Below are 450,655 nucleotides of genomic sequence, written 5' to 3' on the forward strand. Positions count from 1 at the left end.
GCGACGGCGACCGGGTCAGCGGCCATGCCGCTCACGGAACCCGCACCGGACGGGACCTGCTTCGCGTAGTCGGCACAGCCAGGACCGACGAGGTTCGCGGCCGGGTCAGCCATCGCGGCCGACGACGGCGCGGACGAGGTGGCGGAGGTCGGGGCGGTGCTGGAGCTGCTGGCGGCCATGTCGCCCGAGCCGCACGCTGCGCCGAACAGGGCGAGCGAGGCGGCGCCGATGGCCAGGACAGTGTTGCGGACGGTCTTGTTCATGACGAGACATCTCCATGTGGTGAGCGGATCAGGTGTTGCTCGTGATTCGCCACCCCTCGGGGAACGGATGGGTCTGGTTATCGACCTGTTACCAACCAGACCGCGACTCGCACGTGACCAGGGCAAACGATCGACCGGCAGCCCACAGTCCACAGTCGACGATCAACTTGGGGCACTCCCCCACACATCAGGCACTTCCGCCCTACGGTCACAGCAGCCCGGCTGAGTGGGCGAGGACCGCGAGCCGCACCCGGTTGTCCGCGCCCGTCTTCGTCATGAGCGCGGCGACGTGTGTCTTCACCGTCGTCACGCCCACGTGCAGCCGTTCGGCGATGTCGTGGTTGCCGAGGCCCTCGGCCAGGAGCACGAGCACGTCCAGTTCGCGCGGCGTCAGGCCGTGCAGCGCGTTCGGCGGCTCCGGTCCGATCTCCTCCCGGACCACCCTGCTCACCAGCCGCCGCAGGACACCGGGGCTGAAGGGCTGCTCACCGGTGTCGGCCCGCCGGATCGCCGCCAGCAGTTCTTCCGGGGTGGAGTCCTTCACGAGGAACCCGTGCGCGCCGGCCGCCAGCGCGGGGTACAGGTGATCGTCGTCGTCGAAGGTGGTGAGCGCGACGACGCGTGCCTCGGGGTTGTCGGTGAGGATCTTCCGGGTCGCCGCGATGCCGTCGACGACGGGCATGCGCAGGTCCATCAGGACCACGTCGGGCCGGCACCGCGCCGCTTCGCGCACGGCCTGCGCGCCGTCGGCCGCCTCGCCGACGATCTGCACGTCCGGTGCGCTCTCGCAGAGCATCCGCAGACCGGCGCGCACGAGTTGCTGGTCGTCTGCGATGAGGAGGCGGATCATGCGGGCTGCTCCTGCAGGGGCACGCGGGCTCGCACGGACCACCTGGCGCGGGAGTGCACGGCATGAGCGGATACCACGCCGCCGAGCGCGCTTTACGCCACCTGAAGCGATGACCGGCGAAATGCCGCGCCTTCTCCTGGATCTGGCCAGTGCCAAGGCACCTCGTCACCCGGCAGGGCACAGGGGAACGGACGACGGGGCACCGCCGTCCTGCGCAGTGACCTTGAAGTCGCAGAGGTCGTAACCGTTGCGCAGCAACGCGGTGGCCATACCGGCGATGTCCTTCTTGGACGGAGAAGCGGTACGCGCCAGCACGAACCCCGACATGCGGTCCGGGGCACCCACGTCCGACCGCGCCGCTCGCGCACCCTGCGCGGCGACAGTCCCGAGCCCTTCTGCGACGGATGCGGATGCGTGGCCGAGGTCGTGCGAGCACGCGGATCTGTCGTTCCGCACCTGTCCCGAGCGGAGCCCGCTAGGGTGGCCCGCGTGGGCGTCTCCCTCTACTACACAGCTCGCCGCGCGGCCCCGCTGACCGGCGCCGAGCTCACGGTGATCGGCCAGGTCGTCGACACCTGCAACGAGAACGCGCCGTTCTCCCGGGACGAAGAGGGGCTGTACCTGTACGACCGGCTGGAACCGGGAACGGTGCTCGACGGGTCGACCAAGCTGCCCGCCGCGGATGACCGGGCGGTCCCGTCGCTGGTGCACTGGCTGGCCGCGGTCACCGCACTGCGCAACGCGGTGCCGGACGCGGACTGGACCTTCACCCTCGACGACTACGAGATCGAGTGGGACGACCACACCGGTTACCACCTGCCCGGCCTCGCCGACTGATACGCGACGGCCGGCGATTCCAGGTCGCGTCATCTACCAGCCGCACGTAGAGGTCCGATCAAGACCTCGACGAACGCCTTCGGGTGGGCGGCGAAGCTACCGCAGCTTCGCCGCCCACCCGGTCAGATCACGAGGCCTCGCAGACGAACCAGGCCAGTCAGCGTGCCGTGCCGGTCAGTCGCCGTGGGGGTTCTGGATCGACACGTGGACGTGGTCGTAGTGACCGCCGGTCACACCGGACCCGCCGGTGTACGTGCGCCACCCCTCGGACGCGCGGGCGACGCTCCAGATCTTGCCCTGCCAGATCACGTACCGGACATCGAGCGCGGCGGCGTACTTCTGCAGCCAGTACGACAGCTTCCAGCCCTGAGCCTTCTGCGCCTCGGACGGGTAGGAGCCGATCGCGTTCGAGATCGTGCAGTCGAGCGCGTTGCCGGTGTTGTGGTTGCTCGTCGAGGGCTGGCCGGGGCGGTAGGCGCCCACCCAGCAGTGCTTCTCACCGGTCAGGCGCGCGATCTGGTCGTCGACGAACTGGGTGCGGGCCGTCGCGCTGGGCGCCCGGCTGGTCGCCGACGGGTGCGGGTTGTTCGGCGGTGCCGCGTAGGTGGCGCCGCCCCCGCCGCCGCCCCCGTTGTCGTTGAGCCGGTGGGAGGCGTTCTCGTTCTTGAGGCTTGCGTTCAGGTTGACCTTGCCGCCTGCCGCGACGGTCTGCTTGGAACCGCCGTACTCGCTGTTGTAGTACACCGTGACCGGACTGCTGGTGCGGTTCCAGGCAGCGGCGGCCTGGTTCTTCACGCACAAGCCCTTGCCGGCGCCCGCGCTCTTGAAGTCGTAGCAGCTCGGCTGGTCGTCGCCGTAGTCGGGAATCGACGTGGCGAAATCGGACAGCGAGCCCTGGTGGTTGCTGTTGTAGTACAGGCAGAACTCGCCTGCCTCGCAGACCCCGTTGCGGGCCGTCGCCGCGGACGCCGTGGCCGCGCCGAAGGACACGCTGATCAGCGCACCCATCAACGCCGCGACGGTGATTCTCTGGAACATCCTCACGAGATCTCCTGTTCCTCGGTCGGACCTGCGCTTTCGGGGCAGGCATGACCAACGTTGACCTCGGTGCGGCCCAGATCTCGCCCAGATTCCATGTCGTACAGAATTTGTCTGCGACGTCGGGCAGGCAGGTGCGGATCTGGCGCAGTTTCCCCGCGCGGAATCAGCGACGGGAATCTTCGTTCCTGCCTTCTCGCTCCTGAACGTCGGCGGCGATCTCTTGGCTGCGCGCGTGAAGCGACTCGTCGTGGTGTCCCTGTGCCTGCTCGCCGCCGTACCGCTGAGCAGGCGGGCGTTCGTGTACGCCCTGCGCCGCGGCGTGGACGCTCCGACCCTGCGCAGTGCGTCGTCACGGGACCTGGCACGGATCGGTGTGGAGAACGGCCTGGTCAACGAGCAGAGCGCCGCCAACGTCAAGCTCGGGACCTTCACCGTGAGCGGTGACACCGCGTCGGCCGAGGTGCTCGAGGGAGGCGCGAAGGTCGCCGGGCTGCACCAGCCGGTCGGGAGCTGATCCACCACGCCGGCCGGACCACCGCCGTGACCGTGATGTGGACGTACCAGCCCATGCCGGCCCGACGCCCTCTGCTCAGGTAGGGGTGCAGGTCAACGTCGGCGTCGCCGCTCTGCCGGTGGCCTGGAACCCGAAGGTCCTGCTGCCGCCCGCGTCGATCGAGCCGTTCCACCCCGCATCCGCCGCGACCACGCGGGTGGCGTCCTGGTTCAGGGCGGTGTTCCACGAGTTGGTGACCTGCTGGCCGGCCGGCCACGTCCAGCTGACCCGCCACCCGGTCGTCGCCGTGCGGCGTTCGTTGGTGACCGTCACCGTCGCGACGTGGGCCGTGCCCCAGTCTCCGTTGACGTGCAGGCTCGCCGAGCACCCGGCCGGCGGCAGGACCAGCAGCGTGATGGAGTTCGCCGGGTACGTCGCGTCGACGCTGCCGTCGTTCACCGGGAGGTCGCCGCGCGCGATGGCGCCCAGGTCGGCCGGGCTGTAGGTGAACCGCTGCGCCGTACCGGTGCCGTCGAACCCGGCCACCGACAGGGGTGAGGTCAGGTCGCCGCCGGTCTTGTTGACGACCATGACGGTCACCGCGCTGTCGGACGAGCGCTGCGCCGCGTACACCGCCAGCCGGTCCTGGTCGGCGGAGGTCGCCGACACGCTCACGTCGCCGAACCGGCTGCCCGCGCCGTCGTAGTTCCGGTACATCCGGAACGCGAACGCGCCCGGATCGGTCGGCTTGGGCTCACCCCACATCGTGGCGAGGTCGAGGCCTTCACGTCCGAAGATGCCCAGGACGTCGGCCTGTGCCAGCGCGCCGTTGATGTCGTCCAGCGCGCCCCAGTTGTACTCGGTGATGGCGGTCTTGGTGCCGGGGTTGTACTGGGCGATCCACGACTTCATCGTGCGGATGAACTGCAGCGGCGGCGCGTTGACCCCGCCGGGGCCGATCCAGGACTCCTCGACGTAGGTCGGGTCCCACAACGATCGGGTCGACCGCAGCCGCAACGCGTTGGCCGCGGGATCCTTGCCACCGCTGATCTGCGGGTAGAAGTGCTGGTCGAAGTAGTCGAGGAAGCGCGTGCCCCCGTGGGCGTCGCTGAAGTCCTTCATGTTCTTCAGGTACCACTGGGAGAGGTTGAGCCCGCCGTGCGCGGCCGAGTCGGCGCCCGGCCCGCAGCCGTCCAGCCCGGACGCGACCCACTCGCAGTACCCCCAGCCGGACGGGCCGAGGACCTGGGCGCTCGGGTCCGCGGCCTTGATCGCCGCGGCGGTCGCCGTGCCCTTGCCGCCCAGCTCGTCGTACGTGACCAGCTCGGGGTGCACGTCGCGATGCGTGTGGGCCCACAGCACGGGCTCGTTGTCGAGCTCGTAGATCGGGACACCACCCTGCGCCGCCGTTCCGAACCTGTCCACCAGGTGCGACACCATCTCGCCGGCGAACGCCGCGCCGGCCCTCACCGAGGTGTCCTCCGGCACGCCGGCGAGGTTCTTCCCGTCGAGCTGACCGTTGCCGCAGTTCGGGTCCCACTCGTCGAACCCGTCCTGCTCCGGGAACCGCGACGCCGGGAACCCGCAGTGGAACGGATGCGACGACGGTGAGTCCTTGGCCACCCAGCCGGACATGGGCACGGTGACGACCGGCTTGATGCCGCGGTCGAGGTTCGACCCGACCATCCACTCGACGGTGTGCTGCTCGTCGGCGACGATGTTCTCGAAGAACCAGTCACTGCCGGTGTTGTACGTGCGGTTCTTGAAGTTGTAGCGGCTCGACGCGTTGCCGCCCCAGCGCGCCACCGACTGGCCGATCTCGGCGTTGAACGCCGGATCGCCGCCGTTCAGGCCGTAGATGCCGGGACTGATCGCATGCCGGGAGGCGGACACGTCCACCGACAGCGCGGGCCCGGCGGCCGCCGCCGCGGCGCTCGTGGCCGTCTGGACGGTGAACGTCGCCGCGACCAGGGACGCCGCCGCACCCGCGGCAACGATCGATCGCGGTTTCCGCAGTCGCCGATCACCTGCCACGAAGTCCTCCCCCAGACCCAGCGAATCACATTCGTTCACCGCTGACACTGGCGAGAGGGCCGACACCAGTCAAGCCATGCCGGCATATTCGATCAATTCGACTCGAACAACCGAAACGCTCGCCAGAAATCGGCGTTCACCTGGTTCAAGAAGCTCAGATGAATCGGCATGGATTCCAAGTCACCCCGTACGACTGGGACATGTTCACCCGACTTCAGAGGTCCAGCACCAGGCGGGGTGAACGGGACCGGGACACGCAGATCATCATCACGTCGCCCACCGCCCGTTCCTGGTCGGTGAGCACGGAGTCGCGATGATCGGGTGTCCCGGCGAGCACGGTCGTCTCGCAGGTGCCGCAGGTGCCTTCCTGACAGGACGACAGCACGGCCACGCCCGCTCGTTCGACGACCTCGAGGACGGACTGCCCGGCCGGCACCCGCAGCACCGCACCGGTCTGCGCCAGCTCGACCTCGAAGTCGTGCCGAGGTCCCTGTGCCCCATCGGTCCTCGGGGTGAACCGTTCGACGTGGAGTGCGCCTTCCGGCCAGTCCGCACAGTGCTGCTCGACGGCGGTCAGCAGGCCTTCCGGACCGCAGCAGTAGACGGCGGTGTACTCGTCCGGCTCGCCGAGCACCCCCCGGAGGTCCAGCAGGCCGTGCTCGTCCTCGGGACGGATCTCGACCTGGCCGAGGTGCTCGAGCTCGTCGTGGAACGCCATGGAGGACCGCGTTCTGCCGCCGTAGAGCAACCTCCAGTCGTGACCTGCCGTCTCGGCCTCGGCGATCATCGGCAGGATCGGGGTGATGCCGATGCCGCCGGCGATGAACAGGTAGCGCTTCGCCTCGACGAGCTCGAAGTGGTTGCGCGGCCCGCGCACCTCGATTTGCTGCCCCACGGCGAGAATGTCGTGCACATGCTGTGAGCCGCCGCGCCCGTCCGGTTCACGGAGGACGGCGACCCGCATGATCGAGGTGTCGCCGGGGTCGCCGCACAGCGAGTACTGGCGCACCAGGCCCTCGGCGAGCACGAGGTCGACGTGGGCACCCGGTGTCCAGCCCGGCAGCGGGTCGCCGTCCGGATGCCGCAGCGTCAGGAGCACCACACCGTCGGCGATCGGTTCCCTGTCGTCCAGCAGGAGCTTCATGACGTGTGCCCGTCGGGATGATCGAGCAGCCACGCCCACAGCTCGACGGGGTCTTCGAACTCGCGCTCGGCGGCGCAGTGGCACACCGCGCGGAGCCGGTCCGTGCCCAGGACCCAGTGGACGCGGACCACGCGGTCGCCGGTGAGCGCGTTCATGCCTTCTCGCACAAGCGCTTGAGCATCCGCCGTGCGGCGAGCCCACCGGTGTCGATGTTGATCGACAGCTCCTGGTAGCCGTCCGGCTCCTTCGCGATGACCTGCTCCAGCACGTTCAACGCCACGACGTCCTGCAGGACGACGGTGCGGTTGTTCTCGGCGAGGAACGCGGAAACCTCCTCGTCTCCGAGTGCGAAGTCCCGTGCCACGCACCAGAAGTCGTGCGTCGAGTTCTCGGTCTCCGGCGTGATCGCGTACACGACCTCGACGTGGAACGCGTCCGGGTCGGTGCCATCCGGGTGGGGCACGGACCCGACCGGCGCGATGCGACTGTGCAGTTTGTACAGGCACGGTGGCGTGTACTCGATGTCCTGCCACCGCGCGATCCTGCCCTGCAGGCCGGTGGACTTGGCGTAGAACGGCGGGCATTCCGCGTCGTCCATGTGCCGCGACACGTAGACGACGCCGGCGTCCTCGTCGACCTCGGTCGTGATCGGGGTGGAGGCGACCTCCGGTGTGCCGATGTAGCCGCCGTGCAGGTAGGTCTCGTGCGAGAGGTCCAGCAGGTTGTCGACGAGCAGCTCGTACCGGGCGTTCAACGGTTCCATGCCGGCGACGGTCGTGTAGTCCGGCGAGACGAGCCACGGCGCCCGCGGGATCCGCGACGCGTCGGCGTTCGCCGGGTCGCCGATGAAGACCCACACGAACGAGTCCTGCTCGACGACGGGGTAGGGCAGAAGCCGTGCGGTGCGCGGGATGCGGGTCTGGCCTGGCACGGCGACGCACTTGCCGCCCGCGTCGTAGGTGAAGCCGTGGTACCCGCAGACCACCTGGTCGTCGACGAGCCGGGAGGGCTTTTGCGACAGTGGGAAACGTCGGTGCACACAGCGGTCCGGCATGGCCGTCACCGCGCCGTCGCGGGTGCGCCAGAACAGGATCGGCTCGCCGCAGATGGTGCGGGTGAACAGGTCGTGCTCGATCTCGGAACCGTAAGCCGCGACGTACCACTGGTCGCGCGGGAAGCCGGTCATCGACGCTCCTCATCCGTGGTGGGAGACCACAGAGTGGCGGAGGCCACAGCCCGTGCCGTAGAGCACTTTCCGGAAAATGGAAGTCGATCTCAGTTCGACAGTGCGCGGGAGATCGCCTGGGCGCTGGTGCGCACGAGCCGTGCCAGCGCCTGCGGAGTGGTACTCCCGTGCCGCACGACCAGCGACACCGCGGCGACGACCTCGCCCTGCCGGTCACGGATCGGTGCGCCGACCGACAGCGCGTCCATCGTGACCTGGCGGTCGCTGATCGAGAAGCCGTTCGACCGGACGTCGGCGAGCATCCGGCGCAACCGCGCCGGATCGGTGACGGTCTTGGCGGTGTACCGGGCGACCGGTGCGTTCAGCACTTCCTCCTGCACCTCGACGGGGGCGTGCGCGAGCAGGACCAGGCCGACACCGGTGACGGTGAGCGCGAACCGGTCGCCGACGCGGGTCAGCACCGGCACCGCGTCGGAACTCGCGATCCGTTCGACGAAGACGACCTCCGTGCCCTCCCTGACGGCGAGCTGCACGTTCTCCCTGGTGATGCGGGAGAGGTCCTCGAGGAACGGCAACGCGGCCTCGCGCAGCCCGGGACCACGCGGCGCGAGCGAGCCGAGTTCCCACAGCCGCAGCCCGATCCGGTACAACCCGTCCGTGCCTCGTTCGACGGCGCCCCACGCGCAGAGCTCCTGCATCAGCCGGTGCGTGGTCGACAACGGCATGCCCGCACGCCGGGCGAGATCGCTCAACGTCAGCTCGCGGCGCTCGGCGTCGAACGCGTCGAGGAGCCGCAACGCACGGCCGATCACCGGCCCGGTGGGTCCCGCGGGCCTGCCCCTTCTCGACACGCTCATCCCGCCATCTTCCCCGGCGCCACCCAGTGGCCACTACTTCCGTTGCGGATGCACGTCACGACCACGAGCCCGTGCCGTCCGGGCAGGACCTGGTCAGGTCCACTTCGGACAACCTGCCGCGGGTTCGCGCTCGTCGGGTCCGGCACGGGGCGACGGACGGGCGCGGAAGCCGGCCTCGCTGAGCATCACCGCCGGCGGATCAGGCCGATGTCGGTCGCGGTCGCGACGGCGGCGGTGCGCGAGTCGACGCCGAGTTTGGTGTAGGAGCGGGCGAGGTGCGACTTCACGGTGCCTTCGGTGAGGTGCAGTCGCGCCGCGATGGCCCGGTTGGACAACCCGTCGGCGACCAGGACGAGCACTTCGACCTCCCGCCGCGTCAACGCGGCACCGGGCACGCGCATCCGGTTCAGGAGCCGGTCGGCGACGGTGGGAGCCAGGGTGGTCCGCCCCGCCGCGGCGGTGCGGACCGCGGCGGCCAGGTCGTCGGGAGGGGCGTCCTTGAGGAGGTACCCGGTGGCGCCGGACTCGATGGCGGGCAGCGTGTCGGCATCGGTGTCGTAGGTGGTGACGATGAGGACGCGGGGTGCGCCGGGACGAGCGGTGATCGCGGCGGTCGCCTCGGCTCCGGTCATTCCCGGGCCGAACCGCAGGTCCATCAGGACGACGTCGATGTCGCCCTCGGCGGCGCGTGCCACCGCGGCTTCGGCGGTCGCGGCCTCGGCGACCACGACGAGACCGGGTTCGGTCTCCAGCACGGCCCGCAGACCCGCGCGCACCACGGGATGGTCGTCGGCCAGGAGCAGCCGGATCGGGGTGCCGGTCATGGCAGGGCCTCCGACCGCGTGCCTGTGGATCGCGGCAGCGGAAGCCGGGCGGCCAGAGCGGTGCCGTGGCCTGGGGCAGACTCCACGGTGAGGGAGCCGCCCAGCGCACGGGCGCGAGTGCGCATGGCCGCCAGGCCGAAGCCTCCCTCGCCGGGATCGGAAGCGGGAGGACTTGCGGGGTCGAAGCCGGTTCCGTCGTCCACGACGCCCAGCGCGACCTCGTCGCCGAGGTGGCTCAGGGTGATCTCGACGGTGGTGGCGTCCGCGTGGCGGACGGTGTTCGCGATGGCCGCCTGGGCGATGCGCAGCAGGGCGACCTCGTGTGCCGTCGGCAGCGGGACCGGATCGCAGGTGAGGTGGAACCGCGCGGTGATCTGGTGGTGAGCACAGGTCGTGGCGCACAAGCGTTCCAGGGCGTCCGCCAGCGTGGTGTCGTCGAGGGCGGGCGGGGTGAGGGCGGCGACGAAACGACGTGCTTCGGCGAGGTTGTCCGCTGCGGCCTGGCGGGCTTGACCCACGTAGCGGGCGGCGTTGCCCGAGGTGTCGGGCAGCACCCGTTCGGTGGCGCGCAGCAGCAGCTGGATGCTGGACAGCCCCTGGGCGAGCGTGTCGTGTATCTCGTGGGCCAGGCGTTCGCGTTCAGCCAGCACCCCGGCGGTGTGCTGGGCTCGGGCCAGGTCGGCGCGGGTCGCGGTGAGCTCCTCGATCAGGCGCCTGCGTTGCTCGCTCTCGCGGTAGAGCGCCTGATAGCCCCGGACCACGGCGACCGCGACGGCGGCGCCGAGCACCGGGCCGATCGCCGCGACCGGGCTGAAGACGCCCTGGTGCGCGGCGAAGGCGGTGGCCGCGGCCAGCGCCGTGGCGATCACCGCGATCAGTCCCGCACGGCGTGGCAGCAGGTGGAGCTGGAGGAAGTACAGGGGAAAGGCCACCCACACGCCGTCGGCGGTCAGCAGCACCAGGACCAGCCACGCGGCGCTGACGGCGCCCAGCCAGCCCGCGGCAACGAGCCGGGACGAGCGGACGCGGGGTAGCACCGGTCCCGCCGCGTACACCGCCCCGCAGACCACCGCGACCGCGACGACCGCGGAGGCCTGCGGCAGTCCCCCTGCCACGGCCCGTGCCACCGCCAGGACGAGCAGGGCGGCGAACAGGAGGTGCAGGCACCAGGACGGTCTCCACGGACGACTCGCTGTCCGCGATCGGCTCCTACGCCTCCGAGAACGGCTCCCTGCAGCTGGTGCGCGGCTTCCTGTTCGCCATTTCCGCCCTGGTCATCGGCGCGTTCTTCACCGTGTGGACCATCCAGCGCAGCGGTGACGTCGCCGTCCTCAAGGCACTCGGCGCCACCACGGCCGGGTTGCTCAAGGACGCGCTGGGCCAGGCCGTCGTCCTGCTCGCCGGCGGATCCCTCGTCGGAACCGGGCTCGCCGCGGGCGTCGGTGCCGCCCTCGCCGGCTCCGCCGTTCCGTTCGTGCTCACCCCCGCCACCGTGCTGGTTCCGGCCGCGGTGATGGTCCTGCTCGGCGCGCTGGGAGCCGCGCTCGCGATCCGCCGCATCACCTCCGTCGACCCGCTGACCGCGCTGGGGAGCACCCGATGAGCCTCACCCTGACCGGCGTCACGCTCACCTACCCCGACGGCGGCTCCCGCCTCACCGCGCTCGACCAGGTCACCCTGGACGTCCCCCGAGGAAGCCTGACCGCCGTGGTCGGCCCCTCCGGCTCCGGCAAGTCCAGCCTGCTCGCGGTCGCCGCCACCCTCGTCAGCCCCGACGCGGGCACGGTCACCGTCGACGGCACCACGACCACCGGCATGACCCGCGGCGAGCTCACCGACCTGCGCCGGCGCAAGATCGGCATCGTGTTCCAGCACCCCAGCCTGCTGCCCGCCCTCTCCGCCCGCGAACAGCTCCAGGTCATGGCCTGGATCGACGGCCGCTCTCCTGCCAGGGCCCGCGCCCGCGCGATGGAGTTGCTCGACGCTGTCGGCCTCGCACCGGAGGCGGAACGCCGACCGCACCAGCTCTCCGGCGGCCAGCGCCAGCGCGTGAACATCGCCCGCGCCCTGATGAACGACCCCACCGTCCTGCTGGTCGACGAACCCACCAGCGCCCTCGACCACGAACGGGGAGCCGCCGTCGTCGGCCTCCTCACCCGTCTCACCCGCCTGCAGGGCACCGCCACCGTCCTGGTCACCCACGACCGCGGCCACCTCACCGGCGCCGACCAGATCGCCGAGGTCCACGACGGCCGCCTGCGCTCCGGCACCCGCCGGGAACTCAGGCAGGCGTGCACGTGATCGACACGATGCCGGGCGAAACACCACTGCCGACCACGTCGAAGCTGGTGGACCCGCCCGGTTCGAGCACGCCTTCCCGCGCGGGGCCCACCACGCGGACCGACGAGCCCGACTGGGTCACCTGACCCGCGGACGTCCTCTCCACGTGCTGGCCGCCGGGGAACGTCCAGTCGAGGGTCCAGCCCTGGACCGGCGAGTCCCCCACGTTGGTCACCTCCACGACCGCGCGGAACCCTCCGGTCCAGGCCTCCTCCACCGACAGGGCGGCGAAACACGGCGCGGGAGCGGCCGTCCCCAGTGCCCTCCTGGGCTTCTGGTCGTCCACGGAGATGGAGAGGTTCTCGATGGCATTGCCCGCGCCTCCACGCCACAGGTTGAACCCCGCCTCGACGGCGATCAGGTACCAGTCCGGCGAGACCAGGCCTCGTCCGACGGAGTCCCCGGTGAACGCGCTGATGTCGAGGTCCTCGACGGCGGTGGTCTCGCCGACGCGCTCGTAGGTGATCCGCACACGGCCCTGGTCACGTGCCGGCCACACGTTCCACTTGCCGGATCACCACCTCGGCACCGTCCGGCGTGCCGTCGGCGACGGGTCCGCTGTGGAACCCCACCACGTAGGCGGCGTTGAAGACTCCGGCGTCGACCGTGACCAGGACCGGTCACGCACAGCGCGTTGAGGTCGCGGGCGTTGATCACCCGGTTCGTGTGCGCGTACAACAGGTTCAGCCCAGGGGTGGTCCTCCCGTGCCCGAGCAGCCGCGGGTTGACGTGTTCAGCGCGCAGCGGTTCGCGCGGCAACGGGTTGTCCAGCGGGTGGATCTGGCCGACCGACAGGTAGTTCGTGTCATGAGCGTGACTCCTCGTCGGGCGGTAGCTTGCGTCCACTGTGGATGGTCGTTGCCGAACCACCGAGGACAGCGCCGGTCCAGCTTCCAGCGCGAAATGTTTTACGGGCGCCGGGACCCGCCTCTCGATGAGGCAGGGGAACCTCGCATGCCACAAACATGATTACCAGAAGCGACAAGTGGGAATCCATGAAGGCCCGATCACAGCATTTCCCCAGTTGTTGACACGACCCATGAGACAACACAGATTCTAAGCCATATAGCTTTGAAAGGGCCATTTGGGGGACTGCGGTACCGGCCAGCTCGAACAAAGAGTAGATTTCGTGTCGTTACCCCGGACCTCGGTGACGTGACGTGTTCCGCGATGATCACGGACACACAAAACGAACCGAGGTTTTTTCACGCAAAAATCGCCGAAGCCCGTTTAGGCAGGGCCTCTCGCGCACCTCTCGCGCATTCTTTTCCGCTGGCGCGTCCGTGCCGTGCGGCTATGACACCTTGTGCTCAGGAAATGAAGGCATGAAAATTCAGCAGAGTCAGTTCCGCCGGGCGATCGTCGCCGCGGTGGCCGGAGTTCTCGCGGTCCCGGCCCTGTGGGTGGTCGCCCCGCTGACCGCCCAGGCCGCCATCAACTGCGTCGTGAGCGCCGGCGTGACCCAGACCGACACCGTCGTGACCGGAAGCCCCGGCAACGACACGATCGACTGCGGCGGCACGGATCCCGCCAAGACGATCAACGGCAACGGCGGCAACGACACCATCACCGGCTCCGATCTAGACGACACGATCAACGGCGGCGACGGCAACGACACCATCACCGGCGGCACCGGCAACGACAACCTCACCGGCGGCCTGGGCATCGACACGATCTCCGGCAGCGCCGGCACCGACACCCTCGTCGGCCCGTCCATCGACGGCAGCCAGGACAGCCTCGACGGTGGCCTCGGCGTCGACACCTGCCAGGGCCCCGCACCGGACCCCGACATCCACGCCAGCTGTGAGAACACGAGCACCCCGCCGGTGACGGGCCCCGGCTCGGGCACGGGAAACGCGACCGCACTGTGCACCGCGACCGGCGGCGTGCTCACCCTCACCGTCAGCCCGGTGGGATATGTCTGCGTGTTCAACCCCCTCAGCCCAGCGAACCGCCGCGTCCAGGAGGCCCGCGGCATCTGCACCGGAGCCGGCGGAACGTTCGTGAGCCTGCTCCCGCTGAGCTACGCCTGCCTCCTGCCGAGCACCACGTCCAGCACCGGGATGAGCGAATCGGATCGTGACAACAGCTCCTCGTAGCCGTCCGGCAACCGCCCGATCGGGAACGTTCCGCCCACTCGACGGGATAGCGTGAGCCGTGCCCGACGACCTCGACTACTCCCCGCTCACCGCCCCGGTCGACCCGGCCGCGGCATTGGCGCACGCGAAGGCGAACGGCGACCGCCCGGCTCGCGACGTGGCTTGCTGCGCGTTCTTGTTCGCCCTGATCGCCGCCGCCTTCTTCGGTTTCCTGAGCGTCCCGCTCAGCATGTACCTCGCCGACACCTGTCCGGACGGCGGCGTGGGCGTGCGGCTCCTCGGGCTGCTGCCGCTGGCAATCGGTCTCGGGCTGGTCGTCCCGGTCGTCGTCCTGAGCCGCAAGAGCGGCCGGAAGGAACGGGCCGGCCACTACCGCATCATGCAGTTCGCCGCCCGGAACGGCATGGGCTACCGGATGAAGGTCGAGGCCCCGGAGCACCCCTCCGGGGTCTTCGACGTCGGCGCCGACCGCTGCGCCCTCGACGTCGTCAGCTTCGAAAGGCCACGTCCGATGGAAATCGGCGAGTACGGCTACGTGGTCGGCTACAAGAACACGAAGGCCTACCGCTGGGGCTACGCAACCGCACTTCTCGACGCCGACCTCCCTCACCTGCTGCTGAACTCGCGGGCGAAAGGCATGGACAGCCTGAGCCAGTCCGGCAAGGACACCTTCGGACATCCCGACCTGCACGGCCCCGGGACCGAAGCCTTCAGGGTCTCCGGGCCGTTCGGCAGGGCCCAGGAAATCCAGACCCTGCTGGACCGCACCCTCTTCTCTCCCGACCTCCTGGCCCGGTACGCCGAACGCCCGGTCCACGTCGAACTCGTCGGGAATCGCCTGTACTTCTTCTCCCCCAAGCCGCTGTCCACCACCGACCCGGACACCTGGCGCTGGCTCCTCGCCCTGCTCACCGACACCGCGGAGCGCCTGGAATCCTGAGCCCGGCCCGCCAAGGCTGGACCGAGGCCGCCAGGCCCGTGCGAAGCAGTCATGCGGTTGCTCCGCATCGATCGGCGGCGACCCGCGCCACGGTGCGGTGGCAGATCTTGCCGGTGCGGCCGACCGGCAGGCCGGGCACGGTGAGCAGGAACTCGGGCAGTTTGGCCTTCGCCAGTCCCCGCGCGGACAGGAACGCGGTGAGGCCGGGGAGGTCGAGGTTCTGTCCATCGTGGATGGTCACGACCGCGCAGAGCCGTTCGCCCATCTCGGTGTCCGGCACCGGCACGCAGGCGACCTCGCCGACCGACGGGTGCCCGCCGATCGCCAGCTCCACCTCGGCGGGACTGATCGTGTAGCCGCCGCGGATCACCACGCGCTTCGCCCTGCCGGTGACGTGCAGCCGGCCCGCGCCGTCGAAGTGGCCGCGGTCGCCCGTGCGCACCCAGCCGCCGTCGAGCCGGTGACGGGCCTCCAGCTCGGGCGCGCCGACGTAGCACAGCGGCGTCATCGGGCCCCGCGCGCAGATCTCGCCGTCGACGGTCCGGATGTCGCACACCGCGGGGTCCGGGACGCCCGCGCCGTTCTCCGGTGTCGTCGTGTGGCAGTTCACCCCGTCCGACGAGCCGTAGACGGTGATCACGTCGACGCCGAACCGTGCGCGGCACGCGGCCAGCGTCGCGGCCGGCAGCACATCGCCGCTCGACACCAGCGCGACGAGGCCGGAGAGGTCGAGTTCGGCGGGGTGATCGGCCAGCCGGCGCCACATCGTCGGGACCGCGAACACGTGCGTCGGGCGGTGCTCGGCCATCAGCCGCATAGCGGTGTCCGGCGCGAACCGCCGGGTGAGGATCAGCGTGCCGCCCAGGCAGCACAGCGTGATCGGCACGCCGAAAGAGCCGAACGACGAGGTGAGCGAGACGAGCACCAGGTCGCGGGGCGCAGGATGGCCGCCGTGCAGGGCTCGCACGTAGTTGGCCCGCCCACCGGCGAACGCGTTGTGCGAGTACGCGACCATCTTCGGTTCGGCCTCCGAGCCGGACGACAGCAGGATCTTCGCCGGCGCCTCCGGATGGGGGCGTGCGTGCTTCGCGGCGCCCGGCCTCCCCTTTCCGCTCACGACCCCGCCGGTGATCAGCGCACTCGCGCCGGCGCGGGAGAGCGACGTGCCGGCGCCCGCGGGCAGCGGTAGCACCACCGCGCCGACGGCGAGCACTGCCAGTTCGGCGACGACGGCGGCACGTCCGTCGGGTTCCTGCACGCCGATGATGTCGGTGGTGCCGTACGGCAGCCGTGCGGCGAGCGCCTGAACGAGCAGGTCCAGTTCGGCGTAGGAGAGCTCGCCCTCGTCGTCGACCAGCGCTGTGCGGTCCGGGTGTTCCCGGACCCGGTCGCGGAACAGCGAGTGCAGGTCGCGGTCCGGGCAGTGCCCCTGGGCGACCCAGTCGCGGCGCAGCCGGGCGGGGACCAGGTCGCGCAGGACCGTCCCGGTGGCGGACACCCACGTCATGACGTGAACTCCCAAGGCGAGGAGACCAGGACGCAGTCGTCCCGGACGAGGACACGGGCGAAGCGGGGATCTGCGGCGAGTGCCGTCAGGTCGTCGCACACCGGCACGGTCAGCGGTTCGGCGCATCGGCGCCGCGGCCAGGCGTTCATCCTGCTGGCCGCGGACAACAGCGACGAGTTCACCCGCGTGGCGCCGCGGGTCAGCGCGGCCACAATGCCGTGCGCACTCACCACTCCCCCGAACACGTCGACGATCGTCATCAGCGAGGACGGAACCCCGCTGTGGGCCTGCACGACGAAGTCCGTGCCCAGTGGCGGGTTCGGGCCCAGCTCGGCACCCCAGCCCGACGCGTGCGCGTACACGATCCCCGGCCGCGCCCTGGCGAGATCGTCGGGCCGCAACGACCACTGCTCCGCCTTGCCCGGCGCCCAGTTGTGCAGGAAGACGTCCGCGGTCGTCGCGAGGTCGAGTGCCTCCTCGCGCCCACCGGGAGTGCCCAGGTCGATCTCGACCACGTCCTTTCCCCGGTTGAGCGCGTGGAACCGGGCTGACGTGTCACCGGCCATCGGCGGCACCCAGCGTGACGGGTCACCGCCTGGCGGCTCGATCCGCAGCACGGTCGCGCCGAGAAGCCGCAGCAGGTGTCCGGCCAGTGGTCCCTGCACGCGGCGGCACGACTCGAGCACCACCAGCCCGGACAACGGCAGCAGCTCGACCGGCCGTCCACGCCGGTGACCGTCGCTCGCGCCGCTCAGCACGAAGGCGGGCAGGTGCTCCACCGGCTGGTCCGACACCCGCACCAGTGTCATGCCGGCACTTCCAGCGACATCGGTGATCCACGCCATCGGGTGCGCGGCGAGCACCTCGGCCAGCAGGGGCAGCGGACAAGTCGCCGTCGCGAACCGGTGCAGGAACGGCCGCCACCCCCGCGACACCGCGTGGTCGTCCGCGCCGAACGCGGCCCAGAACCGTTGCCACACCGATGGATCGAGCGCCTCGATCTCGAACGCGATCCCCTCGGCCGAGTGGAACGGCGGCCCGCCGGGGGAATGAGGTTCGACCGGGTCGTCCGCCGTCGCCGCCGCGAGGTACTGCCCGACGGCGAGCAGGGCGGCCTGCGCCAGCGAGGTGGACACCGAGTGCAGCGGGATTCCCCGTGCCTGGGCTAACGTCAGCGCCTGAACGCCCAGTTCCGCCAGTTCCGCCGCGACGATCGAGGCGTAGTCGAGGCCGAGCGGCGTCGGCCTGCCGAACCGGCGGCCGTGCACGTGCATGATCCCGCACGCGGCCTGCACGTCCTGTTCCCCTGCCAGCGGCAGGTCGACCGGTCCGGCCACGGACACCACGTCGAGCGAGAGCGTCACGCGGGCCGCCTTCCGTGCACCGAGTAGACGACGCAGGAGGAGGCGCGGAACCGCGGGTCCGCCATCACCGCGCGCACCCCGGTGAGTTGCTCGTCGGTCATGCCGGCCGCGATCAGCTTGTCCCGCAGGTGGTGCGTGTGGTGCACCAGCAGCCGCACCCCCGGCGATCCCGCGTGCCACGGGAACAGCGCGGGCACCGGGTCGACGTCGACGAGCCCTGCCGCCGCCATCGACGCTGCCACCCGCCTGCCCCACGTGCCATCACCGCCCGCGGCGCGGAACGTCCGCTCCTTGGCGGCGAGGAACACCTCGTAGAGCCCGGCCGCGCGTTCGTCCGGCGCGAGCAGCACCGGACCGTAGGAGATGTCGAACTCGTCGATCTGCATCCACCCGCCGGGCTTCAGCGCACGCACCAGCTTGCGCAGCACGGCCTCGCGTTGCGGGATGTGCTGCAACACCAGCCGTGCGTGGATGAGGTCGAACTCGTTGTCCGGCAACGGGTCGTGCACGACGTCGTGCTGAAGAACCGTCAGCCCGCGCACCGGTGTGACGTGCTCGGGCTTGATGTCGGTGGCGAGCACCGAACCGGCGTGGGCGGCGAGCCAGTGTGCGACGCTGCTGCCGCCGGCGCCGACCTCGAGGCAGCGCCAGCCCGGACCGACGCCGGTCTCCGCCAGCCGTGCCAGCGTGATGGGGTCGTACGCCTCGCTGAGGCACCGGTGCTGTTCGGTCGCGTGCACGCTGTGGTTGTCGAAGACGTAGGTCGTGGTCACGTCCACCTCCCTGAGCCGTTCGTCTCGGCGGCGCCCACGAGCCGCGCCAGCAGTTCGAGCCGCCGCACCTTGCCGGTCCCCGTCCGCGGCACGTCGTCCCAGCGCAGCACCACGGGTTCGGCCAACGGCGGCAGGTCGGCGACCGCGAGCCGCCATTCAACGAGGTCCAGCTCGGTGTCGGTCACCACCACGGGAATCGGTTTCTTCCCGGACGCGGCGAGCAGGACGCACTCCTGCACGTCGGGCAGCCTGTCCTCGACCGTGTCCTCCACGGCGAGACAGCTGAGTCCTGCCACCGTGTCCACTTCACGGTCCAGCAGCGTCACCACTCCGGTGCGGCTGACGACGCCGAGGTCACCGGTGTTCCACCACGGCCCGTCCGCCTTGGCGTCCCAGCGGTCCTGCTCGCCGACGTAGCCCGCGCACCGGGCGCGGGTGCGGGCGAACACGAGTCCCGCCGTGCCGCGCGGCACCGGGTCCAACGTCTGCGGGTCGACCACGCGCAGCCTCGCCATTCCCGGCATCGGTCTGCCGAGGTCGCGGGTCGTGTGCGCGGTGCTCCGGGTGAGGAACCGGAACGACAGCGGCCCGGTCTCGGTCTGCCCCCAGCCCTGCATCCACAGTGGACGGCGGCGGCGCGACGCGTGCAGCATCGTTCTGATCACCGGTGGGTGCATCGCGTCGTAGGTGCTGACGAACCGGCGTACCGCGTGGAACGGGTTGTCCGGTCCGGCGGCGAGCGGCCGCCAGCGCACGTAGGCCGACGGCAGCGCCTCCAGCACTGTCGGCGGGTGCGCGCCGAACACGCGCGCCGCCGAGGACGCGTCGCTGAGCAGCACGATCTCGCGCGGTGCGAGGCACAACGCCGACGCGGTCCAGCAGAACGTGCGGCCGTGCGCGTACGAGCTGGCGTTGCCCATCACGTCGTCGCGCCGGGTTCCGATGACGGGCCACCGCACCGACTCCGGTCGCGCGAGCCGGTCGATGATCGTCCGGGTGGTGTGCACGACGAGCTTGGGCACACCGGTGGTGCCGGAGGTGTGGTTGATGATCAACGGATCGTCGTCGCGCCTGCGGTGGGGCGAAGGCGGCCGGGAGGCGGTGAACTCGTCGATCCGCAGCACCCTCGGGGCGCTCACCTCCCCGTCGGTGACGACCAGCGCAGGATCGAGGCGCTTCACCAGGGTCTCCAGCGTGTCGCCCGGCAGGTGGCCGGACAGCAACGCGGGCACCGCGCCGAGCCGCACCACCGCGCACGCCAGCAGGTCGTAGTCCCAGTGGTTGCGCTTGACGACGGCGACCCGGTCGCCGGGCCGCACGCCCGCCTCGGACAACCAGCCCGCGGCGTCGAGCACCAGCTCGGCGAGCTGCGCGACGGTGTACGTGTCGCCCCCGCTGGGCGCGATGTCGAACGGCCGGTCCAGGCGCACGATCGTCGCCGCGCCGGAGCACTGTTCGAACAGCGTGCCCATGTCGTGTGGCTTCACACCCGCTCCTCCTTCCTGGCAAGGCGTTGCGCCGCGCGCAGTCCGGACCGCACCGCCGCTTCGCCGCACGGGCTCAGGTACACCCAGTCACCGGCGTAGTCGACGACCCCGCCCAGCCCCGCCTCGAACTCCGGACGCAACGCGAGGGCCCTCGGCGTCGCCTCGGGCAGCGCGTGCCGGAACCGCCGCACGATCGCCCTGCCGGTCGCCGTGCGCAGACCGGGCACCAGGCGTTCGGCGGCATCGGTGAGCCGCGCCGCCACCTCCGCGTCAGGTGCGCCCATCAGCTCCCCCGCGACCGACGGGTGGGCCATGACCGTGACCAGGCCCCGGTTCTCCGGCGCGCGGCCGGGGTGCTTGAGGTGGTCGAACATGATCGTGGACACCGTGCCGTGCTCGGCCGTCGGGACGAGCACCGCGTAGTCGCGACGGCCCAGCGGCCGGTCGAGCAGCAGGTGCGCCTTCACCACCGAGGAGAACGAGCACGCGTCGATGAACTCCGATCCGTGCTCCGGGTGCACGAGACGAACTATCGGCGCGCGCACGGCCAGCACGACCGAGCGTGCGCTGATCTCGTTGCCACCCAGGAAGATCCGGGCCGAGGAACCGTCGTCGACCACCCGGTCGACCGGTGCCGAGGTGGTGACGTCCACCTGCGAGGCGAGCGCACGGGCGAGCGTGTCCATGCCGTCGCGGTAGGTCCGCCAGGTCGACGCCGGACCGATCGAGGTGAGCAGCGCCAGGAACGGCGCGATGGCGGAACGTGCGGGGTCCCAGCCGAAGAATCCCGACACGACCGGCTGGCACAGGTAGTCGAGCAGGTCACCCCGGCACGCCTGCGCCACCGTGGCGTGCGACGAGTCCTCCGGGCGTTCCAGGTCGACCCGCCCGCGCAGCAACCGCAGCAGTTCCAGCCGGGCTCGCACGGGCAGACCCGCACCGCTGAACAGACCGCGTGCGCTCGCGACTCCCGGCCGTGCCCGGCCGCGCCACATCGCGATGCCCCGCCCGATCCTGGGCACCGCGCCGCGGTCGATGCCGAGCTCTCCCAGCAGTGTCCACGTCTCCGGGTAGCCCGCCTCCGGGATCTGTTCGGCGCCGGTGTCGATGAGGAAACCGTCCTCGCGCACCGTCGTCATCCGGCCGCCCACGACGTCGGCCGCCTCGAGGACCCGCACCTGTCTGCCCGAGGCCCGCAGCCGGAACGCGGTGGTCAGCCCTGCGACACCGGCGCCGATGACGGCCACGTCGAGGTCGGTCACGTGAAGACCACCAGGTTCACGACGACCAGCGCCAGCACGGTGATCCGGTGGATGCGGATGCCGAGCATCCTGGCCCGCAGGATGTCGTGCTGGGCGAAGCCGATCCACACCTGCCTCAGCCGCAGCACGATCGTCGGCAGCAACGCGAGCGGGAACCACCACGGACCGTCCAGCACGGGTACCGCCAGGATCAGCGCGAGCTCGGCCGCCGACACCGCGACGACGAAGAACATGTTGCCACGCGGTGAGGTCAGCGCCGCGACGGTCGGCCTGCCGACCGACCGGTCCCCCGCCACGTCGTTGGTGTTGGAGTACACGCCGAACAGCAGCGGCCCCAGCCCGAACAGCAGCGCCTGAGCCAGCACGAAACCGTCGATCCGTCCCGTGGCGAGGCCGTACGGCGCGAGGACCAGCGCCCAGCCGAGCCCGGCGATGAAGAACTCCTGGAAGCCGTGGTAGCTCAGCTTCACGCCCCAGGAGTACTGCAGCGAGAAGAAGTACGTGACGGCGATCAGCGCAAGAGTCCACAGTGGAGTGTGTGGTGCGATAGCGATGGCGGCGAGCCAGAGCAGCGCGCCGATCACGCCGGTCACCCAGGCGAACCGCAGCACCTGGTCCTCGGTCAGCGTGCCCGCCACCAGCGGCTTGCGGTACCGCCGGCGGGCCCGGTCGTCGGGTGAGTAGTTGGTGACGTCGCTGCCGTCCCGGTAGCCGGTGAGGTCGTCGAGCGCCACCATGGCGGCGATCACGAACACCTCGCCCAGCAGGAACACCCCGGTGGTGGTGAGCACGCCCGCGTCGAACCGCAGCGCGGGGACGAGCAACGTCCACACCACGACCACGCCGAGGTAGTAGTCGAGGATGTCGAGCTTCGCGAGCCTGAAGTAGGCGGTGCCACGCGTGCGCGTGGTCGCTGCGAACGCCGTCATCGCCGGTCCTCCAACGCGATCAGCGCGGCGAACGAGCGGTCGCCGCCGTAGGTCAGCTCATGCCGTTCGACCAGCCGGGAACCCGGCAGCAGGGCGAGGTAGTCGTCGAGGTCGCGCAGCCGCGAGTACCGGCCGACGGGGATGTCCGCGTGTTCGTACTCCACCAGCACCAGGTGCCGTGCCGCGCCCGAGATCGCGCGGCACGCCCAGGCGATCTCGTCGTCGTCCAGCACGTGCATCAGCACCCAGACGCAGACCGCGACGTCGAACCTCTTGTCCCGCCACGGAAGCCGCTGGACCGCGGCCTGCCGGAACTCGACGCCCGGCAGGTGGGCGCACGCCGCGCGGGCCAGCTCGAGCATGCGCGGAGTCATGTCGATCGCGGTGACGGCGCCGGCCTGTGCGGCGATGGCCGGGGTGATCCTGCCCATGCCGCAACCGATCTCCAACGCGGAGCGGATCGGGCCGAGCGAACGCAGGTGGTGCGTGACGAGCTGACGGGTCCGGATGGTCGTGGCCTCGGCGAGCTCGGCCGGTTGCGACGCCCGCATGACACGGGCCAGACCGGGGCGTCCGGCCCGCCTGCGCCACTCGGCCTCGATCTCGTCCGGCGCGGGGATCTGCGTTGCCTGGACCTTCATCACGACTCCTTGGCGAATCGGCACACCGCGTCCGCGATGTGCTCCACCTGCGCATCGGTCAGATGTGGGTGGACGGGGATGGCCAGCGTGCGCCGCGCGGCCAGCTCGGCGGCGGGCCAGGCACCGCCGCGGGCGTACGGGGCGAACGCGGATTGACGCGGAAGTGCCGCCGGGTAGTAGACGTGCGATCCGATGCCTTGTGCGGCAAGGTGATCGCGCAACGCGTTGCGGTATTCGGCGAGCAACGAGTAGACGTAGTAGCACCGGCCGTCGCTGGCGGGTGGCGGCGCGAGCACACCGCAGCCGGCCAGTTCGCCGAAGCGTTCGGTGTAGTACTCGCCGATGCGCGCCCGGCGTTCAAGCCGTTGGGGGAACGTGGCGAACCGGTGCAGCTGGAACGCCGCCATGATCTCGTCGAACCGGCTGTTGTAGCCGATGCGGTGGTGCACGAACCGCGTCCTGCCGTCCTGTCCGTGGTTGCGCAGCATCCGCACCGCCGTGCCGAGCCCGGGGTCCGCGGTGACGACCATGCCGCCCTCCCCCGGCATGCCGAACGTCTTGACCTGGACGAACGAGTAGACGCCCGCGTCGCCCCACATGCCGGCGGGCGTGCCGCCGAGCACACCGCCTTGCGCGACGGCGGAGTCCTCGAGCAGCCGGACGCCCGCGTCGTCGGCGATCGCGCGGATCGCGGGCATGTCGGCCATCACCGAGAACATGTGCGCGGGCATGATCACCTTGGTGCGCGGGGAGATCAGCCGTTCGATCTCGACGGGATCGGCGACCAGCGTCCACGGGTCGACGTCGGCGAAGACCGGGACCGCGCCGAGCATCGCGGGGGCGGCGGCGAGCGGCGCGCAGCCGAACGCGGGCACGATCACCTCGTCGCCGGGTCCCACGTCCATGGCACGCAGCACCAGTGACAGGGCCGCGGTGCCGCTGCTGCAGGCGATCGCGTCGGCGGCGCCCACCGAGTCTCGGATCACCTCCTCGAACCGGGCGGTGTGCGCGCCGAGGATGAACTTCTGCTCCGGCGCCAGGCCGATGCTCTCGACGATGTCCAGCAACGTGTCCTGCTCGCCGTCGAAGAGGTCGGGCGGGAAGAACGGCAGGGTCATGATCGTCCTCGGTAGAAGTCTCGAATAGAGCCGCACACCTTTTCGACATCCGTTGTCGACATGTCGGGATGGAGAGGAAGTGCGATGGTGTGCCGGCACGCCGCCTCGGCATTCGGGAAATCACCGGAACGATGTCCCAGGTCGCGGAAACAAGGCTGCAGGTGTAGAGGCACCGGGTAATAGACTTCTGTCTGCACGCCCTGCGCCGACAGGTGCGCAGCCAGGTCGTCGCGCGCTTCGACTTCGATGACGTAGACGTAGAACACGCCGCCTGGACGGGCCGCGGGCAGCTTGCGCACGCCGGGCAGCCCTGTGAGCGACTGCGTGTACTGCGCGGCGAGCTGCGCACGGCGGGCGATGTCCGCGTCCAGCCGGGTGAGCTTCGCGAGCAGCACGGCGGCCTGGATGTCGTCCATCTTGCTGTTCATGCCGGGCAGCCCGGTCTCGGTCGAGATGCCGGGGAAGTTGTCGATCGTGCGCCCGAACCGGCCGTGGTGGCGCAGCGCGTCGACCATGTCGGCGATGCGCGGATCGTTCGTGAGCACCGCGCCGGCGTCACCGATCGCACCCAGCGTCTTGGTCGGGAAGAACGACAGCACGCCGCCCGCCCCGAGCAGGCCCGCATGCGTGCCGCGGTGTCGCATCCCGATCGCCTCGGCGCTGTCCTCGACCACCGTGAGTCCGAGCCGCCAGGCGACGTCGAGCACCCTGTCGATGTCCACGAGCTGCGAGAACAGGTGCACCGGCATGACGAACCGGGTGCGATCGCCGGCGACCTCGGCCACCGAGGCGGGATCGATGCCGTACCCGTCGGGCTCGATGTCGGCGAAGACCGGCCGCCCGCCCGCGAGCACGACCGACGACGCCGACGCGACGAACGAGAAGGCGGGAACGACCACCTCGTCGCCCTGCCGCAGACCGGCCGCCCTCAGCAGCAGCACCAGGGCGTCCGTGCCGCTGTTCACCCCGACGACGAAACGGGCGCCGGTGTAGGCGGCGAGCGCGGACTCCAGTTTCGCGACCTTGTGACCGTGCGAGTACTTGCCATTCTGGATGACGTCGACAATGTGTCGCCGAGTCGTGGGCCACAGTTCTGCGAATGTGGTCGATTGTGTGTGGAAAGGGATCGACAGCGTACCCACCTCCGGGGGTGAATGACCGTTTCCGAGAGTAGGGCAGCTGATCGAGCCGGTGATCCGGTTCACTCTTCCTGGTCAAGGAGGAGTGACGGGCATTGACACCTCCGGCACTCCCGCTAGCGTCGAAATCGGCCTGAATTCCCGTTCGGAGATGGGGCTCAACCGTGCAGTCACTCGTGGTGGGACTCGGCCGTGCCGGAGCAGGTCTGCACCTTCCGGTGCTCGCGAAGGCGCGGGCGCGCGACCCGCAGCTCTTCGACGGCCAGGACGTCGCGGCGTGCGACCCGCGCCGCACGCTCCCCCGCCGGCCCGGTCTCGTCACCACCGCGAGCATCGGCGAGGCGGCCGGCGGACTCGATCCCGCCGGCACCGTGGTGCACATCTGCACCCCGCCGACCGAACGGCACGCGGTGATCACCGAACTGGCCGAGCTCGGCTTCCGCAACATGATCGTGGAGAAGCCGCTCGCGTCCGACGCCGACGACCTCGCGCGAATCATCCGGGTGCGGCGCAAGCACCGGCTGCACGTCGAGGTCGTCGAGCCGTGGCTCACCAGCACCCTCACCAGGCGGCTGATCGAGCTGACCCGCTCCGGCCTGTTCGGCGCGCCGAAGTCGATCACGATCGTGCAGAACAAGCCGCGGTTCCGCCGTTCGTTCGCGGCTCCGGGCCATCCGACGGCGTTCGACGTCGAGCTGCCGCACGGCGTCGCGCTCGCGTTGCGGCTGGCCGGTGCCGCACGGGTCACCCACGCGGCGGGAGCGGACCTCGAGCTGGACGGGCAGTCCATCCCCCGGATGGGCTGCGCGGACGTCGGTCTCCGGCACAACTCGGGTGTGCGCACCGAGATCAGCTCCGACCTCACCAGCCCTGTGCGCGAGCGGCGGATCACCATCGACTTCGCGCACGGCAGCGCGGTCGGGCACTTCGCGGTGAGCGACGACGACGACCACTCGCAGCTGACCCTGCGGGCGAACGGCCACAGGGAGCACCTGGTGCTCCGCGACGACTCGCTGACCGAGTGGATGATCCAGGCCTACCGCAGGTTCCGGGCGGGCGGCGAGCAGACGCGCGGGTTCACCTTCGCCGCCGAGGTCGTGCAGCTGTTGTCGGTGGCCAAGAACATCTGCGCGGAGCCGGTGGTGCCCGCGGCTCGCACGGAGACCGGTTACGTGGCGATGGCGCACCATGTCGGCTGACCTCGTGCTGGCGGGCATCACCGACGAGGCGGCGCACGATCTCACCACCCAGATGGAGGTGCTCGCCGAGCTGGGCTGGCCCGCGATCGAGCTGCGCACGATCGGCAGGCGGGCCGTCGCCGACCTCACCGACGGGCAGTTCGCCGCGGTGGCGACGGCGTTGGCGGGCAGCGGGTTGCGGGTGGTCTGCCTCGACTCGCGGATCGGCAACTGGGCCCGCCCGATCACCGCGGACTTCGAGCAGGATCTGGCCGAACTCGACGTGCTCGCCCGCCGCGCCAGGTCGATCGGCACCCGGTACCTCCGGATCATGTCGTACCCCAACGACGGCCTGAGCGATCACGACTGGCGCACCGCGGCGGTCACCCGGATCAGGGTGCTCACCCGCAGGGCCGAAGCCGCCGGCGTGACGCTGCTGCACGAGAACTGCTCGGGCTGGGCGGGCACCGGCGCCGCGCGGATGCTCGAGCTGCTCGACGAGGTCGCGAGCCCTGCTCTGAAGCTGTTGTTCGACACCGGTAACGGCGTCGCGCACGGCTACGACGGCTTCGACCTGCTCGGTGACATCGCCGGCCACGTCGAGCACGTGCACGTCAAGGATGCGGACGCGCACGGGTTCACGATCCCCGGCGAGGGCGTTGCGCGCGTGGCGGACTGCGTGAAGCTGTTGCGGGCCAACGGCTACCGCGGCGCCTGGTCACTGGAACCGCATCTCGCCCTGCGTCCGCACGAGCCGGGTGAGCTCGCCGCCGGTGCGGTGCCGTCGTTCCTCGCGGCGGGCCGGGCGATGGCGGAACTCCTCCGGTGATCGGACAGGACCGGGACCTGCTGCTCCGCCTGCTCAGCCTGCCGACCGCCGGTCCGCTGGAGACGACGGCCGAGGTCCACCTGTGGGAGGCGATGGACGTGTTCGCCGCCGCGGCCACCGAAGCCGGCTTCCGCGTCGCCCACCTCGCCGCGCCCGCGCCGTCGGTTCTCCGCCGTCCGGACGTGCCGTCGGTCCTTCACGACGTGGGGCCGGAGTTCCTCGCCTGCCAGCCGAGCCTGGTGCTCCGGCTCGGGCCCGCCGAACCCGCCGTGATGTTCAACGTGCACCTCGACACCGTGGCGCCGTTCGAACCGGAGGGCTTCGACGGCACCCGGTTCCACGGGCGTGGCGCGATCGACGCCAAGGGTCCCGCTGTGGCGATGCTGGCCGGGATCCGGGCAGCGGTCGCCGCGGACCCGGCGGTCGGCCGCGAGGCCGGGGTGCTGATCCAGGCCGTGTCCGGCGAGGAGGGCGGTGCCATGGGCACGTTCGGCACCCGGCCGCTCGTCGAGGCCGGATTCCACGGCGGGCTCAACATCTTCTGCGAGCCCACCGGGTTGCGGCACCTGCCGCGCTGCACCGCGGCCATGACGGCGAGCGTGCGGGTCGACGGCGACGACGCGATCGACGACGAGCCGCACCGAGGCCACAACGCCACGGTGCTGCTCGGGTTCCTCGCCCAGCACCTCGCCGCCGGACTCGCGCCGCGCGGCCAGGTCTGCGTGGCGGGGCTGCACACCGGTCAGTTGCACAACCGGGTCTACGGCAGCGGCGAGCTGCTGTTCAACATGGCCTACGGCTGCGCGGACTCGGCGCGGACCATGAGCACGGCGATGGAGACCGGGCTGCGGACCGGCCTCGCCGAGTTCTCCGAACGCTTCCGCGACGTGCCCTTCTTCCAGCGCACCGCCGCCGACGCCGCGGCGATCACCAGTCTGCGGTGGTCCAAGCGCGGGTTGCCCGCGCTGCCCCCGCAGGACATCCCGCTGCTGGACGCGATCGTGCCGCGGTGGCCCGCCGGTGAACCGGCCTTCACCTGCGACGCGATCTGGCTCGCCGGCGTGCCGGGCACCCGTACGGCGGTGCTCGGTCCGGGTTCGCTCGGCGCCAACAACGCTCACGCCCGTGGGGAGTTCGCCGATGTCGCCGAGCTCGACCGGTTCAGCGACATCGTGCGCGACATCGTGTTGCGGTTCACCAGGGATGGAGGAGCATGACGGTACTGGTGCCCTATCGGACACTGCTGTCCACAGTGGCCGACGTGTTCGCCGGCAGGGGAATGCCCGCCGACCGGGCGGCGATCGCCGCCGAGGCGCTGTGCCACGGCGAACTGACCGGCATGACGTCGCACGGCCTGGTCAACCTGACCCGGTTGTACCTCCCGCTGTTCGACGACGACCGCGCGGATCCCCTGGCGGACATGGTGATCCAGACCGATCTCGGCGCGTGCGTGCTCGCTGACGCCCGGCGCGCGCTCGGGCTGTGGTCGGCCGGCCAAGCCATGGAGCTGGCCTGTGGCAGGGCCGCTCGGCACGGCATCGCGATGGTGTCGGTGCGCGGAGCGACCCACATCGGTTGCGCGGGCCATCACGCCGCCCGGGCGGTGCCGCACGGCATGATCGGCCTGATCGCGTCGAACTGCGGCGGCCAGCGCATCGCCAGGCCACCCGGTGGTGCCGTCCCGATGCTCGGCACGAACCCGCTCGCCCTGGCCTGTCCCGCGGGCGACGCGCACCCGTTCGTGCTGGACATGAGCACCACCGTCGTGCCGACCGGCCGGGTGCGTGCCGCGGCTCGTGCGGGAGAGCCGATCCCGCCGGGCTGGCTCGCCGCCGCCGACGGCACGCCGGTGACCGACCCGGCGGCGTTCGACCGGGGCAACGCCCACCTGCTGTGGCTGGGAGGCGAGCCCGAAACGGGGGCCTACAAGGGTTTCGGGCTGGGACTGCTGGTCGAGGTGCTCGCCTCGCTGGTGTCCGGCGCGGCGCTCGGCGCGTTGTCCGCCGACGGCGACCGGGACGACGACATCGGCGTCCTGGCGGTCGCGATCGCGCCGGACCTGCTGCGCACCGGTTTCGCCACTGACGCGGCGTCTCTCTTCACCGCGGTGCGCGGCTGGCCCGCACTCGACCCCGCCACCCCGGTGTCGTACCCCGGCTGGCACGAGGGTGAACGGGCGGCGCGGCTGCGGGAGCACGGTGTGCCCCTGCCGCGTGCGTTGTTCGAGGAACTCCGGTCGGTGACGACGGGGGTGCTCGCATGATGCGGCTCGGCATCGTCGGACTCGGCGTGATCTCCCGTTTCTACCTGACCGCGCTGGAGAGATCTCCGGACTTCACGCTCGCCGCGGTCTGCGATCGCGACCCCGCCGCGTTGACGGGTCACGGGGTACCCGGTTACCTCGACCACCGCGAGCTGCTCGCCGCGGGCGGGCTGGACGCGGTCGTCGTCACCGCGCCGAACGACGTGCACGCCATCGTGTGCCGCGACGTGCTCGAAGCCGGACTGCCGGTGTGCGTGGAGAAACCGCTCGCCACCACCCTGGCCGACGGCCGTGACCTGGTCGGCCTGGCCGCCAGGAAGCGGGTCGCGTTGTTCACCGCGTTCCACCGCCGCTACAACAGCAACGTGCTCGCGTTGCGCGACGAGATCGGTGACGCGACGATCGAGTCGATGACGGTGCGGTACCTCGAGCAGATCGAGGAACACGTCGGCCACGACCGCTGGTACCTCGACGCGGCGCGCTGCGGCGGTGGCTGCGTCGCGGACAACGGCCCGAACGCGCTCGACCTCGTCCGGCTCTTCCTCGGGCCGGTGGCACTGCGCGGCGTGCGGATCGACCGCGACGACACCGGCGTCGACCGGCAGGCGGTGCTGGCACTCGACCGTGCGACCGTGGAGCTCGACTGGTCGTTCGCCGGCGAGGTCAAGGACGTCGAGGTCCGGCTGGGCGACGGGTCGGTCCTCCACGCGGACATGCTGGCCGGCTACCGGGAGTTCAAGGAGTCGCTCCGGCACGAGTACGAGGGCGTGCTGCGTGAGTTCGCGGAGGCGGTGCGATCGGGAGCTGCGTGGTCCGACGGCGGCCTGGCCGCACTGTCCATCGTGGACGAGGCGTATCGGAGGGAGACGCATGCGTGAGAACGGGCCGAAACGGGAGATCACCGCCACGGTCGTGAAAGTGCTGGTGCACCAGCGCGACGACCGCGGGATGAGCCTGGAACCGTTCGCCAGCCGGTGCGTGCGGGGAGGTGAGGTGCACGAGCTGGTCACCACCGACCACGACGACACCACGCCCGGCGCGCGGATCGACCGCGTCGGGTTCCTCGGGTTCGCCGAAATCGGGTGCGCGGGCGTGATCGACCGCGGTGACGAGGTGTGGATCGGCGGGCTGCGGGTGGGCACGGTGCTCGGGTTCGACGGGTGCCACTTCCCCAACCACTACAACATCCTCATCCACGTGCCACAGCCGTGCACCGGACCCGATCTGGGCCTGAAACCCGAACTGGGCGTGCGGTTCACCCAGCCGGACTGAGCACGAACCGGCCCCAGACGGATCGCCTGGGGCCGGTTCCGTCACACGGTCACTTGCCGAGCAACGGCACGTCCAGCCTGCCCATGTGGTAGTCGCGCACGGCGAGCACGAGCTCGTCGACGGTCAGCTTGCCGTTGCCGTTGGCATCGATCTTCCGGAACGCTTCGTCCGCGGCGGAGGACTCGACACCGACGGCCTTCAGCCACTTGCCGAACTCCGCCGGGCTCACCTCGCCGTCCCCGTCGGTGTCGCACATCCCGACGATCGCCGCGATCGTGGGACGCACGACCCGGTTGAACCCCGAGTCGCCGTCCTGGAAGATCTGTGCCTCGGCCACCTCGATGAACTGCCCCTCGGACATGGCGCCGTTCGGTCCGACGCCCGCCTTTGTCGCCAAGTACTCGAACATGCTCGTGAACGCGTCGATCAGCGCACGCGCCTGCGGCGACGCGGAGTCCTCGCCGAACGCGTTGATGATCCGGCGGGCCTCGGCCTCGTAGTCGGACTTCTCGATCCGGCCGTTGTGGTTGACGTCCCACTTCTCGAAACGCTTCTTGAGCCGGTCGTTCTTGGCTGCGGAGGTCGTTGCGGCGGTCATTCGGGCACACTCCTTGTCACGGAAGTTCGGAAGGACTGATGTCCGCCTGCCGGGCCTCACCCCGGCAGGCGCCCCCTGTGGCGGGCGCACTTACAGGCGCACGACCTCCTCTCCGGGAACGCGGCCCGTCACGTCGAAGAACAGCCGGGCGGTCCTCGCCAGCCGGCCGAGGTCGTAGTCGCGGTGAGCGACGAGCAGCACGGCGGCGTCCGCGGTGCGCAGAGCCGCGCCGAGATCGTGCACGGCCGGCCCGAGTTCGGGCACCACAACGGCCACCGGGTCGTGATAGCTCACGATCGCGCCGAGCGCACGCAGCCGCAGCGCGATCCGCACCGCGGCGGACTCGCGGGTGTCCGGCACGTCCGCCTTGTAGGTGAGACCGAGCAGCAGGACTTTCGCGCCCTGAAGGGGCTTGCCGTGCTCGGCGAGCATCCTCGTCACGCGTTCGGCCACGTAGGACGGCATCTGGTCGTCGACCCGCCGCGCCGCGTGCACGACACCCAGCCGGGTGCCTTGCCGCTCGGCCTTGTCCAGCAGGTACTTGGGGTCGACCGGGATGCAGTGCCCGCCGGCACCGGGGCCGGGCACGAACGGCGCGAACCCGAACGGCTTGGACGACGCACAGTGCAGCACGTCCCACACGTCGACGCCGATGCTGTCGCAGAACATCGCGATCTCGTTGACCAGCGCGATGTTCACGTACCGGTAGGTGTTCTCGAGCAGCTTGGCCATCTCCGCCTCACGGGTGCCGCGCGCCACCACCACCGTGTCGACGAACCGCCCGTAGAACGTGGCGCAGTGCTTGGCGCACAACGGGGTGTGGCCGCTGACGACCTTCGGCGTGTTGCGCAGGCCGAACCGCGGATTGCCGGGGTCGATCCGCTCGGGCGAGTAGGCGAGCGGGAAGTCCTCGCCCGCGATCAGCCCGTGCTGTTCCAGAATCGGCCGGACGACCTCGTCGGTGGTCCCCGGATAGCTGGTCGACTCCAGCACGACCAGAGTGCCGGGCCGCAGGTGTTCGGCGATGGTCGCGGCGGCGGAGCGCACGGCGGTCAGATCCGGCCCGCCCCCGGCGTCGAGACCGGTGGGCACACAGATCGTGATCGTCTCGGCACCGCTCAGCACCGCCGGATCGGAGGTGACGGTGAAACCTCCGGCCTTCATGTCCCGCAGTTGAGCCGTCGACACGTCGAGCACGTGCGAGCGGCCCTCAGCCACCGCGGTGACCACCTCCGGTGAGGTGTCGTACCCGATCACCGACAACCCGGCGGCGACGGCTTCGGCGGCGAGCGGCAGTCCGACGTAGCCGACGCCGACCACGACAAGATCGACAGACACGCGTGTCCTTTCCGACTCGTCACACCAGGGGCTCAGTCCTTGACGGAGAAGGCACCGCTGCCGGGGGTGACGTGGGAGCCGTGCTCCTCCGCGACGACCAGCCCAGGAGTCAGGCAGAACGGGTCTGCGTGCACGACGACATCGGCGTTGGTCAGGTTCACCAGCACGTGCGCTTCAGGCGGGAGTTTGTTGCAGCCGCTGGGACTGTTGTAGATCTTGACCGGCGTGAACTCCGTCGAGAACACCGCCACCCGGCCTGCCGCGGCCTGCGCGGCAGGGCTGACCGAGGCCAGGAGAACGGTGGCGGCGAGCGTGCTCAACGCTGCGGAGACAAGGCGTTTCATCGAGTCCTCCAGATCCGGAGATGTCGCTCTCCGTACGCTAACAGCGACTGACCGCTACCTCAGATTTGTGACCAAACATCACGCGTCCAGGTTGCGGTCGGCCGCGAGGAGCATCCGAACGGGGTGACCGGTGCGCCCCTGAGTGTTCTTCCACCGCAGGCGTTCCCATGAACGAGCGCAGGCGGCTGAACCATCGGGCGAGGCCGGCGTGACAGCCCACGACTCAGCGCATTCCCAGGGGGCCGACGGCAGGTCGGCGAACGAGGGCCGCCGTGTCGTGCGGACCGGCGTTCTGAGGCTCGCGGTTGCGTGCACCACGACCGGGCTGCCGCACGCAGACCGGTCTGCCTGATCACCGGTGCGGCGATCGCCTCGGCGGCCACGAGGGACCCTGCCGGGATCGCAAGGCCGCTGTCGCGCACGTGGCCGGACCGATTTCCAGCCTGTCGGCGGAAGCCGTTCTGGACGGGGTCGACGTCGATGAGTGCGCAAGCCTGGTGGAAGAGCGTCTCGCGAAGAGCATCGATCCGAGAGGCCACACGATCAGTCTCGGAGCCGAGTGCTCACCGGAGGAGTGCGGCGAGGCGGTGGTTGTGGCCAGCAAACCCGTTCCTCGAAAGTCGAGACCATGTCGCTTTCAGGCCGAGCCGCTGATGAGCGCTGATGACATCTTGATTTCAGTCTGACACGACCCCACAACATCCGGTGACGTGAGGACTCCGCGTCCGCCTCAGACCGAGCACGAGGCCCTGGACGATGCCGCGGTCCCGCAGACCCATCCGGTGACCACGTCCGCATCCGAGCAGTGAGGTCGTGCGGCGGTCCCTGCCACATCGGGACGTTGTGCCCTGGGGCGACTGCTCCGAGCGACGCAAGATGCGTGGGTTCCCACGGCCCACAGGAGGCTCGCGGTGCACCAGACCCGCGAAAGACGCACGCCCGTCACGCTCGACCGGTACTTCGACAGCGTCGTGGACGCCCTTGCCCGCGAAGGCATCGACGTCGCCCAGGTAGTGCTGGAACTCACCCCGACACGTCCGATGCGCGGCCAGGTGGTCACCGGACGCGGTCCGGTGCTTCGCTGGCGTGAGGACCTCGGGTGGAGCAACGGGATCAGGACCACGAGCCCGGCCGCACACCCCGGTGAGGTCGCCGCGCTGCTCGAACAGCAGCCGCCCGGACGAGGGTGAGCCGCACCTCGCCGATCCTGCCGTCTCACCGTCAGGCAGGCCTTCGTCGCCGGCCATGGCGTCTAGTGCGCAGTGATGGAAGGCGACAGGTGCTCCGACGCGCCTCACCGTGCAGCACCGAAATCCCACCACACAACGGTTCTTGCAGGGGTGAACCAGGTGGTGCTGTCGGACTTCACTCGGCGTCCGGGGACGACCCGCAGGCGGCTGACCCTCGTTCCAGACGCCGTCCCGGCCGCGATGGGTCCTTCGCCCCTGCCGTTCCCACGCTTCACGGGTCTACGACTTGACTCGTCCAAGGGAGGGAACCGATGTCACGATTACTCAGGTCTGCCGGAGCTGTCACGCTCGCAACCGCGCTGTGCCTCTGCACGTCCACTGGCCCCGTGCTGGCCGACGACGTTCCGGCATCCGCACCAACGACGACAACCGGCCCACCGGAAACCACGACCAGTTCCTCCGAGCCGCCCAGTACCACGACGTCGACGCCGACGACCGTCCCAACGACGCAGACGCCCGAGTCCCCCTCGACCGTTCCTTCCTCGGAAACGGCCGTGGACCCGGCCGCGCCGAGGCAGGAGTTGCCAGACCTGCAGCTGACGGTCTGGTTCGGCAAACCCTCGTACCTCGGCCACGAGACCGTCACCGTCCACGCCCGTGTCACGAATGTCGGTGCTGTGGCAGAGGAAAGAGCCGTCATCACATCGACCGGTGATCTCTCGAGTCACCACTGGGGACGGTTCAGCTCGCCCGGCGAGGGAGTAGAACCGGGGCAGACGACCGAGACCAGCGCGACGGGCACTGTCACCACGGTCGATGACGTACTGCGTCTCGTCGTCACGGTGCACCCTGCTGGTGCCGGGCAGGATGCGAACCCGGCGGACAACACCGTCAGCGTGTCCGTGCCGATCACCTTCATATTGGGCAACTTCCGGGGAACCTTCTACGGCGACCGCAACGGCAACCACGTGATGGACTCCGGCGAGCAACTCGCCGGCGTGCGGGTGCACACGTCGGGCGGCACACCCTTCACCCGGCGCGAAACCGTGACGGGCTCGGCAGGCGGCTTCGAGTTCACCGGCCTGCCGGTCGGCACGTACGGGCTCGGGTTTCCAGACTCCGGCTGGTACGTCGCGCCACCGAACGTCGAGGTCGACGGGATCGCCGTCCCCGACGTCCTGGTCCGAGGCACCCCACGGGTTGACGCGTCGCTGCGGGCCTCCCTGGCGTTCGAGCGGCAGGCCTACCAGGTCGGCGACGTCGCGCACTCGGTGATGAGCCTGACCAACACGGGCGAGCTGCCGCTCTTCGAGTTGACCGCCGAGTGCAGCGTGAACTGGGACAGCGGTCCTTCGGCCGTGGACACGGGGCCGCTGACGCCGGGAGGACCTGGGGTCACCCTTCCCGCCGGCCACACCCAAACCTTTGACATCGCAGTCCGGGTGACCGAGAACGCGTACGCCGTGGGCTACCTGCAGGTCGACTGCGAGACAGGATCGCCGCCTCGTGTCAACGGCTCGGTGCGCACGACCGCGGCGACCAGAGTTCCAGGTGGCGTGGCCATCAGGGTCGAAGGTGCTCTGCTGCTCTTCAAGTCCAAGCCCCTCCTCGGTCTGCCATCAGGCACATCGTTGCCCGGGGTGAAGGTGTACCTGCGCGATGAACTCAGCGGCGCGGTCGTCGCTCGCGCTGTCACCGACATGAGCAGCAGGTTCAACTTCTACGACGTGCCCGCCGGCCGCTACCGGCTCGGCGTCGTCGGACCGTGGGTGATCGTCTGGGGCGGATCGGTCCTCGCTCGAGCCGGGCAGAACGGGCCGCCGCCGAACTACCAGGACCTCCACTTCGTCCTACCAGGCCCTTACCAGCCCGACCCGGACGCCGAACCACCGTCCGGTGGCGAACCTGCCCCACCTCCTGGGGAAGAGGTGCTCGCCCAGACCGGTGCCGATGTCGCGTGGCTCGCGTTGGGCGGCCTGCTGAGCCTCGTCACAGGCGCGGCGCTGGTGAGGCGTACCCGCCCTGCTCGGCGGAGGTGAGGCGACCAGCCCTCGTGCGGAACCGAAGGAACCCGGCGGGAGCCCACTGCAGGCAGTTGGCTCCCGCGCCGAACTCGATGGGCCTTGTCAGGACACGGGCTTCTGACTGATCGACGTGCCGGCGTCTCCTAGGAGAAGTGCTTCCACGTCCGTGAGCGCACCGATGGCCGCCACCGATCCCGTGGCCTGCACGAACCGCCGACACGCCTCGATCTTCGGTCCCATAGAGCCGGCGGGAAAGCTCAGGTGCTCGAGTTCCGTCACGTCCAGGTGGTGCAGCGGTTCGGCGGTCGGCAGGCCGTAGTCGGACATCACCGCGGGAACGTCGGTGAGCAGGAGCAGGCGGTCCGCTTTCAACGCGATGGCCAGCGCGGCAGACGTGAGGTCCTTGTCCACCACCGCCTCGACGCCGTGCAGCTGACCGTCGTCGACGACCGGCGCTCCCCCGCCGCCCGCGCAGACCACGATCGTCCCGCCGCTCACCAGCCGCTCGATGGACTCCTGTTCGACCACCCGCAGCGGTTCCGGCGACGGGACGACGCGGCGCCAGTGCGGGCCGTCCTCAGCCATGGTCCATCCGTTCAGCTCGGCCAGGCGGCTGGCGGGTTTGTGGCCGTAGATCGGCCCGATGAACTTCGTCGGCGCCGAGAACGCCGGGTCGGACGCATCGACCACCGTCTGGGTGACGACGGCGAGGACCGGTTTGTGGACGCCCGCGTTGCGCAGTGACTGGGCGAGCCAGTAGCCGATCATGCCCTGGGTTTCCGCGCCGAGGGTGTCGAGCGGGTACGGGCGGGTGAGTGACGGGTCTGCCTCGCTTTCGAGTGCGAGCAGGCCGATCTGGGGGCCGTTGCCGTGGCACACCACGAGTTCGTGTTCGGCGGTGAGCGGCGCGAGTGCTCGCGCCGCAGCTTCGACGTGGTGGAGCTGGACGGAGGCGTCGGCGCGTTCGCCGCGCATGAGCAGGGCGTTGCCTCCTAGTGCGACGACGATGCGCATCAGGGGGCCAGTCCGGCGACGATGACCGCCTTGATGGTGTGCAGGCGGTTCTCGGCCTGGTCGAAGACGACCGAGGCCGGAGATGAGAAGACCTCGTCGGTGACTTCGGCGCCTTCGAGGCCGTACTGCTCGTACACGCGGCGGCCGACCTGGGTGGTGCGGTCGTGGATGGACGGCAGGCAGTGCAGGAACTTCGTGGTGGGCTTGCCGGTGGCCTTCATCAGTTCGGCGGTGACGCGGTAGGGCGTCAGCAGGGGCACGCGGTCGTCCCAGGCTTCAGGTGAATCACCCATGCTGACCCAGACGTCGGTGTAGATGAAGTCGACTCCGGCCACCGCCTGTTCGGGGTCCTCGGTGACGAGCACGCGAGCGCCGCTCGTCGCAGCCAGCTCCTGGGCTTTGGCGATCACGCCGACCGGTGGCTGCAACGCGGAGGGGGCGGCGATGCGCACGTCCATGCCCAGCAGGGCGCCGGTGACGAGCAGCGAGCGGGCGACGTTGTTGTGGCCGTCGCCGACGAAGGCGAAGCTGACGTCCTCGACCTGGCCGTCGAAGTTCTCGGTCATGGTGAGGACGTCGGCGAGCATCTGGGTGGGGTGCCAGGAGTCGGTCAGGCCGTTCCACACGGGCACGCCGGCGTGCTCGGCCAGCACCTCCACCGTCTCCTGGGCGAAGCCGCGGAACTCGATGGCGTCGAACATGCGGCCGAGGACCTTGGCGGTGTCCGGGACGGACTCCTCGCGGCCCATGTGGGAGCCGGTCGGGTCGAGGTAGGTGACGTGGGCGCCCTGGTCGTGGGCGGCGACTTCGAAGGCGCAGCGAGTGCGGGTGGAGCTCTTCTCGAAGACCAGGGCGATGTTCTTGCCCGCCAGCAGCGGGTGTTCGGTGTGGGACGCCTTGGCGCGCTTCAGTCCGCGGGCCTGGGAGACGAGGTCGAGGAACTTCTCCTTGGAGAGGTCGAGTTCCTTGAGCAACGAGCCGGGGTGTCGCATCGAGATGGTCCCTTCAGATGCCGTCGCGCTGGATCGGGCAGGTCATGCAGCGGGCGCCGCCCCGGCCGCGGCCGAGTTCGTTGCCGGGGATGGAGATGACCTCGATGCCGTGGTCGGCGAGCATCGTGTTGGTGACGGTGTTGCGCTCGTAGCCGACGACGACGCCGGGTGCGAGCGCGAGGAAGTTGTTGGCGTCGTCCCACTGTTCGCGTTCGGCGGCACGGGCGTCCTCGTCCGCGCAGAGCACGCGTAGCTGATCGGCGCCGAGCAGGTCGGCGATGGTGGTGAACACCGAAGTCCGCTCCTGCACCCGCAGGCCGGCCGAGCTGCGCTCGACGACCTCCTCCGCGTCGGCGGGGGTGATCACCCACGTCTTGAGCGTCTCGGGATCGAGGCCGGGGTAGCGGATGAACGTGTCCAGGTCGAGCATCGTCATGACCGTGTCGAGGTGCATGAGCGCGTGCGAGCGAGGCAGCTGCACCGCGATCACGGAGCTCGCCTGGCCGGTGCGGAACAGTTCGCGGGCCAGGATTTCCACGCCCATCGGGGTCGTCCGCTCCCCCATGCCGATCAGCACGGTGCCGCGGCCGAGGACGAGGATGTCGCCGCCTTCCAGCGTCGCTGGCTGGTGGTCGGCGTCGTCGGCGCCGTAGTAGATCGGGAACATCGCGTCGGCGAACATCGGGTGAAAGCGGTAGATCGCCTGGCAGTGCAGCGATTCACGGCGGCGGGCGGCTTTCGCCATCGGGTTGATCGTGACGCCGCCGTAGATCCACGCCGAGCTGTCGCGCGGGAACAGCGTGTTCGGCAGCGGTGGCAGGACGAAGTCGTCCAGTCCGAGGCTGTTCCAGCGCAGGCTGGGCACGCCCAATGGCGACAGGTCGGCTCGGGTCACGCCGCCGACCAGGAGCTCGGCGAGCATCGGGGCGTCGACCTTCTCCGCGAACTCGCGCACCGGGCCGGCGAGCGTCGGACCGAGCAGCTCTGGCGTGCACACCCGGTCCAGCACGAACGCTCGCGCCTCCGGCAATGCCAGCGCCTCGGCGAGCAGCGTGCCCGTGTGGTGCACCGTGATCCCTCGGCCGCGCAGTACCGCGGCGAATTCGTCGTGTTCGTCCTGGGCCTTCGCTGCCCAGAGCACGTCGTCGAACAGCAGCTCGTCGCAGTTGCGCGGGGTGAGCCTGCTCAGCTCGAGTCCCGGACGGTGCACGATGACCTGGCGGAGTGTGCCGACTTCCGATCCGACACTGAGGTTCACGACTTCGCCCCGTTGTACTCGCGCTGGCCCGCCTTGAGCCAGATGTAGAGCGGCACGCCCAGCAGCAGGCAGATGACGCCGTAGTAGACGGCCTGGTAGCCGCTGCCGGCCAGTGCCCAGAAGGCGAAGGCGAGAGCGAGGATCGAGACGGTGCAGTCGCGCACGAGGTGCGGCCATTCGGCCTTGCGACCGCGCACCAGCAGCCAGTACAGCTGCGCGGCGGCGCTGAACAGGTACGGGACGACGGCGGTGAACACCGACAGCAGCACGAGCGTGGTGAAGACCTGCTCGAAGTTGGTGTAACTGACCACCACCAGCGCCGAGGCGAGCACGGTCGAGCTGATGATGCCGAAGCTCGGGACGTCCCGGCGGGTGCGCAGGAACGCCTTCGGGAACAGCCTGTCCTTCGCGGCGGCCATCGGCATCTCGCCGATGATCAGGGTCCAGCCGACGAGGCAGCCGATGCCGGACACCACGGCGGCGATCGCGACGGCCTGGCCTGCCCACTGGCCGCCGAAGATGGCGTTCGCGGCGGCGGTGAACGGAGCCGAGGTCTCGCGCAGCGCGTCGTTCGGCACGGTGCCGAAGACGGTGAGCGTGCCGAGGACGTAGATGACCGCACAGCCGATCGTGCCGAACACGGTGGCCCGTCCGACGTTGCGCTCGGGGTCGCGCACCCGGCCGGCCGCGACCGAGGCGGTCTCGATGCCGATGTAGCTGAACAGCGCGATCGCGGCCGCGGCGGAGATGGCGCCACCGATCGAGGTCCCACTGGCGTTGAACGGGCCGAGGTTCGCCGACTTCACGAAGACCAGTCCGACGGTGGCCATGAACACCAGGGGCACGACCTTCAGCACGGTGAAGACGATCTGCGTGACGGCCATGTTCCGCAGCCCGGACAGGTTGACCAGAGCCGGGATCCACAGGCCCGCCAGCGCGATGACGATGGACCAGCCGACCTGGTGCTCGGTGTTGACGAACACCTCGACGTAGCCGACCAGCGCCACGACGATCGCCGCGTTGCCCGCCCAGGCGGTGATCCAGTAGCACCAGGCGTTGAGGAATCCGGCGAACTCGCCGAACGCTTCCCTGGCGTACACGTACGGGCCTCCGGAACCGCTGATCCGCTTCGCCAGCGCGCCGAACGTGAGCGCGAGCGCGAGCGCGCCGATCGACACGAGGACGAACGCCACGAGGCTGACCGGTCCGAACGCCGCGAGTGCGGTCGGCAGGCCGAACACGCCGGTTCCGATCACCGATCCGACCACCAGAGCGGTAGCGGTGGGCAGACCGAATCTCGACGGAAGTGGCTGAATGCCCGGACCAGGACCAGTGGCGGCCTCCGGTCCCGCGATTTCTGTGCTCACGACGAACTCCTCACTCCGGTGTGGACTCTCCAGCTCTGAGCAGACTGCGCCCCGGCAAAACTGTTCCCCAGCTCCTCAGGTCTCGTCGGTGGCGGGCACGAGGTCCCCGGCCGCGCGGGACTTCTGCCACTGCACGCCGCCCCAGAGGCCCAGCCGGACTGTCGCACGGTCGAGCAGGAGCCACGAGCGAAAGGCGCCGGGCGAACCAGCGCCTCCCTATACCTATGTCCTTCTCCCCCAGCGGAAGTAGGCAAGCGGCCCAGCGAAGTTCACCAGGATCGCCAGAGCCCACCAGGCCTTGCGGCCTCGCACGAACTCGCGGGGCCGCAGAGCCAGGTCCGTCCAGGCCGCACCGGCGAACACCACCTGCACGACCCCCATCGCGACGAAGGTCCTCCGTTGCGCCTCGGTGAGGTCGCTCCACCGTCTGACCATGGTCAGATCCGTTCGGGTGTGGTGAAGTGCACGTCGGTCACACCGGCGACCGCGCGGGCCAGCACCTCGGCCACGTGCCGGTCGGCCGGATCGTTCAACTCATCCACAATGGACACTTCGCCGTGGCTCACCTCGACCTGCCAACGGTGGGCGGCACCGAGCACGCCGAGGCGGTGGCGGACCTCCGCCTCGATGATCCAGTCCGCGCGGCTGATGGAACGCAGCATGTCCCGCCGTGTCACGATGCCGGCGAGATGACCTTCGCGCACGACCGGAACGCTGCGCACACCGTGCTTCAGCATCAAGTCGGCGACCTCGGCGAGGTCGGTGTTCGGGGTGACGGTCACCGTCGGCTTCGTCATCACCTGGGCCACGAGGTCCCCTGGCGCGTTCCGAGGCACGACCGGTTCGCCGTGCACCAACCACCGGGGGTCCTGTGGCAGTCGATCGCGCAGCAGTTCGGTCTCGCCCACGACACCGACGAACGTGCCGGTCGCGTCGACCACGGGCAGTGCGGTGAAACCGCGTTCAGCCAGCAGCCGGGCGGCGTCACGGGCGCCCGTGTCCGGGCTGACCACCACGACGTCGGTCGTCATCACGTCTCGGGTCCTCATCGGTGGCTCTCCTTCACCCGAAGATCTCGGTCTGGCGGGGCAGCGTGGTGTCGTTCCACTCCGGTCGCAACCGGTTCTGCACGTCCACGACACCCGGCAACGCGCGCACGAGGTGGTCGGCGATGTCGATCTCGCTCTGCCGTTCGAGCCGGCCCTGCAGCGCCACGACGCCGTCGGTCACCTCCACGTCGACGGTGTCCGGGTCGACCCACAGGGTGCGGCCGAAGATCTCGTCGCGAATGGTCGTCCTCAGCTCGTCGTCTTCACGCAGGTAGAGTTTCAGCAGGTCACGCCGCGACAGCACGCCGACGAGGGCACCATCACCGTCCATCACGAAGAGCCTGCGGACGCCGGCCTCGGCGAGTTCCCTGGCCGCCGCACTGGCCGTGGCGTCCGGCGAGATGCTCCGGACCGGACTGGTCATCACGTCCTTGGCCGTCAGTCCGGCGGCTTGCTCCCACCGGTGCCTGGCCGCGCGGCCGCCGAACAGGCCGGGTGCGTCCTCGGTGCCGCCGCGGAACTCCTCCTTGGGCACCAGGTCGGCTTCCGACACGACGCCCACGGGATATCCGCCGTCGAGCACGGGCAAGGCGCTGATCTTGTTGCCCTCCAGCAGTTGCACCAGCTCCTTGAACGAGCTGTCGATGTCCGCGCTGATCACCTCACGCGTCATCAGCGAGGAAACAGTCGGTTCACGCATGACACCCTCCGGCGATCCGTTCGTTCATGTGTGGTCCAGCGTTGTCGTGCGCGAGGCGACCGGACACCTCCCAAAGGCGCCACCGGCCGGGACAGCGGTCCCGGCTCGCTGAGGACCTAGGCCCCTCACCCGCCTCCGTTGCCGCTGCGAGGTTTGAGCGTGGGACTTCGACATGGAGGTGAACCGGATGAAGCGCGGTCAGCCGGATGAGAACACGCTGCGGGCGGCGGTGGCGCTCGCCTGCCGCGCGCCGTCGGTGCACAACTCACAGCCGTGGCGCTGGGAGCTCGGTGAGCACAGCCTGCACCTGTACGCCGATCGCTCGCGCGGCCTGCCGGCGGTGGACCCGCTGGGGGCGGACCTGATCATCAGCTGCGGGGCCGCTTTGCACCACGTGCGCGTGGCGCTGGCGGCACTCGGGTGGCGGGCGATCGTCCACAGGCTGCCGAACCCCGGACAGCCCGACCACCTCGCGGCGATCGAGTTCCAGGTTTCTGGCCCCTCGGAGTCGCACGTCGCTCTCGCGGCAGCGATTCCCCGCAGGCGCACAGACCGCCGCGCGTTCTCCTCCTGGGCGGTACCCCAGGGCATCACCGCGCAGCTCATGTCCTGTGCCCTGGCAGAAGGCGTTGAAGCGCAGGAGGTGCTGGGTCGTGGCCGCGACGAACTGCTCATGGCCATCGCCAAGGCCGCCGGCGTGCAGGAGGCCGATCCGGAGTACCGGGCCGAGCTCCGCGAGTGGACCGGCGTCTATCCCGGCGCCTCGGCGGGTGTGCCCGCGGCGAACATCCCGATGGGCTCACGGCAGTACGGGAACCTCCGGATGCGTGAGTTCGCACCGGGCGAGCTGCCCCAGACCGACCGCCTCCTGCTCAGCGAGGACGCGGGGTCGCTGATCGTGCTCAGCACCTCGTCCGACGACGACCTGTCCCGGCTGCGGGCAGGCGAAGCGACGAGTGCCGTTCTACTCGAAGCCACATCAGCCGGACTCGCGTGCTGTCCGCTGAGCCAGCCGCTGGAAGTCGTGGAGACCAGGGAACTGGTGCGCGACCGCGTTCTCGGCGGCTCGACCTGTCCGCAGCTGGTGATCCGGGTGGGCTGGGCCGGGTTCAACGCCGATCCTCTGCCCGCCACGCCCCGCCGTCCCGTCGTCGACGTCCTCGCCCGTCAGGAGCAGCCGTGAGCACCTACATCCGCGACTTCACCACGCTCGGCAAGGACGACACGGCGATCGCCGGCGGGAAGGGCGCGAACCTCGGTGAGTGCACCCGCGCGGGATTGCCGGTGCCACCCGGCTTCGTGGTGACCGCCGACGCGTTCCTCAAGTCGATGAGCCAGGTCCGCGACGACCTCGCCACGGAGCTCGCGATCGCGCTCGACCGCTCGACCACGCCGGATCGGCTCGCGGAGTCCGCCGAGCGGATGCGGGAGCTGGCGCGCAAGGCCGGTGTGTCCGACGAGGTCCGGCACGCGGTGCTGCAGGCGTACCGCGACCTGGGCCAGGACGAGTCCGTGGCCGTCCGGTCCTCGGCCACCTCGGAGGACACCGCCGGTGCCTCGTTCGCCGGGATGAACAGCACCTTCACCAACACCCGAGGCGCGCACGCCCTGCTGGACCGCCTGTTGGACTGCTGGGTGTCGTTGTTCGGCACACGCTCGATCGCCTACCGCGCCGAACAGGGCATCACCGACGAGCCGGCGATCGCCGTCGTGGTGCAGAAGATGGTGAACTCGGAACGGTCCGGCGTCATGTTCACCGCCGACCCCTCGACCGGTGACCGCGACAAGCTCCTCGTCGAGGCGTCGTTCGGACTCGGTGAGGTCGTCGTCAGCGGTGCGGTGGAACCGGACACGTACGTCCTGCGACGCAACGGTGACGAAGTGTCTCTTGTGGACACGCGGATCGGGCGGAAGACACACGAGATCGTCCGTGGCCCGGACGGCGCGGACCAGCGCGTCGAGCTCGACTCCGAGGCCTCCCACGCCCAGGTGCTCACCGAGGCCGAGGCAGTCGAGATCGGCCGGCTGGGGTTGCGCGTGCAGCGGCACTACGGTGAGCCTCAGGACACGGAGTGGGCGATCGCCGACGGCGAGACGTGGCTGGTGCAGTCACGGCCGATCACCACCCTCCCGGACACCGCGCCCCTGTCCGACGGCCCGCTGGTCGCAGGTCTGGCCGCCTCCCCTGGCATCGCGTCCGGACGTGTCCGGATCCTGAGCTCGCCCGACGAAGGTTCACGGCTGCGCGACGGCGAGGTGCTCGTCGCCGAGATGACCAACCCGGACTGGGTGCCGACGATGCGCCGGGCGTCCGCCGTGGTCACCGATGGTGGTGGCATCACCTGTCACGCCGCCATCGTCGCCCGTGAGCTGCGGGTGCCGTGCGTGGTCGGGACCGGTTCGGCCACCACCGTGCTGAAGGAGGGGCAGCAGGTCACAGTCGACGGCAGCGCGGGCGAGGTCCGCGCCGGATCGGCACCGGTCATCACCGCGCCGCGGATCGTCGCCCCCGTCATGCCCTCCACCGAGGCTTTGGGCACACGGGTGTACGTCAACCTGGCACTGCCCGAGCACGCCGCCGAGGTGGCAGCGATGCCGGTGGACGGTGTCGGGCTGCTGCGGGCGGAGTTCATGCTCACCGAGGCGCTCGGCGCCGAGCACCCGCGCCGGTTCCTGGCACAGCACGGCACCGAGGACTTCCTCGACGCCATGGCTTCGTCGCTGTTGCAGATCACTCACGCGTTCGCGCCGCGCCCGGTCGTCTATCGCACGATGGACTTCCGCACCAACGAGTTCCGCGAGCTCAAGGGCGGCGAGGAGTTCGAGAAGCACGAGCACAACCCGATGATCGGCTACCGCGGCTGCTACCGGTACGTCGACGACCCGATGCTGTTCGGTCTGGAGCTCGAAGCACTCGCCCGCGTGCGGGAGCAGACGCCGAACCTGCACCTGATGATCCCGTTCGTCCGCACCAAGTGGGAGCTGGAAGCCTGCCTGGAGCAGATCGACCGCAGCCCGCTCGGCCACCACCGCGGCCTGCACCGCTGGGTCATGGCCGAGGTTCCCTCGGTGGCGTACTGGATTCCCGAGTACGCGCGGTCCGGCATCGACGGCGTCTCCATCGGCAGCAACGACCTCACGCAACTGATGCTCGGCGTCGACCGCGACTCCGAACTGTGCGCGGACCTGTTCGACGAGTCCGACCCCTCAGTGCTCGACATGATCGGCCGCATCGTCCGCGCCGCGACCGACGCCGGCATCACCTCATCGCTGTGCGGCCAGGCACCGTCCAACAAACCCGAGTTCGCCGAGAAGCTCGTGGAGTTCGGCATCACCTCCATCTCGGTGAACGTCGACGCCGTTCCCGCGGCCCGGGCGGCGATCGGTTCCGCAGAACGCCGGCTCCTGCTGCGCCAAGCCCACTGAAAGCGCACAGCAGCGCGGATGAAAACAGGCTCGTCGACCTGCGGGCGCCATCTGCCGGTGGCGCCCTCCCCCGCCCACTTCCAGCAGGAGACCACCATGCCGGTTCGCGTAGCCATCAACGGATTCGGTCGCATCGGGCGGGACGTGCTTCGCGCCGCCATCGACCGCAACGACACGGCGATCGAGATCGTCGCCGTCAACGACATCACCACGCCGGAGACGCTGGCGCACCTGCTCGCCTACGACTCGACCTACGGGCCGTGGCGCAGGCACGTCTCCGCCGAGGGGAACACCATCACGGTGGACGACCACAGCATCGTGGTGATGAGCGAGGCAGACCCGAAGGACCTCAACTGGGGGTTGCTGGGTGTCGACATCGTCATCGAGGCCACGGGCCGGTTCCGCACCAGGGAGACGGCCGGTGTCCACATCGAACGCGGCGCGCGGAAGGTCCTGATCACCGCGCCGGGCAAGGACGTCGACGTGACCATCGTGCTGGGAGTCAACGACGACATCTACGAGCCGGGCTCACACCACATCATCTCGAACGCGTCCTGCACCACCAACTGCGCCGCACCGATGGCGGCCGTGCTCGACGAGGCGTTCGGCATCGTCGAAGGCGTGATGACCACGATCCACAGCTACACGGGTGACCAGGCGTTGCTGGACCGGCCGCACAAGGACCTGCGGCGGGCGCGCTCCGCGGCGGTGAACATCATCCCGACGTCCACCGGAGCGGCACGCGCCATCGGGCAGGTGATCCCCTCGCTCGAAGGAAAGCTCGACGGGCTGGCGGTGCGGGTACCGGTCGAGGACGGCTCGCTCACCGACCTGACGGTCCGGCTCTCCGAACCGGCCACCGCGGACCAGGTGAACCGCGCGTTCGCTGAGGCGGCGTCCCAGCACCTCAAGGGAATCCTGCGCTACACGACCGACCCCGTCGTGTCGCGCGACATCATCGGCGATCCCGCGTCATGCGTGTTCGACTCCTCGCTCACCAAGGTTCAGGGCCACGTCGTGAAGGTGATGGGCTGGTACGACAACGAATGGGGTTACGCCAGCCGTACGGTGGACCTCGCGGACCGCATCGCCCGCACTTTGCCGTGAGTCCGATCGTGGGTGGTTTCCGTCGCGCGGGCAACGGAGACCACTCACGACTTCTGCTCGGCGAGCGCGGCGGCTATGGACGCACTCCAGTTCTCGATCGCGTTCCAATCGCGGAAGTCACCGAACCGGCCACCCATGGCACGGAACAGCAGCGCACCGAACTTCCCGAACGTCGTCGCGGTGACCACTCCGGTGAACAGCCGGTGTTCCACCGGGGTGACGTCCTTGAGCAGTTCCGCGAGGACGTCCACCTCTTCCAGAGCCGCCCACCCCCGCAACGGGCCGCGCAGGGCGCCGGGCGAGCCGACGCTGAACAGCCACACCGGCTTGCCACGCAGGCCGCGGCGGTTCTCGGTGAGGAAGTCCGCGGCCACCGGTAACCAGGCCTGGTCGTGCACCGCGCTGCCGATCACGAACGCGTCGTGACCCGTCACGCCGGTGATCTCCCCGACCGGGCGCAGCACGACGTCGTGTCCGCGCGCCAGCAGTGCGCCCGCGATCCACTCGGCGATGCCCGCCGTTGAGCCCCCAGCGCTCGCGAAGGCCACCAGAACCCTCATCTCCGCCTCCTCTCCCACCTCCAGGATCGCCTGTGCTGAAGAGCGAGTTCAGTGGCCCGCGTCCCGGCTCAGGTGAGCACAAGGTCTCTGTGCAAACTGGAGTGAGACGAAGAAAGTGTTGGTATGGCTGAAATTCTTGTCGTGTACGCGACCAAGACGGGTTCTACCAGAGAGATCGCCGAGGCGATCGCGGCGCGGATCCGCTCGGCCGCGCACGAGGTGACCGTGCTCGACGCCGCGGACGTCGGCTCCGTCGAGCCGTACAAGGCGGTCGTGCTGGGCAGTGCGCTCTACGCCGCCCGGTGGCGTCCGGAGGCGGTGAAGTTCCTGAAGCGCAACGCTCCCGCACTCGCGAGGAAGCCGGTCTGGCTCTTCCACAGCGGCCCGCTCGGCTCCGACCTGTCCGCACAGAAGGCACCGAGCAAGGTGCGGGAGCTGGCCAGCCGCATCGGCGCCGACCAGCCGACCACGTTCGGGGGAAGGCTCACCCCGGAGACCGCTGTCGGCTTCTTCGCCAAGAAGATGGCTCAGGGCAGCATGGCGGGCGACTACCGCGACTGGGACGCGATCGAGCTCTGGGCGAACAACATCGCCGAGCAGCTCGTCGCCGCGCGCTGAGGTCAAGACCATGAGCGGCTCGCGCGCTGACCTGTACGAGATCCGCATGGCGCTGAGCTGTCTGCGTCGGGAGATGTGCGCGCCCGCGACGTTCAGCCTGTTCGTCCGGACCTGCCGGCTCCCGGGGATTCCTGGTGGCCGCTGGACTGGCGGACAGCCTGGCGTTCCTCGAGGACTTCCACTCCACCGACGCGGAGCTCGAGTACCTCGACCAGGTCACCGGTGTGGACGTCGAACCGCTGCGCGGCTTGCGGTTCACCGGATCGGTCCTGGCGGTCCCCGAAGGCAGGGTGGTGTTCGAGACCGAGCCGCTGCCGGAGGTGACCGCTCCACTGCCGCAGGCCCAGCTGGTCGAGACCGCGTTGCTGAACCTGGTGACGTACCAGACCTCGGTGGCGTCGAAAGCCGCGCTGCCGGATCGCCGCAGCGGGACGCGAGGTGGTCGACTTCGCCGCCCGCCGCACGCATGGTCACGAAGCCGCGTTGGCAGTGGCACGTGCGTCCGCCATCGCCGGCTTCACCGGCACCAGTTGTGTCGCCGCCGCCTCCCGGTACGGGCTCACACCCACCGGAACGATGGCGCACTCCTACGTCGAGGCGTTCCAGGACGAACAGGCGGCGTTCGAGGCGTTCGCCGAGGACTTCCCCAGTTCGACCGTGTTCCTGGTCGACACCTACGACAGCCTGCGAGGAGTGGACCGAGCGGTCGAAGTGGCCCGCCTGCTGCCTGCCGCCCAGCCGGTCGGTGTGCGCCTGGACTCGGGTGACCTGTGGGCGTTGTCCCGGGAGACCCGGAAACGACTCGACGCGGCAGGCCTGACGTCGGCACGGATCGTGTTGAGCGGCGGACTGGACGAGCACGTCATCGCATGGGGTCTCGGCAGACGCGCCGGTCGAAGTCGGCTGCAGCGGCGTCAAACCGGGCTGGGTGCGCCTGAACTTCCACTACTTCATCACCGACGCCGTTCGCGACTACCTGGTCGAGGCCGTACGACTGATCGCCCGTTACGGCCACCGCCTGCTGCCCGACTACGTCTTCGACCCGCACACCGGGCTGTGGACACACCGCGCCACGGCAGCGCTTCCGCCCGAGCTGCCGGACCTGCGTTCTGCTGTGACGACCAACGCTTCCGGCCTCCCGTCCCACGCCGGCGAAGCAGTTCTGGCCACGCAGCTGGACGATGCCCGGTACCTGCTCGCCGCCCGTGCCGACCTGATCGACGACGGACCCACCGGGCTACCGGAGGACTTCGAGGTGCTGCGCTGGTTCGTCCTTCCTCCGGTGTGCCTGCTCCGTCAGGCCAGCGCCAGGAAGAGCTTCTCCAGCTGAGCCCGGTCGGCCACCGACTGCTCGGAGCCGTCGGAGATGCACTGCTCCAGGCCGCTGGCGATCAGCTTGAAACCCGCCCGGTCCAGCGCCCGGGACGCGGCCGCCAGCTGCGTGATCACGTCCTTGCAGTCCCGTCCGGACTCGATCATCTGCACGAGCCCGCCGACCTGGCCCTGGACGCGTCGCAGCCGCTTGACCACGTCCGCGAGGACGTCTTCGTTCAGCTCCACCCGTTACCTCCTTCAGTACCCCCCAGGGTACCTGAGCGCAGGAACGACCAATGCGCGAACCACGTTGCACCAGATACCCACGGGGGTATGTTCGACGGAGGCGCGTCATGGATGCAGGCCGGAACAGCCTGAGCCCCGCCGAGGCTGCCGAGCTGGGCGCCGCCTGATCGAACGTGCCGCCACCGACCGAGAGGAGACCGGCGTGGCCGCCATCGAACTGACCAAGTCCAACTTCAACGAGATCGCAGGCCGGCCGGGCACCGTCCTGGTCGACTTCTGGGCGTTGCGGAGGAGCCATCACCGTGAGGTACGACCTGACCATCACGCTCGACCTGCCCCACGAGGACGCCGTGCCCGTCGTGCGCGCGGCGCTGAAGGAACAGGGTTTCGGCGTGCTCACTGAGATCGACGTCCAAGCGATCATGCGGGAGGAGCTCGATGCCGAGGCCGAGCCGTACGTGATCCTCGGCGAGTGCAACCCCCCGCTGGCCCACCGCGCGCTGGAGGTCGACCGGACGATCGGCCTGTTGCCGCCGTGCAACGTCGTCGTCCGCGCCGACAACGGACGCACCCTCGTGCTAGCCCTCGATCCCGACGCGATGACCGCGATGACGGGGCGGGAGGACCTGCGTCCGGTCGCCGAGGAGGCGGGCAAGCGCCTGCGACCCGCACTGGACTCGGTGGTCACAGCGGCAGGCTGAGGGTGAACAGGGTTCCCCCGGCACCGGACGTGGCGGCGACGGTTCCGCCGTGTGCGGTCACGAGTTCTTTGACCACGGCGAGCCCGATGCCCGTGCCCGCGACGGTTCGTCCGGCACAGCCGCGCCAACGACGTTCGAAGACGCGCTCCAGTTCCTCGGCGGGGATGCCTGGCCCGGTGTCGCGGACCTCCACGAACGCCGTGCCGGCCGAGCGGCGGACCCGCACGGTGACCACATCGCCAGGCCGGGCATAGCGCGCGCAGTTGGCCAGCAGGTTGCCCAGCGCCTGGTGGAGCCGATCCGGGTCCGCCCGCACCACGACGCCGGTCGCGAGTTCGGTGCGCACCTCCAGGCCCGCGGCACGCAGATGCGCGAAGTTCGCCTCCACCGACGTGCCGACCACTTCGGCGAGATCGGCGTCCCGCAACCGCAAGGACAGCGCGGCTGCCTCCGCCTCGGAGAGCTCGGCGAGGTCCTGCACGATCCGGCCGAGCCGCTGCGCCTGGTCGTGCAGGCTCGTCAGGCGTTCGGCATCCGGCGGCGCCAGGCCGTCCCGCAGTTCCTCCAGCCCTGCCTGCAACGTCGCCAGCGGCGTGCGCAGCTCGTGCGCGACGTCACCGGTCAGATCTCGCCTGGCCCGTTCGACACGAGCCACCTCGGCGGCCATGTGGTCGAACGCTGTCGCCAGCTCTCCCAGCTCGCCTGGGGCTTCTACCCCCGCGCGAGCCGTGCGGTCACCTGCGGAAATGCGTCGTGCGGCGCGGGTGAGGCGGGTGAGCGGCACGACGATTCGCCTGCCCACGAACCAGGTGACGACCCCGGCGACCATCAGCGCGACTCCTGCGGCGAGTCCGATCCATCCCCACGCGATGTCCCGCACCGCGGACGTGACCGGCGAGCCGAAGGCCAGCTGGACCGAGCCGACTGCTGCACCACCGACCACCACCGGAGCCTGGATCCGCCCTGATCCCGGCATGGTGTTCATCGGCATGCCACGTCCACGACCGGACACGTTCGCACCGTCGGCAGTCCGCACGACGAGGTGGGCGTCGGCACCCGTGGCGAGATCGGTCGCGGCTCGGAGGTCCGCCGCGTCCCAGCCGCCGGCGGCGCTGTAGGCGGCCGCGACCGCCGCGGCCACCCGCTCGGCCGCCTGCCGGCGGGCCGTCGCCTCCGCCGCCTCGAGTCCTCGACCGGTCCCCCACAACGCGGCGCCGGTCAGCACGACGACGGACGACAGCGCTACGAGCACGAACGCGGCGAGCAACCGTCTGCTCAACGGCCCCCACGCGGCGTTGTCGTCACGGGTCACGGCGCAGCCCCAGCCGGTAGCCGACACCGAGCACGGTCTGCACCACGTCCGGTCCACTCCCGCCGAGCTTGTGGCGCAGGTTCTTCACGTGCGAGTCGACGGTGCGCTCATAGCCCTCGAACTCGTAGCCGCGCACGCGGTTGATCAGCTCGTAGCGCGAGTAGACCCGTCCTGGGACCGACGCCACGGCGGACAGGATCCCCCACTCGGTCGGCGTCAGCTCCAGGAGCCCACCGTCCCAGCGTGCCTCGTGCCGTGCGTCGTCGATCAGGAGACGACCTTCTCCGAAGGACGTCGCAGCGGGTTCCGCGGCGAAGTTCACACGGTGCAGGACGGCCTGCACCCGCAGCACCAGTTCTGTGGGGCTGAAGGGTTTGGTCACGTAGTCGTCGGCGCCGAGCTCCAGCCCGCGGATCCGTTCCTCCACAGAACCGCGTGCGGTCAGCACGACGACCGGCGTCTGCCCCGATTGCCGCGCCGCGCGCAGCACCTCCACACCGTCGACGTCGGGAAGCCCGAGGTCGAGCACCACGAGCGCGGCCACGCCGCCGGCCACCATCGTCAACGCCTGTGCACCGGAACCCGTTGTCACCACGGTGAAACCCGCTCGTTCGAGATAGCGGCGCAACAGCTCGCGAATCTCCTTCTCGTCCTCGACGACGAGCACGGTGTCTCCCACAAAGCCCTGTGTACGCGGGTGAATCACGCCGATCGAGGGTCGAAGTACCCGCCCGTGCCGGGCTCCACGTCATCTCCACACGATCTGCACGCGGCCTTCTCCGGCGAGGCAGACGATGAAACCGTTACGAGGAAAGGAGGAGCCATGAAGACCAGGACCCGCATCGCCGCGATCACGGCGGCGGGAATCGTCACGGTGGGTGCGTTCGCTGGAACGTTCGCGCTGGCGAACAGCTCCCCTCCGATGTTCGGCCCCGGCCCCGGCCCCGGCAACGGCCCGGTGACCATGCCGCGCGGCGGGCCGCGTGACGGAGGATGCCTCGGCGTCCCCGGGGTCGTCGACCCGAGCGGCACGCTCACCGAGACGCAGCGGACCGCGCTCGCGGCCAACGCCGAGGAGGAGAAGCTGGCGCACGACCTGTACACCGAGTTCGCCAACCGCTACGAACTGCAGGTCTTCGACCGCATCGCCGCGTCGGAGACCACGCACCTCGAGGCGGTCCGGACGTTGCTGACCCGCTACGGGATCACCGATCCCACCGCGAACCAGGCGCCCGGTCACTTCGCGACCCCGGCCGTGCAGGCGACCTATGACCAACTCCTGGCCCAGGGATCCGCGAGCCAGGACGCCGCGCTCCAGGTCGGCAAGACCGTGGAGACAACGGACATCTCGCTGCTGCGTGAGTCGCTGAACGGCCTCACCGCGCCCGATGTCCAACGCGTCTACGGCAACCTGCTGACCGCGTCGCAGCACCACCTGGCCGCGTTCGGCCGCTGGTCGAACCGGTGAGGTGAGGGTGGCGGCCCTACTGGGGGCCGCCACCCGCCGTCACCTTGCGACGCCTGCGCTGGACCAGCCATGCGCCGCCCGCGCCGACGACGAGCAGGACCGGGACGACCCAGGCCGCCACCGGCAGCTGCTGAGCGAGGACGAAGCCGCCCATCACGAGCACGAACCAGCCGAAACCTCTGCGCAGCACCGTCTCCGGGATCAGTCCGGTCAACCTGCCGCCGATCATGCTCCCGATCACCGCGGCGACGGTGACCATCACGGCGAGCTTCCAGTCGATGTGGACGGTCGCGAGGTACCCCGCCAGTCCGGCGAAGGACTTCATCGCGATCACCACCAGCGACGTGCCCACGGCGATCGCCATGGGCAGTCCGCCCAGCAACGCCAGCGCGGGCACCACCAGGAAGCCACCACCGGCGCCGACCAGGCCGGTGACCGCACCGACCGCGAGCCCTTCGACGACCACGCGGCCGACCGGCAGCTCCCCGTGCGGCTTCACCGGGGCGCCGTCGCGGCGACCCCGGATCATCGCCGCCGCGGTCGCGATCATCATCACCGCGAAGCCCACCAGCAGCCAGGTGCCGGGGATGAGTTCCGCCAGTCGGCCACCGCCGTACGCGCCTGCCATACCGGCGGCACCGAACACCAGCCCAGTGCGCCAGCGCACTCGTCCAGCCCGTGCATGCGAGATGGCGCCCACAGCGCTGGTGACACCGACGACGAACAACGACATCGCGATCGCCTGCTTGGGCTCCTGTCCGGCGAGGTAGACCAGGATCGGGACGGTCAGGATCGACCCCCCACCACCGAGCACACCCAGCGCGAGCCCCACGACCACCGCGGCGAGCAGCGTGAGCACCAGCATCCCGCTCACCCGCTCCCATCGCTCAGCGCGGCGACCACGGCCGTGAAGGTCGTGCGCGGACCGCGGTTGCAGGGAAGCTTGGCGAGCAGCATGCCCATGAGGCAGGTGTTGGTCAGCGACGCCACGACAAGCCCGGCGCCCACCAGGCCCGCGAGCCAGGTGACCGGCGGCACCAGCACACCCACGAGGACGGCGGTCAAAACGATCGCACCGGCCACCAGCCGGACCTGACGTTCGAGGTCCCAGCGCGGCGCGCCGTGCCGCACCTCTCCACCGGCCGCCTGCCACGCGACCATGCCACCGTCGAGCAGCCGGAGGTTGGGCAGTCCGGCGGCCGCCAGCGCCTGCTCGGCCTCCACCGCCCGCCTGCCGGTCCGGCAGATCAGCACCACCTGCTCGTCCAGGTGCGCGCGCAGTTCGTCGCGGTGCTCCCGCAGCAGGTCCAGCGGCACGTTGTAGGAACCGGGGATGTGCACGGTCTCGAACTCGCCGGGCGTGCGCACGTCGATCAACCGCGGACAGGCACCGGACGCCACCTGCCGACGGAGCTGCGCGACGTCGAGCTTCGTCGGGGTGCTCATGCCGGGTCCTCCACCACGTCGAGGCCGGCATCGCGCGCGGTGTCGAAACCGTCGTCCACGTGCACGACCTGACGACCCGCCGCGGCCAGCACGCTCGCGGCGATGGAGGCCCGGTAGCCGGACTGGCAATGCACCCACACGACACCGCCCGGCACGTCCGCCACTCGTCGCGGCAACTCGGGCAGCGGAATGTGCACAGCACCGTCGAGGTGACCCTGCCGCCACTCGCCGATCAGCCGCACGTCCAGCACCACATCCGCGGGCGGCAGCCCGTGTGGACGCCGCCCTGCCTGGGCGGCGGCCAGATCCGCGAACGTGGCGACGGCCAGCTCGCCCAAGCGGCTCTCCTCGTCAGCCCACTGTTCCGGTGTGCCCGTCGCGGCGGCCGCGGGACGATCGATCCCGATCCGAGCCAGCTCCCGCTGCGCCTGCGCCACCTGCTCCGCCGACTCGCCGAGCAACGTGATCGGCGCGCCCCACGGCGCCATCCAGCCCAGCCAGGTCGACATCGGCCCGTCCAGCCCGAAGCTCAGCGTGCCGACCATGTGCTGGTGAGCGAACGCCTTGCGCAAGCGCAGGTCCACCACCCACTCCTGAGCCTCGATCCGGCTCCGCAGCTCGGCGGGATCGGCGAGGCGCACGGGCGTCAGGTCGATCAGCTCGGCACCCTCTGCGTTGCGCACGCCCATGTGCGCGTAGTAGGCGGGATAGGCGTCCAGTCCGGCGAGCATCTGAGCGACGAAGTCGTCCGCCTCCAGCCGCAACGCGGAGTTCGCCGCCTTCTCCCTGCCGATCGTGGACGACGGCGCGTCGGACTGCGTGGCCGAGCAGAAACTGCCGAACCCGTGCGTCGGCCACACCTCGGCGCCATCCGGCAGCAGGTCGGCCAACCGGCGCACAGAGGAGTGCTGGTGGTGCGCGAGGACATCCGCGTGCTGCTTGCCCAGCAGGTCCGTGCGACCGGTCGTGCCGAACAACAGCGACCCGCCGGTGAAGACACCCGCCGGCCCGCCTGAGCCGTGCAGGACGTAGGACACGTGGTGGAAGGTGTGGCCCGGCGTGGCCAGCACGGTCAGCCGCATGCGGTCGGACAGCACGATCTCGTCGCCGTCGCGCACCGGCAACCGCTCGAACGCCACGTCGTCCGCCGCGGCGACGGCGTACACCGCACCGGTCAGCTTGGCGAGCGCGAGCCCGCCGGACACGTAGTCGTTGTGCAGATGCGTTTCCACGACATGCGTGATCTTCACTCCGAGCCGGCCTGCCAGCTCCACGACGCGATCGACGTCCCGCTGCGGATCCACCACGACCGCCACCCACCCGTCGTGCGCCAGGTAGCTGCGGTCACCCAAGGACGAGGTCGCCACGACCTCGACTATCAACGACATGATCATTCCCCTCACTCGCACGGCCTGACGTTTGCCGGGAGCCCCGGCGAAGATACCCCCGGGGGTATCTCGTCCTTCACCGTACGCCGCCCGACCGCAGGACGACAACTACCCCCGGGGGTATGCGGCGTTCGAGCTGGATCAGGCGAAACATCACCCGACGATGCTTTTGCAGCCAGGCGTCACGTGCTGTTGCGCCCCTTCACCACCTCCTCCCATTCGTCTCAGGAACGGGCAGGCCGGCCCGGGGTGACACGGATCCTCGCGTCCACCACCAGGCAGCCGGTCTCGCTCACGCGGCACGAACCTGTCATCGGTGGCGACACCGACCAGAGCTCTGGTTCCTCGACACCCAGCAGCACGCCGCCGCCCTTGCTCTTGTGCCGCAGGTCCTCGGCCACGGCCTTCATCGCGACCGGGCCGTCATGAGCGCGTGTTGGCGGTCCATGCCGATCCTTCCTCAACGGGGCTCCGCGAGCACGAAGTAGCCTTCTTCTTCCTGCGCGAAGTGCAGGCGCAGCACGGCATCCAGGCCGTAGAGGGTGGCGCGCAGGTCGTCGACCTGGTCCGTGGTCATCCCGCCCGGTTCGTCGAGGTGCCGCCCGAGCCGGCGCACCAGCCGTTCGATCTCCGCGTGGCCGCGGCTCATCGGCACGGTGGCGTGCTGGTCGCCGAACTCCTCCGTCAAAGCCGGGTACAGCTCGTGCTCCTCAGCGTGTTCGTGGGGCAGCAGCCGCTCGACCACCAGCCGGTGGGCGTGACGCACTGCTTCCGCCGCGTCGGTTGTCACGCCCGCACGGAGTCCATCCGCAGCCACGCGCACCGCGTCGCGCACGTCCTGCAACGCGGCGTGCTCGGCATCGAACCTGGTCAGCAGTCCGGTGGTGCCGGGCCGCATCTTCCGGTGCCGCAGTGGAAGAAGAGCGCGCAGCGAGTAAAGGATCACCGCGACGTCAATCGCCTCCTGGACCAACGCACCGCCGATGGCGGGCAGCAGCCCGAAGGCGGCGAAGCCCATCGCCACGAGCGCCAGCCCCATACCGGCCGCCGCGCTCTGCACGGCGATTCGCTTGGCGTTCGCAGCGATCTCGACGCCATCGGCGAGCCGGTCGATGCGGTCGTCCAGAATGACCGCGTCCGCTGCTTGGGCGGCAGCCGCACTACCGCGGTTCCCCAGTGCGACCCCGACGTCTGCGGCGGCGAGCGCCGGAGCGTCGTTGATGCCGTCACCGACCATGATGGTGACGCCACCGGACCGTTCCTCCCGGACCCGCGCCACCTTGTCCTCCGGGGTGCAACGAGCGACCACGTCGTCGAGCCCGAGCATCCCGGCGACGTCCTGGGCGACCGCCGGACGGTCTCCCGTCAACATGACGATGCGACGCAGTCCGGCCGCACGCAGCCGCCGCACCGTCCTGCCCGCCTCCCGGCGCAGCGGATCACGAAGCAGCAGTGCGCCGACGAACTCGTCGTCGGCCTGCACCCACACCGGCGTCGCCGCGTCCAGCCGCGCCTTTCCCGCTATCGCGCGTTCCCAGTCCGAGGAAGGTTCCTCGTCCCGAGCGCCGACGAAGACGAGCGACGACCCGACGCGCCCGGTGACACCGTGGCCGGGGCGCTCCCGCACGTCCTGCGCCGGCTCCACCCGCAGTCCGGCGGTCCTCGCGGCCTCCACCACGGCAGATGCCAGCGCGTGTGTCGAGAGCTGCTCGACCGAGGCCGCGAGACCGAGCACGCCCGCCGCGGTCCACCTGGGAGCGGCCACGACGTCTACCACCACGGGTCGCCCGACCGTCACGGTGCCGGTCTTGTCGAGCACTGCGATCCGTGCGCTGCCCAGCGCTTCCAGTGCCTGGCCGTCACGGAGCACGACTCCGACTCGAGAAGCCCGGGACATACCCGCGGTGATCGCCACCGGCACGGCGAGGAGAAGTGGGCACGGGGTCGCGGTCACCAGCACCGCCACCGCGCGTGTCAGGTCACCGCTCAGCACCGCCGCCAGACCGGCCACCAGCACTGCGACCGGCAGGAAGACCACGGCGATCCGGTCGGCCACGCGCACGACGGGAGCGCTCATGGCCGCCGCCTCCTCGGCAAGCCGCACCACGCCCGCGTAAGTGCTCTCGTGCGCCGTGGCGGCTGCCCGTACGTCGACCGCCGACCCGACCGCAACGACGCCGCTGCGCACACGTTCCCCGTGCAGCCGGGCGACCGGGTCCGGTTCGCCGGTCAGTGCGGACTCGTCGAACGTGGCATCGCCGAGCAGGATGCCGTCCACGGGAACGACCTCGCCGGGGCGCACCACCACCTGGTCTCCGGGCGCCACCGCGTCCACGTCGACCGGCCGGAGTCCGTCTGCCTCTCGTAGCTGCGTCCGGCGCGGTGCCCTTTCCAGCAACGCGCTCAGGTCCCGCCGGGCCCGCCGCCGCGCGTAGTCGTCCAGTGCGTGCCCTGTCCCGACCATGACCGCTACCACGGCACCCGCGAGGTACTCACCGACGACGAGCGTTCCGACGAGGGCGAGCACCGCGAGCACGTCCGCACCGAACCGCCTGGCGCGCAGGTCTTCGACGACCCACCACACCGCGGGCACGACGGCCGCCGCGGTGGCGACGGCCCACCAGATCCGCGCACTCGGCGGATCCTGGAGCCGAACCAACCCGCCCGCGATGGTGGTGAGGACCACCGCGGTGAGGAACAGGCGACCGGTGCGCGCCTTCACAGCAACGGCCCGGGCGTCAGCGGCAAGGCCGCCTCGATGGTGGGGCGCTCCTCCTGGCGCGCGGCCTTGGGCTCGCGGATCACGACGACCGGGCACTTGGCGTGGTGCACGCAGTAGGAGCTGACCGAGCCCAGGACCGCCTCGACGATCGTGCTGTGGCCGCGGTTGCCGACCACGAGCAGTTCGGCGTCCTCGGACGCTTCGACCAGAGCGGTCCTCGGGTCACCCTCGACGAGCACCCGGCGCATCTCGACGCCGTCGAAGCCCTCCACCGCGTGGTCCAGCCCTTCCTGGGCCGCAGCGCGCATCGCCTCCGGTGCCATCCCCATGACCACCTCGGCGGGCACGGGACCGATCAGGATCCCGTAGTTCGGGTGCCAGGCGGAGATCACGTCGACCCGGCACCCACGCCGCCTCGCGTCCTCCACCGCCCATTTCAACGCCGCCTGCCCGGCGGCTGATCCGTCCACACCGACCACAACGGGTCGGACTTCGTTCTCGCTCATGCACTTCAGGCTCCCGGCCAGCCTGGCCAACGGTGAGTATCCGGGGTCCCAGAGGCGTCAGGACCTTCGTCCTACCAAGCCATGCCCAGTGCCACTGCGGCCACGACAGGTGCCATCCACGCGGCGAGCTTCAACGCGAAGCGCGGTCCTCCCGCCAGCGCGGCGAGAACGAGCTTCGCGACGGTGTTCGTCGCCAGCGCCGCACCACAGGCCAGCACCGCCGTGTGGACGGAGATGGACTGCGGCGCCAGGGAGGCGGCGGCGATGGCGGCGGCGTGCGCGTCGGCCAGACCGCCCAGTGCGCCGGCGGCCACGACTCCCCCTCCACCCAGCCACTCGGCCGCCGCGCGGGTGACGACCAGGAACAGCACCAGGACGCCGGCGAGCGTCAACGCCGCCTTGATCGACATCGGCCTGCTGACCACGGGCTCGTCCTCGGCGGGCTCGTCGGCTGCGGGCTTCGTGCGCCACACGAGCCACGCCACCTCCACCAGCAGCACCACGATCCCGGCACCCACCGCCGGGAGCAGCCGAAGCGCGACCGGCGGGCTCGCCACCGCGGTCACCGCGACGACCTGCGTGAGGGTGGCCAGGTTCACCGCCACCGCGCCGGGAAATGCCGCGGCACCGACGGCCTCGTACTTGCGGGCCATCACCGCGGTGGTCGCCGCCCCGGACACGAACCCACCGGCGAAACCCGTGACGAGCAGACCCCACCGCTGCCCGAACGCCCGCGCCGCGACATATCCGGCCCAGCCGATCACGGTCACGGCGATGACCAGCCACCACACCCTCGTCGGGTTGAGCACCCCGTACGGTCCGAGCGGCCGGTCCGGGAGCAGCGGCAGAACCACGAACGCGACGACGAACAGGATCATCGCGTCCCGGACGTCCTGGTCACTCACCACCTTTCGGGCGAATCGGTGCAACGGTCGCTTCGCCGCCAGCAACACAGTCACCACCACTCCGACCGGCACCGCGAGCTCCGGCCGTTCCCAGGCGAGTGCGCCCAGCAGGAAGGCCGTGATGGCCGCGATCTCCGTCGTCGCACCGGGCTCCGAGGTGCGCACGTACCAGGCGATCACCAACGCCGCGACCGCCACGAGCGCAACACCCGATGCGATCGGCGACACCGCGGCGCTGACCGCACCGGCCAGCGCGATCAGCGGGAACGTCCGCGATCCCGCGGGCCGGACCGGGTCACGCGCGTTGTCGTGCTCGCGTTCCACGCCCAGCAACAGACCGATTGCGAGCGCTGTGGCGAGATGGCCCAGCGCGACCGCGGTGTCCACGGCTCAGCCGGACTCGGTGGCGACCACATGAGCGTCCGGTCCGGGGAACACCAGGGCCTCGTGCTCGGAGTCCAGCCACTTCACCAGGTACGGCGGTGTGCCGTCCTCGTGCCGCACGGAGAGGATGAGCCCTCGACGGCCGCCGTGGTCGATCACCGGTCCTTGCACGACCAGCCAGTCGCCCGCTTTCGCCTTCATGGTCCACCTCCCGCTCGAGTCTCTTCGAGGGTTCGCCTCCTGCGCGGGCACCAGCAGTGCGGATGGGCTCACCGTTGTCATGACGTTGGTCCCTGCCGACCGGCTCAGGTCGAGAGCCACGCTCGTGATGAGCGATGGGAGTAGACGATGAGGACACCTGTGATCGTGGTCGGCGTGGACGGTTCCGCACAGTCGCGCGCCGCGCTGCAGTGGGCGCTGGAGGAGTCCACGCGCCGCGGCGCCAGGGTGGAGGCGGTGCTGGCCTACTACCACGAGCCCGTGTTCGTGCCGGCGACCTCGATGGGCCTGCACCCGTACGGCGAGAGGCCGCAACGGCATCCTGCCCAGGAACTGCACGTCAACGTGCAGCTGGCACGCGCGGCGGTGCCTGCTGCACCCGACGTCGCCGAGGTCGTTGAGGTGGGCGACGCGGCGGACCACCTCGTCGAAGCCTCCCGGCACGCCGACCTGCTCGTGATCGGCACACGTGGGTACGGACCGGTCGTGGGCGCCGTGCTGGGCAGCGTCGCGGCGAAGTGTCTGCGCCATGCGGAATGCCCGGTGGTGGTGATTCCGCCGCACGCCGTGGCCCAGCGTCGAATCAGACCAGTCTGATCTCCCGCGCGTATCGGCTGCCGACACGTGGTCACGGCCGCACGCAGGACCGTGCGGCCGTGACTCGCAGAACACCCGATAAGCAGAACTCACCCAAAGGGCCGGATGATCGCCAGCGGACACGGCGCGTTGTAGACGAGCCCCTGGCTCGTCGACCCGAGCAACATGCCGGTGAACCCGCCGTGCCCGTGGCTGCCCACGACCAGAAGCTGCGCCTCCGCGCCGTACCGCATGAGGGCGCGCACCGGACGGTCCCGCAGCACAACGCGATGCACCTGGACGTCCGGATACTTCTCCTGCCACCCGGCCAGGCGTTGCGCCATCAGCCGCTGTTCCTCCGTCTCGACCTGGCCCCAGTCCACGGTGAACCTCGTAGCGCTGTACGCGCTCTCCACCATGAAGTCCTGCCAGCACATGACCGCGGTCAACGAACAACCGCGCATCGACGCGGCCTCGAAGGCGAACGCCAGTGCGGCTTCGCTCGTCGGAGAACCGTCCACGCCCACCACGACCGGACCACCGGGCACGGCGGTCCCGCGGACGACGACCAGCGGGCACTCGCCGTGGGCGGCCAGAGCGATCGCGGTCGAGCCGACCAGCAGGCCGGTGACGTTGCCGAGGCCCTGCGAGCCCAGAACCATCAGCCGGGCGTCGTGCGACTGCTCGATCAGCAGATGCGTCCCGTTGTCGTTGGAGACCTCGGTGGTCACCTCGACGCCGGGTGCTGCGGCGCGGGCTGCGGCAACCGCTTCGATCAGCCACCCGTGTGCCTGGTCCTCGATGGCCTGGCGGATCTCGTTTCCCGTCAAGACGGACTCCGGACAGCCCCTGACCGGCAGCGAGTACCCGTGCACCAGCCGCAGCGCAACGTGGTGGCGGACGGACTCGTCGGCGGCCCACTTCACCGCGGCCAGGGCCGACGACGAGCCGTCGACACCGACCACGATCGGGGCGTCGGGTCCCTTCATCGTTCTCCTCCGGTCAGAACGCGGACGCGCAGCACACCGGAAACGGACCCGGCGAGCGCGGCCAGGACGCGTTCGGTCTCTTCGTCGGCGTTGTCCGCACCGACAACGGCTTCACCGTCCTGGACGACGACCGTCCACTTGCGACCACCGCCGTAGAGGTCGAGCACGCGTTGCGCCTCGGCCGCGACGGTCGTGTCGGTGCGGGCGAGGACGCGCACGAGGTCTCGCCGGGTGACGACTCCGACGACCTGTGAGCCGTCCACGATCGGCAGGCACCGGATGCGGTCGTCCACCAGCACGCGGGCGATCTTGCTTCCCTGTGCGCCCACGTCCACGGCAACGGCGGGAGAAGTCATCACCTCGCCCACGGTCTTGCCGCTCGCCTCGTCGACGTAGCCGTTGCGCAGCAAGTCCGCCTCGGTGATGATCCCGACGAGCCGCTTGTCGTGGTCCACCACCGGCAACGCGGTGAACCCGTGAGACACGAGCAACGCCGCTGCTCCGCGGACGGGCACCTCAGGTGTCACCGTGACCGCCGGACTGGTCATGATCTCGCGAGCACGCATGGCTTCTCCCTTCCGCTCTCGACGCTAGGAACGAACCGCGCCCGCGGACGCGGCCGTTGGTCCCGCTCCATCCGGGTCCTTGGCACCCACGACCAGCAGCGCCTGCGGATAGCCCGCGAGTTCGTGGCGCTCGATCAGCCCGGCACGCCACTCCTGCCGATGCATCAGGTGGATCACCGGGCGGACGCGCAGCCCGCCGAACCGCGCCGCGAGCACGGCCGCTTGCAACGCGGCCCCTCCGCGCACGTGATCCGGGCGCCCGTCACCGACGGTGACCACGACCAGCGTGTCGTCGTCGACGGGGTGCAGTTCGGTGCCCGCCCAGTGGTTGGCGGACACGAGGTCCCTCGCCTCGCCGTCGCCCGTGCCCTCCGCCAGCGACGCGGCCAGGTGCTGGTTCAGCTCCTTCTCGTCCGGCGGTTGCCGCCGGTCGGCACGAACGACCGCGATCAGGTCGGGGTTGGTGTGGTCGGCGGGGAACACGACCTCGGCGTGCCAGCCGATGGCCCGCACCGCGAGCACGATGTGCTCCAGGGCGGCACCACAGGTCAGCAGCCGATCCATTCCCAGCGGGTCGTGCAGCGACCTGTGCGCGACCTCGTAGAGGTGGACCGACCGGTTGTGCAGTTCCAGCACCCAGGGCTTGCCCGCGCTGTACACGGGCGCCTTCCTGGCTGCTTCCACGATCTCCGCCGCTTCGGCGGCACTCCAGCGCATGCTTCGACGATCCGGCCGGCGGTGGTGCCACTGACAGTGCGGAGGGTCTCGCCCTGCGCGGGTCGTTCGACTCTGCAATCCGGCATGCGTGGCGTTCGACGCTGGGATCCCCCGGACGAGGAGGTTCCATGAGCACCGCCAAGCAATGGTCCGTCGAGATCCACATCGACGAGCACGAGTCGCGAACCAGGGCGGAGGCCCGCCTGCACACCGCGGACAAGACGCACCTGGTCGGGGTTGGCCTGGCCCGGCTCAACCCCGCGGACCGCGACGTTCCGGAGATCGGTGACGAGCTCGCGACGTCACGTGCGCTCTCCGACCTCGCGCATCAGCTCCTGAACGCGGCGGCGAACGACATCGAGGGCGTCGCGCACGCTTCGGCACGACCGGCCAAGTGAGGAGGACGGGATGTACTACGGCACACCGATGGGCTGGGGCGGCATCGTCCTGATGACGCTGGGCATGATCGCGTTCTGGAGCGTGCTGCTCACCGTCGCGGTGGTCCTGCTCCGCCGTCGCGACGAGCACGGAGGTTCGGCACTGCGCATCCTCGAGGAGCGTCTGGCCAGGGGCGACATCGACACCGACGAGTTCGACCGGGTCCGCAAGACCTTGCGCTCCCGTTGACGAGCATCCGGTTGCCGGGGTCGGCGTGACGGTACGGGAAGGTCAGTCCAGCGGAACCTGCCAGGTGACCCGCGTGCCGCCACCGGGTTCGTCCGCGACGGCGCAGGAACCGCCGTAGCCGGCCGCGCGCTGCTCCAGGTTGCGCAGGCCGCTGCGAGCCACCTGCGGGGGCATGCCGACGCCGTTGTCCACCATGCTGATGATCAGCGCGTCACCGGCCTCGACGGTCAGCGTCAGCTCGGTCGCACGGGCATGCCGGATCGAGTTGCACACCAGCTCTCGGACCGCGGCTTCGGCGTGTTCACCGATGTAGCCGGGCACGCGGTTGTCGATCGTGCCGCTCATCCGCACCGCGGGCGTCACCGCCTCGCCTTCGGTGACCTCGGCGACGATGTTCAGCAGCCTGCGTCGCAAACCGGTGTCACCGGAGTCCGCCTGCAGGTCGAAGATCGACGTGCGGATCTCCAGGACGGTCTGGTCGAGCTGGTTCACGGCCTTCTGCACCCTGCGCTTCGCCTCCGGGTGGTTCACCCAGGTCAACGCGCCCTGCAGGCTCATGCCGGTCGCGAACAGGCGTTGGATCACGTGGTCGTGCAGGTCGCGGGCGATGCGGTCGCGGTCCTCCAGCACGTCGACCAGGCGTCTGGCGCTCTGGTTCTCGGCGAACTCCAGCGCCACCACCGCCTGGTCCGCCAGCGACGCGAGCAGCGGCATGAGGTCGTGCCCGAACGACGCCGCGCCCTTCTCCCGCACGGTGACCAGCATCCCGATCACTTTCGTGCCCGCGCGCATCGGCACGACGACGCAGGCGGCCAGCCCGGTGCCTTGTGAACCGAACAACCCCTCCAGGTCCTCGACCAGCATCGGCGCACCTGACTCCAGCACCTCGGCGAGAACGGTCCCCTCGGGGTCGACAGCGCCTTCGACCAGTGACCCTCCTGCCTGAGCAGCGGCGTGCAGCCGTTGGTCCTGATCTCCAGCAAGCAGAACTGCCACGCTGCTGGCCGACGCGAGCTCCACGGCTCGGTGAACGATGAGGTGGAGCGCGTCATCGGCCGAAGCACCACCCAGGAGTTGCGCGTTGATCTCGGCGTTCGCCTCCAGCCACCGCTCGCGCAGCCGGGATCGTTCGAACAACCGCGCGTTCTCCACCGCCACACCGGCAGCGGCCGCCAGTGCCTCCAGCACCACCTCGTCGTCCGGGGTGAAGTCGGTGCCGCCCTTCTTCTCGGTCATGTAGAGGTTGCCGAAGATCTCGTCGCGCACGCGCACGGGCACACCGATGAAGCTGTGCATCGGCGGATGGTTGGGTGGGAAGCCGACCGAGGCGGCGTGTTCGCTGAGGTCGTGCAGCCGGATCGCCCGCGGATCTTTGATCAACAGTCCGAGCAGGCCCTTGCCCTCTGGCAGGTGCCCCATCGTCGACCGCGTCTCCGGATCGATCCCGACGTAGACGAACTGGGAAAGGTTGTCGTGCTGGCCGAGCACTCCCAGCGCCCCGTAACGAGCCCCCACCAGTTCCAAGGCGGCCTGAACGATGCGTTGCAGGGTCGAGTCGAGCTCCAGGCCGGCACCGACGGCCATCACGGCGTCGAGCAGGCCCTGCATCTTGTCGCGCGTCGAACCGATCTCGGACAGCCGCTCACGCATCTCGTCGAGCAAGTCGTCGAGCCTCAACCCGCCGAGGAGACTGCGCGACTGGTTCTCTCCTCGCACCGTCATGACCCGAGCCTGGCACGCGGTCGTTGCGACGCCTAGCGATCCCGGCCAGATAGGGCCGTTCGGCAGTGGGGTCCGCATCGAGAACAGGTGACAGTGGCGAATCCAGACACAGCAAGCCGTGCAACGGGGTGACGGATGGTGGAGATGATCGCAGCGTTGGGGTTGGCACCGGACGACGTGGAAACGGTGTTGAGGTCCGCGTCGCTGGCGCCTTCCGTGCACAACAGCCAGCCGTGGCGGTTTCGGGTGCTGCCCGATCGCATCGAGTTGCACCCCGACCTCGATCGCAGGCTTCCGGCCACTGATCCCGGCGACCGTGAACTGCGTCTGTCCTGTGGCGCCGCGTTGTTCAACCTGCGCATGGCCTTGCAGGGGTTCGGTGTCCGGCCGCTGGTGAGCTTGCTGCCCGGTCACGTGGCGCCCGGCGCGCTGGCCGCGGTCCGCCGCGGCGGCGTGATCACCCAGGACGACGAGATGCGGGCGCTGCTCAGGGCCGTGCCCACGCGCCGCACCAACCGCCGCCCGTTCTTCGAGTCCGGTGTGGACGCACGGCAGCGCCACGCTCTCGTGCGGGCCGCTGAGCTGGAACGTTCTTGGCTGCACATCGTCGGCACGCGCGAGGAGGTCGCCAGGATGAAGGACTTCGTGCGACGTGCCCACCGGATCCAGCTGGAGGATCCCGCTGTCGCTTCCGAGCTCGAGAGCCTCACCGGGTACCGGCCGGACGCCGTGGACGGCGTGCCGCCCGCGGCCGCCGGTTTCCGGCCTGAAGCGCAGGACGAGTGGATGTTCCGCGACTTCGACCCCGGGCACGACCACGACCGTCGGTCCGGAAAGGACTACGAGTCCAACCCCCTGGTCGCAGTCGTCTGTTCCTTCTACGACGGGCAGCTCGGCGAGATCCAGGCGGGCCAGGCGATGCAGCGAGTGCTGCTGACAGCGACCACCCACGGCCTGTCCGCCTCTTTCATGTCCCAGCCGGTGGAGGTGCCCACAGTGCGCGAGGAGCTGCGACGCGCTCTCGGTGGCATGCTCGTGCCCCAGACCGTGCTGCGCATCGGGTTCAGCACGCCGGTCCCCGCGACGCCGCGGCGACCGGTCGCCGAACTTCTGGTGGAACCCATGAGTTCCAGCGGCTGACCAGGGTCACACCAGGACCCGCTCGCCGTCCCTCGGCACCACGGCAGTCCACCCGTACTCGGCGTGGAGCCGGTCTGCCAGCGTCGCGGCACTCTCCGGTTCACCGTGCACGACGTAGGCGGTGGCAGGAGCGGGTCCAGTCGTCGCCCACGCCAGCAGTTCGCCGGCATCGGCATGGGCGCTGAACGCGTCGAGCACCTGCACCTCGGCCTTCACCGGCACGTACCGGCCGTGGATCTTGATCTCCCGGGCTCCGTCGACGAGCGAACGTGCCCGTGTGCCCACCGCCGCGTAGCCGACGATGAGGATCGTGTGCCTGTTGTTGGCCAGCATGTGCTTCAGGTGGTGCAGAACCCGGCCACCGGTGGCCATTCCGGACGCGGAGATGATGATCGAGGGTTTCTTCGGGTCGTTGGCCTGCATGGACTGGGTGGCCGTGTGCAGCTCCGCCAGCTGGCCGGGGTCGAACGCGTCCCCGCCGTCCATCAGTTCGGGACGGATCTCCGGCCAGCTCCTCGCGACCGCCTGCCGGTAGACCCGCAGTGACGCCAGCGCCATCGGGCTGTCGACGAACACCGGCAGGTCCGGGATCTCCCCTGCCCGCACCAGCTTGGCCAGTTCGATCAGGATCACCTCGGTGCGGTCCACCGCGAACGCGGGGATCAGCACGCTTCCACCACGCGCGGCAGTGCGCCGGATGGTGTCCGCGAACAACGCGGTGGCTGCGGCGTCGTCGTGCGGGCGGTCGCCATAGGTCGACTCGATGAGCAGGGCGTCGCAGGCGGGCCTCGGCTGGGGAGGCAGCAGCACCCGGTGCGCCGGCCTGCCCAGATCACCGCTCACCACGACGCTGCGGTCGCCCAGGGTCAGATGCGCCCAGGCCGAGCCGAGGATGTGTCCGGCCCGTCCGAACTCGAGGTCGACGCCGTGCGCGATGGAGCGTGCCGCCTCGAAGCCGATCGGCCGGAACAGCCGGGTGGCGCGCTCCGCGTCGTCCGCGTCGTACAGCGGCAGGGCGGGCCGGTGCTTGGACCAGCCCGACTCGTTGGCCTGACGAGCCTCCTCCATCATCAGGTGCGCGCTGTCGGCCAGCACGATCCCGGCCAGGTTCGCGGTGCCCTCGGTGGTGAACACCGGCCCACGCCATCCGTGCCGCGCCAGCACCGGGAGATAGCCGCAGTGGTCCAGGTGCGCATGGGTGAGCACGACCGCGTCCAGCCGGTCCAGGTCGAGCGGGGGCTGCTGCCAGTTGCGCCGCCGCAACGGCGCCAGCCCCTGGAACAGACCGCAGTCCACCAGCACCTGCGAGTCGCCGGTGTCGAACAGGAACTTGCTTCCGGTGACCGTGCCCGTGCCACCGAGGAACGTCAGCGTGCTCATCGTTCAGCCTCCTCGCGCTGGAGACCACACGGTCCATCGCCGGCCACCCGCGGACACAGCGGCACCAGGCCTGGCAGGACCGGGACTTTCGTCCCGCCCAGGTGGTCACCCTTCGCTCTGGGTACCGCTGCCGCACAGGACGACCGTGGACGTATGGAATCTGTCGTGGTGATCGCAGACGGCTCCCCGTGGACCGAGGAGGCCGTGCAGTGGGCCGCGGCCCACGCGAAGCTCGTCGATGCCGAGGTCGAGACGCACCGGCTGGAAGACGACTTCCACGCCCAGCTCGTGGTGGTCGGTTACCAGGCCAGGACCGGCTCTCCGCTCGGTCTCGGCAGCCACGTTCTGTCTGTCGTGTGCGCCTCAGGTTGTGACGCGGTGGTGGTGCGCGGCACGCCGGACGCGCGGCACGGGATGCACGGACGCGTCACCGCCCTGGTCAGCGGAGGCCCGGACGACGCGGGTGTCCTCGCTCGCGCGGTGGTCTTCGCACAGAACCGAGGTGCCGCCTTGCGGGTGCTGCACGCCGCGCCGCTGTCCGTGGTGCGTGAAGACCTGGACGAGGACCACGGCTGGGTCCTGCAGCGCTCCGCCGAGCTCCTCGCCGGGTTCCCCCACACCGCCGTCCTCGTGCGCAAGCAGCCGCACGAGGCGATCAGCCGTTGCACCGACACCGACCTGATCGTCGTCGGGCCCGGCGAGACCCGCTCGTGCGGCGCCGTGACCAGGGCCGCGCTTCACCACGCCCCCTGCCCCGTGCTCGTGGCGCATCGATCCGTTCAGGAGGAACACCGTGGAGTCCCTTCCCTTCCCGCTCCTCGCCGACCAGTTCGCGCCACGGTGTGAGTTCAGCCGCACCGACCACCTCGTGGTGGAGGCCGATCCTGCCTCGACGTACAGAGCGGTGCACGACCTCGACCTCACCGACCTGCACGGCTTCCTCGTCACCGCCGCGGTTCGCCTGCGCGAGCTGCCGGAGCACTGGCGTGAGGACCGGGCTCCCCGGCAACGCACGCGGTTGAGGATCCACGACCTCGACGCGGGCACGGACTGGGTCGTCCTCGGCGAGAACCCGGGGCACGAGATCGTGTTCGGTGCGATCGGCAAGGTGTGGCAGCCCGTCGTCAAGTGGGTGCACGTCGAGGCACGCGACTTCATGGACTTCACCGAACCCGGCTACGCCTCACCGGTCCGGACGCGGCGAGCGGCGCCGACGACTACCTCACCGAGGTGGTCGTGCCGTTGCGCCGCGACTGACGAGCCGTCAGTGCGGCCACGAGCATCACGACCAGACCCAGCAACAACATGACGCCACCACCGATGATCAGACCGAACGACAGCGGTCGCAGCACGGGCACCTCGGCCTGTGCTGCGAGACTGGTGTCGACCACCCGTGACCGGTCGGCGTTGAGCACCACCGCGGTCCAGCTCCCCTGCTCGGCTCGCCAGGTCACCTCGCCGGTACCCGACGCGGCCCAGAACGTCTGCGCACCGGGATCGGCCGGTGAGCCGCCGTCGCGATGCCAGTACGTCACCCGCGATTCGGCCGTGCTCACCTCGTCGTGCTCCACACCGGACAGATAGCGCGTGACGTCGTTCGTTCTCCCGATGCCGATGAACACGTCGTCGTCCGCCTTCAGCCGGACCTCGCCGAGCCAGTTGTCGGCGAGCACCCAGTCCTCGTCGGTCCAGCGCAGTTCCAGCGTGCCGAGCTCGAGCGCGTATCCCGCACTGCGAAACGACTCCGAGCCGGTGCTCAGGAATCCGGCCGCATCACGTTGCGTCGAGTCGGCCCAGAGCCCGAACCCACCCGTGCCACCGACAGCGCCGCCGGTCATCATCAACAGAGCGCCGATCACGACCGCGGCGACACGCCCAGGCGTCCATCCCTGATGTCCGGGAGCCGGTGGCGGCGGTGCCTGGTCGATCGTCGTGGTGCCCGGCTCGTCGCCGCCCGAGTCGAACCGGAACGGCGGATAGGTGTCCGTCATCAGTCCGGCGTAGGCGGCCACGCGCAACGCCCAGCGGTCCATGCCGAGCACGAAGTCGAACAGCCCATTCGGATACCGCCCGGTGAACAACAACGCCACGCCTGCGAACAACGCCATCAACCCGACCAACCCGCCGCCGGAGTTGTAGACGGTCTGCCCCGTCTGGTAGGCGACATAGCTGCCGCCGCCGACGAAGAACCCCACGATCAGGTAGTGCGGGATCGCGAGCAGCCACCACTTCACCAGCACCAGTCCGCGAGAGAGGTGTTCGGGGTAGGCGATGTCGAGCGTCGCCGGGTAGTCCGGCTCGGTTCCCAGGCTGAACGGCGGGTAGCGGTCGGTCGCCAGCGCGCCGTAGGTGTAGTAGGCGACGCGCCACGACCAGCGCAGCACGCCCAGGTTGAAGTCGAACAGCACGCGCGGATAGCGGCCGGTGAACAGGATCGCGAAGAAAGCCACCACGCTGAACACCACGAACCCGAGCCACAGGAACGCCAGCACCAGGTAGTGCGGTATCGCGAGGAACCACTTCACCAGCCACAACCACCGGCTCAGTCCGGGGTCGAGTCTCGCGCGCACGTGCACCGGATAACCGGTGGCGGCAGTAGTCATCGTTGCCTCCCTAGGTCTCGTTGCTTGCCGAGTGCTCGTTCACCGGGATCACGACCACCGGCACCGACGAGTGCCGCACGCAGTGCATGCTGGTCGAACCCATCGTGATCTGGCGCAGCCGACTCACCGTGTGGGAGGCGACCACCAGCAGTGCCGCGCCCTTCGACGCCTCCTCCAGCACCTCGGCCGCGTCACCGCGCAGGCTGCGCCGCTCGATTTCCGGCGGCTGCAGCCTGCCGACCAACGCGGCCCGCACGGAGGTGTCCACGAGCGTTTCCGACAGAGTCAGCTGGTTCTGCGCGTTCGTCTCGTACCAGTCGACGAGCGGTTCGAAGGTCCACGCGTGCACGACGTGCAGCGGGCAGTTCCGGAGGGACGCTTCGCCCATCGCCCAGCGCAAGGCCTGCTCGGAGGCGGGCGACCCGTCGACACCGACGACGATCGGTGCGTTCTCGGTGGTCATGGCGGCTCCTCGCCGACACGGATCTCGATCTCCGGCGGCTGCCGGAGCGTGTTGTGCACCGTGCAGTGGTTCGCGACCGCCTGCAGCGCTGTTCCTGCTGCGGTGTCAGCGAAGTGCCCACGTGTACGGTGACGCGGATTGTCGCCACGCGGGCCGGCCGGTCCGTCGCCATCGTGTACTCCGAGTGCACGGTCAGCCCGTCGCTCGGCAGGTGATGACGACGCAGGAACGTCCCCGAGTAGTGGGCGACACAGGTCGCGAGCGACACCACGAAAAGCTCGACGGGAGAGGGCCCCCTGTCGCTGTCCGGTTGGTCGGTGTGCAGCTCGTGGGCGCGCAGGCGGATCATGAACTCGTCGTCGCGGACGTGCTGGACGGTGAGCCGATGCAGGACCACGTTCATCAGAGCGCCTTCACCACGACGACGGGACAGCTCGCGTGGCGCACGCAGTAGGCGCTCACCGAGCCCAGGAGCAGCTCGGCCACCGCGCTGTGGCCGCGGTTGCCCACCACGAGCATCCGGGCATCGCGCGACATCTCGACGAGCAGCTTCTTCGCGTCGCCCTCGATGAGTATCCGGCGCAGGTCCACGTCACCGACGTCCGCCGTGGCGACGTCGAGCGCGGACCGGCTCGCTGCCTCGATGCTCGCCGTGTCCAGTCCGGCAGCGGTCGCCTCAGGCGCCATCATCAGGCCGTAGTCCATGTGCCACACGGAGATGGCGTCGATCGTGCAGTCGTGCCGGCGCGCCTCCCCGACCGCCCACCGAAGTGCTGCCGCACCGGCCGCGGACCCGTCGACACCCACCACGATCGGTCGAAGTTCGTTGTCCCTCATGTACTTCAGCGTCGCGGGCCGGGCGCGTGGTGGTCAGTGGCCGGGGGCCTGGCCGCCTCGGGACCTTCGTCCTCCAGCCGACGTTCGAGTCTGTGGCGCCGGTACGGCCCGACAGGTCATGACGTCACTACCGGATCGGGACCAAGGGCTGCGTTCGCGGACGACGTTGCCGACAAGACTCGAGACAGAAGAACTCCCTGGGAGGTAAAGATGTCCGCTGTTCACGCTCCTGCTCAGACCCGAGTCGAAACGGGTGCTGTGCCCCTCGCGGTGCTGCGCATCGTGACCGGGTTGCTGTTCCTCTGGGCGTTCGTCGACAAGGCCTTCGGCCTCGGCTACGCCACTCAGTCAAAGAACGCGTGGTTCTCCGGAGGCTCGCCCACGAAGGGATTCCTCAGCCGGGTGGCCGTCGGGCCGTTCGAGTCGGTGTTCCACGACATCGCCGGCGCCTGGTGGGCCGACGTGCTCTTCATGGCCGGTCTGCTCGCGGTCGGCGTGGCGCTGGTGCTGGGCATCGGTCTGCGGATCGCGGCCGTCAGCGGCGCGGTGATGATGGCGCTCATGTGGGCCGCGGAATGGCCGCCGGCGCAGCACACCTCGTCCGGTGAGGCGACGATGTCCACCAACCCGCTCATCGACTACCACGTCATCTACGCCCTGGTGCTGTTCGTCCTCGCGGCCACCGCGTCCGGGGTCACCTGGGGCCTGGCGCGCTGGTGGACCGGCCTGCCGATCGTCAAGGCGAACCCCTGGCTGCGTTGAGGATCCGGAAAGGAGGCAGGACGCCACGGCGTCCTGCCTCCTTTCCGTGCACGGAGTCAGGCAAGGCGACGAGCCAGCCCGGCCAGCGGAACAAGGGCCGACAACAGGCGACGCGGTGTGTTCAGCGAACTCGGCGAGCTGCGGTGCGGAAGGTGGACGCTCAGTGCGCGGCAGGCTCCTCGGCTTCAAGCAAGGTCCAGGCGTGGACGGACGCCGGTCCAGGAGCAGACGGCCGTGTCCCCCCAACTCGCACCTGTGTTCAAAGGCCGGGCGGCCTCAGCCGCCCGGCCGGAACCGTGAGTCGGTGGCTCAGCGTCCGGTCCAGTCCGGTGCGGTCAGCTCCCATTCGAGCTGCCACCAGCGCAGACGAACCCTCATGCACGCGAACCTCACCAGTCCGTACAACAGGGCCATCGCACCCGCGATCAGACCCCACAGCAGCAGTGCGCCGAGGATCGCGTTGGACGCGGCTCCCTGGTTCGTCATGGGAGGCTCGGTCGGCTCACCGCTCAGATCGACCCAGATTCGCAGAGCCGTGCCGGCCTCGGCGCCGTAGGGCGCCCGAACGAGGCCCTTCCGCTCAAGACCGTCAGGTGTGCGCCAGGTCGCGATGGCGTCGGTCGTCTCGACCAGCGCTTCGCTGCCGGCGGCACCGTCCATCGACGGCGCGTCCTCCGCGAGCACCGCGCTCACCTGAGTCCGGCTCTTCTGCTCGGCCTCGACGCGGGACTCGTGCGTCGCGTAGATCTCCGAGCCGATCGCCGCGGCCACGGGGACGGCGAGCACCGCCACCACGACCCCCAGCGCGAGCACCGCACCCTCGATCCGGTCGCCGACCGTGGCGAGCGGGTTACGTCCGGGGAAAGCCCTGCGGACTAGTCGGGACAGCGTGTCCGTGGTCATGGTCCACCTCCACCGTCAGACTTCCGGGTGGAGGCGGTGGTCCCCAGGGACCTTGGTCTCGTCACCGGTGAGCCCCTGGTCTCGCCGATGCGGAGTCTCGGTGCGGTGTTCGCGGAAGGTGTCACGGAGCAGCCTGGAGCCAACGCCGGACCCCAGGAGCCCGCCATGACCACGCCACTTCTCGTCGTCGACCACCAGCCCTACGCGGACGTCAGGGACCGCGGGCTCGCTGTGGTGCTCGCCGAAGAGGACGCGGCGGAGGAGTTCGGGCTCGACCCGCTGGAGCGGATCTCGTGCCGGCTGCACCGCCGGTGGCTGCACCATTGCGTGCACTCCGCCGACCACGTCATCAAGGTCACCGGACACCGCTGGTGCCGCGACTGTTCCTCAACGGCTTCCGTCGGCGTCGACGAGCTGACCGGTGACGTCCTGGTGCGGTGCGAGGCATGCCACCGGACGCCCCGCACCCCTGCCACGCTGCAGATCATCCGCGCCTGCCGGGCGAGCCTCGCCGCGGCGCGGGGTTACTTCTCCGATGTTCGGACGACCCTGGCGGCGTGATCCGGCACTTCTCGTTGCAGGGCGCGGGCCGTGCGCTGGTAGCCGCTGGACGGTGGCCGCGCGGGCAGCTTGATCTTCGGCGCGGTGACCTCGTGGTAGTCGACGGTGCTGAGCAGGTGGGCGATCATGTTGATCCGTGCCCGTCGTTTGTCGTCGCCTTCGACCGCGTACCAGGGTGATTCGGCGGTGTCGGTGTGCACCATCATCTCGTCCTTGGCGCGGGAGTAGTCCTCCCAGCGCGTCAGCGACTCGAGGTCCATCGGCGACAGCTTCCAGCGCTTCAAAGGGTCGTCGAGGCGCTTGCGGAAGCGTCGTTCCTGTTCGGCGTCGCTGACCGAGAACCAGTACTTGCGCAGCAGGACACCGTCTTCGACGAGCATCCGTTCGAACTGCGGGCACTGCCGGAGGAACAGCCTGTGCTCCTCCGGTGTGCAGTAGCCCATCACGCGTTCGACCCCGGCGCGGTTGTACCAACTCCGGTCCAGCAGCACGATCTCGCCCGCCGCCGGCAGATGCGGCACGTATCGCTGGAAGTACCACTGGGTGCGTTCGCGTTCGCTGGGGGCGGGCAACGCCACGATCCGGGCGACGCGCGGGTTGAGGTGCTCGGTGATCCGTTTGATCGCCGAGCCCTTGCCCGCCGCGTCCCTGCCCTCGAACGCCACCACGAGCCGGGCGCCGGAGGCCTTCACCCACTCCTGCAGCTTCACCAGCTCGGTCTGCAACCGCAGCAGCTCCTGCTCGTACACCTCGCGACCCAGCTTGGTCATCAACTGCCTTTCCCGTGACGCTGCCGCCACTTCTCCAGCTCCACGACGACGTACGCCGCCGCGCTCAGCATGAAGACCACCAGCCAGGGCTGCCACCCGAGCGGCGCGGTGTGGAACAGGTCGTTCATGAACGGTACGTAGGTCAGCAGCAACTGCAGCGCCACGGTCAGCCCGATTCCCACCCACAGCCACCGGTTCGGTCCGGTGCTCGGCCGCCACTTCTCCAGCGAGCGGCAGTTGACCAGGTAGGCGATCTGGGCGCCGACGAAGACGTTCACCGCCACCGTCCGCGCGACCTCCAGGGTCGCACCCGACGCGAGCTGCCAGCGGAACGCACCGAAAGAGCAGGCCAGCAGGATCGCGGAGACGAACACGATGCGGCCGACGAGTTGCCGGGTCAGCAGCGGGAGCGACGGCGGCAACGGCGGCCGGCTCATCACGTCCGCCTCGCGCGGTTCGAACGCCAGCGTCAGTCCCAACGCGACCGCGGTGGTCATGTTGATCCACAGGATCTGCACCGGGAGGATCGGCAGTGCCGCGCCGAGCAGGATCGCCGTGAGGATCACCAGGCCCTCGGCCATGTTGGTGGGCAGCGTCCAGATGATGAACTTGCGCAGGTTGTCGAAGACCGCGCGGCCTTCCTCGACGGCAGCGCGGATCGAGGCGAAGTTGTCGTCGGTCAGCACCATGTCGGCGGCCTGCTTCGCGACCTCGGTGCCGCCCTTGCCCATCGCCACACCGATGTCCGCGCGTCGCAGCGCGGGTGCGTCGTTCACGCCGTCCCCGGTCATCGCGACGACCTCACCACAGGCCTGGATCTGCTTGACCAGCCTCAGTTTCTCCTCGGGTGCGACGCGGGCGTGCACGTCGGTGATGCCGAACTCCTCCGCGATGGCACGAGCGGTTGCCGGGTGGTCGCCGGTGATCATCTTGACCTCGATGCCCGCCGCCTGGCAGGCGCGCACCGCTTCGATCGCCTCCGGCCGCGCCGGGTCGTGCATCGCGACCAGCCCCAGCAGGACCACGTTGCCCCGCAAGCCTTCCTCGGACAGCTCCACACCCGCCGCGCGTCCGATCGCCAGCACCCTCAGACCGGCAGCGGACAGCTCCTCTGCCTCGGGATGGCGACCGAGTCCGGCGAGAGCGAGGACCCGCTCGACCGCGCCCTTGACGTAGACGACGTCGTTGGCGTGCCGGGTCGCCATGAACATCCGTTCCGAGTTGAACGGCAGCACGTCCACCCGTTCCGGGACATCGCCCTGGTCCAAGCCGGCCTTGCGTGCCGCCACGACGAGCGCGGCCTCGGTCGGATCTCCGACGGGAAGCCAGCGTCCGTCGTCCTCGACGATCCGCGCGTCGTTGCACGCCAGGCCGGCCAGGAGGCACTCGCGCAGCGCAGGAGTGACTTCAGGCGTGATGGCCCCGGTGGGCTCGTACCCGATGCCGGACAGCTCGTGGCGCGCACTTCCCACGACGACCACGTTGACCGTCATGGCGTTCGCGGTCAGCGTTCCCGTCTTGTCCGTGCAGATGACCGTGGTGCTGCCCAACGTCTCGACGGCGGGCAGCCTGCGGATGATCGCGTTGCGCTTCGCCATGCGCGCCACCCCGATGGCCAGCGTCACGGTGACCGCGGCGGGCAGCCCTTCCGGGATCGCGCCGACAGCGAGTGCGACGGCGGCGGTGACCATCTCGGCGAGTGGTTCGCCGCGCAGCACGCCGACCACGACGCTGAACGCCGCGAGCCCGAGGATCACCACGGTCAGGATCTGGCTGAACCGCGCGAGCTTGCGGGTCAGCGGGGTCTGCACGGTGGTGGTCGTGCTGACCAGCCGGTGCACGCGGCCGATCTCGGTGTCCGCGGCCGTCCCGACCACGACACCACGCCCTCCCCCGGCGGTGACCAGCGTGCTGGAGTAGGCCATGTTGGTCCGGTCGGCCAGCGCGGTGTCCGAGGGCAACTGCACCGGGTTCTTCGCCACCGGCAGGGACTCACCGGTCAACGCCGACTCGTCGACTCGCAGCTCCTTCGTGGTGACGAGCCGGAGGTCCGCGCCGACCTGGTCGCCCGCCTCCAGCACGACCAGGTCACCCGGCACGAGCTCCCCGGACGGAACCCGTGCGGTGAGGCCGTCGCGCACGACGGTCACTTCCGTGCGCACCATCGCCGTCAAGGCGTCCAGGGCCCGCTCGGCACGCGCCTCCTGGATGAACCCGATGACGGCGTTGACCACGACGACGCCGAACACCACGGAGGCGTCCACGACCTCGCCCAGCGCGGCGGTGATGCCCGCGGCCACCAGCAGCACGTAGATGAGCGGGTGGTGCAGCTGTCCGAGCAGCCGCACCACCCAACTCGGCCCGCGCGTAGCGGGCAGCTCGTTCGGCCCGAGCGCGGCCAGCCGGTCCCGCCACTGGGCGGTGGTGAGCCCGGCGTTCTCGTCGGACTCCGCGATCAGGACGACCTCGGCCACCGGCAGTCCGTGGTGGGCGACGTCCTCGCGGTCAGCCGTGCTCAGCGGCATGGCCCACTCGCAGGTGCGGATCGTCGTGGCTGATGGCACGCAGCACGTCGAGGCGGGTGAGCATGCCGATGACGTCGCGGTTGTCGAGTACCGGCACGCAGATCACCTCGTAGCGGACCATCGCCTCGAAGAGCGTCGCCACGTCGAACTCCGGCCCGACCGTCAGCTCCGGCTGCGTCATGACCCGCTCGACTTTGGGCGAGTCGTCCTCCCCGCGGCGGCAACCGGCCTTGGTCACCACACCGAGGAACACGTTCCGGTCGACGACGGGCAGCATCGTGAGGCCGAAGTCGTCCATCAGCCCCTCGGCGTGGCGGGCGAAGTCACGCGGCCCGACCGTGACGAGCGGCCGGACCATCGCGTCGGCGGCCCTCATCGCGCAGTCTCCGCGAGCTCGCGGTCGTTCACGGGGATGACGACGATCGGCGCGTGCGCGTGCCGTACGACGTGCATGCTCGTCGAGCCCAGGACCATCTGGCGGATCCGGTGCCCGGTGTGCGAGGCGACGACCAGCATCGCGGCGCCCTCCGAGGCCTTCTCGAGCGTCTCGGCGGCATCGCCGCGCAGGCTCTTGCGGACGATCTCGGGCAGGTCCTGGCGCTGCTCCGACGCCGTCCGCACCACCTTCTCGAGCAGCGCCTCCGACGCCGCCCGCACGCGCTGTTCGGTGGTCTCGGTCCAGTCGGTGAGCGCTTCGAAGGTCCAGGCGTGGACGACGTGCAACGGGCATCCGCGTACGACCGCCTCGTCCAGTGCCCACTCCAGTGCTCGGTCGGACGCGGGCGTTCCGTCGATGCCCACCACGATCGGTTTCGTGCTCATGGCTCGTTCTCCCTCGGATTGTGGTTCTGGTCAGGTGGTCCGCAGGCGGCGCAGGAACGGGTCGGCGTGCTCAGCCGGCGCGACGCGTACTCGTGCGTCGACGACCACGCATCCCGTGTCCGTCAGCACCAGGGGGTTGATGTCGAGCTCCACGACCTCGGGCAGTGCGCCGGCCAGCTCGGCGACTCGGAGCAACACTTCCCGGACTGCTTCCTCGTTGACACCGGCGAGCACGTGACCCGCGGAGCGGAAGCCGTGCAGCAGTTCATCGGCGTCCGCAGTGGACAGTGGTGCGAGAGCCGCGGCGCGGTCGTCGAGCAGATCGGTGTCGACACCGCCGAGTCCGGTGACCACGAGCGGCCCGAACTTCTCGTCCGTCACGACACCGACCAGCAGCTCCCGGCCGCCGGACGCCATCGGCTGCACGAACACGCCCCGCAACCGGTCGCCGAAGCGTTCCTGGAACGTGCGGAAGGCTTCCGCCACACCACCCCCGTCGGCGACTCCGAGTTCCACGCCGCCTCCCTTGCTCTTGTGCAGCAGGTCATCAGCTACCGCTTTGAGTGCCACCGGTGCGTCGTAGGCCTGCTGGGCCGCCACCGCGTGCTCCGGGGTCGTCGCGAGCGTTCCGCCCAGCACCGGCAACCCGAACGCGGTGAGCAGCGCCATCACTTCGTCCGGGGGCAGCCAGCCCTCGTGGCCGGAAACGATCGCCTTCGCGGCGTCGAGGTCGATCCGGTTGAGGCGGGCGAACTCCCTCGGGCGGGCCAGCCAGTCCGCACGCTCGACCAGTCGCGCCAGCGCCGCGGCGGCGCGCGCAGGCTCCGGGTAGCAGGGCACTTCTCCTGCAAGCCGTTCGGTTTGGCCGGTGCGCACTGCCAGCACCGGTTTGCCGTTGACGTCGTGCACACCGCCGGTGGGGTCGCCGAGCGCGGTCGGCACCGTCACGGTGATCACGGCGTCGACCGCCGGATCCGCGCCGATGACGTCGAGGCAGCGGGCGAAGGCCTTCTCGTCGACGACCGCGGTGGTGTCGACCGGGTTCTGCAGGCTGGCCGTCTCCGGAACGAGGCGCGCCAGCGCCTTGCGGGTCTCGTCGCCGAGTGCGGCCATGTGCAGGCCTTGGCGGACGCAGGCGTCCGCGGCCAGCACGCCGAGACCACCGGCGTTGCTGAGCACCGCGACCGCTCGTCCGGTGGGAAGTGGTTGGCAGCTCAGCGCCATCACGGCATCGGTCAGTTCCGGCACGCTGTCGACCGCGATCACGCCCGCCTGCCGGAACAATGCGTCCCGGGTGACCGACGGCGTCGCGGTCGAGGCGGTGTGCGAGGCGGCGGCGCGCTGGCCTGCCTCGCTGGTGGCGGCGCGGATGGCGAGCACAGGTTTGGCCGCGGCGACGCGGCGGGCGATGCGGGCGAACTTGCGCGGGTTGCCGAAGGATTCGAGGTACAGCGCGATGATCCGCGTGTCCTGGTCGTGCTCCCACCACATCAGCAGGTCGTTGCTGCTGATGTCGAGCTTGTCGCCGGTGGAGACCAGGTTCGACAGGCCGAGACCGAGGCGTCGCAGTTCTTCCTGCACGCCGATCGCGATGCCACCGGACTGGGTGATCAGCCCGATGTGGCCCGCGAGCGTGCTGTGCGCCGCGAAGGTCGCGTTCATCCGGACACCGGGCGCACTGGTCGACACCCCCAGGCAGTTCGGCCCGACGAGGCGCATGCCGTGCGCACGAACCGCCTTCAGCAGTTCTCCCGCGTCGACACCGGACGAGATGACGACCAACGCCCGCACACCCTTGCGACCGCATTCCTCGGCGACGGCGGGAACGGCCTTCGCCGGCACGCACAGCACTGCCAGATCGGGTGCTTCCGGCAGCTCGTTGATCGACGCGTAGCACTCGACGCCCACAACGGACTTCGCGTGCGGGTTGACCGCGTACAGATCGCCGGTGAAGTTGCCCTCGACGAGGTTGTGCAGCACCGCGTGGCCCACCGAGTCCGGCGATCGGCCCGCGCCGACCACGGCGATCGAGGTGGGGCGCAGCACGTGCGTGAGGCTCGCGACGTCGGCGCGCGACTCCCGTTCGCTCATCGCGTCGAGGTAGTGGTCGCCGGGCTCGAGGACGAGCTCGACGTAGATGACCTCGCCGTCGGGCACGATCGAGGTGACGAGACCCATGCTGGTGAACACGCGCAGCATCCGGCCGTTGATCGTGAGCACGTCGGCGGTGAACCGCCGCACCCCGCGGCTGCGTGCCAGCGACGCCAGGTGTTCCAGCAGCAGGGTGCCGACGCCGTGGGCCTGCTCGGCGTGCGACACGACCAGCGCGACCTCCGCGAAATCCGTCTGCCGCACCACCACGTAGCTAGCCGCACCCAGCAGCCGGTCGCCGCGGAACGCTCCGAGCACCACGTGGCGCGGCGCGTCCGGCGAGACCATCCGCTCGACGAAGTCCTCCAGTTGCCTCGGCGACGTGCTGAAGAACCTGAGGTACTGGTCCTCGATCGGCAACGCGCGGTGCAGTGCGAGCAGAGCCGAGACATCGTCCGGGCCCAGTTCGCGCACCGTGACGACCGAGCCGTCCGTCAGCAACGCCGCCGCGTTCACAGCAGCGGTCCCGGCGTCAGCGGTGCGGCCGCAGCGAGGAGCGCGTGCTCCTTCTTGACCTTCGGCTCACGGATCACGACGACCGGGCACGAGGCGTGGTGCACGCAGTACGAGCTGACCGACCCGAGGACGACCTCGACCACCGTGCTGTGCCCGCGACTGCCGACCACGAGCAGTTCCGCGTCCTCCGACGCCTTGGTGAGCGCGGCCCTGGGGTCCCCCTCGACCAGGATCGGACGGATCTCCACGCCCTCGATCCCCTGCACCGCGGCATCGAGTGCCTTCTGCGCCGTTTCCTTCATCGCCTGTGGTGACAGGGCCAGCAGGATCTCGGCGGGCACCGGGCCGATCATCACCCCGTAGTCGACGTGCCAGGCCGAGATCACGTCGACCGAGCACCCACGCCGCCGAGCATCCTCGACGGCCCACTTCAACGCCGCCAGGGAGGCGGGTGATCCATCAAATCCGACCACCACGGGCCGGGACTCGTTCTCGCTCATGTACCCCAGCCTCGCGGTCCGCGCCGCTGCCGGTGAGTGCCCGCGGTCCCGCGCCGTCCGGGACCTTCGTCCCCGGCCTACCAGGCCATGCCCTGCCCGGCCGCGACGGCGGGCGCAAGCCACACGACAAGCCTGAGCGCGGACCTCGATGCGCAGGTCACCGTGGCCAGCACGAGCTTCGCCACGGTGTTGTTCGCCGGCGCCGCGCCACACGCGGGCCGGGTACAGCGCGCCGCGGTCGCAACACCTACCGGTACCGCGAGCTCGGGTCGGTGCCAGGCGGATGCGCCCAGGCAGGAACGTGGCGATGACAGCGATCTCGATCGTGGCGACCGCACCGAGCGCGACACGATGGGCGACAGCGCTGCACTGAGTGCGCAGGCCAGTGCGATCAGCGGGACGTCCGCGAGCCCGCAGGCCTGTCCGAGTCGTGGGCGTTGTCGTGCTCAAGCTCCACACCCCGGGAACACCCGCGCTCATCCTCGGTGTCCAGTCCGCGCTCGACCTACGGCGGACCGCCGTCTTCGTGCCCGCCACGCGCGTGCGCCTCAGCAGTATCGAGCTGCAGTTCTTCGGCTTCCCCTACGTCGCGAAGACGGAGGGGAAGCCGGCCGGTAACGCGACCTAGTCGGGTCGCACGATCGCCAACGGGCACGGCGCGTTGTAGACGAGTGCCTGACTCGTGGAGCCGAGCAGCATCCCGGCGAACCCGCCGTGCCCGTGGCTACCCACCACCACAAGCTGAGCCTCAGCCCCGTAGCGCATCAACGCGCGCACGGGCCGATCGCGCACGACCACCGGGTGCACCTGCACGTCCGGGTACTTCTCCTGCCATCCGGCGAGGCGCTGCGCCAGCAGCCTGCGTTCGTCGGCCTCCACCTGTCCCCAGTCCACGGTGAACCGCGACGCGCTGTACGCGCTCTCCACCATGTAGTCCGTCCAGCACATCACGACCGTGAGCCGGGCGTCGCGCATCGACGCCGTCTCGAAAGCGAACGCCAGCGCGGCCTCGCTCGTCGGAGAGCCGTCGACACCGACGACGACAGGCCCATCAGGCACAGAAGCGCCGCGCACCACGACGACCGGGCTCTTGCCGTGTGCCGCCAGCGCCAGGGCGGTGGAACCGACGATCATGCCGGTCACGGTGCCCAGGCCCTGCGAGCCGACCACGACGAGCCGCGCGGTCCTCGACTCCTCGATCAGCAGCGTGGTGGAGCCGCAGCAGGCGATCTCGGTGGTCACCTCGACCTCGGGCGCCGCTGCCCGCGCGGCCGCGGTGGCCTCGTCCAGCTTGTCGCGGCCCAGTTGCTCGATCGCCTGGCGGATCTCGTTGCCGGTGAGGATCACCTGGGGATAGCCGCGAGTCGGCAGCACGTAGGCGTGCACGAGCCGCAACGGCACCCTGTGCCGGGCAGACTCCTGCGCGGCCCAGGCAACGGCGAGCAAAGCCGAGGCGGAACCGTCGACGCCGACCACGATCGGAGCGGATGGGGCCTTCATCGTCGTCCTCCAGTCAGAACACGGGCGCGGCGCACTCCCGGCACCGCGTCAGCGAGTGCGATGAGGACTCGTTCGGTGTCCTCGTCGGTGGTCGCGGCGCCGATCACGGCCTCGCCGTCGACGACACTGACCGTCCACTTGCGACCGCCGCCGTACATGTCGAGCACCCGCTGAACTTCCGCGGCCACCGTCGTGTCGGCCCTGGCGATCACCCGTACCAGGTCGCGGCGGGTGACGATGCCGATCACGGTCGAGCCGTCGACGATCGGGACGCACCGCCGCTGGTCGTCGACCATCACGCGCGCGAGCACCTCGGCGGGTGCGGCGGCGTCCATCGCGACGGCGGGCGTGGTCATCACGTCGGCGACGACGGTGCCGGTTTCTTCGAGGTACTTGCCGCGGACCAGGTCGGCCTCGGTGATGATGCCGACGAGGCGTTTGTCGTCGTCGACGACGGGCAGTGCGGTGAACCCGTGCGAGACCATCAGTGCGGCCGCGCCCTTGAGCGGTACGGCCGGGGTCACGGTGATCACCGGGCTGGTCATGATGTCGCGAGCACGCATGGCGGACTCCCTTCCGGCGTCAACGCTAGGAATCGGATCGGCCGGCGGACGCTGTCGTTGGTCCCGTGCTGACCGGGCCCTTGGCACCGACGATCGCCATCGCCTGCGGGAAGCCGGCGAGCTCGTGCCGTTCGATCAGGCCCGCCCGCCACTGCTGCCGGTGCACCAGGTGCACCACGGGGCGCACCGCCACTCCGGCGCTACGACCGGCCAGCACCGCGGCCTGCAACGCCGCACCGCCCCGGACGTGGTCAGGCCGGCGGTCGCCGGTGGTGATCACGACGAGTTCGTGCTCGTTCAGGGCGCGCAGCTCGGTCCCCGCCCAGTGGTTCGCCCGCCCGAACGCGTGAGCGTCGCCCCCACCGGACGCGTCGGCGAGGCGGATGGCCCGGTGCAGGTCGAGGTCTTCCGGATCCGGTTGCTCGCGGCGGTCAGCACGAACGACGGCGAGCACGTCAGGGCTGGCCTGGTCGGTCGGGAACACGACGTGCGGATGCCACCCGGTGTGCCTGATGGCCAGCACGACGTGTTCCAGCGCGGCACCGCACGAGAGCAGCCGATCGAAGCCGAGTGGGTCGTGCGCGGACCGTTGTCCTGCCCCGAAGAGGTAGACCGACCGGCCGTGCAGCTCCAGCACCCACGGACGGTCGGCGCTGTACACGGGTGCTTTGCCGGCTGCCTCGACGATTTCCGCGGACTCCGCTGGGTTCCATCGCATGCCTCGACGATTCCGTCGCGGCACGACACGCGGACAGAGCGGACGTGCCCTCCCGGATCGGGCACTTGGACTCTCCGCGTGGCCGGGTGGACGGGAAGAACCTGGGCACGACGACGGAGGCGATGACGATGAACTGGTACTACGGCACCCCGATGGGCTGGGGCGGATTCTCGATGATGGCGCTGACCATGCTGCTGTTCTGGTGCGGTTTGATCGCGTTGGTGGTCGTACTGGTGCGCCGGTCCCCGCACACCGGCCCGGAGACCCGCATACTGAGGGAGCGGCTCGCCAGAGGTGACATCGACACCGAGGAGTTCGAGCGCGTGCGGAGGACTCTGGATTCCCGGTGACAGGGTCTTTGGTCCCTGTGTACCGCCGGTCGGCTGAGAGATCGTGATCGCAGAACGATCGAGAGAAGGTGGTTGCGGTGGTGTCGCGAGTCTTCCTGGTGGATGACCACGAGATCGTCCGGGTCGGCATCAGGGAGCTGCTCAGCGCCTCGCCCGACCTGGAGGTCGTGGGTGAGGCGTCCTCGGTGACCGAGGCGCTCACGATGGTCCCGGCGACCAATCCCGACGTGGCCGTGCTCGACGTGCGGCTGCCCGACGGCAACGGCATCGAGCTGTGCCGGGAGCTGATGTCCCGGCTGCCGGACCTCAAGTGCCTGATGCTGACGTCGTTCACCGACGACGAGGCGCTGTTCGACGCCATCATGGCCGGTGCGTCCGGGTTCGTCCTCAAGCGCATCCTCGGCACCGACCTCACCACGGCGGTGAAGACCGTCGCCGCAGGACAGTCGCTGCTGGACGCCAGGTCGACCGCCGCTCTGCTGAACCGCATCCGCCGCGAACGCGAGCAGGGCGACCCCGTCCGCGCGCTCACCGAGCAGGAGCGGACCGTGTTCGACTACATCGGCGACGGCCTGACGAACCGGCAGATCGCGGAGAAGATGTTCCTCGCGGAGAAGACCGTGAAGAACTACGTCTCGCACCTGCTCGCGAAGCTCGGCCTCGAACGCCGCACCCAGGCCGCCGTGCTGGCCTCACAGCTGCGCAAGCCCACCCACGACAACGAGACGGGCTGAGACCGGCTAGTCCAGCGGGACCCGCCACGTCACCCGCGTGCCACCACCGGGTTCCTCGCCGACGGTGAGTCCTCCGTTCAACTCGGCCGCGCGCTGTTCGAGGTTGCGCAGACCGCTGCGCGCGACATCGGGCGGCATGCCCAGGCCGTTGTCGACCATGGTGATGATCAACGCGTCGCCGGCCTCGACGGTGAGCGTCAGCTCCGTGGCGTGCGCGTGGCGCAGCGCGTTGCTCACGGTCTCGCGAACGACCGCCTCGGCGTGCTCCCCGATGTAGTCGGGCACGAGGCTGTCGATGGTGCCCGACATCCGGATCGCAGGGCTCACCTCGGCGTCCTCGGTGATCTCGGCGACGATGTTCAGCAGCCTGCGCCGCAGACCGGTGTCACCGGAGTCCCCCTGCAGGTCGAAGATCGACGTGCGGATCTCCAGGACGGTCTGGTCGAGCTGGTTCACCGCCTTCGTCACCCGCCTGCGGACCTCCGGGTGGGTCACCCACGTCAACGCGCCCTGCAAGCTCATACCGGTCGCGAACAACCGCTGGATCACGTGATCGTGCAGGTCGCGGGCGATGCGGTCGCGGTCCTCCAGCACGTCGACCAGGCGTCTGGCGCTCTGGTTCTCGGCGAACTCGATCGCGACCACGGCCTGGTCGGCGAACGACGCCAGCAGCGGCATCAGATCCGCACCGAACGGCGCGGCGTCCTTGTCGCGGACGGCGAGCAGGACACCGGTCACGGTGGTGCCGGCCCGCAGCGGCAGCACCACCGCGGCACCGGCCTGAGCAGGCAGGTCGCCGAGTTGGCCGTCCGCGTCCTCGATCAGCGCCGGAGCGGCGGTCTCCAGCACCTGCGCGAGCACCGGCGCGTCGGCGGCGAAGGTGTCAGGCGCGGTCTCGCTTCCAGCCTGCGCCGCCTTGCGGAGCTCGCTTCCGTCGAGCAGGAGCACCGTCGCCCACGAGGCCGATGCCAGCTCGACGGCCCGCTGCGCGATCAGCCGCAGCGCGTCCTCGGCGGTCGCCCCCGCCAGCAGCTGGGCGTTGATCTCCGCGGTCGCCTCCAGCCACCGCTCCCGCATGCGCGAGCGTTCGAACAGGCGGGCGTTCTCCACCGCGACGCCCGCTGCGGCGGCCAGGGCCTCCAGCACGACCTCGTCGTCGGCGGTGAAGTCACCACCACCCAGCTTCTCGGTCATGTAGAGGTTCCCGAACACCTCGTCACGCACCCGCACCGGAACGCCGAGGAAGCTGTGCATCGGCGGGTGGTTGGCGGGAAAGCCGACTGACGCCGCGTGCTCGGACAGGTCGTGCAACCGGATCGCCCTCGGATCCTTGATCAGCAGACCTAGCAGGCCTTTGCCCTCAGGCAGGTGCCCCATGTACGCGCGGGTCTCGGGGTCGATGCCGACGTGGACGAACTGCGAGAGGTTGTGCCGCACGCCGAGCACGCCCAGCGCGCCGTAGCGGGCGCCGACGAGCTCGACGGCCGCCTGCACGATGCGCTGCAGGGTGGAGTCCAGCTCCAGACCGGCACCGACCGCGAGGACGGCGTCGAGCAGGCTCTGCATCTTGTCCCTGGTCGACCCGATCTCGGCGAGCCGGTCGCGCATCTCGTCGAGCAGATCGTCCAGGCGCAGCCCGCCGAGCAAGCTGCGTGACGGTTTCTCCTCGGGTCCGGCCATGGATCAAGCCTTTCACGACCTCGCGGCGACGCCAAGCGGTCCCGGTCAGGTCGGGACCTTCGATGGTGGGTCCGGCCGGTGGCGGCACAGAGAGTAGGAGGCACAGGACGTTTCACAAGGCAACACGATGGGGTGAAGGACATGGCTCAAGTGGTGGCGGCTCTGGGGCTGGGACCCGAACAGATCGAGAGCGCGCTCACGACTGCCTCGCTCGCTCCGTCCGTGCACAACACCCAGCCCTGGCGGTTCCGCGTCCGACGCGACCGCATCGAGCTGCACCCCGACCCGAGCCGCAAGCTGGCGGCGACCGACCCGGAAGACCGTGAACTGCGGCTGTCCTGCGGTGCGGCGCTGTTCAACCTGCGGCTGGCACTGCAGAGCATGGGTGTGCGTCCACTGGTGTCGATGCTGCCCGGTCACGACTCCCCTGGCGCGTTCGCCGTGGTCCGCCGCAACGGCGCATTCAAGATCGACGACGAGAGCCGTGCCCTGCTCGCAGCAGTGCCACGCCGTCGCACCAATCGCAAGCCGTTCCTCGAAGGGACCATCGACCCTCGCCAGCGCCATGCGCTGGTTCGCGCGGCCGAACTGGAACGGTCCTGGCTGCACCTCGTGACGACGCCGGAGAACCGCGCCCAGCTCAAGCGGTTCGTCCAGCAGGCACACCAGATCCAGCTCGGCGACGAAGGCGTGCAGGCGGAGCTCGCGGCGTTCACCGGCCATCGTCCGGGCGCGACAGACGGCGTGCCACCTGCATCGGCGGGCGTGCGTCCCGAGATGCAGGACGAGTGGGTGTTCCGCGACTTCCAAGGCCCCGAACGCCACCCCGGCAAGGACTACGAGTCCGACCCGCTCGTCATGGTCCTGTGCTCGTACTACGACGGACCGCTCGGTGACCTGCAGGCGGGCCAGGCGATGCAACGCGTTCTGCTCACCGCGACCACGCACGGGCTGTCCGCGTCGTTCCTGTCCCAGCCGGTCGAGGTCAAGCGGGTTCGCGACGACCTGCGGCGCGCGCTCGGCGGCCTGCTCGTGCCTCAGACAGTGCTGCGGATGGGATTCAGCACACCGGTGCCGGCCACACCACGCCGACCCGTCGCCGAGCTGCTGCTCGACTCCGACGAGCACGCGTCCCGCCAGGGCGCCGGGTCATGACGGGACTTTGGTCCTGGAGCGGCCGGCACTTCTCGCCCTGCTCCAGGTGGACGCGACGAACCATTGTCGACACATGGAACCAGTCGTGATCATCCAAGACGGCGCCAGACGTGACGAGCCCGTGCTGCGGTGGGCCGCCGCCTACGCCCAGCTCGTCGGCACAGGCCTCGAGATCCACCGCCCGCAGGACGACTTCCGCGCGCAGCTCGTGGTCGTCGGCTACCGGGGTCCGGGGAACTCGGCGCTGGGTCTGGGTGGCCACGTCCTGCCACTGCTGGCCGCGACGCGCTGCGACACGGTCGTCGTACGCGGGACGCCCGCTGCCGTCGACGCCCGGCACCGCCACGTCACGGCGCTGGTCAGCGGTGGTCCCGGTGATGGACGAGTGCTGCGTCACGCCGCCGGCTTCGCCCGGCGACGGAACGCGGCGCTGCGGGTCCTCCACGCCGCACCAGAGCCCCCGGCCGGGTGCGGCGTGGACACGGACCACACGTACGTGCTCGCGCGCGCTGCCGCCGCCCTCGGCGGAATCCGGCACCACGCCGTGCTCGTCCGCGCACAACCGCACGAGGCGATCGCGCGGTGCACCGACACCGACCTGATCGTCGTCGGTTCCGGTGACACGCACGAGAGCGGCACCGTCACCAGAGCCGCGCTCCTTCACGCGCCGTGCCCTGTTCTCGTGGTGCACCAACCGGTTCTGGAGGCGAACCACGGCCACATCACCATCCCCGCTCCTCGCCGACCGGTTCGCCTCGAAACCTGAGTGCCGTACTCCTCCGAGATCCGGGTGACCCTCGCCGATCCGCAGGCTCGGCTCCACTTCCGCCGAAACCAGCGGTGTCAGGAACTGAGACGGCGCCCCGCTGCGGCGAGGTAGACCGGCGCGGGCATGCCGGCGAACAACTTCCACTCCTGTGGCGGTGTCGTCGCCTCGTCCAGGAAACGCAGGGCCGGTTCCGCGGTCCGATACCGGAACAACGCGCCGAAGGCTCGCTCGAGCTGTGCGGACTCGCGGGTGACCACGTCCAGCAGCACCGCGTCGAACATCCGGAAACGCCCGGACGGCTCCGGCAGGTCGAAGGGATGGCCGTTGCGGCGCAACGACTTCGCGATCGCCTCGCTGTCGCGTTGGATCCGCTGGTATCCGAACCCGGTGGAGGCCTTGAGCAACCCTCCCCTGGTACCGATGGTCAGTACGTTCCCTCTCCGGCGCTGTGCCTGTGCGGCGTGCAGGGGCAGCACGGCGTGCTCCTCGCGTTCGACCTCGTGGCCGCCGGTGCACACGACTTCGGTCAAGTACTCGGTGAGCGCTTCCTGTTGCACGCGAGGAATCTCCAGAGCGCCCGACGCGGTGAAGGAGGTGTGTTCGACGAGCGCGTGGTGCGCGTCGAAAGGCAGCACGTAGACGAAGGAGGCACCGTGATCCTGTGACGTGCGGAAGTCGAAGAACGTCGGTGTCTCCGCGTCGAACGCCGCCCGTTCACTGCGCACGTACCAGCCGCGGAAGCCGAGCTGTGCCTCCGAAGGTGGCGGCACTTCGGGACCGATCACGCTGTCGAACACCCACCGGGCCCGCACGTGATCGCCATCGACCACGACCCCGTCCTGGTCGGCCCGATCCACGTGACCGCGATGAAAGGTGAAGTGCGGCAAGGGATCGGTGTACCGCCGCACAACCGATCGCAGATCACTTCCGCGAACCACGCGGTACCGGTAACGTCCCAGCGGTATCACGGTCGTGCGGCCGTTCACGTGCACGCGGATCCGCTCGAACCATCGCGACGCGGCCGCGTCCAGCAAGCCGGGCCGGTCGCTCCAGGACGCCCAGGTCCTGTCGTCCAACGGATGCGAGCCGTCATCGACGACCACCACCGGGTGCCGGTGATCGGCCACCGCGAGGTGGGCGGCGAGGCTCAACCCGCTCACGCCACCGCCCGCGATCACCGTGGTCGTGTGCCGGCTCAGCTCAGCTCCGCCGCGCACTGGGCACCCCAGTTCCTGGCCCGGTCGAGTTCGCCTTCGAGCAGCGGGCCCGCGGTGCCGTCGACGTAGAAGTTCTCCGCCGAGGTGAGCACCGGGAAGTGGGCGCGCCGCAGTCGGGTGAGCGCGGCACGGGCAGCGGAACCGGGCAGCCTCGGCCGCTTGACCTTCGTGTCGAACGCGGCGACCGGCGGGTGTGCCGCCCCCTTGCCGATCTGCTCGACCCATTCCCGCAGTCCTGCCGCCGCGGCCGCCTGCTTGTCGGCGCCCTTGGTGGCGGCGTCGGCGCGGGTGTTCGGCCTGCTCATGCTGAACGCGTGCGTCGGACCTCCGACCACGAGCAGACCGACCTCGTCGCTCAGCTCCACCGGGGCCGAACTGACCTCGACGACCTCGACCGTCATGGAGCCCCGTAGTCCTTCGGCGACGGCTTCGGCGATTTCCTCGGTGTTGCCGAACATCGACTCGTACACGACAAGTGCGTGCTTCATACCTCGACGGTAGGTCTGCCGCACGAGGCGGCAGGAGGTCCTTAGGTCCTCCAGCACCGGGGACCACGGGCTCTGCGCGGCACCTGCCGAGGCGAGAAGTCTGGGGACTGACGAAGCCATGAGGAGGAATTCGATGAAGGCGCTGGTCTACCACGGTCCTGGCAAGCGCGCGTGGGAAGACGTTCCCAAGCCGGAGATCAAGGATCCCACCGACGCGGTCGTCCGGGTCACCGCGGTCACCATCTGCGGCACGGATCTGCACATCCTCAAGGGCGACGTGCCCGAAGTCGAGCCGGGTCGCATCCTCGGCCACGAGGCGGTCGGCGTCGTGGAGCAGGTCGGCGCTTCGGTCACCGGTGTGAAGCCGGGCGACCGGGTGCTCATCTCGTGCATCACCTCCTGCGGCCGCTGCGAGTACTGCCGCGTCGGCAGCTACGGCCAGTGCCTCGGTGGCGGTGGCTGGATCCTCGGCCACACGACCGATGGCGTGCAGGCCGAGTACGTGCGCGTGCCGTTCGCCGACACCTCCACGCACCTGTTGCCCGATGACGTCACGGACACCGCCGCGGTCGTGCTGGCGGACATCCTGCCCACCTCCTACGAGGTCGGCGTCCTGAATGGACGGATCAAGCCCGCTGACACCGTGGTGGTCGTGGGTGCGGGGCCGATCGGGCTGGCCGCGATCCAGACCGCGCAGCTCTACAGCCCCGGTCACATCGTCGCGGTCGACCTGGCGGCCTCCCGGCTCGACGCCGCGAACCAGTTCGGCGCGGACATCACCGCGACCACCGCCGAAGAGGCACAACGCGTCGTCGGTGAGCTGACCGGAGGGCTTGGCGCGCACGTCGCGATCGAGGCGGTCGGCGTGCCGGAGACCTTCGAGCTGTGCACGAAGCTCGTGCGTCCCGGCGGACACGTCGCCAACGTCGGCGTGCACGGCAAGCCCGCCACCCTGCACCTGGAAAGCCTCTGGATCCGCAACGTCACCATCACCACCGGCCTGGTCGACACCAGCTCGACGCCCACACTGCTGCGGATGGTCGCGGCGGGCCGGATCGACGGCGAGCGGTTCATCACGCACCGGTTCGCGCTCGACGAGATGGAGCAGGCGTACGAGGTGTTCGAGAACGCCGGCGACACGGGCGCGCTCAAGGTGGTGCTGACCCGATGACCGCCACCGCCGAGCGCACGACCACCGGCGAGATCGACGTGCGCGGCTTCATCCAGGCCAACTACACGCCGTACGACGGAGACGCGACGTTCCTCTCCGGTCCGACGCCGCGCACGACCGCGTTGTGGCACCGGCTGACGGAGATGTTCGTCGAAGAGCGCGCTCGCGGGATCTACGATGCCGACCCGAACACTCCATCGTCGATCACCGCGCACGCTCCCGGCTACATCGACCGCGAGCACGAGATCATCGTGGGGTTGCAGACCGACGGGCCGCTCAAGCGGGCGATCATGCCCACCGGCGGCCTGCGGCTGGTCGAGACGAGCCTCGCGACCTATGGCTACAAGCTCGATCCGAACGTCCGGGAGATCTTCACCAAGTACCGCAAGACGCACAACGACGGCGTGTTCGACGCCTACACCGCCGAGATCCTGCGTGCCCGCAAGGCGGGCATCATCACCGGCCTGCCGGACGCCTACGGGCGAGGCCGGATCATCGGAGACTACCGGCGGGTTCCGCTCTACGGCGTGGACCGCCTCGTCGCGGCGAAGAAGGCCGAACGGGCGGCGCTGGACGAGGTGGTGTCCACGGAGGACGTCATCGGGGACCGCGAGGAACTCGCCGAGCAGATCCGGGCACTCGGGGAACTGCGCGTCATGGCCGCGTCCTACGGTCACGACATCTCCGGACCGGCCCGCAACGGCCGTGAGGCCGTGCAGTGGCTGTACTTCGCCTACCTCGCCGCGGTCAAGGAGCAGAACGGTGCCGCGATGTCGCTGGGCCGCACGTCCACCTTCCTGGACGTGTACCTGCAACGCGACCTCGACGAGGGCCTTATCACCGAACGCGAGGCGCAGGAGCTCGTCGACGACCTGGTCATCAAGCTGCGGATCGTGCGGTTCCTGCGCACCCCGGAGTACGACCAGCTGTTCTCCGGCGACCCGACCTGGGTCACGGAGTCCATCGGTGGCATGGGCGACGACGGACGCCCGTTGGTCACGCGGACGAGCTTCCGGTTCCTGCAGACGCTCTACAACCTCGGTCCCGCACCGGAGCCGAACCTGACCGTGCTGTGGTCACCGCGCCTGCCAGAAGGCTTCAAGCGGTTCTGCGCGAAGGTCTCGATCGACACCAGCTCGATCCAGTACGAGAACGACGACCTCATCCGGCCGAGGTTCAGCGACGACACGGCGATCGCTTGCTGCGTGTCGGCCATGAAGGTCGGTGAGCAGATGCAGCTGTTCGGCGCACGGGTCAACCTCGCCAAGGCACTGCTCTACGCGATCAACGGCGGCCGGGACGAGGTCAGCGGCGTGCAGGTGGCGCCGGAGTTCCCGGCGATCACCTCCGAGCACCTCGACCACGAGGAGGTTCGGGTAGCGCTGGACCGGATGACCGACTGGCTCGCGAAGACCTACGTCGAGGCGCTCAACATCATCCACTACATGCACGACAAGTACGCCTACGAACGCATCGAGATGGCCCTGCACGACCACCCGGTCCAGCGCCTGCTCGGCTGCGGCATCGCCGGCCTGTCGGTGGTGGCGGACAGCCTGTCCGCGATCAAGCACGCCCGTGTGCGCGTGATCCGCGATGAGACCGGCCTCGCGGTCGACTACGTCATCGAGGGCGACTTCCCGAAGTACGGCAACAACGACGACCGCGCCGACGCGATCGCCGTCGAGCTGGTGGAAGACTTCATGCGCAAGGTGCGGCAGTACCCCGCGCACCGCGGAGCCGTGCACTCCCAGTCGGTGCTCACCATCACCTCGAACGTCGTCTACGGCAAGCACACCGGCAACACCCCGGACGGCCGCCGCGCGGGCGAACCGTTCGCACCCGGCGCCAACCCGATGAACGGCCGCGACCGGCACGGGCTCGTCGCCGCGGCGCTGTCGGTGGCGAAACTGCCCTACGACCAGGCACAGGACGGCATCTCGCTGACCGCGAGCATCACCCCGGCAGGCCTCGGCCGTACCGAGGACGAGCAGGTGACCAATCTCGCCGGCGTGCTCGACGCCTACACCGACGCCGGCGGGTTCCACCTCAACGCCAACGTGCTCAACCGAGAGACGCTGCTCGACGCCATGGCACACCCGGAGAACCACCCGCAGCTGACGATCCGCGTCTCCGGTTACGCGGTGAACTTCGTCCGGCTCACGCCCGAGCAGCAACGCGACGTCATCAACCGCACCTTCCACGAGTCGCTGTGACCACCGGATCAGTCCACTCGTGGGACATCGCCACCGCGGTCGACGGACCGGGCACCCGCTTCGTGCTCTTCGTGAGCGGGTGCCCGCTGCGGTGCCTGTACTGCCACAACCCGGACACCTGGCACATGCGCGACGGCCGGCGGATGACCGTCGACGAGGTCATGACCGAAGTCGTCAAGTACCAGCGGTTCATCGACGTCGCCGGCGGTGGGCTGACGATCAGTGGCGGAGAACCGTTGCTGCAGCCCGGCTTCACCGCCGAAGTCTTCCACCGCGCCAAGCAGCTGGGTCTGCACACGGCGCTCGACACGTCCGGCTTCCTGGGCGCGCGGGCGTCGGACGAGCTGCTGGCCGACACCGACCTGGTCCTGCTGGACATCAAGTCCTGGGACCCGGTCACCTACCGGCACGTCACCGGCGGCGAGGTCACGCCGACGCTGGAGTTCGCCCGCCGGTTGTCCGCGCTGCGCAAGCCGACGTGGATCCGGTTCGTGCTCGTACCCGGTCACACCGACGCCGTGGACAACGTCGAGGGCATCGCGTCGTTCGTCAGCACGCTGGACGCGGTCGAACGCGTGGAGGTGCTGCCGTTCCACAAGCTCGGCGCACCCAAGTACGCCGCACTCGGCATCCCGTTCCCCCTGGAGAACGTCCCCACGCCCGACGCCGCGCTCGTACAGCGGGTTCGCGGCCAGTTCGCTGACCTCGGCGTGCCGGTGCGCTGATACGGCTCCGGTGCTTCGCACAGGCGAGGGGAATCCGGGGTGTCAGCCGATGGCGTGTGCCGCACGCCGGGGTGTGGGTCGCGCGGCGCGTGCGGCAATCGAGGAAGTGGGTCTCAACTACCGGAGGTCACCGTGACCAGCACGGCACGAACCAGTTCTCGCACGACCGCGCGTCGCGGCAGCTACCTCGCCGGCGCCCTGGCCGACATCGCACTGTTGCTGTTGATCAACCTGTCACCGGGCTGGCGAGCCGTACCGGTGCTGACCGAAGCGGCAGCCGCAGTGGTCGTCGTGGTGGACGTCGCGCTGGCCGTCGCACTCGTCGTCAACCTGCTTTGCCTGGTCCGGCCCCGGCGCCCGCTCACCGCGGTGGGCGACGTGGTCAGCACCGCCGCAGGGCTGGTGGCACTGGTCCGGACGGCCCAGGTGTTCCCGTTCACCTTCGCGGACCCGGCCACCGACTGGGCCACCATCGTGCGCCTGACACTCGTCTCGATCATCGTCATCGTGTCCATCGCACTACTGGCGCAGATCGTCATGCTGTTGCGGTTCATCGCTTTTGGAGAAGACACCCGTGCCTGAACCCGTTCACAGGCTTACGAGACTGAGGTTCGGGTACACGGTGTGCGGAGTCCCTCTGTGCCACCACACCGACCTGCGCCGCGTGGCGCGGCCAGGGCCTGAAGTGCCGGGTTCGGCGGGACCTCGGTCCCGCTCGCACCGGACCGCGCGCCCTGTTCCGTGATCGATCCTGACGGCAGCGTGGAACGCAACGAACCGAGTGAGGAGCGCGAGATGCCGAACGCCGACCTGGAGCTCGTCGACGCGTACTGGCGAGCCGCCAACTACCTGTCGGCAGGCCAGATCTACCTGATGGACAACCCGCTGCTGACCGAACCGCTGACAGCGGAACACATCAAACCCCGCCTGCTGGGCCACTGGGGCACCACGCCTGGCCTCAACTTCGTCTACGCGCACCTCAACCGGATCATCCGGGAGCGCGACCTCGACATGATGTTCGTGACGGGCCCCGGCCACGGCGGCCCCGCACTGCTGGCCAACACCTGGCTGGAAGGCACCTACAGCGAGACCTATCCGGACGTGCCGCGCGACGCCGAGGGCATGCGCAGGCTGTTCCGGCAGTTCTCCTTCCCCGGCGGCGTGCCGAGCCACGTGGCGCCCGAAGTCCCCGGCTCCATCCACGAGGGCGGCGAGCTGGGGTACTCGCTCGCGCACGCGTTCGGCGCGGCGTTCGACAACCCCGACCTGATCGTGGCCTGCGTGGTCGGTGACGGTGAGGCGGAGACGGGACCGCTCGCGACCAGCTGGCACGCGGGCAAGTTCCTCAACCCGCGGACCGACGGCGCGGTGCTGCCGATCCTGCACCTCAACGGCTACAAGATCGCCAACCCGAGCCTGCTGGCGCGGATCCCGCACGACGAGCTGGACGCGTTGCTGCGCGGCTACGGCTATGCGCCGTACTACGTGGAAGGCCATGAGCCGCAGGCGATGCACGCCCGGATGGCCGAGGTGCTCGACCAGGTCGTCGACGAGATCGCGCGGATCAAGGGCTCGCAGGACCGGCCGACGTGGCCGATGATCGTGTTGCGCAGCCCCAAGGGCTGGACCGGTCCGTCCGAAGTGGACGGCAAGCAGGTCGAGAACACCTGGCGCGCGCACCAGGTCCCGTTGGCGGGCGTGCGGGACAATCCCGGGCACCTGCGGCAACTGGAGGAGTGGTTGCGCGGCTACCGGCCGGCCGAGCTCTTCGACGACCGCGGAGCACCGCGGCCTGAGCTCGCGGCCCTGGTCCCGGACGGCACTCGCCGAATGGGTGCCACGCCGCACGCCAACGGCGGGTTGCTGTTGCGCGAGCTGAAGATGCCCGGGATCCGCGCGCATGCCGCCGAGGTCGTCAAGCACGGCACCACGCACTCCGAACCGACCAGGGTGCTCGGCCGGATGCTGCGCGATGTCGTCACGCTCAACGCCGGCGCGCGCTCGTTCCGGATCTTCGGTCCGGACGAGACGGCGTCCAACAGGCTCGACGCCGTGTACGACGTGACCGGAAAGCAGTGGCAGGCCGAGACGTTGCCGGTCGACGAGCACCTGGTGCACGACGGCCGCGTCGTGGAGGTGCTGTCCGAGCACCTGTGCCAGGGCATGCTCGAGGGTTACCTGCTGACCGGCAGGCACGGCCTGTTCAACTGCTACGAGGCGTTCATCCACATCATCGACTCGATGTTCAACCAGCACGCCAAGTGGCTCAAGACGCACAAGAAGCTGGAGTGGCGCAGGCCCGTCGCGTCGCTGAACTACCTGCTCAGCTCGCACGTCTGGCGCCAGGACCACAACGGCTTCTCCCACCAGGACCCCGGCTTCATCGACCACGTGATGAACAAGAAGGCCGAGGTCGTCCGCGTCTACCTGCCGCCGGACACCAACACGCTGCTCTCCGTCGCGGACCACTGCCTGCGCAGCAAGGACTACGTCAACGTCATCGTGGCCGGCAAGAACGAGACACCGGACTGGCTTTCGATCGACGAGGCGATCCTGCACTGCACCCGTGGCGCCGGAATCTGGGAGTGGGCGAGCAACGACGACAGCATCGAGGAGCCGGACGTCGTGATGGCCTGCGCGGGTGACGCCCCGACCGTCGAGGTGCTGGCCGCGACACAACTTCTGCGCGAACACCTTCCGTCGCTGCGAGTGCGCGTCGTGAACGTCGTGGACCTGATGCGGCTGCAGCCCGACACCGAGCACCCGCACGGCATGCCGGACCGCGAGTTCGACGCCCTGTTCACCGCCGACAAGCCGGTGATCTTCGCCTACCACGGCTACCCCTGGTTGATCCACCGGCTGACCTACCGGCGCACCAACCACCACAACCTGCACGTCCGCGGCTACAAGGAAGAAGGCACGACCACCACGCCGTTCGACATGCTGGTGCTCAACGACATGGACCGGTACCGGCTCGTCATCGACGTGGTCGACCGGGTCGCGGGGCTCGGTCCGAAGGCAGCGCGGCTGCGCCAGCTCATGCAGGACCAGCGCACCCGCCACCACCACTGGATCCGCGAACACGGCGAGGACCTGCCCGAGATCCGCGAGTGGACCTGGCAGTGAACGTTCTCGTGGTGAACGCGGGCTCCTCCAGCCTGAAGCTCGGCGTCCTCGACGAGGACGACATCGTTCTCGCCGAGACCCAGGTCGAACGCTGGTCAGGAGGCGATCAAACCGGCCCGCTGAAGGACTTCCTGAGCGACGCGCCGACCGTGGACGCCGTCGGGCACCGCGTCGTGCACGGCGGTTCCGAGTTCGCCTGCGCCACCGCCATCGACGACGACGTGCGCGCCGGAATCGAGGCGCTCACCGGCCTGGCGCCGCTGCACCAGCCCCGCGCTCTCGCCGGCGTCGACGCGGCCCGGCGACTGCTGCCCGACGTGGCGCAGGTCGCCTGCTTCGACACCGCCTTCCACACCACGATGTCCGCGGCCGCCACGACCTACGCCGTGCCCGCGGCGTGGCGGCGCAGGTGGGACCTGCGCAGGTTCGGGTTCCACGGCCTGTCCCATGCCTACGCCTCTCGCCGGGCGACCGAACTCGCGGCCAGGCCCGGTGCTCGCGTGGTGAGCTGCCACCTCGGCTCCGGGGCATCCCTCGCCGCTGTCGCCGACGGACGTTCGGTCGACACGACGATGGGCTTCACCCCGCTGGCCGGCCTGGTGATGGCCACCCGCAGCGGCGACGTCGACCCCGGCCTGCTGGTGTGGCTGCAACGGGCCGGCCTGACACTGGACGACCTGGAGGACGGCCTCGAACACCACTCCGGGCTGGCCGGCCTGTCCGAGGTCGGCGGTGACCTCCGTGACGTGCGCAAAGCCGCGAACAACGGCGACCAACGCGCTGTGCTCGCGCTGCAGGTCCACCTCCACCGGTTGCGGCAGGGCATCGCCGCGATGACGGCCTCCCTCGGCGGAATCGACGTGCTCGTCTTCACCGGCGGAGTGGGCGAACACGACGCCGCGCTCCGGGCGGACACCGCGGCCGGGCTCGCGTTCCTCGGCATCGACCTCGACACCGGCCGCAACGCGGACGTGGTGGCGGACAACCGCGTCAGTCGCGACGCCTCGGCAGTGGAGGTGTGGGTCGTCGAGGCACGAGAAGACGTCGAGATCGCCACGCAGACCCGCGCACTGTTGAACTCGAACGAACGGAGGAAACGATGACTGGGACGAGCAGGCCGGTGGTCGTGGGAGTGGACGGATCGACATCGGCGTCGCACGCGGTGCGCTGGGCCGCGGAGGAGGCCGCCAGGCGTGGCACGAGCCTCGTGATCATGCATTCCTGCATGGTGGTCCCGGTCCACGCGCCGCATGTGGCCCCTTCGTCGGAGGCCTTTGCCGATGCGATGTTCGACCACGGCAGGGTGCTGCTCGCCGAGGCCACCGCCGTGGCGAAGGAGGCGGCTCCGGAGGTCGAGGTGACCACCGAGCTGACCAGCGGCGGCGCGGCTGAGCAGCTCATCGGCCGATCGGCGTCGACCCAACTGGTGGTGCTGGGTTCCCGTGGTCTGGGCGGGTTCACCGGTCTGCTCGTCGGTTCCGTCGCGGTGGCGGTCACAACCCACGCGTTGTGCCCGACCATCGTCGTGCGCGAACCGTCCCCTGATGCAGTTCCGGACCGCGACGCGCCGGTGGTGGTGGGTCTGGACGGATCGCCCTCCAGCGATGCTGCCCTGGCCTTCGCGTTCGAAGCAGCCGCACTGCGCGGTGTCGCCGTGCACGCGGTGCGCACCTGGTGGGACCTCACCGCCGATACCGCCTGGCAGCGAGGGCTGACCGCGACGAACCTCGCGTCGATCGAGGCCGCGGAGCAACGGCTGCTGGCCGAACAGCTGACCACCTGCACGACCAAGTACCCCGACGTGCCCGTGCACCGGTCGCTCACCCGCGACCGGCCGGCGCACACCCTGGTCGAGCAGTCCGCGAAGGCCCAGTTGGTCGTCGTCGGCACCCGAGGACGCGGCGGCTTCCGCGGCCTGCTGCTGGGATCGACCAGTCAGGCACTGATCCACCACGCGCACTGCCCGGTCGCGGTGGTCCCGTTGGCACAGCACTGATTTCGAGGACCTTGGGCCCTGCACTCCAAGCCGCTGGCAGCGCCGAGAGCTCGGGGTTTCGCTGGACGACAGCGGGAGAGTTCGCGGGCTTCCCAGCGCCCGCACTCGCCGGCGCGCCACCTCGTCGCCGCAGTTGCTCGTTGTCGCCGGAGTGGTCGAGGGTGCCGTGCTCGGCGCGGCGCAGGCCGTGGTGCTGCGCCGTGTCGATCGCCCCTGAACAGCTGCAGCTGGATCGGCGCCACCGCGCTGACAGCGGGATCATCGGTGTGCTGATGTCACTGGGAACCGCGCAGTGGCTTGTACTGCGCAACCACCTGCCCCACGCCCAGCGGTGGATCTGGGCCAACGCCTTCGCGTGGGGAGCCGGACTTCTGGTGTTCACCGCCGTCACCACTCCCCTGTGGCAGCCAGGTCAACCACCAGAGGTCATCGCACTCATCGGTGCCCTCGGCGGCCTGCTGACGGCGGCCACGATGGCAGCCGTCACCGGCGCCGCGTTGACCCGCCTCGTGAGGGATCGTGGTGCACAGGAACGGCCTTGGGGCGTTCCCGCCAAGGCCGTCCGGTCGTGAACCCGCAGGACGATGGTCCCGACTCGGAAGCGACGTTCTCACCTGCGTTCGCCTGCCCCTGATCACGCAAGCTCAAGAGGTGATCGCGCGCCACCGCGCCGTCAGTTCCACCTCGGATTTCGTCCTCAGGAGCTACTTGTGCTTTCCGCTGCGTCAGCTGCCGTAGTGCGTGCGACCTTGCCCGTCGTCCGCGACCACGCCGCCGAGATCACCGCCGAGTTCTACCCGTCGATGTTCGCCGCGCACCCGGAACTGCTGAACCTGTTCAACCGCGGCAACCAGGCCAGCGGCAAGCAGCAGATCGCGCTGGCCGCCGCGGTGGTCGCCTACGCCCAGCACCTGCTCGACGGCACGCCGTTCGGCCCGATCGCGGAGCGCATCGCCCACAAGCACGTCTCGCTCGGAGTGCGGCCCGACCAGTACCCGATCGTCGGCAAGCACCTCATCGGCGCTGTCGCCACCGTGCTCGGTGACGCCGTCACACCGGAGGTCGCGGCCGCCTGGGACGAGGTCTACTGGCTGTTCGCGGTCTCGCTGATCGCCGCCGAAGCAGGTCTGTACCAGAAGGCGGGCGTCTCCCCCGACGTGCTGTGGCGCCCCTGGCGCATCGCCAAGCGCGACGAGGAAGCAGTCGACACGGTGTCCTTCACCCTGGTGCCCGACGACGGCGGACCGGTTCCGGCGTTCGAGCCGGGGCAGTACGTGTCGATCGCCGTCGACCTGCCGGACGGGCAACGGCAGCCGCGCCAGTACTCCCTGTCGCAGGCGCCCGGCCGCGGCGAGCTCCGCATCACCGTGCGACGAGTCCGCGGTGCGGACGGCGCCCCGGACGGCGCGGTGTCGACCTTCCTGCACGACCACGTGCACGCCGACGACACCGTGCTCGTCGGCCCGCCGTCCGGTGAGGTCACGCTCGACCACGGTGACCGGCCCGTGGTGCTGATCAGCGCGGGCATCGGGATCACCCCGATGTTGTCGATGCTCGACCAGCTCTCCGCCGCTCAGCCTGCCCGTTCGGTCGTGGCCGTGCACGCAGAGGCCTCGCCCGATCGGCACGCCCATCGCGCCGAGTACGCCCGTCTCGCCGGCTTCCAGCACCTCACCTGGTACGAGAACGGCGGTGACGGCGGGCAACCGGGTCTCATCGACGTGAACACGATCCCGTTGCCGCCCGACGCCATCGCCTACCTGTGCGGGCCGATCACGTTCATGCGCGACATGCGCGCGGGACTTCTCCGGCGAGGCGTGCACACCGACGACATCCGATACGAGGTGTTCGGCCCCGGCATGCTCGAGAACTGATCCGAAGATCACGCGGGCACGCTTGGTGAGGTTTTCCGAGAGGGGAGGTGCAGGACATGACGGTTCTCTCGTGCACCGGCCTGAGCCGCCGGTTCGGCGATGTGCTGGCCGTTGACGACGTGTCGTTCACGATCGCCGAAGGCGAGACCTACGGGCTGCTCGGCCCGAACGGCGCAGGCAAGACGACCACCATCTCGATGATCACGGGCGTTCTCGCGCCCGACTCGGGTGAGGTACTCGTGGCCGGGCAGCCGATGTCGACACGTGCCATCGCCGCCAAACGGCTCGTCGGCTACGTCCCGCAGGAACTGGCGCTGTACCCGGACCTCAGTGGACGGGAGAACCTGCGGTTCTTCGCAAGCCTGTACGGCGCCAAGCGGTCACGTGTCGACCACGTCCTCGACGTGGTGGGCCTGAGCGACCGCGCCGACGATCTGGCACGCGAGTACTCGGGTGGCATGAAGCGCCGGCTCAACGTCGCGATCGGGCTGTTGCACGAGCCGAAGTTGCTGGTGCTCGACGAGCCGACGGCGGGGGTCGACCCGCAGAGCCGCAACCAGATCATGGACAACGTGCGGGCTCTCGCCGCGGACGGCATGGCGGTCCTCTACACGACGCACTACATGGAGGAGGCGGAACGGCTCTGCGACCGCGTCGGCATCATCGACTCCGGCCGGCTGGTCGCCGAAGGAACGCAACGCCAGCTCGTCGAGCGCCTGGGTGAGCACGACCGGATCTCGTTGCAGCTGGACGGAGATCTCTCCCGTGCCGCCACCGTGCTCGGGGCCGTTCAGCACGTCCGCCAGGTGGCCGCGCACGGGCAGGGCATCGAGCTCGTGGTCGACGACGCACGCGAGTGCCTGCCCGTGGTGCTGTCCGCGATCTCGTCCAACGGTGTCGTGGTGCGGTCCGTCGAAGTGACCGAACCAGACCTGGAGACGGTCTTCCTGCACCTCACCGGCAAAGCGCTACGGGAGTGATCATGCGCCACGCACTGCTGATCGCCGCCCGAGACCTGCGCGAGCGGGCGCGGGACCGGACGGCGTACGTGCTCGCTTTCGTCCTTCCGCTCGGGCTCGCCGGCATCTTCACCCTCATCCTGGGCAACGTCGGCGGCGACAGCGAACTGTTCCGCTACGCCGTCGTGGACTCCGACCGCGGCGTGATCGCCACGACGTTCACCGACGAGGTGCTGAGGGGCGCCTCAACCTCGGGCGTGATCGAGGTCCGGCCGGTGTCGTCCGAGCAGGACGCCCGCGCGTTGGTGGACAACGGTGAGGCCACGGCCGTGTTCCTGCTGCCGGCGGGACTGACCGAGGACGTGATCGCGGGCCGGGCGGCCCGGATCGGGGTCGTCGGTGACGTGGACTCCCCGACCGGCACCCAGGTCGCCCGGTCCCTGGCGCAGGCCTACGCGGACCGGCTCACCGCGGCACGCCAAGCGGTCTCCGCGACCATCCACTCAGGACTCGCCGTGTCGCCGGCAGAACTCGCCGCCGAAGCCGCGGCCTCCCTGCCGCGTGTCGTCCTGGCACAGGACTCCACGGCTACGAGGCAGCTGGACCCGAAAACCGGTTATGCCGCGGGTATGGCGGTGTTCTTCCTGTTCTTCGCGGTGCAGCTCGGGGTGACCGGTCTGCTGGAAGAGCGTCGCCTCGGCACGATGGCGCGTCTGCTCGCCGCACCGGTGCGGAGATCGTCGATCCTCGCGGGCAAGCTGTTGACGAGCGTGGTGATCGGCGTGCTCAGCATGACCGTGCTGGTCGTGGCGAGTTCGTTGTTCATGGGCGCGCGCTGGGGAAACCCCGCAGGTGTCGCCCTGCTCGTGATCTCCGGTGTGCTCGCCGCCACCGGGGCGATGGCAGTGGTCGCGGCGATCGCGAAGACCGCGGACCAGGCAGGTGGCTGGCAGGCCGTCGTCGCCATCGTGCTCGGCTCGCTCGGCGGCGCGTTCTTCCCGGTCAGCCAAGCCGGAGGCTTCCTGGAGGTCCTCAGCCTGATCGCACCTCACCGGTGGTTCCTGCGCGGCCTCGCCGACCTGGCAGGTGGCGAAGTCGCCGCCGTGCTGCCCTCGGTCGCCGCCATGACCGTGTTCGCCGCACTCACCTGCACGGCAGCGGCGCTGCTGTTCCGAAAGGCGGTGCGCCAGTGAAGATCTGGGCGATCGGCTGGATCAACCTCCGTCGCGCTCTACGTGACCGCACCGGGCTCTTCTTCCTCGTGGCGTTGCCTCTGATGCTGGTGTTCATCATCGGCATCGCGTTCGGGGGAACGAGCACGCCGGTGCTCGGCGTCCTAGGCCAGGCCGGAGCGCTGAGCACAGAACCCGGACTGCGGGTGAGGGATTTCACGAACGAAGCCGACCTGCGCGCAGCGGTGGAACACGGCGAGGTCAGTGCCGGCCTCATCCGTTCCGCGCAGGAGACGCCACGGCTGCTCGTGCGTCACGACCGGACCGGTCAGCAAGTGCAGACGCTCGTCACGACAGTGCTGACAAGAGAAGCGAACCGCCTCGCAGTCGGCGACTTCGTCTCGTCGCACACCGGACTCGACCGCGGCTCCGCACTGTCCCTCGTGGACTCGACACGGGTGGAGCCGATCGAGGTGAGCACGACGACGACCGGCGCGGCACTGTTCCCCGAGGGCTACTCGGGGTTCGACCTCGGCGCGGCCAGCCAGCTGATCGTGTTCACCTTCCTCAACGCACTCACCGCGGCGGCCGCACTGGTGGAGACCCGCACACTCGGTGTCACACGGCGGATGCTCGCCACCCCGACTCCCCCGCGGACGATCATCGCGGGCGAGGCACTCGGCCGGGTGGCGATCGCACTGCTGCAGGGCCTGATCGTCGTCGCCGGATCGGCGTTGCTGTTCGGTGTGCGGTGGGGCGACCCGCTCGCTGCGGCCGAACTGGTGTGCGCGTTCGCGCTGGTGTCCGGCGGAGCAGGACTGCTCCTCGGGGCGATGTGCCGGACACAGCAGCAGTCCGCGGGTGCGGGCATCCTGCTCGGGCTGGGCCTCGCCGCCTTCGGGGGGTGCATGGTGCCGATCGAGTTCTTCAGCCCCGCCCTGCGGACAGTCGCCTTCGCCACCCCGCACGGCTGGGCCAACGACGCGTTCGCAGTGCTGACCCGGCGCGGCGGCGACCTCCTCTCGGTGCTGCCGCACCTGGGTGTGCTGCTGGGGTTCGCGGTCGTGCTGTTCACGTTGGGCGCGTGGCGGTTGCGCCGCGCCGTGACGACGTGAATGCCGAGGGCCTTGCCAGGTCGGGTCCTACGACCCTGAGCAAGCTGCACAGGCTGAAGCACCGTAGGAGCCATGAAGACAACCAAAATCGCAGGAGTGGCGGTGGGCGTCGCCGCCGCGGCGGTGGCGTCGTATCCGCTGCTGTGGCGCGAGTGGTGCCAGACCTGGGGCGCGACCGAACAGGAGGCCCAGGCCACGTTGCCAGGCGATGATCTGCTGCTCCACCCCGACCTGCTGACCACCCGCGCGATCACCGTCGAGACACCTCCCGGCCGGATCTGGCCGTGGCTGGTGCAGATGGGCAGCGGGCGTGGCGGTGCCTACACCTACGACTGGATCGAGAACCTGTTCGGCCTGAACATGCACAGCGCCGAAGAGATCCTCCCGCAGTTCCAGGACCTGCACCTCGGTGACGTCCTGCCGGTCGGGGAAGGTGGCCCCAAGCTGCTGGTGGAGGTACTCGAAGTCGATCACGCGCTGGTGCTGCGCTCCGACGACGGCCGGTGGGTTTGGGCGTTCGTGCTGCACGAGATCCCCGGCGGCACCAGGTTGATCAGCCGCAACCGCATCGCCGTTCCCGACGCTTCACCGCTCCTCAGGTGGTTCAACCAGCTCGTGATGGAGCCGGGAAGCCTGGTGATGGAGCAGAAGATGTTGCGCGGCATCAAAGAGCGGGCCGAGTGGTACCTCTGATGATCGACCGGACGAGCTCCGACGACCTGGTGTCGCTGGCCTCCGGCATGCAGGTCGGCGCCGTGGTGGTGCTGGAACGGGATCCTGGCGGCGTCGAGGCCCTGCTCGCAGACCGCGTCCGCGCTGTTCCGCGGCTGCGCCGGCGTCTGATCCGAGCTCCCTTCGGCTGTGGCCGCCCTGTCTGGGTCGACGATGCAGGGTTCGACATCTCCAGGCACGTGCATCGGGTGGTCTGCCCTGCTCCTGGTGACGACGCGGCACTGCTGGGCATCGCCTCCTCGCTGGTGACTCGTCCGTTGCCCCGCTCGTCTCCACTCTGGTCGGCAACGTTGGTCACCGGACTGGCCGAGGGCAGGGCGGCTCTGATCCTGGTTTTCCACCACGTGCTGTCCGACGGCATCGGCGGCCTGGCCGTGCTGGCGAACCTGGTCGACGGGGCACCTGACGTCGGGACAACGCCCTTCCCCGCTCCCGCGCCTTCCCGCCGTCAACTCGCAGAAGACGCCTGGGCCGCCCGATTCGGACTACCTGGGCGTGCCTCGTTCTCCGGGCTGCGGTGGCCGTCATCCGGTTCACGCTGCTCGCTGAACCACCCCACCGGACCACAGCGGCGGCAGACCATGGCACGGACCAGCGTCTCCAGGTTGCATGCTGCCGCGCACCGCTGCGGGGGCACGGTCAACGACGCTCTGCTCACCGCCGTCACGGGTGCATTGGGCACGGTGCTGAACGGTCGCGGTGACCACGTCGACGAACTGGTCGTCTCGATCCCCGTGTCGGCGCGCCGCTCGACCACAGCCACTCACCTCGGCAACAGCACCAGTGTGATGCCCGTCGCGCTGCCGACCGGCGGCGACACCCGGTCACGTCTGACGCGGATCGCCGCCATCACCAGGTCGCACAAGAAATCAGCCACGTCGGTCGCGCCCATCTTCCGGACGTTGAAGTTCCTCGGGATCGCGGACTGGTTCATGAACCACCAACACGTGGTGCACACCGTCGTGACCAACGTGCACGGCCCTGATCATCCGATCTGCCTGGGCGGCGCGCAGGTCGTCGGCCTCATCCCGCTGTCGGCCACCACCGGCAACGTGACGGTGGCGTTCGCGGCCCTGTCCTACGGCGACGCGTTCACCGTCACGGTGGTCGCCGATCCCGAACACGTACCCGACCTGCTCGTGCTCACCGAGGCGCTGCAGACCGAGCTCGACCTGCTCGACTGAACGCCTCGCGTTCCTGCTCGAGAAGTGGCCGGGACGCGCCTGCCTGGAGTCGTGAGGATCATGTCTCCCGGTTGTGGGCCTTGCGGTGGCGCACCAGAAGTGCACCACCGGTGAGCAATGCCACCAGCACGACCAGCGGCGGCAGTGGCCCGATGGCGGTGAGCCAGGTGACCAGGGTGTTCTGCACGGCCCCGGCCGCGTCGACGACGGGATCGGCGGGGTCCGCGCCGCCGAGGAACAGCCGAAGTTCGTAGACGCCGTAGTAGGTGACGTACAGGCCGACGAGAACCAGCAGCGCGCCGCCGACCCGGGAGATGTGCGGGAGCAGGTTGCGGGCGCGAGTGGTCACGGCGGTGCTGGCCAGCGCGGTGGCCAGCGCGAGGGCGGTCACGACGAGGCCCATGCCTGCGGCGTAGGCGACGAACGCGGCGACGCCTTCGCCGACGTCTCCGCCACGCAGCGAAGTTCCCGCCACGGCGAGAAAGGGGCCGATGGTGCAGGACAGGGAAGCGATCGCGTAGGCGATGCCGTAGCCGAACATCGATCCGAGTGTCTGGTTCGGCGCGCCCTTGCGCGGCTTGAGGACCAGCAGCGCGATCTCCCGCCCGGCCAGCAGCAGAGCGCCCAGCACGACCAGGGCCACCCCGATCACGACGGTGACGAACGGCAGATAGCGCTGCACTGAGGCGAACACGGGTGCGATCACGACGCCGAACAGTCCGAACACCGTCACGAAGCCCAGTGTCATCAGCGCACTGGAGCCGATCGCGCGGGCCAGCAGTTGCACTCGCGTGCGGTCGGCCGAGCCGGTGACGACGAGGGTGAGGTAGGCGGGCAACATGGCGAAGCCGCAGGGGTTGACCGTGGCCACCATGCCGGCGACCACGGCCACGAGCAGCGTCTCCGTCATGCGAGCTTGTTCAGCCGGTCGCGGAGGTCCTGCTCGGACAGCTGACTGGTGACGACCTCGACCTTGCCCGCCTTGTCGACGAAGGCGTAGGCGGGCTGAGCGGTCACGCCGAACCGCTTCCACACCGCGGCTTCCGTGTCCGCGATGTGCTGGAACGACTTGAGGTCGTACCTGTCCACGAAACCCTGCATGGCGGGTACCTGGTCCAACGCGGCCACGCCGACGAACGTCACGGAGGAACCGAGTTCCTTGGCCGCCTTGGACATGCCAGGGGCCTCGCGCTGGCACTTGGGGCACCACGGCGCCCAGAACCACAGCACCACCGGCTTGCCGGCCAGGGTCGCGCCGGAGATCTCGGCGCCGTCCAGGGTCTTGGCGGTGAACCGCAACTGTTCCGGCGCCTCGGCGACCGGTCCGCTCGACGCGGTGGCAGGAGACGACGCTGAAGTGGTCGTGGGCGCCGTGGCGGGGGCGAAGCCGGGTTGTGCGCCACATCCCACCAGGAACGTCATGGCGAACGCGGCGACGACCGCGCGCATGGAGAACATCCCACTTCCTTCCGTCGGCTGATGCTGGTTGAGATGATGCCCCGCCCCGCCGGGCGACAGATGTTACGAGGTGCTGACGGTCAGGAGTCCGGCGGAGGCACGACCGAGCTGGGCAGGCCGGGGAGCAGAGCGTCCGAGGTGGTCGCCGCGCATTCAGCGGCTGTTGCGCGCCGTCGGCGTGAACTACCCTGTGCGCAGGTGTGCCGGGAAGTCTGGTCGGCGTGACGTATCCCCGTTCGGAAGGGAGCGGTCATGCCCACCAGAAGGGCTCTTGTCGTCGGCGCGGGCATCGCCGGATCGGCCACCGCGCTGCGCTTGCACCGCAGCGATTGGGACATCGTTCTCCTCGAAAGAAACGCAGAGTTTCAGGATCTGGGGTTTCCCTGCGCGCTCCGTGGCACAGGCTACGACGCGGCCACGAGGCTGGGGCTGATGCCGGCATTGATCGAACACAGCCAACCGCGGTGCGACACGGTCGTGGTCGATGTGGCGGGAACTCCGTTTGCGCTGTACTCGAAGCCGTCCACGGCGACGCCCGTGCTCCGCCGCGCCGACGTCGTGACCGTGCTTCGCGGCGCGATCGGCGGTGCCGAAGCGCGCAAGAGCGCCGACGTGCTGGGATTGACCGAGGACGACTGCGGCGTCACTGTCACCTTCTCGGACGGAGACGAGGACTGGTTCGACCTCGTGGTCGGCGCGGACGGCGTCGATTCCGCGGTCCGCGGTGCCGTTTTCGGGGAACGCCACGAGCACGGACAAGCCACGGTGTCGCTGTCGAGCCGTCTGGAAACGGCCTCGGCGAGTGCGGTCCGGATGGATCTCTCGGGGCGATCGGTCCGTGTTCATCCGTTGAGCGGCGGTGGCTCCGCAGCTCTGTTCACCTGGCGCGGCGACGCTTCCCTTGCTCTGCAGAAGGCTTTCGCTGATCTCGCCTGGCTCGGACCTGATCTGCTGTCCCAAGTGGACGCCGGCCCCGTGACGCGGCGCGCGAGCTTTCAGGTGCATGCGGACCGGTGGGTGTCGGGACAGATCGCGTTGGTCGGCGATGCCGCGTGGTGCGCGGGCCGGCCCTGTGGTCAGAGTGCGTCGCTCGCGATCGGCGGCGCCGAACTCCTGGGTGACGCGCTGGACATCTTCACCAGTACCGCCGAGGCGTTGGCTTGGTGGGAGGCGCAGATGCGGCCGATCGTGCGGCACCAGAAACAGCTCCGTCCCTTCCAGACACGCCCAGCGCACACAGGACTGCGTTTTGTGACCGACGTGGTAGCCCGACCAGGTGAACAACAAGACGAAGACTGCCCGTAGAGCTACCCGCGGTGGCCGAGAACGAGTAAGCGTGTACGCCATGGAGAGACGCAAGGCGGCACTCGGCCCCGCCGCGTTCTTCGTGCTGGCGCCGGGTGGCGTGGCCGGGCTGATCCCGTGGCTGCTGACCCGCTGGCGGACAGAGGAGGGGTCGGCACGCCCGCGCCCGTCGCGCCTCCTGATCGTCTTGTGGTGGGCGGGCTCTACCGACATGTCCGCAACCCCATGTACCTCGCTGTGCTGTCCCTGATCATCGAGCAGGCGCTGGTGTTCGGGCAGCTTGTACTGCTGGCCTATGCGGCTGTGGTGAGCGCGGCGTTCGTGACGATGGTGCGCTGGCACGAGGAACCCGCACTCCTGCGCCAATTCAGCGACCAGTACGCGGCCTACCGCGTCGCGGTGCCGGGATGGCTGCCGCGGCTGCGCCCCTGGCAGTCCCACCGGCCTGAGAAGCTCACGTGAGGTCTGCCACGCGTTCGACCTCGGAGGTCCGGCCGGCCAGGACCAGCACGTCGCCGCGGTTGATCACGGTGTCGGCGGCGGCGTAGGTGAAGCCCTCCGCCGGATCGGCGTGGCGGTGCGCCGACCTGCTGGAACCGCGACCAGGGCTTGACGGTCTGCCGAGCAGGGGTTTGCGCTGGGCCCGCATTTACGGCATCTTTATGGGCGGAGCGCCGGGAAGGCTGGTCGGCCCGTTCGTCACAACACGGTGGCGGCGGATACACGACTCGAGGTGTCATGCCCCGGATTCGATCCTCCGCTGTTCTCCCCCTTCCGCGGTCCGGCAGGACGGGACATCCGCCCGAACGCTGATCCACGCGTTCGTCCGGCTTGGTGGGCACTCGGTCTCGAGCTGTCCGTCTTCTCTTGTCTTGCAAGGCGTTCACGCCGCTGGACCGCTAGGGGTGAGGTGTGTCGTGGTTGTGGTTCCCCGCATGATTCCGATGGTCGACAGTCCGCAGGTGGCTGTCGCGCTGGCCGGGCGATGGCGCCCGGCCAGAGTGCTGGTCCTGGTCTCGATGATGGGTCTGCCCGCGTTGCTCGGGTTGATCTGCCTGGCGTTCGCGCTGCTTCCCCTGCCGGACGCCTCCACGATGACGTGGGCGGTGATTCCTGTCGTCGTGGCCACTCTGTCGGCCTTCGCACTCGTGACGTGGTTGCGTCGCGACGGTCTCACCGATCCCGCCTCGTGGCTCCCGGCGACGAAGCTGATGACCAGCAGTCAGGTGGTGCTCGGTGTGGTACCGGGATTCGGCATCGCCATGCGGTCGGCGACCGGAACCGCGTTGGTGTTGAAGGCGTTGCTCGCGCTCGGCGTTCTGAGCGCGGGTTCGGCGTGGTCGCTCGCACGGCGGGCGTGCCGTTCCTTGCTCGCCTCGCCGGTGGCAGAGCTCGGCTCCACTCCGTTCCGGCTGGAGTTCCGCAGTTCCCTGTCCCGCATCGTCATCGGCACCGATCGAGTCGACTGGACCTGCCGTGCGGAGAGCGGACGACTCGATCTTGGGGTGTCCTTCCGCAACCTCCACGCCGTCACCGTCACAATGGCGAGCGGCGACACCGCACTCGTCTTGGTGTTGCACACGTCCTCCGGCCGATGGAGGGTTCCCGCACGTGACGCGGCTGCGGTGTGCGCGGTGCTTCACCAGCGGAAGGCCTGGTGGGAGCAGCGCGCCGAGGCTGCGATCGAGCAGGAACGTGCTCGTTACCACGAGATGCTTCGGCTGCTCGGCGCCGCGAAGGCGACTTCGTCCACTGAGGACGGATCAGTCTCGGTCACGGTGAACGCGGACGGGATCGCGACCGGCATCGAGTTGACCGACGGAATTCGCGCGAAGAGCCCTCAGCTCATCTCGGCAGACCTCATGGCGTGCATCGACCATGCGCAGGAGGCCGTCCGCGAGCAGGTCCAGGACCTCATGGTCACGCGGTACGTCACGGAACAGAGGAAGGAGGAGCTGCCCGCTCTCGCACAGCAGGTCTCCGAGCGGATCGCCGCGTGAAGTTCAGCGTCCACAAAGGAGTGTGATCGCGTTGCCACGCAGGCGATCGGCCCGAAAGGCACCGGACGACGCGTCCGCGGCACTGCCGCTGTTCGTCCAGGCGCTTCGCGAGATCAGTCTCGCGGGACGGACGCTGTCGGCCAAGGAACGGCTCGACCTGCACAACATCGGTGCCGGCGCGGCGGAACGCGGCGTACCGCTCCGCGAGCTGATCGAAGGACACCTCGCCGAGGTGTGGCGATCATGGGCGACCTTGCCCGGGGTGGACGCCGCCACGAACACCGATGCTCTGAAACGAACCGGTGAAGCCGTGTTCCGGGCGGCTGAGGACGCCGTCGGTGAACTGGCCAAAGGATATGAGGAGACCCAGCGCTGGACCGTGCGCAGGGACGAATCGCTGCGTCGTGAGTTCATCGACGACCTGCTCACCGGACGCGATCTCGGCCAGCTCGCGGAACGCGCCGAGCGGTACGGGCTGCAGCTCGCCGGCACGAACGTCGTCGCGGCGGCGTGCTCGTCGCAGCCTTTCCTCGACTCCGGCACGGCGACGTCGAGCGTTCAGGCGGCGATGAGCCTGCGGTTCAGCTCGCGTCACGTGCTCGTGACCGCGCGCGAAGGCCTTCTGGTGTGTGTAGTCCCGCACGACCTCGCCGGCGCTCCCGAGGAGTTCGCGCGTCAGGTCGGCGAGATCGTAGGACGGAACTCCTCGTGGCGGGTCGGCCTGGGACAGCCGCAGTCCGGTCCCGGTGGCGCGGTCCGTTCCTTCGAGCAGGCGCGCAACGCTCTCGACCTCGCAGAACGGCTCGATCTGGACGAACGGTTCGTCAAAGCAGCGGATCTCCTGGTCTACCAGGTGCTCCTGCGTGACAGCGCAGCGCTCGGCGAACTCGTCACCGCCGTGCTCGAGCCGTTGCGCGGGGCACGTGGTGGGGCTGAACGCCTGCTGGACACGCTGGAGGCCTACTTCGCCTGCGGGCGGGTCACCACCGCCACCGCGAAGACCCTCGGCCTCGGCGTGCGCACGGTCACCTACCGCCTGGACCGCGTCCGCGAGCTGACCGGCTACCGCGCCGACGATCCCGCCCAGGCGTTCACGCTCCAGGTGGCGGTGCTCGGTGCGCGCCTGCTCGGCTGGCAGCGACCGGCTCCGTAACTGCCGGGCACCGGCAGACAACGGTGGTCCAACTGGCCGGGCGGATGCCTGTCGACCGGACGAATTCGGATCCACGATGGTGGGGAGACGTCGTGCGTTCGAGGCGTACCTCCACCCCGGGGAGGGTCGCACCATGGAGCTCTGGCTCATCTGGCTGATCATCGCGCTGGTGCTGGCCATCGCCGAGATCTTCACGCTCACCGCGGCCCTCGGCATGCTCGCGGTGGCTGGCTTCGTCACGGCGGGCACGGCGGCGATCGGTCTGCCGGTTCCCGGTCAGCTCGTGGTCTTCAGCGTCGTGTCCGCCGCCGGCGTGGTGCTAGCCAGACCGGCGGCACGGCGAATGATGCTCCAGCCCCGGATCGAAAGGTTCGGCATCGAGGCGTTGGTGGGCTCGTCCGGCTACGTGCTGCGTGAGGTCAACGGTCACGAGGGTCTCGTGCGGATCCGGGGCGAGGACTGGACAGCCCGCCCGTACGACGAGTCCGTCGTCATCCCCGCCGGATCCACAGTCGACGTCCTGCACATCGACGGCAGCACCGCCGTCGTCTACCCACGGGAGTGAGCCATGTCCACCCTGCTCGTCGCCGGACTCGTGCTCGCGATCTTCGCGGCGTTCACCGTGCTGCGCGCCGTGCGCATCGTGCCGCAAGCCCGCGCCCGCAACGTCGAACGTCTAGGTCGCTACCAGCGCACCCTCACGCCCGGCCTCAACTTCGTCATCCCCTACATCGACCGCGTCTACCCGCCGATCGACCTGCGCGAGCAGGTGGTCTCGTTCCAGCCGCAGCCGGTGATCACCGAGGACAACCTGGTCGTGCAGATCGACACGGTGCTGTACTTCCAGGTCACCGATCCCCGTTCCGCCGCCTACGAGATCGCCAGCTTCCTGCAGGCGGTCGAACAGCTCACCGTCACCACCCTGCGCAACGTCGTGGGATCGATGGACCTCGAGAAGACCCTCACCTCGCGCGACACGATCAACAACCAGCTGCGCGGCGTCCTCGACGACGCGACGGGCAAGTGGGGGCTGCGGGTCAACCGCGTGGAGATCAAGGCCATCGATCCGCCGCAGAGCATCAAGGAGGCGATGGAGAAGCAGATGCGCGCCGAGCGCGACAAGCGGGCCGCGATCCTGACCGCCGAAGGACAGCGGCAGTCCCAGATCCTCACGGCCGAGGGCGACAAACAGGCCGCAGTGTTGCGCGCCGAAGGCCACCGGGCCGCCACCATCCTCGAGGCGGAGGGCCAGTCCCGCGCGATCGACCAGGTCTTCCAGGCGATCCACCGCAACGATCCGGACCCCAAGCTGCTCGCCTACCAGTACCTCCAGGTCCTGCCGCAGCTCGCGCAGGGCGAGGGCAACACCTTCTGGGTGATTCCGAGCGAGGTCACCACCGCGCTGCGCGACGTCTCGAAGGCGTTCTCCGAGACGCTGCCGCGGTCGGCCGCCGCCAGGACCGACGACGCCGTCGAGGCCGCCACCGCACAGGCCGAGAAGGACGTCGCCCAGGCGAGCGAGGCAGCCGCCGAAGCGGTGTCGGACGCCGCGGACGCCGCCACACCGGTGAACGCGCTGCGCCCGGAACTGGCGGGTCGCTGAGAGGGCGCGGACAGTCGGTGGCGAGTTCGGGAGGTGCGTGACGGTGGGGTTGCCAGAGGACGAGCAGCGCGAACTGGACGCCATCGAGCGACGTCTTGCCGAGGACGATCCCAAGTTCGCCTCCAAACTCGTCAGGCCACCGCCACCGCATCACCGGTTGCCGCCGCGCGTGCTGAAGTTGATCGGCCTGCTGCTGATCTACGTGGTCGGGCTGGTGGTGGTCATCACGGGCGTGTCGCTGTCGTCGATCGTGCTGATCGCGCTCGGTGCGGCCGTGACCGCGTTCAGCCCGGTGGTCGTAGTCGTCCAGACCTGGCGCACCCGCCGGAACCACGAGCCGTCGGGCTGACCCGCGTTCCTGCCACGATCACGTCACCACGGCTCAAGACGTGATCGTGGGGTACGGTCGGGCTGTTGCCGCGATGAGCGGCATGGTGTGCCGGGAAGTCTGGTCGGCGATGCGGCCGACGACACCCGGAGTGAGCTTTGGAACCCGTGAAGAACCGGCTGTTCAGCCGCGCGTCCTGGCCCGAGGCCAAGCGCATCGCCGACCTGCTCCGCCTCGAGACCGTCGGCGGCGTCATCATGCTGGTCGCGGCGGTTGTCGGCCTGGTCTGGGCGAACTCGCCGTGGGCGTCGATCTACGAGACCTTGCGCTCGATCGAGATCGGTCCCGAGTCGCTGCACCTGCGGCTCAGCCTCGCCGAATGGGCCTCCGACGGCCTGCTGGTGATCTTCTTCTTCGTCGCGGGCCTGGAGCTCAAACGCGAGTTCGTCGCGGGCGACCTGCGCGATCCGCGTCGTGCCGCGGTCCCGATCGCGGCGGCGTTCGGTGGTGTCCTCGTACCGGCGTTGATCTACATCGCGGTCAACCTCGGCGGCGGTCCCTCGCTGTCCGGCTGGGCCATCCCGACCGCGACCGACATCGCGTTCGCACTGGCGGTGCTCGCGGTGATCGGCAGGTGCCTCCCGTCGGCGCTGCGGACGTTCCTGCTGACCCTCGCCGTCGTCGACGACCTGATCGCGATCGTGATCATCGCCCTGTTCTACACCGACGACCTGTCGCTGCTGCCGTTGCTGCTGATGTTCGTCCCGCTGGCGTTGTTCACGGTGCTCGTGCAGCGACGTGTCCGGTCGTGGTGGCTGCTGATCCCGCTGGCGGTGGCGACCTGGGCGCTGATGCACGCTTCTGGTGTGCACGCGACTGTCGCGGGTGTGCTGCTCGGGTTCGCCGTGCCGGTGATCCGCAAATCAGGCGAGGGCCCCGGTCTGGCCGAGATGTTCCAGCACCGGTGGCAACCTCTGTCCACGGGTGTCGCTGTGCCGATCTTCGCGTTCTTCGCCGCCGGCGTCTCGATCGGAGGCCTGAGCGGTTTCGTCGCCTCGCTCACGGACAGCGTGACGCTCGGCATCGTGCTCGGTCTGCTGGTGGGCAAGCCGATCGGCATCACCGCGGCCACCTGGCTGGTCGCGCGGTTCACCAAGGCCGATCTGGACGACGACCTGGCGTGGATCGACGTGGTCGGCCTGTCGATCCTCGCCGGCATCGGCTTCACCGTCTCGCTTCTGGTCAGCGAGTTGTCGTTCGGCGAGGGCAGCGCGGGCTACAGCAACGCGAAGGTGGCCGTGCTGCTCGGTTCCGTTCTGTCCGCGTTGATAGCGACAGTGGTCCTGCGCGTGCGCAACAGGGTGTACCGGCGCATCTTCGAGGAAGAGAACCGCGACGCGGACCACGACGGCATTCCGGACGTGCACCAGGCAGATCAGCCGCGCGCGGACCGGTCAGGCCGGCACTAGGGACTTCCCTGCAACCACAGGGTCTGGCGGCGGAGGATGAGCTCGGCGACGAGGTCCGCGTCGTGAACGGGTAGCAGCCACTGGTCCTGGGTGGACGTCACCAGGATCGCCGGTCCGGCCTGCGCGTGCAGCGTGATCCCTCCGGGCAGGACGGTCCACGGCCTCAGTTCGGGGACACCGGGCAGCGTTACCGGCATGACCTGCAGGAGTTCCCGGAACGGAACCGACACGTCGATCCGTGGATCGCCGCGCCGGCGAACGTGCAGCCGCACCGTCCACTCGACACGGTCGCGCTCGACGACGATCCGTGCCGAGACGAGTTCGGGTCCGGTGGCCGCGGCGCGCACTGGGAGTGTCAGGCGCAGGTCCGCAGATCCCAGCTCAGCGACGAGAGGAGTGAGGAGAGCCCGGCCGGCTCGGTGAGCGGACACGCAGGTCGCGGCCGCGACCACGCAGCTGAGGAAGATCAGGATGGCCGGTCCGGTGAGAGCGTCGGGAGTGTGGCCCGTGGCGATGTCATACGCGGGAACGGCGACGGACAGCAGCTGCACCCCCACCGCGAGGAGCGCCGCGGACCTCCACTTCAGGGGATCAAGAGGGGCCTGGCGCCGCACCCACTGGCGCAGCGCCACCGCCGCGACGGCAACGGGCACCAGCGGAACCGCAGTCGGCCAGGTGCTTCCACCGCCGGCCATTACAACGATCACCGTGCACAGCGGCAACTGCAGCGCCGGCAGGACCACGGAGAACATGGTGATGTGCCGCTGGCTGCGCGACCAGCGTTCGCGCAGCGCCGCTTCCGCGGCTTCGTCAAGGCTCACGACGATCCCGCTGATCTTTGTTCGCGGGTGGTTTGACGAACCACAGCCACAGCATGCTGACGCCGGTCACGGCCAGTCCGAGCGAATCCGTCCAGTGGCCGGTGAACTCGCCGTCGAACCACACCAGCACCCATCCGAGGACCGCGGGCAGCTGCACGTACCAGTACCGGCGGGGGATCGCCGCGAAGGACAGCAGCACGAGCGCCGCCCAGAGCAGCGTCGGGTTCAGCGACCCCATCACGGTTGCTCCCGAGCAGACCGCTCAGGCTGCCCTGTGGGCAGTCCGTCCGGCGGTTCGACGCTCAACGCCTTCGCCACCGGCACGTCCGTCGACGAGTGCAGCACGATCGACAACGCGATGGTGATCGCGACCAGGTCGAACACGTGCTCACCGGCGGGTATCCCCGCTTGCAGCACGAGAAGCCCGTAGACCACGGACGCGAAGCCCTTGGGACCGAACCAGGCGGCGACGGACCGTTCGCGTGCGGGCAGCGGCGTGCGCAGCAGCGACAGCATCATCGCGGCCGGCCGCACGAGCAGGATCGCGATGATCGCGACCGCCCAGTCCCCCACGCTCAGGTGCGAGATGCGCTCAGGTGTGATCAGCGCGCCGAAGACGAGCAGGGCGGCGAACTTGGTGATCTCGGACAGCAGGTCGCCGAAGTGCTCGAAGTGTTCTGCCGCGACACGGTCCAGCGTCGCGATGGTCGATCCGGCGGCGAACGCGGCGAGGTAGGGGTTGGCGTGGGTGAGGTGGCAGGTCGCGTACAGCATCACCGCGATCGCCAGCGGGCCGAGCGCCTGCAACCGAGGTTCGGCGGTGAAGATCCGCAGCCGCCACGCCAGCACCACGACCGCAGGAATGACAACGCCCAGCGCCAGTCCCGCGGCCAGCTCGATGCCGATGGTGAGGAAGTCGGTGTCCCTGTTCGCCGCGGTGGCCAGGAAGATCAGCACGAACGGCAGCGCGAGACCGTCGTTGAGCCCGGACTCGACGTTGAGCAGGCGCCGCAACCGCATCGGCACGTCGGTGCGGCCGACGATGGCGGAGGCGAACACCGGGTCGGTCGGCGAGAGGATCGCGCCGATCAGGAACGAGGTCGTCCAGTCCAGGCCGGTGAGGAAGTGCGTCGGCACGGCGATGCCGACCATGGTCAGCGGCATGGCCAGGCCCAATGCCCTGCCCGAGAGCTGCCACCCTTGTTTCAGGTCGGGCAGACCCGCGCGCTGGCCATCGGTGAACAAGACCGTGAACAGCGCGAGATCAGCCAGAACGGTGACGAACGCACTGTTGGACGGGATGTCGACGAGCCCGAGACCACCCTGCCCGATCAACGCTCCGGCGACCAGGAACATCAACGCGGTCGACAGGATCGTGCGAGCGGCGAGACCGGACAGCGAGACGCTGATCAGCAGGACCAGGCCGAATGCGAGCACCAGCGCCATCAACGAACTCCGTCCACGTCAGCCACACCCACCACGGTCTCGTGATGGGCATTGCCGACCAGACTTCCCGGCGCACCGCGCGCAAAGATGCCGCAAAGGTCCACTCAAAGCAAACCGGCAGGTCTCGACAAGCACTGAACATCTGTTCAATACTCTGAACATGCGTTCAGCCTCTGATCTGACGGCACGAGCACGCATCCGCGACGCGGCACTGGCCCGGTTCGGCACCGACGGCATCGCCGGAACCTCAGTCCGCGCGGTGGCCGCACAAGCCGGGGTCTCGCCGGCTCTGGTCGTGCACCACTTCGGTTCCAAGGAAGGACTGCGGCAGGCTTGCGACGACTACGTCCTCGACTCGATCCGCAGCGGCGGCGAGGCGTCCATCGAGGCCTTGGGCGAGATCTTGCAAGCGGCGACACCGGTCCGGCGGTACTTGGCGAGGGCGTTGCTCGATGACACGCCCGCGGCCGGTGCTTTGTTCGCCGAGATGGTCGAACGCACCGAGGCGTGGCTCGCGACCGGCGAACAGGAAGGCTGGGTGCGCGCTTCGGCGGACGCCAAGGCACGCGCGGTCACCTACGTGTCGTGGCTGCTGGCTCCGCTGGTGCTCGGCGACCAGGTGGGCCGCTTGCTGGGCGGTGACCCCGCCGAGACCGCGACGGCGGTGCGCGGAGCCCGTGCGGGCCTGGAGATGTTGACCCACGGCCTGTTCGCCGACGACCGCTGGCTCACGGCATTCACCGACATCGACGAGAGGACGAGGCCGTGAAGGTCTTGCTGGTCGCCCACGGCACACGCGGAGACGTGCAACCGTTGCTGGCGTTGGCGGTGGCGCTCAAGAAGGCGGGCCACGAGGCGCTGCTGGCCGCACCGGAATCGTTCGCTTCCAGCGTGTTGACGCAGGAAGTCGAGTTCGCACCGCTGGACAACGGCCCCAACAGGTTGCTGGAAGATCCGCTGATGGCGGAGGCGATCGAGGGCGGATATCGCGGCGTCCGCGGCAAGATCACCGCTCTCTCGACCATCAGGCGCATCAAGCCGTTGATGGCTGACGTGTTGCGCGACGTCGGGGTGGTCGCGAGATCCAGCGGCGCGGATCTCGTGGTGCACACGCCGAGCGTGCCCGCACAACACGCGGCGGAGATGCTCGGTGTTCCCGCGGTCCTCGCCGCGCTGCAACCCGGCTGGGTTCCGACGCCGGCGTTCCCATGCCCGATGGTGCCACTCCCCCGGCTGCCCCGGTTCCTCAACCGGGCGACCTACCTGATCGTGTCCGCGACCCTGCGCGCCTACTCCGGCATCGTCAACACGTGGCGCACCCATGACCTCGGCCTGCCACGCGGTCAGGGCCCCCGTCGGACCCACGTTCTGCAGGCGTTCAGCTCCCTCGTCACGGCCGTCGATCCCGCGTGGCCGGACTCGGTTCGCACCACCGGCTTCTGGTACCTGCCGCGTGAAGCGAGCTGGTCGCCGGACGCGACCCTGCAGGCGTTTCTGGATGCCGGACCGGCACCGGTCTACATCGGGTTCGGCAGCATGGCGGGACGCGACGCGCAGCGCACCGGTGACATCGTCGCCGAGGCGGCGCGGGCGACCGGAGTGCGCGCGATCGTCGCGACCGGGTGGGGCGGGCTCGCCGCGCACTCGTCGGACGATCTCCTGGTGATCGACCAGGTACCGCACGACTGGCTGTTCGGTCAGGTGCGCGCGGTGGTGCACCACGGCGGCGGAGGCACGACCGCGGCAGCACTCGCCGCGGGTGTGCCGCAGGTCGTGTGCCCGTTCGTCGCGGACCAACCACACTGGGCGCAGCGGATGCACGCGGTTGACGTCGCACCAGAACCCTTGCCGTACAAGAAGCTCGCCGCCGACACGTTGGCCGACGCGGTCACCCAAGCCCTGACACTGCGAAAGCCTGCAGAAGAGATGGGTGAGCAGATACGAGCCGAGAACGGCGTTGACGCGGCCGTGAACGAGCTGGAGAGGATCCACAACAGACGCGGCTGATCGCGTCGCCAAGACAGCGGCACGCCAAACCGTGGAGTGTGTGGATCGGGTGGTGGAGCCTCGTGCCGGTCGCGGCCGCCATCGTCTGGCTGTTCGTCAACCCGAGAGCATTTCCTCCGGTTCACGAACCACTTAGCTGGGCCGCTCGCGGCATCTACGGCGAACGCGCCTGGCTGGAGGACCGCGACCTCGTCCCACCGGATCATCGACGGATTCCGCTCCTGCTGGTCGCGCTGGTCGGCGCACTCGGCAACGCCAGCAGATCCTTCACGGTGTTCTGGCTGAACTCGCGGCCGAACAACCACACCGACACCATGCCGAACACCAGCATCCCGCCGACGGCCGTCGTCTGCGCGAGGAAACCCAGGTACGTCGGCCAGTCGGCATCGCGGCCGACCAGTGCGGCCTTGGTGCCGATCAGCCCGAGCGAACGAGCCCGGTCCGGGTCCTGCAGGATGAACCTGAACAGCCCGCCCACCGCCGCGGCGACGGTGAACGCGAGTGCGGTGATCCACGGGACGCGGGATCGGCGGCCTTGAGGATCTCGGTCGCCAGTACGTTGACCACGACTCCACCACCCGCAGGAAGTACGTCTCGAGATCGTCCTGTTCCACGACGAGCCGGGTCGGCGGACAACCCGCCTCCACCAGCACGGTGGCGACCGCGTCAGGTTGCTCGAGCGCTCCGTCGTCAGTCAGGGTCAGGTTGTCCGGCTCCGTCTACTCGGCCTGAAGCCTGCACCTTCCAGGGCTCGTTCAGCCGCGGCCCGGTCACGCGCCGACACGCTCAGCCGGCGACGTACGTGCGCGTCGAGTTCGCGAACGAGCCGGCCGCAGTGGATGACGCCGATGCGGGTTGCCAGCCGCGCGACCTCGGTCAGGATGTGGCTCGACAACACCACGCTCACACCGTGCTCCTGGCTCAACTCGTGCAGCAGGTCACGGATCTCCGCGACGCCGGCCGGGTCGAGGCCGTTCGCGGGCTCGTCGAGGACCAGCAGCTCCGGCCGGTGCAGCAGAGCCTTGGCCAGACCGAGCCGTTGTGCGTTGCCCAGCGACAACGTTCCCGCCCGCTGGTCGGTCGCACCATGCCGAGCAGCACGCGGATCGTAGTCGGGTTACCCGCCCCGTTGAGCCCGAGCAACGCATAGATCTCGCCCGCGTTGATGTGCAGGGAGACGTCGTCCACTGCCGCGACATCGCCGTAGCGCTTCGTCAGGCCACGGGCGTCGATCACCGGCGTCACTGGTCTGCGACCTTGACGCACCGCACCGTGCGCTCGATCTCCGACACGGGCAACGAACGCCCTGACGATGCGATGTAGCGCTCGGTGAACTCAGATGGGCCCAGCTGTTCGACCTCGGCCCACCCGTAGGGCGCGACGAACCCGGCGACCTCCTCGGGGAGGAGCCCGAACTTCCACACCCTGCGCTTCACGACGAACTCGCGGTACGCGGCCTCGCCGCCGAACAGCGCGGTGCCATCGAGGAAGTCCCTGCGCACGAACGTGAAAACGAGCTCGCTGCCCGTAGGTGCTTGAGCGAGGAAGCCGAACGCCGCACGCACAGCCTCTTCGGTCAGGTACTGGGTGACCGCCTCCCAGACGAAGAACGTCCGCAGTCCGGCGTCGTAGCCGTGTTCGGCGAGCACCTCATCGAGGCGCTGACTTTCGAAGTCGATCGGAACGAGGCTGAGGTTCGGCGGCACCTCACCGAAGATCGCACGCAACCGGCCGCGCTTGCTCTCGATGTTGGCAGGTAGGTCGACCTCGAACACCCGCTTCTGGCGGAGCCGGCAGCCGCGTGTGTCGAACCCGGCGCCCAGGACGACCACCGCCTCGGCATCGGTGGCAGCGAGCCGGTCGTCTATGTACCTCTTGCGGCACAACATGCCGGCCCACAGGCCGGGGATCTTCTTCTCCGTCGCCGCGACGAGTGCGCTCCGCACCGGGCGCCAGCGAGCCGCGGCCGCGGCCAAACGCCCGGAGGTGGGAAGAATGCGTGCTGCCAAGTCGTCTCGGACGACCGGATGAGGGTCGTGCTGGTCCGCTGCTGCGATGACCATCGGACCGATTGCCGTACCTGCGACCGCTTTGTCCATGGAAGCTCCTGCGCCCAGACGTCGTTGAACGACGCCGACCAGGCTTCCCGGCACACCTGCCGGCACTGTACCCGTACCGGGACTCGGGACGACTTCCCCGTCGACGGAATGGGTCCGGCGCCCGAGCATCTGAGTTCACTCACGCAGCGAACAGGTGATCGAGCACGCCGCCCGAACTCTCGGATGGACTCGGATCAGCTCCAGGGGATGGTGGCCTGGAGCACCGCCTCGGTCAACGCACCCGTGCGCAACCCCGTCACCTCCTGGTAGCCGGGGTCGGCCACCATGCGACTGAAGGCGGTCCGGTCCGGGTAGCGCACGATGATCACCGCGTCCCAGCTCTGCCCTTCCTCGGCCACCAGCACGGTGGAGCCGGCTCCGGCGTAGAGGATCTCGCCGCCGTAGCGGGGCAGGAACGTCTCGCGCAGATGACGCGCGTACTCCTGGTAGGATTCGGCACCGCCTTCGGCGAACCGCAGCAGGTTCAGCATCACCACAGGCCCGCCTGGGTCTTCGGCGAGCAGTCGCTTCAAGTCCGCACCACGTGGATCAACAGCCATGTGCACAGCATGCCGCGCAGCACCGCCGCCCGCATCGGTCGATCCACCCGTCACTGCGACCTCACGTGGTGACGGACCTGCTGCTCACCACGAGCAGCCTGTCGTCATCACGCAGCGCCGCCACCGCCGGATCCTCCGCCCAGATCCGCTGGCCGTGCCTCATGACGGCGAGCACCTGATGCCCACAGCCGAGTGGCGATCGACCGATCTCGTCCAGCGCCACCGCGCGTTCGGTCACGGTCCACTCGAGATCAGCAGACTCGACGCCGCGGTCCTGTGGCCGCGCCGCGCCGGGTACCCACTCGTAGACCTGACGGACGTCCACAACGTGATCGGCGCCCGCGTGTTCGATCAGCTCGTGAACTTCAGTGCTGCGAACAACGGTGATGATGGTGGCTGTTTCGTTGAGCGAACGCACGGCGGACGTGACCTGCACGGCCATGTCGTCGTCCGGAACCGCGACAACGACATGATCGGCGGTGTGCGCGCCGGCCAGCCACAAGGTGCGCAAGCGCCAGCAGGGACCGACCACCGCCGGCACACCTTCCAGCACAGCTTGCTCGGCCCGCACGGGATCCGAGTCGACCACCATGAAGCCGTTCGCGTAGCCATTTTCACGCAGCGCCGCGACGACGGCTCGACCGCGGACGCTGTAACCGATGAGCACGGTTCGCGAACTCACCGGATCCCCCATCGCGGACAGCCGTGCTCCCGGAGCAGTTTGGCGCGGACGCTCACCACGACCGGTTCGCGTCCGCCTCCCCATTGTGGCGGAAACCTGCACTGTGCAACCTTGCGAGGTCCTTTCGATGATGGCGTGTGCCGAGCAGTTCCTGGATCAACGGTCGCTGCGGACGATGAGGACCAGGCCCACGGCGAAGATCACAGCGATCACGGTCAACCCCGCCCAACCACCCCAGGAGGCCAAAGCCAGTACCGCCACTGGCACCACCACGAACAATCCGGCCAGAACCACTGGACGGAGGACACCGCTGGAGTCGAAGAGGAATCGGCGCATCACCACAGCCTGGCAAACGTCCTGGAAGGACATTCACGCGGGCCGACACGCAGCGCCGCAACTGCTGCTCCCCGGCAACGAAGTACCCTCTCGCACGAGGAGGCTCAACGGCCACTGAGCCCCGACGTGTTCGGCGGTTCCGCAAACGCTGGAGGGATGTCAGTCACCGACGGGTCCGCTGCTCAGCACGACCAGCTTGTCGTCGCCGCGCAACTCCCCGACCTCAGGATCCTCCGCCCAGATCCGTCGGCCTGCCCGCACGACGGCCAGCACGTCGTTGCCGCACTCGAGCGGCGAGCTGCCGACCTCGTCCTGCATCACCGGACGCTCCAGCACCGACCACTCCAGCTCCGGCAAGTGATCGCACACGAGGCTGTCCATCTCCAGCGCCCACTCGCCGACCCGGTCCGCGACCAGGACGTGATCGGCGCCGAGGTACCCGATGAGCTCCTGCAGTTGTGTGCTGTGGACCAGAGTGGTGATCGTGGCGGCCTCGTTCAGGCTGCGCACGACCGAGGTGATGCGCAAAGCCAAAGCGTCGTCGGTCACGGCGACGACGATGTGGTCCGACGCCTGCACGCCTGCCGACCACAGCACGTCCAGGCGCCAGCCTTCACCCGCCACGGCGCGCACACCGTCCACTCCGGCCTGCACGACGCGTTCGGGATCGGAGTCGACGATGGTGAAGTCCGTCGCATGCCCTCCGGCGAACAGCGTGCTCAGGACGACACGGCCGCGAGCGCTGTAGCCGATGAGCACGGCATGTGAGCGCATCCGACGTTCCCCATCTTGCGCGGGCGGGTGCCGGCCGATCCTGCCGGCCGGCACCCGGATCTCCCCGTGGTGGCCTGGCGCGGACGCCCGCCCCGATCGGAGACGTCCGCCCCGTCATTCTGATGGAGACCCGCACTGTGCAACCTTGCGAAGCACTTGCGATGTGACCTCATTCTCGCGACGAGCGCGAGCGGCGCGGACGTCCACCTGTCCACAGGTAGATCCCGCCCACGACAGCCACCATCACAAGGACACCGAGGATCGCGTCGGAGCCGCCACTTCCGTTCTCCTGAGCGATGTTCTGCGTCCTGGGCACGGTGGGCACCGCCGGGGGAACGGCGGGAACGGGCGCGGGACCGACCGGCGCGGCGGCGAGCGCGGCGAGCGGGATGGCCTCCGTGTCGGTGAAATCGACCATGCCGGTCGCTTCGAGGACCTGGATGTGGTCGAGCACCACCTCCATGCAGCGCTTGGCGAAGTCCCGGATCAGGGTGTTGCGGGTGCCGGTGCGGACGACCGCGAGGAACTTGTAGACGCCACCGTGTGCCGCGCGGAGGCGGTTGGCGAAGACCCGGTCGAACTCGGCGCTGCCGGCCGGGGCGTTGGTCATCTCCGCGATCCAACCCTTCTGGTCGGCGTTGGAATCGCTGGGCAGCGGGACGTTCAGCGTGCGTCCGAGCTCGAGGACCTTGGCGTCCAGTTCGGCGTGACCGCTGATCAGATGCCGGCCCGCCTCCTTGACGAGAGGGTTGGCGGACTTCTCCAGTCCCAGCCGGCCCGCGGGCCCTTCCCACAGTCCCGCCAGCCGAACCTTGACGAGCATGTCCCTGCCCGCGGGGCCCATGGGGCCGAACTGGGTCTGCGTGTACTCCGGCCCGAATTCGGGTTGGGCGGCCGCCTGCGGAGCCGCGAGCGAGCAGAGGATCGCGAGCGCCGTCACCACCTGGGCGAGACGTGTGAGCACGTGGATCTCCCTCCGCGTAGAGCGGCGATCGTGTGTACCGACACGGAGGGATACGGACGAAACGGACCGGCAAGATTATTGCATTGTGCAAACGTTATCTACTCGTTATCGGCGCAGATCGTGCAGTAGTGGGGCCCCAGCGGCCTGTCGGAGCCGGTCCACCCTGCCTGATCGGCCTGCAGCCACAGCAAGTCCCACGCGAACAGTCCCGTGGCGCTGGTGCGGCGCGAACGCCCGCACCCGTCGCACACCAGGATCGTCCCCGTCATTCCTTCGTCGGTGGTGGGCATGCCTGTCACGACTGGTAGAGCCTCTCATCATCCCGAGACAGACGCCGGCCGTCTCTCGTCGGCTGACGTCTGACCTTCCCCGGAAGCGCGCGGGCACGCGCCCACTACGGGCGATCCCCCGCGGCGCCAAGCATGCCTGACGCGTGCATTGTGCAACCTTACGAACTCCTTTCGAAGGCATACATATCCTGCGCGGTGCGGTCACCATGGCAACGTGGTAGAAGCAGCACTAGAAACCTACGAAGAAAAGCGGGACATGGATTTCTCCGTGCTGCTCGTGGACGACGACGAGCGCATCCGCCAGGCACTCGGCCTGGCCCTCGCGGACGAGGGCTTCGCCGTGGACGAGGCCGTCTCGGGCGAAGACGCGCTGAGCCGGCTCGACAACGGCTCCTTCGACGTCGTCCTGCTCGACCTCATGCTTCCCGGGGTGGACGGTCTGCAGGTCTGCAGGAGACTGCGCGCTCAGGGCGATCTGCCGATCATCATCGTGACGGCGCGCACCGACACGCCCGACGTCATCGCCGGGCTGGAAGCGGGTGCGGACGACTACGTGACCAAACCTCTGGTGGCGAGCGAGCTGGCCGCACGCATCCGAGCACTGTTGCGGCGCCGTGGCGGCACGCGGGAGAACCTCTCCTACCGCATCGAAGACTTGGAGATCTGGCCGGACGAAGGCGTCGTCAAACGCGGCGGCGAGGAGATCCGGTTGACGCGCACCGAGTTCCGCCTGCTCGCCGAACTGGCCGGTGCCGGCGGGCGCATCGTCACCAGGGAGCAGCTGTTGCAGCGGGTGTGGGGGTACGACTACTACGGCGACACCCGGCTGCTCGACGTGCACATCCGCAGACTGCGCACGAAGGTCGAGCACAACGCCGAAGACCCGGTGTTCGTGCTGACGGTCCGCGGTTCCGGTTACAAGATCGGCCCGCCGAGGTGATGGTGCCCCGCCTCTCCCTGCGCTGGCGGGTGGCGGCCGCGTTCGGCCTCGGTTCTGTGCTCGTGACCAGTCTGCTGGCCATCGCGACGTGGAACCTCGCGTCGGACTACATGCTCCGGCAACGCGTGCAGGCCACGACTCGTCAGGCAGAGGTCAACCTGCGCTTGGTCGAGGAGGCCGTGCGCTCCAATTCGGACGGTCTGACCGAACTGCTGACCGGTCTCACCACCAACCCGGATTCGACGATCATGCTCTTCCGCGGGGACGAGGTGCTGACGAGCGGACGGCAGGTCGATCCCGCTGTCGTTCCTCCCCAGCTGATCGTGATGGCACGCGACGGCACACCCGCGAGGCAACGCCTCCGTGCCGACGGCATCCCGGTGATCGCGGTGGCCCAGTCGCTGGCCGACGGGCAGGGCGTCTACGTCGAACTCTTCCAGCTCGTCCAGCTCGACCGCACCTTCCGCTTCCTCAGCGGCCTGCTGATCGCCGGAACGGTGCTCAGCGGCATGCTCGGTGTCGGACTCGGTTCGTGGGCCAGCAGACGCGCGTTGAGACCGTTGACCGAACTGACCGACGCCGCGTCACGCATCGCCGGCGGCGATCTGAAAGCACGCCTGCCCAGCCAGCGCGATCCCGATCTCGGGCCACTGGCCAGCACGTTCAACACGACTGCCGACGCGTTGGAGCAACGTGTGCTGCGCGATGCCCGGTTCGCGGGCGACGTCAGCCACGAACTCCGCTCGCCCCTCACGACGATGGTCAACGCCGCCGCGGTGCTCCGGCGCCGGCAGGCGGAGTTGCCCGGCACGGCAGGCAAGGCACTCGGGCTGCTCACGTCCGAGGTAGACAGGTTCGCCCGCATGGTGGTCGACCTGATGGAGATCAGCCGAGCCGACCAGGACGGCGACAAGGCCGACTTCGAACCGCTCGACGTCGGTGGCCTCGTGCACGGCGCTGCGGGTCTGCGGCTGGGCCAGGACGTCGAGATCGTCGTCGAGCCGCCGCCGCCACTGGTGCTCGGCGACCGGCGCAGGCTCGACCGTGTCATCGGCAACCTCATCGAGAACGCCGAGCAGCACGCCGGAGGCGCTGTCCGGCTGGCCGTGCTCCACCAGGACGGCAACATCCGGCTCGAGGTCGATGACGCGGGACCCGGCGTGCCTCGTGACATGAGGAGCCAGGTGTTCGAACGATTCACCCGTGGCGCCAGAGCCGGCAGCCGGGGTGCCGACACCGGCAGCGGCCTCGGCCTGGCGCTCGTCGCCGAACACGTCCGCCGCCATCACGGCGAGGTGTGGGTCGAGGACCGCCCTGGCGGTGGAGCGCGATTCGTCGTGGAGCTTCCGGAGGCCTTCGCATGAGGATCTTGTTGGTCGCCGCCGCATGCCTTCTGACCGCCGCGTGTGGAGTGTCCACACAGGATGAACCGGAACCGCTGGGCACCACGACCACGCACAACGAGGCGCCTACGCCAGTGGTGACGCAACGGCGCCATTCGACGCCGGCGACCACGTCAACCACCTTGAGCACGCCTGCCGCCTCGACGGCGCTCACTCCGTCACCCGGCGCGACAGGCGATCGTTAGACACTCGTCAGGCGCAGCGGCCGGAAAGCCGTACAGGATGGACGGAATCCGCCGGAAGGACTCCGTTTTGAGCCGAAGCCGATCCATGCCCGCCGACGCGGACGCAGTCTTCGACGTTCTCTCCGATCTCGACAACATGACCGCCTGGCTGCCCGACTCCATCGAGGTCGAGTTGTCCGGACCCAACCTCATCCGACTGTGGTTGCCGGGCCTGCACGCTGATGTCGACGTCGAGCGGCAGGTCGTCATCGACTGGGAACGGTTGCGCATCAGCTGGGGCAGCGAAACCACGACGAGTTGCAACGGCACCCTCCAGGTCCTCCGGCTGACCGCAGGCCGCAGCGCGGTGTCCGTGCGCCTGACCGGTCCGCCCGGAGCGTCGCGGAACACGGTCGACACCTGGGTCGAGTCAGCTCTCGACGCCCTCGAATCCGTCGTAGCTGCCGAATGCCGTACAAAACAGGCAGTGCACCAACCTGCTCTGTGATCACAGCACCGAAGTTGCGGTACAACAGTCGCATGACCCGGTCCAAGGTCGGCGCGAACGACGTCGACGCGCTCACCGACGCCGTGCTCACAGCTTCGCGCCTGCTGGTCGCCGTGTCCGCCCGCTCGCTCGCGGCGTTCGAGGAGACCCTGACCCTGCCGCAGTTCCGGATGCTCGTGGTCCTGGACAGCCGGGGAGCGATGAAGCTCAGTTCGTTGGCCGAACTGCTGGACGTCAACCCGTCCACCGTGACCCGCATGGTCGACCGCCTCGTGACGACCGGGATGGTCGCTCGTCAGTCGAACCCGGCAACACGCCGTGAGGTCGTGACCGAACTGACCGATGAGGGCCGCCGGGTCGTGCGCGGCGTGACACGGCGGCGGCGTGCGGCGATCGGGAAGATCGTCGCGAGGATGCCCGCGGATGAACGCCGAGGACTCGTCGATGCGCTGACCGCCTTCACCGAGGCAGGCGGCGAGCCCACCGTGACCACCGCTGATCTCGGCTGGATCTGACCGGAGTCAGCCCAGCCACCTCCCGCGTCGACTGCGACGACCAGCGCGACAGCGTCCAGTACGGCCGGGATTCCGCCGAGGAGCAGGAACTGCCTGCCGTCGTCAGCCTTCAGAACCAGACAGCTCGGCTCGACACCGCTCTGACGCATCCGTCGCGGCTCCGGTCAGCGCGGTTCGCACTTCAACTCGGCCCACACGGTCTTGAAGTCGTTTCCGGGTACGACACCCCAGGCCGTTGCCAACTCGTCGACCAGCACCATTCCTCTGCCGCGAAACCCACCTGACCGAGAGCGGCCCAGAACCGGCAACCGTTCCGCAGCATCATCGACCTCGCACCGCACCACGTACGGCCGCGGAGTCACGGTCAAACGCATCAACCGGGGAGCCTCGCCGTGGTCGAAGGCGTTGCTCACCAGCTCGGTGACCACGAGCAACACGTCCTCGAGATCATCGTTCGAGATGTGCCGCAGAACATCGCGGGTCAGATGGCGAACCCCGGCCACGTTGCCGACGTGGTCGTCGAGGTCGACGCTGCAGGTTCTCGGGGTGCCGCCTGGCCGGCCGGCAGACGACACGAAGCCCCCACACATCCTCGAAATGACAACACGGCCGATGCTTTGCCGCCATTTTCGCAAGGCCGCTGTCAAAACATGAGCCTTCTGACTCGCCCGAACCTTGCGGGTTGCTTACTTCGTCGCGCAGAGTTCGTCACGGCAGCGTCCCGTTGCGGCGCAGATGGTCTCGTGCGTACTCGATGGCTTCTGGCGTGCTGGCGAACGCCGGTACCGCGTGCACCTCCAGCTGGCGGCGGTGCTCGTCGCGCACGCCGGAGAGCAGCACGGTGACTCCCCTGCGCTCCAGCCTCTCGACGGCGTCACGCAGGACCAGCACTCCAGTGCCATCCATTGTGGACACATGTGACATGCGCAGGATCACCACGGAGACCGCCGTGATCTCGGTGAGCTCCAGCAGGAAGCGGTGTGCCGCGGCGAAGAACAGCGGTCCGTCCAGGCGGTAGGCGACGATGTGCTGGGCGAGCAGTTCGTGCTCCTCCAGCGTGTGGTCGCCGGGCTCCAGTGGCTCCTCGTCGATGCGTGCCGATCTGGCGACGGCGCGCAGTGCCAGCGCTCCCGCCACGACCAGGCCGACGATCACGGCGGTGATGAGGTCGAGCGCCAGGGTGGCGATCGCGGTGAGGGCGAGCACCACCGCGTCGGAGCGGTTCGCGCGCATCAGCACCCGCACCGAACCGACCTCGACCATCCGCACCGCGGTGGCGAGCAGAACACCGGCCAGCACGGCCAGCGGGATGCGCCCGACCACGGGGGCCGCGACCAGCATGATGGCGGCGAGCGTCACCGCGTGCACCAGTGCCGCGAGCCGCGAGCTCGCACCGGACCGGACGTTGACCGCGGTCCTGGCGATGGCCGCGGTCGCGGGCACGCCGCCGAACATCGGCGTGATGACGTTGGCGATGCCCTGGCCGAAGAGCTCGCGGTCCGGGTCGTGCCGCTGGTTCACGCTCATGCCGTCGGCGACCGTCGCGGACAGCAGGCTCTCCAGCGCGGCGAGCGCGGCCACCGCGACCGCCGACGGCAGCAGCGACCACAGCGCACCCCAGTCCAGGAAGGACAGCGACGGCGCCGGCAGCAACGCGGGCAACGCGCCGATTCGCGGCACGGGCAGGGACCAGATCTCCGCGACCACCGTGCCCGCCGCGACGGCCAGCAGCGAGAACGGGATCGCCGGTTTCCAGCGCGCGCCGAAGAGCATGATCACGACGACCCCGGCCGCGAGGGCGACTGCGGGCAGAGCAGGGCCGGAGCCGAACGCGTGGACGGCGTTCACCACGACGTTGTGCCCGTCGGGGGTGGGCACGCCGAGTGCAGCGGGGATCTGTTGCAGTGCGATGACCGCGGCGATGCCGATGGTGAAGCCCTCGACCACGGGAGCGGGCACGTAGCGCATGTAGCGCCCGGCTCTGGCCGCGGCCAGTGCGAGGAGCAGCACGCCCGCGAGCAGACCGACGGTCAGCACGCCGCCCGGCCCGAACGCCGCGACGATCGGTACCAGCACCACCGTCATCGCGCCGGTGGGACCGGACACCTGCAGGCTGGAGCCGCCGAAGACCGCGGCCAAAGTGCCGGCCACGATCGCGGTGGCCAGCCCGGCGGCGGCGCCGAGTCCTGACGCCACACCGAATCCCAGCGCCAGCGGCAACGCCACCACCGCGACCGTCAGACCCGCGACGACATCTCTCGGCTTCGCGGCCGACCAGTCCGCCTTCGCGGGCAGGAATGCTCTCACGCGCTGTCCTCGCGCAGCTGCGCGAGCAGCTCGTTCTGCCCGACCAGCAACTCGGTGAGGATCCTCCTGGCCGCCTTCATCAGATCGGCCACGTCCGCACCCGCGAGCGCGTACACCACCGTCGAGCCCTCGCGGGTCGCGGTCACGATGCCGGACCTGCGCAACACGGCCAGCTGCGCGGAGAGGTTGGACGCCTCGACCTCGATCTCGGCGAGCAGGTCCCGCACCGCCTTCGGGCCGTCCTGCAACAGCTCCAGCACCCGGATGCGCACGGGATGGCCGAGCATCCGGAAGAACTCCGCCTTCGCCTGGTACAGCGGAACCGGCACCGCTCAGCCCTCCTCGTGGGCGCCGACCGCCACGCCGTGCTCAGCGGCCAGGCGCCGCAGGTTGGCCAGATCGGCGCCGTGCACCTCCGCCGCGTACTCGTCCTGCTGCTCCACCGCTCGCCGCACTGCTCGTTCCGCCTGCTCGACGCGGAGGAGCAGGCTGTCCTCGAACTCGTTCACGGGACCACAACCTGTCGAATTGAAGAATTCTTCAATTCGACACTCTACAACTCCGTCCGACCAAGCAGAACTATCCGGCCAGCGAGACGAGGAGCACGATCGTCGAGGGGAAGCTGAGCGCCGGGTGGGCGCGGTCGAGGCGCTCCCGGCGCCCTTCGGCCGGGAACCGGGAGCGGACGTGGTGCCGGCCGTCGACGTGCAGATCGGGCGGACTTGACCCGCCGGGCGGCTCGGCGGGCGGCTCGGCGATTCCTCATTTCCTCGAACACGGCCGTCCTCCCGCTCATCGGCCCGGTTCTGCGGCGCAGGCGAGGTCCTGCGCCGGGCGTTGACCGGCGGTACTGCCCGTCCGCACACCGCCCGCTGACGAAGGCCACAGGCCGCCTGTGACGACGTGTCCTTGATTGAAAGATGTGCGCAGCTGCATACTCGACCCCTTAAATGAACATCTTCGATCAGATCGGGGACTCCGTGCCTGTGCTCGGCGTGGACGTCGGCGGCACTGCCATCAAAGCGGTGCTGGTCGATGAGGCGGGCACCGTGCTCGAGACGAGGTCACGTCCGACACCTGGGCGTGGCCCCTCGGTCGTACCGGAAGTCCTCGACGTGGTGGGCCAGCTCGCCGAGGAACTGCCGTCCGACCAGGTGGGCGTCGCGGTGCCCGGCATCGTGGACGAACGGCGTGGCATCGGCGTGTTCTCGGAGAACCTGGGCTGGCGTGACGTGCCCTTCGCCGACCTGCTCAGCGATCGCCTCGGCCGGCCTGTCGCGTTCACCCACGACGTGCGTGCCGGCGCGCTGGCCGAGAACCAGCTCGGCGGCGGTCGTGGTGCGCGCACGATGCTGTTCATCCCGATCGGTACTGGCATCGCCTCCGCTCTGGTGACCGACGGCCACGTGCACGATGCCGACGGGTACGCCGGCGAACTGGGTCACGTCGACGTCGGTCACGGCGAGCCCTGCCTGTGCGGGGGCACCGGGTGTCTGGAGGCCGTCGCCTCCGCAGCGGCCATCGCCCGCCGCTACACAACCCTGACCGGCAGGGAGATCCGAGGCGCTGTCGAGGTCGCGCGCCGGGTCGAGGCGGGCGAACCCGAGGCGGTCACCGTGTGGGAGGACGCCGTCGAGGGCCTGGTCACGGCACTGGCCTGGACGGCGAGCGTGCTCGCTCCCGAGGTCGTGGTGGTGGGAGGTGGCCTGTCCGGCGCGAACCGGCTGCTGCTCGAGCCACTCGCCAGAGGCCTGTCGGCTCGCTTGAAGTTCCAACGCGAACCGCGGCTGGTTCGCGCGACGCTCGGCGGCCTGGCGGGCTGCCGAGGTGCGGCGCTGGCCGCGATCACCCGTCACCGAGTAGCGCAATGATGTCCGCTCGGAGGTCGCGATGAACAGGTATGAGCGGCTGAACGCGCTGTTGGAGATCCTCGGCGAGCGGGGGCGCGTCGAGGTGGATGAGATCTCGGAGCGGTTGGAGGTCTCGGCTGCGACGATCCGCCGGGACCTGGACCACCTCGCCGAACAGCAACTGCTGACCCGGACCCGTGGCGGCGCGGTGACCCACGCAGTCGCTTACCACCTCCCGATGCGCTACAAGACGGTGCGGCACGCGGAGGAGAAGCAGCGGATCGCGCGGGCGGCCGCGGACATGGTGTGGCCCGGCGCGGTGGTCGGGCTGAACGGCGGGACGACGACGACCGAGGTCGCACGAACGCTCGTCATGCGGTCAGAGGGCGATGCCGTGATCACGGTGGTGACCAACGCGTTGAACATCGCCAACGAGCTTTCGGTGCGTCCTCAGGTGAAGCTCGTCGTCACCGGCGGCGTGGCGCGGGCGCAGTCCTACGAGCTGATGTCCTCGTTGGCGGAGAAGATCCTCAACGAACTGAGCCTCGACATCACCTTTCTGGGCGTGGACGCGATCGACGCGGTCGCGGGCGTCTCAGCGCACCACGAAGGCGAGGCCGCGATCAACAGGCTGCTGGCCCAGCGGGCGGGCAAGGTCGTGGTCGTGGCGGACTCCTCCAAGATCGGGGCGCGGGCGTTCGCCTCGATCTGCGCGACGCCGGAGGTCGACGTGCTGATCACCGACACCGGTGCCGGGGATGACGACGTCAAGCGGTTCCGTGAGCGCGGGGTCCAGGTGGTACAGGTCTGAGCGGACACCCCGATGTTCACTGTGGACGGTCCGGTGCGTCAGGAGAACTGGGGTGCGACCGGCGCGGCGAGCTGACTGCTGAGCAGTGTGTTGTCGACCTGGTCCAGGGCCAGTCGCAGCGCCCCCAGTGCGACGCCTTCGTCGCTGAGCGTGGAAGCGCGCAGTTCCGGCACGCGCAGGCAGTGCTTGGCGAGTTCGCGGCGCAACGGGTCGAGGACCAGGTCGGCGGAACGGGAGAACCCGCCGCCGTACACGACTATCTGCGGGTCGAGGGTGAGCACGAGCGCGGCGACGCCGACGGCGAGGTCGCGGATGTAGCGCTGGACGGCGGTCTTCGCCGCGCTGTCGCCCTCCCGCGCGGCCTGGAACACCCAGGCTGCCGCCTCGCCGGGTTTGGCGCCCGAGGGCGCCCCGGGGTAGGCCGTGAGGTGATCCGGTGCGTTGAGCCACCGCACGGCCTTGAGTGCTCCTATTTCTCCGGCCACGCCGCCGTGACCGCGGCGAAGGGTGCCGTCGATGATGAGGCCTGCGCCGGTGCGCAGACCGGCGAGCAGGTAGACGATGTCGTCGGCGTCCTGGGCGACGCCCTTCCAGCGTTCGGCGACCGCGGCGAGCTTGCAGTCGTTCTCCACCCGGATCGGGCAGGTGAACCGTGTGCGCAGATGAGCGACGGGATCGGCCTCGCACCAGCCCGGCAAGGGGGTGGAGACGATGGTGCGCCCGTTCTCGTCGACCGGGCCGGTCACTCCCACGGTGATCGCCCAGATGTCGGGAGCCGCCATGCCGGCCTCGTGCAGCACGTCGTCGATGGTCTGGTCGACCGCCGCGAGCCGCTCGCCCGGACCGGCCTGCGGGTCGGCCGGGCGGCGCAGCGACTGGACCAGGTTCCCCTCCAGGTCGCAGAGCATGACGAGGATCTTGTGCACGCCGATGTCGATGCCGAGCACGTGTCCGGCCTTGGCGCGGAAGCGGTAGCGCCGGGCGGGACGTCCCACCGTGCTGCTGGCCCCCGGTTCCTCGACCTCCGCCCAGCCGTCGGCCACCAGCTGTTGCACGAGCACGTCCGCGGCGGGCCGGGACAGGCCGGTCCGGCCCGCGAGCTCGGTGACGGTCGAGGGCGCGGTGCCGCGCAGGGCCCACAGGACGGACAGCTGGTTCAGCTCCCGCATCCGGGACAGGTCTGTTCCGCTCATCGCCATGCTGTGCCCCTCTGGAAAGCGCGTACCACCTCTGAATAATGCTACGCAGTTTACTAAGTCCGGTCGCGCGCCGGGCTCAGGAGATCGGATACGCCTGTCCCACGCCCGGGTCGACCGCCGGGGTGAAGTCCACCTCACGACCGTCGAGCGAGAACCGGTAGCGACCCAGCCTGCGGATGTCGGGCCGGTGGCCGAGGTAGTGGGTCATCGCCTCCAGTTCGTCGGGGCGCAACCAGCCGGGTGGATCCGAGATCGCCCGGAAGCCGCAGATGTCGGCCAGGTCGCGAAGCCAGCTCTGCTGCCGGCCGGTGAGCAGGTTGAGGCGGCTGCGGAAGTACACGACGTCCGGGTCGACTTCGAGCAGGGGCGCGTGCCACAGGCGGTGCAGGGTGTTGACGACGGCGTTGCGGGCCAGGGCGTCGGAAGGGTCCTGCGTGGCGTAGTGGTCCCACATCGGGGCGACGTCGGGGCCGCTGCGCAGCCCGTCGATCAGACCGAGGGACGGCAGCAGCGGCGCGCCACTGCCCAGCAGGTAGGCATCCTGCCCCGCTGCTTCCCGGATCGCGCGCAGGCCGGTCTGGTACGCCTCTTCGCGGTCCACGTCGGCGGAGCGGGATCCTGGCGTGGTGCCGGCCTGGAGGAAGTCGAGCTTGAGGTAGGTGAACCCCCACTCGTGGGTGACGCGGTGGATGGTCTCCCGCAGGTGTTCCTGCGCCGAGCGCAGTGTGAGGTCGAGCGTCCAGTACCCGGTCCCCCAGTTGTGGCCCGCCACGACCGGTGCTCCGCCGTCGTCGCGCAGCAGGAGTTCCGGCCGCTTGCGCGCGGTCTGGGAGTCGGGGTGGACGATGAACGGGGCGAGCCACAGACCGGGACGCAGCCCCGCGTCCGTGATCCGGTCGGCCAGTGCCCGCATCCCGGCGGGGAACTTGCTGTTGGCGTGCCAGTCGCCCACCTGTTCCTCCCACCCGTCATCGATCTGGGCGACGTCGAAGGGCAGGCCCCGCAGCGCGGTGACGTCCTCGGCGAGCTGGTCCTCGGTGATGTTCTCGTAGTAGGCGTACCAACTGCACCACACGTTGCCGGCCCGCTTGGTGCTGCGACCCAGGCGTGCGCCGAGCTGCTCCGAGTAGGCGGCGAAGACCTCGTCCTCGTCGCCGTACGCAAGAAACCACGGGGCCCCGCCCGACTCGTACCAGCCGACGAGGGTGTCCCGATCGGCGGCGAGCCGGGGTACGCCCAGACCCAGTGCTCCGAGGAGCAGAACCCGACCGTCCGGTCCTTCCAGGGCCGCGACCGCCGAGGAGTGGTGCCGGCTCGGGTCGTCCCAGGTGGTGTCGTCGGCCGTGAGGCGGCGCTGCGCACTGGCGATGCGCAGGGGCACGTCGGAGAGGCGGCGCCATCCGCAGGGACTCCAGGAGTTGTGTCCGTGGCGGTAGAAGAGCGCGTCGCCGAGTCCGTGCAGGAGCGCGACTCGTCCGGGTGGCAGCAGCAGTCCTCCGTTGACGAGCCGCGGAATGGCGCTGCCCTCGAGCTCGGCGCCGAACGTGCGGCCGCCGACGGTCAGGAATTGGGCCATGGGTGTCCTCGCATGAGATGGAGCAGACGGGCTACTTGAAGAGGGCGTTGACCTTGTCGTTCAGATCCTTCAGCCCCTCGTCGGCCTTGGCGTCGCCGAGGACGACGGACTGGATGGCGTCCTGGACCATCAGGTTGAGCTCGGTGCCGTGCTCCGTGATGGGCAGCAGGAAGGTGTTCTCGGCGGCGCCGGTGAACGCTCGCACGTCACGGCCCTGGGCCTGGTGTGCCGCATCCGCCTTCGCGCTCGCACTGGTGATGGCGGGGAACACCACGGCACGTCGGGCGACGCGGTCCTGGCAGTCGGACGAGCCCAGGAACTTGACCCACTTCCAGGCCTGCTCCGGATGCTCGCTCCCGGCCCAGATGGCGTCGGACAGGCCGTTGATGGGGCTCTTGCGTCCCGACGGTCCAACCGGCAGCGGCTTGAAGGCGAACTTCTGCTTCACCTTGGCGTCGGTGAAGGTGAGGATGGTCCACGAGCCGGTGAAGGAGATCGCGCCCTTGCCCGCGAGGAGAAGCTCCGAGTTGGCGACGCTGGACTGCTTGTCGAGACGGGGCGCGTACCCCTTGTCGATGAGGCGCTTGAACCAGGTGATGGTCTCGGCCAGCTTGGGGTCGCCGTACCTGTACTGGGTGCCCCAGGGGTTCTTGTCGAGGTAGCTGAACCCGTTGGCCGCGGCGAGGATGCCCCAGCCGTTCTGTCCGTTGCCGCCGTCGGCCCACTCGGGGAGGAACCCGTAGACCTGGACGTCGTCCTTGTCGAACGCGGGGTCGAGACCGTTGCGGCCGGCGGCGTCGACGGTGGCCTTGGCGATCACCTGCTCGAACGTGCCGCCGTCGGCCGGGTTCCAGGTGAGGTCCTCCAGCTGCGCCGGGTCGACGCCCTGCTTGCCGAGCGCTTCGGTGTTGACCACCAGCGCCATCGTGTCCCAGTCCTTCGGCAGTCCGTAGCGCTTGCCGTCCTTGACCCACACGTCGCTCAGGCCCTGCTGGTAGGCGGTCAGGTCGACCTTGTCGCGCTGGACGAACGGTTCCACGTCCAGGAGCTGGTTCTGGGTGGCGAACTGCGGGTAGTAGGTGCTCTGGTTGGTCCACACGTCGGGGGCTTCGCCCGAGGCGAGCTGGGTGGTGAGGTTCTGCCAGTACTGGTTCCAGGCCGTCTGCGAGATCTTGACGGTGATGTCCGGGTTGGCGGCGTGGAACGCGTCGGCGCACTCCTGGTAGGCGGCCAGCTGCCGGTCGTCCCACAGCCAGTAGTCCAGGGTCGTCGCGCCCCCGGCGCTGTCACCGGAACTCCCGCACGCGGCGAGCGGGACGGTGAGGGCAAGGCTGAGCAGGAAAGCGCCTGTGCGCCGTCGTGTGGATCGCATGACTTGTCTGCCTCTCGGGCCGGTCCGGCTCACTTGATGCCGGTGAAGTTGAGGGACTCGACCAGGCGGCGGCCGAGGAAGATCAGCAGTACGAGCACGGGCAGCACGGTCAGGGTCGAACCGGCCATCAGCCCGGTCCAGTCGGGCTGGGTGTTGGGAGACTGCTGCAGGAAGATGCCGAGCGCGACGGTCAGCACCCTGGTCTCCTCGTCACGTCCGGTCAGCAACGGCCACAGGTAGTCCTTCCAGGCCCACACCGCGGTGGTCAGCCCGATGGTGAGCAACGGGCCACGGCTCATCGGCAGCACGACGCGCCAGAACATGCCCCAGCCGCCCACACCGTCCAATGTGGCCGCTTCCTCGATCTCGCGGGGGATCGACAGGAAGAACTGGCGCAGGAAGAACACCGCGAACGGGGTCATGAGCACGGTCGGGGCGACCATGCCCGCGAAGGTGTTCAGCCAGCCGAGGTTCTTCACGAGCACGAAGTTCGGCAGCAGGGTGAAGATCGGCGGCACCATGAGCGCCGCGACCAGCGCACCGAAAACCAGGTCCCTGCCGGGAAAGCGGAGCCGGGCGAAGGCGTAGCCGGCCATCGCGCAGCACAGCGTCTGCACGACCGTGACCAGTCCGCAGTAGACGAACGAGTTGAGCAGGTAGCGCAGGAAGTCGACCTTGGCCCCGGACCCGCCGGCCTCCCGCGACTCCTGCAGGCTCGTCAGCCCGAGCACCCGGAGAAAGTTGATCATCGTGGGGTTCTCCGGCAGCAGGCCGACGCCGTCCGAGTACAGGTCCGCCGCAGGGGTGAGCGCGGTGCGCACCATCCAGTAGAACGGGAAGACCGTGGCCACCGCGGCCACGGCCAGCAGTGCCCAGGCAGCGATCCGGCCCCACGGGAGCTGAGCCGGCGGGATCCGGGTGCGAGCGGGTGTCATGACACTCTCCTCCTGGGGCGCTCTCCTCATGCCAGATCCGAGCGGGAAGCGCGCAGGAGTCGCATCTGCACGACGGTCAGCACCCCGAGCAGCAAGGCGAGCACCACGGCGATGGCAGAGGCGTAGCCCATGCGGAAGTTCGTGAACGCCTGTTCGTAGATGTAGTAGTAGATGACCCTGGTGACGCCGGCCGGGGTGTTCTTGATGGTCACCGCGACGGTGTCGAAGATCTGGAACGAGCCGATCAGGGAGACCACCAGCACCAGTGCCAGCACCGGACGCAGCAGCGGCAGGGTGATGCGGGTGAACATCCGCCACTCGCCGGCACCGTCCAAAGAGGCGCTCTCGTACAGGTACCGGGGTATCTGCAGCATGCCCGCGTACAGCAGCAGAGCCGTGTAGCCGGTGTAGGCCCAGGTGTTGATGCCCGCGATGGTGGGCATCGCCCACGTCGGCGAGGTGAGGAAGCCGGTGGTGCTCAACCCCACCGCGCGCAGGACGTGGTTGACGAAGCCGATGTTGGCGTCGAGCATCCACATCCACAGCAGCCCCACGGTGACGTTGGGTACCAGCCAGGGCACCAGCAGCATCGCGCGTACCGCCACCGACTGGGTCAGGCGGTGCATCAACGTGGCCAGGGCGAGTGCCAGCACGGTCTGCGAGACGATGTTCAGCACGACGTAGTAGCCGGTGACCTTGAGCGCGTTCCAGAACTTGTCGTCGTTCACGAGGTCGCGGTAGTTCTCCGCGCCGACGAGGTTCGGTGGGGCCAGCAGGCCGTAGTCGGTGAGCGAGTAGTAGACGCCCAGCACGGTCGGGTACGCGTAGAACAGCGCGAAACCCACCAACACCGGCGCCAGGAACAGCCACGCCACTTTGCGATCATCACGGTGTCGCCGTGGTTTCGCAGCAGTCTTGCCGACCTCCACGAGCACGTTGCGATCGTCACGCCGCCGTGGTGTCACAGCAGTCTTGCTGGCGCTCATGAACACGCCTCCGCATCAGGACCTCTGTGCCTCACCTCTTGCCAGTGGGGCGCTGTTGCTACATATTGATGAGGAATAGTGAAACTTTGTCAATCCTCAAGCGGAACTATTTGGGACCCTGCAGCTCTCCTCATCCCCTGGAGGTCGCACCATGTCCACAGCCACGCCCAGACGCCGGAGGGTGGTGGCCGCACTGTGCGCCGCGGCTGTCGCCCTGCTCCCCTCCGCGATGCCCGGACTCACTCACGCCGCGGACGTCTCCGCACAGGGCGTTCCGGACCGCCCGGCGCCGGGCCCCGCCCCGGATCCGAGCCTGCCCGCCCACGCCCTCGCCGCCGCCGACGCGCCGCTGGACAACCCGCTCAAGGGGTTCGCCCGGTTCCTCCAGCCCGGCACCGACCCGAACGCCGGCTACCCGCTCTCGCTGACCTGGGCCTACTTCGGCCTGTCCGAGGTCATGACGGACCCGAACAACTGCTCCAGCTACAACTGGAGCATCGTGGACAACGCGCTCAACACCATCGCGGCGGCCGGCAACCACGCGGCGATCCGCCTGTACATGGAGTATCCCGGCGGCGGCACGGGCACCCACCCCGGCAACGCCGTCCCGGCGTGCTTCAACGGGCAGGTCGCCATGCGGCACAACGCCTACTGGGACGTCACGAGTCCGGACTACGACAACCCGTTCCTGATGACCGGGCTCAAGAACTTCATCACCGCGTTCGGCGCGCGCTACGACGGTGACCCCCGGCTCGGGTACATCCACCTGGGACTGATCGGGCTGTGGGGTGAGTGGCACACCTGGCCCTACGACACCGACACCTCGGGCGACACCTATCCCAACTACATGCCCACCAACGCGAACGCCGCCGACATCCTCAACACCTACAACCGCGCGTTCACCCGCACCAGGCTCGAACTGCGCTACGCGGACAACGCGGGCGGCGCCTCCAGCGCCCTGCCGCGCATCGGTTACCACGACGACTCCTTCTGCTACCGCGAAGGCGGCCAGGGCGTGACGCTGCCGGTCTCCATGGGCGGCGCACCGTGGGCCCAGCTGCAGAAGGCGTTGGAGAACGGCGTGGAGAACCGGTGGACCACGGCCTCGATGGGCGGTGAGGTCCGCCCCGAGATCCAGTCCGTCGCGTTCGCCAACTGGCCAGGGGGTTCCGGCCCGGTCGACAACATGAAGGCGTGCATCGAGCTCGAGCACACCACGTGGAAGATCAACGAACGCAGCCTGGAGTACTCCCCCGCCGATCCCGGCGTGGCCGCGGCCGTCCGGTTGATGGGCTACAACCTCACCGTCCGCAACGCCTACTTCCACGACACCGCGCAAGGCACCACGAAGGTGGGCGTGCAGATCGACAACACCGGCGTGGCCCCGTTCTACTACCCCTGGACCGTCAGCCTCGGCCTGAAGGACCCGGCCGGCAACGTGGTGCGGACGTGGGACACCTCCTGGGACCTGCGGCAGGTTCAGCCCACCCGCATCCGCGCCTTCCCCGACTGGGGGGTCGGTGCCGACCCGACATACCGGGACTTCGGCTACGCCCGGTACTTCGACGCCCCTGTTGACCTGTCCGGCCTGAACACCGGCAACTACCGGCTCGTCATGAAGGCCAGGAACCCGCTCGAGGCGATCAACGCCAACGCCAAGAAGCTGCGCTTCGCCAACGCGGGCCAGAACGCCGACGGATGGCTCGACCTCGGCGGGATGGCCGTCGGGGCCGGCCAGTCCGCGGGGAGCTACGAGGCCGAGGCCCCGGGCAACACCCTGTCCGGAGGCGCCGTCACCAGCTCCTGCGGAGGATGTTCGGGCGACAGCAAAGTCGGCTATCTCGGCAACGGCGGCACCCTCAGGTTCAACAACGTCGACGGTGGCGCCGGCGGTACGCGCACCGTGACGCTGCACTACGCCACCCAGGAGTCCCGCAGCGCCAGGATCCAGGCCAACACCCTGACGCCCCAGACGGTCAGCTTCCCGTCCACTCCGGATTGGGTCACGACGAGAACCACCACTGTGACCCTGAACCTGCGTGCCGGGCGGGGCAACACCGTCACCATCTCGAATCCCTCCGGCTGGGCACCGGACATCGACAAGATCACCGTGAGCTGAACGCGGGCGGCCCGAGGCGTCCGGGCCTCGGGCCGCCCTCTCACACTCCACCACCAGCGCCGTGCGGAAGGCTTCCCCATGACCACCAGCACCCACCGCGACCTCCGGCTCGGCGTCCTCGGCTTCGGGCTCCGCGGTTCGATCGCCCGCACCGCCCACCGCCCCGGCGCGGGCAGCCGAGTCATCGCACTCGCCGAGCACGACGCGGTCGCGCGGGCGGAGGCGGACGAGGCCTTTCCCGGCGCACTGATCACCGCCGACCACCGGGAGGTCGTCGAGTCCCCGGACGTGGACGCGGTCGTGGTCCTCACCCCCGACCACACCCACGCCGATCTCGCGTGCCAGGCCCTCAAAGCGGGCAAGCCGGTGTTCGTCGAGAAACCCCTGGACATCTCGATCGAGCGGTGCGACGAGCTGCTGCGCACTGCTCACGAGACGGGCAGCCGCCTCTACGTCGGACACAACATGCGGCACATGCCGGTGGTCCGCCTGATGCGCGACATCATCACGCGAGGCGAGATCGGTCAGGTCAAAACGGTGTGGGTACGGCACTTCGTCGGCTCCGGCGGCGACTACTACTTCAAGGACTGGCACGCCGAACGCCGTTACACCACTGGTCTTCTGCTGCAGAAGGCCAGCCACGACCTCGACGTCCTGCACTGGCTCGCGAACGGCTACACCCGGCAGGTACAGGCTTTCGGCGACCTGACGGTCTACGGCGACAACCCGCACCGGCGTCTTCCCGGCGAACCCAAGCACCCCGACTGGCACGACGTGGACGGCAACTGGCCACCACACACCCAGCGCGGCCTGAACCCCGTCATCGACGTCGAGGACGTGTCGCTGGTGAACCTGCGTCTGGACAACGGGGTGCTCGCCGCCTACCAGCAGTGCCACTTCACCCCGGACTACTGGCGCAACTACACCGTCATCGGCGACGCCGGCCGCCTGGAGAACTTCGGCGACGGACCCGGCGCGGTGGTGAAGGTCTGGAAATCCCGCCACCCTTCCTACAGCGACCAAGGCGACGCCCACTACCACGTGCCGAGCACCGAGGAAGACGACGGACACGGAGGCGCCGATTCGCTCCTCGTAGACGAGTTCCTGCGTTTCGCTCGCGAAGGCGGCATCACGGACACCTCGCCCGTTGCCGCGCGCATGGCCGTCGCCGCCGGCGTGCGGGCCACCGAGTCCCTCCGGGCCGGCGGCATCCCGCACGAGGTGCCGGACCTCGCCCCGGAACTGGTGTCGTACTTCGAGAACGGGCAGGACGCGTCGGCAGCACGCTGATCCGGAACGTCGACTCCTCGCCGAGGGTGCCCGGCCTTGACGGCGCGCCCTCGTTGCGTGGATAGTGGTTTAACTAGTTAACTAGATAAAGAGGCCCGGGTGATCGAGTTTCGGATCGACCGCCGCTCCGGCGTCGCCGCCTACCAGCAGCTGGTGAACCAGACCAAGCACGCGTTGCGCACGGGTCTGCTGCAGCCGGGAGACCAGCTGCCCACGGTGAAGGAGGCCGTGGCCACGACCTCGATCAACCCGAACACCGTGCTGAAGGCGTACCGGGAGCTGGAGCTCGGGGGGCTCGTGGAGGGACGCCGAGGCGTGGGGACCTTCGTGTGCGCGGTGCCGGCTCGGCCGGACGCGGACCAGCTCCGGGAGGAACTGGCCGGGTGGGTGAGGCGGGCACGGGAGGACGGACTGGACCGCGGGCACGTCGAGGCGCTCGTCAAAGCACAACTCGACCTGCACTACGAAGGAGAAGGACGTTGACCACGATCGCGCTCGACGCGGCGGCGCTCACCATGCGCTACCGACGCGGCTGGGGGCTGCGCGACTGCACGTTCCAGCTGCCCACCGGCCGGATCTCCGCACTGATCGGACCCAACGGAGCGGGCAAGAGCACGCTCATGCGCCTCGCCACGGGGCTGATGCGGCCGACGAGCGGAGAGATCCGCGTGCTGGGGCAGACGCCCGGCAAGCGTGGCACGAACCGGCAGCTCGCCTTCCTCGGGCAGGACAAGCCGCTGTACAAGGGGTTCACCGTCGAGGAGATGCTGCGGGCGGGTGCGAAGCTGAACCCCGGCTGGGACGACCAGTACGCCCACCGGCTCGTGCGCGAGGCGGACGTGCCGTTCGACGCGAAGGTCGGCACGCTGTCCGGCGGCCAGCGCACGAGAGTCGCACTCGCCATCGCGATGGGCAGGCGCCCCGAACTGCTGATGCTCGACGAGCCGTTGGCCGATCTCGATCCCGTCGCACGACAGGAGGTCATGCAGGCCGTGCTGGCCGAGGTCGCCGAGACGGGCATGACGGTGCTGCTGTCCTCACACGTGATCGCCGACCTCGACGGGGTGTGCGATCACCTGCTGCTGTTGTCCGACGGACGAGTGCAGCTGCAGGGTGACGTCGAGGACCTGCTGACGCAGCACCGGGTTCTGGTCGGCTCACGGGAGCTGGTACTGCCGGACGGCGTGGTCGAGGCGCGCACGACCGGGCGTCAGGCGACCGTGCTCGCCCGCACGTCCAACGTCCCAGGCTGGGACAACAACGAGCCGTCGCTGGAAGAACTGGCACTGGCATACCTGCGTTCCGCGAAGAAGGTGACGGCATGACCTGGGTGGCGTGGCGGCAGCAACGGCTGCAGATCCTCCTCAGCCTCGGCATCATCGCAGGACTGGCCGCGCTGATGACGTTCGTCCGGTTCGACGCGCAGTCGATCACCGACGCGCAGCTCGTCGACGACCGGTACAGCACGTACATCAACTACCTGCGCCTCGTACTGCTCGCGTTGCCCGTGTTGCTCGGCATGTTCGCCGGCGCACCGCTCTTCGGCCGCGAGATCGAGCACGGGACGCACGTGTTCGGACTGACCCAGTCGATCGGCCGCACGCGGTGGTGGGCCACCAAGATCGTGGTGGCGGGGCTGCCGGTCATCGTCGGAATGACCCTGCTCGGACTGCTCAACGCGTGGTCCTCCGTACCGCTGCAGGCCGTGATGTTCGGCGGCAGGCTGGTGACGCCGACGTTCGAGATCCAGGGCCTCACCCTCGGCGCCTACACGGCACTGGCCTTCACGCTCAGCGCGACCTTCGGCCTGCTGGCACGCAACACGCTGGCCGCCATGGTGATCACGGTGATCGCGTACGTGCCGGTGATCGGCGTGATCGGCAACGCCCTGCGGCCGGCCTACGCAACGCCGATCACCTCGACGGACGGCACCATGCCCGCCGGCGCGTGGATCGTCGAGTCGTCCTATGTGGATGCTGCGGGCAACCACGTTGCCTTCTCCCCCGCAGGGTGCGACACGGCCCTGTCCGAGTGCATGAAGGCGCAGGGAGTCGTGCGTGAGGTCGCTTTCCAGCCGGACGACCGGTTCTGGTCGTTCCAGGTCATCGAGGGCGGCCTGTTCGTGACACTGGCCGCCCTGGTCGTCGGGGTGAGCGCGTGGGCGCTGCACAACCGACTGCGCCTGGCCTGACACGTCCTCAACGCCTTCGCGGCGGTCTCGTCTCGTCTGGGGTCGAGGCCGACCTCGGCAGCCCGCCACAGCCCACGCCACGTCGTCCTTCGGTGCCGGCTTCTGGCTCAGACGGTCGGAACAGTCCCGCCGTCGATCACGTACTCGGCGCCCACGATCGCGGGTTCGGTCAGGCCGAGTGGTTGGCGATGACGAGTTCGGCGACGAGCCCGTCCCGCAACGCGAACCGGTAGTCGAGTTCGGCGACGCCACCCGGGAAGGTGCCCTCGAGCCACACGGTCACCACCCAGTGGGCGTCATCGACGCGGCGAGCGCCGATCTGTTCGGTCGTGTACTCGAACTCGGACCCGGCGTCCCGCAGGAACGCGTGGACCTCCTCTCGGCCGCGGAAGGTCTCGCCCTGGTCGACGACCACCGCGTCCTCGGTGAGGAACGACGAGGCGGTGTCGGCGTCATGGGCGATGTGGGCGTCGAAGAACTCGCGCACGGTGGCCGGGAGCAGATCGGACGGGAGATCGGTGTGCTGTGTCATGAGCCCACCGTGCGACCTCACGGCGCGGGAGGGTCAAGCCGTGGACCCTCCCCCTGGGGGAGAGTCCACAATGAACGGGTGCTGACCATCGGGGAGTTCTCGCGGCTGACCCACCTGAGCGTGCGGACCCTGCGCCGGTACCACGAGGCGGCCCTGCTGGAACCCGCCGTGGTGGACGAGACCACCGGTTACCGCTACTACGGCCTCGATCAGATCCCGACCGCGCAGGTCATCCACCGGCTCCGCGAACTCGACGTCCCCCTGAGCGACGTGCAGCGAATCCTGCGGACTCCCGACCCCGGTGTCCGGGCGGCCCTGGTCGCGGACCACCTGCGACGCCTCGAGGACGTGCTCGACCGCACCCGGGCCGCGGTCGTGTCGCTGCGGCGGCTGCTCCGGCCCGACCCCGCGCCGATCGACGTCGAGCTGCGCGCGGAGCCCGCCCGGACGGTCGCGGCGGTGGAGGCCACAGTCAGCGGTCGCGACGTCACGACCTGGTACGCGGGCGCGATGGCCGAACTGGAGGCGGCAGTCGGCGCCGCCGCGACCGGACCGCCGGGCGGCTGCTACGACAACGCCCTCTTCGAACAGGAGCGCGGTCACGCGCTCGTCTACCTGCCCACCGCTGCGCCACCTCGCACCGGACGCGTGCATCCCGTGGTTCTCCCGGCCGTGGAACTGGCCGTCACCACCCACGTCGGCGAGCACGACGGCATCGAGGTCACGTACGGCGAACTGGGGACCTGGGTGGTGGAGAACGCGATGTCGGTGGCCGGGCCGGTGCGGGAGGTCTACGTCGTCGGCCACCGTGACGCGGGCGATCCCGCTGCGTGGCGCACCGAGATCGGCTGGCCGGTCTTTCGCGTCACCTGAGGCGGCGGGCGTGGTCCTCGGTCAGCGGCAGGTGGGTCATGACGTCGGCCCCGGGACGTGGCGGGCTGAGGTGGTGGACACCGCAGCACGGTGGACATGTGCGTGAGCCGGTGTTCGGAATCGCGGTGTGCGGCGGGAACGCGACGGGCGCCGACGTCGTCCGATGGACGAACACCCGAGCAGGTCCTGGGGAGCGGAGGAGCCATCAGCAGGTCGAGCGTGCGGGTGCTGGGCCCTCTGGAGGTCTGGCGGAACGGCCGCAGGGAGAATCTCGGCGGCGTCAAACAGCGGGCCTTGCTCGCGCACCTCGCGCTGCACGCGAACACCGACGTCTCGCTCGACCAGCTGATCGAGGCCCTGTGGCCCTCGACTCGGCCGCGGTCGGTGGTGCAGAACGTCCGGACCTACGTCTGGCGGCTCCGGCAGCTGCTCAACGAGCAGCTGCGCACCCACGGCACCGGCTACGTGCTCGAACTCGAGGCTGACGAACTCGACGCGCTGATGTTCGACGAGCTTGTCGCGCAAGCCCGGCGGCGACCCGACGCGGCGCTGGGGTTGTTGCGGCGGGCGGAGTCCCTCTGGCGCGGCCGTCCGCTGGAGGACCTGCCGGGCCACGACGCGTGGGCGCCTGCCCTCGCCCGGCTCGACGAGGCCCGGCTCGCGGCTACCGAGCAGCGGCTCGGGTTGCAGGTGGCCTCGGGTGAGTGCGCCGAGGCGATCCCTGAGCTCCGGGCGTTGCTGGCGGAGCACCCTTACCGCGAGAGCGTGTGCGGGCAGCTCGTGCTCGCCCTGCATCAGGACAACCGGCGTGCTGAGGCGTTGCAGGTCTACGCGGACATGCGCGTGCGGCTCACCGGCGAGCTCGGGCTGGAGCCCGGATCCGCGCTGCGAGAGGCCCAGCTAGCGGTGCTGCGCGACGAACCGGCGCCCGCTCCCCTGCGTCAGCTACCGCCGACGGTGTTCGACTTCTGCGGCCGCGCGGGAGAGATCGCGGTGCTGACGACGGCACTGCGGCAGGGCTCCGCACCGGCCGTGGTGACCGGGCCTCCCGGCGTCGGCAAATCGACACTCGCGATCCGGGTGGCGCACCAGGTCGGTGACCACTTCCCGGACGGACAGCTCTACGTCGACCTCGGCGGCACCTCCGACCACCCGCGCGAACCGGGTGACGTGCTCACGGAACTGTTGCACGCCTTGGGGATCACCGGGGCCGGCCTGCCCGCGCAGGTCACCGCGCGTGCCGCGCTGTTCCGCTCCAAGCTCGCCGGTCGGCGGGTGCTGGTGGTGCTCGACGACGCCGCCTCGGTGAGCCAGCTCATGCCCCTGCTCCCGGCCGACGCGGGCTGCGCGGTCCTCGTGACCAGCCGGCGCAGGCTGTCGGAGCTGCCCGGCGCGCTGCAGGTGGAGCTGTCCCCGTTCTCCCCGGAGGAGGCGGCGGAACTGCTCACCGCCATCGCGGGCGAGGACCGGGTGTGCGCCCAGCCCGATGAAGCGGCGGCGATCGCGGCGGCGTGCGGGCACCTGCCGCTGGCGATCCGGGTGGCGGGCGCGCGGCTGGCCGGGCGCGGGCGGTGGTCGATGCAGGTGCTGCGCGAGCGGCTCGTCGACGAGTCGACGCGGTTGCGCGAGCTCACCTCCGGTGAGCTGGCCGTGCGGGCGAGCTTCGACCTGAGCATCCGGCAGCTGTCCCCGCGCGAGTTCCAGGCGTTCGTGCGGCTGGCGTTGCTCGGTCCGCACGACTTCCCGAGCTGGGTGGTCGAGACGTTGCTCGGCGAACCGGGCACCGAGCACCTCGTGGACGGGCTGGTCGACGCTCATCTGCTCGAGACCTTCGGCGCGGACGGCATCGGCCAGCCGCGCTACCGGCTGCACGACCTGTTGCGGTGCCACGCCCTGAACCACGCACTGCCGGATGGCAGGGCCGCGCTCGAACGGACGTTGCGCGCGTGGCTCTGGCTCGCGGTCACGGCCGCACGGCGGTTGCCCGTCACGTTCGGCACCACCATCGCCGACGTCACCCCGGTCGCGGCACCGGAGCACCTGCTCGCCGAGCCCGTCGCGTGGTTCGAGGCGGAACGGCGCACGTTGTGCGGCGCGGTCGACATCGCGGCGGACGCGGGCCTCGACGAGGTGGCGTGGCAGCTCGCGGCGGCCTGCGTGCCGTTCTTCGACCTGCACAGCCACTACGAGGACTGGGCGCGCACCCACGCGCGGGCGTTGCGGAGTGTCCGCGCGGCCGGCAACAGGGTTGGCGAAGCGGCGTTGCTGCGCGGCATCTCCCAGGTGCACATCTACCGCAGCGAGTTCACGGAGGCCGAGCAAGGGCTGCTTGCGGCACAGGAGCTTTACCGCTCGCTCCGCGACTACCGCGGCCAGGGCACCTCTCTCGCGGGCATCGGCGTGGTGTACCGGCTGCGGGCGGAGTACGAGCGCTCGTTGGAGTTCTACGGCGAAGGCCTGCGGCTGCTGGAGCTCGCGGGCGATCTGCATTCCGTGGCACACGTGCGGGCGTCGATCGGCGGGGTCCACAGCTCGCTCGGCAGGCCCGAGGAGGCGCGGAAGTGGCTCACGAACGCCCGGCGGCTCGCCGCGGACCTCGGTGACGCACACCGCGAAGCCCTGGTGCTGGTGCGACTTTCCGCGCTTTGCCGCAGCACGGGCGAGCACGAGCAGGAGCTGGTCAGCGCACGCCGGGCCGTGACGATCCTGACGGACCTCACCGACGAGCGGTGCACGGCGTTCGCCCAGGTCGAGCTGGCCGAGGCGTTGATCTCGAACGGCCACCCGCAGGAGGCGCACTCCCTCCTGCGGCAGGCCTTGGAAACCTACCGCCGCACCGGAAACCGGGAAGGCGAACCCGCCGCGCGGCGAGCGCTCGCACGCGCGGCGGCCTCCGCGGATCAGTTGCTGTTGCCGTACTTCCAGCCGAGGTAGTTGCTGAAGTAGCCGGTCGAACCAGGGTGACCGATCTTGCCGCCGACGCTGGTCGACCAGAAGCCGCCGTTGCCGTCCGCGATGCCCACGTGGCCGTACTGGCTGATGTTCCAGAAGACGAACGCTCCCCTGGGTGGCGTGCCGGTGGTGTGGCGGGCGCCGTCCGAGGACCGCCAGTGGTCGATCGCCGACGCGTGGTGCGTCGAGCGGTTCCACGCCAGGCGGACGGCGCGCTCGCAGTAGCCCTCGTACGCCGTGCTGCCGCGACGGTCGGCCATCCACTTGATGGCACCGTCCGCCGTCTGCTGGATGCTGACGTCGCCTTCGACGGCGGACGCGGTGGCCGTGTCGTCGAACCACGGCTGCGCGATCGCGACGTTCGGGCTGAACGCTTGCCCGCCGGCCGCGCCGGCCGGAGCGGCGGTGCCGATCAGGGCCGCGCCGAGCAGGCCGATGGCAGCGACCGTGACTTTGGTGAACCGCATGAGATCCCCTTTTCGCATGTCTGTACGGCCCCCACAGCATCCGGCGGACGCATACACGGCTGATACATCGCCGATACACGGCGCCAGAGCGGGGCGGGTCTCCGTGACCGCGTTCGAACCAGGCTGCCGTCGTGGCACGGGGACGAGCAGGGCGGTCGAAGGCGCAGCGGCGGCGCAACAGCGTGGGCCGTGCGTCCGGGGGCCAGTCCAGAAGGGCGCGGGAGGTCGCGATGCCGGACCTCGCCTCCCGAGCCGCCCGCGGCCACGCGGAGCGCTCGTGGTGGGAGCGCCAGACGCAGGGCACTCAGGCCTGGCTCGTCATCGGGGCCGTCGGCGCGGTCATCGGCGGGCATTTCCTGATGTGGGAGCTGCTGCTGCCAGGGCTGGGTGACCTGGTGGGACTCGTTCCCGTCGTCTCGACGGTCGTGGGCTGGCTCTTCTGCGGCGGCGCCATCGCGGCGACCGGGGTGACGCTGGTGAACTGGGGCACGTTCTCGGCCGGCGCGAGGTCGCGCTGGACGATCGCGTCGGCCGTCTGGGGCGTCGTGGCGCTGATGGTCGGCGTGCCGAGCAGGATCGCTTTCGACGTGTCGCTGCCCCTCGACTACTGGGCGGGCCTGTTCGCGGGTGCCCGGGGCCTGCTGTCGCTGCCCCTGCTGGCGGGGTTGCCGGCTCTGGCGTGGGTGGGGATCGCACGGTTGCTGCGGCGCAAGGCCCGGTGCTCCCGCACCACGGCGGGGTGGTTGTTCGTGGCCTACTCCGTCGTTCTGCTGTTCTGGGGTGCGACCTCTCCGCGCATGGTGTGAGGTCGTAGGCAGGGACACGTTCCCCAGCACCTATGGAAAGGCATGTCATGCGCGCACTGGTCCAGCAGAAGTTCGGTGACCCCGCCGAGGTCCTCGAGGTGCGGGAGGTGCCCGCTCCGCAGCCCGGTCCCGGAGAGGTCCTGGTGCGGGTGCTGCTCTCCCCCGTCCACAACCACGACCTGTGGACCGCGCGCGGAACCTACGGTTTCAAGCCCGAGATGCCCGCACGCTCCGGCACCGAGTTCGTCGGGGTCGTCGAGGCGCTCGGTGAGGGCGTGGACGGCCTCGCGGTGGGCCAGCGCGTGGCGTCGGGTGGCACCTTCGGCGCCTGGGCCGAGTTCGTGGTCGCGACCGCCCAGACGCTCATCCCCGTTCCCGACGCCATCGGTGACGAGTCGGCGAGCCAGCTGGTCTCGATGCCTTTCAGCGCCATCGCGCTGCTCGACTCGCTGGAGCTCGCCGAGGGTGACTGGTTCGTCCAGAACGCAGCCAACGGAGCCGTCGGCAGGCTCGTCGCCCAGCTGGCTGCGGCCCGCGGCATCCACGTCCTCGGCCTCGTCCGCCGTGCCGACGGCGTGGCCGAACTGCGTGCGCAGGGCATCGGCGATGTCGTCGCCACCGACGACGACGGCTGGCGCGACCGGGTTCGGGAGATCGTCGGCGACGCGCCGATCAGGGCTGGGGTCGACTCGGTCGGCGGTGCGGCCGCGGGCGACGTCGTCTCGCTGCTCGCCGAGGGCGGGCGGCTCGTGGTGTTCGGTGCGATGGCCTCCCCCACCCTCGAGATCAGCTCGGGTGACGTGATCTTCAAGCAGGTCACCGTCACCGGTTTCTGGGGCAGCAAGGTCTTCCCCGCGATGGCGGCCGGCAAGCGGGCGTCGCTGCTGGGCGAACTGGTCACGGGCATCGCCTCGGGCGCGCTCACCCTGCCAGTCGAGCACGTCTACTCGCTGGAGCAGATCGCCGAGGCCGCGCGCGGCAACGCGGCCCCGGGCCGGCGGGGCAAGATCCTTCTGCGTCCCTGACAGGTGCGGACCGCTGTTCGTGCGACGCGGGGCCGGATTCCGGATCTTGGTCGAGCGCGTCGCGACCTCGTTCTCGAACGTCCCGCGGGTCAGTTCGGCAGGACGAGGCGGTCGGCGATGTCGTACAGGTCGGCCGGCGGTACCCGGCCCGCGATGACGACCGGGGTTCCCTCCAGCGCGCCGAGGACCCACAGCCGGTGGTAGCCGTTCTCGTCGGTGTAGCGCGTCGCGCGGCCCTGCACCGGCTGTCCCGGCGTGCCCTCCGGTTCGCCGACGACCGCGCTGTTGACGTGGACCGTCGGCTGGACGGTGCACGTGCCGAGCGAGTAGCTCGTGGTGGCCTGTGGCCCGGGCCGGTCCGCGGGCTGCTGGACGTTGAAGGCGCAGATCCGCATGCCGGCGGGCAGGTCGCGCAGGCCGAACGCCGGGGTGACGGTCGTGGTTCCCGGGAACTGGATGTTCTCCGCGATCCGGCGGCCGTTGTCGACGAGTTGCTGCGCGGGCGCGGTGCTGCCGTACGCGGCGGACACGTGCACGTACATCGAACCGCCGTCGGGGTGCTCCACGTACAGCTCGTACCCACCTGGCCCGGTGGACACCGAGCTCTCGACGGCGCGCTGTCCCTTGATCGTCACGGGCGAGCCCGGGCCCGACTTGAACATCGCCTGGTCCACCGGCACCATCCGGAACTGCTGGACGTCGACCTCCAGGACCTGGCCGCCGGCCGTGACGGTCAGCATGTACTCGCCGCCGTACAGAGGCGCTTCCGGGTTGGCCGCGCTGGACCCGACGTTGATCCGTTGTGCGCGGTAGGCGACCGCGCCCGGCGGGAGCCAGCCCAGGGAGTAGGGCATCTGCAGACCCGCCGGGGCCGGGGTGGTGGGGGCCGGGGTCTGGCTGTCCTGGGAACCGTTGGCGGTGGCGACCGTCTGGGACTGGTCCACCGGGTCCGGCCGGTTCAGCGCCACGGCGGTGACCGCGCCGAGGGTCAGCACGGTCGCCCCGGCGGCGACTGCCAGCGGCCGGCTCAACCCGGAGCGCCTGCTGTCGATGCGTTGGCGGGCCGCGGCCAGCACCGCGTCGCTGTCGGGCGCGTCGTGCTCGCGCGCCGTGAAGGTGTCCTTGATCAAGTTCTCGATGTTCATCTTGTCTCCCTGGCCTCCGCCATCTGCTCGACGGCCAAGCCGTTTCGCAGCGAGGCCAATGCTTTGTGGGCGTGTGCGCGGACGGTGGCCTGGGCGCAGCCGAGCAGCCCGGCGATCTCGTTGTCGGGCATCTGCTCGTAGTACCGCAGCACCACCACGGCACGTTGGCGCTTGGGCAGCCGCGACAGGCGCTGCCACATGTCCTCGCGCGCGGCGTGGTCCGACGCGAAGTCGTCCGCACGTACCTCCTCGGGGAGGTCACCCGAGGCGATCACACGCGCGGACCGGCTATGTCGCCAAGACAGGTAGCCGTTGGTCACCATCCGCAGCACGTACCTGTCGGGATGTTCCGCGCCGCTGATCCGGGACCAGTGCCGGTACACCTTCACCAGCACGTCCTGCACCAGATCAGCCGCCTGCTCCCGCTCACCGGTGAGCATCGTCGCGTACCGCAGCAACCGCGGCAGTTGCGCTCGGGCGAAGTCGTCGTAGTCAGCCATCACCTTGGAAGACTCGCCTCGACGGCGATCCGTTTACCCGTCTTCCCGAATGAACGAGTTGATCCACTTGACGGATCCGCCGCGCAAGACCCCGATGCTGTCGCAACGAGCTACTCCTGCCAATCGGTCACCGTCGGCGCCGTCTAGCGCGACCCCGAACGGCGTAAGCCCATCCACACTCCCGAACCTCGCGGCGCGCCTCGTGGCGGTTCACACTGGATGCTTCTGGGCTGGCTCATCGAGGCTGGTGGATCACATGCGGATTCCGGGGCGTCGCCCGCGGCGAAGCGCGGACGTGGCAGCGGCGAAGAACTCCGCCGCCGCGCGTCTGGTCGCGCTGCGGTCGCTGCTGGAAGTAGCCACCCGTGCGGTCGCACTCCAGCCCGCAGCCGAGCAGATCATCGGCGCCTGCACGCAGCCCGGCGACACCCCGGCGCAGGTGGCCCGCCAGGGCGGCCGGGTCGCGTCCGACTACTGCCGGCTGCACGGGTGGGCTCTGGACCTCATCGGCGACGCCGACCGCGCGTCGCTGGAGTTCCGGGTGGCTCAACTGCTGCACTACCACGCCGAGATGATCGACACGTGCATCAAGCTCGCCTTCCCGAAGTTCCGCAGCCCCAGGCTCGAACAGCGGCGGCTGGCGTTGCGCGGACTCGGCGAGCCGGCACGCACCCTGCGCGACGCACGGGCAGCGCTTGCCCTGTGGATCTCCGACCTCGAACGGACCGACCGCGTCGAGCCGCCACCCTGAACCGCCAGCCGCCAGCAGCGGCTGCTTCGATTCCACACCTGCCGACCTGCGTAACGCGGATCATCCAGAATCTTCGCCACCGTCCGCACGATCCACCGCTCCCCCGACCTATGCGCGTTCCGCTCAGGGTCCGTGCCCGTCGACACGAGCGGCTTCAGTCAACGGGTGCTCGACGCCGAACAGTTTCTCGCAGTCGCCGAGCATCGGCTCGAACAGCAGGAGCGCCTTGGGATCGTCTTCATCTCGGCAGTCGAGGGCGAGGTCGATGCGAGTTTCAACAGTGTGTTCATGATCGGCCCCAGGGCACGAGCACTACTGGCCACGTTCGCCTCCCGTAGTGGGATCGCCCTGTCCAGGTCTGCCTCCCTGTTCGTGCCCGCGCCCGGCTTGCTCGCCGTGCTGTGCGGCGGCGCCTACCTGGTGGCTGCGTTCCTGGAGCCCCACGGCCTCGCTGCCGCTGACCGGTAAGCCACCGTTTCAGTTGGCGATGGAGCAGGTCACAGCCGGGCGCGCGGGTTCAGGACCGGCGGCGACGAACCCGAACGAGGTGGTTCCCCCGGCAGCGAGCACGGCGTTGTGGCCGGCGTTGGTGACGGTCACCGCGGTCGCGTTCTGGGTCAGGGTGCCGTTCCACAGGTTGCCGATGGTGTGGCCCGCGGCCGGCTGCCACGTGGTGGTCCAGCCGGTCAGGCCGCCCGCGCTGGTGTTGCGCACGGTCACCTCGACCTGGTAGCCGCCCGGCCACGAGTTGGTCACCTCGTAACGGGCATCGCAGGCGGTCGCGGTCGTGACCGTGGTCGTCGCCGTGGTGGAGTTGGTCTGGGCGCTGCTGCTGGGCCGGTCGCCCTGCACGACGGTGCCGATCACAACACCGGCGGCGACCAGGACGGCCGCACCGGCGACCATCGCGATCACCCGGCGTGGCAGGTGGCGGCGGACGAGCAGCATCCGCGTCCCGCTCTTCGGGGGTGCAGCGGGCAGCGGCAGTCCCTCCGCGACCGCCGCGAGCAGTTTGTGGGCCTCGGCCATCGTCGGGCGTTGTGCCGCGTCACGGTGCAGGAGGCGCAGGAGCACCTCGCCGAGCGGGCCACCCGATCGCGGCGGCTCGAACTCCCCCCGGACCGCGCGTTGCAGGAGCGCGTAGGGGTTGTCGTCCACACCGAACGGCGGCGTGCCCTCCAGTGCCGCGTAGAGGGTCGCGCCGAGGGAGAACACGTCCGAGGCGAACGTCGCCGCCTCGCCCGCCGCCACCTCCGGCGCCAGGAAGGCCGGCGTGCCGACGATCAAGCGGGCGTCGGTCACCGTGCCCTCGCCGACCGCGCGGGCGATGCCGAAGTCGGTGATCTTCGCGATGCCGTCCTCGGCCAGCAGGACGTTGAACGTCGAGACGTCCCGGTGCACGATGCCCTCTGTGTGCGCCGCCTCCAGCGCGGCGGCCACCTGCCTGCCCACGGCCGCGACCACGCCGGGCGGCAGCGCTCCCCGTTCGGCGATCAGCGCCGCGAGGCTGCGGGAGGGCAGGTACTCCAGCACCAGACAGGGCTTGCCGTCGTGCTCGACGACCTCGTACACGCTGATCGCGTGCGGGTGACGCAGCCGACCGGCGACCCGGCCCTCGCGCAGCATCTGCGCCACCGCGTCCGGGGACCGCCGGTCCGTGTTGAGCAGCTTGATCGCGATCAGGCGGTCGAGCTGCTCGTCGCGCGCCTGCCAGACCACCCCCATCGATCCTTGCCCGATCGACGACACCAGCCGGTACCGCCCGGCGATGACCTCACCCTCTTCTGGCACATGCCGACGCTACTTGGCTGAGCCGACCATCGGCCACCTTCGGCTTCACGCGGGCTGCAGCACGGACACGATCACCTGAGCACGCTCCCAGCCTGGGAAGGACGGGCTGGCACGGTGCGGTGATGACTTTTCGAGCGGCACAACCTCGCGCGTCCTGGACGGGGCGACGGCCGCCAAGGCGGTCGCCTACGTGCGGGCGCGCCACGACCGCCGGGCGGTCGAGACGCCGTGGCAGCGCCGCTACGTCGCCCGCTCCGAGGCGTCGTAGGACCGTCCCGGACGGTCAGGCGCGCTCGACGGCATCGGCCTGCGGGCCCCGGTCGCTCTGCCGGATGCGGAAGCGCACCCGCTCGCCGGCCACCAGGGGCTCGCCGGAGACCACCGAGACGTGCACGAAGAGGTCGGGCCCGCCCGCGTCGGGGGTGATGAAGCCGAAGCCGCGGTCGGCGTCGTAGCGGGCCACCGAGCCGTCGCCGGCGCGGGCTGCGGGCCGGGCGACCGGACGGGCCTGGCTGGGGGCCGCGGCGGCCTCCACCGGCTCGCCGGTGGCCACGAACCGCACCTCGCGCGCCTGACGACCCTGGTCCACGGTGACCGTGGTGAACGAGACCCGGTCGCCCTCGGCCGGCAGGTACACCTCGTCGACCAGGGCGCGCACGTGCAGGAAGACGTCACCCTCCCCGTCGTCGGCGGCCACGAAGCCGAACGCCTTCTCCTCGTCGAACCACAGGACGGAGCCGTCGGCACCGTCGCCGGCCGCGACCAGAGGGGCTCGGCGGACCCCGGCGTCGAAGCTCAGCGGCACCACGTGCTGGGCCTGCGGCCCCTTCTCCCCGGCGACGACGACGAAGGCCACCCGCTGCCCGGCCGCGAGGACGCCCCCGGTGACGATGGCGGAGGAGTGCACGAACACCTCAGCACCCCCGCCGTCCGGCGCGGCGAACCCGTAGCCCTTGGCCGGCTCGTACCAGGAGACGGTGGCGAGCACGCCCAGGGCCGCGTCGGGCGCGACGTCGCCGGTGACGGCGACGTGCAGCGCCTGCGGACCGCGGGGTCCTTCACCGGTCTCGAACTCCACCGTCTGGCCCTCGCGCAGCGCCCGGGCCGCGCCTTCGCCCTGCACCTGCGAGACGTGCACGAAGATGTCGTCGCTGCCGTCGTCGGGGGCGAGGAAGCCGAAGCCTCGCTCGAGGTCGTACCAGCGGACGGTTCCCTGCTGCACGGTGCACTCCTGGTCTAGCGGGTGGTCGGGGGTCCAGTGTCCCAGGCGCCGTATGTACATCCTGATCCCGGCGCGCGGCAGCTCCGCCGTGAGTACATCGCCGAAGTCAGGAACGTCACCGGTTGATCGAACGTCATCCCTCCGCTGCGGGCTGAGCCACGCACGGCACATCAAATGGCCACGTCCTTCGCGAGCCAGGAACAAGCAGCACGCGCGACGCGGATGGCCGCGCCCGCGTCGTCAGGATCCCCGGACCGCGACAGGACGAGGTCAACGCCGACGTGACGCGCATGCTCGAGCGAACCGGCGCCGACCTCGCGCTGACAAGCGACCTCGATGACCTGTTGACGCAGATCCGCGCGGGTGTCGCGCTCGTCCCGCAGCTCGCGGGACGTCGGCGTCGATCTGGTGCTACGTGGTCAAGTCGGCGAGCGGCACCTGGTCACGGCTTGCGGCCTTGACGCGGTAGAGCGCGCGGTCGACCTGCAGCAGGTGCGGCAGCGACCCGCCATGGACCGGGTAGGCACCGGCGCCGATCGACACGGTCAACCCTGCCGCTCTCCGACACGGCGATCTTTTACGCCGACGTGTCGGACAGCACCGCGCACGCGTTCCAGAAGGCCGTGCTGCGGGCGGGCTTGGACCCGAAGGAGGTTGTCGTGCACGCCGAACCCGCGTGTGCTGTCACACCGATCGCGATACCGCCCGTGGAACTGTCCGCGACGGCCAGGTGGCTCACGGTTCAGGCATGGTTGGGCGGCGGACGAAGCCTGGGCCCGACGTCCACTGTGGACAGTGGTGCGTTCGAGCGGAAATGGCATGTGCCGCTGTACCTACCTGATTGTTGTCGCCGCTCGTATCTGCTCGGCGTGTGAGCGCGTAGCCGTACCGGGGTAGCAACGGCTCGACGCGGCCGTGCGCCGAATCCAACCGGCAGGCAGGTCACGATGCCCGTGCTGTGCGGCGGACAGCCCACGAGCCCACGGTCACGATCATCGCGCGCACGCGCGGAAGTGTGAGGTACTCGCATGAAGGGGGCTCAAAGACGCCGCCACCGGAGTGCGTGAGCCTGGCGGCCGCATCCCAGTCGGCCGTCGGCGGGTGTCGTGGCGCAGGCACACCCGGCCGTGGTCTTTTACTGCGGCTCACGCGCTGCAGCACGCCGGGCGAATAGGGAGTCAGACACTCCGCTGCTATCGATGTTCCCGTCAGCTCGCCAGATGCTCCCGGTGCCGATTCACTGTCCGGAAGCCGGCCCGTGCCCTGTCGAGTGGAGCTGCGGGTGGCCATGTTGCGTTCGCTGGGGCACCGAGCAGGACCGGGTTTCGCGGAGGTGGATCATAAGTCATTGTTCAGTTGGGTTCTGTCGAACAGGAGCGCCCTCATGCAGTTCAAGCCGCCCTTCTTCTCGGAGTTGCCGGACATCAAGGCGGGGCTGGTTCTGGCAGCCGACAAGTACGCGACGCGGCTGCGGGCCTTCTACAACGCGCGCGCGATCTGGCACCGACGCTTCTACCGCTTGGGCGGGATCACAGTGATCCTCATCGGCGGGAGCCTGCCGTTGATAGCCAACGCCGAGTACCCAGGGAAGACGCTGGTCGTGTCGTTAGCTGGCACGGCGGTCGCCGTGCTCACCTCACTGCACGCGTTCTACCGATGGGACCAGTCGTGGGTGCTGCTGCGCCGAACCGAGCACTCCATCACCGCGGCGTACTGGCAGTGGCGCGCGGCACTGCCCCACGAGAGCGCCTTCGACACCGACGAGGCGATGCGGTCGACCCGCGAGTTCCTGAAAACACTCGCCACAATCCGAGAAGACGAGGCGAGCGCGTTCCTCAAGGACCTGACCTTCCCAGCAGCGACCGCCCTGGGACAGGCGAGAACCACGAACACCAGCCCTGCTGGCCGTGACCAACCGATGTAGCGGGCACAGGGTCGCCGCTTCGCCACCCTGCTGTGGACCGGCGGCACGTACACGCCGGCGACCGTGACCGCCCTGTCCCAACTGCACCAGGCCGGACTGCTCGCATGACCACACCCCGCGATCGCCCCGCACGCACCGCCCTAGGCGACGAACACGCCACAACGCCGCGGACGCCTCCATGACCGTCGAGGCCGAGGACGCGCACGTCCGCGTCCTCGACGAGCACCGAGGCGTGGCGGCGCCGCGTTCGCCCGTGACCAGTCACTGCTGGTCCCCTTACGTGCAGGTCGCCGTTCGATCATGCCGGGTGTGGGCGTGATGTGACGGCGGTACCGAGCACAGGCGTGCGCCTCGAGCAGACAGGGTGCCGGTGCCTGAGGAGTATCTGACATGGGCGTTGCTGAGGATCCCGAGCCACTGGTGCTGGGCCTGACCGGCGAGCGGGTGCCGCCCCTGGTGGAGGTGCGGCGGTGGACCGCGACGGCGCTGGCGGAGCTGGGCGACGACCATCTGCAGGCGGTGCTGCTGGTCAGCACGGAGCTGCTGACCAACGCCTACGAGCACGCCGCCGGCCCGTTCGAGGTCCGGCTCAGCCACCACCGATCCAGGCCCTGCAAGGTACAGGTGGAAGTCGACGACAGCTCCGCTGAGCAGCCAGTCCTCGACCGATCCCGGCCGGGTGACACCTGCGGCCGCGGCCTGATCATGGTGGACGAACTGTCCGAGCAGTGGGGTGTGCGCCCGTTGCCCGGCGCAGGCAAGACCGTGTGGGCGACGATCTCCTGCAACGGCGAGGGCTGGATCCCGTGCACCGGCACGGCCGCGGCTGCCGGAGCGGACCGGCCCTGAGGTCGTGTGGCGGCGATCGGCTGCGGCGATCGGCGGCGGCGTTCGGTGCCGCCTCGCTGGAACACCGTCTTCCTGCGGTGAGTTGCCCCGCGATGTGTCACCAGCGGTTGTGCTGGGTTGGAAGTGGAAGGTAATCCTCCCCGTGCCGGTTGCGCGGTGAGGTCGTGCGGCGTACGTGGCGCGGGAATCGGCAGCCGGGCAGCGCGGGTCGTCCCGCTGCCACGCCCAGCGCGCCGGTTCTCGCGGTGTTCCAGGGGCAGTCCGCCTGCCGTGGCCAAGACACCGAACAAGGCAGGCGTCAGCTCATCTGCCCCGCTTCGTCAGCCGACGATTCGTCACCATCGGGAACGGGCATTCAGAAGGCACCTGTGACCGCCGAGGGAAGGCCGCCATGTCCGTCTCCGCACAGGACCGACTGCTCTCCGGACGCTACGAGGTGGGCGAGTTGCTGGGCGCCGGAGGCATGGCGGACGTGTACCGCGCGTGGGACACGCGTCTGCGGCGGCACGTCGCGGTCAAGCTGTTCCGTCCTGGATCCGACACCGCGGACGACAAGCGTTTCGAGAACGAGATCCGCACCCTGGCGTCCTTGTCCCATCCCGGACTGGTGCACGTGCACGATGCGGCAACGGACGATGACTCACCGTTCGTCGTGCTGCAACTCGTCGAGGGACGCACCCTGCGCGACCGCATCGTGGACGGTCCGTTACCGGTCGAGGAGGGCCGCCGACTCGGCGCAGAGCTGGCCGACGCACTGGCGTACGTCCACGCCCATGGGGTCGTGCATCGTGACATCAAGCCGTCGAACGTCCTGCTCGACCACCACGACAGACCCCACCTGGCCGACTTCGGCCTGGCCAGACTCATCGGCGCCACCCGGCTCACGAGAGCCGACCAGCTGGTGGGCACCGCCGCCTACCTCGCCCCCGAACAGGTACGCGGCGAGGAGATCCACCACGCGGTCGACATCTACGCGCTCGGCCTCGTGCTGCTCGAATGCCTCACCGGCCAACGGGAGTACCAGGGCAGCGAGATCGAGGCCGCCGTCGCCCGCCTGCACCGCCAGCCAGCCATCCCCGACGAACTACCTGAAGACCTCAGACGCCTGCTCACCCTGATGACGTCACTTTCACCACGTCGCCGCCCCACAGCCGCCCAGTGCGCACACGCCTTGCAACATCCCGACGAGGTACCGACCGTGGTCGGATCACCTGTTCGTCCAGGTCGGCCGGTTCGGCTGCTGGCCGCCTCGGCAGTGCTCGTGGCACTCACCACCGCCGGCATCACCACCGTTCTGCTGAACCAGGCCCCACCCGCCGAATCCGCACCGCCTGCCAGCACGAGCGCGGAGCCGCCCGCCAGCACCACGACCTCCGTGCCAGCCGTCTCGACCCCCCAGCCCACCATGGCCCCCGTGGTCGTTCCCGCCCAAGCCGAGCCGCTACCCCGTGACGCGGAAGACGACAAGGGCAAGCACAAGAGCGGCAAGGACAAGGAAGAGAAGCCGGACAAGGGCAAGGGCAAGGGCAAGGCTGGCAAGGGCTGAGCCAATGGCCTGCGTGAAGGGCACACCGCACGTGTGCTTGCACGGCCGCCCGTCGTGGTGCTACACCGGTGTGCCTGAGGGATCGACGCCGGTCGCGGTGTTGTCCACCAACCCTGGCTTCCACGTCGGCCTGTGACTCAGCGCCGCACGAGTTCGTGGCGCAGTACCTGTTTCAGCTCCGGCTGCGTGAACCGGAACCCGCCCTCGGTCAGACGAGCCGGAAGCACGCGCAGGCTGCCGAGCACCTCGGGGGCGACCTTGCCCAGTGCCAGCCGCATGGCCCAGGTGGGTACGCGCAGCACGGCGGGCCGGCCGACCACCCCGGCCAGGGTGCGGGTGAACTCGATGCTGCGAACCGGGTTCGGCGTGGTGATGTTGTACGGGCCCCGCGCACCGGGCGATTCGGCGAGGAACCGGATGGCGCGCACGGCATCGGTGAGGCCGACATAGCTCCAGTACTCGCGGCCGGAACCCAACCGGCCACCGAGTCCTTTGCGGAACAACGGCAGCAGCTGGGGAAGTACCCCACCTTCGCGGGCGAGCACGAGACCCATGCGCAGATGGCACACCGGGATCGTGGCCGGTTCGGTGGCCCGTTCCCATTCCCGGGTGAGGTCTGGCAGGAAACCGGACCGGGCCGAGTCGGCGGTCTCGGTCAGCTCGAGTTCACCGCGATCCACGCCGTAGTAACGCATTCCCGACGCCGAGAGCAGGATCCGGGGTTGCGGGTCGGCCTGCGCGGTCAGCACGGCGAGCGCGTGCGCGGTGTCGATCCGGCTGCGCCGCAGTACTTCTTGGTACGCGCGCGTCCACCGCCGCTCGCCGAGCCCGGCTCCGGCGAGGTTGACCACGATGTCGGCGCCGGCCAGCAATCCGGAATCCGGTGAAGCAGTGGGATCCCAGCGTCGCTCGTCGGCGGCGGTGGGTTCCCTGCGAACCAACCGGATCACGGTATGCCCGTCCGCGGCACACGACCGGCGCAGCGCGGTCCCGATCAGACCGCTCGAACCCGCGATCACGATCCTCATCGCAGACTCACTGTCAAGGCGACCACATAGGACACTCCGATGAGAACAGTCATGGTGGCCGCACGCACGGTCAGCCGACGGCGGAAGCCGGGAATTTCCTCGGGCAGCGCGAAGATCCTGGCCGGCCAGTGCCGCCACGAGACGTCGGCGAAGATCCCCGCCGCGACCAGGTCGAGCCCCACGGCCAGGGTGAAGCCGACGGACACCGCCCCGGAGCCGGCGATCGCGACGCCACCCCCGCTGAGCAGCAGCCCGACGACGAGCGCGACGACCGGCCACCGGTTGCCGTTGGCCAGGACGACGAGGAACTCCTCGCGCCGCTCGTCATCCCGGAAGAACCTGGCGACCCTGGGCTGCACCACGACCAGGCTGTAGACCATCGACCCCAGCCACAGCGTCGTCAACACCAGGTACACCAGCTGGACGATCACGACCATCCCGCCCACCCCTCGCCTCCGCGACCATAACAACGACACGCACGTGAGACATCACGGGCCCGTGTGCCTGCTCCGGGAAGTTCCCTCGATGGTCGGGTGGCTCCCAGAGTTCCGAACCCGGGATCGGCGTCGGGTCACGATGCGCGAAGAGGGTCGCCAGGGACAACGTGCGCGCCACCTCCCCTACGCACTCGACCTCGTCGCCTGGCTGTCACAACGGATTGGTCACGGCGTGAACCGCGAGGGTGTTGGTGCACTCTGAGCAACCATGCGACTTTTCGTGCTGGCACGCTGGCTGCTCACCGTGCTCGCCCTGCTCGGTGGACTCGGGGCGGTGCTGGTCGGGCCGGGCGTGGCGAACGCCTGTGCGTGCGGAGCCGCGATCGCCGACGATTTGACGCCGGTGCGGGAGACCGCGCTGGTCGAGCTGGACGGCCCGACCGAGCACGTCACGGTGAACATCACCGCCGACACCACGTCGGACTCGGTGGCGTTCCTCATGCCGGTGCCGAGCCGGGCCGAGTTCGCCATCGCCGACGCTGCGTTGTTCACCGAGCTGGACGAGGTGAGCCGGCCCAGGGTCGAGTACCGCGAGAAGGAGATCGACGGCAACGGAGCCGGTGGCGTCGAGGCACCAGGCGGCGAGGTCACGGTCGTCGACCACGTCGAGGTCGGGCCCTACGAGCTGGCCCAGCTGACCGGCACCGACAACCGCGCGGTCAGCGACTGGCTCACCGCCAAGGACTTCACCCTGCCCCCTGACCTCGCCAGGCACCTCGGCCCGTACCTGGCCGAGGGCTGGCTGGTCATCGCGGTGCACCTGCGGCCGGAGGCGGCGGAGAAGACCTTCGACGACGGGTTGCCGCCGATGCGGATCAGCTTCGCCACCACCGAGCCGGTCTACCCGATGCGGTTGTCGGCCGCCGCCAAGCGCAGCCAACCGCTGCGGCTGTACGTGCTCGCCGACCACAGGATGGACGTCACCGACCCCACCCCCGGCGACAGCGAGCCCGACCTGACCTTCGCAGGCTGGCTGACGCCCGACGAACTCGACGAGCATCCGGAGCTGGCGAAGCTGGTGACCGAGCGCCGGTTCCTGACCCGCTACGACGCGCGGGTCGACCCCGAGGAAGTCACCGACGACATCCACCTCACCCAGGCGGCCGAGGACGAGACGTACCGGGCGGTGGTGGTCCAGACGCGGTACGTCCGAGGCCCGTCCACCGCTGAGATGACACTGGTGGTGCTGAGCGGCGTTGCGCTGGTCGGGCTCGCGGTCGGGGCGGTCGTCCTGGTTCGGCGGCGTCGACAACGCCGGTGAGGGCCCCGGTAGCTCACGGGCGACCGAGGGGCGCGGGCACACTACGCCTGAACTTGGCGTCGTGGCGGCCCTTGGTCTTCTTGCCCGCGTCGTAACCGGCGCTCGCGGTGGGAACGGTGTCGGCGCCGCGGGATCGGACCTCACGAACAGCGTCATGCCCCAGAACCACGACGCCACGCCCTTCGATCCTGGCATCTGCCCGGTGCGGCGCAGGGACGCCGGCAACCAACTCGTTGACGGCGAGTCCGACCTGTTCGTCGAGGTCACCTGCGAACTGGTCTAGCCGCGGGTCTTTTCGGAGCTCCTCAGGTCCTCGACGATCTGCTGCACGGCGCCTTTCACCTCGTCGGTCACCGGAATCTCGAACACCGACACCCCCACGCTCCACCGCCCGGCCACGGCGTGCAGTGAATACGTCTCGTCGTCGACCGTGCCGGCCGTGCACGCCTTGGTCTCGGCGTCCAGCTCGCCGCCGGTGCAGAGCATCGGTGTCAGCCGTTCCGACTCCTCCGGGCTCGAGTAGGCGACAAGCCCCATGCTGAGCGCCTTGCGTCCGGTCGAGACGAAGACATGGCAGCCGTTGGTCTCCGGGGAGTTCACCTCCGAGACCACGAAGCCCTTGGTGATGACCGCGAGCGGTTCTGGCCGCAGCAGGTCGGGACAGCCCGACTTGACCTTGTCGGCGAGCCCGGCGGGCACGTCGGTGCCGCACGCAGCCATGGTCACGAGCACAAGCGCCGTCAAGGCGGCCGCAGACCTGGTTCTCACTTGCTCCCCCATGTGTCACCCCGCGCCTGGTTGTTCGGCGCGGAGTGAAATGGTCGCACGACGTGCGCGGGCTCTGGCACGATCGCGGTCATTCAACTCGTCGTCGCCTTGGTCGGTGCGGCCCGGAGAAGTCCGCTTCGCGACAGCCCGGAGCGCCGGGACCGGCCGTCGCGTAGAGCGGCTCGCAGGCGCCGACCGATGGATCATGGCGGCGAACTCGGCCTGATCTCCATTCCGTTCCACAGGCGCCGACAGGGCATCGCCCGGGCGCTCGTTCACGCCGCCGCAACAAATCCAGCGTCGCACCGATCGTAGAAGAACTGGTCGCCCTCGTCCGCGCCGGCACCCGCTTCGAGAACGGCGAACTCGTCGAACGACCCGACGAACACGCACCCCACACCTCAGCCTGAAAGATCTTCATCCACAGGTCTTGACTGTTGCTCGCCCGACAACGACACGTGGTTGTCGTCGGTGGTGCTCCCGTACATGCGGGCGGCGCCGTTGTAGTCCACTCCAAACCCAATGCGCCGTAGCCGGCGAAGGAAGCAGGCCCGATCACGTCCTCCCACGCCGCCGCACGCTCAGGGCTCGGAAGGACAGCCGTGAGGACGAGGACGAGCGCGGTCGCCCCGACCCTCATGGATCGTGTGGAGTAGGAAGTCTCGGTGACGCAACGATCCCGTCGATTCGACGTTCACTTCGACTCGAACCCGGCGAAGTCGGGACACCTCGATCCCCAAGGGTGTCCCGCTCTTCTAAGTTGCAGGCATGTCACTGCGGAAAGCGTTCTCTTCACTCATGGCTTTGTCCCTCGTCGTGATCCTCACACCGGTCGCCGCAGCGCACGCACCATCCGGATGCGCGCGGCAGAAGATGCTGTTCTGCGAGGATTTCCAGTCCGTGCCCCTCGGCGGCGCGACGAGCCTCAGGTGGGGCGTCGACACCAGTCACGGCACCCTCACCGTGGAGAAGGCCGCACGCGGTCAACGGGTTCTGCACGTGCACACCGAACGCAATGGCCGCGCGTTCCTCCGGGTCGAGGACTTCTCGCCTTCTGAAAACAGCTTCTACGGCAGGCTCCGGCTCCGAACCGACGCCTTTCCGCGCAGGCCCGACTGGGCCCACTACACCCTCGTCGAGGCCACCGGCCAAGGTCCGGAGGTCGTGCGGCCGCTGGGTGGCCAGTACGTGCCCACCGCAGGCCGTGCGCTGTGGGGTGTGGGTGCCGACGGTGGACCGACCGGCGACTGGACGAACTGGCGCGAGTCTGCCCCGTCCCGCGAGGACGTCTGGCAGTGCGTCGAGTGGCGGATGGACGCCACCGACAACCGGATCGAGCTCTGGTTCGACGGCGTCCACCAGCCGGACCTGACCGTGTCGACGCACGAGCACGGCGGAAACCCCGTGGACTTCGTGTTCCCACGCTTCGACTCGGTCAAGTTCGGCTGGCAGCTCTACCAGCCCAACGATGGCGCCTACGACGTCTGGATGGACGACATCGCGCTGGCGACCACGCGGATCGGGTGTTGAGCTCTCACCACACCGGCCCCAGCTTCGCGATGTGATCGTTCGCACACCGGGGCTGGTTGCCCGCGCCGGAGGATCGGCGCGGCAAGGGCCGTGCCGCCGAGCCGGCTGTGCGCGAACGCGTCCTGCCAGTCCTGACGGGCGAGCAGGTCCGTGCTCGTCAGCTCATCGAATTCCCGCAGGGCGAACGACGGCAGCAGGCAGTCGTTGCGATGAGCGGCTACCAGCGTTCGTCCCGTGGTGGTGAGGTGATCGGGCAGGCGCAGCTGGGGAGAGCGGCCTCCAGCCCGATACGGCCGCCACACCGAAGCCGAAGAACGCGCCACCGTCGACGTGTCGTGCCACCACAGCGACATCCGCGGGCACTCCACCGGCGACGACCGACCAGCCGCAGCTCGGGCGCGCAGCCGTCTCCTGCCTTGACAGCACCGACACCTAGACCGGTCAATGGTTGAAACGATTCATCCAACAAGGCGCGCCGGTCGCCAGGTAGGCGCTTTCCACTTTGCAGCGCATTGAAAATCATCGATTTCAGGCGACAGGAGGCACGCGGCGGCGGTGACCAGCTTCAACGAGACCGTTTCCGCCGTGGCCGCCTGCTCGACTCGCGCACCACGAGCTCCGGCTCGAACAGCACGTGCCTGTGCTCGTGGTCGGCGTCGAGCGTCTCGGCGATCACCATCTCGGCGGCGGTGCGACCGATCTGCTGACGTGGCTGCCGGACCGAGGTCAGCGGGACCGCAGCGGCGGACGCGAAGTCGATGTCGTCGTACCCCACGATCGCGATGTCCTCCGGCACCCGCACCCCGGCCCGCACGAACACCTGCAACACCCCCAGTGCCGCCATGTCGTTCGCGCAGAACACCGCGTCCGGCCGGACCGCGCGAGCGAGGATCTGCTCGCCCGCACGCTGTCCACATGCGACGCTCAGGCTCGGCACCTTGAGCTCTTCCAGCACCTTCGCCGGCCTGCCCGCCTTGCGCACGGCGGCGAGCGCGCCCCGGTGGCGCTGTCGCAGCTGGTGGATGTGCGACGGCCCGTTCACCATCACGATTCGCTCGTAGCCCTCGGCGAGCAGGTGCGTCAGGGCCAGTTCGCCGCCGGCCAGGTCGTCGACCGCCACTGAGCACGCGTCCGGGTCGTCGGTCGGGTGGTCCACGAGCACCACCGACACACCGCGCTCGCGCAGTCTGCCGACGACGTCAAGGTCCACTGGCGTGATGAGCACACCATGCACGCGTTGCTCGCCCAGCAACTCGACGTGCCGGGCCTCGCGCTGGGACGACCCGTCGCTGTTGCACAAGATCACGACGTGACCGGCCTCGCTCGCCGCCTCTTCCACGCCGCGCGCGACATCGGTGAAGAAGGGGTTCGCCACGTCCAGCACTATCAGCCCGATCGCGCGAGGTGTGCCGGAGCGCAGTTGCCGGGCGGCGTCGTTGCGTATGAATCCCAGCTCGCGGATCGCGCTCAGCACGCGATCCCTGGTAGCGGGCGTCACGACCTCGGGACGGTTCAGAACGTTGGACACCGTGCCCACAGACACCTTCGCCCGCATCGCCACGTCCCGGATCCTGACAGGCGAGCCCACCCGCGCCTCCTGATGAATCGCGCCAAAGCACCAGCTTACTGCCGGATAACGCTCCAGGACGTAAGTGGCCCGCCAGGGCTGGGCTCATGAAACGTTTCAGGGCAGGCTGGCGCCGCCGGTGGTCTCGTCGATCGGACGGCCATCGGTACGAATCCACGCACGCACCCGTTCATGGTGTTCGCCCACGTCACCTCCCAGGCTGGTACACGCCGTCGTACAGCTCCACACCGACTTCGACGGACAGCTCCTCTCCGGTCGTGAGCAGGCGGGGTCGGTCCCACGCGAGTGCGGAGCCGATCGCCTGGTACTCGCGGAGGCGGACGAACCACGGGTCCAGTGGCCCTCGGAGCACGGCGGTCCACGGCGTGTCGCTGTTCACCACTACAGCCAGCCACTCGGCGCACGTGCCGTTGACCGCATCTTCGCCCCTGTGGTGCGGTGTGAACACCTCGACCCGGTCGGGGTCGAGCGGAGGAAGCCGCCAGAACCACCCGCCGTACCCCGCACCTGCACAGCCTCGGCTGCCGGGACTGGTCAGCTTCACATCGACCGCGGCGGTGAGGTCACTGCGCCAGCGGATCTCCACGCCGCCCGCCACCGCCCGCACGCCGACGGACCGCCGTTCGCGCATCATCATCCGACCGGCCGCGTCACACCAGTCGACCGTGGCCGGTTCAGCCTCGCTCACCATGCCGACGCCGCGGTCCACATAGCCCTGGCCGGGAAGGTAGGTGGGGCCTCCCCAGAGGTTGACACCGTTGACGTAGGACAACGCGAGACCCATGCCGCGGTGCCAGGGGTGGTCCGGAGGGTGTTCGTCCGTCACGACCACGCCGTCCAACGTGCGCACCGGATGCAGCGCGGGCTTCGGCACGACCCCGGGCAGTCGCTTTCCAGTGGTCACAGGTCCCGCTACCTGCCGTAGCCGCGACCAGGGCACGTCGAGCTCGGCAAAGGTGTGGAGGCGGTCGGCGGCCTGCCTCACGGCGGCGTCGACACCGCGTACGTGCACGACGTCGTCGTCGCGGTGCAACCACGCCGGATGGATCGGCAGCGGCGGCGGACCGACTCGCACCTCCTCCAGCACGCGCATGAACCCGGCGCTCGCCGACAGGGGCGAGAAGAGCGGTGCACCATGTCGCACGTGGTCGAGCAGGTTCCGCAGCGGCGTCACGGATCCGTGCTGTTCCACCACGCCGTCCACGACGAGCCGGTCCTGGGTGTAGTGCAGCTCCAACCTCGCCTGGCTGCCGTGCACGACGAGCACCGGTTCCTCCGCTGTCTCCGCACACAAGGTGACCGCCACCACCACGGTGGTACCGCGACCGGTCTGGAAGCGCACGCACGAGGTGTCATCAGCCTCGACATCCCTGGCACGCAAGAGCTCCAGTTCGACATTGCGCACGTCCTGCCCGCCGTCCACCGCCAGTGCGGTGACCACCGCGTGCGCGAACGGGTTCGTCAGCGCGCCGTCGACCACCGCGACGCCGTCGAGCACGCGCCGGCCCGCCCACGCGGCCCGTGCGTAGTAGGCGTCGTCGCGCAGCCAGGTCCCGCGCACGCCGATTCCACGCACCTCGCCCAGCGCACCCGAGCGGACGAGTTCGGCGGCGCGGTGCACGGCACCGGAACCCAGGCTCTGGAAACCGACCTGACACACGCGGTCCTCTGCGCGGGCGACGAGCTCGCGCCAGCCGTCGAACGTCGTCGTGGGCGGCTTCTCCAGCAGCAGGTGCGCGCCCGCCTCCAACGCTTGCAACGCCATCGGCAGGTGGAAGTGCGCGGGAGTGGCGACGATGACGACATCGGCGTCGTTCACCAGGTCACCGAGGTCCGCGCTGACCGGCCGGTCTCCGATCAGTGCCCGCCCCTCGGCGTCGATGGGCCCGGCCTCGCACACGCCGGCCAGTCGCGCGAGGCCGAACACCTCCAGGTCGGCGACCTCCCGCAGGTAGCTCCGCCCGTACCCGGAAGCGCCCGCCAGCACGACCCTCACCGGTGTTCCACGGCCACAGCGGCGAACAGGAGCAGACCTGGGACCACCACGACGAACGCGGGCGCCTGGGCGACGACCAGCACCGCCACCACGACCGCGCCGAGCAGCGCCAGATCACCCGGCAGGTCGACCTTCGGCACCGCCAGCATCGCTGCCCACCGGTCACCGGTCCGCCACCGCGCGGCGGTGCGCAGCAGGACGACCAGGACCCCCGCGAGCAGGAACCCGATGATCGGGCCGATCACCCGGCTGCCGGGCAGGCCTCCCAGCAACGCGATCACGTCGAGCACCGCGACGGCAAGAAAGACCAGCGGTGCCAAGACGGCGACCGGATCGCGCATCCCCTCCCCGAGCAAGTCGAAGTACCGTCGCACGGCCGGCGTCCGGCCCTCCCGCACCAGCTCGCGCACCAGCACCGCCCCCGCGGTGGCCGCCGCCAGTGAAGTCAGCACCGGCAGCGCTGAGAGGCACACCAGCACCCCGACCAGCAGGACCTCCGCCGCGAGCGACAGCGACCGCACGGCCGCGCTCATCCCTTGAGCCCTGATGTGGTCACACCGTTGACCAGGAACCGCTGGAAGGCCAGGAAGAACAGCCCGATCGGCAGCAACGCCAGCACGGACATGGCGAACATCGGGCCGTAGGCGGACTGCGTGGCCTGGTCGATGAACAGCTGCAACGCCAGCGGCAACGTGAACTTCTCCGGATCGTTGAGGTAGATGAGCTGGCTCAGGAAGTCGTTCCACGTCCAGATGAACGTGAAGATCGCCGTGGTGATCAGTGCCGGACGCAGCAGCGGCAGCACGACGTGCCGGTACGTGCCGACCGGCCCGCATCCGTCCAAAGTGGCCGCCTCGTCCAGTTCCCGTGGCAGCGAGCGGATGAACTGCACCATCAGGAACACGAAGAACGCGTCGGTGGCGAGGAACTTGGGCAACACCAACGGCCAGAACGTGTTCACCATCCCGAGCTGCTGGAAGATCACGTATTGCGGGATCAGAACGACGTGCTGCGGCAGCATGATGGTGATCATCATGAATCCGAACAGCGGTCCCCGGCCGCGGAAGTGCAGCCGGGCGAACGCGTACGCGGCCAGCGAGCACGAGAGGACGTTGCCCACCACCGCTCCGGCCGCGATCACGAGCGAGTTGCCGAAGTAGTGCAGCACCCCGTGCCCTCCGACACCGTCGAAGACCTCACCGTAGTTGCGCACCGTCGGCTCCGACGGCAACAACGCCAGAGACGACACCACCTCGGTCGCGGGCTTGAACGACGTGGAGATGAGCCACAACAACGGATACAGCAGCACGAGCAGCACCACGAGCACGACGCCGTGCCACACCACCCGCTTCATCGCCCCTCCCCCGCGTAGAAGACCCAGCGACGAGCGCTGCGGAACACCAGCGCCGTGATGATCGCGACCACGACCAGCAGCACCCACGCCATCGCCGATGCATAGCCCATCCGGAAGTCGCTGAACCCGCGCTGGTACAGGTACAGGGTGTAGAGCAGGGTCGAGTCGCTCGGCCCACCACGTCCGCTGCTGACCACGAACGCGCCGGTGAACGCCTGGAACGCGTGGATGGTCTCCAGCACCAGGTTGAACAGGATCACCGGCGTGAGCAGCGGCATGGTGACGCTGATGAACCGGCGCACCGGGCCGGCGCCGTCGATCTCGGCCGCCTCGTACAGTTCTGGCGGCACCTGCTTGAGCCCCGCCAGGAAGATCACCATCGGGGCGCCGAACTGCCACACCGCCAGCGCGACGAGCGTCAGCAGCGCGAGGTCCGGGTTGTCCACCCAGCCACCGAGGTCGAGACCGACCGCACCGAGCACCCGGTCGACGGTGCCGTCGGTGGAGAACATCGCACGCCACGCGAGCGCGACACTGACGCTGGCTCCGAGCAATGACGGCGCGTAGAACGCGGAGCGGTACAGCCCGACACCGCGGCGCGGGCGGTTGAGCAGCATCGCCACCGCCAGCGCGAGTCCGAGCTTGACCGGCACGGAGATCAGCACGTACTTCGCCGTGACACCGGCGGCGTGCCAGAACCGGTCGTCGCCGGTGAACATCGCGACGTAGTTGTCGACGCCGACCCACTGCGGCGGGCTGAAAAGGTCGTAGTCGGTGAACGACAGGTACAGCGACGCCATCATCGGACCGATGGTGAGCAGTGCGGCGCCGATGATCCACGGCGACAGGAACAGGTACGCCGCGCCCTGTCCGTGGCGTCGTTTCCCCTTCGGGGCAGGGGTTCGAGGAGGCGGCGTCGGGCGCGACGGCCGGGTGAGCACGGACTGGACCATGCTCAGTACCCCAGGGAAAGCTTGGCGTCCTGCACCACGCGCCGGGCGGCCTCACCGACGTTCGCGCGCTTGAAGATCACGTCGTCGTAGGTGCGCTGGAAGTCGCGCTTGATCGCTGAGGAGCCGGAGGGCCAAGGTCCGAACGCCGGTCCCATCTTGTCCTTCTGCGCGGCCTGGTGGTCGCAGACCAGCTTGTTGCCTCCGGTGGAGGACGCGCACACCTGGGCACGGATGTCCTCGTTCGGCGGCACACCTCGGGATGCGCCGAGCACCTTGCCCGCGTCCGGATCGTTGAGCAGGAAGTCGAGCAGCTTGACCGCCGCCTCCTTGTGCTTGGAGCGCTGCGACACCGCGAACGACACGGGCGGCAGCGCGGCCATGCCGGGCTCGGATGCGTTGTCGCTGGGCAGCGACGCGGTTTTGAGACTCTGGCCGTAGGTGGAGAAGTACCCGGTGAGAGACGAGTCGTAGCCGACCTCCGAGGCAGCCTTCCTGGTGACCATGCCGGAGTTCTGCAGGCCACCGTCCTGCTTGGTCGTGACCTCCGGTGGTGTCACACCCTTGGTGGCCCGCAACTTCCCGAACATCGTCCAATAACGCTCCAGGTCAGCCGCCTCGAACCCGAGCTCGCCGTCCTCGGTGTAAAGCTGTTTCCCGTTCTGCCGCAACCAGACTTCGAACCAGTCCACCGCCCAGCCCGGGTCAGTGGTACCCGCGACGGCACCCTGCGCCCCGATGCGGTTCATCGCCTCGGCGAACTGCGCCCACGTCCAGGTCTGCCCGGCCTCGGTCGGCGCGGTGGCACCGGCGGCCGCGAACAGAGCAGGGTCGAGGATCAGCGCCTGCGTCGTCTGGCCCGCGGCGATCGCGTACTGCTTGCCGTCGACCTTGCCGCCCGCCAGCAGGTTGGAGCTGATCCGGTCGACACGCAGCGACTTTCCCGCGTACTCACCGAGATCGGCGAGCACGTTGCGCTTGGCGTACTCACCGAGCGTGGGCCGGTCCAGCTGAAGCAGATCAGGGCTCGTGCCGCCGGCGACCTGGGTGGAGAGCTTCTGGAAGTAGGGGTCGTAACCGCTGTACTCCGTCTCGACCTTGATTTCGGGGTTGCGCCGCTGGAACTCGTCGACGGCGTTCCTGGTCACCTCAGCGCGGTCCTCGTTGCCCCACCACACGAACCGCAGGGTCACCTGGCCGCCCGCCCGGTCGTCACCGCACCCGCTCAGCGCGGCGCCCAACACCGCCGCCACTAACAGAACGCTCGTGCTGCGGCCCGCCACTCCCCGCATCGAACCCACCTCCGGTTGAATCGTTTCAAGAACCGTATGTGCGCCACATCACGTCGTCAAGGTGCCGTTTTCCTGGAGGAAACCGTCCTGACACGAACTCTTGCCAAAGGCTTTGAAACGGTTCATCGTTGTTGGCCATGTCTCGCACCGGCGTGGTCAGGGGTATCAACAACGCGCGGATCTTCTGGCAGACACCGCCTCCCGCACCCACCACTGCGTGACCGATCCCTACCCGCTGCCGCCCGCGGCGCACAGAACGGCATCGAGTCCCTTCGCGCACCGTCCGGACAGGACCTCCGGCCTCGTCCGCGTGTCGGCCTGATCCATCCAACGTGGTCGAACGCACCGTCGAATTCGACACCACCGTGCACGTTCAAAAATTCCTTGCCACGAGCTTGACCCGTTCGGATGTCTGCGGTGTCGGGCCGTTCTTCGACACCGGGCTGACCCAGGCAGGCCTTGACTGGAGCACCACTTCGCCGCGACCCTGAGGTTGGGAAAGCGCTTTCCCGCTTCCGCGAGCCATGGAGACGATGATGTCCCTCGAGAAGAACCGGCTGCTGGAGCTCTCCGCACCGATCACTGTCCCGATGCTGGCCGTTGCCAGTGAACCGGCTTTCGCGACCGAAGGTGAGCTCGAGGACGTACCGACGGCCGGACTTCCCCGCAGCGGGCAGCGCGCACATCAAGGCGCACGTGGACGGTGCCACGACCTCTGGACGGTTGCGTGGTGATGGCGGCCGTGGCGGTCGAACGCCGACGCGATCAGACCGCCGCCGGCATCCGGCAGGCACCGCGGTGAGCAGCGGCCTCGACTCCACCCGCGAGGCGCACCACGTCCTGCGGAACAACACTCACGACCACCTACCACCAAGGAGAACCCATGCTCGACCGGACCACCGTCCTGCGTTCGGTGCTCGGCGTGGCACTCACCGCGGGCGTCCTCGTCGCCCTTCCCGCCGGGTCCGCGTCCTCGGCACCGCCTGGCTGCACCGGCACCGGTCCGATCACCTGCCACTTCACCGTGTCCCCCGGTCACTACGACGTCAGCGTGCGGCTGGGCAGCCCTGTCCGCGCCGCGAACACCGGACTACTGGCGGAGGCGCGGCGCCGGATGCTCTCCGCCGTCGACACCGCGGCCGGCCGGCTCACCGAGCAGGTCGTCACCGTCAACGTGCGGCAGCCGGAGGGGCAACCGACCGGCCAGGGTGGCACCGGCACCCCGGGGCTCACGCTCGTCTTCGACGGTCGCTCTCCGGCGGTCGAGGCGGTCACCATCTCGCCGGTGCGGCCTCCTGCGCTGTTCCTCGTGGGCGACTCGACCGTGTGCGACCAGCCCAGCGCTCCCTACACAGGGTGGGGCCAGATGCTTCCCCGGTCGCTGCGCCAGGGCCTGTCGGTGGCCAACTACGCCGACTCCGGGGAGAGCTCAGGCTCGGTGTTGTCGAACGCGGCGCTGTTCCCCGCGGTGAGGTCGCAGACCCGCGCCGGTGACACGGTCATGATCCAGGTCGGCCACAACGACAAACGCACCTCGGCGAGCTCCTTCCGCGCCAACCTCACCCGCATGGTGCGCGACGTGCGCGCGACGGGAGGGACGCCGGTGCTGGTGACGCCGCCGGTGCGCAGGTTGTTCGGTTCCGGAGGGAAGCTCACCGGGACCGCCCGCCACGTCAACGAGCTCGGCGTGAACCTGCCCGCGGAGATGAAAGCCGTCGCCACCGCGCAGAGCACCGCGCTGATCGACCTGACGTCGGCGTCCGCCGCGCTGGTCGAGCAGCTCGGCACAGCGGCATCCGAACGGCTGTACCTGACCAGGGAAGCGGGTGACAACACGCACTTCTCCTCCTACGGCGCGGAGATGATGTCGAACCTCGTCCTGACCGAGGCGGTGCGCCTCAACGTGATCCGGTCGGCCCAGGTCCGCTGACCCGCCGCACACGCCCGCGGTGCCCGCTCCGGGCACCGCGGGTCTTCTTGCGAGCCCTGACGTTGTCGAAAGTGGCCGCACACCCGCACCACTTCGAATCGAATTCGTCGATCCAGGTCGAACGCACGGATCCGAAGCGCCACAAGGGATTGACTGAACTGATCGGCCCTGCCATGTTGGAAAGCGCTTTCCCACGTGCTGGGTACCGTGGGCGGATCAGCTGGTTTTGGCCACTCAAGACCGGAAGCGAGAAGAACTCATGGGCTCGAAGGCAAGTAGGACCAGGATCGGTTTTCTTTCCACCGTGCTGGTGGCCGCCGTGTCCGCGTCCTGTTTGGTCAGTCCGGCAGCTGCCGGCACCGCGGGTCAGCTGAACGCCTCGCAGATCGTTGCCGACATGGGTGCCGGCTGGAACCTGGGCAACCAGCTGGAGAGCACCATCGACGGAACTCCCGGCGAGACGGCGTGGGGGCAGCCCGTCGTCACGCAGGCCCTCATCGACAAGGTGAAGGCCTCCGGGTTCAAAACGATCCGAATCCCGGTCTCCTACCTGCGGCACATCGGTTCAGGGCCGAACTACCTGATCAACTCCTCCTGGTTGAACCGGATTCAGCAGGTCGTCGACTACGCCTACGACCGCGGTATGCACGTGCTGATCAACATGCACGGCGACGGTTACAAGAACGTCGCCGGCTCCTGGCTGATCTGCGACTCGTCGTCCCAGACGACGATCAGGACCAAGTACCAGAAAGCGTGGGAGCAGATCGCGCGGAGGTTCCAGAACTACGACCAACGCCTGGTTCTGGAATCGATGAACGAGAACTTCGACGGGCAGTTCGGCCGCCCGACCCAGCCGTGTTACTCGAACATCAACAGCTACAACCAGATCTTCGTGGACACCGTGCGCAGGGCCGGTGGCAACAACGGTTCGCGATGGTTGCTCGTGCCCGGCTGGAACACGAACATCGACTACACCGCGGGGAACTACGGTTTCAGCCTGCCGACCGACCAGTTCCGGTCCCCCTCGATCCCCGGCAACGAGAAGCGGATCATGATCTCCGTCCACTACTACGCCCCGTGGGACTTCGCCGGGGAGGAGAACGGCAAGATCACGCAGTGGGGACGAGGGTCGAACAACCCGTCGAAGAAGTCCACCTGGGGACAGGAGGACTACCTGGACTCGCAGCTGAAGCTGATGCGCGACACCTTCGTGGCGAAGGGCTACCCCGTCGTCGTCGGTGAGTACGGCTCGATCGACAAGTCGTCGTTCGACTCGTCGAACAACAGGTACCGCGCCGACTTCGCCCGCGCCGTCGTGGCCACGTCGAAGAAGTACGGCGCTGCCACCGTCTACTGGGACAACGGCCACAACGGCCAGTACGGGTTCGGGCTGTTCGACCGGAAGAGCTACGCGGTCACGCAGCAAGGCATCATCAACGCCATCATGAGCGGCCTCCGTTAGCCGGTACCGGACGAGCCGAGTTGGAGATCCTCGTGATCACCCGGAGGACGGTGTTGTCCGGTGCAGCGGCCGCCGTCGCGGCGACGACAGTGGGCACGGGAAGTGCCCGTGCAGAAGTTGTCCACAGCGGACAGTCGCTCCCCGACCCGGGGATGAACATCGCGCGGTACGACCTCGGCGCGTGCAGCTAGGTGCAGACCTTCCAGCTCGACGGCGTGTCGGCCTGGACGGCCGTGCACCGCACGAACTGAGCCTCCACAGACCCCGCCAGAAGGCACTTTTCACACCAACGACGCGTTACGCGGTCGATCTCCTCCAGACCGACCGCTGCGCCGTCGCGGCATTCGACTCACACCTTTCGGAGGTCGACCATGTTGTCGCACAGACGACGTACCACACGGCTAGCCACCGGTGTCGTCGCCTTGGCCTTGGCCAGCAACGGCCTTGTCATCTCAGCGGCTTCGGCCGCGGCGACCCGTCATGAAGCGGAAAGCGCACCGGCCATCTGCGACGGTGTCGTCGAGTCCAACCACACCGGCTACTCCGGCAGCGGATTCTGCAACGGCGGCAACGCGGTCGGCGCGGCGGCGCAGTTCACCGCGACCGCGTCCGCGGCCGGTACAGCGACCGTCGCCGTCCGGTACGCCAACGGCGGAGCCGCCGACCGTCCCGCCGACCTGCTGGTCAACGGCGCGGTCGCCCACGCGGGCGTCACGTTCGCCCCGACCGGGGCCTGGACCGCGTGGGGCACCAGGACGCTCACCGTGCCGGTGAACGCGGGCGCGAACACTCTTCGGCTGAGCCCCACCACGGCCGACGGCCTGGCGAACATCGACTACCTCGACTTCGAGGCCGGCGGCACCCCTCCTGCCGAGGGCAGGCAGGTGGAAGACCTCGACCGGGGCCTGGTCAGCGTGCGCTCCGGGACCGGCAACCTGGTCTCGTGGCGGCTGTTCGGGTACGAGCCGGCCTCGACCGGGTTCAACGTGTACCGCGGCACCACGAAACTGAACGCTTCGCCGATCACCAACTCCACGAACTTCCTGGACTCGGGGGCGGCCGCGGACGCCGCGTACACGGTCCGCGCGCTCAGGGACGGGGTGGAACAGGAGCCGTCCAAGCCGTCTCTGCGCTTCACCGGAGGCAACCACCTGGACGTGCCGATCTCCCGGCCGGGCAGCAACTACACGGCCGGCGACTCGAGCGTCGGTGACGTGGACGGCGACGGCCAGTACGAGATCCTCCTCAAGTGGGATCCCAGCGATCAGAAGGACAACTCGCAGTCCGGTCGCACCAGCAGCGTCTACATCGACGCGTACAGGCTCAACGGACAGCGACTGTGGCGGATCGATCTCGGTCGCAACATCCGCGCCGGTGCGCACTACACCCAGTTCCAGGTGTACGACTACGACGGAGACGGCCGGGCGGAACTGGCGGTCAAGACCGGTGACGGCACGGTCTCGGGCACCGGACAGGTGATCGGCAACGCCGGGGCCGACCACCGCAACTCCTCCGGCTACATCATCACCGGGCCCGAGTACCTGACGGTGTTCAACGGCCTCACCGGCGCCGTCATGTCCACGGTGCCCTTCGACCCCGCCCGCGGCAACATCTGCGACTGGGGTGACTGCAACGGCAACCGCGGCGACCGGTTCCTCGCGGGCACGGCCTACCTGGACGGGAAGCGGCCCAGCATCGTCATGGGCCGCGGCTACTACGAGAAGAGCGCGATCGCGGCGTGGGACTTCCGCGACGGCCGGCTCACCCGGCGCTGGAAGTTCGACTCCGGCACCGCGGGCAGGCAGTGGACGGGGCGGGGCACCCATTCCCTGTCCGTCGCGGACGTCGACGGCAACGGCACCGACGAGATCATCTACGGCGGCATGACCATCAACTCCGACGGCACCGGCCGCTACACCACGAACTTCTACGCCCACGGTGACGCGTTGCACGTGAGCGACTTCGTGCCGAACCGCCCAGGTCAGGAGATCTGGCAGATCCACGAGCAGAGCTCCGGCGCCGCCGCGACCCTGCGCGACGCCCGCACCGGTGCCGTCATCATGCAGAAGAACAACACCTGCAACTGCGAGGGCCCGGCTCGTGGTGTGGCCGGTGACGTGTACGCAGGCAACCCCGGCGCGGAGTTCTGGGGCAAGGGCACCGGTCTGACGAACGCGTTCAACTCATCCGGCGGCAGCGTCGGACGAGCACCCGCCAGCGCGAACTTCCTCGCCTGGTGGGACGCCGACCCGGTGCGTGAGCTGCTCGACGGCAACCACGTGGACAAATACGGCACCAACGGCGACACCCGGCTGCTCACCGGTTCCGGCGCACACTCCATCAACGGCACCAAATCCACCCCGTCGCTGTCCGGTGACCTGTTCGGCGACTGGCGCGAGGAGGTCATCCTGCCCCGCGACGACAACGCCGCCCTGCGCATCTACGCCACCACGACACAGACCGATCGGCGGATCCACACCCTGCTGCACGACCCCCAGTACCGCGTCGCAATCGCGTGGCAGAACACCGCCTACAACCAGCCGCCACATCCGAGCTTCTTCCTCGGCAACGGCATGAGCACGCCGCCACAACCGAACATCCACGTCCGCTGAACCCGGCGGTCAGGCGGGCCGGCGGCACCGACCCGGCTCGTCTGACCGCCGCCAGGTTCCTCGTCGCCAGCTCCGCACACCTCACACCACCGCAAGGAGTCATCGCGTCGATGCAGCGACGCGATGGACGAGGCCGCGATCCTGTGACTACCCAAGAACACAGCCGCAGGATCTCGCTCACGGGCTCGGCCCCTCATCGAACAGGCTGAGCGGACGGTTGTCGGCGCATGCCTCTGCCGGATGCTCGTTCAGCCTGATCGCGGACCTGAGGGATCCCCGGAGGTGGTTTCTGCCTTCGCACCGAACATCAGGGCGAGGTTCGCGGCCGTGGCGGCACCGAGGACTGCGGTGAGCGGGGCCATCAGGTCGGGCAGCGCGGCGGCGCCGAGCGCGGCCCCCAGGACAGCCGCGCCGATCGCGGCGATCATCCCCGTGCGCCGGACCTGCGGTGTCCGCTCGGGACGAGCCCACGCCAGGTAGGCGCCGAGACCGATCAGCACGCCGGTGCCGGGCACGATCACGGTGGCGCTGGCCACGAAGTCGTCCGGGTTGATCGTCCAGACCACCAGGACGCCCAGCAGCCAGCCTCCCAGGCCGAGCGGGAGCGCGGTCAGCACCCGGATCCAGGCGCTCGCCCGTGAGCTGAACCCGCCGCGCCGACGGGCGCTGCGGGCGAGCAGTGCGAGCACGGCCAGGCCGAGCAGTGCGCCGGCGACGGTGACGCCGATCAGGAGCTTGGCGATGGTGGACATGCTCAACGGCACGTCGTCGAAGGCCACTGGACGGTTGCCGAACCCGGCGCTGTCGACCTGACCGGTGCCGTAGAAGGTGGTAAGCAGGTGCTTGCCCGCTTCGGGGCGGTGTTCCCAGAAGTCGGCGGTGTGGCCAAGGCCGGAGAGGACCACCTGCTTGCCGCGGGGCAGTGATGGGAGCAGTTCGTCGGTGGCGAGCTGGGCCGGAGTCGAGAAGTCGACCTCACCGCTGACGAGCAGTGTCTCTACGTCGCTGGACCGCACCGAGCGGTGTTCGGCGTTGTCCGGGCTGTCGGGCCAGACGGTGGCGAGGCCTGAGGGCCCTGCCCAGAGGAAGTCGGTGGAGGCGTTGCCCAGGATCGAGCCGGGATCGCCGCCGGAGTCGTAGTACCGTTGCGCCGCCGGGGCGTCGATCATGGCGAACGAGGCGAACTCGCCCCACACGATCGAGTCGGGCAGCGCGATGTCCCCCAGAACGGACATCGCCCACAGGGCACCGGCGTCCCCGCTGAGATAGGCGTCGATGACGGTCGGTGCGTTGTTGGGCGCGGAGCCGCTTCCGTTGTGGTGCATGGCGTACTGACTCAGGACGCGGACGTTGCTGTCCTTGATGGACAGCGGCCCCCAGCTCTGAGGGATGTCGGTGGCGGTGTTGCGGATCGAGGCGGCGAGGTCGGGGGTGCGGGCGGCGCACGTGGCATCGGCGCGGCACAGTTCCGCGTACTGGGCGAACTGGGAGTCGGTGATGCGGGGGTCCCAGAACAGGTGGCCGGGCGGGTTGACCGATACCATCACCGACCGGTGCAGCGCTTCGGGATGACGCCAGGAGTAGACCATCGCGGCGCGGGTTCCGGCGCTGGAGCTGAACAGGTTGATCCGGCCGTAGCCCAGCGCGGTACGAGCGGCCTCCATGTCCTCGATCCGCTGCGCGATGGAGTACCCCGTGAGGTCGACGCCGTCCTCGGTCAGCCGCTTGGCACACAGCTCGAACGCCTTGGTGGTGGCGGGCAGGCCCTCGGCACTGGCGAGCTCGTCCGAAGCGCGCATGGCGGCGGCGACCTCGGGGCAGTCCAGGCGCCGCGATCCGTCGACGCCCCGGTACCCCACGAGCACCACGTCGCCGCTACCGATGAGCCTGCTCGCCTCGCGGAAGGCCATGTTCGTGGCACCGGGCCCGCCGCCCAGCCGGAAGACCGGCTCGCCGGGATTCGGCGTGGTGGCCCGGATCCTGGTCACCGGCAACGCGATCAGGTCGGACGCGGGGTCACGCCGGTTCTCCGGGACCACGAGCGTGCCGCAGTCCGCGGCGACGGCGCCCGCCTCGGTGTCGAAGTCGCAGGGCTGCGTGGTCAGCGAGCCGGGAGCCGCCCCGTCGGGCACGGTGAGGGTCTGCTCCGGCCGCACGCTGAGGTACGCCAGGCCGAGGAGAACGGACCCGGCGGCCACGACGGCGACCGCCCGGCGGGAAGGCTTGAACGAAGGCATGCGGCAAACGTAGGGAGCCGCGCCCTCCCGATCTTCCCCTTGCCGAGGAGTCACATCTCCCCCGTGCGAGGGATGCCGCGGACCGAGTTGCTTGCCATTGTCGCAAGGTGATCAACAGCCCTTCGCTGTCCCGCGCCCGGACCAGCCTCGCACGACAGTCCATCCTGGTCGCGGGCGTGAGCGCGACCGCGGACGTGTTGTCGTTCGTCGTGCAGGACATCCCCGTCAGCGCCGCCTGGATCACCGCGCTGCTCGCGATCGTGGCGGCCGACGCCGCGCTCGCGACCCGGACGAAGTGGTCGGGGGCCGTCGCCGTCGCCGCCGTCGCGGTGAACGTGCTCGCGGCACTGCTGCTGGGAGGACCGCGGGGTCTCCGGCTCAACGAGGCGGGCGTTCTCGTCGCGTCGTACCGGGCGGGCGCCTGGCTCCGCGGAGTACCGGCCGGCGCCGCGCTGCTCGCGGTGATCGGGGGCCTGGTGCTCGCCCATCTCGCCCGCGGGTACACCCTCGACTGGCACGTCGTGGTGGCCGCGGTGAAGATCGGGCTGATCTCGTGGCTCGTCGGCCGCTACACCACCTCCCGCCGTTCCTATCTGGACGCACTGAGGCGGCAGGCCGAGCAGGAGGAGCGCGAGGCCCAGCAGGAGATCGACGCGGCCATCGCCGAGGACCGCGCCGCGATCGCCCGCGACCTGCACGACGTCATCACCCACCACGTCAGCGCCATCAGCGTGCACGCGGGCGCGGCACGGTTGCGGCTCACCCGGACCGACGGCGACGAGTCCGCTCTGAGGTCGGTGCGTTCGGTGGAGGACTCCAGCCGCACCGCTCTGCATGACCTGAGGCAGATGCTCGACCTGCTGCTGGGGCAGCGACCGAAAGCGGACCGCGAGCCCGGCCTGGCCGATGTTCCGACGATGCTGGAACGCCTGCGGGAGACCGGACTCGAGGTGCGGCTGGACACCTCGGGAACACCGCACGACCTGCCGGCGCGACTCGACGCCGCGGTCTTCCGCATCGTCCAGGAGATGCTGACCAACGCGCTGCGCCACGGCGACGGCGGCCCCATCGAGGTCGCGGTCCGCCACACCGGCCACGGACTCGACATCGAGACCGTCAACCCCTTCTCCCCCCGTGGCGAGACACGCGGCGAGGGACGTGGGCTGACCGGTATCCGCGCTCGTGCGGAGGAGTTCGGCGGGGTGCTCACCAGAGGGCCGCGACCGGACGGCCAGAATTGGCGCACTGCCGTCTCATTCCACCTCGGAGGGCCGCGATGACCATCACCGTCCTGATCGCGGACGACCACGCGGTGTTCCGCTCCGGTCTGCGCGCCATTCTCGACACCGAGGACGACATCGAGGTCGTGGCCGAGGTAGCTGACGGCGATCAGGCCGTGGGCGCCGTGCTGCGGCTGCGCCCGGACGTGGCCGTGCTCGACATCCGCATGCCGCGGCGTGACGGCCTCGGTGCCGCGTCAGCGATCCTGTCCTCCCCCGGCAACCACACCAGGATCATCGTCCTGACCACGCACGACACCGACGAGTACGTGCACAGGGCTATGAGCGCCGGAGCCCGCGGCTTCCTGCTCAAATCCATGCCGCCGGAGGAGATGATCGCCGCGGTGCGGATCGCGGCCCGCGACGACGTGCTCATCGATCCGTCGATCGTCCGGCGGCACCTCGCCCGCTTCGCCGACACTCTCAGCGCACCGGCCGCCCCGGGGCACATCGATCGACTGACCGTGCGCGAGCGCGAGGTGCTGCAACTGCTGTCCCGCGCCCACACCAACTCCGAGATCGCCGGACTCCTGCACGTCGGCGAAGAGACGGTGAAGTCCCACGTGTCCAGCATCCTGCGCAAGCTCGGCCTGCGCGATCGCACGCACGCCGTCGCCTACGCCCACCTCACCGGGTTCGCCGACAAAGGCCCGAAATAGCTCCGCACCGGACCGGCAACTCGCGGAGCGGCGACGAAGACCGCCGTCACAGGGCTGATTCGACCCGGCTCGACGTGAGACCGGTCTCGGCGTCGTCCGCCGCGGAGCGCACCCGCTTCTTCGGGCCCAGGGGTTGCTTGATCACCTTGGCTCAGCCGTTCCGGCAGTCAGAGGGAGCGGCAGGTCCTGAGGTAGCTGAGGAACGAGGCCTGCAGGCCGGTCACGTGCGTTTCGCGCAGCACCTCGCTGGTGACGGCCGTGCCGCGGGAGGTCAGGCGGTGCAGGACGGTGGCCGCGTTCTTCGTGAGGTTCTGGTAGACGGGCACGTTTCCGAGGATCTCCCGGTCGTTGAAGGTCAGGTGGAGCTTGGCCGGTTGGTCGCCCAGTTCCTCGATCTGCGCGAAGACCTGGCTGTTCTCGCTGGCGACGCCTGGGCTGCCGGCTCCGATGCTCTCGAAGAGCGTGGTGCCGGTCAGCCAGGCGTAGAGGCTGAAGAGGCCGCCGTAGGAGTAGCCGAAGAGGCCGTGGCCGCTGGGGGCCGTGCGGTAGTCGCGTTCGATTCGGGGGTGCAGTTCTGAGGTGACGAAGTTCAGGAACGCGTCGCCCTGGGTGTCTCGCAGTTCGGCGACGTAGGCGTCGGCCTGCTCGCGGGTCGTCGTACCCGCCTGGACTCCCATTTCCACGGCGTCGAGGAACTCCTGGGCTACGGGCTCGCCTGGGGGCACGAGGTCCCTGTTGCGCAGCCGCGCCCAGTGTTGCGCTTCCTCGCCCGCGTAGCCGACGCTGACCTGGATGTACGGCTTGATCTTCTGCATGGGGTCCTGCTGGGTGATGATCAGCGGGGCCGTCAGGCCCACCGCCCAGTTGCCGTCGAGCACGTAGACGACGGGCGCCTGTGCCGTGGCGGGGTCGTAATGCGGCGGCGTGGTGACCCAGACGCCGTAATCGTGTCCGGCGCTGGAGCGCATCTCGAAGTAGTCGGTGTCGGCCAGGCAGCCGTGCCACATGGTGCTCATCGGAGGTCCTTCACAACACGTCCTGACTGGACGACGAGTACGGCGTTGGCGGGGTCGGTGAAGATGTTCGGGTCTTCGAGCGGGTTTCCTTTCCAGAGCACGAGATCTGCCTGTTTGCCGGGAGCGATGACACCCACCTCGGGCAGGCCGAGGATCTCGGCGTTGGTCTTCGTGGCCGCCACGAGGACGTCCATCGGTGTCTCGAGCTGTGCGCGCAGTCCGAGTTCCTCGCCGCGGCGGTCCTGGGCCGGGCCGATGAGGTCGGAGCCCAGCCCGATCCGCACGCCGGCCTCCTTGGCGACGGCGAGGGCCCTGGCCATCCGCTCCCGCACCCCTGCCACACGATCGCGTGCCGATTCGTCCAGACCGGCTGCGGCAGGATCGCGCAGGAGGCGCTCGACGACGGCGAACGTGGGCACGAGTGCGACCCCGTGAGCGGCCATCAGGGCGGCCGTCGGCTCGTCCAGATCCGTGCCGTGTTCGACGCAGCGCGCCCCGGCTTCGACGGCGTTTCGGATGCCTTCGTTGTTGTGGGCGTGCACCGTCACGTAGGTGCCGCGCGCCGCGGCTTCCTGCACGGCGACGGCGATCTCCTCGACGGTGAACTGGGTGTCGGTCAGCCGGTCCTTGCCGCCCACGACTCCGCCGGTCACGCAGAGCTTCAGGAACGACGCCCCGCGCCGGAACGCCTCGCGCACGTTGCGCCGCAGCTCGTCCGCGTTGCCCGCCATCATGGACAGGGCGCACAGTCCAGGAACGTGATGGCTGCTCCACAGCTCGGTGGGCTCCCACTCGGCTCCGTAGTAGCCGTGGCCGCCGGTCTGGCACTGAACAGGGCCGCACGACAGCACGCGTGGACCCCTGACCTTGCCCTTCGCGATCGCGGTGACGACACCGCCGTCGATCCCGCCGGTGTCCCGCACGGTCGTGAAGCCGGCGTCGAGCGCCGCGCCGGCCGTGGCGAAGATGTCCGCCGCGATCTCGGCGGCACTGATCTGGAACGAGAACTGCGGCTGCACCAGGCTCGACAGCCCGAGGTGGACGTGGGCGTCGATCAGGCCGGGCGTCATCGTCAGCCCGCCGGCGTCGAGCCGCTCACCGTTCGCGCTGAAGTCACCGAGCTCGGTGATGCGGCCTTCCTCGACCGTGACCGAGACGGTCGTGGACGGATCGCGACCTGACCCGTCCACGACCGTCGCGCCCACCACCTGGAAACGTCCCACGTGCCCTCCGGTCGGTTTTCCATTGGATAAATTGCTTATCCAATGGATAAACTACGGTGGTGGTCATGTCAAGCACGGCACGCGGCGGCGATGCACGCGAGCGGCTCCTGGCGCGTCTTCTCGACGTCTTCGACGACGGCCTCCCGCCTCCGGAGACGTCACTCCGCGAGATCGCGGCCCGGACCGACACCAGCCACGCGCTCCTGCGGTACCACTTCGGGTCGCTCACGGGCGTCCTGGCGGCCGTGCTCGCGGCACAGCGGGCCCGCGACAACGAGGCGCTGTTCCGCGACGCCGGGGAGGGCACGTTCGACGACCTCGTCCTGGCGATCTGGCGGGCCTACACCCGCCCGGAGCAGCTGTCGCGCGTCCGCGGGTTCTTCCACGTCGTGGGGCTGGCCGCGTACAGCCCGGACGACTTCCGCGAGTTCATCTCGTCGCTGGACGACCTCACCAGGATGCTGGCCTCGCTCGCGGAGCGCGAAGGGCTCGACTCCGGGAGGGCGCTGACCAGGGCAACCGTCGCCGTCGCCGCGATCCGCGGCCTGCTGCTGCAGGAGGTCCTGACGCCGGGGGCGTGCTCGGAGGACGCGGTCGCGCTGATCCTGGGCATGGGCGGGAGCGGTCCGAAGCCCTGAGATCAGCGACGGGACCGCGTACGCGGTCAGGAGGTCGAGCGCGAGGGTGACGCGAAGTCCGTGTCGGCGCCGTTGTCCGCCTGGCGTTCGGTGCGGCCGATTCCGTGCCAGTCCAGGCAGAGCACGGTGGCGTCGTCCTGGAGGTGATCGCGGTACTCGCGCCTCACAGCCCTGGTCGCCGCCCGCACCACCTCCCTGGGGTGCAGTGCTTCGGTGTTGCGGAGCAGCGCGGGGAGGTCGACGGCTTCGGCGTCGCGTTCGAACATGCCGTCGGTGAGCAGCATCAGCCGGTCTCCGGGGCGCAGGTTCAGCCGTTGCACGCGGTAGTGGTGCGGTTGGACGCCGAAGAGCAGGTCGACTTTCAGTTCGAGCTCGGTCACCACGCCGTCGCGCAGCAGCAGTGGTGCCGGGTGGCCGGCGTTGACCAGTTCGACTGCTCCGTCGCGCAGGTCCACGCGCACCAGCAGCCCGGTCGCCAGTGCTCCCGGGCGGTGGTTCAGCAGGGCGTGGTTGGCCTGCTGCGCCTGCTTCACCAGGTCGTCGCCCGCCCGGCGGGCCCTGCGCAGCGCGCCGACCAGGAGGGTCGCCGTCATCGCCGAGCCCACGTCGTGACCGACGGCATCGGTCATCGACAGGTGCAGGACGTCGCGGTCCAGGGCGTAGTCGTAGGTGTCGCCACCGATGTCGTGTGCGGGCACCAGAGCGCCCGCCACGGTGAACTGGGCTGCCTCGCAGCAGGACGCCGTGGGCAGCAGCTGGTGCTGGATCTCCGCCGCCAGGCTCATCGGCGTCGTGCGCCTGCCGGAGTGGTAGAGATCGGTGAAGCGGCGGTCGGTCACGATGACGTAGGCCAACGCGTGCGCGGCCTCCCCCAGCTGCGACAGCACCTCCTCGTCGAGCATGGGCACCGTCACCTCCAGCACCCCGACGCAGTCGCCGCGATTGGTCACCGGCAGCACCACCCGCACCCCGGCGCCGTCCGGCCCCTGCCACGGCTGCTGGGTGCGCAGCACCTCTTCGTGGACGCTGTCCCGCAGATCGACGCTCTCCGCGCGGCCACCGGGAAGACCCCGGGTGGTCGAAGCCAGCCGCACCAGCCGCTCATCACCGACGTCGATCAACAGGAACGACACGTCGACGGCCTCGAACCGCTTCGCCAGGTCCCGCGCGACGACCTCGACCGACTCCACCGGCGGTGCGCTCTCGGCCGCCGCCAGCACATCACCCGGTCGCAACACATCGCCATCCACGGGCAACCTCCGAGCAGTTGGGACCACCCTAACCGCATCACCCGCCCAGCGACCGCCGACACCGGTCAGCCGGAGGCCTTCACCTCCAGCACGCCGACCGAGTTCGCGCCGCTCTGCAGCACGGCCCGCAGCCGGGTGGTGCTCACCGCGGAGAAGGTGACCTGGTTGCGCTGGTCGATCGTGGCCGGGTAGCCGCTCGCTCCCGGCACGTCCGCGTAGGCGGAGCCGGTCCGGTACTGGAGCTTCCACGACGCCGGCAGGCGCACTCCCCCGTTGTCGTCGAAGAAGGAGACCTGTGCGGATCTCACGGTCCGCGCCGTCGCCCAGGTCAGCTCACCCCACTGCTCCCCCGTGTCGGGCCACGTTCCCCACCGCGGGTCGACCGTGCCGTTGAACGAGGGCGGATCGATCCCGTCGTTCCACGCGGTCACGCTCTCCCACGCCGAGGTGCAGGACGCCGACGGGATCGCGGCCAACGCGAGGTTCGGCCCCAGGCCTGGATCTGTTCCACCGCCACGGTTGTAGTCCTTCACCTCGGTCAGCGCCGTCTTGAAACCCGAGGCGTAGGTCGTCTGCACCCGTATCCGCTGCGCGCCCACCAGGGTGAAGCGGACGACGTTGTAGTTGGCCTTCGGGGTGCCGGGCGATCTCGACTGGGCGGCGGCGTCGCCCCACGCGCCGCCGTTCCAGTACTGGACGTTGCACGAGGTGGGGGCCCGGTAGCGGTTGCCCGCGCGGTCGTCGCGGAAGTACAGCCGCACCTCGTCGACCGTGCGGGACTGCCGGAGGTCGGGCTCGTAGGAATCCGTGCCGCCGGACGAGCCGGAACTTCCCCAGACCGGGTCGTTGATCGGGAGGCAGTCCACCGTCGCGCCGGTCGAGGTGCCCGAGGCCGTGTACGACGCGGTCACGCCCGCGCCCTGCGCCAGGTCGGGGGTCGCCGACGTCAGGCCGGGCGGGGTTCCACAGTGCGGTGATCACGCCGTTGCGGATGCGGTCGGCCAGTGCCTGCATCTCGGTCGCATTGGCGGTGTTGCCCCTCGCTCACCCGTGACATCCCGGTGCCGCACGGCTGGCCGCCGCACACCTGGTGTCGTTGCGGCGCAAGCACATCGCCCACATCACCGGACCCGAGTCCTACCGGGCCGCACGCGACAGGGTCACCGGGCTCACCGACGTGCTGACCGAACACGGCCTCACCCTCGCGGGCGGCGCACCGCTGTACGGCTACGACAACTGGGAGATCTTCGCCGCGGACTGCCGCCTCCCACTGACCACTGTGGACCTCGACCTGGAGCAGCTGGCCACGACGGCGGCCACCCACCTGTTCGCCGTACTGGACGGGCAAACGCGTTCCGGCGTGATCCGCCAGCCGTGCAGGCTCGTCGTCCGTGAGTCCACAGCGCCACTCCCCTCCCGATGAGTGGCGCTGCCTGCTTCGAGCACCATTTGTCGAATCGACGCGGTCTTCGACAGCCCGGCTGAGGTCGCGGCAACCGGCAAAGCCTCTTGTGAACAGCTACTTCTGTTTCGCAGGAACACATCCGCGTCCATTCGACGATCTGCGCGCTGGTTGACATCCCGGTATCTTGGGAGCGCTCCCAGACCCCTGTCATTGGAGTCATCATGCGAAGGACCATCCGTGCAGTGGCTGCTGCCGGCTTGTTGGTCGCGAGCACTTTCGTCGCGACCGCCGGCCCCGCTCACGCCGATGTGACCATCTGCGACCAGTACGGCTCAACCACCATCCAGGGCCGTTACGTGGTGCAGAACAACCGGTGGGGCACCTCGGCCCAGCAGTGCATCAACGTCACGTCATCCGGCTTCCAGATCACCCGTCAGCAGGGCTCGTCCCCGACGAACGGGGCACCGGTGTCGTACCCGTCGGCGTTCCTCGGCTGCCACTACACCAACTGCTCCCCCGGCTCCACACTGCCGATGCAGGTCAGCCGGATCCGCAGCGCCACGTCGTCCATCAACTACCGCTACACCGGCGGCACCTACAACGCCTCCTACGACATCTGGCTCGACCCCACCCCGAAGACCAACGGCGTGAACCAGATGGAGATCATGATCTGGTTCAACCGCCAGGGTTCGATCCAGCCCATCGGCAGCGCCGTGGGCACGACGAACATCGGCGGGCGTAGCTGGCAGGTGTGGCGCGGCAACAACGGCGGCAACAACGTGATCTCCTACGTCGCGCCGTCCCCGATCAACTCGTGGTCGTTCAGCGTGCTCGACTTCATCAACGACGTGCGCGCCCGTGGTGCGATCACCAACTCCTGGTACCTGACCAGCATCCAGGCCGGGTTCGAGCCGTGGAACGGTGGTGTCGGTTTGGCGGTCGACAACTTCTCGGCGTCGGTCAGCGGCTGAGACGGACATCGACACAGCGCGCGACGGCCTTGTCCAGGCCGTCGCGCGCTGTGTCTCAAACAGACAGACGACCCATCACGGCTGTCTGCCGGGAAGCGGGGAAGCGGGGAAGCGGGGAAGCGGGGAAGCGGGGAAGCGGGGAAGCGGGGAAGCGGGGAAGCGGGGAAGCGTGTCACCGGCCGCAGAAGAGAAGCTGCACGCATGGCGGATCGAAGCCCGTGAATACGCCCGGCACGAAGCCCGTCGCGGCAGGCGTTTCGCGTTCACCCGCCTCGTACCGGCCCGGACCGCACTGGTGGTCATCGACATGGTGCCGTTCTTCGTGGCCGACAACCCGTACTGCCGGGGCATCGTGCCCAACATCAGCCGCCTCGCGCAGACCCTTCGGGCGGCCGGCGGCACGGTGGCGTGGGTCCTGCCGGCGGTGACGGAACAGAACGCTGCAGCCGAGGAGTTCTTCGGTCCGGAAGTGGCTGAGGTGTTCCGCACCTCTGGCGGCACGGGTCCGTTGACGGACCGTCTTTGGCGGGACTTCACGGTCCACGACGACGATGTCCTGGTCGAGAAGTCCGCGTCCAGCGCCTTCTTCCCTGGCCGTTGCGCGCTGCCGGAGTTGTTGGAGCGTCGGGGAATCGACACCGTCCTGATCACAGGAACGGTCACCAACGTGTGCTGCGAGTCGTCGGCTCGTGATGCGAGCACCCTGGGCCTGCGTGTGATCATGATCGCCGACGCCAACGCCGCACGACGCGACGAAGACCACAACGCCACGCTGTACACCATTTATCGGACGTTCGGCGATGTTCGCCCCACGTCTGAGGTGACGGCGATGCTCGAAGAGCACGAGACCGCATGACCTGCCGCGAGATTGGTCGGGAGATACGAACGGCATGCGCGCTTTGCTCTGGTCGTGTGCCGGCCGACGTGCAGTGACCACGCCGGCCAGGCCGCCTACCCTCGACGCCAGAAGCGCTTCTTGGCTGGCTGAACATCGCCGCTCTGCTGACTGCGGGCCAGGCTGGCCAGGGCAGCGGTCAGGTTCTGCTGGTACGCGGGATTGTCGGCGGCCAGCCGCCGGTAGATCGTCGCGGCTTCCTCGAGGAGACCGGCCGCGTCGGCATGTCGCCCCGTCTCGCCGAGGTGGAGGCCGAGGTTGTTCAAGGCCATCCCGAGGTCGGGCAGGTGGGCGGAGTTGCCCGCGGCCAGGGGGCGGAAGATCTTGGCCGCTTCCTCGTTCATGGCGACCGCCTCCACACGTCGGCCGACCGCTCCGCAGGCATTGCCGAGGTTCGACAGCGCGATGCCGAAATTGCCGAGGTGAACGGGATTCCGCTTGGCGAGTCGCCGGTAGATCGTGACGGATTCCTCCGCGGCGGCAAGGGCATCCGCGCGCCGACCGACGCCTTGGCAGCGGTTGGCCAGGTTGGTCAACGCGTCCGCGAGGTCGGGCAGGTAGTCGGCGTTCTGGGCAGCCTGCGTCCGGCGCAGTTGGACGGCCTCCTCCGCAGGGCCGATGGCGTCCGTGTGTCGAGCGACATCGCCGTAGTCGATGCCCAGGTTGTTCAACGCCGTCGCGAGGTTGGGCAGCTGGACGGGATCCTGCGCGCTCAAGGCCCGGTAGAGCGCGACGACCTCCTCCGCGACGACCACCGCTTTGTCCCGCTGACCGACACTGCGGTACAGGCCGCCCAGGTTCGCCAGGGCACCCGCGAGGTCCGCCGTGAACACCGGGTTCTCCGCCGCCAGGTTCCGGCACAGGGCGACGGCTTCCTCGGTTGGGTCGATCGCGTCCGCGTATCGCCCGGCCAAGCCGTGGATGGCGCCGAGATCGCTCAGCGTGCTTGCCAGGTTCAACCGGTGTCCGGCGTTGTCCGCAGGCAGCCGACGCCACGTCGCAAGCGCCTGCTCGGTCTGCTCCACCGCGTCCACGTGTCTACCGCCCTGGTGGTAGGCGATACCCAGACTGTGCAACGCCATGGCGAGATCGGGCAGGTGGACCGGGTCATCGGCCGCTCGTGCCCGGCACATCGCGACCGTTTCCGCCAACACCGCGACCGCATCCATGTCCTTGCCGCCCCCTCGAACCTGCGCCGGTCACGAATCATAGGCAGACCGACTCCCACTCTCCCGAAGATCGGGTACACCCGAAGGCCAGTTGAAGGCACTGGTCAGGCAGGTACGCCGCGGCGGGACGGCGCAGGGTCGATGAACATCCGCTCATGCCGATGTGCGTGCGCACCAGGAGGTTGCCCGGCCCGTCGTGTGTGCGTTACGGAACACGGCCGGTGATCGCCACGATCTGGTCGAGCAACGTGGCGTCTGGCGCAACGGTCACCGGGGCACCCCACAGGGCCGGTATCGGGGCAGCCGGGACGAACTCGGCCACGTGGTCGAAGCAGGCGCGCACCGTGTGCTCGGGCAGGTCGAAGGGCTGGCCAGTGGCTTTGGCGATGTCCCAGCCGTGCACGACCAGCTCGGTGAGCGCGATTTTGCCCCACACCTCGTTGGGCAGCTCCAGCCCTGCCACGTCGGTGCTGCCCTGCCAGGCCGCTGGCTCGTCCCACGCCTCACCCAGCGCGAGCACGTGTTGAGCGACGCTGTCGCGCCAGCCAGGGCTGGAGTGTGCGTCCTCGGTGTCCGGCAGTTCGCCGGAATCCCGGCGTGCCAGCGCGGCCGAGCCCCGAGACACCAGGTCGACGTGGTCGATGAGATCGGCAACGGTGTATTCGGCGCACGGGCTGGAACTTGTGAGCTGATCATCGGTCACGCGGTGCAACACCTCGACCATCCGATGGCAGGCCGGCTTCAGATCGATCACTGGTTTCCTCCGTACATCCGGCAGACGCGGTCGGAAGTGCAGACCGTCAACAGGCCCGAAACTCATCGATCACATGACCGGCGCCGCCTCATCACCAGGAGAGTTCCAGCGCGTCCACTACAAAGCTGTGCTGGTCGGCCGCGCTACCGGGATTGACCCGAGACAGGCGGCGGATCACCGTTCCGGGTTGCCCGATCACGCAGGAGTGCGGCCGCCCGCACGGACCAGTCGTGGTGTTCCTGCTCGAACAGCCGACCGCGCAAGCACGTCAAGTAGGGCCCGATCGGAGACCCGTGGCGCAGGTAGGTCTCCTCGTCGAGATCCCCGCGGAAACGCCGCAGGATCTTGTCGAGGATCTCTACCTTGGCCGCGGCTGCCGCGGCTCGTTGATCCAGTTGCGCGATCACCGGTGCCACGTCGACGTGGTCGACGGCTTGGACCTTGACCAGCAGGTCGTCACGGATGAACGACGGCTTGCTCACGGAGGCGGCGAAGCGCGCCAGTTCGGCGAGGCCGGCGTCGGTGACCATGAACAGCCGCTTGTTGGGACGGGTTTGCTGGACCACCTCTCGGCCGCTGATCAACCCGTCGCTCTCGAGCTTGGACAGCTCCAGGTAGAGCTGTTGCGGTCGGGCGTACCAGAAATTGGCGACACCCACGTCGAACGCCTTGGTCAACTGGTAGCCGCTGTACTCGCCGGACAACAACGCCGCGAGCACGGCATGCCGCAGGCTCATCGGCGCATCTCCTCATCGTCGACAGGGGCAAGCTCATGATACCCATGGTTATGATTAGTCATCATTCTGACTAGGAGGACGACGTGCCAGTCACTGAACAGGTCCGCACCGCGGTGCGGGACAGCGATCTCGCCATCCGGTTCCACGGCACCGCGGAAACCATCACTGCGGCACGCCCCGGCCTGGTCGTCGTCATCGACGGCTTGGCCCTGGCCAACCGATGAGGCCGCAGGAGAACGATGTCCCGGAACCCGTTCGGAGCGGCAAGTACCTGCGCTACGTCGCCTTGGGCGACAGCCAAACGGAAGGCGTCGGTGACGGTGACGACGTCGTGGGCCTTCGGGGATGGGCCGACCGGCTCGCCGAACACCTCGCCGTCGACAATCCCGATCTCCAGTACGCCAACCTCGCCGTCCGTGGCCGCCGCGCGGGCGAAGTCCGATCCGAGCAACTGGGACCGGCTCTCGCACTGCGCCCCGACGTGGCCACCGTCGTCGCAGGAGTCAACGATCTGCTCCGGCTTCGAGTCGAAACCGCCACGGTGGTCGATCACCTGGAAGCCATGTTCGCCGCACTCACCGACTCCGGAGCCCGCGTGGCGACCGTGACCTTTCCCGACCTCACCAGGATCATCCCCCTCGCCCGGCCGGTTCGCTCCCGCATCCTCGACATCAACGATCGGATCCGCGCCGCGGCCGCCCGGCACGGAGTCGCTGTCGCGGAGATCGCTCGGCACCCCTCCGTCGCCGACCGCCGGTTCTGGAGCGAGGATCGGTTGCACTGCAGCCCCTTGGGCCACCAACTGATCGCCGCCGCGGTCGCGCACGCCCTGCAGGTGCCGGGCAGCAACGATTCCTGGAACGAGCCCCCGCCACCGTTGCCCATCCCGCTGTCGACGCAATGGCGCGCCACCGCCGAACTGCGTTGGGCAGCTACCTTTCTCGGCCCTTGGCTCGGTAGGCGCCTGCGCGGCCAGTCTTCCGGGGACCAGCGCACGGCCAAACACCCTCAACTCCACCGCATCGAGGGGCTGCGGAGCTGACTGCTCGGTCGAGCCGTTGACTCCACCGGGGCATGAGCTCGGAGACCGGCCGGGCGGAGTGGAGGACACCGTGGGGCAGCCCCTCAGCCGAGCTCCAGCACCTCAGGTCGGCCGCATCCCGCACCAAGCCCTCGGCCACCACCTCCGCCACCAGGAACCCTTCCGTGGTTCCACTTGCTGCCAGACGAGTCGATCCCAGAGTCCTGACCGTTCACCTTGCTCACCACGAAGAAGCCTCCGACCAGAGCAAGACCGGACGCCTTCGGCGAAGCGTGTGCGGAGCTGCGACGCGCTCATGCCGATGAGCGGCAGAGGACCCCTCCTTCGCAGGCGCTGCTCGATCCTGGTCCTGGCACGGCGCCGAATTCCCTGCGAACGGCGGGTCAGGCCGGCGGGATGGTGAAGATCAGGCCTTGGCTCATGGTCGAGCGGATGCCCTGCACGTCCGTGGTGACGACCTTCGCCCGGTGCTGCCTGTCGGGGGCCAGCCCGGTCAGCGTGACCTGCTTCTCGGTGACCAAGCCGGTGTGCCCGCCGTCCAGGTACACCTCGTAGCCCTGGGTCGGGTTCCACCAGGAGGAGGCTTCCCAGGCCAGCGTCACGGACGTCGGGGTCGTCGAGACCACCCGCAACCCGCTGGGGCGCGGCGGCCGCTCGAAGATGGCGGACTGCGACCACACCGTGCCCAGCAGGTCGTTCTGCGCCGGGTCGTGCGAGCAGGACGCGGTGACCGTGCCGAGAGGAGTGCCGTCGGCGCGCTCGGGGCGCAGTGTCAGCGTCAGGTCGTCCACGTGCAGGTCGTAATAGCCCGGTGTGGTCAGGTACTGCGTCGGGAAGGAACCCGCGGCCCGCACCGCGGTTCCCTGGGTGGTCGTCAGCCACGTGGGCGCGACGGTGAACGAGGCCTGGGTGGTCCGCGTCCCGTCCGGGCCGGTGATGTGCGCGTCGAGTGTCGCGGTGCTGTCGGTGTCCAGGCGCACCCCGCCGGCCATCGTCAGGACCGGGCGCAGCTCGCGCAGGTCCAGGTCCACGTCGATGTAGGCGGGTTCGTGCCTGGCGACGGTGTTCAGGCCCGCGCCTTCGTCCGGCAGACCGCCGACTACCCACACGGTCATCTGGGCGCTCGGCCCGAGGGAAGTCGTGCAGGTGTAGTCCATCCGCACCGCGGTCGTCTGCGCCGACGCCGAGGTCGCGGCTCCTGTCAGCGCTCCGGCGGCCACCAAAGCAGATACCAGCGACAAGGCGGAGATGCGGAGTGGGCTCCTTTTTCTGCGCAACTTCATGTCCTCTCCGTGTTCACCCGACCACGGAAAGTGTCCCGCACATCATTGTCGGTACGTGTCGACCATTCAGCCGCAGCAAGGTGGAGGCGATGTACGAGCAACGCCGGCATCCCACGACACGACGAATGCACTCTCATGCCGCAGCGGGTGTGATCGAGTAGCTGACACATGAGGCTTCGCCTGTCCTCGAGCTATGACTCAACCGGATGCGTCGTCTCTTGATGTTGTGTTGCGGTTAGCGGCTTCCGCCTTCCTCGGCCGCTACACCGGTGCCTCGCGAGTGCACTCGGAGTCGGATCTGCGTTTGTTCTTCACCTGGTGCGCCGAGCGTGATCTCCCTCCGCTCACGGCCCAACGGGCGCAGATCGAGTTGTACGTGCGCTGGATGCAGGAAGTACGTCGGTTCAAGCCCTCCACGGTCTCGCGCCGCATGGCCGTCGTGACCGGGTTCTACCGGACCTGCGTGATCGACACAGTGCTCGAGCACTCACCCGCCGACTACGTCCGCCGACCACGAGTGCCCAACGAATCACCCGTGCTCGGGCTATCGCACCTGCAGTTCGAAGCCCTGCTCGCCGCCGCACGCGAGTCAACCAACCAGTTCGACTTCGCGCTGATCGCGATGCTCGGACTGCTCGGCCTGCGCATCTCCGAAGCCACCCACGCCGATGCCGACGATCTCGGCGAAGAACACGGCCACCGCGTGCTACTCGTACACGGCAAAGGCGGCAAGCAGACCCTCGTGCCCCTGCCGCCCGCGGTCGGACGAGCCATCGACCACGCCGTTGACACCCGTTCCGCGGGACCGATCCTGCTCAACCGGCGCGCCAGGCGGATGGATCGACACTGCGCAACCCGCCGACTACGACGGCTGGCCGAAGCCGCCATCGTGCGGCTACCTCCACTGCATCCACACCTCCTACGACACACCTATGCCACCACCATGCTCGACGCCGGAGTCGACCTCCGCGACGTCCAAATCGCCGCCCGGCACGCCGACCCACGCACCACCATGCGATACGACCGCGCCCGCAAGAACCTCGACCGCCACCCCAACTACATCCTCGCCGCCTACATGGCCTCAGCCACCTGACAACACACCTGCAACGAACCGGGTCGTCGTATCGCAGGCGCCCACGATGGCGGCCACACTGGCAAAGTAGGAAGGAGTGACCGAGGATGATCGTCCGAGGATGGAGCAACGGATCGCCACGGCTCTCCGGCGCGGGCTACGGACTGCGGCTCTCCGCCGCAGATCGAGACCAGCACTTCCGCCGCGAATGGACATTCGTCGAGATCGACCTTGGCCCCTACGGCATGACCAACGTGGCCCTGTCCGCCTCGTTCTGGCGAACCTGCATCGAATTGCGATGTGCGGACGTAGGACATTGGCTTGTCGCACAACAGCTTGCGCCATGGCCGAAGGGGGCACCCCCGCACCTCAACCTTGAGCACCTCGGCGACGCCCGCTTCCGACTCACCAACCAGAAGTAGGCACCCGCTGGACGACCGTCCGACCATGCCGATGTGCGGACGTTCGGAGCTACCGTCGGCCAGTTCCGTAGCGCCTGAACGGTGGCGGCTTCAAGTCGATCGCGCACCGTCGAGGTTCGAGCGGATGGTCCTAGTTGTGGGATGGTCAGGTCCCAGCAGCCGCTCGCAGTCCGCGAGGGTGGCCTCGTACAGCGGGATCGCCCGGCCCAGATCACCCGCCGCCAGGTAGGCGCCCGCGACGCGCCACCGATTTCTGTCTAGTGATTCACCACACGCATCTGTCCGAAGTAGAGGCGCAGACTCGACTTCAGCGTCGAATCGACGCCAAGGGTGGCCCCGACGGCGTTCCGCACATGGATGCCACGCGGCCGCAACGCCACGGTGGGCGGAGCGCCGCTCGGCGGGACCGGCAGGTCGTCGACGCTGCCAAGCGCGTTGCGCGCGGCCCGTTGCAGCTCGGTAGCGCCCTCACCGGTTCGGAATGCGAAGAAGGCGTCACGGAAGTCCTTGTCCCGCAGCAACCTCGCGGCAGGCGCCCGGAACTCGTCCAGGTGGCGCTCGATGTGCGACTTCGCGCTGATGTCATCGCCGACGGCCACACCAGCCGAATTCCTGATGGTGCACGAGGAACCCGCTGGCAGCACGGCCGTACCGGACTCCCTGGCTACCACGTGCGCGCAGTCAGGCAGGAAGACAGCAAACAACAGGTACGCGAGCCAGCTTTCCTGATCAGCAATCTGCAGCTCGGCCGCCCAACTCAACGCCCAGCTGCCCGCGATGACCTTCTCCAACTCGGCCACGGAGACCACAGTCTGTTCGGGCCGGAAGTGCTCGATCACGGTGAGCCGGTTATGGTCGCCCACAATCACGGCCTGCGAGTCGGTGAACGTGACACCACGTTCACCAGTCGCCATCCCCATGCGAACAAGGATGGCGGCCGACGTGCCCGCACCCGCGACGCAGAGAACCGATGCATCCGTTTCGACGTGGGACAGCAGCGGCACGCCGTCCTGCTCGGCTTCCGGCTTGGCCGGTAGCCATCCCTGCTGTGCGGCGTTGCCGAAGTCGCGCCTGGCGTTAGCCTGCTGCTCTGGACTGACTACCGACTTGTTCTCGACGCTGGGCGTACCGATCACTGGTGGCACCTGTCGAGGTGTCAGGAACATGGTCACTCCCGAACAGTCACTTCTTGATGTGGAAAGTCACCTTGTTCTGATCGCCATTGATCACGCCGATGCTGTCGGTCACCGTCACCTGGTATTTGGGCCCTCGCTCGGCCAACTCGCGTAGTTCGCGAGCCTTCCGCAGCACTTCGGGCCGCTCCGCCACTCCCGCGGCGACCAACGCCGCCACCAGTTCGTCCCGATACGCGCCCGGATCGGCCAACTGCTCGTCATCATCGCCCCTGCGCAAGAGCTTGCCTACCAACGACTTCAGCCCCTGGTACGACTCCTTGACCGCACTGGACGCGGTGTCCGTCATTCCAGCCGCCGCACCAGCCGTTAACGCGGCCACGATCAACTCTGCAGATTCGATCACAAGTGCCCCTCCCAAGCACAGAACGTTCCTTTGTACCCCCGCTAAACCGCAACGGCCCACCGCACTGGGCCGGATGAGTGACGGACAAAAGGATCGGATTCGTGCTCGTGCAGCTGCACGGCGCTCGACGTCAATAGGTGGATCGCCGACCTGCGCCAGCTCGGCTCCGCCACCACGGTCGCGATCATCGCCAAAGTGCTGTCGACGAAGAACACCTCCCCCACGTTCTCACCGCAAGATCATGGCCAAGAGCCCATATATGCAGCATGGCAGCCTAAATTCCAATCTGACACCGTCGAGCTGGCTCATCCAGCAAAGTGATCAGCGAGCCGCGACCGACCCGAACCTCCCCGCATGGCCGCCCAGCAAGCCAAGGGATTGGGCTTTGAGCACGGCGGAGACCTTGTCCGTGGCGCGCAGCTTTGCATAGACGTGCTCAAGATGCTTCTGCACCGTCCGCGGCGAGATCAGCAACCTGCGGGCAATCGCCCGTGCCGTCAGGCCGTCGGCCACCAACCCAAGCACCGCCACCTCGCGGTTCGTAAGACTGGCCTCATGCGAGGGTGCACGCGGCATCCACCGCTCCAACGCTTGAGCTTGTCGATCAAGGCCAATGAGTAGGGCCTGGAGTCGCCTCGCCAGCGTCAGATCGTCGTCTGAGAAGTCCGTGCCGCACGTGACCAGGACAAATGCCCGGTGGCAGTGCCCGTGCAGCGTGAGCGGGATCGCCATCTGATGCTCAACTTCGAGCGGCCGCATGATGTCCCCCCAGGCCGCGTAACACGGGTCCCACAGGGACTTCGGCACCCGACAAACGGTCTGAGCAACTGGATCGGCAGTGGCTGCGAACCAGCATATGAGTGGGTGCTGATGAAGGCGTGTCTGCATCCAGGCAATCGCATCGTCCCCTGGCTTCGCTCCAAGTTCCCACAGGTGGTGGTCAATTTGATCATCGGCCGTCCGGTGAATCCACGACCCTGCGTTGGCCCCAAAGGTGGTTACCAATCCGTCCAACAACTCCCTATGCGGAAGCACAGTCACTGGCTCCGCTAGCAAGTCACGAACGATGTCAAGCCAGCGCCCAAGGCGATCTTCCATGCGCCATCATCCTCCCCCCGATGAAGCCGGTTCACAGCCTCCACACAAGGTACGGCAGCCGCCGTACGTACTAGTGCGTATTTGCTCACGAACCTCGTCAAGGAAATGATGAACCACCTGGTTGCATCAACGATGAAGTATTCCAACATCGAAGAATATCAACTCAGGGAAATCAGTGTAGCGCCGACAGTAATACCGAGGCGTTCACTACGGTTGATCAAAGACTGACACAGGGAGACTGAGATGACAGATCGCGATCAAGTAGTCGCTTACCTGACGCAATACGGCTACGTGGCGCCATCCGACACCGAGCCAGGGAAGGGCGTTGCTGCGAGCAACGAGCTCCTGCAGGTGGCAGTCGCACAGTTCCAGGAACTGGCCGCAGTGCCTGTTACGGGCGAACTCGACGACGTCACGCTCGAGGCGATGGACCGGCCACGCTGCGGCTTCCCCGACCGCGTGCCAGTCGCCTTACCCGGCTCAGCCGACTCCGACGAGTTCAACACATCCGGTACACGGTGGACCCAAGCGATCATCACCTACAGGATCTACAACACTTCGCCGGACCTGGACGACGGCCGGCAACGTCAGATCGTCCGGGAAGCCTTCGACCGGTGGTCGGCCGTTGTGCCACTCCTGTTCGTCGAGGTCGGCGCTGACCAAGAGGGCGACATTCGCATTCGCTTCGCCGCCGGCGCTCACAACGAATCGCACCCGTTGACCGTCGACCCTGCCTTCGACGGTCCCGGGCGGGTGTTGGCGCACGCGTTCTTCCCACCGCCCAACGCAGCCGACCTCGCAGGTGACATCCACCTCGATGAGGACGAGACATGGCAAGACGGCGTTGGTGGCACAGGGTTCGATCTGCTCACCGTGCTGGTCCACGAGATCGGCCACTCACTCGGCCTGAGGCACACGGATGTGCCCAACTCGACCATGAACCCGTTCTACCCCACGCCCAATGTGCCCGCGGCCGACGACCGAGCCGGGATCCGTCAGGTCTACCGCGAGCACATCTGGATCGCCTCGCTCTACCGAGACCTCCTGAGCCGCCGGTTCGACGACACCGGTCTCGACGGTTGGGTGCAGTACCGACTCAACGGCGCCACCATCGACGCAGTCGTCCGCGGGTTCTGCTACTCACAGGAGCATTCCGAGCGGATCGCTAGCCAGTTGTACTTCAAACTGCTCGACCGAGCGGGAAGCCCCCAGGAGGTGGCTGGTTGGGCCGACCTGTTGCGCCGCGGCACGAGCCGACAAGCCGTCATGATCGGGTTCCTCGCCAGCCCGGAGTACCAGCGCAAGCATTCCAGCGCGGAACGCTTCGTCGAGTCGTTGTATCGACGACTGCTCAACCGGCAGCCCGATCCCGCTGGCTACGTCGGATGGCTTGATCAGATGAAGCGCGGTGCCACCCATCGCGACGTCGCGTGGGGTTTCCTCTACTCGGAGGAGTACACCCGCAGCCTGGTGAACGAGCAGTACGTGCAGTTCCTCCGGCGCACCCCGGATCCGACCAGCTGGCAGGCTTGGGCCGACCGCGTGCGAAGAGGACTGGCCCATCAAGATCTGGTCACCGGTCTGCTGGCTTCGGACGAGTACCGCAACGCCGTGGTGAGTTGGTGGTAGGCGTCAAGTTGTCAGCTTGCTCCGTCGCCATGGCGCATGGCTGGCACCCGGCCTACATGAATCAAAAGGCGTTGAGGTCCGTAGTCTTCAGCACCCAGCCGACTGCCTCATCCGCCTAGCCGTGAACTCGCCGCTCCGCAGAGCGACGGACGCTGATCCAAACGTCCTCTCGTGCCGCGAGGCGCGTCCTCACATGCCGAAGCGAGTGCGGGGACCGACTCGGCGAGGATGCGGCGGTGCCTCAGGATCAGGCTCAGTGGGTGCCGTTCTGTACCGGATAGTGGATGACGACCGCACCACCGATGGCGTAGTTGGCGACATCGGCAGCCACCTGCCGGCCCTGCGGAGACTCCCTCGCCGCGGTCATTGCCTCAGCGTCAGCGAACTCAGCCTCGAAAACCGCGAAGTACGGCGTCTGTCCCTGCGTCGCCGCCACCTCGAAGCTGTAGCGCCACGCATGCAGGCCTGGCATGCGCGTAACCAGCGAAAGGTGGTTGTTCACGTAGTAGTCGCGGAAGTGGTCGGGATCGGGATACAGCACCACCAGCTTGTGCACAACAACCTTCGTACAGCGGCGAGCGACCACAACGCCCCAGTGCGCGATCAACGCGACGTGGACGGTAGATCAGACTCCACGCCAAGATCAAGTGTGTTGCGGATGAGCCGATGATCTGACCGGTGACCCAGCCCTGCGGGCGATACGACAATTCGCCGCCACCCACGCATTCACATGCCGCCGACCGGGCGGACCCATGGCGCGGTGCGTCGTGAGGTGGGCCGCCAATGTCGCGGCACCGCTACGGTTGTCGGGTGGGCAAGCGGCGGACCGACAACGAGGCCACTAACGTGGTCGGTGCGGTGGTGCAGGCCGGGGACGTTCACGGAGACATCAGGATCAGGGTGTCGCAGCCGCAGCGACCGGCGGTCCAGCCCCCTCGCCAGTTGCCATCGGACGTCCTAGGGTTCTCCGGGCGTGAAACCGAGATCGAAGCGCTGGACAACCTGCTAGGGAATGCTCCGGACACCGGCCCTGTGGTGATCTCGGCGGTGTCCGGGATGCCAGGAGTCGGGAAGACCGCGCTGGCCGTGCATTGGGCGCATCGCGTACGCCACCGATTCCCGGACGGCGACCTTTACCTTGATCTGCAGGGTTACGACGTGGGACAACCGGTCTCCGCCGAGGACGCGTTGGCCTCGCTGTTGCGAACGGTGGTGGGAGGTGACGAGCCGCTGCCTCCTGGTCTGTCCGAGCGGGCAGCACGGTTTCGCACCGCGCTGGCGAACCGTCGGATGCTGGTAGTCCTCGACAACGCCCGCAGCCCCGAGCAGGTGCGGTTTCTACTACCGGGGACCGGTTCGAGCTTCGTGCTGGTGACCAGCCGTGACAGCCTCGCTGGGTTGGTGTCCCGACACGGGGCGCATCGGTTGGACCTGGACCTGTTGACGCCCGCTGAGGCTGTCGCGTTGTTCGGCGTGTTGGTCGGCGAGCGGGCGATGGCCGAGCCAGCTGCAGCCAGGCTCCTGTGCGAATGGAGCGGGCTGCTGCCGTTGGCGGTGCGGGTGACCGCCGAGATGGTCAACCGCTACGAGACGGAGACCTTAGCCGATCTCGCGACTGAGCTGGCCGGGGTGCAGCAAGACCGTTTGGAGCTGCTCGACGCCGGCGGGGACGATCGGACTGCGGTGAGCGCCGTCTTCTCCTGGTCGTATCGGCAGCTGCCTGATGACGCGGCGCGGGTGTTCCGCCTAGTCGGGGTCGCACCGGGACATGCTCTGGATATCTTCGCAGTGGCCGCGTTAGCCGGGATGGAGCTGGCCGTAGCGCGCAAAGCGGTGCGGGTGTTGCTCCAGGCGCATCTTGTCGAGCGCCTCGACAAGACACGCATCCACATACACGACCTCGTCCGCTCCTACGCCGCAGGCTTGCACGACGCGCAGACCACCGCGTCTGAGCAGAGTGGGGCGCTCGGCCGCCTTTTCCGGTACTACCTGGTCGCCGGTTGTCGGGCGATCGAAGCCAGCGACCCTCGGCGCCGCGGCCGGTGGTCGCTCAACCTCACAGACGTGATCGAGACACCGTCGTTCGCGGACGCTGATAAGGCGTGGACATGGCTGAACGACCAGCATCGCAACCTTGCGGCCATCGTGGACGCGATCGACGGCAGTGATGTCGTGGCCGCCGAGGAGATATCGGTGGCCGAGCAGATCTTGGGACTACTCGCACACCAGGACGGCAGCTTCTCCACTGCCTTAGCGCGCTTCGACCGCGCGACGGAGACGGCTTTCCGCGACAAGTCCAGCTCATTGGACACCATCTGGCTCGACCAGGTCGAGACGATGCTCGCGGCCGGCATGGCGGACGCGGCAGCGGAGTACCTCGACGAGCTGCTGATACAGCTCCGCAAGGCCGGACGGCGCCCCGACGTGTTGCACGCGATCGCTTCAGCGGAGCACGCGCGCTCCAAGTGTGCACTGCTCCAAAGGGACTACTGGCGGGCGAGGCGCCTGGTGCGGTCTGCCGCGCGGCGCTTCGCCGACCTGGGCGACCACCTGTGGCACGCGGTCGCGAAACTGACGGAACTTCGCGTCACCACAGCCGCGTCCACCTCCGCCGGTACGAGGAGCGGAGCGCACCTGGCCGAAGCGCTGTCCCTCTCACGTCAGCTACGGGACTTCGGGCTGCTCGACGATGCGGACATGGCGGACCTGCTGGCCGTGCGCCTGGAACTACGCCGCAGACGACTCGCATCGGCCGCCGCCCGGATGTCTCAGCTGTCGCCGCCGCGCCACAACACTCCCATCGACCACCACTTGCTGCGACGGCTGGCCGCCGCAGAGGTCGCCGAGGCCAAGGGCGATCCCGCGGCCGCCCTGCGGGAGGCTGACGTCGGACTTGCCGATCTCGACAAGGCACGTGACCAGTTCGGTGGGCTTGACCAAGTGCGCAACGCCGCAGTACACGCGCAGGAACTCGGCGAACTGGCGGTGCGCATCGCAATCGAGCACGACCACGACGCCACCGCCGTGCTGCTGTGGGCGGAACGCACGAGGGCACAGTCCAATCGGCACACCTTCCTGCCCGTCGACAACCCGGAACTCGACCTCATCATCGACGACCTGCGCCGCGTCAGCCGGACCCTGTTGCGTGAGCGCCTAGACGACATGCCAACAGGAGACACCGAGGCGCGTCAGCGCGCACTCGAACGGAAAGCGCTACGCCTTGGATGGCGCACCCGAACGCTGGGCACCGCCGCACCGCTGGCGCGCTTCGACGACATCGTCGAGGCACTCGGCGACCACCATGCGCTCGTCGAATTCCTCGTCCACGCGAACAACCTGCACGCGGTGCTCGTCGCACGAGGTGAGGCTCGACTCGTCGCGCTCGGCTCCACGTCGGAAGTCCAAGAGATTACGTGGAAACTGCACCTGGACATGAACGCGCTGGCACCGGATCACCTCCCCGAACCGCTCGTGAAGGTGATCTCCGGCTCAGCCAGAAAGCAAGCCGAGCGACTCGACCGCATCCTGATGACCGCCCTGCTCGACATCGTCGAGGACTTGAACCTGGTCCTGGTGCCGACCGGTGCCCTGTTCGCCTTGCCGTGGGGCTGTCTCCCCTCGTTGAGGAGGCGGCCGACGACTGTAGCGCCCTCAGCCAACGCCTGGCTGAATGCCACCCGCCGCGGCCGCCAGCCGGCGGGAGAGAGCGTGGTGCTGGTGAGCGGTCCCGGCTTGCCGTGGACAAAGTCGGAGACCAAACGACTCACGTCGCTGTATCCCGGCGCCCTAGTGCTGAGCGGGGACGAAGCACGGATCGACGCCGTCCTGCACGCGTTGGAACACTCCGAGACGGCCCATGTGGCAGCACACGGTCACCACGAATCCGCCACCCCGATGCTCTCCCGCCTAGAACTGGCGGACGGACCGCTGTTCGCCCACCACATCACCCGCTTGCGCAACCCACCCCGACACGTTGTCCTCGCCGCAGGCCAACTGGCCCTTCACAGAGTGGGACCGGGCGACGAGATCCTCGGCTTTGCCGCCGCCCTGCTCACCGCGGGGACGACTACGATCACGGCGGCCGTGACAAAGGTGGGCGATGCCGCCACCCACAGGACGATGCTGGACTACCACCGGGCTCTTGCAGCAGGAGCCACAGCCGCCCAAGCCCTCGCCGTGGCAACTGCACCGGACCCGTTCCGTCGGCCCTTTGTGATATTCGGCGCCGACTCCCTGTAAGAGAAGGATCTGTCCAGCACATTTCGTACACCAGCGACGCAGCGAACGAACGTCCGCTCATGCCGCTTATCGCGTTGGCCGAGCACGCTCATGCCGATGATCGAATGCCGGGTCGAGTCGATCGTGCACCCACGCACACCCGATACGTTCTGAGCCGCCACACCACGTGAGCCGGTCCTGGACGCCGTCGTGGCGCCTGGAACCGGCCCTTGGGCTGGTGTCAGGGCTTCTCGAAGTGCTGGTAGTCGATCGGCGTGTCCCAGAAGCCGCCCCAGGTCCAGCCGCGCGTGGTGAACGCCTGCTCGGTGGCGTCGCCCGCGTGGATCATGCCGGGCACGTTCTGGGTGCGGTCGACGTAGGTCGCGCCGTTGGGCGGGTAGACCGCGCCGCTGCGGGAGATGTACGGGTTCTGGACGGTGTTGATGTCGATGGCCCGCCCGTAGGAGTGGTTGGACCAGGCGGTGCCGCCCGTGATCGGCCGGCAGTTGAACGCGGAGGTGTTGTTCGCCGCCATCGACGCGTCGTCGTCGGAGTCGTACTTCTCGATGGTCTCCATCCGCTGGATGGGGAACCGGCCGAAGTACAGGTCGGCGAAGACGCGGGCGACCTCGGTGGCGAGATCGGCGTTGACGACCAGTTCGCCGCGGTGCACCGCACCGTCGAAGCCGACGAAGTTCAGGCTGACCAGCCGCAGTTGATCGGGCCCGACGGGACAGCCTTCGCGCCAGCTGGAGGCGAGCCGCTTCGCGGTGACCGGCTTGATGACGGCGACGTAGGGCGGGAGGTAGCTGCCGGCCGGCGCGGCGTACTCCACGGTCCGGGCGGTGGAGGCGGGCGCCGGCGTGGCGCCGACCAGGACCACGGACAGTGTGAGCGTGATGAGCGCGAAGACTCTGGTTCTCAACCTCAAAACACTTCCTCTCGATCTCGGCTACGACAGAGGGGGATTCGCCGTGGTTCGGGCACTTCGGGGCGCCCGTGTGGAATCCACCTGCCGGGCCACGCAGGAGAAGTAGCTCATCGACAGCGATCGTCAGCGGACTGTTTCCGGCCGTTCACCCCCAGCCGTGCGAAGACGCCCTCGGGGATCGACACTGCCAGCGGTGCGCGAACAACGTCAACTTCGCTGAAACGTTTCGGCCCTCCCCGAAACGTCCAGTGGCGCGGGAACCGGGATACACCGGGGCCGGCAGCCTGTGGTTGTCGTCGGCCGCAACCGGCCTGCCGGTCGCCAGTCACAGCTGGATCGACGTGCTGCTCGCGCGCAGATGGACCCAGCGTTCACGCGCATGTGCAACGTCCGCTCATGCCGCTGATCGCTCCACCGCGGCGTGCGTCTGCCCGCGATTACGGGTTCCCGAGCCACGTTTCGGCATCTTGCCGGGATCCGATTGAGGGCTTTCACCTTGTCAGGCAGGTGAGCGCGTTCGCAGCGAGTCGCCGGACATCGCAGAACAGCGATCGCGTTGTACGACAGCAACGACACCCGCGCCGGTGACGGCTACATCGTCACCGGCGCGTCGTGGGCTGGCGGGGACGGCCTGCGGCACGACGCGCCGGTGACGATGGGCCCACTTGTGTCGGTACCGACACCGCCACGAAGACCCGCGTGATCTCCGGAACCGTGGTGCACACGGACGAAGTCACCGGGATCGGTCAGCGGATCGAGCTCGACAACGGCAGTGTCGTACTGCATCCGCCACTCGCCGAGCTCACGGAACCCGACATCGCGACGCTGCAATGCTTCACCGACAGGCAGTGGATGTGCTGGCGTCCGGGCGAAGACTCGTTCGAGGACCCCGTCTGACGTGCTTGCGAACAACACCCGCTCATGCCGCGTGGAGCGCGGGGTCATCGTTCGTCGCTGCCGTGCGCCAGGAACGGATTCGCTCCCCGGGCCCAGCCGAGGAACCGCCTGCCTTTACCGCGTCGCATCGTCCCGGCCGGTGTGAAACGGTCTCCGTCGAGCACTTGCAGGAGCCCCTCTGCAGCGGGCGCGAGCCGGATGTCGCGAACCTCGGTGCTGAACCGCACCGCCAGCGACATCTGCTCAGCGGGTTCGCAGAAGCTGAGCAGGAACAGGGCCTGGCGCCACGCGTACGCGGTGTTCTTCACCTGGATCAGCGCCGCGTGCAGGTGGTCCGTGCGCTGGGACTGCCTGCGCACGATCCAGCTGAGCGTGCGCCCCGCCAGTTCCGGCGCGCGTTGACGCAGCTCGTCGGTCAGGTCCAGGGCATCGACCAGCACGGCGAGGTTGTGCGTGGTCAGGATCTGGCTCTGTTCCAGCAGCATGCCGTTGGCCGCGACGGAGCCACCGGACGTGCCCGCGCGCTGCCGGCACAGCTCGGTGAAGTCCGCGGCGGTCTTCTTGCCCCAGCGCAGGAGCGTGCGCTCCGGCTTGGACCAGTTCGCGGGCAGGTCGTAGTAGTTCGCGTAGAGCGTGCCCTCCAGCAGGCGGCTGGCCACCGCGGCGGCGGCGCGCCACTTGGTGGTGAACGTGCCCATGAAGATGTCCGCGGCCACCTCCTCCACGAGCGGCAGGTCCAGTTCCGCCTGCTTCGCGAGTGTCCTGATCTCGGTCACCAGCGGGTTCGGCAGCACTGCTTGTGGGAACGCGGTGAGCGCCAGCATCGTGATCTGCCGCAGGGCGCGGTGAGCGGCTGTGGCGTTGTCCGGCTGGGGTGACCTGCAGGGCTCGAGGACCTGGACCCAGGGCAGTTCGGTGAACTGCACCTGATGCTCGAGGTTGAGCAGCAGCAGGCCGCGGCGGCGCCGGAACGCCGTGTAGGTCTGCTCGTGCAGCCCCGCCACGACCGGGTCGTCGAACGCCGCGCTGAGCAACCGCGAGGTGAGCTGCGGCAGCACGGTCGCCAGCGTTTCCCCTGAGGTGATCACGCCGAGGCGCACCAACTCGTCCGCAGGTGCCTCCAGTGCCCGCGCCGCCTTGTGCACCAGGACGTCCGGCATCGTTGTGCCGCAAGGGATCTCGGTGGTCGTCTCCGCTTCGGACACCGCGGCCGTCGCGACGTCGAGCGACGGCAGGCCGCCGTCGGACGGGAACCGGTCGAGCCTCGACGCGAGCACATCGGCCAGCGCGGCGTTCGTCGGCGCCGTGACGGCCGCGGTCTGGGCGGCGTGCCACGCGCCGCGTTGTGCCGTCTCCGGGGCGCCCCGGCGGCTCACCGTGTTCGCGATGGCGCGGCGGATCCGGCCGACCTCCCGCGCGGTGAGCGCGTCGCTGCCGTGCGAGCAGGACTCCAGCGCGCGGTGGAGTACCGCGAAGTTGCTCTTCGGATTGGTCTGCCTTCCGGAAGGCGCGACGGTGCGGCACATGTCGGCGAAGTCCGCGAGCCACTGGGCCCTGGCCGCCGCCCAGTCCGCGGGCCACGTCCGGCACGGCAAGCCGCCGTGCACGGATCCGTCCTCCCCCAGCCGCGGCAGCTCACCGTCGAGGGTGCGGCACCACAACGCCACCAGCCGGTCGTACAGCGGGTCCCACGCCGTCAGCGTGGCGCGCATCTTCGCGATCTGCTCGGGCACACGCAGGGACGCGGCGGCATCCCGCACCGAGGCCACCCGGACGGCGGAGTCCGACGGCCGGGCGATCGGTTCGAAGCGCGGCGTCAGCCGCAGCCGGTGCATCAGCGGCCGCAGCTCGGCGACCAGGTCGAGGGCCTGCTCCGGGAAGCCCTTGTCCAGGAGCAACGCCACCACGGGCAGCGCCCCGTCCTCGGGCAGCTCGACCCGGAACCGCCCGGAGCGCACAGCGTCCAGGAGCTCGGCCTGACCGGCGTCGCCGAGGTACCACAGGTTGAGCCGTTCCCGGTCGTTGCCGCCCGGCACCTCGTCCGGGAGGGACGCGACGCGGGCGGTCTCGTCCTCGGACAGCGGTACCTCGGCCAGGTACCTGCCGGTCGCGAAGCCACCGTGCGCGACCTCGAGCGTCACCCACGCCGGGGTGTCCGCGACCGGGGTGCGGGAACCGACCGCGAGCGTGCCGCCGGCCATCCCGCTGACGACGTCCTCCCAGCGACGCGACTTCCGCAGCGCCCGCTCGCGGTCCGCCTCGGTACCCGCGGAGACCGCCGCGGCCAACGCCCGCGCCAGCTGACCGGTCGCGTATCCCGGCGAAGCAGTGCGGATCTGGTCGGACACGGCGGACTCCACGGTTGATAGGACATGGAGGCGGGAATCGAACCCGCGCCCTCCCCGTCCCGAGCGGGGTGATCTGCCACTGATCTACTCCATGAGGCGTACGAATCGTATCGACCACGTGCACCAGCCGCTGCCGATTTACCGCACGCCCCATGCGCCGCACTTCTCACGCTGCGGCGCGCCAGGCGTGGTAGCCGAGACCGATCGCACCGGCCGCCATCGGGATGCTGGTCAGCAGCCCGGCCAGGCCGCTGCCGGGGACCACGAACGTGACCACGACGAACAGCAGGCAGATCGGCACCCACTTCGGAACCGCGTGCGAGCGGAACAGGCCCACGCACTGCAGCACGGTGCCCAGCAGCACCAGGGCGGCACCGGGGATCATCATCGCGAACAGGTGGGCGGTGTCGTTGTTGGCCGCCTGGATCACCGCTTCGCCTGCCGCGGCTCCCACCGAGGGGTCGGTCGGGAAGAAGTAGGCCGCCGCCCAGCCCGCGCCGCCGGCGCCCTGCAGTCCGGTGCCGATCCACATGAGCGCGGCACCCCAGGTGGCCCAGGCGCTGCCGCGGCGGAGGACGAGGAACATCGTGGCCAGCGCCTGCAACGGGATGTTGACGACCTGCATCGCCGCCAGGCCGGTGAGCAGGCCCCACCACAGATCGCGGTCGGCCACGATGTCGGCGTACGAGTAGGTCTCGCCGCCGCCCGAGGGTTCCGGCCAGAGCAGGCCGCCCGCGACGGCGGCGACGGACGTGACGCCCAGGACGACCGCGAGGACGGCCACGCGGCCCCGAGTGGAACTTGCGGCGGTGTCGTGCGCCGCGGTGATGTCGACGGACATGGTTCCTGGCTCCTTCGGTGGATGAGGTCCGGGGGCTCCAGGGAACCGGCCCCAGGACTCCGGCCACATCGGTGCCGGCCCGGTACCGCGTCTCCGTGCTGACACGGAGGCCAGGCCGTCACACCGGCCTTACCCTGGGGCGATGAAGCTGGGACCGGGTCTTCTGGGCGTCTCCGCCGTGCTGACGGCGGGCGGCGCCTGGGTCCTGGTGCGCGTGCCGGGCCAGCCGGTCCTCGCGTTCGCCGGGCTTGCGGCGATCGGTCTGGCGATGGCGGCGCTGGGCGTGACGATCGGCTTCCGGGTGCGTGCCGATCCTGTCGGGCCACTCCTGGCCTGGGTCGGCGCGATCGTGGTCTTCCTGGCCGCGCGCGACGTCTACTACCGCGGCTGGCTCGCCGATCCGGAAGCGATCCCGCTGGACACACGCGTGGTCGCGTTGCTCAACGAGAGCGGCTGGTGGTTACTGGCCGCGGTCGCGTTGTTGCTGCTGCACTTCCCCGACGGCGCGCTGCCAGGCAGCCGGTGGTCCGCACTGCCGCCGCTGATCGTCGTGCTCTGCCTGGTGCAGCAGGGATTCGGTGCGGCGCCGAGGGAGCCGTTCACCGAGCCGATGGAGGGGCTCGCGAAGCCGTGGGGGCCGCCGTCCGACGTGGTCCACGTGCTCAGCTACGTCGTGAACATCGGGCTGGTCCTGGCGGTGCTGGCGGCCGGGGTCTCGCTGGCGGTGCGGTTCCGCCGGTCCGCCGGGGTGGTGCGGGCGCAGCTGAAGTGGCTCGCGTTCGCCGGGCTGGCCGTGACCGCCTACCCCGTCGTGTGCCTGGCCGAGATCGTCGTGACCGGGCGAAGTGGTGTCGTGGCAACGGTGTTCGGCGTCGTCACGATCGTCGCGCTGTTCTGCTCGGTCGGCATCGCCATGCTGCGTCACGACCTCTACGACGTGGACCGCGTGCTGGCCGACACGATCAGCTACACGATCGTCCTGCTGGTCCTGATCGGCGCGTACGCCCTGTCCGCGCTCACGATCGGCCTCGTCGCGGGCCAGGACTCCCCCGTCGCCGCAGCCGGGGCCACCGCGGTCTGCGCCGTGCTGCTCACGCCCGTCCGCCGGCGCCTGCAGCGGGTGGTGGACCGGCGGCTCTTCCCGCGGACCAGGGCTGCCCTGCTCGCCATCGAGGACCTGCAGCACCGAGTGCACACCCAGTCCGCCCAGCCGGAAGAGCTCGAGGCGACGCTGCGCGAGGCGTTGCGCGATCCGACTCTCCAGGTGGGACTGCTGCTCCCCTCCTCGGCGGGGTTCATCGACGCGAAGGGCGCGCCGGTGGCCGGCAGCGGGCTGGTCCCGATCACCCTCGGCGGCACGCAGATCGGCGTTCTCGGCGCGTCCGGCACCACCCCGGCCGTGCTGAAGGTCGTCGCCACCGCCGCCGCGAGTCTGGTGGAGGTCGCGCGGTTGCGCGGGGAGCTCGCCACCGCCCTGCGCGAGGTGGAGGCGAGCCGCACCCGGATCGTCCAGGCCGGGGACGCCGAACGGCACAGGCTCGAACGCGACCTGCACGACGGCGCCCAGCAACGGCTGGTGTCGCTCGGCATGGCGATGCGGCTGGCGCAACGCCAGCTGCCCAGCGGCTCCGTCGACGTGCACGCGTTGCTCGACCAGGGTGTCGCCGAGCTCGCCACCGCCATCGCCGAACTCCGGCAGATCGCGCACGGCCTGCGTCCCACCAGCCTCGACGACGGCCTGCACCACGCACTCGCCGCGCTCACGACCACGCTGCCGGTCCCGGTAGCACTGGAGATCATGTCCGAGTCGCTGACCGACGACATCGCGATCACCGCCTACTACGTCGCCGCCGAGGCGATCACCAACGCCGCCAAGCACGCGCACGCCGGTGCGATCACCGTCCGCGTCACCCAGCGGGCGGACGAGGTGAACGTGTTGGTGCAGGACGACGGCTGCGGCGGCGCCGATCCGCGCGGAGGGTCGGGACTGGCGGGCCTGGCCGACCGCGTCGCCGCGATCGGTGGAACGTTCCGGCTGCACAGCAGGCCGGGTGCCGGCACGACGGTCCAGGCGGTGCTGCCGTGCGCATCGTGATCGGCGAGGACTCGGCGTTGTTCCGGGAGGGTCTGGCGAGCCTGCTGTCCCACGCGGGGCACGACGTCGTGGGCCGTGCCGCCGACGCCGAGACCCTCGTGGACGTGGTCGCGCGGGCCGAACCCGACCTGGCCATCGTGGACGTGCGGATGCCGCCCGACCTGACCGACGACGGCGCGAGGGCCGCCCGCCGGATCCGGGCCGCGCAGCCCGGCGTCGCCATCCTGCTGCTGTCCCAGCACGTGGAGACGAAGCACTCGGTCGACCTGGTCAGCCAGGGCGCGTTCGGTTACCTGCTCAAGGACCGCGTGCTCGACGTCGACGACTTCCTGGAGTCGATCGCACGGGTCGCCGCCGGTGGGTCGGCCCTCGATCCCGAGGTGGTGGGCCGGCTGCTGGAACGGCCCACCACCGGGGCGCTCACCCCGCGCGAACGCGAGGTGCTCGGACTGATGGCCGAGGGCTGCACGAACGTCGCGATCGCGCGGAGGCTCTGGCTGACGGAACGCACCGTCGAGACCCACATCGGCAGCATCATGGCCAAACTCGGGCTGGCCGCGAACGTGGAGGAGCACCGCCGGGTGCTGGCCGTCCTGACCTATCTGGCCGAGTACGGCTGATGCTCCTCCACCTCACGCTCAGCCCAGCACGCAGAGCAGTGAACAGGCCTTCGCGGACGACCACTGGCTGTACGTCCGGGTGCCGTTGACCGGCGTGTACTTCGCCTTCGCGTTGTTGGTCAAGGGGAACAGCGACAGCAACGCATACGTCGAGCAGTACACCACTTTGGACTCACCGGGCTGCAACGTGAACGGCCCGGTCTGGCAGGCGGGTTCCACGTCGTCGACCACGTAGGCGTCGACGATCGGGATCGGGCCGTTGTTCGTCACGGTGACCCGCCAGTACGCGGTCGCGTTCAGCAGGCCTAGGACGCCCACGGGTGCTTGCTTCACCCACGGACCGGCGCCGCCCGCCTTGCAGTTGGCCGGCGTGTACGAACCGCAGATCTCCTTGTTCACCACCACGTTCGGCAGGCACGCGGTTCCCGGTGCGACCTGACGGGTCACCGTGTTGGACGAGAAACCGCCGGTCGCGTCGGTCCCGTTCGCCGTGTTCGCGACGGACGTGACCGTGCACTCCGCGGAGATCGTGGTGCGGAAGCACATCTGCGGTGCGTCACCGTTGAACTCCACCGCCAGGGACGGCTGGTTGCCGCCGCCGAAGTCCGACGCGTTGTTCAGCACGAGCGATGTCGTGAGCGTCAGCGAGGACGCCGTGACACCGGTCAGGTCGACCGTGCCGTCCGGGGCGAAACCCGGGACGGTGACCGGGTTCCCGCCACCGTCCACGGCCTTCACGGTGGACGCGCCGAGGTTCACGTTCGCCGGTGTCACGCCGACGAGCCGTGCCTTGCTGTAGGTGGTGGCGTGCGGTTTGCCGTCGCAGTAGAACTGCGAGGGGGTGAGCGACACGGAGGCGCCGCTGCGAACGCAGGGCGACGCCCCCGTGTCAGGATCCATCGAGAACAGCACGCCCGCGTCTCCCAGCCCGATCATGCAACCGGTGGGAGCGTCGTAGGCGTAGCCGTAGTCTCTTGTGTCACCACCGTTGACGGTGGGATGGGTGATGCGCAGCGGCACTCCTGCACACGACGTTCCGGTGCTCCAGTCGTGACACACCGCGGCACCCGCGTACGGGCCGAGCCAAATGCCGATGAAGCTGCGGACGCGGTCGCCCGTGCGGATCACCTCGGGGTTGAACGAGATGACGCCGCTCTCCAGCCCGGCGGGAGTCGTCGGTGCGGGCAGGGACGAGCCGTCGATCGCGTAGCAGGTGGTGACGTTCTGGCCGGTCGTGCTGGAGCACGCGCCGATCTCCGCACCCGTTGTGCTGTAGGCGGTGTAGGCGTTGTAGGTGTAGTTGCCGGACGGGCCGATCTGCTTCGCGGCGGCCCAGCCCGCGCAGGCGGCGTTGGTACCGGGGTCGAAGCAACCGAGCCTGGGGACGCCACCACCGAAGGGTGACGTCGACGCGAAGACCTTGCCCCCCGCGACGGTCAGCGCGCCCTGGTAGTAGCTGTTGCTGCCGTTGAACGGCACGATCGGCGCGTAGGGCTGGCCGCCGCACGCGCTCTGCGTGGCGATCGTCCAGCACACCACGTTGCCGGAAGTCGAGACGCCGTAGAGGTTTCCGCCGACCTGGACGAGTCCTGCCATCTCGACCGTCTGCCCCGCCCGTGGCATCAGGGGCCAGAACCCGCAGTTGCCGGGCGCGGCGAGGTCGAGGCAGGCGACGCCGATCGAGGACGCCGTGACGGCCGAGTAGTACACGCGAGCGGGATTCGCCTCGTCGCGGACGTACTGCGGTTCGAGTGGACTGGCGATGTCACCGGTGTTGCCCGTGCCGAACGGGCCGGGCGCCGTGTTGAGCGGCTTCGGCCACGGACCGCCCGCGCACAGCGAACTGGTCGTGAGATCGGTGCACACGAGCTTCGGGGCGGCGGCACCCAGGTGGTGGTAGACGTTCCACGCCTGCAGGCGGCCGTCCGGGGTGCGCTGCAGGATCGGGGTGAAGCCGTCACCGCCGGTGCTGCTCGCGCTGGCCTGCACGGGAGGGGTGAGCAGGCTGGAGAGGGCCTTGCCCCCGTTGCGCACGCCGGGGTGCGTGGCGGTGACCGGGTTGCCCTCGGTGCCGGTCCAGCCCGGCGGTACCTGCAGCGAACCGGCCAGCAGGGTCTGGCCGGGGCCGATGGGGTCGGTGATCGAAGCGGCACCGTTGGCACCGTTCGCGTAGGACACGACCCAGGAGGCGACGTCTCCGTGGGAGGCGGGATCGGACACGCCCTGCACGGACTTGGTGAGAGTGGACACGGGTGGCTGGGCGGCCACGGGTACTGCGGCGGTGAGCGTGCTGCCAGCGAGCACGCCCGCTAGCACCATCGCCGGCAAACGTCTTCGCACGAGCATGATCCCTTCGGTGGCGGATTGGTTCGGGAACTGACCGCCGACGCTAGGGACGTCTTCTGTTCGGGAAAAACCCCCTCACCCGCGTGCACGTGATGTCTGCACCATCAGACCAACGTGCGAATGCGGAACATGTGACCTGACAGGAGATTCCATTACATAGGCGAATGAAGTTTCACCTGAACGCCGCTGAAGTGCCTATGCGAGAAGCGAATGCTCGCGGTGCGGCGTCCAGCGCAGGTGCACGGTGCGGTCGGGCGGGTCGGCCCGCAGCAGGGACAGCCGCGGCCGGACGGCATCCGTGCGCGCGGACGGCGGCTTGCGGCTGCCGGCGCGGTACTGGACGGGCCATTCGGCCCGGTAGTCCTGTTCTGCCGCCGCGTGCAGCGTCCAGTGCGGGTCGTAGAGGTGCGTGCGCCCGATCGCACAGAGGTCCGCGCGGCCGGCCAGCAGGATGGAGTTGACGTCGTCGTACGAGGCGATGGCGCCGACCGCGATGACGGCGGCGCCCGTGACCTCGTGGCGGATGCGGTCCGCGAACGGCGTCTGGTAGCTGCGGCCGTACGCGGGGCGCTCGTCCGCGGTGACCTGGCCGGTGGACACGTCGATCGCGTCCGCGCCGTGGGCGACGAATGCGCGCGCGATCTGCACGGCGTCGTGCTCGGTGTTGCCGCCGTCGACCCAGTCCGTCGCGGAGATGCGCACGATCATCGGGCGCTCGGCCGGCCACACGGCACGGACGGCGTCGAACACCTCCAGGGGGAACCTCAGCCGGTTCGCCAGTGAGCCGCCGTAATCGTCGGTGCGCTGGTTCGCGACCGGCGAGAGGAACGAGGACAGCAGGTAGCCGTGCGCGCAGTGCAGTTCGAGCAGGTCGAAGCCTGCTTGAGCACCACGTTCCGCAGCCGCGGCGAACTCCGCGGTGATCCGGTCCAGGTCCTCGCGGCCCGCCTCGGCCGGCACCGGCGATCCGGGGCCGTACGGCAGCGGCGACGGGCCGATGACGTCCCAGTTGCCCTCGGGCAGCGGCTCGTCCATGCCCTCCCACATCAGGCGCGTGGAGCCCTTGCGGCCGGAGTGGCCGAGCTGCAGGCCGATGCGGGCGGTGCTCCGCTCGTGCGCGAACGCCACGATCCGGGCCCAGGAGTCACGCTGCTCGTCTGTCCACAGGCCGGTGCAGCCGGGCGTGATGCGGCCCTCGGGCGAGACGCAGACCATCTCGGTCATCACCAGCCCCGCGCCCCCCATGGCCTTGGACCCCAGGTGGACGAGGTGGAAGTCGCCCGGCACGCCGTCGACCGCGGAGTACATGTCCATCGCCGAGACGATCACGCGGTTCTTGAGTTCCAGCTGTCCCAGGCGGAACGGCTGGAACATCGCCGGAGCGGTGGCCTGGAGTCCCTGGGAGGCGGCGAAGGCGGTGTCGACGCGGTCGGCGAACTCGGGGTCGCGGGTGCGCAGGTTGTCGTAGGTGATCCGGCGCGAGCGCGTGAGCAGGTTGAAGCAGAACCGGGTCGGCTCCTGGTCCGCGTACATGCCGATGTTCTCGAACCACTCCAGAGAGGCCTGGGCGGCTCGCTGGGTGGATTCGACCACGGGACGCCGTTCGGTCTCGTAGGCCGTCAGCGCGGTCTCGACGTCACGGTGTTCGTGCAGGCACGCGGCGAGGGCGAGCGAGTCCTCCATCGCGAGCTTGGTGCCCGAACCGATCGAGAAGTGCGCGGTGTGCGCGGCGTCGCCCACGAGAACCACGTTGCCGTGGTGCCAGCGCTCGTTGCGAACGGTGGTGAAGCTGAGCCACTTCGAGTTGTTGGCGAACACCTGGTGACCGGCCAGTTCCTCGGCGAACAGCTCGCGGATCCGGTCCACGGCGCGTTCGTCCGAGACGCCCGGTGCGAACTCCTGGGCGGTGTCGAAACCCGCGCGGCGCCAGACGTCCTCGTGCATCTCGACGATGAACGTGGAACCGCTGTCGGAGTAGGGATAGCCGTGGACCTGCATGGTTCCCCACGGCGTGTCCTTGATGAAGAACTGGAACGCCTCGAAGACCAGATCCGTGCCGAGCCACATGTACTTGTTGCGGCGCGGGTCCACAGTGGAGCGGAAGACGTCCGCGAAGGACTGCCGCACCAGCGAGTTGACACCGTCCGCGCCGACCACGAGGTCGTGTGACGCACTCAGGACCTCCGCGGCGGGCGCGGGCGTCGAGAAGTGCACGACCACGCCGAGGTCGCGGCACCGCCGCTGGAGCAGCCCGAGCAGGTCCTTGCGGCTCATCGCGGCGAACCCCTGCCCGCCCACGGTGTGGCTCTCGCCGCGGTGGTGGATGTCGATGTCCGTCCACCGGGCGAACCGGCGTGACATGGCGTCGGCGAACTCCGGGTCGGCGTTCTCGATCCCGCCGAGCGTCTCGTCGGAGAACACCACGCCGAAGCCGAACGTCACGTCGGCCGCGTCGCGTTCCCAGACGGTGACGTCGTGCGACGGGTCGAGCTGCTTCATCAGCGCGGCGAAGTACAGGCCCCCCGGGCCACCACCGACGACGGCGATCTTCATGCGGGCACCTCGTCCTCGACGATCTTGCGGAGTGCGAAGCGCTGCAGCTTGCCGCTGGCGTTGCGCGGCAACGACGTGCGGAACCGCACCTCGCGCGGGTACTTGTAGGGCGCGATCGTCCGCTTCACGTGGTCCTGGATCTCTCGGGCCTTCGCCTCGTCGCCCAGCGCGCCGTCGCGCAACACCACGAAGGCGCAGACGACCGAGCCGCGTTCGTCGTCGGGCTTGGCGACGACGGCGGACTCCAGCACGTCCGGGTGGGTGTCGATGGCCTCCTCGACCTCGGGGCCGCCGATGTTGTAGCCGGAGGAGACGATCATGTGGTCGCTGCGGGCGTGGTAGTGGAAGTAGCCGTCCTCGTCGCGGTGGAAGACGTCGCCGGTGACGTTCCAGCCGCCCACCACGTAGTCCTCCTGCCGCTCGTCGTCGAGGTAGCGGCAGCCGACGGGGCCGATCACGCCGAGGCGACCCGGTTCGCCGGGGCCGAGCTCCTCGCCGTCGGGTCCGAGGACGGTGGCGCGGTAGCCCGGCACCGGCTTGCCGGTGGAGCCCGGCCGGATGTCGTCACCGGCGGCGGAGATGAAGATGTGCAACAACTCCGTGGCGCCGATGCCGTCGATCACCCGGAGCCCGAGCCGGTCGTGCAGCCGCTGCCAGGTCTCCTGGGGGATGTGCTCGCCGGCCGACACCGCGGTCCGCAGACCGCCGAGCTTCGCCTCGATGCCGTCGCGCAGGATCGCCTTGTACGCGGTCGGCGCCGTGGCGAGCACCGTGACTCCGTGCTGCTGCACGAGATCCGCGAGTTGGACGGGCGTGGCGGCCTCGGTCAGCAGGGCGCAGGCTCCGGCCCGCAGCGGGAAGACGACGAGCATGCCCAGGCCGAACGTGAAGGCGAACGGGGCGGTGCAGGCGACGAGGTCGTCCTCGGTCAGCCGCAGCACGTGCCGGCCGAAGGTGTTGTCGATGGACAGGACGTCGCGGTGGAAGTGCGCGGTGATCTTCGGAGTGCCGGTGCTGCCGGACGTGGGCGCCAGCAACGCCACGTCGTCGGCGGCGGTGTCCATGGCGGTGAACTGCCCCGGCCTGGTCGCGGCGAGCACCCGGAGGTCGTCGTAGTTCACCACGGTCAGCGATGGCAGTTCGCGGAGGTCCTCGGTGAAGCGCTGGTCCACCAACGCGATCGACGGACGGGTGCGGTCGACGATCGGCGCGAGTTCGCGGGTCCTCAACGCGGCCATGGTCGTCACCACCACGCCGCCCGCCTTGAGGACGGCGAGCCACGCGGCCACGGTCCACGGGTTGTTGGGCGAGCGGAGCAGAACCCGTTGCCCGGGAACGAGACCGAGCTCCTCGGTCAGCACCTGGGCGACCTGGTTGGTGCGGGTCAGCAGCTCGCCGTAGGACCACGTCTCCCCCGCCGGCGTGCGCAGCGCGGGGCGGTCGGGGCCGAACCTCGCCACCGGGACGTCGATGAGCTCGGTGGCGGCGTTGAGCCTGGCCGGGTAGTCCAGCTCCGGCGTCGTGAACTCGATGGCGGGCCACAGCGCCGCGGGAGGTAAGTGGTCGCGAGCGAAGCTGTCCATGGTGAGGTCCTTCCCGGACGGCGGGTCAGGAAGCGCGGATCATGCCCTCCTGGGCAACGGTGGCGAGGTGGAGACCATCGCGGGTGAAGAAGCGGCCGTGCCCGAGGCCCCGGCCCGCATCGGCGGCGACGGCCTCCTGCAGGTAGAGGAGCCAGTCGCCGACCGGGCCCTCGCGGTGGAACCACATCGAGTGGTCGAGGCTCGCGGTGACGAGGCCCGGCAGCGCCCACGGCAGGTCGAGCACCCGCAGGACGGGCTCGAGGATCGTGTAGTCGCAGACGTAGGCCAGCGCGGCGAGGTCGCGCTGGGCGTCGGTCAGGCCGTCCACCGGGCGCAGCGGGTCGAACGGCTTGACCCACACGGCCTGGTGCGGGACCTTCTCGCCCTCGACCGCGAGGTAGACCGGGCCGGGTGCGTGCCGCATGTCGAAGCTGCGGCCACCCGACCAGTAGGCCTTCGACTCCTCGGTCATCGAGCCGCCGGAGCGTCCGGTGAGGAAGTCCGCGGAGCTCTCGAGCTCCTCCGGGCCGGGCAGGTCGCCGGTGAGCTCGGCGCGGAAGCCGCCGCCCGGCTCGCCGGCGGCGAAGTTCGCGAGGCAGGCGTAGAGGGGCTTGCCGTTCTGGTAGCCGCGGACCTGCCGGGTGCTGTAGCCGCGGCCGTCGCGCAGCAGCTCGACCTCGTAGCGCACCTCGGCGCCGATGTCGGCCGGGCGCAGGAAGTAGCTGTGCATCGAGTGCAGCGTCTTGCCGTCGGTCACCGAACGCATGGCGGCGGCCGCGGCGGCGGCGACCAGGTCCCCGCCGTAGGCCTTGGGCCACGGGCAGGGCTGGGTGACGGCGGTGAAGGCGAGGTCGAAGTGCTCCGGCTCGGCCTTCTCCAGCGCGATGGCGTCGGTGAAGATCGCGGAAGTCGGTGCGGGCGTCATCGGCTCAGCCAGTCGCGCAGGTCCTCGTCCGGGACGTCGTCGAGGTTCACGACGATGTTCTCCGGCGTCCGCGTGGTCATCCACGTGAGCGGGTTGTTGCGGTCGAGGTTGCACTCGATGTGCGGCATGAACGGCGGCACGAACACCCAGTCACCCTCCTCCATGTCGAGGTAGTCCTCGAACTTCTCGCCGAAGTAGATCCGGGCCCGGCCCGACAGCACGTACCCGCCGGTCTCGGCCTCGCCGTGGTGGTGGGAGACCGAGCGGTAGCCCGGTTCGTTGGTGACCTTCCCGAACCACAGCCTGGTCGCCGGGGTGTGCTGGATGCTCACGCCCGAGATCCGGATCGCGCCGCCGGAGTTCGCGGTGTCCGGGTTCTCGGCACCGCCGCGCGTCACGACCGGCGCGACCAGGCCGCTGGGCAGCCGGTACATCGAGTTGTCGCCGTCGAGCTGGTACTTGCTCAGGTCGGGCTCCATATCTCGTATTCTTCACGACCGTCAGATAGTGTCAATACTCATGAGGCCTGTAGCAGTGAATCCGGCCAGCCTTCCGGCGCCGCGCGGTTACTCCCACGGCACCCTCGCCGGCAACACCCTCCACCTGGGCGGGCAGACGGCTCTCGACGCCGACATGAAGATCGTTCCCGGTGGGATCGTCGAGCAGTTCCGCCAGGCGTTCGGCAACGTGCTGACGACGTTGCGCGCGGTCGGCGGCGAGCCGGAAGACCTGGTCAGCATCACGATCTACCTGACCGACATCCCGGACTACCAGGCGCACGGCAAGGAGATCGGCGAGGTGTGGCGCGAGCTCGCCGGCCCCGTCTACCCGGCCATGGCGGGCATCGGCTGCACCGCGCTGTGGCAACCGGAGGCGCTCATCGAGATCCTCGGCGTCGCCGTGATCCCGGAAGACCGGCTGGTCAGGCCCAGCTGAATCGATAGCGCTTTCATGATCCACGCAACGTGAACGCGATAGTCGAGGAGGTTCGCGGGTGAAGCTCGCTTCTGTGACCGTCGGCGGCGTGCGCCGGGGCGCGGTCGTCGACGAGACGAGACGGTCCGTCTCGTTGCTGTCGTGCACGGTCGACGACGTCGTGCGCGGCGCTCCGGTCGAGACCGCCGAGGTCCTGCCGCTGTCCGAGGTGCGGCTGGAGGCGCCGCTGCACCGCTTCAACCGCGACGTCCTGTGCACCGGCTGGAACTACTGGGACCACTTCGAGGAGTCCGCCGGCAAGCGCGAGGGGCAGGACCCGGTCTCCCGTCCGCTGCGCCCGACCTTCTTCACCAAGGGCCCGGACACGGTCGTCGGCCCGCACGACGCAATCGCCTACGACCCCTCGGTGTCCCAGAAGTGGGACTACGAGGCCGAGATCGCGATGGTCGTCGGGCGCGACGGCCGTTCGATCCCGGAGGAGAAGGCGCTGGACCACGTGTTCGGCTTCCTCGTCGCCAACGACGTCTCGCAGCGCGATCTTCAACGCGCGCACGGCGGCCAGTGGCTCAAGGGCAAGAGCCTCGACGCGACGATGCCGCTCGGTCCGTGGCTGACCACCGCCGACGAGATCGGCGACCTGACCGGGCTGCGCGTGCAGTGCGAGGTCAACGGCGTCCTGCTGCAGGACGCGACCAGCGCGCAGATGGCGTTCTCCTTCGCGCAGATCATCGCCGAGCTCAGCCAAGGCATGACGCTGCGCGCCGGTGACGTCATCCTGACCGGCACCCCCAGCGGTGTCGGCAACGCCCGCGAGCCGCAGCTCTTCCTGCGCGACGGTGACGTCGTCGTCACGCGCGTCAGCGGCCTGGGCGAGCTGCGCAACACCGTCACGCTGACCGATCTCGGCGCGCGTTAAGCTCGGCTGACCGAGGTGAGGAGAGGGCACTGGACGTCGCGGACATGACCGTGGAAGCCGCGGCTCCCGCCGGGCGCGACCGGCTCGGCCCGCTCATCATCACGATCTTCGGCCTCTACGCGCGCGGCGAGCACAACTGGCTCTCCGTGGCCTCCGTCGTCCAGCTCATGGCCGACCTCGGCGTGGAGGGCCAGGCCGCGCGGTCCTCGATCTCCCGCCTGAAGCGCCGGGGCGTCGTCCGGGCGGAACGCCGCGACGGCGCCGGCTACGCCCTCTCCGAGTCCACGCTGGAGACCCTGGCCGAAGGCGACACCCGCATCTTCGAACGCCGCCGGGCCACCGCCGAGGACGGCTGGCTCGTGGTGGTGTTCTCCGTGCCCGAGTCCGAACGCGAGAAGCGCCACGCCCTGCGCACCAGCCTGACCCAGCTCGGCTTCGGCACCACGGCCCCCGGGGTGTGGGTGGCACCGGGCAACCTGGCCACCGAGACCCGCCGCACCCTGGAGCGCCGCGGGTTGTCGGAGTACGTGGACATCTTCACGGGCCGCCACTTCGCGTTCGGCGACCTGCGCTCCAAGGTCCGCGCCTGGTGGGACCTCGACGAGCTGGCCGACCTGTACGCCGACTTCCTGCGCCGCCACCGCCCCTTCCTCGACGCCGGGATCACCTCACCCGAGCAGGCGTTCCAGACGTACGTGCCGATGCTCACCGCGTGGCGCCGCCTGCCGTACAGCGACCCCGGCCTTCCGCTGTCCCTGCTGCCCCCCGGCTGGAACGGCGTCACGGCCGAGGCCCTGTTCGAACAGCTCAACACGACGTTGAGCGCACCGGCCCGCGAGCACGCGCTGGCCGTCATCCACGGTCGTTAGCCCGCGTTGCTCTGCGGCTGCGGGCACTGGCCGCCTGGCGTCGTCAGCAGCTCGAAGTGCCACATCTCGTTGGCGTAGGCCTGGCACAACCCGTAATCCGCGCCGTGCTGGATGAGCCAGTCGTCGGCGTTCGTCGGCCCGATGTCGATCGCCTTGCCCGTGACGTGCGCCGACTTCTCCGGCGGGTGCACCCACCGGCGCGCCTCCTCCTCGCTGCGGTACAGCTCGACGGCCTCGTCCAGCAGCCGCTGCTGGTGCTCCCGGCTGCGCCAGCCCGATGTCACCCGCAGTTCGACCCCGGCCAGCTTCGCGTCCTTGGCCGCGTTGCGCATCGCCGTGAGCAGCGCGGGGTCGAGGTTGGCGATGGCGGCGTGCTTGTCGTCGTCGAGCGAGATGCTCTCGTTCTTCGGGATGCTGCCGTCGTCGGTCACCTTCACCTGGACGCTGGCCGACTGCGGTCCAGCGGGTGTGCAAGCCGTCACGGTCGCGAGCAGGAGCATCGTCCACATTCCTTTACCAGCCACGACTTCGAGCTTTCCCGGGCGATGTCGCCGGACGGCCAGCGGAATGTGCTCGTTGTGCAACGAACCGTCGACTGCGTAGAACGGTGATCATGAGTTCACGGATCACCGTGTGCCGCGGCTGTTGCTGCGGCACCGAGCGCAAGCACCCCGAGGTCGACCACGACCACCAGCTCGAAGTGCTGCGCGCACGGCTCGCACCGGTGCTGGTGGCCGACTGCCTGGACGCGTGCGAGGCCTCCAACGTGGTCGTCGTGCGGCCCGGCAAGGCCGCCCGCGCCGCCGGGGCGAGGCCGGTGTGGGTCGGGTCCGTGCTGGACGACGACGTGGTGCAGGACGTGATCGACTGGGTCGACGCCGGCGGGCCTGGCGTGGCCGCTCCACCGCCGTCCGTGAGCGCCCGGATCGTGCCCGCTCCCGGTGGGCGCAAGGCATGAACTACGTTGGCGGCATGGAGATCTACGACATCCCGGTCCACACGCTCGCGGGCGAGCCCGGCGACCTGAGCGCGGTGCGCGGCAAGGTGGCGCTGGTCGTCAACGTCGCCTCGCGGTGTGGTCTCACCCCGCAGTACGCGGGTCTGGAGCGGTTGCAGGAGAAGTACGGGGCCGAGGGTTTCTCCGTGGTCGGCTTCCCGTGCAACCAGTTCATGGGCCAAGAGCCGGGTACGTCCGAGGAGATCGCCACGTTCTGCTCGGCCACCTACGGGGTGTCGTTCCCGCTGTTCGAGAAGATCGAGGTCAACGGGCCCGACCGGCATCCCCTCTACCAGCAGCTGGTCGAGCACGAGGACGCCGACGGCACCGCCGGTGACGTGCAGTGGAACTTCGAGAAGTTCCTCGTCTCGCGGGAGGGTCAGGTCATCGCCCGGTTCCGGCCGCGCACCGAGCCCGAGGACGCCGCGATCACCGAGGCGATCGAGGCCGCATTGCGCTAGCACGGCTTTACCAGGTCAAGTAGGCACGCGGCGGATTTCACCCGGCGACGACACACGTCCGGGTGGCTTGCCGGACCGCGACTCCCGCGAGTCGTCCTTGTCGCACCAATAGATATCTTGTCGCGCCACGGCGGCCGGCGGAACGTTGAACGGGTCCAAACCCCCTTCCGTTCCGAGGCCGCCATGACGATTCTGCGCATCACCCCGACCGAGACCATCGACCTCCTCGTCCCGCCCCAGCGCGAGCCGCACGCCGACCCGGGCGACCTGCTCGCCGGGCACCTCCACGCCCCGAGAAGAGGCGAGGACTCGACAGGCCGTGCCAGAGGGGACGGCCCGGTCATCACGTTGAGCGATCCGATCCCGGCGGAGCAGATCGACGCGAACACGCCCTACGTGATCAAGGATGCCCACGGACGGGTGCTGAGCGTCCAAGACGCGGGCAGCGGCACCTGGGAATGGGCGTACTTCGGCGCGTACGACAGCTACTGGACCGACGTGTTCCCGCTGCAGTTCTCCGGGAACCCGGTCGACAAGCCCTCCTCGATCACCATGCCGGCGCGCACCTGGCCGTTGCACTCGAACGGCACCGCGACCTCGTGGGAGTACGCCTTCTGGGCGCCGTCCGACTACGGCAGCAGCTATCCGGTGATGTCCCTGACCGCGAAGGCCGCTCAGGTCACCCCGGAGGGCTTCCAGACCTACACCCTGTCGTGGAACAACGGCGGAACGACCATGAGCCTGTGCGCGGACTCCGGCTCGTGGAACTGGGCGTACGTCTCGAGCACGCACGCAGCCGCCGCGCTCACCTTCCACAAGTTCTACGTCCAGAGGAAGAAGCTCGACAGCCTGTTCAGCGCCGCGTGGCCCGATGCGAGCTACGACCTGAAGCTCAACACCGGCGACTCGCACTACGAGGCCCTCACCACCTCGCAGGTGATGGCGACCTACCACAACTCCGGCCTCGCGCAGTACAGCTGGAAGGCCAACTACTTCGACTGCGACGACTTCAGCTACGTCTACAAGGCGCAGTCCTCCAAGGACGCCTACGCGGTCAGCCCGGAGTACGGCTACGCGGTCGGCATCATCTTCGGGAGGACTGCGGGCAGCGCGCACGCCGTGAACGTCTTCATCGACACGAGTGGCACCGTTCAGGTCATCGAGCCGCAGAACGGTCAGATCGTCGAGGGCAAGGACTGGAAGGACCGCACCGGTGCCGCGTACTCGCCTTACTTCATCCTGATGTAGACCGGTCGTGGTGCCGCCCCCGCGAGGCGAGGGCGGCACCGGCTCGGATCAGCGCTGGCGAGCCGTCGCGCCGTTGGCGATCAGGTTGTTGCCGGTGGTGTACTTCTCGGACAGCGCACGGAACGTGTACCTGACGGCGGCGCCGTTCAGGTTCGGGGTCCAGCAGCGACGCTGCCCTGGACGGATGTTCCCGTTTCCGCCGGGCTCGGTGTCGCAGTTCACCTCGCCGACCCACGACCCGTTGTCGAAGCGCTGGAGCCAGACCTGCGCCCACTGGTTCGCCGCCATGGGCTGCTCGTACAGCGCGAACGCGAAGTACAGGGTGCCGGTCCGGCAGAGGTACACGGTGCCGACGGGGTCACCGGTCGAGAGGGTCTTGATGCTCCCCACGGTGCCGACGATGGTGTGGTAGCCCGTGTCGTTCTGACAGTGCGGCGACGCCTGAACTCCCACCGACGCCGTGGCCGGTGCCACCAGCGCCATCAGGGCCGCGCCCGCCACGGCGAGCACTCCGGTCATCTTCTTGAACATGTCCCCTCCTGGTGTTCACGACGTGCGGTCGTGGGACAACGGTGGGACACCGGTGTTGCGGAACCCTTGCAGGTCTTCTGGAATCGCCAGGTCAGGCGAAGGTCTTGGCCAGCACGGTGTTCACGTGCGCGGCGATCTCGTCGGCGGCCTCCTCCAGGGCGAAATGACCGGTGTCGAGGAGCACGACCTCGGCGGAGGGCACGTCCCGGCGGTAGGCCTCGGCGCCGGCCGGGACGAAGAACGTGTCGTTGCGGCCCCAGACGGCGAGGACGTGGGGCTGCCGTTCGCGCAGCCAGGCCTGCCACGACGGGTAGCGGACGGGGTTGGTCTGGTAGTCCCACAGCAGGGACTTCATGTAGCCGGCGCGGCCGGGCAGGTCGATGACGGCCTGGTCGGCCAGCGCCTGCTCCGGGTCGATGTTCTCGGGGTCCTTCGCGCCCGCGAGCCACTGGTGCCGTGTGCCCGCCAGGCTGACGACCCGGTCGACGGCTTCCTGGTGCTTGGCCCTGTCGCTCCACCACCCGTTGAGCGCTTCGACGTCGGGGCCGAACCCCTCGGTGTAGGCGTTGCCGTTCTGCGTGATCACGGCCTTGACGCGCTGGTCGTGCTCGAGCGCGATCCGGAAGCCGACGGGCGCGCCGAAGTCGAACATGTAGACGGCGTAGTCGCCGATGCCGAGCAGGTCGATGACCTCGCCCGTGACCTCGGCCAGCCGGTCGAACGTCGGGTCGCCGGGCAGCGGGTCGGACGAGCCGAAGCCGGGGTAGTCGATCGCGACGACGTGCCAGTCGGAGGCCAGGCGGTCGATCAGCCGCACGTAGGCGCGGGTGCTCGACGGGTAGCCGGGCAGCAGCACGATGACCGGCCTGCTCGCGTCGCCGGCCTCGCGGACGAACACCTTCAGGCCGTCGACCTCGACGTGGCGGTGGCGGATCGCGGGCATGTCGTTCTCCTCGGTTCGCACTAATGGATAGAACGACCGTATACACGTTAGTTTCCGTACCGCAAGAGTTCCTGGCGAAAATCTGCTAACGTCTCGATTGTTGGTTCAAGCGTTAGGAGATGGCGTGGCCGCGACCCTGTCCGAGTTCCAGGCGGCGGGCTTCCCCATGGGTGCCGAACCGCTCGTGGCGCTCGACCTGGTGGACACGCAGGCGCTGTGCCTGGACCCGGTCCAGGACCTGCTCGCGGACGAGGCCGCGCACGCCAAGTGGTGGGCGCTGCAGGCGGATCGGCTGCCCGGCGCGACACCGCCGGCGATGAGCGCGACCCGTCGGCTACGAGCGGTGCTGCGGGAGTTGTTCGACGCGCACCTGACCGAGCGCACGCCCGATCCGGCGTTGATCGCGGACCTCAACGCCGTCGCCGCCGCGGTGCCCACGAGCCCGCGCCTCGACGGCTGGGGAGCCGAAGCGCGGGCAGGGGTTCGCTGGCACGACGACTACAACGGGCACCCGGCGCTGGCCGCGATCGCGGGCGAGGCGATCCGGTTGCTGGCGGACCAGAAGCGGCTGGACGTGCTGCGCGCGTGCGCCAACCAGGCGTGTTCGATGTTGTTCCTGGCGGAGAACAAGCGCCGGGTCTGGTGCGCCGCCAACGTGTGCGGCAACCGGGCCCGGGTCGCCCGGCACTACGAGCGCACGCGCGCCTGATCGAGCGTGACCTGGTCGAGCAACGCCGCCAGGTCGGCGGGCACGGACAGGAACGGCGAGTGCGCCGACGGCAGGTGGTGCACCGAGGACGCGCGGGCGGCCATCTCCTCCTGCGACGGGGGCGGCATCGTCTTGTCGTTGTCGCACACCAGGTACGTGGACGGGATCGTGAGCCACCCGGCTCCCCTGAGCCGGTCGGTGGCGGAGCGGGCGCTCTGCGGCCGCAGCATCCCGGCGGCGCGCTCGGCCAGCACCGGGTCGACGTCGTCGTAGAACTGGGCGACCGCGTCGGGCGGAGGAGGGACGAACTCCGCCTCGAACTCCGGCATTCCGGCGGCCTCGCTGATCGACGTGCCCGCTTCCGGCATCCACGCCGCCAGGTAGACCACGCGGGTCACGAACGCGGACCCCGCCGTCGCCTCGGTCACCGGGAAGCCGCCGTAGGAATGCCCCACCACCGCGACCGGCCGGTCGATCGACGCGATCGCGTGCCGGATGACCTCCGCGTCCTCGTGCAGCCCGGCGGGTGATCCCGAACTGGGCAGGTCGACGGCGTGCGCGGTGCGGCCGAGCCGCCGCAGCTCCGCTGTCACCAGTTCCCAGCACCACGAACCGTGCCAAGCGCCGTGCACCAGAAGGATGTCAGGTAAGTGCATCAGTTCTCCCGCCAGGAAGCCGGAATCCTCTCACGGGCCGCCGTGAACGCCGCGACGCGCACCCCTCGACCACGTCCACATCGGACGACACCTCACGAACGCACGGCTGCGGTCACCTGTTCGTGCACACGGGGTAGCGTGCCGCCGCATGAGCGCGCGCTTCCAGGAACTCGACTACCGCCAGACCCCGCTGGGTGAGCTCAGCCTGCGCCGCCGCCTCGAGCCCGGGACCGGCAGGGAGGTCCACGAGATCAAGCTGAACGAAGAGTTCCTGATGTCGAGCCTGTTCACCGTCGCCGAGGTCGAACTGGCGCACCTCGCACTCGCGGAACTGTCCGGGGACTCGCTGAACGTGGTCGTCGGCGGCCTCGGACTCGGCTACACGGCGCAGACGGTGCTGGAGCACGCGAACGTCGGCTCGCTGCTGGTCGTCGACGCCCTGGGCGAGGTGATCGAGTGGCACCAGCAGGGCCTCATCCCCGCCGGGAGGACGCTGGCGGCGGACGAGCGGTGCCGGTTGGTCCACGGCGACTTCTTCGCCCTGACCCGTTCCGGTGAGGGTTTCGACGCCGCGGAGCCCGGCAGGCTGTTCGACGCCATCGTCGTCGACATCGACCACTCACCGCGCCACCTGCTGCACCCGTCCAACGCCGACTTCTACACCGCCGAGGGCGCTCAGCGCCTCGCCGCGCTGCTCACGCCCGGCGGGGTGTTCGCGTTGTGGTCCAACGACCCGCCCGAGGCCGAGTACACCGCCACTCTCGCCGAGGTCTTCACGGACGTGCGTGCCGAGGTCGTCCGCTTCCCGAATCCCCTGCAGGAAAGGGAATCGACGAACACCGTGTATCTCGCCAGGCGCGGTTGAGCCATTCGCCGCAACCTCGGTGATCGTGGTTTGGCGCTGCGCGTGAGTGGGCATTGGACGACTCATGATGGCGTCGTACTGGGAGACCGCCCGAACCGGTTTCCTGGCGTTCGTGGGTGTCGGGTTGTTGGTTCTCCTCCCCCTGGTCCTGTTGCACTACTTCCGGTTCCGGCGGGTCGAGCCGCGGCGGGCCTTCGTGCTGTACGGCCTGCTGGCCTACGGGCTCGTGGCGCTGGCGTTGATCTTCCTGCCGTTCCCGTCCGACGTGGCGAAGCTGTGCACGGGCGACCAGATGCTGTCCACGGTCCCCTTCCAGTGGGTCACCGACATGGGCAACAACATGGCGGCGAACGGGCGCTCCGGGGTCCTCGCGATGGTGAAGTCGCAGGCGTTCCTGCAGCAGCTGTTCAACGTCGCGCTGTTCGTGCCGCTGGGTGTGGTGCTGCGCAAGGCGTACCGCAAGGGGCCGCTCGCCGTCATCGCCATCAGCCTGGGACTGTCGCTGGCCATCGAGGTCGTGCAGTTCACCGGCAACCTCGGTTTCTACCCGTGCCCCTACCGCATCGCCGACGTGGACGACCTGATCTCGAACACCTTCGGCGGACTGCTGGGGTGGATGATGGCGCCGGCCGCTTTCGTGGTGCCCAGGCTGCCCTCGTCCGACGAGGCGGCCGCTCCGAGCGACACCGTGACCGTGCCGCGCCGGATCCTCGGCCTGATCTCCGAGCTCGTGCTGGTGGTCGTGATCGCGAAGCTGCTGCTGAACTCGGATCCGCGCTGGGCCGTGTGCCTGCTCGTGGCGTTCCGGGTGGTGCTGCCGGCGGCGGCGAACGGCATGACGATCGGCGGAGTGCTGCTGCACTACCGGGTCCGCGCCGGGGACGGGTCGCGCGCCAACCCGTTCCAGCTGGCCCTGCGCGAACTGCTCGGCCTCACGGGCTTCATGGCCTACGCGACCGTCGTGTCGCCGCTGATCGGCATCGGCTGGTGGGACCTGGCCGTCGTGGCGCTCTACCTCGGCGGCGCGTTCGTCGCCCCCGTGTTCCGCCGTGACCAGCGCGGATGGCACGAACAGGTGGCTCGGACGAGGGACGTGTTCGCGGTGCGGGAGTCCGGGTACCCGGACGTCCATGACGACGTACACGCACACAGCTGAAGCGGACATCCCGGCCGACACGCTGTTCGGTTTCCTCGCCGAGCCGCGCAACCTCCCCCGGTACTTCCCGCAGATGACCGCGGCCGAGCCCGAGGGCGGCGAGCAGGTGCACGTGGAGGCCGAAGTGCATGGTCACCACGTCGAGGGCGAGGCGTGGGTGCGCCCGGACGTCGAACGGCGCACCCTCGAATGGGGCGCCGAAGGACCGGACGACTACCACGGCGAACTCCAGGTCGAGGAGGTCGCGCCGGGCCGGTCGCGCATCACGGTGAGCCTGCACAGCGTGCGTGAGGCGCAGGGCGACGAGGTGCAGCGGGGGCTCGAGCAGACGGTCGCCGTGCTCACCCAGACCGCGGCGGCGGACGACCGCCAGGCCGACTGACCGTTCAGAGCAACTCCGCGAGCAGGGCGGCGGCGCGGGCGGCGCCGTCCGCCTCGACCTCCCGGTAGCCGACCTCCCTGCCGATCTCCCCGGCGATGGCGGCGGCCAGGACGTCACGATCGGCGACCTGGTCGTAGGTCGTGCACCGGCCCGCTCCGTAGCGTTCGAGCCGGTGCCGGACGTGGAAGTTCTGCTCGAAGTGGTGTCGCAGCGGCACGAAGAGGAACGGGCGCCCGGCGGCGGTCAGCTCCATGCACGTGGTCAGGCCGCCCTGCACCACCGCCAGGTCGCAGGCGGCGAGGAGCCGGGGCAGGTCCGGCACGTAGCCGCGGATCTCGACCCCAGGACGGCCAGGCAGCGAGTCCGGGTCGATGCGGGGCCCGGTGACGACGAGGAACCTCAAGGCCGGCACCCGTTCGACCGCCGCGGGCACGGCGTCGAGCACTCGCCGCAGCAACGACTCCCCCACGCCGGAACCCCCGACCGTGACCACGCAGAGCTTCTCGTCCCGGCGCAGGCCGATCCTCGTGCGCAAGGCCGCGCGCTCGCGGTCGTCCGGCGGGTCGAATCCCGTGACGTAGCCGGAGAAGTCGAAGTTCTGCTCCGTCCACTCGCGAATCGCGGGCAGGCCCTCGCCGAACGGCAGTGAGATCACGTCGTCCGGGTTGCCGACGAACACCGACCTGTCCCGCACGCGCCTGTGCCGGGCTCGCTGCTCGATCATGTCGAGGTTGTAGTCGGCGGTGAGGCGTTGCTCGCGAGCACCGCCGTCCGGCATCGGCAGCCAGCCGACGAAGTCCGTCAGCCAGGCGAACGAGAACCGCTTCAGCTCGGGGTTCTCGTGCAGGAAGTAGTCGACTTCCCAGGCCTCGTCGCCGATCACCAGGTCGTACCGCTCGGCGTCGAGGACGTCGTTGAACACCATGAAGTTGTTCACCAGCACGGAGTCCAGGCGCCGGAACGCCTCGAACACGTGCAGGTCGTGCTCGCCCGCGTCCTCCTCCACGTGGGACGACTCGCCGGCCAGCCACGCGGACGCCGGGTGGACCCGTTCCCCCGCCGGTCCGAGCACCTCGGTGACGGGGTGCTGCGCGAGCCAGTCGACCTGCAGGCGCGGATGGAGCCTGCGCAGTTCGGAGGCGATGGCGAGATCGCGCCGGGCGTGGCCGAGGCCGATCGGTGAGCTGAGGTAGAGCGCCCGTGGCGGCCTGGTCCTGGACGTCCTCGTGCGCCGGGTCACGGGGTGCACCCGGTCGACGAACTCCTTGACCAGCAGGGAGATCCGCACCGGATCGCGGGCGTGCACGCCGTGCCCGGCGCCGTCGACCAGCACCAGCGAACCACCGGTGAGCTCGGCGAGGCGTTCTCCGATGGCGTGCGGACGGATGCGGTCGCCGGTCCCGTGGATGACCAGCACCGGACAGCGCACCTTGCGGCAGTCGTCCTCGATCGACGGGGAACTGAGCCGGCCGGCGGTCGTGTCCACGAGCGTGGCGGGGTCGATCTCGTGCGCCCACCGGACGGCGTCCTCGATCTGCTTGGTGGAGTGGGGTTCGGCGAACATCCTCGCGAAGAACCAGTCGACGAAGTCGTCGTAGCCGCCGTTCAGCCAGTACTGCCGGGTGTACTTGCCCTCCGCCGACTCCCAGGCCTGCCTCTCCTGCTCCTGGACGCCGATGAGGGACCCGCTGGCGGGGCCGATCGCGACGATGCCGGTGACCCGTTCCGGGTGGTGCGCGGCCGCGAGCACCGACCAGGCATCACCACGGGACAACGCCACCAGCACGGCCCGGTCGGTGTTCGTGGCGTCCATGACCGCGATCGCGTCGGCCGCGTACTCCGCGTCCACATAGGACTCACCACCGGTGGGGCGATCCGATTCGCCGCTGCCGCGGCCGTCGAAGGTGACCACCTGGAAGTGCCGTGCCAGGTAGGGAACCTGCGCCTTCCAGAACTTCGAGGGCACGATCGACCACGTCGGCATCAGCAGAACCGTTGGCCTGCCGGGGTTGTCGTAGACCTGGAACGCGAGCCGCACGCCGGCGCGCCGGGCGTGCCCCCTCTGGTCCGCCTCGCGCACCGGGCGCGGCTCGCCGTTCACGGCCGGACTTCGAGGACCTGGTTGAACGGGGTCTGGGCCACGCCGGCGAACCGGGTGAACCCACCGGCGACCGCCACGTCGCGGATCCGCGCGGGCCCGGCCTGGGTGCCGAGCGCGAGTCCGACGTCCTGCGACAGCGAGGCCGGCGTGCACAGCAACGTGGAGAAGCCGTAGTAGGTGCGGCCGACGGGGTTGAGGTTGTCCTCGACGCGGTCACCGGCCATCGGTTCGACGATCATCCACGTGCCGTCGGGCGCCACCGCGTCCCTGACGTGCTGGGCGGCGCCGACCGGGTCGCCCATGTCGTGCAGGCAGTCGAACATGGTCACGAGGTCGTAGCCCGTGCCGCCGAAGTCCTTGGCGGACGCGACCTCGAACGTCACGCGGTCGCCGACACCCGCGGCCGCGGCCCGTTCGCGCGCGACCCGGATCGACTCGGGGTGGTAGTCCGAACCGGTGAAGGACGAGTTCGGGAACGCCTGTGCCATCAGGATCGTCGATGCGCCGTGGCCGCAACCGACGTCGGCGACCCGCGCACCGACCCGTAGCTTCGCGGTCACGCCGTCGAGCGCGGGCAGCCAGCCCTCGATCAGGTTCGCCTCGTAGTTGGGCCGGAAGAACCGCTCGCAGCCGAGGTGCACGTCGCCGTTGTGCTCGTGCCAGCCGACCCCGGACCCGCTGCGGGCGGCGTCCAGCACCCGCCCGGCGTTGTGCACGGTGCCCAGCGCGATCTGGAACATGCCGGGCAGGAACGCCGGGCTGTTCTCGACCGTCAGCGCCACCGCGTGCTCGATCGGCAGCGCGTACCGGCTGCTCGCAGGGTCGTAGGTCACGTAACCGCCGGCGGCCTGGGCGTTGAGCCACTCCCGCACGTAGGGCTCGGCGGTGCCGCTGCGGTCGGCGAGTTCGGCGGGGCTGATGGGGTCGCCGGACGCCATCAGGCGGTAGTAGCCGAGCTTGTCGCCCATGACGACGAGTGCGGCGTTGAGCGTGGCGCCGACCTCGCCGACGGCCCGGAACACGAACTCCATGAGCCTGTCGGTGTCCACCTCGGGTCTGGTCGTGGTCATCTGCTCTTCCCTCCTGTGTGAGGGGTCGGAACCTATGAGCGCCAACGGGACAGCCGCATCAGGTGCCCCACCTAGTGCCGCGACCGTGCCTACACTGCCCCGTGTGCTGATGGGACGCGAGTCCGAGCGTCGACAGGTCGAGCGGCTCGTCGCGAGCGCCCGGCTCGGGCACGGCGGCGCCCTCGCCGTCACCGGTGAGCCCGGGGTCGGCAAGACCGCGCTGCTGCGGTTCGCGGCCGGGTGCGCCACCGGGATGCACGTCCTGCGGGCCGCGGGGAGCGAACCCGAGCGCGAGATCCCGTTCGGTGCCCTGCACCAGGTGTTGCGGCCCGCGCTGGACCGCCTGGACGAGATCCCCGGGCCTCAGGCACAGGCGTTGTCGGTCGCGCTGGCGCTGCGGTCCGGGCCCGCCGTCGACAGGTTCGCCGTCGGGGCCGCGACGCTGAGCCTGCTGTGCCGCTTCGCCGAGGACCGGCCGGTCGCGGTGCTGCTCGACGACCTGCACCTGGTCGACCGGCCGTCGGCGGACGCACTGGTGTTCGCGGCGCGCCGGCTCTCGGCCGACCCGGTCGTGCTGCTGGCCACCACGCGGTCGCCGGATCCGCCGCTGCCCACGCTGCCGTTGTCCGGCATCGACCTCGCCGCCGCGGGTGAGCTGGTGTCGAGCAGGTCCGGCGTGGCCGCGTCACCCGAGCTGATCGCGCGGCTGCACCGGGCGACGGCCGGGAACCCGCTCGCGCTGATCGAACTCGCCGCCGGGGCGCACCGGTGGGCGCACGTGTCTCCCGAGGCGCCGCTCCCGGTGTCCGCCGCGCTGGCCACCGAGTTCGCCTCGCAGGCGCGGTCGCTGGGCGAGGCCGGGCGGGCGGCGATCGAGGTGGCCTCGGTGGCCGGGAACGACCTGCGGGTGGTGGCCGGCGCGTGCCGGGTGCTCGGGTTCGCCGTGGACTCGCTGGCGGAGGCCGAGAGCGCCGGGCTCGTGCGGATGGCCGACGGCCGCGTCGAGTTCCGGCATCCGCTGATCCGCGCGGCCGTGTACGGGGACGCGGACCCGCAGCGCCGCAGATCGATCCACCGCGCCGTGGCCGAGGCGATCGGTCCCGGCGACGCCGACCGGCACGCCTGGCACCTCGCCGAGGCTGCCGTCGGCCCGGACGCCCGCGTCGCCGATCTTCTCGTCATGGCGGCGAGGCGAGCGCACGAGCGGAGCGCCTACGACGTCGCCGCGGCCGCTTACGGACGAGCTGCGCGGCTGAGCCCGGACGTCCGGCGGCACGCCTCGTTGTGCGTCGCCGCGGCGGAGTCGGCGTGGCTGGCCGGCGAGACGAGACGGTCCGTCTCGTTGCTGGATGAGGCAGGCGACCTGCAAGAACAGGAGGCGCGGCTGCGGGCCGTCGAACTGCGGGCGGCGATCGCGGCGCGCACCGGTTCGCTGACCGAGGCGCGCGACCTCTGCCGAATCGCCGCCAGGGGGTCCGAGACCGCCGACGCGGGCGTCGTGCTGCTGGCCGACGCCGTGAACGCGTGCTTCTACCTCGGCGACACCACGACCGGGGTCGAGCTGGCGCACGAGATCGAGCAGTTGCTGCCCCGGGTGACGTCCGCCCGTGCGCGGGGGCTGGGTCAGATGGCGGCCGGAGTCGCGCGGATCCTCGCCAATCGCGGTGGCGCCGGCCAGATCCGGGCCGCGGTCGGCCTGCTCGCCTCGTCCGGACAGCTCCGCGAGGACCGGCGCAGGCTGTCGTGGCTGATGATCGGGCCGTTGTTCCTGCGCGACGCGGACTCCGGCGCGGACCTCCGCCGCATCGTCGCGGACGCCCGCGAGGAGGCCGCCGTGGGGACGTTGCCCGCCTTGCTGTTCCACGTCGCGCGGGACGAGGCGACGACGAACCAGTGGGTCCGCGCCGAGGCGACCTACGACGAGGCCACCCGGCTGGCGCGGGAGACGGGCCAGGAGACCGACCTCGCGATGTGCCTGGCCGGTATCGCCTGGTTGCGCGCACGGCTGGGTGACGAGGAACGGTGCCGGGCACTCGTCGCGGAGGCGCTGCCGATCTGCCGGGACCGCGACATCCACATCGGACGGGTCTGGTCGTTGTTCGCGTTGGGAGAGCTGGAACTGGGGCTGGGCAACGCGACCGGCGCGCTGACGCACCTGGAGGAACTGGCGGCGTTGCTCGACGGGCTCCAGCTCACCGATCCCGACCTGTCCCCCGCGCCCGAGCTCGCGGACGCGCTGGTGAGGCTGGGCCGGCGCGACGACGCCGTGGTCGTGGCCCGGCGCTACCGGTCCGAGGCGGCGGCGAAGGGCCAGCCGTGGGCCATGGGACGCGCCGAGCGGACGTTGGGCGTGCTCAGCCAGGACGGCTTCGACAGCCACTTCGAGGCGTCCTTGGGTTTCCACCACAGGACTTTGGACGACTTCGAGACCGCGCGCACCCGGCTCGCCTACGGTGCCCGCCTGCGCCGCGCCCGGCGGCGGGTGGACGCCCGGCCGCACCTGCACGCCGCGCTGGAGACGTTCGAGAACCTGCGCGCGGCACGGTGGGCGGACCTCGCCGCGGTCGAACTCGGCGCGACGGGCGAGAAGATCAAGCGTCGCGACCGGGGTGAAACCCTCACCCCGCAGGAGTTGCAGGTCTCACTCCTGCTCGCGGAGGGCAGGACCACCCGCGAGGTCGCCGCCGCGTTGTTCCTGAGCCCGAAGACCGTCGAGTACCACCTGCGCAAGGTCTACACGAAGCTCGGCATCCGCTCACGCGCCGAGCTGGCCGGCCGGCTGCCCTGACGCCCACGCGAACCCGTCCGGGTCGGTGAAGTCGCCGGCGCCGATCATCACGACGCGGTGCGAACCGGAACCCTCGGGCGCCACCCCGGCGTCCTTGGCGAGCGCGCGCCGCCGGTACAGCCCCAGCTTCACGGTGCCGGCCGCGGCGAACTGGACGTACATGCGGCCGAAGCTCTTCTCCACGGTGAAGCCCTGGTCGACGTAGCACTGCCTGCTCGCGACGATGTCCGTCGCGCCGAGCAGCAGCACGACGTCGCCGATCTGCCCGGTGGCCGGTCCGGTGTTCTTCTTGGCCGAGGTGGCGACCTTCCAGATGGTGCCGTCCGGTGCCTGCACGACGCCGCCGTAGCCCCACATCGACTTCCCGGCGGGCTTGAGCACGGTCGCACCGGCGTCGAGCGCGCCGCCGATCAGGAGGTCGACGTCCGCGGGCTGCGCCACCGTGAGGGACAGGGTGAAGCCGCGGAAGCCGGTGGCCGCTTCCTGCGAGGCCCGCAGGCGCAGGCGGGAACCGAGCCCGAAAGCGTTGGCGTAGAAGCGTTCGGCGGCCGCGAGGTCGGACACTTCGAGGGTGATCGCGTCGAATGAGGTCATGCCGGGAACGCTATTCGCCGCCCTGGGACCCGTGCTTCTCGATTCCTGACCGGCTCACGGCCTTGCGCCTGCGCAGCACCACGACCGCCAGCACGACGACCACGGCGACGGCCGCGATCGTGCTGCCCGTGCCGACGAGCTTCTCGACCCGCCGGGCGGTCTCCCCCGCCGCCGCGCCGAGGCCGATGTGCAACGCGCACCACCCGGTGGCGCCGACGAGAACGGCGGGCAGGAACGTCCGGAACGGCAGCCCGGCGGCTCCGGCGGCGGCGGGCAGCAGTGTGCGCAGGACCGGCAGGAAGATCGCGGCCAGCACCGCGACCGCTCCCCTGCGGCGCAGAAAGGCGGTCGCTCGGTCCCAGTGCTGCGCGCCGTGCCGCCGCACGATCCGCGACTCGCGCAGCCGTGCGCCGTAGCGGCGGCCGATCAGGAAGCCGACCGAGTCGCCACCGACCGCGCACACCGTGGTGACCAGCCACATCACCACGAACGCGGGCGGGCTGGTGGCGGTGGTGCCGAGCACGAAGAGGCCGGTCTCGCCGGGAGCGATGAAGCCCAGCCCCAGCGTGCACTCGCCGAACACGAGCACACCGGCGGCGACGATCACCCAGACCGGCGGCAGGTTCGCGAGCCAGTCGAGCAACGCGGTCACGGGACGAGCCTCGCGTCCGGGTGGGCGGGTGAGTCGCCGTCGAACAGCGCGGTGTGCCGGCCGCGCAGGTGCAGGTCGAAGAACGCGGCGAGGTACTCCCGTTGCGCGGTCAGGCTCCTGCGCGGGTCGACGGTGCCGATCGCCGCCGCGAGCTTGTCGGCGGGCAGCGGGTGCGGCCTGTCGATCTGGGGCAGCAGCACCTGGGCGTCGGTGAAGCTCATGTGTTCCGCCGCGGGCAGGTGGACGTCGCGTTTCCAGCCGGTGGAGTTCGCCCAGAACGCCGCCCAGTCCGGTGCGTGCACGTGGTCGTGCGGGTGCTTGTCCGCGCCGCTGGTCCCGCCGCCCATGAGCAGGAACGGCCGGTCGGCGCCGCGCGCGCTCGCCTGGCCGGAGTTCGGGTCCATGCTGCCGTCGAGGTTGGCTCCCGCGTCGATGCGCGGATCGGTGAGCATGGCCTCGGCCGCGGTGAACCCGCCCATGGAGTGGCCGGCCATGCCGACCCTCGACAGGTCCATCACGGCGGCGAGCGTGGTCGAGCCGAGCCGGTCCAGCACGAAACCGGTGTCGCGCACCCTCTCCCGCATCATCAGCGCCGTGTCCGCGCGGCCGACCGGGAGTTCGACGCGGTCCGGGAACTCCACGGGGCCCGCGAAGGTGTGGTCGATGGTGACGACGACGTAGCCGCGACTGGCGAGGTCCTCCACCAGGGTCGTGCCGAACGAACGCGACTGGCCGCGTCCCGGCGAGTAGAGGACCACGGGGCGGCGGCCGGGAAGTGGCGTGGCCGGCCTCGCGTGGGTCCGGGTGCCCGCGAAGTCGGCGACTCCGGGGGCGAGTCCGACCGAGCCGGCGGCGGTCTGGTCGTAGAAGGCCGCGATCCCCGGGCTGAGGTGGCGCACCGGGGCCCGGAACGAGGGCGTGGCCGGGTACCACAGCGAGATCATCAGTTCGCGCGACCTGCCCGGCGCCCACGGATCGGTGCGAGTCTCGTCCACGAGGTGCAGTTCGGTGGTGCCCACCGGGAACGGCCCCGACGGCTTCGGCAGGGTGAGCGGGAGTGGAGCGGCGGCCGCGGGAGCGGCGAGCGCGACCGTCATCGCGGCCGCCGCGACAACGGCCCAGTAGCTGGATCTCATGCGGCCCAGCCTGTCGATCACGCCCGCCCGCCGGCATCTGTCGAACGCTGCCGGAGCACTGCACGAAAGACATAGGTCAGCCCTGGTCCACCAGCCCCGCCTCGAACGCGATGATCGCGGCGCGCACCCGGTTCGGCACCTCCAGCCGGCGCAGGATCGAGCTCACGAACACCTTCACCGTGCCCTCCACGACGTGCAGCCGGCGGCCGATCTCCGCGTTCGGGAGCCCGGCGCCGACCAGGGCGAGCACCTCCCGTTCCCGGTCGGTCAGCCCGGCGACCAGGTCCCGCGCACGCGCGGCACCGGACACACGCTCCTCACCCAGCCGCCGGATCGCCCACTGAGCGATCTTCGGCGACAGGTACGCGGCGCCCTCCGCCACGGCCCTGATGCCCGCGAAGAGCTCCCTCGGGTCTCCTGTCTTGAGCAGGAAACCGCTGGCGCCGCCGTCGAACGCGCGGGCGATGTGCTCGTCCTCGGAGAACGTCGTCAGCATGATCACGCCGGTGCCCGGCACGGTGCGGCGGATCTCGGCCGCCGCGGCCAGGCCGTCCATGCGCGGCATCATGATGTCGAGCAGCACGACGTCCGGCCGGTGGGCCAGCGCGAGCTCGACCGCCGCGTGCCCGTCGGCGGCCTCGGCCACCACCTCGAACTCCGGCTCGGCGCCGAGCACGGCCCGGACTCCGGCTCTGGTCAGCGGTTCGTCGTCGGCCAGCAGCACCCGGATCACCGCGCCTCGCCCGAGATAGCGCCGCGTGGCACGGCTTCCTTGTGCACCAACCGGTCCGCGGCGAAACACAGCCGGAAGAACAGTTGCTCGTCGGTCTGCTCCCGCGACCAGTGGTAGCGGCAGTCGGCGCCCTTCGGCGGGTCGGACAGCATGCGTTCGGGGTCTCCCAGGATCTGGAACGGTGGCAGTCGCGGCTCGACGTCCGCGCGCGGTGTGCCGAGTTGGATCTTCTCGAACACCTCCGGGTCGAGGCTGTTGCCGGCGCCGACCACCGCGTAGAGCGCCATCGCGAGCACCGCGATGGCGGTGCCGGCCAGCAGCGGTGTCCTGGCCGCCCTGACCAGGCTTCGGCGGGCCGGTCTGCCGACGTTCGCCGGTCGAGCGTCGTGCGGCAGCTCCGCCACGAGCGCGAACCCGCCGTCGCCCGGCCCGGCGGTGAGCGTGCCGCCCAGCAGCCGGGCGTGTTCGGCCAGGGCCGCCAGCCCGTTGCCGCCGCCCGCCGGACCTGGTGTACCGGCCGCCGGTCCATTCACGACGGTGACGGTCGTGCTGGCGTACAGGCGTTCCACCCGTACGCTGACCGGCGCTCCCGGTGCGTGCTTGGCGGCGTTCGTCAGTCCTTCCCGGACGATCCGGTGCACGGCGCGTTCGACGGCCTCGGGTGACGGCTCCGCCGGGGTCCACTCGACGTCCATGCCCGCGGCCGCCGCGCGTTCGACCAACGCGGCGACGTCGGTCCGCTCGTCCCGCGGCCCGAGCACGCCGATGATCTCCTGGAGCCGCTCGGTCGCCGCCGCGACGCCGGCCCGCAGCTCACCTGCCGCCGCCCGGTGCCGCTCGGGCAGGTCCGGCGACACCTCGAGAGCGGCCGCGCGCAACGCGATGAGCCCCCACTCGTGGCCGAGCGAGTCGTGCATGTCCCGCGCGATCCGCGCCCGCTCCAGCAGAGCCGCCCGCTCCAGACCCGCCGCCGCGACCTCGGCGCGCAGCCGCAGGTACCGGCCCAGCAACCACGGGCACAGCACCGCGGCCAGCACGATCAGCACCAGCAGGAACCAGTCGTAGAGCCCGAACAGCACACCGAACCCGCCGCGCGCCGTTCCGTCCGCCAGCACGCTGACCGGCAGCCCGCCGAGCAGGACGGCGGCCAGCGGCACGAGCACCGGGTCGCCGGCCCACCGCCCGGCGCGGAACCCGAACACCCCGGCGGCGAGGAACGGCCAGACCCACGGCGGGTTCGTCACGGTCGGCACCAGCGCCAGTGCGGGTACCGCCGCGGCCGCCACGAGCGCGCACAGCGTCCGCACCGGAAACCTCCGGAAGAGCAGCACGGCGGCGGTCAGCAGGACCAAACCGGCGGTCAGCTCCACCGGCTCGCCGATCGCTCCCGGCACCAGCGGCACAGCCAGGACCACCCACAACACGGCGTCCGGCCACCGCAGCCCCCTCATCGGTTCATCGTAGAAGACGGCTAGGCGGTGTCTGACAATTTCGTTCGGTGAGAGGCGCGGGCGAGCGATCCGCGGACGGTGTCGCCGCGACGGCCTCATACCGGGCGCGGCGCCGTCCGCGGATCCCTCGGCCGCCACTGTCGCCCGGCGGAATTGTCGGACACCGCCTGGACGTGGTCGGCGAAGATCGCCGGCTTCAGGCCTGACGGTCGGGCAGCAGGCGCGGCACCACCCGCACGTAGACGACCATGCCGACCACCTCGACCAGCGTCTGCGTCACCACGACGACAGCCGCGAGGTCGTCCGGCAACGCCAGCGCGAGCGGCAGCACGACCAGCGAGTTGCGCGTCGCCCCCGTGAACACGACCGCGCGTCCCGAAGCCGCGTCCAGCCGGAACAACCGGGCCACGGCGAGCCCGGCGAAGGCCATCACGACCAGGAACGCCACGTAGAACGGCACCACGCGGGCGACCTGCGGCAGGTCGTCGCCGAGCTTGGGCACCTGCGACGCGACCACCGCGAACAGGGTCGCGGCCATCAACGGCACCATCGTCGTGCTGATCGCACCGATGATCCGCCCCGCCCTGGCCTGGGTGAGCCACGCCAGGGCCAGCGGGACCAGGATCAGCACGACGAACGCCTCGACGAACGGGCCGGGTTCGACGACGGCCAGGCCGGAGCCGAGGAACAGCCACAGATAGCCGGGCAGCAGCACCATCTGCGCGAGGAGCAGCAACGGCGTGGCGGCGAGCAGTCGCCGGCTGTCGCCACCGGCCAGTCCGCTGAACACGATCACGTAGTCGACGCACGGGGTGAGCAGCACCAACAGCACGCCCAGCCGCACGGCCTGATCGTCGGGCAGGAACGTGAAGAGCGCGGCCACCACCAGCGGCACCACCACGAAGTTCGCGACGAGAGCGGCCCCGAGGAACCGGCCAGCCCGCAGCGAACGCCCGAGCTCGGCCACCGGCACCTGCAGGAACGTCACGTACAGCAGGACCGCCAGCACCGGGTTGATGGCGTGTTCGAGCACCGGGCCCGCACCCGGAGCGGCCCAGCCCGCCAGCGCCCCCGCGGCCAGCGCGCCGAGGTAGACGGCGACCTGGTGACGTTCCATCCCCGCGACGAACCCCGGCACAGCACCCTCCTGATCGGATGATCAGGACGATATCCCCTGGCAGGCGCCTTCCCGGCTCAGCCCAGCCCGGCGAAGGGCAGCGGGCACGACGGCGCGTGCGCGCAGGCGACCAGGTCGTCGCAACCGGCCGAGATCGCCGCGCGCAGGGTGTCGCGGACGACCTCCAGGTCCGCGATCCGCGCCTCGACCTCGCCGAGCTTCCCCTCGGCGCGCGCCCGCAGACCAGGGCGGCGGAACCGACCGCGAGCAGATCGGCAACCTCGTCGAGGGTGAACCCGAGCCGTTGCGCGGCCTTGATCACGCGGAGCACCGTCACGGTCTCGCGTGGGTGGAGCCGATGCCCGCCGAGCGATCGATCCGACGGGGGCGAGCAGGCCGACGCGTTCGTGGTACCGCAGCGTTTCCCGGTTCACACCGGCGCCTCCGCGACCTCGCCCGTCCGCATCCCGCTCACCTCGCCGCCAGCGCGTCGAGCACCTCGGCCCGCGAGTCCGGCACGGAGATCGCCAGGGTCACGCCACCGCCGGTGACCGTCAGCTCGAACGTGAAGAACGAGCAGCAGCCCGTCTCCCGCACCGCCGCACGGGCCGCGACTTCGGGCCGTGGTACCGGATGCAAGTCTCAGAGGCCGAGGCGCTGCTGCTCCGCCTGCACCACTCGCTGCTCCACCGACACCGCCGAGTCCAGCGCGCTCGCGTGCGAGTGCTTCGTGTCGCTTTCGCGCGCGAAGTGGTCGAACAGCAGGGTCTTGTGGTCGCGGATCTCCTGCACCCGCGCGTCCACGCTGTCCTTGACCAGCAACCGGTGCACGTGGACCTTGCGGACCTGGCCCATCCGGTGACACCGGGCGATCGCCTGGTCCTCCGTGCTCGGCTTCCACTGCGGCTCGGCGATGATCACGACGGACGCGGCCTGGATGTTGAGGCCCACGCCGCCCGCCTCGATCTGGGCCACCAGCACCGCGTGGTCCTCGCACGCGGTGAACGCGTCCACCAGTTCCTGACGGCCCTGCGCCGACGTCGCGCCGGTCAGGGGACCGAAGACCTCGACGTGCTCCGCGACCGCGTCCAGCACGTCGTGGAAGTACGAGAACACCACGACCTTCCAGCCGTTGTCCCTCGACTCCTCGATGATCTCCAGCAGCCGTTCCAGCTTCGCCGAGCCGTCGGGCGTGCCCGGCGTGTAGGCGGCGCGGCGCATCGCCATCAGGTTCCCCTCGCGCACCGCGTCGAGGTACGCGGCGCGGTCCTGCTTGCCGAACTCGACCCAGTCCTCCACCTCGAGCAGCTCCGGCAGCTCCCCCAGCACGTCCTCCTGGTTGCGCCGCAGGTACACCGGCGCGACGACGCGGCGGAAGGCCTTCGCTCCCACCACGGCGTCGATGGAACCCGTGCCGGCGGCGACGCTCGGCTGGAGGTAGGCGACGAGGTTGCGGAACTCCTCGACGCGGTTCTCCATCGGCGTGCCGGTGAGGAGCATCGCCCGTTCCGCGCGTTGCACGATCTTGTTGACCGCCTGGGAGCGCTGCGTGTCCGGGTTCTTCACGTAGTGCGCCTCGTCGACCACGACCAGAGCCGGGCGGAACTTCTTCGGCAGCACCAGTTTCGGCAACGTGCCGAACGTCGTCACGCCGACGCCGCCCTGTGCCAGCCACTCGCCGACCGCGCCGTCGCGGCCCGCGCCGTGCATCCGGTGCGGTACGAGGTCGCTGTGCCGGGCGATCTCGTTGACCCAGTTGACGACGACACTCGCCGGGCAGACCACCAGGAACCCGCGCCGCCCGCCGGCGGCGAGGCCGGCCATCACCGCGATGGCCTCGATCGTCTTGCCCAGTCCCATCTCGTCGCCGATGATGACGCGTTTGCGGGCGAGCGCGAACTTGGCTCCGAACACCTGGTAGCCGCGCAACGACACCTTCAGCAGACTGGTGTCCAGTGTGGTCGCGTCGACCTCTTGCTCGATGTCGGCCGGGACGAAACCGCGGGCGGCACTGCGATCCGGCACCCCGTCCGCACCGGCCAGGTCGGCGAGGAGCGTGTTGTAGGCGGCCGCGTCGAGCTCGTAGTCGCGCCACAGCGCGCGGTGGTCGAGGTCCGGCACGCGCAGCTGCGTGCCCACCGCGCGCAACGCCGCCGCGTCACGACTGGCCAGCAGGCCCTCGAGCCGGCCGAGCGAGTCGAGGGCGGCCTGCCGGTTCTTCCGCAACGAGAAGAACATCCGCACCCGGCTCAGGGCACGGGCCGCGGCGCGCACGTCGGCGTCGACCTTGCCCAGCACGTCCCCGAGCGGCTCGCGCAGCGGACCGACGAGCTGGTTCGCCCTGCGCAGCTTGGACATCAGCTGCAGCAGCTCGGTCTGCGCGCGGTCGGCGCGGTCGGGGTTCAGCCGGACGGAGGTGTCGCGCGTGACGCCGTCGACGACGGCGCGGGCGACCCGCACGATCTGCTCGGCGGACTGCCTGCCGACCCCGGGCACGCCGTCGAGCTGTTCCGGGCGCGCTGTGACGACATCGGCGACGGTCCGGTACCCGGCGGCCTTCAGCTTGCTCAGCCGCAGGTTCGCCTTCGTGTCCCGCAGTGCGTCCACCGGCATGGCGCGGAGCCGGTCGGCCACCAGCGAGTCCCGGACCGCCTGGTGGTGCGCGGCGGCGAGCGCGCGCAGCCGGTCCGGTTCCGCGCGCACCCCTGCTGCCTCGGCGCGGAACGCCTTCGCGGCGGCCAAGACCTCGCGAGCGTGCCTACCGACCTTCGACGAGTCGTCCACCCGTGTCCTTCCGTCAGGCGGGCCAACAGTACCCATCGGCCGGACGCCGTCTCTCAGCCGTACCGCTCGACGAGCGCGTTGCCGATGGAGACCAGGTGATCTCGCACCCGCGCAGGACCGGTCACCTCGACCCATTCGACCAGTCCGGCGAGCTCACCGGCGAGCACGTGCTCGTCCCGGCCGCGGATCACGACCTCGACGCGGCCGTCCGCCGTGGCACCTCCCACCTCGAGCCGGTCGCCGAACGCGATCCGGAGCAGACCCGTCCCGTGGGGCACGCACACCGCCTGGACCTCGAGAGGCGTTCGCCTGCGGTCGACCTCGTCGGCGATCGCGCGCCAGCTCTCGGCGAGGTCGAAGTCGCCAGGCCGGTGCACGGGATCTCCGGTCGGAGCGACGGACGACACGCGGTCGACGCGGAAGGTCCGCCGGCCGGCCTCGGTGCCGGCCACGAGGTACCACGACGGGCCTTTGGCGACGATGCCCAGCGGGTGGACGGTTCTCGCGGTCCCGACGCCTTCGCGGTCGACGTAGCCGAGCCGCACCTGGACGCCGTGGATCACCGCGTCCTGGAGTTCTTCGAGGAAGCGGGGCGGCCGGTGCTCGCTCCGGCTCGACCCCCACCGCCGCGGGTCCACGACCAACGACGACGCCGCTGCCTCGGCCTGGCCCCGGAAGGGCTCCGGCAGGGCGTGGACGAGCTTGCGCAGCGCCGCTTTCACGGCCGGCGTCATGACCGTGGCCGGGCCGGCGACCAGGAACAGGGCGCGGGCCTCGTTCGCGGTCAGCCCGGACAGGTCGGTGCGGGCGCCGCCCACGAGGCGCCAGCCGCCGCCCCGGCCCTGCATCGAGTACACGGGCACCCCGGCCATGGCCAGCGCGTCGAGATCGCGGCGAGCGGTGCGCTCGGAGACCTCCAGCTCCCGGGCGACCTCCGCCGCCGTCACCTGCTCCCGTCGTTGCAGCAGGAGGAGAACGGCCACCAGCCGGTCGGTTCGCACTCCGCAAAGATTTCACGGAAAGCGGTCATGGGGTGACCTGTTTCGGTCGGCAGGATCACGGCATGACCTCAGCGTTCGATCCGACCGATTTTCCCGAGCCCACCCTGGTTCCCGTCAACGGCGTGGAACTCGAAGTCTTCGAGGCAGGCCGGCACAACGCGGGACGACCCGTCGTGCTCTGCCACGGCTGGCCCGAGCACGCCTTCTCCTGGCGCTACCAGGTGCCTGCCCTCGTCGCGGCGGGCTTCCACGTCATCGTCCCGAACCAGCGGGGCTACGGCGGCTCGTCACGTCCGGCCGAGGTGACGGCCTACGACCTAGAACACCTGTCGGGTGATCTCGTCGCACTCCTCGACCACTACGGCTACGAGGACGCCACCTTCATCGGTCACGACTGGGGTGCGATCGTCGTCTGGGGGCTCACCCTGCTGCACCCGGACCGCGTGAACAAGCTGGTGAACCTGAGCGTGCCGTACCAAGAGCGCGGGGCGAAGCCCTGGGTCGAGTTCATCGAAGACGTGCTCGGCAGCGACTTCTACTACGTCCACTTCAACCGGCATCCCGGTGTGGCCGACGCCGTGTTCGACGAGAACACGTCCCGGTTCCTCCGCAACATGTACCGGAAGAACGAACCCCCCAGGGCGCCTCAGCCGGGAATGGCGCTGATCGATCTCGCCAGAGCGGAGGCACCGCTGGGCGAGCCCCTGATGAGCGACGACGAGCTGGCCGTCTTCGTCGCCGCCTTCGAGTCGACCGGCTTCACGGGCGGCATCAACTGGTACCGGAACTCCGACCGCAACTGGCACCGGCTGGCGGACGTGGAACCGATCATCCGCCAGCCGGCCCTCATGATCTACGGCGACCGGGACGTCGTTCCGAGGTTGGAGAACCTGAGTCACTTCGTGCCGAACGTGGAAGTGGTCACCCTGGACTGCGGTCACTGGATCCAGCAGGAGAAGCCGGAGGAGACGAACCGCGCGATCCTGAAATGGCTGGAGAGTCAGGATTCCGCGACTCAGGACCGCTGATCAGTCCACGGAGGACTCGCTCGGAGGCTGTGTCGTGCGCAGCCAGAGGTCGAGGTTGAGTGCGAAGTCGATGCCCGAACGGGTCGCGTGATCGGTGCCGGGCCGGTCGAGCCGGTCGCGCAGCCGTTCGGGTTCCAGCAGTGTCCACACGGGAGCGGACGGCGTGGCGAGCAGGTCGCGGGCCTGGCCGGTGATCGCGCGGTGGTAGGCCGGGTCGTGGGTGACCGGGTACGGCGCCTTCGTGCGGCCGATCACGCTGGCGGGCAGCAGTGGCGCCACGGCCGCCCGGAGCAGGGACTTCTCGCGGCCGTCGAAGCTGTGGTGAGCCCACGGGGTGTTGAACGCGTACTCGACGAGCCGGTGGTCGCAGAACGGCACCCGCACCTCGAGGCCCACGGCCATGCTGAGCCGGTCCTTGCGGTCGAGCAGGTGCGGCAGCCAGCTGGTGAGGTGCAGGTACGTCATCCTCCGCATGCGGTCATCGGTCTCACCGCCCAGCCGGGGAACCTCACCGAGTGCCTGCCGGTAGTGCGCCTCGCGATGTGCGGCGATGCCGAGGCCGGCGGTGACGTCGTCGCGCAGCAACGCCTGGTAGGTGCCGCTGTGGCCGGTGAAGTACCGCCACGGGTGGTCACCGGCGTGGACTCGGTCCGCGTCGTGGAACCACGGGTAGCCGCCGAAGACCTCGTCGGCGCTCTCCCCGGAGAGCACCACGGTGGTGCGTTCGCGGACCGCGCGGAACAACAGGTACAGCGAGGTGTCCATGTCACCGAGCGCGGGCGCGTCCTTGGCGGTCACCACGGCCCGGCGGTGAGCGGGATCGGTCAGCTCGGCGGAGTCGAGCACGATGTCGTGGTGCTCGACACCGCAACGGGTCGCGACGTCGCGTACGAACGGAGCGTCCGGAGTGGACCGCAGGCTGGTGCCCGCGAAGTGGCCGGCGTTGCCCGTGAAGTCGACGGAGAACGTCCGCAGCGGCCTCCCGCCGCGGCGCGCGGCACGTTGACCGAGTGCGACCAGGGCGCTGGAGTCCAAGCCGCCCGACAGCAGGGCGCCGAGCGGGACGTCGGCCTGGATGTGGCGCTCGGTGATGTCCTGGAGGAGATCGGCGACGCGCGTGACGGTGGTGCCGACGTCCTCGTGGTGGGGACGTGCTTCCGGGGTCAGCAGCTACGGCCTGTCCGGCACGTTCGTGCACGTCCTCGTCGGCGAGCCGCCGAACTGACCGGAGGCCGCGCTTGACCTTCCAGCGGCTGCAACGTCGAGGATTGGCCCATGGACGACAGCACGGACCTGCTCACCATCGGCCTGCTCGCCAGCCGTACGGGCGTTTCCGCACGTACTTTGCGGTTCTGGTCGAACGAGGGCGTCATCGAGCCGGTAGGCCGGACGGCAGGCGACTACCGGCTCTACGACGCCGCGTGCGTGGCGCGCGTCGAGCTCATCCGCGCTCTGCGCGAACTGGGTCTCGGACTCGACGACGTGCGCCGGGTACTTGAGCAAAGGGCAACGGTCGGCGACGTCGCCGCGGTGCACGTCGCCGCGATCGACGCGCAGATCCGTGCCCTGAAAGTGAGCCGGGCCGTGCTGTCCACAGTGTCGAAACGTCGGTCCACCCTCGAGGAGACAGCATTGATGAACAGATTGGCACGGCTTTCCACCGCCGAACGCGCGCAGATCGTCGACGATTTCAAGGCGGACGTGTTCGGCCGCCTCGACATCGCCCCGGAACTGCGCGAACGGGTGCGCGAACTCAGCATCGACCTGCCCGAAGACCCCACACCCGACCAGGTGGACGCCTGGATCGAACTGGCGGAACTCCTCCAGGACCCGGGCTTCCGCGCCCGGCTGGGCACCTTCCTGGAACTCAACACCCCCGCCCCCGGCCAGAAGGCACCACCCGGCGCGACCATCTGGTGGGCCCGGCAGGTGGTGAACAACGTCGCGCAGGCCAGGGAGAAGGGCGCCGAACCCGACGATCCCGCCGCAGCGGAGTTGATCTCCACCATGTTCCGCGACACCGACCTGAGCGCGGTGCTGGTATCGCTGCAGGCGGGGATCGACGCGGGCGCGGAACAGTACCGGGGGCTCGTCGGTCGCGTGCGGGGACGGCGCCGCTCGCCGGACGCCACCGAAGAACTGCACTGGCTGGCTTCAGCGCTGCGGTTCGCCATCGAAGGAGAAGCTGCCCGACGTTGACCACCGGACGGTTCATTTCTGTCAACACTGAAACTATGGAGACAACCATTCTCAGGCCGCGTCACGACCGGGGATGCAGCCGGATCCGGTAGCGGTGGTGGTAGTGCCTGCCGGTGAGCCACAGCTCCCCCGCCGCGTCCGGCACCGCCGCGATGCCCCCGATCACCTGGTTGCGGCCCGTCGGCACCTCGGCGACGGTGACGGCGGTGAGGTCGGCGTCCGCGGTGACGGTGCCCGAGACGAGGTCCACCCGGATCATCCAGTCCGTGCCGGTCACGGCCGCCCACACCTGCGGGCGTCCGTCGACGGTCGCGCAGTGGAGCTCACCGAGCCGTGCCGCCGCCCACTCGCGGGCGTCGACGCGGAGTTCGCGGATCAGCTCCGCGGTGTCGCGGTCGCGCAGCAGCAATGTGGTGGAGCCGTCGGACTGCACGAGGTGCGTTCCGTCGTAACACAGTCCCCAGGCCTCGGCGGTGACCGTGGCCCGGCGCCGTTCGGCCAGTGAGCGCGGGTCCAGCAACGCCACGCCGGCGTGCCACAACCCGGCCGGGGTCAGCGCGGTCCCGCTGCCCGGCGGCACGGTCTGCTGGGCCCGGACCTCACCGGTGGCGGGTGCCACCGCGCGGATCACCGCCCCCGTGTTCTCGACCAGGAGATCGCCGACCAGTTCCAGGCCACGGGCGTCGGCCCGGTCGGTGGGGACACGTGCGAGGACCTGTGCGCGGAAGTGCCGTGCGGTGGAGTTCGTGGCTATCGGCACGGGACTGGCCGAGGTGACCTGGGCGACGGGGTGGGGAGCCGAACAGGCGGTGAGAGCCAGCAGCACCGCGGTCAGTGGGCAGAGAACTCTGTTGACGCACAACGGTTTCACCGCACCGATCGTCGTGCCGGTCCCGCGGGGGCGCTTCCGCCGGTGTGGGTGAGCCCGCCGGGCCCGTTCATCCGGCCGGGGTGAGGCCGCCCGCGCCGGGCGCGGTCAGGGTGGAGGGACATTCCACTTTGGAGGCTGCCGTGACCGATGTGACTGTGTCGCCAGAACAACGCCGGATGGCCCGGCTCGCGTTCGTGGCGGCGGGAACGGCCGTCGTGGTCGTGCTGGTGGCGGCCGGTGTGCGCGCCGGCGCCGGGCTGGTGCTGACCGGTGCGGCGGGGACGGTGATCGCGCTGGTGGGCGCCTGGTGGTTCCTCGCCCACCGCGGTCTCGTGCGGTGGCTGGGCGGGCTGCTCGTGGTGCTCGCACCGCTGACCGTGGTCGTCCTGTACGTGCAGGCCCGCCTGGCGTGGGTGGTCGTCGTGTGCGCCCTGCTGTGGTTCGTCGCGCTGGCCTGCGGACGGCGCGCGCTCGCCGCGAACGGCGTGACCGCCCGTCCGGTCGAGCTCGAGGTGCCACGGCCCCGGCGGCCGTTCCTGATCATGAACCCGAGGTCCGGTGACGGGAAGGTCGGGCGGTTCGGGCTCCCCGGACTGGCGACGGCCCTGGGTGCGGAGGTCCGCGTGCTCGACGGCTCGCAGGACGTCGCCGCGCTCGCCCGGCGGGCGCTGGACGACGGCGCCGACCTGCTCGGGGTGGCCGGGGGTGACGGCACCCAGGCCGTCGTCGCCGGTATCGCGGCGCAACGCGGGGTGCCGTTCATGGTCATCTCGGCGGGCACCCGCAACCACTTCGCGCTCGACCTCGGTCTGGACCGCGATGATCCACGCCGCTGCCTCGACGCTCTCACCGACGGCGTCGAGGTGCGGGTCGACCTCTGCGTGGCCGGGGACCGCACCTTCGTCAACAACGCGTCGTTCGGCGCGTACGCCGAGGTCGTGCGGAGTCCCGCCTACCGCGAGGGCAAGACCCGGACGACGCTGGAGATGTTGCCGGACCTGCTGAACGGGCCGCGTTCGACGGCGCTGCGCCTGCAGGCGGGCGGGGCCTGGCTGGCCGGGGCGCAGGCGGTGCTGGTCAGCAACAACCCGTACGGGTCGAGCGACCTGGCCGGGCTGGGTCGCAGGCCACGACTGGACGGCGGCGTGCTGGGCGTGCTCGCGGTGACGGTGCGCGACGCCGCGGAAGCCGCCGGCCTGCTGCGCGGCCGGCGGCGGTCGGACGCCGTGCTCATGCGGACCTCGACGGAGGTCGTCATCACGGCGGACACCCCGTTGCTGCCGGTCGGCGTGGACGGAGAGGCGGTCATGATGACGACTCCCGTGCGGTGCGTGGTCAGGCCGGGGGCGCTGCGCGTGAGGGTGCCGCGCCACCGGCCCGGGGCGCCGCAGCCGCGGCCAGAACTGGACTGGGCGCGGCTGCGCGAGCTCGCCCTGTCCTGAGCTACCGCGCTAGCCGGCGTGACCTGAACATCCCGGAAGCTCTCCCGGCTCGCCGTACCGTGCGTCGTGCGGTGCGGCGGGCCACGCGCCGTGATCCGAACATGTCTGCCTCCTCATTTCGCCGATCCTGCTGTTTCCAGGTCGTGCAGTTCCCTGGCCTCTTCCGCGCTCACCAGCCCGATCGCGATCAGGTCGAGGGGACTGATGAAGCCGTCGGAGATGCGGAAGCCGTTGGCGCGGGCGACGGCGTTGCGCAGTGGTACGGCCCAGTGGTGCTCGACGAGCAGCAATGCGGCCGCGCTGTCGTCGGGGATCTCGGCGAGCACGTCCCACGCGTCCGCGTCGCTGAACGGGTGGACGCCGCCTTTCTCCCGCGCCGACTCGGCTCCCTCGGCCGCACCGAGGCCGAGCAGCACGCTGATCTTGCTGCCCAGTTCGACCGCCTCGGCGGGCGAGAGGTTGCTCAGGTGCTCGACCGCGATGGCGCCCTCGGGGTCCTTGTGGACGGCCAGGGCGTCGATCACGCGGACGGTGTCGGTCTTGCGGAGTTCCTCCAGTTCGGCGATCACCTCACCGCGGAAGTCCGGGTGGGTGAAGCCCAGCACGATCAGTTGGATCGGCCCGATGGCCATACGACTTCTCCTCTGTTCGATCAGTTGAGTCATCCGGTGCGGGTGGAACGCAGGGCGAACACGGTCACCAGCAGCTCGTAGGCCGCCAGCACCACCACGATCGACAACAGGGCTGTCCACGACGAGAGCAGCAACGCGAGCAGGACAGCCACGGCGACGCCGCCGACGCGCACGGCGTCGAGGTGGCGCGCGGTCCACCCTGGACCGTGGGCGGCGAGCGCCTGCCCGCCCAGGCGGATCGCTCCCCAGGCCTGGACGGTCCTGCGGCGCAACCACACCGGTCCCCTGCCCGGTCCGATCACGTACATCAGCGCGGCGAGCAGTGCGCCTGTCCAGAGCATCTGCCAGCCCCGCGTGCGCAGCTGGCTGAAGACCGCCGTCAGCACGTCCGCGGCGCCGTCGCGGTAGAGCCCTTCCGGCACGTTCAGGAGGACCTGCTCCCGGACCGCGCGCAGCGCCGCCGTGACCGCCACCGCGGCGACCACCAGCCACAGGCCCAGTTGCAGCGCCGTGCGCCGGCGATCGGGCGAGACGAGCAGGGCGAGCACGAGCAGCACGAACGTGCCGAGCAGGAACAGGACCAGGCTTCGCTCGGCCGTCACCACGGCCTGCTGGGCCGCCCACAGCTGCCCGGAGTCGTAGACGGTGAACTGTGCGAAGTTCTCCGGCACCGTCACGCCGAGCGAGTCCTGCACCCGTTCCCGCAGGTCCGCCGGGATCTCACCGCTGCCGAGGTCCGGCAGCGAGAGTTGCCTGCCGAACAGGGTGGGCAGCTGCGCGCTGAGCGCCCGGAGCATCTCGTTGATCAACGGCAGCAGGTCGATCTCGACCCGGTCCTGGTGGACGGCGACCAGGTCGCTGTCGCCCTCGACGACGGCGAGCGCACGCTGGTGGGCGCGGCGGTTGAGCTCGGTCCAGGCGCGCTGGAACTGGTCGCTGCCCAGGACCTCGGTGGCCGTCGCACGCACCGGGGCGTGGAGCTGGTTCGCCAGTGGTCCGGCGACGAACGCGGCCTGCTCGGGCAGCACCGCCCGCAGCCGCTGTTCGACGTCGACGGCCTCGAAGAGCTTGACGGTCGCGAAGTCCGCCACCGCGGCGGCGACCTCGGGGTCCTTCGGCAGGGGCGCGACCGTGGCGACCCACCGGTCGGTGTCGAGCGCCGTTCGTGCGCTCCAGATGCCGACGACGCTCATCACGAGCGCGAACGCCGTCACCGCGACCAGGACGGCGGCACCGATCCGGCGCACCATCCTCACCGTGGCCGCGCGCCGCTCCCGCCGGTCGAGGCGCGCCTGCAGCGCATACACCTCGGCGCGCAACCGCGGCAGTTCGTCCGTCATCCCGGTCACCGCGCCTGGACCGGCGTGGTCCGCGGCAGGAACGCCGCCGCCACCATGCCGCCGAGTGCGATCAGCGCCAGCACGACCAGTGCCAGCGCGTACGAGTGCTCGGGCGCTCGGGTGATGCCGGCGACGAGGATGGTGCCCGCGATCGCGGCGCCGAGCGACGACCCGAGGTTGGACACGCTGCGCGACAGACCGGAGATCTCGCCCTGCAGCGCGTCCGGGAAGCTCGACTGCACGACGTTCACCGACGGCGTCAGCATGGCGCCGATGCCGAGCCCGATCAGGAACAGGCCCGGCAGGAACGTCCACACCTGCGGCGAGACGGCGAGCAGGCCGAGGAAGAGCGCGATGCCGGTGATCGTGACGGCGAATCCGCTCAGCACGAGGCTGCGCTGGGCGTGCCGGCGCGCGAGGCGCTCGGCGGACAGGGACGCCAGCAGCACGCCCGCGGTCGCGGCGGTGAGGATCAGGCCGGTCTCGATCGCGTTGTAGCCACGCACGACCTGGAGGTAGGCCGAGACCACGAACGAGATGCCCATGAGCACGAGCCACTGCACGTTCTGCGTGACCAGGCCGAGGTTGGAGGTGCGGCTGCGGAACAACTCGGTCGAGAGCAACGGTTCCACGCCGGCGCGTTCCTTGGCGCGCACGGAGTGGAAGAACCACACGAGCGTCAGGGCTCCGGCGGCGATCAACCCCAGCATCAGCCAGAGGTCGTCGTCCGCCGCCAGCACGCCCGACACGATCAGGACGAGCCCGGCCGACGACAGCACCGCGCCGCGGACGTCGAACGGGCGGCTCGGGTCCGGTGGCCGCGGATCCCGGACGTGCTTGCGGCTCAACACGAAGATCACCACGACGACGAGCGCCTGGAACAGGAAGGCCACCCGCCAGCTGAGCACCGTCGTGATGAGCCCGCCGATCAACGGCCCGGTGGCGGCGCCGATGCCCGCCATGCCGTTGATCACCCCGAACGCGCGGGCCCGCGAGGTGACGCCGGTGAACAGCATCGTCGCGAGGATGTAGACGGGCGGGATCAGCAACGCGGTGCCGATGCCCTCCAGGATCGAGTTGCCGACGATGAGGACCGGCAGGCCGGGCGCGAACGCGCTCAGCACGGCGCCGAGGCCGTACACGGCGAGGCCCGCGGTGAGACATCGCTTGCGGCCGTAGCGGTCGGTCAGCTTGCCGCCGGGGATCATCAGCGCCGCCATGACCAGCAGGAAGATCGTGATCGCGAGTTGGACGCCCTGGACGGTGGTGTCCAGGTCCCGGCTGATGTCGTTGATCATCACGTTCATGTTGGAGCCGGCGAAGCTGCAGATGAACTGGGCGAGGGCGAGGGGCACGAGCACTCTGCGCAAGGCGTTGGAGTCCACTCGATCAGACTCCGGCGGCCGCATCCGGAGCGCTTCACGCGCCGCGGATGAGGTGCCGCGCCGGTGCTCCCCCGCGGCGGGTGGTGTGCCGGCGACCGCGGCGGTGTTGCGTCGCAGGTGGACCGGAGCCGCCGGTTCCGTCAGCGGGGAGGTGCGCGATGACCGGTTCGGTGGCCGCGAGGATCGCCACGGGTCTGGCCGCCCGCAAGCAGGTTCCGCTCGCCGCACACGCGGAGCTGCCCGAGGGCACCGGCCGGCCCGACCCGGTGGAGGTGCTCGCCGGCCAGGACGCCACCCGCCTGCCGGAGCTGGTGCCGATCCGGTACGGGCGGATGCTGGCCTCGCCGTTCGCGTTCTTCCGCGGCGCGGCCGCGGTGATGGCCGGTGACCTCGCGGCGACGCCGTCGTCCGGTCTGACCTGCCAGCTCAGCGGGGACGCGCACGTGAGCAACTTCGGGGTCTTCGCCTCCCCGGAGCGGCGCCTGGTGTTCGACCTCAACGACTTCGACGAGACGCTGCCCGGTCCGTGGGAGTGGGACGTCAAACGCCTCGCGGCCAGCATCGCCGTCGCCGGCCGGGAGAACGGGCTGGGGCGCAAGGCACGGGCGGCCGCCGTGCGCGCCGCCACCGGCCGGTACCGGTCGGCGATGAACCGCTTCGCGGGGCAGGGCGATCTGCAGGTCTGGTACGCCCAGGCCGGTGCCGACGAGGTGGAGGCCATGCTCAAAGCACGCGCGGACAAGACCAAGCAACGCCGTTTCGCGCGGCAGCAGGCGAAAGCCCGTACGCGGGACAGCCTGCAGGCCTACCGCAAGCTGACCTCCGTCGTCGACGGGTGCCGCCGCATCACGGCAGATCCGCCGCTTCTCGTGCCGGTCGGCCACCTGGTGCCCGACGCGGACCGCGAGGACCTGGAGTTCATGGTCCAGGACCTGCTCGCCGGCTACGCCACCACGCTGCCCGCAGACCGGCGTCATCTGATGAACGGGTTCCGGTTCGTCGACATGGCGCGCAAGGTCGTCGGCGTCGGCAGTGTCGGGACCCGGTGCTGGATCGTGCTGCTGTACGGGCGCGACGAGAACGATCCGTTGCTGCTGCAGGTGAAGGAGGCGCCGCGGTCGGTTCTCGCGGACCACCTGCCCGGTGTCTTGCGCCCGAACCACCGCAGCGAGGGCGAACGGGTCGTGACCGGGCAGCGGCTGATGCAGGCCACCGGCGACATCTTCCTCGGCTGGGAGACCGCCGAGGGGATCGACGGGCTCACCAGGGACTTCCACGTCCGGCAGTTGCGCGACTGGAAGGGCTCGGCGGCGGTCGAGTCCATGGACGCGGCCGGCCTGCGGCTGTACGGAACGCTGTGCGGCTGGACGCTGGCCAGGGCGCACGCGCGGACCGGCGACCGGGTCGCGATGGCCGCGTACCTGGACGACGGCAAGGTGTTCGACGCCGCGCTGACCGAGTTCGCCGAGAGCTACGCGGATCGCAACGAGCAGGACTACCGGCTGGTCGCGCGCGCGGCCAGGGCCGGGCGCATCGAGGTCCGAAGTGGACTGTGACGATCCCTTGCCAGCGAAGAACCCCTTCTGTGGAGGACACACATGTGCCGATGGCTCGCGTATTCCGGTTCCCCGGTGCTGCTGGAGGAGCTCCTCTACGTGCCGGCGAACTCGCTCGTCACCCAGAGCAAGCACTCGCGGCTGGGAGTGGAGACCACCAACGGTGACGGGTTCGGGGTCGGCTGGTACGCGACCGCGTCGCAACCAGGTCTGTTCCTGAGCACCGAACCCGCCTGGAACGACCGCAACCTGCGGGAGCTGTCCGCGCAGACCACAGCCGGCGTCGTCTTCGCGCACGTCCGCGCGTCCACCGGCACGGCGGTCCAGCAGACCAACTGCCACCCGTTCCGGCACGGCCGCCGGCTGTGGATGCACAACGGGCTCATCGCCGGTTTCCCCCTGGTGCGCAGGGAACTCTCGCTGGTGGTCGATCCCTCGCTCTACTCCGAGATCGAGGGATCGACCGACTCGGAGATCCTCTTCTTCCTCGCGCTGACCTTCGGCCTGGAGCACGACCCGCCCATGGCCGTCGCCCGCACCGCCGCGTTCGTCGAGGCGATCGGCAGGAACCACGGCGTGGCGCACCCGCTGCAGATGACGGTCGCCACGACCGACGGCGAGACCACCTGGGCGTTCCGCTACTCCAGCGAACACCGCTCGCGCACCCTGTTCCACAGCACCGACATCACGACGCTGCGGCAGCAGTACCCGGACAACCCGACCCTGCACGGGCTCTCCCCCGACACCCGGCTCGTGGTGTCGGAACCGCTGGGCGACCTGCACGGTGCGTGGCGCGAGGTGCCCGAGTCGACCTGCGTCGTCGCGCGGGGCGGCGTCGAGGAGCTCCTCCCGTTCGGGCCGCTGCGATGAGCGGGCCGGTGGTGGCCGGGGTCGACGGCTCGTCGTCCGCGCTGGCCGCGGTCATGTGGGCCGCCGACGAATGCGCCCGGCGCGACGCACCGCTGCGGCTGGTGCACGCGTTCTCGTTGCCCGCCGGAGGGAGACTCACCGCGACGGACGAGGAGCGGGGCGCGGCGTGCCTGCACGAGGCCGCCACGGCCGCCCGTGCCGCGGGACCGGACGTGGAGGTCACGACCGAACCGGTCGGCGGTGGCGCGACGAGCCTGCTGATCGAGGAGTCCCAGCACGCGCGGCTGCTGGTGCTCGGGGCTCACGGCCTGGGCAACGTCAGGGGCATGCTGGTCGGGTCGACGGCGGCCGCGCTGGCCTCGCACGGGAAGTGCCCGCTGGTGATCGTGCGCGGCCTGGCCGCGACCGGCGGTGCGATCGTGGTGGGCCACGACGGTTCCGCGGCGAGCGAGGCCGCGCTGGCGTTCGCCTTCGAAGCCGCCTCTCTGCGCGCCGCCCGGCTGACGGTGCTCCTGTGCAGGCCCGGCTTCACCGTGGAGAGCGCCTATCGCACCGCGCGGTTCGCCGCGGCCCGCGACGAGGCCGACGACGACGCCTGCGAGGTGCTCACCAAGTGGCAGAGCCGGTATCCCGGCGTGCGGGTGGAACGCGCGCTGCCGCGGGACCGCCCGGTGCGCGCGCTCATGCGGTACGGCACCGAGGCACAGCTCCTGGTGGTGGGCAGTCACGGCCGCGGCGGGTTCGACGGCATGCTGCTCGGCTCGACGAGTCAAGCCCTCGTCTCGCACGCGCCGTGCCCGTTGGTGATCGTGACCTCGGCCGACCGGCAGGCCGGGCTCATCCGGTGACGGGGTGCAGGAGGCCGCGTTCCGGACGGCCCGCCGCGAGCCACTGCTGAGTGCTCCGGCGGGCGGCGTCGATCAGCTCCCGGGACCGGCTGAAGTCCGCCGGTGACACGCTGAGCGGGCACAACGGCGGCACCACGCGGAGGTCGACCTCGTCCCGGTAGCGCTCGACGTCCACCGCGAGCCGGTGGTTCACCAGCAACGTCAACGCGTGCAGCGCCATCCCGAGAGCGCTGCGCGGCGGCTCTTCGAGGTCGCAGGCGTACCCCGTCGGCAGGACCCAGACCCTGTCCGCGCCCAGTGCCACGGCGTGCGACACGGGGTTGTTGTTGACCGCGCCGCCGTCCATCAGGTACCGGCCGCCGAGCGGTACCGGTGGGAACACCGCCGGGATCGCGGTGCTCGCCATCACCGCGTCCACGGCGTCGCCCTCGGAGAGCACCACCTCATCCCCGGACAACACGTCCGTGGCGCCGACGTGCGCGGGCGTCGGCGTGTTCCCGAGTGTGATGCCGGAGAGGTGGGTCCGCAGCAGGCGCCGCAGCGCCGTGCTGGGCACGAGGTGGTCGCTCAGCCCGGCGACACCGAGGAGGCCGCGCACCGGCCGGATCGGGAAGACGTCCTTGCGGGACAACGACGTCCACAGATCCGTGAGGGTGCGGACCCCCTCGGGTCCTGGGTGGGCCGCGTGCCACACGCCGTTGACAGCGCCAACCGATGTGCCGACGACCAAGTCGGGCTGGATGCTCTCGCCGGCGAGCGCCGCGAGCATGCCCACCTCGACCGCGCCCAGACTTCCGCCGCCTGCGAACACGAACGCGGTCTTCACCGGACCATTCTGCCGCCGGGCGTCCCCGCTCACGAGGGGCCAGTCCCCGGCCGAACCACCCGCGCCGGGTGACCCGCCGCGCGCCGCCCGCCGCCAGCCTGGCGATCACCTGATGTGCCGAGCGAAAGGCGGACGACGTGGCCGGTGCGGAGAAGGAAAGGCTGCGGGAACCGGACGAGTGGCGGCGCTGGGGACCGTACCTCGGGGAACGGCAGTGGGGCACGGTCCGGGAGGCGTCGAACGGTGATGACGCGTGGACGTCGTTCACCCACGACCAGGCGCGGTACCGCGCCTACCGCTGGGGCGAGGACGGGCTCGCGGGCTTCAGCGACGACCGGCAGCGGGTGTGCCTCGCGCTGGCGTTGTGGAACGGTGCCGACCCGATCCTCAAGGAACGGCTGTTCGGCCTCACCAACGCCGAGGGCAACCACGGCGAGGACGTCAAGGAGTGCTACTTCTACCTCGACGCCACGCCCACCTCGTCGTACCAGCGGATGCTCTACAAGTACCCGCAGCGGGCCTTCCCCTACGAAGATCTGGTCGCCACCAACGGACAGCGCGGCCGGGACGACCCGGAGTACGAGCTGCTGGACACCGGCGTGTTCGACGACGACCGCTACTTCGACGTCGTCGTGGAGTACGCCAAGGCGGGACCCGAGGACGTCCTGATGCGGGTCACCGCGCACAACCGCGGGCCGGACGAGGCGACGCTGCACGTGGTGCCGACTTTGTGGTTCCGGCACACGTGGTCGTGGGCGGGCACCACCGAGCCCTCACTGCACACGCTGGGCACGGGCACGGTGCGGGCCGCGCACCCCGAGCTCGGCGTGTGGTGGTGGTACGCCGAGGGCCAGTTGATGGTCACCGGCAACGAGACCGACGACGAGCGGGTCTTCGGCATTCCCAACACCACCCCGTACGTCAAGGACGGCGTCGAACGCGCTGTGCTGCGTGGAGATCTCACCGCGCTCGCCCCGGACGGCGTCGGCACGAAGGCCGCCGCCCACCAGGTGCTGACGATTCCTCCGGGTGGCGGCGAGACCGTCCGCGTCCGCTTCACCGCCACCGCCACGGACGAGCCGTTCAGCGGGTTCGACGCGGTGATCTCCGCCCGCCGCGAGGAGGCCGACGACTTCTACGACGAGGTGCTCGGGGGCGATCCGAAGAGCGACGAGCGGCTGGTGTGCCGGCAGGCGCTGGCCGGGCTGCTGTGGTCGCGGCAGTACTACGGGCTCGACGTCGAGCGCTGGCTCGTCGAACGCGGTGCGGACCCGATCGGCGCACCCAGCGGTCTGTCCAACGAGGACTGGCGGCACCTCGCGGCCGGGGACGTCGTCGTCATGCCGGACAAGTGGGAGTACCCGTGGTTCGCCGCGTGGGACCTCGCGTTCCACGCGGTGCCGCTCGCGGTGGTGGACCCGGCGGCGGCGAAGCAGCAGGTGGAACTGTTGCTGGGCCGCCGTTACCTGCACCCGGACGGGCAGTTGCCCGCTTACGAGTGGAACTTCGGGGACGTCAACCCGCCGGTGCACGCGTGGGCGGCCTGGTTCGTCTACCAGCACGACCGCGACACCACCGGGACCGGTGACCGGGCCTTCCTGGAACGCGTCTTCCCGCCGCTGCTGCGCAACTTCGGCTGGTGGCTCAACCGCAAGGACGCCGACGGCCGCAACCTGTTCCAGGGCGGCTTCCTGGGGCTGGACAACATCGGCGTCTTCGACCGCAACGCGCCGCTGCCGGCCGGAGGGCGGACCGACCAGGCCGACGGCACGGCGTGGATGGCGCTGTTCTGCCAGAACCTCCTGCAGATCGCACTCGAGCTCGCGCACGAGGACCCCGCGTACCTGGAGCACGCCGCGACGTTGCTGGAGAACCTCGCGTGGATCGCGGCGGCGACCAACCACGTCGGCAACGGGCTGTGGGACGAGGAGGACGGCTTCTTCCACGACGTGCTGCGGAACCCGGACGGCACGTCGACGCCGCTGCGCGTGCAGTCGGCCGTCGGGCTGATCCCGCTCGCCGCCGCGACCGTCGTCGGGGCCGAGCTGCGCCGCGAGCACCCGGGACTCGTCGACGGCATGCGGGACTTCCTCGACCGGCACCCCGCGGTCCGCGCCGCGCTGTGGGGCCACGGCGCGCAGACCGACGGCGACGGGCCGGTGCTGTTCGCGCTGTTCGACGAGAGCCGGCTGCGCCGGATCCTCGCCAGGGTGCTCGACGAGAACGAGTTCCTGGGGCCCTACGGCGTCCGGTCGCTCTCACGGTGGCACGCCGAGCACCCGTACGTGCTGACGGTGGACGGCGTGGAGCACCGCGTCGGGTACCAGCCCGCGGAGTCGGACAGCTCCATGTTCGGCGGCAACTCCAACTGGCGCGGTCCGGTGTGGTTCCCGATCAACGCCATGGTCGTGCGCGCGTTGCTGCACCTTCACTCCTACTACGGGGACGGCTTCACCGTCGAGTGTCCGACCGGGTCGGGGCGGCGCCTCACCCTGCAGCAGGTGGCGGGCGAGATCAGCGACCGGCTGCTCGCGACGTTCCTGCCCGGCGAGGACGGCCGCCGTCCGGTCCACGGTGGACAGACGCGCTACCGCGACGACCCGCACTGGCGGGACCTGCCGCTGTTCTACGAGTACTTCCACGGTGACAACGGAGCGGGCGTCGGCGCGAGCCACCAGACCGGCTGGACGGCGCTCGTGGCGCTGCTGTCCCGCGTGCCCGCGAGGGAGGGTGTGCGATGAGCGGATGGCCGGACCGGCCCGTGGTCTACGAGGTCAACACCGCGGTGTGGCTGGGCGAGCTGTCCCGGGACGCCGGGCGGTCCGTCACGCTCGGCGACGTGCCCGCCTCCGCCTGGAACGCCGTGACACCGCCCGGAGTGGACGCGGTGTGGCTGATGGGGGTGTGGGAACGCAGCACGACCGGACTGGCGCTCGCCAACGCGCGGACCGGGTTGCGGGCGTCGTTCAAGGCAGCGCTGCCGGACCTGCGTCCGCAGGACGTGAGCGGGTCGCCGTACTGCGTGCGGCGCTACGTCGTGGCCGAGGAGTTCGGCGGCGACGACGGCCTCGCGCAGGCGAGGGCGGAGCTCGCGATCCGCGGGGTGCGGCTGGTGCTCGACTTCGTGCCGAACCACGTGGCGCCGGACCACCCGTGGGTGACCAATCGCCCGGAACTGTTCGTCCGCGGCGACGTCGACGACTACGCGGAGAACCCCGAGCGCTGGCTCGCGATCGGTGAGCACGTCTTCGCGCGCGGCCGGGACCCGTTCTTCCCGCCGTGGCCGGACGTCGTGCAGCTCGACGCCTTCTCCCCCGCCCTGCGGGCCGCGGCCACGACGACGCTCGCCGGCATCGCCGCCCGCTGCGACGGCATCCGCTGCGACATGGCGATGCTCATGACCAACGACGTGTTCGCGCGCACCTGGGGCCGCGAGGCGCCGGAACGCGAGTTCTGGCCCGAGATCATCGACGGTCTGCGCGATCAGCACGCCGAGACCGTGCTGATCGCGGAGGCGTACTGGGACATGGAATGGACGTTGCAGCAGCAGGGTTTCGCCTTCTGCTACGACAAGCGCCTCTACGACCGGCTCGTCTCGCGGGACGTCGAGGGGGTGCGCGCGCACCTGCGTGCCGACATCGGCTACCAGGCGAAGCTGGTGCGGTTCCTGGAGAACCAGGACGAGCCGCGGCTGGCGGCCGTTCTCCCGCCGGACGCCGCCAAGGCGGCCGCGGTCGTCGTCGCCACGCTGCCGGGAGCGACGCTGTGGCACGAGGGCCAGTTCGAGGGCCGGACGGTCCGGCCGCCGGTGTTCCTCAACCGCCGCCCGGACGAGCCGCCCGGCCACGACCTCGCCGCCTGGTACCGGCACCTGCTCGCGACCGTGCGCGAACACCGGCTCCGGGACGGCGAGTGGTTCCTGCTCGGCACCGAGGGCTGGCCGGACAACCAGTCGCACCGCTCGCTGCTCGCGTGGGAGTGGATCGAGGTCGGCGGGTCCCGGCACGTCGTGGTGGTCAACTTCTCCGACTCACCCGCACAGGCCCGGATCCCGCTCGACTGGCAACCGCGGCCCTGGCGGTTCGCGGACCTGCTCGGCGGTGAGGTCTTCGACCGCGACCTCACCGCCGAGGGGCTGTTCGTGTCACTGCACCCGTGGGGTTTCCACGTGTTGTCCGTGGCGTGACCGGGCCCGCGTGCGGAGCAGGGCGGCGGCCCAGCCCGCACGCGGGTCCGCGTCCACCAGCAACACCTTCACCAGCACGGTGAGCGGCACCGCCAGCAACGCGCCGAGCGGGCCGAGCACCCACGCCCAGAACGCCAGCGACAGGAACGTCGTGGTCGTCGAGAGCCCTGCGGCGTCCCCGGTGTAGCGCGGCTGCACCAGCGACTGCACCACGAAGTTCAGCACCCCGTACACGGCCAGCACCGCGAGTGCGCGGCGCGGTCCGTGCTGCAGCAGGGCGAGCGCGGCGGGCGGCAGCACCCCGAGCACGAACCCGACGGTGGGAACGTAGTTGGTGACGAAGGACAACACGCCCCACAACAGGGCGAGCGGGACGCCCAGCAACGCCAGCGCCACCGTGTCCAGCACCGCGACCACCGCGCCGAACACCGTCGTCACCAGCAGGTAACGCCGGGTGCGGCGGGCGAACTCCCGCAACGCCACCGTCAGCCGCGGCCGCTGCTCCGCGATCTCGGCCAGCCGGCTGTCGGTCCAGTGCACCTCGACGCCGAGGAACAGCAGCAGCGCCAGCAGGAACACCAGGCTCGTGGTGAGCCCGGTCAGGTCCGAGAGCAGTCCGGTGAGCGAGGCGAGGACCTTGCCCCGGTCCAGGCCGGCGAGCACGTGCTCCGCCTGCTGCACCAGGTGGTGCGCCGCGTACTCGGGCAACATCCCGGCGAGCCGCACACCGGACACCACCACCGTCACCGCGATCGCGCCCAGCACGGCGTACACCAGCACCACGACCGCCGTGGTCGCGAGCCAGGACGGTGCACCCCGCCCTCGCAACCACCGGTGCGCGGGGCTGATCGCGATCACGATCAGCCCCGCCAGCACGGTGGGCGCCACCAGCCACGCGACCGCCTTGAGCCCGGCGACCACGACCACCGCCGACGCGGCACCGAGCAGAATCGTCAATGCGCGTGGCATCAACGAGATGACGACTCGAGCGTTGCCGCCGCCTCGCTGCCGTGCACCACCACGGCCCAGATCACCAGCACGCACAGCGTGATGACGATCGTGGACCACACCGGGTGCACCGAGACGAACGCGAGTTGTGCCACCGCGTTCACCGCGGCGAGAATCACCGTGAGCACCCTGGCCCACGCGGCACCGGAGAGCAGTGCGGCGCCCGCGAGCGCCACCAGCACGCCCAGCAGCAGGGTGATCCAGCCCCAGGTGGTGAGGTCGAAGACGATCACCTGCTCGCCGTTGGCGACGTAGTACTCGCCGCGGAACAACCCGACGAGCCCCTCGATGGCGTTGAACGCCCCCATGACGATCATCATGATGCCCGCGAACCAGATCCAGCCGAGCCAGCCTGTGTCCTGCATCGTGCCTCCGTTGTCTCCCGAAGCGTTGGTCGGGCCCACCGTGCCCCGGTGCCGGCGGGTGGATCTTCACCCGCCGCGTGTGAGTGCGGGGGCACGTGTCCGCTCCGGCGGGTGAAGACCGGGGCCGTTCGCCGGGCGAGCCTCGTCACCATGACCACACCCCCGTACGCGCCGATCGCCGACCACGGCCTGATCGGCGACCTCCAGACCACCGCGCTGGTGTCCACCGACGGCACCGTGGACTGGTTCTGCTGCCCCCGGTTCGACTCGCCCTCGGTGTTCGCCTCGCTGCTGGACCGCAAGCGCGGCGGGTTCTGCCGGATCCGGCCCGCCGGGTTCACCGGCACGGGGAAGCAGCTGTACTTCCCGGACACGGCGGTGCTGATCACCCGCTTCATGACCGAGGACGGCACCGGGGAGGTCATCGACTTCATGCCGCCGCTGCCGGACGAAGGCCCCACCGAACGGCACCGGCTCGTGCGCCTCGTGCGGTGCGTCCGCGGGCGGATCACGTTCGAGCTCGACGTCGCCCCCCGCTTCGACTACGGCCGCCGGGCGCACCGCACGCACCTCACCGACGACAGCGTGGTCTTCGCGTGCGGCCAGTTCGGACTGGTGCTGCACGCCGTGCGCGAACCGGGCGACGCCCGGCTGGTGTCCGCGCAGATCACCGACACCGGTGACCTGCGCGCGACGATCAGCCTGGAGGAGGGGCAGACCCGCGGCATCGTGCTGGAGTCCGGTGTGGACGGTCCGCCGCTGGCCGTCGACGCGGCCGAGGCGAAGGCGTTGTCCGAACGGACCGTGCGGTTCTGGCACGAATGGCTCGCCCGCGGCACCTACCGGGGCCGCTGGCGGGAGGCGGTCGACCGTTCGGCCATCACCCTGAAGCTGCTCACCTACGCCCCGACCGGGGCGGTCGTCGCCGCCCCGACGGCCGGACTGCCCGAACAGCTCGGCGGCGAGCGGAACTGGGACTACCGCTACACCTGGATCAGGGACGCCTCGTTCGCCGTCGGATCGTTGCTGCGGCTGGGGTTCACCGAGGAGGCCGCGGCGTTCGGCGGCTGGCTCACCGAGCGGTTCGCCGAGGGTGAGACGCTGCGGGTGATGTACGCGGTCGACGGGTCGGCGGACCTCACCGAGCACGTTCTCGACCACTGGGAGGGACATCGGGGGTCCTCGCCCGTGCGCATCGGCAACGACGCGGCCGGCCAGTTGCAGCTCGACATCTACGGCGAACTGCTGGACAGCGTGCACACCGCGCACCAGCACGGCCTGCGCATCGGGCACCGCGGCTGGCACGCGGTGGTCGAGCTGCTGGACTGGCTCGCCGAGAACTGGAACCAGCCGGAGGAGGGCATCTGGGAGACGCGCGCCGGCCGTGCGGACTTCACCTACGGCAGGGTGATGAGCTGGGTCGCGTTCGACCGGGCGATCCGCATCGCCGAGAGCGAGGGGAAACCCGCGCCGGTGGCGAGGTGGCGCTCGCAGCGCGACCGGATCTACGGCCAGGTGTGGGACCAGGGCTGGGACCACCGCACCGGGGCGTTCGTGCAGCGCTACGGCTCGCAGGTCCTCGACGCGTCGTTGTTGCGGATGGCGCAGGTGGGGTTCGTCGCGCCGCGGGACCCGCTGTGGCTGGACGCTCTGGCCGCGATGGAGTCACTGGTCAGCGACAGCCTGGTGCGGCGCTACGACACGGACGCGGCACCCGACGGGCTGCGCGGCGCGGAGGGCTCGTTCTCGTTGTGCACCTTCAACTACGTGACCGCGCTGGCGTTGTCCGGACGGGCCCGCGAGGCGCGGCTGGTGTTCGAGAAGATGCTGACCTACGGCAACCACGTCGGCCTCTACGCCGAGGAGATCGCGGTGACCGGGGAGCAGCTGGGCAACTTCCCGCAGGCGTTCACCCACCTGGCCCTCATCGACGCCGCCGTCACCCTCGACGAGCAGCTCACTCGTGACGGGTGAGGACGCGGCGGCCTGCGCCTCGCACAGTCATCGGCATGGCGACTTTGACCGTGTGGAAGTTCGACACGACCGACGGGGCGCACAGCGCGCTGCAGGAGCTGACGAAGCTGCAGGACCAGCAGCTGATCATCGTTCGCGACGCGGCCTACGTGTACTGGGACCCGGACGCGAAACGGCCGAAGACCAGGGAGCTCGGCAAGCTCACGGGTGCCGGAGCGCTCGGTGGCGGCTTCTGGGGGCTGTTGTTCGGCCTGATCTTCTTCGTGCCCGTGCTGGGTGCGGCGATCGGGGCCGGCATCGGCGCACTGGCGGGGTCGATGTCCCGTGCGGGCATCGACGACGACTTCGTGAAGGAGATCCGGGACACCGTCACGCCCGGCACCTCCGCGTTGTTCGTGATGTCGGAGGGCGCCGTCGTCGACCGGGTGGCCGAGAGGTTCAAGCAGACCGGCGCCACCCTGCTGACCACCAACCTCACCAAGGAACAGGAGGAACTGCTGCGGGACACGTTCGCGTCGTGACCGCTCGATGACCCGGCGGTGACCGGACCGGCGACGACTGCCGGGGTGCCGATGCCGGCTCGCCACCGCCCGCCGATGGACCGGCCGGAGCAGATGCCCTTGCTCCGGCCGGTTCGCGCGTTCACCGTGCCGGGCTCACCGCCGGCACTCGCGCGGCCGCCTCGCCCAGCAGCGAGTGCACGACGCGCAGCACGTCCGCGACGTGGTCGCGGTGCTCGTTGATCACGTCGGCCCGGCGGGCCGCCTCCCGCACGACGGCCTCGGCCCGGCGGCGCGCGGTCTCCTCCATCAGCCGCACGTCGTGGCAGGTCTGCTTGCGCCGCAACGCCAGCGCCAGCTCGAAGTCCTCGGTGACCTCCGCCCGGTGGCGGGCCGCCGCCTCGTCCAGCGCACGGCGGCCCGCCTCCCCCTCCCGCAGGATCCGCGCCATCCGCTCCCTGGTCTGCGCGAGCAGCTCCCGGTGCTCGGCGTGGGTGCGGCGGGCGGACTCCCACGCGTGGTCCTCCAGCGCCATGGCGCGTTCGGTGATCTCGGCCGCCTGCGCGAGTGTGCGCTCCACGACGTACCGAAGGCGTTCGCCGACCGCGTACGGGGACTGCGGGGCCGCCCGCAGCTGGTCGAGCCGTTCCCGCAGGACGCGGTTGTCCTCCCGTTCGGACTCCAGGTGCCGGGCGAGCGACTCCGCCCTGGCCTCCGCCGCGTCGAGGTCCGCGGTGAGCGTCTCGACGTCGCGCTCGGCCTCGTGCACGTAGTGCCAGACCTGGTCGCGCCGGAAGCCCAGCCACGCGACGTCGAACCCGGTGCGCAGCGGCACCAGCTCCGCGGTCATGGCCGCACCAGGGTCAGCGGCACGCGGCACAGCGCGCCGATGCCGTCCTCGGGGGCCTGCCGGGTAGCGGCGTTGATCACGTGCACCCGCGTCCCGCTCAGCAGCGCCGCCCGCACGGCGACGTCCGCGAGCAACCCGCAGCGGCGGCGCGACCCCACGGGCTGCACCGGGGCCACGTCGGTCGGCTCGAGGCCGTACCAGGCGGTGGCGGTGACGTCCTCCGGCTGGCCCACGAACAGGTCGTCCACCCGGCCGTCGGCCAGCGCACCGAGGGTCTCGTCCGCGCCCTCGACCCCCAGCCGCCGGGCCCGGCCGCGTTCGTGGAAGTCCGCCAGCACTCCCGCGGTCCACGTGCGGGCGGCCGCGCGCACCTCGTCCTCGATCCGGCTCGGGCTCAGGTCGGTGCCGACCCAGCGCGCCGTCGTGTCCCGCCGGACGGCCGCAGGCAGCGCGCCCCACAGCGCGGCCACCACCTCGTCCTCCCCCGCCACGACCAGCAGCCTGGCGTCCTGCCGGACCAGCATCCCGGCGACCGCCGCCGCGGCGGACCGCACGCCCTCGAACCAGTCCCGGCCCTCGTAGTGCAGCGACATCCAGTCGGCGGTGGGCGTGCCGAGGCCGGCGGTCTCGCGGCTCACGGCGGCGACCACGCACGGCGGCCGCTCCTGCACCCACGCGAGCAACGGCAGCACGTGCGCCGGCGAGCTGAACCACGCGAGGTCCAGATGGCGCAGCCCGGGCGCCTCGAAGACGCGCGGAGGAACCTCGCCTCCCGCGAACGCCACGAGCGTTCCCGCGGACGGATCAGCGTCGTGTGCTCTGTGCAGCGCGGCACCGATCGCACCGACCAGGTCGTCACCCGCTCCGTCACTGCGCAACTGGTCGGCGAGGCGAACCCAGCGCGACCGCCACGAGCGCGACGGACTCGATCCCATGTAGACGGACGCGACCGGCCGTGCGGGCCGGACTACGTCGATCAGATCCCGCAGAGCGGGCCGGCAGGTCTTGGGCACAGCGACTCCTCTTCCCGTCGTGGACTGGTCACAGAGTCCGGGGAGGGGGTGATCCGCTTCTTCACCCGGCGCGGATGAACAGGCCGTCCCGCACCGGCGCGCTGCTCGCCCCGTGCGGGGGAAGTCCGTCCCGGGTGAGGCGAGCAGCGTCGGGACCACGAAGGAGGTGCGGACTTCCATGAGCCGTCAACCTGATCGTTCCCGTTCCCGTCGCATCGTGCTGGCCGTCGTGCTGTTCGCGTTCGTCGTCTCCGCCACCGGGGACGACGAGTGCGGGCAGGAGTCCCCGCTCGCGGTCACCGGTGTGCTCGCCGCCGCCGGCCTGTTGCCCAGGGTGATCGGGGTGGCCGGGCGGGTGCTCGCGGTGATCTCCCAGCCGGGCAAGGCCATTCGGCCGCCCTGCCCAGCGAAGTGATGCGGTTCGATCGCGTGATCATCCACGACAACTCCATCGGGGAGAGTCATCGTAATGTCCGACAGTTCGGAGTGCGAGCGATCAGCGCACGACACCAGTCCGCCCAGGTTCCGGGTTCCCGTCTCGGCCGTTCCGCTCATAGCACGCGACCGGCTTCTGTCCACTGTGGACGACCACGTCGCGGCGGCACCGGTCACCCTCGTCACCGGGCCCGCGGGGTGTGGCAAGACGACGTTGCTCGCGGAGTGGGCACGACGCCGCACCGACCGGGTCGCGTGGCTGACCCTCGACGAACACGACAGCGCGCCCGCCCGGCTGCGCGTCGCGATGCGAGACGCGCTCATCCGCGTCTGGCCGGACCAGGGCCACCTCGAGTCGATCCCGTGGTCCGAACCGGGTTTCTCCTCGGCGATAGTGGCCGCGTCCGACCGCTTACCCGCGTCCGCGTGCCTGGTTCTCGACAACGTGCACGAACTGCGTGATCCGGAAGCCCTCGCCACCATCGACCTGCTCACCCGGCAGCCACCGGACCGGTTGAGACTGGTGCTGCTCGGCCGGTTCCCGCCACCGCTGCACCTCGCCCGGCTGCACCTGGAGGGACGGTTGCGCGAGGTGCTCCCCCACGAGCTCGCGTTCGACCGGGCCGAGACTCAGGCCCTGCTCGCCACGTACGGCGTCTCGCTCTCGGCGGAGGAGATCGAGGCGCTGCTCACCGGCACGGAGGGCTGGGCCGGTGGACTGACGTTCGCGGCGATGCGGATGAACACGACCGGCACACCGCCGGCCGTCCTGCCCATGCTCACCGGGCAGGACGAGATCGTGAGCGGCTACCTGACCGAGGAGGTGCTCGCGCCCCACTCACCGAGCACGCACGACCTGCTGATCGCGACCAGTGTCTGCGACGCGGTGAGCACCGGACTCGCGAGCGCCCTGGCACCGGAGCACCCGAGTCCCGGCGTCGTGCTCGACCACCTCGAGCGCACCAACGCGTTCGTGAGCAGGCTGAGCAGCACACCCGAGTGGTACCGCTGTCATCCGGTGCTGCGGGCGCACCTCCTCGCCGAACTCCGCCGGACCCGTCCGGCCGGCGAGACCGCGCTGCACCGGTCCGCGGCACGCTGGCACCACCAAAACGACCTGCCCCTGACCGCGTTGCGGCACGCCGTCGCGGCCGGCGAGGACCAGCTCACCTCGGAGATCATCGAACATTCGGTGCTGCGCGAGATGCTCCACGTGGGCGGCTCGAAGGTGCACCCGGTGCTGAGCGCGGTGCCCGGCCACGTGCTGGCCAGGCCCGCGGTCGGCGTCGTCGCGGCGCTCGTCGCGCTCGACGCCGGTGACCTCACCGCCGCCGACCGGGTGCTCGCCGGGATCGGCGGCGCGTCCCCCGCGCTGCGCCCGGAACGGGTCCGGGTGCTGCACGGCACCGCACTGCTGCGCCGAGGCAGGCTGGACGCGCACGTCGGCGAGGCGCTCGACATCATGGCCAGGACGCCCGCCGGTCTGAGCGGCGCACCGGACGCGGACGTCGCCGCCCTGCTCGACCGCGGCGTCGCGGCGTTGTCGCGCGGCGAGCACCGCGCCGCGGAGATCGACCTGGTCCGTGCGGCGGCGCTCGCCAGGAAGGAGGGGTTCGCCCACGCGGAACTGGACTGCCGGGTGCACCTGGCGGCGTTGGCGAGCGCGATGGGCGACATCGCGGAGGGGGCGCGGCAGGCGCGCGAGGCGGTCGAGTTCGCCGAACGACAGGGCTGGCAGGCGCACTTCACCTGTGCGCTCGCCTACTCCCTGATGGGCGTGCACGCCTACCTGCGCATGGAGGACGTGCAGGCCACCGATCTGGCCATGCGCGCGACCGCGGCGCTGGGCGACCGGCCCGACCTGGGGGTCGGGATCGCGGTCCGCACGCTGGACGCGGCGGTGTCGTTCACCACGGCAGGCGACCCGCGCGCCGTCGCCGGACGCCTGCGCCGGCAGTGGCAGGACGTCGCCGGGCGCGAGGTGACGCCACCGGTGGTCGCGCACGTGGCACCGGCGCTGCAGCGGATGGCCCTGCGGACCGGGGACGAGCAGTGGGCCGCGGCGATGCCCGCCCAGGTCGAGGCGATGTTCGGACCGTGCGGGGAGCAGGCGGTGCTCCAGGCCGTCCTGCACTCCCACCACTCCCGCGTCAACCAGGCCCGCAAACTGGTGAAACCGTTGCTGTCAGGGGACCTTCCCGCGGTCGCGGCGCCGACGGTGGTGGACGCCTGGCTGCTGGAGGCCGTATTGGTGGAGCGTTCCGGCGACCAGCGGCGTGCACACGAGGCCGTGACCCGCGCGCTGGCGGCCGCGGAACCCGTCGGCACGATCCGGCCGTTCGTCCACGCGGGCAAGCCGGTCCGCGAGCTCCTCGCCCGCGGCGCGGGCCGGTTCGGCAGGCTGGACCGGTTCGCCACGACGACGATGACGGCGTTGCCGACGGCGGCGACGACCTCGGCGGGCGTGCTCACGAGCCGCGAACGCGATCTCCTGGTCGAGCTGCCGTCCATGCGCACCACCGAGGAGATCGCGAACTCGCTGTTCGTCTCGGTCAACACCGTGAAGACGCACCTGCGCGGCATCTACCGGAAACTGGGCGTGAACCAGCGGCGCGACGCGGTCCTCGTCGCCAGGCGACTCGGCCTGATCTGATCACGTTTGGCCCCTTGGACCGTGGCCCGGACCCCCGCCACACTTGATCCGCACGGGCGCGTCACACCGCGGCCCACACCCCGAGCCACCGACACGATCGCGTGCGGCTCGCTCATCGAACGCCTTGGCAGGCACCCCCGGCGGTGCTCAGTTCGGCCTGCGCACAGCCGGGTGCGGGGGCACGGCCGTGAGTGGTTCCCGTTCCCGATGTCGCGCTTCACGACAGAGGAGCCACTCACGGCCGGTCCACCGTCAAGCGCGCGACATCCCGGCCGTTCGGCCGAGCTGATCGAGGTGCTGGAAGTCCTCGTCGGACAGCTCGACGCCCGCCGCGCCGGCGTTCTCCTCGAGGTGGCGCAGGGAGGACGTGCCCGGAATCGGGAGCACGACCTCCGACCGGCGCAGCAGCCACGCCAGTGCGACCTGTGCCGGCGTGACTCCCAGCCGACGGGCGACCTCCGTCACCGGCGAACCCGGCCGGACGCTCGGCGCGATCGGCAGCCACGGCAGGAACGCGATGCTGTGCCGTTCGCAGTGCGCCAGCACGTCCTCCGAACGCCGGTCGTCGAGGTTGTACCGGTTCTGGACGCTGACGATCGGCGTGATCCGCCCGGCTTCGGCGATCTGCTCGACGGACACCTCGGACAGCCCGACGTGCCGCACCTTCCCCTCGTCCTGAAGCCGCCGCAGCGCGCCGATCTGGTCGGCCAGCGCCACTGCGGGGTCGACCCGGTGCAGCTGGAACAGGTCGATGCGCTCGACCCGCAGCCGGCGCAGGCTCAGTTCCGCCTGCTGGCGCAGGTACTCCGGGCGGCCGAGCGGGATCCAGTCGTCGCCGGGGTGGCACTGGCCCGCCTTGGTGGCCACCACTACACCGTCGGGGTACGGGTGCAGGGCCTCGGCCAGCAGCTCCTCGTTGCGGCCGAGGTCGTAGGAGTCGGCGGTGTCGATGAACGTGACGCCGAGCTCGACCGCCCGGCGAGCCAGGGCGTGCGCGGCGGCCGGGTCGTCCGCGGGCAGCCGCATGGCGCCGAAACCCAGGCGGTGTACGGGAAGGTCGCCGCCGAGGACGAGGTGGTGACGGTCGGAGTGCACAGGATCTCCTTGCGGATGTCGGTTCTTGCGGCACCGACCCTGCCGTCCCGCTTCCGCTGAGACAATCGAAACATTCTTGGGTCAACCGCGTAGCATCGCTGAAGTGTTGAACCTGGAACGCCTGCGGACCCTCCACGCGGTGTCCACGACGGGATCGGTCCGCGGCGCCGCCGAAGCGTTGCACGTGACCACTTCAGCGGTGTCGCAGCAACTGTCCAGACTGGAGCGCGAGGTCGGTCAGCCACTGCTGGAGAAGCGGGGGCGCGGCATCAGGCTCACCGACGCGGGCGACCTGCTCGCCGACCACGCGGGCAGACTCCTGCAGCAGGTGGAACTCGCCGAGACCGACCTGGCCGGCCACCGCGGCGCGGTGGCCGGGTCGCTCACGGTGGCCGCGTTCGCCACGGCCGCCCGCGGCCTGCTGCCGACGGTGCTGCACACGTTGCGGCAGCGGCACCCGAACCTGTCGGCGCGGCTCACGGAACTGGAACCCACCGAGTCGATCGCGCAGCTGCGTCACGCCGACATCGACATCGCGGTGGTGCAGGACTGGCCGGAGCAGCCGCTCGCGGTGCCCGAAGGAATTTCGTGCGCCCCGCTGCTGGAAGACGTACTCGACGTGGCTCTACCCGCCCGGCATCCGTTGTCCGGCAGAGCCTCCACCACACTGGAGGAGCTGCACGGCGAGGACTGGGTGGGCTGGCCCAGCGACGAGATCTGCCACGGCTGGCTCGAGAACATGCTGCGCCGCAACGGGATCGAGCGCCGCATCACGCACACGGCCTCGGAGCACTCCACCCAGCTCGCCCTGGTGGCGGCGGGACTCGGCGCCGCGATCATCCCCCGCCTCGGCCGCGGCCCCGCACCGGAGGGGGTCCGGTTCGTGCCGCTGCTCCCGGCACCCCGGCGACGGGTGTTCGCGCTGTGGCGCAACAGCACCACGAACCGTCCCGCGTGCCGGGCGGCGCTGCGCGCCCTGCAGGACGCCGCCCGTCAGGGCGACACCGACCGCGTGGCCGAACTCGCTTAGCAGCGCCGGGGTCAGGGCTTCGCGGTCAGCGGGAAGGTCACCCCGGTGACCCGCTCCGACACCTCCCACAGCCGCCGCGCGAGCATCGGGTCGCTGGCCGCCGCGGACCGGCCGACCAGCGCGGGGTGGCCGTGCAGCTCGAACCGCCCGTCCGGGCCGACGTAGCTCGCGCCCGGCAGGTCCTGGGTGGCCGCGTACAACGACGGCAGCGCGCCCTGGGCCTCGGTCTGCGCGAGGTAGCGCCCGGCCAGGTGCACGATCTTGACCAGGTGCCGGTTGCGGCCCTTGGTGCCCAGGTTGGTCGCCGAGTACCCGGGGTGCGCGGACAGCGCGCGCACGGACGACCCGGCCTCGCGGCAGCGCCGGTCCAGTTCGAGGGTGAACAGCAGGTTCGCCAGCTTCGACCGGCCGTAGGCCTTCACCGGGGTGTAGCCGGAGCGGTCGAAGTCGAGGTCGTCGAGGTCGAGCACGCCCGCCTTGTGCGCGCCGGAGGCCACGGTCACCACGCGGCCGGTGATCGAGGGCAGCAGCAGGTTGGTCAGCGCGAAGTGACCGAGGTGGTTGGTGCCGAACTGCAGCTCGAACCCGTCCGCCGTGTGACCGTGCGGCGTCATCGCCACCCCGGCGTTGTTGACCAGGACGTCGAGATCGCCCTGCCAGCCCTCGGCGAACGCGCGCACCGACGCCAGGTTCGCCAGGTCCAGTTCGCGGACCTCGGTCTTGCCGGACATGGCGGCCGCGGCCAGCTCACCGGCTTCGACGTTGCGCACGGCGAGCACCGTGTGCGCCCCTGCCGCGGCGAAAGCGGCCGCCGTGCCGCGCCCCACGCCGCTGGCCGCACCGGTCACCACGACGGTACGACCGGTCAGGTCGGGGAGGTCGCCGGCGGTCCACCTGTGCTTCGTCATGATCGCCAGCTTATTCACCTTTCCGGCACCGATCGCGCCCCGCGTCAACGAACTCCGTCCGCGGTTCCGGCCTCGCTCGTCCTGGTGAGGGTGTCCACCAGGTACGCCAGGGCTTCCGGGTCGTCGACGACCTCCGGCAACGCACCGGGTGTCGCGCGCCGCAGCTGCATCCAGCCGACGTAGGCGGAGTACGCGACGACGGCCTGCTGCCGGGCGCGTGCCGCAGACAGGCCGAGTTCCGCATAGGCCTCGGTCAGGAACGCGACCCTGCGTTCGGTGACGCGCTGCAGGATCGGAGCGACCACCGGGTCGTCGGCGTGCGCCACCAGTGCGGGTTCCAGTCCGCTCGCCGGGTCCTCGGTGATCGCGATCAGGAAGAGCCGGCGCAGCTTGTCCCGCGGGTCGGCGATGGGCGCCACCTGGTCGATCACCGCGATGGTGCCCTGCTGCTCCCACCACAGCAGTGCGTCGCGCAGCAGTTCCGTGCGATCGGTGAAGTGCCAGTAGAAGCTGCCTCGCGTCACGCCGAGCCGCTGGGCGAGCGGCACCACGGCCACCGCGCTCACGCCTCCCTCGGCCAGGGCGGTGAGTGCCGCGGTGAGCCAGTCCTGCTTCGACAACCGAGCCACGTCCGTACAGTACTGTACGGACGAACATGCAGGGGTGTACGGAACACTGGAGGAACACGATGACGTTGGTGGGCTTGGGCACGGCCGCGGTGTTGATGCTGGTCGGCCTCCTGCACGGGGTGTGGATGTTCTCGCCGTGGCCTCTGCGCACACGCGAGGAGTTCGCCAGCAGAGTGGTGGGCGTTCCGGTGGAGAAGCTTCCGGCGGGACCGGCGACGGGCGCGGTCGCGGTCCTGCTCGGGGTGGCCGCGTACGTCGTCGCGGGCCGTGCGGGCGTGTTGCCGGTGCCGGGCCCCGGCTGGCTGGCGACCGCCGGGGCGGCCGGCGTGGCCGCGGTGCTCCTGCTGCGCGGCGCGGCGGGCCTGGTGGTGTCGTCCCGGCAGGACACCGAGTTCGCCCGGCTCGACCTGCGGATCTACTCGCCGCTGTGCCTCGTCCTGGCGGCGTGCTGCGCGGCGGTCGCCACGCTGGGATGAACCTCCCATCGCGCGGGGGGTCGCTCACACGCCGAGAGCGGCCCTCGCCAGCGCCGTGCCCTGGACCCGCGCTGCGATCTTCGCGAACGCGGTGTCGCGCGAGGTCGACGTGTCGTCGGCGAACGGGGAGAAGCCGCAGTCGTCGCACGTGCCGAGCCGGTCGGCGGGGATGTACTCGGCCGCCTCCAGCACGCGGTCGCGCACCTCCTCCGGGGTCTCCACCCGCGGGTCGATCGGGTCGATCACCCCGACGAACACCTGCGCGCCGGCGGGGGCGTGCTCGCGGATGACCTCCAGGACGCGCCGCCGGTCGGGTTCGCTGGCCAGCTGGAGGTAGAAGCGGCCCGCGTGCAGGCCGAACAGGTCGGGCAGCAGCTCGGCGTAGTCGACGTCGAGGCTGTGGGTCGAGTCCTGGTCGCCGCCGGGGCAGGTGTGGACGCCGATGCGCTGACGCTCCTGTGCGGAAAAGCGGTCCAGCACCTGGTTGTTGAGGTCGACGAACGTCCGCAGCAGGCTGCGGCTCGGGTCCAGCTTGAGCGAGAGCCTGCCCTCGGTGAAGTCGAGCTGCACCGAGGCCGCGCCCGCGTCGAGGCACCGGCGGATGTCCGCCTCGCTCTGGTCCACGAGGTCGGCGATGAACTGCTCGCGCGGGTAGTCCGCCAGGCCGGCGGGCGGGTACAGCAGGCTCAGCGCGGAGGGCGCGATCACGGCCTGCTTGACCGGCAGAGCGGTGTGCCGCCCGGCCTCCCGGAAATACTTCTCGGCGAACGACGCGTATCGGAACGGACCGCCCGTCAGCACCGGCAACTGGCGGGAATGACCGTCGGCGAACGGAATGACGGCGCCACCGGAGCCGAGTGACGTGGCCCCGTCGAGCGGATAGGTGGCGAAACTCGACTTCGTCTGCTCTCCGTCGGTGACAACGGGCGAGCCGGTGTCCTCGAATCGGGTGAGGGTGTCGGCGAGCGCCCGTTCGGTCACCGCGTCCAGTTCCGCCTGTCCGAGCCGGCCGGAACCGAACTCGGACAGCGCCCTCACGAGATCCGCGGGGCGGGGAATGCTTCCGATCGGCTCGGTTGGAATGAGCAAGACTCCCCCTGGAGAACGACGTGCCGGACAATTCGGTGATTTCGACCGAAGCTAGCAGCGCGGTCGCGGAAAAACATCGGCGCGCGATGGTGTCCACTCGGGTGGAGGATCGAACTGCCGGTCGGCGACTACTGCCAGCCACCGGCGGAGGCGACCTTCGCGGTGATGGCGACCACCGCCAACGCGAGGACGCCGGCCGTCACCCGCACCGCGACCCTGCCGGGCCGTGACCGCGGCACGCAGAAGGTCAGCCAGGACACGGCGGTCAGCGCGGCGGTGAAACTGCCGGGCAGGTCGGCGGGTGCGCGGAGCAGGCCGGTCACGGCGGCAGCGGCCACGAGCCAGGGCGCGACCACCACCACGCGGACGAGGAGGTGCGGTGCTCGCCACCAGATGACGAACGGCACGATGCCCGCGACGAGCAGGAGCACGGTCGCCTGCGGCGGCAGCCCGAAGGAGGGAACGACCAGCATGGCCACCAGGAACGCCGTGGTGGCGGCTCCGGTCACCAGCAGCGCGTCCACCCGGCGCGGCGGTGGCGTGGTGATCCGCATCAGCGCGAAGCCCGCCACCACCGGGACCGAGAAGTAGAGCATCAGGTAGAGCAGCACCGGCCCGGCGAGCACGGGCACCGCCGAGCCGTGGTCGTGCATCTCAGGCCGCGCAGGTGCAGCGCATCTCGGCCCGGTCCGCCCGCGAGGGACGCAGGTGGAAGTAGACGGCGACCACCATCGGGACGAACACGACCAGGTTGTAGAACAGGTGCAGCTCGACGCGGGGCAGCACCAGCTGCAGGATGCTCATCGGCTGCGGGTACCCGAGCAGGTTGCGGCCGGTGACGGCCTGCAGGAGCAGGAGAAGGTGCTCGAAGTGGTGCCAGAACTGGATCCACAACGCGATCTTCCACCATTTCTTCGCGCGCCCGGCGAAACCGGGTGCCAGTGCGAAGAAGCCCACGAGCATGATGAGCGCGTAGCCGTAATGCATCCATTCCGACGTCACCAGCCACGGGATCCAGAGACCGAGCACACCACCGGCCTGTGGTCGTGGCCACCCGAGCAGGAATACCTGCACGGCCTGCACGATGTGTTCCGCCCAATGCGCGAGCACCACGAACATGAAGAGGTTGAGCGCGAGCTTGTGCCAGCGCTCGTTGAGTGAGCCAGGCGCGGACCACGCCCCGGCATGAGTTGTCATGTCAGCTCCGTCCGGGAAACCGGGAGTGGTCCGGACGTTACCGAGAAGGCGGAACGGGCCCCTTCTCCCAGATTGCGCGGATCAGTTCAGCCCGAGCATGAGAATGCACCGGCGCACCGATTCCGCTTTGCCTTTGATGCGCACGTCTCCGGTCGCGATCGCCTCGAACGGCGACAACATCCGCGCACCGACCCTGACGAACGTGTCGGCGTCGCACTCGACCGTCAGGTCGGGCCGCTCGGCGTGGCCGCGGCCGAACGCGACGGCGCCGTCCCTCACCTCGATCACGAACGGCTCGTCGCCGACCTGGAACTCGTAGACCTCGTCGACAGCCGGGATCGCGGACTCGACGACCATCGACTGGACCGCGAGGAAACCCCACTCCGCCCTGACCGCTCCGGAACGGTCCTCCTCGCGCAGGAACCCCAGGCCCCAGTTCGCGAGCGCCAGCACCGGCCCGCGAAGCTCCTCGCCGAGATCGGTCAGGTGGTACTGCCGCGCCCGCCCGTCACCCTCCACGGACGACTGCTCGACCACGCCGTGCTCCACCAGCGTGCGCAGGCGCTCCGACAGGAGGTTCGGCCCGGCACCGGGGAGGTTCTCGGCCAGCTCGGTGAAGCGGGCGGGACCGATCAGCAGCTCGCGCAGCACCAGCAGCGTCCAGCGCTCGCCGAGGACGTTCAGCGCCGCGGCGAGCCCGCAGAACTGGCCGTAGTCACGTTTCGCCGAAGCCATCACACCCGCCTGAACTCGCTATCAATTCTAACACCGAGTTGAACGGTCCACACCGGACGCGCCGGGTCACCGCCGCGGGCTCGTGGCGACCCCGAAGCGCCCCGCGCCGGAGGTCGTCGAGATGTGGTCGTCCACGTCGACGCCCTGCTCGCGCAGCTGGGCCGGCACCGCGTCCAGATCGCGCACCCGGAAGTTGAGCATCGAGGTCTGGTGCTCGGGCATTCCGAAGAACTCCTCCGCCGAGCGGAAGGGTTGGATGAACTACCACAACTCCCGTTCAGGTCATCAAGCCGCGCAGCACGAACGGCAGCGCCTCCGTCTGGAAGTCGACGTCCGCGCACACCTCCCGCAAAGTGCCCTCCAGCACGACGAGCGACAGGATCGGGAACACGAACGCCGGATCCGCGGCGAGCCCGTGCTCGCGTTGCAGCGCGAAGAGCCGGACGGTGAAGGGCACCAGGTCGAAGTCCGCGACCGAGTCGCGCGTCGCGGACTCGACGAGCCGGATCATCTCGGCGCGGAACCCCTCGGGGTCCGACCGCGCGGTGGCGGTGGCCGTGGCCAGCACGACGTCCGCGCACGCGGCGCCGTCACCCCGGGTCATCCGGTAGAAGAAGCCGACGAACGCCTGCCGGCCCGAGTCGCTCATCCGGCGGCAGAAGCCCGCGTCCACGATCACCGCCGAGCCGTCCGGCATCGCGTACAGGTTGCCGGGGTGCAGGTCGCAGTGGACGAGACCGTCCAGGAAGATCATCTGGTAGACGGCGCGCAGTGCGGTGAGCGTCGCGGTGCGCTTCGCCCCCGCGGACACGGCCCCGCCCCGCAAGCCCGGCAGGTGTTCCATGACGAGCACTCCCGGCCCGCAGTACTCGCCGATCACCCCCGGCACCCGGACACCGGGCACGGCGACCAGGTTCGCGCCCAGTTCCCGCAGTGCCGCCGCCTCGGCGTCGAAGTCGAGCTGCTGGCGCACCGCGTCCGCGATCTCGCCGGCGACGTTCACCACGGGCATCCCGCCCAGCAGGCGCAACGACTCCGCGAGCCGCGCCATCCAGCCGAGCAGCGCGAGATCACGTTCGACGACCCGCCCGATGCCCGGCCGGCGGACCTTGATCGCGACGTGGCGGCCGTCCCGCAGCTCGCCCCGGTAGACGCACGCGATGCTGCCGGCCGCGGCGGGCGTCACTCCGGTGAGATCCGCGCGCAACCGGGGCGGAAACCGTTGCTCCGCCTCGGAAACCGGTACCGCGGGCAGGTCGTCGTACACGCGGGCGAGCGCACGGCACACCTCCAGCGGCACCACGTCGACGCGTGTGCCGAGCAACTGCGCCACTTTGAGGAACGTCGGCCCCAGGCGCACGACGGCGTCCGTCAGCAGGTCCGCCCGCCTGCGCGAGAACACCGCCCGGACGCCCGTGGCCGCCAGCACCACCAGGACCTCGAAGGCTCTCAGGACGACCGCCACGCGCACGGTCAGTCCGTCGGGATGTCGATCTCGTGCGTGACGTGGCTGCCGCACACGCTGGTCGACGCCAGCGCGAGTCGCGGCTTCGCGGAGCCGGGCTCGGTGGCGTTCAGGCCACCCTCCAGTTCCGTCACGTCGTAGAAAGTCGTCGGCGTGCGGGACAGGAAGGTGTTGCCGACGGGCGGGAACGTCGTGATCGCCTTGGCCTCCATGACCAGCGGGTCGAGGTTCAGGTAGAGGTGCCCGCGCAGGCTGATGATCAGGTACTGCTCGAAGACGACGTCCGCCGGCAGCAGCGCCTCCGCTCCCCCCGGCCGCACCCCGGTGAGGGTCCCGAGGTTGGGGCGGGCGGGGTTCTGCTGGATCAGCAGCCCCGTCTCGTTGGAGTGGAAGTGCGTCATCAGCCGGGTGACGGCGATCTGCGGCCGCCCGTCGGGCAGGACGGTGAACTCCTGCGCGCTGCGCACCGCGCTCAGGCCCTTCACGTCCGCGCAGTCCAGCGTCTCGCCGTCGGAGAAGAGCACGGTGAGCTGGCCCTTGATGCTGAGTCCCACGTGGTGCTGGCTGTTCGGCACGACCAGCGGATCGGAGCGGTCGGGCGCGGCGTCGACGGTCATGGTGTGCTCCTGGGTTTCTGCGCCGTGAAGGCGATCGGGAGCGTCAGCACGCCGCGGAACATCGTGCTGCGCTGGTACTGGAGTTCCTCGGGGTTCCTCGTCAGGGTCCAGTCGGGCAACCGCACCAGGGCGCGGAACACCGCGGCGAGCTCGAGCCGTGCGAGCACCGCGCCCACGCAGTGCCGCATGCCGCTGCCGAACGACAGCGGGTGCACGCCGGTCCTGGTGACGTCGAACCGGTCGGGGTCGGCGAACCGCTCCGGGTCCCGGTTCGCGGCGCCCATGAGCGCGACGACGAGCTCACCGCGCCGCAACGTCCTGCCCCGCAGTTCGAGGTCGTCCACGAGCTGCCGGCTGTTGGACTGGACGGACGAGTCGAAGCGCAGCATCTCCTCCACCGCGTCCGGGATCAGGTCCGGCAGTGCGCGCAGGAGGCTCAGCTGGGCGGGATGCCGCGCCAGCGCCAGCACTCCGTTGCCGATCTGGTTGGTCACGGTCTCGTGGCCCGCGAAGATCAGCGTGACCACCATGGCGATGACCTCCTCGCGGCTGGCGGAGCCGTCCGCGACGAGGGTTCCGAGCAGGTCGCCGGAACCGCGGCGCACCCGGATCAGGTCGGCCAGGTAGCCGGTCAGCTCGGCCATCGCCGCCTGCCCGTCGGCGATCTCGCCCGCCCCGGCCGCGAGGTCGAGGGTGGGGCCGATGCGCAACGACCACGCGCGGATCAGGTCCCTGTCCTTCGCGGGGAGGCCGAGCACGGCCGAGATCACGCCCAGCGCCAACGGGTACGCGACGTCGTTGATGACGTCGAGCTCCCCCGCCGACGGGTCGACCAGCTCGTCGACGAGCCGGTCGATCTCGGGCACCAGCGACCGGAGCGCACGGGGCGCGAACGCGGGCATGACGAGCGCCCGCAACCGGCTGTGGTCCGGTTCGTCCTGGAACAGCACGGTCCTGCTGAGGATGCCGCTCAGCGGACCGGGCCCGACGAGCTGCGACCAGAAGTCCCGGATGCCTTGGCGCACAAGGCGGTCCTCGGCGAGAACAGCGCGCACGTCGTCGTAGCGGGACACGAACCAGATGCCGTTCACGCCCCGGTGGACGGGGTCGTTGCGCAGCAGCCAGTGGTAGTAGGGGTACGGATCGCGCTGGACCTCGGTGGCCGAGGGGTCGAAGCACGCGACCGGGATCGGATGTCCGGCGAGCTGGGTCATCGCGAACTCCTCTGTCCGGAGGAGGCAAGGTTACTTATTTTTCATATACTGAGTCAACGAGCGGGCGTTCTCATCGCTAGCTCTTTCCTTGTCTCACTTCACATCAAAGTAGTGATCTTGCGGAACGGAGACCCCGATGTCCCTTCACCGCGGCGCGCTGGCGTGGTTCGAGATCCACGTTCGTGACGTCACCAGAGCAGCGGAGTTCTACGGCACGGTGTTCGGGTGGACGTTCGACCCGCTCGGCGACGCCGACGAGAGCCTCGACGGCTACCTCGTCATCAAGACCGCCGACGGCGAGAGCGGCAACGGCGGCATCGCCCGCACCACGACGCCGGACGAGGCCGTCGGCCGCGAGTCGAGCGTGTTGTACCTGCACGTGGACGACATCCCGGAGACCGTCGAGGTGGCACTGGCGGCCGGCGCCACGCTGCACCGCCCGCTCATGAACATCGGTGGCGCCCACGGGTTGTGCGCCGTCATCCGCGATCCGGACGGCAACCACGTGGGCCTCTGGTCGTCGTGATCCCACGAGAACGAGGGGTTCCCCGCCGGGTGACCACACCGGCGGGGAACCCATCTGGCACGGCGGTCGCGGCCAGGCCCTGGGCGAGGGGGGAACGAGCAGCCCGGGCCGGCGTCAGCCGCCGGTGGTGTTGAGCAGCACCGAAACCGTGTCCGCGAGCGAGTCCGCGGTCGCGAAGTCGGCCTTGCCGTCGCCGTTGAAGTCGGTGACCACGATCGCGGGCGCACCGGCGCCGACCTTGATGCTGACCGGGGCGGCGAACCCGCCCTTGCCGTCGCCGTGCAGCAGGCTCACGTCGTCGGAGTCGAAGTTGGGCGCGACGACGTCCGCGAACCCGTCGCCGTTGAAGTCGCCGACACCCGTGTCGGAGGGGTGCTCACCCGAGCCGAGCACGACCGGGCCGCCGAAGCCGCCCTTGCCGTCACCGAACAGCACGGCGATCTGGTCCACCTCGTAGAGGGCGCTGACGACGTCGAGCGCGCCGTCGCTGTTGAAGTCGGCGAGCGCGGCACCGGCCGAGGTGTCGCCCGCCGGGAAGGCCGCGGGCGGGCCGAACCGGCCGCCACCGTCGCCCTTGAGCACGGTGACGTCACCGGAGTTGTAGTTCGACACCGCGAGGTCGAGCTTCCCGTCGCCGTCGAGGTCCGCGACCGACAGCCGCAGCGCGCCGTCACCCGCCGGGTGGTGGGCCGGTGCGGCGAACGCACCCTTGCCGTCCCCCAGCATCACGGTCACGTCGTCGCCGTTGAGGTTGGGCGTCACGACGTCGAGGAAGCTGTCGCCGTTGAGGTCGCGTGCCACGGCGCGGGCCGGTCCGTCGCCGGCCGGGAAGGTGGCCGGCTCGCCGAACTCGCCGGTGCCGTCGCCCAAGTACAGCGACAGGTCGTCGGAACCGAGGTTCGCGGCGACGAGGTCCTCGTGACCGTCGGAGTCGAAGTCACCGGCCGCGAGGCCGTTCGGGGTGCGGCCGGCGGGCAGGATCACCGGCGGCGCGTAGCCGCCGTTGCCGTCGGCGATCAGCACGGCCACGTCGTTCGAGTTGTAGTTGGGCGTCGCCAGGTCCAGTGCGCCGTCGCCGTTGAGGTCGGCCGCCAGGATGTCGGCCGAGGCGTCGCCCGCCTTGAACGCCGCGGCCGCCGCGAACGACGCCTGCGGGGCGGGCAGTGGCACCGGGGACGGCGTGCCGGCGGGCGGCACCGTGGCCGTCGGCCGCTCGCCGGACGGGGTGCCCGGCGGCGGATCCGGTTCGGACTTCGTGGTGCAGCCGGCGACCAGCAGCACCGCCACCAGAGATCCGGCCACTTTTCGGGAAACGCGCATTGCGGCGCCCATGTGCTTCTCCTCGCACTCGATCGGCTGCGTTTTCCAGTGTCAGCCGCAGGGCGCCCACCAGGCTTTTCATCGCTTGCCCAATCACGAAGTGCGCGAATTCCACATTCAGCACACTGGAAGAAGAAAGAGTCGGCGGTGCGCCGTAGAACGGGACCTACACCTGCCTGGAAACGGGGAGCGATGAGCGACATCGAATCATTCGGACGAAAGCTCGGCGATTTTGCGCACGGCCTGCTCGCGGGCCAGGACGGAGAAGGCGGCGTGACGAACGAACTGCGCAACGAAGAGACGCTGCGCGCGCTCTACCAGAAGTTCAACGACAACGACCTCGACGGGGCGAGCGCGCTGCTCACCGACGACTACGAGGGCGTCGACGTGCCGTCGGGCGAGGTGGTGCGCGGTCCCGCGGGCTGGAAGCAGCGGCAGGCGGCGAACCGGATCCCGCTGCCCGACGCGCGGACGACGATCCAGTCCCTGGTGGTCAAGGGGGACTTCGCGGTCGCGGAGGTGGTCAACGAGGGCACGCACACGGCGCCGTTCCCGTTGCCCGGCGGCGGGGAGCACCCGCCCACGGGCAAGCGGATCCGCGGACTGAGCTGCGAGCTCTACGAGTTCCGCGACGGCAGGATCGCCAAGGGCACGCTGTACTACGACTTCCTGACCGTGGCGACCCAGCTCGGCCTGAAGTTCTGACCACAGCAGACCGCGCGCACGGAACGAATCCGTGCGCGCGGTCTGCTGCGAACGTCAGCGGGCGACGGCCTTGCGGTAGCGGCTGGTCGCGAACGGCACGAACACCACGAGCATCACCACGATCCACAGGAACGACGCCAGGACCGAGTTCTGCAACGGCCACGCCGCACCGGGCGGGAAGTCCGGGTTGGTGTTGCCGAACAGCTCCCGCACCGCCTGCGTCACCGCGGACACGGGATTCCACTCGGCGATCACCCGCAGCACCGAGGGGAAGCCCTCCGGGCTGACGTAGGTGTTGGCGATGAAGCACAACGGCATGATGATCATGAAGCTGGCGTTCGTCACCACCTCCGGCGCCCGCACCGACAGTCCCACGACGGCCAGGACCCACGACAGCGCGTACGCGAACGCCAGCAACAGCAGGAAACCCGCCGCCGCCTCGCCGAGCGAGCTGTCGATGCGCCAGCCGACGAGCAGTCCCGTCACGACCATCACGACGATCGACAGCACGTTGTTCGCGAGATCGCTGATCGTCCGTCCGATGAGGACGGAGTACGGCGAGATCGGCAGCGACCGGAACCGGTCGACGATGCCCTTCTGGATGTCCTCGGCCAACCCCGAGCCGGTGATCACCGAGTTGAACACCACGGTCTGCACGAACACGCCGACGAGCAGGAACTCGGTGTACGAGACGCCCGGCACCTGGATGGCACTGCCGAAGATGTAGGCGAACAGCAACGTCGACATGATCGGCATGATCAGCGACGACATCATCAGGTCCGGCACGCGCAACGTCCTGGTGAGGTTGCGCTTCGCCAGCACCACGCCGTCACCGACGGCGAGTCCCACCGCACTCATCGAACAGGCTCCTCGTTCTTCGTCTCCTCGGCCTTCACGCCTTCACCGTTCTGCTCGGCCTTGTCCGCCCGATGCCCCGTGAGGGCGAGGAAGACGTCGTCCAGCGTGGGCCGGCGCACCGAGGCGTCGACCACCTCGATGCCGGCCATGTCGAGCCTGCGCACACCTTCGACCAGCACTCCCCCGGCAGCCGCGATCGGCACGACCACCCGGCGGTCCTCCTGCGAGGCAACGGGTTCGCCGTGCCCGATCGGCGCCAGCACGGCGCGGGCGTGGTCGAGGTCGGCCGCGTCGCGCAGCGCCACCTCGAGCCGGTGGCCGCCGACCTGGTCCTTGAGCTCGTCGGCCGTGCCGTTGGCGATCAGCTTGCCGTGGTCGATCACCGCGATGCGGTGGGCCAGCCGGTCGGCCTCCTCGAGGTACTGCGTCGTGAGCAGCAGCGTGCTGCCCGACGCGACCAGTTCGCCGATGGCCTCCCACGTGGCCTCACGGCTGCGGATGTCGAGGCCCGTCGTCGGTTCGTCGAGGATGAGCACCTTCGGTTTGCGCACCAGCGCGCCCGCGAGGTCGAGACGCCGGCGCATGCCGCCGGAGTACTCCTTGAGGCGCCTGCCCGCGGCCTCGGTCAGGTCGAACTGCTCGAGCAGCTCCTCGGCGCGCGCCTTCGCACCCTTCTTGCCCAGGTGGTAGAGCCGGCCGATCAGCTCCAGGTTCTCGTACCCCGTCAACAGCTCGTCGACCGCGGCGTACTGCCCCGACAGGCCGATCACCTCGCGCACCCCGCGCGGATTGGCCACCACGTCGATCCCGGCGACCTCGGCGTGGCCGCTGTCGGGCTGGATGAGGGTGGCGAAGACCCTGACCGCCGTGGTCTTGCCCGCTCCGTTCGGGCCGAGCAGACCCATCACCGTTCCCTCGGCGACCTCCAGGTCGAAGCCGTCCAGCGCCGTCACCGACGCGTACTTCTTCACGACTCCCCGAGCCACGATCGCTGCGGTCATCATCGCCTCTCCGCCGGGCTCGAATGCCGGCACACCCCTCCGGAAACCGCGCGCCGCACTGGGCGGCATATGACTAAACATCATACAATCGATATGACTGTTTGTCACACAAACAGCACTCTTCGGACACGACGGGCAACGGGTGGAGACGACATGGACCTCGTCCAAGGCATCGGCGGAGTCTTCTTCCGCGCGAAGGACCCACGGGCCCAGGCCCGGTGGTACCGCGACAACCTCGGCATCCCGATCAGCCCCGGTGACGGCGAGCAGACCGGCGAGGAGCGGATGTGGGACCAGCAGGCCGGGCCTACGGTGTGGGGCCCGTTCCCGGAGGACACCGGGTACTTCCACAACCCGGCCCAGCAGGTGATGGTCAACTTCCGCGTCGCCGACCTGGACGCCGTGCTCGCCCGGCTGCGGTCCACCGGCACCCCGGTCAGGGACGAGATCGAGCAGTACGACTACGGGCGGTTCGCGTGGGCGTGCGACCCGGAGGGGAACTGGTTCGAGCTGTGGGAACCGCGCGGCTAGCCGCCGGTGGTGTTGCGGAGCACCACGACGTTGTCGGCGTGGGAGTTCGCCACCGCCAGGTCCGCCTTGCCGTCGGCGTCCAGGTCACCCGCGACGATCTTGATCGGGCCGTCCGCAGCGGGCACCGTCAGCGCGGCGGCGAACCCGCCGCGGCCGTCGCCCGCGAAGACCGAGACGTTGTCGGACTCGAAGTTCGCGGACGCCAGGTCGGCGTCGCCGTCGCCGTCGAGGTCGGCGGCCGCGATCCCGGTCGGGCCGTCGCCCGCCGGCATCACCAGCGGCTCCGCGAACCCGCCCTTGCCGTCGCCGAGGAGCACGGAGACCGTGTCGCCCTCGTAGTCGGGGGTGGCGAGGTCGGCGTGGCCGTCGGCGTTGAAGTCGGCGGTGACGATCCCGTGCGGGCCGTTGCCCGCCTTGGCGGAGACCACGGGGGCGAAGGTGCCGTCGCCGTTGCCGAGGAGGATTCCGGCGTCGTCCGAGTGGTGGTTGCCCGACGCCAGGTCCGTGCGCCCGTCGCCGTTGAAGTCGGCGGCGGTGATGTCGGCCGGGCCGTTCCCGGCGGGCAGGTGCACCGGGGCTGCGAACCCGCCGCTGCCGTCGGCGAGCATGACGCTCACGTTGTCGCCGTCGTAGTTGGCGGTCGCGAGGTCCAGGCTCCCGTTGCCGTCGAGGTCGGTGGCGACCACACCGGACGGACCGTCTCCGGCGGCGTGGACGGTCGGCGTGCCGAACCCGCCCTTGCCGTCCCCGCGCTGCACCGTGACGGTCTCGTCGCTGACGTTGATCGTGACCACGTCGGCGTTGCCGTCCGCGTCGACGTCCGCGGTGACGTTGCGCAGGGCCGCCGGTCCGGCCGGGATCGTCACGATCTCGCGGAAACCCGCGCTGCCGTCGCCGAAGAGCACGGACGCGTCGCCCGGTCCGAGGTTGGCCGTGACGAGGTCCAGGACGCCGTCGCGGTCGAAGTCCGCGGCCGAGATCGCCCGCGGGTTGTCGCCGACCGGACTGCCGGCCGAGGTCGCGAACGACAGCGCGGGTCCCGCCGGGACGGTGGACGAGGGCGGGGTGCCCGGAGGCGGCTGGCCCGATTTGTCGCTTCCGCCCGTGCAGGCGGCGGTGAGAGCCGCCGTGAACACGATCACAGCCGCGGAGCTGCTCCTGGCGTGCCGGGCCGTGGTGGGTTGTGCCATCGGGATTCTCCTTGCGGTGGCGTACCTTTTCGCTCACCTCGATTGATAGCCCGCGACCACCCGGACCCGCTTATCCCGTCTTGCCAAACCCCGCGGCACCGAGGGTCCGCTTAGGACACACGGCGGGGTGGCAGACTGTCGTCGAGCCGTTCACCGCACGTCAGAACGCAGGAGACACCGTGGCGCAGGAAGAAGTGCCCAGCCAGGACCCGGCGCTGCCCGCGACGGCGTACGCAGTGCTCGGCCTGCTGTCGTTCGGTCAGGAGCTGACCGGGTACGACCTGCGCAAGTGGGCGATGAACCTGCGCTACTTCTACTGGAGCCCCGCGCAGAGCCAGATCTACCTCGAGCTGCGCAGGCTGCTGGAGCACGGGCTCGTCGAGGTGCACCTGGAGGAGCAGAAGAGCCGCCCGGACAAGCGGTTGTACCGGATCACCGAAGCCGGCCTGAAGGTCTTCCGCGAGTGGCTGGACCACGCCCCGGTCGCTCCTCCGCTGCTCAAGCACTCCGTCGCGCTGCGCCTGTTCTTCGGCCACCAGACCAACCACGGCAGGCTGCGCGAGGTCCTCACGGAGTACCGCGACTGGGCCGTGGAGCAGACCAACGGGCTCACCCTGCTCAGGACCGAGCTGGACCAGTCGCTGCCCTACCCGGGACTGGTCGCCACCTGGGGCTCCGCCTACTTCGCCGCCGAGATCACCGCGATCGACACCGTGCTGGCCGACCTCGACCGCATGGAGGCGGCGCGGGAGCAGGACTGACGGACGGGTTCTGGCACGCCGGTGGTGCCGCCCGGCGAAGTGCCGGGCGGCCCCCTAGCCTCTGTGCTCGATGCGGCGGGGCTCGTCGCGGTCGTCGAGCCGTTCGGCGAACTGGGCGCGCAACTGGGTGACGATGACAGCCGACTCGCGACGCACCCGGTCCACCTCCCAGCGCGCCTGCTGACGCACCCGTTCGATCTCCATCCGGTGGTCCTCGACGAGGCGCCGGCGTTCCTCGTTGGCCTCGTCGAGGGTCTGCTGCCAGCGGCCCAGCAACTGGTCGCGCTCGGCGGCCACCGCCGCCCTCGCCTGGTCCACCAGGTTGTCGGCGGCCTTCTGCCTGGCCAGGTCCTCCGCGCGTTGCTGCTCGGCGTGCCGCAGCTCTTCCTTGGCTCTCTCGTGCCTGATCATCCGCCGTGCGCCGACGAAGCTCAGGAACGCGGTGACGACCGCCGCTATGGGCCCACCCAGTTGCAGAAAGTCCATTGCACGCCATTCTCCGGCCAGTGAAGGAACATTGCTGTTCCTCAGTATCGTGATTCGGCGGAGGAGCGTCTCTTCCCGGTTGCGAGATCCGCGGGGGTGCCCCAGCGGCCGGAGAACACGATGTCGGACAACGACATCCGCACGGCCGGACGGGTGCGGCCGGGTCGGGCCCACATCAACCCGACCACCGTGACGAGGTCGTGCGTGTCCGGTACGGCGAGTGCGTCGCGCACCGCGGCGCGGTCGAACCCGCCGTACTGCCGCACCTGCAGGCCCTCGGCGCGCGCCCTGGCGGTCAGTCCCCCGACCGCCAGGCCGAGCTCGTACTCGGTGCCGCGCGTCCTCTTGCCCGCGTCGTCGGCGGTCCGGACGGCCGCCAGGACCAGCGCGGCAGCGGTGCACGCCTTGACGCGGTTGTCCTCGGCGAGCGCCGAGAACAACGTCCGGTAGGTCGGATCCGCGCACCTGCCCAGGACGAACCGCCACGGCTGCCGGTTCCAGGCCGACTCCGCGCAACGGGCCGCGTCGAACAGCCGCTCGCACGTCTCGACCGGGATGCCGGTGCCGAACGCGCCTGACATCAGGTCACCTCGGCGCGCGCCGCCCCGCGGTGCGCCACGAGACACCCGGCCAGCACGACGAACGCGACGCCGTGGTGTGCCCATCCGGATTCCGCGAGCCACGGCAGCGCCACGCCGAGCAGTCCTCGCGCGTGCGGCTCGGGTGTGTGGAGCAGGTAGGTCTGCGCGAGGCGCAGCAGGAGTTCGGCCCAGTAGACGAGCACCGCCACCGTGACGACCACCAGCACCGGCCGCGTCGACATCAGGCCCTCACCAGCCGACGGCCGGGTACCAGATGAGCCCGGCCCGTCCGAGGGACCGCAGGTCCCAGTACAGCAGGGTGAACGTGCCGAACACGAGGAACGCGACCGCGGTGATCCGCTCGGTGCGGCCGGGCCTGGCCGCCAGCCAGCGCTGCACGCGGCCGCCGGTGGCGTGGGCCAGCACCAGGAACACGACGGCGGCGATCACCAGGTTTCCCAGTGACTGCAGGACGAACGCGGACATCCCGTAGAGGACGTTCCCGCTCTCCGCGGCGTGCCGGAACATGATCCGGAACAACGGGAACGGCCGGCCGATGAGCAGCGCGCCGATCAGCACGCCCATCACGACGAGCGGCACCGCGGGGTGGCGCTGCCGGACGCGGGCGAACGGGTCGGGCACCAGGCGCAGGGCGGCGAGGCCGAGGTAGATGAACGCGACGCCGATGACGCCGAACACGATCATCGACTGGACCTGGCGCGGGCTGAGCACACCGGCCACGCTCGCCGTGGTCGCGAACTGGGGCATGGAGGTGCCCACGATCGCGACCAGCGCGCCGTAGACGGCGGAGATGCCCACCGCTCCCACGCAGATCCACCCCAGTGCGCGCAGCGAGTCCCGCCAGCGCGGCCTGGCCGCGCCCCGGTCGCCGACGAGTGGCGTCACGACCCCGAACACCGCGATGTTGCACGCGGTGAACGAGCCGGCCAGCCCGGTGACGAACGCGAAGGCGATGCCCGCCAGCACACCGTCCAGAGGCGTGGCCTTCGCGTCGTGGCCGAGCATCGAGTTCGCGACGTTGTCGCCGATGACGCGGTCCACGAACGGCGCCGACCAGATCACCGTGAGCACGAACCCGGCGAGGGCGCTGAGCGCCACCAGCCGTCCGCGTTTCGGGATCGCCGGACGTGCGGCGTGCAGGAACGTCGGTTGCATGCTTTCTCCTGTCGGAGGGGAAGGGCCGTCAGGCCTGCTTCCGGGTACCGGTCTTGAGCAGGCCTGACATGACCGCCCTGGTGAGCACGGGGATCGACTCGGCCTGGAAGTCGACCTCTTCGTCGAGCTCGTTGATCCGGCCCTCCAGCACGAGCAGGGCCAGCAACGGGAAGATGAACTCGGGCGCCGCGAACAGCCCGTTGACGCGCTGCAGGTCGAACAGCCGCGTGGCGAACCGGACGAGGCTGAAGTCACGGGCCGCGCGGCCGCTCGACTCCTCGATCAACGCGACGGTCCCCCGGCGGAACGCGGCGACGTCGGCGCCCTCGGCGACGCCCTCCGCGCTCTCCTGGAGGATCTCCGCGCAGTGCGGGCCGTCACCGCGGGCCATGTGCATGAAGAACTCGGCGAAGAGCCTGCGCACCCTGGGTTCCAGCCGGACCACGAACCCCGCGTCGAGCAGGACGATCCGGCCGTCGCGCCCCAGGTAGAGGTTGCCGGGGTGCATGTCGCAGTGGACCAGGCCGTCGAGGAAGAGCATGCGGTAGACGCAGAACAGCACCCGCCGGGCGAGCTCGGCGCGTCGCGCGGCGGATGTGCTCTCGGTGGCGAGCGGGGCGAGTCCGTCGACGAACTCCATCACCAGCACGCCTTCCGCGCCGTGCTCGGGCAGCGGGCGCGGGATGTGCAGGTAGTCCACGTCGGCCAGCAACGTGCGCAGTTCGGCGAGGGCACCTGCCTCCGCCTCGAAGTCCGCCTGCGCCGCCACCGCGGCACCGATCTGGCGCAGCACGGCGACCGCGGGCAGGCCGCGGAACCACGGCAGCCGCTGCATCACCGCGGCGCCCGCGCGCATGATCGCGAAGTCCTGCTCGATCAGCTTGCGCACACGGGGTCTGCGCACCTTGACCGCGACGGGAAGCCCGTCCAGCTCGGCCCGGTAGACGCACGCGATGCTGCCGCTGCGCACGGAATTCCAGTCGACCGTGAAGGGAGGATCACCGCCGTACGCCGAACGCAGCGCTTTTCCGGCCGTGCGCACGGACATGGGCGGCACCCGGTCGTGCAGGTCCGCCAGCGCCTCGCACCAGCCGGCCGGGAGCACGTCGCGCCGGGTGCTCAGCAGTTGCGCGCCCTTCACGAAGGCCGGGCCCAGCGCGACCACCAACCGGCGCGTGCGGCGACGCAGCACCGCTCCCGCCTCCGCGCGGTTCACGCACGCGCGCACCGCGATCACCGGGCCGGCCAAAGCCATGTGCCACAGGGAGATCGAGACCACGGTGATCGCTCGCAGGACGAGCTGAACGCTCTGGAACATGCCTACGGTTATAGGACCCCAGGACAGGACAACACTTGTCCCAGCTTGCGCGGATCGCGTTTGCGTTAGCCTGCAAGGAGATCCATCGACCGGAGGTGCGCCCCGTGGACGTGACCACCCTCGCCGTGACCGTCGAGCTCGAAGTCGGCGCCCCCGCCGCCGAGGTGTTCGACGCGGTGGCCGATCCGACCCGAGTGCCCGAGTGGAGCCCGGAGTGCGTCCACGTCAAGTGGATCGACGGCGCCAGGGGTGCCGAACCTGGTGCGCGGTTCCACGCGCGCAACCGGGCCGGCGAGTGGGAGTGGGACGTGACCTGCGAGGTGGTCGAGGTCAGCAGGCCGGCGAGCTTCTCGTGGATCGTCGTCGGGTTCGCGGGAGATCCGGCGCTGCCCTCCTCGACGTGGTGCTACCGGCTCACCGAACGTCCGGGTGGCGGAACGCTGATCACCCAGACGTTCCGCCACGGCCCCGGCGGCAGCCACCTCGTGAACGCGATGGAGGCGCAGCCGGAGCACGCGGACGCGCTCTACGAGTTCCGGCGCGGTGTGTTGCTGCACAACGTGACCGCCACGATGCGCACGATGGCCACCTCGCTCGGCTGGCTGCCCGCGGACTGAGTCACCGGTGCCGCCACTGCGGCGCCTTCCAGCGTTCGCCGATCTCCACCATGCGCTGCAGGTTGATCAGCAGGTTCTGCCAGCCGAGCTGGTAGCCGTCGGACGGGCGGCCGTCGACGAAACCGCTGTGGCGCAGGTTGATCCTGGTTCCCTCCTCCTGCTCCTCGTCCAGCTCCCAGCTCACGAGGGTGTCCGGCCAGCCGTCGTTGTGCCAGGTGTAGGCGAGCCGGTGCGGTGCCTCGATGTCGACCACCGTCATCGGGCCGTGGTCCCAGCCGAACTCGTAACGCCCGCCCTCCCACGGTTCCACCACCGACTGCGACGGCAGCCACTTGTCGATCATGGCCGGGTCGAGGAGCACGGAGAACACGTCCTCGGCGCTCGTGTCGACCACGATCGTCGCGAAAGCCGTCTCCTCGCAGGGAACCGTGTAGTCGGGACGCGGCGCGAGGGTCCGTCCCTCGGTGAAGTTGGCGAGGTTGCCGACCGCGATCCCCCAGAAGTCGTTCATGCTCGCCCGGTCGAACCCCCAGAACGGGACCGGCTCGTGCCGCACCGACACCGTCGTGTCACCGCCGGCGGTCCCGCGCACCGCCATCTCGACCGCGGTGCTCACCCCCTCCATCTCCCAGTCGAAGCGCAGCCTCCCGCCCGGCTCGGCCGACACGTTCGTCTGCCGCGGCACGTCGCCGAACGGTGTGTGCCTCCCCCAGAACTCGAATCTGCCGTCGTCCAGCCGGACGTCGACGTGCTCGGCGAACCACGTGCTCAGGGACAGCTCGGTCGTCATCGCCCGGTACACCGCGGGCGCGGGGGCGAACACCATCGCCTTCACGAACACCTTGTCTGCCATCGCAGGCACCTCCCGTCGTCAGCTCCATGCTGCGTCGGCCGGCCGCGTGTTCTCGACCGCCGCGGAAGATGCGGCAACCTGCGAGAAGGACCGCGCGCGTTCCCGGCGGTAGACCAGAAGGCGCACACCGCGCGGCAGACGGGATCCCGCCATGACAACACCTCAGGCCAACGCGCACATCGCGCGCACCATGTACCGGCGCTTCACCGAGAACGACGTGGAGGGCGTGGTCCTGCTCCTCACCGAGGACTACGAGCTCGCCGACATGGCGACCGGTGAGTCGATCCACGGGCACGACGGGTTCCGCGACTGGATGCGCCGCAGCCGCGCCGGTCTGCCGGACGCCGTGGCCGAGGTCATGGCGCTGCACCAGGACGGGGACGTCGTCGTCGCGGAGGTCCGCAACCACGGCACGCACACGGGCACGCTCACCATGCCGGACGGCACGGTGTACCCCGCCACCGGACGCCGCCTCGACGTCCGCGGCTGTGAGGTGCTGCGGTTCCGCGGCGGCCGGATCGCCGGCTGCACGGTCTACTACGACGCCCTGAGCATGGCCCACCAACTGGGGATCTGAGACAACCGTTGCGCGGCAACGGCTCCCATGGGACAAAAACTTTTGTATTGACAGTCAGATTTGTTCATGCGACCTTGGGTGCACCGCAGAACACCGCCCCAGGGGGAGCGCCATGAGCATCGCGATCACCACACATTCCCTGCGCGTCACCACTCGCTTCACCGACGTCGCCTCCCGCTGGCTCTCGCGGCACAGCGTCGGGCTGCTGCGCCTGAGCCTGGGCCTCGTGTTCCTCGGCTTCGGCGCGCTGAAGTTCTTCCCCGGGATCAGCCCGGCGGAGCACATCGCGGGCACGACGGTGGAGATGCTGACGCTGGGCCTGGTGCCCGGTCGTGGCGCGGTGGTGCTCGTGGCGCTGATGGAGACCTTCATCGGGCTGTCGCTCATCACCGGCAGGCTGCGCAGGACCGGGCTCGCCGTGCTCGGTGTGGCGCTGACGGGCATCCTCTCGCCCCTGGTCCTGATGCCAGGCCAGCTCTTCGAGCACGACACTCTGACGCCCAACCTGACCGGCCAGTACGTGTTGAAGGACATCGTGCTGGTGGCCGCCGCGCTCGTCGTGGCCGGCAAGGCGCTCACCCCTCGCAGCGCCGGCTGAGCCCGACCGCTGGGAGCCGCCGTCATCCCCCCGACGGCGGCTTCCGCGTTTCCACAGCCGGGTTCGTATATAAAGGCGAAGTTGTCCGATCAGCCGGTGGGGAGCCGCACGTGAACGAGATCGAAGTCATCCGCGACGCGGGCACGGCACGCATCGCCCTCGAACCGATCCGCCTGCGGCTGCTGGCGGAGCTGGCCACACCGGAGTCGGCCACCACCCTCGAACCCCTGCTCGGCATCCCGCGCCAGAAGATCAACTACCACCTGCGGACGCTCGAGGAGCACGGCCTGATCCAGCTGGTGTCCGAGCGCCGGGTCCGCAACACCACCGAGCGCTTCCTGCAGGCGTCCAGCTCGTACGTGATCTCCCCCGACGTCTTCGAGCAGGTCCAGCCCGATCCCCGGCACAGCCGGGACCACCGCTCGCTCGGCTGGCTGCTGGCCGTGACCGCCCAGCTGATGCGCGACCTGGGCGAGCTGCTGATCGGCTCGCGCCGGGCCGGCCGGAAGGTGGCGACCTTCGCCCTGGACGGCGAGATCCGCTTCGCCTCCGCCGCGGCGCGCACGCAGTTCGCCACCGAGCTCTCGGCGGCGGTGACGGCGCTGGCGGCCAAGTACCACGACGAGAACGCGCCCGGCGGCCGTCCGCACCGCATGGTCGTGGCCGTGCACCCGAGCGTCCGCCCGGCGCGGCGCCGCACCCTGCCCTCCGACTGATCGTTCCCGGGTCAGGCGAACCGCTCGTCCAGCCACCGCTGCCAGCACGCGGACACGTCCGCGTGCAGCGGCGGACTCCCGTACCGGTACTGGTAGACGCTGACGCCGCACAGCTCGACGCCCTCGGCGCTGAACCGGTGCAACCCGCGAGCCGACCGGACGCCGAGGTGCCTGCCGGGGTTGAGGAAGTCGACCACGCCCTCGACCGGCGCGGCCCCCGGCGCCGCGACCAGGACCCGGTCGCCCACGACGACGCCCGCGGGCACGCGCAGCGCGGCGAGCAGCCGGTCCCACTCGCCGCCCGACGCCGAGCGCGTCATGGCCATCGCGAGCGACGCGGGCAGGCGCGCGAAACACCGCTGGGACACGATCAGGTTGTGCAGGAAGAGGTCCCAGCCCGCGTCCAGCGCGTCGTACTCCGCGTCCCACACCTCGTCGTCGAGGAAACCGTTCTGCACCAGCCGGAACGCGGTGTGACCGCCTCCGGCGGCCGCGAGCACGAACTCGTAGCAGTACACCGGGTCCTCCGGCGCGCCGAACCCGCCGTACACGAGCCGCTGGGGCGGTTCGGCGTCGAGCACGACGCCCTCCCGCACGCCGGCGGGCCCGAAGTCCGTGCGCACCAGCCCACCCGGTGTCGGGTCGATCGCGTGCGGCACGTACCAGGTGGCGAAGCCCGGACCGCTCGAGATCGCCTGCCACACCTGCTCCAGCGGCGCCTCGACCTCGACCTCCTTGACGATCCGCCGAGCCATGCAGCCTCCCCGCTAGTATGACTAATAGTCATACTAGCCCGAGTAGGCGGCCAAGGCGGACGCCAGCTCGGCGGGCACCTCGACGGGTGCCACGCCGTCCGCCGTCCGCCGCATGCACGCGACGGTCTGCCCACCTCGCGCGACCACGGCCCCGCCGCGCCGGAACTCGAAGTCCATCACGATCCTGTTGCCCCCGGCGCCGGACAACGACATCAGGACGTCGATCTCCTCCAGCGCGAAGCACTCCGCGAAGTAGTCCATCCGGCAGGACACGGTGACCATCGCCAGTTCTCCCGCGGTGAGCCGCCGCAGCACTCCGGGCGCGTGGTCGGCCAGGAAGTGCTCGCGGCAATGTCCCTGCCAGCGCAGGTAGTGCGCGAAGTAGACGTTGCCGACGAGGTTCGTCTCGTCCAGCGTCACCACGTGCCGGTGGACGTAGTGCTCAGGCATCGTCGTGCTCCTCACCGAACGCCAGCGCCACCGTCACGGGCCCGATGTCCGTCACCCTCCTGGCGACGACGACCCGGATCCCGCGCACGACCCCGGACATCAGGCCGTCCTCGGTGACCTCGTCGAACACCACGGGACCGGACGCCCCCAGACGGGCGAGCGCCTGCCGCGCGGCGGTGCCGGGATCCTCGTCTCCCGGTGTCCAGTGCAAGCCGGCCGAACGGTCGGCGACGAGCAGGTCGCCGTCGCTCCACACCTCGATGCGGTGCGCCCAGCCGCACTCGACCAGCCGGCGGCTCAGCCACGGTCCGGTCTGGTCCCACGGCAGCGGCCCGGCGAGGTCGCCGTCCCCGACCACCTTCAGCCGCAACCCGGTCCACCGCGCCACCGGCAGGCCGTCCGGCTGCACGAGGTCGACGTCGAACAGGAACTCGTCCGCCGAGTGCCACGTCTCGACCGCGTGCACCAAGAGCATGCCCGCCGGCCTGCGCCAGACGTTGAGCTCCTCCACCTCCACCGGCAACGCGCGCTTGTGCGGCACGCAGGGGAGCAACGCGTGGATGGTGGCGTCGTGCGCGGCGGGATCACCGAGCAGCAGGCGTGAGCCGTGGTACTCGGCGAACCACGTGTCCTCCCGCGCGTGCAGCCAGGCCGTGACGGTGAACGCGGAGAGCACTTCGTACCGCACCACGCGCTGGAACCGTCCACTGTGGAACAGGACCGACCCGTAGGCGTGGTGGGGAGGACCGGCGGGCACGGCGTCGACCGCTGCCCGCCGGGCAGGCGGTGGCGCCGACGGCACGAGGCTCGCGCTGAGGTGGTCGGCGCCGAAGCCGTCACCGTCCTGGCGCACGGACAGGTCGACCTGCCGGTCGTGCCGCGCCAGCGCCGCCACGCGGATGACCCGGTCGGACCGCTCGCCCACGGTCACGGGCCGGTGCAGCCGGAGGTCGTGGAACGTCCACGAGCCGCGTGGCCCGGTCGTCAGAGCGGCGGTCTGGGCCATCGCCTCGGCACCGATCACCGCGGGCAGCACGAGCACCCCGGACACCCGGTGCTCGGAGAGGTACGGATCGGTGCCGGTGTTGAGCGTCGCCTCGGCGATCGTCTCCACCCCGGGCACCCAGCTCCGCAACTCCTCGGCGAACCGCAGCCCCGCGGGCGACGGGTGGTGTTCCGGCTCGACCCGCAACGTCGCCGACGGCGGGAAGCGGCCGGTGACGAGCAGGGTGACCGGCGCGCTCGGGTCGGTGAGCGCGCCGAGCATCGCCGTGACGCCCTGTCCCGGTTCGATGAGCGCGAGTCCGAGCCTGCTCAGCTGCGTGGTGACGCGCATCCGGTCGGCCATGCCGACGCCGGACCACGCCGACCACTCGAGCAGGTGCGTGCGGCACCGGGGGTTGCGCCGCGCCCAGTGCTCCAGCTCGGCGCGCATCCAGTCGTTCGCCACGCAGTACTCGGACTGCCCGGCGAGCCCCTGCCGTCCGATGATCGACCCGAAGGCGACCACCAGTCGCAGCTGTTCCCCCGGCACGACCTCCTCGACGGCCGAGAGCAGTTCCCGCAGGCCGTGCACCTTCGGCGCGACCGTGGCGGCAAGGCCCTCCTCGCCCACCTCGGCGAGCCGGCGCGGCTGGTTGACGCCCGCGCCGTGCAGCAGGCCGCGCACCGGGCCGAACCGGGCGGCCTCGCGCACCGCCGCCCGCACGGCCGCCGGGTCGGTCAGGTCGCAGCTGACGTAGTCGGCGCCGAGCGCCGCCACCTCCGCGGCCACGTCCGGGTCGTCGGCGGGCCGCCTGCCCAGCACGACGAGCTGCGCGCCGGTCTCCCCGGCGAGAGCGGCGGCACAGCGCGCGGTGATCCCGGTGGCGCCGCCGCTCACCAGGCACACGTCTCCCGGCCCGAGCGGCAACGCCGCCGATCCGGGCGAGCCGGCGTGCGGCCGGGTCACCAGTCGTTCGACCACTCCGTCGCGCACGCGGAGCTCCGCGTACCCGGAGGCCGGCGTGACGGAGGCCGCGGCGGCCACGGCCGGCGCGTTCTCGCCGGGCGGCGCGTCCAGCACCGTCACCGCGCAGCCGGGCAGCTCGGCCGAGACCGCCCTGCCCACCGCCGCCGCGGCCGGGTGCCCGGTGTGCGTCAGGAGCAACCGCCGCGGCGCGCTCCCGGCGATCTCGCGCAGCAGCCGCGCGATCTCCGCGGTGCCGGCGGTACCGGGCAGCTCCACCACCAGTTCCGCCGGGTCGTGGGCGGCGGAACGCTCCGGCGAGGGCCCCAGCGGCACCCAGTGGTGGCTGAACAACCCGACCCACGGACGCACACCGCTGAGCTCGGTCTGGCCGTCCTGGGCGTCCTCCGGCAGTTCCTCCAGCCGACGCGCCAGCCCGCCCACGGTGACGCCGTCGAGCGACTCGTCGAGCACGAGCTGCCTGCCGTGCCGCGCGGCGATCTCGCTGACCAGGCGCACGACCTGCAGCGAGTTGACGTGCAGGTCGGACAGCAACATCGTGTCGTCCGTGATCGCCGAGACCGGCAGTTCCAGCTCCTCGGCCAGGTACTCGCGCACGGCCGTGAGCAGGTCCGTGCCCGACGCGGCCGGTGCGGTCTCCACCACCTCGGAAACCTCGACCGGCGCGGTCGCGGACTGCCGCACACCGTTCTTGGGCAACGACTCGCACGGGTTGGCCAGGAACTCGAGCGGGGTGTCCAGGTCGACCAGCCGGTGCGCGCGGTCACCGAACCACGCCTGCGGCTTGGCGGTCGCGGAGGCGAAGAGGGTTGCCGAGGCGAAGGCGGTGCGCCGCGCGGAACCGCCGCAGTCGAGGCTCACCGCGGGAAGGCCCGCCGGTGCCGCGAGCGTGGCGAGCATCGTGCCGGGACCGGCCTCCACCAGCAGGTCGCAGCGCGCGGCGAGCTCGCGGACGGCCTCCAGGAACCGCACCGGCTCGGTCAGCTGCTCGACGAGCAGCGCCGCGACGTCGTCGAACGGGCCGAGCCGCGTTCCGGTCACCGTGGAGAAGACGGGTTTGTCCGGCGCGACCATCGGCACCTCGCGCAGGTACTCGCGCCACGGCCGGGTCACACCCGACATGGCCGAGCTGTGGAAACCGTGCGACACCGGCAGTTTCGCCACGTGGACGCCTGCCGCCGCCGCTCGCACGGCCACGACGTCGAGTGCCGCGACGGGCCCGGCGAGCACCACGGCCTGCGGTCCGTTCTCGGCCGCCAGCACGGCCTCCGTGCTCTCCGCGAGGTCGAGCGCCGCCTCCGCCGGTGCCGCCACCGAGATCATCCCGGTGCCGCGGGTGCCGTGCTCCGCCATCAACCGGCCGCGGTGCGCGGCCAGGTCGAGGACCTGCTCCTCGGTCAGCACGCCGGCCCAGGCCAGCGCGGTCAGCTCACCGAGGCTGTGCCCGAGCGCCGCGACCGGGTGACACCCGAGGTGCCGCAGCCAGGCCAGGCCGGTGAGGGACTGCCACACCACGGCGGGCTGGGCGATCGCGGTGTCCGCGGCCCCGTCCACCAGACCGTCCGGAGTGGACGGCGGGTGCGGCAGCAGGCGGCCCGGCAGACCGAGCGCGGCCCGCACGGGTGCGGCCTGCCCCGGCAGCAGGAGGCCGACCCGGACACCCGAGCCGCGCCCGACCACCACCCCGGCGGGTTCGTCGACCAGCAGGTTCGAGTCCCATCCCGGCAACTGCTTGCGTGCGGCCGTGGCGGCCGCCGCGAGCCCGGCGGGATCGGCGGCCACGAGGACGCAGCGCACGGCGGCACGCGGGTCGTGCCGCGCGGTCAGCGTGGCCGCGAGGTCGTGCAGCTCGGCCTCGCTCATGGCCGCGCAGCGTTCGCCCAGCGTGCCGAGCCGGTCGTCGAGCTCGGCGAGGTCGCTCGCCGTGATGAGGAACGGTTCCCACTCGGGCAGCGGCGCCGACCAGTGGCGCGCCGAGTCCGGCAGCGTCGCGGCGGGTTCCGTTGCCGCGGGCACGAGCCTGCGCGGCACCCTCCTCGTCATCGCGGTGCGCACGCCCGCGTCGAGCACCACGTGCGTGTTGATGCCGCCGAACCCCGCCGAGGACACGCCCGCGACCGGGTTGCGGTGCGTCCACGGTTCGGGCTCGCCGGGCAGCCGCAGACCGGCCGCCGGTCCGGCGAGCAGCGGGTGGAGCTCGCGCACGCCGGTCATCGGCGGGATCACCCGGTGCGACACGGCGAGTGCCGCCTTGATGAGTCCCGCGACGCCGGCCGCCGCCTTGGTGTGGCCGATGTTGGCCTTGACGCTGCCCAGCGCGGCGACGGGCGAGCTGAAGCCCCGCACCGCGAGCAACGCCTCGAGCTCGACCTGGTCGCCCACCGCGGTGCCCGTGCCGTGGCCCTCGATCAGCCCGGCCGCCGCGGGCAGGAGGCCTGCTCGCGCGTAGGCCCGGCGCAACGCCCTCGTCTGCCCGCCGACGGCAGGACGGGTGACGCCACCGGCGCCGTCGGAGGACATGCCCCAGCCGACGAGGTGCGCGTAGATCCGCAGTCCTCGCGCCTCGGCGTCCTCGGCGCGCATCAGTGCCACGATCCCGCAGCCCTCCCCCGGCAGGAATCCGGTGGGCTTCGCGTCGTAGACCCGCATCTCACCGGCGGACAGGGCGCCCACCCGTGCGAACCCGATCAGCTCGAACGGGTCCAGCGAGAGGTCCACGCCGCCCGCGAGCGCGAACGAGAGTTCGCCGCGGGCCAGCGCCTCGCTCGCGGTGATCACCGCGAGCAGGCTCGACGAGCACGCGCCGTCGACGGTGTAGCCGGCCCCGTGGAAGTCGAAGTGGTTGCACACCCGGCCGGCGATCGTGTTGCTGAGCCCGCCCGCGAGCATCTCGTCGTCGGGCACGGGGAACGGTGCCTTCAGCACGCGTTCGGCGGTGGCGAGGACCTTGGCGGCGGTGTCGCCCTCGACACCGGACTCCTCCAGCGCCGCTCCGACGACGTGCCGCAGCGAGGGCCAGCGCAGCCGCAGCAACGACGCGCGGCTGAACTCGCCCGCCAGCGAGTTGCCGATGAACACCCCGGTGCGGTCGCGGTCGACCCCCTCGCCGCCGGGCACACCGGCGTCCTCGAGGGCCGCGCGGGCGGTGTCGAGGGCGAGCCAGTGCGTCGGGTCCACCGCGCGGTACAGCGCTCCGGGAACGCGGAACCCCGCCCGGTCGAACGTCCAGTTGCGCAGCACTGCCGCCCGGCGCGCGACGGTCTTGTCCACTTCGGACGGTTCGCCGCCGTAGTCGGCCAGGTCGAGCCTCTCCGGCGGGATGGCGCGGAACGCGCGCCTGCGGCCGAGGACCGTCTGCCACAGCTCTTCGGGGGTCGAGGCGTCCGGGTACCGGCAGGCCATGCCGACGATGGCGATCCTGGGGGTGCTCACCGCCCATCAACGCCCGCGAGCGAGGCCCTTCCCGTCGCGCGTCCCGCCGGCGCCGAGCGCAGCTCCGCCGCCAGCAGCACGGCGCCACGCAGGATGCAGACGATCACCAGTGCGAAGAAGAAGCCGAACACCACCCCGTTGAGCACGAGCACGCCGTAGGTGAACGCGGTGGCCAGGCCGAACAGCACCTGGTTGCGCCTGCCCTGCGGAGTGCTGCCGGGATCGGTGATCATGTAGTTGGTGAAGATCACGAAGGCCAGCCCGGTCATCGGCAGCAGCGCCGCCAGCAGTGCGTGGTCGAAGATCAACCACCGCAGCACGGCCTGGGCGGCGAACCCGCCGGCCCAGCCCAGGATCAGGGGCAGCTTGCCGGTCAGCTTGGCGTTGATCATCGTGCCCGCGCCGAGGATGGCCAGCGGCAGGATCCAGTCGATGGCACCGGTGGGCTCGTTGGTGAAGTGGTAGGGCGGCGCGATGCCGACCCACGGGAACAGCACCAGCGTGAGCGCGATGCCCGCGTTGGAGGGGTTGAGGAAATGCCGTTTCCGCCCGCGCACGCGCAGCCTGAGCACGTACTTGGTGCTGATGCCCGCGGTCACCGCGAAGATGTAGGGCCACAGCGACGTGTTGCCGTACAACAGCATCGCCACGGCGAGTCCGCCGATGTGGCTCGGCAGCAGGAAGTTGAGCATCTTGAGCCAGCCGCCCGCGTAGCCGGGCGTGCGGCCGTGGGCGCGCGCGTCCAGCGTCTCGAGCAGCAGGTCGACGGCGTAGGCCACGAGCACCGTCGTGATCGGCGTGATCGGCGACTGCTCGAAACCGAGGACCAGGTGGCCGATGACGTTGAACGCCGTGATCGACATGGCGAAGCGGCGCAACGCCATGAGCCGCTTGTCCGGCGGCCGGGCCGCGAGCCGGTGGCTCGGCGACGGTCGGGTGGTGTCAGCGGGCGTCGTGGTCATCGGGAGGTCACCGTCCGGGGAGTGGGGCTGCAGGGTGGGAAGTGAAGGGCGGCGGCAGGCGCGGCGCGGACGGAAAGTCGCGCCGCGCCTGCCGCCGGGTGGGGCGTCGCGGGATCAGATGGTCACCGTGGTGCCGTCGAAACGGGTGACCGAGAAGCGGTGCCTCTCGTTGAACCACGACTTCTGCTCACGAAGCAGCTCGATCGCCAGACTCTCGCCCAGCTTCGCCGACTGGGCGAAGTCGGACCGCCAGTGAACCCCCGCCATGTTGCGGCCGACTCCGATGTTGGCGGCGAGCTTGTTCAGCTCCCCGCCGACGGTCAGCCGGTCCGCGTCCGCGCCGGTGTACGGCACCAGTTCGGTGCCGCTGTCGTTGGCCTGCACCGGATCCGGCAGGATCGCCGTCTCGTCGTGCCAGGCCTTCAGGATCGTCGCGCAGGCTCCCGCCGCGGTGGCGTGCCCCGCAGCGTAGGACGGGTGCGTCGGCGAACCCTCGGGGAACGCCTGCGGCAGCAGGTAGGAACCGAACTTGCTGAACACCCGGTCCACCGCGTCGGAGTCGAGCACCTCGTTGTTCAGGAACTCGTACTCCCGCCTGCCCGTGATCCGGTTGTGCACCCTGGCGCAGAACGCCTCGGGACGCAGCCGCCGGTGCACGTACCACTTCTGGAACCAGGCCGCGCGCAACGCGCGGTTCGCGACCTCGGTCACCAGCGACAGCAGGTGCGGGATCCCGAAGGTGGCGAACCCGAGCTGTGTCTTCGAGTCCACGTAAGGGTTTCCCGCGTCCGTCGGCGTGCCCGCGTAGTGCATGATCAGCGCGGCGTTGATGAACGCCTGCGCCGGCGTGGGACCCGCGTCGTAGTGCACCCAGTGCGTCAGGTCCCTCGGCGTGGCGAGGTACCGGCGGTTCGCCTGGTCGCGTTCGGACGCCGCCAGCGACCGGTTCCAGCCGTTCTGCAGCCGCAGGTACGTCTCGAACGTGGTGGCGTAGTCACGGTTGGCCGCCACCGTGTCCTGGCGCTGCTCGGTCCGGTAGGTGCCGAACTGGACGGGCCGGTAGAAGAACTGGGAGATGAACGGACCCGCGTGGTCCCCCGGCGTGTCGCCGCGGAACACGAAGTCCGGCTCCACCCGGCCGCCCCGCTTGGCCGCGCGGTAGTCCGACAACCTGCTCAGGTCGTCGGCCGCCGCGGCGACCAGCCGGTCGTCCGCGAACCTGGTGAACGGAACGTCCCTGCACAGCGCCATCCAGTACAGCTCGGTCGCCTCCGCGGACAGCTCGGCCGAGTCCATCCTCGGCGCGGGCGGAATCGTCATCGCGTGACTCGGCGGACCGACGGCGTCGACCGCGAGCCCAGCCTGCGGGTTCGTCAGCGGCCGCCCCTCGGCGAGGGGGATGCGGTCTATCTCGTCCGGGTTCTCGCTGAGCAGAGCCCGGAGGTACTGCCGGTAGACGGCGGGGTCGACCTCACCGAACTCGTTGTGCGACAACCCCTTGCTGTAGCTGCCGAGGTAGTCCGGGTAGAGGTTCTCCTCGCCGTTGCTCACGTGCATGACCGGCAGCGCGTCCGCATCGGACTTGGTCGACCGATCGACAGGTGGGCTCATGTTCTCGTCCTATCTGGCCGTTCGCGCGAACGGTCCTAGTCGCGCGGAGCAGTGCCGCCACCGTCGGTCTGACCGTCGACGACGACGCGGCCCAGGCCGTTCTCGACCACGACGCGGGCGCCGGGGATGACGCGTCCGTTGTCGTCGATCGGCTGGCCGCCCAGGTTCACGCGGAAGCGCGGGCCGGCTTCGGACATGTGCCAGTGGCGCCACTTCCAGCCGTCGGCCGTCTTCACCGCGAGCGCGCTGGAGTACAGCGGCTGGTGCTCCTTGTGGTCGGCGCGCGTGATGACGACGTCGCCCTCCTCGTTGACGAGGCCGAGCGTCGGCGTCGCGATCGCCTGCGTCGCGAAGATCGTCTTGATCTGGCTGTCGGTGCTCGTGGGGAACAGCGTGGACAGGTACGTCCGCATGTTCTCCCGGCCCGTGATCTTCAGCGGGCGACCGTTCACCGCCACCAGTTCGTACGTCGTGAACTCGTCGGCGATGGTGTTGAGAATGTAGTCGATGTCGCCTCGCGAATAGGCCACCTGCAAGTCGGCCAGGAATCCGCGAATCTCGAGCTCGGCGTTGGCGTCCGACTCGAAAACTTCACCCTCGCCCGAACCACCGGAGGAACCGAGGAGGCCTCGCGCGAATTCGCTCAGCTGCCTGCCGAAATCCTGGATCTCAGTCACAATCAACTCTCCGATCAATAGCGTCGCCAGCCGACCGACCGTAGCGACGGACTGCTCTTCCTCGGTGTCCGTTGTAGTCACCCGCAGCCCGCGATGACTTCTCCTCTGTTGCTCTGAAGTCATTCCAGCAGCACTGCCGCACAAGTCCATCTTCTGCCTTGCTGGATTTCGACGGGTTTCCCCGCAAGGGATGAGAAGGAGTCGGAGCTGATCAAACTTACTGTCCCTGTAGTCGGTCTGCGCGCATTCGACAATCGGGGAGAGACGATGGAAGAACACGTGAGCGGATACCTGCCACCCATGCGTTCCCACGGACCCGAGTTCCGGTTGCGCCGCCTGACCCACGACCCCGCGGGCGCGGGCGACGGCGCGATCTCCCCCGACGGTGCCCGCTTCGTGGCCTCGTCGCGGCGCGCGGGATCGCTGAACCTGTGGTTCTACGAGCTCGCGACCGACCAGTGGCACCAGGGCACGCGCGGCGCCGGCGACGACATCGAGGCGCAGTGGTCGCCGGACTCCAGCTGTCTCGCCTTCACCTCGTCGCGGGGCGGCCACAAGGCGGTCTGGCTGTACCGGGCCCGCGACGGCCGGATCAGCCAGCTCACCTACGCCGACCACGAGGAGGAGTACCCGCAGTGGTCCCCCGACGGCACGCAGATCGCCTACGCCGGCGGTCCGTGGGGACAGCGGCACTTCTACGTCGTCCCCGCGAAGGGAGGCAGGCCCCGCGCGGTCACCAGGACTCCCGGCCGCGCGGGCGCCTGCTCCTACCTGCCGGACGGGCGCGCGCTCGTCTGCCACTCCTACGACACCGGCGCCGGCGCCATCTCCGTGTTGCCGCTCGACGGTTCCGCGCCGATCGAGATCACGGACGGCAGCGCGTGGGACTACAAGCCGTCGGTGTCGAGCGCCCACCCCGTCGTGGCGTTCTCCCGCAGCTTCGAGGGTCGTTCGGTGATCTGGGTGCAACGGCTCGACGGCTCCGGCACCGGCCGGGCGCTCGTCACGGAGGCCGCCGACGACCGGTGGCCCAACTGGACCGCCGACGGGCAGAACCTGTTCTTCCACCGCCTCGTCGACCGCGGTGTCGGCATCTGGGTGCTGGACCGCCGCACCGGTGGCGTGCACCAACTGGTCGACGCCGACGAGCAGCCCCGGTACGGATCGCTGAGCCCGGACGGCACCAGGCTCGTCTACGCGGCCGAGGACTCCGGGCGTTCGGTGGTGAAGATCCGCGACCTCGCGGGCGGACCGCCCCGGCTGCTCCCGCTCGGTGAGGCGGCCTTCCCCGCCTGGTCCCCGGACGGCCGCTCGATCGCCTACCTGTCCCGGCACGCCGCGCGGCCGCGGTGGGAGATCGCGACCTACGACTTCGCCGAGGGCGTCAGTCGCGTGTGGACACGTGGAATGGACTGGCTCAAGGGGATGCACGGTCCGCTCGACTGGTCCCCGGACAGCACGAGGCTCGTCTTCAAGTCCGACACCGAGCCGTTCGAGGCCGACCTGTGCGTGCTGGACGTGCGCACGGGCGAGGTGCACAAGCTGACCGAGGACCCGTGGTGGGACGAGGCTCCCTCCTGGACACCGGACGGGAGCGGCGTGGTGTTCATGTCGACCCGCGGTGGCGACTGGACGTGGGGCTTCTACCGCAGGGACCTGGCCACCGGAGAGATCACGACGCTCGCGGGTCCCGACTACGTGGAGCGCAACAACCCGCACCTGCTGCCCGACGGCAACCTGCTGTGCTCGCTCGTCGCCTCGGGAGCCGAGGAGCTGCACGAGCAACAACCCGACGGCCTGGGCCGCGTGCTCTCCGCCGCCGGTCCCTCGGTCCGCTACCCGGTGCCGTCCCGGGACGGCTCGCTGGTGGTGTTCACCCGCACGTACCGCACGGTCGAGTACTGGCTCGCCGAGAACGTGTGGGCTCCCGGCTCGCCGATCGCCGACCTGACCGGCGACTTCGACCGTCCACTCGAGACCGATGACCCCGGCCCCGCCCCCTGGAGCATGGGGCCGGTGCGCAGCCCGGTCGACACCCGGCGCAGATGACGCATGTGAAGCCCACCCGGTCGGGTGGCCCGCACCCTGTCCCGCTCACACGCACGAGGAGATCTCGCATGCAAGGCAACTCCACCGACCACGGAAGGCTCTCCGCCTCCCTGCCGGCCCAGAACAAGATCTACGACACCGCCGCGGGCGCCCTGTGGCACCTCGCGGTGTACGAACCGGTGCACGAGGGCCGGGAGTTCACCAACATGGCGGGCGCCGCGCTGCTCGACAGCATCGGCACCGAGTTCGGTCTCGGTGCCGGGCACAGCGTGCTGGAGCTCTGTTCCGGCACCGGTGAGGTGTGCCGCTACCTGGCAGGCCGCTTCGACTGCCAGATCACCGGGATCGAGCTGAACCCGTCCCAGCTGGACCACGCCAGGCTCAAGCACCGGCAGCTGCCGGCCAGCGTGCAGAAGCGGGTCCGCTTCCTGCGCGGCGACGTCAACACGTGGATGCCCGACCGGCCCTACGACCTCGTCGTCGCCGTCGACTCGCTGGCGTTGATGAACGACCCGGGCGACGCGCTCGCGGTCGCGCACGCGGCGTTGCGTCCCGGCGGCCACCTGGTGTTCGCCGACATCCTCACCGGTCGTGAACTGAGCGACCGGGTGCGCGGCACGGCCTGGGAGTACGACGGCATCCGCCCGCTGCCCCAGCCCGCCGACACCGCGGAGTTGCTGAGCCACCTGGGTTTCGTCGACATCGTCCACACCGACATCTCGGCGGCGGCCGTCGACTGCTTCCGGATCATCTCCGGCGCGCTCACGGTGCGGCAGCGGGCGATCCAGGACGTCTGCACGGCCGAGGAGTACCAGCACTGGTGCGAGTCGACGGAGTTCTACCTCGACAGCTTCGTGCGCCGGGAACTGTCCTACGGGCGGTTCACGGCACGCCGCCCGGCACAGGACGACTCGTGATCGCGTTCCTGCGCCGCGAACCCGTGCTGCTGCAGGCCGCGTTCCTGGCGCTCGTCAACCTCGTGGTCGCGTTCGGGCTCGTCGAGCTCACCGCCGAGCAGACCGGCGCGCTGGTCGGGGTGCTCGCCGCCGTGCTCGGACTCTGGGCGCGCCGGCTGGTCACACCGGTCTCGAAACTCGAGGAGATGCCGTGAGCCCGCGGGTGCTGCCACCGTTGCCCGCCGGGCTGGTCGACTTCGAGAGCCGCGGCTTCCGCACCGCCAACGCGGCGGCGCGAGCGTTGCTGGAACGGCGTGCCGGCGCTTTCCTCACGGGCTACAACACCCTGCGGCGGCACGGCGTCGGCGAGCTCCCGTTCCACCTCGGCCCGATGCCGCTCGACGACCAGGGGTTCGCCTACGAGGGCGCCGCGTTCGCCGCCTGCGCACACGACGTCCTGTTGGGCCGCAAGCGGAACTCGACGCTGGACGACCTGTTCGCCCTGGCCGGCGACCGCTACCCGCACCTGATGCACGTCGGTGCAGGCTGGGTCGGTCTCCTCGCCCCGCCGTCGACGGTGCTCCGGCGCGCGAAGCTGGACCCGTTGCTGCGCTGGCTCACCCTCGACGGCGCCGGGTTCTCCAGGGCCTTCCTGCGGGGCAGGAGGTGGAACGAACGGTTCCGCCGCGCCTCCTGGTCCTCCTCGCCCTCGCACACCGTGCTGCACCAGGGCGTCGGCCGCGCGATGTGGTTCATGGAGTGCGCCGACCCCGCCGCGATCCGGCGGCGGATCGCGGCGTTCCCGCCGCAGGCGCACGCCGAGCTCTGGTCGGGTGTCGGCCTGGCCGTCTGCTACGCCGGCGGGGCCGACCACGCCGCGCTGGACGACCTCACGTCGCTGACCGGGCCGGACCGGGTGGCCCTCGCCCAGGGAGCGGCCTTCGCGGCAGGGGCCAGGGGTGCCGCGGGGCACGTGCCCGAGCACACCGCCACCGGGGTGCGCGAGCTGGCCGGGGTGCCGGTCGACGAGGCCGTCGAGTGGACGGTGGCCGCGGCGCACGTGGTGTCCGCGGGCGAGCTCGACATCGCGGCGTACCGCCAGTGGCAGCACCTCATCCGCGATCGAGCGGCCCGGCACGTCTGACCAACTCACCTCGGAGACAACGCCATGACTTCACCCACGGTCCCCAAATCACGAGCCGCCGGTCTGCTGCCGGCGGTGGTCGCGGTCGTGCTGGTCGCCGCCACCGGTCTCGCCACGGCCCGGCCGGTGCTCCCGGACGCCGAGGCGGCGACCCTCGCCTCCCGGTACGGGTTCACCGTCAAGGCCCTGAACCAGGCCCCGACGGGGGCGCGCGACCTGCGCGAGGTCGGCCCGGACGTCGAGCACATCCGGTCGTGGATCTCCGCCGTCGGCGCCGCGGTCGCGGTGACGGACCACGACGGCAACGGCCGGTCCGACGACGTCTGCCTGGTCGACCCGCGCGACGACTCGGTGCGGCTCTTCCCCGCGCCGGGCACCGGTGCCCGGTTCGCCCCGCGGGTCCTCGTCCCCGACCGGGACTACGACGCCACGATGGCGCCGATGGGCTGCGTGCCGCTCGACCTGGACGTGGACGGGGACACCGACTACGTCGTGCACTACTGGGGCCGCTCCCCCGTGCAGTTCCTCAACACCGGCAACGGGTTCCGCGTCGTGGAGCTGGTCGAGCCCCGGCAGGTGTGGAACTCCACGACGCTCAACGCCGGCGACGTCGACGGTGACGGGAACCTGGACCTGCTGGTGGCGAACTACTTCCCGGACAACGCCAAGGTGCTCGACCCGCAGGCGGGCCCGGACGAGCGCATGCGGATGCAGGACGGCATGGCGCGCGCCTTCAACGGCGGCACGAACCGGCTGCTGCTGTCCCGGCCGCGAGGAGCGGACCAGGCACCCGAGTGGACCGACGCGAGCGCGGCCCTGCCGCCGGAGGCCGCGCAGGCGTGGACGCTGGCGATCGGCCTGCAGGACCTCACCGGCGACCACCTGCCGGAGATCTACCAGGCCGAGGACTTCGGCCCCGACCACCTGATGGTCAACCTGTCGACGCCGGGGAACGTGCGGTTACGCACGGTGAAGGGCACGCGTGACCTCACCTCTCCCAAGTCCACGGTTCTCGGGCACGACTCGTTCAAGGGCATGGGAGTCACCTTCACCTACCCGGACGGCGCCGAGATGCCGACGATGGTGGTCAGCAACATCACCGCGAAATGGGGCCTGCAGGAGAGCAACTTCGCGTTCACGCCGACCGGTCCCGGCTCGGACCTGCTTTCCGGCGACGTCCCGTTCATCGACCGCAGCGAGGAGCTGGGGCTCGCCCGCAGCGGCTGGGGATGGGACATCAAGGCCGCCGACTTCGACGGCGACGGAACCGACGAGATAATGCAGGCGACGGGATTCCTGAAAGGCGAGAAGTGGCATTGGGCACTGCTGCAGGAATTGGCGCTCGGAAACGACCAGCTGCTCCAGTACCCGGCCGCGTGGCCACGTTTCGGACCCGAATCGAATCTGTCCGGAGACGACCACAACCCGTTTTGGGCCCGAACGGAATCCGGGCGCTACGCCGACATGGCGAAACATCTTCACCTTGACGAGTCCGGCAACTCCCGCGGCATCGCGATCGGCGACGTGAACGCGGACGGCAGGCCGGACGCCCTAGTCGCCAATCAGTGGCAGGACTCCCGGCTGCTGCTCAACACGTCCACCTCAGAACCCCGCCAGACCGTGTTGAGCCTGCGCCGGCCCGGCACCGGGACTTCGACCACCGCGGCGATTGGCGCGCAGGTCGTCGCGCAGACCGACAACCGGCCCGCACAACGCGCTCAGCTTTATCCCGCGAATGGGCACACGGGTGTCTCGTCCGCCGAGCTCTTCTTCGCAACGGGCTCGAACGAACACGCCGAATACACGATCCGCTGGCGGACTCCGTCAGGGCCGCGAACCGAGCGGATCGTGCTTCCTCCCGGCAGCCATTCTCTATTGCTCGGCGACGACGGAAAGATCACCGCAGTGTAGTCAATTCAAGTGGTGACACCCAAATGATCCAACGAAACTGCCCACTGCGTCACTCCGACGGCGCAGCTGGGCTTTTTCGTTGCTACGTTGGGTCAGGTCGATCATTCCGAACTCGCCCGAAAAGACCAGAACAGCCCTGCGTGACATATCATTCCAAGCGAGGAGGAAAGATTATCGCGCAATTGATCAAGCATGAAGCCGTACCGACCGAACGGGCGAGCAGCCCTTAGTTCTCGATCACCACAATCCCGACAAATAGCAAGATCGCGACTACCGTCCGTGCCGTCACAGACGGTTAGCTCAGGATGACAAACAAAGAAGAGGGCCAACCGTCGTCCGGTATCTGTTCCGTCCCGTTCACATAGCCGAGACTCTCGCTCCGCTGCCGGTGCTCCTGACCCAGCAGCCTCACGCGCAGGACAGGTACCGCACATTCGCCGCGGGTGGGGCCATCCGCGTCGGGGGTTTTTGTTCGGGGCTCTGACCAAGGGGTAGGAGACTCACCTTGAAAGGCCATTCATCAATCCAATGGCGAACAGAGGCGAACTGCCTCAAGTGCGACAAGATCGGGCTGTGCTCGACTGTCGGCCGATGTCTGGCCGAGAGCACGGGTGCGGCCAGGATAACGTCGGTCGCCAAGGCAGTCGACTACATGATCGAGCACCTGCCGGAACCAATCCAGCTCAGCGACGTCGCACGGGCGGGAACGTTGAGTCCATTTCACTTCCACCGCGTTTTCCGGGACGTCACCACGACCACGCCGGCCCGGTTCCTCACCTCGCTCAGAATGGCGGAGGCCCGGCGCCTGCTGCTGGTCACGCCGAAGACCGTGACCGACGTGTGCACCTCGATCGGCTATTCCAGTCTCGGTACCTTCATCAGCCAGTTCGGCAAGCTGACCGGGTTGTCGCCGCGCCGGTTCCGGTGCGTCGTGGAGCAGATCGGGCACATTCCCGTCGAGGAGCTCGTCGAGGCGGGCCCGGAGCTGGCGGCGGCCTCCGGACCGATCGGCGCCGTGACCGGCCTGCACGGCGAGCCCTGCAACGCGCTGCTCGGGCTCTTCCGGCTGAACCGGCCGCAGGAGCTGCCGACGATGTTCCACGCCATCGCGACGAACCGCCTGGTGGCCCTTCCCCCGGTCGCGGACGGTGACTACGAGCCGATCGCCGTCGCGGTCGGCCCGAGCGCCACGGTCCGCGACGTGCTGGCCACCCCCATCGGCGTGCTCGGCCGGATCGGGTTCGGCTTCTCGCCCGTGACCGTCACCGGCGGCCGGTGCCGCCACCCGTTCCAGGTCGCGCTGCGCAGGCAGCGCCGCTTCGACCCGCCCGTCGAGTTCACCCGGCCGCTGCTGTCCCTCGCACGCCGACGGGTTCTGCGCATCTCCCACTCCACTCCCGCCATCGGGTGACGTGACCCCGTAGCGGTACCCGCGGACCAAAAAGCGGGGTGAGCGACCGAAACCGCTCACCCCGCTTCGCCGTGCTCGGATCAGGAGTGCATCCAGCCGGTGCGGGTGCAGAACTGCACACCCGGCTCGTCCGCGATGTTGTCCTGGTTCATGTCGACCTCTGCCTCGTGCGTCGAGTAGATGTCGAGCGAGTTGACGTCGATCTTGCCGTCGCCGTCCCAGTCGACCAGCTTGCCCTTGAACGTACCCGTGATGTACGCGTTGGCCAGCGGGCCGGTCGGGGTGTCGAGCGTGCCCAGGATGCTGTTGCCCGGGAACAGGATCTCCTCGAGCGAGCTGCCGCGCATCGTCTCGAAGTTGATGTAGCCCCACGTCTGGACGGCACCGCGGACGTAGCGGATCGCGGGCTTGCCCCCGACCTCCATCAGCGGGTCGGTGGTCCACTCGCCGGAACGCTTGGCGGAGACCATCTCGTTGCGGTGGCCGAGCGAGTCGTTGTCCGCCTGGCCGGACATGAAGATCGGCCGCAGGCCGCGCGACTCGAAGAAGAAGCTGCCCCGGCCCGCGCTGGCGTGGTTGGTCACGCCGCGGAACAGGAAGTTCTCCACGTGCGGCGTGCCGTCGTCGTGCAGGCCCGCCAGGTTCTTGCTGATCACGAGCTGCTGGTCGCGCGTCGCCGAGTTCGGGCAGGCGTGCGCCTGACCGTAGCTGCGCGCGAGGCCCTGGGGCGCCAGGGAGATCTTGCCCCAGTGACGGCCGGTGTCGTCGAGCCGCACGTAGACGTCGACGTCGATGTTGAGCAGGATCGTCTCGTCGAACGTGCGGTCCGGGTCCTGCTTCCACGAACGGCTGTCGAACGCGGGCAGGCCCGTGGTGAGCTCCGACGCGAACAGGCGAGCCCACTCGCCGACGTCGGCGTCGTCGTCGTTGACGAAGCCCTGCAGCGCCTTGAGCGCCCTGGGGCCACCGATCTTCTCCAGCGCCCACAGCGCGTTCCAGCGCACCTCGCGCACGCTGTCGGTCTTCACCGCTTCGGTGAGCAGGTCGACGGCGCCCGGCAGCCCGCGATCCACGTACTGGAACAGCGACTGCTCCCGGATCATCGGGTCCCGGTGGTTCAGCGCCTCCTGCGCGACCTGGTCGTCCGTGCGGACGTCGAGCCGGATCGCGGTCCGCTTGAGGAACTCCCCGAAATCACTGTTGAGACGTGCGGGGTCACCCTGGAGGTAGTGATCCCAGACAGGAGCCTGTGCTTCTACACCGCTTACCTGTCCCAGATCGACAGACTCAAGTGCCATGCCGGTCATCCTTTCCGAACCGATCAGCAACATTGGCTCTAACTGTGGACGCCAGTAAGCCCTGACCAGCTAGAAGAGCGCACCGGCCAGCTACTCGACGATCCATTTTCCGCTTCGGACAACCACGTTGAGGCCATTAATCCCGGGAGAGCGGATGAATTCCGGGCTGCTCTTCAACGCTGTCTCCACTAAAGCTGGGTTCACGGCCGCAGTCAACGCGGTTCACCAATCGAGCAATCGAGCGTAAAAACGTCGAAAAATACCTACGAGAGCTCTCTTGCGCCGTCCGGCCGCCGTCGCGTGACACCTTCCCGGTCCAGCAGTTCGAGCAGCGGCACGGCGGTGCGGCGGGTCGTGTCCCAGGCCTGGCGCGCCTGGCTGACGGTGAAGGGGTCCCCGATCCCGCGCAGCACCTCGGCGGCCGGCCGGTCCGCGCCCGGCAGCACCACCACTCCCGGCGCGAGCTGGAGGAGCCGGCCCGCTCGGACCGCACTGGCCAGTTCCGCCGCTCCCAGGCCCGCTCGCGCGAGATCGTGCGCCTCAGGAGCACGAAAAGGGTTCTGCCGCAACGACTCCGTGATCGCCGCGAGTCCCTTCTCGACAGCATCCGGCAGGGCGGCACGTCCCACCACCACACCGTCCTCCGCGGACAGACCCGCGGCGCGCACGAGCTCGCGGGTGATCTCGGCCGACGGCACCGAGAGCCGGTCGGCGAGCACCGGCAACGGCATCCCCCGCGCCAAGGGCCGTTCCGCGCACCAGCCGGCCACCTCGTCCGGCACCCGGCCGGCGAGCGACTCCCAGGTGGACGGGTCCGCGTGCCGGCCTCCGGCGACCGGCTGTCCGGTGACGGGCAGACCGGCGACCCGGAAGTCCTCCTCGCGAAGAAAACCGCTTCGCCGCAACAGATCCACCGCCATCCCGGGCAGGTCGACCTGTTCTCCGGCCAGTGCCAGCAGTTCCGCGCCCCTGCGCGGCCCCGCACCCCGCCGCGTCAGCTCCGCGGGCCGCACGTCGACGACCACCGCCCCGACCGGCGGACCGGCACCTCCCGGATCGCGGAGCAACAACCGGTCGCCGGGCCGCACCGGCACCGCGCACGCGGTACGGAGCCTCGCCACTCCCGGCCCCAACGCGCGCACCCGCACGGACACGGCCGCGGTGCCGAAGTGCACCGTCAAGGCCTGAGGGCGCGGCGGATCGCCACACCACAGGACGTCGAACTCGTCCACCGGGCGCCATGCTTCCGGCGGCGCGAGCAGTGCGTCGCCGCGGCGGACGTCCACCCGGCCGCCCGCCAGGTTCACCGCCACCCGGCGGACCGGGCGCGCGACGGCCACCGGCCGCTCGCACACCTGCAGGCCCCGCACCCGGAGCAGCAGGCCCGTGCGCGCGCACCGGAGCCGGTCGTCGAGGCGCAGCGAACCGCTCGCCAGGGTCGCGGTGACGACGGTCCCGGCGCCGGTCACGGTGAACGAGCGGTCCACCCAGAGCCGCACGTCCGCGCTGTCGTCCGCCGCCTCGTCCTGGCCCGCCACCACGGCGTCCAGGCCCGCACGCAGCTCCGGCAGACCCGCGCCGGTCACCGCGCTCACCGCGAACACGGGGATGCCGGACAAAGAAGTGCCCGCGAGCGCGCGCTGGGCCTCGGCGGCGGCCGGGCGCGGGTCCGCGCGATCGGACTTGGTGACCACCAGCACGCCCCGGCCGGTGCCCAGCGCGTCGAGCGCCGCGAGGTGCTCGGCCGACTGGGCGGACCAGCCCTCGTCCGCGGCCACGGCGAACAGCACCGCCGGTGCGGGTGCGGCCCCGGCGAGCATCGTGGCCACCAGCCTGCGGTGCCCCGGAACGTCCACGAAGGACACTTCGGCACCGCTGGGCAGCCGGGTCCACACGAAGCCGAGGCCGATGCTCATGCCGCGGGCCCGCTCCTGCTCCCAGCGGTCCGGTTCCCTTCCCGTCAACGCCCTGACCAAAGCGGACTTGCCGTGGTCGACATGTCCGGCGGTCACGATCACCGGCACGGCGGGTCGCCTGCCGCGAGAACCGCACGCGCCAGCGCGTCGTCGTCGGCCGGATCGACGGTGCGCAGGTCGAGCAGGCAGCGCCCGCCCTCGACCCGACCCACGACCCTTTCCGCGCGCAACGCCGCGGCGAACCGTTCCGGCAGGGCGACGGCGAAACCGGGCAGCCGCACGCCCGGCGCCGCCCCGCCGCCCACCACCGAGGTGGTCGCGACCACCTCGGCACCGCCCACGGCCGAAGCGAGCGCGCGGGCCCTGCGTTCCACCGAGGCGGCGTCCGCCGACAGCATCACCGCCACCGGGGACTCGGGCCCGCGCAGTGTCGCCTCCAGCGCGGCCAGCACCAGCTTCCCCGCCCGCAGCGCCCGCGCGGCCGGATGCCGGCGCAACGAGGTCACGAGGTCACGGTCGCCCAGCAGCAGCCCGGCCTGGGGTCCGCCCAGCAGCTTGTCCCCGCTCGCGGTCACCAGCGCCGCGCCGGACCGCAGCGCCGTCGCCGCGTCCGGCTCGTCGGGCAGCCGCGGATCGGGCGCGAGCAGCCCGGACCCGATGTCCACGACCACCGGGACCCCGCAGCCGGCCAGTTCCGCCACGCTCGCGGCCGACGTGAAGCCCTCGACGCGGAAGTTCGACGGGTGCACCTTCAGCACGAACCCGGTGTCCGGCCCGATCGCGGCGGCGTAGTCCCGCGCGGTCGTCCGGTTGGTGGTGCCGACCTCGCGCAGCCGGGCTCCCCCGGCGGTCAGCAGGTCGGGGATGCGGAACCCGTCGCCGATCTCGACCATCTCGCCCCTGCTGATCACGATCTCGCGTCCCGGCGCGAGTGCCAAGGCGCACAACAGCAGCGCGGCGGCGTTGTTGTTCACGACGTGTGCCGCCCCGGCGTCCGGCACGGCCTCGCACAGGGCCTCGATGGCTCCCCTGCCCCGTGCGGCGCGGCGTCCGGTGGCGAGGTCGAACTCGACATCCGTCCACCCCGCTGCGGCGGACAGCGCCGCGCGGGCGGCGGCCGACAGCGGCGCGCGTCCGAGGTTGGTGTGGATCAGCACTCCCGTGGCGTTCAGCACCGGGCGCGCGGCGTGACGGCCGAGCGCGGCCATCGCGACCCGCGGCACGTCGGCGGGGCTCACCCGGCCTGACCGTGCCTCCTCCTGTGCCGCGTGGATCGCCGACTTCACCGCCGCACGGCCGTGCACCGCCACCGCCTCGCGCAACGGCGAGGAGGCGAGCAGCGCACCCGTGCTCGGGATGGTCCGCCGCGACATGCAGCCTCCACCGTCGTCTGTGGCGGAGGCGGACGGGAATCGAACCCGCCGGCGGCAGGTCCTGCCGCCCGTCGGTGTTGAAGACCGCGCCGGTCACCAGACCGGACACGCCTCCCCGGCGCGTTCCAGGATCGGCAAGGCAGCGGAACATCGTCTTCTCCTGGCTTGCCAAGGTCGGGTCATGACCTCTCCCAGACTGACCGAGACCGCCGCCGGTGGCGGGTGCGCCTGCAAGATCCCGCCCGGCGAGCTGGAGGACCTCCTCGCCACGAGCATCCCCGCGTTCCCCGGCCTGCTGGTGGGCACGGGGGACGACGCGGCGGCGATCCGGATCGACGGCGACCGCGCTGTCCTGTCCACTGTGGACTTCTTCCCGCCGGTGGTCGACGACGCCCGTGACTGGGGACGCATCGCCGCCGCCAACGCGCTGTCGGACGTCTACGCCATGGGCGGTGAGCCGGTGCTCGCGGTGAACCTCCTGTGCTGGCCGCGCGCGACGCTGCCGATGGAGCTCGCCGCCGAGGTCCTGGGCGGCGGGGCGGAGATCGCGGCGCAGGCGCGGTGCCCGGTCGCGGGAGGCCACAGCATCGACGACGCCGAACCCAAGTACGGCATGGCCGTCACGGGCATCGCACACCCGGACCGGTTGCTGCGCAACAGTTCCGGGCTGCCGGGCGCACCGCTGTCGCTGACCAAGCCGCTGGGGATCGGTGTCCTCAACACGCGCCACAAGGCGACGGGCGAGGTGTTCGCCAACGCCGTGGCCACGATGGTCACCCTGAACGCCGTCGCGTCACGGGCCGCGGTGGCCGCCGGAATCCTGTGCGGCACGGACGTCACCGGCTTCGGCCTGCTCGGCCACACCCTGGAACTGGCCAGGGCCAGCGGCCTGACCGCGGTGATCGACAGCGCGGCGGTGCCGGTGCTCGACGGCGCGTTCGAGGCGGTGCGCGACGGCTTCGTCAGCGGCGGCACGCGGCGCAACCTGGCGTGGGTTCGCCCGCACACCGACCTCGGTGGCGCGGACGAGACCACCGCGGTGCTGCTCGCCGACGCGCAGACGTCCGGAGGCCTGCTGCTGGCCGGCGAGATCCCCGGTGCACCCGTGGTCGGGGAGCTGGTCCCCCGCCGCGAACACCTCGTCGTCGTGCGCTGATCTGTCCGTTTCGACCGTTCCTCCGATCGTGTGACGCCATTTGACAAATGAAATTGTCAATTGGACGATGGGGTCCATGGGCAGTGGCATGAACTACTTGGGCGATCCGGACGCGGTGGCGGCCGTGCTGGCCCCACTGCGCCGGAAACTGCTGGCCAGGCTGCGTGAGCCCGCGTCGGCGACCCAGCTCGCGGCGGCGCTCGACCTGCCGCGGCAGAAGGTGAACTACCACCTGCGGGCGCTCGAGAACGCGGGCCTGGTCGAGCTGGTCGAGGAGCGTCAGCGCCGCGGGTGCGTGGAGCGCATCATGCGGGCCCGGCCGGGCGCGGTCGTCGTGGACCCGACGGTGGTGAGCCACGACGAGGACTCGCCGGCCCAGCTCAGCCTGATCCAGGACCAGTACGCGGCCGAGCACCTCGTCGACGTCGCCGCCGCGACCGTCCGGGACGTCGCGCGGATGCAGGTCAAGGCGGACGAGACGGGCAAGCGCCTGCTCACCTTCACCGCCGAGACCGACGTGCGGTTCGCGAGCCCCGCGGACGTGCACGGCTTCACCGACGAGCTGACGGCGGCGCTGCGCGAGATCGCGGCCCGGTACGACACGCGGGACGGTCGCCGGTACCGCGTCGTGGTCGGCGGTCACCCGACCCCCAAGCCGATTGACAAGTCGAACGAACAGGGAGAGAACCGATGAGTGACGTCCAGGCCACCGACACCCCGCGGCTGGAGATCCGGGTGACGACCACGGTCGACGCCGCCTGGCGGGCACTGCGGGACAAGGACGTGATCAGGCAGTGGCACGCGTGGCAGTCCGGCGAACTCGAGGCCGAGCTCGACTCGATCTACTTCACCGACGTCGTCGAGGACGCCGAGAACCACACGCTCGTCCCCAACGGGGGTGACCGGTTCGAGATCCACGAGGACGGCGACAGCGTGCGCATCACGCTGGTCCGCGCCCCGCTGAGCGGCGACGCGGAGTGGGACGCGTACTACGACGACGTCACCGAGGGCTGGACCTCGTTCCTGCAGCAGCTGCGGTTCGCCCTGGAGCGCAAGCCGGGCGAGCAGCGGCGCACGCTGTTCTTCGGCAACCGCCAGACGTACTCGGGCACCGTCGTCGAGCGCCTGGAGCTGGACTCCGCGGGCGAGCCGGGCAGCCGCTACACCGCCACCCTCGCGGGCGAGGCGATCGAGGGCGAGGTGTGGTTCCGCTCGGAGCACCAGCTCGGTGTCACGGTCGACTCCTGGGGCGAGGGCCTGCTGATCATCGCGGGCACCGGCCCCTCCTCGACCGACCCCGCCGGGACGTCGATGGCGCTGCTGAGCACCTACGGCCTGGACGACAACACGTACTCCCTGCTCGACAAGCGGTGGTCCCAGTGGTGGGCCGAGAACACGAGCAAGTGAGCGAGGAGAACTCCCATGGCGGACAAGCGCAACAGGGCCGGCACGATCGTCGGCCTCGACCTGACCATCACCGACGCCCCCGGCCTCCGGGACTTCTACGCCGAGGTCGTCGGCTGGAAACCTGAGCCGCTGAGCATGGGCACGCACGACGACTACATGATGCTGGCGCCGGACGGCACTCCCGTCGCGGGCATCTGCCGCAAGGCGGGCGGCAACGCCGACCTGCCTCCCCAGTGGATCACCTACGTCGCGGTCGACGACCTGCCGGCCAGCCTCGAGAAGGTGACCGCCCAGGGCGGCGAGGTGGTGCGCGCGCCGGGCGGCGCGGGACCGGGTGCCTTCGCTCTGATCAAGGACCCGGGGGGCGCGACGCTCGCGCTGATGCAGAACCCGTACCCCGACGGGGACGACGGCCAGTAGGGGCCGGCGGGTGGTGGCGGGCGCCGTCACCACCCGCCCCTTTCGGCGATCCCGCGCACCAGCGTCGCGCTGAGCGAGTCGTCGGCGTCGAGGTTGGCGGCGATCACCTCGCACAGCATCTCGTCGGTGCCGCCGCCGATCCGGGTGAGCCGCACGTCGCGGTACATCCGCGCGAGTGGGAAGTCCTCCGTGTACCCGCGGCCGCCGAACGCCTGCAGTGCCGCGTCGACCGCGTCGGCGCAGTCCCTGGCGGCGACCAGTTTCGCGGCCGCCGCGGCGGGATGCGACACCTCACCCCCGGGCCCCGGCGTCATCGCGGCGTCGAGCAGCGCGGCGGCCGCGGACACGCGTGCCCAGTGCCACGCCATGCGGTGCCGCAGGACCTGGTGGTCGAACAGGCGGGCCGAGAACGCGGTGCGGTCGCGCATGTGCGCCAAGGCCAGCGCCATGGCCGCCCGTGCGGTGGCGACCAGGCCGGACGCGGCCGCCAGCCGTTCGAAGTCGAGCACGCGCAGCAGCTGCACCAGCCCGGCACGGGGGTTGCCGACCAGGGCGGTGCCGGGCACTGTCACGTCGAGGTCGAGCACAGCGGTGTCCGCGGACCGGACTCCCAGCGTCGGCACGAACCGGGTGGGCGTCACGCCGGAGAGCGGCACCACGAACAGTCCGAACGACCGCGCGTCGCCGGTTCTCGCCAGCACGAGCGCATGGGTGGCCCGGCCGGCGTTGGTGATGAGGCACTTGGTGCCGGTCAACCGCCACCGGTCGCCCTCGCGCCGGGCGGACGTCGTCACCGCGGGCACGTCGGAGCCGGCACCGGGCTCCGTGACCGCGGCACACCCGATGACCGACCCGTCGAGCGCGCCCTCGACGATCTCCTCCTGCCCGCCGGCGCGGTGCAGGGCGTGCAGGAAGACCTCGCTGTGCAACGACACCGCGAGCGCGGCGCCTCCGTTGTGCACGGCCAGTTCCTCCACCAGCACCCGTGCCAGGGGCAGCCCTCCCACCGGGCCCTGCGCCCACCGTTCGCGGAAGGCGCCGGCCGCCGCGAGGCCGTGGAACAGCTCGCGCGGCAGGTGCCCGTCCTCCTCCCAGGACGCCATGCCGGGCACGAACCCGGCGATCACCCGGCGGACCTCCGCGCGGTAGTCGTCGACGTTCATCCCGCCTCCCGCAACAGTTCCAGGTCGGCGCACACCTCGGCCGCGATGCCGTCCACGTCCCGCAGCGCGGTGCGCACGACGTGCCAGCGGCCGGGCACCGCCATCGACAGCAGATGCCCGCGCACCGCGCTCTGGTACGTGACGAAGGCCGTTTCGGGGGTGGAGGTCTCCGCGTTCTGCGGTCCCAGCTCACCGGGGTTCACGTCGGCCGCCCGGCGCGCGGCGGCGGTCGCCACCGGGGTGTCGAGCAGGAACACGCGGTCCGGCCGCCGCACGGGGGCGAACAGCGGCAGGATCTGCTCAGGCCGGTCGAAGTCCCCGCGGGCCCGCACACCGCCCGCGGCGATGCGGGCGACGAACTTGTGGAACCAGCCGTCCGCGACGACGACGTGCCCCCGTTCCAGCGCCGGGGTGATCACGCACCGGTCGACGAGCGCGTAGTAGCTGGCCCTGATCAGCACCCAGTGCGGGTCGCCGAGCCGGAAGTACGGGCCGCGCAACGACATCTGCTGCAACGCGCGCAGCCCGTCCAGGTACTCGGCGACGAACGGGTCGTCCGGTTCGGTGGCGTTGTGCCGCACGAGCCGGACCGCCACTCCGCGGTGGCGGAGCCGGGCGGCCACGGCGGCGGCGGTGCTGGACTTCCCGGCCCCGTCGATCCCCTCCAGCGCGACGAACACCCGCTCACCCGCCGCCGCGCCGGTGCGGCTGGGCACCGCCGGACGTGAGGAGGTCGCGGGCCTCCTCGATCGGGAAGTCGGCGTCGAGGTACGCGCCGAGCCGGATCCAGTCGTGCCCGATCCGCAGCGTGGCCTCCCAGGCGGCGGCCGAGTCGAACGAGGCCGGGAACACCTCGGCCCGCACGAGGTCCCGGACGCCGTTGACGAGCTTGTCCAGACGTTCCAGCCAGAACTCCCACTCATCGCCCCCGAGATCGCGCTCGACGGCGGTGGCCTGCGCGGCGAGGTCCGCCGGCACCGCCGCCGTCGCGGCCAGCCGGGTCACGATCGCGGCGTCGGGCGGCAAGGGACTCGTCCCGCACGCGCTCAGCACCACCCGGCAGGCGTGGTGCAGCAGCCGGAGCCCGCTCGTCCGCGCCACTTCCCGCTGGCCGCCGTCGAGCGCACCGGACAGGTCCTCGCGGGCGTTCTCGACCATGATGTTGGACCACACCAGCGCCATCCCGGCCGCCGCGAACCGCTTGGCCGGTAGGGGGACCAGCGACAGGTGCCCGTCCGCGGCGCCGCCGGAGAGGCCGAGGACCGGCATGCGGGTGGACGGCGGCGGGGTCACCGGCTCGACGGGTGCCCAGGGCTGTGCGGAGGCGATCGGTCCGCCGTCGCGCCAGTGCAGTTCGACCAGTCCTACGCGGTGGAACTCGGCCAGGGCGCTCGAGGCCGCCGCGGTGGTGCACACCTCGGCCACCGGACGCCCTGGCGCGATCGAACGCCATGCTCTTCCGGCAGCCGGGGCCAGCACGAAGACGTCGCCTCTGTCGCGCACCACGTGCAGGCGGTCGCCGATCGGCCAGGTGGTGACGCCTGTCCTCAGACCGAGCAGCACGTGGTCCGCGTCCGCCGGGCAGCCGTCGACGCCGAAGTCCGCGACCAGTGCGGCATGCGCCGCGATCGCGCCGACGACGTCGTGCCCCTTCCGCAGCCCGGCGAGGCGGTCCCGCAACCGCGCCGCCTCCACGTCGCCCCCGGCGACCAGCCGGTCGAACTGCCGGTCGAGCCACTTCGGCTCCAGGTACGTCTCCCCCCGCGCGGCCACCCAGGACTTCGCGGCGTGCCGCGCCGCGATCCCGGCCCACGCCAGGGCTTCGCCGTCCTCCCCCAGCACGGAGGAGGCGACCGCGTGCCGCATGGCCTGCCTGCTGTGGTGCGCGTACCAGCCCGCCACGACCTCGGACAGCGACAAGGGCCACTCGCGCGCCCGCCGCACGACGTCCTCCCCGCGCAGCACCACGGCACCGCGCAGCCGCTGGCACCGGTCGAGCAGCGCCGCGGGCAGCGCGCCGAAACCCTCGGCCACGTGCGCGCGGACCGCGTCGGCCTGCGCGCGGACCTGGCGCAGCGAGCGGGTGCGCACCTCGACGCGGCGGCCTCGCACGAACACGATCGTCGGCATGGTCGGGTGGTCGTGGTCGTCGTCGGCCAGCAGCAGGAAGTCGATGTCCGAGGCGGAGTTGCCGAACCCCTCGGCGATCGAGCCCTCCAGCACCGCGCCGCAGCCCGGTGGCGCGTCCACCAGACCCAGCGTCTCGTCGAGCAGCGCGGTCAGCTCCGCGCGGTCGATGATCACGACTCCTCCGGCCCTGCCAGCACCCGGATGGTCCCGGTCGCGCCGTCGACGTCGAGGCGCATGCCGTCGCGGACGCGGGTCGTCAAGCCGGGGACCTGCACCACGGTGGGTACGCCCAGCTCACGGGCGACGATGGCGACGTGGGTCAGCGGGCTGCCGCGCTCGACGAGCAGGCCCGACGCGGACGGCAGCCACGCCACCCAGCCGGGATCGGTGCGGTAGGTGACGAGGATGTCGCCCTGGGCCTCCGACGGCAGGTCGACCACCCGTGCGCGGCCCTGCACCCGGCCGGGTCCGGCCGGCACGCCGGTGAGCTCCGCCCCCGCCGCCGCCGCGGTGCCTCCGGGAACGGCGCGCGCCCACGCCGCACGGTTCGCCTTGGTGCCGAGGGCGCCGCGGGTGGTGAAGCGGGACGGCGCGGTCAGGAGGCGGTCCGACTCGGCGGCCGCCTTGCGCGAACGGACGAGCGCGCGCAGGTCGACGTCCACTGTGGACGCGTCGAAGCACCCGCCGATCTCCTCCAGGTAGAGCCAGAAGACGTCCTCCGGCGAGTCGAGCAGGCCCAGCGAGGCGAACCGGCGGCCGATCGCGCGCACCATCACCTTCGCCGTGCCGAACGCGCGGGTGCGGCAGAAGCGGATGCGCTCGCGCAGTTCCAACGCCCTGCGCACCTTGCCGCGGACACGTTCGTACACCTGGCGCCTCGCAGGGGACAGGGACCCGAGGACGGCGTCGACATCGGCCCGTCCCGTCATGCTCTCCACCGACGCCACGGCCGCGCGCAGCATCGGGAAGAACGTCGACGGGTCGTCGCGCAGGCTCGGCGCCTCGAGCTTCAGCTCGTCCAGGCTGCGGTCGCCGTAGCGTGCCACGTAGTCGTCCACTTCGGACACGAACACGGTGTGGCCGCCGGCCAGCAACGCCGCTCTGGCCTGCCGGGGCTCGGACTCGGTGACGATGCGGCGCAGTTCGTCGTCGGCCCGCACGACGCTCGCGAGCTCGGCGATGCGGTGGGCGGGTCCCGCCGACTCCACCGAGTTCGCCGGGCCCGCCACCGCCCACGTGAACCAGAGCGGGGCGTCGGGCAGCCACCGCCGGTTGAGCACCTGCAGCGTCCCGAACGACAGGCCGATGACGGCGTCGAGCACCGCGACCCTGCCCCAGCGCGCGACCAGGGTGCGTTCGAGCGCCTGGTAGCGGCGGTACACCTGGTCGGCGGTCAGCGCGTCGTAGTCCGTGGCACCGAACTCCTCGTAGGTGCGGTAGAAGTCCGCGATGAACCGCTCACCGGTGCGTTCGACCAGGGCGAACCTGGTCGCGAACCGCAGTCGTGACCGCGCGGTCACGAGGACCTCCTCCGCCCGCGAGCCGAACGTGAACGGGTGCAGCCCGTCGGCCAGCTCGGGGTCGAGCGACTCCTCCACGCCGAGGGTGAGCTCGAGGCTGCGGCGGCCCAGCCGGTACAGCGGCGCGAGGCGCACCAGCCGGTACCAGTTCAGCAGGTTGTAGTAGACGCGCCCGTGGAAGTAGCCGAGCAGCGCGGGCAACCACTCCTGCGCCTGGCTCAGTTGCGCTTCGGGCACCTTCAGCTCGCGGCAGTACTCCTCGTAGACGCGTTGGTACACCCGGCGCGCGAAGCTGTAGGTGAGCGGCGAGGTCATGCCGCGAAAGCTCTCGATGATGTTGGAGTTGTCCCAGACGTGCAGCTCGCCGGGCTCGTCCAGACCGGCGGTGATCGGCCGGCTCTGCAACACCCACAGGGTGCCGTCGGCCATCGCCCACTCCACGTCCTGCGGGGCGCCGCGGGCACGCTCGATCCGCCCGGCCAGCTCACCGAGCGCGCGCAGCTCGGCTTCGGTCACCGCGAGCTCTTCCCTTGCCGCGACAGCGGTCTCGGTCACGCGGCACCCGCCGGCGGCGTCCGGGTCGTACCGCTCCCGCTTCTCCCCCACCGTGACGTTCAGGACGCGGCCGGTCGAGTCGAGCACGACGGTGTCGGCGTCCACCGCGCCGCCGACCAGTCCTTCTCCGAGGCCGAACACCGCGCTGACGACGCGTTCGGTCCGCTCGCCCGACATCGGGTTGGCGGTGAACAGCACGCCGCTCTTCTCCGCGGCCACCAGCCGCTGCACGATCACCGCCATCCCGGCGCCGCCCGGCGGGAGGCCGTGCGCGAGCCGGTACGCGAGCGCGCGTGCCGAATAGGCGCCCGCCCAGCAGCGCCGCACGTGGTCGGCGATCGAGTCGATCCCCTCGACGTTCAGGAAAGTGTCGAACTGACCGGCGAAGGAGAACCGCGGGCCGTCCTCGTCCAGTCCGGACGACCGCACCGCCACCGGGCCTTCGCCGACAGCGTGGGCGGCGGACGCGATCTCGGCCAGCACGTCGGGTCCCAGCGGGGTCGTCAGGATCGCGGCGGTCACGGCGCCGGACGCGGCCTCGGCACGATCCGCCGTGAGGTCGCGGAGCTCTTCGTCGATCCGGTCCGCCAGACCGGTCGTGGCCAGGTGACGGCGCAGGACGTCCGCGCCGATCACGCTCCACGGCGGCACCACGAACCCGGCGTCGGCCAGTTCGCGCAGCCCGCGCGCCTTGGCCCCGTCCACCTCGCTCGTCACGGCCGTCATCCCCACACTCCCCAGGTCGCACACAGGATCAGGACCGCCAGGTCGACGGCGAGCACGTAGGTCAGCCCGGACCACCACGCCCGCCCGCGGCGACCGGCCCTCCACCACGAGGCCATCCCGGCCGCGAAGGCGACGGCGATCAGCCCCACGACCACCGGAACCACCCACGGCGCCGCGACGACCGCCGCCGCGACGACTCCGGCGGCCGACAGCGCCACCGCCGCGACGAGCCGGGCCCCCAGTCCCAGACCGAACGGCCGGTAGTCCGGCTCGTCGAGCTTCCTCGTGAACTTCCAGTACTCGTAAGCACTCCAGAGCACCACCGCCGCCCCCACGGCCACCATCGGGGGTGCTCCCGCCGTCACGCCGCCGTATCCGAGCACCAGGAGCGGTGCCACCTCGTAGGCGACGAAGAGCACCACGGGGTGCTTGATCCCGTGACGCGGCAGGAACGGGGCCGCGAGGGCGGCGGCGCATGCCCCGCCCGCGAGGGCGAGGGCCGGGAGGTCGTGGAGGTTGAGCAGCACCACGGCGGCGGCCACGGCGACCATGCCGGCCCGCAGTCCCGCCGCGTCCGCCGCCCCGTCGTCGAGGTCGTCCACCAGGCGCAGGAACACAAACAGCGACACGAACGTCAGGCCGCCGAGCAGCAGCGGGACCACGCCGGGCCAGGCTCGGGCGCTCAGCGCCACGACGGTGGCGTAGGTCAGCACCGCGGCGATCCCGTGCGTCTGCGGCGGGAACCGCAGCCGCACGTACCGTGTCGCGGCGATCACCGCGCTCTCCCGGCGAGGCGCAGCACGTCGCCGATGCCCGCCTCCGCACGACCGAGGTAACCCACCCGCACGCAGTGGTCCAGCAACGTGCGCAGGTAGTCCACCCCGGTCGCTTCCGGCCGCCACGGTGCCAGCCGCGCCGCGTTCGTGTCGTCGAACCTCGCGCGGCGCCGGAAGAAGCTCTCGTACATCGCGATGATCCGCCGGTAGTAGACGCGTTCGTCCGGCGGGAGCCCGCCTGCGTCGAACGCGGACGGCGAGACGTAGTGCGGTACCTCGAACATCGGGTACTCCGCCAGCGCGTTGCTCACGTCGAGCAACGTGTGCGGGGCGGCCCCGACGGCGTGGAACGTGCGCCCGCGGGCCTCGTCGAAGTGGTTCACCACCTGGCAGATCAACGCGGCGACGTAGTCCACGGGCACCAGGTCGAGCAGGGCGTCGTAGAAGCCCGGCACCGACCTGACACGCCCCTGCGTGAACAGCTTGAGCACCACGTACATGTTCTTGAAGTCCCGGATGACCCCGGACTCCTGCGTACCCACGATCATGCTCGGCCGCACGACCGCGGCGGGTACGGCGGCGGCCCGGACCTCCTGTTCGGCGAGGAACTTGCTGCGTTCGTACCCGGTGCCGAACCGTTGTCCCACATCGAGTTCGTCTTCGAGGACCCGGCCTGTGCGCTCCCCGCAGACGTACGCCGTGCTCACGTGCACGAGGGGCACCGCTCGTTCCGCGGCGAGCCTGACGACGTTGCGCGTGCCGTCCACGTTGAGCGATTCGTAGGTCTCCCAACGCCGGCCGAAGTCCGTGGTGGCGGCGGCGTGCACGACGCGGTCGAGGCCGGTGGCGAGTTCCTCGTAACGCTCGGCGGTGAGGCCGAGCACCGGCTTGGTCACGTCACCGGCCACACAGGACACGAGCCCGGGTCCGCACTGTCCGATCGGGACCGTGCGCACGACTGTCCCGTCGTTGCGCACGATCTCCGACCGCGTGTGCACCAGCGCGAGGACCGTGTGCCCCTCGTCCGCCAGCCTTGCCGTGACCTCGGCACCGACGAGCCCGGCCGCACCGGTCACGAGGACGCGCAGCCCGCTCACGCCGCCGTCCCCCTGACGCGTTCGGTCACGAGGTCGACGAGCTCCCGCACCGTGGACACGTTGAGGGCCTCGTCGACGTCGACGGCGGCGAGCTCGAACCGTTCCTCGATGACGATCGCCAGTTCGAGCAGCCGCAACGAGTCGAACCCGAGGTCCGTGGCGATTCGCGCCTCGTCGGACAGCTCCTCCGCGTCCCCGTAGGACATGTGCCGCAGGATCGCGTGCACGGCCTCGCGCACTGACTCGTTGTTCATCGATGCCTCCGGGTGCACGTCGGGTCAGCGCTTGAGCTCGGCCCGCATGGTCCACTTCCCGGTCATCAGCGTGTTCTTCGACGTGAGCGTGATCGGGAACCCGTACTTGTGGACGAGGTCGGTGTCACGGCCCGAGACGAGGATCGAGTTCGCCGCCTGCTCCTTCGCGCGGAACTGCATGTCGTAGACGAACTGGATCTCGCCCTTCGTGCCGGTGTAGTACCCGACCGGCGTGTTGAAGTTCTGCACCGGCTCCGACGAGATGTCCTCGACGACGGCGAAGCGCTCGTGGTCCACTCCGGACCCGGAGTACTTGTTGTGCACCAACTTCATCCCGTTGGCCATGGGTGTGATGCTTCTGGTGGCCTGGACGTGCCGCGCGGGCGCGCCGAGCCGCTGGACGGCGTTCGTCAGCGCGGGCTGGTTGGTCCCCCACCACAGCGGCTGCGTCGTGCCCCACGGCTGCTCGACGCCGTCGCGGTGGGAGATCTCCACGGTCGCCATGGTGATCATGGTCGGCTTCGCGCGGCCGCCGTTGACCGAGATCCCCGCGCACGAGTAGTCGCCCATGTAGACGTTCACCTTGCCCGGTGTGCCGTCGGCTTCGCGGACCTTGTACCGCGATGGAACGAGCTCACGTGCCTGGGCGGCGGTGATCTGGGTGATCTCGCCGAACTCCAGGCAGTCGCCTTCGGAGGTCACGACGACGGACGGGTTCCCGGCGTGCGCGGAGGCCGGTACCAGCGTCGCCGCCAGGGCCAGCAGGACGGACGAGGCGGCGAGCGATGACTTCTTCATGACTTTCTCCTTGTCGGGGAGGAAAAACGCGTGCGTCATCGACGCACGACCGGACGGTCGCGCGGAAGTTGTTGCCGTGCTGCGGGGGTCAGCTGCCGGCGGAGCGCCTGGCGACGAAGAGCATGTAGCGGGGAACGAGAGACTCGGCGCAGCCCTTGAACGCCTTCACGAACCCGTCGAAGACGGCGTCGCCGTGGTCGGCGCGCAGCTCTTTCTCGGTGTCGTACAGGGACTGCAGCAGCAACGCGTACGTGCGGTGGGTGTTCTCGGTGATGTCGAGGAACTCGACCAGCTCGAACCCGGTCGACCGCAGCAGCGCGGGGTAGTCGTCGAGACGCGGGATCGGCCCGAGGCTGGCGACGCTCAGGAACGCGTCCACGGCCTCCTTGCGGTCACCGCCCAGGGGCACGTTCTCGAAGAAGTCGGTGGCCACGAGCGTGGCGCCGGGCTTCAGAACGGCGGCGATGTTGCGGAACGCCTTCTCCCGGTCAGGCATGTGCACGAGCGACTCGATCGCCCACGCGGCGTCGAACTCGTCGGCGCCGAACGGCAGCGGCTCCATGGCGTCCGCGTGCAGGAACCTCACCTGGTTGGCGGCACCCGCACCCTCCGCGGCCTCGGTGGCGCGCTTGACCTGCGCGGGGTCGTCGGAGATGCCGACGACCCCGCATCCGGTCCGTTCGGCGGCGCGCCGCGCCGGCTTGCCGAGCCCGCAGCCCACGTCGAGAAGCCGCTGGCCCGCCGCGATGCGCGTGCGCGCGATCACGAAGTCGGTGAGCTGGTCCGTCGCCACCTCGACCGCGCTGGTGTCCTCCGGCCCCGACCAGTACCCGACGTGGAGATTTTCGTCCCACACGTCCGTGCGCATGTCCTCGTCGGCCTTGTAGTCGTACTTGGCCTCGGCGGCCTGGCCGTCGGTAGTCGACATCGGCGCTGCTCGCTTTCCTCGTGAGGTCCGTCAGCGGTGGAAGGTGACCGGAAGGCTCCGCAGGCAGAAGATTCCGGGGGCGTCGTAGAACTTCAGCTCGTCGAGCACCGGGGTGATCTCCCGGGTCCGCCGCGCGAGCACCCGCAGCGCGGCGGTCGTCTCGACCCGGGCGAGCCCGGCACCGAGGCAGTAGTGGATCCCCATCCCGAAACCGAGGTGCCTGCCGGTCGTGCGGCCGAGCCGGAACTCGCCGGGGTCGGCGAACTGGCGTTCGTCGCGGTTGCCGGAGACGAGCCACACCCGCACGAGCTGGTCGGCGGGGATGACCGCGTCGCCGATCTCCACGTCCGTCGTGGTGAAGCGGTAGACCTCGGTGAACGGGCTGCGGTGGCGCAGCACCTCCTCGATCACCGGGGCGGGGTCCACGGTGCCCGCCCGCCAGGCCGTCATCACGTCGGGGTTCTCCCCCAGTGACAGCACGGTGTTGCCCAGCAACGCGGTCGTCGTGATGTGGCCCGCGGTCAGCAGCAGCACGGCGAAGTTGCGGATCTCCCTGTCGCTGAGCCGTTCGCCCTCGATCTCGGCCAGCGCGAGCGCGGTCATCAGGTCGTCGGCGGGCTCGCGCCTGCGCAGCTGCGCGTGGTCGAGCATGTACTCGTTCAGCTCGTCCAAAGTGGACTGCATGGACTCCATGTACTCGCCGTTGAACGGGTCGTCGTGCTCGACGGCGTAGAACTCGTCCGCGCACCGCACCAGGAAGTCGCGATCGGACGCGGGCAGTCCCAGCAACTCGCCGATGACGATCACCGGCAGCTCGTAGGCGAGGTCGCCCACGAGGTCGAACCGCCCGCTCCGATCAGCCAGCGCCCGGTCGAGCAGGCCGTCGACGATCCCCTCGATCCGCGGGGCGAGCTGCTCCACCAGCCGCGGTGTGAACACGTGGGACACGAGTCCGCGCAACCTGCCGTGCCGCGGCGGGTCGATCGAGACCATGCTCCCCTCCGCGTTCTCCGCCACCTCCGGCGGCAACGAGCGGGACGGGTCGGAGCAGAACGTGTCCGTGTCACGCAGTGCCCGGACGATGTCGTTGTAGCGGAACAGACTCCACGTGCCGTTCGACTCGTCGAACCAGGCCGGCTGGTCGTCGCGCATCCCTTTGAGCCAGGCGAGAACCGCGGTCCCGCCGTCGGCGAAGGTCAGCCGCGGGATGCCGCTCTGCCCTGGTGCCCGCTGCGCCGAAACGTCCGACAACTCCGTCATGCTCGCCCCTCACCTCGAGCAACACACCCGAAGGTGTATGACTAATCGTCATACTAAGCACGCGGGTCAAAACAAGGCAAGGACGCCGGAGCGGCGATCAGCCTCCGAATCGGACAGGGCCTGCGAGGGTTCCGCTGGGTAGCCGAGCGGCTACTGAACGGCCACCGGACGACCACCGTCCCCCGCCACGGTATGGGCGTCACGGCACATGCCGACAGAAAGAGAAATGATGAAGATCCGCACTGTGGTGCTCTCCGCAGCACTGGCCGTCCTCGGCTCGCTCACGGCGGTCGTTCCCGCCTCGGCCGACGGCATCAGCACCTACTACCTCACCTTCCGCACCGGCAACCTGACGAACGCGGACACCGAGGACGCCGTCCGGGTGACGATGTTCGGCACCGAGGGCAACTCCGGCCCGATGCAGATCGACAGGGACTTCCGGCGCGGCGAGACGTGGACGTCCGGCCCGCACCGCCACCCGTCGTTCGGCACCATCGGCTACATCAGCCTGGGCAAGAGCGGCCGGGAGTCGGACGCGTGGTACTCCGAGTACGTGTCCATCCACGAGGAGGCCACCGGCAGGATCTACCACTGCGCCGTCAACGAGTGGTTCCCGCAGGGAAGCCTGACGCGGTTCTACGCCTGCTCCTGAGCTGAGCACCGGGCGCGGGTGGAAGATCTTCCCGCTCGCGCCCGCGCTCATCCGCTCAGCGCCGCCCAGCCGGCGCTGAGCCTCCAGGCCTTGTCCCGTGTGGCGGGGTCGTAGGAGACGCTGGGCGACCGTTCTTCCTTGTCCCGCACGAAGTAGCGGCCCGTCACGGCCGAGAGGCCGGGGTCCGTGGCCAGGCGCAGCGCGGCCGCCGCACCTGCCTCCGGAGTCAGCAGACGACTGTGGATCAGCGACCGGAACGGCCGGAGCGCGGCGGGCGTGATGTCGTCGACGATGCTCGTGCTCACGATCCCGGGGTGCACGGCGTTCACCGTCACGCCCTCGTCGTGCCACCGGTCGGCGAAGACGTAGCCGCAGATCGTGCTCAGCAGCTTGGCCCTCGCGTAGGCGGTGAACGGGGCGAAGCCCTCGGCGGGGTTGAGCTCGCGCAGGTCGGTGACGCCGGCCAGGTCGAGCGAGACCGGCCGGGGCCTGCCGGGCAACGGCAGGCTGCGGGTGTCGGACATGGTCGCCGAGACGACGTTGACGACACGGCTGGGCGCGGCGGCCCGCAGACGCTCGTGCAGCAGGTAGGTGAGCGTGAACCCGGCCAGGTGGTTCACCGCGAGGTGCGCTTCCACGCCGTCGGCGGTCAGCCGACGGTCGCGGTAATGCGCGCCGGCGTTGTTGACCAGCAGGTGCAGCCGGTCGTGGCGGCGCGAGAACTCGGCGGCGAGGCGGTGCAGGTCTCGGCGGACGCCCAGGTCGCCGGTGAGCACCTCCAGCCGGTCGGTGCCGAGCTCGCGCCGCAGGGCTTCTCCCCGTTCCGCGTCGCGGCTCGTGATGACGACGTGCGCGCCGGCGCGGACCAGTTCCGCGGTGATGACCCTGCCCATTCCGCCGGCACCACCGGTCACCAGCGCGACCTGGCCGCTCAGATCCGCCTGACCACTGTGGACGTTCATGCGGCGATCCCCGGCGCCTGGCGGAGGAACGCCGGTCGCACGGCCTCGCCCACGAGGAACTCGGCCAGGTCGGCGCGCGACACCGACGAGGTCACGGTGATGCGCAGATCGGTGCCCGTGCGGTAGCCGCCGGTCGCCGGGGTGTCCTTCAGCGCGGGCGGCCGGACGATAGTCCAGTCCACATCGGACTGCCGGATGAGCGCCTCCATCACCTCCTTGTCCCGCATCTTGTGCTTGACCGACGCCCAGAGCAGCAACGAGTACAGCGACCGGTCACGGCTCTCCGCCGCGCCGTGCGCGCTGACGGCCACGAGACGGCGCACGGACGTTTCCTCCATCGCGAGCAACGCGGCGCGGATGCCGCCCGAACAGACCGTGGACGGGCCGGGGGCGCTGGCACCGAGCGCGCTGATGATCGCGTGATGTCCGGCAACGACGCTGGCCAGGCCGGTCAGCACCGGAAGCACCGCCACGGTCAGACCGGGCGCGGGCGGGATCGCGTCAGCGCGGCGCACGACGGCCGTGACGGCGTGCCCGGCTCGCAGCGCGACGTCGACGACCGCGCGTCCGGTTCCGCCGCTCGCACCCAGGACCACCAGCCGCGAACTCTTTGAGTCATCTTGTCTCATAAGTTCCACTGTGCCGTCCCGCGTGCTTCTGAGTCAAGTTGTCTCATAAGATGGCGTCATGGCCGACTCCACCGACCCACGCGTCACCCGCAGCCGCGAGGCGATCCTCTCCGCCGCACGGGAGCTCCTCCGCGAGGACGGCCCGGCCGCGGTCACCCACCAGAACGTCGCCAAACGCGCGAAGGTCGGGCGCGCGACGGTGTACCGCCATTGGCCGCAGCCGAGAATGCTGCTCGACGACACGATGGCCGGTGTCCGGATGCCGTTCTTCCGCGACCCCGTTCCGCCCGTCCGCCCGTGGCTGGCGCGGCAGATGCGCACACTCGCCGACGAACTGACCCTGCCCGAGGTGCAGGCGGTGACCGCGGCGCTGCTGCACGGAGCACCGGACGAACCCGACGCGACCGCCCGCCGGGAGCAGCTCATCGCCACGATCAGCGGCCAGCTCGGCACAGCCCTGGAGTCGGCGGCGCGGACCGGCGAGCTCCAGGCCTCGGCCGACCTCCTGGACGCCCCGGCGCTCATCATCGGGCCCCTGGTCTTCCGGAGCATGCTCGAGCGCCGCCCGGTCACCGACGCGATGATCGACCACCTGCTGACCACGCTCGGGACCTGGAGGTAGGTGCGGCCGCCCGGCGGGGCGGACGGCCGCGCGACGGACTCAGCGCGCCGAGTACTCGGCGACCACCGCCTGCAGGCGCAGCGGGCTGGTGCCCGGCAGGTCCGCATAGCCCACGGCGATCAACCGGTTCGTGCCGGGAACGGCGGTGATGGCGTTGTAGTTCGTGCCGAACGAGCCCGGCGGAGCGGGTGCCGGCGTGATGGTCCACCCCGCCGGGCCGTGGGAGCCGAAGAACGCCTGCGGGATGCGGCCGATGACCCACGGGGTGCCGTTCGCACCCACCGCGACGGCCGGGGTGGCCGGGGTGTTCAGCCCGCTGACGGTCTGCCAGGTGGTGCCGTCCCCGCGCACGACCACGTTGGCCGATCCCATGCCGCCGCCGTCGCCCACCGCCCAGATGTCACGGGAGGACGTGCCGTCCAGCGACTGCAGGGTGACCTGCTGCTGGTTCAGTCCTACCTGGACAGCTCGCCAGGCCGTGCCGTTCCAGTGGAACAGCAGCGGACCCGTGAAGCCGTTCCACATGCCGTGCCCGGCCGCCCACACGTCGTCGGACGCGAAGGCCTTCACGGCGTTGATGGTGCAGAAGTTCAGGAATCCGCCGCCCGTCACGCATTCGGCGGGTGGCTGGTGTTCCCGCCAGGAGCTTCCGGTCCACTCGTGGAACACCGGGGCGTTGCCGTGGTGACCGACCAGCCAGGCATGTCCGTCCACAACGGACATGTCCCGGATCGACAGCGTGCCGGGGGTGGCGCCCGGCGGGTACGGCACCTCGGTCCACGTCCTGCCGTTGTAGCGCCATATCAGCGTGACGTTGCCGTCCGGTGACCACGGCGCGCCCTTGACCCAGACGTCCCTGGCGGACGACGCCGCGACCCGCTGGAACGACACCCGGCCCTGCACGACCGGGAGCGACGTCCGGGACCACCTGGTCCCATTCCACCGCAGCATCATCGGATCACCGGTCGTGTACTGCTGGTCCGGGTCGTAGCCCTCGAAGCCGACCGCCCAGGCGTTCCTGGCGTCGACGGCGGCGACGTCCCAGAGGTTGCTCGTCGCCTTGCTCTGCGGGATCGAGGCCAGGCGCCAGGCCGGTTCCGCGGCCGCGGCGGGCACGGCGGTGCCGGCGACCACCGCGACCGAGAAGGCTAAAGCCAGGTATCTGTGAACTCTCATGCATCCCCCAAGCTGTTGGACCTGAACGAGTCTGTGCGCGGTCGATCATTCACGAAGACCGTTCCCGCGCCAGGGGTTCGTGTCGGCTTGACCTAGTTGAGCAGTCATCGTGACCCAGCCGCCGCAGCCAGGTAACCCGAATGGGATTCAGGTATGCCCTTGTGATCTAGCTCACGGACCAGGTAGAACTGAACGCACGGTTACCGGAAATCGCGCCTCACGCAACGCCCTCCCTGCCAACCGAATACTTGTGAGGACCTGTGCGAACCGCAGTCGTCGCCGCCCTGCTCGGACTCGGTGCCTTCGCTGTAGCGGCCGGATTGGTGCTGCAACTGCACTCCTATCCCCTGCTCGCCAAGCTGCAGCACGACATCGACACGGTCTCCGTCTCCGAGGGAGAAGGAGTCACCGCCGTCGTGTACCCGCCCGGCGGAATGCCGGAAGTACGCCACAACCTCCGCCTCACGGCGACAACACACGTCGAGGGCGATCTGGCCGCACCCGAGATCAAGGAGAACGGCGACGTCACCGTGTGGAAGCGGGCGACGATCGTCAAGGAGGACTCGGACAAGCTCGTGCTCAGCGCCGAGGTGCGCAAGATCTGCCTCGACCGCCGCACCGGCGAGGCGGTCGCGCCCTGCCGCGGCGAGTTCTACGAGACCGAACGGGGCAAGCGGGTCACCGCCGAAGGACGGCAGCTGCTGCAACCAGGCCTCAACTTCGTGTTCCCGTTCGACACCGAGCAGCGCGACCACCGTTGGTACGACACGGTTCTCAAGCGCCCGGTCGACATCCACTTCGCCGGAGAGCAGCTGTTGCAGGGACTCGACGTGTACCGGTTCACGCACACGATCCCGCAGACGGAGCTCGGCCGGTTCGCGGTACCCGGTTCGCTGGTCGGCAGCCCGGAGCCGTCCGTGGACGTCACCCAGTACTACGGCGTCACCCGCACGTTGCTGGTCGAGCCCACGACCGGCGCGGTGCTCTCGGTCCGGGAGGACATCCGGCAGGAACTGCGCACCGGCACGCAGGCCGAGGGCGAGGGAACCCCTGTGTTCGCGGGAGAACTGCGGCTGACGAACGCCTCGGTCTCCGCGAACGTGGACCAGGTCAAGCAGAACCTGCCGAAGCTGTTCGTCATCACCGCCCTCCCCACCGTCCTGTGGGTCGCCGGTGCCGTGCTGGTCGCGATCGGGCTGGTGCTGCTGCTCGTGTGGCGACGCGGTGTCGTCGCCGGGTCGCTGGCCCTGGTGATCGGTGCGTGCCTGGCCGGCGCGATCACCTACGGCGTCACCGGCGCCAGCGACCCGGACGACTCGCTCGACCTCAAGAACGTGGTGTCGTCCTCGAACGTCGACTACGGACTCCGATGAGCGTCGCATCCCTCCTCGACGATCTCGGCGACCCGGAGCAGTTCGCCCTCTGCCTCGGGCACCGCGATCAGGGTCACCGGCAACGGGTTCCCGCCGGCGTCCGAGCCCGCGCGCACGGACACGGCCGGGTAGCCGCTGACCTTCCACAGCGGCGAGAACGGAGAGGTGGCGCCGTTGCGCACCAGCACCCCGCCGGGCAGCGACATGGCCTCGGCCGGCCCGGTGTGCCCCGGTGTCACCAGCACGTCGACACCGGTGAACATGTGGTTCACCATCACCCGTTCCGCCGCGCGCATCGACCGGCAGATCCCCCGCAGCGGCGAGGGCACGAAACGGTCGAGCAGGTCCAGCTCACGAGGACCGGCGGCCAGGTGCGGCGCCAGCAGGAGCCTGGACTCGCTGGCGAGGTGCGGGTCGTGGTCGACCACTTCGCCGACGTGCAACGACAACAGCGAGGCGACGTCCTCGACGGCCCGGCGCATGGACGGGCGGGTGCGGCTGGTCATCGCGATGCCGCGCAGGGACACACCGATCCTCAGTGGACGGTTCGCGGGCTCGGCGGCCCAGCCGATCGCGCGCACGACGTGCGCCACGTCGGCCACGGTCCTCGCCACCACGCCGCGTCCGCCGGAGGTCTCGAAGCCGACGACGCCGGCGCCTCCCGCGGGCACCCCGCCGGCACCGGGCGCGCGACGTGCCAGCACCGCGGACACCACACCGGTGGCGACGGCGACAGCCGTGCCCGACACCTTGGGGTCGAGCGACGTGGCGGGCATGCCCGGGGTCGGGTTGCGATGGCGCTCGGCTGCCGACGTTCTCCCGATCACGACGGCTCCCGCCGCCACCAGTGCGTCGAAAGCCGAACGTGGCAAGGAGTCCTCGACGGCCAGCGGCAGTCCGAGCAGGCCGCCGCCCTCGCCGCCCGCCAACCGCCGATCGGCCTCCTCCGCACTGCGCCGGGCGGTGGCCAAATCGACATCTGTGAAAACGTGCCGCGACGAACTGAGCCGATGTTCGGCCGTCGCAAGGAGTTCTGCTGCGGTCGCCGCACCGCGGGCGAGCAGCCGGGCCTGCTCAGCTGCTCCCGGATAGCACACAGGGGTTTCTTCCACGTGTCTCTTCCTCCGGCATCGTCGCCGTTGAGTAAGGAGCTGGTTCCTTCAGCCGCTACCCGCTTGCCAGCAGGGGTTCCGCCGAACGGCTCTGGAGTTCGGCGGCCGAGTAGCTTCTTTCTCCACGCGGACCGATCAAGATGACCTGAGTCACCCCGGTCGAGGGGTTGCGCAGAGGTTACTGTCCGGTAGGTTCCACGCCACTGTGACGTCCCTCTCATACCCGGAACACACCCAGAAGGAGGACGAGTGCGACGTGTTGCGAGCCTCGTGCTGGTAGGACTGGGCATCTTCTCGCTGGCGCTCGGAGCAGTCCTGCGCTTCTACGTGTACCCCGAGCTCGCAGTCGTGCCGCTCGACCAGAAGACGGAATCCGTCGCGGAAGGCGCGGCGAAGGTCTTCTACCCCAAGGAACTCGTCGTCAAGGACGCGCGACTGACGGCCACCCGGAAGGTCGAGAGCAACCTGACCAGGCCGGAGGCCAAGGTCGACGGTGACGTGATGGTGTGGGACCAGGGTCTGGTCGTCACCGACTCCGAGAACCAGCTCGTCTCCGCGGTGAAGCACCGGGTGTGCCTCGACCGCCGGACGAACATGGCACTCCAGTGCACCCAGCAGTACGTGACCGACGCCGAGGGCGACCCCACCGCGGCCGACAAGGCGGTGCGCCAGGAGGGCCTCAACTACAAGTTCCCGTTCGACACCCAGCCCCAGGACTACGAGTACTTCGACACCACCCTGCGCAAGGCGACGACCGCACGGTACGAAGGCACGGACGAGGTCGGCGGGCTCGAGGTCTACAAGTTCGTCCAGAAGATCCCGTCGACCAAGTTCCGCGACCAGGACGTGCCAGGCAACCTGGTGAACAGCACCGAGGCGTCGGTCAAGGCGGAGCGCCGCTACGAGAACACCCGCACCATGTGGGTCGAGCCGGTCAGCGGCATCATCGTCAAGGGTTCGGAACAGCAGCGGCAAGCGTTGTTCGGGCCCGACGGAAAAGAAGGAACGGTGCTGCTCGACGCCACCCTGACCTTCAACGAGGAAACCGTCAAAGAATCGATTGAACGTGCCTCCGAGGCACGTGACAAATTGACTCTGATCAGCAGCACCGGACCTGTCGTCCTGCTTTCCGTCGGCCTGGTGATGCTGCTCGCCGGAATTCTTCTCGGCGTGCTCGGACGACGGGCCAGGCACGTCGCCTAGGCACGCCGCCTGAGCACGATCACGAAGTTCCACGAGGCGATCTCCCGGACCCCCGGGACGCGGGTGATCCACTTCGCCCACCACGGGTGGTACCGGGGGAACGTCTCGACCACGTCGGCGACGGTCTGGCGGTGAGCCCACCGCTGGACCGCCCCGACGCTCACCGGGAACAGCGACGTGCCGAACGAGTTCTTCGGCGGCTTGCCGTTGCGGCGCTCGTAACGGCGGCGCGCGTAGTGCCCGCCGAGGAAGTGCCACGGCGCGGTCTCATGGCCGCCCCACGGCGAGTACCACGGCGTGTAGGACATGAAGACAGTGCCTCCGGGCCTGGTCACGCGCACCATCTCGGCCAGCATCAGCCATGGGTCGTCGACGTGCTCCAGCACGTTGGACGAGTAGCAGACGTCCACCGAGGCGTCGCGGAACGGCAGCGCCGTGCCGCTCGCGCGGATCATGCCGGGGTCGGGCTCACCGCGGGCGGACAGCTCGCCGACGTCCGGGTCCAGCCCCACGTACCGGGCGCCGGCGCCGCGGAACGCCTCGGCGAAATAGCCGGGACCACCGCCCACGTCGAGCACGACGGCACCGCTCAGGGACACGTACGACGACACCTGGGCGACCGAGTCGTCCGCCAGGATCCGGTAGAAGTGGTCCGGGTCGGTCTGCTCTTTCAAGAATGCGCGAAAAAGCCGAACAGAACGGCGGAAAGTTGGCTTTCGCAACTTTTCCGGGGCCGAAACTGAACCGATCTCGACCATTGCCATCTCCCGTATTCCGTCTACCATGGCTACCTGGCAGTAACCTAGCATCGGGAGAGGCAGATGTCGCGTGGTCCTGATTACCGGCCGAGCATTCTGCTGGTGAATTGGCGCGACACCAGACACCCCGAGGGCGGCGGTTCCGAACGGTACGTCGAGCGCATCGCCGAGGGCCTCGTCCGGCTCGGCCACCGGGTCTCGATCCAGTGCGCGGGCCACGACCGCGCGCCGTCCGGCGACTGGGTGGCGGGCGTCCGCTTCCGCAGGCGCGGCAACAAGTTCACGGTCTACCTGTACGCACTCCTGGCGATCCTGCGCTCCGACGCGGACGTCATCGTGGACGTGCAGAACGGCATGCCCTTCTTCAGCCGCCTGGTCGCGCGCTGCCCGGTCCTGGTGCTGGTGCACCACGTGCACCGCGAGCAGTGGCACAGCGCGCTGGGCCCGGTCTTCGGCCGGATCGGCTGGTGGATCGAGTCGTGGCTCGCCCCGAGGCTGTACCGCAAGTGCCGCTACATCACGGTGTCCAACGTGACGCGGGACGAACTGGGCCAGCTCGGCGTCGAGCTGCGCCGCACGGTGGTCGTGCCGAACGGGCTGGACGCGCCTCCCGCCGTCACCGCGCGGCGCACCGAGGCCCCCGTCCTGGTCGCGGTGTCCCGCCTGGTCCCGCACAAGCGACTGGAGCACGCGATCGACCTGGTCGCGCAGCTCCGTCCACAGTGGCCGGACCTGCGACTGGAACTGGTCGGCGAGGGCCCGTGGAAGGACGTGCTGCGGCAGCACGCGATCGACCGCGGCGTCCAGGACAGCGTCGTCATCCACGGCTGGGTCGACGAGCAGGCCAAGCACGAGATCCTCGCCGGGGCGTGGGTGCACGTGTGCCCGTCGGTCAAGGAGGGCTGGGGCATCGTGATCATGGAGGCCGCGAGCCACGGCGTGCCCACGGTGGCCTACCGCTCGGCGGGCGGCGTGGCCGAGGCGATCGTGGAGCACCGCACGGGTCTGCTCGCCGAGGACTTCGACGACTTCGTCCGGCACACGGAGACGCTGCTGCGGGACCAGCCGCTGCGCAAGGCGATGGGGGCGGCGGGCAGGGAACGTGCCCAGCAGTTCAGCTGGGAGGAGAGCCTCGGCGCGTTCGAGAGCGCCGTGCACAGCGCCCTGCGGCTACCGCCGCGCCTCGTGGCCGGTGAGCACCGCGTCGCACAGCAGGTCGAGTAGCGCCGCGTCGAAGTCCTTGCGCCGTAAGCGCACCGTCGGCGTGGTGACCTCCCCTGTCGTCGCCACGCCGAACGCGACGCCCGACCGGCGCCGAGCAGACGCGTGCTGACTCAGGCTGACGATGACGCCGGTGTGCCCGTCGGGAACCGGCTGGAAGAAGGAAAACCGCTCGCCTGGCGAATAGGTCTCGATGGTCAGCATGGGCAGGTCGGGCTGGCCGTGGAAGGAGCAGCTCTGCCCTTTCCCGCAGGGAGGTGTCGGCGGCCGGACATATCCCACGGCGACGGCGGCATCGATCTGCGTCCGGGCCACCTCGTCCTCGACGCCAGGGCGGAGCGTGAGGATCACCAGGCTGACCGGCGAGCTCCCGATCCCGGCCCCGCCGGTGCGTTTCTCCCCGAGCACCACTCCGGACCTCGCGCCGACGTTGTCCGCTACCTCCGAGAGACGCATTCTCCGGGCCCTGACCTCGCGCCGTTCGCGGAACCACATCATTTACCGCCGCGCCTCGTGGCCGGTGAGCACCGCGTCGCACAGCAGGTCGAGCAGGCCCGCGGCGGCGTCCGCGTCGAAGTTCCTGCGCCGCACGCGCACCGTGGCCGTGGTGACCTCCCCTGTCGTCACCACGCCGAACGCGACGCCCGACCGGCCGCTCGCCGCGGGGAAGAAGCGCAGGGCGCTGACGTTCCCCTTGACGACGCCGAGGTTCGACACCAGGAAGGTGCTGCCGAGCCGGGACGCGAGCAGCCGCATCCCCCACTGCGCCACCGGGTTGTGCGCGCTGGGGAAGCCCGCTTCCGGTGCCGCCGCCGTCAGCAGCGCACGCACGTCGTCCTCGGTCGCCCCGGCCGGCAGGCGCAGTCTGAGCAGCGCGCTGTCGGCCTCGGGACGCGGATCCGCTCCACCGCGCCAGGAAGCACCTATCGCGGCGACGACGCGGCCGTGCGCGGCACCGCGAGCGGCGTTCCACTGCCGCGTCGCGTCCAGCGCGGCGGAGGTGAGCCTGGCGCTGCCGAGCTTCAGGGCGGGCAGCGCGCGGGACACCAGGTGGTCGCCGCATTCGTTGCCCCGCAACGTTGGCTGGATGCGCACGGGGGGCGCCCACACGGCTTCGCGCACGCGGTCGAGGGCGTTCAGGAAGTAGGGCCGGTCGGGGCTGCGCAGCGCCACACCGGTCGCCGAGCTGCACACGGACTCACCGAGTGCGATGCCCAGCAATGCCAGCAAACCGAGCCCGTCGACCGCACCGTGGTGGGCGGCGACCATCAGCGAGTCGCCCGCGAGCGCGACCCGGACCAGCGGATCACCCGTGCGGTAGTGACCGTCGGCGAACTCGGTCCGCGCACCGTCCCAGTCGGACGGACGCAGCACGACCGCGGCCGGACCGAGGTGCGGGAACTCCGCGCAGGCGCGGGACATCCGCGCGGCCACCACCGAGGGGTCCGGCGCCTCGCGCAGGCTCGCCTCGAGCAGGATGCTCCAGGAGGCCGCCGGGTCCCCGGAGAAGGCCACCGTCACCCGGTCAGCGGGAGCCGTAGTCGAGGACCTCGGGCTCCACGGCCTTCTGGCCCTGCTCGATCCGCTGCTCGACGACCTTGTCGGGGTTGTTCTGCTCGACGACGATCACGCCGACCCCTCCAGCGAGCGCGGCCCCGGCGACGATCGCGACCAGCACCGAAACCAGTTCCACGTCTTACTCCTCAAGTCGGGGTGCCGCGAATCTACCGACCGGTAACCGTCTCCACAACAGGCTCGTACCGATCAGTGACCCAGCCGCGACCCAGGCGAGCACAACGGGCGCAACGGGTGGGCCGTTCGGTTCAGCGGGCACTGCTCCCGGCACCCGGTAGAGCGCCAGTTCGGGCCCGTCGTGGACCTTCTCGAGCCGCGCCAGCAGGTTCTCATCCACCCGGCCCGGCGTCCCGTGCTCGACCAGCACCCAGCCGATGCCGCTCAGGTCGCCGCCGCGCAGCCGTGCCGCCCGCGGGTCCTCCCCCGCCACGACCTTGCCGCCGACCGGCAGCGAGTCGTCCACGACGGTGGTGCCGGGCAGGTAGCGCGGCGCGGGGTCGAGCTGGGTGCGCCGGTCGTTCCAGTCGAACCGGCGGAACGCCGACAGCGGGTACACCGCCACGTCACCGGGCCGGCCCACGAGCTCCTCCCGCACCAGGGCCCAGTCCGCCGGGTAGTCGACCGGCTCGAGGCGTCCGAACCCGCCCCACGCGAGGTCCGGCAGCAACCCGAGCAGCAGCACGGCCACGAGCAGCCGCGCGCGCAGCCGTTCCACGGCGACCGCGAGCCCGACCGCGAACGGCAGCGCGAGCCACGCCACCCACTTCTGGCTGTCGCGCAACAACCCGGCACCGGGCACGTGCTCGACCAACGTCTCCAGCAGCGCCACGCCACCCGGCAGCACGGCGAGCAGGGCCAGCACCGCACCGAGCACGCCCAGTCCCGCCAGCGGCCACACGGGCAGGCGTTTCGACAGCTCCCGCAGACCGAAGAGCGCCGCCCCCAGGAGCAGCACGGTGAGCACGGGAAGCACCGGGTTGGCCCGGCTCACCGGAACGACCTCGGCGTTCCAGATCCCGCCCAGCCCCAGCACGCTGAGCACCGGCCCGCCCCAGTTCTCCCCGCGCGCGCTGAACGCCTCGACGCCGGCCGGGTCGGACAGTCCGTCGTGCAGCAGCGAGGGCACCCACCACGGTGCGTTCAGGACGACACCGATCGCCAGGACCTGCCACGCCTTGCGGCCTCCGGCGGTGGCCAGCGCCGTGCCGAGCGCGAGAACGCCGCCCGGCGCCGAGAGCACGGCGGGCAGGCTCGCGAGCACGAGCCGGGTCCACGCGTGCGGTTCGCCGTCACGCATCTTGAGCCCGGCCATCGCGACCCACGGCAGCGCCGCGTAGCCCAGCAGCAGCGTCCAGTGGCCGATGAAGAGCCGTTCGGCGACGTAGGCGTTCCACGAGTACGCCACCGCGGCGACGATCCGCACGCCGGTCTTGTCCGTCGGCACCAGCAGCCCGGCGCCCAGGGCACCGGCGAAGACGATCGCGAGCAGCGCGAGCTTCTGCACCAGCTGACCGGGGACCACCTGGGTCGCCAGCGCCACCACGGCGTCGACGGGAACCGCCCGCGGCAACGCGTCCCCGAGCCCGAACGCGCCGGCGTTGAGCGGCTGCTCCGGCGTGAAGACCATGTCGTAGACGAGGACGTAGCCCGGCCACAGCACAGGCGCGAGCGCTGCCAGCGCCAGCATCCCGCACGTGGCGTAGAGCTTCAGTCCGTTCGGCCGCACTTGCTCCCTCTCCGGTCGAGCCGGGGCTACAGTCGCCGAAACTACCGGCCAGTAGTACTCGCGGGTAGGGCCTTCGACACAGGCCCTGCCGCGGCAGACCGGAAGGATCCCGCGTGTCCGCTCCGGCGACGACCACCACCCGCCTGGATGCCCTGCTGATCACGGGCGCGCTGCTGGGCGCGAACGCCGCGAGCTACGTGCTGACCATCGCGGCCGCACGGGCTCTCGCACCCGCGATCTTCGGCGAGCTCAGCGCGCTGCTCGCGCTCGTGGTCATCGGTGTGGTGCCGGCGATGAGCCTGCAGACCGTCGCCGCCCTGCGGGTGACGAGCCTCGGCCCGCGGCCCCTGTTCGGGCTGGGCCTGAGCGTGAGCGCGGGCATGACCGTGCTGACCCTGGCCCTCGTGCCGCTGCTCGCCGGTCTGCTGCACCTCGACGGCCCGTGGCCGGTCGTGTGGCTCGCGCTGTCCCTGGCCCCGCTGACGGTTCTCGGTGTCCTGCACGGTCTTCTGCAGGGAACGCACCGGTTCGGCGCGCTGGCGTTGCTGGTGTCGCTGGAAGGGCTCGGCAAGGTCGGTGGCGGGGTGATCGGGCTGTGGCTGTCGCCCTCGTCGACCTCGGTGCTGGCGGGGACGGCCATCGGCTCGTTCCTGGTCGTGCTGACCGGGTGGCGGCTCTGCGGCAGTCCTCGTCCGGCACGGCCCGCCGGTGGTGCCGAGGTGGTGCACGCGTCCCAGGCCATGCTGGCGCTGGTGCTGCTCGTGAACCTCGACCTCGTGCTCGCCCGGCACCAGCTCGCCGCCCAGGCGGGCGGCTACGCCGTGGGAGCGGTCGTCACGAAGATCGCGTACTGGCTGCCGCAGGCGGTCGGCGTGCTCGTGCTGCCCCGCATGGCCGACGCGGACGACCGCCGCCGCATGCTCCCGAAGGCCCTGGCGGTGTGCGCGGGCCTCGACGCGTTCGTGATCGTGGGCTGCGCGCTGTTCGGGCCGCTGGGCGTGTCGCTGATCGGTGGCTCGAGCTACCACGGTGACGCGATTCCGTTGTGGCAGTTCGCTCTCATGGGTTCCTGCCTGGCGCTGGTGCAGCTGCTGCTGTTCTCCCGGATCGCGAGCGGCGACCGGCGGTCCACGGTCGCGGTGTGGATCGCGGTCGCCGCCGAGGTCGCGCTGATCACCCTGTGGCTCAACGACTCCGTCGGTCAGGTCGTGACCGGCGCGCTGCTCGCGACGGCGGGACTGGTGATCGCGGGCACCGTCATCGAGGCTCGCGGCACCAAGCAGGCCTGATCACGGCACGACGGGGCCGGGCGCTGTGGGATCAGGGGCTGTGGGATCAGGGCGCCGTGGGATCAGGTCGCTTTCCGAACGGACCGAACGCGGCCGCGACCACCGCCGAGACCGCCACCAGCAAAGCGGCCTGGGCCAGCGGCACGTAGGCCCACTCCTGGCCGTGGCCGAGGATCCGGCCGAGCACCGCGACACCCGATCCCAGCGCGACCCCGCTCACCGCGACCACCTTCGGCGCCGCCGGCCAGAACTCCCGCGCCAGCAGGCACGCGATCACCGCCACGATCGGCAGCATGCCGCCGAGCACGGCCAGCAGCACGAGCATCGCGACCATCAGCCAACGACTCGGCGACGGTGCCACGAACGCCACTCGCCGCCGCACGGGGAACGCGGCGAGCAGGAGCACCGCGAGCACTCCCAGCGCGCCGGCCAGCAGGCCCGTCCGGTACCGGGCGTCCGGGCCGAACTCCAGCGCGACCACGCCGCCGTCGCCCTCGGGCAGGACGTACGCCTGCTGCCAGCCGTCGACGCGGACCTTCTCCAGCACCTGCCCGTCGAGGGTCGCCGTCCAGCCGTCGTTGACGTTCTCGGACACCACGAGCAGCGCCTTGGCCCCCGGTGCGACGGTGACCTCCCGTTCGGTGGCCTCCCAGGCGCCGATGGTGACCTCCCGGTGCGTCGCGACGGGTTTCGGGAGCTCGACGTGGGTCACGGAGACGTCCTGCACCACGAACGAGTCGGACCGCGACGTGGTCAGCACGTGGTCTCCGGCCGGCAGCTCCAGGGCGGTCGCCAGGTCGTCGTCGCACAGCACCGCCTTCAGCGGGCGGTTGGCCGTGACGTCCCCGAGCACGCCGGACACCGAACTGTTGATCTTCTTCCCGTCGACGTCGATGACCGGGCCCTTGCCGCACGGCACGGTGAACGGTGTCGTCGCGGGCACCGGCTTCAGCACGCCGTCGAGCGCGGGCACCCGGAGCTCGCCGATCTCGGCCGGCCCCACGCCGCCCGACTCGCGCACGACGAGTTCGAGCTTCTCGGTGTCCGCCGGTCTGATCGCGACGAAACCGTCCGAACCGACGCGCACCACCTCGGTGCCCGTGTCGGTGCGCACCTCCAGCTCGACCGGTGTCCTGGCGCCTCGCGCGCTCTCGATCCGGAACTCCGAGAGAGTGCGCTTCCCCTTCCAGGCCAACGTCAACGTCGGCCGCAGGTCCGTCACGTCCGGCACCCAGGACGTACCCGGATCACCGTCCACAGCGGACAGCGGGCTCGCCGCGACGTCGCCCGCGAGCGAGGTCGTCCCCGTGATCGTCAGGCCCTCCGGCGTCACCGGGTTCTTCGCGCCGGCCGACGGCACGACGGTGGCGTTCACCGCGAACTTCCCGTCGGCCGAGGTGCGGAACAGCCGCGTGAGCCCGTTGACCTCCTCGCCGAACCGGGACAGCGACGAGTCGCACCGCACCGTGCCGTCGGTCCGGTAGCAGGCCGGACGCGCCTGACTGCCCCGCGTGAACGAGAAACCGGGCCTGGCCGCGTCCTGGTCGCGTGGCACGCGCAGCGCTCTCTGCGCCGTCATGCCGGGCACGCTCAGCTCCTTGACGCCGACGTTGCCGTCCTGCCTGTCGGCGGCGACACCGAGGACCGTGACGCGCACGCTGCCGGTGAGACCGGGGCGGACGGGGTAGGCGTGCCGGCCGCCGCCGGACGGGACGTCGTGCTCGCTCTCCCCCGCGTCCGTGGTGAGCCTGATCCGCGTGACCGCCCAGCCCACCCGCAGGTCGTCGACCAGGTCGAGCGTCACCTCGCCGACCGAGCGCGGGGTGTCGAGGTCGATCTCGAGCCACTGCCCGACGGGCCCGGTGAAGCTCGACGAGTGCCACGCGGACCCGCCGTCGCCGTCCACCGCCGCGAACGGCGAGTTCGCCGGGTCGATCGCCCCCGCCGAGTCGGCGTACGCGGTCGACGTGGACGCCCGCACGGCCCGGATGCCGCGGTACTCGGCGACGGTCTGGTGCCGGGGGTCCTGGAACGGGGACACGTCCAGCGCTACGCGTCCCTGTCTCGACGCCTCGTCCGCGGACATCGTCTGGCTGAGGTTGTCGGACACCCTGCCGACGTTGCGCTCCTTGCGCCTGAGGCCGTCGGTGACGAGCAGCTGCCCGGTCCGCCCCCCGGCGTCGCCCGCGAGGACGACGGGCTGGTCCGCCTTGACGAGTCCCTGGGACAGCAACGGCAGAAGCGACTCCGGTCCCCCGCTCACCGTCGGCACGTCCGCGTCGGCGACGGCGGTGACGACCGGGACGGCCCGCTTCACCTCGAAGACCTCCAGCGCGTTCCCGGTCGCGGCGGCGTCGACCGAGCTGACGAGCCGCTGGTCGCTCATCCGCACCTCGGGCCCGAACTGGGCGACGCGCTCGATGCCGGGTGATCCCTGGAGCGCCTGGCGCAGCACGGTGAGCGGCGGCGAACCCGTCGGTTCCCGCGCGATGTCGTTGCGCAGCAGCAAGAACCGGTAGCCGCCGCGCGCGAGGAAGTCCGCCAGCCCGGCCGAGCCGCGCCCGTCCGAGAGCGAGTCGTAGACGGCGTCCATGTAGCGGGTGTTGCCCTCGGACCCGAGCGGCACCTGGTTGCGCACCGCCCACGGGGCCTCCGCGAGCGCCTGCATCGGCTCGTCCACGGTCCTGCCCCAGGTGTACTGGCCGAAACCGGTGGCGGGCAACAACAACGTCCTCGCCCTGCCGTCCTGGTCGGCGAGCCACCCCGCCGCCTCGCGCCAGTGGGCGGGCACGTCCGACCACCCCTGGCCGGGGCGCAGGGTCAGCAGCCACGCGGGTGCCGAGACGACCACGATCAGCAGGAGTGCGACACCCGTGCGAACCCTTCGCCGCCAGTGCTCGGGAGCGGCCCGCAACCCGGTCGGCCGGGACAGGTGCAGCCCGTGGACGAACCCGAGGACCAGGCACAGCCGCAGCACCGGCTCGAACTTGTGCACGTTGCGCAGGGGTGCGAGCGGCCCGTCCAGGAGTCCGCGCACCACCTCGGCGAGCGGCGAGTCGAGCGATCCGACGTACCCGACGGTCAGCAGCGTCAGCCCCGCCAGCGTGCCCAGCACCAGGAAACGGCGTTCCGGCAGCCCCAGCCGGGCCAGTCCGACGACACCGATGAGCGCCACCAGGGCGGTGCCGGCCATCAGCGCCGGGTTGTCGACCAGGATGAACCCGTTGGGCCACCACGGTTCGCCCTGCAGCACGTACGCGACCCACTGGTTCGTGCCGCGCAGCACCTGGAACAACGACATGGGCGCGGTGGTGTTCGCCGCCGACTCGATGTAGTCGAGGAACGGCAGGCTGTACCGCCCGAGCAGCAGCAGCGGGAAGATCCACCACAGCGCGACCGCGAGGACGCAGCCGGACCACCACAGCACCAGCCTCACGTGCGCGCGGTTCCACGTGCGCGTCAGCAGCCAGATCCCCGGGAGGACCAGCGCCATCACGACCATCGCGCCGTTGACGCCGCCCATTCCCAGCACCGCGAGCGCGGACAGGGCCGCGGCACGGCGCGGCGACCCGATCCGGTCCGCCAGCACCAGCGGCAGCAGCACCCACGGCAACATGACGGCGGGCAGCATCTCCGCGGACAGCGGCCCGATCTCGGTCAGCACCCGAGGGGCCAGCGCGTAGGCCAGCGCACCGGCGTACCTCGTAGGCTCGTGGCCGATGCCGAGCGCGCGGGCCAGCCTCAGCACCCCGTAGAACGCGAGGCAGAGCAGCAGCGCGCACCAGAGCCGTTGGGTGACCCACGCGGGTATGCCCAGGATCTGACCGGCCGCGAAGAACGGCCCCATCGGGAAGAAGTAGCCGTACGCCTGGTTCTGCAGCTCACCGGCCGTGGCGGCGGGATTCCACAGGTGCAGCGCCCTGCCCAGGAACCCGGCCGGGTTGACGGCCAGGTCGAGCTTGGTGTCGAACGTGGCCGTTCCGAACCGTTGCGCGAACGACAGCACCGTGAGTGCGAGGAGCACCCACGTCGTCGGGTTCCGGTGTGCGATCTTCAGGCTCTTGATGGCGCAGGAAGTTACCACCGGGTAGTGCTCGCGGGCGACTGTCGCTATCTTGGGCCACCACGACCGTTCCGGGGCCGGTGCTCAGGCAGGTGGCGATGACTTCTCCGATCACGTTCGAACAGGCGTGGGAACTGGGCGACCAGGTCCCGGGGTGGCTGACGGCCGACCAGGCGACGATGTTGTGGAGAGCCGCCCTGCGGCTCGGTCCCGGCGCGCGGATCGTCGAGATCGGCAGCCACCAGGGCCGGTCCACCACCGTGCTGGGGATCGCGGCGCGCACCGTCGGGGCCACGGTCGTCGCCGTCGACCCCTTCGTCGAGGGCAAGCTGTTCGGCGGCACGCCCACCCGCACGCGGTTCGAGAAGAACGTCGCCCGCGCGGGCCTGACCGACGTCGTGCGGCTCGAAGCCGAGTACAGCACCACGCTGCGCCGCGAGTGGGACGAGCGCATCGACCTGCTGTACATCGACGGCAAGCACGACTACTGGACCTACACCGACGACATGCTGTGGTCGGAGAACCTCGTTCCCGACGGCGAGATCCTGGTCCACGACGCCTTCTCGTCCATCGGGGTCACCTGCGGCATCATCGCGAAGGTGCTGTGCGGCAAGCGGTACGTGTACGTGGACCGCGCGGGCTCCCTCGCACGCTTCCGCCTGACGCAACCGGGCTGGGCCGATCGCAGGCGCGTGCTCGCCGAGATGCCCTGGTTCCTGCGCAACGTGGGGATCAAGGTCCTGCTCCGCCTGCGGCTGCGGCCGGTCGCGCGGCTGTTCGGCCACGACAGCCCGTACGACCCGTACTGAGGCCCGCCCGCTACTGGGGACGGCAGGCGGGCGGCTGGCAGAGCATCGTGCTCAGCGCCTGCGCGAAGATGTCGCTGATGCCGGCGGGGTCGACGGTGGTGAAGGCCCCGCCGCCGGTCGCGCCGGCGATCGCCCTCAGTTCGCCGACGTCGACGTCCGGGCCCATGCCGATCGCGATGACGGGCAACGGCCTGCGCTTGTCCTGCAGCTTGGCCAGTTCGTCCAGCAACTCCCGCTGGCCGATCGAGTCGGGGTCCTCGTTGCGGCCGTCGGTCATGATGGCGACGATGTTGATGCGGCCGAGCTCCCAGTTCTTCCGCGCCTCCCGGTAGGCGGCCAGGGTGCTGTCGTAGAGACCCGTGGCGCCGTTCGCGGTGGCTCTGGTCGCCCGGACCGCGGCGACGGCCTGGCCGCTCGCGAGGTGCTCCTTGACCGACGCGAACGGGATGATCTCCTTGTAGTCCTTGTCGCCGTCCAGCCTGGTGGAGAACTTCCACAGGCCGATCTGCGTGTTCGGCTTGAACATGCCCAGGCCGCGTTCGGCCGCACCCACGGCGAGCGCCATGCGCGTGGTTCCCGTCCTGGGCACGATCTGGTTCATCGAGCCCGACACGTCCAGCACGCCCAGCACCCGCGCGGTCAGCGTGAGCCCACCCCAGAGGCGCAGCGTCTCGTCCACAAAGCCCTGGTCCAGGCCGGCGGCCTGGTCGTCGGGCGCGCGCAGGCCGAACCTGCCGAGGTCGGTCGCGGACCGCAGGCGCGCCAGGAACTTCTCCGCCCCCGCCCGCTGCGCCTCGTTCGCGTCGGGCAGCACGACGTACGGGAAGTCCAGCGGTGGCACGGGGTTCTCCGAGGCGACCGCAGTCAGCCGGGTCGCGCCGGGCGTGGAGTTGTGCCGCTCGAGAGCCTGTTCGGACGTGGGGAACACGTCCAGCGGCCGCGCGAAGAGGTCCTCTGCCCGTTCGGAGTAGTCACCGGACACGGGCCTGATGGCGGCGACCGTCGCCGACGCGGGATCCTTCTCCGCCGACGCGAACCCGCGCAACGCCAGCAGCGCCGACAGGCTGGCCGGGTCCTTGGCCGGATCGGCGATGCCGGCGACCGCGGTGGCACCGGGCCCGATCAGCTCCCGCCAGCTCTTGCCCTTCAGGGACTCCTTGACGGCGAGCACGACCGGCGAGAGCGCCACGGAGGTGCCCGCCTCGGGCACCCGCCACGCACCGGAGTCCCGCGCCTGCCGCAACCACGTCGTGGACTCGGGCACCCAGACCGAGGGCGACGCCTCCCCGGCGACGAGCCGGGTCATCGTCTCGCGGGCGGGCTCGGCCTTGACCTCGACGCGGTAGCAGTCGTCGTCCGACGCGCCCAGCCCGTCCGCGACCTCGCTCAGGGCCGGCGCGACCGCGGGCGCCGCGGTGACGAGAACCGTCGCCGGATCCGTGCAGCGGGGCGCGTTGAGCCGGTCGAGGACGACGTCGCCACCGATCCAGGCGGCGATCGACAACACGAGCAGCACTGACAGCCCGGCGACGGGCGCCGTCACCCGCCGTGGTCGCACCATGGCGGACACCCTAGACAACTAGCTCCGGCACCACCAGAACTCGCCGGTTCCGATTCCTGCCTGGCCTGTGTTCCCCGCCCAGGAGGCGGAGAATCGGAGGCGCAGGCTCCGCGACCGAGCAGAAACGGCGGCAGATGGCAGACGACTGGGTGTTCGGCTTCGGGTCCCGCTCGTTCGAGGACCTGGTCGGAAAGCTCTTCGGCGGGCTGGTGGAGCCGCAGTCCGCGACGCGGCGCACCGACCGCTTCGGGCGCGACCTCACCGCCGCGGCGCGGGACGGCCTGCTGGACCCGGTGATCGGCCGGGAGGACGTGATCGACGAGGTGCTCGAGGTGTTGTCGCGGCGCACCAAGAACAACCCCGTCCTGATCGGGGATCCCGGCGTCGGCAAGACGGCCGTCGTCGAAGGCATCGCGGCACGGATCGCGAGCGGCGAGGTGCCCGCCACGCTGAGCGGCAGGCGGCTGATCTCGCTGAACCTCGCGGGCATGGTCGCCGGGGCGAAGTACCGCGGCGAGTTCGAGGAACGGCTCGAAGGGGTCATCGAGGAGGTGACCGCGGCGGAGCGGATGGTGGTCCTGTTCATCGACGAGCTGCACGTCGTGGTGGGCGCGGGCAGCGCGGAAGGCGCGCCGATGGACGCGGCGACCATCCTCAAGCCCGTGCTCACGTCCGGACGGGTGCAGGTCATCGGGGCGACCACGGCCGAGGACTACCGGCGGTACGTCGCGCGGGACGCCGCCCTGGAGCGGCGGTTCCAGCCGATCACGGTCGCCGAACCATCGGTCGCCGAGGCGATCGCCATCCTCCGCGGGCTGCGCGGCCGTTACGAGATGCACCACGGCGTGCGGATCTCGGACGAGGCGCTCGTGTCCGCCGTGGAACTGTCGGCCCGCTACGTCACCGACCGGTTCCTGCCGGACAAGGCCGTGGACCTGGTGGACCGCGCGGGTGCGCGGGTCCGGTTGCGGGAGAAGTCCGCGCTGCCGCCGGACCCGGTGCGGCTCGAACAGCGGGTGCGGCAGCTGGAACGGGAGAAGGACGCCGCACAGGGCGAGGACGCGGCGTTGCTCACCGGAGAGCTCGACCGGGCGGTCGCCGAACTGGAGGCTGCGCGCGCCGCACTGGCCGACGCGCCCCAGGTCTCGGCGAACGACGTCGCCGAGGTCGTGTCCCGCAGCACGGGCATCCCCGTCGCCCAGCTCACCGAGGCGGAACGGCACCGGTTGCTGCATCTGGAAGACCAGCTGCACCAGCGGATCGTCGGGCAGGACGAGGCGGTCGAGGCGGTCGCCGACGCGGTGCGCCAGGGCCGCGCGGGCCTCAAGCACCCGGACCGGCCCGTCGGCTCCTTCCTGTTCCTCGGGCCGACCGGCGTGGGCAAGACCGAGGTCGCGCGAGCGCTGGCCGAAGCGCTGTTCGGCTCGGAGGACCGGCTGATCCGGTTCGATATGAGCGAGTTCTCGCAAGCGCACGCGGTCGCGCGGCTGATCGGCGTGCCACCGGGGTACGCCGGCCACGAGGAGGCCGGTCAGCTCACCGGCGCGGTCCGGCGCGCCCCGTACTCGGTCCTGCTGCTGGACGAGATCGAGAAGGCCCACCCCGACGTCTTCAACACCCTGCTGCAGGTGCTCGACGCGGGCAGGCTCACCGACGCCGGGGGACGCACCGCCGACTTCTCCAACACCGTGATCATCATGACCAGCAACATCGGTGCCGGCCAGCTCCTCGCCGCGGCCGGCTCGGGTGTTCCGGCCGAGCAGCTGAGGGAACCGTTGATGGCGGCGGTCCGCCGCAGCTTCCGCCCGGAGTTCCTCAACCGCCTCGACGAGATCATCCTGTTCCGCGGGCTGGACGCCGTCCAGCTGCGGCAGATCACCTCGCTGCTGCTCGAGCCCACCCGGCAACGGCTGCGCGAGCAGGACATCACGCTGGACGTGGACGAGCGGGCCGTCGACTGGCTCGCCGCCCGCGGCCACGTGCCCGAGTACGGCGCACGGCCGTTGCGCCGCACCATCGGTAGGGAGCTCGACCGCCGGCTGTCCCGTGCCCTGCTCGCGGGCGAACTGAGCGGCGGGCAGCACGCCGTCGTGACGGTCAGCGACGCGGAACTGACCCTGACCGTCACCGACCTCCCGGACTGACCTGTCTCAGAGGTTCCAGTCCACGAGGACCTGGGTGCGGCCGAAGCGCCGTGCGACCAGGTCGCGCGCACCCGTTGCAGTCCGTACCGCATCCGCCCAGGACCAGGTTCGCTCCGCCCCACCGGTCGGCCCACACCTCGGCCAGCGCCTCGGAGTGGGGGATTTCGTCGCAGATCTCCGCGAAGTCCTCGCTGCAGGCCGGATAGGACGAAGGATCCAGCTCTCGTTCCTCGAGGGCCGCGCCTTCCGGCACATACACGAGCCGTGCTCCTCCGGACAACCGAAGAACAGCAGCCTGCCGTCGGACGGCAGTGGAAGGTCCGTCGCCTCCCGGGGCAACGCGGCGCAGTCGATGGTGGCGACCAAGGGGTACTGCTGCGTCTCGACGTCGGCGGGAAGCGGGACGGGACCGCCGAACCGGCCCACCACCGGCCCGTCCCCGTCCGGGGTCAGAAGCGCGGACGGGCGGACGAGCTCCATCCACCGCTCCACGTCGGGTGCCGGGATGTTCCGCGCGAGCGCCTTACCGCGGAAGTCGTCGAGGATCCTCGCGTTCCTGGGGTTCACGGCCGAGACCGTAGCGACGGGCACCGACGGTTCTGATCGTTCCCCGATCGGCCGAGCAGGTCCGGGTTCCATTCGTACAAGGCCGATGTGCCCGGTGGCTGCCAGGATGGCGCGCATGGCGACGTGGGACGACGTGGTGGAGATGGCGTCACGGCTGCCCGGGACCGAGGTGGCGACCTGGTACCGGACACCGTCGTTGAAGGTGGCGGGCAAGGGTTTCGCACGGTTGCGGACCGAGGCCGAGGGCTGGCTCGTGCTGATGTGCGAAATGGACGAGAAGGCCGCGCTGCTCGCGTCCGGCGATCCGGCCTTCCACACGACACCGCACTACGACGGGCACGGGTCGATCCTGGTCGACCTGGCGGAGGCTGACCGGGAACAGCTGGCCGAGCTGGTCGAGCAGGCGTGGCGGCTCAAGGCGCCCGCGAAGCTTCGCACGGCGTTCGAAGGTGGGTGAGGCACCGGCCGGATTACGCGAGGGCGAATGTCCCGTTACCGAGAACGCACTTGTCGTCGCACCGGGTCGTCCCTAGTTTCGAAGCAACGGCGATCGTCGCCGACGGCGCCGCCACACACGCGAGAAATCCTTGTGGTGCAGGACGTTCGCGAGCGCTGCCGTGCCCCGAAGGGACCTCCGTGATCGACTGGCTGCGGCTCGCCGAGACGCTCATCTCCTCACCCTGGCTGTACGCCGTGCTGATCGCGGTGTCCTTTCTGGACTCCTTCCTCCCGCTGATTCCCAGTGAGCCCGTCGTGATCGTCGCGGGCGTCTACGCCGCGACCGGGCAGACGACCATCGTGTTCGTCATCGCCGCCACGACACTCGGCGCGTTCCTGGGCGACCTGGTCCCCTACACCGCCGGGCGGCTGCTCGGCGCACGCGTGCTCAAGCGGCTGCCACCCGGCAGCAAACGCCGTGCCGCGCACGACTGGTTCACCCGCGAGCTCGACGCCCGCGGCGGTTTCGTCCTGGTGACCACGCGGTTCATCCCGGTCGGGCGCTACCTCGCCACCCTGTCCACCGGGCTCGTCCGCTATCCGCTGGGCAGGTACCTGATGTTCATCGCGTTCGCCACCGCCGCCTGGAGCGCCTACACCGCGCTCACCGGCTACCTCGGCGGCGTTCTGTTCCAGGAGAACACACTCCTGGCGATGGCCGTCGGCGTCGGGCTCGCGTTCGTGGTGACCGGGTTCATCGAGGTCGTGCGCCGCGTGCGTGCCGAGCCGGTCACTTCGCCTCAGCAGCCGCGGCCATGATGTGACGGGTGCGTTCGCGCAGCAGCCGGTGCGTGCGGTCGTGGTGGTTGCGCGGATGCCACGCCATGCCGATCGTCACCGATGGCACCGCCAGCGGGATCGGGAACGTGCGCAGGCCGAGCGCGTCCAGCATCCGCCTGCCCAGCCTGGCGGGAGCGACGCAGACGACGTCGGTCTCGCGGACCATGAACAGCGCGCTCGCGAACGTGGGGACCACGGCCGCCACGCGCCGGTGCAGTCCCAGTTCCGCGAGCCCTTCGTCGATCGGGCCGTGCGCCCGGCCGCGCCTCGACACGACGATGTGATCGGCTTCGGCGAACCGTTGCGGTGTCACGGTTTTCTTCTTCGCGAGCGGGTGGTCCGGCCGCACGACGCCGACCAGCGTCTCGGTGACGAGCGTTTCCGAGTGGATCTCCGGGTCGCCGGGGCGGATGCTGCCGATCTCCAGGTCCAGCAACCCTTCGCGCAGGGCCGGGGTGTCCTCGAGGTTCTCCGGGCGCAGGCGCAGCGAGATGCCGGGGGCCTGCACCCGCAGGTCGTCGATGAGCGACGGGATGAACGTCGTGGACAGCATGTCGGTGACCTGCAGGTCGAACATGCGCACCGCGGTCCGCGGGTCGGCGGTGCTGGGCGGCGCGAACAGCGCTCGCGCTCGGGTGGCCACCGCGTGCACCTCGGCGCGTAGCTCCAGGGCCCGGGGTGTGGGCACGAGATCGCGTCCGGCTCGCACGAGCAACGGGTCGTCCAGGGCGCGTCGCAGCCGGGACAGGGCGCGGCTCATCGCCGGCGCCGAGGTGTGCAGCCTGGCCGCCGCCTTGGTCACGCTGTTCTCGGCCAGCAGCGCGTCCAGCGCCTCGATCAGGTTCAGATCGATGTAGTCCACCTGCCGATTATCACCTGCGAAAGACTTCCGTACCAGAGTTGCACTGGTGTTAATCCGCAACCGCTCCTAGCGTCGGGGACGTCAAAGGCGAACTCAGTGGGAACAAAGGGGAACGACCGTGACGCGGGCTGTGGTGATCGGTGCAGGGATCGTGGGACTGACGACGGGACTCGCACTGCGCCGAGCCGGGATCGACGTGGTGATCTGCGAGCAGGCGCCGGAGATCCGCGCCGCCGGAGCCGGTCTCGGGCTCTGGGCCAACGCGCTGGCGGTGTTCGACGAGCTCGGCATCGGCGAGCAGGTGCGCGCTGTCGGCAAACCCGGTGAGATGTACTTCCACGACCCGGCCGGGCGGCTGCTCGACACCCCGGAGTTCGGTGTGGAGGACCACCGGTACCTGCTGGTGCACCGGGCGAGGCTGAACGACCTGCTCGCCGATGCCGTGGGGCGCGAGAACATCCGTCTGGACACCGGCTTCCGCGAGTACGAGGAGCACGCGAGCCACGTCGAGGTCCGGTTGTCCGGTGGCGGGAAGGAAGAGGCGGACGTGCTCGTCGGGGCGGACGGGACCTACTCGGCGGTGCGCGCGCAACTGGTACCGGGCACCCCGGCACAGGAACACCCCGGCCACCACGCCTGGCGCGCGGTGATCCCGGCTGCTGACATCACGGTGCTCCGCAACCGCCTCGTTCTGGGCCCCAACGGATGCCGGGGCGGTTACGTCCGCACCCACGACGGCAGCGTCTACTGGCTGGTGAACCAGTTCCAGTCACCGCCGCTGACCGGAACCCGCAAGCAACAAGCGCTGGACCGCGCCCGCCACCTCGAGGACGCGGGCGAGGACGGCATCCTCACCGACCTGATCGACGCGACGCCCGAGGAGCTGATCCTGCACAACCAGATCATGCTCGTGCCGCCGCTGCCGCACTGGGTTTCCGCACGGGTCGCCCTCGCCGGGGACGCGGCGCACGCGATGTCGCCGCACATCACCGCCGGCGCGACGCTGGGCGTCGAGGACGCCGGCCTGCTCGGCCACCTGCTCGGGTCCACCGGCGACGTGTCCGCCGCGCTCGCCGCCTACGAGGCCACCGTGATGCCGCGGTACGCCCGTGCCGCGGAGCTGTCCGCGACGGTGGAGCACTCGCCCTCGCCGCAGGACTTCGCCCGGCACTACGCCGCGTTCAGCCACTGGATGACCACCCAGCCGCTGCGGCAGCTCGACGAAAGCCAGGTGCGGGCATGACGTTCCGGGTGGAGGTGGACGTGGCCGTGCCGATGCGCGACGGTGCCGCGCTCGCCACCAACGTGTGGCTGCCCGAGCAGCCGGGACCGTTCCCCGTGCTGCTGGTCCGCACCCCTTACGGCAAGGACGACGCCGGAACGTACGGCAACCCGAAGCTGCCGGACGTGTTCGCCTTCGTGGCCGCCGGCTACGCGGTGGTGGCGCAGGACGTCCGCGGCACCTCCCGATCGCCCGGGGTGTTCGTGCCGCACGTCCACGAGGGCCGCGACGGCGCCGACACCCTGGCGTGGCTGGCGGAGCAGCCGTGGTGTGACGGCGCGGTCGGCATGTGGGGCGGGTCCTACATGGGATTCACGCAGTGGCTCGCGGCCGTGCGCGACGCACCGGGTCTGCGTGCGATCGCGCCCGTGATGAGTTCCGCCGACCTCTATCGGGCGCCGTGGTACTCCCCCGGCGGCGCCTTGTCGCAGGACGCGGTGCTGACGTGGGGCACGCTTTCGGCGCTGCGCACCCTGCAGCGCGATCTCGCCGGGGGCCGCGGTGACCCGGCCGACGCACGAGCGCTCCTGTCCGGCCTGGACGACCCCCGGCTGCTGCACGACCCGCTGCCGCTCTCCGGGCGGGACGTGATGACGCGCCACCTGCCGTGGGCCGGCGAGGTGCTCGCCCATCCCGAACGCGACGAGTTCTGGCAGGAGGTCGCCGCGATCGACCGCTGCGCCGCCGTCACCGTCCCAGCGCTCCAGGTCGGCGGCTGGTACGACGTGTTCATCGGCGAGACCGTGCGGTCGTACACGACGATGCGCCGCCACGGTGGCAGCGCCGCGGCCCGCGACGGACAGCGGCTGGTCATCGGCCCCTGGGCGCACGCCGACGGCACCGACCTCGGGACCTTTCCGGACCGCTCGTTCGGGCGCGCGGGCAGCATCAAGGCCGCCGACGTCACCGGCGAGCACCTGAGGTTCTTCGACCGCTGGGTGCGCGGCCGCACCGACACCCCCGGCGACGCCCACCGGGTCCGGATCTTCGTCATGGGCGCCGACGAGTGGCGCGACGAGGCCGACTGGCCGCTTCCGGACACCCGCCACACCGACTTCTTCCTCACCGGCGGCGGCCGCGCCAACACCGCCACCGGTGACGGAGTCCTGACGCGCGACGCCGCGACGTCCGAAGCGACGGACACGTTCCTCTACGACCCACGCCGCCCGGTACCCACTCTGGGTGGCACCGTGCTGGGCAGCGCGTCCGGGCCCGCTGACCAGGCGGCGGCCGAGAAGCGGGACGACGTGCTGTGCTTCACCACCGCCGTCCTCGACCGCCCGGTCGAGGTCACCGGCCACGTCACCCTGGTCCTGCACGTCTCGACCTCGGCCCCGGACACCGACTTCACCGGCAAGCTCGTCGACGTGCACCCCGACGGCAGGGCGATCCTGCTGTGCGAGGGCGTCCAGCGCGTCCGCTACCGCGACTCGCTCACCGGACCGGCGCTCCTGGAGCCCGGCACGGTCTGCGAACTGACCATCGACCTGTGCGTGACCTCGAACGTCTTCCTCCCCGGCCACCGCATCCGGCTCGAGGTCTCCAGCAGCAACTTCCCCCGCTACGACCGCAACACCAACACGGGCGGGACGATCGCCACCGACACCGAGGACGACCTGGTCGCCGCCGTGAACCGGGTCCACCACGGACCGGGGCGTCCCAGCCGTCTGGTGCTGCCGCTGATCGAACGCACACCCACGGGAACGGAGGTGCGGGCATGAGCACGCTCGAAGAACTGACCGACCGGACGGCCATCGCCGACGTCGTCGCCGGGCTCGCCCACGCGCAGGACGACCGGGACTGGACCGCGCTGCGGCGGCTGTTCGCCGGCGAGGTGCTGCTGGACCTGTCGACCCACCACGTCGGCAGGCCGCCGGCGACCGTGGCGGCCGCCGATCTGGTCGAACTGGCCCGCGGCACCCTCGAAGGCTTCGGCAGCACCCACCACGCCGCCTCGAACCCGCAGGTGCGGCTGGCGGGCGACGAGGCCGAGTGCCGTGTGCACGTGATCGCCCACCACCACGTTCCCGCTGCTCCCGGCGTCGTCGACTTCTGCACGATGCGGGGGTCCTGGGAGCTGGCGCTGCGCAAGGCCGACGGCGAGTGGCTCATCACCCGCTGGGCCGTACGGCGCACCTGCCCGTGGGAGGGGTCTCCGGACGTCTACGCGCTCGCCGCCGCACGAATCGCATCCAAGTCCTGACCACCGCCTGGGAGGCACACCGATGTTCTACGAGATCCGCACGGAACACGCCCGCCCCGGCCTCGGCGAGGAGCTGGCCCGCTACATGGACGACACCGTCATCCCGCTGCACCAGGAGAGGGGGATGACAGTCGTGGGGGCCTTCACCGCGGCCGGCGGCTCCTTCGTCTGGATCCGGCGCTTCGAGGACGACGCGGACCGCGCACGCGTCCTGGAGTCCGTCCACAGCCATCCCCGGTGCGCGGCCGTGGCCGGCACGGTGTCCGAGCTGCTGGACCGGGCCGAGTCCACGGTCCGGCTGGAGCCGACCTCCCGGTCCGGGCTGCGCTGACGACGCCGTGGTGAGCGCGGCCACACCCAGCACCCCTGACCTGGGGCTGGACCCCGTGCGCGAGATCGCGGCAGAACCGAATGCCACAATGGACGAATGGCACTGGGATACATCCTCGCTGTCCTGGCGACCCTGGCGTCAGGCAGTGGCTCGGTCCTGGCGTCCACCGGTGTCCGGCGCGCCGGCGCGTACGGCGGCTCGTCGCTCGACCTCATCGCACTCCGGCGTCAGTGGCTCTACTTCCTCGGTCTCGGCGTGGACCTGCTGGGGTTCGCGCTCGCGGCCATGGCGCTGCACCGGCTGCCGCTGTTCCTCGTCCAGTCGATGCTGGCGTTCAGCGTCGGCGTGACGGCCACGATCTCCGTCTTCCTGGGCTCCCGCCTCGGCACACCGGGATGGGCGGCGCTGGGTGTCGGCGCGACCGGCCTGATCCTGCTGGGCGTGTCCGCCGAACCAGGCCCGGCGCAGTCCCTGCCACCGCAGTGGCGCTGGGTCCTCGTGTGCATGGCGATACCGGTGGCGGGGATCGCCCTCTACGCCCGGCGCCACCACCACGTGTGGGCGACGGTGGCGCTGGCCTTCGGCGCCGGCGTCTCCTACAGCATCGTCGGCATCTCGGCGCGGGCGCTCGACTTCCCGGACGCCGTGTGGCGGCTCGTCCTGGAACCGGCGGCCTGGGCGATCGCCCTCAACGGCCTCGCCGCGGCGGTGCTGTTCGCGATGGCGCTGCAGAAGGGCGGCGCGACCTCGGTCACCGCGATCATGTTCACCACCAACACGGCGCTGTCGTCGGCCGTCGGCCTGATCTACCTCGACGACCGCGTCCGCGACGGCTACACGACCGCGGCCGCCGCCGGATTCGTCCTGGCGATCACCGGAGCGATCGCCGTCGCCCACTACGCGGCCGAGACCGGGCAGAAGGACCGCTCGAAGACACCGGCCGGCGCGCGGTCGTGAGGCGCTCGCGCGCGGTGACGCACAGCCCGGCCTGAGACTCAGATCATGTCGGCGGTGTCCTGCTGCGCGCCGGCCGGCTCGCGGAACAGACCGGTGTAGGACCGCTGGTCCTGGTCGGGCGACGAACCGGGCGTCGTGTCCGGGAGGTCGACGTCAGGGTGGCTGAAGAGCCCGTTCTCTGGCTGCATGGTTTCCGACTTTCTCCGCGTCCTGTGCGTGCTCACGGCGAGCTGTCGCACGGCGCCATGGGGGTTCCGGACAACTGACGAGTGCAGTCCCGGTTGCCCCGAGACTACACGTCCCGTGCAGGCGCGCGTCGTGGTTCACCTGCCGTGCCGCGAAAAAGTCCCTTGTGGACTACCGGAGTCGCCGGCGCAGCGCCTCCGTGATGCCGCACCCGTCTCCGGGTTCGTCGATCAGGTGGGTGACCGCGGGTAGTTGCCGTTTTACGACAACCTGTCGTAACGTTCGCGACAGGTTGTCGTAAAACTTTGGAGGACTCATGGGCACGCTCGACGATCGCGCCGAACTCGTCGAACTGATCAGCCGGTACGCCGACATCGCGGACCTGAAGGAGTTCACGACCCTGCCCGGCCGCGTCTTCACCGACGCGCTCACGCTGGACTTCGGGTCGGTGACGGGCATGCCGGAGATGACGGTCCCGCTGGCCGACTACGTCGAGGTGCTCCGTGCGAGCTTCGCGCCGTTCCAGGCGACCCACCACGCCATCACCGGTCACGTCGTCGAGATCGACGGCGACACCGCGAAGATCCACGCCCACGTCCGCGCGGAACACTGGCTGCCGGACGCCGACCGCTGGCTGGTCGTCGGCTTCTACGACAACGAGGCGGTCCGCACGCCGGACGGCTGGCGCCTCACCCGTGTCAAGCTGACCGCGACCCACCAGGAGAACCAGCCCGACCTCGCCACAGCCGCGAACTGAGGAGAACAGCGCGATGCCGCGGATCCGAGCCGCCACCATCGAGGAACACCACGAGATGGTGTGGGCCGACCTGACCGAGGCGGTGCGGCGGCTGCTGCTCGACCGCGACTACGACTCGATCACCATGGGCCACATCGCGACCGAGGCCGGTCTCGCGCGCAACACCCTCTACAACTACGCCGCCGACAAGAGGACGCTGGTGCTGGAGCTCGCCCGCCGGGCGAGCCGCCCGCTGGCCGAGCAGGTGTCCGCGATCGCCGCGCGGTCCTCCGAGCCGGCGGCGGAGAGGGTGCGGGAGATCGTCGAGGTGATCCTGTCCGGGTCGACGAACCCCGCGATGCGGCTGATGTTGCTGCCGAACTCCAGCCCGATGGTCACCGACCTGCCGGACGGACGGGACAACCCGTTCACCGCGCTCGTCACCGAGGTGGAGAAGGTCGTCGCGGACGGCGTCGCCGGCGGCGAGTTCCGCGGTGTCGACGACGTGCGGCTCACCGTGGAACTGCTGTCCGGCGCCATGCGCGCGGGATGTGAACGCATCAGCCGGGACCCGGCCGCTCTCGCCGCCACCGTCCAGGCGGCGCGGCAGATCACGCTCGCGACGCTCACCTCGCCTGCAGCAGGTCAGTCGCACCGGGCGAGTTGACCACGGTCCCGCCACGGCGTCCGGCTGGTCAGCCGAGGAACCCGTCGTGGAACAGCAGGCCGGGCAGGAACAGCAGCACCGGGTAGCAGCAGGCCAGGAGCACGGCGCGGTGGCGGCTGCGCCACGCCGTCGTCGCCACGCCCGCCACCAGCACGGCGGCACAGCCGGCCAACCCCATCAGGAAGGCGTGCTCCAGGACGGTCGACGCGGCGATGGTCATGTCGTCGTCCAGATACCAGGACTCGACCGGCGAGGAGCGACGACCCTTGCCCGGGACCAACGCCATCACGAAGGCGAGCTGGACCGACACCGAGACGATCATGAGCACCCGGCCGGGTCTCCCGCGCCGGCCGCCCGGTCTCGACGTGACGCCGTCGTTCACCCGGTGGGCGTGCGCGAAACCGGCCACGAGGGTGGGCAGCACGAACAGCACCAGGGCGACCAGGTACAGCGCGGCCATCCGGGGCCGGTCCTCACGCAGCAACGTCGGGTGAACGCCCACCGGTGTCAGCGCCTCGCCGAGCGGCATCCAGAAGTGCTTCTGGAGGAAGAGCAGCGCGACGAACACGATGACCGCGGCGACCGCGGCGACATCCAGCGCCGGAGAGGCCGGCGAACTGGATCTCCTCCCCCTCGCCCTCTTCCTCGCCACGTCGCCACCCTCCGCCCACGAGCCCGAACGCCCGCGGACACACTACAAGCCGGCATGTCGTTCCAGCGCCGGTTCGCCGGCCACCGCACCGCACCACCTGCCGCTGACCGGCACTGCGACCGCGGCCACGAAGGACGGTCGAGCCGCCGGAGGCCGTTCGTCGAACGCCGCACCAATTTATCAGTCAGAAATTTGACGACCGTCACGGAAGTGAATAGCTTCGCCCTCCGGGAGGATCCGAACCCTGACCCGGAGGTCGGTTGTGATCACGCGCAGAACACCCCTCGTGGCCATCCTCATCGCCGTGCTCGCCCTCGCCGGCGTCGTGCCGGCGACACCGGCGTCCGCCGCGTCGCTGGTGGAGGTGACCGGCTTCGGCGACAACCCCGGCGGGATGCGCATGCACGTGTACGTGCCGGACACCCGCCCGGCCAAGCCGGCGGTCGTCGTCGCCATGCACGGCTGCGGCGGCTCCGGGCCCGGCTTCTACTCGGGCAGCGAGTTCGGCTCCCTCGCCGACCGGTACGGGTTCGTCGTCATCTACCCGAGCGCGCAACAGGAAGCCGGGTTCGGCAAGTGCTTCGACACGTGGTCCGACGCGGCCAAGCGGCGCGGCGGCGGGAGCGACCCGGTGTCGATCGTGTCGATGGTGACCTACGTCCAGCAGCGCTACGGCGGTGACCCGGACCGGGTCTTCGCCACCGGGTCGTCCTCCGGCGGCATGATGACCAACGAGATGCTCGCCCTCTACCCGGACGTCTTCAAGGCGGGCGCGGCGTTCATGGGCGTGCCGTTCCACTGCTTCGCCAACGCCGCCGACTACCCGCCCGGCAGCAGCAGGTGCACCGGGAACGGCGGCGCGAACCGCACCCCGCAGGAGTGGGGGAACCTCGTGCGGCAGGCCTACCCCGGCTACACCGGGCCACGCCCGCGAATGCAGCTGTGGCACGGCACCGCGGACACGCTCGTCCCGTACTCCTTGCTGCAGGAGCAGGTCGAGCAGTGGACCAACGTGTTCGGCCTGAGCCAGACGCCGACGTCCACCGACACCCCGCGGGCCGGCTGGAACCGCAGCCGCTACGGCGACAAGGTGGAGGCCTACAGCATCCAGGGCGCCGGGCACAGCCTGCCGTCGTCCGGGATGGCCGCCGCGGCCCTCGAGTTCTTCGGCCTCACCGGCGGCGGTGACCCGAACCCCCCGACGCCGGGCACCTGCAGCGTCAAGCCCACCGTCAACGCGTGGAACAACGGCCTGACCGCGAGCCTCTCCATCACGAACACCGGCACCGCGGCGATCAACGGCTGGTCCCTCGCCTTCACCCTGGCCGGCGGGCAGACGATCACCTCCGGCTGGAACGCCACCTACTCGCCGTCCTCCGGCCAGGTCACCGCCCGCAACGCCGGCCACAACGCGACGATCCCGCCCGGCAGGTCCGTCGACATCGGCTTCCAGGCGGTGCACAGCGGGAACACGGCCGCTCCGGCCTCGTTCGTCCTGAACGGCACGACCTGCGGACCCGCCGCCGGACGGTGACGGCCCTACTTCGGCGCCTGGAAACCGCCGACCACCTGCTCGAGCAGTTCGGCCAGCCGCAGCGGGGTGCGGTCCTCGAACATCGGGCCGATGAGCTGCACCCCGACCGGCAGGCCCTCCGGGGACCGGCCGGCGGGGACGGCGGTGGCGGGCAGGCCGGGCATGGTGGCCAGACCGGCCCAGACGAGCTGGTCGAAGTACGGGTGTTCGACGCCGTCGACGTCGATGCGCCGCTCCATCGGGTCGGGGCTGTGGTCGTGCGGGAACGCGGGCGTCGGCGTGATCGGGCACACCACGGCGTCGAACTCGGCGAACAGCTGTCGCCAGCCGTGGCGGTGGACCTCGCGGCGGGTGTTCGCCTCGACCCGGTCGTGGTGGCTGCACACCATCGCGCGCAGCCGCACGGAGTCGAGGCTCTGGTCGTGCGCACTCAGTCCGGCGACGCGGGTCCGCAGCTGGTCGAGCGACTCGACGGGGAAACGCGCGACGGAGCCGGAGACCAGCAACCGCATGTAGAGCGTCGCGGCCTCGGCCAGATCGGGCAGTAGCGGACTGTGCCGTGCGACGCGGGCGCCACCGTCGGCGAGCGCGGTGGCCACCCGGTTCACGGCCTCCCGCACAGCGGACCCGGTCGGGATGAACGGGTGCTCGTCGAGGACCAGGACCCGGAAGTCGCGCAGCCGCGCGTGGCGGGCGGGCGGCAGTTCCACGCGGTGCGCCACGCCGAACGTCAGCGGGTCCGGTCCGGCCATGACGTCGAGCAGGAGCGTGAGGTCGCGGGCGGTGCGCGCCATCGGACCGACGACGGCGAGGTCGAGCTCGACCGGCAGTGCCGGCTCGGACGGCGCGACCATGCCGCGGCTGGCCGCCAGTCCGAGCGTCGGCTTGTGCGCGTGGACACCGCAGAAGTGCGCGGGGGTGCGCAACGATCCGGCGATATCGGAGCCGATGGACAGCGCGCCGAACCCGGACGCCAGCGCCGCCGCCGACCCGCCGGAGGACCCGCCCGAGGTGCGAGCGCGATCCCACGGGTTGGTGGTGGTGCCGTAGATGTCGTTGAAGCTCTGGATGTCCTGCAGTCCCAGCGGGACGTTGGTCTTGCCGAGCACCACCGCGCCCGCGTCCTTGAGCCGTGACACCTGGATCGCGTCCTCAGCCGGCACGAAGTCGCGGTGCGGCGGCATGCCCCAGGTCGTGGGCAGCCCGGCGACGTTGTACGACTCCTTCACCGTCACCGGAACGCCGAGCAGTGGCCGGTCCTCACCCCGTGCGCGGGCCTGGTCGGCTTGGCGCGCGGCGGCCCGCGCACGGTCGAAGTCCGGCACGCAGATCGCGTTGACCACTTCGTCGTCGCGCTCGATGCGGGCGATCGCCTCGTCCGTCAGTTCCACCGATGTCACCGCGCCGGCGCGCATCGCGGCGATGAGTTCTTCGGCCGGCGCAAAGCTCCACTCCATGATTTCGACGCTATCGACCTGCCGGAGAGGGCACGAAATCCTGTTCTGCGCTGGCTTTGCGCACGCTCGGCGCGCGTCATCCTCTCGACGACATCCTGTCTTGTCATCGTTACGACGACGTGCTACAACTGAGGTGCGCGTTGACAGCAGAAGAGAACATCGAGGAGGTGCCGGATGTTGATGCGCACTGACCCGTTCCGGGAGCTGGACCGCTTGGCGCAGCAGGTGTTCACCGGGCCGGGCACGTGGTCACGGCCCACGGCGATGCCGATGGACGCCTACCGCGCGGGCGACGAGTTCGTCGTGGCGTTCGACCTGCCGGGCGTGTCCGCGGACGCGATCGAGCTGGACGTCGAACGCAACGTGCTGACCGTGAAGGCGGAACGGCGCCCGACCATCACCGGCGACAACGCCGAGATGCAGGTCGCGGAACGACCGCTGGGCGTGTTCTCCCGCCAGCTGTTCCTCGGCGACACGCTCGACACCGACCACATCCAGGCCGCGTACGACGCAGGTGTCCTCACCCTGCGGATCCCGGTGCTGGAGAAGGCGAAGCCGCGCAAGATCGCCATCACGAACACCGGCCAGGACGTCAAGCAGATCAACGCCTGACCGGGGCCGGTCGTGGTCGCGCAGACGCTCGACGACGAGTTCCTCGCGTTGCTGTGCGAGGACGAGGACCTGGTGCGCACCGAGTTCGACGCGATCATCGCAGCGAACTGGGGGGAGCCACCGCTCCCCCCGGCTCCCCGCCCGCCCGTCCCGGCGACGCCGTACCGGGACGCGTCCCGCCCGCACTGGCGAAACCGCGTCCCGGCAGGACGGCCGGCACGGCAGCGCTCCCCTCCGTCGCGAAAGGCAGGTGATGCGTGAATCCGGAGAACGACACGAGGACGTCCGGCCGACCGCCCGCACCGGCACAACCCGGTGGCAGCCAGTCGACTGAGGCCACCTGAGCGCAGGGGCGCAACGACCCGCGGGCCGCACGGACACCTCCACCCCGGTGGCCCCGTTCCGCAGCTGGCGGGACGGGGCCACTCAGTCGTTCGCGCCCGCGGCGCGCCGACGCCCCAGCCAGTCCACGACGCCGTCCACCAGGAATCCGCCGAGCAAGGTGCCCGCGAGGACCATGGGCCAGAGGGCCCGGCCGCTGCAGGCGAACGCCACGACGTTGATCAGCACGACGAGCGCGCCGGCGACGAGGTAGTAGCGCTTGCTGCGACGTGGCACCTGGTTGTCGGTCGGCATCGGAACAGCTTGCCCGAGTTTCCGCTCAGCTCGCCCGAGGTTCCACCAGACTCTCCCGCCGGAACACCTGGACCGCACCGACGACCGCGTCCAGCGTCGACTCGACGCCCTGGACCATTCTCATTTGACGGAGTGAGCACTCACTCCGCACTATGGGTGCATGACACCAGCATCCGAAACCCGGCGAAGAGCGCCGAGCATGAGCGCGGAGGACCGGCGCGCCATGATCGTGCACGCCGTGCTGCCGCTCTTGATGGAGCACGGCGCGAACGTGACGAGCAGCCAGATCGCCCGGGCCGCCGGCATCGGCGAGGGCACCGTCTTCCGCGCGTTCAAGGACAAGGACGAGCTGTTCGACGCCTGCACGGCCGAGGCGCTGCGGCCCGATCACGTGCTCGACGCGATCGCCGAGATCCCCCTCGACCAACCCCTGGAGGACCGGCTCGTCGAAGCCGCCGAAGCGCTCGGCGCGCACCTGGAGCGGATGGGCGCGCTGATGAGCGCGCTGCACGCGTCCGGCCGGACCAAGCAGCGCGACCCAGGACAACGACGCGGCACGGGGAAGGGCGGGCGCCGCGAGTCGATGGCCGCCATCCGGGGGGCGATGGTCGAGCTGTTCACCCCGGAGCAGGACCGGCTGCGACTGCCGCCGGAGCACCTCGCCTCCCTCTTCCTGACCTTGCTGTTCGGTGGCCGCAGGCTGGCCTCCGACGTCGACGCGCCCACCACGCGCCAGGTGGTCGACTTCTTCCTGCACGGCGCCGTGGAGGCTGGATGATGCCGGGTGGCCTGGAGTCCGTGCTGGGCCGGCGCGGACGGCGGCGGCGCGCCACGACGGTGCCGGACAGCGGGCTCACCGGGCCGGTCGACATCCCCGAACCGAAGCAGGACGACGAACCCAAGGACCTGCGCTCCCGGCTGAAGCGCACGAGGACGTCCGTGGTGGGCACCGTCCGCGGCCTGCCGAAGGTCGCGAAGCTCACGTGGCAGGCCAGCCCGGTCCTGACCGTCCTGCTCGTGCTGATCACGCTCTTCTCGGGACTCCTGCCGACCGCGACCGCGTACATCGCGAAGCTGCTGCTGGACTCCGTCGTCGCCGCGATCGGGCACACCGGCACCACCGGTGACATCGCGAAGGTCGCGCTGCTCCAGTTCGGCGTGCTCGCCGCGACCGCGGTCAGCGGCGCGCTGACGTCGATCGCGCAGTCGCTGCTGCAGGAACGCATGACGCTGACCATCCGCCACCGCGTGATGGCGCACGCCAGCGAACTGCACCTCGCCTACTTCGAGGGCTCGACGTCGTACGACATGCTGCGCCAGGCCGCGCAGGAGGCGCCGACGCGGCCGCTGTCGATGATGAACTCCGCGCTGGGGCTCCTGCGGACGCTGATCACGTTCACCAGCATGATCGCGCTGCTCGTCTCGATCAGCCCGCTGCTGGCCCTGGTCGCGCTGGTGGCGCCGATCCCGGCGTTCATCTCGCAGTCGAAGTACGGCTCACGCGCGTTCTGGCTGACCTTCGTGATGTCGCCGATCAAGCGGCGGATGGACTACCTGTCCTCTTTGGTCACGACGGACACCTACGCCAAGGAGACGAAGCTGTTCGGGCTCGGCCCGTACTTCGCCGACCGGTTCCGCCGGCTCGGCGCCGTCTCCTACGAACGCCAGCGGAAGCTGACGGTCAACCGCAACGTCAGCTCGACGTCCTGGGGGCTGTTGAGCACGCTCGCGGGATCGGCGATCACGTTGTACATCGCACTGGAAGCGGTCGGCGGACGGCTCACGCTGGGAGACCTGGCGCTGTACACGGCCGCGGCGGCGTCCGTGCAGACGTCGGTGTCCGGGCTGTTCACGGCGTTCGCCGGGATGTACGAGAACAACCTCTACCTCGACACGCTGTACCGGTTCCTGGACACGAAGCCGGAGATCACCGCGCCGCCGTCACCGCGGCCGATGCCGTCCACCGTGGAGGGTCACATCGAGTTCGACTCGGTGACGTTCCGGTATCCGGGCGCCGAGGAGGCCGCGCTGGACGAGGTCAGCTTCGAGATCCGGCCCGGCGAGACGGTGGCGGTGGTGGGCCGCAACGGCGCGGGCAAGTCGACGTTGTTCAAGCTGCTCTGCCGGCTCTACGACCCGACCGGCGGCCGCATCCTGCTCGACGGCGTCGACATCCGCGAGTACGACCCCGTCGAGCTGCGCACGCGGATCAGCGCGATGTTCCAGGACTACGTGACCTACCAGGGCACGGCGGCGGAGAACATCGGCCTCGGCGACCTGACCCGGCTCGAGGACCGGCCGCACATCGAGGACTCGGCACGCCGCGCCGGCGCGGACGAGCGGATCGAACGGCTCCCCCGCGGCTACGACAGCCCGCTCGGCCGCTGGTTCGACCAGGGCGTCAGCCTGTCCGGCGGTGAGTGGCAGAAGATCGCGCTGGCCAGGGCCTTCCAGCGGGAGGCGCCGATCCTGGTGCTCGACGAACCGACGTCGGCGCTGGACGCGCGGGCCGAGCACGACCTCTTCGCGCGGCTGCGGGAGCTGTCGGAGGGCCGGACGACGCTGTACATCTCGCACCGGTTCTCGACCGTGCGGCAGGCCGAGCGGATCCTGTTGCTGGAGCACGGGAAAGTCGCCGAGTACGGCACGCACGAGGAGCTGATGGCGGCCAAGGCCGGCTACGCCGAGCTGTTCACCCTGCAGGCGCAGGCGTACCTGGACGAAGTGCCCGGCTGAACTCCCCCGGCGCCAGGACCCGGGTGGAGTTGTGCTCGCGGATGATCCGCCACCCGTCCGGCGTCCGGTGCCAGACCAGCGAGGACGTGGTCCGGATGTCCGTGACGCCGGCGGGTGCGGCGATCCGGGCCACGAACCTCAGGGTGGACGCGGCCAGATCGCCGCCCGCGACGACGTGCGGCCCGTCGTCGATCGCGTGCTCCGCCGACACCATCTCGCGGAAGGCGGGCTCCCAGATCGCGCCGTAGCCCGCGGCGGTCGTCGCCACCCGGTGTGCGGGGTCGAAGTCGTCGTAGAGGCGGACGTCCGGTGAGCCGAAGTCGTAGAACTCGCCGAAGACGCGCTCGAAGTCGAAGGGCGTGTCCCCTTCACGACGGTCCCAGCCGAACACCCACCGGCCGTGCAGCTCCGAGATCACCTGTTCGTCGTTCATGATCTCGACGCTAGGACCGCACGGGGATTTCAGGCAGGGTGCGTCACACCCACCCGAGCGCCCGCGGCCGTCACACGACCGTGTTGTCCACGAAGCACCAGCGCCAGGTCTCCCCCGGCTCGAACGAGCGCATGATCGGGTGCGCCTCGTCGGCGAAGTGCTTCGAGGCGTGCTTGGCGGGCGACGAGTCGCAGCAGGCGACCTTGCCGCACCCCAGGCACAGGCGCAGGTGCACCCATCGGCCGCCCTCGGCCAGGCAGTCCTCACACCCCTCCGGTGTGGTGGGGGCGGGTTCGGCGCCCAGTTCGGCGACGTGCTGGCAGGTAGTGGTCACGGCTCGACGGTACCTCGGCTGCGGCCGCCGACAACTTCTGGTGTTTGACTGGGCGCATGACGAGTGCCGGTCGCGTCGCGCGGCCTTCGATTCTCACGGTGGACGACGACCCGGCCGTGTCACGGGCGGTGGCGCGCGACCTGCGCCGGATGTACGGCGAGCACTACCGCGTCGTGCGGGCGGAGTCCGGGCCCCAGGCGCTCGAGGCCCTGCACGAGATCAAGCTGCGCGGCGAGGAGGTCGCGGCGTTGCTCGCCGACTACCGGATGCCGCAGATGAGCGGCATCGAGTTCCTCGAACAGGCCATGGACGTGTTCCCCCAGGCGCGCCGGGTGCTGCTCACGGCGTACGCCGACACCGACGCCGCGATCCAGGCGATCAACGTCGTGGACCTCGACCACTACCTGCTCAAGCCGTGGGACCCGCCGGAGCAGAACCTCTACCCGGTGCTCGACGAGCAGCTGCGCGCCTGGGCCGTGAGCGACCGGCAGCCGCCGCAGCGGGTGCGGGTGGTCGGGCACCGCTGGTCGCCGCGTTCCTACGAGGTGCGGGACTTCCTGGCACGCAACAACGTTCCGTTCCGCTGGCACACGCTCGACGAGCCGGAGGCGCGCTGCCTGCTCACCGCGGCGCACCAGGACGGGACGACCCTGCCCGTCGTGGTCACGGCTCAGGGCAAGGCCCTGGTCGGCCCCTCCGACGCGGAGCTCGCCGCCGAGGTGGGCCTGAGCACGCAGCCGTCGGCCGAGTTCTACGACCTGATCGTCGTGGGCGGCGGGCCCGCGGGGCTCGGCGCCGCGGTGTACGGCGGGTCGGAGGGACTGCGGACCGTCCTGGTGGAACGGATCGCGACGGGTGGCCAGGCGGGGACGAGCAGCCGCATCGAGAACTACCTGGGCTTCCCCGACGGGGTGTCCGGCGGGCAGCTGACCGAACGGGCCCGCAGGCAGGCGGTCAAGTTCGGGGTCGAGCTGCTCACCACCCGCGACGTCGTCGCCCTGGAACGCCGGGGAGCCGCGCGCGTCGTTCGGTTCGGCGACGGCACCGAGCTCGCCGCCCACACCGTCATCCTCGCCACCGGCGTGTCCTACCGGCTGCTCGACGCCCCCGGACTCGGCGAGCTGACGGGGCGGGGCGTGTACTACGGCGCCTCGACCACCGAGGGACCCAACTGCGCCGGGCGGGACGTGTACCTGGTCGGTGGCGCGAACTCCGCGGGCCAGGCGGCCGTCTACTTCTCCGGGCACGCGCGCAAGGTCGTGATCCTGGTGCGGGGCGACTCGCTGGAGCAGTCGATGTCGCGGTACCTGATCGACCAGCTCGCGGCGATCCCGAACGTGGAGGTGCGCACGCACACCGAGATCCGCGATGGCTCGGGTGAGGACCACCTCGAGACGTTGACGTTGCTGGACAACAAGACCGGCGAGACGACGACCGTTCAGGCGAGCTGGTTGTTCGCGTTCATCGGCGCCGCCCCGCGCACGGACTGGCTCGACGGCACGCTGGAACGGGACGACCGCGGCTTCCTCCTCGCCGGACCCGACCTCGGCGGCTCACCCCCGGGGTGGGACCTCGAGCGGGCGCCGTACCACCTGGAGACGAACGTGCCCGGTGTGTTCGTCGCGGGCGACGTCCGGGCGGACTCGGTGAAGCGCGTCGCGTCCGCGGTCGGCGAGGGCGCCATGGCCGTCACCCTGGTCCACCGTTACCTGGAGAGGTCGTGATGGAGAGGCTCACCGCGGAGGAACTGCGCGCGCTGTTCCTGTTCGAGAAGCTCGACCAGTCCCAGCTGGACTGGCTGGCCGGCCACGGTCACGTCGAGGTCCGCGAGGCGGGCACGGCCGTGCTCACCGAAGGCGAACCGGCGACGTGCTTCTTCGTGCTGCTCGAAGGCACGGTCGCGCTGTGCCGCACCATCGGCGGCCAGCGGATCGAGGTGAGCCGCAGCGACCTGCGCGGCTCGTACTTCGGTGCCACCCAGGCCTACCTGGAGCTCGACCAGCCGACCTACCAGATGACCGTCGAGTCGATCACCGCCACGTCGATGCTGCAGTTCGACGCCGACGAGTTCGGCCCGATGGTCCGCGCGTGGTTCCCGATGGCGATGCACCTGCTGGAGGGCCTTTTCTGGGGCATGCGCAACACCCAGGCGACGGTGGGCCAGCACGAACGGCTCACCGCGCTCGGCGCGCTGTCCGCGGGCCTCACCCACGAGCTCAACAACCCGGCCGCGGCCGCCGTGCGGGCGACCGCGGCACTGCGCGAGCGGGTCGCGGGCATGCGGCACAAGCTCGCCCTCCTGGCACAGGGGGCGATCGACCCGGCCGTGCTGCCGGCGCTGGTCAAGCTGCAGGAGAAGGCGGTCGAGCGGGTCGCCAAGGCACCGAAGCTCAGTCCGCTGGAGACCAGCGACGCCGAGGACGAGGTCGCCGACTGGCTCGACGGCCACGGCATCACCGGCGGCTGGGACGTCGCGCCCGTCCTGGTCGCGGCCGGGCTGGACGTCGAGTGGCTGGAGGGGTCACTCGTGTCGTGCCCGGCCGCCGTCACGGGGCCCGCCGTGCACTGGCTCAGGTACACGGTCGAGACCGAGTTGCTGATGAACGAGATCGAGGACGCCACGACCAGGGTGTCCACATTGGTCGGTGCCGCCAAGCAGTACTCGCAGATGGACCGCGCGCCGTTCCAGGTGGTCGACGTGCACGAGCTGCTCGACTCCACCCTGGTCATGTTCGGCGGGAAGCTCACGGACGTCCGGGTGGTCAAGGACTACGACCGGACGCTCCCCCTCATCCCGGCCTACGCGGGCGAGCTCAACCAGGTGTGGACGAACATGATCGACAACGCCTTGAGCGCGATGGGCGGTGCGGGGACGTTGACCGTGCGGACCTCCAGGCAGGACAGGCACCTCGTCGTGGAGATCGGCGACACCGGTCCCGGCATCCCGGCGGAGGTGAAGAGCCGGATCTTCGAACCGTTCTTCACCACCAAGCCGGTCGGCGAGGGCACCGGACTCGGGCTGGAGATCTCCTGGCGGATCGTGGTCAACAAGCACCACGGCGCCATCCGCGTGGAGTCGCGTCCGGGTGACACCAGGTTCCAGGTCGTCCTGCCGCTGGACGCGACAGGTCAGTGACGGCCGTGGGGCAGGGTCACGGCGTGAGCGTCTTGGCCCACTCCGCGAAGCTCGTGAGCGGCAGGCCGAGCGCCCTGGCGTACTCCGGGCGGCCCGCCATGCCGGTCTCGTTCAACCGGTCGTGCCCGGCGGCCATCTCCGGCATGCCCGCGGCGAACGCCTGCTCCGTGGTCATGTCCGGTGCGGAGAGCGAGACGCCGAACGCGTCCGAGAGCACGGCGGCGATCTCCGTCATCGAGAGGTGGTCGCTCGCGAGCTCCAGCTCGACCCGGTCGAAGCGCTCCGGATCGGCGACGGCGGCGGCCACCGCGGTGCCGATGTCCCGCACCGCGACCAGCGACAACCGGGTGGTGGGCCGGAGCAGGCTCACCAGGCCGCCCTCGATGCCGCGCGGGAACAGGAACGCCGACGACGGCAGGAAGTTCTCCATGAAGAAGCCGGGCTTGAGCAGCGTCCACCGCTCGAACCCGGCCTCGCGGACCCGGTCCTGGATCTCGGCCTTGGTGTTGAGCGACGCCTCCCTGATGGGGAAGCGCTCGTCCGTGATGCGTTCGCCCGCACCGTCCACTGTGGTCTGGATGAAGTGCGGGACGCCCGCCTCCAGCGCGGCCTGAACCAGGTTGGTGGCCTGGACCAGCTCGCCGGGGAAGTCGAACCCGTCCTCGGTCAGCAGGGCCATCTGCACCGAGAACACGGCCCGGACACCCTTCGCGGCACCGACCAGCGAGTCGCGGTCGTTCAGGTCGCCCACGACGAGCTCGACGCCCAGAGCTCTTGCTCGATCGGCCGACGGATCGCGGACCAACGCGCGCACGGGCACACCTGCCGCCTTGAGGGCGTGCACGGCTGCGCCGCCCTGCTTACCGGTGGCTCCTGTGACCAGCACTGGTGCGGACATGAGGCTCCTCAGCTGCGGAAACGAAAACAGCGGGGTCCGCCGTTTAGACGTCCGCTACGATATGGCGGACCCCGCCACTTAGCAAGCACGAGGTGGACATGGCCGACCGCCAGCGCGCCGACGCCCGACGCAACTACGAGCGGATCCTCGCCGTCGCCGAGCAGGAGGTGGCCGCGCACGGCGGTGGTGCGTCGCTGGAGCAGATCGCCCGCGTCGCCGGGGTCGGTTCGGCGACGGTGCGCCGGCACTTCCCGAACCGGCACGCCCTGCTGGAAGCCGTGTCCGCACAACGGATCGAGGCGTTGTGCGACCGGGCGCGCGAACTGGACGGCGCGGGCGACAGCAGGGACTCGCTGCTCGCCTGGCTGGACGAGCTCGTCGCGTACTGCGTCACAGCGCGTGGCCTTGCCACCGCCCTGGCCTACGAGGGCGACCCGGTGGACGGGAACTCGTGCGCGTCGGTGGTCGCACAGGCGGCGGAACCGTTGCTGCGCCGGGCGGTCCGGGACGGCACGGTCGCGGGGAACGTCACGGCCGTCGAACTGGTGACGCTGATCGTCGGCATCGTGATGGTCACCGAGCACCACCAGGACCCGGCGGCCTCGGCAGGACGGTTGTTCGCGCTCGCCGTGGCGGGCATCAGCCCGGCTCGCTGATCCGGGGACGCGTCAGCTCAGCCGGCGGGGGCGGGGAACGGGATCGTCTTGGTGTGCAACAGCTCCAGCGTTTCCCGGGCGATGTCCGCGACCTCGGCCCTGCCGCCGCCCGAGGTCCACGTCTGCACGACGACCTCGATCACGTTCATGGTGCTCGCGGCGGTCAGCGCGGCGAACAGCACGTCGCCGGTCCCGCCCTCACGCCGGAGGATCTCCTGGGCCAGCCGCTGACGCCAGCTCCAGCACAGGTCGGCCAGGCCGGCCCGCAGCCCCGTGGTCTTGTCGAAGATCTCGTACAGGGCGAGCAGGCGCGCCGAGTTCGTCGCGATCGTCTGCTCGACGCTGCCGATGACGGCGTGCAGCGCCTCGGGCAGCGGAGTCTCGTCGGGCTGGGCGAGGAAGGCCTCCATCGCCGCGTCCAGGCCGTTCTGCACGAAGCTGACGACCAGTGCCTCTTTGGTGGCGTAGTAGCGGTACAGCGTGCGGGTGCCGACCTCGGCCGCGGCGGCGATCTGCTCGATCGTGGTGTCGTCGTACCCCTGCGCGACGAACAGGTCGAACGCCGACTCGGCGATGAACCGCCGGGTGCGTTCCATCTTCGCTTCACGCAAGCCCATAACGCCACCTCACAGCCCTCTCCCGGCGAACCGCACGGTAGCACTGCCACATGACAGCCACTGCCACCTGACACGCCGAGCGGTTGCGGCATTCAGTGTCATCTGGCAGCCTCAGCCATATGACAGCGACTGCCATTTTTTCTCGGGAAGGTGGGCCGGACCATGAGTGAGACCACTGTGGACACGTCCGCTGACCTGGCCACCTTCCCGACCGCACGCGACTCCGGCTGCCCGTTCGACCCGCCCGCCGAGTACGCCGAGCTGCGTGCTCGGGAGGGCACGCCCGCGCTCGCGTGCCCGGTCGGCGTCGAAGCCCGCGTCGTCAGCCGGTACGCCGACGTGCGCGCGATGCTGGGCGATCCCCACCTCAGCTCGCACGCGGCACCGTCCACGCACGTCGTGGCGGGCGGCCTGCTCGACCGGCCGGTGGCGCCCGGCAGCCTGCTGAACATGGACGGCCCCGCCCACGCCCGGCTGCGCCGCCTGCTGACGCCGGAGTTCACCGTCAAGCGGATCCAGGCCATGCGCCCCTACATCCAGGGCCTGGTCGACGACCACCTCGACGCGCTGCTGGCGCGAACCGGGCCGGTCGACCTGGTGGCGGACTTCGCGCTGCCGATCCCCTCACTGGTGATCTGCGAGCTGCTGGGCGTCGACTACGCCGACCGCGACCGCTTCCAGGAGCAGACGGCCGTGCTCATCGGCACGAACAGCGACCCCGCCGCGCTGGAGCAGGCCAACCTCGAGGTCGTCGGGTTCATGACCCAGCTCGTGCTGACCAAACTGGCGGCGCCGGGCGACGACCTGCTCGGCAGGCTGATCGTCCGGGCCGGGGAGAGCGGCCAGGAGCTGTCGGTCGAGGAACTGGTCACCCTCGGCATCACGCTGCTGATCGCCGGGCACGAGACGACGGCCAACATGATCGGCCTCAGCACGCTGGCCCTGCTGCGCCAGCCGGACCAGCTCGCCGCGCTGCGGGCCGATCCCGGGCTCGCGGGCACCGCCGTCGACGAGATGTTGCGGTACCTGTCGATCGTGCAGTTCGGCGTGCTGCGTCAGGCCACCGGCGACCTGACGATCGGCGACGAGACGATCAAGGCCGGTGAGTGGCTCGTCGCCGTGCTGTCCGCCGGCAACCGGGACGAGTCGGTGTTCCCCGACCCCGACCGCATCGACCTCGAGCGTGAGGCGACCGCGCACCTGGCGTTCGGTTACGGCATCCACCAGTGCCTCGGCCAGCAGCTGGCCAGGGTGGAGCTGCAGGAGGTGTTCGCCCGCCTGCACCAGCGCATCCCGACGCTGCGGCTCGCCGTGCCGTTCGAGCAGATCGAGTTCAAGAACGACGCGCTGGTCTACGGCGTGCGCGCGCTGCCGGTCATCTGGGACAGGGAGGAGGACAACCGATGAAGGTGCGCATCGACGTGGACGCCTGCGTGGGCGCGGGCCAGTGCGTACTGGCGGCACCCGACGTGTTCGACCAGCGCGACGAGGACGGCATGGTGGTCCTGCTGCTGGAAGAACCGCCCGCCGAACTGGAGGCGGCGACCGAGCACGCCGCCCTGCTGTGCCCGGCGCTGGCGATCGTGGTCGACCGGTAGTGGGGAACCTCGAACGGGTGGTCGTCGTCGGCGCTTCGGCGGCCGGCGTCACCACCGCCGAGACGCTGCGCCGGGAGGGCTACACCGGCAGGCTCACCCTGGTCGGTGACGAGGAGGCACTCCCCTACGACCGGCCACCACTGTCCAAACAGGTCCTGGCGGGTGCCTGGGAGCCGGAGAGGACGGTGCTGCGGCCGGAATCCGCGTACGTGGACCACGACATCGAGCTGCTGCTCGGGAACGCCGCGTGCGGACTGGACCTCGCTCGTCGCACGGTCGCGCTGTCGAACGGCGAGGAGCTCGGTTACGACGGCCTGGTGATCGCCACCGGGACGACGCCGCGGACACTCCCGTCCGGCCACGACCTCGCCGGGGTGCACGTGTTGCGCACCGTCGGCGACGCGCTGGCGTTGCGCGGTGATCTGCTGCGGTCGTCGGCGGTCGTGGTCGTCGGCGCGGGGTTCCTCGGCACCGAGGCCGCGGCGGCGGCGCGACAGCTCGGGCTGGACGTGACGCTGGTCGACCCGCTGCCCCTGCCTCTCGTCCGCCAGTTCGGCGACCGGGTCGCGGCGGCGATCGCCGAGCTCCACGAGGAACGCGGAGTGCGGCTGCGCAACGGCGTCGGCGTGGTCAGGTTGCACGGCGAAGGCGCGGTGTCGGGCGTCGAACTGACCGACGGAACGGTGGTGCGGGCGGACGTCGTGCTGGTCGCGATCGGCGCGGTGCCCGCCACCGGCTGGCTCGACGGGTCCGGCGTGCCGGTGGACGACGGCGTGGTGTGCGACGCCACCTGCCGCGCCGCCGACGGCGTGTACGCCGCCGGCGACGTGGCCCGCTGGTTCCACCCGCACTTCGGTGGCCTGATGCGGGTCGAGCACCGGATGAACGCCACCGAACAGGGCATGGCGGTGGCCCGCACCCTGCTCGGCGCACAGACCCCGTTCGCGCCGGTGCCGTACTTCTGGACCGACCAGTTCGACGCGAAGGTCCAGGCGTACGGCGTGTTCCCGGCCGGAGCGGAGATGTCGGTCGCCCACGGCCGGCTCGACGAACGGAAGTTCGTCGCGCACTACGTCGTACGGGGCGGGGTCGTCGGTGTGCTCGGCTGGAACATGGCCAGGCAGCTGCGCCAGGACCGGCAACTGGTCTCCGGCCCGCCCGACGGGGTCAGGACCGGTCGAACTCCGGGATCAGCTCCCCGATCAGCCTGATGCTCGTCATCACCTCGTCCGCCCCGATCGGCCCGATCTGCTGCAGGCACATCAACCGGTCGATGCCGAGGTCCGCGTAGGCCCGCAGCTTCTTGCGGCACGTGTCCGGGCTGCCGACGATCAGCGACTGCTGCGCCGACAGCACCTCGAACACCTCGTCCTCGGGCACGTCCTCGCCCTGGATGATCCGGCCGATCACGAGCTGCGCCTCGGTGGGGGCGGCGTCCAGCTCGGCGCGCAGGAACTCGCCGGTGAGACCGTTGCCGCCGGTCGCGAGGATGTCCTGGTGGCGTTGCATGGTCGCGGCGAACTCGGCGGCGGCGTTGAAGAAGCGCAACGCCGTCACCGTGTACCAGGCCGCGGCGGCCGCGGCCCCGTTGCGCATGGCCTGCTCGTCGGTCTCGGCGCAGTGCACGAAGGTGAAGTAGGCGACCTGGTCGTTGACGAACGAGCCGACCGGCGAGGTGCACTGCGCGGCGGCCGCGCGGTAGAGGTCGATCATGCGGGCGACCCGGTCGAGGGACTCCCAGATCGTGGTGCCGAGCACGCCGACGCCGCGGCGGCCGGCCTCCTCGAAGGACGTCGGGGACGCGGCGGCCTGCCACAGCGGCGGGTGCGGGGTCTGCAGCGGCTTCGGGATGATCGAGACGTCGGAGACCTCGTAGTGCTCACCGGAGTGGGAGAAGCGGTCGGTGGTCCACATCTTCGGCACCATCTCGAACGCCTCGGCGGTCTGGGCACGCGCGTCGGCGGGCTCGACGCCGAAGAGGTTCCACTCGGGGATGGTGGAGCGGGTGAGGCCGAGCTCGACGCGGCCGCCGCTGAGGTGGTCGAGGGTGGCGGCGCGTTCGGCCACGCGGATCGGGTGGTTGAAACGGCCGGGCGCGAGCACGGCGGCGTGACCGAGGCGGATGCGGGAGGTCTGCTGCGACAGCGCGGCGAGCACCAGCTCGGGAGCGGACGACAGGCTGAACTCCCCCGCGCCGTGGTGCTCGACCTGCCACCAGCACCCGTAGCCGAGCTCGTCGGCGAGGCGAGCCTGGTCCAGGGCCTGGCGGAAGCGGAACTGCTCGGGAGCAGGGCCGGGGTTCTGGATCTCGTTGAACAGATCGATCTTCATCGGCACACACCCTCACCTCGCGCGGACACCAAGGCTGATGTCTCTGTGAGCGACCGGGTCGTTACGCAGGTGGTACCGACTTCTCAAATGGAGCAGTCCCGGAAGCACGCGTGTCGAAACCGGGCCCGGCCGTTCGTGTAGGGGTGACTTCAACCTTCAAGGAGTGCGGCGATGCGTTCTGTCTCGACGACGATGTTCATGACGCTCGACGGTGTCGTGCAGGGCTTCGGACGCCCGGACGAGGACACGCGTGGCGGTTTCACGCAGGGCGGGTGGGGTGCGCGCTACCAGGACGACGTGCTGGCGGCGGAGATGGCCAAGGGCATGGCGGGGTCCGGGTCGATGCTGTTCGGGCGCCGCACGTGGCAGGACTTCATCGGCGTGTGGGCCTCGGCCACCGACGGGAACCCGTTCACCACGCACATGAACGCCGCCCGCAAGTACGTCGTCTCGTCGAGCCTTCCCGACGCGGACGCGTGGGAGAACTCGGTGCTGCTGCGGTCGATCGAGGACGTGGCGTCTCTGCGAGACGACCTCTCGGTCATCGGCAGCGCGGCGCTGGTGCGGTCGCTGCACGCGGCCGGGCTGGTCGACCGGTACACGCTGGTGATCCACCCGGTGACGCTGGGCGGCGGCGCGCGGCTGTTCGACGGGCCCGCTCCGCTGACGGAGTTCGAGCTGACCGGCAGCGTGACGACGCCGAAGGGTGTGATCGTCGCCCACTACGACCGGGTCGGTCCCGGACAAGGGTGACAACGGCGTGCGCTTCCCCGCCGGACCGGCGGCGCGTGAATCGTCGAATCCTCGTCGAACGACGCGCGGTGGAATTTCGACGGCAGTCGCCGGACCTCGTTGTTATCGCTAACCCGGCGCCAGCACCGCCAAGCGGCATTGCCATCCACAGCAACCTTGCAACATAGTGTTAACGCTCACGTACGGAGCCTCCTCTCAATGGCGCTAGGAGCCGGCCCATGCGTTTTCCCCTGCCGCGTGCCGTCCGTTCGTTCAGAAGGCGCGTGCTCATCGCCGTCACGGCCGCGTTCGCCGCCGGGTCGGCCGTCGTCGCCAGTCCGGTGGTATCGGCGGCCGGCCCCGTGCCGCACTACGTGATGACCGCGTTCACGAACAGCAGCGAGTCGAACATGTACGTCTTCGACTCGGCGAACGCGACCAGCTTCACCCAGGTCAGGGCCAACGCCTACACGCCGCCGTCGGGGCTGATCCGCGATCCCAGCGTCCTGCGGCACACCGACGGGTACTACTACCTCGTCTACACGACGAACTGGACGGGCGACACCATCGGTTTCGCCCGCAGTGCGGACTACGTGAGCTGGACGTTCCTGCGCAACGTCCGGGTAGGACTGAACGGGGCCACCGGCAGCACCTGGGCACCGGAGTGGTTCAAGGACTCCGACGGCAGCGTGCACGTGGTCTTCTCCGCGTCCACGGCCGGAACGGCGGGACAGTTCCGCCCGTACCGGATCACCGCGACGAACGCGGACCTGTCGGCGTGGAGCAGTCCGGCCGCGCTCGGCATCCCGGCCAACTACATCGACAGCTTCCTGGTCAAGGTCGGCGGGACCTACCACAACTTCCTCAAGAACGAGACCACGAAGTACATCGAGCACGCCACCGCCACGTCGCTGAACGGGCCGTGGACCTTCGTCGGCACGGGCAACTGGGCGGGCTGGGGTTCCGGCCTCGAAGGACCCGCGCTCGTGCGACTGCCCGACGGCCGGTGGCGGATCTACTTCGACCAGTACGGACAGCGGCGGTACTTCTACGCCGACAGCACGAACCTCGGCAGTTTCGGCGCCAAGGCCGAACTGGCCGGGCTGTCCGGCACAGCGCGGCACTTCACCGTGCTGCGGGAGGACTCCGGTGACGGCACGGCGGTGGCCACGGGGGCCCGGTCGCTGCGCTCGGCCAACCTGCCCGACCGATTCGTCCGCCACCGCGACAACCTCGGTTACGTCGAGCCGGTGAGCTCGTCCAGCGCGCTGTCGGTGCGCCGGGACGCGACGTTCACCGTCGTGGCCGGGCTGGCGAACGCGGGCTGCTACTCGTTGAGGTCGGTGAACTTCCCCGACCGCTACCTGCGGCACTACGACTTCCGCGTCCGGCTGGACACCAACAGCGGTGACGCGACGTTCGCCCGCGACGCCACCTTCTGCGGCCGGGCCGGTCTCGCGGGCGGCGGCAGCACGTCGTTCGAGTCCTACTCCCACCCCGGGCGTTACCTGCGCCACCTCGACCACGAGCTGCGCGTCGACTGGCGCACCTCCGGTTCGGCGTTCGCCGGTGACGCGTCCTTCACCGTCACCGCACCACTGGCCTGAAAGGACAGTCGATGAAGACCGTTCTCCTCCGCCTGGCCGTGCTGGCGCTCGCCGCCGTCACCTGCGTGGCCGGGATGCCCGTGCCGCAGGCGGGTGCGGCGCCCGCGGTGCGGTACACCAACCCGATCGCGGAACGGCGCGCCGACCCGCACATCTTCAAGCACACCGACGGCTTCTACTACTTCACCGCGACCGTTCCGGAGTACGACCGGATCGTCCTGCGCCGCGCGACCACGATCCAGGGACTGGCCTCCGCGCAGGAGACGGTGATCTGGCGCAAGCACTCCAGCGGTGAGATGGCCGCCCACATCTGGGCGCCGGAGATCCACTTCATCAACGGGAAATGGTACGTCTACTTCGCGGCGGGCCGCAGCGACGACATCTGGCGCATCCGGATGTACGTGCTGGAGACCTCCAGCGCCAACCCGCTGACCGGGTCGTGGACCGAGCGCGGCCGCATCACCACCCCGTGGGACACCTTCTCCCTGGACGCCTCCACGTTCGTGCACAACGGCGTGCGCTACCTGACCTGGGCGCAGCAGGAACCGGGCATCGCCACGAACTCCAACGTCTACCTCGCCCGCATGGGCGCGAACCCGTGGACGATCACCGGCACGGTGACGCGGCTGGTGGTGCCGTCGCTCGCCTGGGAGACCCGCGGGTTCAAGGTCGCGGAGGGACCGGCGGTGTTGCAACGCAACGGAAAGGTGTTCCTCACCTACTCGGCCAGTGCCACCGACGCGAACTACTGCCTCGGCCTGCTGACCGCGTCGGCGTCGGCGGACCTGCTCAACCCGGCGTCGTGGACCAAAGGTGCCAACCCCGTTTTCACCAGCAACGACGCGACCGGCCAGTACGGACCCGGCCACAACTCGTTCACGGTGTCCGAGGACGGCAGCAGCGACGTGATGGTCTACCACGACCGCAACTACCGTGACATCAGCGGCGACCCGCTCAACGACCCGAACCGCCGCACCCGCGTGCAGAAGGTCTACTACAAGGCCGACGGCACACCGGACTTCGGCATCCCGGTCGCCGACGGGCCGACCCCGGTCAGGCTCCGGTCCCATGCCGCCGCCGACCGCTTCGTGCGGCACTGGGAGTACCGCGCGCGCATGGAAGCAGGCGTGGCACCGCTGGCCGACTCCCAGTTCAAGCTCGTCACGGGGCTGGCCGGCTCCGGCACGGTGTCGCTCGAGTCGGCCAACTTCCCCGGCTACTACCTGCGGCACCGCAACAACGAGCTGTGGGTCGACCGCAGCGACGGCAGCGCACTGTTCCGCAACGACGCCAGCTTCACGCAGCGCGCCGGGCTCGCCGCGAGTTCGGCGGTGTCGTTCGAGTCGGTGAACTTCCCCGGCCGCCACATCCGCGCCAGCGCCGGACTGCTCTACCTGCAGGCGGTCGCCGACGCGCAAGGACGGGCGGACGCGACGTTCGTCCTGGAGTGACAACGGTTCCACCCGCCGCCGCGACTCCGTCCCAGAGATCGAGGTGTCTCATGGATCTGAGGAAGTACGCACTGGCAAAAGCCGCACTGGTCGCGGCGGTGGTCCTGACCACCACCGTCGCGACGGCACCGCACGCGTCGGCCTATCCGCTGCCCGGCCATGTCACCGGTGACGTCGGCGTGCACGACCCGAGCGCGGTGAAACGCCCCGACGGCAGCTACCTGGTGGCGCACACCGGCACCAACATCGCGCTGAAGACCTCCACCGACAGGACCGCGTTCCGCAACGCGGGTTCGGCGTTCCCCGGCGGCGCGTCGTGGACCACCCCGTACACCGGTGGCAGCAGCAACCTCTGGGCGCCGGACGTGTCCTATCGCGACGGACGGTACTGGCTCTACTACTCGGCTTCGACGTTCGGCTCGAACCGGTCGGCGATCTTCCTGGCCACCAGCCCGAGCGGCGACTCCGGCACGTGGACCCACCGCGGCCTGGTGGTCGAGTCGCGGACGTCGGACAACTTCAACGCCATCGACCCGGACCTCGTCGTGGACGACCAGGGCCGCTGGTGGCTGAGCTTCGGCTCGTTCTGGTCCGGCATCAAGATGGTCGCGCTCAACCCGGCCACCGGCCTGCGGTCCGACTCGACGGTCCGCTCCGTCGCGGGCAGGAACGGCGGGGCGATCGAGGCGCCGAACATCGTCAAACGCGGCGCCTACTACTACCTCTTCGTCTCGTTCGACCTGTGCTGCCGGGGCGCGTCCAGCACGTACCGGGTGATGGCCGGCCGCTCCACCAGCGTCACCGGCCCGTACATCGCCCGCAACGGCACCACGCTGACGTCCGGCGGCGGCACGGAGGTCCTGGCCGGGCAGGGCAACGTGCACGGACCGGGGCACCAGGACGTCCTCGCCGACGTCGACGGTGACGTCCTGATCTACCACTACTACACCGGCACCGGCGCGTCCCGGCTCGGCGTCAACCTGCTGGCCTACGACTCGGCCGGCTGGCCGTTCCTGCGGTGAGGAGAACCCCTTGACCTCGATCAGCAGCTCGCGTGGCACCGTCCTGGCAGCCACCGTCCTCCTGCTGGGCGGCATCACCGCCGCCGTGCCGACGGTGGCGTCCGCCGCGGTCGTGGACCCCAGCGCGTCCTACGCGTTGGTCAACCGCAACAGCGGCAAGGCGCTGGACGTCTACGACCTGGCCACCGGGGACGGCGCCCGGATCTCGCAGTACGCGCGCAACGACGGCGCCTGGCAGCAGTGGCAGTTCGTCGACTCCGGTGGCGGCTACTACCGGGTGAAGTCCCGGCACAGCGGCAAGGTGCTGGACTTCCCGTCGACCGCGGACCGGGCCGGGCTCGTGCAGACGACGGACGCCGGCCGCACCGGGCAGCAGTTCCGGCTGGCCGACTCGCCGGACGGGCACGTCCGGCTGGTCAGCCGGGCGAGCGGCAAGGCCGTCGACGTCCTCGACTTCTCCGCCGCCAACGGCGCCCAGGTGATCCAGTGGCCCGACACCGGCGGCGCGAACCAGCAGTGGCAGCTGGTGAGGATCGGCGCACCGGGCAACGTCACCAACCCGATCAAGGCCAGCGGTCCCGACCCGTGGCTGCAGTTCCACAACGGCTACTACTACCTGGCCACCACGACGTGGAACTCCACGATCACCATGCGCCGTTCCCGCACGCTGGCCGGCCTGTCGAGCGCGGCGGACACCGTGGTGTTCAGCCTGTCCGGACGCCCCAACGGGTGCTGCAACATGTGGGCACCGGAGTTCCACCTCCTGGGCGGCCGGTGGTACCTGTACTACGTGGCCGGGCAGAACGTGCCCGACTACAACCCGACCCAGCGCCTGCACGTGCTGGAGAGCGCGGGCACCGACCCGATGGGCCCGTACACGTTCAAGGCGGACCTCGGCAGCACGTGGGAACTCGACCCGAGCGTCCTGCAGCACAACGGGAAGCTGTACCTGATGGGCAGCGCGATGGACGGCACCCAGAGCCTCACCATCACCCCGCTGTCCAACCCGTACACCACCAGCGGCGCGCGGCGCACGATCTCCCAGCCCACCCTGGCGTGGGAACGGCAGACCGCGCCGGTCAACGAGGGCGCGGAACCGTTGTACCGCAACGGCCGCACCATGATCGTGTACTCGGCCAGCGCCTGCTGGGGTCCCGACTACAAGCTCGGCCTGCTCACCCTCACCGGGTCCGACCCGCTCAACCGCGCGCACTGGACCAAGTCGCCCGAACCGGTCTTCCAGCGCAACGACGCCCACGGCGTGTTCGGCCCGGCCCACAACGGGTTCTTCAAGTCCCCCGACGGCACCGAGGACTGGATCGTCTACCACGGCAACACGAGCGCCTCGGCGGGGTGCGGCATGGAACGCTCCACCCGCGCGCAGAAGTTCACCTGGAACGCCGACGGCACCCCGAACTTCGGCACGCCGGTCCCGCTCGGCGCCCAGCTCCCCGCACCGTCGGGCGAGTCCACCGGCTGACCATACCGTCCTCTTCGGACTGCCATGAGGTCGAATCGACTGCCGCGGGAGCGAATCCGCGGCAGTCGATTCGACGGTCGAACGCAGGATTTTCAGCACCTTGTAGCAATTTCCGATCCCCGGGCGCCATACTTCGACCTGTTCAGGAAAGCGCTTACCAGACCCTGCGGCCTTGAAAGGACGCCATGCTCCTGAAGCGCACGCCCGCCGTCCTCGGCATCGCCTTCTCGCTCCTCTCCACAGCGGTCGCGGGAACCGGCGCGGCGGCGACACCCGTCACCGTCCACGTCGCGGGGGACTCCACCGCCTCCACCTACACCTCGGCGCTGGCTCCCCGGGCCGGGTGGGGCCAGGCACTCCCGGTGTTCTTCACCCACGGAGTCATCACGGCGAACGAGGCGCTGTCCGGGGCCAGCTCGAAGAGCTTCGTGGACCTGGGCCGCCTCGACCGCCTCCTGTCCAGGGTCAAGCGGGGCGACCACGTGCTCATCTCGTTCGGGCACAACGACCAGAAGAAGGAGGACCCGGCCCGCTACACCGAGCCCTCGACGACGTACAAGTCCTACCTCTCCCAGTACGTCGACCGGAGCCGGGCCAAGGGCGCGAAGCCGGTGCTGGTCACGTCCGTCGAACGCCGCCGCTTCACCGGCACGGGAACCGCCGCCCCCAGCCACGGCGCGTACCCGGCGGCGATGCGCGAGCTCGCGGCGGCCAAGGGCGTGCCCCTGATCGACCTCACCGCGTCCAGCACGGCGTTGTGGAACCGCGCGGGCGTCGAGGGGACGAAGAAGTACTTCCTGCACCTCCCGGCCGGGCCGTGGCCCAACTACCCGGACGGGATCGAGGACAACACGCACTTCCAGGCCGCCGGAGCGATCGAGGTGGCCCGGCTCGTCGCCACCGCCCTGCGCGACCAGCACGTCCTGCCGGCCGGCTCGTTCCGCCGGCTCACCGCCCAGGTCCCGCCGGGCGCGATCGTCTGGCCCAAAGCCTGAGGAACGTCCACATCAGACAACCCCTGCCTGTCTGGAGAACCCTGTGAACAAACGCGCCCTGGCCCTGGCCGCACTCGTCGTTCTGCCGCTGCTCTCCGCCGCCAGCCCCGTGGCGGCCGCCGAACCCGCGTGTGCCCCTGCAGGCACACCGTCGGCCAGCGCGGCGGCCGTGAAGGTCTGGCTCGCCGGCGACTCGACGATGGCGGATCCGCGGACGAGCTGCCCGGTGGGCTGGGGCAACCGGTTCGACCCGCTGTTCACCGGCGACGTGACCGTCGTGAACAGCGCCGTGGCCGGGCGGAGCATCCAGACGTGGCTGTACGAGTCCAACGTGCAGAGCACCAAGGACGCGGCGGGCGAGTGCGTGGTCAGTCCGAGGACGTTCCACCAGCGCTGGCTGAGCATGCTCGACCCGGCCGCCGGCATGAAGGCCGGTGACTACCTGATGATCCAGTTCGGCATCAACGACGGCAGCCGCGACTGTCCGCGGCACGTCGGGAGCGCCCGGTACAAGGAACTCCTCGGGCTGATGGCCAAGGCCGCCAAGGACCGCGGCGTCACGCCGATCTTCCTCACGCCGGTCTCCGCGATCAGGTGCAGCGGCACCACGGCCGTCGGCACCCGCGGCTTCCTCACCGAGACCACCGACGCGGCCAGGGCCGCCGGTGTGACCGTCATCGACCTGCACAAGCTGAGCTACACGCTCTACAACCAGCTCAGGCTGTGCCCCAACGACGGCGACTACACCAAGGGCCCGGTGGGCGCCTTCTTCTGCAACGACCACACGCACTTCGAGGCCGCGGGAGCCGGGCAGATCGCCGCCGTCGTGGCCAAAGCCCTGCGCGACCAACGCATTCCGCTGTCGAACTACCTCAAGTAGGACCTCGCACCCTCCGCCGCCGCACACCCGAAAGGAGAACTCACATGCTCTCGACCAGGTGGCGCATCGGCGCGGCCGTGGCGGTGGCGACCGTGCTCGGAGGTCTCGCACCGGCCACCGCCGCGCCGCAGGTCATGGCCTGCGGTGACGGGACTTTCAACGCCGAGGCGGTGCTCAACGGCAGCACGTGGACCTCCCGCAACGGCAGCCGGACCGTCTACACCGGCTCCGACATGCGGTCCGCCGTCCAGGCCGCCGTCAACAGCCTCACCGGCGGACGCACCTCGAAGCAGTGGGTCGTGGTGCGCGGCAGCGGTTCGGTCGGTGCGGGCTCGCGGATCTCGTTGCCCAGCTACACCGGCATCGACGTCTGCGGCACGATCAACGTGACCGGCACCGGTTCCGGCGACCAGGCCCCGATCTACTCCAGGGGCACCCGCGACGTCGAGGTGCGCCACCTCAGCGTGACGGGCCGCCCGCTGTACGGGATCTTCCTGCGCAACGTCGACAACGTCGTGCTCGGGCAGATCGACCTGCGGCTCTCGAGCGGCCTCGGCGTGCGCATCGACAACCGCGGCAACACCAGCGTGCGCAGCCGCAACATCAGGATCGACAACGTCTTCGCGTCCGGTGCGAGCAGCCACGCCGTCGAGACCTACGGCGTGGACGGCCTCACGGTCGGCACGGTGACCGCGCGCAACGTCGGCGAGTCCGGGCTGCTGCTCAACGACACCATCAACGCCACCGTGGGCACGGTCGACGCGGAGAACGCCGGGGCGGGCACCGGGTACGCGGCGTTCCGCACGGCCAACCGCAACGGCCGCATCGGCACCGGTTACCCGACGAACATCCGGGTCGGCACGGTCCGCGCCCGCGGTGGCGGCCGCGGTGTGTTCTGCGTGTCCGAGAGCGGCGGGCTGGTCATCGACCGGATCGACCTGGCGAACACCGGCAACAACGCGGTCCTGGTCGAGAACTGCACCAACGTGACCCTCGCGGCGCAGAGCGGCACGGTGACCGGCGGCGGCGAGATCCGGCTGGCCGCGCGCTCGGAGTTCCCGAACAACCGCGACATCGTCGTCCAGAACCTGACGGTGACGAACTCGTCGGTGCGCGAGAGTCCCTGTGGGACGAACACGACGTTCCGCAACCTCACGCTGAACAACAGCACGTCGAACGTCTGCTCCTGACGACGGCGGGGTGGGTCGTGCCGCCGGACCGGCGGCACGGCCACCAGCTCCGGTATTGACAGGGCTCGCATCTGCGTCCGACCATGGAAGCGCTCTCATAACCGGTCTGGACCATTTCTCGGACCGGAGGCCGCCGACCGCCCTGAAGCCGGGTCGGGGGACCTGCTGGCAGAGCACCCCTGCACAAGGAGTCAGATGCGCACTCGAACGAAGTGGTTCAGCGCGCTCGCCGCACTGGCGGCGACCGCGTCGGTGGCTACCGCGATCATCCCGGCACAGGCGATCGGCCCTGACCTGCTGCCGATGAACGTCACCAACAACAGCGGCCGGTCCGAGGCCGTGCACCTGTACGTCCTCGGCACCGACATCCGCAACGGGCGCCTCGGGTACGTCAACCAGGCGGGCGCCTTCACGCCGTGGTCGCCGGGCGGCAACCCGCCCACGCCCGCACCGGACGTGTCCATCGCCGGCCCCGGTCCCGGCGGCACCACCACGCTGCGCGTGCCCCGGTTCATCTCGGGCCGCGTCTACATGTCGTTCGGCGAGAAGCTCAAGTTCTTCCTGACGCCCGACGGCCTGGTGCAGCCGGCGCCGTGGGCGTCCGGCGACCCGAACAGCGGCATCCTGTTCGACTGGAGCGAGTTCACCTACAACGACGCCGGCCTGTGGCTCAACAGCTCGCAGGTGGACATGTTCGCGGTGCCGCACGCGGTGACCGTGACGGGCGCGAGCGGTGCCACGAGGAAGACCGGTGAGCTGAAGCCCGGCGGGCGGGACGCCGTCATCAACGGCATCCGCAACCAGGCGGGCTGGGGCGGGTCGGTCATGTCCCGCCCGGACGGCACGGTGCTGCGCGTCCTCGCACCGGGCAAGGCGGCCGACGTCGGCAACTTCGACCGCAACTACCTGGACTCGTACATCACCCAGGCGTGGAACGCGTACACGGGCAAGACGCTGACCGTGCAGCCGTTCGGTGACCGGCCGGACGTGAAGTACTTCGGCCGCACGTCCGGCACCACGATGAACTTCACGAACTCCGCCGGTCAGCAGGTGGCGTCGTTCGCGAAGCCGTCGACGGCGAACGTGTGGGGCTGCGACGGTGCTCTGCACGCACCCAACGACCAGGTGGTCGGCCCGATCGCACGCACCCTGTGCGCCGCCCTGCACCGCTCCACGCTCGGCCGCATCGACGTGCAGCCCGGCGGCGGTCCCGCCGACTTCTACCAGGGCGCGATCACCAACCACTACTCCCGGCTGGTGCACCAGAACATGGTGGACGGCAAGGCGTACGGGTTCGCGTTCGACGACGTGCAGGCGCAGGAGTCGCTGGTGCACGACGGCGACCCGCGCTCGGCCGGGATCATCCTCACCCCGTTCGGCGGGTCCGCTCCCCCGCCCGCGGTCAGCAGCATCGTCAGCGACTGGCACGGCAAGTGCATCGACGTGCCGAACTGGAACTTCGCCGACGGCCAGCGCCTGATCGTGTGGAACTGCACGGGCGGCACGAACCAGAGGTTCGAGTTCGTGGGCGGCACGCTGCGCACCGAGAACAACAAGTGCGTGGACGTGGCGTGGGGTTCGACGGCCAATGGCGCGGCCGTGCAGCTCTCGACCTGCTCCGGCAACCCGGCCCAGCAGTTCGTGCTGACCGGCGCGGGTGACCTGGTCAACCCGCAGGCCAACAAGTGCGTGGACATCGCGGAGTGGAACCCGGACAACGACGCGGTCCTGCACATGTGGGACTGCGTCGGCGGCGCCAACCAGAAGTGGCACCGCGGCTGACGCTCGACGCTCGACCGACGCCGGGGCGCCTGTGCGCCCCGGCGTTTTTCGCGTCCTGGTGACGCGCACTCGTTCTACCGGCGCAATCACACCCTCCCCGGGAGGCGGTACGAGCCCCAGATCGACAATGATTACCATGTTCCTCAATTCACCGCGGGGTTCGCGGCCGATGAGGAGGACACGTGGCTCACCTGTTGATGATCGAGAGCTGGGTCGGCGCGATGAGCGCGCTGCTGCCCAGGGCGATCAACGAGTCAGGGCACCGCTTCACCTTCCTGACCCGCGACCTGCACCACTACCTGCGCGCCACGCCCACACACCCGCACCCCTTGCTGGCCGCGGACAACGTGCTCACCGCGGAGACCAACGACGTGGACGCGCTGCTCGGCCACGTCGAGCGGCTGCACGCCGTGCTGCGCTTCGACGGCGTGATCTCCTCCTGCGACTACTACCTCCCGGCCGTCGCGCGGGTCGCCGCGCACCTGGGCCTGCCCGGTCCTGATCCGCTCGCGGTCGAACGCGCCTGCCGCAAGGACCTCACCCGCACCGCACTGCGCGACGCCGGGGTGCCCGGCCCCCGCTTCGCGCTCGCCGACGACTGGCCCGCGCTCGCCAAGGCGGCCGCGGAGCTGGGGTACCCGCTGGTGGTCAAGCCGGTCGACCTGTGCGCCGGGATGTACGTGCGCAAGGTGGCCGACGAGCCGGAGCTGCGCGAGGCGTTCGCCGCGATGGAGGCGTTCCCGGTCAACGCCCGCAACCAGCCCAGGGTGCGGACCGTGCTGGTCGAGGAGCTGCTCACCGGGCCGGAGGTGAGCGTCGAGACCGTCACGGTGGACGGCACGACGCACGTCGTCGGCGTCACCGACAAGAGCGTCGCGGGTGACCCGTGGTTCGTGGAGAGCGGGCACATGTTCCCCGCCGACCTGCCCACCGCCGGGGCCGAGGCGGTCGCCGTCGCCGCGATCGAGGCGCTGGGCCTGGACCGCGGTGTCGCGCACACCGAGATCAAGCTGACCGAGGACGGCCCGAAGCTCGTCGAGGTCAACCCCCGACCCGCGGGCAACCAGATCACCGAGCTGGTCCGTCGCGTCACCGGTGTCGACCTGCCCGCCGTGTACGCGCAGCTGGCCGTCGGTGAACGACCGGACCCGCGCCCGGCGGACACCGGCGTGCGCAGCGCCGCGATCTCCTTCGTCCTGCCCCGGCGCTCCGGTCTGGTGACCGCCGTCCGCGGCGCCGAGGCACTCGGCACCGCGCCCGGCGTCGTGGACTGGTCGATCAAGCGGCCCGGCCACCGGGCGGGCGACCCGACCAGCAACAACAGCTACCTGGGCCACGTCGTGGTGACCGACTCGGACGGCCTCGGCGCCCGTGCGCGGGCAGAGCACCTCGTGAGCGGCCTGTCCGTCGACTACGCCGAGGAGCTCGCGTGACCCCCGACGGCCTCGTCGCACTCGTCCGGGGCGGCGGGCTGGGCGCCGACCCGGCTGCGTGCACGGTGTCCGTCGGGTTCACCACCCGGCAGGGCGCCCGGCACGCCACGCGCGGGCAGTCGTACCGCAACACCGTGGTCAGCCTGCGCGTGGAGGAGGCGGTCGGTTCCTGCGCGGTGGAGGACATCGCCGACGACGACGTGCACGCCTGCGTCGGGGCGACGGTGCTCGACCTGCTCGGCCACCCGAACCCGGCCATCCGCACCGCCGCGCTCGACGCCTACCTGGCGCACGTCCGCCCGCACCACCTGTCCGCCACCAAGTCCGTCACCATCGGCTCCGGCAGCTCGCTGACCAAGTCCATGGCACGGGCCGAAGCCGTCGTGGACCTGCTCGACCCCGCGCCGGGCGACCGGGTGCTGGTGGTCGGGGTCGTCAACTCGCTGCTGCACCACCTGCGAGAGCGAGGCGCGACCTACGTGCCGTGCGATCTCAAGGGCGGCCACACCGAGTGGGACGAGCCGATCGCCACGGACGCGGAGAGCGCGCTGGACGGTTGCGATCTCGTGCTGGCCTCGGGGATGACGGTCGGCAACGGCACGTTCGAACCGCTGCTGCGCCGAGCCTCCGGCGCGGGCAAGCCGGTGGTCCTGTTCGCGCAGACGGCGAGCGCGATCCTGCCGTGGTTCATCGGGCACGGGGTCCGCGCCGTGTCGGCCGAGCCGTACCCGTTCTTCTGGCTCGACGGCGGTCCCACGACGATCCACCACTACACGGAGCGCCCGTCGTGACGATCCCGCGCCAGAACCGGCACCTGCTCGGTCTGCTCGGCCGGAGCCCGGTCGCCCGCATCGACGCACCGCTGCCGCACCGGCACGGCGGGTTCTGGGCCAAGCTCGAGTGCCTGAGCGCCGGCGGCATGAAGGCGCGGGGCGCCGTGTCCATGCTGCGTGCCGCCCGTGAACGCGGCGAGCTGCGGCCCGGCGCGGTGGTCGTGGAGTCGACCAGCGGCACGCTCGGTCTCGGTCTCGCCTTCGCCTGCCAGGCGTTCGGGCACCCGGTGGCCCTGGTCGTGGACAGCGAGCTGGAGCCGTCGATGCGCGCCCTGCTGCGCGCGCACGGGGCCCGTCTCGAAGTAGTCGACCGGCCACACCCGATCGGCGGATGGCAGCAGGCACGATTGGACCGCCTCCAAGCCGTGCTGCGCGAGTACCCCGACGTCTACTGGCCCGACCAGTACAACAACCCGGACAACCCCGGCGGGTACGCGGAGCTGGCCAGGGAACTGGTGGAGCAGCTGGACCCCGTCGACGTGCTGGTGTGCAGCGTGGGCACCGGCGGGCACAGCGCCGGGGTCGCCAGGGAGCTGCGCCGGTACTGGCCCGGCGTCCGGCTGATCGGGGTGGACGCCGTCGGTTCCACGATCTTCGGGCAGCCCGCGCGCCCCAGGGTGATGCGCGGCCTGGGCAGCAGCATCCACCCCCGCAACGTCGCCTACGCCGAGTTCGACGAGGTGCACTGGCTGGGCCCGGTCGAGGTGGTGGACGCCTGCCGCAGGCTCGCCAGGGACGCCTTCGTCACCGGTGGCTGGAGCAGCGGCGCCGTCGCGCTCGTCGCCGCCTGGGTGGCCAGGGTCGAGCCGGGAGCGGTGGTGGCGACCGTCTTCCCCGACGGCCCGCACCGCTACCTCGGCACGATCTTCGACGACGACTTCTGCCAGGCCCGCGGCCTGCTGGGGCCGGCGGCGGACCGGCCGGTGGAGATCGGCGACCCGCACGGCGCCGAGGCGACGGGCTGGACGCGCTGCCGGTCGGTCGTCGCACCCGCGGCGGCGGTGCTCGCATGAGGATCGATCACGAGGTCTACGGCCTCGACCTGGACACCCCGCTGCGGATCTCCCGGTCGGTGATGTCCCGCCGGGACGCCGTGCGGGTGGTCGTGGAGCACGACGGTTCGCAAGGCCACGGCGAAGTGGTGACCAGCACCTACTACCGGCTCGACGTGGAGGCGATCACGTCGCAGCTGAACCGGTTGCGGCCTGTTCTCGCCGACGCGGACTCGCCGGAGACCGGGCTCGACGCCCTGCACGCGGACGCCACCGTCCCGGAGGGAGTGCGGGCCGCGGTCGACGCCGCGCTGCACGACCTGCTGGGCCTGCGTCACGGCGTGCCGGTGCACGCACTCGCCGGCACGCCGCACTGGCACGACACCCCGACCGCCTACACGATCGGCATCACCACACCCGAGGACGCGGCGGTCCGGGCCGCCGCGCTGGCCGGACGCGGGTTCTCCGTGCTCAAGGTCAAGGCCGGAGCCGATCCGGAACGGGACGTCGCCGTGGTGGCCGCCATCCGCACCGCCGCGCCGAACGCCCGGCTGGTGCTCGACCCCAACGGCGGCTGGAGCCGAGACGAGACGGTTCGTCTCGTGGAGCGGATCACCGCCGCCGGTGTCGTGCTGGACGCGGTGGAGCAGCCGATCCCGCCCGGCGACCCGGACGCGCTGGCGTGGGTCCGCGAGCGCTGCCCGGCACCGCTGGTCGCCGACGAGGACGCCGCCACGGTCGCCGACGTGCGCAGGCTCGCGGGCGCGGTGGACGGCGTCAACATCAAGCTCGCCAAGTGCGGCGGTCTGCGCCCGGCGCTGGAGATCGTCTCGGCCGCCCGTGAGGGCGGGCTGGACGTGATGCTCGGCTGCCTGGTGGCCAGTTCGCTCGGCATCGCGCCCGCGGTCCACCTCGCCGGGCACGCCCGCTGGGTCGACCTGGACGGGCACCTCCTGCTGGCGCACGACCCGTGGTCGGGCATCAGCGGCGAGGACGGCACCCTGCGGTTGTCCGGGGTGCCGGGCCTGGGTGTGGTGCGGCGATGAGCCGGCTCGCGCTGCCGGTCCGGCTGCTGCTGCTCAACCAGTTCGCCGTGAACACCGGCTTCTACATGCTCATCCCCTACCTCGCCGTGCACCTGGGCGGTCTGGGCATGTCCGCCGCGGTGATCGGCGTGGTGCTCGGCGTGCGGACGCTGAGCCAGCAGGGCCTGTTCCTCCTGGGCGGCACCGCGTCGGACCGGCTCGGGCCGCGGACCGTCATCCTCGCCGGTTGTGCCCTGCGCGCGGTGGGGTTCGGGCTGTTCGCGATCGGCGACTCGCTCGCGGTGGTGCTGGCCGCGTCGGTGCTCAGCGGACTGGCCGGGGCGCTGTTCAACCCGGCGGTGCGGGCCTACATCGCGCTGGAGGCGGGTGAGGCGCGAACGGAGGCGTTCGCCCGCTTCAACGTCTACGCCCAGGCGGGCGCGTTGTTCGGGCCGGTGCTGGGCAGTGTGCTGCTGCTGTGGGACTTCCGGGTCTCCGCGGTGGTGGCGGCCGGGATCTTCGCGGCGCTGACCGTCGCGCAGGCCCTCGTGCTGCCCGCACGACCGGCCACCCGCAAGGGCGGGACGGTGCTCGGCGACTGGCGCGAGTGCCTGGCGAACCGCCGGTTCGTGGCGTTCACCTGCGTGCTCAGCGGCATGTTCGTCCTGCAGAACCAGCTCTACCTGCTGCTGCCGATCCAGGCGCAGGAGGCCACCGGGTCGGCGGGCGTCGTCGCCGCGCTGTTCATCGTGTCCACGGTCGCCACGCTGCTGTTCCAGGTCCGCATCACCCGCCTGCTGTCGAACCGCGCGCGGGGCCCCGTGATCGCGGCCGGCCTCGCCGTCATGGGCGCGGGCTTCGCCGTCCCCGCGCTGTGGTCCGGGCTCGTGCCGGTGCTGGTGGCCACGCTCGCGCTGGCCGTCGGCGTGATGATCGCGAACCCGCTCGTCTACGACCTGATCCCCTCGTTCGGCCCGGAAAGCCTGGCGGGCACCCAGTTCGGCGTGTTCTACCTCGGGTCCGGGCTGGCCGCCGCCGCGGGCAACACCGCGATCGGGTGGGTGAGCGGGTTCGGCGACCGGCTCGCGTCGCTGGTGTGCGTGGCGATCGGACTCACCAGTGCCGTGGGCGTGGCCCTGCTGCACCGCCGCGGCGCGCTGACGCCGTCACAGCCGGAGGCCGCCCGATGAACCTGCTGACCGACAACCCCGAGCTCTACGAGCACCAGTTCCCCGACCCCGGGCACGTCGCGGCCCGGTTCGTGCACGACGTGGTGACCCGGTTCGGTGGCGGGCGGGACCTGCTCGACGTCGGCTGCGGCACCGGCCGTGACGCGGGCTGGTTGTCCCGCAACGGTTACCGCGTCGCCGGGGTGGACAGCTCGGAGAACATGCTCGCGCACGTCCGCGAGCACCACCCGGCGGTCGACGTGGCGCTGGCCGACATGCGCGCGTTCGACCTGGGCCGTCGCTTCGACGTCGTGACCTGTCTGGACAGTGCGATGTTGTACTGCCACACCAACGCCGACCTCGAAGCCTTCCTGGGCCGCTGCCGCGAGCACCTGGTGCCCGGCGGTCTGCTCGTCGCGGAGATGCGCAACGGCGCCTTCTTCCTCGGCAACAGAGAACTCCTGGACGGCGTGCGCACCCGTTCGGTGACGTGGCGGGGCACCGAGTACACCTCGCACACCGAGCTGTGGATCGACCACGCCCCCCAGCTGCTGCGCCGCCGTCGCACCTGGGAGTGGGCCGGGCGCACCGAACCGCTCGTGCAGCGGTCGGCGTGGCGGCTGCTGTTCCCCCAGGAACTGCGCCACCTGCTCGACCTCGCCGGGTTCGACGTCCTCGCCCTGTTCGACTCGCCCGGCCCCCGCACCGACCGGCCCTGGACCGCCGGCGCCCCGCTCAGCGGCGCGCTGTCCGGCGACCGCCTCCACGTCGTGGCCCGCCTCCGCCGAAGCGGGTGCCAGTGAAAGGAACCAGCATGTCCCTGAACCGCCGCGGTTTCCTCGGCCTCAGCTCCGGCCTCGCGGTCGTCACCCTCGCCGGGTGCGGCACCAGCGCCACGCCGGCCTCCTCCGCGCCGCGCGCGGGCGGGCGGCTCCGCGCCGCGTTCGCCGGTGGTGGCGCCAAGGAGGTGCTCGACCCGCACCTGGCCAACCTGTTCGTCGAGGCCGCGCGGTCCAAGGCGATGTTCGACAAGCTCGCGGACCTCGGCGGCGACGTGGCACCGCAGCCGCGCCTGGCGGAGAGGTGGGAGCCGAGCGCGGACCTGACGCGCTGGCGGATCACGGTGCGCAAGGCCGTGTTCCACGACGGCAGACCGGTGCGAGCCCAGGACGTGCTCGCGAGCTACGCGCGCATCCTCGACCCGAACCGCGCGTTCCGCGCCAAGTCGAGCCTCGCGCTGATCGACCTGCCCAACAGCCGTGCCGTCGACGACCGCACGGTGGAGTTCGCGCTGAAGCGGCCGTTCGTCGAGTTCCCCAACGCACTGGCGGCGTTCGGCGCGTACATCGTCCCGGAGGGCGCCGAGGACTTCACGAAGCCCGTCGGGTCGGGGGCGTTCGGCTTCGTGTCGTTCGAGCCGGGCAGGTCCGTGCTGCTCAAGCGCAACCCCGAGTACTGGGAGGGCGCGCCGCTGCTGGACGAGCTGGAGTTCGTGATCGCCAACGAGGAGTCGGCGCGCACCAACGCCCTGCTGGGCGGTCAGGTCGAGTACGCGCACGACCTCACCCCGACCACCGCGCGCAGCCACGCGTCCAGCGACCGGATGACCATCCACCGCGCGCCCAACAGCGCCGTGCAGGCGTTCGCCATGAAGCTGGACAGGGCGCCGTTCGACAACCGCGACCTGCGGGAGGCGCTGTTCCTGCTCGCCGACCGGCCGCAGCTGGTGGAGTCGGTGCTCGCGGGCAGCGGCCAGGTCGGCAACGACCTGTTCGGCAAGGGCTACCAGCACTACGCCGGTGATCTCCCCCAGCGCGAGCGCGACGTGGACAAGGCGAAGTTCCTGATCCGCAAGGCCGGTGCCGAGGGCCTGGTGGTCAAGCTCGACACGTCCACCGCCGCGGCCGGCATGGTCGAGGCCGCCACGGTGTTCGCCGACCAGGCCAAGGGGTCCGGGCTGACCGTCGAGGTCGTCCAGGGCAACAAGGACACCTACTGGGCCGACACGCTCAAGAACGGATCGCTCTCGAGCTTCCGCTCCGGCGCCATGCCCATCGAGACCCACATCGCGCAGCGCCTGCTCAGCGGGGCGGGCACCAACGTGACCAAGTGGGCGCGGCCGGAGTTCGACGCGCTGTACGAGAAGGCCGTGTCCACTTCGGACCAGACCGCGCGCAGCCAGGCCTACCAGGAGATGCAGCGCCTGCTGCACACCGACGGTGGCTACCTGATGTGGGGCTTCGCGGACTGGATCGTGGGCGCGAAGCCGAACGTCGGCGGCATCTCCACCGCGCCCGCCAACACGCTCGACTGGGCCCGCTTCGACAAGGTGTGGCTGGGGTGAGCCTCGCGTCCTACGCGGCCCGCCGGGCCGCACTCGGGCTGGTGCAGGTGCTCGCCGTGGTCACCCTCGTGTTCTTCCTGGTCGAGGCGCTGCCGGGAGACGCGGCGGTGGCCTTGGCCGGCGACAACCCGGACCCCGCGCGGATCGCCCAGATCCGCGCGGCGATGCGCCTCGACCTGCCCGCGACCGAGCGGTTCGCGCAGTGGCTGGCCGGGTTGCCCCGGCTGGACTTCGGCGAGTCCCTGGTCTCGGGCCGGCCGGTCGCGCAGTTCCTGTTCGCGGGGATCGGCCCGACCGTCGTGCTGGCGGTGCTGACGCTGGTGCTGTTGCTGCCGATCTCGGTGCTGGTCGGTGTGCTGGCCGCCTTGCGCGAGGGCAGCCTGCTGGACCGGGCGCTGACGTCGGTCAGCGTGGCGCTGCACTCGATTCCCGAGTTCGCGCTGGCCGTGGTGCTGATCGCGGTGTTCGGCGTGCAGCTGGCCTGGCTGCCGCCGACGGCGGTCGGCGCGGACGTGCTCGCCGAGCCCGCGGTGCTGGTGCTGCCGCTGGTGGTGCTGCTGGCGCGGCCGATCTGCTCGATCAGCCGCCTGGTGCGCGCGGGCATGGTGGACGCGCTGGCGTCGGACTACGTGCGCCACGCCCGCCGCCTCGGGATCGGCGAGACGCGGGTGCGGTTCGCCCACGCGCTGCCGAACGCCCTGGCGCCGGCCGTGCAACAGGTCGCGCGCACCACGGACTGGTTGCTGGGCGGCGTGATCGTCGTCGAGGCGGTGTTCGTGATCCCCGGTCTCGGGACCGTCCTGGTGGACTCGGTGGCCGCGCGCGACCTGCCGGTGGTGCAGGGCCTGGCCGTGGTCTTCGCCGTCACCACGGTGGCCGTGAACCTGCTGGCCGACCTGGTGGCGTTCCGGCTGGCGCCGCGCGCGGAGGTGGTCGCGTGAAGCGGGCGGGCATCGGCGGGGTGCTGATCGCGGTGCCGCTCGCGCTGGCACTGCTCGGGCCGTTGTTCGTGCCGGAGGACGCGGCCCGCAGCGCACCCTTCGTGCCGGTGGGTCTGCTGGGCACCGACTTCGTCGGCCGGGACACCTGGCACCAGGTGCTCGCGGGCGGCCAGACGGTCGTGCTGGTGGCGTTGCTCGCCACCGCCTTCTCCTACCTGGTCGGGGTTCCCTACGGCGTGGTGGCCGCCACCGCGCGGCTGCGGCTGGTCGACGAGCTGCTGATGAGGCCGCTCGACGTGCTGCTGGCGGTGCCGTCGCTGCTGGTGCTGATCCTGGTGGCCGCCATCACCGGTCAAGGGCTCGTGGTGCTCGTCGGCATCGTCACGCTCGTCAACTTCCCGGACGTCGCCCGGCTGTCCCGTGCGACGGCGCTGGAGATCGCCGGACGCCCGGCGCTGGAGGCGATGCGCATGCAGGGCGAGTCGTGGTGGCAGACCTCGATCGTCTACACCGGACGGTCGATGCTGCGCACGCTCGCGGCCGACCTCGGCGTCCGGCTCACCGCGGCGCTCTACCTGGTGGCATCGGCCAGTTTCCTCGGTGTCGGCGTGCCGCCCGGCGCGGCGGACTGGGCCGTGATGGTGGACCGCAACCGCGGCGGGTTGTTCCTGCAGCCGTGGGCCGTGGTGGTGCCCGCGCTGCTGATCATCTCCCTGTCCATCGGGTTGAACCTGGTGTTCGACCGCGCGTTGCGGAAGGTGCGGACATGACCCCGGTCGTGCACGTGGAGGACCTGCGTGCCGAGGCGGGCGGGCACGTGCTGCTCGGCGGCGTCAGCTTCGCCCTGTCCGCGGGCCGGGTCCTGGCCCTGGTCGGCGCCTCGGGCAGCGGCAAGACCACCACCGGTCTCGCCCTGCTCGGCGAGCACTCCCCCGGGGTGTCGGTCAGCGGGCACGTCGAGGTGCGCGGACGCGTCGGGTTCGTCCCCCAGCAGCCGGCCTCCGCGCTCAACCCGGTGCGCCGGTTGGGTTCCGTGTTCCGCGAGGTCGCCGCGCTGCACTCCGGTGAACCCGGCGAGCTCGTGGCCACGGCCCTGCGCCGGGCACGGGTGCCGGCCGGCCTGCTGCACCGCTACCCGCACCAGCTCTCCGGCGGCCAGCAGCAACGGGTCGTGCTCGCCCAGGCGCTGATCGGCGACCCCGCCGTGCTGGTGGCCGACGAACCCACCACGGGCCAGGACGCCCTGACCCGCGCCGAGGTCGTGGACGAGCTCGCCGCCGTCGTCGCGCAGGGCGTGGCGCTGGTGCTGCTGACCCACGACGTGGAGGTGGTGCGGGCGCTCGCGGACGAGATCGTGGTGCTGCGCGCGGGAAGCGTCGTCGAGGCCGGGCCCGCTGCCGAGCTGCTGACCGATCCGCGCGAGGACTACACCCGCGCGTTGCTCGACGCGGTGCCGCAGGTTCCGGTCGAGGTTCCCGAACGGGCGCCACGCCTGCGGGTCCGCGGCCTGACCGCCCGGTACCGCAACGCCACCGTCCTGCACGACGTGGACCTGGACGTCGGCGAACGCCTGGCGGTCGTCGGCCGCTCCGGCAGCGGCAAGACCACCCTCGGCCGGTGCCTCGCCGGTCTGCACCAGCAGGCCACCGGCGAGGTGCTGCTGCACGACCGGCCACTCGCGCGGTCGCTGCGCCGCCGGCCGCGGGCGGCGCTGGCCGCCGTGCAGTACGTGTTCCAGGACGCGCGGGGGTCGTTCGACGAGCACCGCCCGGTGCTGGACCAGGTCGCCCGGACGGCGGTGCGGCTGCGCGGCACGCGTCCGGCGCAGGCCCGTGCCGCGGCGCTCGCGGCACTGACCCGTGTCGGTCTGCGCGAGGAGACGGTCCTGCGCCTGCCGCGTGGCCTCTCCGGTGGCGAACTGCAGCGAGCGGCGCTGGTGCGCGCCCTGCTCGCCGAACCGGAGGTGCTCGTGTGCGACGAGATCACCTCGGGCCTGGACGCGGTGACCCGCGCCGGGCTGCTCGACCTGCTCGCGAGCGTGCCGTGCGCGCTCGTGCTGATCAGCCACGACCTCGACGTCGTGGCCCGGCTGGCCGACCGGGTAGCCGTGCTCCACGAAGGACGCGTCGTCGCGCACGGTCCGGTCGCGACCACTTTGGACGGCGCGAAGGAGAGGATGAAGTGAACGAGCACCACCAGGCAGGTTCTTATGAGGTGCGGTTGGCGACCCACGCCGACCTCCCGGGAGCCCGCAGCGTCATGCTGGACACCTTCTACCGCGAGTTCGGCCACGGCTACCGCCCCCAGTGGCACGGCGACGTGATCGACCTGGCCGCCACCTACCTCGACACCCCCAGGCACGCGCTGTTCGTCGCGGTCGACGGGGACGACGTGGTGGGCACCACCGCCGTGCGGGCCCAGGGACCGGCCAGCCCTCCCCACCCGGCGTGGATCGCCGAGCGCTACTCCGGCGACACCACGGCGCAGCTGTTCCGGGTGTACGTGCGGGCGGAGCACCGGCGCCGGGGCCTGGCGCGGGCGCTGGTGGACACGGCGGTCCGGTTCATCGCGGACACCCCCGGTTACGACCAGATCTACCTGCACACCGACACCCGCGTCGCCGGTGCGGAGGCGTTCTGGCGTTCGGTCGCGGTCGAGGTGTGCGACGCCCGCGACGGCGACCCGAGCCGCAACCAGACCGTGCACTTCGAGATCCCCGTCCCGGTCCTCGCCCACGTGGAGTGACGGCCGGTCGTGGGTGGGAACCGGCTTGCGGGCGCGGTTTCCACCCACGGCCGCGGGTGGAGGACTCAGTCGGTCGCCCGGCTCCGGTGGATCCCGGGCGTCGTCCGGCGTTGGCGGGCACCCCAGGTCCACCCCGCCACCAGCGCGCACGCGATCGCACCGGTCATGTGCCCGAGCACCAACGCGACCACGGCCAGCAGCGCGGCGACGACCATGAGCACCGTGCGGACGTGGTGGTGGCGTGCACGCGACGGCCACGGGGCGCCGGCCAGGGTCTCGGCGAGTTTCGGGTCCTCGCCGGAGAGGCTGCGTTCGATCTCGGACAGCTTCTCGCGTTCGCGGTCACTGAGCACGGCGCACCTCCTGGCTCCGCAGGGGCGTCACCGCGCACTTCCCTGGCGCGCCCTCCCGTAGGGCACCGCGTTCAGCACCGTGACGCGGACCGTGGCACCGCTGGGCGTCCGGTAGGTGCGCTGCTCGCCTTGGCGGGTACCGTTCACGGCCGCTCCCAGCGGGGAGTCCGGCGAATAGACCTCGACCGCGCCGTGTTCGGCACCGCGCGCGCCGAGCAGGAACGTCTCGGTCTCACCGGTGTCGTCGAAGCGGACGGTGAGCACCATGCCGGGTTCGGCGACGCCGTCGTCCGGAGGGTCCTCGCCCACGATCGCGTTGGTGAGGAGGTCGTTGATCTGGCGGATGCGCGTCTCCCGGTCCCGCTGGGAGACGAAGCCCGCGTCGCCGCCCTCGTCGTTGCCGCGGGCTGGTGCGAGCAGGGACGTCAGTTCGTTGCGCAGCCGGTGGTGTGCCTGCGGTGACAGCCACACGCGCGGGGCGGTGCTCGTCATGATGCCTCCAGGGCAGGAGTGAGTGCCGTCAGGGCGGAGTTGCCGCCCTGACGGCGGGGGCGTCCGTCTGAGCCGGGTTCTGTCGGCCTGCGACTCGCACGGACAGGAGAAAGGTCAGTGGTGGTGCCGGCCGTCGCGGCGCAGCACGGCTTCGAAGTCGTGGGCGTAGCCGGTGGCCACGCTCATGAGGATGTCGCGCTGGACGCGGAGGAAGTCGTTCTCCTTGCGCAGCCACGCCAGTTCGGCTCGCTCGCCGTCGGTCAGGGGTGGTACGGTGTCCTCGGTGTCCACGGGGCGGTCACCTGAGCGGGTCGAACTCGCGCAGGGCGGCGGGTTGCTTGCCGGTGGTGACCTGCTCGGCCAGCAACCGCCCGGTGACGGGCCCCTGTGCCAGGCCCCACATGCCGTGCCCGCCGGCGACGAACACACCGGGGATCCGGGTCGCGCCGATGACCGCGCGGCCGTCCGGCGTGACCGGACGGGAACCCACCCAGACGTCGGTGCGGTCCTCCCACCGCACTCCGTCCAGCAACGGCCGGACGGAGGCGATGATCGCGTCCACCCGTGCCTCGTCCAGCGGCGCGTCCGGGTCGCGGAACTCCATGGTGCCGGCGACGCGAAGCCCACCCTGGTAGGGCGTGCACGCCACGCGCGCCTCCGGCAGGTAGATCGGACCGTGGACCGGCTTCCGCACGGGCACGGTGAACGAGTACCCGCGCCCGGCACGCACCGAGGTGCGGACACCGGCTCGTGCCGCGAGGCCCGGCAGCCAGGCGCCGGTGGCGACCACGGCCGCGTCGGCGGAGATCGCGTCGCCGTCCTCCAGCCGCACGACCACCCCGGCGTTGTCCGCGCGGACGTCGACCACCTCGGAAGTGCGGATCGCAGCACCACGGGCGGCCACCGCGCGGCCCAGCGCCTGGACGAACTCGCCAGGGGCGACGAAGCGCTGCCCGTCGATGCGCACACCAGCCGCGAGCGCCGACGACGCCAGCGGAACCTGGTCCCGCAGGTCCGTTGTGGACAGTTCCGCGTGTTCGACCGGTTGTCCCGCCACAGCAAGACGTTCCAGCTCTCGCAGGAGCGTCCGCGCCTGCCGGGCGGACGTGAAGGCGGCGGTGAACGGGGCGTCGACGGTGGGAGCTTCTACGCCGTTGGCGGTCAGCACGTCGTAGGCCTCGATGCTCTCCTCGTTGAGGGGGAGGTTCGCCTTCGCCACCCTGCTCCACGACGACCACCGGCAGTGGGCGGCGAAGCGGGTCAGGAACGACCAGAGCTTCGGGTCGGCGGTCAGCGGGACGTGCAGTGGCGCGGCCGGGTCGAACAGGGAGCGCAGCCCGTAGCGCAGCACCGCCGGTTCGTTCAGCGGGATGGCGAGCCCCGGCGCGATCCACCCGGCGTTGCCCCAGGACGCGCCGGCCGCGACACCGGTCCGGTCGACCACCGTGACCTCGACGCCGCGCTCCTGGAGGAACCACGCCGCCGACAGGCCCACGACACCCGCACCGACCACCACCGCTGAACGCGGACCGCCGTCAAGGCGTTCCATCCCTGCCTCCTGTCATCGCTCGTTGCGACTCCAGGATGCTTCGGACACCGTCCGAACCGGTTGTTCATTCCCTACAATCGGCGGTCAGCGATTGTCGGTTTCCGACACCATCGCCGCGAGGTCGATCGTCATCGCGACGCGTTTGGCGGGGTCGTCCAGGCCGAGGGCGGTCACGCCGGACATCTTCCGCAGCCGGTTGCGCACGGTGTTGCCGTGCACGCCGAGGCGTTCGCCGGCGGCGGCCAGATCGCCCTGCGCCTCGAGCCAGGCCCGCAGCGTCGCGACGTAGTCGGTGCCGTGTTCGCCGTCGTACTTGCGCAGGTCGGCGACCGGCCCGCGGGCGGACGCCCGGCCGACCCGTGCCGCGGTGCGCAGGCGTTGCAGCAGGATCTCGTCCCACGACTCGTCGTAGGCGGGCGGCGCCGTGTCCGCGGCCCGCATCTCGTGCAACGCCAGGCACTCGTCCGCCTCCTGCCGGGCCGCGGGCAGGTCCGCGGGCTCGGCGACCGCGCTGATCCCCGCCGACGTGGTGACGTTCTCCGGCAGCGCCGCCCTCAGCGCCACCAGCCAGTCCCGCGCCGCGCCGACCTGCTCGCCCGGCAGGACGGTGTAGATGCTGTTGCCCGCCAGCGCACTGCGCCCGGGCCGCGACCAGCCGAACCCGGTGGTCGCCTGTTCGAACGCCAGCAGCACGGCCGCGTGCCGCTCATCTCCGACGTGCGCGCGCACCGCGACCACCCTGGCAGGTCCCGGTGGCAACCCGAGCTGGCTGATCACCGTCGCGGCGTCCGCCGTGCCCTCCAGCAGCCGGATCACCCACTCCGACTCCACCTGGCGCTCCAGGTCGGCGCTGGCCCGCAGCCGCAGCAGGTGCAGCGCCACGATCCGGGCGCCGTCGGTCAACGCGGTGCGCCGGGCACCCGCCAGAGGCGCCGGGCACGCCACCCAGACCGCCCCCAGCAGCTCCCGGCCGACCCGGATCGCGACCACCATCCGCCCGGTCAGGCCGCGCGCGGGTTCCCCGGCGACGAAGAGCGGCTCGTCGGACGCCAGCAGGTGCGCCCGCACGCCCGCCGCGTCGAACAGCTCCCGCACCCACGCGGGCACCTGCCGTCCCATGATCGTTTCGAGCCTCGCCGCGTCGGCCTCCTCCTGCGGGCCCGAGTAGGCCAGCACGCGCGACAGCGGGTCCTCGATGGTCACGGCACCACCGGTCGCGGCGGCGAGGCTGTCTGCCAGCGCGAACAGGTCCGTGGGACCGCGCCCCGACTCGGTCTCCCGCCCTTCGAGCACCAGGCCGTAGACCACCCCTGCCAGCTGGCTCCACGACAGGGCCGGGTCCGCCAGCACCACCGCGACGCCCTCGGCCTCCCCCACCGCGACCGCGTCCGCCAGCAGCTCCTCACCACCGCGGACGAGCACGACGACAGCACGCGCCACCACCGCCGCACGCACCGCCTCGACCACCGACCCGGCGCCCACGGCGAGGTACACGTCGCCCACTTCGGCCCGGTCGTCCGCGGCGTCGCGCAGCACCACACCGCGCAGCTCGGCCGACCGCGGCACCGGGCAGCAGCACAACCGGACGCCGTACCCGCCCAGCACGTTGACCAGACGGTCCAGCCTCACCATCAGCAAGCTCCCTGTCCCGGCGCTGCCGCCACCGTAGAGGCCGGGGCGGCGGGGAGCACCTCCGGACGGGGGTCCCCGGGTTGAACGCCGCGTCCACGGGAACACCCCGGTTCCACGTTCCATCGTCGGCGAGGTGGCTGTACATGCCGGAAGACCAGTACGCGCAGCAGGACCCGAGGGAGCAGTACCCGCGTCCCGGACGGCAGGAAGGGCGCGAGCAGGAGCATCCCGGCACGGGCAGCCGCATGGACCCGGAGCCGGACCACGGCGAGCTGACCTACCGGGGCAGCGGGCGCCTGGCCGACCGCAAGGCCGTGATCACCGGTGGAGACTCCGGCATCGGCCGCGCCGTGGCGCTCGCGTTCGCCCGCGAGGGGGCGGACGTGCTGCTGTCCTACCTCGAGGAGGAGCAGGCCGACGCCGAACGCACCGCGGAGCTCGTCGAGAAGGCCGGCCGGCAGGCGGTCCTGGTCCCCGGCGACCTGCGCACCGAGGAGGCCTGCCGGCACGTCGCCGAACGCGCGCAGCAGGAGTTCGGGCGGATCGACGTCCTGGTCAACAACGCGGCCTACCAGATGGCGCAGGACGACGGCCTGCTCGGCATCACGACCGACCAGTTCGACCGCGTGCTCAAGACCAACGTGTACGCGATGTTCTGGCTGTGCAAGGCCGCAGTGCCGCTGATGCGCCCCGGCGCCACCATCATCAACACCTCGTCGATCCAGGCGTTCCAGCCCTCCCCCGAACTGCTGGACTACGCCGCCACCAAGGCCGCCATCGTCAACTTCACCAAGGCGCTGTCGGCCGACCTCATCGGCAAGGGCATCAGGGTCAACTCGGTCGCGCCCGGTCCCGTGTGGACCCCGCTGATCCCCGCGACCATGCCCGCCGAGAAGGTCGGCGAGTTCGGCGCGCAGACACCGATGGGGCGCGCGGCACAGCCGGCCGAACTCGCACCGGCGTACGTCTTCTTCGCGTCGCAGGAGTCGAGCTACGTCACCGGCGAGGTGCTCGGTGTGACCGGCGGCCAGCCGCTGACCTGACGACCCCGCATCCGACACCGAGGAGGTGCGATGACCATCAACGACGACGACCTGCGGCGGTTGCTCGACTCGGACCTGCCCGACGCCACGCTCGTGCTCGTCGAGGGCAGGGCCGAGGTGGTGGCGGCGCGGGACCTCGACACCGATGAGTTCCGCGGAGCGCTGCAGGTGACGACGCGCGAGGACCTCCGCTCCCGCTTCGCCGGTCCTGATGTCACCGGACCCGAGCTCAGGTGGATCGCCGCGACGCTCGGCTCCACTGTGGACAACCTCGGCGGCTGACGTGGGCTCGTCCCAGCGCGGCATGCCCTCCGTGGCGGCGTCGAGCACGTGGCGCGACGAGGACGGCGTCCGGCAACCCGCCGGCGACGTCCACACCTGGTGGCCCGGCGCCGATCATGGCGTTGTGCCACCGGTGCGCCGCGGCGGCACGTGCACGGCGCTCCGCCGCCGACCGCGACCGGCGGACGGCCCGCCGCGCACGTCGAGGGGCATGATGGGGACATGACTGAACCGGACTACACCGAGGACGGCGTGCCGACGTTCGACTTCGTCCGAGACAAGATCGAGGGCCGGCACCTCACCACCGAGGCCGCCGCCGAGCTGGTCGGTGATCCGCAGAACACCCAGGACCAGTTCGACCGGCGCGAGGACGCGGGCCGCGATCGCCTGGAGGAGATCCGCAGGTCGTTGCGCGGCGAATGACGCGCTAAGCCAACTCGGCGAGCGCGGCCGTGGTGAGGGCGACGATCTTCTCCTGGGCCTCGGTCCGGGAGACGGTCGGCACACCGTCGCCCGGCTGGTCGCCGTAGTCGCCGAAGAACGCGTGCACGGCCCCCGGCACCTGTTCGAACCGCGTGCCCGCCGGCAGGAGCGTCCGCGAGCCGGCGATGTCCTGCGGTGTCGTGAACCCGTCCTTCTCGCCGTGGATCGACCACGCGTCGAGCCCGCCGCGGCCTGACAGGTCGTCGACCGGGTAGGACGCCCACAGCACCAGGCCCCGCACCGAGGTGTCCGAGGCCACGTCCCGTGCCGCCGCGACGCCTCCCAGGGAGTGGCCGCCGACCGCCCAGACCGGCACGTCCGGGTGTTCGGCGCGCAGTGCCGCGGTGTCGCCGCTCAGCAGTGCGATGTTCAGCGGTTCCCTCACCACCACCACGAGGAAGCCCTGTGCGGCGACGCGGCGCAGCAGCGGGAGGTACGCGCGGTGGTCCACCCTGGCACCGGGGTGGAACACCAGTCCGGCGCGCGGCGGGCCGTCCGGGCGGAGCACCGTCGCGCTGTCGCCGGGCTGGGTGGCACCGAACGGCTGGAGGTACAGCAGCGGCGCGAGCAGGACGACCGTGGACACCACCACCAGCCAAGACGGGGTTCGCCGCCACAGAGCGAGCGCGACGGTCCCACCGGCGACCGCGCCCAGCAGCACCAGGTGGGCGGGATGTCCCGCGGTCAACGGCCCCCACCCGGCGACCAGGAGCACCAGCGGCACGCCGGCGCCGGCCGCGGCCGCCACGCGCTTCGGCCACGCATTGTTCAGCACGCTGAGCATTATGCGGACGCCCGGTGCCCCGGCCAAACCGCCGTGCCGCCCGTCATGCAGGGTCCGGTCGCCGGTGCTTGGCTGGGGAGGTGCCCCAGAGAAGCGTCTCCGCCACCCGGATCGTGCACGCGCCCGCCGCGCGCATCTTCGACCTGCTGGCCGACCCGTCGAAGCACCCGCTGATCGACGGGTCCGGCTCCGTCCGCGCGCCGCGGCCGGGTGCGCCGGAGAGGCTGGCGCCCGGTTCCGCGTTCGGCATGGACATGAAGATCGGCCTGGCGTACCGGATCGAGAACACGGTGGTCGAGTTCGAGGAGGACCGGCTGATCGCCTGGCGCCACTTCAACGGACACCGCTGGCGCTGGCAGCTCACGCCGCTCGCCGACGGCACCACGGAGGTCACGGAGACGTTCGACTGGTCGACCGCCCGCGTTCCGCTGTTCTTCGACCTCTCCCCCGTCCCGAAGCGCAACCTGGCGTCGATGGAACGGTCCCTGGAACGGCTGCACGCGCTCTTCGGTTCGAACGCCTGAGGCGGGAACCTCATGAAGGCCTCGGAGCGGGGACGCGCTCGAGCACGTCCAGCAGCCGCGCGGCGCCCCGGTCAGGACCGGAGGCTCGCACGGCGTCACGCAGCGCCGCGAACGGATGTGACTGCTCCAACAGGGAACTCAACGCCTTCGTCACGTCCTCAGGCGCGGCGGCGTTGGGATCGAGACACACGCCCGCGCCCGCCCGTTCGGCGTCGTGGGCGATGCAGAACTGGTCGCTGGAGAACGGCAGCACCACCGCGGGAACCCCCGCCTGGAGGCATTCCGTGAAGGAGTTGTTGCCACCGTGGTGAACCATCGCGGCGACGTGCGGCAGCAACGCGCGCTGTGGAACGACGGAGTCCAGCACCACACGCGGATCAGCGGCCAGGTCAGCGAGTTCGGCCACCCGGCCGCCCGCGGCGACCACCACGGTCACGTCGGGAACGCGCAAGGCTCCGCGCACGACCGTGCGCAGAACGTCGTGTCGTGCCGACAGGAACGTGCCGAGCGCGACGAGGACCACCCGCCGGCCGCGCACGCGGTCGAGCCACGTGTCGTCGAGCGGTTCGGGAGCCGTGCAGTGGCCGAGGAAGATCTGCTCCTGCTGTGCCGGCAACGGTGGCAGCCACGGCAGTTCCGGGTAGTTCACGACGGCGGCGTGGGAGGAGGTCATGGCGAACGCGCGAGGCGGCATCGGTCGCCGCGGAGCGAAGTCGCGCAGGAACTTCGTGAACGCGGCGGTGAGAGCGTGATCCGTGAGCCGCACCTCCGCGGTCAGTTCCGCGAGTTCCTCCGGTGACGGGCGCACCGCGGACGGCCACGCCTGCGGCAGTCCGAAGAACTGGTCGTCCCGTGTCACCAGGTAGGTCGGGTGCCCGGTGACGTAGGACACGAACGGCAGATCGAGTGCGTGCAAGGCAAGTGTTGTGGCGTAGTCGATCTGGTCCACGACGTACCAGTCCGGCCGCAGACGGTCCTGCAGCGCACGAAGAGTGCGCGACACCTGACCCGGCGCGGCCAGCGGATCCGCCCTGCGCCGCCGCGTCTGCGTCAGCAGCGCCGACGCCGCACCTCCTTTCGTGGCCTCGAGGAAGTCGGTGAGGTCACGGGCCGAGCGCGCGTCCTGCTCGGTCCCCTCCGCGATGCCGCTGTTCGAGTCGCGCGTGCTTCTCAGTTCCGCGAAAGGAACTCCGGGTGCGAGATCGGCGAACTCCGCACCGCAGGCGAACGTCACCTCCCGCGCTCCCGCCGTGTTCAGGGCGGTGGCGAACACCGACATGGGCTGGGCGTGCGAGCGGAAGGGCGGACTGACGACGACGAATCCCGGCACCGGGCTCCTCCTTGTTGCTGTGGCTGAAAAGTCGTTCGATCCGAGCAGGCCGTTCGGTTCGAACACCAGAGGTGCGGACACATCACGAGGTACAGCGAGCACTGGAATCCCGGCAGGCCGAGCCCGCGGTGGCGAGCCCTCACGCGCTGGTCACGGCCCTCCTCCACGACCCTCGTCCCATCACCTTCTCCCTGACCTGCGAACGAATTCCCGCGACCGTGCGCACGCACGGCCGTGAGGCGACGACCGCCGAGCTCCGCCGGGCGATCCTGTCCACACAGGACCGCGCCGTCACCGCGTGGTTGCTCGACGCGGCCACGCTGCACCGGCTGACGCCGCTGAACCCCGGCGAGGCATGCGCGATCGCCACGGGACCGGTGCTGTGGCGCTACCTGGACGCACTCGGCGAACCGGTCGACGCCGATCCCCGCTCCCCCTATGAAAAGCTGATGCTCGACGTTCTGCATGACGACATCGCCCTGCCGGTGGCCGCGCCCGCCGGCGGGCCGACGGTCGCCCAGTCGATGCTCATCGGCGGAACGGCCCAGCCGGGAGAGGGCGCGAGCGGTGGGTTGACCGTGTTCCTCGCCTCCCTGGCGGGCGCGCTGGTGCGGCGCCAGGACATCGGCCGTGTGGTCACGGTGGTGCTCGCACCGGAGCCGACCACCGTGACCGTGCGGAAGGACCCCGAGCTCGACCACTGGACTGTGCACGTGCCCGTCGACTCCCCGGTCGCGCCGGCCCAGCCGGACATGGCGCGTCATCGGGCGGGGATCACCTGGTGGCTCACGAGACTCCTGCGGCAGTGCGGTCTGTCACCGGACGTCGTGCACGTCCGCTACTCCGACGACGGGTCCCTCGCGGTGGCCGACGCCGCCCGGCTGCTCGGCGCGAAGCTGGTGTTCACCGTCACCCCGGACCCGCACCGGCACCTGGCCGAACGGCACCTGGAGGACACCGCGGACCTCGCGGCCATGAGGTTCGACCTGCACCGCGTGCGCGCCGCCGACCACCTGGTCGAACGCGCGGACCAGGTGATCACCATCGGCGGGAAGCAGGACGAGGTGCTGGCGCACTTCCCGCGCCTCGACCCGGCGGCGTTGTGCGCGCTGGAAGAAGGAATCGCACCGTCTCCGGCCCCCACCGGGCGGCCGCTGGTGCGGGAGTTGTTCACGCCGGCGGTCCTCCCCCGGCTCGACGCCTCCGCCGAAGGCCTGCCCGTCCTGCTCAACGTGGGGCGGCTGCACCCCATGAAGCAGCAACCGCTGCTGGTGCGCGCCTGGCTGGAGGCGGGCCTGCACCGCTCGACCGCGCTGGTGATCATCGGTGGCTCCTCCACCGCCCGGACACCGGACGAGCAGGCGGTGCTCGACGAAGTGCTGGAACTGTCCCGTTCGGTGCCCTCGGCACGCGGACGGCTCGCGGTCCTGTCCGCCTGGTCGAACCACGACATCAGGCGGCTGCAACACGAACTGGCGGCCACGCCGCCGTCCTCCGGCGCACCGCACGTCTACGCCTGCGCCAGTGCCAAGGAGGAGTTCGGCATCGCGGTGCTGGAGGCGATGGAGGCCGGGCTGCTCGCGGTCGGTCCGCAACGCGGTGGTCTGCGTTGCTACATCGACCAGGGGCGCAACGGTTTCCTGATCGACACCTCGGCCGCACGGTCGCTGGGCGAGGGCCTGGCCGAGGCCGTCGGCCTCGGCCAGGCGACCGCGCGGATCGCGGCGGCCGGGCAGAGGACCGTGCGCGAGAGGTTCCAGATCGACGCCGTCGCGGACCCGTTCGCAGCGCTCTACCGCCGGCTCTCGGCCACACCGTCATCCTGAGGGGACCGCGGTGACGATGATGTTGTCCACATAGGAACGTGCCGTGCCGTCGAACTGCCCACCGCAGGTGAAGAGCGTGAGGCGGGCCGACCCCTCGGCGGAGAAGTACGGCGTCAGGTCCAGGCCCTTCTTCGGCACCTGCTCCTTGGCCACCACCCGGAACGCCCTCGTGGTGCCGTCCTGTCCCACGAGGGAGATCTGATCTCCCGAGGTCAGGTCGCCGAGCCGGTGGAAGGCACCCGGCCCGGACCTGGCGTCGTCCACGTGTCCCCCGACCACCACGGATCCCGCGGGTTCACCGAGCCCGGCACCGAAGCGGTACCAGCCGACCTCGTCGACGCTGGGAGGAACGGAGAACTCGCCGTTGCTGTCCACGCCGGTCGGCACGACGCGGGCGGTGAGGCCGATCGCCGGGATGGCCAGCCGGACCGGCGGCACCGCCACGCGGGCGGGCGCCAGTCCCTGCTGCACCGGAACGGACGGGACCGCGGTGACCGGCGGGGCCGGGCTCGTGGTCGCGAGCCCCTGGACGACGTCCTCGCCGAAGGTTCCGGAGTCGGAACGCGCGCACGAGGGGATGAGCGCGACGGCGACCGCCACGACCACGAGCCCGGCCCAGCGCCTCACCGCGATCCGTGCCTCACCACGCGGCGGGTGACGAAGGCGACCCCACCCAGCGCCACACCCGCGAGGAGCAGCGAGGAGATCGAACCCAAGCCGTCGGAGACCGGGCCACGGCCGGCGGGCATGCCGGTCGGTGCGCCCGCGAGACCGGAGATGGTCTGCGCGGCGAGTCCGAGCGTCTTGCCCTCGGCGGACCCGACGGCGTACACGATGGTCGAGGTGCCGGCCTTGAGGTCGACGTCCTTCGGCCCGATCGCGACGGTGCTGGTGCCCGCCAGCACGACGTCGGCGTTGACGGTGCCGGCCGGGAGGTCGGCCTTCACCTCGTTCGGGTTGGTCAGCGCGGAGAAGACGGGCTTGCCGCCCGCTCGCACGTCCACCGCGGGTGCGGCGGCGAGGTGGCGGACCACCAGGCGTGCCTTGCCCGCCGCGATCATCGCGGTGTCGTTGACGAACGCGGTGAGGACCGGTTTGCCGGCCGCGTCGAGGTGCGCGGCGACGGAGAGGTTCTTCCCCGCCGGGACGGCGAGCGACTTGTTCTGCAGGAGGGCACTGGTGACGGCCTCACCCGGTTTGGTGAGCGCCACGTCGTAGTTGCCCGCGGCGAGTTCCAACGGCCCCGCGACGGTCGAGGGCTGGAAGTTCTCCACCGTCTTCTTGCCGTTGACGTACACGTCGACGGGCTGCCCGGGGATTCCGTGCACCACCGAGACCTGCGAAGGCTGCTGGGCGAAAGCGGGAGAGGCGATGCCCGCCGTGGACGCCACCACCACGGCGGCGACGGAGGCGATGCGGATCAGCCGACTGCTCACGGTTGTTCCCTTCGTCGAGAACGGATGTCACACCCGTTACGACCGCGGGGAAGGCGGTGGATGCACCTGCCCGGCACTTTCTCGTTCTCCTGGCACCGCCGAGAAAATCTCGCGGCAGGTGCATCCGCGGAGGCAGCGCCGGTCGTACCCCTCATGAACTGTTCCGCACGACGAACGAGGAGTGCTTTCGATGCGCAACCGCATGATCGCCGCCGCAGTCGCCTTCGGCATCGCCCTCGCCGGTGGTGCGGCGGTGGCGGCCCCCGCCACCGCCGCACCCGCCTCCGCGGCGACCTCGAACAGCAAGGCGTGGGGCAACTTCTTCAAGGGGCGCACCGACCTGACGCTCGACCCCGCCGCCGCGGCGGCGCTGACCTCGCTGGGCGTCAAGGTGAAACCCGTCTTCGCGGGCAAGACCGGATCGGCGATCAGCTTCGCCATCGTCGGCGACCCGACCGACGGCACGATCGAGCACGTCGGCGGGCTCGTGCTGCAGGCGGGGCACACCCGCCTGTACCTGACCAACTACACGATCGACCTCAACCGCGGGGTGCTGTCCGGGCTGGTGAACTTCCGGCAGCGCGCCGACCTGTTCACCATCGGCGCCGCCACACCGCAGGGCGTCACGCTCGCGCTGACGCCCGGCGCCGCGTCGGTGCTGAACAGCACGTTCGGCGTCACGGCGTTCACCGCGGGACTCGTCATCGGCTACGGCAACCCGGTTCTGCGCTGAGATCCGTCCGGGCCCGCCCGCGGCGACGCGGGCGGGCCTGCCCCGGCCGTTGAGCGAACCCCGTCCGCTGCCCCTAGATTCGGTCAGGTGGTGCGATCTTGCCCGCGGTGGTCACCGTGATGACCGGCGCCAGCGACACCGTCGACGAGACGACCAAGTCGTTCGCCGCCGGCGACGAAGGCGCGCTGCGCGCGGTCTACGAGCGCTACGCCCCCGCCGTGCTGCGGGTGGCGGCGGCGAGCCTGCCGTCGCGCGCGGACGCCGAGGACGTGGTGCAGACGACGTTCGTGACGGCGTGGCGCAGCAGGGAGAGCTTCGACCCCGCCAAGGGCAGCCTGCTCGTCTGGCTGCTCACCATCGCCCGCCGCCGTGCGATCGACCTGCTGCGCTCGCACACCCGCGACGAACACGTCGTCAAGGTGCTGCACAGCACCGGCGGCGGTTCACCGTCCGGCGAACCCGTGCGGCCCGAACGGATCGTCGACCGGATGGTGGTGCTGGAGGCACTCGGCGAGCTGCCACCCCAGCAGCGGCAGGTGCTGCTGCTGGCCTTCTACGATGATCTCACCCACGAGCAGATCGCCGCGGCCACGGGCCTGCCCCTGGGCACGGTGAAGAGCCATCTGCGCCGCGGGATGACCAGGCTCAGGCAGCGTTGGGAGGTGGACGGTGGCGCACGCTGACCCCGACCTGCTCACGTTGCTGGCCCTGGGCGAGCCGGTGCCCGACGAGTCCGTCGAGGACCACCTGCGCACCTGCGCGACGTGCCGCTCCGAACTGGCGGCGCTGCGCGAGGTCGCCGGCATCGGCCGCGAGACCCGCGTCGAGCGCGACCTGCCCATGCCGTCCGAGGACGTCTGGAGCCGCATCGCCGCCGAGACCGGGCAGGACACCTCGTCCGTCGTCCCGCTCCGGCCCCGCCGCTGGCGTGCGTTCCTCGCCGTCGCCGCCGCGGCGGCCGTCATCGGCGCGGCGGGCGCGATCGCGGTCGACCGGGTCACGACCGCTCCGGTGGCCGCGGAGCAGGTGCTGGCCCGGGTGGACCTGGCCCGGCTCGCGGCGGCACCCGGCTCCGCTCGCGGCAGCGCACGGGTCGTGCGCACCGACGGCCGCACGGTGCTACGCGTCTCCGTCGACGGCATGCCCGCACCGGACGGGCTGTACCAGGTGTGGCTGTTCGACGGCGCCGCCACGATGATCCCGCTGGGCGTGCTCACGAACGGACAGGCCGACATGCCGGTACCGGACACCGTCGACCTGAACACCTACCGCGTGGTCGACGTGTCCGCGCAACGGTGGGGTCAGCAGGAGCACGGGACCAGCATGCTCCAGGGACAGCTGAGCTGAGCGGGCCGATCGCCGACGGGCGTTAGCCGCAGGGAAGCGCGGGTAACCGGAGGCGTCAGAAGCCGAGTTGAAGGAGAACGATGAGCGACACGACCACGGTCGACCGGCTGCGCAACGTACTGGCCGACGTGACCTACCCGGCGGACAAGGGGCAGCTGGTCGACCACGCGTCGCGCAACAACGCCGACGAGGACACCGTGCACGCGTTGCACGCCGTTCCGGATCGCCTGTACGAGTCGCTCGACGACGTGCTCGGCGTGATCGCCGTCGACCAGGACCGCGAAGCCTGACCATGAAGGATCGCAAGGCGGTGCGCATTCCCGCACCCGCGGGACGTCCGGGGTTCGGCGACCACGTGCCGGTCGTGGCCGTGGTGGGCGGCGGCATCGCGGGGCTCGCGGCGTCCACGCTGCTCGCGGAGCGCGGCGCGCGGGTCGTGCTGTACGAACGCGAGTCCTATCTGGGCGGACGGGTCGGCGGGTGGCGCACACGCCTGGCGGACGGCAGCGAGGTCACGATGACCCGCGGGTTCCACGCGTTCTTCCGGCAGTACTACAACCTGCGCGCGTTGCTCAGGCGGGTCGACCCGGACGGCCGCGCGCTGACCCCGATGGCCGACTACCCGCTGTGGCACGCGCGGGGCGACCGCGACTCCTTCGCCGGCATGCCGACGACGGCACCGTGGAACGTGCTGGCGTTCCTGCGGCGCAGCCCGACGTTCCGCTGGCGCGACCTGCCGGACATGAACCCCGAGGCGGCCCTGAAGCTGCTGGACGTGTCCGTGCCGGGGGTCTACGAGGAGCTCGACGGCATCGACGCAGCCGAGTACCTGGAACGCGTGCGGTTCCCTGAGGCCGCGCACGCACTCGCGTTCGAGGTGTTCTCCCGCAGCTTCTTCGCGCATCCGCGGGACATGTCGGCCGCCGAGCTCGCGGTGATGTTCCACATCTACTTCCTCGGTTCGAACGAGGGCCTGCTCTTCGACGTCGCCGCAGACCCGTTCCCGCACGGCCTGTGGGACCCGCTCGGCCAGCGCCTCACCGACCTGGGCGCCGACGTGCGCACGGGCGTGGACGTGGAGTCGGTGCAACGGGGTGGGGCAAGGCGTTTCACCGTCACCACCGGCGACGGCGTGGTCGACGCCGACGCCGTGGTGCTCGCCGCCGACGTGAAAGGACTGCACGGGATCGTGCGGTCCTCACCGGACCTGGGCGATGCGGACTGGCGTGCCCGGGTGGCCGCGTTGCGGACCGCACCACCGTTCCTGGTGTCGCGGTACTGGCTGGACCGGCCGGTCGACCGGCCCGGCTTCATCGGCACCAGCGGATACGACCTGCTCGACAACGTGAGCGTGCTCGACCACTACGAACACGAGGCGAGGGCCTGGGCGGCGCGCACCGGCGGTTCGGTGGTGGAGCTGCACGGCTACGCCATGCCGTCCGATGTGGACGAACGGGAGGCCCGGCTGCGGCTCTGGGAGCAGCTGACCGAGGTCTACCCCGAGACCAAGGGCGCCACCGTGGTCGACGAGCGGCACGAGTGGCGGTCCGACTGCCCGCTGTTCCCCGCTGGCGGCTACGAGCACAGGCCGCGCGTCAGCACGCCGGACGACTTCCTCGTGCTGGCGGGAGATCTCGTGCGCATCGACCTGCCGGTGGCGTTGATGGAACGCGCCGCCACGACCGGTTTCGCCGCCGCCAACCAGCTGCTCGGCCGCTGGGGTGTGACCGGGACCGACCTCTGGACGGTTCCGGTCGAAGGCCGTGTCCCGCTCCTGCGCGCGGCCGCGCGCCGGCGGAGGTCTGCGTGAACGTCGGCGTGGAACGTGGTGCTGCGAGCGTCGCGGTGCGGAAGTCCGCCGGTGCTTTGCGCGCTGTGGCGTGGATCTGCGGTGCGCTCGTCGTGCTGGCGCAGATCGTCTACTCGATGACCGAGCCGGAGGCCAGGCTCTTCACGACGGTGGCGTCGGTGATCGCGTTCGCGGTGGCGTCGGTGTGCGACGCCCTGGCCCGCTTCGGGCCGCGCGCGGCGGGCCTGCTGGTCGCGATCGCCGGAGGCGGCGGCCTGGTGGCCGAGACCATCGGTGTGCACACGGGCTTTCCGTTCGGGGACTACCGCTACACGGGCTCGCTCGGCCTGGACGTCGTCGGTGTGCCGGTGGTGGTGGCGTTGGCGTGGGTGATGATGTGCTGGCCCGCGTTGCTCGTCGGCCGGGCGCTCGCGGCCCGGTTGCGGGTGGACCGCCCGGCCTGGCTGGTCGTCATGATCGGCGCGTGGGCTCTGGCGTCGTGGGACGTCTTCCTGGATCCGCAGATGGTCGACGCCGGGCACTGGGTGTGGGCCGATCCCAGCCCGGCACTGCCCGGTGTGGACGGTGTCCCCCTGACGAACTACGCGGGCTGGCTGCTGGTCGCGGTGCTGATGATCACCGCCCTGCACTGGAGCGTGGGCGCTCCGCGCGTCGCCAGGGAGCTCGACCTGCGGGCGGGACCGGCTCCGGTGCTGTACCTGTGGACCTACGGTTCGTCGGTGTGGGCGCACGCCGCGTTCTTCGGCCGGCCCACGGTGTCCCTGGTCGCTGGTCTGCTCATGGGAGTGGTGGCGGTGCCGTTCGCGTGGACGTTGTGGCGGGCACATCGGTGAGGGGACTTCTTGGCGCGGCGGTGCGTTCTGCCGCCGTCGGCTCTGTTGTGGCCGCAGCGCACGCTCTGGTGAACGCGCGGCTGATGCGGGTGCCGGACGCTGATCCGCCGCAGTGCCGGGAGAAGGTGTCGGTGCTGGTGCCGGCCCGGGACGAGGCGCACCGGATCGCACCGACCATCAGGTCGCTGCGGGCCCAGCGCGGTGTGCCCGAGCTGGAGATCATCGTGCTCGACGACGGCTCGGCCGACGGCACCGCCGACGAGGTGCGCCGGGTGGCGAGCGACGACCCACGATTGCGTGTGGTCACCGGCGGTGCGCCACCGGCCGGGTTGCCCGGCAAGCCCCACGCCTGCGCGCAGCTGGCCGAGCTGGCAGAGGGTCACGTGCTGGTGTTCGTCGACGCGGACGTGGTTCTCGCGCCCCATGCGATCGCCGCGGCTGTCGCGTTGTTGCGCGAGAACGACCTCGACGTGGTGTCGCCGTTCCCGCGCCAGCTCGCCGACGGGGCCGGGGCGCGTCTGGTCCAGCCGCTGCTGCAGTGGTCCTGGCTGGTGTTCCTGCCGTTGCGACTGGCCGAACGCTCCCCCAGGCCGTCGTTGTCCGCGGCGAACGGGCAGTTCCTCGTCGTGGACACCGCGGCCTACCACCGCAGCGGGGGCTTCGCGGGGATCGCCACGGCGGTGCTCGACGACATCGCGCTGATGCGGGCCGTCAAGCGCAGTGGCGGCCGCGGCGTGGTCGTCGACGGAAGCACGGTGGCGGCCTGCCGGATGTACGACGACTGGGCGGAGGTCCGGGACGGGTACGAGAAGTCGCTGTGGTCGGCCACCGGTAGCCCGGTGGCCGCCGCGGCGCTGTCGGTCGTGCTCGCGTGGCTGTACGTCCTGCCGCCGATGGCCGCGCTCACGGGATCGCGCGCCGGTGCCGTCGGGTATGCGGCGGGTGTGCTCACCAGGGTCGTGACGGCGCGGCACACCGGTGGACGGGTGTGGCCCGACGCGCTCGCCCACCCCGTGTCGGTGGGTGTCCTGCTGACCTTGATCACACGGTCGTGGCGAGCCCGGCGGGCGGGGCGGCTGCACTGGAAGGGCCGATCGTTGCGGGAGAGCAGCTGACATGGCACGGGTAGCGGTGATCGGCGCGGGCATGGGCGGACTGGCCGCGGCCGCGCGGCTGGCGAGGTCCGGGCACGCGGTGACCGTGTACGAGCAGGCCTCCGGCCACGGCGGCAAGCTCGGCACGTTGCAGCGCGACGGGTTCACCTTCGACACCGGACCGTCGCTGCTGACGCTCCCCCACGTCTACCGCGACCTCTTCGCGTCCACCGGCGCACCGCTCGACGACCTGGTCGAGATCGTGCCGGTGGAGCCGACCTGCCGCTACCGATTCCCCGACGGCTCCGAGCTCGACATGCCCCACGCCGAGGAGCACGTGGACGCCACGTTGACCGACGCGTTCGGTCCCGAGGCGGCACGGCAGTGGCGGGCGGTGCTCACCGACGCGGAACGGTTGTGGGACCTGGTCGGCGAACCGGTGCTGCAGAACCCGCTGAACGGCGTGCGCGATCTGCTGCGCCGGTCGGCGAGCGTCCGCGACCTGATGGCGATCGCGCCGTGGCGCACGCTGCGCGGCGTGGGCGACCGGCGGCTGACTGATCCGCGGCTGCGCATGCTCCTCGACCGCTACGCCACCTACAGCGGCTCCGACCCACGCCGCACGCCCGCGTTGATGACGGTGATCCCGTTCATCGAGCAGCGGTTCGGCGGCTGGTACGTGCGTGGTGGGCTGCGCGGGCTCGGAGACGCCGTGTACGGCCGCTGCGTCGACCTCGGCGTGAACTTCCGCTTCGGCGAGACCGTCACCGCCATCGACTCCGGCAGCGGCGGGGTCACCGGCGTGCGCCTGAGGGACGGGGAACGGCGGTCCGCCGACGTCGTGGTGTCCGATGTGGACGCCGAACACCTCTACGGCGACCTGCTCGCCGACCGGCGCTCCCACCGTCCACACCGGATGCTGCGCAAGACCCAGCCGTCGCTGTCGGGCTTCGTGCTGTTGCTCGCGCTGCGGGGGAAATCCCAGGATCCCGTCCACCACCGCGTGCTGTTCCCCTCCGACTACGACGCCGAGTTCGACTCCCTCTTCGGCCGCCACCCGCGACCCGTACCGGATCCGGCGGTCTACGTGTGCGCACCGGACGACCCAGCCGTCGCACCCGACGGGGACGAGGCGTGGTTCGTGCTGGTCAACGCGCCGCGCCACGGCGACGTCGACTGGACCGCGCCGGGTCTCGCCGACTCCTACGCGGACAGGGTTCTGCGGGTGATGGCCGATCGCGGGCTGGACGTGCGGCACCGGGTGCGCTGGCGCGTGATCCGCACACCGGCCGACTGGGCGCGGGACACGGGAGCCGTCGGCGGGTCGATCTACGGATCCTCGTCCAACGGACCGCGGGCGGCACTGCTCCGGCCCGCCAACCGCGCTCCCGTCCCCGGTCTGTTCCTCGTCGGCGGCTCGGCCCATCCCGGCGGCGGGCTGCCGCTGGTGGCGATGTCAGCGCGGATCGTCGCCCGCATGATCGGTCCGGCCTGACGCGAACGGCCCCGTCCACGGCCGGCCAGCGAGCTCGCGGCGGATGCCGGCCGCGAGCTGACCGAACCCGGCGACGGCGCACGCCGCCCACACCAGGGCCGACACGACGGCCCAGCCCCACCCGGTACCCGGGGTGCCACCCGGCGCCAGTCCCGTTCCCGCACAGGCGATCGCGACCACGATCACCCTGATCGGGCGTTCCGCCACCGTGATCGCGCCCGCCGAGGTCATGCCGACGGCCTGGGCCTTGGCCCGCGAGTACTCGTGCAGCAGCACCGCCACCCCGATGGCGGTGCACAGCCAGGCCTCGGCCCCGAGCACCAGCAGGACGAGCAGCAGCAACAGATCGGCCAGCCGGTCGGCGACCGCGTCCACCACGGCTCCCAGCGGCCGCGCCCGGCCCGTGCGCAGGGCGACCGCACCGTCCAGTCCGTCGAGGACTCCGGTCGCCACCACCAGCAGCAGCGCCAGCAGGGCCCACCGCCCACCCGCGGCGGCGACGGCGACCGCGCCTCCCGCGACCACCACACCGGCCAGGGACAACACGTCGGGGTGAACGCGGTCCAGCGGACGGGCCAGCGCGTGCACGAGACGCAGCCAGCCGACGACGAGCCTGTTCGCGGACACGTCCTCGCCGTGCAGCCGGGACCAGCCGTCGACTGGGTTCACCTGGTCACCGGTCACGCCACCACGGTAAGCCGATGGATGACTTCACGCAGGTTTGGGTACGTCCTGATCATGCACGTACTCCGCGCCGTCGCAGCGGCCACGTCGAGCGCGCTGCGCGGCCGGGACCTCCTGCTGTGGGCGGCCGGGCTGACGTTCTTCTCCGCGCTCGGCCTGGTGCCGCTGCTGCTGATCGCGCTGCGCGGGGTGGCGTTGCTCTTCGGCCCGGAACTCGTGGTCGACGGCGCCCGAACGGTCGGCGGGTCGCTGCCGCAGGCGCACAACGCCACCGGCGCACTCGTCCAGCTGGCGGAGACCGCGACGAACGCCTCGTGGCTGTTGCTCGCCGCCTCGCTGTTCCCCGCGTCGCTCTACGGCGAAGGACTCCGCCGCAGCCTCGTCCAGGCGGCCGGGGAACGGCCGACGAAGTGGACCGGCTGGGCCGGGCGGATCGCGTTCCTCCCCGTGCTCCTCCTGGCGCCCCTGCTGGTCGCGCTGCCGCTGGCGTTCGCCTCGGTGGTCGGCCCGCTCTACGAGGCCGGGGGCTGGTCCCGGGTGCTGGGAGTCGTGCTGTCGTTCCACCTCGACATGGTCCCGATCTGCGTGACCGTCGGCCTGGTGTTCGCGTTCGTCGGACCGGTCGCGCTGCCGGTCAGGACGGTCCTCGCGGCCGGGGTCGGCGTGGGAGCGGTGCTCACGGGCTTCCTGCACGGGTTCGCGGTGTTCCTCGCGATCCCCGTGGACTGGGCGATTCCCTACGGTGGCCTGGCGGTCCCCGGCGCGGTGGCGGCGCTCGGGCTGTGGCTGTTCCTGGTGCACGCCCTGCTGTTGTTCGGCTACCGGGCCACGCTCAGCACGCATGACGTGCTTCGTCAGAGGTAGCGCGCATGGATCTTCCTCACGTGCGCGACGGTGTCGCGGCGCACACTCCTCGCCGCTCGTCATGCAGCCCGCGCCAGGTGTCTGCACCCTTGACTGATCAGCATGTCGCGGCGTGGCGAAAGGAACGGTCGGTGGGGCGCTATGACGACAGTGGACACGAACTCGACCGCTCCGTGCTCACCGACGTGTTCGCCGAGGACCCGGAGATCGGCCGCGACCTCGCCGCGGTGGACTGGGCCGCCACCCCGCTCGGCCCGCCGGACGCCTGGCCGCAGAGCCTGCAGACCGCCGTCAGGGTCCTGCTGTCGTCCAGGTTCTCGATGTGGCTGGCGTGGGGACCGGAGCTGACCTTCTTCTGCAACAACGCTTATCGCCGCAACACGCTGGGACGCAAGTACCCGTGGGCGCTGGGCAGGCCGGCCGCCGAGGTGTGGGCGGAGATCTGGGAGGACGTCGAGCCCAGGGTCGACAACGTGCTCAGCACCGGACGGGCGACCTGGGACGAGGCGCTGCTGCTGTTCCTGGAGCGTTCCGGGTACTCGGAGGAGACCTACCACACCTTCTCCTACAGTCCGCTGCGTGACGAGCACGGTGCCGTGGCGGGGTTGTTGTGCGTGGTCAGCGAGGAGACCGAGCGCGTCATAGGTGAGCGGCGGATGGCGACGCTGCGCGATCTCGGCTCGGATCCCACCGTCGCGCGCGAGGAGCGGGAGGTGCTGGCGTTCGGCTGCACGCAGCTCGAACGCAACCGGCGGGACCTCCCGTTCACCCTGATCTACCTCTGCGACGGCGATGACGCCCGGCTGGCCGGGGCGACGGGGATCGAGCCGGGGCATCCGGTCGCGCCGGAATTGATCCCGCCCGCGGACCCAGCGGTGTGGCCGGTGGCGGCGGTGATGGGCGGCGACCCCGTCGTGGTCGACCTCGACGGGGAACGGTTCGCCGGTCTTCCCAGCGGCGACTGGACCAGGCCTCCCGCCCAGGCGCTGGTGGTGCCGCTGCAACGGCCGGGCGGCGCACCGCACGGGTTCCTGGTCGCCGGCCTGAACAGGCACCGCCCGCTCGACGACGGCTACCGCGGGTTCGTCGACCTGGTGGCGAGCCACATCGCGTCGGGCATCGCGGGAGCCCACGACTTCCAGGCCCAGCAACGACGTGCCGAGGAGCTCGCCGAGCTCGACCGCGCCAAGACCGCGTTCTTCTCCAACATCAGCCACGAGTTCCGCACCCCGCTCACGCTCATCATGGGCCCGCTGCAGGACCTGCGCGACCGGCTGGGCCAGGCGGACCCGCAGGCGGGCCAGGAGCTGGAAGTCATCCACCGCAACGGTCTGCGGCTCGGCAAGCTGGTCAACACCCTGCTGGACTTCTCCCGGCTCGAGGCGGGCCGCATGCAGGCGCACTTCCAGCCCGTCGAGCTCGCGACCGCCACCGCGGAGCTGGCCGGCGTCTTCCGCTCGGCCGTGGAGAAGGCGGGGCTGGACTTCGAGATCGACTGCTCCCCGCTGGCCGAGCCGGTGCACGTCGACCTCGGCCTGTGGGAGAAGGTCGTGCTGAACCTGCTGAGCAACGCGCTCAAGTTCACCGTCGAGGGCTCGGTCGGCATCGCCGTGCGGGCCGGCGCGGGCAGGGCGGTCGTGACGGTCAGCGACACCGGCGTCGGTGTGCCGCGGCACGAGATCCCCAGGCTGTTCGAACGGTTCCACCGCATCGAGAACAGCTGGTCCCGGTCGAGGGAGGGCAGCGGTATCGGGCTCGCGCTGGTGCAGGAGCTCGTCCACCTGCACGGCGGCACCATCCGGGCCGACAGCGCCGAGGGCGAGGGCACGAGCTTCACCGTCGAGCTGCCGTTCGGCACGGACCACCTGCCCGCAGAGGCGCTGTCGCAGGAGGCCGCGCCGCCGACCGTGTCGGACATCGCCGCCCCCTACGTGCAGGAGGCGCTGCGGTGGCTGCCGGACACCGGCCCCGCCCCCGAGGACCTGCTGCCCACCGCGGCCGCCGGCGTCGCACCGCAGGTGCCCGCCACCGTGCTGGTCGCCGACGACAACGCGGACATGCGGGAGTACCTCACCCGGCTGCTGGCCAGGGCGGGGTACGAGGTCCGTGCCGTCAACGACGGCCAGGCGGCGCTGGAGACGGCGCGCACCCACCCGCCGGACCTCGTGGTCAGCGACGTGATGATGCCGCGCATGGACGGTCTCTCCCTGGTCACCGCGCTGCGCGCCGACCCGCGCACCATGGCCGTGCCGGTGCTGCTGCTGTCGGCCCGTGCCGGGCAGGAGGCGTCCGGTGAGGGACTGCGGGCCGGCGCGGACGACTACCTCGTCAAGCCCTTCGCCGCCGCGGACCTGCTGGCGCGGGTGCGGGCGAACGTCGACCTCTCCCGGTTGCGCGGCCGGCACGCCCGCTGGCGCGACGCGCTGATCGACTCACTGCAGGAGGCGTTCTTCGTCTGCGACGACGACGGCACCGTCGTCGAGGTCAACGCCGCGTTCACCGACATCCTCGGTCACGGGCCGGAAGGCCTGCCCTACCCCGTCCCGCACCCGTGGTGGCCGGACGAGCGGACGGATCCCGAGGCGCACCGCCAGTTCGCCGCCGCGTTCGAGGCCCGGTCCGGGCGTGACCAGCGCAGCCACACCGTTCCGGTCACGCACCGCGACGGCAGGAGGCTGTGGGTCAGCGCCCTGATGAACCCCGCCCGCGACCCGGACAGCGGCCGCACGGTGACGGTCGGCACCTTCCGCGACGTCACCGCCGACCACCACGCCCGCAGGCGGGAGGCCGCGCTCGCGGAGCTCAGCGTGCGGTTGTCCCGCGCGACCAGCGCCTCCGAGGCGTTGTCCGGTGCGCTCGAGCACCTGGAGACCCTGTGGCGGTCCGAACAGGTGCTGGCCGCCGTCTTCGGCCGCCACGAGACGCCGTGGGTCACCACCGTCACCGAACACATCGCCTGGGACGACCTGCCGGCCCGCAGGCGCTCGACGCTCACCGCGCTGAAGGACCACAGCGCGCTGACCCCCGTCGCCCTGGAGGACGGCAGCACCGCCGTCACCGTCGAGCACCCCGACGGGCCGATGGTGCTGTGGCTGCGGCTGAGCCCGCACACCCACTTCACCGAGCAGGACGAGCTGCTGTTGTCGTTGCTGGCCGGTCATCTCACACAGGGCCTGTCCCGGGCACGGCAGATCGACCAGCAGCGGGAGACGGCGCTGGCACTGCAACGGGCCATCCTCGGTCCGTCGCACCTGCCCGGCGGGTTCGCCGTGCGCTACGAACCGGCGGCGCGTCCGCTCGAGGTCGGCGGTGACTGGTACGACACGTTCCCGTTGCCCGACAAGCGGATCGGCATCGTCGTCGGGGACTGCGTCGGCCGTGGCCTCAGCGCCGCGGCGGTGATGGGCCAGCTGCGCAGCGCCTGCCGTGCGTTGATGCTGCAGGAGACCGGACCCGCACGCGCGCTCATGGCACTGGACCACTTCGCCGCCGGCGTTCCCGGCGCGTTGTGCACCACGGTGTTCTGCGGTGTGCTCGACCCCGCCACCGGGCACCTCGTCTACTCGAGCGCCGGGCACCCGCCCGCGATCCTGGCGCTCCCCGACGGCACCACCCACCTCCTCGAAGGAGGCCGCTCCATCCCGCTCGCGGTCAAGCTGGGCGTGCGGCGCACGGAGGCCGAATGCCACCTGCCGCCGCGCTCCACGCTGCTCACCTACACCGACGGGCTCGTCGAACGCCGTCGCAGCTCGCTCACCGAGGGCATCGACAAGGCCGCGAGTGCGGTTCTGGAAGGCCGCGCGAGCGGGCTGGAGGACCTCGCCGGGCAGGTCATGGCCGCCCTGGCCCCGGAGGGGGGCTACGACGACGACGTGGCCCTGCTGCTGTACCGGCATCCGGCCCCGCTGGACATGACCTTCCCCGCGGAGCCCGGCGAGCTCGGCGACACCCGGCACACGTTGCGCACCTGGCTGCGGCAGTGCGGGCTCTCCACGAAACGCGCCCAGAGCGTCCTGCTGGCCGTCGGGGAGGCGTGCACCAACGCCATCGAGCACGCCTACCGGGACACCAAGCGCGAGGACGTCCGGGTCCGGGTGGAGACGGCGGGCGGCGCCGGGCTGCTCGTGACCGTGGCCGACACCGGCACCTGGAAGACACCGGTCGCCGACCCCGCGACGAAACGCGGCCGGGGCACCTCGATCATGAAGACGATGATGGACGAAGTCACCATTCTCCCCGATCCATCCGGCACCACCGTGACGATGCACGTGAGGATTCTCGATGACGACACCGCTGACGCTGACCAAGACCGTCGACCCTCAGGGCAGGTCCGCCATCAAGGCGGTGGGTGAGATCGACCTGAGCAACGCCGAGGCCTTCGCGGCCGCGTTCGCGGACACCACCGGACCGCTGGTCGTCGACCTCACCGAGGTGCACTACATCGACAGCGCCGGGATGAGCGTGCTGTTCACCCACGCCGGGCGGGCCGAGCTGATCGCGACCTCGTTGCTCGCGCCGATCCTCGAGATGTCCGGGCTCACCTCGCTGACCACCGTCCGGACGACGGAGGAGTGACAGCGGGTTCAGGCGATGCGGTCGGCGCAGCTCATCGGCACGGCCGGAGAGGCCTCGCCCGGTGAGCGCCGCAGGTGGGTCTCACCCCACACCCTCACCCCTTCGACGACGGGCAGAACCGTTACCCCGTAAGGCGTGAGCCGGTAGAGGACGGGTGCGGGCACCGGTCCGGTCTCCGCGCGTTCGACGAGTCCGTCGGCCTCCAATTCGCGCAGTTGCTCGGCCAGCACCTTGGGCGTGATCGGGGCGGCGCGGCGGCGCAGGCCGGCGAAGTGGGTCTCGCCGTGGGCGAGCCAGTAGAGCAGGGTCAGCTTCCACTTCCCGCCTATCGCGGCGAAGGCGGCGGCCATCGGGCAGCCGGGCAACGGGTTGGGTCGCGAGGGGTTACCGGGAGGTGCCTTCTTGTCCATGGCCGCACTCCGCTCCGATAGTCAGGCCATGACCTTGCCACACAAGCGAATCCTCGTCGCGGTCCTCTCCGTCGCACTGGTGGCCGCGACCGCCGCCTCCGGGAACGCCTCGCAGACCACCGGCGGCCAGTACGACTTCGACTGGGAGATCGGCAGCTGGCGCACCACCGTGCGCGTGCTCGCCGAGCCGTTGTCGGAGTCCGCCGACGAATGGCTCCAGTTCAGCGGGACCAGCGTCGTGCGTCCGTTGATGGATCGGCGCGCGAACGTCGTCGAGCTGAAGATCGCCGGCCCGAGCGGGCGCGTCGAGGGCCTGAACCTGCGGCTGTACGAACCTCAGGCCGAACGGTGGAGCCTGAACTTCGCGAGCATGCGCGACGGCGTCCTCACACCGGCGGTCTTCGGCGGGTTCCGCGACGGCGTGGGCGAGTTCCTCGGCGACGACCAGCTCGGCGGCCGCCCGATCAAGGTGCGTTTCCTCGTCTTCCGCCAAGGGCCCGACCAGGCCAAGTTCGAGCAGGCGTTCTCCGGCGACGGCGGAGCGACGTGGGAGACCAACTGGATCGCGATCGACCGCCGGAACCGCTGATGACGGCCGTCCGCACGGGCACCGCGACCCCCTCGCCGCCGCCATCACCCCGGACCTCGCAAAACGTGAGACAGTGGACATGTACGCCCGCCTCGGGTCCACACCCGCGGGCGTCTTCACCCCGGAGCGGACGCCGCCTCATCCAGGCGCGTTTCACCGCTCCCGGTCAGTTCGCACCACTCCACGCCCAGGACCGGGTACAGGCACCACCCCACGAGGGAGATCTCCCATCACCGCTTCCGCGCTCACGCCGACCCCGGCCGCCCCCCGGACCCTCACCGACATCTACGGCCCCGACATCGCCGTCTGCGCGCGCCCCGCCCAGGAACCGACCGTGCCGTCGAGCAGGCACCGCAACACCCGCGACGTCCTGTCCGCCCGTCCCCTCGCCATCGCCGCCGACACCCCGGTCATCAGCAGCGCGGGCGGCACCGAACCCAACCTGATCGCCGCCATGCGCGACGGCGGCCTGCCGGTCGGCACCGACGCGCGCGAGTTCCGCAGCGAAGCCGAGTTCGCCCTGCGCGTCACCGAGGCGCTCAGCGACGGCCTGCGCCTGTCCATGGAGTACCCGCAGCCCACCAGCCTGTACCCGGACGAACGCTCCGTGAAGAGCGCCGAGCTCGTCGGCTACCTCAACAACAAGGCCAGCATCAGCACGTTCGTCGACCCGCGCTTCCAGGCCCGCCGCCAGATCGTCACCACCGACGAGCTCGCCCTGGCCGCTCCCGCCGAGAAGTCCTGGGTCCTCAAGGCCGCCACCAACGCCGCCCACGGCGCCAGCCTCGACGTCTACCTGCACCGCGCCGGGGACCCGGTGAACCTGCCCGCGTTCACCGACATCCTCAGCGAGGTCGTCGTCGAGGAGTACCTGAGCATCCACCGCAACTGGGGCGTGCAGCTCTACGTCGCCGCCGACGGCCAGGCCCGCCTGCTCGCCGTGACCGACCAGCGCATCGACGCCGACGGCGTCTACACCGGCGGCCGCTTCGGACTCGTCGTCCCGCTCCCCGCCGACCTGCTCACCGAATGCCTGGCGATCGCCCAGCGCGCCGCCGACGTCGGCTACCGCGGCATGTGCAGCCTCGACTGCGCCCAGACCCACGACGGAAGAATGGTCATGCTCGACCTGAACTTCCGCATCACCAGCGGGTCCATCCCCCTGCTGGCGCTGCACACCATCCGCCCCGACGACCTGGACCGCCCGTCGGAGTCCACGAAGCTCACCACCTCCGCCCCCATCTCCGCGCTGCTGGCCGCGCTGAGGCCCGCGCTGCTGCGCGGAGGGCTGCTCGTCACCGGCGGCCACGACACCCGCCGCACCGACAACCCGATCAACCAGACCACGGTGCACCTGATCGTCTTCGGTGACGACGCCGACGACGTCGCCGCCCGCCGCACGGCGCTGGAGACCATGTACGACCACTGATCGCGGCCCGGTGTCTCAGCCGCGGTCCAGCTGGTCGGCCCTGTCGTGGAGGTAGCGCCGTTCGAGCTGGTTGTCCGTGAGGGAGGCTGCTTCGCGGTAGAGAGCGGCAGCCTCGGCGGTGTCGCCGGTCATCTGGAGCAGATGAGCGCGGACGGCGCGTTCCCGTTGGTGCGTAAGAGGATTCCGGTCGAGCCCGTGGCGCCGGTCGAGGTCGTCGAGCAGGGCCAGCCCTCGGGCGGGGCCGTAGGCGTGGGCCACCGCGACGACCCGGCTGAGCTGGACCGGCGCGGTGGGGGTGAGCCGCTCCAGCCAGAGGTAGAGCGCGGCGATCTGCGGCCAGTCCGTCCGCTCGGGTGACCCGGCGGCGGCGTGGACGGCCGCGATCGCGGCCTGCAGCTGGTAGGGGCCGGCCTCCTGCCGGTTCCAGACGCCGTCGATCAGTGCGGTGCCTTCCTGGACGAGTTCGGCGTCCCACCGCGTCCGGTCCTGCTGTTCCAGGGGGACCAGGTGGCCGTCGGCGCTCGTGCGGGCCAGTCGCCGTGACTCGGTGAGCAGCATCAGCGCGAGCAGACCGGTCACCTCGGCGGTCGGCAGGGTGGCGTGGAGCAGGCGGGTGAGCCGGATCGCCTCCCGGGTCAGGTCGACGCGGGTGAGCTCGGTGCCGGAAGAGGTCGTGTAGCCCTCGTTGAAGATCAGGTACAGCACCTGCGTGACGGCCGCCGTGCGGCTCGTCCAGTCGTTGTCGGCGGGCGGCGTGAACCGGGCTCCGGCGCGGGCGAGTTGCTGTTTGGCACGGCTGATCCGCGTGCCCATGGTGTTCTCGGTGGTGCCGTAGGCGTGCGCGATCTCGGCCGTGGTCAGACCGCCCACCGCGCGCAGGGTGAGCGCCACCTGTGACGTGGCCGGCAGTGAGGGATGACAGCACAGCAGCAACAAGGTGAGGCTGTCGTCGACGTCCGGCGGCGGGCCCGCGTCGCGGGCCGGTTCGCGCGAGGCCAGTTCGGCCAGACCGGCTTCCTGCTCGCGCCGGCGGCGGGCCTGGCCGGAGCGCAGCAGGTCGACCATCTTGCGGTAGGCGATGCGGATCAGCCAGCTGCGCGGGTTGTCCGGAACGCCGTCGGCGGGCCACGTCCGGCTCGCGGCGAGCAGAGCCTCCTGCACGGCGTCCTCAGCGGTGTCGAACTGGCCGAAGCGCCGCACCAGCGCACCGAGCACCTGCGGCGCCTCGGTGCGCAGCAGGTGCTCGACGTGCCCGGTCACGCGCCGAAGTCCTCACCCATGATCGGGCGGATCTCGATCGGCTCACCCAGTGCGCCGACGATGCGCGCGACGATCTCGACCGCGCGCTCGTGGCTCACGACGTCGATCACGGCGAAGCTCGCGAGGACCTCCTTGAGTTCCGCGAACGGCCCGTCGGTCGCCACCACGCCGCCCTCGGTCCTGCGGACGGTGGTGCTGACCACGGGGTGGCCGAGGCCCTCACTGCTGACGAACTCGCCGCTCGCGACCAGTTCCCGTTCGAACTCCTGGTAGGCGGCGAACGCGGCCAGTGCCTCCTCGGACGGGACGTCCGCGGTGGCGGCGTCCCACGCGGCGGCCGGGGTGTAGCTGAGCAGCAGGTACTTCACGACGTTTCCTCTCGATCAAGCCCCGGGCAACGGTACGACGGTCAAGCGGCGGCACGCAGCGACAACGCGACGACGGTCGTCCAGCTGAACGCCACCACGCCGTTCACCGCGATCTGGATGCTCATGAACTCCGGCGACATGGGCAGCACCAGCACCAGTGCGGCCACCCCGCTCAGCACCGCCGCCCGCACCCGCCGTTCACGGGCACACCGCACCGCCAGCACGATCGCCGCGACGGCCAGCGCGGTGAACGCCACCGCCGCCGCGGCCGAGTGCACGACGCTGTGCCACGACATTCGCGCCACCGGCCCATCGGGAGTCCCCGCGGGAAACCCGTTCTCCGGGTCCATGGGGAACAGTCCCGCGACGACCAGCCCGGCACCGAAGACCGCCACGAGGACCGGCACGGCGAGCCTGCCGATCCCGTCGGCGAGCACGCGCCGGCACCCCACCGCCAGTGCCAGCGCCCCCAGACCGGCGAGCACGAAGGTCAGGACCTGGAGCCGGCCGTGGTCACCGGTGGCGAGCAGGCTGAGCGGGTGCCGGGTGATGTCGAATCCCTCCCGCACGAGCGCCTGGGTGATCGACGAGGCGAAGAAGAACGGCCCGGCGAGGGCACCTGCCAGCAGCAGGTGCCGGCGTCCGGCGTGAACAGCGGGGGCGGTGCGGGTGGTCATGACTCCTCCTTGACGAGTGCTCACCGCGACCACGTCGCCGGCTCCCCCGCCTCGACACGATTCGAATGTGACCTGAGTCATAGCCGTCGGGTGTCGAGGCCGGTGCGGCCGCTCCGAGGTTCCGGTGCACGACAACCGACCTCGAGGAGAACGAGATGACCGAATCGACAGTGCGGCCGAGTGCCGGTCTGCAGGCGCTCGACCGGCTGGTGGGCGCGTGGACCGTGACCGGTGGAGCGGAGGGAACCGTCCGGTACGAGTGGATGGCCGGCCGGTTCTTCCTGCTCCAGCACGTGGAGCTCACCCAGTACGGCCAGCCCGTCACCGGGATGGAGGTGATCGGCACCCTGCGCCCGTTCGGCGAGCCCGCCGGCGCGGACGTGGTGTCCCGGTTCTACGACTCGACCGGCAACACCCTCGACTACGTCTACGAACTGGACGGCGACACGCTGACCATCTGGGGCGGTGCGAAAGGCGGCCCCGCGTACTACCGGGGCACGTTCAGCCCTGACGGCACGGCGGTGACCGGGGAATGGACCTACCCCGGAGGCGGCGGGTACCGGTCCACCATGACGCGGATCTGAGGGACGAGGCCGGGCTCCACGAAGCACCGCCCCGGTCTCCGATGACCCGCCGGGTCAGGCGAGGAGAGTCCGGACCCGGTCGAGCTGCCGGAGGAACTCGTGCGGCCGGTGGCCGCGTTGCTTCCACAGCACCGCGAGCCACCGGAGCGCGATCGTGCGGCGGGCAGCGTCGAACCGGGCGCGATCGCGGTCGCCGAAGGCCTCGGTGAGCGGGAACCAGCAGGCGTCGGGCACGTGGCAGGCGCTGATGTGCTCGACGTGGTCGGCCGCATCGACGGCGGGATCGCTGAAACCGGCGAACTCGAAGTCCACCACGTGCAGCCCGGTGTGGTGGTGCAGCCAGTTCAGCAGATTGGCGTCACCGCGGCTGAACACCTTCGGTGCGGGCTGCGCGAGCAGGCAGGCGTCGTTGCCCGCTCGCCAGCGCCGCAGCAACGTCAGCATCTGCGGGGTGTGCTCGTCGCCGGGGGCTTCGGAGAGTTGGACCGGCCACTCGTCGGTGAGGCGGGCGACGTACCGGGCGATGGAGTCGACGCGCGCCATCGCCGCGAGAGGTTCGGTGAGCGGAAGTGCCTGCATCGCACGGGTCGCGCCGGCCAGATCGGTGAGCAGGGCCGGGGGAAAGACGCCTTCGTCCGCGGGGCTGCCGGGAACCAGGGTCATGCCGAGGGCGGGCCGGCTGGGGTGCTCGTCGAACCACAGAGGCCGGGGTGCGACACCCAGCTCCGCGACGTGGCGCAGGCCGTGCCACTCGCGTTCGACCCGGTTGCGGTCGGTCCTGCGGTAGAGCTTGACGCAGATTCCGTCCCAGGCGTACACGTCGTTGTTGCGGCCGCCGGTCAAGGGCCGCAACGACCAGGAAGCCAGGACTGCGGCGAGTTCTCCGGGGTGGCTGTGGCGGGCGCCGCGCAGGTCGGCCAGCAGTGCACCGGGAACGGTGTGACGGGTGCCGGACGGCGCCGGCCGCACGGGTCGCCGTTCCTCGGCCATGAACTCCTCGATCCGGTCCCGTGTGGACAGTCCGCAGGCGGTGAGGCCCGGACGTCCGCGCGTTCCCGCTTCACCTCGGCGAGCCGCGTCGCGTCGCGTCGCGTCGCCAGCATGGCAGTTCCACCAGCCACCATTGCCGCGCGCTCCTCCCCCACTGCCCGGCAGCGTCGCGGCGCGACACGGGCGGCGGAGGAGGATCCACGTCATTCGACGGCGCTCACCTCACGGTGATGTTGGAGTTGCCACTGCTCCGGTACCCCTCGGTCGCCATGATCATGTAGTAGCTGAAGTTGCCCAGCCGCATGTTGGCGCGGCCCCACGCGTCGAAGTGGTTCCCGGTGGTGATGGACCCGCCCGTCCGCTTCTGCTGCCGGACGCTCCAGAACTGCGGGAACGTCTTGTTGTTGCCCTCCACCGAAGGCGCGTTGTACCGCATCGTCTGGTAGATGTCGTACGTGCCGCCGTCGGTGGTGACGGTGCCCTTGTAGGTGCCGGTGGGCCGGTAGTTCCCCCAGTTGTCGACGATGTAGTACTCGACGAGCGGGTTCGACGTCCAGCCGTACAGCGTCAGGTACGCGTTGCCGGACGGGTTGAAGCTGCCGGAGTAGTTCACGGTCCGCCGTGAACCGTTGCTCCAGCCCTTGCCGCCGACGAAGTTGCCGACGTTGCTCCACGAGGTGCTGTAGTTGCCGCCGGACCCGAAGTCCATGCAGACCCTGCCGCCACCGTCGGTCCAGAACGAGTAGTAGTAGCCGCCGTTGTTGCCAGTCTGGCTCGAGCACGTGGCGGCGATGCCCACGTCGGCGCCGGCGACGACCGGTGTCAGCGCCATGACCAGCGCGGTGCAGGCACCGCTGACGAGCACTGCCGTGCGGCCGCGTTCGCGGCTCCGCGGGCGGGAACTGGATTCAGCCATGTTCGGTACTCCTCACTCCTCTGATGGCGTGACTCACCGTTGCAGCGTCAGCAGACCCGGCCGGTACGGCAGCAGGCCGTAGTCGCCGCCGGAGTTCGGGTTGCGACCCTGGTAGAGGAGCTGCAGGTTGCAGGGGTCGATGGTCTTCGTCTGGTCGGGGTTGGTGCGGATCAGGTCGCCGTGGCTGATGTCGTTGGTCCAGGTGGCACCGCTGTTCGCCTTGCCGGCGAACGGGTTGCGCTCGGTGGCGGCCTGCGGAGTCCAGGAACCGTTGAGGCTGCTCGACGTGAACGAGCGGAAGTAGCGCCCGTTGCTGCCGATCGCCTCGACGATCATGAGGTACTGGTTCTGGCCCTGGACCTTGTAGACCTCGACGCCCTCGAAGAGGTTGTTCGTGGTGTCGCTCATGATCTCCGTGTAGGACGACCCGAAGCTGCCGGGGAAGTTCCCGATCGGCATGCTGGCGCGGTAGATCTTGCCGTTGTCACCGGCGAAGAACAGGTACATGTTCTGGCCGTCACCGATGATCGTCTGGTCGATGGCACCCGTGCCGGAGTTGGGGATGCGCCCGGTGAACAGCGTCTGCGCGGACGACCAGCCGTTGGCGTTGGTGGGGTCGCTCGACGTCTTGTAGCTGAAGGTGGTCGGGCCCCACTGGTAGGCCAGCACCCAGACGTTCTTGGGTGCGAAGTAGAACAGCGTGGACGCGACCGCGCCGCTGTTCATGCCGTTCTGACTGGCGGAGGCCATGTCGGACCAGTTCGTGAACGGCGTGAAGTTCATCGAGCCCCAGCTGGTGCCTGTGTCGTGCGTGGTTGCGTAGACGATGTGCTTGCCGTTGTGCATGACGTGGGTGAAGTCCTTGAGCGACACCCAGCCCTGCTTCGGCTGCGCCAGCGGGCCCGTGGACGACCAGCGGTAGGTCGACGGGAGCGAGCACCCGCCGGGCGGGTTGCTCGTCGTGGTGGTCGGGCCCGTCCCGCCGCCGACGCGGACGAGCTGCCACTGCTGGTTGGTGCCGCCCCAGTCGCTGTACTGCACGACGTTGCCGCCGTCGGCGGTGGAAGCGCCCTGGACCTCCACGGCCTTGTTGCTGTTGCGGTTGACCAGCCGCACGTGCCCGCCGTCGGAGTCGGCGAGGCGGAACTGCTGGTTGGTGCCGTTGGAGTCGGCCCACTGGACGATGGCGCCGCCGTCGGCGGTGGAGAAGTTGTGGACGTCGAGGACCTTGCCCGACAACCGCGACTTCAGCCGGTAGTAGCCGCCGCCGGAGTCGACGAACTGCCACTGCTGCTGGTTGCCGTCGTTGCGGGCCCACTGCGTGATGCGCGCGCCGTCGTTCGTGGCGAGGTTGTAGACGTCCAGGGCCTTGCCGCTGTTGCGGTTGACCAGGACGTACCAGGCGGTGGTGTCGACGGTCGCCGCCGACACGGGCGCCGCGCTGAAGGCCGCCACCAGACCGCCGAGCAGGACGGCCACGGCGGCGGTGATGCCGGCCGCGCGTCGTCTGCGGGCGCGGGGGGCGGGGGTGGAGGGGTGGCCTGATCCGGCCATGGGCGTGCTCCTCTTCATCGAGGTGAGGATCGCGAGCGGGCGGCATCTGAAAGACCGCTTGCGCCGAGCGGTCATTCACACCCGTTCAGAGCGACAACCATTACGTGACAGAGATGCCATTACGGCGGATATGGCCGCCTTCAACAACTGTGAGGGATGATCTCCGCGCGGTCAAGAAGAGTCGAATGCGTTCGACTGGCCGGTCCCGCGCATTGTTGGTTGCTAAAAAAGACGAATTCTTTGAGCGCATTCGAACCGCCAGGGCCGGTAGGGTCGTCCTCGTGGATCTGGAGGACACCGCCGCCCGGCTCGGCGTTCCCGTCTCGGAAGTCGAACGCGTGCAGCGGCTCGCCGGTGACCGGCCGTCAGCCCCGCTGCCCGCCAAGGCCGGCGCGCCCGCGATCCTCGAACGGCTCGCGGTGTCGCCGGACGACGCCGCGGAGGTCATGGAGGGCTGGCCGGACGCCGACTCTCCACTGTGGACACCCGAGCTGCGCTGGCTGCTGGACCGCTCGATCGCCCTGGTCCAGGCCGATCTCGGCGGCCACCAGTGGTTGTCCCCCGGCCCGGAGCTGCCGCGCGAACGCGGCCCGGCCTGGCGGCACCTCTACGTGTACGCGTATCTGGCCCTGACCGGCGTCGTCACGAGGTACCACCGCGAGCACGACATCGCCGACGCCGTGTCGTGGACGACCCTCGCGGACATCGGCCGCAACCTGGCGGTCGACAGGCGGATGCAGCGCGAGGGCTGGCCGGTCATGCAGAGCTGGCTCACGCTGCACGCGCGCGGAGCCGTCTACGAGCTCGGCCGGCTGCAGCACCACCGCGGCGGCACCGCCATTTCCCTGCACATCCCCGATTCGGGCCCGATGACCCCGGAAGCGGTCACGGCGTCACTCGACGAGGCCCGCGCGTTCTTCCCCCGCCACTTCCCCGGCGAGCACTACACGGCGTTCTCCTGCGGCTCGTGGCTGCTCGACCCGCAACTGCAGGAGTACCTGCCGGCGGACTCGAACATCATCCGGTTCCAGCAGCGGTTCGAACTGGAGCCCTACGAGGAACCGGAAGGACTGGACGCCGACGTCGAGGTGCGGCGGTTCGTGTTCCGCACCCTGAGCACCCCGCTCGACCGGCTGCCGCGCGACACGCTGCTCCGGCGCGCCGTCGTCGACCACCTGCGGGCGGGCCGCCACTGGCACTGGCGCAGCGGTCAGTTCCCGATCTAGCGGCACCCCCGGTCTCCGCCTCGTTGACACCAGCTAGCTAATGCCATTAGCCTCTAGCTAACGACATTAGCTTTGTTTCGGAGGACGGCATGACCGAGTACCTGAACATCGACGGCGGCACCATCGCCTACGACGTGACCGGGCAGGGGCCGCTCGTCGTGCTGGCGCACGGCATCGGCGACAGCCGCCACTCCTACCGCTTCCTCGCCCCGCTCCTGGCCGCGCAGGGGTACCGGGTCGCGAACGTCGACATCCGCGGTTGCGGCGACTCGAGCGTGGAGTGGACCGGGTACAGCCGCACGGACATCGCGGGCGACCTGGTCGCCGTCGTCCGCCACCTCGGCGGGCCCGCCGTGATCATCGGGCAGTCGATCAGCGGCGGTGCCGCGACCATCGCGGCCGCCACCGCACCCGACGTGGTCACCGGCGTCGTCGAGCTCGCGCCGTTCACGCGCGCGCAGTCCGTCGACCTCGGGGGCATGGTGCGCGTCAAGCGCTTCCGCGCGGGCTACACGCAGCTGCTGAAGGTCCTGCTCGCGGGAAGCCTGGACAGCTGGAAGCGCTACCTCGACCTGGCGGTTCCGGCCAAGCCCGCCGACTGGGACGCCGAGCTCGCCCGCATCGAGTCCAAGCTGCGCGAACCCGGCCGGATGAAGGCCCTGCAGGCCATGTGCAAGACCAGCCCGGCCGACGCCGGCACGCAGCTGGCCAACGTTCCCTGCCCGGTCCTGGTCGTCATGGGCACCGCGGATCCCGACTGGGCCGACCCGCGCGCCGAGGGCGAGAAGATCATCGCCGACCTGCCCCGGGGACGCGGGGAGCTGGCGATCATCGAGGGAGCCGGGCACTACCCGCACGTGCAGACGCCGGACGAGGTCCTCGCGCACTCCCTGCCGTTCCTGGCCGAGACGCTGGCCCGCGCCTAGAGGCCATCCACGCGATGGATACCGGCAGTCAGGATTAGTGATTTCCGCACGGCGTCCCGGCGCACCAAAACTAGGGCCACTGTTGCCGGTCATCGGAGATCGGCAGGTGCACCTGACCGGAGACGCCTGTGTCGCAACGAGCCTCACGTCCCGAGAAGCCGGGCAGACGCCCCGGCGGCAGCCTCCTCATCGACGGCGAGCGGCCCGCGGGACGTTCCCAAGCTCTGGTCCTGCTGCTCGCGAGCTGCCTGCCGGTGCTCGGGTCGGTGCTGCTCGCACCGGTGCTGCCGGCCATCCAGCAGGCGTTCGCCTCGACGCCGGGGGCTTCGGTGCTCACTCCGATCGTCCTGACGGCGCCCGCGCTCATGATCGGGCTGACCGCTCCCTTCGCGGGGCGGGTCGTGGAACGGACCGGGCGCAAGAGGCTGCTGGTCGCAGGGCTCGTCGCGTACGGGATCTTCGGCACCGCGCCGCTGTGGCTGCCCACGCTGGAGCTGGTCGTGGCCAGCCGGGTCCTCGTCGGGGTCGCCGAGGCCGCCATCATGACGTGCTGCACGACGTTGCTCGCCGACTACTTCCACGGCAAGCAGAGGCAGCGGTACTTCGGGCTGCAGACCGTGTGCACGACCGTCGCGGCCACGTTGTTCTTCGCGTTGGGCGGGCTGCTCGGCGCCCAGGGCTGGCGGACGCCGTTCTGGCTCTACGCCGCGAGTCTGCCGCTCGCGGTGATGGCGGTCCGGTACCTGTGGGAGCCCGCCGACCGCCAGGACCGCGGCGGGACGGTCGCGCTCGCGTGGCGGCTGCTGGCGGCGCCCATCGGCGTGACGCTGGTGGGAGGCCTGGTGTTCTACACGCTGATCGTCGAACTGCCGTACGTGCTGAGCGGTGTCGGTGTCGTGTCCACCGCCACCATCGGCATGATCAGCGCGCTGGCCTCGCTCGCGACGGCCGCCGGCGCGTTCCTGTTCACCCCGCTGGCGCACCGGGGTCCCGGGGTGACCGTGACCCTCGCGTTCCTGCTGTCCGGGATCGGACTGGCCGTGCTCGCGTTCGCGCCGAGCACGCCGGTGGTCGTCGTGGGCGCCGCCGTCACCGGGCTCGGCAACGGCCTGCTCCTGCCCGCGCTGGTCACCTGGGCGCTGGGCCGGCTCACCTTCGCGCAACGCCCTCGCGCGTCGGGCCTGTGGACGGCGGCGCTGTTCATCGGGCAGTTCGTGTGCCCGCTCGTGGTGCTGGCCCTGTCCGTGGCGGTCGGCGGCCTCTCCTCCGCGCTGCTGGTGATCGGTGCGCTCGCGGTCCTGCTCTCCGTCATCACCCGAGCGGTGAAGTCGACCGACGCGAAGCCGGTGCCGGCCGATGGGTGATCTGATCGACCTGGTCGTGACGGAGAAGTCCGCGGTGGCGCACGGCGTCACCGCGGTGACCCTGCGCCATCCCGAAGGGCGCCGGCTGCCGGACTGGTCTCCTGGCGCGCACCTCGACCTGGTGCTGCCCAACGGCATGGTCCGGCAGTACTCGCTGTGCGGTGACCGGTGGGACAGCGGCAGCTACCGCGTCGGAGTCCTGCGGGAACCGTCCGGGCGGGGTGGTTCGGCCTTCGTCCACGACCGGCTCCGGTGCGGTGACCGCATCGCCGCGAGCGCGCCGCGCAACAACTTCCGGCTCGCGCCGTCACCGGGCTACCTGTTCCTAGCGGGCGGCATCGGGATCACGCCGCTGCTGCCGATGATCCACCAGGCGGCGCTGGTCGGCGTCGACTGGCACCTGCTCTACGGCGGCAAAAGCCTCGGCAGCATGGCGTTCCGCGACGAGCTGGCCGGTCACGGCGACCGCGCCACCGTCGTGCCGCAGGACGAGCTCGGCCTGCTGGACCTGCCCGCGCACCTGCCTCCGCCGGGATCGGACACCCGGATCCACTGCTGCGGGCCCACTCCCCTGCTCGAAGCCCTGGAACGGCTGACCGCCGGCTACCCGGCGGGCCAGGTGCGCACCGAACGGTTCGTGCCCGCCGCGGAGACCTCTGCCGCCCGCGACGAACCGTTCGAGGTCGAGCTCCGCCGGACCGGTGTCACGGTCGTCGTGCAGCCGCGGCAGTCGGTGCTCGACGCCATCAACGCCGTGGGCGCCAACGTGTTGTCGTCCTGCCGTCAGGGGACGTGCGGCACGTGCGAGACCGCTGTCATCGAAGGCCGGCCGGAACACCGCGACTCCATTCTGGACGACTCCGAGCGCGCGGCGGCCGACTGCCTGTTCCCCTGCGTGTCCAGGAGCGGTTCGGGCCGGCTCGTCCTCGACGCGTGAACCCCCAGGAGGCTGTCGTGCTCACCCTTCCCGTGTCCGAAGTGGACCCGTTCTCCTCCGAAGTGCTGGAAGACCCGATTCCCTTCCAGCGGCAGTTGCGCGAGGCCGGACCGGTCGTTCACCTCAGTTCCTGCGACGTGTACGCCCTCGGGCGGTACGAGCAGGTCCACGCCGTCCTGCGCGACTGGCAGGACTTCCAGTCGGCGGCGGGCGTCGGCCTGAGCAACTTCCGCCGGGAGAAGCCCTGGCGTCCGCCGAGCCTGCTGCTGGAAGCCGATCCCCCGCACCACGACGCTCCGCGCGCGGTCCTGGAGAAGGTCCTCGGCCCCAGAGCGCTGCGCAAGCTCCAGCAGGCCTGGTTCGCCGACGCCGAGAGGCTGGTCGACGAGGTGCTCGCCGAGCGCGAGTTCGACGCGATCACCCGGCTGGCGCAGGCGTTCCCGTTGCGGGTCTTCCCGGACGCGGTGGGCATCCCCGGCGAGGGCAGGGAGCACCTGCTCCCGTACGGCGACCACCTGTTCAACGCCTTCGGCCCGCACAACGACCTCGTCGCCCGGGGTACCGGCGGCATCGGCGCGTTGTCCGCCTGGGTCGACGCCCAGTGCACCCGCGACGTGCTGAGCGACAACGGTTTCGGCGCCACGATCTGGGCAGCCGCGGACCGCGGCGACATCACCGGCGAGCAAGCCCCGCTGGTGGTGCGCTCGCTGCTCTCGGCAGGCGTCGACACCACGGTGCACGGGCTGGCCGCCGTGCTGTACGCCTTCGCCACCCACCCGGACCAGTGGCAGCGGCTGCGCGCCGACCCGGCCCTGGCGAAGGTGGCCTTCGACGAGGCCGTGCGGTGGGAGTCGCCCGTGCAGTCGTTCTTCCGGACCGCCACCGCGGACGTCGAGATCGCCGGCGTCACCGTTCCGGAGGGCAAGAAGGTCCTGATGTTCCTGGGGGCCGCGAACCGGGATCCTCGGCGGTGGAGCGAGCCCGACGTGTTCGACCTGGCTCGTGATCCTTCCGGCCACGTCGGGTTCGGCATGGGGCTGCACCAGTGCGTGGGGCAGCACGTCGCACGTCTGGAGGCGTCCGCTCTGCTGACGGCGCTGGCGAAGCGGGTGGACCGGATCGAGATCGCGGGACAGGCGAAGCGGCACCACAACAACACGTTGCGTGCGTGGGAGTCGCTTCCACTACGCGTGCGGCTCGCATAGAAAACAGGGCCGGTTCCGAACGGCACCGGCCCTGCTCTTGTTCCAGTTACGGGGTGATCGTGCGGCGAGGCCGCCGGCGGGCTCGTGGCAGCGGCTTGACCTCCGCTCCGGGGACCACGGTCGTGCTGACGGCGCCGATGCCCTCGACGGTGAGGGTGACGACGTCGCCGGGGCGCAGCGGGTGCCGCTCGGCTCCCCTGCCCCACAGCTCGGCCAGGCAGCCGCCGTTGCCGCAGGTGCCGGAACCGAGCACGTCACCGGGACGCACGGCGGTGCCGCGGGACGCGTAGGCGACCATCTCCTCGAACGTCCAGCTCATGTTCGACAGCAGGTCGGAGCCCACCACCCGGCCGTTGACCTCGGCGGTCAGCTCCAGGTGCAGCAGGCCGTCGGCGTCGCGGTGGTGCTCCAGCTCGTCGGGCGTGACGAGCCAGGGGCCGAGCGTCGTGGCGGTGTCCTTGCCCTTGCACGGGCCGAGCCCGACCGCCATCTCCGCGGTCTGCAGGTCGCGCGCGGACCAGTCGTTGAAGATGGTGTACCCGGCGATGTGGTCGCGGGCCTGTTCCGGTGTCAGGTCACGGCCTTCGCGGCTGATGACGGCCGCGACCTCCAGTTCGAAGTCCAGCAGTTCCGAGCCGGGCGGCACGGGCACGTCGTCGTGCGGGCCGATCACGGCGTAGGGGTTGCCGAAGTAGAACGTCGGCGCGGCGTACCACTGCTCGGGCACGCCGGATCCCGCGCGCATGCCCTCGACGTGCTCCTCGAAGGTGACGAAGTCGCGCACGGTCGGCGGCTGCAGCGGCGCGAGCAGCCGCACCTCCGACACGTGCGGCCCCGCCGGACCGGCGAGGGCCGCGGCACCGGGCAGGTCGCCGAGCACGTCGATCAGCGAAGCCGTGCCGAGGGGACGCAGCCGCTCGTCGTCCAGCACGCCGGCCTGCTTGCGTCCGTCGTGGAGGTAGGTGGCGAACCGCATGTCACACCGGAGGGGCGACGAAGCAGCCGCGGTCGGGGTCGTTGAAGGACTCCTTGGCCACCAGCTCGTTCATCGGGTTGGCGGTGCCCCACTGGTCGGTGACCTCGGGCTGCGAGAAGTCGTGGACGCTGGGGTGCCAGGTGTCCTCGTCCAGCATCTCGAGCTCGGTCGTGTACTCGACGGTGTTGCCGTGGGGGTCGAGGAAGTAGGAGAACGTGTTGTCGCCCGCCAGGTGGCGGCCCGGTCCCCAGATCTTGCGCACACCGGCGCGCATCAGGCGGCCGGTGCCGCGCATGTACTCGTCCACGCCGCGCAGCTCGAACGAGATGTGGTGCAGCGCGGTGTGCGGGCCCTTGGCCAGCGCGAGGCTGTGGTGCTGCGGGTTGATGCGCATGAAGTGCATGACCTCGCCCATGTGCGGCGAGCTGAGGGTGTCCGACAGCGCGAACGACAGGTGCTGCTCGTACCAGGCCCTGGTGCGGTTGAGGTCGGGCGAGTTGAGCACCACGTGCGAGAGCCGGACCGGAATGGCCTCCTTCTCCTCGACGCGGCGGTGCTGCCGGGTCGCCACGCCGGCGGAGACCTCGACGGTGCGGCCGTCGACGTCGAAGAACCGGAAGCCGTAGCCACCACCGAGCGTGCCGAGCTCGTCGGGCGTGCTGATGAGCGTGACCCCGGCGGCGATGAGCTGGTCGGCGAGAGCATCGACGTCGGCCGCGTTCTCCGCGCCGAACGCGACGAGGTCCAGTCGCTTCTCGTCGGCCTTGCGCAGCCGCACCACGTACTGCTCGGGTGAGCCCTCGGCGGCCAGGAAGCTCAGGCCCGAGTCGTTCGCGACCTCGGTGAGGCCCCAGACGCCGGCGTAGAACTCCAGTTGCTTGTCGTAGTCGGGCACGGCGAGGTCGACGTGCCGCAGGTGGGTGAGCAATCGCCTGGTCACCGGATCTCCTTCAGGTTGAGCAGTGCGGCGGCGTTGCCACCGCGGACGGCGTCGAAGTCGGGGTCGTTCAGCTCTGCGGCCCGCAGTGCGGCGACCGGGTCGTCGGTGCCCATGTCGAACGGGAAGTCCGAGCCGAGCAGCACGCGGTCCGCCCCGGCGACGCGGACCAGTTCGCGCAGCACCGCGGGGTCGTGGACCAGCGAGTCGAACCACAGCCGCCGCGCGTAGTGGCTCGGCGGGTGCGCGCAGTTCCCGGCGTCGGGGCGCACCCGCCAGGCGTGGTCCGCGCGGCCGAGGTGGGTGGGCAGGTAGCCGCCGCCGTGGGCGGCGACGATCCGCAGGCGCGGGTGGCGGTCCAGCACACCGGAGAAGACCAGGTGGGACAACGCCACGGCGTTCTCCGTCGGCTGGCCGACGCTGTTGGACAGGTACCAGCGGTCCAGGCGCTCGTCGAGGGTGCAGCCGAAGGGGTGCAGGAACACCAAGGCACCGGTCTCGGCGGCCCGTTCCCAGAACGGCTCGTAGGCCGGGTCGGACAGCTCACGGCCGGGTGCGTGGCTACCGATCTCCACCCCCGCCAGGCCTTCTCCCAGCGCGTGGTCGAGGGCCTGCACCGCCAGGTCCGGGTGCTGCAGCGGCGCCAGACCCAGGCCGCGCAGCCGTTCCGGCGCACGGGCGCAGTGCTCGGCCGTCGCGGTGTTGGCCGTCTCCCACACCGTCCGGGCCAGGCCGCGGTCCGCCCAGTAGTGGTAGTGCGACGGCGAAGGGCTCACCAGTTGCACGTCCACCCCCGCACCGTCCATAGCGGACAGTCGTTGCGCGACGTCGGTCAGCACCCCGAGCCGCTCACGCACCATCTGGCCGTTGACGGCCAGCGCGTCGGGACCGTTGCGGCGGGCGTCGAGTTGACGGGCGGCGGCCAGGGCGGGCTCGCCGGCGACGAGCCGTTCCACCTCGGGCAGCAGGACGTGGGCGTGCACGTCCACGGTCGGGGCGGTCACGGGCGACCCGCCAGCATCGCCATCGTGCGGCCCATCAACCCCGGTACGTCGGCGTCGCGCACGCCGTCGAGCAGCCACTGGCCGATCTGGACGGAAGCGTCGACCACCGCACGCACTCGTGGATAGCGGCGGTCGCGGTACTCGGTGAGCACGGCGTCGCCCCAGGTGTCCGTTGTCGACAGCAGTTCGGCGAGGACGAGGGCGTCCTCCAACGACATCGCGGCGCCCTGGGCGAGGGTCGGCGGGCACGCGTGGGCGGCGTCGCCGACGAGCACGACCCGGCCGCGGTGCCACGGACCGTCCACCAGCAGTCGGTCGAACCAGGTGTAGTTGACCACCGCGGAGTCGGTCAGCGCGGCCTGGATCTCCTGCCAGGGCCCGCCG

The 450,655-nt window shown here is 70.4% G+C and carries 452 protein-coding genes, 2 tRNA genes and 11 pseudogenes (1 of these 465 cut by a window edge); 222 read left to right on the top strand and 243 right to left on the bottom strand.

Annotated features, from left to right (window positions below; genetic code table 11):
* From DFR72_RS00005 to DFR72_RS44810, 3 genes and pseudogenes are all read right to left on the bottom strand, one after another.
* Positions 1-263, bottom strand: a pseudogene (locus DFR72_RS00005) (fasciclin domain-containing protein); the annotation flags it as partial.
* Between the two features lie 208 nt (positions 264-471).
* Entirely contained in the window at positions 472-1,113 is a 642-nt protein-coding gene (locus DFR72_RS00010) for a response regulator (protein ID WP_090073086.1), read from the bottom strand.
* A 165-nt stretch (positions 1,114-1,278) separates the two neighbouring features.
* The gene (locus tag DFR72_RS44810) at positions 1,279-1,569 is read right to left on the bottom strand and encodes a lipocalin family protein (RefSeq protein WP_143087000.1); all 291 of its coding nucleotides are present in this window, start codon (positions 1,567-1,569) and stop codon (positions 1,279-1,281) included.
* 33 nt (positions 1,570-1,602) lie between these two features.
* On the opposite strand from DFR72_RS44810, the gene DFR72_RS00020 reads away from it, so the two are divergent.
* Positions 1,603-1,950 (top strand): hypothetical protein, encoded by a 348-nt coding sequence (locus DFR72_RS00020; protein WP_090073155.1) that lies wholly within the window; start codon positions 1,603-1,605, stop codon positions 1,948-1,950.
* A 174-nt stretch (positions 1,951-2,124) separates the two neighbouring features.
* Here DFR72_RS00020 and DFR72_RS00025 read toward each other — a convergent pair whose 3' ends face one another.
* Complete coding sequence (locus DFR72_RS00025; RefSeq protein WP_090073153.1) at positions 2,125-2,988, bottom strand: peptidase inhibitor family I36 protein; 864 nt, start codon at positions 2,986-2,988, stop codon at positions 2,125-2,127.
* A gap of 235 nt (positions 2,989-3,223) precedes the next feature.
* Here DFR72_RS00025 and DFR72_RS00030 point away from each other — a divergent pair, with 235 nt between their 5' ends.
* A complete protein-coding gene (locus tag DFR72_RS00030; protein WP_090073082.1) occupies positions 3,224-3,505 on the top strand; it encodes a hypothetical protein in 282 nt (93 codons plus the stop codon).
* Between the two features lie 75 nt (positions 3,506-3,580).
* Here DFR72_RS00030 and DFR72_RS00035 read toward each other — a convergent pair whose 3' ends face one another.
* The 7 genes from DFR72_RS00035 to DFR72_RS00065 form a co-directional block, all read right to left on the bottom strand.
* On the bottom strand, positions 3,581-5,518 hold the full coding sequence (locus tag DFR72_RS00035; protein ID WP_245982377.1) for a glycoside hydrolase family 44 protein: 1,938 nt from the start codon (positions 5,516-5,518) through the stop codon (positions 3,581-3,583).
* Between the two features lie 214 nt (positions 5,519-5,732).
* On the bottom strand, positions 5,733-6,662 hold the full coding sequence (locus DFR72_RS00040; protein ID WP_090073080.1) for a PDR/VanB family oxidoreductase: 930 nt from the start codon (positions 6,660-6,662) through the stop codon (positions 5,733-5,735).
* Complete coding sequence (locus tag DFR72_RS00045) at positions 6,659-6,817, bottom strand: hypothetical protein (RefSeq protein WP_090073078.1); 159 nt, start codon at positions 6,815-6,817, stop codon at positions 6,659-6,661. The genes DFR72_RS00040 and DFR72_RS00045 overlap by 4 nt, the downstream gene beginning before the upstream one ends.
* Complete coding sequence (locus DFR72_RS00050; RefSeq protein ID WP_090073076.1) at positions 6,814-7,848, bottom strand: aromatic ring-hydroxylating oxygenase subunit alpha; 1,035 nt, start codon at positions 7,846-7,848, stop codon at positions 6,814-6,816. Before DFR72_RS00050 ends, DFR72_RS00045 begins: the two co-directional genes overlap by 4 nt.
* Before the next feature lie 89 nt (positions 7,849-7,937).
* Complete coding sequence (locus tag DFR72_RS00055) at positions 7,938-8,705, bottom strand: IclR family transcriptional regulator (protein WP_090073074.1); 768 nt, start codon at positions 8,703-8,705, stop codon at positions 7,938-7,940.
* A 185-nt stretch (positions 8,706-8,890) separates the two neighbouring features.
* Positions 8,891-9,529 carry a response regulator gene (locus DFR72_RS00060; RefSeq protein WP_090073069.1) on the bottom strand — a complete coding sequence of 213 codons (639 nt, stop codon included), beginning with the start codon at positions 9,527-9,529 and terminating at the stop codon, positions 8,891-8,893.
* Positions 9,526-10,644, bottom strand: coding sequence for a sensor histidine kinase (locus DFR72_RS00065; RefSeq protein WP_245982378.1), 1,119 nt, complete (start codon positions 10,642-10,644; stop codon positions 9,526-9,528). The genes DFR72_RS00060 and DFR72_RS00065 overlap by 4 nt, the downstream gene beginning before the upstream one ends.
* A 47-nt stretch (positions 10,645-10,691) precedes the next feature.
* On the opposite strand from DFR72_RS00065, the pseudogene DFR72_RS00070 reads away from it, so the two are divergent.
* Both DFR72_RS00070 and DFR72_RS00075 read left to right on the top strand, forming a co-directional pair.
* A pseudogene (locus DFR72_RS00070) lies at positions 10,692-11,132 on the top strand (FtsX-like permease family protein); the annotation flags it as partial.
* Positions 11,129-11,830 (top strand): ABC transporter ATP-binding protein, encoded by a 702-nt coding sequence (locus DFR72_RS00075; RefSeq protein WP_090073065.1) that lies wholly within the window; start codon positions 11,129-11,131, stop codon positions 11,828-11,830. The pseudogene DFR72_RS00070 and the gene DFR72_RS00075, both read left to right, overlap by 4 nt.
* Here DFR72_RS00075 and DFR72_RS00080 read toward each other — a convergent pair.
* Positions 11,811-12,368, bottom strand: coding sequence for a cellulose binding domain-containing protein (locus DFR72_RS00080; RefSeq protein ID WP_090073063.1), 558 nt, complete (start codon positions 12,366-12,368; stop codon positions 11,811-11,813). The two genes, DFR72_RS00075 and DFR72_RS00080, sit on opposite strands and share 20 nt — an antisense overlap.
* Before the next feature lie 104 nt (positions 12,369-12,472).
* Positions 12,473-12,715 (bottom strand): annotated as a pseudogene (locus DFR72_RS46615) (phosphoketolase family protein); the annotation flags it as partial.
* A 479-nt stretch (positions 12,716-13,194) separates the two neighbouring features.
* Here DFR72_RS46615 and DFR72_RS00090 point away from each other — a divergent pair.
* Together DFR72_RS00090 and DFR72_RS00095 are read left to right on the top strand one after the other, a co-directional pair.
* Positions 13,195-13,968: a calcium-binding protein gene (locus DFR72_RS00090; RefSeq protein ID WP_114773563.1), complete on the top strand. Its 774-nt coding sequence runs from the start codon at positions 13,195-13,197 to the stop codon at positions 13,966-13,968.
* Positions 13,969-14,026: 58 nt separating this feature from the next.
* Positions 14,027-14,908, top strand: a complete 882-nt coding sequence (locus DFR72_RS00095) for a hypothetical protein (protein ID WP_090073059.1) — start codon at positions 14,027-14,029, stop codon at positions 14,906-14,908.
* A 49-nt stretch (positions 14,909-14,957) separates the two neighbouring features.
* Here the strand turns inward: DFR72_RS00095 and DFR72_RS00100 are convergent, their stop codons facing one another.
* Genes DFR72_RS00100 through DFR72_RS00140 form a run of 9 tightly spaced genes read right to left on the bottom strand, consistent with a single transcriptional unit; the run spans position 14,958 to position 25,194 of the window.
* Positions 14,958-16,415: a class I adenylate-forming enzyme family protein gene (locus tag DFR72_RS00100; RefSeq protein WP_090073057.1), complete on the bottom strand. Its 1,458-nt coding sequence runs from the start codon at positions 16,413-16,415 to the stop codon at positions 14,958-14,960.
* Positions 16,412-17,779: a CoA transferase gene (locus DFR72_RS00105; protein ID WP_090073054.1), complete on the bottom strand. Its 1,368-nt coding sequence runs from the start codon at positions 17,777-17,779 to the stop codon at positions 16,412-16,414. The genes DFR72_RS00100 and DFR72_RS00105 overlap by 4 nt, the downstream gene beginning before the upstream one ends.
* A complete protein-coding gene (locus DFR72_RS00110; protein ID WP_211335246.1) occupies positions 17,776-18,558 on the bottom strand; it encodes a class I SAM-dependent methyltransferase in 783 nt (260 codons plus the stop codon). Before DFR72_RS00110 ends, DFR72_RS00105 begins: the two co-directional genes overlap by 4 nt.
* Positions 18,549-20,024 (bottom strand): class I adenylate-forming enzyme family protein, encoded by a 1,476-nt coding sequence (locus DFR72_RS46130; protein ID WP_090073049.1) that lies wholly within the window; start codon positions 20,022-20,024, stop codon positions 18,549-18,551. Before DFR72_RS46130 ends, DFR72_RS00110 begins: the two co-directional genes overlap by 10 nt.
* A gap of 11 nt (positions 20,025-20,035) precedes the next feature.
* A complete protein-coding gene (locus DFR72_RS00120; protein ID WP_090073047.1) occupies positions 20,036-21,301 on the bottom strand; it encodes an NAD(P)/FAD-dependent oxidoreductase in 1,266 nt (421 codons plus the stop codon).
* Positions 21,298-22,230 carry a UbiA family prenyltransferase gene (locus DFR72_RS00125; RefSeq protein ID WP_090073045.1) on the bottom strand — a complete coding sequence of 311 codons (933 nt, stop codon included), beginning with the start codon at positions 22,228-22,230 and terminating at the stop codon, positions 21,298-21,300. Before DFR72_RS00125 ends, DFR72_RS00120 begins: the two co-directional genes overlap by 4 nt.
* The gene (locus DFR72_RS00130; protein WP_245982379.1) at positions 22,227-22,871 is read right to left on the bottom strand and encodes a class I SAM-dependent methyltransferase; all 645 of its coding nucleotides are present in this window, start codon (positions 22,869-22,871) and stop codon (positions 22,227-22,229) included. Before DFR72_RS00130 ends, DFR72_RS00125 begins: the two co-directional genes overlap by 4 nt.
* Positions 22,871-23,989, bottom strand: coding sequence for a DegT/DnrJ/EryC1/StrS family aminotransferase (locus DFR72_RS00135; RefSeq protein WP_090073043.1), 1,119 nt, complete (start codon positions 23,987-23,989; stop codon positions 22,871-22,873). The genes DFR72_RS00130 and DFR72_RS00135 overlap by 1 nt, the downstream gene beginning before the upstream one ends.
* On the bottom strand, positions 23,986-25,194 hold the full coding sequence (locus tag DFR72_RS00140) for a DegT/DnrJ/EryC1/StrS family aminotransferase (RefSeq protein WP_425459863.1): 1,209 nt from the start codon (positions 25,192-25,194) through the stop codon (positions 23,986-23,988). The genes DFR72_RS00135 and DFR72_RS00140 overlap by 4 nt, the downstream gene beginning before the upstream one ends.
* A gap of 98 nt (positions 25,195-25,292) precedes the next feature.
* Between DFR72_RS00140 and DFR72_RS00145 the strand changes: the two genes are divergently transcribed.
* The 6 genes from DFR72_RS00145 to DFR72_RS00170 are packed head-to-tail and all read left to right on the top strand — an operon-like array spanning position 25,293 to position 30,670.
* A complete protein-coding gene (locus tag DFR72_RS00145) occupies positions 25,293-26,327 on the top strand; it encodes a Gfo/Idh/MocA family oxidoreductase (protein ID WP_090073041.1) in 1,035 nt (344 codons plus the stop codon).
* Entirely contained in the window at positions 26,317-27,135 is an 819-nt protein-coding gene (locus DFR72_RS00150) for a sugar phosphate isomerase/epimerase family protein (protein ID WP_090073039.1), read from the top strand. Before DFR72_RS00145 ends, DFR72_RS00150 begins: the two co-directional genes overlap by 11 nt.
* Entirely contained in the window at positions 27,132-28,352 is a 1,221-nt protein-coding gene (locus DFR72_RS00155) for a M20/M25/M40 family metallo-hydrolase (protein ID WP_177224652.1), read from the top strand. Before DFR72_RS00150 ends, DFR72_RS00155 begins: the two co-directional genes overlap by 4 nt.
* Positions 28,349-29,398, top strand: coding sequence for an Ldh family oxidoreductase (locus tag DFR72_RS00160; RefSeq protein WP_090073037.1), 1,050 nt, complete (start codon positions 28,349-28,351; stop codon positions 29,396-29,398). Before DFR72_RS00155 ends, DFR72_RS00160 begins: the two co-directional genes overlap by 4 nt.
* Positions 29,395-30,276, top strand: coding sequence for a Gfo/Idh/MocA family protein (locus DFR72_RS00165; protein ID WP_090073033.1), 882 nt, complete (start codon positions 29,395-29,397; stop codon positions 30,274-30,276). Before DFR72_RS00160 ends, DFR72_RS00165 begins: the two co-directional genes overlap by 4 nt.
* Positions 30,269-30,670 carry a DUF6917 domain-containing protein gene (locus DFR72_RS00170; protein ID WP_090073031.1) on the top strand — a complete coding sequence of 134 codons (402 nt, stop codon included), beginning with the start codon at positions 30,269-30,271 and terminating at the stop codon, positions 30,668-30,670. The genes DFR72_RS00165 and DFR72_RS00170 overlap by 8 nt, the downstream gene beginning before the upstream one ends.
* 49 nt (positions 30,671-30,719) lie before the next feature.
* Here DFR72_RS00170 and DFR72_RS00175 read toward each other — a convergent pair whose 3' ends face one another.
* The 3 genes from DFR72_RS00175 to DFR72_RS00185 all read right to left on the bottom strand — a co-directional run bounded on the left by DFR72_RS00175 (position 30,720) and on the right by DFR72_RS00185 (position 32,950).
* On the bottom strand, positions 30,720-31,268 hold the full coding sequence (locus DFR72_RS00175) for an EF-hand domain-containing protein (protein WP_090073029.1): 549 nt from the start codon (positions 31,266-31,268) through the stop codon (positions 30,720-30,722).
* Between the two features lie 90 nt (positions 31,269-31,358).
* On the bottom strand, positions 31,359-32,606 hold the full coding sequence (locus tag DFR72_RS00180; protein ID WP_090073027.1) for a nucleotide sugar dehydrogenase: 1,248 nt from the start codon (positions 32,604-32,606) through the stop codon (positions 31,359-31,361).
* Between the two features lie 32 nt (positions 32,607-32,638).
* The gene (locus DFR72_RS00185; RefSeq protein WP_090073025.1) at positions 32,639-32,950 is read right to left on the bottom strand and encodes a hypothetical protein; all 312 of its coding nucleotides are present in this window, start codon (positions 32,948-32,950) and stop codon (positions 32,639-32,641) included.
* A 422-nt stretch (positions 32,951-33,372) separates the two neighbouring features.
* On the opposite strand from DFR72_RS00185, the gene DFR72_RS44815 reads away from it, so the two are divergent.
* The 3 genes from DFR72_RS44815 to DFR72_RS00195 all read left to right on the top strand — a co-directional run bounded on the left by DFR72_RS44815 (position 33,373) and on the right by DFR72_RS00195 (position 36,179).
* On the top strand, positions 33,373-33,636 hold the full coding sequence (locus tag DFR72_RS44815) for a hypothetical protein (protein WP_143086999.1): 264 nt from the start codon (positions 33,373-33,375) through the stop codon (positions 33,634-33,636).
* Positions 33,637-33,861: 225 nt separating this feature from the next.
* Positions 33,862-34,140, top strand: a complete 279-nt coding sequence (locus DFR72_RS00190) for a hypothetical protein (RefSeq protein WP_090073023.1) — start codon at positions 33,862-33,864, stop codon at positions 34,138-34,140.
* Positions 34,141-34,694: 554 nt separating this feature from the next.
* Positions 34,695-36,179 (top strand): LPXTG cell wall anchor domain-containing protein, encoded by a 1,485-nt coding sequence (locus tag DFR72_RS00195; RefSeq protein WP_090073021.1) that lies wholly within the window; start codon positions 34,695-34,697, stop codon positions 36,177-36,179.
* Between the two features lie 87 nt (positions 36,180-36,266).
* Here the strand turns inward: DFR72_RS00195 and DFR72_RS00200 are convergent, their stop codons facing one another.
* The 7 genes from DFR72_RS00200 to DFR72_RS00230 form a co-directional block, all read right to left on the bottom strand.
* The gene (locus DFR72_RS00200) at positions 36,267-37,178 is read right to left on the bottom strand and encodes a carbamate kinase (protein ID WP_090073020.1); all 912 of its coding nucleotides are present in this window, start codon (positions 37,176-37,178) and stop codon (positions 36,267-36,269) included.
* Positions 37,178-38,170, bottom strand: a complete 993-nt coding sequence (gene argF, locus DFR72_RS00205; RefSeq protein WP_090073018.1) for an ornithine carbamoyltransferase — start codon at positions 38,168-38,170, stop codon at positions 37,178-37,180. Before argF ends, DFR72_RS00200 begins: the two co-directional genes overlap by 1 nt.
* Positions 38,171-38,183: 13 nt before the next feature.
* Positions 38,184-39,428 (bottom strand): arginine deiminase, encoded by a 1,245-nt coding sequence (locus DFR72_RS00210; protein ID WP_090073016.1) that lies wholly within the window; start codon positions 39,426-39,428, stop codon positions 38,184-38,186.
* Entirely contained in the window at positions 39,425-40,744 is a 1,320-nt protein-coding gene (locus tag DFR72_RS00215) for an APC family permease (RefSeq protein WP_425459871.1), read from the bottom strand. The genes DFR72_RS00210 and DFR72_RS00215 overlap by 4 nt, the downstream gene beginning before the upstream one ends.
* Before the next feature lie 273 nt (positions 40,745-41,017).
* The gene (locus DFR72_RS00220) at positions 41,018-41,230 is read right to left on the bottom strand and encodes a PLDc N-terminal domain-containing protein (RefSeq protein WP_090073014.1); all 213 of its coding nucleotides are present in this window, start codon (positions 41,228-41,230) and stop codon (positions 41,018-41,020) included.
* Positions 41,231-41,232: 2 nt separating this feature from the next.
* Complete coding sequence (locus tag DFR72_RS00225; protein WP_090073010.1) at positions 41,233-41,844, bottom strand: CBS domain-containing protein; 612 nt, start codon at positions 41,842-41,844, stop codon at positions 41,233-41,235.
* A gap of 13 nt (positions 41,845-41,857) precedes the next feature.
* Entirely contained in the window at positions 41,858-42,544 is a 687-nt protein-coding gene (locus DFR72_RS00230) for a CBS domain-containing protein (RefSeq protein ID WP_090073008.1), read from the bottom strand.
* Between the two features lie 187 nt (positions 42,545-42,731).
* Between DFR72_RS00230 and DFR72_RS00235 the strand changes: the two genes are divergently transcribed.
* The 3 genes from DFR72_RS00235 to gap all read left to right on the top strand — a co-directional run bounded on the left by DFR72_RS00235 (position 42,732) and on the right by gap (position 47,077).
* A complete protein-coding gene (locus tag DFR72_RS00235; protein WP_090073139.1) occupies positions 42,732-43,727 on the top strand; it encodes an Acg family FMN-binding oxidoreductase in 996 nt (331 codons plus the stop codon).
* Positions 43,724-45,970: a phosphoenolpyruvate synthase gene (ppsA, locus tag DFR72_RS00240; protein WP_090073006.1), complete on the top strand. Its 2,247-nt coding sequence runs from the start codon at positions 43,724-43,726 to the stop codon at positions 45,968-45,970. Before DFR72_RS00235 ends, ppsA begins: the two co-directional genes overlap by 4 nt.
* A 96-nt stretch (positions 45,971-46,066) precedes the next feature.
* Complete coding sequence (gap, locus tag DFR72_RS00245) at positions 46,067-47,077, top strand: type I glyceraldehyde-3-phosphate dehydrogenase (RefSeq protein WP_090073137.1); 1,011 nt, start codon at positions 46,067-46,069, stop codon at positions 47,075-47,077.
* Positions 47,078-47,121: 44 nt separating this feature from the next.
* Here the strand turns inward: gap and DFR72_RS00250 are convergent, their stop codons facing one another.
* Complete coding sequence (locus DFR72_RS00250; RefSeq protein ID WP_143086998.1) at positions 47,122-47,637, bottom strand: flavodoxin domain-containing protein; 516 nt, start codon at positions 47,635-47,637, stop codon at positions 47,122-47,124.
* Between the two features lie 123 nt (positions 47,638-47,760).
* On the opposite strand from DFR72_RS00250, the gene DFR72_RS00255 reads away from it, so the two are divergent.
* The 4 genes and pseudogenes from DFR72_RS00255 to DFR72_RS00265 all read left to right on the top strand — a co-directional run bounded on the left by DFR72_RS00255 (position 47,761) and on the right by DFR72_RS00265 (position 49,585).
* Positions 47,761-48,255 carry a flavodoxin domain-containing protein gene (locus DFR72_RS00255; protein ID WP_090073003.1) on the top strand — a complete coding sequence of 165 codons (495 nt, stop codon included), beginning with the start codon at positions 47,761-47,763 and terminating at the stop codon, positions 48,253-48,255.
* A 134-nt stretch (positions 48,256-48,389) separates the two neighbouring features.
* Positions 48,390-48,572 (top strand): annotated as a pseudogene (locus tag DFR72_RS46620) (nicotinate phosphoribosyltransferase); the annotation flags it as partial.
* A gap of 172 nt (positions 48,573-48,744) precedes the next feature.
* Positions 48,745-48,975: pseudogene (locus tag DFR72_RS46625) on the top strand (nicotinate phosphoribosyltransferase); the annotation flags it as partial.
* A 208-nt stretch (positions 48,976-49,183) separates the two neighbouring features.
* Complete coding sequence (locus DFR72_RS00265; RefSeq protein ID WP_090073001.1) at positions 49,184-49,585, top strand: hypothetical protein; 402 nt, start codon at positions 49,184-49,186, stop codon at positions 49,583-49,585.
* On the opposite strand, the gene DFR72_RS00270 is transcribed toward DFR72_RS00265, so the two are convergent.
* Positions 49,552-49,815 carry a metal-sensitive transcriptional regulator gene (locus DFR72_RS00270; RefSeq protein ID WP_090072999.1) on the bottom strand — a complete coding sequence of 88 codons (264 nt, stop codon included), beginning with the start codon at positions 49,813-49,815 and terminating at the stop codon, positions 49,552-49,554. The genes DFR72_RS00265 and DFR72_RS00270 overlap by 34 nt on opposite strands.
* Positions 49,816-50,117: 302 nt before the next feature.
* Between DFR72_RS00270 and DFR72_RS00280 the strand changes: the two genes are divergently transcribed.
* Positions 50,118-50,516: a DUF302 domain-containing protein gene (locus DFR72_RS00280; RefSeq protein WP_090073135.1), complete on the top strand. Its 399-nt coding sequence runs from the start codon at positions 50,118-50,120 to the stop codon at positions 50,514-50,516.
* On the opposite strand, the gene DFR72_RS00285 is transcribed toward DFR72_RS00280, so the two are convergent.
* Together DFR72_RS00285 and DFR72_RS00290 are read right to left on the bottom strand one after the other, a co-directional pair.
* Positions 50,500-51,828, bottom strand: a complete 1,329-nt coding sequence (locus DFR72_RS00285) for a HAMP domain-containing sensor histidine kinase (RefSeq protein WP_211335247.1) — start codon at positions 51,826-51,828, stop codon at positions 50,500-50,502. The two genes, DFR72_RS00280 and DFR72_RS00285, sit on opposite strands and share 17 nt — an antisense overlap.
* Positions 51,818-52,507: a response regulator transcription factor gene (locus DFR72_RS00290; protein ID WP_090072995.1), complete on the bottom strand. Its 690-nt coding sequence runs from the start codon at positions 52,505-52,507 to the stop codon at positions 51,818-51,820. Before DFR72_RS00290 ends, DFR72_RS00285 begins: the two co-directional genes overlap by 11 nt.
* A 144-nt stretch (positions 52,508-52,651) precedes the next feature.
* On the opposite strand from DFR72_RS00290, the gene DFR72_RS00295 reads away from it, so the two are divergent.
* Positions 52,652-53,296, top strand: coding sequence for a DUF2202 domain-containing protein (locus tag DFR72_RS00295; RefSeq protein ID WP_090072993.1), 645 nt, complete (start codon positions 52,652-52,654; stop codon positions 53,294-53,296).
* Between the two features lie 16 nt (positions 53,297-53,312).
* Here the strand turns inward: DFR72_RS00295 and DFR72_RS00300 are convergent, their stop codons facing one another.
* The 8 genes from DFR72_RS00300 to DFR72_RS00335 all read right to left on the bottom strand — a co-directional run bounded on the left by DFR72_RS00300 (position 53,313) and on the right by DFR72_RS00335 (position 60,848).
* On the bottom strand, positions 53,313-54,161 hold the full coding sequence (locus tag DFR72_RS00300) for a sulfite exporter TauE/SafE family protein (RefSeq protein WP_090072992.1): 849 nt from the start codon (positions 54,159-54,161) through the stop codon (positions 53,313-53,315).
* A gap of 5 nt (positions 54,162-54,166) precedes the next feature.
* Positions 54,167-54,742 carry a rhodanese-like domain-containing protein gene (locus tag DFR72_RS00305; protein WP_090072990.1) on the bottom strand — a complete coding sequence of 192 codons (576 nt, stop codon included), beginning with the start codon at positions 54,740-54,742 and terminating at the stop codon, positions 54,167-54,169.
* Complete coding sequence (locus DFR72_RS00310; protein ID WP_090073133.1) at positions 54,739-56,130, bottom strand: MBL fold metallo-hydrolase; 1,392 nt, start codon at positions 56,128-56,130, stop codon at positions 54,739-54,741. Before DFR72_RS00310 ends, DFR72_RS00305 begins: the two co-directional genes overlap by 4 nt.
* A gap of 224 nt (positions 56,131-56,354) precedes the next feature.
* The gene (locus DFR72_RS45235; protein WP_170176065.1) at positions 56,355-56,531 is read right to left on the bottom strand and encodes a hypothetical protein; all 177 of its coding nucleotides are present in this window, start codon (positions 56,529-56,531) and stop codon (positions 56,355-56,357) included.
* 59 nt (positions 56,532-56,590) lie between these two features.
* Complete coding sequence (locus DFR72_RS00320; RefSeq protein WP_245982381.1) at positions 56,591-58,852, bottom strand: heavy metal translocating P-type ATPase; 2,262 nt, start codon at positions 58,850-58,852, stop codon at positions 56,591-56,593.
* Positions 58,849-59,358, bottom strand: coding sequence for a universal stress protein (locus DFR72_RS00325; RefSeq protein WP_090073128.1), 510 nt, complete (start codon positions 59,356-59,358; stop codon positions 58,849-58,851). Before DFR72_RS00325 ends, DFR72_RS00320 begins: the two co-directional genes overlap by 4 nt.
* A 71-nt stretch (positions 59,359-59,429) precedes the next feature.
* A complete protein-coding gene (locus DFR72_RS00330; protein ID WP_090072986.1) occupies positions 59,430-60,650 on the bottom strand; it encodes an MgtC/SapB family protein in 1,221 nt (406 codons plus the stop codon).
* Between the two features lie 3 nt (positions 60,651-60,653).
* Complete coding sequence (locus tag DFR72_RS00335; RefSeq protein WP_090072984.1) at positions 60,654-60,848, bottom strand: DUF1918 domain-containing protein; 195 nt, start codon at positions 60,846-60,848, stop codon at positions 60,654-60,656.
* Between the two features lie 147 nt (positions 60,849-60,995).
* Here DFR72_RS00335 and DFR72_RS00340 point away from each other — a divergent pair, with 147 nt between their 5' ends.
* Positions 60,996-61,463 carry a universal stress protein gene (locus DFR72_RS00340; protein WP_090072982.1) on the top strand — a complete coding sequence of 156 codons (468 nt, stop codon included), beginning with the start codon at positions 60,996-60,998 and terminating at the stop codon, positions 61,461-61,463.
* Between the two features lie 89 nt (positions 61,464-61,552).
* On the opposite strand, the gene DFR72_RS00345 is transcribed toward DFR72_RS00340, so the two are convergent.
* From DFR72_RS00345 to DFR72_RS00355, 3 genes are read right to left on the bottom strand one after another with little or no spacing between them, the layout of a single operon-like run.
* On the bottom strand, positions 61,553-62,431 hold the full coding sequence (locus DFR72_RS00345) for a universal stress protein (protein WP_090072980.1): 879 nt from the start codon (positions 62,429-62,431) through the stop codon (positions 61,553-61,555).
* On the bottom strand, positions 62,428-62,997 hold the full coding sequence (locus tag DFR72_RS00350) for a CBS domain-containing protein (RefSeq protein WP_090072978.1): 570 nt from the start codon (positions 62,995-62,997) through the stop codon (positions 62,428-62,430). Before DFR72_RS00350 ends, DFR72_RS00345 begins: the two co-directional genes overlap by 4 nt.
* A gap of 24 nt (positions 62,998-63,021) precedes the next feature.
* Positions 63,022-63,714, bottom strand: coding sequence for a hypothetical protein (locus tag DFR72_RS00355; protein ID WP_090072976.1), 693 nt, complete (start codon positions 63,712-63,714; stop codon positions 63,022-63,024).
* 128 nt (positions 63,715-63,842) lie between these two features.
* Here DFR72_RS00355 and DFR72_RS00360 point away from each other — a divergent pair, with 128 nt between their 5' ends.
* Positions 63,843-64,112, top strand: a complete 270-nt coding sequence (locus DFR72_RS00360; RefSeq protein WP_090072974.1) for a DUF1876 domain-containing protein — start codon at positions 63,843-63,845, stop codon at positions 64,110-64,112.
* Between the two features lie 10 nt (positions 64,113-64,122).
* Positions 64,123-64,341: an SHOCT domain-containing protein gene (locus DFR72_RS00365; protein ID WP_090072972.1), complete on the top strand. Its 219-nt coding sequence runs from the start codon at positions 64,123-64,125 to the stop codon at positions 64,339-64,341.
* 42 nt (positions 64,342-64,383) lie between these two features.
* Here the strand turns inward: DFR72_RS00365 and DFR72_RS00370 are convergent, their stop codons facing one another.
* Positions 64,384-66,063, bottom strand: a complete 1,680-nt coding sequence (locus DFR72_RS00370; protein ID WP_090072970.1) for a GAF domain-containing sensor histidine kinase — start codon at positions 66,061-66,063, stop codon at positions 64,384-64,386.
* A 144-nt stretch (positions 66,064-66,207) separates the two neighbouring features.
* On the opposite strand from DFR72_RS00370, the gene DFR72_RS00375 reads away from it, so the two are divergent.
* On the top strand, positions 66,208-67,203 hold the full coding sequence (locus tag DFR72_RS00375) for an Acg family FMN-binding oxidoreductase (protein ID WP_342768623.1): 996 nt from the start codon (positions 66,208-66,210) through the stop codon (positions 67,201-67,203).
* A gap of 6 nt (positions 67,204-67,209) precedes the next feature.
* On the opposite strand, the gene DFR72_RS00380 is transcribed toward DFR72_RS00375, so the two are convergent.
* Positions 67,210-68,583: an MBL fold metallo-hydrolase RNA specificity domain-containing protein gene (locus DFR72_RS00380; RefSeq protein WP_090072966.1), complete on the bottom strand. Its 1,374-nt coding sequence runs from the start codon at positions 68,581-68,583 to the stop codon at positions 67,210-67,212.
* 153 nt (positions 68,584-68,736) lie between these two features.
* On the opposite strand from DFR72_RS00380, the gene DFR72_RS00385 reads away from it, so the two are divergent.
* Both DFR72_RS00385 and DFR72_RS00390 read left to right on the top strand, forming a co-directional pair.
* Positions 68,737-69,429 carry a universal stress protein gene (locus tag DFR72_RS00385; protein ID WP_090072963.1) on the top strand — a complete coding sequence of 231 codons (693 nt, stop codon included), beginning with the start codon at positions 68,737-68,739 and terminating at the stop codon, positions 69,427-69,429.
* Positions 69,377-69,892 carry a hypothetical protein gene (locus DFR72_RS00390; RefSeq protein ID WP_114773565.1) on the top strand — a complete coding sequence of 172 codons (516 nt, stop codon included), beginning with the start codon at positions 69,377-69,379 and terminating at the stop codon, positions 69,890-69,892. The genes DFR72_RS00385 and DFR72_RS00390 overlap by 53 nt, the downstream gene beginning before the upstream one ends.
* Here DFR72_RS00390 and DFR72_RS00395 read toward each other — a convergent pair.
* The 4 genes and pseudogenes from DFR72_RS00395 to DFR72_RS00410 form a co-directional block, all read right to left on the bottom strand.
* The gene (locus DFR72_RS00395; RefSeq protein WP_090072962.1) at positions 69,801-71,186 is read right to left on the bottom strand and encodes a DUF4389 domain-containing protein; all 1,386 of its coding nucleotides are present in this window, start codon (positions 71,184-71,186) and stop codon (positions 69,801-69,803) included. The two genes, DFR72_RS00390 and DFR72_RS00395, sit on opposite strands and share 92 nt — an antisense overlap.
* 10 nt (positions 71,187-71,196) lie before the next feature.
* Positions 71,197-71,649 carry a universal stress protein gene (locus DFR72_RS00400; RefSeq protein WP_090072960.1) on the bottom strand — a complete coding sequence of 151 codons (453 nt, stop codon included), beginning with the start codon at positions 71,647-71,649 and terminating at the stop codon, positions 71,197-71,199.
* Between the two features lie 100 nt (positions 71,650-71,749).
* A pseudogene (locus DFR72_RS47815) lies at positions 71,750-72,052 on the bottom strand (OsmC family protein); the annotation flags it as partial.
* On the bottom strand, positions 72,052-72,486 hold the full coding sequence (locus DFR72_RS00410; protein WP_090072958.1) for a universal stress protein: 435 nt from the start codon (positions 72,484-72,486) through the stop codon (positions 72,052-72,054). The pseudogene DFR72_RS47815 and the gene DFR72_RS00410, both read right to left, overlap by 1 nt.
* A gap of 210 nt (positions 72,487-72,696) precedes the next feature.
* Between DFR72_RS00410 and DFR72_RS00415 the strand changes: the two genes are divergently transcribed.
* The gene (locus DFR72_RS00415; protein ID WP_090072956.1) at positions 72,697-73,248 is read left to right on the top strand and encodes a DoxX family membrane protein; all 552 of its coding nucleotides are present in this window, start codon (positions 72,697-72,699) and stop codon (positions 73,246-73,248) included.
* A gap of 309 nt (positions 73,249-73,557) precedes the next feature.
* Here the strand turns inward: DFR72_RS00415 and DFR72_RS00420 are convergent, their stop codons facing one another.
* Positions 73,558-74,151 carry an Rv1733c family protein gene (locus DFR72_RS00420; protein ID WP_090072954.1) on the bottom strand — a complete coding sequence of 198 codons (594 nt, stop codon included), beginning with the start codon at positions 74,149-74,151 and terminating at the stop codon, positions 73,558-73,560.
* A gap of 165 nt (positions 74,152-74,316) precedes the next feature.
* Between DFR72_RS00420 and DFR72_RS00425 the strand changes: the two genes are divergently transcribed.
* On the top strand, positions 74,317-74,712 hold the full coding sequence (locus DFR72_RS00425; RefSeq protein ID WP_090073126.1) for a hypothetical protein: 396 nt from the start codon (positions 74,317-74,319) through the stop codon (positions 74,710-74,712).
* Here the strand turns inward: DFR72_RS00425 and ppk2 are convergent.
* The 6 genes from ppk2 to DFR72_RS00455 are packed head-to-tail and all read right to left on the bottom strand — an operon-like array spanning position 74,676 to position 81,936.
* Positions 74,676-75,482 carry a polyphosphate kinase 2 gene (ppk2, locus tag DFR72_RS00430; protein ID WP_090072952.1) on the bottom strand — a complete coding sequence of 269 codons (807 nt, stop codon included), beginning with the start codon at positions 75,480-75,482 and terminating at the stop codon, positions 74,676-74,678. The genes DFR72_RS00425 and ppk2 overlap by 37 nt on opposite strands.
* Positions 75,482-78,046 carry an HAD-IC family P-type ATPase gene (locus tag DFR72_RS00435; RefSeq protein ID WP_342768624.1) on the bottom strand — a complete coding sequence of 855 codons (2,565 nt, stop codon included), beginning with the start codon at positions 78,044-78,046 and terminating at the stop codon, positions 75,482-75,484. The genes ppk2 and DFR72_RS00435 overlap by 1 nt, the downstream gene beginning before the upstream one ends.
* Entirely contained in the window at positions 77,988-78,383 is a 396-nt protein-coding gene (locus DFR72_RS00440; RefSeq protein ID WP_090073124.1) for a CBS domain-containing protein, read from the bottom strand. Before DFR72_RS00440 ends, DFR72_RS00435 begins: the two co-directional genes overlap by 59 nt.
* Complete coding sequence (locus DFR72_RS00445) at positions 78,380-78,829, bottom strand: universal stress protein (RefSeq protein WP_090072947.1); 450 nt, start codon at positions 78,827-78,829, stop codon at positions 78,380-78,382. Before DFR72_RS00445 ends, DFR72_RS00440 begins: the two co-directional genes overlap by 4 nt.
* A gap of 30 nt (positions 78,830-78,859) precedes the next feature.
* The gene (locus DFR72_RS00450) at positions 78,860-81,436 is read right to left on the bottom strand and encodes a bifunctional acetate--CoA ligase family protein/GNAT family N-acetyltransferase (protein WP_090072945.1); all 2,577 of its coding nucleotides are present in this window, start codon (positions 81,434-81,436) and stop codon (positions 78,860-78,862) included.
* On the bottom strand, positions 81,433-81,936 hold the full coding sequence (locus tag DFR72_RS00455; RefSeq protein WP_090072943.1) for a universal stress protein: 504 nt from the start codon (positions 81,934-81,936) through the stop codon (positions 81,433-81,435). Before DFR72_RS00455 ends, DFR72_RS00450 begins: the two co-directional genes overlap by 4 nt.
* A 430-nt stretch (positions 81,937-82,366) precedes the next feature.
* On the opposite strand from DFR72_RS00455, the gene DFR72_RS00460 reads away from it, so the two are divergent.
* Complete coding sequence (locus DFR72_RS00460; RefSeq protein WP_090072941.1) at positions 82,367-82,564, top strand: hypothetical protein; 198 nt, start codon at positions 82,367-82,369, stop codon at positions 82,562-82,564.
* On the opposite strand, the gene DFR72_RS00465 is transcribed toward DFR72_RS00460, so the two are convergent.
* From DFR72_RS00465 to DFR72_RS00475, 3 genes are read right to left on the bottom strand one after another with little or no spacing between them, the layout of a single operon-like run.
* On the bottom strand, positions 82,561-83,436 hold the full coding sequence (locus DFR72_RS00465) for a universal stress protein (RefSeq protein ID WP_090072939.1): 876 nt from the start codon (positions 83,434-83,436) through the stop codon (positions 82,561-82,563). The genes DFR72_RS00460 and DFR72_RS00465 overlap by 4 nt on opposite strands.
* On the bottom strand, positions 83,433-83,999 hold the full coding sequence (locus DFR72_RS00470) for a CBS domain-containing protein (RefSeq protein ID WP_090072937.1): 567 nt from the start codon (positions 83,997-83,999) through the stop codon (positions 83,433-83,435). Before DFR72_RS00470 ends, DFR72_RS00465 begins: the two co-directional genes overlap by 4 nt.
* A 25-nt stretch (positions 84,000-84,024) precedes the next feature.
* Positions 84,025-84,717: a hypothetical protein gene (locus DFR72_RS00475; RefSeq protein WP_143086997.1), complete on the bottom strand. Its 693-nt coding sequence runs from the start codon at positions 84,715-84,717 to the stop codon at positions 84,025-84,027.
* 65 nt (positions 84,718-84,782) lie between these two features.
* On the opposite strand from DFR72_RS00475, the gene DFR72_RS00480 reads away from it, so the two are divergent.
* Together DFR72_RS00480 and DFR72_RS00485 are read left to right on the top strand one after the other, a co-directional pair.
* A complete protein-coding gene (locus tag DFR72_RS00480; protein WP_245982382.1) occupies positions 84,783-85,067 on the top strand; it encodes an SHOCT domain-containing protein in 285 nt (94 codons plus the stop codon).
* 77 nt (positions 85,068-85,144) lie between these two features.
* Entirely contained in the window at positions 85,145-85,801 is a 657-nt protein-coding gene (locus DFR72_RS00485) for a response regulator (protein WP_090072934.1), read from the top strand.
* Positions 85,802-85,807: 6 nt separating this feature from the next.
* Here DFR72_RS00485 and DFR72_RS00490 read toward each other — a convergent pair whose 3' ends face one another.
* Complete coding sequence (locus DFR72_RS00490) at positions 85,808-87,481, bottom strand: sensor histidine kinase (RefSeq protein WP_090072932.1); 1,674 nt, start codon at positions 87,479-87,481, stop codon at positions 85,808-85,810.
* Positions 87,482-87,622: 141 nt separating this feature from the next.
* Between DFR72_RS00490 and DFR72_RS00495 the strand changes: the two genes are divergently transcribed.
* Together DFR72_RS00495 and DFR72_RS00500 are read left to right on the top strand one after the other, a co-directional pair.
* On the top strand, positions 87,623-88,636 hold the full coding sequence (locus DFR72_RS00495) for an Acg family FMN-binding oxidoreductase (protein ID WP_090073119.1): 1,014 nt from the start codon (positions 87,623-87,625) through the stop codon (positions 88,634-88,636).
* A gap of 73 nt (positions 88,637-88,709) precedes the next feature.
* On the top strand, positions 88,710-89,402 hold the full coding sequence (locus tag DFR72_RS00500; RefSeq protein WP_090072930.1) for a universal stress protein: 693 nt from the start codon (positions 88,710-88,712) through the stop codon (positions 89,400-89,402).
* A 77-nt stretch (positions 89,403-89,479) separates the two neighbouring features.
* Here the strand turns inward: DFR72_RS00500 and DFR72_RS00505 are convergent, their stop codons facing one another.
* Both DFR72_RS00505 and DFR72_RS00510 read right to left on the bottom strand, forming a co-directional pair.
* Positions 89,480-90,622 (bottom strand): lycopene cyclase family protein, encoded by a 1,143-nt coding sequence (locus tag DFR72_RS00505; RefSeq protein ID WP_245982383.1) that lies wholly within the window; start codon positions 90,620-90,622, stop codon positions 89,480-89,482.
* Positions 90,601-91,110: a flavodoxin family protein gene (locus DFR72_RS00510; protein ID WP_090072927.1), complete on the bottom strand. Its 510-nt coding sequence runs from the start codon at positions 91,108-91,110 to the stop codon at positions 90,601-90,603. The genes DFR72_RS00505 and DFR72_RS00510 overlap by 22 nt, the downstream gene beginning before the upstream one ends.
* 133 nt (positions 91,111-91,243) lie before the next feature.
* Between DFR72_RS00510 and DFR72_RS00515 the strand changes: the two genes are divergently transcribed.
* The 14 genes from DFR72_RS00515 (at position 91,244) to DFR72_RS00580 (ending at position 107,377) form a co-directional block, all read left to right on the top strand.
* Complete coding sequence (locus DFR72_RS00515; protein WP_090072925.1) at positions 91,244-92,281, top strand: zinc-dependent alcohol dehydrogenase family protein; 1,038 nt, start codon at positions 91,244-91,246, stop codon at positions 92,279-92,281.
* On the top strand, positions 92,278-94,494 hold the full coding sequence (gene pflB / locus DFR72_RS00520) for a formate C-acetyltransferase (RefSeq protein ID WP_090072922.1): 2,217 nt from the start codon (positions 92,278-92,280) through the stop codon (positions 94,492-94,494). Before DFR72_RS00515 ends, pflB begins: the two co-directional genes overlap by 4 nt.
* The gene (gene pflA, locus DFR72_RS00525; protein ID WP_090072921.1) at positions 94,491-95,219 is read left to right on the top strand and encodes a pyruvate formate-lyase-activating protein; all 729 of its coding nucleotides are present in this window, start codon (positions 94,491-94,493) and stop codon (positions 95,217-95,219) included. Before pflB ends, pflA begins: the two co-directional genes overlap by 4 nt.
* A 132-nt stretch (positions 95,220-95,351) precedes the next feature.
* Positions 95,352-95,801, top strand: a complete 450-nt coding sequence (locus DFR72_RS00530; protein WP_090072919.1) for a hypothetical protein — start codon at positions 95,352-95,354, stop codon at positions 95,799-95,801.
* Positions 95,802-96,014: 213 nt separating this feature from the next.
* The gene (locus tag DFR72_RS00535) at positions 96,015-98,345 is read left to right on the top strand and encodes a phosphoketolase family protein (RefSeq protein ID WP_090073108.1); all 2,331 of its coding nucleotides are present in this window, start codon (positions 96,015-96,017) and stop codon (positions 98,343-98,345) included.
* Positions 98,342-99,448: an acetate/propionate family kinase gene (locus DFR72_RS00540; protein WP_090073110.1), complete on the top strand. Its 1,107-nt coding sequence runs from the start codon at positions 98,342-98,344 to the stop codon at positions 99,446-99,448. The genes DFR72_RS00535 and DFR72_RS00540 overlap by 4 nt, the downstream gene beginning before the upstream one ends.
* Positions 99,445-100,341 (top strand): universal stress protein, encoded by an 897-nt coding sequence (locus DFR72_RS00545; RefSeq protein ID WP_090072917.1) that lies wholly within the window; start codon positions 99,445-99,447, stop codon positions 100,339-100,341. The genes DFR72_RS00540 and DFR72_RS00545 overlap by 4 nt, the downstream gene beginning before the upstream one ends.
* Before the next feature lie 200 nt (positions 100,342-100,541).
* On the top strand, positions 100,542-100,913 hold the full coding sequence (locus DFR72_RS46135) for a hypothetical protein (RefSeq protein WP_090072915.1): 372 nt from the start codon (positions 100,542-100,544) through the stop codon (positions 100,911-100,913).
* 138 nt (positions 100,914-101,051) lie between these two features.
* A complete protein-coding gene (locus DFR72_RS00555; RefSeq protein WP_090072913.1) occupies positions 101,052-102,215 on the top strand; it encodes a globin domain-containing protein in 1,164 nt (387 codons plus the stop codon).
* A gap of 56 nt (positions 102,216-102,271) precedes the next feature.
* The gene (locus DFR72_RS00560) at positions 102,272-103,195 is read left to right on the top strand and encodes an ABC transporter ATP-binding protein (RefSeq protein WP_090073106.1); all 924 of its coding nucleotides are present in this window, start codon (positions 102,272-102,274) and stop codon (positions 103,193-103,195) included.
* A 2-nt stretch (positions 103,196-103,197) separates the two neighbouring features.
* Positions 103,198-104,367, top strand: coding sequence for an ABC transporter permease (locus DFR72_RS00565; protein WP_090072909.1), 1,170 nt, complete (start codon positions 103,198-103,200; stop codon positions 104,365-104,367).
* Entirely contained in the window at positions 104,364-105,461 is a 1,098-nt protein-coding gene (locus DFR72_RS00570; RefSeq protein ID WP_170176066.1) for an ABC transporter permease, read from the top strand. The genes DFR72_RS00565 and DFR72_RS00570 overlap by 4 nt, the downstream gene beginning before the upstream one ends.
* 72 nt (positions 105,462-105,533) lie before the next feature.
* Positions 105,534-106,154 (top strand): hypothetical protein, encoded by a 621-nt coding sequence (locus tag DFR72_RS00575; protein WP_090072905.1) that lies wholly within the window; start codon positions 105,534-105,536, stop codon positions 106,152-106,154.
* Positions 106,154-107,377, top strand: a complete 1,224-nt coding sequence (locus DFR72_RS00580) for a wax ester/triacylglycerol synthase domain-containing protein (RefSeq protein WP_090072903.1) — start codon at positions 106,154-106,156, stop codon at positions 107,375-107,377. The genes DFR72_RS00575 and DFR72_RS00580 overlap by 1 nt, the downstream gene beginning before the upstream one ends.
* 58 nt (positions 107,378-107,435) lie before the next feature.
* Here DFR72_RS00580 and DFR72_RS00585 read toward each other — a convergent pair whose 3' ends face one another.
* The gene (locus DFR72_RS00585; RefSeq protein WP_090072901.1) at positions 107,436-108,287 is read right to left on the bottom strand and encodes a cytochrome c biogenesis CcdA family protein; all 852 of its coding nucleotides are present in this window, start codon (positions 108,285-108,287) and stop codon (positions 107,436-107,438) included.
* Complete coding sequence (locus tag DFR72_RS00590) at positions 108,284-108,835, bottom strand: redoxin domain-containing protein (RefSeq protein ID WP_245982384.1); 552 nt, start codon at positions 108,833-108,835, stop codon at positions 108,284-108,286. Before DFR72_RS00590 ends, DFR72_RS00585 begins: the two co-directional genes overlap by 4 nt.
* A gap of 252 nt (positions 108,836-109,087) precedes the next feature.
* Here DFR72_RS00590 and DFR72_RS00595 point away from each other — a divergent pair, with 252 nt between their 5' ends.
* Positions 109,088-110,140, top strand: coding sequence for an FAD-dependent oxidoreductase (locus tag DFR72_RS00595; RefSeq protein ID WP_090072898.1), 1,053 nt, complete (start codon positions 109,088-109,090; stop codon positions 110,138-110,140).
* Between the two features lie 117 nt (positions 110,141-110,257).
* Positions 110,258-110,602: a methyltransferase family protein gene (locus DFR72_RS00600; protein WP_211335249.1), complete on the top strand. Its 345-nt coding sequence runs from the start codon at positions 110,258-110,260 to the stop codon at positions 110,600-110,602.
* Here the strand turns inward: DFR72_RS00600 and DFR72_RS46140 are convergent.
* Positions 110,595-110,789: a hypothetical protein gene (locus tag DFR72_RS46140; protein ID WP_090072896.1), complete on the bottom strand. Its 195-nt coding sequence runs from the start codon at positions 110,787-110,789 to the stop codon at positions 110,595-110,597. The two genes, DFR72_RS00600 and DFR72_RS46140, sit on opposite strands and share 8 nt — an antisense overlap.
* Before the next feature lie 286 nt (positions 110,790-111,075).
* Here DFR72_RS46140 and DFR72_RS00610 point away from each other — a divergent pair, with 286 nt between their 5' ends.
* The 6 genes from DFR72_RS00610 (at position 111,076) to nhaA (ending at position 116,693) form a co-directional block, all read left to right on the top strand.
* Positions 111,076-112,140, top strand: a complete 1,065-nt coding sequence (locus DFR72_RS00610) for a YbaB/EbfC family nucleoid-associated protein (RefSeq protein ID WP_170176067.1) — start codon at positions 111,076-111,078, stop codon at positions 112,138-112,140.
* A gap of 31 nt (positions 112,141-112,171) precedes the next feature.
* Positions 112,172-113,293: a PucR family transcriptional regulator gene (locus DFR72_RS00615; protein ID WP_170176068.1), complete on the top strand. Its 1,122-nt coding sequence runs from the start codon at positions 112,172-112,174 to the stop codon at positions 113,291-113,293.
* 133 nt (positions 113,294-113,426) lie between these two features.
* Positions 113,427-113,858, top strand: a complete 432-nt coding sequence (locus DFR72_RS00620) for an NfeD family protein (RefSeq protein WP_090072891.1) — start codon at positions 113,427-113,429, stop codon at positions 113,856-113,858.
* A 3-nt stretch (positions 113,859-113,861) separates the two neighbouring features.
* Positions 113,862-114,896 carry an SPFH domain-containing protein gene (locus DFR72_RS00625; RefSeq protein WP_090072889.1) on the top strand — a complete coding sequence of 345 codons (1,035 nt, stop codon included), beginning with the start codon at positions 113,862-113,864 and terminating at the stop codon, positions 114,894-114,896.
* 43 nt (positions 114,897-114,939) lie between these two features.
* Positions 114,940-115,245, top strand: a complete 306-nt coding sequence (locus DFR72_RS00630) for a DUF3040 domain-containing protein (RefSeq protein WP_090073102.1) — start codon at positions 114,940-114,942, stop codon at positions 115,243-115,245.
* Positions 115,246-115,382: 137 nt separating this feature from the next.
* The gene (gene nhaA / locus DFR72_RS00635) at positions 115,383-116,693 is read left to right on the top strand and encodes a Na+/H+ antiporter NhaA (RefSeq protein ID WP_090072888.1); all 1,311 of its coding nucleotides are present in this window, start codon (positions 115,383-115,385) and stop codon (positions 116,691-116,693) included.
* Here the strand turns inward: nhaA and DFR72_RS00640 are convergent.
* Genes DFR72_RS00640 through DFR72_RS00650 form a run of 3 tightly spaced genes read right to left on the bottom strand, consistent with a single transcriptional unit; the run spans position 116,690 to position 118,960 of the window.
* Positions 116,690-117,514: a hypothetical protein gene (locus tag DFR72_RS00640; RefSeq protein ID WP_090072885.1), complete on the bottom strand. Its 825-nt coding sequence runs from the start codon at positions 117,512-117,514 to the stop codon at positions 116,690-116,692. The two genes, nhaA and DFR72_RS00640, sit on opposite strands and share 4 nt — an antisense overlap.
* Positions 117,504-117,755: a hypothetical protein gene (locus DFR72_RS00645; protein WP_143086996.1), complete on the bottom strand. Its 252-nt coding sequence runs from the start codon at positions 117,753-117,755 to the stop codon at positions 117,504-117,506. Before DFR72_RS00645 ends, DFR72_RS00640 begins: the two co-directional genes overlap by 11 nt.
* A complete protein-coding gene (locus tag DFR72_RS00650; RefSeq protein WP_090072882.1) occupies positions 117,752-118,960 on the bottom strand; it encodes a cation:proton antiporter in 1,209 nt (402 codons plus the stop codon). The genes DFR72_RS00645 and DFR72_RS00650 overlap by 4 nt, the downstream gene beginning before the upstream one ends.
* A gap of 160 nt (positions 118,961-119,120) precedes the next feature.
* On the opposite strand from DFR72_RS00650, the gene DFR72_RS00655 reads away from it, so the two are divergent.
* The 3 genes and pseudogenes from DFR72_RS00655 to DFR72_RS47665 form a co-directional block, all read left to right on the top strand.
* A complete protein-coding gene (locus DFR72_RS00655; protein WP_090072879.1) occupies positions 119,121-119,729 on the top strand; it encodes a TetR/AcrR family transcriptional regulator in 609 nt (202 codons plus the stop codon).
* Positions 119,726-120,967, top strand: a complete 1,242-nt coding sequence (locus tag DFR72_RS00660; RefSeq protein ID WP_090072877.1) for a glycosyltransferase — start codon at positions 119,726-119,728, stop codon at positions 120,965-120,967. The genes DFR72_RS00655 and DFR72_RS00660 overlap by 4 nt, the downstream gene beginning before the upstream one ends.
* 62 nt (positions 120,968-121,029) lie before the next feature.
* A pseudogene (locus DFR72_RS47665) lies at positions 121,030-121,158 on the top strand (DUF6653 family protein); the annotation flags it as partial.
* 11 nt (positions 121,159-121,169) lie between these two features.
* Here DFR72_RS47665 and DFR72_RS46145 read toward each other — a convergent pair.
* The 10 genes and pseudogenes from DFR72_RS46145 to DFR72_RS45240 form a co-directional block, all read right to left on the bottom strand.
* Positions 121,170-121,445 (bottom strand): hypothetical protein, encoded by a 276-nt coding sequence (locus DFR72_RS46145; RefSeq protein WP_090072875.1) that lies wholly within the window; start codon positions 121,443-121,445, stop codon positions 121,170-121,172.
* Positions 121,446-121,667: 222 nt separating this feature from the next.
* Positions 121,668-122,027, bottom strand: coding sequence for an AAA family ATPase (locus DFR72_RS46630; RefSeq protein ID WP_245982385.1), 360 nt, complete (start codon positions 122,025-122,027; stop codon positions 121,668-121,670).
* Positions 122,028-122,086: 59 nt separating this feature from the next.
* A pseudogene (locus DFR72_RS47820) lies at positions 122,087-122,233 on the bottom strand (hypothetical protein); the annotation flags it as partial.
* Positions 122,209-123,066 (bottom strand): SAM-dependent methyltransferase, encoded by an 858-nt coding sequence (locus DFR72_RS00675; RefSeq protein ID WP_090072874.1) that lies wholly within the window; start codon positions 123,064-123,066, stop codon positions 122,209-122,211. The pseudogene DFR72_RS47820 and the gene DFR72_RS00675, both read right to left, overlap by 25 nt.
* A gap of 194 nt (positions 123,067-123,260) precedes the next feature.
* Positions 123,261-123,599, bottom strand: a complete 339-nt coding sequence (locus DFR72_RS00680) for a DUF1330 domain-containing protein (RefSeq protein WP_245982386.1) — start codon at positions 123,597-123,599, stop codon at positions 123,261-123,263.
* 88 nt (positions 123,600-123,687) lie between these two features.
* A complete protein-coding gene (locus tag DFR72_RS00685; protein ID WP_170176069.1) occupies positions 123,688-124,308 on the bottom strand; it encodes an NAD(P)-binding protein in 621 nt (206 codons plus the stop codon).
* A gap of 156 nt (positions 124,309-124,464) precedes the next feature.
* A complete protein-coding gene (locus DFR72_RS00690) occupies positions 124,465-124,677 on the bottom strand; it encodes a hypothetical protein (RefSeq protein ID WP_090072869.1) in 213 nt (70 codons plus the stop codon).
* A 126-nt stretch (positions 124,678-124,803) separates the two neighbouring features.
* Positions 124,804-125,418, bottom strand: a complete 615-nt coding sequence (locus tag DFR72_RS00695) for an NAD(P)-binding protein (RefSeq protein WP_090072865.1) — start codon at positions 125,416-125,418, stop codon at positions 124,804-124,806.
* A gap of 169 nt (positions 125,419-125,587) precedes the next feature.
* Entirely contained in the window at positions 125,588-126,382 is a 795-nt protein-coding gene (locus DFR72_RS00700) for a DUF4142 domain-containing protein (protein ID WP_211335250.1), read from the bottom strand.
* A gap of 98 nt (positions 126,383-126,480) precedes the next feature.
* Entirely contained in the window at positions 126,481-126,651 is a 171-nt protein-coding gene (locus tag DFR72_RS45240; RefSeq protein WP_170176070.1) for a hypothetical protein, read from the bottom strand.
* Between the two features lie 277 nt (positions 126,652-126,928).
* On the opposite strand from DFR72_RS45240, the gene DFR72_RS00710 reads away from it, so the two are divergent.
* The 4 genes from DFR72_RS00710 (at position 126,929) to DFR72_RS00725 (ending at position 130,202) form a co-directional block, all read left to right on the top strand.
* On the top strand, positions 126,929-127,612 hold the full coding sequence (locus DFR72_RS00710; RefSeq protein WP_090072859.1) for a response regulator transcription factor: 684 nt from the start codon (positions 126,929-126,931) through the stop codon (positions 127,610-127,612).
* Complete coding sequence (locus DFR72_RS00715; protein ID WP_090072857.1) at positions 127,612-128,976, top strand: sensor histidine kinase; 1,365 nt, start codon at positions 127,612-127,614, stop codon at positions 128,974-128,976. The genes DFR72_RS00710 and DFR72_RS00715 overlap by 1 nt, the downstream gene beginning before the upstream one ends.
* A gap of 291 nt (positions 128,977-129,267) precedes the next feature.
* Positions 129,268-129,687, top strand: a complete 420-nt coding sequence (locus DFR72_RS00720) for an SRPBCC family protein (protein ID WP_170176071.1) — start codon at positions 129,268-129,270, stop codon at positions 129,685-129,687.
* Positions 129,688-129,719: 32 nt separating this feature from the next.
* Complete coding sequence (locus DFR72_RS00725; RefSeq protein WP_090073098.1) at positions 129,720-130,202, top strand: MarR family winged helix-turn-helix transcriptional regulator; 483 nt, start codon at positions 129,720-129,722, stop codon at positions 130,200-130,202.
* Between the two features lie 164 nt (positions 130,203-130,366).
* Here DFR72_RS00725 and DFR72_RS00730 read toward each other — a convergent pair whose 3' ends face one another.
* The 4 genes from DFR72_RS00730 to DFR72_RS45245 all read right to left on the bottom strand — a co-directional run bounded on the left by DFR72_RS00730 (position 130,367) and on the right by DFR72_RS45245 (position 133,018).
* Positions 130,367-130,849 (bottom strand): ATP-binding protein, encoded by a 483-nt coding sequence (locus DFR72_RS00730; RefSeq protein WP_143086995.1) that lies wholly within the window; start codon positions 130,847-130,849, stop codon positions 130,367-130,369.
* A gap of 61 nt (positions 130,850-130,910) precedes the next feature.
* Positions 130,911-132,509 carry a SulP family inorganic anion transporter gene (locus DFR72_RS00735; RefSeq protein ID WP_090072851.1) on the bottom strand — a complete coding sequence of 533 codons (1,599 nt, stop codon included), beginning with the start codon at positions 132,507-132,509 and terminating at the stop codon, positions 130,911-130,913.
* Complete coding sequence (locus DFR72_RS00740; protein ID WP_090072848.1) at positions 132,506-132,838, bottom strand: ArsR/SmtB family transcription factor; 333 nt, start codon at positions 132,836-132,838, stop codon at positions 132,506-132,508. Before DFR72_RS00740 ends, DFR72_RS00735 begins: the two co-directional genes overlap by 4 nt.
* 3 nt (positions 132,839-132,841) lie before the next feature.
* Complete coding sequence (locus DFR72_RS45245) at positions 132,842-133,018, bottom strand: hypothetical protein (protein WP_170176072.1); 177 nt, start codon at positions 133,016-133,018, stop codon at positions 132,842-132,844.
* A 441-nt stretch (positions 133,019-133,459) separates the two neighbouring features.
* Between DFR72_RS45245 and DFR72_RS00745 the strand changes: the two genes are divergently transcribed.
* Both DFR72_RS00745 and DFR72_RS00750 read left to right on the top strand, forming a co-directional pair.
* Positions 133,460-134,380, top strand: coding sequence for an ROK family protein (locus tag DFR72_RS00745; protein ID WP_090072845.1), 921 nt, complete (start codon positions 133,460-133,462; stop codon positions 134,378-134,380).
* Positions 134,381-134,399: 19 nt separating this feature from the next.
* Positions 134,400-135,170, top strand: coding sequence for a DeoR/GlpR family DNA-binding transcription regulator (locus tag DFR72_RS00750; protein WP_090072843.1), 771 nt, complete (start codon positions 134,400-134,402; stop codon positions 135,168-135,170).
* Between the two features lie 38 nt (positions 135,171-135,208).
* On the opposite strand, the gene DFR72_RS00755 is transcribed toward DFR72_RS00750, so the two are convergent.
* The 5 genes from DFR72_RS00755 to DFR72_RS00775 all read right to left on the bottom strand — a co-directional run bounded on the left by DFR72_RS00755 (position 135,209) and on the right by DFR72_RS00775 (position 141,127).
* A complete protein-coding gene (locus tag DFR72_RS00755) occupies positions 135,209-136,363 on the bottom strand; it encodes an ROK family transcriptional regulator (RefSeq protein ID WP_211335251.1) in 1,155 nt (384 codons plus the stop codon).
* 82 nt (positions 136,364-136,445) lie between these two features.
* Positions 136,446-137,945, bottom strand: a complete 1,500-nt coding sequence (locus DFR72_RS00760; protein ID WP_090072839.1) for a glycoside hydrolase family 36 protein — start codon at positions 137,943-137,945, stop codon at positions 136,446-136,448.
* A 31-nt stretch (positions 137,946-137,976) separates the two neighbouring features.
* A complete protein-coding gene (locus DFR72_RS00765; RefSeq protein WP_090072837.1) occupies positions 137,977-139,317 on the bottom strand; it encodes an ABC transporter substrate-binding protein in 1,341 nt (446 codons plus the stop codon).
* A gap of 29 nt (positions 139,318-139,346) precedes the next feature.
* Complete coding sequence (locus DFR72_RS00770; protein WP_090072834.1) at positions 139,347-140,252, bottom strand: carbohydrate ABC transporter permease; 906 nt, start codon at positions 140,250-140,252, stop codon at positions 139,347-139,349.
* 26 nt (positions 140,253-140,278) lie between these two features.
* The gene (locus DFR72_RS00775) at positions 140,279-141,127 is read right to left on the bottom strand and encodes a carbohydrate ABC transporter permease (protein ID WP_245982387.1); all 849 of its coding nucleotides are present in this window, start codon (positions 141,125-141,127) and stop codon (positions 140,279-140,281) included.
* Positions 141,128-141,389: 262 nt separating this feature from the next.
* On the opposite strand from DFR72_RS00775, the gene DFR72_RS00780 reads away from it, so the two are divergent.
* The 5 genes from DFR72_RS00780 (at position 141,390) to DFR72_RS00800 (ending at position 146,838) form a co-directional block, all read left to right on the top strand.
* Positions 141,390-143,357 carry a DUF4832 domain-containing protein gene (locus DFR72_RS00780; protein WP_090072831.1) on the top strand — a complete coding sequence of 656 codons (1,968 nt, stop codon included), beginning with the start codon at positions 141,390-141,392 and terminating at the stop codon, positions 143,355-143,357.
* 78 nt (positions 143,358-143,435) lie between these two features.
* Complete coding sequence (locus DFR72_RS00785; RefSeq protein WP_090072829.1) at positions 143,436-144,647, top strand: Gfo/Idh/MocA family protein; 1,212 nt, start codon at positions 143,436-143,438, stop codon at positions 144,645-144,647.
* A 99-nt stretch (positions 144,648-144,746) separates the two neighbouring features.
* A complete protein-coding gene (locus tag DFR72_RS00790; protein ID WP_090072827.1) occupies positions 144,747-145,130 on the top strand; it encodes a GntR family transcriptional regulator in 384 nt (127 codons plus the stop codon).
* A complete protein-coding gene (locus DFR72_RS00795) occupies positions 145,127-145,972 on the top strand; it encodes an ABC transporter ATP-binding protein (protein ID WP_245982388.1) in 846 nt (281 codons plus the stop codon). Before DFR72_RS00790 ends, DFR72_RS00795 begins: the two co-directional genes overlap by 4 nt.
* Positions 145,969-146,838, top strand: a complete 870-nt coding sequence (locus DFR72_RS00800; RefSeq protein ID WP_090072826.1) for a hypothetical protein — start codon at positions 145,969-145,971, stop codon at positions 146,836-146,838. Before DFR72_RS00795 ends, DFR72_RS00800 begins: the two co-directional genes overlap by 4 nt.
* 169 nt (positions 146,839-147,007) lie before the next feature.
* Here the strand turns inward: DFR72_RS00800 and DFR72_RS00805 are convergent, their stop codons facing one another.
* Positions 147,008-147,370: a nuclear transport factor 2 family protein gene (locus DFR72_RS00805; RefSeq protein WP_090072824.1), complete on the bottom strand. Its 363-nt coding sequence runs from the start codon at positions 147,368-147,370 to the stop codon at positions 147,008-147,010.
* A 78-nt stretch (positions 147,371-147,448) separates the two neighbouring features.
* On the opposite strand from DFR72_RS00805, the gene DFR72_RS00810 reads away from it, so the two are divergent.
* Positions 147,449-148,243: a MerR family transcriptional regulator gene (locus tag DFR72_RS00810; RefSeq protein ID WP_090072822.1), complete on the top strand. Its 795-nt coding sequence runs from the start codon at positions 147,449-147,451 to the stop codon at positions 148,241-148,243.
* A gap of 219 nt (positions 148,244-148,462) precedes the next feature.
* On the top strand, positions 148,463-151,177 hold the full coding sequence (locus DFR72_RS00815) for an AfsR/SARP family transcriptional regulator (protein WP_170176073.1): 2,715 nt from the start codon (positions 148,463-148,465) through the stop codon (positions 151,175-151,177).
* On the opposite strand, the gene DFR72_RS00820 is transcribed toward DFR72_RS00815, so the two are convergent.
* Complete coding sequence (locus tag DFR72_RS00820) at positions 151,144-151,662, bottom strand: hypothetical protein (RefSeq protein ID WP_090072818.1); 519 nt, start codon at positions 151,660-151,662, stop codon at positions 151,144-151,146. The two genes, DFR72_RS00815 and DFR72_RS00820, sit on opposite strands and share 34 nt — an antisense overlap.
* A gap of 131 nt (positions 151,663-151,793) precedes the next feature.
* On the opposite strand from DFR72_RS00820, the gene DFR72_RS00825 reads away from it, so the two are divergent.
* On the top strand, positions 151,794-152,468 hold the full coding sequence (locus tag DFR72_RS00825; RefSeq protein ID WP_143086994.1) for a hypothetical protein: 675 nt from the start codon (positions 151,794-151,796) through the stop codon (positions 152,466-152,468).
* A 47-nt stretch (positions 152,469-152,515) separates the two neighbouring features.
* Complete coding sequence (locus DFR72_RS00830) at positions 152,516-153,493, top strand: zinc-binding dehydrogenase (RefSeq protein ID WP_090072813.1); 978 nt, start codon at positions 152,516-152,518, stop codon at positions 153,491-153,493.
* A gap of 89 nt (positions 153,494-153,582) precedes the next feature.
* On the opposite strand, the gene DFR72_RS00835 is transcribed toward DFR72_RS00830, so the two are convergent.
* Together DFR72_RS00835 and DFR72_RS00840 are read right to left on the bottom strand one after the other, a co-directional pair.
* Positions 153,583-154,638, bottom strand: a complete 1,056-nt coding sequence (locus tag DFR72_RS00835; RefSeq protein WP_090072811.1) for a hypothetical protein — start codon at positions 154,636-154,638, stop codon at positions 153,583-153,585.
* On the bottom strand, positions 154,635-155,138 hold the full coding sequence (locus DFR72_RS00840; RefSeq protein WP_170176074.1) for a SigE family RNA polymerase sigma factor: 504 nt from the start codon (positions 155,136-155,138) through the stop codon (positions 154,635-154,637). Before DFR72_RS00840 ends, DFR72_RS00835 begins: the two co-directional genes overlap by 4 nt.
* 295 nt (positions 155,139-155,433) lie before the next feature.
* Here DFR72_RS00840 and DFR72_RS46640 point away from each other — a divergent pair, with 295 nt between their 5' ends.
* Complete coding sequence (locus DFR72_RS46640; protein WP_245982560.1) at positions 155,434-155,889, top strand: hypothetical protein; 456 nt, start codon at positions 155,434-155,436, stop codon at positions 155,887-155,889.
* A gap of 29 nt (positions 155,890-155,918) precedes the next feature.
* On the opposite strand, the pseudogene DFR72_RS47670 reads toward DFR72_RS46640, so the two are convergent.
* A pseudogene (locus DFR72_RS47670) lies at positions 155,919-156,035 on the bottom strand (recombinase family protein); the annotation flags it as partial.
* Between DFR72_RS47670 and DFR72_RS00855 the strand changes: the two are divergent.
* Entirely contained in the window at positions 156,022-156,357 is a 336-nt protein-coding gene (locus tag DFR72_RS00855) for a hypothetical protein (protein WP_143086993.1), read from the top strand. The pseudogene DFR72_RS47670 and the gene DFR72_RS00855 sit on opposite strands and share 14 nt — an antisense overlap.
* A 9-nt stretch (positions 156,358-156,366) precedes the next feature.
* Here the strand turns inward: DFR72_RS00855 and DFR72_RS00860 are convergent, their stop codons facing one another.
* The 4 genes and pseudogenes from DFR72_RS00860 to DFR72_RS00875 all read right to left on the bottom strand — a co-directional run bounded on the left by DFR72_RS00860 (position 156,367) and on the right by DFR72_RS00875 (position 159,445).
* The gene (locus DFR72_RS00860) at positions 156,367-157,680 is read right to left on the bottom strand and encodes a protein kinase domain-containing protein (protein ID WP_090072803.1); all 1,314 of its coding nucleotides are present in this window, start codon (positions 157,678-157,680) and stop codon (positions 156,367-156,369) included.
* 283 nt (positions 157,681-157,963) lie between these two features.
* Positions 157,964-158,668, bottom strand: coding sequence for a cold shock domain-containing protein (locus DFR72_RS47675; protein ID WP_425459872.1), 705 nt, complete (start codon positions 158,666-158,668; stop codon positions 157,964-157,966).
* A 30-nt stretch (positions 158,669-158,698) separates the two neighbouring features.
* Positions 158,699-158,902, bottom strand: a pseudogene (locus DFR72_RS46665) (cold-shock protein); the annotation flags it as partial.
* Positions 158,903-159,313: 411 nt separating this feature from the next.
* Positions 159,314-159,445: a GGDEF domain-containing protein gene (locus DFR72_RS00875; protein ID WP_114773572.1), complete on the bottom strand. Its 132-nt coding sequence runs from the start codon at positions 159,443-159,445 to the stop codon at positions 159,314-159,316.
* A 745-nt stretch (positions 159,446-160,190) separates the two neighbouring features.
* On the opposite strand from DFR72_RS00875, the gene DFR72_RS00880 reads away from it, so the two are divergent.
* From DFR72_RS00880 to DFR72_RS00890, 4 genes are all read left to right on the top strand, one after another.
* On the top strand, positions 160,191-160,826 hold the full coding sequence (locus DFR72_RS00880) for a DUF4231 domain-containing protein (RefSeq protein WP_245982542.1): 636 nt from the start codon (positions 160,191-160,193) through the stop codon (positions 160,824-160,826).
* 178 nt (positions 160,827-161,004) lie between these two features.
* Positions 161,005-161,145, top strand: a complete 141-nt coding sequence (locus tag DFR72_RS45250) for a hypothetical protein (RefSeq protein ID WP_170176075.1) — start codon at positions 161,005-161,007, stop codon at positions 161,143-161,145.
* Between the two features lie 71 nt (positions 161,146-161,216).
* On the top strand, positions 161,217-161,675 hold the full coding sequence (locus tag DFR72_RS00885) for an ATP-binding protein (RefSeq protein ID WP_090072796.1): 459 nt from the start codon (positions 161,217-161,219) through the stop codon (positions 161,673-161,675).
* A 391-nt stretch (positions 161,676-162,066) separates the two neighbouring features.
* Positions 162,067-163,221, top strand: a complete 1,155-nt coding sequence (locus DFR72_RS00890) for a serine/threonine-protein kinase (RefSeq protein WP_090072794.1) — start codon at positions 162,067-162,069, stop codon at positions 163,219-163,221.
* Positions 163,222-163,358: 137 nt separating this feature from the next.
* Here DFR72_RS00890 and DFR72_RS00895 read toward each other — a convergent pair whose 3' ends face one another.
* Together DFR72_RS00895 and DFR72_RS00900 are read right to left on the bottom strand one after the other, a co-directional pair.
* Positions 163,359-164,249 (bottom strand): TIGR01777 family oxidoreductase, encoded by an 891-nt coding sequence (locus DFR72_RS00895; RefSeq protein WP_090072792.1) that lies wholly within the window; start codon positions 164,247-164,249, stop codon positions 163,359-163,361.
* Complete coding sequence (locus DFR72_RS00900) at positions 164,246-164,686, bottom strand: hypothetical protein (RefSeq protein WP_090072789.1); 441 nt, start codon at positions 164,684-164,686, stop codon at positions 164,246-164,248. Before DFR72_RS00900 ends, DFR72_RS00895 begins: the two co-directional genes overlap by 4 nt.
* Positions 164,687-164,954: 268 nt before the next feature.
* Between DFR72_RS00900 and DFR72_RS00905 the strand changes: the two genes are divergently transcribed.
* Both DFR72_RS00905 and DFR72_RS47405 read left to right on the top strand, forming a co-directional pair.
* Entirely contained in the window at positions 164,955-166,007 is a 1,053-nt protein-coding gene (locus tag DFR72_RS00905; protein WP_090072787.1) for a DUF2330 domain-containing protein, read from the top strand.
* A gap of 154 nt (positions 166,008-166,161) precedes the next feature.
* Positions 166,162-166,290, top strand: coding sequence for a hypothetical protein (locus DFR72_RS47405; RefSeq protein ID WP_256240520.1), 129 nt, complete (start codon positions 166,162-166,164; stop codon positions 166,288-166,290).
* Here DFR72_RS47405 and DFR72_RS00910 read toward each other — a convergent pair.
* Positions 166,287-166,727, bottom strand: a complete 441-nt coding sequence (locus DFR72_RS00910) for a hypothetical protein (protein ID WP_143086991.1) — start codon at positions 166,725-166,727, stop codon at positions 166,287-166,289. The genes DFR72_RS47405 and DFR72_RS00910 overlap by 4 nt on opposite strands.
* A gap of 846 nt (positions 166,728-167,573) precedes the next feature.
* Between DFR72_RS00910 and DFR72_RS00915 the strand changes: the two genes are divergently transcribed.
* A complete protein-coding gene (locus DFR72_RS00915) occupies positions 167,574-168,305 on the top strand; it encodes a hypothetical protein (RefSeq protein WP_211335252.1) in 732 nt (243 codons plus the stop codon).
* On the opposite strand, the gene DFR72_RS44820 is transcribed toward DFR72_RS00915, so the two are convergent.
* The 7 genes from DFR72_RS44820 to DFR72_RS00945 all read right to left on the bottom strand — a co-directional run bounded on the left by DFR72_RS44820 (position 168,251) and on the right by DFR72_RS00945 (position 175,446).
* Positions 168,251-168,658 (bottom strand): hypothetical protein, encoded by a 408-nt coding sequence (locus DFR72_RS44820; RefSeq protein WP_143086990.1) that lies wholly within the window; start codon positions 168,656-168,658, stop codon positions 168,251-168,253. The two genes, DFR72_RS00915 and DFR72_RS44820, sit on opposite strands and share 55 nt — an antisense overlap.
* Before the next feature lie 212 nt (positions 168,659-168,870).
* Positions 168,871-169,893 (bottom strand): LacI family DNA-binding transcriptional regulator, encoded by a 1,023-nt coding sequence (locus tag DFR72_RS00920; protein ID WP_090072781.1) that lies wholly within the window; start codon positions 169,891-169,893, stop codon positions 168,871-168,873.
* 187 nt (positions 169,894-170,080) lie between these two features.
* Positions 170,081-171,889 (bottom strand): DUF6807 family protein, encoded by a 1,809-nt coding sequence (locus DFR72_RS00925; RefSeq protein ID WP_090072779.1) that lies wholly within the window; start codon positions 171,887-171,889, stop codon positions 170,081-170,083.
* The gene (locus DFR72_RS00930; protein WP_090072776.1) at positions 171,886-172,422 is read right to left on the bottom strand and encodes a hypothetical protein; all 537 of its coding nucleotides are present in this window, start codon (positions 172,420-172,422) and stop codon (positions 171,886-171,888) included. Before DFR72_RS00930 ends, DFR72_RS00925 begins: the two co-directional genes overlap by 4 nt.
* Complete coding sequence (locus tag DFR72_RS00935; RefSeq protein WP_090072774.1) at positions 172,419-173,243, bottom strand: carbohydrate ABC transporter permease; 825 nt, start codon at positions 173,241-173,243, stop codon at positions 172,419-172,421. The genes DFR72_RS00930 and DFR72_RS00935 overlap by 4 nt, the downstream gene beginning before the upstream one ends.
* Positions 173,240-174,196: a carbohydrate ABC transporter permease gene (locus DFR72_RS00940; protein WP_090072771.1), complete on the bottom strand. Its 957-nt coding sequence runs from the start codon at positions 174,194-174,196 to the stop codon at positions 173,240-173,242. The genes DFR72_RS00935 and DFR72_RS00940 overlap by 4 nt, the downstream gene beginning before the upstream one ends.
* Before the next feature lie 2 nt (positions 174,197-174,198).
* Positions 174,199-175,446, bottom strand: coding sequence for an ABC transporter substrate-binding protein (locus tag DFR72_RS00945; protein WP_245982389.1), 1,248 nt, complete (start codon positions 175,444-175,446; stop codon positions 174,199-174,201).
* 371 nt (positions 175,447-175,817) lie between these two features.
* Here DFR72_RS00945 and DFR72_RS45255 point away from each other — a divergent pair, with 371 nt between their 5' ends.
* From DFR72_RS45255 to DFR72_RS00965, 6 genes are all read left to right on the top strand, one after another.
* On the top strand, positions 175,818-175,976 hold the full coding sequence (locus DFR72_RS45255) for a hypothetical protein (RefSeq protein ID WP_170176076.1): 159 nt from the start codon (positions 175,818-175,820) through the stop codon (positions 175,974-175,976).
* A gap of 45 nt (positions 175,977-176,021) precedes the next feature.
* Positions 176,022-176,219, top strand: coding sequence for a hypothetical protein (locus tag DFR72_RS00950; RefSeq protein WP_143086989.1), 198 nt, complete (start codon positions 176,022-176,024; stop codon positions 176,217-176,219).
* A 149-nt stretch (positions 176,220-176,368) separates the two neighbouring features.
* Positions 176,369-177,415, top strand: a complete 1,047-nt coding sequence (locus DFR72_RS00955) for a rhamnogalacturonan acetylesterase (protein ID WP_090072767.1) — start codon at positions 176,369-176,371, stop codon at positions 177,413-177,415.
* 259 nt (positions 177,416-177,674) lie between these two features.
* Positions 177,675-178,877: a glycoside hydrolase family 5 protein gene (locus DFR72_RS00960; protein ID WP_090072765.1), complete on the top strand. Its 1,203-nt coding sequence runs from the start codon at positions 177,675-177,677 to the stop codon at positions 178,875-178,877.
* 20 nt (positions 178,878-178,897) lie between these two features.
* Positions 178,898-179,068 carry a twin-arginine translocation signal domain-containing protein gene (locus DFR72_RS44825; protein WP_143086988.1) on the top strand — a complete coding sequence of 57 codons (171 nt, stop codon included), beginning with the start codon at positions 178,898-178,900 and terminating at the stop codon, positions 179,066-179,068.
* Positions 179,069-179,299: 231 nt separating this feature from the next.
* Positions 179,300-181,489 (top strand): rhamnogalacturonan lyase family protein, encoded by a 2,190-nt coding sequence (locus tag DFR72_RS00965; RefSeq protein ID WP_211335253.1) that lies wholly within the window; start codon positions 179,300-179,302, stop codon positions 181,487-181,489.
* Positions 181,490-181,737: 248 nt separating this feature from the next.
* On the opposite strand, the gene DFR72_RS00970 is transcribed toward DFR72_RS00965, so the two are convergent.
* On the bottom strand, positions 181,738-183,726 hold the full coding sequence (locus tag DFR72_RS00970) for an alpha/beta fold hydrolase (protein ID WP_090072761.1): 1,989 nt from the start codon (positions 183,724-183,726) through the stop codon (positions 181,738-181,740).
* Between the two features lie 107 nt (positions 183,727-183,833).
* On the opposite strand from DFR72_RS00970, the gene DFR72_RS00975 reads away from it, so the two are divergent.
* Together DFR72_RS00975 and DFR72_RS00980 are read left to right on the top strand one after the other, a co-directional pair.
* Positions 183,834-185,006 carry a sensor histidine kinase gene (locus tag DFR72_RS00975; protein ID WP_090072760.1) on the top strand — a complete coding sequence of 391 codons (1,173 nt, stop codon included), beginning with the start codon at positions 183,834-183,836 and terminating at the stop codon, positions 185,004-185,006.
* Positions 185,003-185,665, top strand: a complete 663-nt coding sequence (locus DFR72_RS00980; RefSeq protein WP_090072758.1) for a response regulator transcription factor — start codon at positions 185,003-185,005, stop codon at positions 185,663-185,665. The genes DFR72_RS00975 and DFR72_RS00980 overlap by 4 nt, the downstream gene beginning before the upstream one ends.
* 167 nt (positions 185,666-185,832) lie before the next feature.
* Here DFR72_RS00980 and DFR72_RS00985 read toward each other — a convergent pair whose 3' ends face one another.
* The gene (locus tag DFR72_RS00985) at positions 185,833-186,681 is read right to left on the bottom strand and encodes an alpha/beta hydrolase (RefSeq protein WP_090072755.1); all 849 of its coding nucleotides are present in this window, start codon (positions 186,679-186,681) and stop codon (positions 185,833-185,835) included.
* Positions 186,678-187,904, bottom strand: coding sequence for a metal-dependent hydrolase family protein (locus DFR72_RS00990; RefSeq protein ID WP_090072753.1), 1,227 nt, complete (start codon positions 187,902-187,904; stop codon positions 186,678-186,680). Before DFR72_RS00990 ends, DFR72_RS00985 begins: the two co-directional genes overlap by 4 nt.
* 65 nt (positions 187,905-187,969) lie before the next feature.
* On the opposite strand from DFR72_RS00990, the gene DFR72_RS00995 reads away from it, so the two are divergent.
* Complete coding sequence (locus DFR72_RS00995) at positions 187,970-188,542, top strand: TetR/AcrR family transcriptional regulator (RefSeq protein ID WP_245982390.1); 573 nt, start codon at positions 187,970-187,972, stop codon at positions 188,540-188,542.
* 26 nt (positions 188,543-188,568) lie between these two features.
* On the opposite strand, the gene DFR72_RS01000 is transcribed toward DFR72_RS00995, so the two are convergent.
* Both DFR72_RS01000 and DFR72_RS01005 read right to left on the bottom strand, forming a co-directional pair.
* A complete protein-coding gene (locus DFR72_RS01000) occupies positions 188,569-189,792 on the bottom strand; it encodes a PP2C family protein-serine/threonine phosphatase (RefSeq protein ID WP_090072752.1) in 1,224 nt (407 codons plus the stop codon).
* A gap of 65 nt (positions 189,793-189,857) precedes the next feature.
* The gene (locus DFR72_RS01005) at positions 189,858-190,703 is read right to left on the bottom strand and encodes a galactose-binding domain-containing protein (protein ID WP_090072749.1); all 846 of its coding nucleotides are present in this window, start codon (positions 190,701-190,703) and stop codon (positions 189,858-189,860) included.
* A 179-nt stretch (positions 190,704-190,882) separates the two neighbouring features.
* Here DFR72_RS01005 and DFR72_RS01010 point away from each other — a divergent pair, with 179 nt between their 5' ends.
* From DFR72_RS01010 to DFR72_RS01020, 3 genes are all read left to right on the top strand, one after another.
* Positions 190,883-191,215 carry a substrate-binding domain-containing protein gene (locus DFR72_RS01010; protein WP_245982391.1) on the top strand — a complete coding sequence of 111 codons (333 nt, stop codon included), beginning with the start codon at positions 190,883-190,885 and terminating at the stop codon, positions 191,213-191,215.
* A 224-nt stretch (positions 191,216-191,439) separates the two neighbouring features.
* Positions 191,440-192,168 (top strand): GH12 family glycosyl hydrolase domain-containing protein, encoded by a 729-nt coding sequence (locus tag DFR72_RS01015; protein ID WP_245982392.1) that lies wholly within the window; start codon positions 191,440-191,442, stop codon positions 192,166-192,168.
* Between the two features lie 169 nt (positions 192,169-192,337).
* On the top strand, positions 192,338-193,024 hold the full coding sequence (locus DFR72_RS01020) for a cysteine hydrolase family protein (RefSeq protein ID WP_090064468.1): 687 nt from the start codon (positions 192,338-192,340) through the stop codon (positions 193,022-193,024).
* Between the two features lie 95 nt (positions 193,025-193,119).
* Here the strand turns inward: DFR72_RS01020 and DFR72_RS01025 are convergent, their stop codons facing one another.
* From DFR72_RS01025 to DFR72_RS01035, 3 genes are all read right to left on the bottom strand, one after another.
* Positions 193,120-194,232: a tetratricopeptide repeat protein gene (locus DFR72_RS01025; protein ID WP_090064467.1), complete on the bottom strand. Its 1,113-nt coding sequence runs from the start codon at positions 194,230-194,232 to the stop codon at positions 193,120-193,122.
* 205 nt (positions 194,233-194,437) lie between these two features.
* Positions 194,438-194,986 carry a TIGR03086 family metal-binding protein gene (locus DFR72_RS01030; protein WP_090064466.1) on the bottom strand — a complete coding sequence of 183 codons (549 nt, stop codon included), beginning with the start codon at positions 194,984-194,986 and terminating at the stop codon, positions 194,438-194,440.
* A 143-nt stretch (positions 194,987-195,129) separates the two neighbouring features.
* Positions 195,130-195,723 (bottom strand): PadR family transcriptional regulator, encoded by a 594-nt coding sequence (locus DFR72_RS01035; protein WP_090064465.1) that lies wholly within the window; start codon positions 195,721-195,723, stop codon positions 195,130-195,132.
* An 83-nt stretch (positions 195,724-195,806) separates the two neighbouring features.
* On the opposite strand from DFR72_RS01035, the gene DFR72_RS45260 reads away from it, so the two are divergent.
* Together DFR72_RS45260 and DFR72_RS01040 are read left to right on the top strand one after the other, a co-directional pair.
* Positions 195,807-195,947: a hypothetical protein gene (locus DFR72_RS45260; protein WP_170176077.1), complete on the top strand. Its 141-nt coding sequence runs from the start codon at positions 195,807-195,809 to the stop codon at positions 195,945-195,947.
* On the top strand, positions 195,944-196,765 hold the full coding sequence (locus tag DFR72_RS01040; RefSeq protein WP_090064464.1) for an SGNH/GDSL hydrolase family protein: 822 nt from the start codon (positions 195,944-195,946) through the stop codon (positions 196,763-196,765). The genes DFR72_RS45260 and DFR72_RS01040 overlap by 4 nt, the downstream gene beginning before the upstream one ends.
* A gap of 383 nt (positions 196,766-197,148) precedes the next feature.
* On the opposite strand, the gene DFR72_RS01045 is transcribed toward DFR72_RS01040, so the two are convergent.
* On the bottom strand, positions 197,149-198,048 hold the full coding sequence (locus tag DFR72_RS01045) for a fibronectin type III domain-containing protein (RefSeq protein WP_114773573.1): 900 nt from the start codon (positions 198,046-198,048) through the stop codon (positions 197,149-197,151).
* A 304-nt stretch (positions 198,049-198,352) separates the two neighbouring features.
* Between DFR72_RS01045 and DFR72_RS01050 the strand changes: the two genes are divergently transcribed.
* Positions 198,353-199,141, top strand: a complete 789-nt coding sequence (locus DFR72_RS01050; protein WP_245982393.1) for a tyrosine-type recombinase/integrase — start codon at positions 198,353-198,355, stop codon at positions 199,139-199,141.
* 86 nt (positions 199,142-199,227) lie between these two features.
* The gene (locus tag DFR72_RS44830) at positions 199,228-199,542 is read left to right on the top strand and encodes a hypothetical protein (protein WP_143086672.1); all 315 of its coding nucleotides are present in this window, start codon (positions 199,228-199,230) and stop codon (positions 199,540-199,542) included.
* A gap of 90 nt (positions 199,543-199,632) precedes the next feature.
* Here DFR72_RS44830 and DFR72_RS47410 read toward each other — a convergent pair whose 3' ends face one another.
* From DFR72_RS47410 to DFR72_RS01075, 4 genes are all read right to left on the bottom strand, one after another.
* Positions 199,633-199,767, bottom strand: a complete 135-nt coding sequence (locus DFR72_RS47410) for a tetratricopeptide repeat protein (RefSeq protein WP_114773616.1) — start codon at positions 199,765-199,767, stop codon at positions 199,633-199,635.
* A gap of 32 nt (positions 199,768-199,799) precedes the next feature.
* Positions 199,800-200,714, bottom strand: coding sequence for a hypothetical protein (locus DFR72_RS01060; RefSeq protein ID WP_143086671.1), 915 nt, complete (start codon positions 200,712-200,714; stop codon positions 199,800-199,802).
* Positions 200,715-200,724: 10 nt separating this feature from the next.
* Positions 200,725-201,081, bottom strand: coding sequence for a hypothetical protein (locus DFR72_RS01065; RefSeq protein ID WP_245982396.1), 357 nt, complete (start codon positions 201,079-201,081; stop codon positions 200,725-200,727).
* Between the two features lie 321 nt (positions 201,082-201,402).
* A complete protein-coding gene (locus tag DFR72_RS01075; protein WP_245982398.1) occupies positions 201,403-201,888 on the bottom strand; it encodes a response regulator transcription factor in 486 nt (161 codons plus the stop codon).
* Between the two features lie 534 nt (positions 201,889-202,422).
* On the opposite strand from DFR72_RS01075, the gene DFR72_RS01080 reads away from it, so the two are divergent.
* Positions 202,423-203,808: a matrixin family metalloprotease gene (locus tag DFR72_RS01080; protein ID WP_090064458.1), complete on the top strand. Its 1,386-nt coding sequence runs from the start codon at positions 202,423-202,425 to the stop codon at positions 203,806-203,808.
* Between the two features lie 253 nt (positions 203,809-204,061).
* On the opposite strand, the gene DFR72_RS01085 is transcribed toward DFR72_RS01080, so the two are convergent.
* Positions 204,062-204,364 carry an EthD family reductase gene (locus DFR72_RS01085; protein WP_090064457.1) on the bottom strand — a complete coding sequence of 101 codons (303 nt, stop codon included), beginning with the start codon at positions 204,362-204,364 and terminating at the stop codon, positions 204,062-204,064.
* A gap of 254 nt (positions 204,365-204,618) precedes the next feature.
* On the opposite strand from DFR72_RS01085, the gene DFR72_RS01090 reads away from it, so the two are divergent.
* On the top strand, positions 204,619-208,047 hold the full coding sequence (locus DFR72_RS01090) for a CHAT domain-containing protein (protein ID WP_170176078.1): 3,429 nt from the start codon (positions 204,619-204,621) through the stop codon (positions 208,045-208,047).
* Between the two features lie 220 nt (positions 208,048-208,267).
* Here the strand turns inward: DFR72_RS01090 and DFR72_RS01095 are convergent, their stop codons facing one another.
* Positions 208,268-208,957 carry a M15 family metallopeptidase gene (locus tag DFR72_RS01095; protein ID WP_090064455.1) on the bottom strand — a complete coding sequence of 230 codons (690 nt, stop codon included), beginning with the start codon at positions 208,955-208,957 and terminating at the stop codon, positions 208,268-208,270.
* 699 nt (positions 208,958-209,656) lie between these two features.
* Here DFR72_RS01095 and DFR72_RS01100 point away from each other — a divergent pair.
* Positions 209,657-209,854 carry a hypothetical protein gene (locus DFR72_RS01100; RefSeq protein WP_090064454.1) on the top strand — a complete coding sequence of 66 codons (198 nt, stop codon included), beginning with the start codon at positions 209,657-209,659 and terminating at the stop codon, positions 209,852-209,854.
* Between the two features lie 44 nt (positions 209,855-209,898).
* Here DFR72_RS01100 and DFR72_RS01105 read toward each other — a convergent pair whose 3' ends face one another.
* The 3 genes from DFR72_RS01105 to DFR72_RS01115 all read right to left on the bottom strand — a co-directional run bounded on the left by DFR72_RS01105 (position 209,899) and on the right by DFR72_RS01115 (position 213,043).
* Positions 209,899-212,202 carry a hypothetical protein gene (locus tag DFR72_RS01105; protein WP_090064617.1) on the bottom strand — a complete coding sequence of 768 codons (2,304 nt, stop codon included), beginning with the start codon at positions 212,200-212,202 and terminating at the stop codon, positions 209,899-209,901.
* A gap of 22 nt (positions 212,203-212,224) precedes the next feature.
* Positions 212,225-212,296: transfer RNA gene (locus DFR72_RS01110), tRNA-Pro, on the bottom strand.
* A gap of 72 nt (positions 212,297-212,368) precedes the next feature.
* Positions 212,369-213,043: a hypothetical protein gene (locus DFR72_RS01115; RefSeq protein ID WP_090064453.1), complete on the bottom strand. Its 675-nt coding sequence runs from the start codon at positions 213,041-213,043 to the stop codon at positions 212,369-212,371.
* 142 nt (positions 213,044-213,185) lie between these two features.
* Here DFR72_RS01115 and DFR72_RS01120 point away from each other — a divergent pair, with 142 nt between their 5' ends.
* Both DFR72_RS01120 and DFR72_RS01125 read left to right on the top strand, forming a co-directional pair.
* Entirely contained in the window at positions 213,186-215,138 is a 1,953-nt protein-coding gene (locus tag DFR72_RS01120) for a sensor histidine kinase (RefSeq protein ID WP_090064452.1), read from the top strand.
* The gene (locus tag DFR72_RS01125; protein WP_090064451.1) at positions 215,126-215,758 is read left to right on the top strand and encodes a response regulator transcription factor; all 633 of its coding nucleotides are present in this window, start codon (positions 215,126-215,128) and stop codon (positions 215,756-215,758) included. Before DFR72_RS01120 ends, DFR72_RS01125 begins: the two co-directional genes overlap by 13 nt.
* Before the next feature lie 18 nt (positions 215,759-215,776).
* On the opposite strand, the gene DFR72_RS01130 is transcribed toward DFR72_RS01125, so the two are convergent.
* The 5 genes from DFR72_RS01130 to DFR72_RS01150 all read right to left on the bottom strand — a co-directional run bounded on the left by DFR72_RS01130 (position 215,777) and on the right by DFR72_RS01150 (position 223,644).
* A complete protein-coding gene (locus DFR72_RS01130; protein WP_245982402.1) occupies positions 215,777-218,098 on the bottom strand; it encodes a DUF7617 domain-containing protein in 2,322 nt (773 codons plus the stop codon).
* Positions 218,099-218,299: 201 nt separating this feature from the next.
* Complete coding sequence (locus DFR72_RS01135; RefSeq protein WP_090064449.1) at positions 218,300-220,657, bottom strand: bifunctional salicylyl-CoA 5-hydroxylase/oxidoreductase; 2,358 nt, start codon at positions 220,655-220,657, stop codon at positions 218,300-218,302.
* Complete coding sequence (locus DFR72_RS01140; protein ID WP_090064448.1) at positions 220,654-222,240, bottom strand: AMP-binding protein; 1,587 nt, start codon at positions 222,238-222,240, stop codon at positions 220,654-220,656. The genes DFR72_RS01135 and DFR72_RS01140 overlap by 4 nt, the downstream gene beginning before the upstream one ends.
* A gap of 25 nt (positions 222,241-222,265) precedes the next feature.
* Positions 222,266-223,165, bottom strand: a complete 900-nt coding sequence (locus tag DFR72_RS01145) for an acyl-CoA thioesterase (protein WP_090064447.1) — start codon at positions 223,163-223,165, stop codon at positions 222,266-222,268.
* Complete coding sequence (locus DFR72_RS01150; RefSeq protein WP_090064446.1) at positions 223,162-223,644, bottom strand: cupin domain-containing protein; 483 nt, start codon at positions 223,642-223,644, stop codon at positions 223,162-223,164. Before DFR72_RS01150 ends, DFR72_RS01145 begins: the two co-directional genes overlap by 4 nt.
* A gap of 40 nt (positions 223,645-223,684) precedes the next feature.
* On the opposite strand from DFR72_RS01150, the gene DFR72_RS01155 reads away from it, so the two are divergent.
* From DFR72_RS01155 to DFR72_RS01165, 3 genes are read left to right on the top strand one after another with little or no spacing between them, the layout of a single operon-like run.
* The gene (locus DFR72_RS01155) at positions 223,685-224,101 is read left to right on the top strand and encodes a RidA family protein (protein WP_090064445.1); all 417 of its coding nucleotides are present in this window, start codon (positions 223,685-223,687) and stop codon (positions 224,099-224,101) included.
* 58 nt (positions 224,102-224,159) lie between these two features.
* Entirely contained in the window at positions 224,160-225,017 is an 858-nt protein-coding gene (locus DFR72_RS01160) for a fumarylacetoacetate hydrolase family protein (protein ID WP_090064444.1), read from the top strand.
* A 44-nt stretch (positions 225,018-225,061) separates the two neighbouring features.
* Positions 225,062-225,886 (top strand): PaaX family transcriptional regulator, encoded by an 825-nt coding sequence (locus DFR72_RS01165; protein WP_090064443.1) that lies wholly within the window; start codon positions 225,062-225,064, stop codon positions 225,884-225,886.
* Here the strand turns inward: DFR72_RS01165 and DFR72_RS01170 are convergent.
* Positions 225,883-226,410, bottom strand: coding sequence for a M15 family metallopeptidase (locus DFR72_RS01170; RefSeq protein ID WP_245982404.1), 528 nt, complete (start codon positions 226,408-226,410; stop codon positions 225,883-225,885). The two genes, DFR72_RS01165 and DFR72_RS01170, sit on opposite strands and share 4 nt — an antisense overlap.
* 89 nt (positions 226,411-226,499) lie before the next feature.
* Between DFR72_RS01170 and DFR72_RS01175 the strand changes: the two genes are divergently transcribed.
* The 3 genes from DFR72_RS01175 to DFR72_RS01185 all read left to right on the top strand — a co-directional run bounded on the left by DFR72_RS01175 (position 226,500) and on the right by DFR72_RS01185 (position 228,592).
* On the top strand, positions 226,500-226,844 hold the full coding sequence (locus DFR72_RS01175) for a hypothetical protein (protein WP_090064616.1): 345 nt from the start codon (positions 226,500-226,502) through the stop codon (positions 226,842-226,844).
* A gap of 14 nt (positions 226,845-226,858) precedes the next feature.
* The gene (locus DFR72_RS01180) at positions 226,859-227,344 is read left to right on the top strand and encodes a glutathione peroxidase (RefSeq protein ID WP_090064615.1); all 486 of its coding nucleotides are present in this window, start codon (positions 226,859-226,861) and stop codon (positions 227,342-227,344) included.
* Positions 227,345-227,527: 183 nt separating this feature from the next.
* On the top strand, positions 227,528-228,592 hold the full coding sequence (locus DFR72_RS01185) for a lectin MOA-related protein (RefSeq protein WP_090064441.1): 1,065 nt from the start codon (positions 227,528-227,530) through the stop codon (positions 228,590-228,592).
* Between the two features lie 48 nt (positions 228,593-228,640).
* Here DFR72_RS01185 and DFR72_RS01190 read toward each other — a convergent pair whose 3' ends face one another.
* A complete protein-coding gene (locus tag DFR72_RS01190; RefSeq protein ID WP_090064440.1) occupies positions 228,641-229,123 on the bottom strand; it encodes a hypothetical protein in 483 nt (160 codons plus the stop codon).
* Between the two features lie 91 nt (positions 229,124-229,214).
* Positions 229,215-230,066 carry an alpha/beta fold hydrolase gene (locus DFR72_RS01195; RefSeq protein WP_090064614.1) on the bottom strand — a complete coding sequence of 284 codons (852 nt, stop codon included), beginning with the start codon at positions 230,064-230,066 and terminating at the stop codon, positions 229,215-229,217.
* A 124-nt stretch (positions 230,067-230,190) separates the two neighbouring features.
* Between DFR72_RS01195 and DFR72_RS01200 the strand changes: the two genes are divergently transcribed.
* Positions 230,191-230,775 (top strand): CGNR zinc finger domain-containing protein, encoded by a 585-nt coding sequence (locus DFR72_RS01200; protein ID WP_245982405.1) that lies wholly within the window; start codon positions 230,191-230,193, stop codon positions 230,773-230,775.
* Here the strand turns inward: DFR72_RS01200 and DFR72_RS01205 are convergent.
* A complete protein-coding gene (locus DFR72_RS01205) occupies positions 230,754-231,431 on the bottom strand; it encodes an alpha/beta fold hydrolase (protein ID WP_090064439.1) in 678 nt (225 codons plus the stop codon). The genes DFR72_RS01200 and DFR72_RS01205 overlap by 22 nt on opposite strands.
* 148 nt (positions 231,432-231,579) lie before the next feature.
* Here DFR72_RS01205 and DFR72_RS01210 point away from each other — a divergent pair, with 148 nt between their 5' ends.
* The 3 genes from DFR72_RS01210 (at position 231,580) to DFR72_RS01220 (ending at position 233,834) form a co-directional block, all read left to right on the top strand.
* Positions 231,580-232,296 carry a spermidine synthase gene (locus DFR72_RS01210; RefSeq protein WP_090064438.1) on the top strand — a complete coding sequence of 239 codons (717 nt, stop codon included), beginning with the start codon at positions 231,580-231,582 and terminating at the stop codon, positions 232,294-232,296.
* Between the two features lie 67 nt (positions 232,297-232,363).
* Complete coding sequence (locus DFR72_RS01215) at positions 232,364-233,452, top strand: VanZ family protein (protein WP_170176079.1); 1,089 nt, start codon at positions 232,364-232,366, stop codon at positions 233,450-233,452.
* Positions 233,427-233,834 (top strand): SRPBCC family protein, encoded by a 408-nt coding sequence (locus DFR72_RS01220; RefSeq protein ID WP_090064436.1) that lies wholly within the window; start codon positions 233,427-233,429, stop codon positions 233,832-233,834. The genes DFR72_RS01215 and DFR72_RS01220 overlap by 26 nt, the downstream gene beginning before the upstream one ends.
* 4 nt (positions 233,835-233,838) lie before the next feature.
* Here DFR72_RS01220 and DFR72_RS01225 read toward each other — a convergent pair whose 3' ends face one another.
* Together DFR72_RS01225 and DFR72_RS01230 are read right to left on the bottom strand one after the other, a co-directional pair.
* Positions 233,839-235,935: an alpha/beta fold hydrolase gene (locus tag DFR72_RS01225; RefSeq protein WP_245982407.1), complete on the bottom strand. Its 2,097-nt coding sequence runs from the start codon at positions 235,933-235,935 to the stop codon at positions 233,839-233,841.
* The gene (locus DFR72_RS01230; RefSeq protein WP_090064435.1) at positions 235,932-237,005 is read right to left on the bottom strand and encodes a class I SAM-dependent methyltransferase; all 1,074 of its coding nucleotides are present in this window, start codon (positions 237,003-237,005) and stop codon (positions 235,932-235,934) included. Before DFR72_RS01230 ends, DFR72_RS01225 begins: the two co-directional genes overlap by 4 nt.
* A gap of 109 nt (positions 237,006-237,114) precedes the next feature.
* Between DFR72_RS01230 and DFR72_RS01235 the strand changes: the two genes are divergently transcribed.
* Positions 237,115-239,793 (top strand): helix-turn-helix transcriptional regulator, encoded by a 2,679-nt coding sequence (locus DFR72_RS01235; protein ID WP_245982544.1) that lies wholly within the window; start codon positions 237,115-237,117, stop codon positions 239,791-239,793.
* On the opposite strand, the gene DFR72_RS01240 is transcribed toward DFR72_RS01235, so the two are convergent.
* From DFR72_RS01240 to DFR72_RS01280, 10 genes and pseudogenes are all read right to left on the bottom strand, one after another.
* On the bottom strand, positions 239,761-240,387 hold the full coding sequence (locus DFR72_RS01240; protein WP_090064433.1) for a VOC family protein: 627 nt from the start codon (positions 240,385-240,387) through the stop codon (positions 239,761-239,763). The genes DFR72_RS01235 and DFR72_RS01240 overlap by 33 nt on opposite strands.
* 10 nt (positions 240,388-240,397) lie before the next feature.
* The gene (locus tag DFR72_RS01245) at positions 240,398-241,039 is read right to left on the bottom strand and encodes a DedA family protein (protein ID WP_090064432.1); all 642 of its coding nucleotides are present in this window, start codon (positions 241,037-241,039) and stop codon (positions 240,398-240,400) included.
* Positions 241,036-242,175, bottom strand: coding sequence for an alpha/beta hydrolase family protein (locus DFR72_RS01250; protein ID WP_090064611.1), 1,140 nt, complete (start codon positions 242,173-242,175; stop codon positions 241,036-241,038). Before DFR72_RS01250 ends, DFR72_RS01245 begins: the two co-directional genes overlap by 4 nt.
* 76 nt (positions 242,176-242,251) lie before the next feature.
* Entirely contained in the window at positions 242,252-242,908 is a 657-nt protein-coding gene (locus DFR72_RS01255) for a response regulator (RefSeq protein WP_090064431.1), read from the bottom strand.
* Positions 242,905-244,359 carry a sensor histidine kinase gene (locus DFR72_RS01260; RefSeq protein WP_170176080.1) on the bottom strand — a complete coding sequence of 485 codons (1,455 nt, stop codon included), beginning with the start codon at positions 244,357-244,359 and terminating at the stop codon, positions 242,905-242,907. The genes DFR72_RS01255 and DFR72_RS01260 overlap by 4 nt, the downstream gene beginning before the upstream one ends.
* A gap of 196 nt (positions 244,360-244,555) precedes the next feature.
* Complete coding sequence (locus tag DFR72_RS01265) at positions 244,556-245,476, bottom strand: arsenic resistance protein (RefSeq protein ID WP_090064610.1); 921 nt, start codon at positions 245,474-245,476, stop codon at positions 244,556-244,558.
* Positions 245,477-245,768: 292 nt separating this feature from the next.
* Positions 245,769-245,813 (bottom strand): annotated as a pseudogene (locus tag DFR72_RS48055) (hypothetical protein); the annotation flags it as partial.
* 134 nt (positions 245,814-245,947) lie between these two features.
* Positions 245,948-246,115: a hypothetical protein gene (locus DFR72_RS45265; RefSeq protein ID WP_170176061.1), complete on the bottom strand. Its 168-nt coding sequence runs from the start codon at positions 246,113-246,115 to the stop codon at positions 245,948-245,950.
* A gap of 3 nt (positions 246,116-246,118) precedes the next feature.
* A complete protein-coding gene (locus DFR72_RS01275) occupies positions 246,119-248,260 on the bottom strand; it encodes a DEAD/DEAH box helicase (RefSeq protein ID WP_245982410.1) in 2,142 nt (713 codons plus the stop codon).
* 53 nt (positions 248,261-248,313) lie between these two features.
* The gene (locus DFR72_RS01280) at positions 248,314-249,261 is read right to left on the bottom strand and encodes a helix-turn-helix transcriptional regulator (RefSeq protein WP_090064428.1); all 948 of its coding nucleotides are present in this window, start codon (positions 249,259-249,261) and stop codon (positions 248,314-248,316) included.
* Positions 249,262-249,323: 62 nt separating this feature from the next.
* On the opposite strand from DFR72_RS01280, the gene DFR72_RS01285 reads away from it, so the two are divergent.
* Positions 249,324-250,289: an alpha/beta fold hydrolase gene (locus DFR72_RS01285; RefSeq protein WP_090064427.1), complete on the top strand. Its 966-nt coding sequence runs from the start codon at positions 249,324-249,326 to the stop codon at positions 250,287-250,289.
* Here the strand turns inward: DFR72_RS01285 and DFR72_RS01290 are convergent, their stop codons facing one another.
* Complete coding sequence (locus DFR72_RS01290) at positions 250,290-251,456, bottom strand: asparagine synthetase B family protein (RefSeq protein ID WP_256238348.1); 1,167 nt, start codon at positions 251,454-251,456, stop codon at positions 250,290-250,292.
* Positions 251,457-251,564: 108 nt separating this feature from the next.
* On the opposite strand from DFR72_RS01290, the gene DFR72_RS01295 reads away from it, so the two are divergent.
* The gene (locus DFR72_RS01295; RefSeq protein WP_090064425.1) at positions 251,565-252,488 is read left to right on the top strand and encodes a helix-turn-helix domain-containing protein; all 924 of its coding nucleotides are present in this window, start codon (positions 251,565-251,567) and stop codon (positions 252,486-252,488) included.
* 61 nt (positions 252,489-252,549) lie between these two features.
* Here DFR72_RS01295 and DFR72_RS01300 read toward each other — a convergent pair whose 3' ends face one another.
* The gene (locus DFR72_RS01300; protein WP_170176081.1) at positions 252,550-253,359 is read right to left on the bottom strand and encodes a glutaminyl-peptide cyclotransferase; all 810 of its coding nucleotides are present in this window, start codon (positions 253,357-253,359) and stop codon (positions 252,550-252,552) included.
* Positions 253,360-253,499: 140 nt separating this feature from the next.
* On the opposite strand from DFR72_RS01300, the gene DFR72_RS01305 reads away from it, so the two are divergent.
* Entirely contained in the window at positions 253,500-254,801 is a 1,302-nt protein-coding gene (locus DFR72_RS01305; protein WP_211335254.1) for a diacylglycerol/lipid kinase family protein, read from the top strand.
* Positions 254,802-254,914: 113 nt separating this feature from the next.
* Here DFR72_RS01305 and DFR72_RS01310 read toward each other — a convergent pair whose 3' ends face one another.
* From DFR72_RS01310 to DFR72_RS01320, 3 genes are read right to left on the bottom strand one after another with little or no spacing between them, the layout of a single operon-like run.
* Positions 254,915-255,433, bottom strand: coding sequence for a hypothetical protein (locus DFR72_RS01310; protein ID WP_090064422.1), 519 nt, complete (start codon positions 255,431-255,433; stop codon positions 254,915-254,917).
* 29 nt (positions 255,434-255,462) lie between these two features.
* Complete coding sequence (locus tag DFR72_RS01315) at positions 255,463-256,773, bottom strand: hypothetical protein (protein ID WP_211335255.1); 1,311 nt, start codon at positions 256,771-256,773, stop codon at positions 255,463-255,465.
* 5 nt (positions 256,774-256,778) lie between these two features.
* Positions 256,779-258,158 (bottom strand): MFS transporter, encoded by a 1,380-nt coding sequence (locus DFR72_RS01320; protein ID WP_245982411.1) that lies wholly within the window; start codon positions 258,156-258,158, stop codon positions 256,779-256,781.
* Between the two features lie 158 nt (positions 258,159-258,316).
* On the opposite strand from DFR72_RS01320, the gene DFR72_RS01325 reads away from it, so the two are divergent.
* The 3 genes from DFR72_RS01325 to DFR72_RS01335 are packed head-to-tail and all read left to right on the top strand — an operon-like array spanning position 258,317 to position 261,432.
* Positions 258,317-259,714: a DUF2252 domain-containing protein gene (locus DFR72_RS01325; RefSeq protein ID WP_090064420.1), complete on the top strand. Its 1,398-nt coding sequence runs from the start codon at positions 258,317-258,319 to the stop codon at positions 259,712-259,714.
* A gap of 42 nt (positions 259,715-259,756) precedes the next feature.
* Positions 259,757-260,584, top strand: coding sequence for a class II glutamine amidotransferase (locus DFR72_RS01330; protein ID WP_090064419.1), 828 nt, complete (start codon positions 259,757-259,759; stop codon positions 260,582-260,584).
* Positions 260,581-261,432 carry a universal stress protein gene (locus DFR72_RS01335; RefSeq protein ID WP_090064418.1) on the top strand — a complete coding sequence of 284 codons (852 nt, stop codon included), beginning with the start codon at positions 260,581-260,583 and terminating at the stop codon, positions 261,430-261,432. The genes DFR72_RS01330 and DFR72_RS01335 overlap by 4 nt, the downstream gene beginning before the upstream one ends.
* Here DFR72_RS01335 and DFR72_RS01340 read toward each other — a convergent pair.
* Positions 261,422-262,258 (bottom strand): patatin-like phospholipase family protein, encoded by an 837-nt coding sequence (locus DFR72_RS01340; protein WP_090064417.1) that lies wholly within the window; start codon positions 262,256-262,258, stop codon positions 261,422-261,424. The genes DFR72_RS01335 and DFR72_RS01340 overlap by 11 nt on opposite strands.
* 137 nt (positions 262,259-262,395) lie before the next feature.
* Between DFR72_RS01340 and DFR72_RS01345 the strand changes: the two genes are divergently transcribed.
* Both DFR72_RS01345 and DFR72_RS01350 read left to right on the top strand, forming a co-directional pair.
* Positions 262,396-264,999: an MGH1-like glycoside hydrolase domain-containing protein gene (locus DFR72_RS01345; protein ID WP_090064416.1), complete on the top strand. Its 2,604-nt coding sequence runs from the start codon at positions 262,396-262,398 to the stop codon at positions 264,997-264,999.
* On the top strand, positions 264,996-266,444 hold the full coding sequence (locus tag DFR72_RS01350) for an alpha-amylase family glycosyl hydrolase (RefSeq protein ID WP_090064415.1): 1,449 nt from the start codon (positions 264,996-264,998) through the stop codon (positions 266,442-266,444). The genes DFR72_RS01345 and DFR72_RS01350 overlap by 4 nt, the downstream gene beginning before the upstream one ends.
* Here DFR72_RS01350 and DFR72_RS01355 read toward each other — a convergent pair.
* Entirely contained in the window at positions 266,403-267,413 is a 1,011-nt protein-coding gene (locus DFR72_RS01355; RefSeq protein WP_090064414.1) for an AI-2E family transporter, read from the bottom strand. The genes DFR72_RS01350 and DFR72_RS01355 overlap by 42 nt on opposite strands.
* A complete protein-coding gene (locus DFR72_RS01360) occupies positions 267,413-267,817 on the bottom strand; it encodes a DUF7144 family membrane protein (protein ID WP_090064608.1) in 405 nt (134 codons plus the stop codon). The genes DFR72_RS01355 and DFR72_RS01360 overlap by 1 nt, the downstream gene beginning before the upstream one ends.
* Before the next feature lie 150 nt (positions 267,818-267,967).
* Here DFR72_RS01360 and DFR72_RS01365 point away from each other — a divergent pair, with 150 nt between their 5' ends.
* Entirely contained in the window at positions 267,968-269,791 is a 1,824-nt protein-coding gene (locus tag DFR72_RS01365) for a glycoside hydrolase family 15 protein (protein ID WP_090064413.1), read from the top strand.
* A 35-nt stretch (positions 269,792-269,826) separates the two neighbouring features.
* A complete protein-coding gene (locus tag DFR72_RS01370) occupies positions 269,827-270,312 on the top strand; it encodes a DUF1269 domain-containing protein (protein WP_090064412.1) in 486 nt (161 codons plus the stop codon).
* Between the two features lie 121 nt (positions 270,313-270,433).
* Here DFR72_RS01370 and DFR72_RS01375 read toward each other — a convergent pair whose 3' ends face one another.
* The gene (locus tag DFR72_RS01375) at positions 270,434-271,141 is read right to left on the bottom strand and encodes a coiled-coil domain-containing protein (protein WP_090064411.1); all 708 of its coding nucleotides are present in this window, start codon (positions 271,139-271,141) and stop codon (positions 270,434-270,436) included.
* A complete protein-coding gene (locus DFR72_RS01380; protein WP_090064410.1) occupies positions 271,138-272,154 on the bottom strand; it encodes a hypothetical protein in 1,017 nt (338 codons plus the stop codon). The genes DFR72_RS01375 and DFR72_RS01380 overlap by 4 nt, the downstream gene beginning before the upstream one ends.
* A 178-nt stretch (positions 272,155-272,332) precedes the next feature.
* Between DFR72_RS01380 and DFR72_RS01385 the strand changes: the two genes are divergently transcribed.
* Positions 272,333-272,569 carry a hypothetical protein gene (locus DFR72_RS01385; RefSeq protein ID WP_143086669.1) on the top strand — a complete coding sequence of 79 codons (237 nt, stop codon included), beginning with the start codon at positions 272,333-272,335 and terminating at the stop codon, positions 272,567-272,569.
* A 54-nt stretch (positions 272,570-272,623) separates the two neighbouring features.
* On the top strand, positions 272,624-275,242 hold the full coding sequence (locus DFR72_RS01390) for a winged helix-turn-helix domain-containing protein (protein WP_143086668.1): 2,619 nt from the start codon (positions 272,624-272,626) through the stop codon (positions 275,240-275,242).
* A gap of 252 nt (positions 275,243-275,494) precedes the next feature.
* Here the strand turns inward: DFR72_RS01390 and DFR72_RS01395 are convergent, their stop codons facing one another.
* Positions 275,495-276,337, bottom strand: coding sequence for an aldo/keto reductase (locus DFR72_RS01395; protein WP_256238298.1), 843 nt, complete (start codon positions 276,335-276,337; stop codon positions 275,495-275,497).
* Positions 276,338-276,440: 103 nt separating this feature from the next.
* Between DFR72_RS01395 and DFR72_RS01400 the strand changes: the two genes are divergently transcribed.
* Positions 276,441-277,367, top strand: coding sequence for a LysR family transcriptional regulator (locus DFR72_RS01400; RefSeq protein WP_090064407.1), 927 nt, complete (start codon positions 276,441-276,443; stop codon positions 277,365-277,367).
* 11 nt (positions 277,368-277,378) lie between these two features.
* On the opposite strand, the gene DFR72_RS01405 is transcribed toward DFR72_RS01400, so the two are convergent.
* Complete coding sequence (locus DFR72_RS01405) at positions 277,379-278,275, bottom strand: oxidoreductase (protein ID WP_090064606.1); 897 nt, start codon at positions 278,273-278,275, stop codon at positions 277,379-277,381.
* Positions 278,276-278,319: 44 nt separating this feature from the next.
* Positions 278,320-278,904, bottom strand: coding sequence for a TetR/AcrR family transcriptional regulator (locus DFR72_RS01410; protein WP_090064406.1), 585 nt, complete (start codon positions 278,902-278,904; stop codon positions 278,320-278,322).
* A 59-nt stretch (positions 278,905-278,963) separates the two neighbouring features.
* On the opposite strand from DFR72_RS01410, the gene DFR72_RS01415 reads away from it, so the two are divergent.
* Positions 278,964-279,380 (top strand): DUF3995 domain-containing protein, encoded by a 417-nt coding sequence (locus tag DFR72_RS01415; protein WP_170176082.1) that lies wholly within the window; start codon positions 278,964-278,966, stop codon positions 279,378-279,380.
* Positions 279,381-279,404: 24 nt separating this feature from the next.
* Here DFR72_RS01415 and DFR72_RS01420 read toward each other — a convergent pair whose 3' ends face one another.
* The 8 genes from DFR72_RS01420 to DFR72_RS01450 all read right to left on the bottom strand — a co-directional run bounded on the left by DFR72_RS01420 (position 279,405) and on the right by DFR72_RS01450 (position 285,697).
* On the bottom strand, positions 279,405-280,469 hold the full coding sequence (locus tag DFR72_RS01420; protein ID WP_090064404.1) for a cobalamin-independent methionine synthase II family protein: 1,065 nt from the start codon (positions 280,467-280,469) through the stop codon (positions 279,405-279,407).
* Between the two features lie 128 nt (positions 280,470-280,597).
* The gene (locus DFR72_RS01425; RefSeq protein WP_090064403.1) at positions 280,598-281,122 is read right to left on the bottom strand and encodes a DUF6239 family natural product biosynthesis protein; all 525 of its coding nucleotides are present in this window, start codon (positions 281,120-281,122) and stop codon (positions 280,598-280,600) included.
* A gap of 1 nt (position 281,123) precedes the next feature.
* Positions 281,124-281,666 carry a hypothetical protein gene (locus DFR72_RS01430; RefSeq protein ID WP_090064402.1) on the bottom strand — a complete coding sequence of 181 codons (543 nt, stop codon included), beginning with the start codon at positions 281,664-281,666 and terminating at the stop codon, positions 281,124-281,126.
* Between the two features lie 81 nt (positions 281,667-281,747).
* Positions 281,748-282,401 carry a winged helix-turn-helix transcriptional regulator gene (locus tag DFR72_RS01435; protein WP_090064401.1) on the bottom strand — a complete coding sequence of 218 codons (654 nt, stop codon included), beginning with the start codon at positions 282,399-282,401 and terminating at the stop codon, positions 281,748-281,750.
* A gap of 66 nt (positions 282,402-282,467) precedes the next feature.
* Positions 282,468-282,623, bottom strand: coding sequence for a VOC family protein (locus tag DFR72_RS45270; protein WP_170176083.1), 156 nt, complete (start codon positions 282,621-282,623; stop codon positions 282,468-282,470).
* A 55-nt stretch (positions 282,624-282,678) separates the two neighbouring features.
* Complete coding sequence (locus DFR72_RS01440; protein WP_211335256.1) at positions 282,679-283,872, bottom strand: ABC1 kinase family protein; 1,194 nt, start codon at positions 283,870-283,872, stop codon at positions 282,679-282,681.
* Between the two features lie 2 nt (positions 283,873-283,874).
* Positions 283,875-284,483: a hypothetical protein gene (locus tag DFR72_RS01445; protein WP_090064399.1), complete on the bottom strand. Its 609-nt coding sequence runs from the start codon at positions 284,481-284,483 to the stop codon at positions 283,875-283,877.
* A complete protein-coding gene (locus DFR72_RS01450) occupies positions 284,480-285,697 on the bottom strand; it encodes a cytochrome P450 (RefSeq protein WP_090064398.1) in 1,218 nt (405 codons plus the stop codon). The genes DFR72_RS01445 and DFR72_RS01450 overlap by 4 nt, the downstream gene beginning before the upstream one ends.
* Before the next feature lie 136 nt (positions 285,698-285,833).
* Here DFR72_RS01450 and DFR72_RS01455 point away from each other — a divergent pair, with 136 nt between their 5' ends.
* Positions 285,834-286,223 (top strand): VOC family protein, encoded by a 390-nt coding sequence (locus tag DFR72_RS01455; protein ID WP_090064397.1) that lies wholly within the window; start codon positions 285,834-285,836, stop codon positions 286,221-286,223.
* 114 nt (positions 286,224-286,337) lie between these two features.
* Here the strand turns inward: DFR72_RS01455 and DFR72_RS01460 are convergent, their stop codons facing one another.
* Entirely contained in the window at positions 286,338-287,555 is a 1,218-nt protein-coding gene (locus tag DFR72_RS01460; RefSeq protein WP_211335257.1) for an FG-GAP repeat domain-containing protein, read from the bottom strand.
* Positions 287,556-287,735: 180 nt separating this feature from the next.
* Here DFR72_RS01460 and DFR72_RS01465 point away from each other — a divergent pair, with 180 nt between their 5' ends.
* Positions 287,736-288,248 (top strand): ester cyclase, encoded by a 513-nt coding sequence (locus DFR72_RS01465; RefSeq protein ID WP_211335258.1) that lies wholly within the window; start codon positions 287,736-287,738, stop codon positions 288,246-288,248.
* A gap of 54 nt (positions 288,249-288,302) precedes the next feature.
* On the opposite strand, the gene DFR72_RS01470 is transcribed toward DFR72_RS01465, so the two are convergent.
* Positions 288,303-289,106, bottom strand: a complete 804-nt coding sequence (locus DFR72_RS01470; protein WP_090064396.1) for an ABC transporter permease — start codon at positions 289,104-289,106, stop codon at positions 288,303-288,305.
* Entirely contained in the window at positions 289,103-290,107 is a 1,005-nt protein-coding gene (locus tag DFR72_RS01475) for an ATP-binding cassette domain-containing protein (protein ID WP_090064603.1), read from the bottom strand. Before DFR72_RS01475 ends, DFR72_RS01470 begins: the two co-directional genes overlap by 4 nt.
* 153 nt (positions 290,108-290,260) lie before the next feature.
* On the opposite strand from DFR72_RS01475, the gene DFR72_RS01480 reads away from it, so the two are divergent.
* Positions 290,261-290,638: a VOC family protein gene (locus DFR72_RS01480; RefSeq protein ID WP_090064395.1), complete on the top strand. Its 378-nt coding sequence runs from the start codon at positions 290,261-290,263 to the stop codon at positions 290,636-290,638.
* Here DFR72_RS01480 and DFR72_RS01485 read toward each other — a convergent pair.
* Positions 290,635-291,828, bottom strand: coding sequence for an FG-GAP repeat domain-containing protein (locus tag DFR72_RS01485; protein WP_090064394.1), 1,194 nt, complete (start codon positions 291,826-291,828; stop codon positions 290,635-290,637). The genes DFR72_RS01480 and DFR72_RS01485 overlap by 4 nt on opposite strands.
* Positions 291,829-292,007: 179 nt before the next feature.
* Here DFR72_RS01485 and DFR72_RS01490 point away from each other — a divergent pair, with 179 nt between their 5' ends.
* Positions 292,008-292,589, top strand: a complete 582-nt coding sequence (locus tag DFR72_RS01490) for a PadR family transcriptional regulator (RefSeq protein WP_211335259.1) — start codon at positions 292,008-292,010, stop codon at positions 292,587-292,589.
* Positions 292,590-292,643: 54 nt separating this feature from the next.
* Here DFR72_RS01490 and DFR72_RS01495 read toward each other — a convergent pair whose 3' ends face one another.
* The 5 genes from DFR72_RS01495 to DFR72_RS01520 are packed head-to-tail and all read right to left on the bottom strand — an operon-like array spanning position 292,644 to position 296,150.
* The gene (locus DFR72_RS01495; protein ID WP_090064393.1) at positions 292,644-293,075 is read right to left on the bottom strand and encodes a hypothetical protein; all 432 of its coding nucleotides are present in this window, start codon (positions 293,073-293,075) and stop codon (positions 292,644-292,646) included.
* 41 nt (positions 293,076-293,116) lie between these two features.
* Positions 293,117-293,656, bottom strand: a complete 540-nt coding sequence (locus tag DFR72_RS01500) for a nitroreductase family protein (RefSeq protein ID WP_090064392.1) — start codon at positions 293,654-293,656, stop codon at positions 293,117-293,119.
* The gene (locus tag DFR72_RS01505; RefSeq protein WP_090064391.1) at positions 293,656-293,898 is read right to left on the bottom strand and encodes a hypothetical protein; all 243 of its coding nucleotides are present in this window, start codon (positions 293,896-293,898) and stop codon (positions 293,656-293,658) included. The genes DFR72_RS01500 and DFR72_RS01505 overlap by 1 nt, the downstream gene beginning before the upstream one ends.
* A 7-nt stretch (positions 293,899-293,905) precedes the next feature.
* Positions 293,906-294,832, bottom strand: coding sequence for a hypothetical protein (locus DFR72_RS44835; RefSeq protein ID WP_090064390.1), 927 nt, complete (start codon positions 294,830-294,832; stop codon positions 293,906-293,908).
* Between the two features lie 28 nt (positions 294,833-294,860).
* On the bottom strand, positions 294,861-296,150 hold the full coding sequence (locus tag DFR72_RS01520; RefSeq protein WP_090064389.1) for an ABC1 kinase family protein: 1,290 nt from the start codon (positions 296,148-296,150) through the stop codon (positions 294,861-294,863).
* Positions 296,151-296,254: 104 nt separating this feature from the next.
* Here DFR72_RS01520 and DFR72_RS01525 point away from each other — a divergent pair, with 104 nt between their 5' ends.
* On the top strand, positions 296,255-296,767 hold the full coding sequence (locus DFR72_RS01525; protein WP_170176084.1) for an SRPBCC family protein: 513 nt from the start codon (positions 296,255-296,257) through the stop codon (positions 296,765-296,767).
* A gap of 1 nt (position 296,768) precedes the next feature.
* Here DFR72_RS01525 and DFR72_RS01530 read toward each other — a convergent pair whose 3' ends face one another.
* Positions 296,769-297,620: an SRPBCC family protein gene (locus tag DFR72_RS01530; RefSeq protein WP_090064387.1), complete on the bottom strand. Its 852-nt coding sequence runs from the start codon at positions 297,618-297,620 to the stop codon at positions 296,769-296,771.
* Between the two features lie 151 nt (positions 297,621-297,771).
* Between DFR72_RS01530 and DFR72_RS01535 the strand changes: the two genes are divergently transcribed.
* The 3 genes from DFR72_RS01535 (at position 297,772) to DFR72_RS01545 (ending at position 299,511) form a co-directional block, all read left to right on the top strand.
* Positions 297,772-298,197: an ester cyclase gene (locus DFR72_RS01535; protein WP_090064386.1), complete on the top strand. Its 426-nt coding sequence runs from the start codon at positions 297,772-297,774 to the stop codon at positions 298,195-298,197.
* Between the two features lie 112 nt (positions 298,198-298,309).
* Positions 298,310-298,795, top strand: a complete 486-nt coding sequence (locus DFR72_RS01540) for a DoxX family protein (RefSeq protein WP_114773578.1) — start codon at positions 298,310-298,312, stop codon at positions 298,793-298,795.
* Positions 298,796-298,905: 110 nt separating this feature from the next.
* Positions 298,906-299,511 carry a helix-turn-helix domain-containing protein gene (locus DFR72_RS01545; RefSeq protein ID WP_090064385.1) on the top strand — a complete coding sequence of 202 codons (606 nt, stop codon included), beginning with the start codon at positions 298,906-298,908 and terminating at the stop codon, positions 299,509-299,511.
* An 11-nt stretch (positions 299,512-299,522) separates the two neighbouring features.
* Here the strand turns inward: DFR72_RS01545 and DFR72_RS01550 are convergent, their stop codons facing one another.
* The 6 genes from DFR72_RS01550 to DFR72_RS01575 all read right to left on the bottom strand — a co-directional run bounded on the left by DFR72_RS01550 (position 299,523) and on the right by DFR72_RS01575 (position 309,517).
* A complete protein-coding gene (locus DFR72_RS01550) occupies positions 299,523-300,266 on the bottom strand; it encodes an SRPBCC family protein (protein WP_090064384.1) in 744 nt (247 codons plus the stop codon).
* Positions 300,267-300,299: 33 nt separating this feature from the next.
* A complete protein-coding gene (locus tag DFR72_RS01555; protein WP_090064383.1) occupies positions 300,300-300,716 on the bottom strand; it encodes an acyl-CoA thioesterase in 417 nt (138 codons plus the stop codon).
* On the bottom strand, positions 300,709-306,117 hold the full coding sequence (locus DFR72_RS01560; protein ID WP_090064382.1) for a type I polyketide synthase: 5,409 nt from the start codon (positions 306,115-306,117) through the stop codon (positions 300,709-300,711). The genes DFR72_RS01555 and DFR72_RS01560 overlap by 8 nt, the downstream gene beginning before the upstream one ends.
* Positions 306,114-307,079 carry an enediyne biosynthesis protein UnbU gene (locus tag DFR72_RS01565; protein WP_090064381.1) on the bottom strand — a complete coding sequence of 322 codons (966 nt, stop codon included), beginning with the start codon at positions 307,077-307,079 and terminating at the stop codon, positions 306,114-306,116. Before DFR72_RS01565 ends, DFR72_RS01560 begins: the two co-directional genes overlap by 4 nt.
* A 114-nt stretch (positions 307,080-307,193) precedes the next feature.
* Complete coding sequence (locus tag DFR72_RS01570) at positions 307,194-308,690, bottom strand: phosphatase PAP2 family protein (protein WP_090064380.1); 1,497 nt, start codon at positions 308,688-308,690, stop codon at positions 307,194-307,196.
* Positions 308,691-308,725: 35 nt separating this feature from the next.
* Positions 308,726-309,517, bottom strand: a complete 792-nt coding sequence (locus DFR72_RS01575; RefSeq protein WP_211335260.1) for a nuclear transport factor 2 family protein — start codon at positions 309,515-309,517, stop codon at positions 308,726-308,728.
* A gap of 117 nt (positions 309,518-309,634) precedes the next feature.
* Here DFR72_RS01575 and DFR72_RS01580 point away from each other — a divergent pair, with 117 nt between their 5' ends.
* From DFR72_RS01580 to DFR72_RS01605, 6 genes are all read left to right on the top strand, one after another.
* Complete coding sequence (locus DFR72_RS01580; protein WP_090064378.1) at positions 309,635-311,416, top strand: PD40 domain-containing protein; 1,782 nt, start codon at positions 309,635-309,637, stop codon at positions 311,414-311,416.
* A gap of 68 nt (positions 311,417-311,484) precedes the next feature.
* Entirely contained in the window at positions 311,485-312,333 is an 849-nt protein-coding gene (locus DFR72_RS01585) for a class I SAM-dependent methyltransferase (protein ID WP_170176085.1), read from the top strand.
* Complete coding sequence (locus DFR72_RS01590; RefSeq protein ID WP_090064376.1) at positions 312,330-312,527, top strand: hypothetical protein; 198 nt, start codon at positions 312,330-312,332, stop codon at positions 312,525-312,527. Before DFR72_RS01585 ends, DFR72_RS01590 begins: the two co-directional genes overlap by 4 nt.
* Positions 312,524-313,456 carry a DUF1702 family protein gene (locus DFR72_RS01595; protein ID WP_170176086.1) on the top strand — a complete coding sequence of 311 codons (933 nt, stop codon included), beginning with the start codon at positions 312,524-312,526 and terminating at the stop codon, positions 313,454-313,456. Before DFR72_RS01590 ends, DFR72_RS01595 begins: the two co-directional genes overlap by 4 nt.
* Positions 313,457-313,480: 24 nt before the next feature.
* Positions 313,481-315,367 (top strand): FG-GAP repeat domain-containing protein, encoded by a 1,887-nt coding sequence (locus tag DFR72_RS01600; RefSeq protein ID WP_090064374.1) that lies wholly within the window; start codon positions 313,481-313,483, stop codon positions 315,365-315,367.
* Between the two features lie 652 nt (positions 315,368-316,019).
* Positions 316,020-316,778, top strand: coding sequence for a helix-turn-helix domain-containing protein (locus DFR72_RS01605; RefSeq protein WP_090064373.1), 759 nt, complete (start codon positions 316,020-316,022; stop codon positions 316,776-316,778).
* Positions 316,779-316,858: 80 nt separating this feature from the next.
* Here the strand turns inward: DFR72_RS01605 and DFR72_RS01610 are convergent, their stop codons facing one another.
* From DFR72_RS01610 to DFR72_RS01625, 4 genes are all read right to left on the bottom strand, one after another.
* The gene (locus DFR72_RS01610) at positions 316,859-318,076 is read right to left on the bottom strand and encodes a HEAT repeat domain-containing protein (protein WP_090064600.1); all 1,218 of its coding nucleotides are present in this window, start codon (positions 318,074-318,076) and stop codon (positions 316,859-316,861) included.
* 263 nt (positions 318,077-318,339) lie between these two features.
* A complete protein-coding gene (locus tag DFR72_RS01615; RefSeq protein ID WP_090064372.1) occupies positions 318,340-320,100 on the bottom strand; it encodes a selenocysteine-specific translation elongation factor in 1,761 nt (586 codons plus the stop codon).
* Positions 320,091-321,365 (bottom strand): L-seryl-tRNA(Sec) selenium transferase, encoded by a 1,275-nt coding sequence (selA, locus tag DFR72_RS01620; protein WP_090064371.1) that lies wholly within the window; start codon positions 321,363-321,365, stop codon positions 320,091-320,093. The genes DFR72_RS01615 and selA overlap by 10 nt, the downstream gene beginning before the upstream one ends.
* Positions 321,366-321,385: 20 nt before the next feature.
* Positions 321,386-321,480, bottom strand: a tRNA-Sec gene (locus DFR72_RS01625).
* A gap of 66 nt (positions 321,481-321,546) precedes the next feature.
* Between DFR72_RS01625 and selD the strand changes: the two genes are divergently transcribed.
* From selD to DFR72_RS01645, 4 genes are all read left to right on the top strand, one after another.
* Positions 321,547-322,521: a selenide, water dikinase SelD gene (gene selD / locus DFR72_RS01630; protein WP_090064370.1), complete on the top strand. Its 975-nt coding sequence runs from the start codon at positions 321,547-321,549 to the stop codon at positions 322,519-322,521.
* Positions 322,522-322,597: 76 nt separating this feature from the next.
* Positions 322,598-323,215, top strand: coding sequence for a winged helix-turn-helix domain-containing protein (locus DFR72_RS01635; protein WP_090064369.1), 618 nt, complete (start codon positions 322,598-322,600; stop codon positions 323,213-323,215).
* Positions 323,212-323,928, top strand: a complete 717-nt coding sequence (locus DFR72_RS01640; protein ID WP_090064368.1) for an SRPBCC family protein — start codon at positions 323,212-323,214, stop codon at positions 323,926-323,928. The genes DFR72_RS01635 and DFR72_RS01640 overlap by 4 nt, the downstream gene beginning before the upstream one ends.
* Before the next feature lie 15 nt (positions 323,929-323,943).
* The gene (locus tag DFR72_RS01645; RefSeq protein ID WP_090064367.1) at positions 323,944-324,348 is read left to right on the top strand and encodes a VOC family protein; all 405 of its coding nucleotides are present in this window, start codon (positions 323,944-323,946) and stop codon (positions 324,346-324,348) included.
* Between the two features lie 26 nt (positions 324,349-324,374).
* Here DFR72_RS01645 and DFR72_RS01650 read toward each other — a convergent pair whose 3' ends face one another.
* The 10 genes from DFR72_RS01650 to DFR72_RS01690 all read right to left on the bottom strand — a co-directional run bounded on the left by DFR72_RS01650 (position 324,375) and on the right by DFR72_RS01690 (position 335,555).
* Complete coding sequence (locus tag DFR72_RS01650; protein WP_090064366.1) at positions 324,375-325,511, bottom strand: acyl-CoA dehydrogenase family protein; 1,137 nt, start codon at positions 325,509-325,511, stop codon at positions 324,375-324,377.
* On the bottom strand, positions 325,508-326,227 hold the full coding sequence (locus tag DFR72_RS01655) for a dTMP kinase (protein ID WP_170176087.1): 720 nt from the start codon (positions 326,225-326,227) through the stop codon (positions 325,508-325,510). Before DFR72_RS01655 ends, DFR72_RS01650 begins: the two co-directional genes overlap by 4 nt.
* Complete coding sequence (locus DFR72_RS45275) at positions 326,196-327,815, bottom strand: hypothetical protein (protein WP_170176088.1); 1,620 nt, start codon at positions 327,813-327,815, stop codon at positions 326,196-326,198. Before DFR72_RS45275 ends, DFR72_RS01655 begins: the two co-directional genes overlap by 32 nt.
* On the bottom strand, positions 327,812-330,442 hold the full coding sequence (locus tag DFR72_RS01660) for a phosphoenolpyruvate synthase (RefSeq protein WP_090064364.1): 2,631 nt from the start codon (positions 330,440-330,442) through the stop codon (positions 327,812-327,814). Before DFR72_RS01660 ends, DFR72_RS45275 begins: the two co-directional genes overlap by 4 nt.
* Positions 330,439-331,218, bottom strand: coding sequence for a hypothetical protein (locus DFR72_RS01665; RefSeq protein WP_090064363.1), 780 nt, complete (start codon positions 331,216-331,218; stop codon positions 330,439-330,441). Before DFR72_RS01665 ends, DFR72_RS01660 begins: the two co-directional genes overlap by 4 nt.
* Complete coding sequence (locus DFR72_RS01670) at positions 331,215-332,315, bottom strand: SDR family oxidoreductase (RefSeq protein WP_090064362.1); 1,101 nt, start codon at positions 332,313-332,315, stop codon at positions 331,215-331,217. Before DFR72_RS01670 ends, DFR72_RS01665 begins: the two co-directional genes overlap by 4 nt.
* Positions 332,312-332,569 carry an acyl carrier protein gene (locus DFR72_RS01675; RefSeq protein WP_114773579.1) on the bottom strand — a complete coding sequence of 86 codons (258 nt, stop codon included), beginning with the start codon at positions 332,567-332,569 and terminating at the stop codon, positions 332,312-332,314. The genes DFR72_RS01670 and DFR72_RS01675 overlap by 4 nt, the downstream gene beginning before the upstream one ends.
* A gap of 24 nt (positions 332,570-332,593) precedes the next feature.
* Positions 332,594-333,367 carry a hypothetical protein gene (locus tag DFR72_RS01680; protein WP_090064360.1) on the bottom strand — a complete coding sequence of 258 codons (774 nt, stop codon included), beginning with the start codon at positions 333,365-333,367 and terminating at the stop codon, positions 332,594-332,596.
* 88 nt (positions 333,368-333,455) lie between these two features.
* Positions 333,456-334,295: an SAM-dependent methyltransferase gene (locus DFR72_RS01685; RefSeq protein ID WP_090064359.1), complete on the bottom strand. Its 840-nt coding sequence runs from the start codon at positions 334,293-334,295 to the stop codon at positions 333,456-333,458.
* A gap of 30 nt (positions 334,296-334,325) precedes the next feature.
* Entirely contained in the window at positions 334,326-335,555 is a 1,230-nt protein-coding gene (locus DFR72_RS01690; RefSeq protein ID WP_090064358.1) for a cytochrome P450, read from the bottom strand.
* Positions 335,556-335,784: 229 nt separating this feature from the next.
* Between DFR72_RS01690 and DFR72_RS01695 the strand changes: the two genes are divergently transcribed.
* Positions 335,785-336,207, top strand: a complete 423-nt coding sequence (locus DFR72_RS01695) for a PLAT/LH2 domain-containing protein (RefSeq protein ID WP_170176089.1) — start codon at positions 335,785-335,787, stop codon at positions 336,205-336,207.
* Positions 336,208-336,254: 47 nt separating this feature from the next.
* Here DFR72_RS01695 and DFR72_RS01700 read toward each other — a convergent pair whose 3' ends face one another.
* Entirely contained in the window at positions 336,255-337,169 is a 915-nt protein-coding gene (locus DFR72_RS01700; RefSeq protein WP_090064356.1) for an SDR family NAD(P)-dependent oxidoreductase, read from the bottom strand.
* Positions 337,166-337,798: an NAD(P)-dependent oxidoreductase gene (locus DFR72_RS01705; RefSeq protein WP_090064355.1), complete on the bottom strand. Its 633-nt coding sequence runs from the start codon at positions 337,796-337,798 to the stop codon at positions 337,166-337,168. The genes DFR72_RS01700 and DFR72_RS01705 overlap by 4 nt, the downstream gene beginning before the upstream one ends.
* A 58-nt stretch (positions 337,799-337,856) precedes the next feature.
* Between DFR72_RS01705 and DFR72_RS01710 the strand changes: the two genes are divergently transcribed.
* Positions 337,857-338,420 carry a TetR/AcrR family transcriptional regulator gene (locus DFR72_RS01710; RefSeq protein WP_090064354.1) on the top strand — a complete coding sequence of 188 codons (564 nt, stop codon included), beginning with the start codon at positions 337,857-337,859 and terminating at the stop codon, positions 338,418-338,420.
* 39 nt (positions 338,421-338,459) lie between these two features.
* Here DFR72_RS01710 and DFR72_RS01715 read toward each other — a convergent pair whose 3' ends face one another.
* Positions 338,460-339,596 (bottom strand): beta propeller repeat protein, encoded by a 1,137-nt coding sequence (locus DFR72_RS01715; protein WP_143086667.1) that lies wholly within the window; start codon positions 339,594-339,596, stop codon positions 338,460-338,462.
* Positions 339,597-339,856: 260 nt separating this feature from the next.
* Between DFR72_RS01715 and pgfA (DFR72_RS01720) the strand changes: the two genes are divergently transcribed.
* On the top strand, positions 339,857-340,969 hold the full coding sequence (gene pgfA / locus DFR72_RS01720; protein WP_090064352.1) for a cell envelope lipid trafficking protein PgfA: 1,113 nt from the start codon (positions 339,857-339,859) through the stop codon (positions 340,967-340,969).
* On the opposite strand, the gene DFR72_RS01725 is transcribed toward pgfA (DFR72_RS01720), so the two are convergent.
* On the bottom strand, positions 340,954-342,081 hold the full coding sequence (locus DFR72_RS01725; protein WP_143086666.1) for an amidase: 1,128 nt from the start codon (positions 342,079-342,081) through the stop codon (positions 340,954-340,956). The genes pgfA (DFR72_RS01720) and DFR72_RS01725 overlap by 16 nt on opposite strands.
* Positions 342,082-342,330: 249 nt before the next feature.
* Here DFR72_RS01725 and pgfA (DFR72_RS01730) point away from each other — a divergent pair, with 249 nt between their 5' ends.
* Complete coding sequence (pgfA, locus tag DFR72_RS01730; RefSeq protein ID WP_170176090.1) at positions 342,331-343,284, top strand: cell envelope lipid trafficking protein PgfA; 954 nt, start codon at positions 342,331-342,333, stop codon at positions 343,282-343,284.
* Here the strand turns inward: pgfA (DFR72_RS01730) and DFR72_RS01735 are convergent.
* Positions 343,281-343,958 (bottom strand): class I SAM-dependent methyltransferase, encoded by a 678-nt coding sequence (locus tag DFR72_RS01735; RefSeq protein WP_245982412.1) that lies wholly within the window; start codon positions 343,956-343,958, stop codon positions 343,281-343,283. The two genes, pgfA (DFR72_RS01730) and DFR72_RS01735, sit on opposite strands and share 4 nt — an antisense overlap.
* Positions 343,959-344,144: 186 nt before the next feature.
* On the opposite strand from DFR72_RS01735, the gene DFR72_RS01740 reads away from it, so the two are divergent.
* Positions 344,145-345,266: a glycosyltransferase family 4 protein gene (locus DFR72_RS01740; RefSeq protein WP_245982413.1), complete on the top strand. Its 1,122-nt coding sequence runs from the start codon at positions 344,145-344,147 to the stop codon at positions 345,264-345,266.
* Here the strand turns inward: DFR72_RS01740 and DFR72_RS01745 are convergent.
* From DFR72_RS01745 to DFR72_RS01755, 4 genes are all read right to left on the bottom strand, one after another.
* Positions 345,213-345,674 (bottom strand): hypothetical protein, encoded by a 462-nt coding sequence (locus DFR72_RS01745; protein WP_143086665.1) that lies wholly within the window; start codon positions 345,672-345,674, stop codon positions 345,213-345,215. The two genes, DFR72_RS01740 and DFR72_RS01745, sit on opposite strands and share 54 nt — an antisense overlap.
* Positions 345,675-345,761: 87 nt before the next feature.
* Complete coding sequence (locus DFR72_RS01750) at positions 345,762-346,784, bottom strand: hypothetical protein (protein WP_090064347.1); 1,023 nt, start codon at positions 346,782-346,784, stop codon at positions 345,762-345,764.
* 4 nt (positions 346,785-346,788) lie between these two features.
* Positions 346,789-346,956, bottom strand: coding sequence for a hypothetical protein (locus tag DFR72_RS45280; RefSeq protein ID WP_170176092.1), 168 nt, complete (start codon positions 346,954-346,956; stop codon positions 346,789-346,791).
* 3 nt (positions 346,957-346,959) lie between these two features.
* The gene (locus DFR72_RS01755) at positions 346,960-348,564 is read right to left on the bottom strand and encodes an MmpA family trehalose lipid delivery protein (protein ID WP_245982415.1); all 1,605 of its coding nucleotides are present in this window, start codon (positions 348,562-348,564) and stop codon (positions 346,960-346,962) included.
* A 113-nt stretch (positions 348,565-348,677) separates the two neighbouring features.
* Here DFR72_RS01755 and DFR72_RS01760 point away from each other — a divergent pair, with 113 nt between their 5' ends.
* Complete coding sequence (locus DFR72_RS01760) at positions 348,678-349,853, top strand: lipopolysaccharide biosynthesis protein (RefSeq protein ID WP_177224515.1); 1,176 nt, start codon at positions 348,678-348,680, stop codon at positions 349,851-349,853.
* 46 nt (positions 349,854-349,899) lie between these two features.
* Here DFR72_RS01760 and DFR72_RS01765 read toward each other — a convergent pair whose 3' ends face one another.
* The gene (locus DFR72_RS01765; RefSeq protein ID WP_245982417.1) at positions 349,900-353,937 is read right to left on the bottom strand and encodes an alpha-(1->3)-arabinofuranosyltransferase; all 4,038 of its coding nucleotides are present in this window, start codon (positions 353,935-353,937) and stop codon (positions 349,900-349,902) included.
* 77 nt (positions 353,938-354,014) lie between these two features.
* Between DFR72_RS01765 and DFR72_RS01770 the strand changes: the two genes are divergently transcribed.
* Positions 354,015-354,725: a class I SAM-dependent methyltransferase gene (locus tag DFR72_RS01770; RefSeq protein WP_090064597.1), complete on the top strand. Its 711-nt coding sequence runs from the start codon at positions 354,015-354,017 to the stop codon at positions 354,723-354,725.
* Between the two features lie 10 nt (positions 354,726-354,735).
* On the opposite strand, the gene DFR72_RS01775 is transcribed toward DFR72_RS01770, so the two are convergent.
* Positions 354,736-356,286 (bottom strand): substrate-binding domain-containing protein, encoded by a 1,551-nt coding sequence (locus tag DFR72_RS01775; protein ID WP_090064345.1) that lies wholly within the window; start codon positions 356,284-356,286, stop codon positions 354,736-354,738.
* Between the two features lie 134 nt (positions 356,287-356,420).
* Here DFR72_RS01775 and DFR72_RS01780 point away from each other — a divergent pair, with 134 nt between their 5' ends.
* Positions 356,421-358,430 (top strand): ATP-dependent Clp protease ATP-binding subunit, encoded by a 2,010-nt coding sequence (locus DFR72_RS01780; protein WP_090064344.1) that lies wholly within the window; start codon positions 356,421-356,423, stop codon positions 358,428-358,430.
* A gap of 6 nt (positions 358,431-358,436) precedes the next feature.
* On the opposite strand, the gene DFR72_RS01785 is transcribed toward DFR72_RS01780, so the two are convergent.
* Positions 358,437-358,997: a YwqG family protein gene (locus tag DFR72_RS01785; RefSeq protein ID WP_143086664.1), complete on the bottom strand. Its 561-nt coding sequence runs from the start codon at positions 358,995-358,997 to the stop codon at positions 358,437-358,439.
* Positions 358,998-359,112: 115 nt separating this feature from the next.
* Here DFR72_RS01785 and DFR72_RS01790 point away from each other — a divergent pair, with 115 nt between their 5' ends.
* Together DFR72_RS01790 and DFR72_RS01795 are read left to right on the top strand one after the other, a co-directional pair.
* Positions 359,113-359,454, top strand: a complete 342-nt coding sequence (locus tag DFR72_RS01790) for an MmcQ/YjbR family DNA-binding protein (RefSeq protein ID WP_090064342.1) — start codon at positions 359,113-359,115, stop codon at positions 359,452-359,454.
* Between the two features lie 179 nt (positions 359,455-359,633).
* Positions 359,634-360,254 carry a DedA family protein gene (locus DFR72_RS01795; protein WP_170176093.1) on the top strand — a complete coding sequence of 207 codons (621 nt, stop codon included), beginning with the start codon at positions 359,634-359,636 and terminating at the stop codon, positions 360,252-360,254.
* Here the strand turns inward: DFR72_RS01795 and DFR72_RS01800 are convergent.
* On the bottom strand, positions 360,226-361,137 hold the full coding sequence (locus DFR72_RS01800) for a LysR family transcriptional regulator (RefSeq protein WP_090064340.1): 912 nt from the start codon (positions 361,135-361,137) through the stop codon (positions 360,226-360,228). The genes DFR72_RS01795 and DFR72_RS01800 overlap by 29 nt on opposite strands.
* Positions 361,138-361,255: 118 nt before the next feature.
* Here DFR72_RS01800 and DFR72_RS01805 point away from each other — a divergent pair, with 118 nt between their 5' ends.
* From DFR72_RS01805 to DFR72_RS01825, 5 genes are all read left to right on the top strand, one after another.
* Positions 361,256-362,380 carry an FAD-dependent oxidoreductase gene (locus DFR72_RS01805; RefSeq protein WP_245982418.1) on the top strand — a complete coding sequence of 375 codons (1,125 nt, stop codon included), beginning with the start codon at positions 361,256-361,258 and terminating at the stop codon, positions 362,378-362,380.
* Positions 362,377-364,140, top strand: a complete 1,764-nt coding sequence (locus DFR72_RS01810) for a CocE/NonD family hydrolase (RefSeq protein WP_090064338.1) — start codon at positions 362,377-362,379, stop codon at positions 364,138-364,140. Before DFR72_RS01805 ends, DFR72_RS01810 begins: the two co-directional genes overlap by 4 nt.
* The gene (locus DFR72_RS01815; protein ID WP_090064337.1) at positions 364,137-364,622 is read left to right on the top strand and encodes a nuclear transport factor 2 family protein; all 486 of its coding nucleotides are present in this window, start codon (positions 364,137-364,139) and stop codon (positions 364,620-364,622) included. The genes DFR72_RS01810 and DFR72_RS01815 overlap by 4 nt, the downstream gene beginning before the upstream one ends.
* A 22-nt stretch (positions 364,623-364,644) precedes the next feature.
* On the top strand, positions 364,645-364,953 hold the full coding sequence (locus DFR72_RS01820; RefSeq protein WP_090064336.1) for an NIPSNAP family protein: 309 nt from the start codon (positions 364,645-364,647) through the stop codon (positions 364,951-364,953).
* 96 nt (positions 364,954-365,049) lie between these two features.
* The gene (locus DFR72_RS01825) at positions 365,050-365,910 is read left to right on the top strand and encodes a DMT family protein (protein WP_090064335.1); all 861 of its coding nucleotides are present in this window, start codon (positions 365,050-365,052) and stop codon (positions 365,908-365,910) included.
* A gap of 38 nt (positions 365,911-365,948) precedes the next feature.
* On the opposite strand, the gene DFR72_RS45285 is transcribed toward DFR72_RS01825, so the two are convergent.
* Entirely contained in the window at positions 365,949-366,098 is a 150-nt protein-coding gene (locus tag DFR72_RS45285; protein WP_170176094.1) for a hypothetical protein, read from the bottom strand.
* 314 nt (positions 366,099-366,412) lie between these two features.
* On the opposite strand from DFR72_RS45285, the gene DFR72_RS01830 reads away from it, so the two are divergent.
* Both DFR72_RS01830 and DFR72_RS01835 read left to right on the top strand, forming a co-directional pair.
* The gene (locus DFR72_RS01830; RefSeq protein WP_090064334.1) at positions 366,413-366,853 is read left to right on the top strand and encodes a nuclear transport factor 2 family protein; all 441 of its coding nucleotides are present in this window, start codon (positions 366,413-366,415) and stop codon (positions 366,851-366,853) included.
* A 13-nt stretch (positions 366,854-366,866) separates the two neighbouring features.
* Positions 366,867-367,499 (top strand): TetR/AcrR family transcriptional regulator, encoded by a 633-nt coding sequence (locus DFR72_RS01835; RefSeq protein WP_090064333.1) that lies wholly within the window; start codon positions 366,867-366,869, stop codon positions 367,497-367,499.
* Positions 367,500-367,527: 28 nt separating this feature from the next.
* Here DFR72_RS01835 and DFR72_RS01840 read toward each other — a convergent pair whose 3' ends face one another.
* On the bottom strand, positions 367,528-368,151 hold the full coding sequence (locus DFR72_RS01840) for a hypothetical protein (protein WP_143086663.1): 624 nt from the start codon (positions 368,149-368,151) through the stop codon (positions 367,528-367,530).
* Positions 368,152-368,437: 286 nt separating this feature from the next.
* Between DFR72_RS01840 and DFR72_RS01845 the strand changes: the two genes are divergently transcribed.
* Complete coding sequence (locus DFR72_RS01845; protein WP_090064596.1) at positions 368,438-369,685, top strand: extracellular catalytic domain type 1 short-chain-length polyhydroxyalkanoate depolymerase; 1,248 nt, start codon at positions 368,438-368,440, stop codon at positions 369,683-369,685.
* A gap of 5 nt (positions 369,686-369,690) precedes the next feature.
* Here the strand turns inward: DFR72_RS01845 and DFR72_RS01850 are convergent, their stop codons facing one another.
* The gene (locus tag DFR72_RS01850) at positions 369,691-371,142 is read right to left on the bottom strand and encodes an amidase (RefSeq protein WP_090064331.1); all 1,452 of its coding nucleotides are present in this window, start codon (positions 371,140-371,142) and stop codon (positions 369,691-369,693) included.
* A gap of 174 nt (positions 371,143-371,316) precedes the next feature.
* Here DFR72_RS01850 and DFR72_RS01855 point away from each other — a divergent pair, with 174 nt between their 5' ends.
* Together DFR72_RS01855 and DFR72_RS01860 are read left to right on the top strand one after the other, a co-directional pair.
* On the top strand, positions 371,317-371,754 hold the full coding sequence (locus tag DFR72_RS01855; protein ID WP_090064330.1) for an Hsp20/alpha crystallin family protein: 438 nt from the start codon (positions 371,317-371,319) through the stop codon (positions 371,752-371,754).
* Between the two features lie 12 nt (positions 371,755-371,766).
* A complete protein-coding gene (locus DFR72_RS01860) occupies positions 371,767-372,015 on the top strand; it encodes a hypothetical protein (protein WP_090064329.1) in 249 nt (82 codons plus the stop codon).
* Between the two features lie 165 nt (positions 372,016-372,180).
* Here the strand turns inward: DFR72_RS01860 and DFR72_RS01865 are convergent, their stop codons facing one another.
* Complete coding sequence (locus DFR72_RS01865) at positions 372,181-372,390, bottom strand: hypothetical protein (protein ID WP_090064328.1); 210 nt, start codon at positions 372,388-372,390, stop codon at positions 372,181-372,183.
* A 199-nt stretch (positions 372,391-372,589) separates the two neighbouring features.
* Between DFR72_RS01865 and DFR72_RS01870 the strand changes: the two genes are divergently transcribed.
* Positions 372,590-373,168 (top strand): TetR/AcrR family transcriptional regulator, encoded by a 579-nt coding sequence (locus DFR72_RS01870; protein ID WP_090064327.1) that lies wholly within the window; start codon positions 372,590-372,592, stop codon positions 373,166-373,168.
* A complete protein-coding gene (locus DFR72_RS01875) occupies positions 373,168-375,126 on the top strand; it encodes an ABC transporter ATP-binding protein (protein WP_245982546.1) in 1,959 nt (652 codons plus the stop codon). Before DFR72_RS01870 ends, DFR72_RS01875 begins: the two co-directional genes overlap by 1 nt.
* On the opposite strand, the gene DFR72_RS01880 is transcribed toward DFR72_RS01875, so the two are convergent.
* Together DFR72_RS01880 and DFR72_RS01885 are read right to left on the bottom strand one after the other, a co-directional pair.
* Positions 375,083-375,559, bottom strand: coding sequence for a YybH family protein (locus DFR72_RS01880; RefSeq protein WP_090064326.1), 477 nt, complete (start codon positions 375,557-375,559; stop codon positions 375,083-375,085). The genes DFR72_RS01875 and DFR72_RS01880 overlap by 44 nt on opposite strands.
* Positions 375,560-375,629: 70 nt before the next feature.
* Positions 375,630-375,893 carry a UBP-type zinc finger domain-containing protein gene (locus DFR72_RS01885; protein WP_090064325.1) on the bottom strand — a complete coding sequence of 88 codons (264 nt, stop codon included), beginning with the start codon at positions 375,891-375,893 and terminating at the stop codon, positions 375,630-375,632.
* A gap of 56 nt (positions 375,894-375,949) precedes the next feature.
* On the opposite strand from DFR72_RS01885, the gene DFR72_RS01890 reads away from it, so the two are divergent.
* On the top strand, positions 375,950-377,617 hold the full coding sequence (locus tag DFR72_RS01890) for an NAD(P)/FAD-dependent oxidoreductase (protein ID WP_090064324.1): 1,668 nt from the start codon (positions 375,950-375,952) through the stop codon (positions 377,615-377,617).
* Positions 377,617-379,029 carry an ATP-binding protein gene (locus tag DFR72_RS01895; protein ID WP_090064323.1) on the top strand — a complete coding sequence of 471 codons (1,413 nt, stop codon included), beginning with the start codon at positions 377,617-377,619 and terminating at the stop codon, positions 379,027-379,029. Before DFR72_RS01890 ends, DFR72_RS01895 begins: the two co-directional genes overlap by 1 nt.
* A gap of 16 nt (positions 379,030-379,045) precedes the next feature.
* On the opposite strand, the gene DFR72_RS01900 is transcribed toward DFR72_RS01895, so the two are convergent.
* Positions 379,046-379,927: an NmrA/HSCARG family protein gene (locus DFR72_RS01900; RefSeq protein WP_090064322.1), complete on the bottom strand. Its 882-nt coding sequence runs from the start codon at positions 379,925-379,927 to the stop codon at positions 379,046-379,048.
* A 98-nt stretch (positions 379,928-380,025) separates the two neighbouring features.
* On the opposite strand from DFR72_RS01900, the gene DFR72_RS01905 reads away from it, so the two are divergent.
* The gene (locus DFR72_RS01905) at positions 380,026-380,583 is read left to right on the top strand and encodes a TetR/AcrR family transcriptional regulator (protein ID WP_090064594.1); all 558 of its coding nucleotides are present in this window, start codon (positions 380,026-380,028) and stop codon (positions 380,581-380,583) included.
* 17 nt (positions 380,584-380,600) lie between these two features.
* Here the strand turns inward: DFR72_RS01905 and DFR72_RS01910 are convergent, their stop codons facing one another.
* Positions 380,601-381,200: a TetR/AcrR family transcriptional regulator gene (locus DFR72_RS01910; RefSeq protein ID WP_090064321.1), complete on the bottom strand. Its 600-nt coding sequence runs from the start codon at positions 381,198-381,200 to the stop codon at positions 380,601-380,603.
* Positions 381,201-381,362: 162 nt separating this feature from the next.
* On the opposite strand from DFR72_RS01910, the gene DFR72_RS01915 reads away from it, so the two are divergent.
* The 3 genes from DFR72_RS01915 to DFR72_RS01925 are packed head-to-tail and all read left to right on the top strand — an operon-like array spanning position 381,363 to position 384,009.
* The gene (locus DFR72_RS01915; RefSeq protein WP_090064593.1) at positions 381,363-382,607 is read left to right on the top strand and encodes a cytochrome P450; all 1,245 of its coding nucleotides are present in this window, start codon (positions 381,363-381,365) and stop codon (positions 382,605-382,607) included.
* On the top strand, positions 382,604-382,798 hold the full coding sequence (locus tag DFR72_RS01920) for a ferredoxin (protein WP_090064320.1): 195 nt from the start codon (positions 382,604-382,606) through the stop codon (positions 382,796-382,798). Before DFR72_RS01915 ends, DFR72_RS01920 begins: the two co-directional genes overlap by 4 nt.
* On the top strand, positions 382,798-384,009 hold the full coding sequence (locus DFR72_RS01925) for an NAD(P)/FAD-dependent oxidoreductase (RefSeq protein ID WP_090064319.1): 1,212 nt from the start codon (positions 382,798-382,800) through the stop codon (positions 384,007-384,009). The genes DFR72_RS01920 and DFR72_RS01925 overlap by 1 nt, the downstream gene beginning before the upstream one ends.
* Here the strand turns inward: DFR72_RS01925 and DFR72_RS01930 are convergent.
* Positions 383,966-385,129, bottom strand: coding sequence for an LLM class flavin-dependent oxidoreductase (locus DFR72_RS01930; protein ID WP_090064318.1), 1,164 nt, complete (start codon positions 385,127-385,129; stop codon positions 383,966-383,968). The genes DFR72_RS01925 and DFR72_RS01930 overlap by 44 nt on opposite strands.
* Positions 385,130-385,300: 171 nt before the next feature.
* On the opposite strand from DFR72_RS01930, the gene DFR72_RS01935 reads away from it, so the two are divergent.
* From DFR72_RS01935 to DFR72_RS02030, 20 genes are all read left to right on the top strand, one after another.
* Positions 385,301-385,882, top strand: coding sequence for a dihydrofolate reductase family protein (locus DFR72_RS01935; protein ID WP_090064317.1), 582 nt, complete (start codon positions 385,301-385,303; stop codon positions 385,880-385,882).
* 218 nt (positions 385,883-386,100) lie between these two features.
* Entirely contained in the window at positions 386,101-387,468 is a 1,368-nt protein-coding gene (locus DFR72_RS01940) for a glycoside hydrolase family 43 protein (protein WP_211335262.1), read from the top strand.
* Positions 387,469-387,479: 11 nt separating this feature from the next.
* The gene (locus DFR72_RS01945; protein ID WP_090064316.1) at positions 387,480-388,919 is read left to right on the top strand and encodes a family 43 glycosylhydrolase; all 1,440 of its coding nucleotides are present in this window, start codon (positions 387,480-387,482) and stop codon (positions 388,917-388,919) included.
* Positions 388,920-388,969: 50 nt separating this feature from the next.
* Positions 388,970-389,941 (top strand): arabinan endo-1,5-alpha-L-arabinosidase, encoded by a 972-nt coding sequence (locus DFR72_RS01950; RefSeq protein WP_090064315.1) that lies wholly within the window; start codon positions 388,970-388,972, stop codon positions 389,939-389,941.
* A gap of 10 nt (positions 389,942-389,951) precedes the next feature.
* Positions 389,952-391,421, top strand: a complete 1,470-nt coding sequence (locus DFR72_RS01955) for a family 43 glycosylhydrolase (protein WP_245982420.1) — start codon at positions 389,952-389,954, stop codon at positions 391,419-391,421.
* 185 nt (positions 391,422-391,606) lie between these two features.
* On the top strand, positions 391,607-392,416 hold the full coding sequence (locus tag DFR72_RS01960) for a rhamnogalacturonan acetylesterase (RefSeq protein WP_090064314.1): 810 nt from the start codon (positions 391,607-391,609) through the stop codon (positions 392,414-392,416).
* 43 nt (positions 392,417-392,459) lie between these two features.
* Positions 392,460-393,296, top strand: coding sequence for a GDSL-type esterase/lipase family protein (locus DFR72_RS46675; RefSeq protein ID WP_245982423.1), 837 nt, complete (start codon positions 392,460-392,462; stop codon positions 393,294-393,296).
* Positions 393,297-393,340: 44 nt separating this feature from the next.
* Complete coding sequence (locus DFR72_RS01970) at positions 393,341-394,486, top strand: hypothetical protein (RefSeq protein WP_090064313.1); 1,146 nt, start codon at positions 393,341-393,343, stop codon at positions 394,484-394,486.
* 195 nt (positions 394,487-394,681) lie between these two features.
* On the top strand, positions 394,682-396,268 hold the full coding sequence (locus tag DFR72_RS01975) for a glycoside hydrolase family 64 protein (RefSeq protein WP_090064312.1): 1,587 nt from the start codon (positions 394,682-394,684) through the stop codon (positions 396,266-396,268).
* Positions 396,269-396,450: 182 nt separating this feature from the next.
* Entirely contained in the window at positions 396,451-397,701 is a 1,251-nt protein-coding gene (locus DFR72_RS01980; RefSeq protein ID WP_090064311.1) for an ATP-grasp domain-containing protein, read from the top strand.
* Positions 397,698-398,492 carry a Rossmann-like domain-containing protein gene (locus DFR72_RS01985; protein WP_090064310.1) on the top strand — a complete coding sequence of 265 codons (795 nt, stop codon included), beginning with the start codon at positions 397,698-397,700 and terminating at the stop codon, positions 398,490-398,492. Before DFR72_RS01980 ends, DFR72_RS01985 begins: the two co-directional genes overlap by 4 nt.
* On the top strand, positions 398,489-399,547 hold the full coding sequence (locus DFR72_RS01990) for a PLP-dependent cysteine synthase family protein (protein WP_425459864.1): 1,059 nt from the start codon (positions 398,489-398,491) through the stop codon (positions 399,545-399,547). Before DFR72_RS01985 ends, DFR72_RS01990 begins: the two co-directional genes overlap by 4 nt.
* Positions 399,544-400,572 carry a dipeptide epimerase gene (locus tag DFR72_RS01995; protein WP_090064309.1) on the top strand — a complete coding sequence of 343 codons (1,029 nt, stop codon included), beginning with the start codon at positions 399,544-399,546 and terminating at the stop codon, positions 400,570-400,572. The genes DFR72_RS01990 and DFR72_RS01995 overlap by 4 nt, the downstream gene beginning before the upstream one ends.
* Positions 400,569-401,741, top strand: coding sequence for an MFS transporter (locus tag DFR72_RS02000; protein WP_090064308.1), 1,173 nt, complete (start codon positions 400,569-400,571; stop codon positions 401,739-401,741). Before DFR72_RS01995 ends, DFR72_RS02000 begins: the two co-directional genes overlap by 4 nt.
* Entirely contained in the window at positions 401,738-402,523 is a 786-nt protein-coding gene (locus DFR72_RS02005) for a class I SAM-dependent methyltransferase (RefSeq protein WP_090064307.1), read from the top strand. The genes DFR72_RS02000 and DFR72_RS02005 overlap by 4 nt, the downstream gene beginning before the upstream one ends.
* Before the next feature lie 11 nt (positions 402,524-402,534).
* Entirely contained in the window at positions 402,535-404,064 is a 1,530-nt protein-coding gene (locus tag DFR72_RS02010; protein WP_090064306.1) for an ABC transporter substrate-binding protein, read from the top strand.
* Positions 404,061-405,005, top strand: a complete 945-nt coding sequence (locus DFR72_RS02015; RefSeq protein WP_211335263.1) for an ABC transporter permease — start codon at positions 404,061-404,063, stop codon at positions 405,003-405,005. The genes DFR72_RS02010 and DFR72_RS02015 overlap by 4 nt, the downstream gene beginning before the upstream one ends.
* Entirely contained in the window at positions 405,002-405,775 is a 774-nt protein-coding gene (locus DFR72_RS02020; protein WP_090064304.1) for an ABC transporter permease, read from the top strand. Before DFR72_RS02015 ends, DFR72_RS02020 begins: the two co-directional genes overlap by 4 nt.
* Positions 405,772-407,190, top strand: coding sequence for an ABC transporter ATP-binding protein (locus DFR72_RS02025; RefSeq protein ID WP_090064303.1), 1,419 nt, complete (start codon positions 405,772-405,774; stop codon positions 407,188-407,190). Before DFR72_RS02020 ends, DFR72_RS02025 begins: the two co-directional genes overlap by 4 nt.
* Positions 407,187-407,750 carry a GNAT family N-acetyltransferase gene (locus DFR72_RS02030; protein WP_245982425.1) on the top strand — a complete coding sequence of 188 codons (564 nt, stop codon included), beginning with the start codon at positions 407,187-407,189 and terminating at the stop codon, positions 407,748-407,750. The genes DFR72_RS02025 and DFR72_RS02030 overlap by 4 nt, the downstream gene beginning before the upstream one ends.
* A gap of 65 nt (positions 407,751-407,815) precedes the next feature.
* Here DFR72_RS02030 and DFR72_RS02035 read toward each other — a convergent pair whose 3' ends face one another.
* The 5 genes from DFR72_RS02035 to DFR72_RS02050 all read right to left on the bottom strand — a co-directional run bounded on the left by DFR72_RS02035 (position 407,816) and on the right by DFR72_RS02050 (position 411,776).
* Complete coding sequence (locus tag DFR72_RS02035) at positions 407,816-408,103, bottom strand: DUF3040 domain-containing protein (RefSeq protein WP_090064302.1); 288 nt, start codon at positions 408,101-408,103, stop codon at positions 407,816-407,818.
* 27 nt (positions 408,104-408,130) lie between these two features.
* On the bottom strand, positions 408,131-408,595 hold the full coding sequence (locus DFR72_RS02040; protein ID WP_090064301.1) for a GreA/GreB family elongation factor: 465 nt from the start codon (positions 408,593-408,595) through the stop codon (positions 408,131-408,133).
* 114 nt (positions 408,596-408,709) lie between these two features.
* Positions 408,710-408,886: a hypothetical protein gene (locus DFR72_RS45295; protein WP_170176062.1), complete on the bottom strand. Its 177-nt coding sequence runs from the start codon at positions 408,884-408,886 to the stop codon at positions 408,710-408,712.
* Positions 408,887-408,893: 7 nt separating this feature from the next.
* A complete protein-coding gene (locus DFR72_RS02045; protein ID WP_090064300.1) occupies positions 408,894-410,144 on the bottom strand; it encodes an NAD(P)/FAD-dependent oxidoreductase in 1,251 nt (416 codons plus the stop codon).
* Positions 410,145-410,228: 84 nt separating this feature from the next.
* A complete protein-coding gene (locus DFR72_RS02050; protein WP_090064299.1) occupies positions 410,229-411,776 on the bottom strand; it encodes a PucR family transcriptional regulator in 1,548 nt (515 codons plus the stop codon).
* Between the two features lie 143 nt (positions 411,777-411,919).
* Here DFR72_RS02050 and DFR72_RS02055 point away from each other — a divergent pair, with 143 nt between their 5' ends.
* The 3 genes from DFR72_RS02055 (at position 411,920) to DFR72_RS02070 (ending at position 413,524) form a co-directional block, all read left to right on the top strand.
* Entirely contained in the window at positions 411,920-412,819 is a 900-nt protein-coding gene (locus DFR72_RS02055; protein WP_090064298.1) for an SDR family oxidoreductase, read from the top strand.
* Positions 412,820-412,849: 30 nt separating this feature from the next.
* A complete protein-coding gene (locus DFR72_RS02060) occupies positions 412,850-413,101 on the top strand; it encodes a hypothetical protein (protein ID WP_090064297.1) in 252 nt (83 codons plus the stop codon).
* A 222-nt stretch (positions 413,102-413,323) separates the two neighbouring features.
* Positions 413,324-413,524: a hypothetical protein gene (locus DFR72_RS02070; RefSeq protein ID WP_090064295.1), complete on the top strand. Its 201-nt coding sequence runs from the start codon at positions 413,324-413,326 to the stop codon at positions 413,522-413,524.
* Positions 413,525-413,528: 4 nt separating this feature from the next.
* On the opposite strand, the gene DFR72_RS02075 is transcribed toward DFR72_RS02070, so the two are convergent.
* On the bottom strand, positions 413,529-414,359 hold the full coding sequence (locus DFR72_RS02075; RefSeq protein WP_211335264.1) for an alpha/beta hydrolase: 831 nt from the start codon (positions 414,357-414,359) through the stop codon (positions 413,529-413,531).
* Between the two features lie 89 nt (positions 414,360-414,448).
* On the opposite strand from DFR72_RS02075, the gene DFR72_RS02080 reads away from it, so the two are divergent.
* On the top strand, positions 414,449-414,892 hold the full coding sequence (locus DFR72_RS02080) for an SRPBCC family protein (RefSeq protein ID WP_090064293.1): 444 nt from the start codon (positions 414,449-414,451) through the stop codon (positions 414,890-414,892).
* Positions 414,893-414,902: 10 nt separating this feature from the next.
* Here the strand turns inward: DFR72_RS02080 and DFR72_RS02085 are convergent, their stop codons facing one another.
* Positions 414,903-416,222, bottom strand: coding sequence for a glycosyltransferase (locus DFR72_RS02085; protein ID WP_090064292.1), 1,320 nt, complete (start codon positions 416,220-416,222; stop codon positions 414,903-414,905).
* A gap of 128 nt (positions 416,223-416,350) precedes the next feature.
* Here DFR72_RS02085 and DFR72_RS02090 point away from each other — a divergent pair, with 128 nt between their 5' ends.
* Positions 416,351-418,048, top strand: a complete 1,698-nt coding sequence (locus DFR72_RS02090) for a glycosyltransferase family 4 protein (protein WP_090064291.1) — start codon at positions 416,351-416,353, stop codon at positions 418,046-418,048.
* Here the strand turns inward: DFR72_RS02090 and DFR72_RS02095 are convergent.
* Both DFR72_RS02095 and DFR72_RS02100 read right to left on the bottom strand, forming a co-directional pair.
* Positions 418,040-418,675, bottom strand: coding sequence for a class F sortase (locus tag DFR72_RS02095; protein WP_211335265.1), 636 nt, complete (start codon positions 418,673-418,675; stop codon positions 418,040-418,042). The genes DFR72_RS02090 and DFR72_RS02095 overlap by 9 nt on opposite strands.
* On the bottom strand, positions 418,672-419,484 hold the full coding sequence (locus DFR72_RS02100) for a DUF4397 domain-containing protein (RefSeq protein ID WP_090064289.1): 813 nt from the start codon (positions 419,482-419,484) through the stop codon (positions 418,672-418,674). The genes DFR72_RS02095 and DFR72_RS02100 overlap by 4 nt, the downstream gene beginning before the upstream one ends.
* A 190-nt stretch (positions 419,485-419,674) precedes the next feature.
* Between DFR72_RS02100 and DFR72_RS02105 the strand changes: the two genes are divergently transcribed.
* The 8 genes from DFR72_RS02105 (at position 419,675) to DFR72_RS02140 (ending at position 426,796) form a co-directional block, all read left to right on the top strand.
* Positions 419,675-420,217 (top strand): hypothetical protein, encoded by a 543-nt coding sequence (locus DFR72_RS02105; protein ID WP_090064288.1) that lies wholly within the window; start codon positions 419,675-419,677, stop codon positions 420,215-420,217.
* Positions 420,218-420,324: 107 nt separating this feature from the next.
* The gene (locus DFR72_RS02110) at positions 420,325-420,900 is read left to right on the top strand and encodes an RNA polymerase sigma factor (protein WP_245982549.1); all 576 of its coding nucleotides are present in this window, start codon (positions 420,325-420,327) and stop codon (positions 420,898-420,900) included.
* The gene (locus tag DFR72_RS02115; protein WP_090064287.1) at positions 420,887-421,564 is read left to right on the top strand and encodes an anti-sigma factor; all 678 of its coding nucleotides are present in this window, start codon (positions 420,887-420,889) and stop codon (positions 421,562-421,564) included. Before DFR72_RS02110 ends, DFR72_RS02115 begins: the two co-directional genes overlap by 14 nt.
* A gap of 80 nt (positions 421,565-421,644) precedes the next feature.
* Positions 421,645-421,854 (top strand): DUF2795 domain-containing protein, encoded by a 210-nt coding sequence (locus DFR72_RS02120; RefSeq protein ID WP_090064286.1) that lies wholly within the window; start codon positions 421,645-421,647, stop codon positions 421,852-421,854.
* A 2-nt stretch (positions 421,855-421,856) separates the two neighbouring features.
* Positions 421,857-423,374: an FAD-dependent oxidoreductase gene (locus tag DFR72_RS02125; protein ID WP_090064285.1), complete on the top strand. Its 1,518-nt coding sequence runs from the start codon at positions 421,857-421,859 to the stop codon at positions 423,372-423,374.
* Positions 423,371-424,207 (top strand): carotenoid biosynthesis protein, encoded by an 837-nt coding sequence (locus tag DFR72_RS02130; protein ID WP_245982428.1) that lies wholly within the window; start codon positions 423,371-423,373, stop codon positions 424,205-424,207. The genes DFR72_RS02125 and DFR72_RS02130 overlap by 4 nt, the downstream gene beginning before the upstream one ends.
* A complete protein-coding gene (locus tag DFR72_RS02135; protein WP_245982429.1) occupies positions 424,204-425,322 on the top strand; it encodes a glycosyltransferase family 2 protein in 1,119 nt (372 codons plus the stop codon). Before DFR72_RS02130 ends, DFR72_RS02135 begins: the two co-directional genes overlap by 4 nt.
* A 1-nt stretch (position 425,323) precedes the next feature.
* Positions 425,324-426,796, top strand: coding sequence for a phytoene desaturase family protein (locus DFR72_RS02140; protein WP_090064284.1), 1,473 nt, complete (start codon positions 425,324-425,326; stop codon positions 426,794-426,796).
* Here DFR72_RS02140 and DFR72_RS02145 read toward each other — a convergent pair.
* Positions 426,758-427,480 (bottom strand): CDP-alcohol phosphatidyltransferase family protein, encoded by a 723-nt coding sequence (locus DFR72_RS02145; protein WP_245982430.1) that lies wholly within the window; start codon positions 427,478-427,480, stop codon positions 426,758-426,760. The two genes, DFR72_RS02140 and DFR72_RS02145, sit on opposite strands and share 39 nt — an antisense overlap.
* A 54-nt stretch (positions 427,481-427,534) precedes the next feature.
* On the opposite strand from DFR72_RS02145, the gene DFR72_RS02150 reads away from it, so the two are divergent.
* From DFR72_RS02150 to DFR72_RS02160, 3 genes are all read left to right on the top strand, one after another.
* The gene (locus DFR72_RS02150; RefSeq protein WP_170176095.1) at positions 427,535-428,344 is read left to right on the top strand and encodes a YhjD/YihY/BrkB family envelope integrity protein; all 810 of its coding nucleotides are present in this window, start codon (positions 427,535-427,537) and stop codon (positions 428,342-428,344) included.
* A 131-nt stretch (positions 428,345-428,475) separates the two neighbouring features.
* On the top strand, positions 428,476-432,696 hold the full coding sequence (locus DFR72_RS02155) for a SpoIIE family protein phosphatase (protein ID WP_245982431.1): 4,221 nt from the start codon (positions 428,476-428,478) through the stop codon (positions 432,694-432,696).
* Positions 432,626-432,919, top strand: coding sequence for an STAS domain-containing protein (locus tag DFR72_RS02160; RefSeq protein WP_090064281.1), 294 nt, complete (start codon positions 432,626-432,628; stop codon positions 432,917-432,919). Before DFR72_RS02155 ends, DFR72_RS02160 begins: the two co-directional genes overlap by 71 nt.
* A gap of 8 nt (positions 432,920-432,927) precedes the next feature.
* Here DFR72_RS02160 and DFR72_RS02165 read toward each other — a convergent pair whose 3' ends face one another.
* Positions 432,928-433,329, bottom strand: coding sequence for a winged helix-turn-helix transcriptional regulator (locus DFR72_RS02165; protein WP_245982432.1), 402 nt, complete (start codon positions 433,327-433,329; stop codon positions 432,928-432,930).
* Between the two features lie 28 nt (positions 433,330-433,357).
* On the opposite strand from DFR72_RS02165, the gene DFR72_RS02170 reads away from it, so the two are divergent.
* Positions 433,358-433,918, top strand: a complete 561-nt coding sequence (locus DFR72_RS02170; RefSeq protein ID WP_090064279.1) for a hypothetical protein — start codon at positions 433,358-433,360, stop codon at positions 433,916-433,918.
* Between the two features lie 334 nt (positions 433,919-434,252).
* Positions 434,253-435,347 (top strand): hypothetical protein, encoded by a 1,095-nt coding sequence (locus tag DFR72_RS02175; protein WP_090064278.1) that lies wholly within the window; start codon positions 434,253-434,255, stop codon positions 435,345-435,347.
* A gap of 15 nt (positions 435,348-435,362) precedes the next feature.
* Here DFR72_RS02175 and DFR72_RS02180 read toward each other — a convergent pair whose 3' ends face one another.
* The 3 genes from DFR72_RS02180 to DFR72_RS02190 are packed head-to-tail and all read right to left on the bottom strand — an operon-like array spanning position 435,363 to position 437,652.
* Positions 435,363-436,607 carry an RNA polymerase sigma factor gene (locus DFR72_RS02180; protein ID WP_090064277.1) on the bottom strand — a complete coding sequence of 415 codons (1,245 nt, stop codon included), beginning with the start codon at positions 436,605-436,607 and terminating at the stop codon, positions 435,363-435,365.
* Entirely contained in the window at positions 436,604-436,975 is a 372-nt protein-coding gene (locus tag DFR72_RS02185) for a YciI family protein (RefSeq protein ID WP_090064276.1), read from the bottom strand. The genes DFR72_RS02180 and DFR72_RS02185 overlap by 4 nt, the downstream gene beginning before the upstream one ends.
* A 41-nt stretch (positions 436,976-437,016) precedes the next feature.
* Positions 437,017-437,652 carry a DUF998 domain-containing protein gene (locus DFR72_RS02190; protein ID WP_090064275.1) on the bottom strand — a complete coding sequence of 212 codons (636 nt, stop codon included), beginning with the start codon at positions 437,650-437,652 and terminating at the stop codon, positions 437,017-437,019.
* Between the two features lie 155 nt (positions 437,653-437,807).
* On the opposite strand from DFR72_RS02190, the gene DFR72_RS02195 reads away from it, so the two are divergent.
* The gene (locus DFR72_RS02195; RefSeq protein ID WP_090064274.1) at positions 437,808-438,236 is read left to right on the top strand and encodes a hypothetical protein; all 429 of its coding nucleotides are present in this window, start codon (positions 437,808-437,810) and stop codon (positions 438,234-438,236) included.
* Positions 438,237-438,290: 54 nt separating this feature from the next.
* On the opposite strand, the gene DFR72_RS02200 is transcribed toward DFR72_RS02195, so the two are convergent.
* The 3 genes from DFR72_RS02200 to DFR72_RS02210 are packed head-to-tail and all read right to left on the bottom strand — an operon-like array spanning position 438,291 to position 441,714.
* Positions 438,291-439,433 (bottom strand): phosphotransferase family protein, encoded by a 1,143-nt coding sequence (locus DFR72_RS02200; protein ID WP_090064273.1) that lies wholly within the window; start codon positions 439,431-439,433, stop codon positions 438,291-438,293.
* Between the two features lie 10 nt (positions 439,434-439,443).
* On the bottom strand, positions 439,444-440,142 hold the full coding sequence (locus tag DFR72_RS02205; protein WP_090064272.1) for a glycoside hydrolase family 11 protein: 699 nt from the start codon (positions 440,140-440,142) through the stop codon (positions 439,444-439,446).
* Between the two features lie 33 nt (positions 440,143-440,175).
* Positions 440,176-441,714: a non-reducing end alpha-L-arabinofuranosidase family hydrolase gene (locus DFR72_RS02210; protein WP_245982433.1), complete on the bottom strand. Its 1,539-nt coding sequence runs from the start codon at positions 441,712-441,714 to the stop codon at positions 440,176-440,178.
* Between the two features lie 263 nt (positions 441,715-441,977).
* Between DFR72_RS02210 and DFR72_RS02215 the strand changes: the two genes are divergently transcribed.
* From DFR72_RS02215 to DFR72_RS02235, 5 genes are all read left to right on the top strand, one after another.
* Entirely contained in the window at positions 441,978-442,922 is a 945-nt protein-coding gene (locus DFR72_RS02215; protein ID WP_090064270.1) for an acyltransferase domain-containing protein, read from the top strand.
* Between the two features lie 89 nt (positions 442,923-443,011).
* The gene (locus tag DFR72_RS02220; protein WP_090064269.1) at positions 443,012-443,848 is read left to right on the top strand and encodes an alpha/beta fold hydrolase; all 837 of its coding nucleotides are present in this window, start codon (positions 443,012-443,014) and stop codon (positions 443,846-443,848) included.
* Positions 443,849-443,976: 128 nt separating this feature from the next.
* Positions 443,977-445,212, top strand: a complete 1,236-nt coding sequence (locus DFR72_RS02225; RefSeq protein ID WP_245982435.1) for an MFS transporter — start codon at positions 443,977-443,979, stop codon at positions 445,210-445,212.
* Positions 445,205-446,149, top strand: a complete 945-nt coding sequence (locus DFR72_RS02230) for a PDR/VanB family oxidoreductase (RefSeq protein WP_090064268.1) — start codon at positions 445,205-445,207, stop codon at positions 446,147-446,149. Before DFR72_RS02225 ends, DFR72_RS02230 begins: the two co-directional genes overlap by 8 nt.
* A 17-nt stretch (positions 446,150-446,166) precedes the next feature.
* Complete coding sequence (locus DFR72_RS02235; protein ID WP_090064582.1) at positions 446,167-447,354, top strand: cytochrome P450; 1,188 nt, start codon at positions 446,167-446,169, stop codon at positions 447,352-447,354.
* A gap of 46 nt (positions 447,355-447,400) precedes the next feature.
* Here DFR72_RS02235 and DFR72_RS02240 read toward each other — a convergent pair whose 3' ends face one another.
* The 4 genes in view from DFR72_RS02240 to DFR72_RS02255 are tightly spaced (at most 1 nt apart) and all read right to left on the bottom strand, a layout consistent with a single transcriptional unit that may run on beyond the window.
* Complete coding sequence (locus tag DFR72_RS02240; protein ID WP_090064267.1) at positions 447,401-448,330, bottom strand: fumarylacetoacetate hydrolase family protein; 930 nt, start codon at positions 448,328-448,330, stop codon at positions 447,401-447,403.
* 1 nt (position 448,331) lies between these two features.
* On the bottom strand, positions 448,332-449,270 hold the full coding sequence (locus tag DFR72_RS02245) for a VOC family protein (RefSeq protein ID WP_090064266.1): 939 nt from the start codon (positions 449,268-449,270) through the stop codon (positions 448,332-448,334).
* A complete protein-coding gene (locus DFR72_RS02250) occupies positions 449,267-450,271 on the bottom strand; it encodes an amidohydrolase family protein (RefSeq protein WP_090064265.1) in 1,005 nt (334 codons plus the stop codon). Before DFR72_RS02250 ends, DFR72_RS02245 begins: the two co-directional genes overlap by 4 nt.
* Positions 450,268-450,655, bottom strand: the final stretch of a protein-coding gene (locus DFR72_RS02255; RefSeq protein WP_090064264.1) for an FAD-dependent oxidoreductase. The gene runs 737 nt beyond the window's last position; 388 of the gene's 1,125 nt are visible here — the last part of the coding sequence; the start codon falls outside the window, past its right edge; the stop codon is at positions 450,268-450,270. Before DFR72_RS02255 ends, DFR72_RS02250 begins: the two co-directional genes overlap by 4 nt.

It is taken from the genome of Lentzea flaviverrucosa, from assembly GCF_003350445.1.
Lineage (GTDB): Bacteria > Actinomycetota > Actinomycetes > Mycobacteriales > Pseudonocardiaceae > Lentzea > Lentzea californiensis.

What these genes read in the sequence shown, in the direction of transcription:
- DFR72_RS00010 (WP_090073086.1), bottom strand. Translation starts at nt 1,113, where the DNA reads ATGATCCGCCTCCTCATCGCAGACGACCAGCAACTCGTGCGCGCCGGT.
- DFR72_RS00025 (WP_090073153.1), bottom strand. Translation starts at nt 2,988, where the DNA reads ATGTTCCAGAGAATCACCGTCGCGGCGTTGATGGGTGCGCTGATCAGC.
- DFR72_RS00040 (WP_090073080.1), bottom strand. Translation starts at nt 6,662, where the DNA reads ATGAAGCTCCTGCTGGACGACAGGGAACCGATCGCCGACGGTGTGGTG.
- DFR72_RS00045 (WP_090073078.1), bottom strand. Translation starts at nt 6,817, where the DNA reads ATGAACGCGCTCACCGGCGACCGCGTGGTCCGCGTCCACTGGGTCCTG.
- DFR72_RS00050 (WP_090073076.1), bottom strand. Translation starts at nt 7,848, where the DNA reads ATGACCGGCTTCCCGCGCGACCAGTGGTACGTCGCGGCTTACGGTTCC.
- DFR72_RS00055 (WP_090073074.1), bottom strand. Translation starts at nt 8,705, where the DNA reads ATGAGCGTGTCGAGAAGGGGCAGGCCCGCGGGACCCACCGGGCCGGTG.
- DFR72_RS00060 (WP_090073069.1), bottom strand. Translation starts at nt 9,529, where the DNA reads ATGACCGGCACCCCGATCCGGCTGCTCCTGGCCGACGACCATCCCGTG.
- DFR72_RS00075 (WP_090073065.1), top strand. Translation starts at nt 11,129, where the DNA reads ATGAGCCTCACCCTGACCGGCGTCACGCTCACCTACCCCGACGGCGGC.
- DFR72_RS00090 (WP_114773563.1), top strand. Translation starts at nt 13,195, where the DNA reads ATGAAAATTCAGCAGAGTCAGTTCCGCCGGGCGATCGTCGCCGCGGTG.
- DFR72_RS00100 (WP_090073057.1), bottom strand. Translation starts at nt 16,415, where the DNA reads ATGACGTGGGTGTCCGCCACCGGGACGGTCCTGCGCGACCTGGTCCCC.
- DFR72_RS46130 (WP_090073049.1), bottom strand. Translation starts at nt 20,024, where the DNA reads ATGGGCACGCTGTTCGAACAGTGCTCCGGCGCGGCGACGATCGTGCGC.
- DFR72_RS00125 (WP_090073045.1), bottom strand. Translation starts at nt 22,230, where the DNA reads ATGACGGCGTTCGCAGCGACCACGCGCACGCGTGGCACCGCCTACTTC.
- DFR72_RS00130 (WP_245982379.1), bottom strand. Translation starts at nt 22,871, where the DNA reads ATGAAGGTCCAGGCAACGCAGATCCCCGCGCCGGACGAGATCGAGGCC.
- DFR72_RS00135 (WP_090073043.1), bottom strand. Translation starts at nt 23,989, where the DNA reads ATGACCCTGCCGTTCTTCCCGCCCGACCTCTTCGACGGCGAGCAGGAC.
- DFR72_RS00150 (WP_090073039.1), top strand. Translation starts at nt 26,317, where the DNA reads ATGTCGGCTGACCTCGTGCTGGCGGGCATCACCGACGAGGCGGCGCAC.
- DFR72_RS00160 (WP_090073037.1), top strand. Translation starts at nt 28,349, where the DNA reads ATGACGGTACTGGTGCCCTATCGGACACTGCTGTCCACAGTGGCCGAC.
- DFR72_RS00165 (WP_090073033.1), top strand. Translation starts at nt 29,395, where the DNA reads ATGATGCGGCTCGGCATCGTCGGACTCGGCGTGATCTCCCGTTTCTAC.
- DFR72_RS00170 (WP_090073031.1), top strand. Translation starts at nt 30,269, where the DNA reads ATGCGTGAGAACGGGCCGAAACGGGAGATCACCGCCACGGTCGTGAAA.
- DFR72_RS00175 (WP_090073029.1), bottom strand. Translation starts at nt 31,268, where the DNA reads ATGACCGCCGCAACGACCTCCGCAGCCAAGAACGACCGGCTCAAGAAG.
- DFR72_RS00185 (WP_090073025.1), bottom strand. Translation starts at nt 32,950, where the DNA reads ATGAAACGCCTTGTCTCCGCAGCGTTGAGCACGCTCGCCGCCACCGTT.
- DFR72_RS00200 (WP_090073020.1), bottom strand. Translation starts at nt 37,178, where the DNA reads ATGCGCATCGTCGTCGCACTAGGAGGCAACGCCCTGCTCATGCGCGGC.
- argF (WP_090073018.1), bottom strand. Translation starts at nt 38,170, where the DNA reads ATGCGACACCCCGGCTCGTTGCTCAAGGAACTCGACCTCTCCAAGGAG.
- DFR72_RS00220 (WP_090073014.1), bottom strand. Translation starts at nt 41,230, where the DNA reads ATGGTCAGACGGTGGAGCGACCTCACCGAGGCGCAACGGAGGACCTTC.
- DFR72_RS00225 (WP_090073010.1), bottom strand. Translation starts at nt 41,844, where the DNA reads ATGAGGACCCGAGACGTGATGACGACCGACGTCGTGGTGGTCAGCCCG.
- DFR72_RS00230 (WP_090073008.1), bottom strand. Translation starts at nt 42,544, where the DNA reads ATGCGTGAACCGACTGTTTCCTCGCTGATGACGCGTGAGGTGATCAGC.
- DFR72_RS00235 (WP_090073139.1), top strand. Translation starts at nt 42,732, where the DNA reads ATGAAGCGCGGTCAGCCGGATGAGAACACGCTGCGGGCGGCGGTGGCG.
- gap (WP_090073137.1), top strand. Translation starts at nt 46,067, where the DNA reads ATGCCGGTTCGCGTAGCCATCAACGGATTCGGTCGCATCGGGCGGGAC.
- DFR72_RS00250 (WP_143086998.1), bottom strand. Translation starts at nt 47,637, where the DNA reads ATGAGGGTTCTGGTGGCCTTCGCGAGCGCTGGGGGCTCAACGGCGGGC.
- DFR72_RS00255 (WP_090073003.1), top strand. Translation starts at nt 47,761, where the DNA reads ATGGCTGAAATTCTTGTCGTGTACGCGACCAAGACGGGTTCTACCAGA.
- DFR72_RS00295 (WP_090072993.1), top strand. Translation starts at nt 52,652, where the DNA reads ATGAAGACCAGGACCCGCATCGCCGCGATCACGGCGGCGGGAATCGTC.
- DFR72_RS00300 (WP_090072992.1), bottom strand. Translation starts at nt 54,161, where the DNA reads ATGCTGGTGCTCACGCTGCTCGCCGCGGTGGTCGTGGGGCTCGCGCTG.
- DFR72_RS00305 (WP_090072990.1), bottom strand. Translation starts at nt 54,742, where the DNA reads ATGAGCACCCCGACGAAGCTCGACGTCGCGCAGCTCCGTCGGCAGGTG.
- DFR72_RS00310 (WP_090073133.1), bottom strand. Translation starts at nt 56,130, where the DNA reads ATGTCGTTGATAGTCGAGGTCGTGGCGACCTCGTCCTTGGGTGACCGC.
- DFR72_RS00325 (WP_090073128.1), bottom strand. Translation starts at nt 59,358, where the DNA reads ATGAGCGAGAACGAAGTCCGACCCGTTGTGGTCGGTGTGGACGGATCA.
- DFR72_RS00335 (WP_090072984.1), bottom strand. Translation starts at nt 60,848, where the DNA reads ATGAAGGCGAAAGCGGGCGACTGGCTGGTCGTGCAAGGACCGGTGATC.
- DFR72_RS00340 (WP_090072982.1), top strand. Translation starts at nt 60,996, where the DNA reads ATGAGGACACCTGTGATCGTGGTCGGCGTGGACGGTTCCGCACAGTCG.
- DFR72_RS00345 (WP_090072980.1), bottom strand. Translation starts at nt 62,431, where the DNA reads ATGAAGGGACCCGACGCCCCGATCGTGGTCGGTGTCGACGGCTCGTCG.
- DFR72_RS00350 (WP_090072978.1), bottom strand. Translation starts at nt 62,997, where the DNA reads ATGCGTGCTCGCGAGATCATGACCAGTCCGGCGGTCACGGTGACACCT.
- DFR72_RS00355 (WP_090072976.1), bottom strand. Translation starts at nt 63,714, where the DNA reads ATGCGCTGGAGTGCCGCCGAAGCGGCGGAGATCGTGGAAGCAGCCAGG.
- DFR72_RS00360 (WP_090072974.1), top strand. Translation starts at nt 63,843, where the DNA reads ATGAGCACCGCCAAGCAATGGTCCGTCGAGATCCACATCGACGAGCAC.
- DFR72_RS00365 (WP_090072972.1), top strand. Translation starts at nt 64,123, where the DNA reads ATGTACTACGGCACACCGATGGGCTGGGGCGGCATCGTCCTGATGACG.
- DFR72_RS00370 (WP_090072970.1), bottom strand. Translation starts at nt 66,063, where the DNA reads ATGACGGTGCGAGGAGAGAACCAGTCGCGCAGTCTCCTCGGCGGGTTG.
- DFR72_RS00375 (WP_342768623.1), top strand. Translation starts at nt 66,208, where the DNA reads ATGATCGCAGCGTTGGGGTTGGCACCGGACGACGTGGAAACGGTGTTG.
- DFR72_RS00380 (WP_090072966.1), bottom strand. Translation starts at nt 68,583, where the DNA reads ATGAGCACGCTGACGTTCCTCGGTGGCACGGGCACGGTCACCGGAAGC.
- DFR72_RS00385 (WP_090072963.1), top strand. Translation starts at nt 68,737, where the DNA reads ATGGAATCTGTCGTGGTGATCGCAGACGGCTCCCCGTGGACCGAGGAG.
- DFR72_RS00395 (WP_090072962.1), bottom strand. Translation starts at nt 71,186, where the DNA reads ATGACTACTGCCGCCACCGGTTATCCGGTGCACGTGCGCGCGAGACTC.
- DFR72_RS00400 (WP_090072960.1), bottom strand. Translation starts at nt 71,649, where the DNA reads ATGACCACCGAGAACGCACCGATCGTCGTCGGTGTCGACGGGTCGCCC.
- DFR72_RS00410 (WP_090072958.1), bottom strand. Translation starts at nt 72,486, where the DNA reads ATGAGGGACAACGAACTTCGACCGATCGTGGTGGGTGTCGACGGGTCC.
- DFR72_RS00415 (WP_090072956.1), top strand. Translation starts at nt 72,697, where the DNA reads ATGTCCGCTGTTCACGCTCCTGCTCAGACCCGAGTCGAAACGGGTGCT.
- DFR72_RS00420 (WP_090072954.1), bottom strand. Translation starts at nt 74,151, where the DNA reads ATGACCACGGACACGCTGTCCCGACTAGTCCGCAGGGCTTTCCCCGGA.
- DFR72_RS00425 (WP_090073126.1), top strand. Translation starts at nt 74,317, where the DNA reads ATGACCACGCCACTTCTCGTCGTCGACCACCAGCCCTACGCGGACGTC.
- ppk2 (WP_090072952.1), bottom strand. Translation starts at nt 75,482, where the DNA reads ATGACCAAGCTGGGTCGCGAGGTGTACGAGCAGGAGCTGCTGCGGTTG.
- DFR72_RS00440 (WP_090073124.1), bottom strand. Translation starts at nt 78,383, where the DNA reads ATGAGGGCCGCCGACGCGATGGTCCGGCCGCTCGTCACGGTCGGGCCG.
- DFR72_RS00445 (WP_090072947.1), bottom strand. Translation starts at nt 78,829, where the DNA reads ATGAGCACGAAACCGATCGTGGTGGGCATCGACGGAACGCCCGCGTCC.
- DFR72_RS00455 (WP_090072943.1), bottom strand. Translation starts at nt 81,936, where the DNA reads ATGAGCGAGAACGAGTCCCGGCCCGTGGTGGTCGGATTTGATGGATCA.
- DFR72_RS00465 (WP_090072939.1), bottom strand. Translation starts at nt 83,436, where the DNA reads ATGAAGGCCCCATCCGCTCCGATCGTGGTCGGCGTCGACGGTTCCGCC.
- DFR72_RS00470 (WP_090072937.1), bottom strand. Translation starts at nt 83,999, where the DNA reads ATGCGTGCTCGCGACATCATGACCAGCCCGGTGATCACCGTGACCCCG.
- DFR72_RS00475 (WP_143086997.1), bottom strand. Translation starts at nt 84,717, where the DNA reads ATGCGATGGAACCCAGCGGAGTCCGCGGAAATCGTCGAGGCAGCCGGC.
- DFR72_RS00490 (WP_090072932.1), bottom strand. Translation starts at nt 87,481, where the DNA reads ATGGCCGGACCCGAGGAGAAACCGTCACGCAGCTTGCTCGGCGGGCTG.
- DFR72_RS00495 (WP_090073119.1), top strand. Translation starts at nt 87,623, where the DNA reads ATGGCTCAAGTGGTGGCGGCTCTGGGGCTGGGACCCGAACAGATCGAG.
- DFR72_RS00500 (WP_090072930.1), top strand. Translation starts at nt 88,710, where the DNA reads ATGGAACCAGTCGTGATCATCCAAGACGGCGCCAGACGTGACGAGCCC.
- DFR72_RS00510 (WP_090072927.1), bottom strand. Translation starts at nt 91,110, where the DNA reads ATGAAGCACGCACTTGTCGTGTACGAGTCGATGTTCGGCAACACCGAG.
- DFR72_RS00515 (WP_090072925.1), top strand. Translation starts at nt 91,244, where the DNA reads ATGAAGGCGCTGGTCTACCACGGTCCTGGCAAGCGCGCGTGGGAAGAC.
- pflB (WP_090072922.1), top strand. Translation starts at nt 92,278, where the DNA reads ATGACCGCCACCGCCGAGCGCACGACCACCGGCGAGATCGACGTGCGC.
- DFR72_RS00535 (WP_090073108.1), top strand. Translation starts at nt 96,015, where the DNA reads ATGCCGAACGCCGACCTGGAGCTCGTCGACGCGTACTGGCGAGCCGCC.
- DFR72_RS00545 (WP_090072917.1), top strand. Translation starts at nt 99,445, where the DNA reads ATGACTGGGACGAGCAGGCCGGTGGTCGTGGGAGTGGACGGATCGACA.
- DFR72_RS00560 (WP_090073106.1), top strand. Translation starts at nt 102,272, where the DNA reads ATGACGGTTCTCTCGTGCACCGGCCTGAGCCGCCGGTTCGGCGATGTG.
- DFR72_RS00565 (WP_090072909.1), top strand. Translation starts at nt 103,198, where the DNA reads ATGCGCCACGCACTGCTGATCGCCGCCCGAGACCTGCGCGAGCGGGCG.
- DFR72_RS00575 (WP_090072905.1), top strand. Translation starts at nt 105,534, where the DNA reads ATGAAGACAACCAAAATCGCAGGAGTGGCGGTGGGCGTCGCCGCCGCG.
- DFR72_RS00580 (WP_090072903.1), top strand. Translation starts at nt 106,154, where the DNA reads ATGATCGACCGGACGAGCTCCGACGACCTGGTGTCGCTGGCCTCCGGC.
- DFR72_RS00585 (WP_090072901.1), bottom strand. Translation starts at nt 108,287, where the DNA reads ATGACGGAGACGCTGCTCGTGGCCGTGGTCGCCGGCATGGTGGCCACG.
- DFR72_RS00590 (WP_245982384.1), bottom strand. Translation starts at nt 108,835, where the DNA reads ATGTTCTCCATGCGCGCGGTCGTCGCCGCGTTCGCCATGACGTTCCTG.
- DFR72_RS00595 (WP_090072898.1), top strand. Translation starts at nt 109,088, where the DNA reads ATGCCCACCAGAAGGGCTCTTGTCGTCGGCGCGGGCATCGCCGGATCG.
- DFR72_RS46140 (WP_090072896.1), bottom strand. Translation starts at nt 110,789, where the DNA reads ATGCGGGCCCAGCGCAAACCCCTGCTCGGCAGACCGTCAAGCCCTGGT.
- DFR72_RS00610 (WP_170176067.1), top strand. Translation starts at nt 111,076, where the DNA reads ATGATTCCGATGGTCGACAGTCCGCAGGTGGCTGTCGCGCTGGCCGGG.
- DFR72_RS00620 (WP_090072891.1), top strand. Translation starts at nt 113,427, where the DNA reads ATGGAGCTCTGGCTCATCTGGCTGATCATCGCGCTGGTGCTGGCCATC.
- DFR72_RS00625 (WP_090072889.1), top strand. Translation starts at nt 113,862, where the DNA reads ATGTCCACCCTGCTCGTCGCCGGACTCGTGCTCGCGATCTTCGCGGCG.
- DFR72_RS00650 (WP_090072882.1), bottom strand. Translation starts at nt 118,960, where the DNA reads ATGGCGCTGGTGCTCGCATTCGGCCTGGTCCTGCTGATCAGCGTCTCG.
- DFR72_RS00655 (WP_090072879.1), top strand. Translation starts at nt 119,121, where the DNA reads ATGCGTTCAGCCTCTGATCTGACGGCACGAGCACGCATCCGCGACGCG.
- DFR72_RS00675 (WP_090072874.1), bottom strand. Translation starts at nt 123,066, where the DNA reads ATGGACAAAGCGGTCGCAGGTACGGCAATCGGTCCGATGGTCATCGCA.
- DFR72_RS00690 (WP_090072869.1), bottom strand. Translation starts at nt 124,677, where the DNA reads ATGTCCTTCCAGGACGTTTGCCAGGCTGTGGTGATGCGCCGATTCCTC.
- DFR72_RS00695 (WP_090072865.1), bottom strand. Translation starts at nt 125,418, where the DNA reads ATGCGCTCACATGCCGTGCTCATCGGCTACAGCGCTCGCGGCCGTGTC.
- DFR72_RS45240 (WP_170176070.1), bottom strand. Translation starts at nt 126,651, where the DNA reads ATGACGGGGACGATCCTGGTGTGCGACGGGTGCGGGCGTTCGCGCCGC.
- DFR72_RS00710 (WP_090072859.1), top strand. Translation starts at nt 126,929, where the DNA reads ATGGATTTCTCCGTGCTGCTCGTGGACGACGACGAGCGCATCCGCCAG.
- DFR72_RS00715 (WP_090072857.1), top strand. Translation starts at nt 127,612, where the DNA reads ATGGTGCCCCGCCTCTCCCTGCGCTGGCGGGTGGCGGCCGCGTTCGGC.
- DFR72_RS00725 (WP_090073098.1), top strand. Translation starts at nt 129,720, where the DNA reads ATGACCCGGTCCAAGGTCGGCGCGAACGACGTCGACGCGCTCACCGAC.
- DFR72_RS00745 (WP_090072845.1), top strand. Translation starts at nt 133,460, where the DNA reads ATGAACATCTTCGATCAGATCGGGGACTCCGTGCCTGTGCTCGGCGTG.
- DFR72_RS00750 (WP_090072843.1), top strand. Translation starts at nt 134,400, where the DNA reads ATGAACAGGTATGAGCGGCTGAACGCGCTGTTGGAGATCCTCGGCGAG.
- DFR72_RS00755 (WP_211335251.1), bottom strand. Translation starts at nt 136,363, where the DNA reads ATGAGCGGAACAGACCTGTCCCGGATGCGGGAGCTGAACCAGCTGTCC.
- DFR72_RS00760 (WP_090072839.1), bottom strand. Translation starts at nt 137,945, where the DNA reads ATGGCCCAATTCCTGACCGTCGGCGGCCGCACGTTCGGCGCCGAGCTC.
- DFR72_RS00765 (WP_090072837.1), bottom strand. Translation starts at nt 139,317, where the DNA reads ATGCGATCCACACGACGGCGCACAGGCGCTTTCCTGCTCAGCCTTGCC.
- DFR72_RS00770 (WP_090072834.1), bottom strand. Translation starts at nt 140,252, where the DNA reads ATGACACCCGCTCGCACCCGGATCCCGCCGGCTCAGCTCCCGTGGGGC.
- DFR72_RS00780 (WP_090072831.1), top strand. Translation starts at nt 141,390, where the DNA reads ATGTCCACAGCCACGCCCAGACGCCGGAGGGTGGTGGCCGCACTGTGC.
- DFR72_RS00785 (WP_090072829.1), top strand. Translation starts at nt 143,436, where the DNA reads ATGACCACCAGCACCCACCGCGACCTCCGGCTCGGCGTCCTCGGCTTC.
- DFR72_RS00800 (WP_090072826.1), top strand. Translation starts at nt 145,969, where the DNA reads ATGACCTGGGTGGCGTGGCGGCAGCAACGGCTGCAGATCCTCCTCAGC.
- DFR72_RS00805 (WP_090072824.1), bottom strand. Translation starts at nt 147,370, where the DNA reads ATGACACAGCACACCGATCTCCCGTCCGATCTGCTCCCGGCCACCGTG.
- DFR72_RS00820 (WP_090072818.1), bottom strand. Translation starts at nt 151,662, where the DNA reads ATGCGGTTCACCAAAGTCACGGTCGCTGCCATCGGCCTGCTCGGCGCG.
- DFR72_RS00830 (WP_090072813.1), top strand. Translation starts at nt 152,516, where the DNA reads ATGCGCGCACTGGTCCAGCAGAAGTTCGGTGACCCCGCCGAGGTCCTC.
- DFR72_RS00835 (WP_090072811.1), bottom strand. Translation starts at nt 154,638, where the DNA reads ATGAACATCGAGAACTTGATCAAGGACACCTTCACGGCGCGCGAGCAC.
- DFR72_RS00840 (WP_170176074.1), bottom strand. Translation starts at nt 155,138, where the DNA reads ATGGCTGACTACGACGACTTCGCCCGAGCGCAACTGCCGCGGTTGCTG.
- DFR72_RS00880 (WP_245982542.1), top strand. Translation starts at nt 160,191, where the DNA reads ATGTTGCGTTCGCTGGGGCACCGAGCAGGACCGGGTTTCGCGGAGGTG.
- DFR72_RS45250 (WP_170176075.1), top strand. Translation starts at nt 161,005, where the DNA reads ATGACCGTCGAGGCCGAGGACGCGCACGTCCGCGTCCTCGACGAGCAC.
- DFR72_RS00885 (WP_090072796.1), top strand. Translation starts at nt 161,217, where the DNA reads ATGGGCGTTGCTGAGGATCCCGAGCCACTGGTGCTGGGCCTGACCGGC.
- DFR72_RS00890 (WP_090072794.1), top strand. Translation starts at nt 162,067, where the DNA reads ATGTCCGTCTCCGCACAGGACCGACTGCTCTCCGGACGCTACGAGGTG.
- DFR72_RS00895 (WP_090072792.1), bottom strand. Translation starts at nt 164,249, where the DNA reads ATGAGGATCGTGATCGCGGGTTCGAGCGGTCTGATCGGGACCGCGCTG.
- DFR72_RS00900 (WP_090072789.1), bottom strand. Translation starts at nt 164,686, where the DNA reads ATGGTCGTGATCGTCCAGCTGGTGTACCTGGTGTTGACGACGCTGTGG.
- DFR72_RS00905 (WP_090072787.1), top strand. Translation starts at nt 164,955, where the DNA reads ATGCGACTTTTCGTGCTGGCACGCTGGCTGCTCACCGTGCTCGCCCTG.
- DFR72_RS47405 (WP_256240520.1), top strand. Translation starts at nt 166,162, where the DNA reads ATGCCCCAGAACCACGACGCCACGCCCTTCGATCCTGGCATCTGCCCG.
- DFR72_RS00910 (WP_143086991.1), bottom strand. Translation starts at nt 166,727, where the DNA reads ATGGCTGCGTGCGGCACCGACGTGCCCGCCGGGCTCGCCGACAAGGTC.
- DFR72_RS00915 (WP_211335252.1), top strand. Translation starts at nt 167,574, where the DNA reads ATGGCTTTGTCCCTCGTCGTGATCCTCACACCGGTCGCCGCAGCGCAC.
- DFR72_RS44820 (WP_143086990.1), bottom strand. Translation starts at nt 168,658, where the DNA reads ATGTCGCTGTGGTGGCACGACACGTCGACGGTGGCGCGTTCTTCGGCT.
- DFR72_RS00930 (WP_090072776.1), bottom strand. Translation starts at nt 172,422, where the DNA reads ATGAGCGCGGCCGTGCGGTCGCTGTCGCTCGCGGCGGAGGTCCTGCTG.
- DFR72_RS00935 (WP_090072774.1), bottom strand. Translation starts at nt 173,243, where the DNA reads ATGAAGCGGGTGGTGTGGCACGGCGTCGTGCTCGTGGTGCTGCTCGTG.
- DFR72_RS00940 (WP_090072771.1), bottom strand. Translation starts at nt 174,196, where the DNA reads ATGGTCCAGTCCGTGCTCACCCGGCCGTCGCGCCCGACGCCGCCTCCT.
- DFR72_RS00950 (WP_143086989.1), top strand. Translation starts at nt 176,022, where the DNA reads ATGTCCCTCGAGAAGAACCGGCTGCTGGAGCTCTCCGCACCGATCACT.
- DFR72_RS00955 (WP_090072767.1), top strand. Translation starts at nt 176,369, where the DNA reads ATGCTCGACCGGACCACCGTCCTGCGTTCGGTGCTCGGCGTGGCACTC.
- DFR72_RS00960 (WP_090072765.1), top strand. Translation starts at nt 177,675, where the DNA reads ATGGGCTCGAAGGCAAGTAGGACCAGGATCGGTTTTCTTTCCACCGTG.
- DFR72_RS00970 (WP_090072761.1), bottom strand. Translation starts at nt 183,726, where the DNA reads ATGCCTTCGTTCAAGCCTTCCCGCCGGGCGGTCGCCGTCGTGGCCGCC.
- DFR72_RS00980 (WP_090072758.1), top strand. Translation starts at nt 185,003, where the DNA reads ATGACCATCACCGTCCTGATCGCGGACGACCACGCGGTGTTCCGCTCC.
- DFR72_RS00985 (WP_090072755.1), bottom strand. Translation starts at nt 186,681, where the DNA reads ATGAGCACCATGTGGCACGGCTGCCTGGCCGACACCGACTACTTCGAG.
- DFR72_RS00995 (WP_245982390.1), top strand. Translation starts at nt 187,970, where the DNA reads ATGTCAAGCACGGCACGCGGCGGCGATGCACGCGAGCGGCTCCTGGCG.
- DFR72_RS01025 (WP_090064467.1), bottom strand. Translation starts at nt 194,232, where the DNA reads ATGGATGCGGTCGCGGTGTTGGCGGAAACGGTCGCGATGTGCCGGGCA.
- DFR72_RS01035 (WP_090064465.1), bottom strand. Translation starts at nt 195,723, where the DNA reads ATGAGCCTGCGGCATGCCGTGCTCGCGGCGTTGTTGTCCGGCGAGTAC.
- DFR72_RS01040 (WP_090064464.1), top strand. Translation starts at nt 195,944, where the DNA reads ATGAGGCCGCAGGAGAACGATGTCCCGGAACCCGTTCGGAGCGGCAAG.
- DFR72_RS01045 (WP_114773573.1), bottom strand. Translation starts at nt 198,048, where the DNA reads ATGAAGTTGCGCAGAAAAAGGAGCCCACTCCGCATCTCCGCCTTGTCG.
- DFR72_RS44830 (WP_143086672.1), top strand. Translation starts at nt 199,228, where the DNA reads ATGATCGTCCGAGGATGGAGCAACGGATCGCCACGGCTCTCCGGCGCG.
- DFR72_RS01080 (WP_090064458.1), top strand. Translation starts at nt 202,423, where the DNA reads ATGACAGATCGCGATCAAGTAGTCGCTTACCTGACGCAATACGGCTAC.
- DFR72_RS01115 (WP_090064453.1), bottom strand. Translation starts at nt 213,043, where the DNA reads ATGTCCGTCGACATCACCGCGGCGCACGACACCGCCGCAAGTTCCACT.
- DFR72_RS01120 (WP_090064452.1), top strand. Translation starts at nt 213,186, where the DNA reads ATGAAGCTGGGACCGGGTCTTCTGGGCGTCTCCGCCGTGCTGACGGCG.
- DFR72_RS01135 (WP_090064449.1), bottom strand. Translation starts at nt 220,657, where the DNA reads ATGAAGATCGCCGTCGTCGGTGGTGGCCCGGGGGGCCTGTACTTCGCC.
- DFR72_RS01140 (WP_090064448.1), bottom strand. Translation starts at nt 222,240, where the DNA reads ATGGACAGCTTCGCTCGCGACCACTTACCTCCCGCGGCGCTGTGGCCC.
- DFR72_RS01145 (WP_090064447.1), bottom strand. Translation starts at nt 223,165, where the DNA reads ATGACGCCCGCACCGACTTCCGCGATCTTCACCGACGCCATCGCGCTG.
- DFR72_RS01150 (WP_090064446.1), bottom strand. Translation starts at nt 223,644, where the DNA reads ATGGAGCCCGACCTGAGCAAGTACCAGCTCGACGGCGACAACTCGATG.
- DFR72_RS01155 (WP_090064445.1), top strand. Translation starts at nt 223,685, where the DNA reads ATGAGGCCTGTAGCAGTGAATCCGGCCAGCCTTCCGGCGCCGCGCGGT.
- DFR72_RS01165 (WP_090064443.1), top strand. Translation starts at nt 225,062, where the DNA reads ATGACCGTGGAAGCCGCGGCTCCCGCCGGGCGCGACCGGCTCGGCCCG.
- DFR72_RS01175 (WP_090064616.1), top strand. Translation starts at nt 226,500, where the DNA reads ATGAGTTCACGGATCACCGTGTGCCGCGGCTGTTGCTGCGGCACCGAG.
- DFR72_RS01180 (WP_090064615.1), top strand. Translation starts at nt 226,859, where the DNA reads ATGGAGATCTACGACATCCCGGTCCACACGCTCGCGGGCGAGCCCGGC.
- DFR72_RS01185 (WP_090064441.1), top strand. Translation starts at nt 227,528, where the DNA reads ATGACGATTCTGCGCATCACCCCGACCGAGACCATCGACCTCCTCGTC.
- DFR72_RS01190 (WP_090064440.1), bottom strand. Translation starts at nt 229,123, where the DNA reads ATGTTCAAGAAGATGACCGGAGTGCTCGCCGTGGCGGGCGCGGCCCTG.
- DFR72_RS01195 (WP_090064614.1), bottom strand. Translation starts at nt 230,066, where the DNA reads ATGCCCGCGATCCGCCACCGCCACGTCGAGGTCGACGGCCTGAAGGTG.
- DFR72_RS01205 (WP_090064439.1), bottom strand. Translation starts at nt 231,431, where the DNA reads ATGCACTTACCTGACATCCTTCTGGTGCACGGCGCTTGGCACGGTTCG.
- DFR72_RS01210 (WP_090064438.1), top strand. Translation starts at nt 231,580, where the DNA reads ATGAGCGCGCGCTTCCAGGAACTCGACTACCGCCAGACCCCGCTGGGT.
- DFR72_RS01215 (WP_170176079.1), top strand. Translation starts at nt 232,364, where the DNA reads ATGGCGTCGTACTGGGAGACCGCCCGAACCGGTTTCCTGGCGTTCGTG.
- DFR72_RS01220 (WP_090064436.1), top strand. Translation starts at nt 233,427, where the DNA reads ATGACGACGTACACGCACACAGCTGAAGCGGACATCCCGGCCGACACG.
- DFR72_RS01230 (WP_090064435.1), bottom strand. Translation starts at nt 237,005, where the DNA reads ATGACCACGACCAGACCCGAGGTGGACACCGACAGGCTCATGGAGTTC.
- DFR72_RS01235 (WP_245982544.1), top strand. Translation starts at nt 237,115, where the DNA reads ATGGGACGCGAGTCCGAGCGTCGACAGGTCGAGCGGCTCGTCGCGAGC.
- DFR72_RS01240 (WP_090064433.1), bottom strand. Translation starts at nt 240,387, where the DNA reads ATGACCTCATTCGACGCGATCACCCTCGAAGTGTCCGACCTCGCGGCC.
- DFR72_RS01250 (WP_090064611.1), bottom strand. Translation starts at nt 242,175, where the DNA reads ATGAGATCCAGCTACTGGGCCGTTGTCGCGGCGGCCGCGATGACGGTC.
- DFR72_RS01260 (WP_170176080.1), bottom strand. Translation starts at nt 244,359, where the DNA reads ATGAGGGGGCTGCGGTGGCCGGACGCCGTGTTGTGGGTGGTCCTGGCT.
- DFR72_RS01265 (WP_090064610.1), bottom strand. Translation starts at nt 245,476, where the DNA reads ATGGAACGTCACCAGGTCGCCGTCTACCTCGGCGCGCTGGCCGCGGGG.
- DFR72_RS01285 (WP_090064427.1), top strand. Translation starts at nt 249,324, where the DNA reads ATGACCTCAGCGTTCGATCCGACCGATTTTCCCGAGCCCACCCTGGTT.
- DFR72_RS01295 (WP_090064425.1), top strand. Translation starts at nt 251,565, where the DNA reads ATGGACGACAGCACGGACCTGCTCACCATCGGCCTGCTCGCCAGCCGT.
- DFR72_RS01310 (WP_090064422.1), bottom strand. Translation starts at nt 255,433, where the DNA reads ATGGCCATCGGGCCGATCCAACTGATCGTGCTGGGCTTCACCCACCCG.
- DFR72_RS01315 (WP_211335255.1), bottom strand. Translation starts at nt 256,773, where the DNA reads ATGACGGACGAACTGCCGCGGTTGCGCGCCGAGGTGTATGCGCTGCAG.
- DFR72_RS01325 (WP_090064420.1), top strand. Translation starts at nt 258,317, where the DNA reads ATGACCGGTTCGGTGGCCGCGAGGATCGCCACGGGTCTGGCCGCCCGC.
- DFR72_RS01330 (WP_090064419.1), top strand. Translation starts at nt 259,757, where the DNA reads ATGTGCCGATGGCTCGCGTATTCCGGTTCCCCGGTGCTGCTGGAGGAG.
- DFR72_RS01335 (WP_090064418.1), top strand. Translation starts at nt 260,581, where the DNA reads ATGAGCGGGCCGGTGGTGGCCGGGGTCGACGGCTCGTCGTCCGCGCTG.
- DFR72_RS01350 (WP_090064415.1), top strand. Translation starts at nt 264,996, where the DNA reads ATGAGCGGATGGCCGGACCGGCCCGTGGTCTACGAGGTCAACACCGCG.
- DFR72_RS01355 (WP_090064414.1), bottom strand. Translation starts at nt 267,413, where the DNA reads ATGCCACGCGCATTGACGATTCTGCTCGGTGCCGCGTCGGCGGTGGTC.
- DFR72_RS01360 (WP_090064608.1), bottom strand. Translation starts at nt 267,817, where the DNA reads ATGCAGGACACAGGCTGGCTCGGCTGGATCTGGTTCGCGGGCATCATG.
- DFR72_RS01365 (WP_090064413.1), top strand. Translation starts at nt 267,968, where the DNA reads ATGACCACACCCCCGTACGCGCCGATCGCCGACCACGGCCTGATCGGC.
- DFR72_RS01370 (WP_090064412.1), top strand. Translation starts at nt 269,827, where the DNA reads ATGGCGACTTTGACCGTGTGGAAGTTCGACACGACCGACGGGGCGCAC.
- DFR72_RS01375 (WP_090064411.1), bottom strand. Translation starts at nt 271,141, where the DNA reads ATGACCGCGGAGCTGGTGCCGCTGCGCACCGGGTTCGACGTCGCGTGG.
- DFR72_RS01385 (WP_143086669.1), top strand. Translation starts at nt 272,333, where the DNA reads ATGAGCCGTCAACCTGATCGTTCCCGTTCCCGTCGCATCGTGCTGGCC.
- DFR72_RS01390 (WP_143086668.1), top strand. Translation starts at nt 272,624, where the DNA reads ATGTCCGACAGTTCGGAGTGCGAGCGATCAGCGCACGACACCAGTCCG.
- DFR72_RS01405 (WP_090064606.1), bottom strand. Translation starts at nt 278,275, where the DNA reads ATGACGAAGCACAGGTGGACCGCCGGCGACCTCCCCGACCTGACCGGT.
- DFR72_RS01415 (WP_170176082.1), top strand. Translation starts at nt 278,964, where the DNA reads ATGACGTTGGTGGGCTTGGGCACGGCCGCGGTGTTGATGCTGGTCGGC.
- DFR72_RS01425 (WP_090064403.1), bottom strand. Translation starts at nt 281,122, where the DNA reads ATGCACGACCACGGCTCGGCGGTGCCCGTGCTCGCCGGGCCGGTGCTG.
- DFR72_RS01430 (WP_090064402.1), bottom strand. Translation starts at nt 281,666, where the DNA reads ATGACAACTCATGCCGGGGCGTGGTCCGCGCCTGGCTCACTCAACGAG.
- DFR72_RS01435 (WP_090064401.1), bottom strand. Translation starts at nt 282,401, where the DNA reads ATGGCTTCGGCGAAACGTGACTACGGCCAGTTCTGCGGGCTCGCCGCG.
- DFR72_RS45270 (WP_170176083.1), bottom strand. Translation starts at nt 282,623, where the DNA reads ATGCCCGAGCACCAGACCTCGATGCTCAACTTCCGGGTGCGCGATCTG.
- DFR72_RS01445 (WP_090064399.1), bottom strand. Translation starts at nt 284,483, where the DNA reads ATGACCGTCGACGCCGCGCCCGACCGCTCCGATCCGCTGGTCGTGCCG.
- DFR72_RS01450 (WP_090064398.1), bottom strand. Translation starts at nt 285,697, where the DNA reads ATGACCCAGCTCGCCGGACATCCGATCCCGGTCGCGTGCTTCGACCCC.
- DFR72_RS01455 (WP_090064397.1), top strand. Translation starts at nt 285,834, where the DNA reads ATGTCCCTTCACCGCGGCGCGCTGGCGTGGTTCGAGATCCACGTTCGT.
- DFR72_RS01460 (WP_211335257.1), bottom strand. Translation starts at nt 287,555, where the DNA reads ATGGGCGCCGCAATGCGCGTTTCCCGAAAAGTGGCCGGATCTCTGGTG.
- DFR72_RS01465 (WP_211335258.1), top strand. Translation starts at nt 287,736, where the DNA reads ATGAGCGACATCGAATCATTCGGACGAAAGCTCGGCGATTTTGCGCAC.
- DFR72_RS01470 (WP_090064396.1), bottom strand. Translation starts at nt 289,106, where the DNA reads ATGAGTGCGGTGGGACTCGCCGTCGGTGACGGCGTGGTGCTGGCGAAG.
- DFR72_RS01475 (WP_090064603.1), bottom strand. Translation starts at nt 290,107, where the DNA reads ATGACCGCAGCGATCGTGGCTCGGGGAGTCGTGAAGAAGTACGCGTCG.
- DFR72_RS01480 (WP_090064395.1), top strand. Translation starts at nt 290,261, where the DNA reads ATGGACCTCGTCCAAGGCATCGGCGGAGTCTTCTTCCGCGCGAAGGAC.
- DFR72_RS01485 (WP_090064394.1), bottom strand. Translation starts at nt 291,828, where the DNA reads ATGGCACAACCCACCACGGCCCGGCACGCCAGGAGCAGCTCCGCGGCT.
- DFR72_RS01495 (WP_090064393.1), bottom strand. Translation starts at nt 293,075, where the DNA reads ATGGACTTTCTGCAACTGGGTGGGCCCATAGCGGCGGTCGTCACCGCG.
- DFR72_RS01500 (WP_090064392.1), bottom strand. Translation starts at nt 293,656, where the DNA reads ATGTCAGGCGCGTTCGGCACCGGCATCCCGGTCGAGACGTGCGAGCGG.
- DFR72_RS01505 (WP_090064391.1), bottom strand. Translation starts at nt 293,898, where the DNA reads ATGTCGACGCGGCCGGTGCTGGTGGTCGTCACGGTGGCGGTGCTCGTC.
- DFR72_RS44835 (WP_090064390.1), bottom strand. Translation starts at nt 294,832, where the DNA reads ATGCAACCGACGTTCCTGCACGCCGCACGTCCGGCGATCCCGAAACGC.
- DFR72_RS01520 (WP_090064389.1), bottom strand. Translation starts at nt 296,150, where the DNA reads ATGTTCCAGAGCGTTCAGCTCGTCCTGCGAGCGATCACCGTGGTCTCG.
- DFR72_RS01530 (WP_090064387.1), bottom strand. Translation starts at nt 297,620, where the DNA reads ATGGCAGACAAGGTGTTCGTGAAGGCGATGGTGTTCGCCCCCGCGCCC.
- DFR72_RS01535 (WP_090064386.1), top strand. Translation starts at nt 297,772, where the DNA reads ATGACAACACCTCAGGCCAACGCGCACATCGCGCGCACCATGTACCGG.
- DFR72_RS01540 (WP_114773578.1), top strand. Translation starts at nt 298,310, where the DNA reads ATGAGCATCGCGATCACCACACATTCCCTGCGCGTCACCACTCGCTTC.
- DFR72_RS01550 (WP_090064384.1), bottom strand. Translation starts at nt 300,266, where the DNA reads ATGGCTCGGCGGATCGTCAAGGAGGTCGAGGTCGAGGCGCCGCTGGAG.
- DFR72_RS01555 (WP_090064383.1), bottom strand. Translation starts at nt 300,716, where the DNA reads ATGCCTGAGCACTACGTCCACCGGCACGTGGTGACGCTGGACGAGACG.
- DFR72_RS01565 (WP_090064381.1), bottom strand. Translation starts at nt 307,079, where the DNA reads ATGACCACGACGCCCGCTGACACCACCCGACCGTCGCCGAGCCACCGG.
- DFR72_RS01570 (WP_090064380.1), bottom strand. Translation starts at nt 308,690, where the DNA reads ATGAGCCCACCTGTCGATCGGTCGACCAAGTCCGATGCGGACGCGCTG.
- DFR72_RS01575 (WP_211335260.1), bottom strand. Translation starts at nt 309,517, where the DNA reads ATGGACTTGTGCGGCAGTGCTGCTGGAATGACTTCAGAGCAACAGAGG.
- DFR72_RS01580 (WP_090064378.1), top strand. Translation starts at nt 309,635, where the DNA reads ATGGAAGAACACGTGAGCGGATACCTGCCACCCATGCGTTCCCACGGA.
- DFR72_RS01585 (WP_170176085.1), top strand. Translation starts at nt 311,485, where the DNA reads ATGCAAGGCAACTCCACCGACCACGGAAGGCTCTCCGCCTCCCTGCCG.
- DFR72_RS01600 (WP_090064374.1), top strand. Translation starts at nt 313,481, where the DNA reads ATGACTTCACCCACGGTCCCCAAATCACGAGCCGCCGGTCTGCTGCCG.
- DFR72_RS01605 (WP_090064373.1), top strand. Translation starts at nt 316,020, where the DNA reads ATGATCGAGCACCTGCCGGAACCAATCCAGCTCAGCGACGTCGCACGG.
- DFR72_RS01610 (WP_090064600.1), bottom strand. Translation starts at nt 318,076, where the DNA reads ATGGCACTTGAGTCTGTCGATCTGGGACAGGTAAGCGGTGTAGAAGCA.
- selA (WP_090064371.1), bottom strand. Translation starts at nt 321,365, where the DNA reads ATGTCGCGGCGGACCATCCCGAGCACGGGTGCGCTGCTCGCCTCCTCG.
- selD (WP_090064370.1), top strand. Translation starts at nt 321,547, where the DNA reads ATGACCTCTCCCAGACTGACCGAGACCGCCGCCGGTGGCGGGTGCGCC.
- DFR72_RS01635 (WP_090064369.1), top strand. Translation starts at nt 322,598, where the DNA reads ATGGGCAGTGGCATGAACTACTTGGGCGATCCGGACGCGGTGGCGGCC.
- DFR72_RS01640 (WP_090064368.1), top strand. Translation starts at nt 323,212, where the DNA reads ATGAGTGACGTCCAGGCCACCGACACCCCGCGGCTGGAGATCCGGGTG.
- DFR72_RS01645 (WP_090064367.1), top strand. Translation starts at nt 323,944, where the DNA reads ATGGCGGACAAGCGCAACAGGGCCGGCACGATCGTCGGCCTCGACCTG.
- DFR72_RS01650 (WP_090064366.1), bottom strand. Translation starts at nt 325,511, where the DNA reads ATGAACGTCGACGACTACCGCGCGGAGGTCCGCCGGGTGATCGCCGGG.
- DFR72_RS01660 (WP_090064364.1), bottom strand. Translation starts at nt 330,442, where the DNA reads ATGACGGCCGTGACGAGCGAGGTGGACGGGGCCAAGGCGCGCGGGCTG.
- DFR72_RS01675 (WP_114773579.1), bottom strand. Translation starts at nt 332,569, where the DNA reads ATGAACAACGAGTCAGTGCGCGAGGCCGTGCACGCGATCCTGCGGCAC.
- DFR72_RS01680 (WP_090064360.1), bottom strand. Translation starts at nt 333,367, where the DNA reads ATGAAGAAGTCATCGCTCGCCGCCTCGTCCGTCCTGCTGGCCCTGGCG.
- DFR72_RS01685 (WP_090064359.1), bottom strand. Translation starts at nt 334,295, where the DNA reads ATGTCGACTACCGACGGCCAGGCCGCCGAGGCCAAGTACGACTACAAG.
- DFR72_RS01690 (WP_090064358.1), bottom strand. Translation starts at nt 335,555, where the DNA reads ATGACGGAGTTGTCGGACGTTTCGGCGCAGCGGGCACCAGGGCAGAGC.
- DFR72_RS01695 (WP_170176089.1), top strand. Translation starts at nt 335,785, where the DNA reads ATGAAGATCCGCACTGTGGTGCTCTCCGCAGCACTGGCCGTCCTCGGC.
- DFR72_RS01700 (WP_090064356.1), bottom strand. Translation starts at nt 337,169, where the DNA reads ATGAACGTCCACAGTGGTCAGGCGGATCTGAGCGGCCAGGTCGCGCTG.
- DFR72_RS01705 (WP_090064355.1), bottom strand. Translation starts at nt 337,798, where the DNA reads ATGAGACAAGATGACTCAAAGAGTTCGCGGCTGGTGGTCCTGGGTGCG.
- DFR72_RS01710 (WP_090064354.1), top strand. Translation starts at nt 337,857, where the DNA reads ATGGCCGACTCCACCGACCCACGCGTCACCCGCAGCCGCGAGGCGATC.
- DFR72_RS01715 (WP_143086667.1), bottom strand. Translation starts at nt 339,596, where the DNA reads ATGAGAGTTCACAGATACCTGGCTTTAGCCTTCTCGGTCGCGGTGGTC.
- DFR72_RS01770 (WP_090064597.1), top strand. Translation starts at nt 354,015, where the DNA reads ATGACTTCTCCGATCACGTTCGAACAGGCGTGGGAACTGGGCGACCAG.
- DFR72_RS01775 (WP_090064345.1), bottom strand. Translation starts at nt 356,286, where the DNA reads ATGGTGCGACCACGGCGGGTGACGGCGCCCGTCGCCGGGCTGTCAGTG.
- DFR72_RS01780 (WP_090064344.1), top strand. Translation starts at nt 356,421, where the DNA reads ATGGCAGACGACTGGGTGTTCGGCTTCGGGTCCCGCTCGTTCGAGGAC.
- DFR72_RS01790 (WP_090064342.1), top strand. Translation starts at nt 359,113, where the DNA reads ATGGCGACGTGGGACGACGTGGTGGAGATGGCGTCACGGCTGCCCGGG.
- DFR72_RS01810 (WP_090064338.1), top strand. Translation starts at nt 362,377, where the DNA reads ATGACGTTCCGGGTGGAGGTGGACGTGGCCGTGCCGATGCGCGACGGT.
- DFR72_RS01815 (WP_090064337.1), top strand. Translation starts at nt 364,137, where the DNA reads ATGAGCACGCTCGAAGAACTGACCGACCGGACGGCCATCGCCGACGTC.
- DFR72_RS01820 (WP_090064336.1), top strand. Translation starts at nt 364,645, where the DNA reads ATGTTCTACGAGATCCGCACGGAACACGCCCGCCCCGGCCTCGGCGAG.
- DFR72_RS01825 (WP_090064335.1), top strand. Translation starts at nt 365,050, where the DNA reads ATGGCACTGGGATACATCCTCGCTGTCCTGGCGACCCTGGCGTCAGGC.
- DFR72_RS45285 (WP_170176094.1), bottom strand. Translation starts at nt 366,098, where the DNA reads ATGCAGCCAGAGAACGGGCTCTTCAGCCACCCTGACGTCGACCTCCCG.
- DFR72_RS01830 (WP_090064334.1), top strand. Translation starts at nt 366,413, where the DNA reads ATGGGCACGCTCGACGATCGCGCCGAACTCGTCGAACTGATCAGCCGG.
- DFR72_RS01835 (WP_090064333.1), top strand. Translation starts at nt 366,867, where the DNA reads ATGCCGCGGATCCGAGCCGCCACCATCGAGGAACACCACGAGATGGTG.
- DFR72_RS01850 (WP_090064331.1), bottom strand. Translation starts at nt 371,142, where the DNA reads ATGGAGTGGAGCTTTGCGCCGGCCGAAGAACTCATCGCCGCGATGCGC.
- DFR72_RS01855 (WP_090064330.1), top strand. Translation starts at nt 371,317, where the DNA reads ATGTTGATGCGCACTGACCCGTTCCGGGAGCTGGACCGCTTGGCGCAG.
- DFR72_RS01865 (WP_090064328.1), bottom strand. Translation starts at nt 372,390, where the DNA reads ATGCCGACCGACAACCAGGTGCCACGTCGCAGCAAGCGCTACTACCTC.
- DFR72_RS01870 (WP_090064327.1), top strand. Translation starts at nt 372,590, where the DNA reads ATGAGCGCGGAGGACCGGCGCGCCATGATCGTGCACGCCGTGCTGCCG.
- DFR72_RS01875 (WP_245982546.1), top strand. Translation starts at nt 373,168, where the DNA reads ATGCCGGGTGGCCTGGAGTCCGTGCTGGGCCGGCGCGGACGGCGGCGG.
- DFR72_RS01880 (WP_090064326.1), bottom strand. Translation starts at nt 375,559, where the DNA reads ATGAACGACGAACAGGTGATCTCGGAGCTGCACGGCCGGTGGGTGTTC.
- DFR72_RS01890 (WP_090064324.1), top strand. Translation starts at nt 375,950, where the DNA reads ATGACGAGTGCCGGTCGCGTCGCGCGGCCTTCGATTCTCACGGTGGAC.
- DFR72_RS01895 (WP_090064323.1), top strand. Translation starts at nt 377,617, where the DNA reads ATGGAGAGGCTCACCGCGGAGGAACTGCGCGCGCTGTTCCTGTTCGAG.
- DFR72_RS01900 (WP_090064322.1), bottom strand. Translation starts at nt 379,927, where the DNA reads ATGTCCGCACCAGTGCTGGTCACAGGAGCCACCGGTAAGCAGGGCGGC.
- DFR72_RS01905 (WP_090064594.1), top strand. Translation starts at nt 380,026, where the DNA reads ATGGCCGACCGCCAGCGCGCCGACGCCCGACGCAACTACGAGCGGATC.
- DFR72_RS01910 (WP_090064321.1), bottom strand. Translation starts at nt 381,200, where the DNA reads ATGGGCTTGCGTGAAGCGAAGATGGAACGCACCCGGCGGTTCATCGCC.
- DFR72_RS01915 (WP_090064593.1), top strand. Translation starts at nt 381,363, where the DNA reads ATGAGTGAGACCACTGTGGACACGTCCGCTGACCTGGCCACCTTCCCG.
- DFR72_RS01920 (WP_090064320.1), top strand. Translation starts at nt 382,604, where the DNA reads ATGAAGGTGCGCATCGACGTGGACGCCTGCGTGGGCGCGGGCCAGTGC.
- DFR72_RS01930 (WP_090064318.1), bottom strand. Translation starts at nt 385,129, where the DNA reads ATGAAGATCGATCTGTTCAACGAGATCCAGAACCCCGGCCCTGCTCCC.
- DFR72_RS01935 (WP_090064317.1), top strand. Translation starts at nt 385,301, where the DNA reads ATGCGTTCTGTCTCGACGACGATGTTCATGACGCTCGACGGTGTCGTG.
- DFR72_RS01940 (WP_211335262.1), top strand. Translation starts at nt 386,101, where the DNA reads ATGCGTTTTCCCCTGCCGCGTGCCGTCCGTTCGTTCAGAAGGCGCGTG.
- DFR72_RS01945 (WP_090064316.1), top strand. Translation starts at nt 387,480, where the DNA reads ATGAAGACCGTTCTCCTCCGCCTGGCCGTGCTGGCGCTCGCCGCCGTC.
- DFR72_RS01950 (WP_090064315.1), top strand. Translation starts at nt 388,970, where the DNA reads ATGGATCTGAGGAAGTACGCACTGGCAAAAGCCGCACTGGTCGCGGCG.
- DFR72_RS01960 (WP_090064314.1), top strand. Translation starts at nt 391,607, where the DNA reads ATGCTCCTGAAGCGCACGCCCGCCGTCCTCGGCATCGCCTTCTCGCTC.
- DFR72_RS01970 (WP_090064313.1), top strand. Translation starts at nt 393,341, where the DNA reads ATGCTCTCGACCAGGTGGCGCATCGGCGCGGCCGTGGCGGTGGCGACC.
- DFR72_RS01975 (WP_090064312.1), top strand. Translation starts at nt 394,682, where the DNA reads ATGCGCACTCGAACGAAGTGGTTCAGCGCGCTCGCCGCACTGGCGGCG.
- DFR72_RS01995 (WP_090064309.1), top strand. Translation starts at nt 399,544, where the DNA reads ATGAGGATCGATCACGAGGTCTACGGCCTCGACCTGGACACCCCGCTG.
- DFR72_RS02000 (WP_090064308.1), top strand. Translation starts at nt 400,569, where the DNA reads ATGAGCCGGCTCGCGCTGCCGGTCCGGCTGCTGCTGCTCAACCAGTTC.
- DFR72_RS02005 (WP_090064307.1), top strand. Translation starts at nt 401,738, where the DNA reads ATGAACCTGCTGACCGACAACCCCGAGCTCTACGAGCACCAGTTCCCC.
- DFR72_RS02010 (WP_090064306.1), top strand. Translation starts at nt 402,535, where the DNA reads ATGTCCCTGAACCGCCGCGGTTTCCTCGGCCTCAGCTCCGGCCTCGCG.
- DFR72_RS02025 (WP_090064303.1), top strand. Translation starts at nt 405,772, where the DNA reads ATGACCCCGGTCGTGCACGTGGAGGACCTGCGTGCCGAGGCGGGCGGG.
- DFR72_RS02040 (WP_090064301.1), bottom strand. Translation starts at nt 408,595, where the DNA reads ATGACGAGCACCGCCCCGCGCGTGTGGCTGTCACCGCAGGCACACCAC.
- DFR72_RS02045 (WP_090064300.1), bottom strand. Translation starts at nt 410,144, where the DNA reads ATGGAACGCCTTGACGGCGGTCCGCGTTCAGCGGTGGTGGTCGGTGCG.
- DFR72_RS02050 (WP_090064299.1), bottom strand. Translation starts at nt 411,776, where the DNA reads ATGGTGAGGCTGGACCGTCTGGTCAACGTGCTGGGCGGGTACGGCGTC.
- DFR72_RS02055 (WP_090064298.1), top strand. Translation starts at nt 411,920, where the DNA reads ATGCCGGAAGACCAGTACGCGCAGCAGGACCCGAGGGAGCAGTACCCG.
- DFR72_RS02060 (WP_090064297.1), top strand. Translation starts at nt 412,850, where the DNA reads ATGACCATCAACGACGACGACCTGCGGCGGTTGCTCGACTCGGACCTG.
- DFR72_RS02070 (WP_090064295.1), top strand. Translation starts at nt 413,324, where the DNA reads ATGACTGAACCGGACTACACCGAGGACGGCGTGCCGACGTTCGACTTC.
- DFR72_RS02105 (WP_090064288.1), top strand. Translation starts at nt 419,675, where the DNA reads ATGCGCAACCGCATGATCGCCGCCGCAGTCGCCTTCGGCATCGCCCTC.
- DFR72_RS02120 (WP_090064286.1), top strand. Translation starts at nt 421,645, where the DNA reads ATGAGCGACACGACCACGGTCGACCGGCTGCGCAACGTACTGGCCGAC.
- DFR72_RS02125 (WP_090064285.1), top strand. Translation starts at nt 421,857, where the DNA reads ATGAAGGATCGCAAGGCGGTGCGCATTCCCGCACCCGCGGGACGTCCG.
- DFR72_RS02140 (WP_090064284.1), top strand. Translation starts at nt 425,324, where the DNA reads ATGGCACGGGTAGCGGTGATCGGCGCGGGCATGGGCGGACTGGCCGCG.
- DFR72_RS02150 (WP_170176095.1), top strand. Translation starts at nt 427,535, where the DNA reads ATGCACGTACTCCGCGCCGTCGCAGCGGCCACGTCGAGCGCGCTGCGC.
- DFR72_RS02160 (WP_090064281.1), top strand. Translation starts at nt 432,626, where the DNA reads ATGACGACACCGCTGACGCTGACCAAGACCGTCGACCCTCAGGGCAGG.
- DFR72_RS02165 (WP_245982432.1), bottom strand. Translation starts at nt 433,329, where the DNA reads ATGGACAAGAAGGCACCTCCCGGTAACCCCTCGCGACCCAACCCGTTG.
- DFR72_RS02170 (WP_090064279.1), top strand. Translation starts at nt 433,358, where the DNA reads ATGACCTTGCCACACAAGCGAATCCTCGTCGCGGTCCTCTCCGTCGCA.
- DFR72_RS02190 (WP_090064275.1), bottom strand. Translation starts at nt 437,652, where the DNA reads ATGACCACCCGCACCGCCCCCGCTGTTCACGCCGGACGCCGGCACCTG.
- DFR72_RS02195 (WP_090064274.1), top strand. Translation starts at nt 437,808, where the DNA reads ATGACCGAATCGACAGTGCGGCCGAGTGCCGGTCTGCAGGCGCTCGAC.
- DFR72_RS02200 (WP_090064273.1), bottom strand. Translation starts at nt 439,433, where the DNA reads ATGACGTGGATCCTCCTCCGCCGCCCGTGTCGCGCCGCGACGCTGCCG.
- DFR72_RS02205 (WP_090064272.1), bottom strand. Translation starts at nt 440,142, where the DNA reads ATGGCTGAATCCAGTTCCCGCCCGCGGAGCCGCGAACGCGGCCGCACG.
- DFR72_RS02210 (WP_245982433.1), bottom strand. Translation starts at nt 441,714, where the DNA reads ATGAAGAGGAGCACGCCCATGGCCGGATCAGGCCACCCCTCCACCCCC.
- DFR72_RS02220 (WP_090064269.1), top strand. Translation starts at nt 443,012, where the DNA reads ATGACCGAGTACCTGAACATCGACGGCGGCACCATCGCCTACGACGTG.
- DFR72_RS02230 (WP_090064268.1), top strand. Translation starts at nt 445,205, where the DNA reads ATGGGTGATCTGATCGACCTGGTCGTGACGGAGAAGTCCGCGGTGGCG.
- DFR72_RS02240 (WP_090064267.1), bottom strand. Translation starts at nt 448,330, where the DNA reads ATGCGGTTCGCCACCTACCTCCACGACGGACGCAAGCAGGCCGGCGTG.